The organism is Kaistia hirudinis (genome assembly GCF_014196455.1).
Taxonomy (GTDB): domain Bacteria; phylum Pseudomonadota; class Alphaproteobacteria; order Rhizobiales; family Kaistiaceae; genus Kaistia; species Kaistia hirudinis.
The window spans coordinates 168674-624805 of sequence record NZ_JACIDS010000002.1 but is presented as its reverse complement, the minus strand read 5'-3'; the positions used below and the strand labels follow the sequence as shown (position 1 = coordinate 624805).

419 protein-coding genes, 1 tRNA gene, 2 pseudogenes and 2 riboswitches (1 of these 424 running past the window's edge) are annotated in these 456132 nt (G+C 66.8%); of the genes and pseudogenes, 212 read left to right on the top strand and 210 right to left on the bottom strand.

The annotated features are described in order from the left end of the window. The 3 genes in view from GGR25_RS08005 to GGR25_RS07995 are tightly spaced (at most 34 nt apart) and all read left to right on the top strand, a layout consistent with a single transcriptional unit that may run on beyond the window. Positions 1 to 42, top strand: the 3' end of a protein-coding gene (locus GGR25_RS08005; RefSeq protein WP_183398220.1) for an HAD family hydrolase. The gene continues 639 nt to the left of window position 1, outside the view; the window shows 42 of its 681 coding nt (coding positions 640–681); the start codon falls outside the window, past its left edge; the stop codon is at positions 40 to 42. 34 nt (positions 43 to 76) lie between these two features. Beyond that, positions 77 to 658 (top strand): biotin transporter BioY, encoded by a 582-nt coding sequence (locus tag GGR25_RS08000; protein ID WP_183398219.1) that lies wholly within the window; start codon positions 77 to 79, stop codon positions 656 to 658. Next, positions 655 to 1083, top strand: coding sequence for a DUF1284 domain-containing protein (locus GGR25_RS07995; protein ID WP_183398218.1), 429 nt, complete (start codon positions 655 to 657; stop codon positions 1081 to 1083). Before GGR25_RS08000 ends, GGR25_RS07995 begins: the two co-directional genes overlap by 4 nt. 4 nt (positions 1084 to 1087) lie before the next feature. Here the strand turns inward: GGR25_RS07995 and gcvPB are convergent, their stop codons facing one another. From gcvPB to GGR25_RS07970, 5 genes are all read right to left on the bottom strand, one after another. After that, positions 1088 to 2659 (bottom strand): aminomethyl-transferring glycine dehydrogenase subunit GcvPB, encoded by a 1572-nt coding sequence (gcvPB, locus tag GGR25_RS07990; RefSeq protein WP_183398217.1) that lies wholly within the window; start codon positions 2657 to 2659, stop codon positions 1088 to 1090. Then, complete coding sequence (gene gcvPA, locus GGR25_RS07985) at positions 2656 to 3999, bottom strand: aminomethyl-transferring glycine dehydrogenase subunit GcvPA (protein WP_183398216.1); 1344 nt, start codon at positions 3997 to 3999, stop codon at positions 2656 to 2658. The genes gcvPB and gcvPA overlap by 4 nt, the downstream gene beginning before the upstream one ends. 163 nt (positions 4000 to 4162) lie before the next feature. Next, on the bottom strand, positions 4163 to 4534 hold the full coding sequence (gcvH, locus tag GGR25_RS07980; RefSeq protein ID WP_183398215.1) for a glycine cleavage system protein GcvH: 372 nt from the start codon (positions 4532 to 4534) through the stop codon (positions 4163 to 4165). A 36-nt stretch (positions 4535 to 4570) separates the two neighbouring features. After that, positions 4571 to 5719 carry a glycine cleavage system aminomethyltransferase GcvT gene (gene gcvT, locus GGR25_RS07975; protein WP_183398214.1) on the bottom strand — a complete coding sequence of 383 codons (1149 nt, stop codon included), beginning with the start codon at positions 5717 to 5719 and terminating at the stop codon, positions 4571 to 4573. Positions 5720 to 5771: 52 nt separating this feature from the next. After that, positions 5772 to 5879, bottom strand: a riboswitch (glycine riboswitch). A 194-nt stretch (positions 5880 to 6073) separates the two neighbouring features. Next, complete coding sequence (locus GGR25_RS07970) at positions 6074 to 6721, bottom strand: hypothetical protein (protein WP_183398213.1); 648 nt, start codon at positions 6719 to 6721, stop codon at positions 6074 to 6076. A gap of 183 nt (positions 6722 to 6904) precedes the next feature. Between GGR25_RS07970 and thrC the strand changes: the two genes are divergently transcribed. From thrC to rnhA, 7 genes are all read left to right on the top strand, one after another. Next, positions 6905 to 8317: a threonine synthase gene (gene thrC, locus GGR25_RS07965; RefSeq protein ID WP_183398212.1), complete on the top strand. Its 1413-nt coding sequence runs from the start codon at positions 6905 to 6907 to the stop codon at positions 8315 to 8317. 16 nt (positions 8318 to 8333) lie between these two features. Next, positions 8334 to 9608, top strand: coding sequence for a M16 family metallopeptidase (locus GGR25_RS07960; RefSeq protein ID WP_183398211.1), 1275 nt, complete (start codon positions 8334 to 8336; stop codon positions 9606 to 9608). 25 nt (positions 9609 to 9633) lie between these two features. Beyond that, a complete protein-coding gene (locus GGR25_RS07955) occupies positions 9634 to 10221 on the top strand; it encodes a GNAT family N-acetyltransferase (protein ID WP_183398210.1) in 588 nt (195 codons plus the stop codon). A gap of 99 nt (positions 10222 to 10320) precedes the next feature. Then, positions 10321 to 13227 carry an EAL domain-containing protein gene (locus tag GGR25_RS07950; protein WP_183398209.1) on the top strand — a complete coding sequence of 969 codons (2907 nt, stop codon included), beginning with the start codon at positions 10321 to 10323 and terminating at the stop codon, positions 13225 to 13227. A gap of 75 nt (positions 13228 to 13302) precedes the next feature. Next, the gene (gene ispH / locus GGR25_RS07945; protein WP_210299884.1) at positions 13303 to 14271 is read left to right on the top strand and encodes a 4-hydroxy-3-methylbut-2-enyl diphosphate reductase; all 969 of its coding nucleotides are present in this window, start codon (positions 13303 to 13305) and stop codon (positions 14269 to 14271) included. 10 nt (positions 14272 to 14281) lie between these two features. Further along, positions 14282 to 15247, top strand: coding sequence for a homoserine kinase (thrB, locus tag GGR25_RS07940; RefSeq protein ID WP_183398207.1), 966 nt, complete (start codon positions 14282 to 14284; stop codon positions 15245 to 15247). Further along, positions 15244 to 15732 (top strand): ribonuclease HI, encoded by a 489-nt coding sequence (gene rnhA / locus GGR25_RS07935; protein WP_183398206.1) that lies wholly within the window; start codon positions 15244 to 15246, stop codon positions 15730 to 15732. Before thrB ends, rnhA begins: the two co-directional genes overlap by 4 nt. 3 nt (positions 15733 to 15735) lie before the next feature. Here the strand turns inward: rnhA and GGR25_RS07930 are convergent, their stop codons facing one another. Both GGR25_RS07930 and GGR25_RS07925 read right to left on the bottom strand, forming a co-directional pair. Beyond that, the gene (locus tag GGR25_RS07930) at positions 15736 to 16218 is read right to left on the bottom strand and encodes a peroxiredoxin (protein ID WP_183398205.1); all 483 of its coding nucleotides are present in this window, start codon (positions 16216 to 16218) and stop codon (positions 15736 to 15738) included. A gap of 66 nt (positions 16219 to 16284) precedes the next feature. After that, positions 16285 to 17127 carry a protein-disulfide reductase DsbD domain-containing protein gene (locus GGR25_RS07925; protein WP_246409456.1) on the bottom strand — a complete coding sequence of 281 codons (843 nt, stop codon included), beginning with the start codon at positions 17125 to 17127 and terminating at the stop codon, positions 16285 to 16287. A 165-nt stretch (positions 17128 to 17292) separates the two neighbouring features. On the opposite strand from GGR25_RS07925, the gene GGR25_RS07920 reads away from it, so the two are divergent. After that, entirely contained in the window at positions 17293 to 17904 is a 612-nt protein-coding gene (locus tag GGR25_RS07920; RefSeq protein ID WP_183398203.1) for a YqgE/AlgH family protein, read from the top strand. Between the two features lie 6 nt (positions 17905 to 17910). Here the strand turns inward: GGR25_RS07920 and GGR25_RS07915 are convergent, their stop codons facing one another. From GGR25_RS07915 to coxB, 8 genes are all read right to left on the bottom strand, one after another. After that, positions 17911 to 18672 carry an SURF1 family protein gene (locus tag GGR25_RS07915; RefSeq protein WP_183398202.1) on the bottom strand — a complete coding sequence of 254 codons (762 nt, stop codon included), beginning with the start codon at positions 18670 to 18672 and terminating at the stop codon, positions 17911 to 17913. A 33-nt stretch (positions 18673 to 18705) separates the two neighbouring features. After that, positions 18706 to 19116 carry a DUF983 domain-containing protein gene (locus GGR25_RS07910; RefSeq protein ID WP_183398201.1) on the bottom strand — a complete coding sequence of 137 codons (411 nt, stop codon included), beginning with the start codon at positions 19114 to 19116 and terminating at the stop codon, positions 18706 to 18708. Positions 19117 to 19178: 62 nt separating this feature from the next. After that, a complete protein-coding gene (locus GGR25_RS07905; protein ID WP_183398200.1) occupies positions 19179 to 20018 on the bottom strand; it encodes a cytochrome c oxidase subunit 3 in 840 nt (279 codons plus the stop codon). Positions 20019 to 20039: 21 nt separating this feature from the next. Next, on the bottom strand, positions 20040 to 20672 hold the full coding sequence (locus GGR25_RS07900) for a cytochrome c oxidase assembly protein (protein ID WP_183398640.1): 633 nt from the start codon (positions 20670 to 20672) through the stop codon (positions 20040 to 20042). 8 nt (positions 20673 to 20680) lie between these two features. Next, positions 20681 to 20875 carry a hypothetical protein gene (locus GGR25_RS07895; protein ID WP_183398199.1) on the bottom strand — a complete coding sequence of 65 codons (195 nt, stop codon included), beginning with the start codon at positions 20873 to 20875 and terminating at the stop codon, positions 20681 to 20683. Next, the gene (gene cyoE, locus GGR25_RS07890; RefSeq protein WP_183398198.1) at positions 20872 to 21804 is read right to left on the bottom strand and encodes a heme o synthase; all 933 of its coding nucleotides are present in this window, start codon (positions 21802 to 21804) and stop codon (positions 20872 to 20874) included. Before cyoE ends, GGR25_RS07895 begins: the two co-directional genes overlap by 4 nt. A 61-nt stretch (positions 21805 to 21865) precedes the next feature. Beyond that, complete coding sequence (gene ctaD / locus GGR25_RS07885) at positions 21866 to 23488, bottom strand: cytochrome c oxidase subunit I (protein WP_183398197.1); 1623 nt, start codon at positions 23486 to 23488, stop codon at positions 21866 to 21868. Between the two features lie 78 nt (positions 23489 to 23566). Then, entirely contained in the window at positions 23567 to 24478 is a 912-nt protein-coding gene (gene coxB / locus GGR25_RS07880) for a cytochrome c oxidase subunit II (protein WP_183398639.1), read from the bottom strand. 322 nt (positions 24479 to 24800) lie between these two features. Between coxB and GGR25_RS07875 the strand changes: the two genes are divergently transcribed. The 6 genes from GGR25_RS07875 (at position 24801) to GGR25_RS07850 (ending at position 29924) form a co-directional block, all read left to right on the top strand. After that, on the top strand, positions 24801 to 25562 hold the full coding sequence (locus tag GGR25_RS07875; protein ID WP_183398196.1) for an invasion associated locus B family protein: 762 nt from the start codon (positions 24801 to 24803) through the stop codon (positions 25560 to 25562). Between the two features lie 11 nt (positions 25563 to 25573). Continuing rightward, positions 25574 to 26185 carry a pyridoxamine 5'-phosphate oxidase family protein gene (locus GGR25_RS07870; RefSeq protein ID WP_183398195.1) on the top strand — a complete coding sequence of 204 codons (612 nt, stop codon included), beginning with the start codon at positions 25574 to 25576 and terminating at the stop codon, positions 26183 to 26185. Between the two features lie 122 nt (positions 26186 to 26307). Continuing rightward, positions 26308 to 27486, top strand: a complete 1179-nt coding sequence (locus tag GGR25_RS07865) for a GGDEF domain-containing protein (RefSeq protein ID WP_183398194.1) — start codon at positions 26308 to 26310, stop codon at positions 27484 to 27486. Positions 27487 to 27578: 92 nt separating this feature from the next. Beyond that, on the top strand, positions 27579 to 29003 hold the full coding sequence (tldD, locus tag GGR25_RS07860; RefSeq protein ID WP_183398193.1) for a metalloprotease TldD: 1425 nt from the start codon (positions 27579 to 27581) through the stop codon (positions 29001 to 29003). 169 nt (positions 29004 to 29172) lie between these two features. Next, the gene (locus GGR25_RS07855) at positions 29173 to 29394 is read left to right on the top strand and encodes an alkylphosphonate utilization protein (protein WP_183398192.1); all 222 of its coding nucleotides are present in this window, start codon (positions 29173 to 29175) and stop codon (positions 29392 to 29394) included. Between the two features lie 143 nt (positions 29395 to 29537). Next, positions 29538 to 29924, top strand: a complete 387-nt coding sequence (locus GGR25_RS07850) for a DUF2147 domain-containing protein (protein WP_183398191.1) — start codon at positions 29538 to 29540, stop codon at positions 29922 to 29924. Positions 29925 to 29945: 21 nt separating this feature from the next. Here GGR25_RS07850 and pdxH read toward each other — a convergent pair whose 3' ends face one another. Continuing rightward, positions 29946 to 30548 (bottom strand): pyridoxamine 5'-phosphate oxidase, encoded by a 603-nt coding sequence (gene pdxH / locus GGR25_RS07845; RefSeq protein ID WP_183398638.1) that lies wholly within the window; start codon positions 30546 to 30548, stop codon positions 29946 to 29948. A 112-nt stretch (positions 30549 to 30660) separates the two neighbouring features. Here pdxH and GGR25_RS07840 point away from each other — a divergent pair, with 112 nt between their 5' ends. Next, positions 30661 to 31164: an RT0821/Lpp0805 family surface protein gene (locus tag GGR25_RS07840; protein ID WP_183398190.1), complete on the top strand. Its 504-nt coding sequence runs from the start codon at positions 30661 to 30663 to the stop codon at positions 31162 to 31164. Positions 31165 to 31335: 171 nt separating this feature from the next. Beyond that, the gene (locus tag GGR25_RS07835; protein ID WP_183398189.1) at positions 31336 to 32319 is read left to right on the top strand and encodes a DnaJ C-terminal domain-containing protein; all 984 of its coding nucleotides are present in this window, start codon (positions 31336 to 31338) and stop codon (positions 32317 to 32319) included. A 6-nt stretch (positions 32320 to 32325) separates the two neighbouring features. Here the strand turns inward: GGR25_RS07835 and GGR25_RS07830 are convergent, their stop codons facing one another. Next, complete coding sequence (locus tag GGR25_RS07830) at positions 32326 to 33330, bottom strand: L-threonylcarbamoyladenylate synthase (RefSeq protein ID WP_210299846.1); 1005 nt, start codon at positions 33328 to 33330, stop codon at positions 32326 to 32328. Between the two features lie 188 nt (positions 33331 to 33518). Here GGR25_RS07830 and GGR25_RS07825 point away from each other — a divergent pair, with 188 nt between their 5' ends. Further along, positions 33519 to 34268 carry an enoyl-CoA hydratase-related protein gene (locus GGR25_RS07825; RefSeq protein WP_183398187.1) on the top strand — a complete coding sequence of 250 codons (750 nt, stop codon included), beginning with the start codon at positions 33519 to 33521 and terminating at the stop codon, positions 34266 to 34268. Positions 34269 to 34304: 36 nt separating this feature from the next. Then, on the top strand, positions 34305 to 35231 hold the full coding sequence (locus GGR25_RS07820) for a histone deacetylase family protein (RefSeq protein WP_183398186.1): 927 nt from the start codon (positions 34305 to 34307) through the stop codon (positions 35229 to 35231). A 9-nt stretch (positions 35232 to 35240) separates the two neighbouring features. Here GGR25_RS07820 and GGR25_RS07815 read toward each other — a convergent pair whose 3' ends face one another. Further along, on the bottom strand, positions 35241 to 35699 hold the full coding sequence (locus GGR25_RS07815; RefSeq protein WP_183398185.1) for a host attachment protein: 459 nt from the start codon (positions 35697 to 35699) through the stop codon (positions 35241 to 35243). A gap of 158 nt (positions 35700 to 35857) precedes the next feature. Between GGR25_RS07815 and GGR25_RS07810 the strand changes: the two genes are divergently transcribed. The 3 genes from GGR25_RS07810 to GGR25_RS07800 all read left to right on the top strand — a co-directional run bounded on the left by GGR25_RS07810 (position 35858) and on the right by GGR25_RS07800 (position 38292). Continuing rightward, complete coding sequence (locus tag GGR25_RS07810) at positions 35858 to 36103, top strand: exodeoxyribonuclease VII small subunit (protein ID WP_183398184.1); 246 nt, start codon at positions 35858 to 35860, stop codon at positions 36101 to 36103. Between the two features lie 99 nt (positions 36104 to 36202). Then, positions 36203 to 37123, top strand: coding sequence for a pirin family protein (locus tag GGR25_RS07805; protein WP_183398183.1), 921 nt, complete (start codon positions 36203 to 36205; stop codon positions 37121 to 37123). 101 nt (positions 37124 to 37224) lie between these two features. Beyond that, positions 37225 to 38292, top strand: coding sequence for an aromatic ring-hydroxylating dioxygenase subunit alpha (locus GGR25_RS07800; protein WP_183398182.1), 1068 nt, complete (start codon positions 37225 to 37227; stop codon positions 38290 to 38292). A 10-nt stretch (positions 38293 to 38302) separates the two neighbouring features. Here GGR25_RS07800 and GGR25_RS07795 read toward each other — a convergent pair whose 3' ends face one another. The 4 genes from GGR25_RS07795 to GGR25_RS07780 all read right to left on the bottom strand — a co-directional run bounded on the left by GGR25_RS07795 (position 38303) and on the right by GGR25_RS07780 (position 41505). Continuing rightward, positions 38303 to 39595 carry a chloride channel protein gene (locus GGR25_RS07795; protein WP_183398637.1) on the bottom strand — a complete coding sequence of 431 codons (1293 nt, stop codon included), beginning with the start codon at positions 39593 to 39595 and terminating at the stop codon, positions 38303 to 38305. A gap of 21 nt (positions 39596 to 39616) precedes the next feature. After that, a complete protein-coding gene (locus GGR25_RS07790; protein ID WP_183398181.1) occupies positions 39617 to 39907 on the bottom strand; it encodes a Dabb family protein in 291 nt (96 codons plus the stop codon). A gap of 96 nt (positions 39908 to 40003) precedes the next feature. Then, the gene (locus GGR25_RS07785; protein WP_183398180.1) at positions 40004 to 40300 is read right to left on the bottom strand and encodes a hypothetical protein; all 297 of its coding nucleotides are present in this window, start codon (positions 40298 to 40300) and stop codon (positions 40004 to 40006) included. Continuing rightward, a complete protein-coding gene (locus tag GGR25_RS07780; RefSeq protein ID WP_183398179.1) occupies positions 40297 to 41505 on the bottom strand; it encodes a hypothetical protein in 1209 nt (402 codons plus the stop codon). The genes GGR25_RS07785 and GGR25_RS07780 overlap by 4 nt, the downstream gene beginning before the upstream one ends. A 194-nt stretch (positions 41506 to 41699) precedes the next feature. Between GGR25_RS07780 and dxs the strand changes: the two genes are divergently transcribed. Further along, positions 41700 to 43622, top strand: coding sequence for a 1-deoxy-D-xylulose-5-phosphate synthase (gene dxs, locus GGR25_RS07775; RefSeq protein WP_183398178.1), 1923 nt, complete (start codon positions 41700 to 41702; stop codon positions 43620 to 43622). A 97-nt stretch (positions 43623 to 43719) separates the two neighbouring features. Here the strand turns inward: dxs and GGR25_RS07770 are convergent. Further along, positions 43720 to 45375: pseudogene (locus tag GGR25_RS07770) on the bottom strand (arylsulfatase). 456 nt (positions 45376 to 45831) lie between these two features. On the opposite strand from GGR25_RS07770, the gene GGR25_RS07765 reads away from it, so the two are divergent. Both GGR25_RS07765 and GGR25_RS07760 read left to right on the top strand, forming a co-directional pair. Continuing rightward, complete coding sequence (locus GGR25_RS07765; RefSeq protein ID WP_183398177.1) at positions 45832 to 46521, top strand: hypothetical protein; 690 nt, start codon at positions 45832 to 45834, stop codon at positions 46519 to 46521. Between the two features lie 153 nt (positions 46522 to 46674). Next, positions 46675 to 47280 (top strand): SCO family protein, encoded by a 606-nt coding sequence (locus tag GGR25_RS07760; protein WP_183398176.1) that lies wholly within the window; start codon positions 46675 to 46677, stop codon positions 47278 to 47280. Positions 47281 to 47310: 30 nt separating this feature from the next. On the opposite strand, the gene GGR25_RS07755 is transcribed toward GGR25_RS07760, so the two are convergent. Next, positions 47311 to 48213 (bottom strand): c-type cytochrome, encoded by a 903-nt coding sequence (locus GGR25_RS07755; RefSeq protein ID WP_183398175.1) that lies wholly within the window; start codon positions 48211 to 48213, stop codon positions 47311 to 47313. Positions 48214 to 48339: 126 nt separating this feature from the next. Continuing rightward, positions 48340 to 48789: a YybH family protein gene (locus GGR25_RS07750; protein WP_183398174.1), complete on the bottom strand. Its 450-nt coding sequence runs from the start codon at positions 48787 to 48789 to the stop codon at positions 48340 to 48342. Between the two features lie 226 nt (positions 48790 to 49015). Between GGR25_RS07750 and GGR25_RS07745 the strand changes: the two genes are divergently transcribed. Continuing rightward, complete coding sequence (locus tag GGR25_RS07745) at positions 49016 to 49282, top strand: metal-sensing transcriptional repressor (protein ID WP_183398173.1); 267 nt, start codon at positions 49016 to 49018, stop codon at positions 49280 to 49282. Between the two features lie 9 nt (positions 49283 to 49291). After that, positions 49292 to 50251 carry a CDF family Co(II)/Ni(II) efflux transporter DmeF gene (gene dmeF, locus GGR25_RS07740; protein WP_183398172.1) on the top strand — a complete coding sequence of 320 codons (960 nt, stop codon included), beginning with the start codon at positions 49292 to 49294 and terminating at the stop codon, positions 50249 to 50251. A gap of 45 nt (positions 50252 to 50296) precedes the next feature. On the opposite strand, the gene GGR25_RS07735 is transcribed toward dmeF, so the two are convergent. Further along, positions 50297 to 50677: a VOC family protein gene (locus GGR25_RS07735; protein ID WP_183398171.1), complete on the bottom strand. Its 381-nt coding sequence runs from the start codon at positions 50675 to 50677 to the stop codon at positions 50297 to 50299. Positions 50678 to 50803: 126 nt separating this feature from the next. Between GGR25_RS07735 and GGR25_RS07730 the strand changes: the two genes are divergently transcribed. Both GGR25_RS07730 and GGR25_RS07725 read left to right on the top strand, forming a co-directional pair. Then, positions 50804 to 51565: a TlyA family RNA methyltransferase gene (locus GGR25_RS07730; protein WP_183398170.1), complete on the top strand. Its 762-nt coding sequence runs from the start codon at positions 50804 to 50806 to the stop codon at positions 51563 to 51565. After that, a complete protein-coding gene (locus GGR25_RS07725; RefSeq protein ID WP_183398169.1) occupies positions 51562 to 52791 on the top strand; it encodes a class I SAM-dependent RNA methyltransferase in 1230 nt (409 codons plus the stop codon). Before GGR25_RS07730 ends, GGR25_RS07725 begins: the two co-directional genes overlap by 4 nt. A gap of 164 nt (positions 52792 to 52955) precedes the next feature. Here the strand turns inward: GGR25_RS07725 and GGR25_RS07720 are convergent, their stop codons facing one another. Then, on the bottom strand, positions 52956 to 53426 hold the full coding sequence (locus GGR25_RS07720; RefSeq protein WP_183398636.1) for a nucleoside deaminase: 471 nt from the start codon (positions 53424 to 53426) through the stop codon (positions 52956 to 52958). A 264-nt stretch (positions 53427 to 53690) separates the two neighbouring features. Here GGR25_RS07720 and GGR25_RS07715 point away from each other — a divergent pair, with 264 nt between their 5' ends. Further along, positions 53691 to 54299 carry a LysE family translocator gene (locus tag GGR25_RS07715; RefSeq protein ID WP_183398168.1) on the top strand — a complete coding sequence of 203 codons (609 nt, stop codon included), beginning with the start codon at positions 53691 to 53693 and terminating at the stop codon, positions 54297 to 54299. Positions 54300 to 54307: 8 nt separating this feature from the next. On the opposite strand, the gene GGR25_RS07710 is transcribed toward GGR25_RS07715, so the two are convergent. Both GGR25_RS07710 and aroC read right to left on the bottom strand, forming a co-directional pair. Continuing rightward, positions 54308 to 55417, bottom strand: a complete 1110-nt coding sequence (locus GGR25_RS07710) for a DUF1176 domain-containing protein (RefSeq protein WP_183398167.1) — start codon at positions 55415 to 55417, stop codon at positions 54308 to 54310. A 31-nt stretch (positions 55418 to 55448) separates the two neighbouring features. Continuing rightward, on the bottom strand, positions 55449 to 56534 hold the full coding sequence (gene aroC, locus GGR25_RS07705; protein ID WP_183398166.1) for a chorismate synthase: 1086 nt from the start codon (positions 56532 to 56534) through the stop codon (positions 55449 to 55451). Between the two features lie 328 nt (positions 56535 to 56862). Here aroC and GGR25_RS07700 point away from each other — a divergent pair, with 328 nt between their 5' ends. Next, a complete protein-coding gene (locus tag GGR25_RS07700; protein WP_183398165.1) occupies positions 56863 to 57141 on the top strand; it encodes a hypothetical protein in 279 nt (92 codons plus the stop codon). A gap of 94 nt (positions 57142 to 57235) precedes the next feature. Here GGR25_RS07700 and GGR25_RS07695 read toward each other — a convergent pair whose 3' ends face one another. Both GGR25_RS07695 and fabI read right to left on the bottom strand, forming a co-directional pair. After that, positions 57236 to 57817: a histidine phosphatase family protein gene (locus tag GGR25_RS07695; protein WP_380146375.1), complete on the bottom strand. Its 582-nt coding sequence runs from the start codon at positions 57815 to 57817 to the stop codon at positions 57236 to 57238. A gap of 19 nt (positions 57818 to 57836) precedes the next feature. Next, positions 57837 to 58655 carry an enoyl-ACP reductase FabI gene (gene fabI / locus GGR25_RS07690; RefSeq protein ID WP_183398163.1) on the bottom strand — a complete coding sequence of 273 codons (819 nt, stop codon included), beginning with the start codon at positions 58653 to 58655 and terminating at the stop codon, positions 57837 to 57839. 323 nt (positions 58656 to 58978) lie between these two features. On the opposite strand from fabI, the gene GGR25_RS24920 reads away from it, so the two are divergent. The 4 genes from GGR25_RS24920 (at position 58979) to GGR25_RS07670 (ending at position 63732) form a co-directional block, all read left to right on the top strand. Then, positions 58979 to 60604: a DUF3300 domain-containing protein gene (locus GGR25_RS24920; protein WP_183398162.1), complete on the top strand. Its 1626-nt coding sequence runs from the start codon at positions 58979 to 58981 to the stop codon at positions 60602 to 60604. A gap of 91 nt (positions 60605 to 60695) precedes the next feature. After that, positions 60696 to 62117: an FAD-binding oxidoreductase gene (locus tag GGR25_RS07680; protein WP_183398161.1), complete on the top strand. Its 1422-nt coding sequence runs from the start codon at positions 60696 to 60698 to the stop codon at positions 62115 to 62117. Further along, the gene (locus GGR25_RS07675; RefSeq protein ID WP_183398160.1) at positions 62118 to 62732 is read left to right on the top strand and encodes a hypothetical protein; all 615 of its coding nucleotides are present in this window, start codon (positions 62118 to 62120) and stop codon (positions 62730 to 62732) included. Between the two features lie 424 nt (positions 62733 to 63156). Continuing rightward, entirely contained in the window at positions 63157 to 63732 is a 576-nt protein-coding gene (locus tag GGR25_RS07670; protein ID WP_183398159.1) for a DUF6101 family protein, read from the top strand. A gap of 18 nt (positions 63733 to 63750) precedes the next feature. Here the strand turns inward: GGR25_RS07670 and GGR25_RS07665 are convergent, their stop codons facing one another. The 4 genes from GGR25_RS07665 to GGR25_RS07650 all read right to left on the bottom strand — a co-directional run bounded on the left by GGR25_RS07665 (position 63751) and on the right by GGR25_RS07650 (position 66725). Continuing rightward, positions 63751 to 64671 carry an AEC family transporter gene (locus GGR25_RS07665; RefSeq protein WP_183398158.1) on the bottom strand — a complete coding sequence of 307 codons (921 nt, stop codon included), beginning with the start codon at positions 64669 to 64671 and terminating at the stop codon, positions 63751 to 63753. Positions 64672 to 64814: 143 nt separating this feature from the next. Next, the gene (gene ubiA, locus GGR25_RS07660) at positions 64815 to 65735 is read right to left on the bottom strand and encodes a 4-hydroxybenzoate octaprenyltransferase (protein ID WP_183398157.1); all 921 of its coding nucleotides are present in this window, start codon (positions 65733 to 65735) and stop codon (positions 64815 to 64817) included. Positions 65736 to 65838: 103 nt separating this feature from the next. Next, complete coding sequence (locus GGR25_RS07655) at positions 65839 to 66327, bottom strand: hypothetical protein (RefSeq protein ID WP_183398156.1); 489 nt, start codon at positions 66325 to 66327, stop codon at positions 65839 to 65841. A 125-nt stretch (positions 66328 to 66452) separates the two neighbouring features. Further along, positions 66453 to 66725: a DUF4242 domain-containing protein gene (locus GGR25_RS07650; protein WP_183398155.1), complete on the bottom strand. Its 273-nt coding sequence runs from the start codon at positions 66723 to 66725 to the stop codon at positions 66453 to 66455. A gap of 160 nt (positions 66726 to 66885) precedes the next feature. Between GGR25_RS07650 and GGR25_RS07645 the strand changes: the two genes are divergently transcribed. Then, positions 66886 to 68592, top strand: coding sequence for an AfsR/SARP family transcriptional regulator (locus GGR25_RS07645; RefSeq protein ID WP_183398154.1), 1707 nt, complete (start codon positions 66886 to 66888; stop codon positions 68590 to 68592). Between the two features lie 257 nt (positions 68593 to 68849). On the opposite strand, the gene GGR25_RS07640 is transcribed toward GGR25_RS07645, so the two are convergent. From GGR25_RS07640 to GGR25_RS07625, 4 genes are all read right to left on the bottom strand, one after another. Continuing rightward, positions 68850 to 70205, bottom strand: a complete 1356-nt coding sequence (locus GGR25_RS07640; RefSeq protein ID WP_183398153.1) for an MFS transporter — start codon at positions 70203 to 70205, stop codon at positions 68850 to 68852. 179 nt (positions 70206 to 70384) lie between these two features. Continuing rightward, positions 70385 to 71158 carry an SDR family NAD(P)-dependent oxidoreductase gene (locus GGR25_RS07635; RefSeq protein WP_183398152.1) on the bottom strand — a complete coding sequence of 258 codons (774 nt, stop codon included), beginning with the start codon at positions 71156 to 71158 and terminating at the stop codon, positions 70385 to 70387. 64 nt (positions 71159 to 71222) lie between these two features. After that, positions 71223 to 72098, bottom strand: a complete 876-nt coding sequence (locus tag GGR25_RS07630; RefSeq protein WP_183398151.1) for a helix-turn-helix domain-containing GNAT family N-acetyltransferase — start codon at positions 72096 to 72098, stop codon at positions 71223 to 71225. A 909-nt stretch (positions 72099 to 73007) separates the two neighbouring features. Next, positions 73008 to 74891 carry an NACHT domain-containing protein gene (locus GGR25_RS07625; RefSeq protein ID WP_183398150.1) on the bottom strand — a complete coding sequence of 628 codons (1884 nt, stop codon included), beginning with the start codon at positions 74889 to 74891 and terminating at the stop codon, positions 73008 to 73010. Between the two features lie 102 nt (positions 74892 to 74993). On the opposite strand from GGR25_RS07625, the gene purD reads away from it, so the two are divergent. The 3 genes from purD to GGR25_RS07610 all read left to right on the top strand — a co-directional run bounded on the left by purD (position 74994) and on the right by GGR25_RS07610 (position 78688). Continuing rightward, positions 74994 to 76262, top strand: a complete 1269-nt coding sequence (purD, locus tag GGR25_RS07620; RefSeq protein ID WP_183398149.1) for a phosphoribosylamine--glycine ligase — start codon at positions 74994 to 74996, stop codon at positions 76260 to 76262. A gap of 322 nt (positions 76263 to 76584) precedes the next feature. Beyond that, on the top strand, positions 76585 to 78420 hold the full coding sequence (mutL, locus tag GGR25_RS07615; protein ID WP_183398148.1) for a DNA mismatch repair endonuclease MutL: 1836 nt from the start codon (positions 76585 to 76587) through the stop codon (positions 78418 to 78420). Positions 78421 to 78460: 40 nt separating this feature from the next. Then, on the top strand, positions 78461 to 78688 hold the full coding sequence (locus GGR25_RS07610; RefSeq protein ID WP_183398147.1) for a DUF2093 domain-containing protein: 228 nt from the start codon (positions 78461 to 78463) through the stop codon (positions 78686 to 78688). Between the two features lie 6 nt (positions 78689 to 78694). Here GGR25_RS07610 and lpxK read toward each other — a convergent pair whose 3' ends face one another. The 6 genes from lpxK to GGR25_RS07580 all read right to left on the bottom strand — a co-directional run bounded on the left by lpxK (position 78695) and on the right by GGR25_RS07580 (position 84270). After that, positions 78695 to 79735, bottom strand: coding sequence for a tetraacyldisaccharide 4'-kinase (gene lpxK, locus GGR25_RS07605; RefSeq protein ID WP_183398146.1), 1041 nt, complete (start codon positions 79733 to 79735; stop codon positions 78695 to 78697). Then, positions 79732 to 81036: a 3-deoxy-D-manno-octulosonic acid transferase gene (locus tag GGR25_RS07600; protein ID WP_183398145.1), complete on the bottom strand. Its 1305-nt coding sequence runs from the start codon at positions 81034 to 81036 to the stop codon at positions 79732 to 79734. The genes lpxK and GGR25_RS07600 overlap by 4 nt, the downstream gene beginning before the upstream one ends. Continuing rightward, positions 81029 to 81769 (bottom strand): lysophospholipid acyltransferase family protein, encoded by a 741-nt coding sequence (locus tag GGR25_RS07595; RefSeq protein ID WP_343068012.1) that lies wholly within the window; start codon positions 81767 to 81769, stop codon positions 81029 to 81031. The genes GGR25_RS07600 and GGR25_RS07595 overlap by 8 nt, the downstream gene beginning before the upstream one ends. Positions 81770 to 81833: 64 nt before the next feature. Beyond that, the gene (locus GGR25_RS07590) at positions 81834 to 82073 is read right to left on the bottom strand and encodes a DUF4170 domain-containing protein (protein WP_183398144.1); all 240 of its coding nucleotides are present in this window, start codon (positions 82071 to 82073) and stop codon (positions 81834 to 81836) included. Positions 82074 to 82085: 12 nt separating this feature from the next. Beyond that, positions 82086 to 82946: a 3'(2'),5'-bisphosphate nucleotidase CysQ gene (locus GGR25_RS07585; RefSeq protein ID WP_183398143.1), complete on the bottom strand. Its 861-nt coding sequence runs from the start codon at positions 82944 to 82946 to the stop codon at positions 82086 to 82088. Then, positions 82933 to 84270: a TldD/PmbA family protein gene (locus GGR25_RS07580; RefSeq protein ID WP_183398142.1), complete on the bottom strand. Its 1338-nt coding sequence runs from the start codon at positions 84268 to 84270 to the stop codon at positions 82933 to 82935. The genes GGR25_RS07585 and GGR25_RS07580 overlap by 14 nt, the downstream gene beginning before the upstream one ends. Before the next feature lie 222 nt (positions 84271 to 84492). On the opposite strand from GGR25_RS07580, the gene GGR25_RS07575 reads away from it, so the two are divergent. Then, complete coding sequence (locus GGR25_RS07575) at positions 84493 to 86304, top strand: monovalent cation:proton antiporter-2 (CPA2) family protein (RefSeq protein ID WP_183398141.1); 1812 nt, start codon at positions 84493 to 84495, stop codon at positions 86302 to 86304. 16 nt (positions 86305 to 86320) lie between these two features. On the opposite strand, the gene GGR25_RS07570 is transcribed toward GGR25_RS07575, so the two are convergent. From GGR25_RS07570 to GGR25_RS07555, 4 genes are all read right to left on the bottom strand, one after another. Continuing rightward, the gene (locus GGR25_RS07570) at positions 86321 to 87658 is read right to left on the bottom strand and encodes a M16 family metallopeptidase (RefSeq protein WP_183398140.1); all 1338 of its coding nucleotides are present in this window, start codon (positions 87656 to 87658) and stop codon (positions 86321 to 86323) included. Positions 87659 to 87682: 24 nt separating this feature from the next. Then, positions 87683 to 89035: a M16 family metallopeptidase gene (locus GGR25_RS07565; RefSeq protein ID WP_183398139.1), complete on the bottom strand. Its 1353-nt coding sequence runs from the start codon at positions 89033 to 89035 to the stop codon at positions 87683 to 87685. 127 nt (positions 89036 to 89162) lie between these two features. After that, entirely contained in the window at positions 89163 to 89717 is a 555-nt protein-coding gene (gene rsmD, locus GGR25_RS07560; RefSeq protein ID WP_183398138.1) for a 16S rRNA (guanine(966)-N(2))-methyltransferase RsmD, read from the bottom strand. Next, positions 89698 to 91017: a pseudouridine synthase gene (locus GGR25_RS07555; RefSeq protein ID WP_343067994.1), complete on the bottom strand. Its 1320-nt coding sequence runs from the start codon at positions 91015 to 91017 to the stop codon at positions 89698 to 89700. Before GGR25_RS07555 ends, rsmD begins: the two co-directional genes overlap by 20 nt. Before the next feature lie 50 nt (positions 91018 to 91067). Between GGR25_RS07555 and GGR25_RS07550 the strand changes: the two genes are divergently transcribed. Together GGR25_RS07550 and GGR25_RS07545 are read left to right on the top strand one after the other, a co-directional pair. Continuing rightward, positions 91068 to 91520 (top strand): nucleoside deaminase, encoded by a 453-nt coding sequence (locus GGR25_RS07550; protein WP_246409350.1) that lies wholly within the window; start codon positions 91068 to 91070, stop codon positions 91518 to 91520. Between the two features lie 82 nt (positions 91521 to 91602). Further along, positions 91603 to 92748: a hypothetical protein gene (locus GGR25_RS07545; protein ID WP_183398136.1), complete on the top strand. Its 1146-nt coding sequence runs from the start codon at positions 91603 to 91605 to the stop codon at positions 92746 to 92748. 7 nt (positions 92749 to 92755) lie between these two features. On the opposite strand, the gene GGR25_RS07540 is transcribed toward GGR25_RS07545, so the two are convergent. Beyond that, positions 92756 to 93127 (bottom strand): DUF4406 domain-containing protein, encoded by a 372-nt coding sequence (locus tag GGR25_RS07540; RefSeq protein ID WP_183398633.1) that lies wholly within the window; start codon positions 93125 to 93127, stop codon positions 92756 to 92758. A 110-nt stretch (positions 93128 to 93237) separates the two neighbouring features. On the opposite strand from GGR25_RS07540, the gene GGR25_RS07535 reads away from it, so the two are divergent. Further along, a complete protein-coding gene (locus GGR25_RS07535; RefSeq protein WP_183398135.1) occupies positions 93238 to 93993 on the top strand; it encodes a DeoR/GlpR family DNA-binding transcription regulator in 756 nt (251 codons plus the stop codon). Between the two features lie 62 nt (positions 93994 to 94055). Here the strand turns inward: GGR25_RS07535 and groL are convergent, their stop codons facing one another. The 7 genes from groL to GGR25_RS07500 all read right to left on the bottom strand — a co-directional run bounded on the left by groL (position 94056) and on the right by GGR25_RS07500 (position 100717). After that, positions 94056 to 95696, bottom strand: a complete 1641-nt coding sequence (gene groL, locus GGR25_RS07530; protein ID WP_183398134.1) for a chaperonin GroEL — start codon at positions 95694 to 95696, stop codon at positions 94056 to 94058. 60 nt (positions 95697 to 95756) lie between these two features. Continuing rightward, on the bottom strand, positions 95757 to 96071 hold the full coding sequence (gene groES, locus GGR25_RS07525) for a co-chaperone GroES (RefSeq protein ID WP_183398133.1): 315 nt from the start codon (positions 96069 to 96071) through the stop codon (positions 95757 to 95759). Between the two features lie 177 nt (positions 96072 to 96248). Beyond that, positions 96249 to 96902, bottom strand: a complete 654-nt coding sequence (locus tag GGR25_RS07520) for a lysophospholipid acyltransferase family protein (RefSeq protein WP_183398132.1) — start codon at positions 96900 to 96902, stop codon at positions 96249 to 96251. 5 nt (positions 96903 to 96907) lie between these two features. Continuing rightward, positions 96908 to 97882, bottom strand: coding sequence for a phosphatidate cytidylyltransferase (locus tag GGR25_RS07515; RefSeq protein ID WP_246409347.1), 975 nt, complete (start codon positions 97880 to 97882; stop codon positions 96908 to 96910). Further along, positions 97879 to 98490, bottom strand: a complete 612-nt coding sequence (locus GGR25_RS07510) for a CDP-alcohol phosphatidyltransferase family protein (RefSeq protein ID WP_183398131.1) — start codon at positions 98488 to 98490, stop codon at positions 97879 to 97881. The genes GGR25_RS07515 and GGR25_RS07510 overlap by 4 nt, the downstream gene beginning before the upstream one ends. A gap of 100 nt (positions 98491 to 98590) precedes the next feature. Then, positions 98591 to 99184 carry a hypothetical protein gene (locus GGR25_RS07505; RefSeq protein WP_183398130.1) on the bottom strand — a complete coding sequence of 198 codons (594 nt, stop codon included), beginning with the start codon at positions 99182 to 99184 and terminating at the stop codon, positions 98591 to 98593. Between the two features lie 126 nt (positions 99185 to 99310). Continuing rightward, entirely contained in the window at positions 99311 to 100717 is a 1407-nt protein-coding gene (locus GGR25_RS07500; RefSeq protein ID WP_183398129.1) for a sigma-54-dependent transcriptional regulator, read from the bottom strand. A gap of 191 nt (positions 100718 to 100908) precedes the next feature. Here GGR25_RS07500 and GGR25_RS07495 point away from each other — a divergent pair, with 191 nt between their 5' ends. The 9 genes from GGR25_RS07495 to GGR25_RS07455 all read left to right on the top strand — a co-directional run bounded on the left by GGR25_RS07495 (position 100909) and on the right by GGR25_RS07455 (position 110317). Continuing rightward, positions 100909 to 101781, top strand: a complete 873-nt coding sequence (locus tag GGR25_RS07495; RefSeq protein ID WP_183398128.1) for a TIGR01459 family HAD-type hydrolase — start codon at positions 100909 to 100911, stop codon at positions 101779 to 101781. A 119-nt stretch (positions 101782 to 101900) separates the two neighbouring features. Then, positions 101901 to 102905: a bifunctional riboflavin kinase/FAD synthetase gene (locus GGR25_RS07490; RefSeq protein ID WP_183398127.1), complete on the top strand. Its 1005-nt coding sequence runs from the start codon at positions 101901 to 101903 to the stop codon at positions 102903 to 102905. Positions 102906 to 103003: 98 nt separating this feature from the next. Then, the gene (locus GGR25_RS07485; protein ID WP_183398126.1) at positions 103004 to 103618 is read left to right on the top strand and encodes a hypothetical protein; all 615 of its coding nucleotides are present in this window, start codon (positions 103004 to 103006) and stop codon (positions 103616 to 103618) included. A gap of 206 nt (positions 103619 to 103824) precedes the next feature. Beyond that, positions 103825 to 105576, top strand: a complete 1752-nt coding sequence (locus GGR25_RS07480) for an ABC transporter ATP-binding protein/permease (protein WP_183398125.1) — start codon at positions 103825 to 103827, stop codon at positions 105574 to 105576. A gap of 141 nt (positions 105577 to 105717) precedes the next feature. Then, positions 105718 to 106185 (top strand): DoxX family protein, encoded by a 468-nt coding sequence (locus GGR25_RS07475; protein ID WP_183398124.1) that lies wholly within the window; start codon positions 105718 to 105720, stop codon positions 106183 to 106185. A 186-nt stretch (positions 106186 to 106371) separates the two neighbouring features. Continuing rightward, entirely contained in the window at positions 106372 to 107949 is a 1578-nt protein-coding gene (gene hisS, locus GGR25_RS07470; RefSeq protein ID WP_183398123.1) for a histidine--tRNA ligase, read from the top strand. Beyond that, entirely contained in the window at positions 107946 to 109055 is a 1110-nt protein-coding gene (locus GGR25_RS07465; protein WP_183398122.1) for an ATP phosphoribosyltransferase regulatory subunit, read from the top strand. Before hisS ends, GGR25_RS07465 begins: the two co-directional genes overlap by 4 nt. After that, complete coding sequence (gene hisG / locus GGR25_RS07460) at positions 109052 to 110038, top strand: ATP phosphoribosyltransferase (RefSeq protein WP_183398121.1); 987 nt, start codon at positions 109052 to 109054, stop codon at positions 110036 to 110038. Before GGR25_RS07465 ends, hisG begins: the two co-directional genes overlap by 4 nt. 123 nt (positions 110039 to 110161) lie before the next feature. Next, the gene (locus tag GGR25_RS07455) at positions 110162 to 110317 is read left to right on the top strand and encodes a hypothetical protein (RefSeq protein ID WP_183398120.1); all 156 of its coding nucleotides are present in this window, start codon (positions 110162 to 110164) and stop codon (positions 110315 to 110317) included. A 53-nt stretch (positions 110318 to 110370) separates the two neighbouring features. Here the strand turns inward: GGR25_RS07455 and GGR25_RS07450 are convergent, their stop codons facing one another. Further along, entirely contained in the window at positions 110371 to 111006 is a 636-nt protein-coding gene (locus GGR25_RS07450; RefSeq protein ID WP_183398119.1) for a DNA-3-methyladenine glycosylase I, read from the bottom strand. Positions 111007 to 111246: 240 nt separating this feature from the next. Between GGR25_RS07450 and GGR25_RS07445 the strand changes: the two genes are divergently transcribed. After that, positions 111247 to 111963, top strand: coding sequence for a L,D-transpeptidase (locus GGR25_RS07445; RefSeq protein WP_183398118.1), 717 nt, complete (start codon positions 111247 to 111249; stop codon positions 111961 to 111963). A 182-nt stretch (positions 111964 to 112145) separates the two neighbouring features. Then, positions 112146 to 112709 (top strand): L,D-transpeptidase, encoded by a 564-nt coding sequence (locus GGR25_RS07440; RefSeq protein WP_183398117.1) that lies wholly within the window; start codon positions 112146 to 112148, stop codon positions 112707 to 112709. Between the two features lie 96 nt (positions 112710 to 112805). Here the strand turns inward: GGR25_RS07440 and GGR25_RS07435 are convergent, their stop codons facing one another. Next, complete coding sequence (locus GGR25_RS07435; protein WP_183398116.1) at positions 112806 to 113495, bottom strand: TetR/AcrR family transcriptional regulator C-terminal domain-containing protein; 690 nt, start codon at positions 113493 to 113495, stop codon at positions 112806 to 112808. Positions 113496 to 113726: 231 nt separating this feature from the next. On the opposite strand from GGR25_RS07435, the gene GGR25_RS07430 reads away from it, so the two are divergent. The 3 genes from GGR25_RS07430 to GGR25_RS07420 all read left to right on the top strand — a co-directional run bounded on the left by GGR25_RS07430 (position 113727) and on the right by GGR25_RS07420 (position 118288). Next, the gene (locus tag GGR25_RS07430; RefSeq protein ID WP_183398115.1) at positions 113727 to 114953 is read left to right on the top strand and encodes an HlyD family secretion protein; all 1227 of its coding nucleotides are present in this window, start codon (positions 113727 to 113729) and stop codon (positions 114951 to 114953) included. A 171-nt stretch (positions 114954 to 115124) separates the two neighbouring features. Continuing rightward, on the top strand, positions 115125 to 116657 hold the full coding sequence (locus GGR25_RS07425; RefSeq protein ID WP_246409345.1) for a DHA2 family efflux MFS transporter permease subunit: 1533 nt from the start codon (positions 115125 to 115127) through the stop codon (positions 116655 to 116657). Between the two features lie 134 nt (positions 116658 to 116791). Continuing rightward, on the top strand, positions 116792 to 118288 hold the full coding sequence (locus GGR25_RS07420; RefSeq protein ID WP_183398113.1) for an MDR family MFS transporter: 1497 nt from the start codon (positions 116792 to 116794) through the stop codon (positions 118286 to 118288). A 45-nt stretch (positions 118289 to 118333) separates the two neighbouring features. Here the strand turns inward: GGR25_RS07420 and GGR25_RS07415 are convergent, their stop codons facing one another. The 4 genes from GGR25_RS07415 to thiM form a co-directional block, all read right to left on the bottom strand. After that, on the bottom strand, positions 118334 to 118870 hold the full coding sequence (locus GGR25_RS07415; RefSeq protein WP_183398631.1) for a glyoxalase superfamily protein: 537 nt from the start codon (positions 118868 to 118870) through the stop codon (positions 118334 to 118336). A 197-nt stretch (positions 118871 to 119067) separates the two neighbouring features. After that, complete coding sequence (gene aceB / locus GGR25_RS07410; RefSeq protein ID WP_183398112.1) at positions 119068 to 120660, bottom strand: malate synthase A; 1593 nt, start codon at positions 120658 to 120660, stop codon at positions 119068 to 119070. Positions 120661 to 120768: 108 nt separating this feature from the next. Further along, entirely contained in the window at positions 120769 to 121413 is a 645-nt protein-coding gene (thiE, locus tag GGR25_RS07405; RefSeq protein ID WP_183398111.1) for a thiamine phosphate synthase, read from the bottom strand. Then, entirely contained in the window at positions 121413 to 122249 is an 837-nt protein-coding gene (gene thiM, locus GGR25_RS07400) for a hydroxyethylthiazole kinase (RefSeq protein ID WP_183398110.1), read from the bottom strand. The genes thiE and thiM overlap by 1 nt, the downstream gene beginning before the upstream one ends. 50 nt (positions 122250 to 122299) lie before the next feature. Beyond that, a riboswitch (TPP riboswitch) is annotated at positions 122300 to 122413 on the bottom strand. 209 nt (positions 122414 to 122622) lie between these two features. Here thiM and GGR25_RS07395 point away from each other — a divergent pair. Beyond that, the gene (locus tag GGR25_RS07395) at positions 122623 to 123426 is read left to right on the top strand and encodes a transglutaminase-like domain-containing protein (protein WP_183398630.1); all 804 of its coding nucleotides are present in this window, start codon (positions 122623 to 122625) and stop codon (positions 123424 to 123426) included. A gap of 31 nt (positions 123427 to 123457) precedes the next feature. On the opposite strand, the gene GGR25_RS07390 is transcribed toward GGR25_RS07395, so the two are convergent. Next, complete coding sequence (locus tag GGR25_RS07390) at positions 123458 to 124489, bottom strand: helix-turn-helix domain-containing protein (protein WP_183398109.1); 1032 nt, start codon at positions 124487 to 124489, stop codon at positions 123458 to 123460. A gap of 146 nt (positions 124490 to 124635) precedes the next feature. Between GGR25_RS07390 and GGR25_RS07385 the strand changes: the two genes are divergently transcribed. Together GGR25_RS07385 and GGR25_RS07380 are read left to right on the top strand one after the other, a co-directional pair. After that, positions 124636 to 125709 (top strand): alpha/beta hydrolase family protein, encoded by a 1074-nt coding sequence (locus tag GGR25_RS07385; protein WP_183398108.1) that lies wholly within the window; start codon positions 124636 to 124638, stop codon positions 125707 to 125709. Between the two features lie 80 nt (positions 125710 to 125789). After that, on the top strand, positions 125790 to 126014 hold the full coding sequence (locus tag GGR25_RS07380) for a hypothetical protein (protein ID WP_246409343.1): 225 nt from the start codon (positions 125790 to 125792) through the stop codon (positions 126012 to 126014). Between the two features lie 90 nt (positions 126015 to 126104). Here the strand turns inward: GGR25_RS07380 and GGR25_RS07375 are convergent, their stop codons facing one another. Beyond that, complete coding sequence (locus GGR25_RS07375; RefSeq protein ID WP_183398107.1) at positions 126105 to 126653, bottom strand: DUF1697 domain-containing protein; 549 nt, start codon at positions 126651 to 126653, stop codon at positions 126105 to 126107. Between the two features lie 160 nt (positions 126654 to 126813). On the opposite strand from GGR25_RS07375, the gene GGR25_RS07370 reads away from it, so the two are divergent. The 6 genes from GGR25_RS07370 to GGR25_RS07345 all read left to right on the top strand — a co-directional run bounded on the left by GGR25_RS07370 (position 126814) and on the right by GGR25_RS07345 (position 131383). Next, positions 126814 to 127188, top strand: a complete 375-nt coding sequence (locus GGR25_RS07370; RefSeq protein ID WP_183398106.1) for a hypothetical protein — start codon at positions 126814 to 126816, stop codon at positions 127186 to 127188. A gap of 84 nt (positions 127189 to 127272) precedes the next feature. Next, positions 127273 to 127842: a copper chaperone PCu(A)C gene (locus GGR25_RS07365; RefSeq protein ID WP_183398105.1), complete on the top strand. Its 570-nt coding sequence runs from the start codon at positions 127273 to 127275 to the stop codon at positions 127840 to 127842. Positions 127843 to 127844: 2 nt separating this feature from the next. Continuing rightward, positions 127845 to 128438 (top strand): SCO family protein, encoded by a 594-nt coding sequence (locus tag GGR25_RS07360; protein ID WP_183398104.1) that lies wholly within the window; start codon positions 127845 to 127847, stop codon positions 128436 to 128438. Between the two features lie 86 nt (positions 128439 to 128524). Further along, complete coding sequence (gene budA / locus GGR25_RS07355) at positions 128525 to 129355, top strand: acetolactate decarboxylase (protein WP_183398103.1); 831 nt, start codon at positions 128525 to 128527, stop codon at positions 129353 to 129355. 73 nt (positions 129356 to 129428) lie between these two features. Further along, the gene (locus GGR25_RS07350; protein ID WP_183398102.1) at positions 129429 to 130817 is read left to right on the top strand and encodes an ADP-ribosylglycohydrolase family protein; all 1389 of its coding nucleotides are present in this window, start codon (positions 129429 to 129431) and stop codon (positions 130815 to 130817) included. After that, positions 130817 to 131383 carry a hypothetical protein gene (locus tag GGR25_RS07345; RefSeq protein ID WP_183398101.1) on the top strand — a complete coding sequence of 189 codons (567 nt, stop codon included), beginning with the start codon at positions 130817 to 130819 and terminating at the stop codon, positions 131381 to 131383. Before GGR25_RS07350 ends, GGR25_RS07345 begins: the two co-directional genes overlap by 1 nt. Before the next feature lie 23 nt (positions 131384 to 131406). Here the strand turns inward: GGR25_RS07345 and GGR25_RS07340 are convergent, their stop codons facing one another. Then, positions 131407 to 131889 carry a cupin domain-containing protein gene (locus tag GGR25_RS07340; protein ID WP_183398100.1) on the bottom strand — a complete coding sequence of 161 codons (483 nt, stop codon included), beginning with the start codon at positions 131887 to 131889 and terminating at the stop codon, positions 131407 to 131409. A 69-nt stretch (positions 131890 to 131958) separates the two neighbouring features. Here GGR25_RS07340 and GGR25_RS07335 point away from each other — a divergent pair, with 69 nt between their 5' ends. Beyond that, the gene (locus GGR25_RS07335; protein WP_183398099.1) at positions 131959 to 132558 is read left to right on the top strand and encodes a TetR/AcrR family transcriptional regulator; all 600 of its coding nucleotides are present in this window, start codon (positions 131959 to 131961) and stop codon (positions 132556 to 132558) included. Positions 132559 to 132564: 6 nt separating this feature from the next. Here the strand turns inward: GGR25_RS07335 and GGR25_RS07330 are convergent, their stop codons facing one another. The 6 genes from GGR25_RS07330 to GGR25_RS07305 all read right to left on the bottom strand — a co-directional run bounded on the left by GGR25_RS07330 (position 132565) and on the right by GGR25_RS07305 (position 138054). Next, complete coding sequence (locus GGR25_RS07330; RefSeq protein ID WP_246409341.1) at positions 132565 to 132843, bottom strand: PIN domain-containing protein; 279 nt, start codon at positions 132841 to 132843, stop codon at positions 132565 to 132567. A gap of 75 nt (positions 132844 to 132918) precedes the next feature. Continuing rightward, on the bottom strand, positions 132919 to 133221 hold the full coding sequence (locus tag GGR25_RS07325) for an AbrB/MazE/SpoVT family DNA-binding domain-containing protein (RefSeq protein ID WP_183398097.1): 303 nt from the start codon (positions 133219 to 133221) through the stop codon (positions 132919 to 132921). Between the two features lie 81 nt (positions 133222 to 133302). Then, positions 133303 to 134604 carry a glycolate oxidase subunit GlcF gene (glcF, locus tag GGR25_RS07320; protein WP_183398096.1) on the bottom strand — a complete coding sequence of 434 codons (1302 nt, stop codon included), beginning with the start codon at positions 134602 to 134604 and terminating at the stop codon, positions 133303 to 133305. 255 nt (positions 134605 to 134859) lie between these two features. Next, entirely contained in the window at positions 134860 to 135252 is a 393-nt protein-coding gene (locus GGR25_RS07315; protein ID WP_183398095.1) for an endonuclease domain-containing protein, read from the bottom strand. A 182-nt stretch (positions 135253 to 135434) separates the two neighbouring features. Further along, the gene (locus GGR25_RS07310) at positions 135435 to 136598 is read right to left on the bottom strand and encodes an FAD-binding protein (RefSeq protein WP_183398094.1); all 1164 of its coding nucleotides are present in this window, start codon (positions 136596 to 136598) and stop codon (positions 135435 to 135437) included. A 22-nt stretch (positions 136599 to 136620) separates the two neighbouring features. After that, positions 136621 to 138054 (bottom strand): FAD-linked oxidase C-terminal domain-containing protein, encoded by a 1434-nt coding sequence (locus GGR25_RS07305; RefSeq protein WP_183398093.1) that lies wholly within the window; start codon positions 138052 to 138054, stop codon positions 136621 to 136623. Between the two features lie 327 nt (positions 138055 to 138381). Between GGR25_RS07305 and GGR25_RS07300 the strand changes: the two genes are divergently transcribed. Beyond that, positions 138382 to 139305: a LysR family transcriptional regulator gene (locus tag GGR25_RS07300; RefSeq protein ID WP_183398092.1), complete on the top strand. Its 924-nt coding sequence runs from the start codon at positions 138382 to 138384 to the stop codon at positions 139303 to 139305. Positions 139306 to 139308: 3 nt separating this feature from the next. On the opposite strand, the gene GGR25_RS07295 is transcribed toward GGR25_RS07300, so the two are convergent. Next, positions 139309 to 140586, bottom strand: a complete 1278-nt coding sequence (locus tag GGR25_RS07295) for a DUF3422 family protein (RefSeq protein ID WP_183398091.1) — start codon at positions 140584 to 140586, stop codon at positions 139309 to 139311. 83 nt (positions 140587 to 140669) lie between these two features. Next, positions 140670 to 141809 (bottom strand): alpha-hydroxy acid oxidase, encoded by a 1140-nt coding sequence (locus GGR25_RS07290; protein ID WP_183398628.1) that lies wholly within the window; start codon positions 141807 to 141809, stop codon positions 140670 to 140672. A gap of 104 nt (positions 141810 to 141913) precedes the next feature. Here GGR25_RS07290 and GGR25_RS24915 point away from each other — a divergent pair, with 104 nt between their 5' ends. Genes GGR25_RS24915 through GGR25_RS07265 form a run of 5 tightly spaced genes read left to right on the top strand, consistent with a single transcriptional unit; the run spans position 141914 to position 146214 of the window. After that, positions 141914 to 142780 (top strand): FadR/GntR family transcriptional regulator, encoded by an 867-nt coding sequence (locus tag GGR25_RS24915; protein WP_183398090.1) that lies wholly within the window; start codon positions 141914 to 141916, stop codon positions 142778 to 142780. Positions 142781 to 142816: 36 nt separating this feature from the next. Beyond that, positions 142817 to 143584: a (Fe-S)-binding protein gene (locus GGR25_RS07280; protein WP_183398089.1), complete on the top strand. Its 768-nt coding sequence runs from the start codon at positions 142817 to 142819 to the stop codon at positions 143582 to 143584. A gap of 4 nt (positions 143585 to 143588) precedes the next feature. Then, positions 143589 to 144125, top strand: a complete 537-nt coding sequence (locus tag GGR25_RS07275; RefSeq protein WP_183398088.1) for an O-acetyl-ADP-ribose deacetylase — start codon at positions 143589 to 143591, stop codon at positions 144123 to 144125. Next, positions 144125 to 145546 (top strand): LutB/LldF family L-lactate oxidation iron-sulfur protein, encoded by a 1422-nt coding sequence (locus tag GGR25_RS07270; protein WP_183398087.1) that lies wholly within the window; start codon positions 144125 to 144127, stop codon positions 145544 to 145546. The genes GGR25_RS07275 and GGR25_RS07270 overlap by 1 nt, the downstream gene beginning before the upstream one ends. Next, a complete protein-coding gene (locus GGR25_RS07265) occupies positions 145543 to 146214 on the top strand; it encodes a LutC/YkgG family protein (RefSeq protein WP_183398086.1) in 672 nt (223 codons plus the stop codon). The genes GGR25_RS07270 and GGR25_RS07265 overlap by 4 nt, the downstream gene beginning before the upstream one ends. A 51-nt stretch (positions 146215 to 146265) precedes the next feature. Here GGR25_RS07265 and GGR25_RS07260 read toward each other — a convergent pair whose 3' ends face one another. The 4 genes from GGR25_RS07260 to GGR25_RS07245 form a co-directional block, all read right to left on the bottom strand. Continuing rightward, positions 146266 to 147075 (bottom strand): amino acid ABC transporter permease, encoded by an 810-nt coding sequence (locus GGR25_RS07260; RefSeq protein WP_210299883.1) that lies wholly within the window; start codon positions 147073 to 147075, stop codon positions 146266 to 146268. A gap of 361 nt (positions 147076 to 147436) precedes the next feature. Next, the gene (locus GGR25_RS07255; RefSeq protein ID WP_183398084.1) at positions 147437 to 148231 is read right to left on the bottom strand and encodes a transporter substrate-binding domain-containing protein; all 795 of its coding nucleotides are present in this window, start codon (positions 148229 to 148231) and stop codon (positions 147437 to 147439) included. Between the two features lie 109 nt (positions 148232 to 148340). Further along, positions 148341 to 151478 carry an efflux RND transporter permease subunit gene (locus GGR25_RS07250; protein WP_183398083.1) on the bottom strand — a complete coding sequence of 1046 codons (3138 nt, stop codon included), beginning with the start codon at positions 151476 to 151478 and terminating at the stop codon, positions 148341 to 148343. Continuing rightward, entirely contained in the window at positions 151475 to 152704 is a 1230-nt protein-coding gene (locus GGR25_RS07245) for an efflux RND transporter periplasmic adaptor subunit (RefSeq protein ID WP_183398082.1), read from the bottom strand. The genes GGR25_RS07250 and GGR25_RS07245 overlap by 4 nt, the downstream gene beginning before the upstream one ends. Before the next feature lie 290 nt (positions 152705 to 152994). On the opposite strand from GGR25_RS07245, the gene GGR25_RS07240 reads away from it, so the two are divergent. Continuing rightward, positions 152995 to 153933, top strand: a complete 939-nt coding sequence (locus GGR25_RS07240) for a DMT family transporter (protein WP_246409339.1) — start codon at positions 152995 to 152997, stop codon at positions 153931 to 153933. Between the two features lie 12 nt (positions 153934 to 153945). On the opposite strand, the gene GGR25_RS07235 is transcribed toward GGR25_RS07240, so the two are convergent. The 3 genes from GGR25_RS07235 to GGR25_RS07225 form a co-directional block, all read right to left on the bottom strand. Then, a complete protein-coding gene (locus tag GGR25_RS07235) occupies positions 153946 to 154326 on the bottom strand; it encodes a PepSY domain-containing protein (RefSeq protein ID WP_183398081.1) in 381 nt (126 codons plus the stop codon). Positions 154327 to 154411: 85 nt separating this feature from the next. Further along, positions 154412 to 155152, bottom strand: a complete 741-nt coding sequence (locus GGR25_RS07230; RefSeq protein ID WP_183398080.1) for an SDR family NAD(P)-dependent oxidoreductase — start codon at positions 155150 to 155152, stop codon at positions 154412 to 154414. 71 nt (positions 155153 to 155223) lie between these two features. Next, entirely contained in the window at positions 155224 to 155685 is a 462-nt protein-coding gene (locus GGR25_RS07225; RefSeq protein ID WP_183398079.1) for a GFA family protein, read from the bottom strand. Positions 155686 to 155845: 160 nt separating this feature from the next. On the opposite strand from GGR25_RS07225, the gene GGR25_RS07220 reads away from it, so the two are divergent. From GGR25_RS07220 to GGR25_RS07210, 3 genes are all read left to right on the top strand, one after another. Further along, complete coding sequence (locus GGR25_RS07220; RefSeq protein WP_183398078.1) at positions 155846 to 157216, top strand: glutamate--cysteine ligase; 1371 nt, start codon at positions 155846 to 155848, stop codon at positions 157214 to 157216. Between the two features lie 45 nt (positions 157217 to 157261). Next, positions 157262 to 158086 (top strand): universal stress protein, encoded by an 825-nt coding sequence (locus GGR25_RS07215; protein ID WP_183398077.1) that lies wholly within the window; start codon positions 157262 to 157264, stop codon positions 158084 to 158086. Positions 158087 to 158173: 87 nt separating this feature from the next. Next, positions 158174 to 158860 carry a DUF937 domain-containing protein gene (locus tag GGR25_RS07210; protein WP_183398076.1) on the top strand — a complete coding sequence of 229 codons (687 nt, stop codon included), beginning with the start codon at positions 158174 to 158176 and terminating at the stop codon, positions 158858 to 158860. 116 nt (positions 158861 to 158976) lie between these two features. Here the strand turns inward: GGR25_RS07210 and GGR25_RS07205 are convergent, their stop codons facing one another. Beyond that, a complete protein-coding gene (locus tag GGR25_RS07205; RefSeq protein ID WP_183398075.1) occupies positions 158977 to 159309 on the bottom strand; it encodes a YjiS-like domain-containing protein in 333 nt (110 codons plus the stop codon). A gap of 302 nt (positions 159310 to 159611) precedes the next feature. Here GGR25_RS07205 and GGR25_RS07200 point away from each other — a divergent pair, with 302 nt between their 5' ends. After that, positions 159612 to 160493, top strand: coding sequence for a LysR substrate-binding domain-containing protein (locus GGR25_RS07200; protein ID WP_210299845.1), 882 nt, complete (start codon positions 159612 to 159614; stop codon positions 160491 to 160493). Further along, the gene (locus tag GGR25_RS07195; protein ID WP_183398074.1) at positions 160490 to 161119 is read left to right on the top strand and encodes a phosphotransferase-like protein; all 630 of its coding nucleotides are present in this window, start codon (positions 160490 to 160492) and stop codon (positions 161117 to 161119) included. The genes GGR25_RS07200 and GGR25_RS07195 overlap by 4 nt, the downstream gene beginning before the upstream one ends. Positions 161120 to 161137: 18 nt before the next feature. Here GGR25_RS07195 and GGR25_RS07190 read toward each other — a convergent pair whose 3' ends face one another. From GGR25_RS07190 to GGR25_RS07180, 3 genes are all read right to left on the bottom strand, one after another. Further along, positions 161138 to 161518: a DoxX family protein gene (locus GGR25_RS07190; RefSeq protein WP_183398073.1), complete on the bottom strand. Its 381-nt coding sequence runs from the start codon at positions 161516 to 161518 to the stop codon at positions 161138 to 161140. A 29-nt stretch (positions 161519 to 161547) separates the two neighbouring features. After that, positions 161548 to 162477, bottom strand: a complete 930-nt coding sequence (locus GGR25_RS07185) for a glutaminase (RefSeq protein ID WP_183398072.1) — start codon at positions 162475 to 162477, stop codon at positions 161548 to 161550. Between the two features lie 94 nt (positions 162478 to 162571). Then, complete coding sequence (locus tag GGR25_RS07180) at positions 162572 to 165517, bottom strand: ATP-binding protein (RefSeq protein ID WP_183398071.1); 2946 nt, start codon at positions 165515 to 165517, stop codon at positions 162572 to 162574. A gap of 211 nt (positions 165518 to 165728) precedes the next feature. Here GGR25_RS07180 and GGR25_RS07175 point away from each other — a divergent pair, with 211 nt between their 5' ends. The 3 genes from GGR25_RS07175 (at position 165729) to GGR25_RS07165 (ending at position 167225) form a co-directional block, all read left to right on the top strand. Continuing rightward, positions 165729 to 166109: a phasin family protein gene (locus GGR25_RS07175; RefSeq protein WP_183398070.1), complete on the top strand. Its 381-nt coding sequence runs from the start codon at positions 165729 to 165731 to the stop codon at positions 166107 to 166109. 292 nt (positions 166110 to 166401) lie between these two features. Beyond that, positions 166402 to 166908: a phasin gene (locus GGR25_RS07170; RefSeq protein WP_183398069.1), complete on the top strand. Its 507-nt coding sequence runs from the start codon at positions 166402 to 166404 to the stop codon at positions 166906 to 166908. A gap of 240 nt (positions 166909 to 167148) precedes the next feature. Next, positions 167149 to 167225 (top strand) — tRNA-His (locus GGR25_RS07165). Between the two features lie 81 nt (positions 167226 to 167306). On the opposite strand, the gene GGR25_RS07160 is transcribed toward GGR25_RS07165, so the two are convergent. Beyond that, positions 167307 to 167852: a helix-turn-helix domain-containing protein gene (locus GGR25_RS07160; RefSeq protein WP_343067990.1), complete on the bottom strand. Its 546-nt coding sequence runs from the start codon at positions 167850 to 167852 to the stop codon at positions 167307 to 167309. A 468-nt stretch (positions 167853 to 168320) separates the two neighbouring features. Between GGR25_RS07160 and GGR25_RS07155 the strand changes: the two genes are divergently transcribed. Genes GGR25_RS07155 through GGR25_RS07140 form a run of 4 tightly spaced genes read left to right on the top strand, consistent with a single transcriptional unit; the run spans position 168321 to position 172870 of the window. After that, positions 168321 to 169163: an FCD domain-containing protein gene (locus GGR25_RS07155; protein ID WP_183398067.1), complete on the top strand. Its 843-nt coding sequence runs from the start codon at positions 168321 to 168323 to the stop codon at positions 169161 to 169163. Continuing rightward, a complete protein-coding gene (locus GGR25_RS07150) occupies positions 169160 to 170662 on the top strand; it encodes a sugar ABC transporter ATP-binding protein (RefSeq protein ID WP_183398066.1) in 1503 nt (500 codons plus the stop codon). The genes GGR25_RS07155 and GGR25_RS07150 overlap by 4 nt, the downstream gene beginning before the upstream one ends. Before the next feature lie 20 nt (positions 170663 to 170682). Then, positions 170683 to 171744 (top strand): ABC transporter permease subunit, encoded by a 1062-nt coding sequence (locus GGR25_RS07145; protein ID WP_183398625.1) that lies wholly within the window; start codon positions 170683 to 170685, stop codon positions 171742 to 171744. A gap of 22 nt (positions 171745 to 171766) precedes the next feature. Next, complete coding sequence (locus GGR25_RS07140; RefSeq protein ID WP_183398065.1) at positions 171767 to 172870, top strand: substrate-binding domain-containing protein; 1104 nt, start codon at positions 171767 to 171769, stop codon at positions 172868 to 172870. 287 nt (positions 172871 to 173157) lie between these two features. Here GGR25_RS07140 and GGR25_RS07135 read toward each other — a convergent pair whose 3' ends face one another. From GGR25_RS07135 to GGR25_RS07075, 13 genes are all read right to left on the bottom strand, one after another. After that, on the bottom strand, positions 173158 to 173910 hold the full coding sequence (locus GGR25_RS07135; protein ID WP_183398064.1) for a FadR/GntR family transcriptional regulator: 753 nt from the start codon (positions 173908 to 173910) through the stop codon (positions 173158 to 173160). A 158-nt stretch (positions 173911 to 174068) separates the two neighbouring features. Then, positions 174069 to 175046: a galactofuranose ABC transporter, permease protein YjfF gene (gene yjfF, locus GGR25_RS07130; protein ID WP_183398063.1), complete on the bottom strand. Its 978-nt coding sequence runs from the start codon at positions 175044 to 175046 to the stop codon at positions 174069 to 174071. Beyond that, complete coding sequence (locus tag GGR25_RS07125) at positions 175046 to 176044, bottom strand: ABC transporter permease (protein ID WP_183398062.1); 999 nt, start codon at positions 176042 to 176044, stop codon at positions 175046 to 175048. The genes yjfF and GGR25_RS07125 overlap by 1 nt, the downstream gene beginning before the upstream one ends. Beyond that, positions 176041 to 177600 (bottom strand): sugar ABC transporter ATP-binding protein, encoded by a 1560-nt coding sequence (locus GGR25_RS07120; RefSeq protein WP_380146357.1) that lies wholly within the window; start codon positions 177598 to 177600, stop codon positions 176041 to 176043. Before GGR25_RS07120 ends, GGR25_RS07125 begins: the two co-directional genes overlap by 4 nt. Positions 177601 to 177716: 116 nt before the next feature. Continuing rightward, a complete protein-coding gene (ytfQ, locus tag GGR25_RS07115; protein ID WP_183398061.1) occupies positions 177717 to 178676 on the bottom strand; it encodes a galactofuranose ABC transporter, galactofuranose-binding protein YtfQ in 960 nt (319 codons plus the stop codon). Positions 178677 to 178894: 218 nt separating this feature from the next. After that, positions 178895 to 179797 carry a DMT family transporter gene (locus GGR25_RS07110; RefSeq protein WP_183398060.1) on the bottom strand — a complete coding sequence of 301 codons (903 nt, stop codon included), beginning with the start codon at positions 179795 to 179797 and terminating at the stop codon, positions 178895 to 178897. 101 nt (positions 179798 to 179898) lie between these two features. Further along, on the bottom strand, positions 179899 to 180717 hold the full coding sequence (locus GGR25_RS07105) for a DeoR/GlpR family DNA-binding transcription regulator (protein ID WP_183398059.1): 819 nt from the start codon (positions 180715 to 180717) through the stop codon (positions 179899 to 179901). Positions 180718 to 180724: 7 nt separating this feature from the next. Next, positions 180725 to 181666 (bottom strand): ROK family protein, encoded by a 942-nt coding sequence (locus tag GGR25_RS07100; protein WP_343068010.1) that lies wholly within the window; start codon positions 181664 to 181666, stop codon positions 180725 to 180727. Next, positions 181666 to 182391, bottom strand: coding sequence for a ribulose-phosphate 3-epimerase (locus GGR25_RS07095; protein WP_183398057.1), 726 nt, complete (start codon positions 182389 to 182391; stop codon positions 181666 to 181668). Before GGR25_RS07095 ends, GGR25_RS07100 begins: the two co-directional genes overlap by 1 nt. Continuing rightward, complete coding sequence (locus GGR25_RS07090; RefSeq protein ID WP_183398056.1) at positions 182388 to 183215, bottom strand: alpha/beta fold hydrolase; 828 nt, start codon at positions 183213 to 183215, stop codon at positions 182388 to 182390. The genes GGR25_RS07095 and GGR25_RS07090 overlap by 4 nt, the downstream gene beginning before the upstream one ends. After that, entirely contained in the window at positions 183212 to 184039 is an 828-nt protein-coding gene (locus GGR25_RS07085; RefSeq protein WP_183398055.1) for a sugar phosphate isomerase/epimerase family protein, read from the bottom strand. Before GGR25_RS07085 ends, GGR25_RS07090 begins: the two co-directional genes overlap by 4 nt. Then, positions 184039 to 185115, bottom strand: a complete 1077-nt coding sequence (locus GGR25_RS07080) for a Gfo/Idh/MocA family protein (RefSeq protein ID WP_183398054.1) — start codon at positions 185113 to 185115, stop codon at positions 184039 to 184041. Before GGR25_RS07080 ends, GGR25_RS07085 begins: the two co-directional genes overlap by 1 nt. Before the next feature lie 19 nt (positions 185116 to 185134). Continuing rightward, the gene (locus GGR25_RS07075; RefSeq protein WP_183398053.1) at positions 185135 to 185947 is read right to left on the bottom strand and encodes a sugar phosphate isomerase/epimerase family protein; all 813 of its coding nucleotides are present in this window, start codon (positions 185945 to 185947) and stop codon (positions 185135 to 185137) included. 559 nt (positions 185948 to 186506) lie between these two features. Here GGR25_RS07075 and GGR25_RS07070 point away from each other — a divergent pair. The 6 genes from GGR25_RS07070 (at position 186507) to GGR25_RS07045 (ending at position 192509) form a co-directional block, all read left to right on the top strand. Beyond that, complete coding sequence (locus GGR25_RS07070; protein ID WP_183398052.1) at positions 186507 to 187502, top strand: sugar ABC transporter substrate-binding protein; 996 nt, start codon at positions 186507 to 186509, stop codon at positions 187500 to 187502. Next, entirely contained in the window at positions 187499 to 188500 is a 1002-nt protein-coding gene (locus GGR25_RS07065) for an ABC transporter permease (RefSeq protein ID WP_183398051.1), read from the top strand. The genes GGR25_RS07070 and GGR25_RS07065 overlap by 4 nt, the downstream gene beginning before the upstream one ends. Further along, positions 188497 to 189264 (top strand): ATP-binding cassette domain-containing protein, encoded by a 768-nt coding sequence (locus GGR25_RS07060; protein WP_183398050.1) that lies wholly within the window; start codon positions 188497 to 188499, stop codon positions 189262 to 189264. The genes GGR25_RS07065 and GGR25_RS07060 overlap by 4 nt, the downstream gene beginning before the upstream one ends. Positions 189265 to 189322: 58 nt before the next feature. Then, on the top strand, positions 189323 to 190408 hold the full coding sequence (locus GGR25_RS07055; protein ID WP_183398049.1) for a Gfo/Idh/MocA family oxidoreductase: 1086 nt from the start codon (positions 189323 to 189325) through the stop codon (positions 190406 to 190408). A 53-nt stretch (positions 190409 to 190461) separates the two neighbouring features. Further along, positions 190462 to 191310, top strand: coding sequence for a sugar phosphate isomerase/epimerase family protein (locus GGR25_RS07050; RefSeq protein ID WP_183398048.1), 849 nt, complete (start codon positions 190462 to 190464; stop codon positions 191308 to 191310). A 104-nt stretch (positions 191311 to 191414) separates the two neighbouring features. Then, positions 191415 to 192509, top strand: coding sequence for an alpha/beta hydrolase (locus GGR25_RS07045; RefSeq protein WP_183398047.1), 1095 nt, complete (start codon positions 191415 to 191417; stop codon positions 192507 to 192509). Positions 192510 to 192514: 5 nt separating this feature from the next. On the opposite strand, the gene GGR25_RS07040 is transcribed toward GGR25_RS07045, so the two are convergent. Beyond that, a complete protein-coding gene (locus GGR25_RS07040; RefSeq protein ID WP_183398046.1) occupies positions 192515 to 194440 on the bottom strand; it encodes a hybrid sensor histidine kinase/response regulator in 1926 nt (641 codons plus the stop codon). 209 nt (positions 194441 to 194649) lie between these two features. On the opposite strand from GGR25_RS07040, the gene GGR25_RS07035 reads away from it, so the two are divergent. Further along, complete coding sequence (locus tag GGR25_RS07035; RefSeq protein ID WP_183398045.1) at positions 194650 to 195579, top strand: diguanylate cyclase; 930 nt, start codon at positions 194650 to 194652, stop codon at positions 195577 to 195579. A 12-nt stretch (positions 195580 to 195591) separates the two neighbouring features. Here GGR25_RS07035 and GGR25_RS07030 read toward each other — a convergent pair whose 3' ends face one another. Genes GGR25_RS07030 through GGR25_RS07020 form a run of 3 tightly spaced genes read right to left on the bottom strand, consistent with a single transcriptional unit; the run spans position 195592 to position 197802 of the window. Continuing rightward, positions 195592 to 196239: an RraA family protein gene (locus GGR25_RS07030; protein WP_183398044.1), complete on the bottom strand. Its 648-nt coding sequence runs from the start codon at positions 196237 to 196239 to the stop codon at positions 195592 to 195594. A 28-nt stretch (positions 196240 to 196267) separates the two neighbouring features. Next, the gene (locus GGR25_RS07025; RefSeq protein ID WP_246409337.1) at positions 196268 to 197482 is read right to left on the bottom strand and encodes a UxaA family hydrolase; all 1215 of its coding nucleotides are present in this window, start codon (positions 197480 to 197482) and stop codon (positions 196268 to 196270) included. Further along, positions 197479 to 197802, bottom strand: coding sequence for a UxaA family hydrolase (locus tag GGR25_RS07020; protein ID WP_343067988.1), 324 nt, complete (start codon positions 197800 to 197802; stop codon positions 197479 to 197481). Before GGR25_RS07020 ends, GGR25_RS07025 begins: the two co-directional genes overlap by 4 nt. A gap of 123 nt (positions 197803 to 197925) precedes the next feature. On the opposite strand from GGR25_RS07020, the gene GGR25_RS07015 reads away from it, so the two are divergent. The 4 genes from GGR25_RS07015 (at position 197926) to GGR25_RS07000 (ending at position 202396) form a co-directional block, all read left to right on the top strand. Next, the gene (locus GGR25_RS07015; protein WP_183398042.1) at positions 197926 to 198606 is read left to right on the top strand and encodes a GntR family transcriptional regulator; all 681 of its coding nucleotides are present in this window, start codon (positions 197926 to 197928) and stop codon (positions 198604 to 198606) included. 166 nt (positions 198607 to 198772) lie between these two features. Then, entirely contained in the window at positions 198773 to 199801 is a 1029-nt protein-coding gene (locus GGR25_RS07010) for a sugar ABC transporter substrate-binding protein (protein ID WP_183398041.1), read from the top strand. A gap of 58 nt (positions 199802 to 199859) precedes the next feature. Continuing rightward, the gene (locus GGR25_RS07005) at positions 199860 to 201377 is read left to right on the top strand and encodes a sugar ABC transporter ATP-binding protein (protein WP_183398040.1); all 1518 of its coding nucleotides are present in this window, start codon (positions 199860 to 199862) and stop codon (positions 201375 to 201377) included. After that, positions 201374 to 202396 (top strand): ABC transporter permease, encoded by a 1023-nt coding sequence (locus GGR25_RS07000; RefSeq protein ID WP_183398039.1) that lies wholly within the window; start codon positions 201374 to 201376, stop codon positions 202394 to 202396. The genes GGR25_RS07005 and GGR25_RS07000 overlap by 4 nt, the downstream gene beginning before the upstream one ends. A gap of 211 nt (positions 202397 to 202607) precedes the next feature. On the opposite strand, the gene GGR25_RS06995 is transcribed toward GGR25_RS07000, so the two are convergent. The 4 genes from GGR25_RS06995 to GGR25_RS06980 all read right to left on the bottom strand — a co-directional run bounded on the left by GGR25_RS06995 (position 202608) and on the right by GGR25_RS06980 (position 206936). Further along, positions 202608 to 203666 (bottom strand): Gfo/Idh/MocA family protein, encoded by a 1059-nt coding sequence (locus GGR25_RS06995; protein WP_183398038.1) that lies wholly within the window; start codon positions 203664 to 203666, stop codon positions 202608 to 202610. A 5-nt stretch (positions 203667 to 203671) separates the two neighbouring features. Further along, on the bottom strand, positions 203672 to 204460 hold the full coding sequence (locus GGR25_RS06990) for a carbohydrate ABC transporter permease (RefSeq protein ID WP_380146376.1): 789 nt from the start codon (positions 204458 to 204460) through the stop codon (positions 203672 to 203674). Positions 204461 to 204509: 49 nt separating this feature from the next. After that, positions 204510 to 205379 carry a carbohydrate ABC transporter permease gene (locus tag GGR25_RS06985; RefSeq protein WP_380146377.1) on the bottom strand — a complete coding sequence of 290 codons (870 nt, stop codon included), beginning with the start codon at positions 205377 to 205379 and terminating at the stop codon, positions 204510 to 204512. Between the two features lie 111 nt (positions 205380 to 205490). Then, the gene (locus GGR25_RS06980; protein ID WP_183398035.1) at positions 205491 to 206936 is read right to left on the bottom strand and encodes an extracellular solute-binding protein; all 1446 of its coding nucleotides are present in this window, start codon (positions 206934 to 206936) and stop codon (positions 205491 to 205493) included. A 354-nt stretch (positions 206937 to 207290) separates the two neighbouring features. On the opposite strand from GGR25_RS06980, the gene GGR25_RS06975 reads away from it, so the two are divergent. From GGR25_RS06975 to GGR25_RS06955, 5 genes are all read left to right on the top strand, one after another. Then, on the top strand, positions 207291 to 208526 hold the full coding sequence (locus GGR25_RS06975; protein ID WP_380146378.1) for an ROK family protein: 1236 nt from the start codon (positions 207291 to 207293) through the stop codon (positions 208524 to 208526). Positions 208527 to 208690: 164 nt separating this feature from the next. Continuing rightward, complete coding sequence (locus GGR25_RS06970) at positions 208691 to 209011, top strand: N,N-dimethylformamidase alpha subunit family protein (protein ID WP_183398033.1); 321 nt, start codon at positions 208691 to 208693, stop codon at positions 209009 to 209011. Positions 209012 to 209040: 29 nt separating this feature from the next. Beyond that, positions 209041 to 211296 (top strand): N,N-dimethylformamidase beta subunit family domain-containing protein, encoded by a 2256-nt coding sequence (locus GGR25_RS06965; protein WP_183398032.1) that lies wholly within the window; start codon positions 209041 to 209043, stop codon positions 211294 to 211296. A 91-nt stretch (positions 211297 to 211387) separates the two neighbouring features. Further along, complete coding sequence (locus GGR25_RS06960; RefSeq protein ID WP_183398031.1) at positions 211388 to 212353, top strand: D-2-hydroxyacid dehydrogenase; 966 nt, start codon at positions 211388 to 211390, stop codon at positions 212351 to 212353. Positions 212354 to 212490: 137 nt separating this feature from the next. After that, on the top strand, positions 212491 to 213297 hold the full coding sequence (locus GGR25_RS06955) for a metallophosphoesterase family protein (protein ID WP_183398030.1): 807 nt from the start codon (positions 212491 to 212493) through the stop codon (positions 213295 to 213297). Here GGR25_RS06955 and GGR25_RS06950 read toward each other — a convergent pair. Continuing rightward, entirely contained in the window at positions 213257 to 213772 is a 516-nt protein-coding gene (locus GGR25_RS06950; RefSeq protein ID WP_380146358.1) for a Crp/Fnr family transcriptional regulator, read from the bottom strand. The genes GGR25_RS06955 and GGR25_RS06950 overlap by 41 nt on opposite strands. Positions 213773 to 213902: 130 nt before the next feature. Here GGR25_RS06950 and GGR25_RS06945 point away from each other — a divergent pair, with 130 nt between their 5' ends. From GGR25_RS06945 to GGR25_RS06925, 5 genes are all read left to right on the top strand, one after another. Further along, a complete protein-coding gene (locus GGR25_RS06945) occupies positions 213903 to 215642 on the top strand; it encodes a SulP family inorganic anion transporter (RefSeq protein ID WP_183398029.1) in 1740 nt (579 codons plus the stop codon). A 68-nt stretch (positions 215643 to 215710) separates the two neighbouring features. Beyond that, positions 215711 to 216688 (top strand): iron exporter MbfA, encoded by a 978-nt coding sequence (gene mbfA, locus GGR25_RS06940; RefSeq protein ID WP_183398028.1) that lies wholly within the window; start codon positions 215711 to 215713, stop codon positions 216686 to 216688. Positions 216689 to 216807: 119 nt separating this feature from the next. Beyond that, positions 216808 to 217848: an HlyD family secretion protein gene (locus tag GGR25_RS06935; protein WP_380146359.1), complete on the top strand. Its 1041-nt coding sequence runs from the start codon at positions 216808 to 216810 to the stop codon at positions 217846 to 217848. Beyond that, positions 217845 to 220559: a ribosome-associated ATPase/putative transporter RbbA gene (gene rbbA / locus GGR25_RS06930; protein ID WP_183398027.1), complete on the top strand. Its 2715-nt coding sequence runs from the start codon at positions 217845 to 217847 to the stop codon at positions 220557 to 220559. Before GGR25_RS06935 ends, rbbA begins: the two co-directional genes overlap by 4 nt. A gap of 2 nt (positions 220560 to 220561) precedes the next feature. Beyond that, positions 220562 to 221704 (top strand): ABC transporter permease, encoded by a 1143-nt coding sequence (locus GGR25_RS06925; protein WP_246409333.1) that lies wholly within the window; start codon positions 220562 to 220564, stop codon positions 221702 to 221704. Between the two features lie 5 nt (positions 221705 to 221709). Here GGR25_RS06925 and GGR25_RS06920 read toward each other — a convergent pair whose 3' ends face one another. After that, positions 221710 to 222021 (bottom strand): plasmid stabilization protein, encoded by a 312-nt coding sequence (locus tag GGR25_RS06920; RefSeq protein WP_183398026.1) that lies wholly within the window; start codon positions 222019 to 222021, stop codon positions 221710 to 221712. Between the two features lie 190 nt (positions 222022 to 222211). On the opposite strand from GGR25_RS06920, the gene GGR25_RS06915 reads away from it, so the two are divergent. Both GGR25_RS06915 and iolE read left to right on the top strand, forming a co-directional pair. Beyond that, on the top strand, positions 222212 to 223369 hold the full coding sequence (locus tag GGR25_RS06915) for a Gfo/Idh/MocA family protein (RefSeq protein ID WP_183398025.1): 1158 nt from the start codon (positions 222212 to 222214) through the stop codon (positions 223367 to 223369). Beyond that, a complete protein-coding gene (iolE, locus tag GGR25_RS06910; protein ID WP_183398024.1) occupies positions 223366 to 224277 on the top strand; it encodes a myo-inosose-2 dehydratase in 912 nt (303 codons plus the stop codon). Before GGR25_RS06915 ends, iolE begins: the two co-directional genes overlap by 4 nt. Before the next feature lie 9 nt (positions 224278 to 224286). Here iolE and GGR25_RS06905 read toward each other — a convergent pair whose 3' ends face one another. Beyond that, positions 224287 to 225402: a Gfo/Idh/MocA family protein gene (locus GGR25_RS06905; protein ID WP_183398023.1), complete on the bottom strand. Its 1116-nt coding sequence runs from the start codon at positions 225400 to 225402 to the stop codon at positions 224287 to 224289. Positions 225403 to 225612: 210 nt separating this feature from the next. Between GGR25_RS06905 and GGR25_RS06900 the strand changes: the two genes are divergently transcribed. Together GGR25_RS06900 and mocR are read left to right on the top strand one after the other, a co-directional pair. After that, positions 225613 to 226662, top strand: a complete 1050-nt coding sequence (locus tag GGR25_RS06900; protein ID WP_183398022.1) for a LacI family DNA-binding transcriptional regulator — start codon at positions 225613 to 225615, stop codon at positions 226660 to 226662. Next, positions 226655 to 228118, top strand: a complete 1464-nt coding sequence (gene mocR, locus GGR25_RS06895; RefSeq protein WP_183398021.1) for a rhizopine catabolism transcriptional regulator MocR — start codon at positions 226655 to 226657, stop codon at positions 228116 to 228118. The genes GGR25_RS06900 and mocR overlap by 8 nt, the downstream gene beginning before the upstream one ends. A 5-nt stretch (positions 228119 to 228123) precedes the next feature. Here the strand turns inward: mocR and GGR25_RS06890 are convergent, their stop codons facing one another. Continuing rightward, entirely contained in the window at positions 228124 to 229371 is a 1248-nt protein-coding gene (locus GGR25_RS06890; protein ID WP_183398020.1) for a DegT/DnrJ/EryC1/StrS family aminotransferase, read from the bottom strand. 448 nt (positions 229372 to 229819) lie between these two features. Here GGR25_RS06890 and GGR25_RS06885 point away from each other — a divergent pair, with 448 nt between their 5' ends. The 4 genes from GGR25_RS06885 to GGR25_RS06870 all read left to right on the top strand — a co-directional run bounded on the left by GGR25_RS06885 (position 229820) and on the right by GGR25_RS06870 (position 233983). Further along, complete coding sequence (locus GGR25_RS06885; protein WP_183398019.1) at positions 229820 to 230788, top strand: rhizopine catabolism ABC transporter substrate-binding protein; 969 nt, start codon at positions 229820 to 229822, stop codon at positions 230786 to 230788. 97 nt (positions 230789 to 230885) lie between these two features. Next, positions 230886 to 232028 carry an ABC transporter permease gene (locus GGR25_RS06880; protein WP_380146379.1) on the top strand — a complete coding sequence of 381 codons (1143 nt, stop codon included), beginning with the start codon at positions 230886 to 230888 and terminating at the stop codon, positions 232026 to 232028. Further along, complete coding sequence (locus GGR25_RS06875; RefSeq protein ID WP_183398017.1) at positions 232025 to 232858, top strand: ATP-binding cassette domain-containing protein; 834 nt, start codon at positions 232025 to 232027, stop codon at positions 232856 to 232858. The genes GGR25_RS06880 and GGR25_RS06875 overlap by 4 nt, the downstream gene beginning before the upstream one ends. 21 nt (positions 232859 to 232879) lie before the next feature. Beyond that, the gene (locus GGR25_RS06870) at positions 232880 to 233983 is read left to right on the top strand and encodes a Gfo/Idh/MocA family protein (protein WP_183398016.1); all 1104 of its coding nucleotides are present in this window, start codon (positions 232880 to 232882) and stop codon (positions 233981 to 233983) included. 255 nt (positions 233984 to 234238) lie between these two features. Here the strand turns inward: GGR25_RS06870 and GGR25_RS06865 are convergent, their stop codons facing one another. From GGR25_RS06865 to GGR25_RS06835, 7 genes are all read right to left on the bottom strand, one after another. Further along, on the bottom strand, positions 234239 to 235102 hold the full coding sequence (locus GGR25_RS06865; RefSeq protein ID WP_183398015.1) for a polysaccharide deacetylase family protein: 864 nt from the start codon (positions 235100 to 235102) through the stop codon (positions 234239 to 234241). Positions 235103 to 235136: 34 nt separating this feature from the next. After that, complete coding sequence (locus tag GGR25_RS06860) at positions 235137 to 235988, bottom strand: ATP-binding cassette domain-containing protein (RefSeq protein ID WP_183398014.1); 852 nt, start codon at positions 235986 to 235988, stop codon at positions 235137 to 235139. Further along, positions 235985 to 237094: an ABC transporter permease gene (locus GGR25_RS06855; protein WP_183398013.1), complete on the bottom strand. Its 1110-nt coding sequence runs from the start codon at positions 237092 to 237094 to the stop codon at positions 235985 to 235987. The genes GGR25_RS06860 and GGR25_RS06855 overlap by 4 nt, the downstream gene beginning before the upstream one ends. Positions 237095 to 237175: 81 nt before the next feature. Next, positions 237176 to 238207, bottom strand: coding sequence for a substrate-binding domain-containing protein (locus tag GGR25_RS06850; RefSeq protein WP_183398012.1), 1032 nt, complete (start codon positions 238205 to 238207; stop codon positions 237176 to 237178). A gap of 133 nt (positions 238208 to 238340) precedes the next feature. Beyond that, positions 238341 to 239018: a phosphoribosyltransferase gene (locus GGR25_RS06845; RefSeq protein ID WP_183398011.1), complete on the bottom strand. Its 678-nt coding sequence runs from the start codon at positions 239016 to 239018 to the stop codon at positions 238341 to 238343. 30 nt (positions 239019 to 239048) lie between these two features. Then, positions 239049 to 241094, bottom strand: coding sequence for an NAD(+) synthase (locus GGR25_RS06840; protein WP_183398010.1), 2046 nt, complete (start codon positions 241092 to 241094; stop codon positions 239049 to 239051). A 101-nt stretch (positions 241095 to 241195) separates the two neighbouring features. Then, complete coding sequence (locus tag GGR25_RS06835) at positions 241196 to 241633, bottom strand: universal stress protein (protein ID WP_183398009.1); 438 nt, start codon at positions 241631 to 241633, stop codon at positions 241196 to 241198. A 225-nt stretch (positions 241634 to 241858) separates the two neighbouring features. Here GGR25_RS06835 and GGR25_RS06830 point away from each other — a divergent pair, with 225 nt between their 5' ends. From GGR25_RS06830 to GGR25_RS06800, 7 genes are all read left to right on the top strand, one after another. Further along, positions 241859 to 242839 carry a BMP family protein gene (locus GGR25_RS06830; protein WP_183398008.1) on the top strand — a complete coding sequence of 327 codons (981 nt, stop codon included), beginning with the start codon at positions 241859 to 241861 and terminating at the stop codon, positions 242837 to 242839. 88 nt (positions 242840 to 242927) lie between these two features. After that, positions 242928 to 244373 (top strand): amidase, encoded by a 1446-nt coding sequence (locus tag GGR25_RS24680; protein WP_246409331.1) that lies wholly within the window; start codon positions 242928 to 242930, stop codon positions 244371 to 244373. Continuing rightward, entirely contained in the window at positions 244370 to 245884 is a 1515-nt protein-coding gene (locus GGR25_RS06820) for an ATP-binding cassette domain-containing protein (RefSeq protein ID WP_183398007.1), read from the top strand. Before GGR25_RS24680 ends, GGR25_RS06820 begins: the two co-directional genes overlap by 4 nt. Next, positions 245884 to 246933 carry an ABC transporter permease gene (locus tag GGR25_RS06815; protein WP_183398006.1) on the top strand — a complete coding sequence of 350 codons (1050 nt, stop codon included), beginning with the start codon at positions 245884 to 245886 and terminating at the stop codon, positions 246931 to 246933. The genes GGR25_RS06820 and GGR25_RS06815 overlap by 1 nt, the downstream gene beginning before the upstream one ends. Next, on the top strand, positions 246930 to 247874 hold the full coding sequence (locus GGR25_RS06810; RefSeq protein WP_183398005.1) for an ABC transporter permease: 945 nt from the start codon (positions 246930 to 246932) through the stop codon (positions 247872 to 247874). The genes GGR25_RS06815 and GGR25_RS06810 overlap by 4 nt, the downstream gene beginning before the upstream one ends. A gap of 194 nt (positions 247875 to 248068) precedes the next feature. Next, positions 248069 to 248467 carry a hypothetical protein gene (locus GGR25_RS06805; protein ID WP_183398004.1) on the top strand — a complete coding sequence of 133 codons (399 nt, stop codon included), beginning with the start codon at positions 248069 to 248071 and terminating at the stop codon, positions 248465 to 248467. Between the two features lie 113 nt (positions 248468 to 248580). After that, on the top strand, positions 248581 to 248796 hold the full coding sequence (locus GGR25_RS06800) for a DUF3329 domain-containing protein (protein ID WP_183398003.1): 216 nt from the start codon (positions 248581 to 248583) through the stop codon (positions 248794 to 248796). A gap of 10 nt (positions 248797 to 248806) precedes the next feature. Here the strand turns inward: GGR25_RS06800 and GGR25_RS06795 are convergent, their stop codons facing one another. Continuing rightward, the gene (locus GGR25_RS06795) at positions 248807 to 249928 is read right to left on the bottom strand and encodes an iron-containing alcohol dehydrogenase (RefSeq protein ID WP_183398002.1); all 1122 of its coding nucleotides are present in this window, start codon (positions 249926 to 249928) and stop codon (positions 248807 to 248809) included. 70 nt (positions 249929 to 249998) lie between these two features. Then, positions 249999 to 250979 carry an alpha/beta hydrolase gene (locus GGR25_RS06790; RefSeq protein ID WP_183398001.1) on the bottom strand — a complete coding sequence of 327 codons (981 nt, stop codon included), beginning with the start codon at positions 250977 to 250979 and terminating at the stop codon, positions 249999 to 250001. A 242-nt stretch (positions 250980 to 251221) separates the two neighbouring features. Here GGR25_RS06790 and GGR25_RS06785 point away from each other — a divergent pair, with 242 nt between their 5' ends. The 4 genes from GGR25_RS06785 to GGR25_RS06770 are packed head-to-tail and all read left to right on the top strand — an operon-like array spanning position 251222 to position 258253. Beyond that, a complete protein-coding gene (locus tag GGR25_RS06785; protein WP_183398000.1) occupies positions 251222 to 253345 on the top strand; it encodes an acyltransferase family protein in 2124 nt (707 codons plus the stop codon). A gap of 58 nt (positions 253346 to 253403) precedes the next feature. After that, a complete protein-coding gene (locus GGR25_RS06780; protein WP_183397999.1) occupies positions 253404 to 255812 on the top strand; it encodes a transketolase in 2409 nt (802 codons plus the stop codon). 37 nt (positions 255813 to 255849) lie between these two features. Next, complete coding sequence (locus GGR25_RS06775) at positions 255850 to 257712, top strand: amidohydrolase family protein (protein ID WP_183397998.1); 1863 nt, start codon at positions 255850 to 255852, stop codon at positions 257710 to 257712. Position 257713: 1 nt separating this feature from the next. Then, positions 257714 to 258253: an L-2-amino-thiazoline-4-carboxylic acid hydrolase gene (locus tag GGR25_RS06770; protein ID WP_246409329.1), complete on the top strand. Its 540-nt coding sequence runs from the start codon at positions 257714 to 257716 to the stop codon at positions 258251 to 258253. Here GGR25_RS06770 and GGR25_RS06765 read toward each other — a convergent pair. Further along, positions 258235 to 259032 (bottom strand): phosphate/phosphite/phosphonate ABC transporter substrate-binding protein, encoded by a 798-nt coding sequence (locus GGR25_RS06765; RefSeq protein WP_183397996.1) that lies wholly within the window; start codon positions 259030 to 259032, stop codon positions 258235 to 258237. The two genes, GGR25_RS06770 and GGR25_RS06765, sit on opposite strands and share 19 nt — an antisense overlap. Positions 259033 to 259043: 11 nt before the next feature. Further along, entirely contained in the window at positions 259044 to 260033 is a 990-nt protein-coding gene (locus tag GGR25_RS06760) for a fatty acid desaturase (protein WP_183397995.1), read from the bottom strand. 292 nt (positions 260034 to 260325) lie between these two features. Between GGR25_RS06760 and GGR25_RS06755 the strand changes: the two genes are divergently transcribed. The 6 genes from GGR25_RS06755 (at position 260326) to GGR25_RS06730 (ending at position 266131) form a co-directional block, all read left to right on the top strand. Further along, entirely contained in the window at positions 260326 to 261387 is a 1062-nt protein-coding gene (locus GGR25_RS06755; RefSeq protein WP_183397994.1) for a mannonate dehydratase, read from the top strand. 31 nt (positions 261388 to 261418) lie between these two features. Beyond that, complete coding sequence (locus GGR25_RS06750) at positions 261419 to 264604, top strand: cellobiose phosphorylase (RefSeq protein WP_183397993.1); 3186 nt, start codon at positions 261419 to 261421, stop codon at positions 264602 to 264604. After that, complete coding sequence (locus GGR25_RS06745) at positions 264594 to 265007, top strand: GFA family protein (RefSeq protein WP_183397992.1); 414 nt, start codon at positions 264594 to 264596, stop codon at positions 265005 to 265007. The genes GGR25_RS06750 and GGR25_RS06745 overlap by 11 nt, the downstream gene beginning before the upstream one ends. Before the next feature lie 179 nt (positions 265008 to 265186). Beyond that, positions 265187 to 265357, top strand: a complete 171-nt coding sequence (locus GGR25_RS06740; protein WP_210299841.1) for a hypothetical protein — start codon at positions 265187 to 265189, stop codon at positions 265355 to 265357. Positions 265358 to 265422: 65 nt separating this feature from the next. After that, positions 265423 to 265752 (top strand): MliC family protein, encoded by a 330-nt coding sequence (locus tag GGR25_RS06735; RefSeq protein WP_183397990.1) that lies wholly within the window; start codon positions 265423 to 265425, stop codon positions 265750 to 265752. A 10-nt stretch (positions 265753 to 265762) separates the two neighbouring features. After that, positions 265763 to 266131, top strand: coding sequence for a lysozyme inhibitor LprI family protein (locus GGR25_RS06730; RefSeq protein WP_246409327.1), 369 nt, complete (start codon positions 265763 to 265765; stop codon positions 266129 to 266131). On the opposite strand, the gene GGR25_RS06725 is transcribed toward GGR25_RS06730, so the two are convergent. Then, positions 266125 to 267444, bottom strand: a complete 1320-nt coding sequence (locus GGR25_RS06725) for a L,D-transpeptidase family protein (RefSeq protein ID WP_183397989.1) — start codon at positions 267442 to 267444, stop codon at positions 266125 to 266127. The two genes, GGR25_RS06730 and GGR25_RS06725, sit on opposite strands and share 7 nt — an antisense overlap. Before the next feature lie 493 nt (positions 267445 to 267937). Here GGR25_RS06725 and guaD point away from each other — a divergent pair, with 493 nt between their 5' ends. Together guaD and GGR25_RS06715 are read left to right on the top strand one after the other, a co-directional pair. Further along, positions 267938 to 269311: a guanine deaminase gene (gene guaD / locus GGR25_RS06720; RefSeq protein ID WP_183397988.1), complete on the top strand. Its 1374-nt coding sequence runs from the start codon at positions 267938 to 267940 to the stop codon at positions 269309 to 269311. Between the two features lie 106 nt (positions 269312 to 269417). Beyond that, positions 269418 to 270989 (top strand): EAL domain-containing protein, encoded by a 1572-nt coding sequence (locus tag GGR25_RS06715; protein WP_183397987.1) that lies wholly within the window; start codon positions 269418 to 269420, stop codon positions 270987 to 270989. Between the two features lie 8 nt (positions 270990 to 270997). On the opposite strand, the gene GGR25_RS06710 is transcribed toward GGR25_RS06715, so the two are convergent. Together GGR25_RS06710 and GGR25_RS06705 are read right to left on the bottom strand one after the other, a co-directional pair. Further along, on the bottom strand, positions 270998 to 272287 hold the full coding sequence (locus tag GGR25_RS06710; protein WP_246409325.1) for a sensor histidine kinase: 1290 nt from the start codon (positions 272285 to 272287) through the stop codon (positions 270998 to 271000). Continuing rightward, positions 272284 to 273006: a response regulator gene (locus GGR25_RS06705; RefSeq protein ID WP_183397986.1), complete on the bottom strand. Its 723-nt coding sequence runs from the start codon at positions 273004 to 273006 to the stop codon at positions 272284 to 272286. Before GGR25_RS06705 ends, GGR25_RS06710 begins: the two co-directional genes overlap by 4 nt. A gap of 223 nt (positions 273007 to 273229) precedes the next feature. Here GGR25_RS06705 and GGR25_RS06700 point away from each other — a divergent pair, with 223 nt between their 5' ends. Continuing rightward, the gene (locus tag GGR25_RS06700) at positions 273230 to 273967 is read left to right on the top strand and encodes a hypothetical protein (protein ID WP_183397985.1); all 738 of its coding nucleotides are present in this window, start codon (positions 273230 to 273232) and stop codon (positions 273965 to 273967) included. Positions 273968 to 274018: 51 nt separating this feature from the next. Here the strand turns inward: GGR25_RS06700 and GGR25_RS06695 are convergent, their stop codons facing one another. Continuing rightward, positions 274019 to 274531: a DUF1993 domain-containing protein gene (locus GGR25_RS06695; RefSeq protein WP_183397984.1), complete on the bottom strand. Its 513-nt coding sequence runs from the start codon at positions 274529 to 274531 to the stop codon at positions 274019 to 274021. A gap of 173 nt (positions 274532 to 274704) precedes the next feature. Between GGR25_RS06695 and GGR25_RS06690 the strand changes: the two genes are divergently transcribed. Next, positions 274705 to 275445 (top strand): carbonic anhydrase family protein, encoded by a 741-nt coding sequence (locus GGR25_RS06690; protein ID WP_246409323.1) that lies wholly within the window; start codon positions 274705 to 274707, stop codon positions 275443 to 275445. 12 nt (positions 275446 to 275457) lie between these two features. On the opposite strand, the gene sthA is transcribed toward GGR25_RS06690, so the two are convergent. Continuing rightward, positions 275458 to 276837: a Si-specific NAD(P)(+) transhydrogenase gene (gene sthA, locus GGR25_RS06685; RefSeq protein ID WP_210299877.1), complete on the bottom strand. Its 1380-nt coding sequence runs from the start codon at positions 276835 to 276837 to the stop codon at positions 275458 to 275460. 978 nt (positions 276838 to 277815) lie between these two features. On the opposite strand from sthA, the gene GGR25_RS06680 reads away from it, so the two are divergent. Continuing rightward, positions 277816 to 279669, top strand: coding sequence for an autotransporter assembly complex protein TamA (locus GGR25_RS06680; protein WP_183397982.1), 1854 nt, complete (start codon positions 277816 to 277818; stop codon positions 279667 to 279669). Positions 279670 to 279752: 83 nt separating this feature from the next. Continuing rightward, a complete protein-coding gene (locus tag GGR25_RS06675; protein ID WP_246409320.1) occupies positions 279753 to 284072 on the top strand; it encodes a translocation/assembly module TamB domain-containing protein in 4320 nt (1439 codons plus the stop codon). Between the two features lie 87 nt (positions 284073 to 284159). Here GGR25_RS06675 and GGR25_RS06670 read toward each other — a convergent pair whose 3' ends face one another. Further along, the gene (locus tag GGR25_RS06670; protein ID WP_183397981.1) at positions 284160 to 284555 is read right to left on the bottom strand and encodes a DUF779 domain-containing protein; all 396 of its coding nucleotides are present in this window, start codon (positions 284553 to 284555) and stop codon (positions 284160 to 284162) included. A 165-nt stretch (positions 284556 to 284720) separates the two neighbouring features. Beyond that, positions 284721 to 286241, bottom strand: a complete 1521-nt coding sequence (gene adh, locus GGR25_RS06665; RefSeq protein ID WP_183397980.1) for an aldehyde dehydrogenase — start codon at positions 286239 to 286241, stop codon at positions 284721 to 284723. 249 nt (positions 286242 to 286490) lie between these two features. On the opposite strand from adh, the gene GGR25_RS06660 reads away from it, so the two are divergent. Next, entirely contained in the window at positions 286491 to 288377 is a 1887-nt protein-coding gene (locus GGR25_RS06660; protein ID WP_183397979.1) for a sigma-54-dependent Fis family transcriptional regulator, read from the top strand. A gap of 3 nt (positions 288378 to 288380) precedes the next feature. Here GGR25_RS06660 and GGR25_RS06655 read toward each other — a convergent pair whose 3' ends face one another. The 7 genes from GGR25_RS06655 to GGR25_RS06625 form a co-directional block, all read right to left on the bottom strand. Continuing rightward, positions 288381 to 289133, bottom strand: coding sequence for an SDR family NAD(P)-dependent oxidoreductase (locus tag GGR25_RS06655; RefSeq protein WP_183397978.1), 753 nt, complete (start codon positions 289131 to 289133; stop codon positions 288381 to 288383). A 26-nt stretch (positions 289134 to 289159) separates the two neighbouring features. Further along, positions 289160 to 290338, bottom strand: a complete 1179-nt coding sequence (locus GGR25_RS06650; RefSeq protein WP_183397977.1) for an aldose 1-epimerase family protein — start codon at positions 290336 to 290338, stop codon at positions 289160 to 289162. A gap of 18 nt (positions 290339 to 290356) precedes the next feature. Then, complete coding sequence (locus tag GGR25_RS06645; RefSeq protein ID WP_210299840.1) at positions 290357 to 291892, bottom strand: sugar ABC transporter ATP-binding protein; 1536 nt, start codon at positions 291890 to 291892, stop codon at positions 290357 to 290359. A 56-nt stretch (positions 291893 to 291948) separates the two neighbouring features. Then, complete coding sequence (locus tag GGR25_RS06640) at positions 291949 to 292923, bottom strand: sugar ABC transporter substrate-binding protein (RefSeq protein WP_246409318.1); 975 nt, start codon at positions 292921 to 292923, stop codon at positions 291949 to 291951. Positions 292924 to 292948: 25 nt separating this feature from the next. Continuing rightward, positions 292949 to 293839, bottom strand: coding sequence for an ABC transporter permease (locus tag GGR25_RS06635; RefSeq protein ID WP_380146380.1), 891 nt, complete (start codon positions 293837 to 293839; stop codon positions 292949 to 292951). A gap of 181 nt (positions 293840 to 294020) precedes the next feature. Beyond that, entirely contained in the window at positions 294021 to 294935 is a 915-nt protein-coding gene (locus tag GGR25_RS06630; protein WP_183397975.1) for a sugar phosphate isomerase/epimerase family protein, read from the bottom strand. A 38-nt stretch (positions 294936 to 294973) separates the two neighbouring features. Then, a complete protein-coding gene (locus GGR25_RS06625) occupies positions 294974 to 296077 on the bottom strand; it encodes a Gfo/Idh/MocA family protein (RefSeq protein WP_380146362.1) in 1104 nt (367 codons plus the stop codon). 288 nt (positions 296078 to 296365) lie between these two features. Here GGR25_RS06625 and GGR25_RS06620 point away from each other — a divergent pair, with 288 nt between their 5' ends. From GGR25_RS06620 to GGR25_RS06610, 3 genes are all read left to right on the top strand, one after another. Beyond that, positions 296366 to 297385 (top strand): LacI family DNA-binding transcriptional regulator, encoded by a 1020-nt coding sequence (locus GGR25_RS06620; protein WP_183397974.1) that lies wholly within the window; start codon positions 296366 to 296368, stop codon positions 297383 to 297385. Positions 297386 to 297540: 155 nt separating this feature from the next. Then, on the top strand, positions 297541 to 299934 hold the full coding sequence (locus tag GGR25_RS06615) for a DNA translocase FtsK (protein WP_246409317.1): 2394 nt from the start codon (positions 297541 to 297543) through the stop codon (positions 299932 to 299934). Between the two features lie 286 nt (positions 299935 to 300220). Continuing rightward, the gene (locus tag GGR25_RS06610) at positions 300221 to 301879 is read left to right on the top strand and encodes an MFS transporter (protein ID WP_380146363.1); all 1659 of its coding nucleotides are present in this window, start codon (positions 300221 to 300223) and stop codon (positions 301877 to 301879) included. A 68-nt stretch (positions 301880 to 301947) separates the two neighbouring features. Here the strand turns inward: GGR25_RS06610 and GGR25_RS06605 are convergent, their stop codons facing one another. Beyond that, positions 301948 to 302973: a LacI family DNA-binding transcriptional regulator gene (locus tag GGR25_RS06605; RefSeq protein ID WP_183397972.1), complete on the bottom strand. Its 1026-nt coding sequence runs from the start codon at positions 302971 to 302973 to the stop codon at positions 301948 to 301950. A gap of 176 nt (positions 302974 to 303149) precedes the next feature. On the opposite strand from GGR25_RS06605, the gene GGR25_RS06600 reads away from it, so the two are divergent. The 5 genes from GGR25_RS06600 (at position 303150) to GGR25_RS06580 (ending at position 308379) form a co-directional block, all read left to right on the top strand. Next, the gene (locus tag GGR25_RS06600) at positions 303150 to 304229 is read left to right on the top strand and encodes a fatty acid desaturase family protein (RefSeq protein ID WP_183397971.1); all 1080 of its coding nucleotides are present in this window, start codon (positions 303150 to 303152) and stop codon (positions 304227 to 304229) included. Positions 304230 to 304277: 48 nt separating this feature from the next. Continuing rightward, positions 304278 to 304607, top strand: coding sequence for a MocE family 2Fe-2S type ferredoxin (locus tag GGR25_RS06595; RefSeq protein WP_210299839.1), 330 nt, complete (start codon positions 304278 to 304280; stop codon positions 304605 to 304607). Between the two features lie 13 nt (positions 304608 to 304620). Further along, a complete protein-coding gene (locus GGR25_RS06590) occupies positions 304621 to 305850 on the top strand; it encodes an FAD-dependent oxidoreductase (protein ID WP_183397970.1) in 1230 nt (409 codons plus the stop codon). 133 nt (positions 305851 to 305983) lie between these two features. Continuing rightward, the gene (locus GGR25_RS06585; RefSeq protein WP_183397969.1) at positions 305984 to 307213 is read left to right on the top strand and encodes an acyl-CoA dehydrogenase; all 1230 of its coding nucleotides are present in this window, start codon (positions 305984 to 305986) and stop codon (positions 307211 to 307213) included. An 11-nt stretch (positions 307214 to 307224) separates the two neighbouring features. Beyond that, positions 307225 to 308379 (top strand): CaiB/BaiF CoA transferase family protein, encoded by a 1155-nt coding sequence (locus GGR25_RS06580; protein WP_183397968.1) that lies wholly within the window; start codon positions 307225 to 307227, stop codon positions 308377 to 308379. On the opposite strand, the gene GGR25_RS24675 is transcribed toward GGR25_RS06580, so the two are convergent. The 15 genes from GGR25_RS24675 to GGR25_RS06505 form a co-directional block, all read right to left on the bottom strand. Then, entirely contained in the window at positions 308376 to 309104 is a 729-nt protein-coding gene (locus GGR25_RS24675; protein ID WP_183397967.1) for a hypothetical protein, read from the bottom strand. The two genes, GGR25_RS06580 and GGR25_RS24675, sit on opposite strands and share 4 nt — an antisense overlap. Positions 309105 to 309236: 132 nt before the next feature. Continuing rightward, positions 309237 to 311204 carry a class I SAM-dependent methyltransferase gene (locus GGR25_RS06570; RefSeq protein ID WP_183397966.1) on the bottom strand — a complete coding sequence of 656 codons (1968 nt, stop codon included), beginning with the start codon at positions 311202 to 311204 and terminating at the stop codon, positions 309237 to 309239. A 27-nt stretch (positions 311205 to 311231) separates the two neighbouring features. Then, entirely contained in the window at positions 311232 to 312173 is a 942-nt protein-coding gene (locus GGR25_RS06565; protein ID WP_183397965.1) for a GNAT family N-acetyltransferase, read from the bottom strand. After that, positions 312163 to 312666 (bottom strand): LOG family protein, encoded by a 504-nt coding sequence (locus GGR25_RS06560; RefSeq protein ID WP_183397964.1) that lies wholly within the window; start codon positions 312664 to 312666, stop codon positions 312163 to 312165. Before GGR25_RS06560 ends, GGR25_RS06565 begins: the two co-directional genes overlap by 11 nt. Further along, positions 312666 to 313877 (bottom strand): aminotransferase class V-fold PLP-dependent enzyme, encoded by a 1212-nt coding sequence (locus GGR25_RS06555; protein ID WP_183397963.1) that lies wholly within the window; start codon positions 313875 to 313877, stop codon positions 312666 to 312668. The genes GGR25_RS06560 and GGR25_RS06555 overlap by 1 nt, the downstream gene beginning before the upstream one ends. Continuing rightward, positions 313781 to 315316 (bottom strand): glycosyltransferase family protein, encoded by a 1536-nt coding sequence (locus GGR25_RS06550; protein ID WP_183397962.1) that lies wholly within the window; start codon positions 315314 to 315316, stop codon positions 313781 to 313783. Before GGR25_RS06550 ends, GGR25_RS06555 begins: the two co-directional genes overlap by 97 nt. Positions 315317 to 315417: 101 nt before the next feature. Then, on the bottom strand, positions 315418 to 316119 hold the full coding sequence (locus tag GGR25_RS06545) for an apurinic/apyrimidinic endonuclease family protein (protein WP_183397961.1): 702 nt from the start codon (positions 316117 to 316119) through the stop codon (positions 315418 to 315420). Continuing rightward, positions 316116 to 317234 carry an ATP-grasp fold amidoligase family protein gene (locus GGR25_RS06540; protein ID WP_183397960.1) on the bottom strand — a complete coding sequence of 373 codons (1119 nt, stop codon included), beginning with the start codon at positions 317232 to 317234 and terminating at the stop codon, positions 316116 to 316118. Before GGR25_RS06540 ends, GGR25_RS06545 begins: the two co-directional genes overlap by 4 nt. Before the next feature lie 76 nt (positions 317235 to 317310). Then, entirely contained in the window at positions 317311 to 317721 is a 411-nt protein-coding gene (locus tag GGR25_RS06535; RefSeq protein ID WP_183397959.1) for a VOC family protein, read from the bottom strand. A gap of 47 nt (positions 317722 to 317768) precedes the next feature. Further along, positions 317769 to 318248 carry an SRPBCC family protein gene (locus GGR25_RS06530; protein WP_183397958.1) on the bottom strand — a complete coding sequence of 160 codons (480 nt, stop codon included), beginning with the start codon at positions 318246 to 318248 and terminating at the stop codon, positions 317769 to 317771. Between the two features lie 26 nt (positions 318249 to 318274). Then, positions 318275 to 318619, bottom strand: coding sequence for an ArsR/SmtB family transcription factor (locus GGR25_RS06525; protein ID WP_183397957.1), 345 nt, complete (start codon positions 318617 to 318619; stop codon positions 318275 to 318277). 143 nt (positions 318620 to 318762) lie between these two features. Next, positions 318763 to 321912, bottom strand: coding sequence for an efflux RND transporter permease subunit (locus tag GGR25_RS06520; protein ID WP_183397956.1), 3150 nt, complete (start codon positions 321910 to 321912; stop codon positions 318763 to 318765). Positions 321913 to 321935: 23 nt separating this feature from the next. Beyond that, a complete protein-coding gene (locus tag GGR25_RS06515) occupies positions 321936 to 323057 on the bottom strand; it encodes an efflux RND transporter periplasmic adaptor subunit (protein ID WP_183397955.1) in 1122 nt (373 codons plus the stop codon). Positions 323058 to 323140: 83 nt separating this feature from the next. After that, the gene (locus GGR25_RS06510; protein WP_183397954.1) at positions 323141 to 323764 is read right to left on the bottom strand and encodes a TetR/AcrR family transcriptional regulator; all 624 of its coding nucleotides are present in this window, start codon (positions 323762 to 323764) and stop codon (positions 323141 to 323143) included. Between the two features lie 111 nt (positions 323765 to 323875). Further along, a complete protein-coding gene (locus tag GGR25_RS06505) occupies positions 323876 to 326284 on the bottom strand; it encodes a phosphoketolase family protein (RefSeq protein ID WP_183397953.1) in 2409 nt (802 codons plus the stop codon). A gap of 256 nt (positions 326285 to 326540) precedes the next feature. On the opposite strand from GGR25_RS06505, the gene ccoN reads away from it, so the two are divergent. From ccoN to GGR25_RS06455, 10 genes are all read left to right on the top strand, one after another. Then, positions 326541 to 328151 (top strand): cytochrome-c oxidase, cbb3-type subunit I, encoded by a 1611-nt coding sequence (gene ccoN, locus GGR25_RS06500; RefSeq protein ID WP_183397952.1) that lies wholly within the window; start codon positions 326541 to 326543, stop codon positions 328149 to 328151. 10 nt (positions 328152 to 328161) lie between these two features. Next, positions 328162 to 328926, top strand: a complete 765-nt coding sequence (gene ccoO / locus GGR25_RS06495) for a cytochrome-c oxidase, cbb3-type subunit II (RefSeq protein ID WP_183397951.1) — start codon at positions 328162 to 328164, stop codon at positions 328924 to 328926. Continuing rightward, entirely contained in the window at positions 328923 to 329090 is a 168-nt protein-coding gene (locus tag GGR25_RS06490; protein WP_183397950.1) for a CcoQ/FixQ family Cbb3-type cytochrome c oxidase assembly chaperone, read from the top strand. The genes ccoO and GGR25_RS06490 overlap by 4 nt, the downstream gene beginning before the upstream one ends. After that, complete coding sequence (gene ccoP, locus GGR25_RS06485) at positions 329080 to 329964, top strand: cytochrome-c oxidase, cbb3-type subunit III (RefSeq protein WP_183397949.1); 885 nt, start codon at positions 329080 to 329082, stop codon at positions 329962 to 329964. Before GGR25_RS06490 ends, ccoP begins: the two co-directional genes overlap by 11 nt. Positions 329965 to 329977: 13 nt before the next feature. After that, positions 329978 to 331537: a cytochrome c oxidase accessory protein CcoG gene (ccoG, locus tag GGR25_RS06480; RefSeq protein ID WP_183397948.1), complete on the top strand. Its 1560-nt coding sequence runs from the start codon at positions 329978 to 329980 to the stop codon at positions 331535 to 331537. Continuing rightward, complete coding sequence (locus GGR25_RS06475) at positions 331534 to 332028, top strand: FixH family protein (protein WP_183397947.1); 495 nt, start codon at positions 331534 to 331536, stop codon at positions 332026 to 332028. The genes ccoG and GGR25_RS06475 overlap by 4 nt, the downstream gene beginning before the upstream one ends. After that, a complete protein-coding gene (locus GGR25_RS06470; protein WP_183397946.1) occupies positions 332025 to 334316 on the top strand; it encodes a heavy metal translocating P-type ATPase in 2292 nt (763 codons plus the stop codon). The genes GGR25_RS06475 and GGR25_RS06470 overlap by 4 nt, the downstream gene beginning before the upstream one ends. Next, positions 334313 to 334477: a cbb3-type cytochrome oxidase assembly protein CcoS gene (ccoS, locus tag GGR25_RS06465; RefSeq protein WP_183397945.1), complete on the top strand. Its 165-nt coding sequence runs from the start codon at positions 334313 to 334315 to the stop codon at positions 334475 to 334477. The genes GGR25_RS06470 and ccoS overlap by 4 nt, the downstream gene beginning before the upstream one ends. Before the next feature lie 200 nt (positions 334478 to 334677). Continuing rightward, positions 334678 to 335406 (top strand): SIS domain-containing protein, encoded by a 729-nt coding sequence (locus GGR25_RS06460; protein ID WP_183397944.1) that lies wholly within the window; start codon positions 334678 to 334680, stop codon positions 335404 to 335406. 152 nt (positions 335407 to 335558) lie between these two features. After that, positions 335559 to 335999: a lipid-binding SYLF domain-containing protein gene (locus tag GGR25_RS06455; protein ID WP_183397943.1), complete on the top strand. Its 441-nt coding sequence runs from the start codon at positions 335559 to 335561 to the stop codon at positions 335997 to 335999. 27 nt (positions 336000 to 336026) lie between these two features. Here GGR25_RS06455 and GGR25_RS06450 read toward each other — a convergent pair whose 3' ends face one another. Then, complete coding sequence (locus GGR25_RS06450; protein WP_183397942.1) at positions 336027 to 336818, bottom strand: DUF2161 family putative PD-(D/E)XK-type phosphodiesterase; 792 nt, start codon at positions 336816 to 336818, stop codon at positions 336027 to 336029. Between the two features lie 263 nt (positions 336819 to 337081). Between GGR25_RS06450 and GGR25_RS06445 the strand changes: the two genes are divergently transcribed. Beyond that, positions 337082 to 337300, top strand: coding sequence for a DUF4287 domain-containing protein (locus GGR25_RS06445; RefSeq protein ID WP_183397941.1), 219 nt, complete (start codon positions 337082 to 337084; stop codon positions 337298 to 337300). A 252-nt stretch (positions 337301 to 337552) separates the two neighbouring features. Then, positions 337553 to 339061, top strand: a complete 1509-nt coding sequence (locus tag GGR25_RS06440) for a xylulokinase (protein WP_183397940.1) — start codon at positions 337553 to 337555, stop codon at positions 339059 to 339061. Here GGR25_RS06440 and GGR25_RS06435 read toward each other — a convergent pair. From GGR25_RS06435 to GGR25_RS06395, 9 genes are all read right to left on the bottom strand, one after another. Then, positions 339040 to 340395 carry a M24 family metallopeptidase gene (locus GGR25_RS06435; protein WP_183397939.1) on the bottom strand — a complete coding sequence of 452 codons (1356 nt, stop codon included), beginning with the start codon at positions 340393 to 340395 and terminating at the stop codon, positions 339040 to 339042. The two genes, GGR25_RS06440 and GGR25_RS06435, sit on opposite strands and share 22 nt — an antisense overlap. A 56-nt stretch (positions 340396 to 340451) precedes the next feature. Continuing rightward, positions 340452 to 341519 carry an ABC transporter ATP-binding protein gene (locus GGR25_RS06430; RefSeq protein ID WP_183397938.1) on the bottom strand — a complete coding sequence of 356 codons (1068 nt, stop codon included), beginning with the start codon at positions 341517 to 341519 and terminating at the stop codon, positions 340452 to 340454. Between the two features lie 2 nt (positions 341520 to 341521). Then, the gene (locus GGR25_RS06425) at positions 341522 to 342562 is read right to left on the bottom strand and encodes a dimethylarginine dimethylaminohydrolase family protein (RefSeq protein ID WP_183397937.1); all 1041 of its coding nucleotides are present in this window, start codon (positions 342560 to 342562) and stop codon (positions 341522 to 341524) included. Next, positions 342559 to 343401, bottom strand: a complete 843-nt coding sequence (locus tag GGR25_RS06420) for an ABC transporter permease (protein ID WP_183397936.1) — start codon at positions 343399 to 343401, stop codon at positions 342559 to 342561. The genes GGR25_RS06425 and GGR25_RS06420 overlap by 4 nt, the downstream gene beginning before the upstream one ends. Beyond that, positions 343398 to 344237, bottom strand: coding sequence for an ABC transporter permease (locus tag GGR25_RS06415; protein WP_183397935.1), 840 nt, complete (start codon positions 344235 to 344237; stop codon positions 343398 to 343400). Before GGR25_RS06415 ends, GGR25_RS06420 begins: the two co-directional genes overlap by 4 nt. Before the next feature lie 77 nt (positions 344238 to 344314). Then, positions 344315 to 345418, bottom strand: coding sequence for an ABC transporter substrate-binding protein (locus GGR25_RS06410; RefSeq protein WP_183397934.1), 1104 nt, complete (start codon positions 345416 to 345418; stop codon positions 344315 to 344317). A gap of 245 nt (positions 345419 to 345663) precedes the next feature. Beyond that, the gene (locus GGR25_RS06405; protein ID WP_183397933.1) at positions 345664 to 346377 is read right to left on the bottom strand and encodes a GntR family transcriptional regulator; all 714 of its coding nucleotides are present in this window, start codon (positions 346375 to 346377) and stop codon (positions 345664 to 345666) included. A gap of 79 nt (positions 346378 to 346456) precedes the next feature. Continuing rightward, complete coding sequence (locus GGR25_RS06400) at positions 346457 to 347401, bottom strand: NAD(P)-dependent oxidoreductase (protein ID WP_183397932.1); 945 nt, start codon at positions 347399 to 347401, stop codon at positions 346457 to 346459. Between the two features lie 11 nt (positions 347402 to 347412). Next, positions 347413 to 348138, bottom strand: coding sequence for a class II aldolase/adducin family protein (locus tag GGR25_RS06395; RefSeq protein ID WP_183397931.1), 726 nt, complete (start codon positions 348136 to 348138; stop codon positions 347413 to 347415). A gap of 264 nt (positions 348139 to 348402) precedes the next feature. Here GGR25_RS06395 and GGR25_RS06390 point away from each other — a divergent pair, with 264 nt between their 5' ends. Beyond that, positions 348403 to 349923 carry an FGGY-family carbohydrate kinase gene (locus GGR25_RS06390; protein WP_183397930.1) on the top strand — a complete coding sequence of 507 codons (1521 nt, stop codon included), beginning with the start codon at positions 348403 to 348405 and terminating at the stop codon, positions 349921 to 349923. Between the two features lie 53 nt (positions 349924 to 349976). Here GGR25_RS06390 and GGR25_RS06385 read toward each other — a convergent pair whose 3' ends face one another. The 8 genes from GGR25_RS06385 to GGR25_RS06350 form a co-directional block, all read right to left on the bottom strand. Then, positions 349977 to 350777 carry a GntR family transcriptional regulator gene (locus tag GGR25_RS06385; protein ID WP_183397929.1) on the bottom strand — a complete coding sequence of 267 codons (801 nt, stop codon included), beginning with the start codon at positions 350775 to 350777 and terminating at the stop codon, positions 349977 to 349979. A 15-nt stretch (positions 350778 to 350792) separates the two neighbouring features. Then, positions 350793 to 351554, bottom strand: coding sequence for a creatininase family protein (locus GGR25_RS06380; RefSeq protein WP_210299838.1), 762 nt, complete (start codon positions 351552 to 351554; stop codon positions 350793 to 350795). An 8-nt stretch (positions 351555 to 351562) separates the two neighbouring features. After that, positions 351563 to 352534: a phosphotriesterase family protein gene (locus tag GGR25_RS06375; protein WP_183397928.1), complete on the bottom strand. Its 972-nt coding sequence runs from the start codon at positions 352532 to 352534 to the stop codon at positions 351563 to 351565. Next, on the bottom strand, positions 352531 to 353490 hold the full coding sequence (locus GGR25_RS06370; protein WP_183397927.1) for an ABC transporter permease: 960 nt from the start codon (positions 353488 to 353490) through the stop codon (positions 352531 to 352533). Before GGR25_RS06370 ends, GGR25_RS06375 begins: the two co-directional genes overlap by 4 nt. A 10-nt stretch (positions 353491 to 353500) precedes the next feature. After that, positions 353501 to 354445: an ABC transporter permease gene (locus GGR25_RS06365; RefSeq protein ID WP_183397926.1), complete on the bottom strand. Its 945-nt coding sequence runs from the start codon at positions 354443 to 354445 to the stop codon at positions 353501 to 353503. Continuing rightward, positions 354435 to 355988, bottom strand: coding sequence for a sugar ABC transporter ATP-binding protein (locus tag GGR25_RS06360; RefSeq protein WP_183397925.1), 1554 nt, complete (start codon positions 355986 to 355988; stop codon positions 354435 to 354437). Before GGR25_RS06360 ends, GGR25_RS06365 begins: the two co-directional genes overlap by 11 nt. Positions 355989 to 355990: 2 nt before the next feature. Further along, on the bottom strand, positions 355991 to 356995 hold the full coding sequence (locus tag GGR25_RS06355) for an ABC transporter substrate-binding protein (protein WP_183397924.1): 1005 nt from the start codon (positions 356993 to 356995) through the stop codon (positions 355991 to 355993). A gap of 341 nt (positions 356996 to 357336) precedes the next feature. After that, on the bottom strand, positions 357337 to 358521 hold the full coding sequence (locus GGR25_RS06350; RefSeq protein ID WP_183397923.1) for a hypothetical protein: 1185 nt from the start codon (positions 358519 to 358521) through the stop codon (positions 357337 to 357339). Positions 358522 to 358745: 224 nt separating this feature from the next. Between GGR25_RS06350 and adhP the strand changes: the two genes are divergently transcribed. Next, on the top strand, positions 358746 to 359771 hold the full coding sequence (gene adhP, locus GGR25_RS06345; protein WP_183397922.1) for an alcohol dehydrogenase AdhP: 1026 nt from the start codon (positions 358746 to 358748) through the stop codon (positions 359769 to 359771). A gap of 82 nt (positions 359772 to 359853) precedes the next feature. Continuing rightward, positions 359854 to 360957 (top strand): Acg family FMN-binding oxidoreductase, encoded by a 1104-nt coding sequence (locus GGR25_RS06340; protein WP_210299837.1) that lies wholly within the window; start codon positions 359854 to 359856, stop codon positions 360955 to 360957. 7 nt (positions 360958 to 360964) lie between these two features. Here the strand turns inward: GGR25_RS06340 and GGR25_RS06335 are convergent, their stop codons facing one another. Beyond that, the gene (locus tag GGR25_RS06335) at positions 360965 to 361762 is read right to left on the bottom strand and encodes an SDR family NAD(P)-dependent oxidoreductase (protein WP_246409316.1); all 798 of its coding nucleotides are present in this window, start codon (positions 361760 to 361762) and stop codon (positions 360965 to 360967) included. Positions 361763 to 361809: 47 nt separating this feature from the next. Between GGR25_RS06335 and GGR25_RS06330 the strand changes: the two genes are divergently transcribed. The 8 genes from GGR25_RS06330 (at position 361810) to GGR25_RS06295 (ending at position 370165) form a co-directional block, all read left to right on the top strand. Then, entirely contained in the window at positions 361810 to 362847 is a 1038-nt protein-coding gene (locus tag GGR25_RS06330) for a LacI family DNA-binding transcriptional regulator (RefSeq protein ID WP_183397920.1), read from the top strand. A gap of 79 nt (positions 362848 to 362926) precedes the next feature. Then, entirely contained in the window at positions 362927 to 364687 is a 1761-nt protein-coding gene (locus GGR25_RS06325; RefSeq protein ID WP_183397919.1) for an IlvD/Edd family dehydratase, read from the top strand. Between the two features lie 12 nt (positions 364688 to 364699). Beyond that, complete coding sequence (locus GGR25_RS06320; RefSeq protein WP_246409315.1) at positions 364700 to 365383, top strand: RraA family protein; 684 nt, start codon at positions 364700 to 364702, stop codon at positions 365381 to 365383. Further along, complete coding sequence (locus GGR25_RS06315; protein ID WP_183397918.1) at positions 365383 to 366408, top strand: ABC transporter permease; 1026 nt, start codon at positions 365383 to 365385, stop codon at positions 366406 to 366408. The genes GGR25_RS06320 and GGR25_RS06315 overlap by 1 nt, the downstream gene beginning before the upstream one ends. Positions 366409 to 366435: 27 nt before the next feature. Further along, positions 366436 to 367419, top strand: coding sequence for a substrate-binding domain-containing protein (locus GGR25_RS06310; RefSeq protein ID WP_183397917.1), 984 nt, complete (start codon positions 366436 to 366438; stop codon positions 367417 to 367419). 69 nt (positions 367420 to 367488) lie between these two features. After that, on the top strand, positions 367489 to 368298 hold the full coding sequence (locus GGR25_RS06305; RefSeq protein WP_183397916.1) for an ATP-binding cassette domain-containing protein: 810 nt from the start codon (positions 367489 to 367491) through the stop codon (positions 368296 to 368298). 82 nt (positions 368299 to 368380) lie between these two features. After that, complete coding sequence (locus GGR25_RS06300; RefSeq protein ID WP_183397915.1) at positions 368381 to 369250, top strand: amidohydrolase family protein; 870 nt, start codon at positions 368381 to 368383, stop codon at positions 369248 to 369250. A 39-nt stretch (positions 369251 to 369289) separates the two neighbouring features. Beyond that, on the top strand, positions 369290 to 370165 hold the full coding sequence (locus GGR25_RS06295; protein ID WP_183397914.1) for an amidohydrolase family protein: 876 nt from the start codon (positions 369290 to 369292) through the stop codon (positions 370163 to 370165). 96 nt (positions 370166 to 370261) lie between these two features. Here the strand turns inward: GGR25_RS06295 and GGR25_RS06290 are convergent, their stop codons facing one another. From GGR25_RS06290 to GGR25_RS06275, 4 genes are all read right to left on the bottom strand, one after another. After that, the gene (locus GGR25_RS06290) at positions 370262 to 371731 is read right to left on the bottom strand and encodes an ATP-binding cassette domain-containing protein (protein ID WP_183397913.1); all 1470 of its coding nucleotides are present in this window, start codon (positions 371729 to 371731) and stop codon (positions 370262 to 370264) included. Then, a complete protein-coding gene (locus tag GGR25_RS06285) occupies positions 371728 to 372786 on the bottom strand; it encodes an ABC transporter permease (protein ID WP_183397912.1) in 1059 nt (352 codons plus the stop codon). Before GGR25_RS06285 ends, GGR25_RS06290 begins: the two co-directional genes overlap by 4 nt. Positions 372787 to 372862: 76 nt before the next feature. After that, a complete protein-coding gene (locus tag GGR25_RS06280) occupies positions 372863 to 373987 on the bottom strand; it encodes a substrate-binding domain-containing protein (RefSeq protein WP_246409313.1) in 1125 nt (374 codons plus the stop codon). A gap of 195 nt (positions 373988 to 374182) precedes the next feature. Next, positions 374183 to 375025, bottom strand: a complete 843-nt coding sequence (locus GGR25_RS06275; RefSeq protein WP_210299836.1) for an IclR family transcriptional regulator — start codon at positions 375023 to 375025, stop codon at positions 374183 to 374185. A gap of 410 nt (positions 375026 to 375435) precedes the next feature. Between GGR25_RS06275 and araD1 the strand changes: the two genes are divergently transcribed. The 4 genes from araD1 (at position 375436) to GGR25_RS06255 (ending at position 381674) form a co-directional block, all read left to right on the top strand. Beyond that, positions 375436 to 376431: an AraD1 family protein gene (araD1, locus tag GGR25_RS06270; protein ID WP_183397910.1), complete on the top strand. Its 996-nt coding sequence runs from the start codon at positions 375436 to 375438 to the stop codon at positions 376429 to 376431. Between the two features lie 57 nt (positions 376432 to 376488). Further along, positions 376489 to 378552: a hydantoinase/oxoprolinase family protein gene (locus GGR25_RS06265; protein ID WP_183397909.1), complete on the top strand. Its 2064-nt coding sequence runs from the start codon at positions 376489 to 376491 to the stop codon at positions 378550 to 378552. Positions 378553 to 378564: 12 nt separating this feature from the next. Continuing rightward, positions 378565 to 380334, top strand: a complete 1770-nt coding sequence (locus tag GGR25_RS06260) for a hydantoinase B/oxoprolinase family protein (RefSeq protein WP_183397908.1) — start codon at positions 378565 to 378567, stop codon at positions 380332 to 380334. Between the two features lie 260 nt (positions 380335 to 380594). Continuing rightward, a complete protein-coding gene (locus tag GGR25_RS06255; protein ID WP_183397907.1) occupies positions 380595 to 381674 on the top strand; it encodes an Ldh family oxidoreductase in 1080 nt (359 codons plus the stop codon). A 55-nt stretch (positions 381675 to 381729) separates the two neighbouring features. Here the strand turns inward: GGR25_RS06255 and GGR25_RS06250 are convergent, their stop codons facing one another. Then, on the bottom strand, positions 381730 to 382767 hold the full coding sequence (locus GGR25_RS06250) for a C-terminal binding protein (RefSeq protein ID WP_183397906.1): 1038 nt from the start codon (positions 382765 to 382767) through the stop codon (positions 381730 to 381732). Positions 382768 to 382836: 69 nt separating this feature from the next. On the opposite strand from GGR25_RS06250, the gene GGR25_RS06245 reads away from it, so the two are divergent. From GGR25_RS06245 to GGR25_RS06215, 7 genes are all read left to right on the top strand, one after another. Further along, positions 382837 to 383547, top strand: coding sequence for a GntR family transcriptional regulator (locus GGR25_RS06245; protein ID WP_183397905.1), 711 nt, complete (start codon positions 382837 to 382839; stop codon positions 383545 to 383547). 128 nt (positions 383548 to 383675) lie between these two features. Then, the gene (locus GGR25_RS06240; protein WP_183397904.1) at positions 383676 to 384995 is read left to right on the top strand and encodes an extracellular solute-binding protein; all 1320 of its coding nucleotides are present in this window, start codon (positions 383676 to 383678) and stop codon (positions 384993 to 384995) included. A gap of 164 nt (positions 384996 to 385159) precedes the next feature. Continuing rightward, entirely contained in the window at positions 385160 to 386083 is a 924-nt protein-coding gene (locus GGR25_RS06235) for a carbohydrate ABC transporter permease (protein ID WP_183397903.1), read from the top strand. Continuing rightward, on the top strand, positions 386080 to 386931 hold the full coding sequence (locus GGR25_RS06230) for a carbohydrate ABC transporter permease (RefSeq protein ID WP_183397902.1): 852 nt from the start codon (positions 386080 to 386082) through the stop codon (positions 386929 to 386931). Before GGR25_RS06235 ends, GGR25_RS06230 begins: the two co-directional genes overlap by 4 nt. A 169-nt stretch (positions 386932 to 387100) precedes the next feature. After that, the gene (locus tag GGR25_RS06225; protein ID WP_183397901.1) at positions 387101 to 388372 is read left to right on the top strand and encodes a mandelate racemase/muconate lactonizing enzyme family protein; all 1272 of its coding nucleotides are present in this window, start codon (positions 387101 to 387103) and stop codon (positions 388370 to 388372) included. A 1-nt stretch (position 388373) separates the two neighbouring features. Then, positions 388374 to 389459, top strand: coding sequence for an NAD(P)-dependent oxidoreductase (locus GGR25_RS06220; RefSeq protein WP_183397900.1), 1086 nt, complete (start codon positions 388374 to 388376; stop codon positions 389457 to 389459). A gap of 15 nt (positions 389460 to 389474) precedes the next feature. Then, entirely contained in the window at positions 389475 to 390254 is a 780-nt protein-coding gene (locus GGR25_RS06215; RefSeq protein WP_183397899.1) for an HpcH/HpaI aldolase family protein, read from the top strand. 192 nt (positions 390255 to 390446) lie between these two features. Here GGR25_RS06215 and GGR25_RS06210 read toward each other — a convergent pair whose 3' ends face one another. Then, a complete protein-coding gene (locus GGR25_RS06210; RefSeq protein ID WP_183397898.1) occupies positions 390447 to 391235 on the bottom strand; it encodes an SDR family oxidoreductase in 789 nt (262 codons plus the stop codon). A 447-nt stretch (positions 391236 to 391682) separates the two neighbouring features. On the opposite strand from GGR25_RS06210, the gene GGR25_RS06205 reads away from it, so the two are divergent. Beyond that, positions 391683 to 392063, top strand: a complete 381-nt coding sequence (locus GGR25_RS06205; protein ID WP_183397897.1) for an SHOCT domain-containing protein — start codon at positions 391683 to 391685, stop codon at positions 392061 to 392063. 22 nt (positions 392064 to 392085) lie between these two features. On the opposite strand, the gene glpD is transcribed toward GGR25_RS06205, so the two are convergent. The 12 genes from glpD to GGR25_RS06145 all read right to left on the bottom strand — a co-directional run bounded on the left by glpD (position 392086) and on the right by GGR25_RS06145 (position 404503). Beyond that, the gene (gene glpD / locus GGR25_RS06200) at positions 392086 to 393603 is read right to left on the bottom strand and encodes a glycerol-3-phosphate dehydrogenase (protein ID WP_183397896.1); all 1518 of its coding nucleotides are present in this window, start codon (positions 393601 to 393603) and stop codon (positions 392086 to 392088) included. Positions 393604 to 393672: 69 nt separating this feature from the next. Continuing rightward, positions 393673 to 394449: a DeoR/GlpR family DNA-binding transcription regulator gene (locus GGR25_RS06195; protein ID WP_183397895.1), complete on the bottom strand. Its 777-nt coding sequence runs from the start codon at positions 394447 to 394449 to the stop codon at positions 393673 to 393675. 72 nt (positions 394450 to 394521) lie between these two features. After that, positions 394522 to 395307: a sugar isomerase domain-containing protein gene (locus tag GGR25_RS06190; RefSeq protein WP_183397894.1), complete on the bottom strand. Its 786-nt coding sequence runs from the start codon at positions 395305 to 395307 to the stop codon at positions 394522 to 394524. A gap of 60 nt (positions 395308 to 395367) precedes the next feature. After that, positions 395368 to 396111 carry a GntR family transcriptional regulator gene (locus GGR25_RS06185; RefSeq protein WP_183397893.1) on the bottom strand — a complete coding sequence of 248 codons (744 nt, stop codon included), beginning with the start codon at positions 396109 to 396111 and terminating at the stop codon, positions 395368 to 395370. After that, entirely contained in the window at positions 396108 to 397001 is an 894-nt protein-coding gene (locus GGR25_RS06180) for an ROK family protein (RefSeq protein ID WP_183397892.1), read from the bottom strand. The genes GGR25_RS06185 and GGR25_RS06180 overlap by 4 nt, the downstream gene beginning before the upstream one ends. Further along, positions 396998 to 397753 (bottom strand): PIG-L family deacetylase, encoded by a 756-nt coding sequence (locus tag GGR25_RS06175; RefSeq protein WP_183397891.1) that lies wholly within the window; start codon positions 397751 to 397753, stop codon positions 396998 to 397000. Before GGR25_RS06175 ends, GGR25_RS06180 begins: the two co-directional genes overlap by 4 nt. Next, positions 397750 to 398589: a carbohydrate ABC transporter permease gene (locus GGR25_RS06170; protein ID WP_183397890.1), complete on the bottom strand. Its 840-nt coding sequence runs from the start codon at positions 398587 to 398589 to the stop codon at positions 397750 to 397752. Before GGR25_RS06170 ends, GGR25_RS06175 begins: the two co-directional genes overlap by 4 nt. Then, positions 398586 to 399521: a carbohydrate ABC transporter permease gene (locus GGR25_RS06165; RefSeq protein ID WP_183397889.1), complete on the bottom strand. Its 936-nt coding sequence runs from the start codon at positions 399519 to 399521 to the stop codon at positions 398586 to 398588. The genes GGR25_RS06170 and GGR25_RS06165 overlap by 4 nt, the downstream gene beginning before the upstream one ends. Before the next feature lie 189 nt (positions 399522 to 399710). Next, positions 399711 to 400946: an extracellular solute-binding protein gene (locus tag GGR25_RS06160; protein ID WP_183398605.1), complete on the bottom strand. Its 1236-nt coding sequence runs from the start codon at positions 400944 to 400946 to the stop codon at positions 399711 to 399713. A gap of 126 nt (positions 400947 to 401072) precedes the next feature. Further along, complete coding sequence (locus GGR25_RS06155) at positions 401073 to 401936, bottom strand: carbohydrate ABC transporter permease (RefSeq protein ID WP_183397888.1); 864 nt, start codon at positions 401934 to 401936, stop codon at positions 401073 to 401075. Continuing rightward, positions 401936 to 402865: a carbohydrate ABC transporter permease gene (locus GGR25_RS06150; protein WP_343067983.1), complete on the bottom strand. Its 930-nt coding sequence runs from the start codon at positions 402863 to 402865 to the stop codon at positions 401936 to 401938. The genes GGR25_RS06155 and GGR25_RS06150 overlap by 1 nt, the downstream gene beginning before the upstream one ends. 342 nt (positions 402866 to 403207) lie before the next feature. Beyond that, positions 403208 to 404503: an ABC transporter substrate-binding protein gene (locus GGR25_RS06145; protein WP_183397887.1), complete on the bottom strand. Its 1296-nt coding sequence runs from the start codon at positions 404501 to 404503 to the stop codon at positions 403208 to 403210. Positions 404504 to 404825: 322 nt separating this feature from the next. Here GGR25_RS06145 and GGR25_RS06140 point away from each other — a divergent pair, with 322 nt between their 5' ends. Then, positions 404826 to 408179, top strand: a complete 3354-nt coding sequence (locus GGR25_RS06140) for an SIR2 family protein (protein ID WP_183397886.1) — start codon at positions 404826 to 404828, stop codon at positions 408177 to 408179. A 786-nt stretch (positions 408180 to 408965) separates the two neighbouring features. On the opposite strand, the gene GGR25_RS06135 is transcribed toward GGR25_RS06140, so the two are convergent. From GGR25_RS06135 to GGR25_RS06125, 3 genes are all read right to left on the bottom strand, one after another. After that, positions 408966 to 409520 carry a hypothetical protein gene (locus tag GGR25_RS06135; protein ID WP_183397885.1) on the bottom strand — a complete coding sequence of 185 codons (555 nt, stop codon included), beginning with the start codon at positions 409518 to 409520 and terminating at the stop codon, positions 408966 to 408968. Positions 409521 to 409691: 171 nt separating this feature from the next. Further along, positions 409692 to 410531: a sugar phosphate isomerase/epimerase gene (locus tag GGR25_RS06130; protein WP_183397884.1), complete on the bottom strand. Its 840-nt coding sequence runs from the start codon at positions 410529 to 410531 to the stop codon at positions 409692 to 409694. 80 nt (positions 410532 to 410611) lie between these two features. After that, complete coding sequence (locus GGR25_RS06125) at positions 410612 to 411859, bottom strand: cation:proton antiporter (protein WP_183397883.1); 1248 nt, start codon at positions 411857 to 411859, stop codon at positions 410612 to 410614. 208 nt (positions 411860 to 412067) lie between these two features. On the opposite strand from GGR25_RS06125, the gene gnd reads away from it, so the two are divergent. Then, positions 412068 to 413048 (top strand): phosphogluconate dehydrogenase (NAD(+)-dependent, decarboxylating), encoded by a 981-nt coding sequence (gnd, locus tag GGR25_RS06120; protein ID WP_183397882.1) that lies wholly within the window; start codon positions 412068 to 412070, stop codon positions 413046 to 413048. A gap of 73 nt (positions 413049 to 413121) precedes the next feature. On the opposite strand, the gene GGR25_RS06115 is transcribed toward gnd, so the two are convergent. The 3 genes from GGR25_RS06115 to katG form a co-directional block, all read right to left on the bottom strand. Then, positions 413122 to 414171 (bottom strand): ADP-ribosylglycohydrolase family protein, encoded by a 1050-nt coding sequence (locus tag GGR25_RS06115; protein ID WP_183397881.1) that lies wholly within the window; start codon positions 414169 to 414171, stop codon positions 413122 to 413124. A 42-nt stretch (positions 414172 to 414213) separates the two neighbouring features. Then, positions 414214 to 415113: a carbohydrate kinase family protein gene (locus GGR25_RS06110; RefSeq protein ID WP_183397880.1), complete on the bottom strand. Its 900-nt coding sequence runs from the start codon at positions 415111 to 415113 to the stop codon at positions 414214 to 414216. Between the two features lie 153 nt (positions 415114 to 415266). Further along, complete coding sequence (gene katG, locus GGR25_RS06105) at positions 415267 to 417444, bottom strand: catalase/peroxidase HPI (protein WP_183397879.1); 2178 nt, start codon at positions 417442 to 417444, stop codon at positions 415267 to 415269. A gap of 286 nt (positions 417445 to 417730) precedes the next feature. On the opposite strand from katG, the gene GGR25_RS06100 reads away from it, so the two are divergent. Genes GGR25_RS06100 through GGR25_RS06070 form a run of 7 tightly spaced genes read left to right on the top strand, consistent with a single transcriptional unit; the run spans position 417731 to position 425445 of the window. Beyond that, complete coding sequence (locus GGR25_RS06100; RefSeq protein WP_183397878.1) at positions 417731 to 418414, top strand: isochorismatase family protein; 684 nt, start codon at positions 417731 to 417733, stop codon at positions 418412 to 418414. A gap of 31 nt (positions 418415 to 418445) precedes the next feature. Next, entirely contained in the window at positions 418446 to 420539 is a 2094-nt protein-coding gene (locus tag GGR25_RS06095; RefSeq protein WP_183397877.1) for a hydantoinase/oxoprolinase family protein, read from the top strand. Between the two features lie 2 nt (positions 420540 to 420541). Next, entirely contained in the window at positions 420542 to 422302 is a 1761-nt protein-coding gene (locus GGR25_RS06090) for a hydantoinase B/oxoprolinase family protein (RefSeq protein WP_183397876.1), read from the top strand. Then, positions 422299 to 422895, top strand: coding sequence for an amino acid synthesis family protein (locus GGR25_RS06085; RefSeq protein ID WP_183397875.1), 597 nt, complete (start codon positions 422299 to 422301; stop codon positions 422893 to 422895). Before GGR25_RS06090 ends, GGR25_RS06085 begins: the two co-directional genes overlap by 4 nt. Beyond that, entirely contained in the window at positions 422895 to 423575 is a 681-nt protein-coding gene (locus GGR25_RS06080) for a GntR family transcriptional regulator (protein WP_183397874.1), read from the top strand. Before GGR25_RS06085 ends, GGR25_RS06080 begins: the two co-directional genes overlap by 1 nt. Continuing rightward, a complete protein-coding gene (locus tag GGR25_RS06075; RefSeq protein WP_183397873.1) occupies positions 423572 to 424585 on the top strand; it encodes an NAD-dependent epimerase/dehydratase family protein in 1014 nt (337 codons plus the stop codon). Before GGR25_RS06080 ends, GGR25_RS06075 begins: the two co-directional genes overlap by 4 nt. Further along, positions 424582 to 425445, top strand: a complete 864-nt coding sequence (locus GGR25_RS06070; RefSeq protein WP_183397872.1) for an alpha/beta hydrolase — start codon at positions 424582 to 424584, stop codon at positions 425443 to 425445. The genes GGR25_RS06075 and GGR25_RS06070 overlap by 4 nt, the downstream gene beginning before the upstream one ends. Before the next feature lie 74 nt (positions 425446 to 425519). Here GGR25_RS06070 and GGR25_RS06065 read toward each other — a convergent pair whose 3' ends face one another. Together GGR25_RS06065 and GGR25_RS06060 are read right to left on the bottom strand one after the other, a co-directional pair. After that, positions 425520 to 425966: a nuclear transport factor 2 family protein gene (locus GGR25_RS06065; RefSeq protein ID WP_183397871.1), complete on the bottom strand. Its 447-nt coding sequence runs from the start codon at positions 425964 to 425966 to the stop codon at positions 425520 to 425522. A gap of 33 nt (positions 425967 to 425999) precedes the next feature. Next, on the bottom strand, positions 426000 to 426857 hold the full coding sequence (locus tag GGR25_RS06060) for an NmrA family NAD(P)-binding protein (RefSeq protein WP_210299835.1): 858 nt from the start codon (positions 426855 to 426857) through the stop codon (positions 426000 to 426002). Between the two features lie 135 nt (positions 426858 to 426992). On the opposite strand from GGR25_RS06060, the gene GGR25_RS06055 reads away from it, so the two are divergent. After that, positions 426993 to 427937 (top strand): AraC family transcriptional regulator, encoded by a 945-nt coding sequence (locus tag GGR25_RS06055; protein ID WP_183397870.1) that lies wholly within the window; start codon positions 426993 to 426995, stop codon positions 427935 to 427937. Positions 427938 to 428021: 84 nt separating this feature from the next. Here GGR25_RS06055 and GGR25_RS06050 read toward each other — a convergent pair whose 3' ends face one another. Continuing rightward, positions 428022 to 428270 carry a hypothetical protein gene (locus GGR25_RS06050; RefSeq protein ID WP_183397869.1) on the bottom strand — a complete coding sequence of 83 codons (249 nt, stop codon included), beginning with the start codon at positions 428268 to 428270 and terminating at the stop codon, positions 428022 to 428024. A 220-nt stretch (positions 428271 to 428490) separates the two neighbouring features. On the opposite strand from GGR25_RS06050, the gene GGR25_RS06045 reads away from it, so the two are divergent. The 3 genes from GGR25_RS06045 to GGR25_RS06035 all read left to right on the top strand — a co-directional run bounded on the left by GGR25_RS06045 (position 428491) and on the right by GGR25_RS06035 (position 430247). Continuing rightward, positions 428491 to 428925 carry a curlin gene (locus tag GGR25_RS06045; protein WP_183397868.1) on the top strand — a complete coding sequence of 145 codons (435 nt, stop codon included), beginning with the start codon at positions 428491 to 428493 and terminating at the stop codon, positions 428923 to 428925. A gap of 108 nt (positions 428926 to 429033) precedes the next feature. Then, a complete protein-coding gene (gene csgH, locus GGR25_RS06040; protein WP_183397867.1) occupies positions 429034 to 429453 on the top strand; it encodes a curli-like amyloid fiber formation chaperone CsgH in 420 nt (139 codons plus the stop codon). A 377-nt stretch (positions 429454 to 429830) separates the two neighbouring features. After that, positions 429831 to 430247, top strand: coding sequence for a curlin (locus GGR25_RS06035; protein ID WP_183397866.1), 417 nt, complete (start codon positions 429831 to 429833; stop codon positions 430245 to 430247). A 67-nt stretch (positions 430248 to 430314) separates the two neighbouring features. On the opposite strand, the gene GGR25_RS06030 is transcribed toward GGR25_RS06035, so the two are convergent. Genes GGR25_RS06030 through GGR25_RS06020 form a run of 3 tightly spaced genes read right to left on the bottom strand, consistent with a single transcriptional unit; the run spans position 430315 to position 432932 of the window. Then, complete coding sequence (locus tag GGR25_RS06030; protein ID WP_183397865.1) at positions 430315 to 431052, bottom strand: SDR family NAD(P)-dependent oxidoreductase; 738 nt, start codon at positions 431050 to 431052, stop codon at positions 430315 to 430317. A 12-nt stretch (positions 431053 to 431064) separates the two neighbouring features. Beyond that, positions 431065 to 432138, bottom strand: a complete 1074-nt coding sequence (locus GGR25_RS06025) for a patatin-like phospholipase family protein (protein ID WP_183397864.1) — start codon at positions 432136 to 432138, stop codon at positions 431065 to 431067. Further along, positions 432135 to 432932: a 3-hydroxybutyrate dehydrogenase gene (locus GGR25_RS06020; protein WP_183397863.1), complete on the bottom strand. Its 798-nt coding sequence runs from the start codon at positions 432930 to 432932 to the stop codon at positions 432135 to 432137. Before GGR25_RS06020 ends, GGR25_RS06025 begins: the two co-directional genes overlap by 4 nt. 167 nt (positions 432933 to 433099) lie before the next feature. Between GGR25_RS06020 and GGR25_RS06015 the strand changes: the two genes are divergently transcribed. The 4 genes and pseudogenes from GGR25_RS06015 to ispG (GGR25_RS06000) form a co-directional block, all read left to right on the top strand. After that, a complete protein-coding gene (locus GGR25_RS06015) occupies positions 433100 to 433615 on the top strand; it encodes a Fur family transcriptional regulator (RefSeq protein WP_183398602.1) in 516 nt (171 codons plus the stop codon). A gap of 68 nt (positions 433616 to 433683) precedes the next feature. Continuing rightward, positions 433684 to 434928, top strand: coding sequence for a flavodoxin-dependent (E)-4-hydroxy-3-methylbut-2-enyl-diphosphate synthase (ispG, locus tag GGR25_RS06010; RefSeq protein WP_183398601.1), 1245 nt, complete (start codon positions 433684 to 433686; stop codon positions 434926 to 434928). 125 nt (positions 434929 to 435053) lie between these two features. Next, entirely contained in the window at positions 435054 to 435425 is a 372-nt protein-coding gene (locus GGR25_RS06005; protein ID WP_183397862.1) for a hypothetical protein, read from the top strand. Positions 435426 to 435444: 19 nt separating this feature from the next. Next, positions 435445 to 435714: pseudogene (ispG, locus tag GGR25_RS06000) on the top strand (flavodoxin-dependent (E)-4-hydroxy-3-methylbut-2-enyl-diphosphate synthase); the annotation flags it as partial. 28 nt (positions 435715 to 435742) lie between these two features. Here the strand turns inward: ispG (GGR25_RS06000) and GGR25_RS05995 are convergent. The 4 genes from GGR25_RS05995 to GGR25_RS05980 all read right to left on the bottom strand — a co-directional run bounded on the left by GGR25_RS05995 (position 435743) and on the right by GGR25_RS05980 (position 440204). Then, positions 435743 to 437209 carry an HD domain-containing protein gene (locus GGR25_RS05995; protein WP_183397861.1) on the bottom strand — a complete coding sequence of 489 codons (1467 nt, stop codon included), beginning with the start codon at positions 437207 to 437209 and terminating at the stop codon, positions 435743 to 435745. A gap of 18 nt (positions 437210 to 437227) precedes the next feature. Beyond that, positions 437228 to 437713, bottom strand: a complete 486-nt coding sequence (locus tag GGR25_RS05990; RefSeq protein ID WP_183397860.1) for a hypothetical protein — start codon at positions 437711 to 437713, stop codon at positions 437228 to 437230. A gap of 516 nt (positions 437714 to 438229) precedes the next feature. After that, positions 438230 to 439420 carry a M14 family metallopeptidase gene (locus GGR25_RS05985; RefSeq protein ID WP_183397859.1) on the bottom strand — a complete coding sequence of 397 codons (1191 nt, stop codon included), beginning with the start codon at positions 439418 to 439420 and terminating at the stop codon, positions 438230 to 438232. Between the two features lie 88 nt (positions 439421 to 439508). Beyond that, positions 439509 to 440204, bottom strand: a complete 696-nt coding sequence (locus GGR25_RS05980; RefSeq protein WP_183398600.1) for a L,D-transpeptidase — start codon at positions 440202 to 440204, stop codon at positions 439509 to 439511. 355 nt (positions 440205 to 440559) lie between these two features. On the opposite strand from GGR25_RS05980, the gene GGR25_RS05975 reads away from it, so the two are divergent. From GGR25_RS05975 to irrA, 5 genes are all read left to right on the top strand, one after another. Continuing rightward, positions 440560 to 441477, top strand: coding sequence for a hypothetical protein (locus GGR25_RS05975; RefSeq protein ID WP_183397858.1), 918 nt, complete (start codon positions 440560 to 440562; stop codon positions 441475 to 441477). 110 nt (positions 441478 to 441587) lie between these two features. Then, positions 441588 to 442424: a phosphatase PAP2 family protein gene (locus tag GGR25_RS05970; protein WP_183397857.1), complete on the top strand. Its 837-nt coding sequence runs from the start codon at positions 441588 to 441590 to the stop codon at positions 442422 to 442424. Between the two features lie 64 nt (positions 442425 to 442488). Then, positions 442489 to 443706: an argininosuccinate synthase gene (locus GGR25_RS05965; RefSeq protein ID WP_183397856.1), complete on the top strand. Its 1218-nt coding sequence runs from the start codon at positions 442489 to 442491 to the stop codon at positions 443704 to 443706. Between the two features lie 93 nt (positions 443707 to 443799). Then, on the top strand, positions 443800 to 445380 hold the full coding sequence (locus tag GGR25_RS05960) for an alkaline phosphatase D family protein (protein ID WP_183397855.1): 1581 nt from the start codon (positions 443800 to 443802) through the stop codon (positions 445378 to 445380). Between the two features lie 175 nt (positions 445381 to 445555). After that, the gene (irrA, locus tag GGR25_RS05955; protein ID WP_246409416.1) at positions 445556 to 445999 is read left to right on the top strand and encodes an iron response transcriptional regulator IrrA; all 444 of its coding nucleotides are present in this window, start codon (positions 445556 to 445558) and stop codon (positions 445997 to 445999) included. Between the two features lie 156 nt (positions 446000 to 446155). Here irrA and GGR25_RS05950 read toward each other — a convergent pair whose 3' ends face one another. Further along, positions 446156 to 446695 carry an SH3 domain-containing protein gene (locus tag GGR25_RS05950; RefSeq protein WP_183398599.1) on the bottom strand — a complete coding sequence of 180 codons (540 nt, stop codon included), beginning with the start codon at positions 446693 to 446695 and terminating at the stop codon, positions 446156 to 446158. A gap of 246 nt (positions 446696 to 446941) precedes the next feature. On the opposite strand from GGR25_RS05950, the gene GGR25_RS05945 reads away from it, so the two are divergent. Next, on the top strand, positions 446942 to 447937 hold the full coding sequence (locus GGR25_RS05945; protein WP_183397853.1) for a 2-hydroxyacid dehydrogenase: 996 nt from the start codon (positions 446942 to 446944) through the stop codon (positions 447935 to 447937). Between the two features lie 32 nt (positions 447938 to 447969). On the opposite strand, the gene GGR25_RS05940 is transcribed toward GGR25_RS05945, so the two are convergent. Beyond that, positions 447970 to 449043: a LacI family DNA-binding transcriptional regulator gene (locus GGR25_RS05940; RefSeq protein WP_183397852.1), complete on the bottom strand. Its 1074-nt coding sequence runs from the start codon at positions 449041 to 449043 to the stop codon at positions 447970 to 447972. A gap of 137 nt (positions 449044 to 449180) precedes the next feature. Between GGR25_RS05940 and GGR25_RS05935 the strand changes: the two genes are divergently transcribed. After that, positions 449181 to 449399, top strand: coding sequence for a hypothetical protein (locus GGR25_RS05935; protein WP_183397851.1), 219 nt, complete (start codon positions 449181 to 449183; stop codon positions 449397 to 449399). Here GGR25_RS05935 and GGR25_RS05930 read toward each other — a convergent pair. Then, positions 449345 to 450127 (bottom strand): molybdopterin-synthase adenylyltransferase MoeB, encoded by a 783-nt coding sequence (locus tag GGR25_RS05930; protein WP_183397850.1) that lies wholly within the window; start codon positions 450125 to 450127, stop codon positions 449345 to 449347. The genes GGR25_RS05935 and GGR25_RS05930 overlap by 55 nt on opposite strands. 33 nt (positions 450128 to 450160) lie before the next feature. Beyond that, positions 450161 to 450790, bottom strand: a complete 630-nt coding sequence (gene upp / locus GGR25_RS05925) for a uracil phosphoribosyltransferase (RefSeq protein WP_183397849.1) — start codon at positions 450788 to 450790, stop codon at positions 450161 to 450163. 199 nt (positions 450791 to 450989) lie between these two features. Here upp and GGR25_RS05920 point away from each other — a divergent pair, with 199 nt between their 5' ends. Next, positions 450990 to 451991, top strand: coding sequence for an adenosine deaminase (locus GGR25_RS05920; RefSeq protein ID WP_183397848.1), 1002 nt, complete (start codon positions 450990 to 450992; stop codon positions 451989 to 451991). Continuing rightward, positions 451988 to 452917, top strand: a complete 930-nt coding sequence (locus GGR25_RS05915; RefSeq protein WP_183397847.1) for a phosphate/phosphite/phosphonate ABC transporter substrate-binding protein — start codon at positions 451988 to 451990, stop codon at positions 452915 to 452917. The genes GGR25_RS05920 and GGR25_RS05915 overlap by 4 nt, the downstream gene beginning before the upstream one ends. A gap of 3 nt (positions 452918 to 452920) precedes the next feature. Here GGR25_RS05915 and GGR25_RS05910 read toward each other — a convergent pair whose 3' ends face one another. Beyond that, positions 452921 to 453361, bottom strand: coding sequence for a MarR family winged helix-turn-helix transcriptional regulator (locus GGR25_RS05910; protein WP_246409312.1), 441 nt, complete (start codon positions 453359 to 453361; stop codon positions 452921 to 452923). A gap of 269 nt (positions 453362 to 453630) precedes the next feature. Between GGR25_RS05910 and typA the strand changes: the two genes are divergently transcribed. Both typA and GGR25_RS05900 read left to right on the top strand, forming a co-directional pair. Continuing rightward, positions 453631 to 455454, top strand: coding sequence for a translational GTPase TypA (gene typA / locus GGR25_RS05905; protein ID WP_183397845.1), 1824 nt, complete (start codon positions 453631 to 453633; stop codon positions 455452 to 455454). A 122-nt stretch (positions 455455 to 455576) separates the two neighbouring features. Then, on the top strand, positions 455577 to 456089 hold the full coding sequence (locus tag GGR25_RS05900) for a GNAT family N-acetyltransferase (protein WP_183397844.1): 513 nt from the start codon (positions 455577 to 455579) through the stop codon (positions 456087 to 456089). The last annotated feature ends 43 nt before the right edge of the window (positions 456090 to 456132 follow it).

The following is a 456132-nucleotide window of genomic DNA, read 5'->3' as shown; positions in this document are numbered from 1 at the left end:
ACGATCGACGCGATCGCCAGCTGGGCCGGCCTCGACGTCTGACCCTTTCCTTCGACCCTCCAGAACGGGCTATTTCATGACCGATCGCATCGCGACCTCCGCCCCCTTCGTGCCGCTCCGACTCGACGGCCGCCCGCTGGCGCACAAGGCCGCTCTCGTCTTCATCGGTACGCTCTTCCTCGCCGCCTCGTCCTATATCGAGGTGCCGCTGGTGCCAGTTCCCGTGAACATGCAGACCTACGCCGTGCTCATCGTCGGCGCGCTCGCCGGATGGCGTCTCGGCGCGATCACCGTCATCGCCTGGCTGGCGGAGGCCTTTGTCGGCTTCCCGGTTCTTTCGGGCGGCGCCGGCGGCGCGGTGCATTTCGTCGGCCCGACGGCGGGCTACATGTTTGGCTTCCCGCTGGTCGCCGCCTTTGCAGGCTGGCTCGCCGAGCAGGGCTGGACGCGGAAGATCGTTCCGGCCTTCTTCGGCCTGCTGCTGGCGCAGGCGATCTGCTTCGTGCCCGGCGCACTGTGGCTCGCGACCTTCACCGGTCTTGAGAAGGCGATCGCGCTCGGCGTGACGCCGTTCATCGTCGGCGCGGTGCTGAAGGCGGCGCTCGCCGTCTGCACGCTCGTCGTGGCGAAGCGCGCGATCACCAAGCGCGCCGCGTGACGATCAGGCTGCGTCCGCATCATCTGCTCTGCATGCTCACCTATGTGGGCAAGGGCTATACGGACGCCTTCTGCACCAATTTCGATGCCATTACGTCCCGGCTCGGGGACGGCGAGGAGATCCTCGTCGTCGCCGGGCCGGATGATGTCTGCGCCCCCGTCGAAACGCTCGAAGGCCATCATTGCCATGAGGCGAGCATCGTCGCGCGCGACGCGGAGGCCGCGGCTTCCGTCGCTGATCTGCTCGGCATTCGCGCCAGCGAAGGCGCGCGGCTGACCCTGGACGCCGCGCGGCTGGCGGCGCTGCGCACGGCCTTTCAGGCGCGAACGATCCGCACCGCCTGCGCGGATTGCGAATGGTCGGCGCTCTGCGACGGGATCGCGGATGCCGGCTATCCCGGCATCCGCCTCACCGCCAGCGTCTGAACCCCTACTCGGCCGCCTCGGACCAGGGCTCGGGCTTTTCCCATTTGAGCTTGGGCTGCCGCGCGGCGCGCGTCTCGTCGAGACGGCGGCGGGGTGCGAAGCGCGGCGCCTCGAGGAACCGCGCCGTATCGCCCGCCTTCGCCTTCAAGACGAGATCGCGCAGCGTCGCGACGAAGAGGTCGAGCGAGGCCTTCGATTCCGATTCCGTCGGCTCGATCAGCATGGCGCCGTGCACGACGAGCGGGAAATACATCGTCATCGGATGATAGCCCTCGTCGATCATCGCCTTGGCGAAATCGAGCGTAGTGATGCCCGTCCCGTCGAGGAAATGATCGTCGAACAGCACCTCATGCATGCAGGTGCGGTCGCCCGAGGGCTGGCTCATGAGATCGCGCAGGCCGACGCGGACATAGTTCGCGTTGAGGACGGCATCCTCGGACGCCTGCCGCAGTCCGTCGCCGCCATGCGAGAGCATGTAGGAGAGCGCGCGGACGAACATGCCCATCTGGCCGTGGAAAGCGACCATGCGGCCGAACGGCGTCTCGCCCCCTTCCAGCGCGACCTCGTTCTCGACCAGAACGGGGCCGTCAGCCGTAACGCGCACGAAGGGCAGCGGCGCGAAGGCGGCGAGGCGCTCGGAGAACACCACCGGCCCGGCGCCCGGCCCGCCCCCGCCATGCGGCGTCGAGAAGGTCTTGTGCAGGTTGATGTGCATGGCGTCGACGCCGAGCTCGCCGACCTTGGCCTTGCCGACGATCGCGTTGAAATTGGCGCCGTCGCAATAGAAATAGGCGCCGGCCTCGTGCACCGCCGCCGCGATCTCGACCACGTCGCGCTCGAACAGGCCGCATGTGTTCGGATTGGTCAGCATGATCGCCGCGACCTGCGGCGACAGCAGCGCCTTCACCGCCTCGGGATCGACCGTGCCGTCGGCGCGCGCCGGCACCGTGACGACCTTGAAGCCGATCAGCGCGGCAGTCGCCGGATTGGTGCCATGCGCCGATTCCGGCACCAGCACGATATTGCGCGGCTCGCCCTTGGCCTCGATCGCGGCCTTGATCGCCATCATGCCGCAGAGCTCGCCATGAGCGCCGGCCTTCGGCGAGAGCGCGACTGACGTCATGCCGGTCATCTCGAGCAGCCAGCGGCCGAGCTCGGCCATCAGGTCGACCGCGCCCGCCACCGTCGAGAGCGGTTGCAGCGGATGCACATCGGCAAAGCCCGGCAGCCGCGCCATCTTCTCGTTGAGGCGCGGGTTGTGCTTCATCGTGCAGGAGCCGAGCGGATAGAGGCCGCTGTCGATCGAATAGTTCTTCTGGGAAAGCCGCACATAATGGCGCACCGCCTCGGGCTCGGAGAGACCGGGCAGATCGATCGGCGTCTTGCGCGCCAGCTTGCCGAGGCGGGGCGTGAACGTTTCGGGCTCGTCGAGATCGACGCCGGTCACGTCGTACCGGCCGATCTCGAACAGCAGCGCCTCCTCAATCTGGAGGGCGCGATTGCCGGTGAACGTATCAGTCGCGGTCACAGCAGCCTCGCCGGGAGCGGTCGGACGGCCTTGCGTGTTCATGGTCATGCCAGCACCTCCTGCAGCGCGGCGGCGAAGGCCGTGCGATCCTCGACAGTGTTCACTTCGGTCGACGCGACCACGAGAAGGTTCCCGAGGTCCGGCCGGCCCGGTTCGAGGCGCGAGACCGGTACGCCGGCGAGAATGCCGCGCGCGGCGAGCGCTTCGACCACCCCCGCAGCGTCCTTCGGCAGGCGCAGCGTGAATTCGTTGAAGAACGAGTCGTTCAGGAGGGTTACGCCCGGCGCCTCGACCAGCATCTCAGCGAGTTCCACCGCATTGGCGTGGTTGATGCGCGCGAGGCGGCCGAGCCCCTTCTCGCCGAGCAGCGTCATGTGGATCGTGAAGGCGAGCGCGCACAGGCCCGAATTGGTGCAGATGTTCGAGGTCGCCTTGTCGCGGCGGATGTGCTGCTCGCGGGTCGAGAGCGTCAGCACGAAGCCGCGCCGGCCCTCGGCGTCCACCGTCTCGCCGCAGAGGCGACCGGGCATCTGGCGCACGAATTTCTGCCGCGTCGCGAACAGGCCGACATAGGGCCCGCCGAAGGTCAGCGGATTGCCGATCGACTGGCCCTCGCCGACGACGATGTCGGCGCCCTGGGCGCCCGGAGGCTCGATCAGGCCGAGCGACATGACTTCCGTGAACACCGCGACGAGCAGCGCGCCGTTGGCATGCGCCTTCTCGGCGATCGGCGCTAGGTCGATCAGATGGCCGTAGAAGGAGGGCGACTGCACGACGACGCAGGAGGTCTCGCCGTCGATCGCAGCCAGGATATCCTCGGTGCCGGCTGGATCGGGCGCCAGCGCGACGACGCTATCGCCCGCCATGGCCGAGGTCGTCTCGACGACGGCGCGATAATGCGGATGCAGCCCGCCGGCCAGCACCGCCTTCTTCCGCTTGGTGACGCGGTGCGCCATCAGCACGGCCTCGGCGGTCGCGGTCGAGCCGTCATACATCGAGGCGTTCGCCACCTCCATGCCGGTCAGGTTCGCGACCTGGGTCTGGAACTCGAACAGGACCTGCAGCGTGCCCTGCGTGATCTCGGGCTGGTAGGGCGTATAGGAGGTCAGGAACTCCGAGCGCTGGATCAGATGGTCGACGCTCGCCGGCACATGGTGCTTGTAGGCCCCTGCCCCGACGAAGAACGGCACGGTGGAGGCCGGAACATTCTTCGCGGCCAGCCGGCCGAGCGTGCGCTCGACGGACATTTCCCCCGCCGCCCTCGGCAGGTCGAGCCCCTTGACGCGCAGGCGCTTCGGGATGTCGGCGAAGAGATCATCGATCGAGGGGACGCCGATCCTGGCGAGCATGGCGCTGCGATCGGTGCCGGAAAGGGGAAGATAGCGCATGGCTCGGATTTTCCTTCCTTCACCTCTCCCATGGGGAGAGGTCGACGGCGCAGCCGGCGGGTGAGGGGTTAGGGAATTCTCCGGATGAGGCCGTAACCCCTCACCCGGACCTGCGGTCCGACCTCTCCCTTTGGGAGAGGTGAAAGCGATGGAACCGTCGACCTTAGAGCGTCTCCACGAAGGCCTTGTAGGCTTCTTCGTCCAGGAGTTCGGCCAACTCGTCCGAAGCGGTGAGCTTCAGCTTCACGAACCAGCCCTCGGCCTCCGGGCTTTCATTGATCTTGCCGGGCTCGTCGGTCAGCGCGACGTTCACCGCCTCGACCGTTCCCGAGACGGGCGCGAACACCTCGCTCGCCGCCTTGACGGATTCGACGACGGCCGCCTCGTCGCCCTTGGCGAGCGCCTTGCCGATTTCCGGCAGCTCGACATAGACGACGTCGCCGAGCTGCGACTGCGCATAATCGGTGATGCCGACGGTGGCGACGTCGCCGTCGATGCGGATCCACTCGTGGTCCTTGGTGAAATAGGTCGTCATGAAGGTTTCCCTGCTGGCGGTTTTCCAGGTGGCGGATCAGGCGGAAGGCTTGCGGTAGTAGCGGTGCGGCACGAAGGGCAGCGGCGCGACGCTGGCCGGCAGATCCTTGCCGCGGACGGAGAGAAGCAGCGGCGTGCCGGGTGCGGCGCAATCGGCGGCGACATAGCCCATGGCGATCGGCCCGCCGACGCTGGGGCCGAAGCCGCCCGACGTCACGATGCCGACCAGCGTGCCCGACGCATCGCGGATCTCGGTGCCGTCACGAGCCGGCGCGCGGCCCTCTGGCCGGATGCCGACCCGCAGGCGCGGCGCGCCGGACGCAAGCTCGCCCAGGATGCGGTCCGCACCCGGAAAGCCGCCCTCGATGCGCCGCCGCTTGGGGATGGCGAAGCCGAGATCGGCTTCCGCCGGCGATGTCGCCTCGTCGATGTCATGGCCGTAGAGGCAGAGGCCCGCTTCGAGACGCAGCGAATCGCGTGCGCCGAGGCCGATCGGCTCGACCTCCGCGTCGGCGAGCAGCGCGCGCGCCACCCGCTCGGCGGCATCGCCCGGCACGGAAATCTCGTAGCCGTCCTCGCCGGTATAGCCGGAGCGGCTGACGATGGCCTCGACGCCGTCCACCTCGGTGCGGATCGAGGTCATGAAGCCCATGGCCGCCGCGGCCGGACAATGGCGCGCGAACACCGCCGCGGCCTTCGGTCCCTGCAAGGCGAGCAGCGCGCGATCCTCGGCCACCTGCAGCCCGACATCGGCGGGCAGGCGCGCCGCCAGATGCGCGTAGTCGATGACCTTGCGCCCCGCATTGACGATGAGGCCGAGCACTCCGTCCTCCGCCGGATCGAGCGGCCGCGTGACCATCAGATCATCGATAATGCCGCCGCGATCGGTGGTGAGGAGCGTGTAGCGGACGCGCCCGGGCGCCAGGGCCGCGAATTCGCCGGGCGTGAGCGCCTCCAGCGCCCGCGCCGTCGTCGCGTGGTCGGGGCCGACCAGGAAGGCCTGGCCCATATGCGAGACGTCGAACAGGCCCGCGCTCTCGCGCGTCCAGTTATGCTCGGCGATGATGCCCTTGGGATATTGGACGGGCATGGAATAGCCGGCAAACGGCACCATGCGTGCGCCCAGCTCGCGATGCAGCGACGCGAGCGGCGTTTCGAGCAGTTCGGTATCGGAGATTTCGGTCATAAGAGGTCCCGGAAGCCAGAGTCAGCACGACGCGGCCCGAATCCGGACCCACCGCGCCCCCTCTGTCCGAGAACCTGAGAGATTTCCCGAGCCCTTGCAGGCGCGGTTGCTCCTTCGGTGAGCCCTTCACGAGGAAGGGCTGCTTTCCAGAGCGTCGCCGACCGTCCGGTCCTTCGGCCTGAGAGTTTCCGGGGCGGTTGCTCCTTCGGCGCCGACCAGCTTCCGCTGGCCGGTCTCTCCCGGCGGTCGTTCAGCCTCCCGCTTGCGCGGTCAGCCAGCCGGACTACGACGCGAATCCGGCCTGAAAATCACTCTAGGGTGTCGCGCGGCCGAGTCAATCGCTGCGCTGCACGATCACCTCTTCTTCGACTTCATGGAGCCTTCGTCGAACCCGACGAAGATCCGGTAGTCGGTGTTGCCCGGCGCGATCGGCAGCACGATCGTGTCGTCGATCTTGGTGAAGTCCGCCGCGTAATTGGGCTCCTGCAGCGAGACGGAGACCTTGTAGAGCGTCGAGGTCACGACCTCCTCGGTGCCCTTCATCACGACGATGCGCAGGGGCAGCGTGATCGTGCCGGCCTTGGCGCCGGCCCCGCCGACGACGCGACCCTTCACGCCGAGCTTCACATTCACGCCGCTCGCGAGCTTGGTGCATTCGCGCGCCGTGTTGGTGATGGAGGCCTGGTACTGGATCGTCGGCTTCTGGCCGAGTTCGGGATTGATCTTCTCGCCCGGAACGACCTGCGTGATCGACTCGGTGCCCGGCCGGATCGTGACAGGCGGACAGTCGTTGACGTCGAACCCGAACGTCTCGGCGCTGACGACGATCGCGTTCTGCTGCGCCGCATTGGGCGCGCCGAACACCGCGTTCGTGACCGCATTGCCCGACGAGCCGGAGCTCTGGCCGGTGCTGTTGCAGCCCGCGAGGACTGCGGCGGAAAGGAGAAGGACGCCCAGTGGCAGGCCCTTGCGCATGACGCTGCGGCCAGACGGAACAAGCATTCGATAACCCTCGACGCTGAAGCGCGATCTCTATAACAGTCCCAGCGATATTTGGCGACTTGAAGGCCGAGCCGCGTGCGCAAGGCTCCACAAGTGCGCCGGCTTGCCGCGTCGGCGGCGCGAGGATAGGGTAACGGCAAGGCAATCCGCCCCGGCGGGTCGCCACGAGGAGGCGTCAGTTCCGTGAAATATGTGAGCACCCGGGGCCAGGCACCCGCGCTCGGCTTCTGCGATGTACTCCTCGCCGGACTAGCCCGCGACGGTGGTCTCTATGTGCCCGAGTCATGGCCGCAATTCTCGGCCGAGGACTTCGCGGACCTCGCCGGCCTTTCCTATGACGAAGCCGCCTACCGCCTGATCCTCCCCTTCGTCGGCGGCGAAATTGCTGCGTCGGACCTTCGGGCCATGTGCGCCGAGGCCTATGCCACCTTCCGGCATGAGGCCGTCGCGCCGCTCGTCCAGATCGGCCCGAACGGCTTCGTTCTCGAACTCTTCCATGGCCCGACGCTCGCCTTCAAGGACGTCGCCATGCAGTTGCTGGCGCGGCTGATGGATCACGTGCTGGCGGCACGCGGCCGCCGGGCGACCATTGTCGGCGCGACCTCGGGCGATACCGGCGGCGCCGCGATCGAGGCGTTCCGCGGCCGGGCCGCGACCGACATCTTCATCCTCTTCCCCAAGGGCCGCGTCTCGCCGGTGCAGCAGCGCCAGATGACGACGGTCGCCGATCCCAACGTCCATGCGATCGCCGTCGAGGGCACGTTCGACGACTGCCAGGCGATCGTGAAGGCGCTGTTCAACGACCATTCCTTCCGCGATCGCGTGGCGCTGTCCGGCATCAATTCGATCAATTGGGGCCGTATCGTCGCGCAACTGGTCTATTACGTCACCGCGGCGCTCAGCCTCGGCGCGCCGGCGCGCAAGGTGTCCTTCACCGTCCCGACGGGCAATTTCGGCGATGTCTTCGCCGGCTATGTCGCCAAGCGCATCGGATTGCCGATCGAGCGGCTGGTGATCGCCACCAACACGAATGACATCCTGGTGCGGACGCTCGAAAGCGGCCGCTACGAGACGAGCGGCGTGGTGCCGACCGCCTCGCCGTCGATGGATATCCAGGTTTCGTCGAATTTCGAGCGGCTGCTGTTCGAAGCCGTCGGGCGCGACGGCACGCTCGTGCGCAATCTCATGGCCAGCCTCGCCCAGTCCGGCGGCTTCACCCTGCCCGAAGCCGCGCTGGAGCGGATCCGCACCGAGTTTTCGGCCGGACGGGCCAGCGAGGACGAGACGGCTGCGATCATGCGCGCCACGCTGGAGCGCTCGGGCTATCTCGCCGATCCGCACACCGCCGTCGGCCTTTCCGTCGCGTCCGCTGCCGCGCCTTCGCGCGCGCCGATGGTCATGCTCTCGACCGCGCATCCGGCCAAGTTCCCGGATGCCGTCGAGGCGGCCACCGGCATCCGTCCGGCCCTGCCCGCCTCGGCCGGCGATCTCATGCAGCGGGCGGAGCGCTTCACCGTTCTGGCGAACGACGCCGCCGCGATTGCCGCCTTTGTCGAGGCCCGCTCGCGGGCCGTCGAGGAGAAAATCTACTCATGATCATGGTTCGCCGCTCATGACGGTGCGCGTCACGAAGCTCTCGTCGGGCCTCACGGTCGCAACGCACGCGATGGACCATCTGGAAAGCGCCGCGCTCGGCGTCTGGGTCGGCGCGGGATCGCGGCTCGAGGGCCCGGCCGAGCACGGCATTTCACATCTGCTCGAGCATATGGCCTTCAAGGGCACGTCCCGCCGCTCGGCAACCGACATCGCCGAGGAGATCGAGGCGGTCGGCGGCGAGGTCAACGCGGCGACCAGCGTCGAAACCACCTCCTATTATGCCCGCATCCTGAAGGACGACGCCGAACTCGCCGTCGACATCCTGTCCGATATTCTCTGCCATTCCGCCTTCGACGCGGCGGAACTCGCCCGCGAGCAGCATGTCATCGTGCAGGAGATCGGCGCCTCGCTCGATACGCCCGAGGATCGGGTGTTCGACTTCTTCATCGAGGGCGCCTTCCCAGAGCAGCCGCTCGGTCGCACCATTCTCGGCACCGAGGAGACCGTGCGGCGCACGCGGCCCGACGATCTCTTCTCCTATCTCGACCGGCACTATCACGGGCCGTCCATGGTTCTGTCCGCGGCGGGCGCCGTCGATCACGACCGGATCGTCGCCGCGGCGGAAGCGCAGTTCGCCAGCCTGCCGTCGAGCGCGGTGCCGACACCGCCGATCGCCCGCTATCGCGGCGGCGACGTGCGCGAGAGCCGCCCGCTGATGGAGGCGCAGGTGCTGCTCGGCTTCGAGGGCCTGCCTTACGCATCCGACGATTTCCATGCCGTGCAGATCCTCGCCGCGCTGCTCGGCGGCGGCATGTCCTCGCGCCTGTTTCAGGAAGTCCGCGAGAAGCGGGGCCTCTGCTATTCGATCTATTCGTTCCACTGGAGCTTCGCCGATACCGGCCTCTTCGGCATCCATGCGGCCACCGGGGCGGAGGATATCCCCGAGCTGATGCCGGTGCTGCTGGGCGAGCTCGAACGCGCCGCCTCCGATATCAGCGAGGCCGAACTGTCGCGGGCCCGGGCGCAGCTGCGCGCCAGCCTGCTGATGAGCCTCGAAAGCCCGGCGGCCCGCGCCGGCCAGCTTGCGCGGCAGATGCTGCTTTTCGGCCGGCCGATCACGACGGAAGAGCTGGTGGCGCGCATCGATGCCGTCTCCGTCGAGCGCGTACGGCGTCTTGCCGAGCGGATCTTCACCAGCGGCAGCCCGACCATGGCGGCGATCGGCCCGATCGACAAGCTCATCGAACGGGACCGGATCGCAGAGCGCCTCGGATCGCGCGTCGAGGCATAGGAACAGGCAGGAGACGGCGGACGCGATGGAGTTCCTGCGATCGGTCGTCCCCTTCCAGCCGGCACCGATGATCGCCACCGAGCGCGTGATCCTGCGTGCGCCCGGCATGGCGGATTATCAGGCCTGGTCGGATTTGCGCGGCCGCAGCCGCTCCTTTCTGGCGCAATGGGAGCCGACCTGGCCGATCGATGATCTGACGCGCCCGGCCTTCCGCCGGCGCCTGCGCCGCTATCAGCGCGAGATCAACGAGGCGACGGGCTATCCCTTTCTCGTCTTCCGCACCGAGGATCTCGCCCTCGTCGGCGGGCTGACGCTGTCGCATATCGTGCGCGGCGTGACGCAGTCCTGCTCGCTCGGCTACTGGATGGGCGAGCCCTATGCCAGCCGCGGCCTCATGACGGCGGCGGTCAAGGCGGTGATTCCGTTCGTGTTCGACACGCTCCGCCTGCACCGGCTGGAGGCGGCGTGCCTCCCCCACAATGCGGCGTCGATCCGCCTTCTCGAAAAAGCCGGATTTACCCGCGAAGGCTATGCCCGCCGGTACCTCTGCATCGATGGAAAATGGCAGGATCACTTGCTTTTCGCCATCGTATCCGACGATCCACGCCCTTGACGCGCGGACAGGCGGAGTGGCGTCCGCCGGCGTTCACGTTTTCTATCCAATTGAAAATTCCTTGGACTGCCATGCCGTGGAATAGTACTTGTCGGCGGCGTGCAGGAGGTTTGTTGTTTGTCGCTTAACCGCATTGTCGCCGCGATCGGCATCGTGCTGTTCGCGCTTGTCGGAAACGTGTCCCGGGTCGAGGCTCTCGACGCCGTCACGGTTCCGCTTGACGGCAAGACGCTCGACCTCACGGAAGCCATCGATTTTGCCTCGCGCGACCCATCCGACCGCGTGCAGGTCTCGACGGCGCCGGGCGCCGACGGGATCGTGCGCCGCATCGAGGTGCGCTCGAACCAGGCCGGCGGCACCTCCTACTGGGCCTATTTCGCGCTTTCCAACAATGGCGACGAGCAGATCGACCGCCTGCTGGTGGCGCCGCATTTCCGCCTCGCCAATTCCGGCCTGCTGATCCCCGATCTCGGCGCCTCGCGCATCGCCTCGGTGACGCCGAGCCAGGGCTTTCCGCCCGAACGCCAGCCGAGCCAGGAAGCGGACGTCTTCCGCATCACGCTCGATCCGGGCGCGAACGTGACCTTCGTGGCGGAGCTTCGCACGCCGAACCTGCCGCAGCTCTATCTGTGGGATCCGGACGCCTACAAGGACTCGATCAACTCCTTCACGCTCTACCACGGCATCGTGCTGGGCATTTCAGGCCTGCTGGCGCTGTTCCTCACCATCGTCTTCGTGGTGAAGGGCACGGCGATGTTCCCGGCGACAGCCGCGCTCGCCTGGTCGGTTCTGATCTATCTCTGCATCGATTTCGGCTTCTGGAACAAGGTGATCCAGATCGCGCCGGGCGACGACAAGATGTGGCGCGCCTTCGCGGAGGTGTTCCTGTCCGCGGCGCTGCTGATTTTCACCTACACCTATCTGAACCTCAATCGATGGCATGTGCGCTACAGCCACGCCACGATCGCCTGGCTCGTTGGCCTGCTGATCCTGATCGTGGTCGCGGTGTTCGAGCCCGGCATCGCCGCCGGCGTCTCGCGTCTCTCCTTCGGCCTCACGGTGTTCCTCGGCTTCGTCGTCATCGTCTACATGTCGCTGCGTCACTACGACCGCGCCATCATGCTGATCCCGACCTGGGTGCTGCTGATGGTGTGGATCGCGGGCGCCTATCTGACCGTGACCGGCGTCCTCGCCAATGACGTGATCCAGCCGGCGCTGAATGGCGGCCTCGTGCTGATCGTGCTGCTGATCGGCTTCACGGTGATGCAGCACGCGTTTGCCGGCGGACAGATCGCGCAGGGCACGATCGGCGAGACCGAGCGGCGCGCTCTGGCGCTGGTCGGCGCCGGCGACATCGTCTGGGACTGGGACGTCGCGCGCGACCGCATCTTCACCGGCACCGATGCAGAGGAACTGCTCGGCCTCAAGCAAGGCACGCTCGAAGGCCCTGCCCGCGACTGGCTCGAAGTGCTGCACCCGGCCGACCGCGACCGTTTCAAGTCGACGCTCGACGCCGTGGTCGAGCAGCGGCGCGGACGCATCAGCCAGGATTTCCGCCTGCGCTCCGAGGACGGCCATTACCGCTGGTTCCACCTTCGCGCCCGCCCGGTGATCGGCTCCGATGGCGAGGTTCTGCGCTGCGTCGGAACGATCAGCGACGTTACCGACGAGCGCACCGCCGAGGAACGGCTGCTGCACGACGCCGTCTTCGACAATCTGACGGGCCTGCCCAATCGCCAGCTCTTCATAGACCGCGTTGCCGGCGCGATCATTCGCAGCCAGGCCGAAGGCGCCGTCCGCCCGGCGATCTTCATGCTCGATATCGACCGCTTCAAGCAGGTCAATGACAGCTTCGGCCTATCGGTCGGCGACTCGATCCTCCTGACCATCGCCCGCCGATTGGCGCGCCTGCTCAAGCCGCAGGATTCGCTGGCCCGCATTTCCGGCGACCAGTTCGCCTTCCTGCTGATCTCGGAGAGCGAGCCGGAGCGGATCGCCGCCTTTGCCGATTCGGTGCGGCGGACGCTGCGCGCGCCGATCTCCTTCGGCGATCGCGAGATCTTCCTGACGGCCTCCATCGGCATCGCGATGCATGACGCCCGCCAGGGCGACGCGCAGGACTTCGTCAAGGACGCCGAGATGGGCATGTTCTATGCGAAGCGCCTCGGCGGCGACCGCATCGAGGCCTTCCGTCCGGCACTGCGCGAACAGGGCTCGGACACGCTGACGCTGGAGGCGGATCTGCGCCGCGCCATCGGCCGCGAGGAGATCAAGGTTCTCTACCAGCCGGTCGTCCGGCTCGAGGACCGCACCATCGCCGGCTTCGAGGTTCAAGCGCGCTGGGACCACCCCAAGCACGGGCGCATCCCGCCAGCCGACTTCATGTCGCTCGCCGAGCGCAACGGCCTCATCATCCCGCTTGGCCTGTTCGTGCTCGATCGCGCGGCGCGCCAGTTGTCGGACTGGCAGGAACAGCTCGGGCGTGACGTGCCGCTCTTCGTCTCCGTCCCGATCGCCAGCCGCCAGTTGCTGCGCCACGACCTGATCAACGACGTCAAATCGGTTCTCTCCCGCTCCGCCGTGCAGCGCGGCTCGCTGAAGCTCGAATTCCCCGAGAGCCTGGTGATGGAGAACCCGGAATATGCGGCGCAGGTGCTGGCCCGCGTGCGCGAACTCGGCGCTGGCCTCGCGCTCGACGATTTCGGCACCGGCTATTCCTCGCTCTCCTATCTCCAGCGCTTCCCCTTCGACACGCTGAAGATCGACCAGAGCTTCGTGCGCGGACCGACGGCCAAGCATCGCCGCGTGGTGCTGCGCGCCATCATCGGCCTTGCGCATGAGCTGCACATGGACGTGGTGTCGGAAGGCGCCGAGACCGAGGACGACGCGCTCGACCTCTATGATCTCGGTTGCGAATATGCCGCCGGCCTCTTGTTCGGCCAGCCCATGTCGGCGCAGGACGCGGGCAAGCTGCTCTTCCGCGAGGAAGAGGCGATGATCGCCTGAGCATGGCCCCGCGCCATGCTTGACAGCGGCGGTCGCCATCCTTCTATTCCGATCGTCAGCCGCGACGGACCCATGATGACCGCTGCCGAAAAGCCCCCGCTCGATTTGAAGCTCTCCGCGCCGCGCGGTTTCTGCGCCGGCGTCGACCGGGCGATCCAGATCGTCGAGCTCGCGCTGAAGAAATTCGGCGCGCCGGTCTATGTCCGGCACGAGATCGTGCACAACCGCTATGTCGTCGACGGGCTGCGCGCCAAGGGCGCCGTCTTCGTCGAGGAGCTGGACGAGATCCCCGACGACGGCCAGCCTGTCGTCTTCTCCGCGCATGGCGTGCCCAAATCGGTGCCGGACAGCGCCCGGGCGCGGCAGATGTTCTTCCTGGACGCGACCTGCCCGCTCGTCTCCAAGGTGCACAAGGAAGCGCAGATCCATTTCAAGCGCGATCGCGAGATCGTGCTGATCGGCCATGCCGGCCATCCCGAAGTGATCGGCACGATGGGCCAGTTGCCCGAAGGCGCGGTCAGCCTGATCGAGACGGTCGAGGATGCCGCGCGCTTCACGCCCCGCGACCCGGCGAACCTTGCCTATATCACCCAGACCACCCTGTCGGTCGACGACACCGCGGCGATCGTTCGCGTGCTGCTGGAGCGCTTCCCCGCGATCACGGCACCGCACAAGGAAGATATCTGCTACGCGACGACCAATCGCCAGGAGGCCGTGAAGCGGATCGCCGGCCTCGTCGACGCGATGATCGTGGTCGGCGCGCCGAACTCGTCCAATTCGCAGCGCCTGCGCGAGGTCGCCGAGCGCGAGGGCTGCCCCGTCTCCATCCTCATCCAGCGGGCGGCCGACATCGACTGGTCGCGCCTCGACGGCATCCGAAGCGTCGGCGTCACCGCCGGGGCATCCGCGCCGGAGATCCTGGTCGAGGAGGTCATCGACGCCTTCGCCAGCCGTTTCGACGTCCGCGTCGAGCTGGTGCAGACCGCCGAGGAGACGATCGCCTTCAACCTGCCGCGCGAGCTTCGTCTCTCGGCCGCCGAATAACGGGAAACGAATGGCCGTCTATACCGAGATCGCCGACGAGGAGCTCGAGCGCTTCCTTGCGGGCTATGAACTGGGCGCCCTGCTCTCCGTGAAGGGCATCGCCGAGGGCGTCGAGAATTCCAACTATCTGATCGTCACCGAGGCCGGCCCGCATATCCTCACGCTCTACGAGAAGCGCGTCGATCCGACGGATCTACCCTTCTTCATCGGGCTGATGGAGCATCTGGCCGCGCGCGGCCTCACCTGCCCGCAACCCGTGCGCAATCGCGCCGGCGAGGCGCTCGGGGTGCTGGCCGGCCGTCCGGCCGCGATCGTGACGTTCCTCGAAGGCATGTGGATACGCCGCCCGCGCGTCGAGCACTGTGCGCAGGTGGGCGAGGCGCTGGCCCAGCTCCATCTCGCCGGCGAGGGCTTCGCGATCCACCGTCGCAACGCGCTCTCGGTCGATAGCTGGCGTCCGCTCTTCCAGCGTTCGGAGGAAGGGGCCGATACCGTCCTGCCGGAGCTCGGCGCCGCGATCCTCAGGGAACTCGACCATCTGGAGCAAAACTGGCCGCGGGATCTGCCGGCGGGCGTGATCCATGCCGACCTCTTTCCCGACAATGTCTTCTTCCTCAAGGGCCACCTTTCCGGCCTGATCGACTTCTATTTCGCCTGCAATGATTTCCTCGCCTATGACGTGGCGATCGGCCTCAATGCCTGGTGCTTCGAGGCGGATGGGGCGCTCAACATCACCAAGGCGCGCGCCCTGCTCGCCGGCTATCAGCGCGTGCGCCCGCTCGGTGCGGACGAGATCGCCGCGCTGCCGCTGCTGGCGCGCGGATCGGCGCTGCGCTTCCTGCTGACGCGGCTCTATGACTGGCTGAACGTGCCACCCGGCGCGCTCGTCGCGCCGAAGGACCCGCTCGAATATTGGCGCAAGCTGCGCTTCCACCAGTCGGTCGACGACGCCGGCGCATATGGAATGGATCTTTGAACGATACGGCAAACGAAGGCGCGCGCGTCGCGATCTGGACGGATGGCGCCTGTTCCGGCAATCCCGGCCCCGGTGGCTGGGGTGCGGTGCTCGTCTATGGCGACAAGGAGAAGCTGCTCAAGGGCGGCGAGGCGCTGACCACCAACAACCGCATGGAGTTGATGGCGGCGATCGAAGCGCTCAGCGCGCTGTCGCGGCCCTGCGCCGTCGATCTGCACACCGATTCCCAATATGTGAAGGGCGGCATCACCGGCTGGATTCACGGCTGGAAGAAGAACGGCTGGAAGACCGCCGACAAGAAGCCGGTCAAGAATGTCGATCTGTGGCTGAAGCTCGACGAGGCGCTCGTGCGCCACAAGGTGACCTGGCACTGGGTCAAGGGCCACGCCGGCAACGAAGCCAACGAGAAGGCGGACGAGCTGGCCCGGGAGGGCATGGCGCCGTTCAAGACGAAGCGACGCCCTGCCCTGCCGAATGTTGGATAGCGCTCAGAGCGCCTCGAGGATCGCCGCGGCGCCGGAGACGTTCACGCCCGGCTCTTCCTCGATGTTGAGCAGCTTCACGACGCCGTCCTCGACGATCATCGCATAGCGCTTCGAGCGTACGCCGAGGCCGTTCGGAACGAGGTCGAGTTCGAGGCCGAGCGCCTTGGTGAACTCGCCCGAGCCGTCGGCCAGGAAGAGGATCTTGCCGTCGCCGCCGGTCGCCTTGGCCCAGGCGTCCATGACGAAGACGTCATTGACCGAGACCACGGCGATCTCGTCGACGCCCTTCGCCTTGATCGCGGCATACTGCTCGACATAACCCGGCAGATGGTTGCGATGGCAGGTCGGCGTGAAGGCGCCGGGAACGGCGAACAGCACGACCTTCTTGGCCGAGAAGATGTCGGCGGTGGATTTCTCGACGACGCCGTCGGGCGTCATCACGCGGAACTTGGCGTCGGGCAGGCTTTCGCCGACCGAGATCGTCATGGAAGAACTCCTCAGGCTGTGGGGAACGGCTTTTTGTTTGGAGGGTGGCTCGCGCCGTCGGCCAGACTAATGTCCCGCGCCGGTTGCGTCGAGATGGAAGCGCCGCTCGGTCGCGGCGTCGCCCTCGGTCAGGGTGAGGCGGATCTCGGCGCCGTCGATCGGCGTCGTCGCCGACTTGCGGTCGACCGCGAAGCGAAAGCGCGTGACGCCCTCTTCCTCTGCGTCAGCGGCCGCCGGCGGGGCCGGATACCAGTCGGCGGGCGTCTCCGCGAACAGCAGCACATCGTCTGCGCTGCCGGCGTGGATCTCGGCCTCGAAGACGGGCGCGCGGTCATCGCCGTCGACGCGCTTCAGCGCGAGGATCTCGAACTCCCCCGGGCGTCCCGGGCCCGGCAAGGCGGCGCGCGCTTCCCGGATCAATCCGTCGGCAGCGTTGTCGCGATCGTCCGCCGGCACATCCAGCACCGCCTTGATCGCGACGGGAAGGCAGACCTCATCGCAGACGCCAAGATCGGCCGCGAGATCGAGGCGCACCGGCTGGCCAGCCGTGGAGGGTGCGACGCGGACCGGCAGCGCGACGCGGTCGTGATAGACATTCGAGGCCGCGAAGCCGTCGTCGGAGCGCTCGGGCGCCGGGAACTCGACCTCGGCGCCCCCCGCGTTCCGCGAGGCGGAGAAGTCGAAGCGCGGCGGAATGCCGGCGTCGCCGGGGCTGCGCCAATAGGTCTTCCAGCCCGGTTCCAGCTCCATCTCGATCAGGCCCTGCAGCGCGCCGCTCTCATCATGCGTCGCGACCAGGCGAAGGCGGACGTGCTCGCCCTCGACCCACTCGCCGATCGCGGCATGGGCGGGCATGGCGACGGCCAGCAGGGCGAAGGGAGCGAGACGGGCAAGGCGCAGGCGGGGCATCAAGGTTCGCGATCCTCGGCATTTGCGGTCGGATGGCTCTATCGGCTGGGGGCCGCCTTGAACAGGCCGACGCCGCGCCCGCCGCCCCCGGCGCGATCATAAGTTCGTGTTTCGCCCAAGCGGCCTTAGCTTTCCTTTTGCCGGCGCCGTGATAGGCTTTCTTGCATGAGCGAGAGACCCCATCGCGCGTCCGGCCTCGGCGGCTATCTCGACGGGCATTTCCTGATCGCGATGCCCGGCATGGAAGACGACCGCTTCGCGCGCGCCGTCGTCTATCTCTGCGCCCATTCCGCCGAAGGGGCGATGGGCATCGTCGTCAACCAGCTCGTGCCGCAGATCGAGTTCGTCGATCTTCTGGTGCAACTGGATATCCTGCCCGAGGGTCCCGAGATCCGCGTTCCGGCTTCGGTGAGCCGGATGCTGGTGCAGCGGGGCGGTCCCGTCGAAACCGGTCGCGGCTTCGTGCTGCACAGTGCGGACTATTTCATCGAGAACTCGACCATGCCGATCTCCGAGTCGGTGTGCCTGACGGCCACGCTCGATATCCTGCGGGCCATCGCCTATGGCTCGGGCCCCGAAAGCGCCATGCTCGCGCTCGGCTATGCCGGCTGGTCGGCCGGACAGCTCGAGCGGGAGATCCAGTCGAATGGCTGGCTCCATTGCGAGGCGAGCGCCGATCTCATCTTCGACCGCGACCTCGACAGCAAATATGGGCGCGCCATGGCGCTGCTCGGCGTCGATCCCTCGATGCTGTCCGGTGATGCAGGGCACGCCTGACGCTAGTCAGTGCCGCCGACGGATCACGCCGCGCGCGAACACCGCATAGACCGCGACGAGGGCCAGCGCGAGCCCGTACCACGTCACCGCATATTGCAGGTGGTTGTTCGAGAAGATGATGGTCGTCTCCCCGCCCTGCGGCAGGCCGCCCGGATTGGGCGTGGCATCGGCATCGATCGAATAGGGCGCGACGCTCGCCGTCGGGAGGCCGGCAGCCGCAGCAAAGCGGGCCGGCTCCCGCGCGAACCATTCATTGTCCTTCGGCGCACTCTCGGCGAGGAGACGCCAGGGCGTCTCGGGCCGGCGCGCGAGGCCGGTCACCGTCACGCGGCCCTCGACCTGCCCCTCGGGGCGTGTCGTCGCCGCCTGCCGCCCATCCGGGACGAAGCCGCGATTGACATAGACGATCCAGCCTTCGTCCGTCTTGAGCGGGGTGAAGACCCACCAGCCGACGCCGCCGAGCGGTCCCCGCGGCTTGGAAATCTGGCCGTAGAGATGCGCCTCCGCATCGTTCAGGAAGACGCCGGAGACGGTCACGGGCGTGTAGTCGAAATCCGCGATGTCGAGCGTCGGCCACGCGGCCGGGCCGGGCGCGGGAACCGGCGCGAGGGCCGTGCGCGCCTCGACCTGCGCGATCAGCGCTTCCTTCCAGCCGAGACGGCGAAGCTGCCAGGTTCCGAGGCTGCAGAGGATCGCGAAGACGATGAGCGTTGCGATGGTCGGCGCGACAAGGCGGCGCCAGGTCGGGAGAGTGGCTCGATCGGCCATGGTTGGCTCACGCCTCGCTGCGCCGGCCGGCGGTCAGCCTTCGACCCGCCCCTGCTCGGCCTTGGTGCGGTACTGGATCGCGATCATCAATCCCTTGAGCGGACGCAGGAGACCGAGCGACAGGCCGATCACCAGGGGAAACCACAGGATGATGTGCACCCAGATCGGCGGCTGGAAGGTGAATTCCACATAGAGCGCGAGGAACGCCACGATGAAGCCGACGATCATGATGACGAAGACGGCGGGGCCGTCGCCGGAATCGATGAAGCTGTAGTCGAGGCCGCAGACGCGGCAACGCGGCTCGAGCGCCAGGAAGCCCTTGAAGAGCCGGCCCTGGCCGCAGCGCGGGCAGAGCCCGCGCATGCCCGTCTGGCCCGGCGAGAGCGGCGGATAGAGCGCCGTGTCCCGCGGCTGTGCCGCCGGGGTTCCGTCCGCCTCGCTCATGACTCATCTCCCGAGAGGAGGAAGAGCCGCCGAGAGCGGCGGCTCCTTTGCCGCGGCCTGGATCAGGCCGCGTGGATCGGCGCGCCCCAGCCACCCCAGACATAGATGGCGAAGAAGAGGAACAGCCAGACGACGTCGACGAAGTGCCAGTACCAGGCCGCCGCCTCGAAGCCGAAATGCGCCTTGGGCGTGAACTGGCCGGCCAGCGCCCGCAGCAGGCAGACGATCAGGAAGATCGTGCCGATGAAGACGTGGAAGCCGTGGAAGCCCGTCGCCATGAAGAAGGTGGCGCCGTAGATATTGCCGCCGAACGAGAACGCCGCATGCGTGTACTCGATCACCTGCACGCAGGAGAAGATCACGCCGAGCACCACGGTGAGGAGGAGGCCCCACTTCAGGCCTTCGCGATCGTCATGGATCAGCGCGTGATGCGCCCAGGTGATGGTCGTGCCCGAGGTGAGCAGGATCAGCGTGTTGAGCAGCGGCAGGTGCCAGGGATCGAAGACCTCGATGCCCTTCGGCGGCCAGTGCCCGCCGGTGAACTCGTAACGCGCGACGTTCTGCGCCTCGCTGGCGAAAAGGCTCGCATCGAAGAAGGCCCAGAACCACGCGACGAAGAACATGACCTCCGACGCGATGAACAGAATCATGCCGTAGCGCATGTGCAGCTGCACGACGCGGGTGTGATGGCCCTGCTGGCCCTCACGGATCACGTCGGTCCACCAAGAGGCCATCGTGTAGAGCACGATGAGCAGGCCCGGGATCAGCCACAGCAGCGATTCGCCGTGCATGTAGGCGACGGCGCCGAGCGCCATCGCGAACGCGCCGACCGCACCGAGGACGGGCCAGGGGCTCGGATTGACGAGGTGGTAGTCGTGGTGCTTGGCGTGGGCTTCAGCCATGAGGATCTCCCCCGGTCCTTGTCAAAGCGGCTTCCCCGAGTTCGTCGCGTCGTTCGACGCCAGCGGGGCCGGCTTGGCCTCCGCGCTCGGGTAGAATGTGTATGAGAGTGTGATCGTGTCGGTGAAGCGGTTGTCGGCATCCTCGAGGATCGCCGGATCGACGAAGAACGTCACCGGCATCTCGACCTTCTCACCCGCCTTCAGCGTCTGCGAATTGAAGCAGAAGCAGGCAATCTTGTTGAAGAAGCGCCCGGCCGAATCCGGCTGTACGTTGAAGCCGGCCTGGCCGCTCGATTCGGCGCCCGTCCGGTTCTCCGCGAAGAAATTGACCTTGGCGACCTCGCCGAGCCGGACCTTGATCTGCCGCTGCTCGGGCCGGAAGGCCCAGCCGATGCCGTTGGCGACATTGGCGTCGAAGCGCACGATGATGGTCTTCTCGCTCGGCACGGCCGGCGCAGTCTCGGCGCGCTGCGTCGTGCCGCCATAGCCGGTGACCTGACAGAACAGCTTGTAGAGCGGCACGGAGGCGAAGGCGGCGCCCAGCATCGCCGCGCCGAACACGGCGCAGGCCGCGGCGGTCACCGCGAAGGAACGCCGACGCGGCTCGGCCTTGGCGGCCTCGCTCTTCGTGCTCTCGTGCTGGCTCGCGTCCATCATTGGCCTCAGAGCGTCCGGTTGAGCACGTTGCCGCCCATGCGGACGATCGTGACGGCCCAGAACAGGATGACGAGCGCGCCGAGCGACAGTCCGATCGCGATCGAACGGGCACGGCGGCGGCGCAGCTGCGCCTCCGTCAGGCGGATGCCCTCGAGCTCGACGGGCGGGGCGACGGGCTTCTCTTCGGGGCCGGCGTTCATGCGATCAGGCCGGCAAGCTGGGCCACGCGCTCGGCGAGCAGCATGGCGAAGAGCAGGAAGAGATAGAGGATCGAGAAGGCGAAGAGGCGCTTCGCGGCCTTCATCGACGTGTCGGCTGCGTCCATGCGGAAGACGCGGATTGCGAGCACGACGAACGCGACGCCGAGCAGACCCGCGAGCACGCCATAGGCCGGCGTGGCGAAGCCGAGGATCGCCGGCAGCACGCCGAGCGGCGCGAGTAGCAGCGAATAGAGCAGGATCTGGCGCTTGGTCTCCGCGACACCCGACACGACGGGCAGCATCGGAATGCCGGCGCGGGCATAATCGTCGGACTTGAACAGCGCCAGCGCCCAGAAATGCGGCGGCGTCCACATGAAGATGATCAGGAAGAGCACGATGCTCTCGAGGCTGACCGAACCGGTGACGGACGCCCAGCCGATGATCGGCGGGAAGGCGCCGGCGGCTCCGCCGATGACGATGTTCTGCGGCGTCCAGCGCTTCAGCCACATCGAATAGATGACGACGTAGAAGAAAATGGTGAAGGCGAGCAGCGCGCCGGCCACGGGATTGACGAGGACGGTGAGGACCAGCACCGACAGCCCGGCCAAGGTGAGGCCGAAGGCGAGCGCCTCGCTGCGCGTGATCCGGCCTGCGGGAATCGGACGGTTCCGCGTGCGGCTCATGACGCGGTCGATATCCGCGTCGTACCACATGTTGAGCGCGCCCGACGCCCCGGCGCCGACCGCAATCGACAGGATCGCCGCGAAGGCGATCACCGGGTGAATTCCGCCGGGCGCCAGCACGAGGCCGGTCAGCGCGGTGAACACCACCAGCGACATGACGCGCGGCTTCAGCAGGGCAATGAAGTCCGAAGGGCCGGCCAGTTGGCCGGCCTCCGTCTCGATACCCTCGATCTGCACGTCAGACATTTTCTTCATCCATCCGGAGCGGGCGGGACGGCAGTCCCTGCCCGTCCCGCGGCCTTTTTCGTCAGTGCTTCACGTCGCCGATGCGCGGCAGGACTTCCCACTGGTGGAAAGGCGGCGGCGAGGAAAGCTGCCATTCGAGCGTCGTCGCGCCCTCACCCCACGGATTGTTCGGGGCGGGGATCTTCTTCAGGAAGGCGTCGATGACGCCATAGAGGAAGATCAGCACGGCGAAGGCGGAGATGTAGGAACCGATCGAGGAGACGAAGTTCCAGCCCCACATCGCGTCCGGATAATCCGCATAGCGGCGCGGCATGCCGTCGAGACCGAGGAAGTGCTGCGGGAAGAACACCAGGTTCACGCCGACGAAGGTGACCCAGAAGTGCAGCTTGCCGATGCGGTCGCTGTACATGTAGCCGAACATCTTCGGGAACCAGTAGTACCAGCCGGCGAAGATGGCGAACACGGCGCCGAGTGACAGCACGTAGTGGAAGTGCGCCACCACGAAATAGGTGTCCTGGAAGGAGCGGTCGAGGCCGGCATTGGCCAGCATCACGCCCGTGACACCGCCGACGGTGAACAGGAAGATGAAGCCGATCGCCCACAGCATGGGCGCCTTGAACTCGATCGACCCGCCCCACATCGTCGCGATCCACGAGAAGATCTTGATGCCGGTCGGCACCGCGATGACCATCGTGGCGGCCACGAAATAGGCCTGCGTCTCGAAGGAGAGGCCCGTCGTGTACATGTGGTGCGCCCACACGACGAAGCCGACGACGCCGATGGCGACCATGGCGTAGGCCATGCCGACATAGCCGAAGATGGGCTTGCGCGAGAAGGTCGAGATGATGTGGCTGATGATGCCGAAGCCCGGCAGGATCAGGATGTACACCTCGGGATGGCCGAAGAACCAGAAGAGGTGCTGGAACAGGATCGGATCACCGCCGCCATCGGGCTTGAAGAAGGTGGTGCCGAAATTGCGGTCCGTCAGCAGCATGGTGATCGCGCCGGCGAGCACGGGCAGCGAGAGCAGCAGCAGGAACGCCGTCACGAGCACGGCCCAGGCGAAGAGCGGCATCTTGTGCAGCGTCATGCCAGGGGCGCGCATGTTGAAGATCGTGGTGATGAAGTTGATCGCGCCGAGGATCGACGAGGCACCGGAAATGTGCAGCGCGAAGATGGCGAGATCGACCGCCGGACCCGGCTGGCCCTCCGGGCCGGAGCCCGAGAGCGGGACATACATTGTCCAGCCGCCGCCGACGCCGTGCTGGCCGGCCGCGCTCGGCATGAACATCGAGATGATGAGCAGCAGCAGCGAGGGCGGGAGCAGCCAGAACGAGATGTTGTTCATGCGCGGGAAGGCCATGTCCGGCGCGCCGATCATGATCGGGACGAACCAGTTGCCGAACCCGCCGATCATCGCGGGCATGACCATGAAGAAGATCATGATCAGGCCGTGCGCCGTCACGAAGGTATTGAAGACGTAGGGATTGCCGAAGATCTGGAGGCCCGGCTGCTGCAGCTCGAGGCGAATGCCGACCGACAGCGCGCCACCGATGATACCCGAGAAGATCGCGAAGATCAGGTACATCGTGCCGATGTCTTTGTGGTTGGTCGAATAGACCCAGCGCCGCCAACCGGTCGGATGATCGTGGTGATCGGCAGTATGCGCAGCACCCGTGGCCATGGCCTGCTTCCCTTCCCTGAATTCACAGCCTCACCGCCTTGGCGGCGGGAGGCCCTCAATCAATGTCCCGCGAGCGCCTCAGCGCACCGCGACGTCAACGTTGCTCTCGGCCTCGGCCACCTTCGGGCCGTCGGTCTTGATCGACGCCATCAGCGACTTGTAGGCGCCGGGCAGATCGGTCTTGGCCGTCTCGACCCAGGCCTTGAACTGCTCGGGCTTCACGACGCGGATCGCGATCGGCATGAAGGCATGGTTGATGCCGCACAGCTCCGAACACTGGCCGTAATAGACGCCCTCGCGCTCGGCGAGGAACCAGGTCTCGTTGAGGCGACCGGGGACCGCGTCGATCTTGAAGCCGAAGGCCGGCACGGTGAACGAATGGATCACGTCCTGGCCGATGACCTGCATGCGCACGACGGTGCCGACTGGGACGATCATCTCGTTGTCGACGGCGAGGAGGCGCGGCTGGTTGGCCGGGTCCGTGCGCTGGTCGTCGGTCAGCATGGTCGAGTCGAAGGCGACGCCGCCATTGTCCGGATATTCGTAATTCCAGTACCACTGAAGGCCGGTCGCCTTCACGGTGAGGACCTTGGCCGGATCATAGTCCTTGATCACGCGGCCCGGATCCTGCTGGGCGAAGAGCAGCGAGAAGGAGGGCACGGCGATCGCGATCAGGATCAGGATCGGCGCGACCGTCCAGACCACCTCGATCATAGTGTTGTGCGACGTCTTCGAAGGCGTCGGATTGGCCTTCGCGTTGAAGCGCACCATCACATAGATCAGCAGGGCCAGAACCAGAATCACGATGGCAACCATCGCGATCGTGATGCCGGTGCCGAACCGGTTGATCATATCCATGATCGGTGAAGCCGGCTCCTGGAACCACATCGCCCACGGGGTCGGCTGCGCAGCCGAGGCGGCGCCCGCAGACGCGCCCCAGACAGCAGCGACGGCCCCCGCCAGCGACAGCCAGGACACCGGACGCGTCATCGACTTCGCCACCTCGTCACTCCCTTTTCGTACCGCCTTCAAGGCCCGAACCCCTCCCGGTGCCGGCCCGGCCTCCGTTGCGCCATTTTCCGCAACAGTATAGGCCGAAGCAAATCAGCTTTCACGGCGATTTCGGATTCGGCCGAATATCGCCCGACACAAATCACATTGCGCCCTCGACCCGCAACGGTGGATCGATCGAAATGATGCGGCAAATCGCGCCCTGTTGCTCCAGATCAAGGCGCAGCGCGGCTCTGCCTCTCGGCGATGGGTCGTGCGATAAGAACGAAGCGGACGCGAACGAGATGAGGAGACCGGCCCCTTGAAGGTCAATCTTGCGGCAACCCTGAGCGGCGCGGCCTGGCGCCCGTCCCGAATCGCCCGTCTGTCGGGCTTCGCCCTGCTCGCGGCCTTCTGCCTGCTGCATGCCGGCGGCGCTTCGGCGCAGGGCGTCTCGCGCGGCAAGGACGGCGACTGGGAGACCCGTTGCGACAAGCCGCCGGGCGCGCAGGAGGAGGTCTGCTCGATCATGCAGTTCGTCTCCGCCGAGGACCGCCCCAATGTCGGCCTCGCCGTCGTCGCGCTGAAGACCGTCGACAAGAAGGCGCAGATCCTGCGCGTGCTCGCCCCGCTCGGCGTCTATCTGAAGCGCGGTCTCGGCGTGTCGGTCGGCACGGTCGTGTCGTTCAAGTCGCCGCTCGGCGACGGCGACAAGCCGGGAACCGTGACGGTCACCGTGCCCGCCAATGTCGATGCCAAGCAGGGCGACATCCTCGTGCGCGCGGACAATAACGAGTTCATGCGCATCGTCGCCATGACCGACCGCACCGCCACCGTGCAGTGGAACGGCGACAAGCCGGCCAGCGTCGGGATCTCCGAGGTGTTCCAGAATCTTGGCGCCGTGGGCTTTGACCGCTGCCTGCCGGATGGCTGCGTCCTCGACGTCGATCTGACGCCGCAGGTGCTCGACATGCTGCGCAAGGGCACCACCGCCCTCTTCTATGTCTACCAGACCCCCGATGACGGCTTCGGCATCCCGGTCTCGCTAAACGGCTTCGCCGCCGGCTTCGACAAGCTGCCCTGAGGGAGGCCGATATGGCTGCGATCGAATCGCTCGACCAGCTCCGCGCGCTCTATGGCGCGCCGCATGGCCGCGCGGTCGCCAAGCAGCTCGACCGGCTGGATCGGCATTGCCGCAGCTTCATCGCGCTGTCGCCGTTCCTGATCCTCGCCACGCAGGGTGCGGACGGGCTCGGCGACGCGACGCCGCGCGGGGATCATCCCGGCTTCGTCTCCGTGCCCGACGACCACACGCTGATCATCCCCGACCGGCCGGGTAACCGACGGCTCGATTCGCTGTCCAATATCGTGGAGCGCCCCGGCGTCGGCGTGCTGTTCCTCATTCCCGGCGTGGACGAGACGCTGCGCGTCAACGGCACGGCCGTGATCGATGACGATCTCGCGCTCCGCGAGGCGCATCGCGTTGAGGACAATCTGCCGGCGACCGTCCTCGTCGTCAGCGTGAAGGAAGCCTATCTCCAGTGCGCCAAGGCGTTGATGCGCTCGAAGCTCTGGTCCGACGAGACGAAGATCGAGCGCTCGCGCCTGCCGAGCATGGGCGAGATGCTCAAGGACCATACGCGGTCCCAAGAGACGCCTGAGACGCAGGAAGCGATGCTGGCGCGCTATCGCGGCGCCCTCTATTGAGAATGCGCGACAGTTCGCAGGGGACGATGACCGGTACCGGTTCGCGCGACGACCATGAGGCTCGGCCTGAATAGCGGGTCGAGCTCCGGTCGTTCCGACCCGCTCCGGTCTCGACGCACACCATGGTTGTCGACCTTCTCACGATCTACATCGTGGTGCTGCTGAACGCGGCGACGCTGACCATGATCTGGTTCGCCATTTGGCGGTCATATCCAGGTTTTGACGCCGCCCGGATCTGGACCTTTGCCGCGGGCAGCACGGCCCTTGGCGGCGTCGTTCTCATGGCGGCGGAACCGACGCAGTCCAAAGCGCTGCTCCTCGGCGGCAATGCGATCGTCCTGCTCGGCTATTGCCTCTCCTGGATCGGCGTCCGCCGGTTTCTGGGCCGGCCCGAGCCCTGGCGGGCCACCGCCATACTGATCGTCCTTTCGATCGGCCTGCTCTATCTGTTCCAGGACAGCCGAACGGCCCGCAATCTGATCTACGCGGCGGGACAATCGCTCCCACTGCTGTTCGCGATCATGGAATTGCGGCGTGGCGGCCGGCCCGCGGCCGGCTTCGCCATGGCGGGCTGGGGCATGACGGCGAACATCCTCGCCCGCCTCCTCTGCTTCGGTGCCGTCGCGGCCCACGCCAATGGCGCGGCGACCTTCGAGGTCTATAGCGCGATCTACACGGCCGGCATCCTCGCCCAGATCTTCACGACGATGGTCTGGAACTTCGGCTTTGTCATGATGGCGATCGACCGGCTGCGCGGCGAGTTGCTGGACATGGCGCTCGTCGACGAGCTGACGGCGCTCGCCAATCGCCGGGCCTTCCATGAACGCGGCGCGGCGGCGGTCGCCCACAGCGTCGCCACGGGCGATCCGCTGGCGCTGCTCGTCGTCGACCTCGACAATTTCAAGCAGATCAACGACGAGTTCGGCCATGCGGCGGGCGATGCGAGCCTCGGCCATTTCGCGCGGCACGCGGCCGCCCGCCTGGCGCCGGAGGCGCTGCTCGCCCGCACCGGCGGCGACGAGTTCTGCCTGCTGCTGCCCGGAATGGACCTCGACGCCGCAGCGGAGACCGCCGAGACCCTCGTCGCCTCGTTCCGGTCCGCCCCGCTCGTCTGGCGCGGCCAGGCGATCCGGCTGACGGTCAGCGTCGGCATCGCCGCTCTGCCGTCTGCCGGCGTCGCGGATATCGAGGCGCTGATCGATCTTGCGGATGGCGCGCTCTACGCGGCCAAGCGGCGCGGCCGGGACGGCTATATGACCGCCGAGCCGGACGAGCCCGGTCCGGTCGCGATCCTCGACTGACCGGCACTCTTCCGCGCGTCCTGCGTTTCGGGGGTGCGAAACGCGTCCGGCTCTCCTATCTGTTGAACTCGTTCCCTGCCCCGGAGCCTGCCATGTCCGACGATACCCATTCCATCCTCGCCAGAGCCGGCCTCGACCGCGACGAGACCGAGGCCGTTGTCGCCGCCGCGCTCGCCGGGGCCGAAGATGGCGAGCTCTATCTCGAATATGCGCAGTCCGAGGGCCTCGTCTTCGACAATGGCCGCCTTTCGGGCGCGAGCTACGATACGCGCCAGGGCTTCGGCCTCCGGGCGGTGTCGGGCGAGGCCGTCGGCTATGCGCATTCGGGCGAGATTACGCTCAATTCGATCCGCCGCGCCGGCGAGGCCGTGGCCGCCGTGAAGGGCCCACGCTCCGGCGTGCTCGCGGCGCCGCCGGCCGGCACCAATCGCGTGCTCTATACCGACGAGAACCCGCTCGGCAGCCCGAGCTTCGCCGAGAAGGTCTCGCTGCTGGAGACGATCGACGCCTATGCGCGGGCGAAGGATCCGCGGGTCAAGCAGGTCTCGGCCTCGCTCGCCGGCTCCTGGCAGATCGTCGAGATCCTCAGGCCCGACGGCACCTTCCGCCGCGATATCCGCCCGCTGGTGCGCGTCAATGTCTCGCTCGTCGTCGGCGATGGCGACCGGCAGGAGCAAGGCTCCTATGGCATGGGCGGGCGCGAGGGCTTCGGCCAGTTCGTCACGACCGAGCGCTGGCAGCACGCCGTCGACGAGGCGTTGCGTCAGGCGCTGGTCAATCTCGACGCCGTCCCCGCGCCAGCGGGCACCTTCGACGTCGTGCTCGGCCCCGGCTGGCCGGGCGTCATGCTGCATGAGGCGGTCGGCCATGGCCTCGAGGGCGATTTCAATCGCCGCGGCGAGAGCGCCTTTTCAGGCCTGATGGGCCAGCAGGTGGCAGCAAAGGGCGTCACAGTCGTCGACGACGGCCAGATCGCCGGCCGGCGCGGCTCACTCTCCTTCGACGACGAGGGCACGCCGACCCAGGCGACGACGCTGATCGAGGACGGCATCCTCGTCGGCTACATGCAGGACCGCCAGAATGCCCGCCTGATGGGCATGCAGCCGACCGGCAATGGCCGCCGGCAGTCCTACGCCCATGTCCCGATGCCCCGCATGACCAACACGATCATGCGCGGCGGCGCGCACGACCCGGCGGAGATCATCGCCTCGGTCAAGGACGGGCTGTACATGGTCTCGTTCGGCGGCGGCCAGGTCGATATCACCAGCGGCAAGTTCGTGTTCGGCTCGACCGAGGCCTACCGGATCGAAAACGGCAAGATCGGCGCGCCGGTCAAGGGCGCCATGCTGATCGGCAACGGGCCGGAGGCGATGCGGCGCGTCTCGATGGTCGGCAACGACATGGCGCTCGATCTCGGCATCGGCACCTGCGGCAAGTCGGGCCAGGGCGTGCCGGTGGGCGTCGGCCAGCCGACGCTGCGCATCGACCAGATCACGGTTGGCGGCACGGCGACCTGAGGCCGCGTCGATACGGCGCTTGCCAGTCCCACCATCCGCTCATTAGGAGGCGGGTGCGGCACATGCCGCGCCCGCGCCATGCGCTCGCCCGGCGGCCATTGTTCGCGCCGGCGGCCGCTTTCCGGCGCGCTGCCACAGCGGGCCGGATCATGGCCGCGGAAGGAAGACAATGAGCGACGATATCGTCAGAGACAGCAACGGCAATCAGCTCAATGACGGTGATTCCGTCACGCTCATCAAGGACCTGAAGGTCAAGGGCACGTCCGAGACGATCAAGCGCGGGACGCTGGTCAAGGGCATCCGCCTGACCGGCAATACCGGCGAGATCGAGTGCAACACCAAGCAGGTCAAGGGCCTCGTCCTGAAGACCGAATTCCTGCGCAAGGCCTGAGGCCCCAGGCAAAGCACCAATTTTCGCCTCCACCTCTTGCCGGCGCGCGATCACGGAACATCTTCACGATTCCGGGAGCGGCTGCTCGTTCTGACGGCGCGGCTCCCGATCGTCGCAACCGGATCGCGCCCATAGAGGTCTTGATGCTTCGCCGCCCCACCCTGCTACGCCTGATCGGCTTGTCGCCCATCGTCCTCGCCACGCCCGACGCCATGGCCGCGCCCGAGATCAATGGCGTCTGGGCGCGGGGCGATGGCAACGCGCATGTGCGCATCGCGCCTTGCGGCGCGGATCTGTGCGCCGTGAACATCTGGGTGAAGGACACCAGCAAGGGCGAGGCCGTCGGCGACACGCTGGTGATGATGGTGAAGCCCCAGGCCCCCGGTCGCTATACCGGCACGGCCTATGACCGGAAGCGCAAGCTGACGGTGTCGATGGATATCAGCGTCGAGCCGAAGCGCCTCAAGAGCCGCGGATGCGTGCTCGGCGGACTGGCCTGCCGCAGCGTCTCGTGGAGCCGGCTGCACTGAAGCGGCCGGCGCGCGCCGCGATCAGGGATAGAGCCGGTCCTTCGACCATTCGCCCAGTTCCGGGGTTGCGCGGCGGAACACCACGCGATCGTGCAGGCGGAAGGCGCCATCCTTCCAGAATTCGATCTCGACGGGGCGGATGCGGAAGCCCGACCAATGCGCCGGGCGCGGTATGTCGCCGAGCGGATATTTCATCGCGACGGCGGCGACCGCCTTTTCGAGGGCGAAGCGGGATTCGAGCGGTCGGGACTGCTGCGAGGCCCAGGCGCCGAGCCGGCTCTGCCGGGGCCGCGTCGCGTAATAGGCGTCGGCTTCCTCGTCGGTGACGATCTCGACAAGGCCACGCACGCGGACCTGTCGGCGCAGCGACTTCCAGTGAAACAGCGCCGCGGCCTTCTTCTGCGACAGAAGCTCACGCCCCTTGGCGCTCTCGAAGTTCGTATAGAAGACGAGGCCCGCCTCGTCGAAATCCTTCATCAGGACCATGCGGACATTGGGCAGGCCATCCGGATCGACGGTGGCCAGCGCCATGCCGTTGGGGTCGTTCGGTTCGGACTTCTCCGCCTCCAGCAGCCAGCCGGCGAAGAGCGCGAAAGGATCGGTCGCCTCGGTGAAGTCACCCATCATTAATCAACATTTCCGATAGTGGGGACGCGGGGGGCGCCCGGAGCGGTTGGATGTCGCGATTGCACAGACATATAGCGGCCATGCGTGCTCCGGCCAACCGGGCCGCCGCATGACGTTTCGCCCCGCCTGCCTGCTGCCTTTCCCCTGCCTGGCCTTGAGCCTGGCCGTCTTGGGTCTGGCCGGCTGCAGCGTCGCCCCGCTCGGCGGCGACAATGAACTCGACATGACCACCACCGGCTCGATCGCGCGCGCCGCGCCGGCCGAGCCCGCCGCGCCGCTCGGCTATGCCGCGGCGCCGGAGAAGCCGAAAAGCGTGATCGACGGCGTCGCGCCGTCGGACTGGGAGCGGATCCGTCTCTTCGCGGCGACGAACGTGACGCAGGCCAAGGTCGGCGAGGTGCTCGACTGGACCAATGCCGATACGGGCTCGAACGGAACCATCGCGCCGCTCGCCGCCATGCGCCCCGCCACCGAGGGGCGCGAATGCCGCGCCATCGCGCTGACGATCAGCGACGTGCGCGGCATACGCCGCTATCAGGGCGACGCCTGCCACACGCCGGACGGCATGTGGCAGCTCTTCGATGTCGTGCCGGAAGACACTGCTCTACTGTAGCGCATTGATTCGCTTTCGCTGTTGAGCGGCCACGGGGCGCTCCGCCGGCGGCGGAGAATGCGCATCTCCGCATGGCGGGTGACTGGAATCCGGTTATCGGCCTCCCTATATCCAATCGATCCCGGGGCTGCCTTTAGACCGGGATGAAATCTGCCCTTCGAGGGGGTTTTCATGCGTGATCCATACGAGGTGCTCGGCGTCGGTCGGACGGCGAGCGAAGCCGAGGTCAAGAAGGCGTTCCGCCGCCTGGCCAAGGCGCATCATCCCGACCGCAACAAGGACGATCCCAAGGCGCAGGAGAAGTTCGCCGAACTCAACTCCGCCTATGAGATCGTCGGTGACAAGGACAAGCGCGAGAAGTTCGACCGCGGCGAGATCGACGCCGACGGCAAGCCGCGCTTTCAGGGTTTCGAAGGCTTCGACCCGCGCACGGCGCAGGGCGCCGGTGGCGGCGCGCGCTCCTTCCGCTGGTCGACCGGCGGCGCGGGCGCCGATGACGACATCCTGAACGACATTTTCGGCGGCTTTTCCGGCTTTGGCGGTCAGGGCGGCTTCGGGGGCGGCGCTGGCTCGGCGCGCTCGGGCTTTGGCGGCGGGGCGCGCGCCCCACGCCGCAGCCGCGGCGAGGACGTGACCGCTCATGTCGCCGTCACGCTCGAGCAGATCGCGAATGGCGAGAAGGCGCGCGTCGAACTGCCGACCGGCAAGACGCTCGAAATCGCCATTCCTCCCGGAACGCGCGCTGGAAAGTCGATCCGCCTGCGTGGCCAGGGCTGGGCGAGCCCGGATGGCGGGCCGGAAGGCGACGCCATGGTGACGGTCGATTTCGTGCCGCATCCGCTGTTCAAGCCGGAAGGCGAGAATCTGCGGCTCGAACTGCCGATCTCGCTGGACGAGGCGATCCTCGGCGCCAAGGTGCGCGTGCCGACGCTCAGCGGCAGCGTCACGACGACGGTGCCTGCCGGCTCCAATGGCGGTCGCGTGCTGCGCCTCAAGGGCAAGGGCCTGCCGACGTCAACCGGCGGCCATGGCGACCTGCTCGTCGCGCTCAAGATCGTGCTCCCCGAGACGATCGATCCCGAGCTCGAGGCACTGATGCAGCGCTGGCGCGAGGAGAAGCGCTATTCGGCGCGCGGTCCGGAGTTCGGGGGCTAAGCCGACCTAGCCAGGCCGCGGCGCCGCTGCGCGTTTCAGCCTGTCGACGATCGCTTCGCCGAGCCCCTCGCCGGGGATCGGCATGACGGCGATCGTCGGCGCCGTGCCGTCGAGCTCGCGCAGCGCCGAGAACAGCCGAGCGGCGGCCTCGACGAGATCGCCGGCGGGGCTCAGATTGACGGTCGCCGCCGCCTGGTCCGCGCCGGGCGGCAGGTCGGAACCGAAGGCGAGCAGCGCCTCGCCCGGCCGCACATCCCGAACATCCAGACGAAGCGCCGCATTCGGCGCGTAATGGGAAAGCAACTGCCCCGGCGATGTCGGGGCTTCGCCTTCGCCCGGCGCGCTCGTCCGCAGCGCCCGCCCGGCGACCTGCTCGATCGCGGCGCGCGGCAGGCCGCCGGAGCGCAGCAGGAAGATGTCCTCGCCTTCGACTTTCACAATGGTGGATTCGACGCCGACCGCGCTCGGTCCGGCATCGAGCACGAAGGCGACGCCCTCCGCGAAATCCGCGTCGACGTGTTCGGCCGTGGTGGCGCTGACATGGCCGGAGCGATTGGCGCTCGGCGCAGCGAGCGGACCGCCGAATTCGGCCAGAAGCGCCCGTGCGACCGGATGGGCGGGAACGCGCACCGCGAGCGTGTCCAGCCCGGCGGTCACGAGTTCGGAGACCACCGCCCGGTTCGCGAGCGGCAGCACCAGCGTCAGCGGCCCCGGCCAGAACTCTTCAGCGAGCCGCCGCGACAAGGGATCGAAGCGGACCAGCCGCTCGGCCGCCGTCCGATCCGCGACATGGGCGATCAGCGGGTTGAAGCGCGGCCGTCCCTTGGCCGCATAGATCCGCGCCACCGCCTCGCCGTTCCGCGCATCGGCCGCCAGGCCATAGACCGTCTCGGTCGGCATGGCGACAAGTTCGCCCCGGCGCAGCGCGGCCGCCGCCCGGCCGATGGCCGATGGATCATCCTTTGCGTGCAGGATCGCGATGCTCACCGTCTCTCTTGTCCCGAAAGGCAACCCGACGTCGGGTCCAGGCCGGTGAAGAGCCGCACGACGGCGTGATCCGTCAAGCCCCGTCGATGGCAGTTGCTTATTTGCGACTTGAATTGAATGATATAAGAACCGCTGCGTGCTGGACTTTGAGGGACGAACAAAAACGAAGCGGCACGAGAGGTGAGGATGAGGATCGCGGGACGGACGACCGCATGAGCGCGGGGGTCGAAGTCGAGACACGCGCCGGTGTGACGGTCATCAGGCTCGATCGGCCGGAAGCGGAGAACGCGCTGACGGTCGCGATGCTCAGCGCCGTCGCCGATGCGCTGGTCATCGGCGAGCGCGATGGCCGCGTCCGCGCCTTCGTCCTGGCCGGAACGCCGGGCTGCTTCTCCGTCGGCAGCGATCTGCGCGAACTGCTCAATTTCGCAGACAATGGCCGCACCGACGACGGCATCGCCCGTTTCTTCAAGACCCTCGCCACCGTCGAGAAACCCATCATCGCCGCGGTCGACGGCCTCGCCATGGGGCTCGGCGCCACGCTCCTGTTTCATTGCGACTATGTCGTCGCGAGCGAATGGTCGGCCTTCGAGGCGACCTCGATCGAGCTCGGACTGGTCCCGGATGCGGCCTCGACGCTGCTCGCGCCGCGGCTGATGGGCCATCTGCGCGCCTTCGAGTTCCTCGTGCTCGGCGAGCGCTTCGATGCCCAGAGGGCGCATGAATGCGGGCTCATCAACAGCATCGTCGCGCCGGAAATGGTCGAGGCGACGGCGATGGAGATCGCGACGCGGCTCGCTTCGCGCTCGACCGAAGCCGTCGGCATCGCGCGACGGCTGATGCGCGGCGACCGGCGCGAGATCCTGTCGCGGATCGATCAGGAAGCGGCGGCCAATGCGGATCGCCTCCGCTCGCCTGTCGCACGTGACACGCTCGTGGCCTATATGCGGAAGGCGCGCTGAGCCGTCCCGGCTCCGGACGAACTGGAGAGCCGAGCCATGACGACGCTCCTGATCCACCACCCGATCTTTGCCCAGCATCTCGTGCCCTTCGGCCATCCGGAGCGGCCCGAGCGGATCGTCGCAGTCGAGACCGTTCTCGCCGAGGCGCGCTTCGACGCACTCATCCGCCGGCAGGCGACCATGACGGATGCCGAGACGATCCTCACCTGCCATCCGCTCGCCCATCTCGATGCGATGCGCACCGCCAGCCCCTCCGAGGGCATGGTTCGGCTCGACGCCGACACGATCATGTCGCCGAAGACGCTGGAGGCAGCGCTGATCGCGGTCGGCGGCGCCTGCGACGCGGTCGATGCCGTGCTCACCGGCGTGGCCGACAACGCGTTCTGCGCGATGCGCCCGCCCGGCCACCACGCCGAGCCGACTCACGCCATGGGCTTCTGCTTCTTCAACCAGGCGGCGATCGCCGCGCGCCATGCGCAATCGAAGCACGGCATCGGCCGCGTCGCGATCGTCGATTTCGACGTCCATCACGGCAATGGCACGCAGGCGATCTTCTGGGACGATCCCTCGGTCCTCTACGCCTCGACGCACCAGATGCCGCTTTATCCCGGCACCGGAGCCGCCTCGGAAACGGGCGCCGGCAATATCGTCAACGCACCGCTGCCGCCGGGCGCGGGCGGCGAGGAATTCCGCGAGGCCTTCGAGGATCGCATCCTGCCGGCGCTCGATCGCTTCGCGCCGGAACTCGTCATCGTCTCGGCCGGCTTCGACGCGCACGAGCGCGACCCGCTGGCGAGCCTCGAACTGATCGAGGCGGATTTCGCCTGGGCGACGGCGGTCCTGATGGAGCGGGCCGATCGCTTCGCCGGCGGCCGGCTCGTCTCGGTGCTGGAAGGCGGCTACGACCTCAAGGCGCTCGCCGGGTCGGTCGCAGTCCATGTCGAGACGCTGATGGGGCGCTGAGCCGCGCCGCTACAGCGTGCTCTTGCCCGTCAGATGCCGCTCGATCTCGTTGGTCGGCAAATGCGCGAGGTCCTTGGCGATCTCGGCCGTGAGCGCAGCACGGACGACATCGCCGAAATGCTGCCGGAGAATGCCGAGCGCCTTGGGCGGCGCGACGACGAACAGCCCCTTCGGCTTCTCGGATGCGACCAGCTTGCCGAGATCGGCAGCGACCATGGCCAGGAACTCGACTTCGCCCGCCTCATGGAAATCGGTCGTCTCGACGGCGCTGCGCGCGCTGCCGTGCGATTGGTAGACACGGCCGGGTCGGTCGGTGCCGAGGTCGTGCGCCGGCGCCTCGAACTCCGCAAAGTGCTCGACCGCCTTCAGGTTGACCAGTTCGGCGTCGCCCTCGTTGCGGAAGAGCAGCGCCTTGGCGCCGTCGCAGACCACCACCAGCGCATGCCTCGGAATCGTGATGTGTTCCATCTGCCGTTCTCCCTCTCGATAGCGATGAACCGTTCCTCGTGACGACAACGGCGCCAGGCGCCGCCGGTTCGCCTTGATTTCCGTCAACGAAGCCGTCTCGCGCTTGCACCCGGCGCGCCGATCGCCCAAAAAGAGGCCGACGAAGTGGAGAACGAACCATGTCCGACGCCAGCGCCGTTGCCGGCCTTTCCTTCGAGAAGGCGCTCGCCGAACTCGAGACGATCGTCGGGCATCTGGAGCGCGGCGACGTGCCGCTCGAGGAATCGATCAAGATCTATGAGCGCGGCGAGGTGCTGAAGAAGCACTGCGAGGCGCTGCTCAAGCAGGCCGAAGCCAAGGTCGAGAAGATCCGCACCGGCGCCTCCGGCGAAGCGATCGGGACCGAGCCGCTCGACGTCGAGTAGCCGGACACGTCAAAGGCTGAACAGGCCGTCTTCTGCCGGTGCCCTTCCGCCGTCGCGCGGAGGCTCTATTCTCTCTCCAGCACACGAGGGAGAGCCACCATGAGCCCCAGCGATCATGATCCGATCTATGGCGATGCCGCGTCGAGCGAGGCGATCGAGCTGATCGTCGTGCCGCGCACCGTCGATGTCGCCGGCTTTCCGGTGCGCCGGGCGTTGCCGACGGCCAAGCGGCGCCTCGTCGGGCCGTTCATCTTTCTCGACCAGATGGGGCCGAGCGAATTGCCCGTCGGCGAGGGGCTCGACGTGCGCCCCCACCCCCATATCGGGCTCGCGACGGTCACCTATCTCTTTGACGGCGAGATCGTGCATCGCGATTCGACCGGCGTCGAGGCGTCGATTCGTCCGGGCGACGTCAACTGGATGACGGCCGGGCGCGGCATTGCCCATTCCGAGCGCTCCAGCCTCGAATTCCGCACGCGGGCCAATGACCGGCTCGTCTCGGGGCTGCAGACCTGGGTCGCGCTGCCGAAGAGCCATGAGGAGACCGACCCGGTCTTCCATCATCACGACGCATCCGCCCTCCCCCTGCTCGACGATGGCGGCGCGCATGTCCGCGTGATCATCGGCTCGGCTTTCGGCGCGACCTCGCCGGTCGAGACCTATTCCGACACGATCTATGCCGAGTTCATTCTGGAGCCCGGCGCGAGCGTCCCGATCGACGCGGCCCATGTCGAGCGCGCGCTCTATCTCTTCTCCGGCGAAATCGAGATCGCCGGTGACGTCTTCGAGGGCGGCAGGCTGCTCGTGCTGCGCCCGGGCGATCCGATCACCGTCACGGCGCGCTCCAACGCCCGCTTCCTGCTGGTCGGCGGCGCGCCGATGGACGGCCCGCGCCACATCTGGTGGAACTTCGTCTCCTCCTCCAAGGAGCGCATCGAACAGGCCAAGGCCGACTGGGCGCATGGCCGCTTCGGCAAGGTGTTCGGCGACGAACGCGAGTTCATCCCGCTGCCGGAGTGACACCACCGCTCCGGCAAGGCCGGCCTGCCGCAAATTGATGCTTCTGCGGGGTCGGCGGGGTGCGGCATGATAGTTTCTGCCTCACACCGAAGGGGACGCTCATGCTCACCACGCGCCAGCCCGTCCTTCGTCGCTTCTGGTATGCGACGCATCGCCTGGAAGACCTCGCCGGCGGGCCGAAGCCGTATACGCTGCTCGGCGAGAAGATCGTGCTCTTCCTCGATTCCGCCGGGGAGCCGGCGGCGCTGATGGATCGCTGCTGCCATCGCACGGCGCGGCTTTCCAAGGGCTGGTGCAAGGGCGATCTGATCGTGTGCGGCTATCATGGCTGGGCCTATGACCGCACCGGCGCGCTGATCGAGGTGCCGCAATTCTCGCCGGACCAGATCGTGCCGCGCATCGGCGTGCACGCCTTCCACTGCGTCGCCCGCTATGGCTATGCCTGGGTGTGCCTCGGCGAGCCGCTTGGCGACATTCCCGAAATCCCGGAGGATTCGAACCCCGGCTACCGGCGCATCCAGCAGTTCCACGACATCTGGAAGACGGCGCCGCTGCGGCTCATGGAGAACTCGTTCGACAACGCGCATTTCTCCTTCGTGCACCGCGCGACCTTCGGCCAGATCACCCAGCCGGTGCCGGAGAAATACGAGATCAACGAGACGGATTACGGCTTCGAGGCGGAGACGATCGTCGAAATCAACAATCCGCCGCCGGCCTACCGCATCACCGGCTCGGACGCGCCGACGACCAAGCGCCATATGCGCAACAAATGGTTCATGCCGTTCTGCCGCCGCCTCGACATCGAATATCCGTCGGGCCTGCGGCACATCATCGTCAATTGCGCGACGCCGGTCGACGACGGCACGATCCACCTCGCCCAGATCCTCTACCGCAACGACAGCGAGGCGGATTGCAGCGCGGAAGAGCTGATCGCCTGGGACGCGGCGATCGTCGAGGAGGACCGCGACATCCTGGAGGCGACGGATTTCGACGCCACGATCGACATGAAGCGCAAGGTGGAGGCGCATATGCCCTCCGACCGGCCCGGCATGATCATGCGCCGCCGCCTGCTCAAGCTGCTGCAGGACCACGGCGAGGACGAGGTCTCGGAGGCGAGGCCAGCCGTCGCCGTGCCCGACATGCCCGCCTATGGCGTCAGCGTCGATTGAGGCGAGCGTCTCAGTCGCGCAGATACGCCTTCGCCAGCCCGTGATAGAGCGACTCGCGCGAGACGAGGCGCGCGACACCGTAGCCGAGCAGTGCCGTGCACATGACCGGTACCGTGTCATGCGTATCCGCGGTCATTTCGAGGATGATGACGAAGGCGGTGATCGGCGCCTGGACGACGCCCGCGAAATAGCCGGTCATGCCGAGCAGCGCCGCCGGCGCGATCGTCGTGCCGAACACGGTCGCGATCAGGGCGCCGAAGCCGGTGCCGACGGCGAGCGAGGGCGCGAAGATGCCGCCCGGAATGCCTGAAAAGGCCGCGAGCAGCGTCGCGACCAGCTTGGCCGGCGCGAAATACCAGGGCGTCGCGCCACCATCGAGCGCGGCCTTGGCGATGCCATAGCCGGTGCCGAAGGTGATGCCGCCGCTGGCGATTCCGAGCAGCGCGCTCGCAAGGCCGCAGGCAAAGGCGATCAGCAGGCTGCGCCTCAGGGGCGAGGCCGCGACGAAGACGCGGATGAGGCCGACGCCCTTGAGCATCGCGGAGGAGAACAGCGCGCCGAGCAGCCCGCCGCCGAGCCCGCAGACGACCACCAGCATCCAGCCCTGCACGCCGACGACGCGGCCTCTGGGCGTTCCGAAATAGTCGTAATTGCCGACCAGCGCGATCGCCACGAGGCCGGCGACGATGACGGCCGTCAGCACGAAGCCGGAGGTGCGCGCCTCGAAGGAGCGCGCCATTTCCTCGATCGCGAAGACGATGCCGGCGATCGGCGTGTTGAACGCGGCGGCGATGCCGGCGGCGGATCCGGCGAGGATGAGCGTGCGCGGGCGACCGATGCCGCCGAGGCGGCCGGCCGCCAGCATGATCGACGCGCCGACCTGGACGGTCGGGCCTTCACGGCCGATCGAGGCGCCGCAGGCGAGGCCGAGCAGCGTCAGGACGATCTTGCCGATGGCGATGCGGATCGACAGCAGCGCGCCGCGCCGCTCGTCGCCCGTGACCTCCATGGCGGCGATGGTCTGCTGGATGCCGCTGCCCTGCGAGCCCGGAAAGACTGTGCGGGCGATATGCGCGGAGAGGACGAAGCCGGCCGGCGTCAGGAGGAGCGGCACCCACCAGCCGAAGGAATGCGCGAAATCGAACAGTTCGCGGGTCCAGTCCGATGCCAGCGCGAAGCCGACGCCGACGAGCCCGATGACCACGGCCCCGCCCCAGAAGACAAGCCGCCGGACCCAGAGCCGGCGCGACAGGAAGAGCCGGCGGTGGACGGTGAGATGGTGGCGACGCGCACGCACGATCAGCTCCGGACGCTGGATAACCGCTCAGAGCGGGGCGTAGTCGATCTCGAGAAAGGCCGCGACCTCGGGAATCCAGCGATCGCGCACGAAAGCGACATGATCGGGATGGTCGTTATAGCCCTGATAGGCCGCCGCGTCGGCGAACTCCATCGAGAAGCCGAAATCGAACTCGTTCTTGGGGCTGACCTGGCGCAGGCGTTCGAAGGCCGTGACACCGGGGATCGTTTCGAGGACGCGCGCATCGGCGAGAAAGGCCTGCTCCGCGGGCGAGCTCTTGGGATGCTTCAGGCGGAAGGCGACGGTGTGACGGATCATGCGGGACGGCTCCCCGGTTGGCCTGCCGGGAGATCTAGCGCGAACGCCACGCCAAAGCGACCACGAAGCGCGGCGTGGCTCGTAGCTGGCCGTCTCCTACTGGATGCCGATGCTTCGATTGATGTTCAGCTGTTCGGTCTTCAACGAATCGAGCCGGATTTCATTCTGGATGGTGTCGACCGGCACACCCGGCTTGAGCGCCCCGATCGTCCCGCCGCCTTGGCCGGGCACTGGATTGGAAACGATCAGCACGCACTCGGGATAGGGACTGCACTTCGGCAGTTCAGTGGCTTGATTCGCAGGCGCTTGCAGATCCTCGGCGAACGCCGCATCGGTTGGCACGACCCATGCCAGAGACAGCCCGAGCAGTCCGGCAGCAAAGACATTCTTCATGGCTTCCCTCCTGATCCGGAGATGGGCGCGAGTTCGAGATTGGCGGAGCGAAATCCAAAGACCAGAGGCTTCTGAAAAACTGCGTTGATCCTGAGATCATCGGTCGCCGACTGATCGAACCCAGCGCGATTGTCGCCATTTGGCTCGGGGGTCACGGCGGCAGCTGGAGGAGCCGGAGCATCCGCCGCAGCATCGCCCAATGTGACGCCTGCGGCCTGGGGGCGAGCGACCTTCACCCCACGGCTGCCGCCGACTTGATTGGAAGACCGTAGCTCACGTGTCATGAAAACGCGCGCCACGACCATCAGCTGGAGCTTGTAGACGTAGCTCCCCGCCGTGTCTTTCACGTTGATCGCAGGACCGAGAACATAGGACAGCATCTGTCGCGAGAATGAATCGGTGCAGTACGGCTTGCCGTCCGGCGTCGAGCACCACACAGCGAGCATGCCGGCGGCTTTCGGAACGGAGACGCCGTAGGTCAGCGCCACCGGGATCTGGATCGATGTGAAGCTGTGATCATCGCGACCGGCCGACAGGTCCGCCACCGATGTGCCGGCAGCGAGAGCCCCCTGAGCATTGCGGGATATCATCAGTCCGGGAAATGCGACAAGCTTCAGCGCTATTTGCCGGCCGCCCGTTCCAGGAGCGATCTCCAGATTGCTCTGCGCCGGAAGCTTGTCCGTTTCCGGCGCGGCCGTCAGATCAAAAACCGGCGCCCACTGCGCCTCAGGCTCAATGAAGCTGCGCAGATCGATATGGGCCACGCGCATCGACTTGCCCAGCAAACCGCCCTCGGCGTTCGCGACGGCGATGATGACATCGCCGACACTGAAATCCTCCGTTGGCGGATAAACGGGCTGGATGTCCAGAAGCGAGATACTGTCGTTCCATGATCGGGATGTCGCCGATCCCGCCGGCGGCGGCCTTATTGAGCTAAACGGCTGGATCCAGACAAGGATCGCGATCAGGACTGCCCCGATGGCGATGCCTTGCCAGGCATACTGGCGCACGAACGATCCCCAGCCAGCCGCGATGGTGCCAAGCGATGCCTCGCTCTTCGCCCCCGAGTCGGTCGGGTCGGCAGTATCCGCTGGGTTTTCGCCATCAGCCGCCTGCCCGACAGCCGGGGTCACCGCTGCGGGCGGCGCCTCGCCAGTAGACGAAGAGCCTTCATTTTGGTCGCCGGCTTGCGAAACCTGTCCCATGCCGTCGCCTCATTGGCGTGAAGCCGGATAAGTCACCCATACAATCTTAATGTGCTTTTCTGGTTTCTACAATCTTTTAGTGTAAATACAACCCTGATGCACGCCGCTGTCCTTCCGCCCCTCACGCCCCGCGCGCGTTGCCACGCCTCGCCGCCTCGTGTAACCGTCAGGGCTTCATTGATTTCAGACATGCAATGACCGGCAAGCCCGATACGCCCCTTCTCGACACCGTCGACATCCCCGCCGATCTGCGGCGCCTGCCTGAGAGCGCTCTGCCGCAGCTCGCCGAAGAGCTGAGGGCGGAGATGATCAGCGCCGTCTCGCAGACGGGCGGGCATCTCGGCGCCGGGCTCGGCGTGGTCGAGCTGACGGTCGCGCTGCACTATGTCTTCGACACCCCGCGCGACCGCATCATCTGGGACGTCGGCCACCAGGCCTATCCGCACAAGATCCTGACCGGGCGCCGCAATCGCATCCGCACGCTGCGCCAGGGCGGCGGCCTTTCCGGCTTCACGCGGCGCGCCGAGAGCGAATACGACCCGTTCGGCGCCGCGCATTCCTCGACCTCGATCTCGGCCGGCCTCGGCATGGCGGTGGCGCGCGATCTCGCGCAGGGCGACAACGCCGTCGTCTGCGTCATCGGCGACGGCGCCATGTCGGCCGGCATGGCCTATGAGGCCATGAACAATGCCGGCGCGCTCCGCTCGCGCCTCATCGTCATCTTGAACGACAACGACATGTCGATCGCGCCGCCGGTCGGCGCCATGTCGGCCTATCTCGCCCGCCTCGTCTCGGGCCGCGCCTATCGCACGATCCGCGACGTCGCAAAGCAGCTCGCCCGCAAGCTGCCGCGCTTCTTCCACGACAAGGCGAAGCTGACGGAAGAATATGCGCGCGGCTTCTTCACCGGCGGCACGCTGTTCGAAGAGCTCGGCTTCTACTATGTCGGGCCGATCGACGGCCATAACATGGATCATCTCCTGCCCGTGCTGCGCAATCTGCGCGACGCGCCGGACGGGCCGATCCTGCTGCATGTCGTGACGCAGAAGGGCAAGGGCTATGCCCCGGCCGAGGCCGCGCCCGACAAATATCACGGCGTCAACCGCTTCGATGTCGTCACCGGCAAGCAAGCCAAGGCGACGCCGAACGCGCCGTCCTATACCCGCGTCTTCGCCGAGAGCCTCGTCAAGGAAGCCGAGCGCGACGAGAAGATCGTCGCGGTCACGGCCGCCATGCCCTCCGGCACCGGCCTCGACCTGTTCGGCCAGGCTTTTCCGAACCGCACCTTCGATGTCGGCATCGCCGAGCAGCATGCGGTGACCTTCGCCGCCGGCCTCGCCGCGGAAGGCTACAAGCCGTTCTGCGCGATCTATTCGACCTTCCTGCAGCGCGGCTACGACCAGATCGTGCATGACGTCGCGATCCAGAAGCTGCCCGTGCGCTTCGCGATCGACCGAGCCGGCTTCGTCGGCGCCGATGGGCCGACCCATGCGGGCTCCTTCGATACCGGCTTCCTCGCCGCGCTGCCCGGCATGGTGCTGATGGCGCCGTCCGACGAGGCGGAGCTGGTCCACATGATCGCGACCTCGGTCGCGATCGATGACGGCCCCTCCGCCTTCCGCTATCCGCGCGGCGAAGGCGTCGGCGTCGACCTCCCCGCCCGGGGCGAGATCCTGCCGATCGGCCGCGGACGCATCATCCGCCAGGGCTCCAAGGTCGCGATCCTCTCCCTCGGTACCCGCCTCGCCGATGCGTTGAAGGCGGGCGAGGAACTCGACACATACGGCCTGCCGGCAACCGTCGCCGATGCGCGCTTTGCCAAGCCCCTCGACACCGCCCTGATCCTCGACCTGGCGCGAAACCACGAAGTCGTCGTCACCGTCGAGGAAGGCGCGAGCGGCGGTTTCGGCGCGCAGGTGCTGACCTTCCTCGCGAAGGCCGGCGGGCTCGACCGCGGCCTCAAGATCCGCACCATCACCATGCCGGATGCCTTCGTCGAGCAGGACAAGCCCGAGACGATGATCGCCGCAACCGGCCTCGACGCCCGCGGCATCGTCGCGACGGTATTCGAAGCCCTCGGCCGCGACGTCGAGGCCGCGGCGATGCGCCGGGCGTAAGGCGCCGGCAGGCGCAGATCGAGCGAATACAGCGTCTCTTTCTCGCAAAAACGGGCGCGCCGCAGGGGCGCGCCCGGTCTTGATCGGTCGTTTCGGGCTATTGCCCTGACTGGTTCTTCAGCATCTCGTCGACCTGCGCCTTCACAGCCTCCAGGTTGAAGGATGCCGGCGCCTGCATCGGCGGATAGTCGAGCGCGGTCGCGGCGAGTTTCGCCACTTCCTGCTGGACCAGGACGAAGCGCCAGAACTGGCGGGCGTAGAAATCGTTCATGTAGCCGCCGGCGCCGTCATTCGTGCTTTCGCCGCGAATCGAGGGCGTGCGCTCGAACGGGTCCTGCCGGATGTTGACGATCGTCGGCATGTCGGTCGTCACCTTCTCGCCCGGCCAGCCCCAAGGCTGCTGGAAGAACTGGAACTTGAAGTCGTCGATCCGGATCGCGCCGAGCTTGGCGCCGCCGAAATAGAACAGCTCATGGCGTGCGGAAGGGCCTTTTCCCTCAAGAAGCGCCAGCTGGTTGTAGCCGTCGAGATGGTTCTTGTAGGTCCGGCCCTCGAGTTCGACGCCCTTCAGCAGCTGGTTGCCGATATCCGGATTGCCCGCCGCGGCGGCGAGCGTCGGCAGCCAGTCGAGGCCGGAGACCATCGCCGATTCGACGGTTCCCGGCTTGACCGTGCCCGGCCAGCGGATGATCGCCGGAACGCGGAAGCCGCCCTCATAGGTCGTTCCCTTGGTCGCCTTGAACGGCGTCATGCCGCCATCGGGCCAGGTGAAGACCTCGGCGCCGTTGTCGGTCGTGAAGATGACGATCGTGTTGTCCTCTTCGCCGATGTCCTTCACATGCTGGAGCAGCGCGCCGATGCTGTCATCCATCTGCGCCATGCCGGCCTCCTCGAGGCCGAAATTCGTCGTCTCGTTCATCATCGCCTGATACTTGGGCGGCAGGAACGTGAAGACGTGCATGCGCGTCGTATTGTGCCAAACGAAGAACGGCTTGCCGTCCTGCTTGGCCTTGTCCATGAAGTTGTTGCTGGCTTGCACCAGAACGTCGTCGAACGTCTCCATGTTGTACTTGGCGGGCGGTCCCTTCTGCCAGCCCTGCCGGCCGGCCATGTCCGGGAACGGCGCGAGCGGGCCTTCATCGACGATCCTCTGCTTGCCGACCTTGCCCCAGCGCGGCTCCACCGTCGGGTCGTCGACATCGCTGGCCCAGCTGTGGATCAGGTTGCGCGGCCCGGTCTTGTCGAGCCAGCTCTGCGGCTAGTCGTGCCAATAGGGATCCGACATCGCGTCGAGATGGTAGAGATAGCCGAAGAACTCGTCGAAGCCGTGCACGGTCGGCAGGTACTTGTTCAGATCGCCGAGATGGTTCTTGCCGAACTGGCCGGTCTCGTAGCCCTGCGCCTTCAGCACCGTCGCGAGCGTGACGGCCTCGGCGGGCATGCCGACATCCGCGCCGGCCTGACCGACGGTGGTCAACCCGGTGCGGATCGGCAGTTCGCCGGTGATGAAATTGGCGCGGCCGGCCGTGCAGCTCGCCTCCGCGTAATAGTCGGTGAACATCATGCCCTGGGCGGCGAGCTTGTCGATGTTGGGCGTCTTGCCCGACATGATGCCGCGATGATAGGCGCCGACATTGAACCAGCCGACGTCGTCGCCCATGATCACGAGGATGTTCGGCTTGCGGGCAGTTTCCGCGGCCTCGGCCGGAACGGCGGCCGCGCCGGCCGCGGCCAGGACAAATCCGGCAACCATCAGGGCCATGCCGCCGAGTGCCGGTCCGCGCGCGCGCTTCGCGATGGTTCGCGCGATCTCTGGAATGACAGGGTTCATCAAGTCCTCCTCAAGTCTGAAAGCTACGAGATCCCCCATCTCTCGACCCCGGACGGCCCAGCCTTGGCCGCTGCGACAAATTCCGGACGCAGACCGTCGTCCGCTTTGCGGTATCGATTTTTGAACCAGTCAATATCATGAAAATATCCGTCTGGTTATCGAATACACGACAACGATACCGCGATCTATTTCAAGAACGCCCAGTCTTCTCCTCTCGATATCAGTTCTGATATCGATCCATATCTATTTTGATATTGTCGATTTCTGGTTCAATGGCATTTCGCGGCCGCGCCGACGCGGCACACGTCTATCGCGCTGTCAGGGCTATCGCAGACAAGAAATGCACGCTATGATGGAAGCCTTCATTGGGGGCATACCATGGCATGGTCGCGGTTGCTGCTCAGTCTTGCGTTCGCCGGCCTTCTCGGCGCCTGCACAACGGTCCGCTATTCCGATCTCGAGCCCGGATCCTTTACGGGAAGCCTGTTCGTGATGTGGATCGGCGAAGGCGGATCGAGCGGCGACGGCGTTTTCGTCTTTGTCCCGGACCCGAAGAATCCCCTGACCTTCACCCGTCCGGGTGGAAAAGGACCGGCGGCCGTCATCAAGCCGCGGATGATGTACACGGATGGCGGCTCGATCCCGCGGATCGCGCAGGCGTTCAACGGCCTGTCGCCCTGGGGCTACGCCCCGGCCTACATGATCCACGACTGGGCCTTCGTCGCCCGGCACTGCCTCGTCGATCAAAATCCAGACCCGCGCTATGCGGCGATGAAGGACGTCTCGTTCGACGATTCCGTCCGGATCATCGGCGAGGCCATTCAGGGGCTGGTCGCGGCGAAGCGGGTCAAAGCGGACGACGTCGCGGCCGGCGCGATCACCTTCGCGGTCGGCAGCCCTGTGGCCCGCTCGCTCTGGAATGCGAAAGGCGCCTGCGCCGAATCCATCGTCAGCGACAAGGACCGCGCCGCCGCCGAGGCGGCCATCCCCGGCAGTTCGACCTTCGCCAAGCGCCTCGGCGGGCCCACGCCGGCAAAGATCGTCGGCAGCGTGACGTTCTCGCGCTAGGCCCGCCGGCCTTCACGCATCTTCGCCTGTGACGTTGCCGGGCTCGGCCTGGCGATCCAGGCCTGCCACGCGATGCGGCCCGCGGCGATCACAACTCGCTGAGACCTCCCGCCTGGACTTTCGCCGGGATGCGCGAGGCGCTAAGTGGGGCGGATGAAACCGAAGGGCCAGACGGCACCCCATCCGCTCCGCATCGTCCGCTACACCCTCTGGGCCCTGGTGGCGCTCGTCATCGTCGCCGTGGCCATCTGGGCGTTCGACCAGAAGAAGAGCAATCCGGGCGGCATCGGCGGGCCGTTCACGCTCATCGACCAGAAGGGCGAGACGGTCACGGAGGCGGCGCTCAAGGGCCACCCCTCCGCGATGTTCTTCGGCTACACCTTCTGCCCCGATGTCTGCCCGACGACGCTACTCGCCGCCACCAACTGGCTGAAGGCGCTCGGGCCGGATGGCGACAAGCTCAAGGTCTATTTCGTCACCGTCGATCCCGAGCGGGACACGGAGGCGCAGATGGCCGCCTATCTCGGCGCCTTCGACCCGCGCATCACCGGCCTCACCGGCTCACGCCCGGCGATCGACGCGATGCTAAAGGAATATCGCGTCTATTCGAAGAAGGTCGGCGACGGTGCCGACTACGCGATGGACCACACCGCCGCCGTCTATCTCCTCGACGCGAACGGCCAGTTGGTCGGCACAGTCGACTATCAGGAGAAGGACGAAGACGCCCTCGCCAAGCTCAAGCGGCTGATCGCGGGCTGAGGCAGCCCCAGCGCCGCGTCGTGTCGCTCCTTACGGGAACGCCTTCTTCTGGAAGTCCGTGCGCTCGACCTTGTTCTTGATCGGCGGCACGGTGCGCAGATAGGCGATCACGGCCTCGACGTCGCTGTCGGTCATGTTCTTGAAGTTCGAATAGGGCATGGGCGGCGAGAGATGGCCGCCCGTGGGGCTGATGCCCTCCGTCAGCGCCTTCTTGATGTCCGTGTCGCTCCACTTGCCGAGGCCGGTGTCGGGATCGGAGGTGATGTTCGGCGTCGCCACGCTCATGCCCGGCCCGAGCGCGATCAGGAAGCCGCCCGCGCCGAGACCGTTCTTGAAGTCCGGCACGCCATTGGCGCCCGGCGAGGTGTGGCACTCGAAGCAATGCGCCAGCGCGTTCACGATGTAGCCGCCATAAGCCACCTTGTCGCTCTGCGGCGGCGATTTCTTCACCGTGGCCGGCGGCATGGTCTGCTGCGGGATCGCGTATTTCGGGTCCGGCACGACATTGTGCACCGGCTTCAGCGTGCGCAGATAGGCGACGATCGCCTTCACGTCCTCGTCCGACATGTTGTTGTAGGTCGGCACCGGCATCGGCGGGAAGATGATGCGACCGTCCTTGTCGGCACCTTCGCGGATCGCGTGGATGATCTCCGCGTCGGTCCAGCTTCCGATGCCCGTCTCCTTGTCCGGCGTGATGTTCGCCGAATAGGTCATGAAGCCCGGATCATTGAAGGGGAAGCCGCCGGCGAAGGCCTTGTCCTTGATCGGCGCCATGTCGGCGCCGCGCGGCGTGTGGCAATTGCCGCAGGCGACGGGGCCGTTGACCAGATATTCGCCGCGTTTCACCTGCGCCTTGCTGGCCGCACCGGCCGGCACGATGGCGGCAAGCGAAAGAACTGCAGCGATCGCTGCAGCCGAAACGGACGATCGCATGGTTTCCTCCCCCGCAAGATCAAACCGGTTGCATGCAATACTAGCATTGCCGGTGAATTGCGGAAGTACGCAGATGCGAGAGATTTGCAAATTTAAAATCTGACGGGCGAGATCAGGTTTACTGGGTCATTTCCCGTCATCCTGGTCGTAACCCATGAAACGGACGATCCGCCATGCGCCGTCATCTTCCTTGCGAAACACGTCGAGCCCGCTCTCGACCGCGCGCACGTCCCCGGGCGTGACGGTCAGGATCCAGTCGAGCCGGACGATGGCGAGATCGTCCGCGACGATGATCTCCTTGATCGCGGGCTCATAGCGGAAGCTGTGCGTGGGATTGTCGATCGCCCGCTCGATCAGGCGGCAGCGCGTCGCGAAATCGCCTTCGGCCTGCCCTCGATAGTCCGACACCAGCGTCTTCGAGAAGAGATCGCAGGCCTCCGCCTTGCGGCCGGCATTGAAATCCGCGGCCCAGCGCTCGAGACGCGCGCGGACCTCGCCCGCGGTATCGGCATGGGCGAATGTCACCGGCATCGCGAAAAGGGCGGCGATGACGCAAGCAGAAAGGCCGCGCAACATGATGGTCTCCGTCAGAACCCGCCAAGGCGACGGGATGATCGGCGCCGACTATGGACGAGAACGCGCGGAGCGGCGAGGCGTCCCTCGATCCGGAGTCCGGGCCGCGATGATGAGGGCCCGGACCGCCTCGCCGGTTCGCCCGCTGCCCTCCCGCCCCGCCCCGGCCCCAGGATGCGCGCGTTCGTCCTGCTTGCTCTATCCTCTCCTGGGGGATAGGATTTCCAACATGAGCCATGCCGACGACCCTCAGATCATGATGCGGTTGAAGCGCGCCGCGGGGCATCTCGACAGCGTCGTCGGGATGGTGCGCGACGGGCGCGACTGCCTCGCCATCGTGCAGCAATTGCAGGCGGTGATCCGCGCGCTGGAGGCCAGCAAGCGCGAGCTCATCCATCATCATATCGACGTGCATCTGGCCGATGCGGTCGAGCCGGCGAGCTCGGCCGCGCGCGATCTGCGCGGCGAGATCCGCACGCTCGCCAAATACCTCTGAGAGGATGCGATGCAGGCTGCCGGAACCCCGCATGACCATGTCTTCCTCGGCGCGCGCCATGATCGCCACGCGACGCGGACGCTGATCGTCGTCGCCATCACGGCCGTGACCATGGTGGTGGAGATCGCCGCCGGCTATGCCTTCGGCTCCATGGCGCTGCTCGCCGACGGCTTCCACATGTCGACTCATGCGGGCGCCCTGCTCGTCGCGGCTTTGGCTTATCGTTATGCGCGGCTGCACGCGCGCGATCCGGCCTTCAGCTTCGGCACGGGCAAGGTCGGCGATCTCGCCGGCTTCGCCAGCGCCGTGGTGCTCGGCGTGATCGCGCTGCTGATCGCGGCGGATTCGCTGCATCGCTTGGCTTCGCCCGCGCCGATCCGCTTCGACGAGGCGATCCTGGTCGCCGTGTTCGGCCTCGCGGTCAATCTCGTCAGCGCCGCGCTGCTGCACGATGGCGGCCATGCGCACGGACATGATCACGACCATGACGAGGACCACCATCATCACGGCCACGGCCATCACGACCATCCGGCGCATGATCACGACCATAATTTCCGCGCCGCCTATGTGCATGTCGCGGCCGATGCGCTGACCTCGGTGCTGGCGATCGCCGCGCTGCTGGCCGGCCGCGCCTTCGGTTGGGCCTTTCTCGATCCGGCGGCGGGCCTCCTCGGCGCTTTGATGATCGCGCTCTGGTCGGTGCGGCTGGTCCGCGACAGCGCCGGCGTCCTGCTCGACCGCGTTTCCGACCCGAAGCTCGCCGGCGCGATCCGCAAGCGTCTGGAGGCGAAGGGCGCGCGGGTGACGGACCTGCATCTATGGCGCGTCGGCCCCGGCCACAACGCGGCCGTGATCAGCCTCGTCGCGAACAGTCCGGAGACGGCGGAGCGTTACCGCGCCGTGCTCTCGGGCCTGCACGGTCTGTCGCATGTGACGATCGAGGTGGCGGAGGGCGCCGCCCGCGCCTGACAGCGGCCGGCGCGTTCTCGATCACACGCCAGCCGCCGGCAGCGATCAACCCCCTGCGCCGAGCGCCAGGATGTTGCCGTCCGGATCCTTGAACCAGGCGATCCGCATGCCCTCGCCGACATGAATGTCGCCCTCGAGGCGCATGCCCGGCAGCTCATAGTGCTCGAAGGCGACGCCCTTCGCCCGCAGCCCCGCGACGATGGCGCCGAGTTCGGCCCCGGCGTTCCAACTGGCTGCCGTCGCCTGATTGGTCCCGGCGAAGCGGGATTCATAGACGAAGAGCTCGCCCTGGCCGGCCTTGTAGACGACCGTGCCCGGCATGTGGTCGTCCTTGACCGAAAGGCCGAGCTTGCCCTCGTAGAAGGCTCGCGCCGCCGCCAGATCGCGAACGCCCAGCGTCGGCCGTGCATCGAGATTTCCGAGCATTTTGATCCTCCAGGGGATCGCGCGGCGCGGTCGGCCCCTCCGGACCGACACGAAGCCGCGGCGGTTTCGGCCTGTTGGGAGCTGCGGGGTCTTGCGCTCCTCGGGCCGAGCGTCCATCCATCCGCCATGAACGCCGAACTTCAGGATACCACACTTCGCCTCGACCAGGCCCTTGTGGCGCGCGGCCTCGCCGAAACGCGGGCGCGAGCGCGCGACGCGGTGCTGCGCGGCCATGTGACGGTCGATGGCAGGCGGGCCGACAAGCCCAGCCTCGCGGTCCGGCCCGATGCGACGCTGGCGCTCGACGATCCCGCCGCGGCCTATGTTTCGCGCGCCGCGCTGAAGCTCGCCGGCGCGCTGGAGCATTTCGGCTATGATCCCGCGGGGCGGACCGCGGTCGATCTCGGCGCCTCGACGGGGGGCTTCACGCAGGTTCTGGTCGAGCGCGGCGCAAGGCGGGTCCATGCGCTCGATGTCGGCCATGGGCAGATGCATCCGCGCCTCCTCGCCGATCCGCGCGTGCGCGCCGTCGAAGGCCTGAATGTCCGCGATCTGACCGCCGACGATATCGGGGAGCCCTTCGACGCGCTGGTGTCCGACCTCTCCTTCATCTCGCTCCGCCTCGCCTTGCCGCCCGCGCTGGCGCTGGCCGCGCCGGGGAGCTGGGGCGTCTTCCTCGTGAAGCCGCAATTCGAGGTTGGCCGCGCCGGCATCGGCAAGGGCGGCCTCGTGCGCGACCCCGCCGAGGGCGAGCGGGCGGCGCATGACATTGCATCCTGGCTGGCAGCCGAGCAGGGCTGGACGGTCGACGGCCTCGCGCCCTCCCCCATTCTGGGCGGCGACGGCAATCACGAATTCCTGCTCGGAGCACGGAAGGACGCGCGATGAGCGAACGCCTCACCATCACTGCCCTCGGCCATGAGGGCGACGGCATCGCCGAGGCCGCCACGGGGCGCGTCTTCGTGCCGTTCACGCTGCCGGGCGAAACGATCCTGGCCGATGTCGAGGGCGAGCGCGGACAGCTTGCCGAGATCGTCGCGCCGAGCGCGGATCGCGTCGCGCCGGCCTGCCGCCATTTCGGCACCTGCGGCGGCTGCGCCGTGCAGCACATGGCGCCGGAGGCGTACCACGCCTGGAAGCGCAGCCTCGTCGTCGACGCCTTCGCGCAGCGCGGCATCGAGGCGGAGGTCGATCCGCTGGTGCCGCTTGCCCCGCATACGCGTCGGCGGGCGGTCTTCAGCGTGCTGAAGGAAGGCAACGAGGTCACGCTCGGCTTCAATCGCCGGGAGAGCCATGACATTCTCGCGATCGAGGAATGCCCGCTGCTTGTCCCGGGAATCGAGAAGCGCCTGCCGATGCTCGCCGGCCTCGCGCTCCGGCTCGCCGAGCGCGGCAAGCGCGCCCGCATGACGGTCACCGCGACCGATACCGGGCTCGACGTCGCCTTCGAGGGCGGGCGCAAGCTCGGCCGGTCCGATTTCGAGTCGCTCGGACACGGTGCGGAGGCGAATGCCATTGCGCGGCTGACCATTGCCGGGCGGGAGATCTTCGCGAGCCGCCTGCCGGAATTGCGCGGCGACAAGCTCGTGCTCTATCCCGCGGCCGGCGGCTTCCTGCAGGCCGCGGCGCCGTCCGAGGCCGCGCTGATCGACCTGGTCGAGACGGCGGTCGGCAAGAGCAACCCGGTCGCCGATCTCTTCTCCGGCATCGGCACCTTCACGTTGCGCCTCGCGCGCCGCGCGCCCGTGCTGGCGGTGGAAGGGGACGACGAACTCCTGAAGGCGCTCGACCGCTCGATGCGGTTTTCGACCGGCATCCGCACGATCACGATGCGCAAGCGCGACCTCTTCCTCAATCCGATGGCACCACCGGAGCTGAAGCCGTTCAAGGCGGTCGCCTTCGACCCGCCCCGCGCCGGCGCCAAGGCGCAGGCCGAGATGCTGGCGAAATCGGTGGTGCCGACGATCGTCGGCGTCTCCTGCAACCCCGCCACGCTCGCCCGCGACGCCCGCATCCTGATCGACGGCGGCTACCGCCTCACCCGCGTGACGCCGGTCGACCAGTTCCTGTGGTCGAGCCATGTCGAAGCGGTCGCGGTGTTCCAGAAGGCGTGATCAGACGCGGTCGTCGAGACGCTGCAGGCGCAGTGGCGGCGCCCCGCCTCTGACCGCTCACCCCGGTTCGGGCAGCGACGGCAAGTCGGGATTGCCGGGGAAAGCTGGGCAATGATGGCGGCCGGGCACTTGGCGGATCCACAGAGCCTGACTGTCGATTGCCCCTAGGCCTTGCCCAGATGCTTCGGCCAGAATTGCTGATGTATTTCGGCGGCTTCCTCTTCGATCACCGGTCCGACAACGGTGACGACGCGCGCGCCGGTCTGCAACACGGCCCGGCTCGGCACGTTCAGCCCGATCCCGGCGATCTCGCCGAGCCGCGCCTCGGAGCAAGCAAACACCATACGGCCGACGCCCGACCAGTAGATCGCCCCCGAGCACATCGCGCATGGCTCCGTGCTCGTATAGAGCGTGCAATCGGCGAGAAAAGCGCCATCATGGTGCTGCGCCGCCAGCTTGATCAGGTTCAGCTCGGCGTGGTTCGTCATGTCGTGGCCGGTGAAGACGGTGTTTTCGGCACGCAGGATGACTTCGCCGTCTTTCACCAACACCGAGCCGAACGGCTCATTGCCGTTCTCCATCGCGGATTTCGAAAGCCCGATCGCCTCGCGTAGAAATGGCTCGTGGTTGTCCATCAAAGGCTCCTCAAGAAGGCTGGAGTGGCATGATCCTGTCCTGAATCGACAGGACTTCCAAGGGCACCCGATCCGGTTCACCCCGGCAATCGGCACAGCCGCGGCGGGCGGCGCCCGGCCGAAAGATAACCGCCCTTCAGCTCTGCGCCTGCGGTGGCACGCGGGATGCACCATCGCAGCGCTCACGGCGCGAATTGGACGGATCCGCAACAAGCCGGCGAGCCCGAATTGCGTTATGAACTGAACCTTGTCACGGACGCCCCCATGCCCCTGCCGACTCTCCTTGCCTTCGCCGCCGCCTTCTTCGTCTTCGCGGCGAGCCCCGGGCCCGACAACGTCACCATCGTCGCACGGACGCTGGCGCAGGGCCCGACCGCCGGCTTCGCCTATGGCGCGGGAACGGTCGCTGGCATCCTGATCTTCCTCGTGCTCGCCGCCTTCGGCCTGTCGCTGCTGGCCAGCGAGATGGGGCTCTTGATGAGCGTGCTGCGCTATGGCGGCGCGGCCTATCTCGTCTATATGGGCGTCAAGCTTTGGACCGCGGCGCCCGTGCCGGCCGACGCGACGCTCACGCGCCGTCAGGGCCTCGGCGCCGGATTTCTCACCGGGATCGCGCTCAATCTCGGCAATCCGAAGATGCCGCTGTTCTATGTCGCGCTGCTGCCGAACGTGGTGCATGCCGAGCTCACCGGCCGGACCGTGGCCGAGCTCGCGCTCGTCATCATCCTCGTCGAGATCGTGGTCGTCGGCGGCCATGTGCTGGCCGCGCATCGGGCGCGGCGGGCCTTGAGCGACCCCAGGACGATCCGCCGCGTCAACCGCGTTGCCGGCGCAACGCTGATCGGCGGCGCGGCCGTGGTGGCCGCGCGCTGAGGCCGCCCCTATTCCGCTTCGGCGCGGAAGAGCACGGGCCAATCCGCGGGCATCACGCCGCGGCAGGCGCCCATGCCCATATGCAGCATCGGCGCGAAGGCCTTGCCGTCCCAGGCCCATTCATTGCTGTCGCCGCAATCGCCAAGGCCGCGTCCCTTGAAGAAGGAGTTCAGCCGTTTGGTCTCGTCGTCGACATAGCTGTTCCAGAGCTGGCTCGCATCGTCGCCCGTCTGGTCGGGAACCAGGAACTGGGCCGGCTCCGTCGCGCCATCCCGCACGATGCGGAAATCATAGTCGTAGTTATAGGCGCCGGCCGAAACGCAGACGCCCCAGAGCTGCGCGCCCTCGCCGAGGTCATAGGCGATATACGGTGCCGGTCCTTCGCCGCAATCGTCCGGTGAGGGCTTCGGCAGCCCATCCGGCGCCGCCGGCAGCGGATCGGCCATGTCGGCGACGGGCAGCGACTTCACCACCGGGAGCGACGGCACGGGCGGGATCGTGTCGGCGGCGGCATCGCCCTTCTTGATCGACGCCGTAACCGTGCCGATGCGCTGCTGCGCGTCGTCCATCTGCAGCAGCGCCGCGACGGAGCCGGCGAGCGAGATTACCTCGGACGTGAGCTTGCGGTCGCCATCATAGAAATCGACCGTGATCTTCGTCGCCGAGCGCATGCCCGCGACGAGATCGGTAATGGCATCCTCCGCCAGCTGATAGCGATAGACGTCGCCATCTTCCTCCAGCGTCAGCGCGCCCTTCGGCAGACCGCCCGCCTTGTGCGCGTCGAAGGAGAGACGGATCAGCGGCTGCGTCGGCTTGTCGGCGGCGTCATCCGGCGGATAGACGACGAAATCGACCAGCGGCGTATCATTGGCGCCACCGTGACGGACAAAACGGACATAGGCGCTCATCATGCTCTCTTCGGCCGTCATGCCGATCGCGACGCAGGAGCGGGCATTGTCGCAGCCGATTTCCCAGTCCTTGTAATCGACCAGCATGCCGATCGCCGACTGGCCTTCCGCGGCGGAGCCGGCGGTCGGCAGCAGCAGCGCGGCGAGCGACAGGCCGAAGGCGGCCGTGAGGTTGTGGCACTGCCGGCCGATCCGTTGATTGCGCATCATTCTCGCCCCCAGATATCCCGTCCGCGCTATCTCAGCCGTTCTGGCCGCGGTTGCGCAAGTAGTGATCTGCGATCGCGCAGGCGACCATGGCCTCGCCGATCGGAACCGCGCGGATGCCGACGCAGGGATCGTGGCGACCCTTGGTCATCACCTCGACCTCCTCGCCGCCGGCCGTGATCGAATGGCGCGGCGTCAGGATCGACGAGGTCGGCTTGACGGCGAAGCGCGCGACGATCGGCTGGCCGGTCGAGATGCCGCCGAGAATGCCGCCGGCGTGGTTGGAGAGGAACAGCGGCTTACCGTCATTGCCCATCCGCATCTCGTCGGCATTGGCCTCGCCCGTCAGCGCGGCGGCGGCGAAGCCCTCTCCGATCTCGACGCCCTTCACCGCGTTGATCGACATCAGCAGCGAGGCGATGTCCTGGTCGAGCTTGCCATAGATCGGCGCGCCGAGGCCCGGCGGAACGCCCTCGGCGACGATCTCGATCACCGCGCCGACGGAGGAGCCCGCCTTGCGGATGCCGTCGAGATAATCCTCCCAGAGCTTCGCGGTCTCCGCATCCGGGCAGAAGAAGGGATTGTTGTCGATCTCGTTCCAGTTCCAGCGGCTGCGGTCGATCGCATGCGGGCCGACCTGGACCAGCGCACCGCGGACGGAGACGCCCGGCACGACCTTGCGCGCGATCGCCCCGGCTGCGACGCGGGCCGCGGTCTCGCGCGCCGAGGAACGGCCGCCGCCGCGATAGTCGCGGATGCCATATTTGACGTCATAGGCATAGTCGGCATGGCCCGGCCGGTACCGATCCTTGATGTCGCCATAGTCCTTGGAGCGCTGATCCGTGTTCTGGATCTCGAGCGCGATCGGCGTGCCGGTGGTGAGCAGCCTTCCGTCCTCCTGCGGCATCACGCCGGAGAGGATCTTCACTTCGTCCGCCTCACGGCGCTGCGTGGTGAAGCGTGACTGGCCAGGCTTCCGCTTGTCGAGCCAGGTCTGGATCTCGGCTTCGGAAATCTCGATCCGCGGCGGGCAGCCATCGACGGCCGCGCCGAGCGCCGGTCCGTGGCTTTCGCCCCAGGTCGTGACGCGGAAGAGATGGCCGAATGTGTTGTGCGACATGACGAGAATCCCGGCTGGAACACGCCCTCCCCCGCCAGAACGGGACGGGAAGCGGCAGCGCATGCGGTTCTAGTGTCTGTCGGCTTTGAAGGATAGTGCCGCGTGCCGCTTACGGCCTCGCGGCCGTCGCACGGCGGGCTCCTTTCATGTTGCAAGAGATCGCGGTCTGTTGATAATAAGCAACGCTATCTTCAGTTTATCCAACAGTCACATGACTGTGAACAGTCTGATCACCAACCGCCTATTGCAAGCCGTATTCCGGATCCCAATTGTCTCGGCAAGCGGCGGGCCCGGCGGGCCTGCGAGAAGACGTGACGGGAGAAATGCCATGCGCAACCTTATCATCGCCGGAGCAATCGCCGCGCTCTGCGCAACAGGGCCCGCGCTGGCCTCCGGGCGCACCGGCGGCACGGTGGCGAGCGTCAATCCCGACGTCGGCATGGTGGTGCTGGTCGACGGCCGCAGCTTCCTGTTCTCCGACCATGAGGTCGTGCGCGAACTGGTGCCGGGCGAGACCATCGGCGTCGGCTATTTCGGCAACGCCCAGGGCGTTCGCACCTTCGAACCCTGCGATTGCATGGGCGGCGCGGCGAGCGACCAGCCCTGACGGTCCCGAGCGAACGGTTCGGGAAAATCGGACCGACCTCCGAAAGCGGCGCCCGGGTGACCCCACCGGGCGCCGTTTCGTTTGAAGGGGGATTTCAGACCCAGATCGCGTCCTTGCCGTCCCAGATCATGAAGCGATCCTGCGGGATATCCAGCATCGGGGTTCGCTCCGGCCCGAGGCCGAGCAGCAGGCCCTGCAGCACGCGGCACACGCCGCCATGCGAGACGACGACCGTCGGCCGGTCGACCGTATCGAGCCAGCGCGCAATGCGCTCGGACAGCATGGCATAGCTCTCGCCGGCGGGCGGGGTGAAGCCCCATTTGTCCGCCTCGCGCGCCACGACGCGGTCCGGCCAGTTGGCCTTCAGCTCGGCGCCGGTGAAGCCTTCCCAGTCGCCGAAGGTGATCTCTTTCAGGATGGGATCGAGGCGATACTCCGCGGGCTCAAGGCCCATGGCGCCGCGCAGGATCTCCATGGTCTCGCGCGTGCGCTTCAGCGGGCTGGCGACGAAATCATACCCGGCCGCCTGCGGCAGGTTCTCGGCCAGCACGCGGCCATTGCGGCGCGCCTGGCCGCGCCCCCGCGCATTCAGCGGGATATCCTGCTGGCCCTGGAAGCGGCCTTCGGCATTCCAGTCGGTCTCGCCGTGCCGGATGAAGACGAGAGTCGGCACGATCGCTGCTCCGCAGGCCCGCTTAATCTTTGACGACGGAAATGTCCGGCGCGTCGACGGCCTTCATGCCGACGACGTGATAGCCCGAATCGACATGCTGGACTTCGCCGGTCACGGCGCGGGAAAGATCGGAGAGGAAATAGACGCCGGCATCGCCGACTTCCTCGATCGTCACGGTCCGGCGCAGCGGCGCGTTATATTCGTTCCACTTCAGGATGTAGCGGAAATCGCCGATGCCGGAGGCCGCCAGCGTCTTGATCGGACCGGCCGAGATCGCGTTGACGCGGATGTTCTTCGGACCGAGGTCGACGGCGAGATATTTGACGCTTGCCTCGAGGCCGGCTTTCGCGACGCCCATGACGTTGTAGTTCGGCATCACCTTCTCGGCGCCGTAATAGGTCAGCGTCAGGATCGAGCCGCCATTGGTCATCAGCTTCTCGGCGCGCTGCGTCACCGCGGTCAGCGAATAGACCGAGATCAGCATCGTCTTGGTGAAATTGCCTTCGGTCGTATCGACATAGCGCCCGGTCAGCTCATCCTTGTCGGAGAAGCCGATCGCGTGGACGAGGAAATCGAGGCTGTCCCAGTGTTTGCCGAGTTCGGCGAAGGCGGCGTCGATCGAAGCGCCGTCCGAGACGTCGCAATGGCCGACCACGATGCCGCCGACTTCCTCGGCGAGCGGCTCGACGCGCTTCTTGAGCGCATCGCCCTGATAGGTGAAGGCGAGCTCGGCGCCCTGGTCGCGGCAGGCCTTGGCGATGCCCCAGGCGATCGATCGGTTGTTCGCGAGGCCCATGATCAGCCCGCGCTTGCCCTTCATCAATCCGCCGGTCGACTCCATGCCGCTTTATCCCCTTGTCGCATGCGCAGGCGGCACCCTATGACACAGCCGATTTTCAGCTTCAAGGCAATGGCCGCCGCTAGGCCATCACTCTTGCTGAACGGCGTTCTCCGAGCGGGTGATTGCGGACCGCAGATGTGCTGCCGACGCCGGCCCGATTTCCGACAGCATTATGCGGTGCGATCGACCAGGTCAGGCGTGTCAGAACTTGGCTCAGCGTCCCAAATTTCATGCAAAAGGCGCCCCTGACCGCGCTTCCGCTTCCAGCCGCTGCCTCATCGCGATAGCACTCGGCGATGATGATCTTGCGAAGGGAGGCCGCCATGGCGGACCGATACTCGGACGAGAAGGGCTGGTGGGGCACCGGACGCTATTCGCGTGCCGGCGTCGCCGCGCTCTTCCTGTGGACGACGATCCTCTACCCCGCATTCGCGGACACGCTCGCCAAGCCTGCGCCCGCCCTGGAGCCCGCGCCTGCGGCAGCGCCGGCCGAGACCGGCGCGGCGAGCCCGGCGGAACCGGCCGCGCCGCAGCGCCCGGCCGCCGTACGCAACTATACGTTCGACGAGCTCGAATATCTCTTCGCGCCGATCGCGCTTTTCCCCGATACGCTGCTGGCGCTGATCCTGCCGGCGAGCACCGACCCGCTGCAGCTCATCCACGCCGAGCACTGGCTGTTCGACAATCCCGAGGCGGCCAAGAAGGGTGATTTCTCGAGCGCGGACGAGTTGCATCTCGATGCCGCCGTCCTGGCGCTGCTGCGCTTTCCCGATGTCATCGAGATGCTGAACGACCATCTCGACTGGACGGAATCGCTCGGCACCGCCTTCGTGCAGCAGCCGGGCGACGTCGCGACCGTCATCCAGATGCTGCGCGCCAAGGCCTATGACGTCGGCAACCTCAAGACGACGCCGCAGCAGACCGTGACCGTCCGCGAGGAACCAGCGGTCGCGACGGGTGGCGGCGGTGGCGGTGGCGGCCCGGCGCAGATCATCTATATCGCGCCGGCAAACCCGGAGCGGATCTATGTTCCCGTCTACAATCCGGCCACGGTCTTCACCACGCCGGTGGCGAGCGGCGCGCTTCTCTTTACCACGGGCGTGATCGTCGGATCGACCTGGAACAATCGCTGGGGCTGGAACAATCGCGGCTGGGGCAATACCGGCTGGAACCAGGTCTGGGTGAACAACAACGTCAATAACGTCAACAACATCAATATCAACAACGGCAACAACAACTGGAGCGGCAACCGCCCCGGCTATCGCCCGCCGCCCGGCGCCTGGCGGCCGGACCGCCCGGCGAGCCGGCCCGATCGTCCGAACGTGCGGCCCGATCGCCCCAATGCGAGACCCGATCGTCCCGGACGGCCGGACCGCCCGAATGCGCGTCCGGAGCGCCCCGCGGCACGGCCGGAACGGCCGAACGCAAGGCCGGAGCGGCCCCAGGCGCGTCCGGAGCGACCGAACCGCCCGAATGCCCAGAACCGGCAGAACCGGGAGCGCGGCGAACAGGCCCGGCCCCAGCGGCCGAACCAGAATGCGCGGCCACAGCAGAGGCGGAACGAGAACGCGCGGCCACAGAACCGTCAGCAGAATGCAAGGCCCCAGAATCGGCCACAAAATGCCCGGCCACAGAACCGGCCGCAAAATGCTCGCCCTCAGAACCGGCCGCAGAACGCACGGCCCCAGAACCGGCAGCATAATGCGCGGCCGCAAAACCGGCCGCAGAACGCCCGGCCCCAGAACAGGCCGCAGAATGCACGGCCGCAGAACGGACAGCAAAACGCGCGGCCGCAGAACAGGCCGCAGAACGCCCGGCCCGAAAGCCGGCAGCAAAACGCCCGCCCGCAGAACCGGCCACAGAATGCGCGGCCACAGAACGAGCGGAACCGCAATGCACCCGCGCATCGCAATCGCAGCAACTGCCCGCCCGGGCAGACCTGCCGCTGATGGCACGCTCGGTCCCCGTCCCCGCCATCGCGTGGGGACGGGGACGCCCCCGATTTGACCACGGCCGCGGCGGCGCTAATCTGCCGCCGCCATGCTGAACGCCCCCACGCCTGACCTGCTCGCCCGCTTTGCCGCCATCGTCGGCCCCGCTCATGCGCTCACCGACGATGCCGCGACCGAGCCCTATCGCACCGAATGGCGCGACCGTTTCCCCGGCAAGACGCCGCTGGTGCTGCGTCCCGGCACGCGCGAGGAGGTGTCTCAGATCCTCGCGCTCGCCAACGAACACCGCGTCGCCATCGTGCCGCAGAGCGGCAATACCGGCCTCGTCGGCGGCCAGGTTCCCGACCAGAGCGGCACCGAGATCGTGCTCTCGCTCGACCGGCTGACGAAGATCCGCGCCGTCGACGCCGAGGGCTATTCGATGACCGTGGAGGCCGGCGCCATCCTCGCCGACGTGCAGGCGGCGGCCGAGGCGGCCGGCCGGCTCTTCCCGCTCTCGCTCGGTTCGGAGGGTTCCTGCCGCATCGGCGGCAATGTCTCGACCAATGCCGGCGGCACCGCCGTCCTTGCCTATGGCAATATGCGCGAGCTGGTGCTCGGGCTCGAGGTCGTGCTGGCGGATGGGCGCATCTGGGAGGGTCTCGGGAGCCTTCGCAAGGACAATACCGGCTACGATCTGAAGCAGCTCTTCATCGGCGGCGAGGGCACGCTCGGCGTCGTCACCGCCGTTGTGCTCAAGCTCTTTCCCCGCCCCAAGGGCGAGGCCGCCGCCTTCGCCGCCGTCGCCGATCCCGCCGCGGCGCTGGCGCTGTTCAACCTCGCGCGCGATCGCGCGGGCCACGAACTGACCGGCTTCGAGCTGATGCCGCGCATCGGCATGGACTTCACGCTCAAGCATCTCGCCGGTACGCGCGATCCGCTCGCCGAGCCCTCGCCCTGGTATGTGCTGATCGAGATCGCGTCGGGCCATAGCGACGAGGCCGCGCGCGCAACCATGGAGGATGTGCTCGGCACGGCCTTCGAGGCGGGCGTGGTGAGCGATGCGGCGATCGCGCAGTCGCTCGCGGACCGGAAGGCGTTCTGGCACATCCGCCACGGCATGAGCGAGGCGCAGAAGCCGGAGGGCGGCTCGATCAAGCACGACGTTTCCGTGCCGATCGCCCGCGTGCCGGAATTCCTCGCCGAGGCGATCGCTGCGGTGGAAGCGATGGTTCCCGGCTGCCGCCCGGTGCCCTTCGGCCATCTCGGCGATGGCAACATCCACTTCAACGTCTCGCAGCCGATCGGCGCCGACAAGGAAGCCTATCTCGCGCGCTGGTCGGAGATGAACCACGTCGTGCACGGCATTGTCGGCCGCTATCACGGCTCGATCTCGGCGGAACACGGCATCGGCCGCCTGAAACGCGACGAACTCCCCGCCGTCAAGGGCGAGGTCGCAATGGCGATGATGCGATCGATCAAGCAGGCCCTCGACCCGAACGGCATCCTCAATCCGGGGAAGGTGGTTTAGGTGCGGGCGGACCGGGGGCGCATTCACGTCCGACTGTCGGATTTCCTCAGGACGGGAAAGATCGGGCCGATCGGCATCGGTTCCACGCGGGCGGACATCGTCCAGGCGTTTGGCGTGGCCGATGGATTCAACCGGCCCCGCGGGGCGAACTCGGAAATGATCTGGTTCTACGGATCGGGAGCCTCGATCGAGTTCGGTTTCCTCCAAACGGTCTCCGCGTTGGACCGGGTCTTCTATATTCAAATTGAGAATGCAGATTGCCACAGGGGCTTTTCCGGCGCTGGTCGCTTGGCATTCTTTGATGAAGGCTTCCGTATCGATGGTACAATGAAGTGGGATATCGAGCGCTTCTGCCGGATTCGTGGCGTCCGCTTCGTCCAGATCCGGAGTTCGACCGGAATCTACGGCCTGCTGACCGAAGGTGGCGTCTGCGCCTGGGCCGGTGACGAAGATACCGAAGGCGAGCTGTTCTTCGACTTCCAGACCTTCATCACGGACGGCCCGCACTCGGCACTAGCTGCTCGCATACCGGTCGGCTTCAATCGTCTGCACTGGGATCACGAGCAACTGACATGGCCGCTCGGCCGATCGACCCGCTGGCGCCGGACTATCTGAGAACGCTTGGGCCGCGCGATCTCGTGCGTTGAACCCAGACAGCCAACCGAACCGTGACCACACCAATCATCCTCGCAAATCTGGAGGCTACCTCCACGATTGCAGGGATGAGCCCCGCATCGAGCGCCGTGAGGACGCTCACGCCGGGGCGGATGGCGCCTCCCGGCTTGCCAAATGTCGAGAACCGCCTACCGGGCGATGACGCCTCTCGAGACCGGAGCCATCGACTCCCCCGCCCCTAACCTCCCGTCAACCCTATCCGGTGACCGCCTGCTAACCCTACTGCGAACCGGACAATCTTAACCATCTTCCTTAAGGGGAAATCGGCCTGCCGTATGGCATTTTCGCTTCAACGAGACGAGAGACCGGCCTGTTCCAAACAGTGCGTTAGGACCTCGTTAACCGGACGGAAGAGGCGAAGATCATGATGCAGGCAGCCAATCTCAACGCGACGAACCGTGACATCCGGCTCGACCCGAAGAGCCTTCCGGTGCGCTTCTCGACCCCTGTCCAGGGACCGTCCCGCCCCGTCGTCGCCTCGGTGGTGCTCGACCGCGAACGCGTCGTCATGAAGCGCCCGCTCGCCGGCATCGACGCCACCGTCGCCTGCCCGCTCTCGGCCTTCCGCGGCGTCGCGGTGCGCATGAGCGTCGATCCGGTGACCGACGAGATCCGCACGGTCGTCGAGCTGATGCATCGCGATCCGGCCATGTCGATCCCGCTGGTCTCGCGCGAGGATCTCGGCGACGCCGAGGACATCGCCGCCGACTGGCAGGCCTGGGGCAAGGCGCTCGGCCTGCCGCTCCTGGTCGTCGAGGGCGACGGCACGATCCGCGAGGCGCTGTCCAAGGTCGGCAGCGTCGTTGTCGGTGAGGTCAAGGCGCGCCGCACCGTCGCCTCGCTGACCAAGCGCCGCCCGCGCTTCCTGAAGCGCCGCAAGACCGGCTTCAACACCGAAGGCGGCGTCCTCGCAGGCCGCGAGATCATCGCCCGCGACTGACGGGCGGGGACCCCTAAATCAGCCGCCGAAAATGCGCGCCAGCCAGATCCAGAACGGCGCGGCGGCGGCGAATGACAGCGCGCCGACGATCAGCGTCGACGAGGCCGGCGCGACATAGGTCTGGAATCGTCCGGCGACCACCGCCCCGGTAAAGGCCGGCGGCAGCGCCGAGAGCAGCACGATCTGCTGCAGATTATCGCCCCTGACGCCGAAGAAGAGCGCCGCCGCCAGCATGGTGGCGGGCATCAGCACCATCTTGACGCCGGCGTTCCAGAGCACCTCGCGATCGAACGTCGCCTTGTGTGCCGAGAGCACCACGCCGGCCGCGAAGACGGCGAGGCCGGAATTGGCGTGGCCGATCAGCGCCAGCGGCGGCAGCAGCATTTCGGGCACGCGGATGCCGGCCAGCACCAGCAAAACGGCGATGAGCGGGGCCAGGACGACCGGCTCCTTCATCGCGCTCACGACGGCCGCGCCCGGCTTCGACCCCGTCGAGGCGACGAAGAACATGCCGAGCGGCACCTGCACGACATTGACGACCAGCGCCATGACGGCGACGCTGAGCGCCGCCGCGCCGCCATAGAGCGGCGACAGGACGGCAAGGCCGAGAAAGCCGACCGTGGGCGCCGCCGCGGAGAGGCCCGCAACGCCCGCCTCGCGGCTCGTGCGATGGAAGACGAGGCGCGCCACGCCGAAGGCGACGGCATACCAGCCGACCAGCACGCCGAGCGAGAGATAGAGCAGCGTCCCGTCGGACAGGAGCTCCTCGCGCGTCGATTTGACGATCGAGACGAAGAGCACGGCCGGCAGGCAGAAATCGAGCACCAGCTTGTTGAAGCCGGCCGCCTGATCCTGCGTGAAGGCTTCGCGCTTGCCGGCGACATAGCCGAGCGCCAGCACGAACAGGATCGCGCCGATATCCTGAAGGATCGCCGTCATGCCTTGTCCCCGAACCGACGCGCAGCGTCACCGACAGATCTGGCACGGAACGCGAGGGCTTGCCAGTCATGGCCGGACGACGGAGGCCGGACGAAGACGGCTACGGACCTTCGGCCCGCCCTCCCCGCCCGAGCAATGCGCGCTCAGAACAGCCCGTCGAGCACCAGCCCGAGGAACAGGACGAGGCCGAAACTGCGGTTCGATTTGAACAGCCGCAGCGCTTCCTCGCCATTGTTGACGTCGATCGAGCGGACCTGGACCATGAGCTGCAGCGCGCCGAGCGCCAGCCCCGCCCAGGCGATCCAGCCGACGCCGGCCGTCCAGAAGGCGGCGGCGAAGAAGAGCGTCGCGACCGCATAGAACAGGCCGACATAGAACGGCGCGCGATCGCCGAAGAGGCGCGCGGTGGAGCGAACGCCCATGATGGCGTCGTCCTCCTTGTCCTGCAGCGCGTAGATCGTGTCATAGCCGATCGTCCAGGCGACGCCGCCGGCATAGAGCAGGATCGGCGGCCAGGCGAGCGCGCCATACCAGGCCGCCCAGCCCATCAGCGCGCCCCAGGAGAAGGCGAGGCCGAGCACGCTCTGTGGCCAGTCGGTGATCCGCTTCATGAAGGGATAGGCCGCGACCACGCCGAGCGAGGCGATGCCGAGCAGGATCGTGAAGCGGTTGAAGGAAAGCAGCACGGCGAGGCCGACCAGCGCCTGCACCAGCAGGAAGATCTTCGCCGCGCGGACAGAGACCGCGCCGCTCGGGATCGGCCGCGAGCGGGTTCGCGCCACGCCGGCGTCGAGGTCGCGATCGACGATGTCGTTATAGGTGCAGCCGGCGCCGCGCATGGCGACCGCGCCGATGAAGAACAGCACGAGATGCCCGATATTCGGCAGCGCCGCGCCCGCCGCGACGCTCGCCAGTGCCGCCGACCACCAGCAGGGCAGCAGCAGCAGCCACCAGCCGATCGGCCGGTCCCAGCGCGCCAGCCGCGCATAGGGCTTCAGCCACGACGGCGCGTAGCGATCCGTGAGGTTGCCGCGCTGGGCGTCGGCGACGCGAATGTCGGTCATGAAGCGAACGTCCGGTTCGGATCTGAATCGCCCGGACCATAGCACCGCCCGCCCTTCGTTTCGACGGAAGCTGCCGCGGATGCGGCAGCCTCCATATGAGCGGCTAGTGGTCGTGCCCGCCCGCGGCGTCGCAGGAGACGTCCGGGTTCATGTCGGCGAAGGTGCCATTCGGGTTCGGTTTCCAGGCCCAGACATGCAGCTCGTAGAACGGGCCGAGGCCATAGCGGTTCGGCGCGCCGGTGAAGCTGAAGAGATGGTCTTCGAGCGAGGCCGGTCCCTTGGCGGTGATGTATTCGACCGCGACCAGTTCGAGCGATCCATCGGCCTTCGGCTCGTACATCACCGCCTCGGGCCTCGCGAGGTCGATGACATCGTCCTTGATATAGGCGGCGTTGACATAGTGGATGCCCATCGCGCCGCCCTCGATTCCGCTGGCGCAGGGGATCGGCGCATAGCCCTCGTCGGTCGCGGCCGCGACATCCTGAAAGCGCGCATTGGCCATGCGGACCTTGTCGGCCAGCGGATTGGCGCTGCCCGCCAGAGCCGGTGCCGCCGTGGCGGCAAGGAGAAGGCCTGCAGCAAGGTGTATCATTCGAAATCGGCTCGTCATTCTGGAGTTCCTGTCTGGAAGCGGATGCCCGCGACGCCGCGCAGCGAGGCTGCCCGGTCCCGTTGCGGCGCATCCGTTGAAACGCGTGTGGTCTCGAGGCGGTGCGTTCAGCCGGCCGTCGAGGGATCGATCTGCGCGGCGAGCTCGGTGACGCGGTTCGCCGGAAATCCCGCCTCATGGGCGTGCCGGCGGATGATCTCCGCGCTCGGCGCCTCATGCACGCAGTAGATCTTGTCGCCGGCGACATAGCTTGTGATCCAGCGATAGGGAACATCGAGGCCGCTCACGACCTCGTTCGACTTGGCGGCGATCTCGCTGAGCTCGGAGGGGCTCAGCTTGTCCGCTCCGGGGATCTCGCGTTCGATGATATAGGTTGGCATGGGTAAGGTTCCTTTTGTTGGCTGACCCTGCCAAATTCTACGCCGGGCGTTGGACGGCGCGCGCAGGCAGCGGATTTTACCGGCGCTTTCCGTCCAACGCTCCGTCACACGGTCGCCGTGTTGCTCGAACGGAATGCCGATCGGTTTCGGAGGCTTTCGCATGACCCGGATGATCCGCCTGCTCGGCGAGCCCGCCATCCTCGACGCCGAAGGGCGCAGCCAGCCCGTTCGCGGCTATCAGGCCTGGGCGCTGCTCGCGCGGGTCATGCTGGCGCGCGCGCCGCTCGACCGCCGCCGCCTCGCCGAAGAGCTCTTTCCCGAAACGGCCGATCCGCTCGGCGCGCTGCGCTGGTGCCTCGCTTCGCTGCGCAAGGCGCTCGACACCTCGCAATGCCTGCGCGGCGATCCGATCGAGCGGGATTTTCCGGACGGGATCACGATCGACATCCGCCGGGTGGACGAGGCCGATTTCGATGTCGAGCAGGCCGGACCGCTGCTCGGCGGCGTCGAGCCGCGCTGCAGCCCTGAATTCTCGACCTGGCTGCTGGTGGAGCGGGAGCGCATTGCGGGCGTCATCGACGCCCGGATCCGCCGCGATGCCATCGCGGCCATCGCGGTCGGCGATCATGGCCGCGCCGTGCGCCTGGCCGAACTCGGCGCGCGGCGCGATCCCTATAATGAGAGCGCCCATGTCCTGCTGGTGAAGAGCCTGGCCTGCGCGGGACGCTATGAGGCGGCGCTCCGGCATGTCGAGGCGACCGAGGCCGTCTTCGCCGACGAGCTGGGTGTGAAGCCCTCGGCGGCGCTGCGCAGCGCCGCCCGGCGGACCGTGTCCTCGCCGCCGGCCGGCATTTCGGCCGTCACCTTCGTCCAGTCGCTGATGCAATCCGGCCTCGCCGCGCTGTCGGCCGGCGCGACCGATGCGGGCATCGATTGCCTGCGCCGCGCCGCCTATGACGCCGAAAAGGCGGGCGACACCTATCTCCTCGCCAGCGCGACGTTCGAACTGGGGACCGCGCTGGTGCATTCCGTCCGCGGCTATGACGACGAAGGCTCCGTGCTGCTGCGCCAGAGCACCGAGCTTTCCCGCCAGTCCGGCTATGAGGGCCTCGCCGCCTCGGCCTTTCGCGAACTCGGCTATGTCGAGGCCATGGCGGGGCGGCGACCCTCCGCCGCCGGCTATCTGGCGACGGCGAGCGAATTCACGCGCGATCCCGACAGGCTCGCCGGTATCCACGCCGTCATCGGCTTCAATCTGGTCGATTGGGGCCGGACGGACGAAGGTCTCGCGCATTATGCGCTGTCGCTCGACCATGCCCGCTCGGCCAAGAACCGCCATCGGGAAGCCTGGTCGCTCGGTCTCGGCGCCTGGGGCCTGCTCGGTGCCGGACGGCTGGACGAAGCCGATCGCTGGCTCGCCGAATGCATGAAGGTGGTGGAGGCGCAGCGCTGGCTGGCGTTCCGCCCGTGGCCGGTCGCGGTGCTCGGCGAGACGCGGCTGCGGCAGGGCCGCGATCCGGAGGCGTTGCGGCCGCTGCTCGAGGAAGCCTATGCGCTCAGCTGCCAGCTCGGCGACCCGTGCTGGGAGGCGGCCATCGCCCGCGTCCTGGCGCTGACCTATGCGGCGACGAGCGATCTGGCGCTGGCCGCCGAATGGCTGGCCGAGGCACGGCGGCGCTGCACGCGCGACAAGGACGCCTATGCCGCCCTGCAGGTCGAGATCCTGGCGAGCCAGGTCGAGATCTTCACGGCGCAGGAAGATGGGACGCTGGCGCAGACGACGGCGCGGGACTGGGTATCGCTCGCGGCCAAGACCCACATGGACCACCACGTCGCCCGCGCGGCGGCCTTCATCGCCGCCGGCTAGGACGGGTCGACATTAAGGCTTGGTCAAACCTTCATGCGCCCGGTCACCGCCACCGGGATTCTGTCGTGGCCGGGCTTGACCCGGCCACCCAGACTTTCCGAGGCTTTGGCTCTGGCACGGACCGCAAGTCTGGATTGCCGGGTCGAGCCCGGCATTGACACCGGCCTGGTGTCTGACGAAGCCAAGAACCCTGAAGGTCGACGGGCCCGGGAGCCCTTCGGCGCTTCAACGACGCGCCGAACGGCTCCTGGAAGCTCTCACGCCTCGATGTCGACGTGCTTGGTTTCCTTGCCCAGCAGCAGCGCGATCAGCGTCAGCACGGCCATGGCCGAGAGATAGAGCCCGACATAGAACGGGCTGCCGCCGCCATAGCTCCACAGCGCCACGGCGATGAACGGCGCGACGGCGGCGCCGAGGATCGACGAGACATTGTAGGAGACGCCCGAGCCGGTGTAGCGGACATTGGCCGGGAAGAGCTCGGGCAGCAGCGCGCCCATCGGGCCGAAGGTCAGGCCCATCAGCGTGAAGCCGAGCACCAGCCAGGCGACGACGCCGATCGTGCCGGCCGACAGCATCGGCACCCAGAGGAGGCCGAACAGGATGATGCCGAGCGTGACCCAGATCAGCGTCTTGCGGCGGCCATGGCGGTCCGCATAGGGGCCAGAGACCAGCGTGAAGATGCCGAAGAAGATGACGCCGAAGATCATCATCATGACGAAGGTCGTATAATTGTAGCCAAGGCCCGGCAGCTTCGCGTCCACGGCGGCGCGGCCATAGGAGAGCGAGAACGTCGTCATCAGGTAGAAGAGGACATAGGTCGCCAGCATGTAGAATGTGCCGAGGATCAGTTCGCGCCAATGCAACTTGAAGGCTGCGGCGAGCGGAACCTTCTGCACCTTGCCGCTATTCACCGTCTTCTCGAAGGCCGCGCTCTCGACCAGATGCAGGCGGACCCAGAGGCCGACGATGACCATGACCGCCGAGAACAGGAACGGAATGCGCCAGCCCCAGGCGAGGAAGGCGTCGGACGGCCGCGTCGGATCCTCGGAGGGCAGCAGCCAGGCGATGACCAGGAAGAGGCCGTTGGCGATGATGAAGCCGATCGGCGCGCCGAGCTGCGGGAAGGTGCCGAACACGGCGCGCTTGCCCTCGGGCGCGTTCTCGGTCGCGACCAGCGCCGCGCCGCTCCACTCGCCGCCGAGCGCGAAGCCCTGGGCGAGACGGAGGATGACGAGGAACAACGGCGCGAACCAGCCGACGCTCGGATAGGTCGGCAGGCAGCCGATCAGGAAGGTCGCGATGCCCATGGTGAGCAGCGCGCCGACGAGGGTGATCTTGCGGCCGCGCTTGTCGCCGAGATGGCCGAAGAAGATCGCGCCAAGCGGGCGGGCGACCATCGCGGCGCCGAAGATGGCGAAGGAGGCGAGCAGCGCCGTCGTCGGATTACCGGCCGGGAAGAAGAGGTGCGGGAACACCAGCACCGCCGCCGTCGCATAGACGTAGAAATCGTAGAACTCGATCGTCGTGCCGACGAGGCTCGCCAGGATGACGCGCGAACGCGGATTGGCAGGGGCGGCGCCGGAATAGCGCGCGGCGGCGGCGGGTGAGGACATCGATGGACTCCTGCCGACGGCTCCGCCACCGATCTGCCCCGGGCAGGTCGAAGGAAGCCACCGGATGTGGGGCAAAGCGCCGCAACGGCGCGAATGGCGGGAGCCATGAGCCGGCGCCGGCAATTTTTCAAGCGCTATTTGCCGCTGCGCGCAAGAATCGGATCGCGCGCCGCCCGCCGCTACCGCGCCGTCCAGCCGCCGTCGACGAGCAGCGTCTGGCCGGTGACCATGGAGGCCGCGTCCGAGGCGAGGAAGACGACGGCGCCGGCGACCTCCTTCGGCTCGCCGATGCGGTGCAGCGCGGCGATGCGCTGGATCACATCGGCATGGAACACGGGGTCCGACAGCATCTTCGCCGTGCCGTCGGTGCGGATGAAGGTCGGCGCGACGCAATTGACGCGCACATTGTGCTCGCCCCATTCGACGGCAAAGCACTTCGTCATATGCGCGACCGCCGCCTTGGCGAGGCAGTAGATGCCTTCACCCGGCAGCGCGATGGCGCCCGCCTGCGAGCCCATATTGACGATCGAGCCGCCGCGTCCGCGCGCGATCATGGCGCGGCCGACATATTGCGTCAGGAAGAAGCTCGACTTGACGTTGAAATCGACCGTGAAGTCGAACTCCTGCTCGCTCGAATCGATGAGGGCCGAGCCGACGCCGCCGCCGGCATTGTTGACCAGGATGTCGATCTTGCCGAAGGCGGTCAGCACGTCGTCGACCGCCGCATAGCAGGCGGGAAGGTCCATCACATCCATGGGCAGGCGCATCGCCCGCCGCCCCATCGCCTCGATTTCGGCGGCGAGGCCGCCATCCGCCTCGGCATCGCGCAGCCCGATCGCCACATCGGCGCCATGAGCGGCCAGCCCCAGCGCGATTGCCCGCCCGAGCCCGCGCGCGGCGCCGGTGACGAGCGCGACGCGGCCCGAAAGATCGAAACTCGGCAGATCCGACATGATGTCCTCCCTCTCTTGTTGCGGCGAGCCTAGCGGCAATGCGGGGAGGTGGCGAGACGGCGCGTCAGAACCGCTTCTCGAAGAAAGCGTCCGGATAGGGATCGTCATTGAAGCGCGGGATCTCGGTCCAGCCGCTGGTCTCATAGAGCCGCCGCGCCTCGGGCAGCGCGCGGTTTGTGTCGAGGCGGAGCACGCCGATGCCGATCTCGCGCGCCGCATTCTCCGCCGCCTGCATCAGAAGCCGGGCGAGGCCGAAGCCGCGCGCGGCCTCGGCGACCCAGAGCCGCTTGATCTCGCCCATCTCGCCGCCCTGCCCCTTGAGACCGACGCAGCCGAGCGGGCCGCCATCCAGCATCGCAAGAAGGAACGCGCCGCGCGGGCGGACCATGTCGGCGGCGTCGGGATCGCGCGAGCGCGCGACGTCGAAGCCCTGCTCGAAGCGGCGCGCCAGCTCCGCATAATAGCGTTCGAGGCAGACGCGCGCGGCGGGGCCACGCGGGTCCTGTTCCTCGATCGTGATCCGCGCGCGCCCGAGCGCCACCGCGACGCGATCCATCGCCGCGAGCAGGCTCTCGGCATGGGGATCGCGCTGGAGCAGCGCCGCGGCCTGCGCGTCGGAGATCGTCTCATAGGCTTCGAATTCGGCTTCACCCGCCGCGGTCAGCCGCGCGATCCGCCGCCGCGCATCGCCCGTCTGCGGCACCGTCTCGACCAGCCCCTCCTCCTCGAGGCCGCGCAGCAGCCGGCTCATCAGCCCGGAATCGAGCCCGAGATAATCGCGGAGTTCCCCGACATCGCCGCGCCCATGCCCGATGGCGTTCAGCACCCGCGCCGAACCAAGCGGCCGCCCGCGCCCGAGAAAAGACGTATCGAGCGCCCCGACCTCCGAGGTAACGGCACGGTTGAAGCGGCGAACACGAGCGACGGCGTCGAAAGACATGATGTCTGACTTTAGTCAGGCAATTGGGTCGCGTCAATCGAATGCCAATGCAACGCCCCGCCCACGCGCAGGCCTATCGCATGCCGGGCGATCGGCGCTTTCGCATCTTTCTTCACCTCCCCCTGAGGGGGAGGTCGACGGCCGCAGGCCGGCGGGAGAGGGTTTAGGGAACCATCCGGATAGTCCGTAAACCCTCTCCCGGCGCTCCGCGCCGACCTCTCCCTCAGGGAGAGGTGAAGAGCAGGGCTCGGACCCCAAAGCCCCCTCCCGCTCGCGGGGGAGGGTTGGGAGGGGGCGAGCCGCCGTGGGACGGGGCTCGCGGCGAAGCATGACCGGCGCGGGCCTGCCCCGGCCGGCAGAGACGCCGTTCCTTCCCCCTCCCCCTTGCGGGGAGGGTCGGGGTGGGAGTCGCGGGGCAGCCGGAACCTTCGGCGAAGCCAGCGTATCCTCGCGATGGTCCTCCACCCTGGCCCTCCCCGCAAGGGGGAGGGAACCAGCCTGGCGCCACCGGCCGGCCAGAACGCCTCGACCGAGGCCGAAGCGAACCCCTCCCCGAACGTGCTCCGCACGTTCGGCCCTCCCTCAAGGGGAGGGTTCGGACCGCGTCTCGTCTTCGAAGGTGCATGCAAACCGGGCCGCCGGGCGGCCCTCGCCTGCACGGCGCTCTGCCAGGACAGGACCAGGCGCCGGCAACAGGCTCCCCTTGAACCCTCCCCTTGAGGGAGGGTCAAAACCGGCAAGGCCGGCTTTGGGGAGGGGTCTGTCAGTGGGTGCGGCGCACCGGCTTAGCGGCGCCCCTCTTGTTGTTAGAGTCCGGAATGAAGGGGCCCTCAGTCTCCTTGCCAACACCACCGTCCGAATGACGATAACGCTCCCGCAACCTGAAATCGTTCCTAATGACAATAAATATCAGTTCGGTCCAAATATCTCGTCTATCGACGCTGCCCGCTCCTGGTCTAATCGCATTACCTCGCCGCACCAATGTCGAGCCGACCTAATTATCTCCTTCAATTCTTCACCGTCTTCCTCCGCCTTCTCGTCAATTTTTCGCCTTATACGACATATTACGTCGTATACTACTCCACTTTCATACAGACTATTGTAATCAATATTCACTTTTCCGTCTCGGAATGCAACAGACATATTAATATCGAATTCTTGCCTAGAGTCCAGAAGCGTCTCGAACTCTTCCAATATGAGACGAATCTGCTCATTTACATCTGATCGCTCAAACACATCCAAAACTTCTGATGATTTCTCCGATCTCATCTTATTAATATTTACGACAAAATCCCGAATTTTATTCGGAACTGGACCGATTATACTAAATCTAGAAATTCCGCCGCCACTCTGTTTTAGATTTACGGCAATATTACAATCCAGACATTCCAGAAAATCTATCCCAATACATTCATCATCAACTCTATCGAAAATGCCGTGTTCCTCAATTTCAGGCCTGATATACCCCTCTATGACAATATGCTCATTCATCTCAAAGGCCATCGCAATTACATTGTCGCTTATCCTAGTCTTTATCTTCTTCAAATATTCATATGCCTTTTTATTTAGTAAATGAGTTATCGCATAAGCAGTAAAATATTCTTGAAATGATCTATGAATAAAATATATGTATAATCCATCCTGTTGCATTAGATTTACCGATTCGACTATATCTCTCCTTACCTCGTCGACTGACGCGTCAATCTTTATAACCTTTATAGACCTATCAATATAACTTAACAATTCATATTCATTGAACTCAAATTTCTCCTCATAATATGAAATTGCACTGAATATTCCGAATATCTTCCTGAACTGATCTATACTCAGCGTCGAATCCCTCGACCACGCCTTTGTTGCATCATGCGATGAGTAGAGCGTAATGAACGCTTGATCGTAAAATGCATTCATGTTTTCAGGAATATCCATGTTATCGCGGAATGTCATCACCATCATTATACAGAGGAGCGGATTTGAAAGAAAACTTTCATGTCTTTCGTAGAATACTTCGTCAGCAGACGATTTGAACGACTCTTTGATATCGTCAGCGATCGGAATCTTTTCAACTAAGTCAATCATTTGGGTGTATTCAAACGGCCGAGGAGACAAAACATGAAATTGCTGCCAACCTGAGAACCGTTCATCTGGTCGACTCGAAACGACCATGGGACACTTCGGAAATTGGCTCGCGAATGACAGTATCGATGACTGAATATCATCTCTATTATCGTGTGGTATTTCGTCAAATCCATCAAGTATGAAGCAAAAACTTCCATGATTGCAAAAATAATCAAATAACTCGACGCTAATTTGTCTCGCCGGCGACATGATAGACATCAAGCTATCCTTAAAAATCGACGTATCCGACCTACTGAGATTTCGCAACTCTATGAATATCGGAATTACCCCCATGGGATTCCGGAATATCGTCATCCATAGATGTCTCATAAAGAATGTCTTTCCGGTACCACCATTACCGCTTATGACGATTCTGTCACCATCCCTGATCTTTTGTACGATCTCTTCATCCGAGTATATTCCTTCTGACGAGTAAAATTTGCTTTCAACGTATATGTCATACAGTGGTATATCTCTATCTTTCGCACATATTATTCTAACATGACTGTTTATTTGGTAAACTCTCCTACAATACGGGTCAAAATCGGTAAATACCTTATTCCATGCAAATTCAAACTTTTTGGTCACACCATTTATTACTGTGTTGAATGTGGTTTTTATCAGATCCGTTAAAGCAGCGGCTGCGATAACATTCGGATCAACCTCAGCGCTCATGATGCCCTCCCAGTTTCAATCAGGATGTCACGAGGGCTCCGTCCATTCAATCTTGCCTTCCGCCCGTTCCTCCCCTAATCCCGCCTCATGTCGAACGCACCCTTGAACGTCCTTCTGATTGGCTCCGGCGGGCGGGAGCATGCGCTGGCCTGGAAGCTGGCGCAGTCGCCGCGCATGGGGCGGCTTTTTGCGGTGCCGGGGAATCCCGGGATCGGCCATGAGGCGTGCCTGACGGCGCTCGATCCCTATGATTTTCCGTCCGTCGTGCGCTTCTGCGGCGAGAACCAGATCGCGCTGGTCGTCGTCGGGCCGGAGGCGCCGCTGGTGGCGGGGCTGGCCGATGCGCTGCGCGCGGCCGGGATTGCCGTGTTCGGTCCGTCCAAGGCGGCCGCCGCGCTCGAAGGCTCCAAGGGCTTCACCAAGGATCTCTGCATCGAGGCCGGCATTCCCACGGCCGCCTATCGCCGCTTCGCGGAAGCCGAGAGCGCCAAGGCCTATCTGCGCGAGGTCGGCGCGCCGATCGTCGTCAAGGCGGATGGCATCGCGGCCGGCAAGGGCGTGGTGGTCGCCGCGACGCTGGACGAGGCGCTCGAAGCCGTCGATGCCTGCTTCGGCGGTGCCTTCGGCGCGGCCGGCGCGGAGGTAGTGATCGAGGCGCTGCTCGTCGGCGAGGAGGCGAGCTTCTTCGCGATCTGCGACGGGAGGGCGGCGATCCCCTTCGGCGCGGCGCAGGACCACAAGCGCGTCGGCGATGGCGACACCGGCCCCAATACGGGCGGCATGGGCGCCTATTCGCCGGCCCCTGTGGTGGATGCCGCGATGGAAGAGCGCGTGATGGCGGAGATCATCCGCCCCACCGTCGCCGCGCTCGCCGCGCGCGGGACGCCGTTCTCGGGTGTGCTGTTCGCCGGGCTGATGATCACGGAAAAGGGCCCGGAGCTGATCGAATACAATGTCCGCTTCGGCGATCCGGAATGCCAGGTGCTGATGCTGCGGCTCGAGAGCGACCTGCTCGAAATCCTGCTGGCGGCGGCCGAGGGCCGGCTGGAGGGCGTCACGCCGCGCTGGCGCGACGAGGCGGCGCTCACCGTGGTCATGGCGGCGAAGGGCTATCCGGGCGATTACAGGAAGGGCACGCCGATCGAGGGCATCGACGACGCCGAGGCGCTACCGGGCGTCACCGTGTTCCAGGCCGGCACGGCGCAGAAATCGCTGCAGCTGGTCGCGCATGGCGGGCGCGTGCTCAATGTCTCGGCCACCGGCGCCACCATCGCCGAGGCGCAGGCGCGGGCCTATGCCGGGGTCGACGCCATCCGCTGGGACGACGGCTTCTGCCGCCGCGACATCGGCTGGCGCGCGATCGGGCGGTAGGGGGGCGCGGGCGCCGTCTGCCTTGAACCCTCCCCTTGAGGGAGGGTCAAAACCGCGACGCGGTTTTGGGGAGGGGTCTGGTTCGCCGTGCGGGTCAAGAACGCTTCGGCCTTGCCGAAGCTAGCCCCTCCCCGAAAACGCCCTTGGCGTTTTCGACCCTCCCTCAAGGGGCGGGTTCAAGAGGGAAGGACGCCGGCGCAGGCGAAAATACGAGTCGCCGGAGTCGCTTGCCATCCATTCCTGACACGCCGATTCAACGCCTTCACGCGCCGCTTCAACGCGCCGCTTCCCCGTGCCCGCCGAATCCGGCAGAGTCCGTCCCATGTCGATCCGCCGCCTCTCCGAAGACATGATCAACCGCATCGCCGCCGGCGAGGTGGTCGAGCGGCCGGCGAGCGTGGTCAAGGAGCTGGTCGAGAACGCGATCGACGCCGGGGCGCGGCGGATCGAGGTGGTGACGGCCGGCGGCGGCATCGGGCTCATCCGCGTTGCCGATGACGGCAGCGGCATGGTCCGCGCCGATCTGGAGCTCGCCGTCGAGCGCCATGCGACCTCCAAGCTTGCCGAGGATCTGCTCGATATCCGCACGCTCGGCTTTCGCGGCGAGGCGCTCGCCTCGATCGGCGCGGTGGCGCGGCTCTCGATCGCGTCGCGTCATGCCGATGAGCCGCATGGCTGGGAGATCGCGGTCGAAGGCGGGCGGATCGCGGCGCCGAAGCCGGCGGCGCTTTCTGGCGGAACGCGGGTCGAGGTGCGCGATCTCTTCTTCGCGACGCCCGCCCGGCTCAAATTCATGAAGGGCGAACGCGCGGAGGCAAGCGCGATCACCGATGTCGTGCGCCGCCTCGCCATGGCGCATCCCGAGGTGCGCTTCTCGCTCTCGGGCTCCGATCGCGCTGGCGCGGAGTTTCCGGTCGGCAGCCGCGAGGCGCGCATCGCCGCGCTGCTCGGCGAGGATTTCGGCGACAATGCGATCCCGATCGATGCGGCGCGCGAAGGGGTGCGCCTCTCCGGCCTTGCCGGGCTGCCGACCTTCCACCGCGCCAATTCGCTGCAGCAGTTCCTGTTCGTGAACGGTCGCCCGGTGCGCGACAAGCTGCTGATGGGTGCGCTCCGCGCCGGCTATATGGATGTGATGAGCCGCGACCGTTTCCCCGTCGCCGCGCTGTTCCTCGAGCTCGACCCGCATGAGGTCGACGTCAATGTCCACCCGACCAAGGCCGATGTCCGCTTCCGCGATCCGGGGTTGGTGCGCGGGCTGATCGTCGGGGCGCTGCGCCAGGCGATCCTCGCCAGCGGCCATCGCGCGACCTCGACCGGCAGCACCGCGACGCTCGCCGCTTTCCGGCCGGAGAGCGCCCCGCCCTCCCCGTTCCGACCTGCGTCCGGCCCCGGCGCGGCGCCCAATTCGCCAATGGCGGCGGATTCTTCGCCAATGGCGGCGTCCTGGCGAAACTGGGCGGCGCCGGCCGGCGGTTTCGCCGAGGCGCGGCAGGCAGCCTTCGAAGTCGTCGACCGCCCCTCCGCGGATGCGCGGCCGGCAATCGTCGAGGAGGCCGTCGAAACCGAGCGCGCCCGCCGTCCGCTCGGCGCGGCGAAGGCGCAGTTGCACGAGAACTATATCGTCGCGCAGACGGAGGGCGGCCTCGTCATCGTCGACCAGCACGCGGCGCATGAGCGGCTGGTCTATGAGAAGATGAAGGCGGCGCTGGCGCGTTCCGGCGTCGCGACGCAGATGCTGCTGATCCCCGATGTCGTTGATCTTCCTCAGGAAGATGTCGCGCGGCTCGTCGCCCGCGCCGATGAGCTGGCCGAGTTCGGCCTCGTGCTGGAGGGGTTCGGGCCGGGCGCGATCGCGGTGCGCGAGACGCCGGCGCTGCTCGGCGAGGTGGACAGCGCCGCGCTCGTCGCCGACCTTGCCGACGATCTCGCCGAATGGGGCGAGACGACGCGGCTCAAGGAGAGGCTCGATCATGTCGCGGCGACGATGGCCTGCCACGGCTCGGTCCGCTCGGGCCGCCGGCTCAAGGCCGAGGAGATGGACGCGCTGCTCCGCGAGATGGAGGCGACTCCCGGATCCGGACAGTGCAACCACGGCCGCCCCACCTATGTCGAACTCAAGTTGTCCGACATCGAAAGGCTGTTCGGAAGGCGTTGAAATCCTTGCGAAAGGCAGAGAAGAGGCGGATATAGGGCACATGAACCGCATGGAACATCACGGCCGGGGCGGCGAAGCGCGCATCCGCTATCTCGACGGCGACTATCAGATCCTGACGCCTGGCGCCTTCGTGCGCTGTGCCGTCACGGGCGCGCAGATCCCGCTCGACGAGCTCCGCTACTGGAACGTCGCGCATCAGGAAGCCTATGCGGACCCGGCAACAGCGCTCGCCCGCCACAAGGCGCTGGGATTGACCTGGTCGCGCTGAGCGCTTCTATCGCCGCGCGCCGAACGCCTCGCTGCGCCGGCCGAAATCCCGCAGCATCGCCTCGATCAGCGCGATAAGCCGCGGCTCGTCGGCGAAGACCATGCGCACTTCGAGCACTTCGCTGCGATCACGCAGATCCCCTGCCGCGCCCTTGGCGCCAATGAGGCGCGCATGGTCCTTCGCCGTCGTGATGAGACGGAGCCCCTCACGCTCGGCCCGGGCCAGGAGCTTGCGCGCATCGTCGTCCGTGTAGACGTGATGGTCCGGAAAGGCGCGGACTTCCTTGATCGTCGCGCCGGCATGATCGAGTGTGTTGAAGAACTTCTCCGGCCGGCCGATGCCGGCATAGGCGAGATAGGGCTCGGTGCCGAAGCTCTGGTGCGCCCGCGTCGCGAGCTGCGCGCGAAAGGTCGGACGCCCCGCGCGCGCGATCCGGCGCAGCACCGCGTCGCCGCCAGCGCCAGCGCCGACGATGATTGCTGCATCGGTCCGCGCGAGCTGGACGCTGAGCGGCGCACGGAGCGGACCGGCCGGCAGGACCAGGCCGTTGCCGATCCCCGCCGTTCCATCGACGACGACAAGGCGCAAATCCTTGTGCAGAGCCGGGTTCTGGAAGCCGTCATCCATGATGATCAGATCGACGCCGACAGCAGCGAGCAGCGGCAGCGCCTTGGGCCGGTCGGCGGAGACCACCACGGGACCGAGCGCGGCGAGCAGAAGCGCCTCGTCGCCCACCTCGCTCGCGGCATGCATCTTCGGATCGACGAGCACGGGCCCGCGCAGGCTGCCGCCATAGCCACGCAGCAGGAAGCCGGGCCTCCGCCCGAGCGCGACGGCGATCCGCGCTATGGCGAGCGCCGTCGGCGTCTTGCCTGCGCCACCGACGACATAGTTGCCGATGCAGATGACGGGAACGGCCGCGAAGGCTTCAGGCGCCCGGCGCATGCGCGAACCGGCGGCGAGACCCCAGAGCAGCGACAGGGGATAGAGACAGGCCGCCGACAGGGTGAGCCGGCGATGCCACCAGAAGTGCGGCGCCTTGATCAAGCCGGTCCCTCCGTCTGCCTCGTCTTGCCCGGCTCAGTCAGAAACGGCGCGAGCGCCGCCATGGTCGCATCGAGCGCCCCCGTGTAGGGGTCGAGCGCATCCGCCGCGCGTTGGGCCCGGTCCTGCATGGCCTGCGGGTCGGCAAAGAGCGCTTCCAGCACATCGGCCAATTCGCTCGCATCGGCGACCGGTCCGCTCGCCGTGCCGCGATCGAGCGCGTCATAAACCTCGGTCGCGTTGTGCACATGAGGGCCGTGCACGATGGCGGTGTCGAGCCGGGCCGCCTCGATCGGATTGTGGCCACCAACGGGAACCAGCGTCCCGCCGACGAGGGCCACGGGTGCCAGGCGGTAGAACAGACCGAGTTCGCCGAGCGTATCGGCGAGATAGATGTCGGTCTCCGGCGTGACCGGCTCGCTGCGGCTGCGCTGGGCGACGGCTAGGCCGCTCGCGGAGAGCGCGTCGCGCAGCGCGGTTCCGCGCACCGGATGGCGGGGTACGATGATGGTCAGCAAGCCGGGACGCTGCGTCCGGAGGCTCCGGTGGGCGGCGGAGACGATCGCCTCTTCGCCGTCATGCGTGCTGGCCGCGACGAAGATCTCCCGGCCTGCGGTCATCGCCTTGATCGCAGCGAGCGCCTCGGGATCGGCGCCGGGCGGTGGAACGTCGAACTTCAGGTTTCCGACGGAGCGTGCCTGACGTAGTCCGAGCGCGCGAAGCCGCTTCGCGTCGCCCTCCGATTGCGCGAGCGCCAGCGTGGTCCCCTCGAACAGCGGCCGCACGCCGCTGAATTTCCGCCAGCGCGCGAAGGAGCGCTCCGACATGCGCGCATTGACCCGGATCTGCGCGATCCCGCGCGCGGCCAGGCGAAGCGTCATCACGGGCCAAAGCTCGGATTCGACAAAGAGCGCGGCGTCTGGCCGCCACGTGTCGAGGAAGCGGTCGACATAGGGCGCGATGTCGAGCGGCGCATATTGGTGCAGCGCGCCCGGCGGCAATTGCCTGGCCGCGATCTCGGCGCTGGTGACGGTGATGGTCGTCAGGACCACGGCGGTCCCGCTCGCGGCGATGCGCCGGACGAGCGGCAGGACCGCGTTGGTCTCGCCGACGCTCGCGGCATGGATCCAGACCAACGGCCCATCCGGACGCGGCTGCCCTGCCCGTCCATAGCGCTCGCCCTGTCGCGCGACCTCTTCCTTGCCCCTCCGCGCACGGCGCGCGAGCAACAGCGGGACGAAAGGCATCAGCGCGCGGCCCGCCAGGCCATAGGCCGTCAGCAGCGGGCTCGTCCGCCTAGTCATCGCGAGCGCCGATGCGCTCATAGGCGAGTGCGTTGACGCGATTGAGTTCCGCTTCCAGAGCTAGGCGCGCCCCTTCCCGTTCTTCGTCGCCGCCTTCGGGCGGCACCCATATCGGATTGCCGAAGATGCAGGCCCCGCGACTGAAGGGCAAGTTGAACGTCGTCCGGTCCCAATTGGACAGGCGGAAACGGCGGCTGGTCGCGAGCGCGACCGGCAGGATCGGACGCCCCGAACTCTGGGCCAGCATGATGATGCCGAGCCCGGCACGGCGCGCGATGACGTTCGACACGTCGGCCGTCATGGCGACCGTCACGCCTTCCTGCAGCGCGCTCTTCATTTCGAGGAAGCCGCGGAGGCCGCCCTTCTCGATGACGCGCGTCGGATCGCGCGCCGCCGAGGCCCGGATCGTCCCAAAACCGAAACGCTCCGCCACGATCGCATTGATCTCGCCGTCGCGGTGACGCGACACCATCACCCGGATATCGAGCCCGGTCTTCTGCGGCACGAAGGGCGCCATCAGGTGTTGGCCATGCCACATGGTCAGGATGCCGGGCAGGTTCTCGCCGAACGACTCGACGACATTGCCCGGCTCATAGACGATGCGGCTGGTGGCGCGGACCAGATGCAGATACGCCACCGCCAGATGGCCGACGAAGCGCATGGCACGATCGGAATTCCCGATCCGCTTCAGCAGATTGCTGACCCTTCTGGGTCTCTTGGTCGTTGCGGTCACGGTCAATCGAATTTCCATTCCGGCCGCATCAGATCGCCGGCAGCATCATGCGGGGTGAGCCGTGTCACTCCGACGTCGTCGCCGCGGGATCGAGCAGGCGGTGAAGATGCACGATGAAATATCGGGTCTGGGCGCTGTCGACGGTCCGCTGCGCCACCTTCTTCCAGGCGTCGTAGGCACTCTTGTAGTCCGGAAAGATCCCGACGATGTCGAGCGCAGAAAGGTCGGCAAAGTCCGAGCTCCCGACGGAGCTGAGCTCGCCACCGAAGACCAGATGCAGGAGCTGCTTCTTGGAATCAGCCAATTCTCGAACCCTTCAGCTTGTTCCGGCGCCGCTCGCATGGGTGGAATCGGCTCGCCGACGGTCTTCGCTGCGCTGCTCGGCCTCCCGGACGGCGGCCTCTGCCCTGGCCACCAGCCCGGATACCCCGGCGAGCAATGCCGGGTGTCGTGGCTCCGCCCGATTGTATCGGACCGCCTCGCCAGCCGCAGTGCACAACGTTCCGCCAGCTTCGTGCACCAAAAGGTCCGCCGCCGCAAGGTCCCAGTCATGGGCATTGGGCGACGCCGTCGCGAGGTCCAGCCGCCCGGCCGCCACCAGCGTGATCCGGTAGGCGAGAGAAGGCGTTATGCGACGTTCGCCGAACGCGAGGCCCTCGCCGGAAAGAGCCCGCATATGCCGCATGGGACCGGCGAATCGGAGCGGCGCGCCGGGCTGCGTCGCGACCGAAATCGGCTCGCCGTTCAGCTTCGCCCCGCCGCCGGAGACGGCTTCGAACCACTCCGCACGCGTGGGAACGGCGAGCGCTGCGACGACCGGAATCCCGTCCTCGACGATCGCGACGGAGACGCACCAGTCGGGACTACCCTCGATGAAGCCGCGTGTGCCGTCGATCGGATCGACGACGAAGACGCGGCGCCGGGAGAGTCGTTCCGGCGTGTCAGCCGTCTCCTCCGACAGCCAGCCATAATCCGGACGGGCACCGACCAGGCGTTCGAAGAGAAAGCGATCGGCGGCGAGATCTGCCTCCGTGACCGGGGAATCATGCGCCTTGGTCCAGATCTGCGGCGAACGACCGAAGAAGCCTTTGGCAATCTCCCCCGCTTCGCGCGCCGCCGAAACGAGGAGCTCCAGGTCGGCCCGCCGGTCCTGCGCGAGGGTGTCAGGTTCCGGCAATCGTCATTCCTTCGATCGCGAGGGTCGGCGCGTTGACCGCATAGCGATATTCGAGATCGTCGGCCGCCACGAGGCGCGCGAACATGTCGCGCAGATTGCCGGCGATGGTGATCTCGGAGACCGGCTCGACCAGTTCGCCGCCGACGATGCGATAGCCGCCGGCGCCCCGGCTGTAGTCGCCGGTGACGCCGTTGACGCCATGGCCGATCAGTTCATTGACATAGAGCCCGTCCCCGATCGAGGCGATGAGATCCCTGGGGCTCACCGAGCCGGGCAGAATCGCCAGATTGGTGGCGTGCGGGCTCCCGCCACCGCCCGAGCCGCGACCGTTCGTGGCGAGACCGAGTTCGCGCGCCGTGGCGCTGTCGAGCAGCCATTGCTGGAGCACGCCGCCCTCGACGAGATCCAGCGCTTCCGTCGCGACGCCCTCGCCATCGAAGGGCCGTGACGCGAGACCACGCAGCCGGTGCGGATCGTCGACGATGCGGATCGCGGGCGCGAACACGGCCGTGCCGAGCGCGTTCTTGAGGAAGGAGGTTTTGCGCGTGATCGCCGCGCCGTTGATCGCCCCGGCGAAATGTCCGAGCAGGCTGGCCGCGACGCGCGGATCGAAGACCACCGTCGTCCGGCCCGTCGGCATGCGCGAGGGGCGCAGGCGGCGCACGGCCCGCTCGGCCGCCGACCGTCCGATCTCGTCGGCCGCGCGGAGGTCGGCGCCATAGACCTTGGAATCGCTGTCGTAGTCGCGCTCCATCGCGGTGCCCTCACCGGCGATGGCGGTCACCGAGACGCCGGTGCGCGACAGCAGATACGACCCCTGGAAGCCATGCGAGGTCGCGATCACCGCACCCGTCAGCGACCAGCCTGCCGAGGCGCCGCCGGACTTCGTCACGCCCGGGACGGCAAGCGCCGCGGCCTCGGCCGCGCGGGCGCGCTCGGTCAGCGCGGCGGCGTCGGGAATCGAGCGGTCGAGCAGGTCCAGATCGGGCCAAGACCTGGCGAGGCGATCCTGCGGCGCGAGGCCGGCATAGGGATCCTCCGGCGCCACCCGTGCCATGGCGATCGCGCGCATCGCCAGTTCGTCGGCCGGCGCGATGGTGTTGGTCGAGACGCTGGCATGCCGTCGGCCAATGAAGACGCGGAGCGAGACGTCATCGCTCTCGGAACGCGTCGACTCGTCGACCGCGCCGTGCCGGACATCGACCGAAAGCCCCACCCGGCGAACCGCGAAGGCGTCGGCCGCGTCGGCGCCGGCGCGCTTCGCCGCCTCGACGAGCTCGGCGGCACGGGCGACGAGGAGGGACTGATCGGGCAGCACGGTCATGGCGTTCTCCTTGGACCCCATTGAATAGGGATCGCGGCGCCCCCCGACAAGATCGTGGACGAACGGGCGAACGCATAAATCATGCCGCGTGATGGCTGCATTTCGCCATGAAGATGCCTAGACTGGCGAAGCGGAGCGCGGCGACGTCCTCGGCTTCCCCACCCCGCGCCTTTCGCGCAGCCAGCCGGCAGCGCCCTACCCGCACTACGAACGGAGATGTCCATGGCCGTCGAGGCGCAGGGCACCGATCTCGCCCAGCTCGTTGCGCTGCTCGGCGCCGGTGTGATCGCTGTCCCGATCTTCAAGCGGCTCGGCCTCGGCGCCGTGCTCGGCTATCTCTCGGCCGGCCTCGTCATCGGCCCGTTTGGCTTTGGCCTGTTCAACGATCCGCAGTCGATCCTGCATGTCGCCGAACTCGGCGTGGTCATGTTCCTGTTCGTGATCGGGCTCGAAATGCGCCCCTCGCGCCTGTGGGGCCTTCGCCGCGAGATCTTCGGGCTCGGCCTCGGGCAGGTTCTGTTCTGCGGCGTCATCCTGATGGGCGCGGGCGTTCTCTACGGGCTGACGCCGATCGCGGCTTTCGTCGCCGGCATGGGCTTCGTGCTCACCTCGACCGCGACTGTCATGCAGTTGCTAGACGAACGCGGCGAGACCGCATCTCCGGCGGGCCAGCGCATCGTCTCGATCCTGTTGCTCGAGGATCTCGCGATCGTGCCGCTGCTCGCCGTGGTCGCCGTGTTCGGCCACGATCCGAACGCGCAGAGCGAATCACGCTGGATTTCCGTCGCGATGGGCGCGGGCGTCCTCGTGGCGCTCGTCGCCGCCGGGCGCTGGCTGCTGAACCCGATGTTCCGGATCCTGGCGGGGGCCAATGCGCGCGAGGTGATGACGGCCGCCGCGCTGCTGGTCGTGCTGGGCGCCGCCTTCGTCATGCAGATCGGCGGCCTCTCCATGGCCCTCGGCGCTTTCATCGCCGGCGTCATGCTGTCGGAATCGAGCTTCCGCCACCAGCTCGAAGCCGACATCGAGCCGTTCCGGGGCATTCTGCTCGGCCTCTTCTTCATCAGCGTCGGCATGTCGCTCGACCTGTCCGTGATGGTCAACGAATGGCCGACGATCATCGTCGCCGTGCTCGGCTACATGGCGCTCAAGGCCGGCGGCATCTTCATCATGGCCCGCCTCTTCCGCGCTTCGCGGCCAGAGGCTCTGGAGCGGGCCGCGCTGATGGCGCAGGGCGGCGAGTTCGCCTTCGTGCTCTACGCCGCGGCGACCGCCGCAGGCCTGATCGACCAGAACCTCAACGCGGTGCTGACGGCGACGGTCATCGTCTCGATGGCGTTGACCCCGCTCGTCGTCGCGGCCGCGCGCTACCTGCCGCAGCCCAAGCCCTCTTTGGACGGTCTCGACATCGCCGACGGGCTGGAGGCGAGCGTGCTGATGATCGGCTTCGGCCGCTTCGGCCAGATTGCCGCGCAATTCCTCCTCTCGGAGGGCATCGACGTGACGGCGATCGATTCCGATCCAGACATGGTGCGCAGCGCCGCACGGTTCGGCTTCAAGGTCTATTACGGCGACGGCACGCGCCTCGACGTGCTCCGCGCGGCGGGCATTGAGAGCGCGCGGCTCGTCGTCGTGTGCACCGACAAGCGCGAGAATACCGACAAGATCGTCGAGCTGATCCGCTCCGAGTATCCGCTGACGACGCTCTATGTCCGCTCGTTCGATCGCCAGCATACGCTGAAGCTGCGCGCGCAGGGCGTCGACTTCGAAATCCGCGAGACGTTCGAATCGGCCTTCCTGTTCGGCCGCAAGACGCTCGAGGAGCTCGGCTACGACGCGGAGCGGATCGCCGAGATCGCCGAAGACCTTCGCGCCCGCGAGGCGAACCGCCTCGCCATCCAGATGGCCGGCGGCCAGGTGTCCTACACCGACGTCCAGGGCAAGCTGAAGCCCGAGCCGCTCACCGTGCCGAAGCGCCAGGCCAAGGCGCTGAACGAGGACGCCGAGAAAGCGACGGCCGAAGCCGCGGAATGATGCGCCGTTCGGGGCGTCAGGTCCGCGGCGCGGCCTCCGACTTTTTCGGGCCGACCAGGACCATCATGTTCGTCGCGCCGCCATAGATGCGCTTCGCCACGCGCTTCGCATCGTCGAGCGTGACCGCCGCGATCATGTCGTTCCGCTTCTCGACATAGTCGATCGGAAGGCCGTCGAGCTGGATGGCGAGCAGTTGGCGCGCGATCTTGGCCGAGGAATCGAAGCGCAGCGCATAGGAGCCGACGAGATAGCTCTTCGCCTTGGCGAGCTCGTCAGCCGTCGGCCCTTCCTCGGCAAAGCGCTTCGCCTCGCCGCGGATGATCTCGACCGTCTCGTCGGCCCGGTCGGCGCGGGTCGCGGTGCCGCCGGCAACCGCGTTCGCGTGCGCCATCGGAACCAGCGTCGACGACACCGAATAGGCAAGGCCGCGCTTCTCGCGCACCTCGGTGTAGAGCCGCGACGAGAACGAGCCGCCGCCGAAGATGTGGTTCACGACGTAAGCGGCCATGAAATCGGGATCATGGCGCGCCAAGCCGGGGCCGCCGAAGCGAACCACGGTCTGGGGGTTAGGCATGTCGATGCGGATATCGCCGCCGAGCGGCACCGCATCCGGCACCGGCGTCAGCTCGGCCTTGGCCTGAAGCGGGCCGAAGACGCGATCCAGCATCTTGCCGGCCTCCGCCTCGTCGATCGCGCCGACGATAGCGATATGGAGATTGTCCCGCGCGAAGACGCGACGACGGTAGTCCTGCAGATCGGGCACGGCGATCGCCTTGACGCTCGCCTCGCTGCCTTCGAGGGGCCGCCCATAGGGATGGTTCGGGAAGGCCGTCGCACACATGGTGGTGATCGCCACCTGCTCCGGGTCCTTGGCCGACTGGCGGATGCTGCTGTCGATCTGGGCGCGGATGCGCTCGACGGGCTCGGCATCGAATCGGGGCGACTGAAGGGCGAGCGCAAGAAGGCCGAAGCCCTCGTCCTGATCTTCCGCCAGCATGCGGATCGTACCGAAGAACTCGTCGCGGCCGGCATCGAAAGAGAGCTGAATCGACCGGCTGTCCAAGGCGCTCTGGAAGGCCTTGCTGTCGAGGTCACCGGCGCCTTCGTCGAGCAGGCCCGAGAGCATGTTGGCGACGCCGGGCTTGTCCGCCGGGTCCTGCGCCGCGCCGCCCTCGAACGCGAAATTCACGGCGACGATCGGCACCGCATAGTCCTCGACCAGCCAGGCTTTGACGCCGCCGGGGCTGACGATGTCCTTGATCTGCATCGCCTGCGCGGACGTCACGAGCATTATGAGCCCGGCCGCGGCGATCAGGGGACGGGTGGCAACGAGGCGGCTGAAATGGAAAGTCATGTCGTCTCCGTCTCCTGGCGCGGGCTAGCTGCGGCCGTCGGCGGGTGCCGGCTTCAATACACCGGTCACCGACCGGCGCTTGTCGAGATATTTATCGGCGGCGGCGGAAACATCGTCGGTCGTGACCGCGTTGATCCGATCCGGCCATGACTGCACATCGGCAAGCGTCTGGCCGGCGAGCAGCGAGGTTCCGATGATGCGGGCGAGCGAGCCCTGGCTGTCCTGCGCGAAGATCGCCGAGGCGCGCGTGCGCTTCTTGGCCCGCTCCAGTTCGTCGGCGGTGACGCCATGGGCGCGAACGTCGTCGACGATGCGGTCGATCTCCGCCTGGAGCTGGTCCACGCTCACCCCGTCACGCGGCGTTGCGATGATGCCGAGCTGTCCGTAGTCGAGATTGTCGCCCGAATAATAAGCACCGACCGCGCTCGCGATCGGCTTGTCGACGACCAGGGCGCGATAAAGCCGGCTCGTCGGCCCGCGGCCTAGGATATCGGCGAGGAGGTCGAGCGATTCGGCCTCGTCCGGCTTCGCGGTCGAATAGGAGGGGGCGAGATAGGTTCGCGACCAGGACGGCTGGCTGACGCGCGGATCCGACATCGCAAGCGTGCGCTCGGCACGCGGCGGCGGCTCCTTGGGACGATCGCGCGGCGCCAGTTCGGCACGGCGCGGCACGCGGCCATAGGTCTCCTCGGCGAGGCGCCGCACCTCGTCCGCCGTCACGTCGCCGGCGACGACGAGCACGGCATTGTTCGGCGTGTAGTAGCGGCCATAGAAATCGAGCGCGTCCTGACGCGACAGCTTCGCCATCTCATCGGCCCACCCGATGGTCGGGATACCGTAATGATGGTTCTGGTAGAGCGCCGCGTTCATCGCCTCATAGAACTGCGCACCGGGATCATTGTCGATCCGCATGCGTCGCTCTTCCAGGATGACGTCCCGCTCCGGCAGCACGACCGCATCGTTGAGGATCAGCCCTTCCATGCGGTCCGACTCGAACGCCATCACGGTCGCGAGCTGGTCCTTCGCAATGGTCTGGTGATAGGCCGTCGCGTCATTGGTCGTGAACGCGTTTTCTGCACCGCCCATTTCGGATACGCGCCCCGAGAACTCGCCGGCCGGATGCGCCTTGGTGCCCTTGAACATCAGATGCTCGAGGAAATGCGCAATGCCCGACTTGCCCGGCGGATCGTCGGCCGCGCCGACGCGATACCAGATCATGTGCGTGACGATCGGCGCGCGATGATCCGGAATCACCACGACCTGCAGGCCGTTGGGCAGCGTGAATTCGGTCGCGTCGGGTGCGATCCTGGTGGAGGATTCGGCACGCGCGGCCTGTGGCAGGAAGGCCAGCGCAGCCGCGAACATCGCTGCGGGCATAACACGGCGCACAAGCTGTGGCGCCCGAGACAGCAGAGAAATCATCGATCCTCGGTCGTTCGACGGCACCCCCATCCAAGAACCTAGGCTAGTCTAGGCTACCATGCGAGCGCAATTTCACGCCTCGTCATGCCGAACGATAGAACAGGAGTTGCGAATCGCCCGCCTCGCGGTGCTCGATTTGCTCAAGGCCGGCGGGAATCGACACTTCGGCGTCAGCTGCCTCTTCCAGCACCACGAGAGCGCCCGGCTTGAGCCAGCCTCCTGTCACGGCGGCCACGAGGGCCCGCTCGCCGAGGCCGCGACGATAGGGCGGATCGGCGAAAACGAGATCGAACGGCCCCATGCCGCCAGCCGGCCCGAGGCGGGCGGCATCGCGGCGAAACAGCTTCGTGCGGCCCGTCAGCCCGAGCGCCTCGATGTTGCGGCGGACAAGGCCACGGGCCTCGACACCCTCGTCGACAAAGAGCGCGAAGGCCGCGCCACGCGACAGCGCCTCGAGGCCGAGCGCGCCCGTTCCCGCGAAAATATCGAGCACATGCGCGCCCGAGACGGGATCGTCATAGGCATGGCTCAGGACGTTGAAGAGGCTTTCGCGCAGACGGTCGGAGGTGGGTCTGATCGTCTGCGACTGCGGCGCGGCCAGGGTACGGCCGCGAAACTCACCGCCGACGATCCGCATGCCCGCCCCCCGGTGCTCCGCGGCTCGGACGCCCACCGCTCGGACGGCCGCCACCCTTGCCGGGCTTCGGACCACCGCCCTTCGAAACATGACCGTCGCGACGCGGCTGCTGGTCCGCGTCCGGCCGCGTGCCAGGACCACCGTCCTGCTCGCGGCGACGGGACGGCGCCGGAGCGCGCCCCTCCGCCTTGCCCGCCCCTGAGCGAGCGCCGCGGAACGGCTTGTCGGATGGCGTCTTCGCCGGGAATGGCTTTCCGGACAGGCTCTTGCCGGCCGACGGCCTTCCGGCGGACGACTTGCTCGCAGCAGGTTTGCCCGCGACCGACTTGCCGGCAGCCGCTCTGCCATCCGTCGACTGTGACGTCTTGGACGCCGAAAATTTGGACGAAGGCGCTCGGCCGGCGGCCGACTTGCCTGGCGCCTGTCCGGGCGCGGTCGGCTTTCCGCGCGGCGGACGACCGGCCGGCTCGCGGCCCTTCGCCTGCAGCTCTTCCCGCAGCGGCGCATCGAAATCAACGCCCGCCTCGCGGGCGAGCTTCTCGCCGAGTTGGTCGCGCAGGATACGCCCGCGAATCTCGACCGCCTCGCCTTCGGCGAGATCGCCGAGCTGGAAGGGGCCGTAGGAAATGCGGATCAGCCGGTTCACATCGAGGCCAAGGCTCGCGAGAACGTTCTTCACTTCGCGGTTCTTGCCTTCGCGGAGGCTCATGCTGATCCAGCTATTGCTGCCCTGGACGCGCTCCAGCACCGCATCGATCGCGCCATACATGACGCCATCCACCGCGACACCATCCTTCAGCCGGTCGAGATCCGGCTGCATCACCTCGCCCCAGGCCCGCACGCGATAGCGCCGCAGCCAGCCGGTCGAGGGCAATTCGAGGATTCGGGCCAGGCCGCCATCATTGGTGAGGAGGAGCAGGCCTTCCGTATTGATGTCGAGCCGGCCGACCGCGACCACCCGCGGCAAATGGTCGGGAAGCGAATCGAACACGGTCGGGCGCCCTTCCGGATCGCGCGCCGTGGTCACCAGCCCCTTCGGCTTGTGATAGAGCCAGAGGCGGGTGCGCTCGCGCTCGGGCAGCGGCTCGCCATCCACCGTGACGCGGTCCGAGGGCGAGACATTGACCGCCGGGCTCGACAGCGTCCGGCCATTGACGGCGACGCGGCCTTCCGCGATCCAGCGCTCAGCGTCCCGGCGCGAGCAGAGCCCGACACGGGCAAGCACCTTGGCGATACGCTCGCCCCCGGCTGCATCGGCTTGCGCGGGCACGGCGTTCGTGCGTTGGATCGGCGGTTTCACGGACCTTGTCATCGGGTCCTGATAGCAGAGCGGCGGAGGCGAATCGAGCGATGAACGGTCCGGCAGCGGGCTTCATGGAGGTTGCGCTCGCGGAGGCACAGGCGGCCGCGGCCCGCGGCGAGGTTCCTGTCGGTGCCGCCATCGTGCGCGACGGCCAGGTTCTCGCCGCCGACGGCAACCGGACGCTGGAGACGAGCGACCCCACCGCCCATGCCGAGATCCTGGTCATCCGGGCCGCCTGCCGGGCGCTCAGCTCGCAGCGCCTGCCCGAATGCGATCTCTACGTGACGCTGGAGCCCTGCCCGATGTGCGCGGCCGCGATCTCGTTCGCCCGTATCCGCCGGCTCTATTATGGCGCAAGCGACCCAAAGGGCGGGGCAGTCGAAAGCGGCGTCCGCCTCTTTCACCAGCCGAGCTGCCATCATGCCCCCGAGGTCTATGACGGGATCGGCGCCGGGGCCGCGGGCGAACTGCTGCGCGCCTTCTTCCGCGAGCGACGCTGAGCCGCGGGCTGGGTGACGGGCTAGCGGAGCATCCGCTGGTGGGGTAATGGCTGATGTCTGTTCTCTGGCTGGAACCGCCAACTTGCTGCTGCTCACATCCGCCTTCCCGCGTCTGAAGCGCTTCGATGAAAACGGAATGGATGTCGGCGAGGCGCTGGTCGGCCGCTGCCTCCGCTCGTGGCAGGCCAACGGCTTTCGCATCGTCTCCGTGCACAACAAGGCGGAAGAAAAGCTCCTCGGCGATGGATTTCCGGGCGTCGAGTACCGGTTCGTCGAAGAGGACCTCGGTCCGGAGGCGCGAAAGACGCCCTCATTTGCTTCCGTCCTTGCCGCAGCGCCTCAGGACGAGCCGGTCGGCATCGTCAATGCGGACGTCTTCATGGCCCCCTCGCCCGACTTCGCGGAGCGACTCGCCGCGACCGCCGCCGATTCGACGGTGGTGATGCATCGCTGGGAGGTCCCGTCGCTGACGCGCAGGCAGGGCCACCGCTTCGATCTCGGCGTGGATCTCCTCGCATTCACGCCGCGCAAGGTCGCGCCGGCGCTCGCTTCGTTCGTGAGCTATCCCTACCAGCTTGGTGTCCCCTGGTGGGACTATGCGTTTCCGGTGGCCGCCAGCCTCTATTCGCCGCTCATGCTCGTCGCCGATCCGATCCTGCTGCATCACACGCATGATCAGGCTTGGAATGACGGCGAATGGCACCGGTTTGCCGGTCTCAGCGCCGGCTTCCTGAAGGCTCAGGCGGAAGAGCCATCGGCCAATCCCAGGCTCGCGCGCGAACTGCAGCGCCGGATCGCGCGGATCGAGCGCGACCATTACGGCTCGAAGAATCCGAAAGACACTGACTACGCGCTCGCCGAACTCACGATACGCTGGATTCATGTCTTCTCGGAGCAGAGGGCCTTGAGCCTCCTCTCCGAGATGGAGCTGCCGGCGAGCGGTCGCACGCTGGACGACCCGGTCGAGGATGATCTTCTCGAGGGTCTGCTGGCGGCGAACGCCGCCTACAATTCGGCCGATCCGGCCGAAGCCTCGGAGATTCGCCGCAAGATGCCGCGGCGGGAGTTCAAGGGCCCCCCGCCGCTGGCCCTCTACAAGGAAATCTCCACCGAAAGCACCGCCGGCCAGGTCATTGGGGCGGGGTTCCGCGATATCGGCCGCGTGATCCTCTCGACCGGCAAGCTGCTGGAGCGGCGCATGCGCCGCAAGCGTCGCGGCTATAGCTGAGTCGCGGCTACAGCTGAGCCGCAGGCCGACAGGGCGGCACGTCTTCGATACGGTAATAGACCTTGAGGCCACGCTCCGTCGCGATCGAGACGTCGAGATCGGCCCCCTTGGATTCGCCCGGCAGGCGCAACACCGCGTCGCAATGTGGCAGCAGGCGATGCGCGACCGGATAGGCGATCTCCTCGTAGATCGCGTCGCCCACTGCCTTTGATCCCGCCACCTCCATCAAAGGCAGTGCGAGCCACTCGCCGATCAGCGGCACATGGCCGGCGCGGAACAGCGGCAGCGCCGCCTCTTCGAGCTGCCTGAGATTGGCGCGCATCCGGGCCGGGTCATCATTCGTGCCCGAGCGATAGGGTCCTGCGACGAGGATCACCATGGATTCCGACGATCTGGTCATGCCTGTTTCCTTACGATAATGACTGGATAGAGCCTATAACATGCAATATCGTGTCATTTCGTTCAATATCGTGCAAAAGGAGAACACCCATGATGACGGCTGAACGGAAGCGGCTGATCCTCGAGATCCTGGCGCGCGATGGCCGCGTTCTGGCCAAGGCGGTCAGCGCCGAACTCGGCCTGTCGGAGGACACGATCCGCCGCGACCTGCGCGAACTGGCGAGCGAGGGGCGCCTGACCCGCGTGCATGGCGGCGCCCTGCCCGCTTCGCCCGGCCTCGCCGATTTCTCGAGCCGTCGCGCGATCGAACCATCCGGCAAGCAGGCGATCGGCCGTGCCGCCGCGGCCCTGATCGCGGACGGACAGGTCGTCATGCTGGATGGCGGCACGACGGCGATCGAGGTAGCGCGCGCGCTCCGGCCGGATCTGAAAGCGACGATCGTCACGCACAGCCCGAGCACGGCGCTCGAACTGGTGCCGCATCCGGGCGTCGAGGTGATCCTGATCGGCGGAAGGCTGTTCAAGCACTCGATCGTCGCGACGGGCGCGGATGCGATGGAGGCGATCCGGCGCCTGCGCGCCGATCTCTATTTCCTCGGCGTCACCGGCATCCATCCGGAGAGCGGCCTGACCACGGGCGACTATGAGGAAGCCGGCATCAAGCGCGCCTTGATGGCGCAGGCGGCCGAGACGATCGCGCTCGCCTCGCGCGACAAGGTCGGGACCGCCGCGCCCTATCTGGTGGCGCCGGTCGAAGCGCTCGCCGGGATCGTGACGGAGGCGACGGCCGATCCGGCGTTCATCGGCACGATCGAGTCGCTCGGGGTGACCGTCACGAAGGCATAGATACAAACGAAAAGGGCGCGGCTCGCGCCGCGCCCTTTCCTGAACTTTTTGGATGGCTGGACTTAGAAGTCCATGCCGCCCATGCCGCCACCGCCCGGCATCGCCGGAGCGCCGGCTGCCGGCTTCGGCAGGTCGGCGATGAGCGCCTCGGTCGTGACGATCAGCGAAGCAACCGAAGCCGCGTCCTGCAGAGCCGTACGGACGACCTTGGTCGGATCGATGATGCCGGCCGCGACCAGATCGACGAACTCTTCGTTCTGAGCGTCGAAGCCGAACGTGTCCGACTTGTTCTCCAGAACCTTGGAGACGACGATCGAGCCCTCGACGCCGGAATTCTCGGCGATCTGACGGATCGGAGCCTCGAGCGCGCGGAGCACGATCTTGATGCCGGCTTCGATGTCCGAATTGTCGGACTTCAGCTTCTCGACGGCCTTCTTGGCGCGCAGGAGAGCCGAACCACCGCCGGGGACGATGCCCTCTTCGACAGCCGCGCGGGTCGCATTGAGCGCGTCATCGACGCGGTCCTTGCGCTCCTTGACTTCGACTTCCGTCGAGCCGCCGACGCGGATGACCGCGACGCCGCCAGCGAGCTTGGCGAGACGCTCCTGGAGCTTCTCCTTGTCGTAGTCCGACGTCGTCTCTTCGATCTGAGCCTTGATCTGGCCGACGCGGGCTTCGATTTCCTTCTTCTTGCCGTTGCCGTCGACGATGGTCGTGTTCTCCTTGGAGATCGTGACCTTCTTCGCGCGGCCGAGCATGGCAAGCGTGACGTTCTCGAGCTTGATGCCGAGGTCTTCCGAGATCACCTGGCCGGCGGTGAGGATCGCGATGTCCTCGAGCATGGCCTTGCGGCGGTCACCGAAGCCCGGAGCCTTGACGGCCGCGACCTTCAGGCCGCCACGGAGCTTGTTGACGACGAGCGTGGCCAGAGCCTCGCCCTCGACGTCCTCGGAGATGATGAGGAGCGGCTTGCCCGACTGAACGACGGCCTCGAGCACCGGCAGGATCGACTGCAGGTTCGACAGCTTCTTCTCGTGCAGGAGGATGTACGGGTCGTCGAGTTCCGTGACCATCTTCTCGGCATTGGTGATGAAGTACGGCGAGAGATAGCCGCGGTCGAACTGCATGCCCTCGACGACCTCGAGCTCGGTCTCGGCGGTCTTGGCTTCCTCGACGGTGATGACACCCTCGTTGCCGACCTTCTGCATCGCCGAGGCGATCATCTGGCCGATTTCCTTCTCGCCATTGGCGGAGATGGTGCCGACCTGAGCGACTTCCTCGGACGTCTTGATCTTCTTCGAGCGCTTCTCGAGATCCTTGACGGCTTCCGTCACGGCCATGTCGATGCCGCGCTTCAGGTCCATCGGATTCATGCCGGCCGCAACGGCCTTGGCGCCTTCCTTGACGATCGACTGGGCGAGAACGGTCGCCGTGGTCGTGCCGTCACCGGCCTTGTCGTTGGTCTTCGAGGCGACCTCGCGCAGCAGCTGCGCGCCGAGGTTCTCGAACTTGTCCTCAAGCTCGATCTCCTTGGCGACGGAAACGCCGTCCTTGGTGATGCGGGGCGCGCCGAAGGACTTCTCGATCACGACATTGCGGCCCTTCGGACCCAGCGTGACCTTGACGGCGTTGGCGAGGATATCGACGCCGCGCAGCAGCTTTTCGCGCGCATCGGCGGAGAACTTTACGTCTTTAGCAGCCATGTGGCCTGCTCCTATGTTTTGCTATCGGGACAATAAAAAGCCGCGTGAAAGGGGTGACCCTTACGCGGCCTTCTTGCCGGCAGCCTTGTTGTCGATCACGCCGAGAATGTCGGACTCTTTCATGATCAGCAGGTCTTCGCCGTCGATCTTGACTTCGGTGCCCGACCACTTGCCGAACAGGATGCGGTCACCCGCCTTGACGTCCAGCGGGACGAGCTTGCCAGCTTCGTCACGGGCGCCCGGGCCGACGGCGACGACTTCGCCTTCCTGCGGCTTCTCCTTGGCGGTATCCGGGATGATGATGCCGCCCTTGGTCTTCTCTTCGCCTTCAAGGCGACGAACCACGACACGGTCATGCAGAGGACGGAATGCCATCTGTCTTCTCTCCTCGCGAGTAAGCCGCCCATCAAGGCGGCCTGTGAAACGATGTGTTAGCACTCAGAACCATCGAGTGCTAACAGGCGTCCCGGATCTAGGATTGCGGCCTCGGACTGTCAAGGCGCCGACGCGCTGCGAATGCGAGATTCTGTTTCGGACCGCGCGGCCAGCGCCCTAGGTCCATTCCGGCGACGGCGTTTCGCGCGCCAGCGCATCGACCGCCCGTTCCAGGCGGCTGACGAAATCCTCGCCTTCCCCGGTCATGGCCTCGCCGACGACGATGTCACAGAAGAATGGGACGGGAAGATGGTCGCCCTTCGGCAGCACACGGCCGAAGCCGCGCAGGAAGACGGGAATGACAGGCACCTGTGGACGACGCCGGGCCATATAGGCGATGCCGCGCTTGAAGGCGGCCCGTTGCTCCGGTTCGCCCCGAGAGCCCTCCGGGAACACGATGAGGATGTCACCGCGATCGAGCACGTCGAACGCCGGCGCCAGCGGATCGCGGCCGCCCTTCGCCGCCGCGCGCTCGATCGGGACGATGCCGAGCAGGTCGACGGCGAACCAGCGCAGCCAGCGATTGGCCAGGAAATAATCCGCGGCCGCAACGGCATGGATGCGCGACAGGCGGCGAAGCGGAAAGAGCGACATCAGCGCCAGCGTGTCGAGATGGCTGTTGTGGTTGGCGGCGATGATGACCGGACCCGTTTTCGGCAGACGCTCGCGATGACGGACCGAGAGGCCGATCGCGATGAGCAGGAACGGCCGCACCACGACCGCGAAGAAGAGGACACGGAGCAGGACGCGGGCGGCGGGACGCGGTGTCATCGGCGTCAGAAATAGAAATAGCGGACGGTGTGGAAGAAGAGCGGCGCGGTGAAAACGAGGCTGTCGACCCGGTCGAGAATGCCGCCATGGCCGGGCAGGATGGTGCCGGTATCCTTGATGGCGAGGTCGCGCTTGACCGCCGACATGACGATGTCGCCGAAGAAGCCGGCCGTCGCCAGCATCGCCCCGATCAGCGCGCCCTGGAGCGGCCCGATCGGCGTCAGGGCGGGGGCCAGCACGGCCGCAAGCACCGTCGTCGCCGCCAGCCCGCCGACGAAGCCTTCGACGGTCTTGTTCGGCGAGACGCGCGGCGTGATGCGGTGGCGGCCGAAGCTGCGGCCGGAGACGAACTGGGCGACGTCGTTGAATTCGGTGAGGATCAGCAGGAGGAGCAGCAGCCCGGCGCCGGTACCGGGCGGCGAGGCCGGCGGCGGCACGGCGATCAGATAGGCGGCATGGCTGATTGCGAAGACCGCGATCATCAGCCCCCAGTGCATCGTGCCGGCCGCCTTGAGGAACCCCTCCGTCTCGCCGCGCAGGACCATCGCCGCCGGCAGGATCAGGAACATGTAGACCGGCACGAAGATCACGAACATGCCGTACCAGGCGGTCCCCACCCACCAGTACTGCACCGGCACGGCGAGATAGGCGACGAGAAGCACGACGCGATCCGCCCGGCGGGTCGGGATGATTGTGAAATATTCCTTCAGCGCCAGATAGCTGACGAAGGCGAAGAGGATGACCGTCGCCGTACGGCCGAGCACGAGCGCCGCCGCGACCAGCAGGATCATCACCCACCAGGAGCGGATCCGCGCCTTGAGTTCCGCGCTTTTGCCGTCCTCGGCCGATCCGGCAGGGCGTGGCCGCAGCCAGACGAAGGCCGTCGCGGCGGCGAGGCCTACGAAGATGGCGAGCAATGTCACGAGCACAGCCGCCGGCAGGTCGAGCGCACCGGGGATCTTCGCCAATCCGTCCATCATCCACCCTCCAAGGCCCGCGTTGCCCGACGGATGGCGGTCCACAGGCAGAGGACGGCGAGCAGCGCCATGACCGCATCCAGCCAGGCGCCGCCGGGCGCGCCGAGCGCCAGGACGAATGCGAGCAGACCGATCGCCACGGCGCGGTCGGATTTCCCCATCGGGCCATCATAGCGCCGCGTGCTGCCGACCGTTGGGCCGAGCACGCCGACGAACTCGGTGAGCACGGCGAAGAATGCGAAAGCGACGATCGGCGCCGTATGTGCACCGAAGGGCGCGAGCGCCGGAGCGAGCGCCAGATACAGCGCCGCATCGGAGACGACGTCGCCCGCCTCGTTCAAGATCGCGCCGAGCCGGCTCTTCTGGCCATGCTCGCGCGCTAGCATGCCGTCGATCGCGTTCAGCGACATGCGCAGGAACAGGACGATCGGATAGACGAGAAGGACCAACCGCACGCCCGGCTGGAGCGCGACGAAAGCCGCGGCAACCAGGCTGAGGACGGCCGCGCCGACCGTCACCTGATTGGCCGTGACGCCGCCGGCCGCGAGCCCTGCCACCAACGGCCGCAACAGGGCCTGGAAGCGCGGCTTCAGATCATAGATGGACGGCATGTCGAACGACCGGCTCCGAAGCCGGGAAGCCCGGCTTGACGGGTCCCTTCAACACCGCGCGCCGCAGGACGGCTATGAGGCCGATCACACGTCGTCCGGATCAGGAGATGGTGAGCGGCAGCTCGATCGGCGCGGTCTTGCCGGTCGCCTCGTCGGTGACAGTCAGGATCAGCTTGTAGCTGCCGGGCTTCAGCTCGGGCAGGCGGAAGCCGACCGTGAGATGAAAGTCGCGGCTCGGGCTGCTGCCGATCTTCTCGAGCTTCGCCGGCGCGGGCGACTTCGCGAAGATCACGCCCTTGTCGTTGCGGATCTCGATCTCGGTCTTGAAGGCGATGCGGTGTGTGTCGCTCTCGTCGGTCCAGCCGAAGCCAACGGGCTCGGCATAGATCTTGAGCTCGGAACCGGGCGCGAAGGTCGAACCGGCATGGGCGACGTATTCGCCATAGCTCTTCACGTCGTCGACGAAGAGAGCCTTGCGAAACGCGAGCGGCGCGGCCTTCCAGAAGGCTTCGGCGGAGGCATCGAATGCGTCGATGGCTTCCTTGACCTTGCCGGCGGCGAGAAGCCCTTCGGCCTCGGCAGCCTTGCTCGCGGCCTCGCCTGCGGACGCGGCTCCCGCAATCGGAGCCATCGAGGCCAGCGCCATCGCGCCCGCCATCGCGATCCCGGCCAGGCGGGATCCAACCAGATTCATGCTTCCAACCCCTCGTTGGGCGCCCAAATTGGCACCTTAACAGCCCATCCGAGCGGAACATGCCGGTATGATGCGGCGCACGCAAGCGTTTCGGTGGCTCAGTGTGAATCGGAGCGCAACGAAGGGTCAGGCGCTGCGTTTCTCCAGCCAGGCCTGGCGCTTGCGATAGATGGTCGAGGGGCTGATCTCGAGTGCCGCCGCGGCGCGGGCGATGTTGCCGCTGAACGCGCCGACCGCGCTCTCGATGATCGAGCGCTCCTGCTCCCAGAACGGCATGATGGAACCGGACAGCATGGGCGCCGAAAGCGCGTCCGACATGGTCGGAGCGGCGGCGCCGATCGTCGCCGGCAGCATCTGGGCCGTGATCTCCGTCCCCTGGTTCAGCACCACCATGCGGCGGATGGCGTTCTGAAGCTCGCGCACATTGCCGGGCCAGGCATGCGCCAGGAGCATCGCGGCGGCCTCAGCGCTGAAGCCCTGGAAGTCGCGCTGCTCCTCCGCGGTGAAGCGGGCGAGGAATGTTTCGGCCAGGAGGAGCACGTCATCGGCGCGGGCGCGCAGCGGCGGCATGTGGATCGGCAGGACGTGCAGGCGGTAGAACAGATCCTCGCGGAAGCGTCCGGTCGCGATCTCCGCGAAGGGATCGCGATTGGTGGCGCTGATGATGCGGACATCGACCTTGCGCGCCGTCGTGTCTCCGACGCGCTGGACCGTGCCGCTCTGCAGGAAGCGCAGCAGCTTGGCCTGCAAGGCGAGATCCATCTCGCCGATCTCGTCCAGGAACAGCGTACCGCCATCGGCCAGTTCCGCCGCGCCGGCGCGCGTGTCGCTTGCGCCGGTAAAGGCGCCGCGCACATGGCCGAAGACCTCGCTCTCCATGAGATCCTTCGGGATCGCGCCGCAATTGATCGCGATGAACGGCTTGCCGCCGCGACCCGAGCGCGCATGGATCGCCTCGGCGCAGAGCTCCTTGCCCGTGCCGCTCTCGCCCGTGATGAACACCGGAGCACGGGACGGCGCGACGCGCGCGATCTGGTCGAAAATCGCGGCCATCGCCGGCGAACGCCCGACGAAGCCCTCAAAGCCGAGATCCGCCTGCGCGGCAGCGCTTCGCGCAGTCGGACGCACGGACGGCTCGGGATTGCGGTTCCATTGCGCGATCGCCGCCTCGACGCGCTCGATCAGCGCGGCGGCGCCGAACGGCTTCGGCAGGTAATCGACCGCGCCGGCGCGAATTGCGGCCACGGCCGCATGGACGGAGCCGCGGGCGCTGGTGGCGATGACGCGGGTGTGGTCGCCGACGAGGGCCGCGAGTGCATCGGCGCCGCCGAGCGTCTCGACATCCGCGACGACGAGGGCCGGCCCGCGCCCCGACAGCCGGTCGGCGGCCTCGGCACGGCTTGCCACGGTCAGCGCCTCCATGGCGCGTCCGCCGCCGGCCGACAGATGCGCCGACACCAACCGACGCTGGACCGGATCGGCATCGATGACCAATATCTGGACGGGCCCTTGCGAGCCGTCTGCGAACGCCATTCCAGGAAGACCCCTCTCCCGGCGCGACCCCTCGCGCTTGGTTCGACTCTCCCCCGACAGGGTAAATAAAGCGTTCCAGAAGCCGCTCTAATTGGACTGGAGCGCAATGCGGGCCCTTGATGGCTCGACATGAGGCCCTTGTGGAGCGTCCAGTGCTTGACCGGCGCGGCGGGAACCAATAACCCGCCCGCATGAGCAATTCGACCGTGCCGCCGCGCATCAGCGGACTTTCCGAGATCGCCCCCTCCTATGCGGCGATCCTTTGTGACGTCTGGGGCGTCGTGCACAACGGCGTGCGCTCCTTCCCCGCGGCCTGCGATGCGCTCGCGCGCTTTCGCGAGGCGGGCGGCACCGTCGTGTTGCTGACCAATGCGCCGCGCCTCAGCCCCTATATCGTCGCGCAGATGCGCTCGCTCGGCGTCACCGAGGCGAGCTATGACGGCATCGTCACCTCCGGCGACGTAACGCGCGGCCTGCTGGCGAGCCGTCCCGGCGCCAAGGTGCTGCATATCGGCTCCGATATTCACCTGCCGCTCTATGAAGGTCTCGACCTCACGCTCGTCGACAGCGCCGAGGCCGATGTCATCTCCTGCACGGGCCTGCGCGAGGACGAGCGCGAGAGCCCGGACGACTATGACGCCGAGCTTCGGGCGCTCGCGGCGCGCGGGCTGCCACTCATCTGCGCCAATCCCGACATTGTCGTCGAACGCGGCAATCGCTTCATCTGGTGCGCCGGCGCGCTCGCAGAGCGCTATCGCGGCTTCGGCGGCGTCACGCATGTCGCCGGAAAGCCGCATGCGCCGATCTACGAGGCGGCGCTGGCCCATATCGGCGCGCTCCGCGGCACGGCCGTGGCGAAAGCGGACGTGCTGGCGATCGGTGACGGCGCGCCGACGGATCTCAAGGGCGCCAAGGGCGAAGGCCTCGACATCCTCTTCGTGACCGGCGGCATCCACGCGGCGAATTTCGGCCCGACCGAGCAGCCCGACTCCAGCGCCGTCGCCCGCTTCCTCTCCGAGGAGCAACTGGCCGCCCGCGCCTTCATCCCGCATCTGCAATGGTGAGCGTCATTGCGCCCGCTTGACCCGAACGCGACGAGCGGTCAGTTTGCAGCCCGCAGCCGGAGAAGGCCGAAGGGGTCGCCGGCCAACCGATGCAGCCTCCCATTCATCGCGATCGATTCATGCTCCCAGCGACGCTGATTCCGCTCGATGCCGTGCCGCCCGCCTTCCGTGGCGGCATTCTGGCGATCGGCAATTTCGACGGCATGCATCGCGGCCACCACGCGCTCTTCGAGGCGACGCGCCGTGAGGCGCAGCGGCGTGGCGTGCCCGCGCTCATCCTGACCTTCGAGCCGCACCCCCGTCAGCTCCTGCGCCCCAACGAGCCGTTCTTCCGCCTGACACCGCTGCCGGCCAAGTCGCGGATTGCCGGCGCGCTCGGGATTTCCGGCATCGTCGTCGCGCGGTTCGACGCGGCCTTCGCGCAAACCAGCGCCGAGGCCTTCGTCGCCAATGTGCTCGTGCGCGATCTCAACATCGCCGCCGTCGTGGTCGGCCATGATTTCCAGTTCGGCCATGATCGCGCGGGAACGCCCGCCTACCTGCAAGCGGAAGGCCGGCGGCTCGGCTTCGAGACGATCGTCGTCGGCGCCGTCGGCGACATCGAGGGCCGGCCGCATTCGGCGACCGCCATCCGCCGCGCGCTCGAAGAGGGCGACGTCGCCGCCGCCAATCGCGATCTCGGCTATCGCTGGTTCGTCGCCGGCACGGTGCAGCATGGCGACAAGCGCGGGCGCGAGCTCGGCTATCCCACCGCCAATGTCCGCCTGCCGGCCGAATGCGGCCTAGCGCTCGGGATCTATGCCGTGACGCTGACGCGCCGCGACGGCAGCGTCTATCCGGCGGTTGCGAGCTATGGCAAGCGGCCGACCTTCGACAATGGCGCCGTGCTGCTCGAGGTCCACGTCTTCGATTTCGCGGGAGACCTCTACGGGGAAGAGGTCAACGTCACCTTCTTCGCCTATCTGCGCGGCGAAGAGCGGTTTTCCTCGATCGAGGCGCTGATCGAACAGATGGACCGCGATTCGCTCGCCGCCCGGGCGATCCTCGCTTCCGCAGGCCCCGGATCCGCGCTCGACGCCGCCATCACGGCAACTTCTGTTGCCCGCGGCATGCCGATCCCCTAGAAGTTTTGCGCCTGCCGGATTTTTGCCCGGTTCGCGTCCTATAGCCGGATCGGGATAACCGCGTACCGATTCGGGCGCCAAGGAGTTTCACGTCGACCATGGCCGTCTCGCCCGTCCAACGTAAGCTTGCACTGATCGTCGGTTCCGCCGCCCTTCTCGGGCTCGCGGGCTGCTCGGGCACGACCTACGGCACAGGCGTTTCCGCCGAGGAACAGACGCTCAAGGACGTGATGTCGCTCGCCTCGCTCGGCAGCGACGAGAAGCCGCCGATCGACTACAAGCCGCGCGGCGGCATCGTGGCGCCGAAATCGACCGCCCTGCCCCCGCCCGGCTCGGCACCCGAGGCCACCGCCTCCGTCGCCAATGATCCGAACTGGCCCAAGGATCCGGACGAGCAGCGCCGCCAGAAGGCCGCCGCCGAAGCGCAGGCCGCCGCCAACAGCCCGATCCCGAACTTCATCCTGCCCAAGGGCAAGACGTCCTATGACGTCGCCACGAACGAATCGACGGAGCAGACCCGGGCCGAGGGCAAGCAGGCCTGGGACGCGCTGCACAAGGGCAAGACGGGCTCCTATGATGCCAACGGCAACCCGACGCGCAAATATCTGACCGAGCCGCCGGTCGCCTATCGTGCGCCGGATCCGAACGCTCCGATGAAGGAGCCGGACAAGACCGAGGGCAAGTTCAACCTCTCGAAGCTCTGGCCGTTCTGAACCGCCACCCGAGCATCATCCAGACCCAAATCTGACATGCGCGCCCAAGCGGCGCGCATTGTCGTGTTTGCACGCGCTGATGCGTGGAATATCCGACCGTCATCCGATCTGTCATCTTCCGGTAATGTTGCGGCAATCCCGCCGACAGGACGGCTTTCCCATAGTCGTGGGCAGAGCGAAGTGTCCTCGGCCGGACGGAGTCATCCATGCAGAAACTGAAAGAGGCGATCGTCACGGTGTGGCGGATCGCGGTGCCGTATTTCCGTTCGTCGGAAATGCGTTTCGCGGTCGGGTTGCTCGCCGTGATCATAGCGCTCCGGCTTTTCGCAGTCTGGCTCGATGTACAGTACAACAGCTGGCAAAATGACTTCTATACTGCACTCCAGCAGAAAAATTGGGACGAGTTCAAGCATCAGCTATTTTTTGTTTTTAGCTGGATCGCCGGCCTATCCATCATCTCGGCGGTCTATCGACTCTACTTGAACCAGTGGCTGTCAATTCGTTGGAGACGGTGGCTGACCGGCAAGTATCTGGGCGAATGGTTGTCAGGCGGTACTCACTACCGCATGCGTCTGGCTGGCAATCCGGCCGACAATCCGGACCAGCGAATAGCGGACGATACGGGCCGGTTCGTCGATGGCGCTCTCTCCACCGCCGTCGCCCTGCTCGGACAAATCGTGACGCTCGTGACGTTCGTAGCGATCCTCTGGACGCTCTCCGCCGAAGTCCCGCTCATCATGTTCGGCCAGACCTATTCCATTCCCGGCTATCTGGTGATCGTCGCCTTCATCTATTCGGTCATCGGCACGGTCTTGACGCACAAGATCGGCCGGCCGCTCGTCCGGCTGAACTATGACCAGCAGCGCTACGAAGCCGACTTCCGTTTTGCTCTGGTGCGAAACCGGGAGAATGCCGAGGAGATCGCCCTGCTCAAGGGCGAGCCGGCAGAGCGGTCCACGCTTCAGCATCGATTCGGCAAAGTTGTCGGCAACTATATCGACATCATGAATCGCACAAAGAAGCTGACCTTCTTCACGGCCAGCTTCGGTCAGATATCCGTCATCGTTCCTTTCATTCTGATCGGCCCTGCCTATTTCTTTGGTGGTTCGGAAATGGGACGGATCATGCAGGTCGCCAGCGCTTTCGGTACAGTGCAGGGCGCCTTTTCCTTCTTTGTCGACTATTACGCCTCGCTGGCCGAGTGGAAGTCGGTCGTCGACCGTCTCGACGATTTCGAGGCGAGCATCGAGAGTGCCAGTGGTGCGCGTGCTCAGGGACCCCTGCTGTCGCCTGACAGCGCGCCCGACACGCTTTCGATCCAGAACCTCGTCGTCCGCCTGCCGGATGGGCGCGAGATCGTCGAGGTCTCCGATCTGACGCTGAGCCCGCGCGAGCGGGTGCTCGTCACCGGGCCGTCCGGATCAGGCAAGACCAGCCTCTTCCGCTCGCTCGGCGGCATCTGGCCCTATGGCAGCGGCGGCGTACACATTCCCAAGGGCGCCGACCTGCTCATCCTGCCGCAGAATGTCTACATGCCGCTCGGCTCGCTGCGCGCCGCCCTCGCCTATCCGCGTGAAGCCGACGCGATCAGCCGCGAGGAGGCGCTCGACGCCCTCGGCGCGGTCGGGCTTGCGCGGCTCGAAGGCGATCTGGACGAGGTCGCCAATTGGGGCAATCGCCTTTCAGGCGGCGAGCAGCAGCGCATCGCGGTTGCCCGTGCCCTGCTTGCCAAGCCCGACTGGCTGCTGCTCGACGAGGCCACCAGCGCACTGGACGAGGCGGCCGAGGCGCGGATCTATCGCATGATCAGCGAACGCCTGCCCGATACGACGATCGTCTCGATCGGCCATCGCTCCAGCCTGACGCCGCTGCACGAGCGCTTCCTCAAGCTGGTCGCAACCGAGAGCGGAGCGCATCGCCTTGTCGAGGAGCAAGGCACGACCGCCGTGCCGGCCTGAGGCGAAATAGATGCGCTGTCCATCGCGGCAATCGCGCGATTGTGCATCTGAGGTGAACAGTGTGTGGAGCTTCGGGCAGGTTACGGTGACAATCGGAATGCTGTATTCCGGCCTCATCAAATTCCTCCCGGAGTTCCAACGATGTCCGACGTTACCTCCTCCAAGCTCTATGTTCCCGCTCTCGGCGGGCTCTATGCCGGCGCCACCCCGGTGTTCGAGGCGCTGCTGCGCTTCGTCGCCGGCGCCTGGATGGTGCCGCATGGCGCGCAGAAGCTGTTTGGCCTCTTCGGCGGCTACGGCATCGGCGGCACGGCGCAGTTCTTCTCCTCGGTCGGCCTCGAGCCGGCGGTTCCGCTCGCCGTCATCGCCGGCCTCGCCGAGTTCGTCGGCGGCATCCTGCTCGCGATCGGCCTCTTCACCCGCCCGGCCGCTGTCGCGCTGACGATCCTCCTCGCGGTCGCCGTGCTCTCCGTCCATGCCGGCGCCGGCTTCTTCATGGCCTCGGGCGGCTTCGAATATGCGGGCCTGTGGTTCTTCCTGACGCTCTATTTCGTGTTCCGCGGCGGCAACAAGTATTCGGTCGACGCCGCGCTCGGCCGCTCGTTCTGATCGACCGACGACAACGATCGTCCAGCGCTTCCTCCCAAGCGCTTCGGGGCCGCCTTCGGGCGGCCCCTTTTTGTTGGCGCGCACGGCACCTCCGCCCGATTCCGCCCGCAAGGTTGCCCCATGGGGTGCCGATGCGGTACGACACGCACCGCTCCAAGCGGGGGGCGCCAAGACGGGATCCGAACCATGGCCGAGACGAAGAAGACGCATGCCTTGAAGGCGCGGTTGCCGCGCGGGCTCGTCGACCGCCATGCCGGGCAGATCAAGGCCAGCGAAAAGATGCTCGCCACGATTCGCGAGGTCTATGAGCGCTATGGCTTCGAGCCGGTCGAGACGCCGCTGATCGAATACACCGACGCGCTCGGCAAGTTCCTGCCCGACCAGGACCGGCCGAACGAGGGCGTGTTCTCGTTCCAGGACGATGACGAGCAGTGGCTGTCGCTGCGCTATGACCTCACCGCGCCGCTCGCCCGCTATGTCGCCGAGAATTTCGAGGCGCTGCCGAAGCCCTATCGCAGCTATCGCGCCGGCTGGGTCTTCCGCAACGAAAAGCCCGGCCCCGGCCGCTTCCGCCAGTTCATGCAGTTCGACGCCGACACGGTCGGCGCCGCCTCCCCGGCCGCCGATGCCGAGATGTGCATGATGATGGCCGATACGCTGGAGGCGCTCGGGATCCCGCGCGGCCAGTACGTCATCCGCGTGAACAACCGCAAGGTGCTCGACGGCGTCATGGAGGCCATCGGGCTGGCTGGCGAGGACAAGGCGAGCCAACGACTCACGGTGCTCCGGGCGATCGATAAGCTCGACAAATTCGGTGTGGAAGGAGTGCGGCTTCTTCTGGGTGCCGGACGTAAAGACGAGAGCGGCGACTTCACCAAGGGGGCGGACCTCGACGAGGCCCAGATTATCGAACTCCTCCAAGTTGTCGGCGCCGACGAGAAGCACATCGTCTCGCTCCAAGACGCCGCACGATTTGACGCTGCGGATGACGACGAAGTGGTCAAGGCAGGCGATGCAAGTAGCGTCGTTCTCAATTCACTGGTGCTCGACGAGTGGGAGGTGATCCTCAGCCGATCCGAATCGGGTCGGCAAGGTCTCGCCGAATTGAGGGAAATCGCGGCTCTGCTGAAATCTGCCGGCTATGGAACGAAGCGAGTCCGGATCAGTCCCTCCGTCGTCCGCGGCCTCGAATATTACACCGGCCCGGTCTTCGAAGCCGAGTTGCTGTTCGAGACCGTGAACGATGATGGCCAGCCGGCGCGGTTCGGCTCGGTCGGTGGCGGCGGGCGCTATGACGGGCTGGTCGGGCGCTTCCGCTCCGAGCCCGTGCCGGCGACCGGCTTCTCGATCGGCGTTTCGCGGCTGATGGCGGCGCTGTCGGCGCTCGGCGAGATTTCGGTCGAGGCCGAGGCGGGTCCGGTCGTCGTGACCGTGTTCGACCGCGACCGCATGGGCGATTATCAGCGCATGGTGAAGGCGCTGCGCGACGCGGGCATCCGCGCCGAGCTCTATCTCGGCGGCTCTGGCCCCAAGGCGCAGCTCAAATATGCCGACCGCCGCAACAGCCCCTGCGTCATCATCCAGGGCGGCGACGAACTGGCCAAGGGCGTCGTGCAGATCAAGGATCTCGCCGCCGGCAAGGCTGCGGCCGCATCCGTCAGCGACAATGCCGCCTGGCGCGAGGAGCGACCGGGCCAGTTCGAGGTTCCGGAAGCCGAACTCGTCGCTGCCGTGCGGGGCATCATCGAGGGGGCACGCGCATGAGCGTCGACACCACGCCGCTGCGCATCCTGCTTTCGGAGGCCGGCTATCGCTTCGTCGAGCCGCCGATCCTGTCCGATGCGTCGATCTTCCTCGAGGTCGCGGGCGAGGATCTGCGCCGCCGGCTCTATATGACGACCGGTTCGGACGGGCGCGAATTGTGCCTCCGACCCGAATTCACCATCCCCGTCTGCATGCACCATCTCTCGACCGGCGATGCGCATCGCATGGCCGATTATGCCTATATCGGCCCGGTCTTCCGTCACCGGCCCGGTCAGATCGGCGAATTCCTGCAGGCCGGCGTCGAATCGCTCGGCCGCACGGACCGCATCACCGCCGATGCCGACGTGCTGGCGCTCGCGCTCGACTCCGCCGCGCTCTATGGGCTGTCGGAGCCGGATGTGCGGGTCGGCGACTCGCTGCTCTTTTCCGCCGTCATCGACGCGCTCGGCATCGCCGCGCCGTGGAAGCGGCGGCTGGCGCGCGCCTTCGGCGACGGCGCCCGGCTCGACGCGACGCTCGCGCGCCTTTCGGCCGACCGCGCCAGCGATGCGCCCGCCCATGCCGGCTTCCTCGCCGCGCTCGACGGCGCCGATCACGACGCCGCGCACAGCGTCGTCGAGGATTTGCTGTCGATCGCGGGCATCAAGTCGATCGGCGGCCGCACGCCGGGGGAGATCGCCGACCGCTTCCTCGAGCAATCCTCGCTCGCCGCCGGCGGCGGTCTCGACGCGCGCGCGACGAGCGTGATCGCGCGTTTCCGCGCGATCTCCGGCACGCCCGACGGTGCGCTCGCGGCGCTGAAGACACTCTCGACCGACGAGAAGCTCGGCATCGACGCGGCGCTCGAAGGCTTCGAGAAGCGGGCCGAAGGGTTAGCGCGGCGTGGCATCGATCTTTCGAAGCTCGCCTTCTCCGCCGATTTCGGCCGCCGGCTCGATTACTATTCCGGCTTCGTCTTCGAAATCCACGATCCGGCCTTCCCGGCGGGTCCGGTGGTCGGCGGCGGGCGCTATGACCGGCTGCTGCCGGCGCTCGGCGCGCGGGCGGCCGTTCCGGCCGTCGGCTTCGCGCTCTGGCTCGATCGCGTCAAGGGAGTGAGCGCATGACCGACGCCCCGCTCGTCCTGGCCGTGCCCTCCAAGGGCCGGCTGCAGGAAAACGCCAACGCCTTCTTCACCCGCGCCGGCCTGCCCGTGCAGCAATCCGGCAGCGAGCGCTCCTATCGCGGACGGATCGCCGGGCTCGGCGACGTCGAGATCGCCTATCTCTCGGCGTCGGAGATCACACGCGAGCTCGCCGCCGGCTCGGTGCATCTCGGCATCACCGGGCGCGATCTCGTCGAAGAAGAGGTGCCCGATTTCGCGGATCGGCTCGACCTCGTCCTGCCGCTCGGCTTCGGCCATGCCGATGTCGTCGTCGCCGTGCCCGAGGCGTGGATCGACGTCCGCACCATGGCCGATCTCGACGACGTGGCCGCGGGCTTCCGCCAGCGCCATGGCCGCTGGCTCACCGTCGCGACCAAATATGTCAACCTGACGCGGCGCTTCTTCGCCGAGCACGGCATCGCGGATTACCGCATCGTCGAGAGCCTCGGCGCGACCGAGGGCGCGCCGGCCTCCGGGGCCGCGGACCTCATCGTCGACATCACGACGACCGGCTCGACGCTGGCGGCCAACGCGCTCAAGGTCATCGCGGACGGCGTGATCCTGCGTTCCGAGGCGCATATCGTGGCGAGCCTCGCCACCCATTGGAGCGGCGCGGCGCGCGGCGCGCTTCGCACCATCCTCGACCGGATCGAGGCGGAGGCCGCCGGCCGGTCGCTACGGCAGATCCGGGCCGATGTCGCCGATCCGGAAGGCGCCGCGCTCGTGGCGCTCGACCGCTTCGGCGCGACCGCACCGTTCGGCACCCCAGCCGGCCCACTGACGCTCCACTGCGCGGCGGCCAAGGTCTATGCGTGTGCGGAATGGCTCCGTACCGGCGCCGGCGCCCGTCTGGTGACGGTCGAGAAGCTCGATATGGTCTTCTCGTCCATGAGTCCCCTGACCTCGCGCCTGCTCGGCCGTCTCGACGGGCACAATGGCGGCTGATACGCCGCCTATGCGCTAAGTGCATTGCTGCGATGCGAAGAAGGCATTTTGCATCGCGGCATAACGATACTAGCTTTCTCTCATGGCGATGCGCCGATGCGCATCCGACGAGAGGATGAAACGATGTTCCCGACCCTGAAGAGCCTTCGTCAGAGCTGGAAGAACTACGTGAACTACGATCCGGAAGCCGAGGCGCTGAGCCAGGCCGGCGACCAGATCGAGGTGGAGATGATCCACCGCCGCTTCGCGCGCCAGCGCCGGGATCGCTTCGGCTACTGATCCGAGAGGCCGTCGCGGCGCGTTTCGCGCGCCCACCCGGATCTCACCGCGCTTCAGCGCGGAATGACGGCGGCGGCGCGCAGCGCCTCGATCTCCGCCCGGCAATGGCACCCTTCGAGGTGGTCGTTGACCAGGCCCATCGCCTGCATGAAGGCGTAGACCGTTGTGGGTCCGACGAAGGACCAGCCACGCTTCTTCAGATCCTTCGACAGGCGGACCGAGGTCGGCGACGTCGGCATCGCGACGAGGCTCGCATGGTCGAAGACCTGCGGCCGCTCGGACGCCGGCGGCTCGAAGCGCCAGATATAGGCGGCGAGCGAGCCTTCGCTGGCGATCAGGTCGAGCGCTCGGCGGGCATTGTTGATCGTCGAGACGATCTTGCCGCGATGGCGCACGATCCCGGCATCCGCTAGCAGCCGCTCCACATCGCGCTCGTCGAATGCCGCCACGGCGGCCGGATCGAAGGCGGCGAAGGCGCGGCGGAAATTCTCGCGCTTCCTGAGGATCGTGAGCCAGGACAAGCCTGACTGGAAGCCTTCGAGGCAGAGCTTCTCGAACAGTCGGCGATCCTCGACCACCGGGCGGCCCCATTCGCGGTCGTGATAGGCCTCATATTCCGCGTCGCCATGCGACCACCAGCACCGGCACTTGCCGTCGGAACCCAGCTTCAACCCGCTCGGAAGATCCATTCGAGCCTCTGTTCATTGTTTGTTCCGAAACTGGTTAGCCCGGCCCTGGCGGTTTCGCAAGAGGCGGCGCGCCGGCCCGGCCTTTACAGTTCATTCACCATACCCATCCGCCTTGAGGGGTCGTTCACCCTTTCTTGGTGCGCGCGGGCGAGGATTCGCGTGGGGCGGAGGCTGATGTGGCGTTGCGAGTCGCCGCCCCGTTCGCCGATGTCGCACGACGCCCTGATCCCGAGTCCGTCCATGCGAAAACTCGTCCTCGCCGCGACCATCGCGGCCGTCCTCGTCGAGCCGGCCGCGGCCGCCTCGAACGATCGCTATGTCGCCCGGACGCCCGTCATGCTGAGCCCGGATCTCAACAGTCCCTGGCTGCTGCAGTTTCCGGCCGGCAGCCGCGCGCCGCGCGTCCAGACGGCATCGGCTTCGCCGAGCCTGTTCCAGAAGCTGTTCGGCGGCCAGGCGGCCAAGCCCCAGCCGCAGCAGGCCCAGACCGGCCGCGCGACCGATCCCGCTTTCCTGCCGACCACGGTCTCCTATGACGGCCCGCACAAGCCGGGCACGATCGTGATCGATACGGATGCGCGCTATCTCTACCTGGTCGAGGCCGGTGGCACGGCCCGGCGCTATGGCGTCGGCGTCGGACGGCCGGGCTTCGAATGGGCCGGCACGCGCACGATCACGCGCAAGGCGGAATGGCCGACCTGGACGCCGCCGCCGGAAATGCGCGCCCGTGAGCGCAAGCGTGGCCGCATCCTGCCGGTCTCGATGAAGGGCGGACCGCAGAACCCGCTCGGCGCACGCGCCATGTATCTCGGCTCGTCGCTCTACCGCATCCATGGCACCAGCGAGCCCTGGACGATCGGCCGCGCCGTATCCTCCGGCTGCATCCGCATGCGCAACGAGGACGTGTCAGACCTCTACGAACGCGTGAAGGTCGGCACCAAGGTCATCGTGCTCTGATCCAATGCCGCCCTGAGACACGGGCGGCATTCGACTTGCGGGATCTGCCCGGCTTTTCTAACCTGTGCGACGGGATGTCTCGGCTCATCGAGCCGGGCACGGGGATTCAAGAACGAAATGCGGGGACGACCATGAGGATCGGGAAAATACTGGGCAGCGCGCTGATCGCATCAGCGCTCGCTATGACCGCTGAAACCGCCCATGCCGAGAACTTCCTGAAGCTGCTCTTCCAGGGCAATGGCACGTTCCAGCCGGCGGGGCCCGGTGTTTCGTCCCTGCCCTCGCAATATCAGCGCCAGCGCGTGCGCTTCCCGACCAACGAAAAGGCCGGCACGATCGTCATCGATGCCAACAACAAGTTCCTTTATCTCGTCGAGGGCAACGGCACCGCGATGCGCTACGGCGTCGGTGTCGGCCGCGAGGGTTTCGGCTGGCACGGCACGGTGAAGATCGGTCGCAAGGCCGAATGGCCGACCTGGACGCCGCCGCCGGAAATGCGCGCCCGCGAGCGCAAGAAGGGCCGCATCCTCCCGGTCTCCATGGAAGGCGGCCCGCAGAACCCGCTCGGCGCGCGCGCCATGTATCTCTATGACGGCGGACGCGACACGATGTACCGCATCCATGGCACGAGCGAGCCCTGGACGATCGGCCACAACGTCTCGTCCGGCTGCATCCGCATGGTCAACGCCGATGTGAGCGATCTCTATGAGCGGGCGCCGATCGGCACCAAGGTTATCGTCCGCTAGAGCGTTTCGAACGCCACGGAGACCGGTTCGCGGCAAGACGACGCGGCCGAACAGGGAGAGATGCCGTTCAGTGCCTCACTGGCGCGCTGAACGGCTCTAGCCGAACGCCTGCACGGCCGGTTCGCCACGGGCGCCGGCGGGCGCGCCATAGACCTTCATGAAGAAGGCGACGGCGATATCGACCCGCCGCCTGATCTCTTCCGGCGACGGCGTTTCGAGAAGACCGAAGAGCAGCTTGCGCATGATGCCGGTCTGCGCGAGTTCCATAAACTGCGCGGCGGCAAGATCGCAATCCTCGATCGTGACGACGCCGGCATCGGCCTGCGTGCGCAGATAGAGAGAAATCTGGTCAGCGCAGAGCTGCGGCCCGCGGCCGTAGAATTCGACCCCGATATCCGGCATGCGATTGACGATCGAGAAGACGGTCCGCATCGCCTGGATATAATAGGGCCGCGTCAGGATCCCGATCAGCTGATAGCCGCAGCGCGCCAGCACGCCGGCCACGTCATGATTGTCATGATCGAGCTGGATGACGCTGAACAGCTCCTCGCGCTTCTCCGTCGAGATGAGCTCGACGAACAGCCGCTCCTTGTTCTCGAAATAGACATAGAGCGTCCCCTTGGAGACGCCGGCGGCTCGCGCGATGTCGTTCATGCTGGCCGCGTCGAAGCCCTTTTCCAGGAAGACCTGTCGCGCGCCGTCCATGATCTGGCGCCGTTTCTTGGGGTCCTGGCCGGCCGAACTCTCCACGAGTTCGGCGGTGGCTACGTCGTGGGCGAGCGTCACCTTCTTCGTCCTTGCTGTTCCGCCTGCAGCGGCGGCGCGGATCTTCTGGATCCATTCTAACTGATTCAGGCCCAATTCCTCGACCTTTTGGCCCGATAGCCCCAGATCGGAAATTTTTTGACCGAACCGTTCGGTTCGATCTTGATCTAGTCGCAAGAGCGGTCTATTTCAAGCGCCATTGACCGAACCGTTCGGTCATCGACCTTTCATTTGAACATCAGGACCGGTGCCATGGCCAAGGTCGCCCTCGTCGAGACGCCCCATCAGGAGGCTGGCGCCGCTGCGTCGGATATCCGACCCGTCGCCGAGCAGCCCGCATCGAAGCCGCAGCCCTCTTCGAAGCCTTCGGAAGCTCCGCCCACCCCGGCTTCCGAAGGCTCCTCAGCGCCCGCGACGCCCGCCCGGAAAGGCGGGCGTCGGCGGATGGTGCTGGCCGGCATCGCGCTGGTCGCGCTCGTGGCCGGCGCCTATTACGGCCATGACTGGTGGACCGTCGGACGCTTCATGGTCTCGACCGACGACGCCTATGTCGGTGCCGACGCGGCCGTCATCGCGCCGCGGCTCTCCGGCTATGTGGCCAAGGTCGATGCTCAGGCGAATACCTCCGTCAAGGCGGGAGACCCGCTGGTCCAGCTTGACGATTCGGACCAGCGCCTCGCCATCGCGGCGGTCGAGAACCAGATCGCCTCGCAGCAGGCGACGCTGGCGCGCATCGATCGCCAGATTGAGGCGGCCAAGGCTGGCGTCGGCCAGTCCGAAGCGGCCGCGACCTCGGCCAGGGCGGATCTCGAACTCGCCGTCGCGGATCTCGACCGGGCAACGAAGCTGAACGAGAGCCAGTTTGCCAGCCGGCAGACGCTGGAACAGGCGCAGGCGACGCGCGACAAGGCGAGCGCTGCCGTGGATTCGGCGACGGCGGGCCTTGCGACTGCGCAGGCCAATGTCACCGTGCTCGAAGCGCAACGCACCGAGGCCGACCGCGCCCTCGACCAGTTCGACACCACGCTCGCGCAGAAGAAGCTCGATCTCGAGCGCACGGTCGTCCGCGCGCCCTTCGACGGCATCGTCGGCAACCGGGCCGTGGAGCCGGGAGAATATGTCGCCGCCGGCCAGAGGCTGATGGCGCTTGTCCCGTCGAACGATCTCTATATCGACGCCAATTTCAAGGAAACGCAGCTCCAGCGCATCCGTCCGGGCGCCAAGGCGCTGGTGACGGTCGATGCGGCCGACGACCGGCCCTTCACGGGCACGGTCGAGAGCATCGCGCCTGCTTCGGGCGCCGTCTTCAGCCTGCTGCCGCCCGACAACGCGACCGGCAACTTCACCAAGATCACGCAGCGCGTCCCGGTCCGGATCCGGATTCCGGCGGATGCGGTAGCAGCCGGCGAACTCCGTCCCGGCCTCTCCGTGACGGTCGAAGTCGACAGCCGGACCGGCGACACGCCCGCCGGGAACTAAGACCGACACCCTTCCCTCCTCGGAGGGACGAGGGAGGAGAGGGCCGCCGCCCTACCGGCGATCCTCTCCTCGCTCCCTATCAACGATCGATCGACGCCTCGCTCGAAACGGCGGCGTTCGAATGAGGCACGCGCCGCCATGGCCCCTCCTCCCGCCTTCGTCCAACCGCACATGAACGCGAAGCGAACGCTCGGCTTCGTCTTCATGTGCGTCGGCATGTTCATGGCGATCCTCGACATCCAGATCGTGTCGTCATCGCTGTCGGAGATCCAGGCGGGCCTTTCGGCCAGCGCCTCCGAGGTCTCGTGGGTGCAGACGGCCTATCTGATCGCCGAGATCGTAATGATCCCGCTCTCGGGCTTCCTCGGCCGGGCGCTTTCGACGCGCTATCTCTTCTCGGCCGCCGCCGCGGGCTTCGCCATCACCTCAATCGGCTGCTCCACCGCCAACACGATCACCGAGATGATCATCTGGCGCGGCCTGCAGGGCTTCATCGGCGGCGGCATGATCCCGTCCGTCTTCGCGGCGGCGTTCACGATCTTCCCGCGCAACCGGCAGGCGATGGTCTCGGCGATCATCGGCCTGATCGCGACGCTGGCGCCGACCATCGGCCCGACGATCGGCGGCTATCTCACCAGCCTCTTCTCCTGGCACTGGCTGTTTCTCGTCAACGTGCTGCCCGGCATCGCGGTGACGCTCGGCACCTATTTCCTTGTCGACTGGGACAAGCCGCATTTCGCGCTACTGGACCATTTCGACTATTTCGGCCTGGCGACGCTCGCGCTCTTTCTCGGCAGCCTCGAATATGTGCTGGAGGAAGGCTCGGCCAATGACTGGTTCCAGGACGAGACGATCCTCATCTTCGCCGTCCTGTCGGTCATCGCCGGCGTCGCCTTCTTCTGGCGCGTGCTGAACGCCAAGGAGCCGATCGTCGACATCCGCGCCTTCAACAACCGCAATTTCGCGACCGGCTCGCTGTTCTCCTTCATGCTCGGCGTCGGCCTCTACGGCCTCGTCTACCTCTATCCCGTCTTCCTCGCCCGGGTGCGCGGCTATGACTCGCTGCAGATCGGCGAAACCATGTTCGTCACCGGCATCTTCATGATGATCACGGCGCCGATCGCCGGTCAGCTCGCGCAGCGCATCGATCCGCGCTGGATGATGGCCTTCGGCCTGTCGCTGTTCGCGGTCTCCTGCCTCGAGCTGGTGCCGATCACGAAGGACTGGTCGTTCAACGAGCTGTTCATTCCGCAGGCGCTGCGCGGCGTCGCGCTGATGACCTCGATGATCCCCGTCTCGATGCTGGCGCTCGGCACGCTGCCGCCCGAGCGGATCAAGAACGCCTCCGGCCTCTTCAACCTGACGCGCAATCTCGGCGGCGCCGTCGGCCTCGCCGTGATCACGACGGTGCTCAACAATCGCTGGGACCTGCATATCAGCCGCCTGCACGAATCGGTGAACTGGGGCCGCGACGTCGCGAACGAGCGCATTGCGGCGCTGTCCCGCGGGCTCACGGCGCTGGGCTCGAATGCCGAGATCGGCGCGCTCAAGGTGCTCAGCCAATCGGTGCGGCGCGAAGCGCTCGTGATGGCGTTCTCCGACGTCTTCCTGGCGCTCGCCTTTCTGTTCGGCGCCATCGTGCTGCTCGTGCCGCTCGCCCAGAAGCCGCAGGCCCGGGGCGGTGGCGGCGGAGGGGGGCATTGATCGAGGCCTAGCCCTTCGCGTTGGAACGCCCGCAATTGCGATGGCGCGCGGAACGGAATATCGTTCCTCTTGCCTTATCATTCGCCGACGATATGTCTCGTCAGGCCCTTGCTCAACGATCCCGCCTCATCGCCATGGATGCCACTGCCACCCCCTCCCCGGGACCGGTCAAACTCGACGACGCCACGATCCGGACCATCGTCATCGGTGTGCTGCTCGCCATGCTGCTGGCCGCGCTCGACCAGACGATCGTCGCGACGGCGCTGCCGACGATCGGTCGCGATCTCGGCGATCTCCAGAACATCGCCTGGGTCGTCACCGCCTATCTGCTGTCGTCGACCGCGGTCACGCCACTCTACGGCAAGGTGTCGGACATCTATGGCCGGCGCACCACGCTGCTGACGGCGATCACGATCTTCATGATCGGCTCGGTCGCCTGCGCGCTCGCGCCGACCATGCTGACGCTGATCATCGCGCGCTTCTTGCAGGGCCTCGGCGGCGGCGGCCTGATCTCGCTCGCCCATACGATCATCGGCGACGCCATGTCGCCGAAGGAGCGTGCCCGCTACATGGGCTATTTCGGCGCGGTGTTCGCCTTGTCGAGCGTCGCCGGCCCCGTGCTCGGCGGCGTGCTCTCGCAGCTGTGGCACTGGTCGCTGATCTTCTGGATCAACATACCGCTCGGTGCGATGGCCTTCGCCATGACGGCGTCCGCGCTCCGGAAGCTGCCGCGCTATGAGCGGCCGCATAAGATCGACGTGATCGGCGCGCTGCTGCTCGTCGCTGCTGCCGTGCTGCTCCTGCTGGCGCTGTCCTGGGGTGGGGTCACCTATGCCTGGTCGTCCGGCACGATCCTCGGTATTTTCGGCGCCTCGGCGGTCGCCTGGGTGCTGTTCGTCGCCCGCCTGCTGACCGCGCCCGAACCGTTCCTGCCGCTCGGCGTGCTGCGCGACCGCGTCGTGGCCTTCGCGACGCTCGCCGGCTTCTTCGGCATCGGCACGATGGTGTCTCTGTCGATCTATCTGCCGCTGTTCTTCCAGTCAGTGCTGCATCTTTCGGCCGGGGCGTCGGGCGTCGCGCTCATTCCCATGTCGATCGGCACGGTGATCGGGGCGCAGACGTCGGGACGGGTCATGGCGCGCGTCGCGTCCTATAAGCGCCTGCCGATCGCTGGGCTCATCATCTCCGCGCTGACGACGGCGGCCCTCGCGCTCTTCGCCGACAGGCTGAGCCTCGTGCCGCTCGAAATTCTCCTCGCCATTATCGGCCTCGGCCTCGGGTCGCTGTTCCCGGTGACGATCGTCGCCGTTCAGAGCGCCGTCGCGCCGCACCACATGGGATCGGCGACCGCTACGGTGAATTTCATGCGCGCGCTCGGCAGCGCGATCCTGGTCGCGGCCTTTGGCGCCGTCTTCCTCGCCGGCGTCGATCGCCTTGCCTCGGCCGGTGGCACGTCTGTCGAGGAGAAGGTCGCCAAGGCCACCGAGGCCGGCATTTCGCTGGGCGGCGCCTTCAGCGGCGTCTTCGCGGCGGCTGCGGTTGGCATCGTGATCGCGCTGATCTTCTTCACGCTGATGGAAGAACGGCCGATCCGCGGTCACGGCCCGGCGCCGACCTCGGTCGAGCACTGACGCGAATGAACAAAGCGCCGCCATCGCGGCGCTTTGTCTCCGTCGTCAGATTCTCTCGTTGAAGCGAATCCGGTTCCCGAACGGATCGGGGACCTCGACGAGCAATGCGCCATATTCGGTCGTCTCCAGACCGGGGCGCGAATAGCCGTAGCGCTTTTCCATGAGTTCGGCGTGGAAGGCGCGCAGACCCGTCATCCAGACGAAGACGGTCGAGCCCGGGCTGGCATCGCCGTGATGCTCCGACAGATGGAGCTTCATGCCGGCGCGCCCGATCTCGGCATAGAGCGGAAGCGCGGGCGAATAGCGATGCTCCCAGTTCATCTTGAACCCGAGGAAGCCTTCGTAGAACTCGCGGGCCTTGCCGACGTCAAAGATCCGCAGGATGGGGATGACCTCGCTCACCATCATGCTTGCGTCCGACGGGGCTGCGCCGATCGCGGCTGAGAGGGTATTCCAGTCCAGTTCGCCGAATTGACGGGCCACCAGTTCGAGAGTCTCGCCATGGCCGAGGTCGACACCCCGAGCCGCCAATGCGGCCCGCAGTTCCTTCGCCATGAGCTTGGCATCGCGAAAATCGCGCATCATCTCAAGTCCTTCTGCTTCGCGGCGAACAGGCAGTCAGGGCTTGCATTGCTGACGCGCTCGCCGAACTGGCAGAACGGACCAGAGGATCGATCTTCGGCACGTTCACCATACCCGTAACAGGCGCAAGCGGCGGGCCGTGCCAGCCCGCCGCCAAGCTAATCCGGCAGAGGAATTGCGGTCAACCCGCCGGTAGGTCAGTCGATCAGGCGGTAGGCCGGCACCGTCAGGAAGGCCTCGCATTCGTCGGCGGTCGAAAGCCGCGCGAAGAGCTCGATCGCCTCGGGGAAACGGCCCGCCGCGTAATTGTCGGCGCCGACCTCGCGCTTGACGACTTCCATCTCCTCGCCGAGCAGACGCTCGAAGAGTTCCTTGGTCACCTTCTGGCCGCCTTCCAGCGTCGCCTCGAAGTGAAGCTGCTGCCAGATCTGCGTGCGGCTGATCTCGGCCGTCGCCGCATCTTCCATAAGGTTATAGATCGGAACGGCACCGCGGCCACGCAGCCAGGCCTCGATATACTGGACGCCCACGCGGATATTGTGACGAAGACCTTCCTCCGTCCGCGTACCCTCATGAACCTGCAGCATGTCCTTCGCCGTCACGGCGACATCCTCGCGAAGGCGCGTCAGCTGGTTCGGCGTCGGCATCAGGCGGTCGAAGACTTCCATGGCGACGGGGACCAGATCGGGATGCGCGACCCAGGTGCCGTCATGGCCAGCACCGGCCTCGCGCTCCTTGTCAGCGCGGACCTTGGCGAAGGCGGCCTCGTTGGCGGCCGGATCGTTCTTGATCGGGATCTGCGCGGCCATGCCGCCCATGGCGAAGGCGCCGCGGCGATGGCAGGTCTTGATCAGGAGATCCGAATAGGCCTTCAGGAAGGCCTTGCCCATGACGACCTGGCCGCGGTCGGGCAGCAGGAAGTCCTTGTTATTGCGGAGAGTCTTGATGAAGGAGAAGATGTAGTCCCAGCGGCCGCAATTGAGGCCGGCCATGTGGTCCTTCAATTCGAACAGGATCTCGTCCATCTCGAAGGCAGCCGGCAGCGTCTCGATCAGAACCGTCGCCTTGACCGAGCCATGCGGCACGCCGAGCAGTTCCTCGGCCGCCGTGAAGACCTCGTTCCACAGGCGCGCCTCGAGATGGCTCTCCATCTTCGGCAGGTAGAAATAGGGACCCGAGCCGGCGGCGAGTGACGACTTGGCGTTGTGGAAGAAGTAAAGACCGAAATCGACCAGAGAACCGGACGCTTCCGCACCGTCGAAGGTGATGTGGCGCTCGGGAAGATGCCAGCCACGCGGACGGATGATCAGGACCGCCGGCTTGGACGACAGCTTGTATTCCTTGCCGGTCTTCGCGTCCGTGAAGTCGATCTTGTTCGCCCAGCGATCCTTCAGATTGATCTGGCCTTCGATCATGTTGGCCCAGGACGGCGAGGACGCGTCCTCGAAATCCGCCATGAAGACCTTGGCGCCGGAATTGAGCGCGTTGACGATCATCTTGCGATCGACCGGGCCGGTGATCTCGACGCGACGATCGAGCAGATCGGCCGGAATCGGCGCGACCTTCCAGTCGCCCGAGCGAACGGAGGCGGTCTCGGGCAGGAAGTCCGGCAGGCCGCCCTTGTCAAAGAAGACCTGGCGTTCCCCTCTCTTTTCAAGGAGTTGGCGCCTGCGCGCATCGAAGCGGCCATGCAGTTCGGCCACGAAGGCGAGCGCCTCCGGCGTCAGGATCTCGTCGAAGCGGGGACCGGACGCGCCGGTGACCTTCAGGCGGCTTGCATGGGCGGACATGGATTTCTCCTCGGGAAACGGGCGATTTCGGTGCATCATGTCATGCTGCCGTCTTCAACGAAACAAGCGGAAAGGTCCGAGGACCTTTTCCGCCTGGGAGAAGATCGTTCAGCCGCTCTTGGCAGCCGCGACCACCGCGGCGAGTTCCGACGCGACGGCCTTCGGATCGTCCGCCGCCATGATCGCCGAGACGACGGCGAGGCCGTCGCCGCCGGAGCGGATCGCCGCTTCGCCATTTTTCGCCTGCACGCCGCCAATGACGACGATGGGCAGCTTCGTCGCCGCCCGAATGGCCGCGACGCCCTCGAAGCCGATCGGCGTCGGGGCATTCGGCTTGGTCGCGGTGAAATAGACCGGGCCGACGCCGAGATAGTCGACGACGTCGATATCCTCCGGCACCAGTTCCGAGACGCGCGAGACCGAAAGGCCGAGAATGCGGTCCGGACCGATCAGTTCGCGCACCTTGGCGGGGCGCATGTCGCTCTGCCCGACATGGACGCCATCGGCATCGACGGCGAGCGCGACGTCGACGCGGTCATTGATGATCAGCGGGATGCCGAGCGGCCGGAGCAGATCCATGAGCGCCGCGGCGGTCTCGACCAGATGGCGGGTCTTGTTCACGGGATCGCGCAGCTGCACGAGCGTGACGCCGCCGGCCACCGCTTGCCGGACGGTCTCGACGACGCCGCGCGGGCCGGCGAGGGTTTCGTCGGTGATGAGATAGACCGAGAGATCGAAGGGCCGCACCGCCATCAGACCGCCTCCCCCGCCAGGACGCGGATCGACGCGTTGCGCGCGATCGCGGCCGCATCGATGCCATGGAGCGCGTCGAGAAGCTCGGCCGGCAGATGGCCGGGTCCGGTAAGGCGCGCGCCCGCCTCTGCGCCGGCGGCGCCATAGACGGCCATGGCGGCGACAGTGGCCTCGAGCGGCGGGCGGACCGAGGCGAAGGCGCCGACCGTCGCCGAGAGCGCGCAGCCGAGCGCGGTCGAGAGCGGCATCAGCGCATGGCCGCCGGTGATCGCGACCAGCGTGGTGCCATCCGTGACATAGTCGGTCTCGCCGGTGACGGCGACGACCGCGCCGGTGTCACGGGCCAGCGCGCGCGCCGCATCGAGGGCTGCATCGGAGCTGTCGGTCGAATCGACGCCCTTGCCGCCGGCACCGGACGCGCCGGCGAGGCTCATGATCTCGCTGGCATTGCCGCGGATGACGGCCGGGCCGAGCGCCGCCAGCTCCACGGCGATGCCCGTGCGATAGGCGGTCGCGCCGCAGCCGACGGGATCGAGCACCCAGGGTTTGCCGAGCTCGCGCATCTTGCCGATAGCGCGGCGCATGCCTTCGACCCAGGGCGGCGACAGCGTGCCGATATTGACGACGAGCGCATTGGAGATGGCGGCGAACTCGGCCGATTCCTCCGGCGCATGCACCATGGCAGGCGACGCGCCGAGGGCGAGCAGCACATTGGCCGAGATGGTCATCGCCACATAATTGGTGATGTTCTGCACCAGCGGCCGCGTGGCGCGCAGCGCGACGAGCGCGGCGAAAGCGGCGTCGAGCGAGAGGGTTTCTTCTGCTTTCTGAGACAATTCTTCGTCCTTGGCGTTGGCGCAGGACGGAACGACGGCTTTTGGCGCTTGCGCACCTTTGGCTCAATCCCTCCGCCGGCATGATCCGGATCAGGTTCGCGGGTTGGCTTTGAAAGCCTCTCAGCCAGGATCCGGGACGGATCGAGGCACCCCGATGAGACGGCGGCAAACTAGCACGATGCAGCGGACGCGCAAGCAGGAGGCGCACGGTGCCGGGAATTGCGCCAATGGGGGGAACCAACATCGTGGTATTCTGTTGTGTCGCGAGAGGCGCGCCGGGCGCCAGGAGAGAATGCGCATGCACGATCTACCCACGCCGGCCGGGTTCACATCGACTCAGATGAGGCCAGGCACCGACCCGAACGCGTTTCCGCTGCGGCTGCGGCTCGGCGTTCAGCTCGATTATGACCTCACGGCCGATACGCCGATGATCGCGATGGTCAATGTCCACCCATCGCGCGCGTCGCTGCTCGAATATCCCGATCTGATCACGACGAACCCGTCCGTACCGATCCATGGCTATTATGACAGCTATGGCAATTGGTGCTGCCGCCTGGTGGCACCGGCCGGCCGGTTCTCGATCCGCACCGACACGATCATCCGCGACAGCGGCCAGCCGGATCCGTACCACCCCGAGGCGATGCAGCATCGGGTCGAGGATCTGCCGGCCGAGACGCTCGTCTTCCTGCTGGGCAGCCGCTATTGCGAGACCGACCGCCTCGCCGACGAGGCGTGGCGCCTGTTCGGCAATACGCAGCCGGGCTGGAGCCGGGTGCAGGCGGTGTGCGACTTCGTGCACAACCATATCCGCTTCGGCTATGAGAACGCGCGCAACACGCGGACGGCCGCAGAGGCCTATCAGGAGCGCGTCGGCGTCTGTCGCGACTTCGCCCATCTCGCCGTCGCCTTCTGCCGGACGCTGAACATCCCGACCCGCTATTGCACGGGCTACATCTCGGATGTCGGCCAGCCGCCGCCCTATGCGGCCATGGACCTCGCCGCCTGGATCGAGGTCTATCTCTCCGGCCAGTGGCACGTCTTCGACCCGCGCAACAACGACCGCCGCATCGGCCGTGTCCCGATCGCCTATGGCCGCGATGCCGCCGATGTGCCGATCACGCACACCTTCGGCCCGAACCTCCTGACGCGCTTCGCGGTGATCACCGAGGAAGCGTAAGGCGCCAGCCAGCCGTCGCCCCGCCGCCCCATCAGGTGGCGTCGGGCCGATGCAGCGCGCGCCATGCGGCCGGGCTGAGCCCGGTCACCCGGCGGAACTCACGATTGAAGTTCGACTTGGTCTGAAACCCCGCCTCCAGCATCGCGGTGGTCACGCTCGCGTCGGTATCGCGCAGCAGGCGGCACGCCTCCTCGATGCGGTAGCCATTGACGTATTGCGAGACGTTCATGCCGGCGAGGCGATTGACGGCGGCGGAAATCCGGCGGGCCGGAATGCCGGCGCGCCGCGCGAGGCGCGACAGGTTGAGGTTCTCGTCGCAATAGAGCCTCTCCTGCTTCATGAGCGCCTCGATGCTGGCGAGCACCTCGCGATCATCGTCGGCGTCCGGATCGGGCGCGGCCGGCACGCTCTCCGGTGTCTGCTCCGGCGCTGCCTGGCTGCTGCCGGCGATCCAGGCCGTCAGGCCGATCATGAGCAGCCCGAGGAAATTGGCATTGCCGACGATGGCACCGACATGGGCGCCGCGCATCTGCTCGAAATTCAGGAAGACGGCGAGATCGAACAGCGCCGAGAGGCAGAGCGCCGCGGCGGCGACATAGAGCGCCCGATGAACCGGCGTGACGCCCTCGAAGCGTGCCTCGCCGAGCCCGTCCGGTCCGGAACGGCCGAGCCGCAACAAGGCGACCGCGTAGCCGACGAACAGCAGGACGAGCGCGATGTCGATCAGTTGCGGCAGCGTCAGGAACAGGACGACGACGAGCAAAGGCGGCAGCGCGGCCGTCAGGAGGTCACGGCGATGTGCCGCTGGCCCCGGACGGATCAAGCGGTGGAAGCTCGCATAAACGAGCGGCGGCAGAGAAGCCGCCACGACCGGCAAGGCGAAGCGCAGCACGGATACGCCGTAGCCCCAGCGCAGTCCGACCAGAACGGATTGCAGCGCGCAGAGCCCGATCAGTAGCAGGAAGGGACGGCTGGCGCCTCCGCCCTCGCCGAAGCGCAGCAGCGCGAGAAAGAGGATCGCGAGCAGCAGGGCGACGACGAAAGGCAAGGGCACGAAGAGCAAGCGGATACCCGGTGAAAACGGTTCCAACGAGGAAACGTGACCTAAATCACGTTCGCGGACGACCTCAAACAGGTTCGAGGACGCGCCGGGCGGATCGGCTCTGGGAGGACGGCACCGTTGCCATGCTTCGCCAAGCCGGAGAGTCCATGAAGCCCCTCGCCTTTCTGTTCGCAGCCCTCTGCCTCGCGACCGCCACCCAGCCCGTCCTCGCGGCGGATGAAGTCGGCGTCAAGACGCTGACCGTCCCCTCGCCCGCGCGCGGCCGGGACCTCGCGGTCACCATCTGGTACCCGGCGACGCCCGGCGGAACGGACATACGCGTCGGCGAAAACAAACTCTTCCAGGGCGCCCCGGCCTTGGCGGACGCGCCGCGCGCTCCGGGCCGCTTTCCGCTGATCCTCGTCTCGCACGGCTCCGGCGCGCGGATCGAAAATCTCGGCTGGATCGCGAACCGCCTGGTCGCCGCCGGCTTCATCGTCGCCGGCCCCAACCACCCCGGCACGACCAGCGGCGACTCGACGCCGATCGCCACGCCGAATGTGTGGGAGCGCACGGACGATCTCGCGACGCTGCTCACCGCGCTGACGGAGAGCCCCGACTGGCGCGACGCGCTCGCCGATCGCCGGGTCGGCGTGCTCGGCTTCTCGCTCGGCGGCACGACAGCGATGGAACTGGCCGGCGCGATCCCCGACCGCGAGGCCTATGCGCGCTACTGCGACACCTATCCCGCGATGATGGACTGCGTCTGGTTCGCCGGCGGCAAGGGCTATGTCGATGGCAAGGAGGTTCCGAGCCAGAAGGTCGATCTGCGGCAGATGGACAAGCGCCGCTTCGAGCAGTCCAACCGCGATCCGCGCATCGGCTCGGCAGTGCTGGTCGATCCGGGCATGGCGATGGCGTTCCAGCGGGCAAGCCTTGAAGCCATCGCCATCCCCATGCATTTCATCAATCTCGGCGGTCCCGGAACCGTCCCGACCGGCGTCGTCGCCGAGGACCTCGCCCGCCTGACGCCCAAGGGCGACTATGCGCAGGTCGACGGCGCCGTGCACTTCACCTTCCTCGCCGAATGCCAGCCAGGCGGCAAGGCACTGCTGGCCGCGATCGGCGAGGCCGACCGGCTGTGCGACGATGGCGGCAGCCGCCCGCGCGCCGCCATGCATGCCGAGCTCGGCGACAGGATCGCCGCCGACTTCACCCGCGACCTGAAGGCCGCGCCCTAGGCGGAGGCGCGGCGGCGTGGATGGCGTGGACTTCGCCGCGCCGCCCTGATTTGATCTGCGTCTCATCGGGAGCGCGCGACATGGCTGATTTCAAGGACATGGCTGGGTTCAAGGCCGAAGACGGGGCGCTCGCCAGCCTCGTGCTGCTGGAGGAGCTGTTCAGCATGCTGGCCCAATCGGGAATCGTGCCGCAGAGCAAGCTCGGGGACGTGGTCCGCTCGGCGGCAGCCCGGCTCGACACCAGCGACCATTTCGGCGCCGGCGCCGCGATCCAGCACTATTTCGAGGCCTGGCTGCGGGACTAGGCCTCATCCGCATTCGGGCGTTCTGGCCTTCCCGCGCCCCCCCCCTCGTGTCATGGCCGTGCTTGACCCGGCAATCCAGTTTTGCGGCAGCTAACCAATGGTCGGCCCGAGCATCTCGCCGAGCCGGCGGACCGTGTTCCAGTTGCGCGCCGTGCCGATGCCGAGCTTCTTCGAGGAGAGGGCGGAGAGCAGGCGCGAGGCGCTCGGTCGGGCCGGGAATGCCGCCCAGACATCGCCGCCGATCACGGCGACGCGCTCGCCTTCGCTCAGAATGCCTTGGAGACGCGCCTCCGTCCCCGCTTCGACGCTCTTGCGCATGACGCGCACCACCACGCGGCTGCCGTCCGCTTCCGATTCCGCCGGAAAGGGATTGCCCGCGACCAGCGCGTGCCAGGCATCGGCCTCGCGCACGACGATGTCGACGCCCTTGCCATAGGTCCGGGCGAAGGCGGCTTCGAGCGCCGTCTCGATCTGCGGAACGGTGCGGTCACCCGCCTCGAAGACGAGATTGCCCGTCGCGACCAGCGTCGCGACGGCGCCGAACCCCTCGGCCTCGGCCATCGCCTTCAGCTCCGACATCACGACGCGCCGCGTCGGCGAAATCACGATCGAATAGAGCAATGCGACGTGGCTCGGCATCGGCACCTCCCGGCTGGCAGGACGTCACCCTAGCGGCCCCGGCGGCGGGCGGCACCTGCGCAGACGCGGCGCGTCGTTGGCGCTGCGGTTCATATGCCGCGCCTGCGTCCGTTTTCGGCGGCGACGGAAACTGCTATGCCTCGATCGCGAGGAGAGGACCGTGCTGCACCGGACAAAGCGAGGCTGGACCGTCGAGACGGCGCTGACGATAGCGCTGTTTCTTCTCGTGCAGGCCTTCTTCAGCGGCATGTCGCTCGGCGCCCGCGCCGATACGCTCGACCCTGCTGCCGGCGTGATCTGCTTCGGCAGCAGCCCTTCCGCATTCGATCCGCGTCCGACGACGCAGGACCGGAGCCACCTCGTCGATTGCTGCACGCTCGGCTGCCCGATGATCGGCGGCCTGCCGGCACCGCAGGCGGCGACCGCGGCAGCGCCTCACATCTTTGCGGACATCGCTCCGGCGATCGCCGCGGAGCATCTGCCCGGCCGCTTCGAGCTTTCCCCGCTCCGCTCCCGCGCGCCGCCCAGCCCCTGATCCAGCATGCGCGCGCCGTTGGGCGTGCGAACGAACGACCGCGCGCGCCTGCGCCGCGGATCAATGGATCCATGGGAGATGATCATGTCCAAGTCCCTCTTCGTCACGCGCCTTGCCGCGTCCGCCTTCCGCCGTTTCCGCTCGATCGAGGAGCGCGTCGGCATTGCCGTCTTCGCGGCTGCGCTCGTCTTCGTGCCGGCCCAATCCGTCTTCGCGCACGAGTTCAAGATCGGCTCACTCGAGATCGAGCATCCCTGGACGCGCGCGACGCCGCCCGGCGCGGCCGTCGGCGGCGGCTATGTCGAAATCACCAATGACGGCGACACCGCCGACCGCCTCGTCTCTGCCACAGCCGACATCGCCGGCCGCGTCGAAATCCACGAGATGAAGGTCGAGGACGGCGTCATGAAGATGGCCCCGCTTCCCGACGGGGTGCCGATCCCCGCCAAGGAAACGGTGAAGCTCGCGCCCGGCGGCTATCACATCATGTTCATGCAGTTGAAGGGGCCGCTCAAGAAGGGTGACAAGATCCCCGGCACGCTCACCTTCGAGAAGGCCGGAACCGTCAAGGTCGAGTTCGCCGTCGAAGCGATCGGCGCGGCGGCGCCGGACGGCGGTGGCGAGCACGACATGAACAAGATGGACGGCAACTAGGCATGGCGCGCCGCTTCAAGGTGGCGGCCTGGACGGGGGCGGTTCTGATCGCCCTCGGCCTGTCGGCGTCGCTCGCCTATTTCCTCACCCGGCCCGAGACCGGCGGCATCGCCGGCATCGGCGGCCCGATCGATCTCGCCAAGGCGGGCGGCGGGCGCTTCACGACGCCCGATATCGGCGGCAAGCCCTACGCCATCTTCTTCGGCTTCACGCGCTGCCCCAATGTCTGCCCGACGACTTTGTCCGATCTGACGCTCGATATGGACGAGCTCGGGCCGCTGGCCGACCGGTTCAAGGTGCTGTTCGTCTCGGTCGATCCCGATCGCGACACGCCGGAGAGCATGCACGACTATCTCTCCGCCTTCGACCCGCGCATCGTCGGCCTCTCCGGCACAACGGCGGAGATCGCCGCCATCGCCAAGGACTATCGCGTCTATTACCGCAAGGTCCCGACCGAAGGCGGCGACTACACGATGGACCACACGGCGAGCGTCTATCTCATGAACGCCAAGGGTCAGCTCGTCGGCACCCTCGCCTTCGAGGAGGACCGCAAGACGCAGGTCGCCAAGCTCAAGCGCCTTGCCGAAGAAGGCTGAGGACGAGCCGCCTTCGCGTGTTGCCCTCGCCAACCGATCCGACGCAAACTCGGCGCCGGATCGGCACTTATGTCAGGCAGGGCGCGATGCATCACGGTGGCTATACGATACCGGCGTCGCTGCGCCATCTGATCGACGCCGAGCGCGCGCGGACCGGCCGCAGCGCCGAGGCGATCATCCGCGATGCGCTCTCGCAATATTTCGAGACGTCGCTCCACACCGTCTTCCAGGTCTCCACCTCCGGCGCGCTGGTCGCCGGCGTCTCGGAGCGCGAGGTCAGCGTCGGGACGCTGCTGGACCATGGCGATTTCGGTCTCGGCACCTTTACAGGGCTCGACGGCGAGATGATCCTCATCGAGGGCCACGCCTATCATGCCGACGTCAATGGTGACGTCACGCGGGTGGCGCCCGATGCCGGCACGCCGTTTGCGATCGTCACGCGCTTCAGCCCGGAACAGGAGACGACGCTCGGCCCGGTCCGCAGCTTCTCCGAGCTCGAAGCCGCCTGCGATCCGCTGCGCGGCTCCGGCAATATCTTCTACGCGCTGCGGCTCGACGGCCGCTTCGCCCGCGTGAAGGCGCGTTCGATCGGCCCGCAGGCGCCGGGGACCCGCCTCGCCGAAGCCGCCAAGAGCCAGCACGAATTCACCTTCACGGATGTGGAGGGGACGCTGGTCGGCATCTGGTCGCCGGAATTTTCGGGGCCGTTCAGCGTCGCGGGCTACCATTTCCACTTCATCTCGGCAGACCGCCGCCATGGCGGCCACGTCCTCGATGTCGACGCCGAGGGCCTCAGGCTGCAGATCGAGCCGCTGAGCAATTTCCACCTCGCTTTGCCGGAAACCGAGGCGTATCTCCGCGCCACGATCAGCGGGAACACCGCCGCCGAACTCGCCACCGCCGAGCGGGGCCGCTAGCGGCGGCGCCTCTCGACACGATGATGAAATCCCCTACTGTGCCGCCGCCCCTTCATTCAGACGGAACCGATCGATGAAAGCCTGGGAATTTGCCCGCGACCTGCTGCGCAACGCCGAGCCCGTGCTCCGCAGCGAGGAAGAGCAGACCTGGGACGCCTCCGAGGCGATCGCCGGCCAGGATTTCTGGGTGCGCATGTTCTGGCAATCGAATGTGCCGGGCTCGGGCGCGCCGGAGAGCCTTGCCGTCGCGGCCGTGCAGTCGCTCGAAAACAAGGGCTGGGTCGTTCCGGCGGAGAATGCGCTGTGGCTCGAAAAGGGCCTCGCCGCCGTCGACGAGGGTGACATGGAGGCGCTGCATGTCGCCCATGCCCGCCTCAAGGCCGTGCTGCGCCAGGCGAAGCCCGACCCGGACCATCCCTCCCAGAAGACGAAGCGCTTTTCCTCCTTCGCCGACTATGAAGCGGCCGTGAGCTTCCCGCCGGATGTCGCCTATGACGTCGGGGGCAAGGATTTCGAGGACCGCATCGCCGCCGGCTGGTGGGGCCAGATCATCGGCGCGGCCGTCGGCACGGCGCTCGAAGGCTACACGACCGAGAAGCTCGAAAAGGCCTTCGGCAGGATCGATCGCTATATGCGGCCGCCGAACACCTATAATGACGATATCACCTTCGAGCTCGCCTTCCTCTACGCCTTCGCGCTCAAGGGCTACGCGGTCACCAGCGCCGATGTCGGCGACTATTGGGTCAGCCTGATCCCCGTCGCCTGGTCAGCGGAGGCCGTGGCGCTCGAGAACCTCCGCCGCGGCGTCTATCCGCCGGAAAGTGCGCTGGACGGCAATCCGTTCGATGAATGGATCGGCGCACAGATGCGCGGCGCGATCGTCGGCATGGTGGCACCCGGCCGCGCCCGCGAGGCGGCGCGCCTCGCCTGGCTCGATGCGGAGGTTTCGCATACCGGCAATGGCATTCTCGGCGAGGTCTTCAACGCCGTGCTCGTCGCGCGCGCCTTCGTCGAGACCGACATGCGGAGGCTCACGGCCGAGACGGTCGACCTCATGCCGGCCGATACGGAATATGGCGCGGTCGTGCGCTTCGCGCTCGATGCGGCGCGGAAATCGGCCGACTGGAAGAACGCCTGGGCGCTCTGCGACGCCGAATATGTCGAATATAACTGGATTCACGCCTATCCGAACGCGGCAGCGCAGGTGATCGCGCTCTGGTTCGGCCAAGGCGATTTCGACGAGACGCTCGCCATCATCGGCGGCTGCGGCCACGATGTCGACTGCAACGCGGCGCAGATCCTCGCCGCGGTCGCCATCGCCAAGGGCTTCGCATCGATCGACAAGCGCTGGATCGACCCGATCGGCGACGAGCTCATCACCTATATGCGCCGCCCGGCCAAGACGACGACGAGCGCGGTTTGCGCGATGACGGTCGAGGCGGTGCGGAGAGCGCGATCCTGATGCGGAGGCTAGCGCGCAACACCCTCGCTGCCCTCGCCTTCTGCGGTGCCCTCGCCTCCGTGCCGCAATTCGCGGCGGCGGCGCCGAACTGCACCAGCGACGCGGACTATCTGGTCGTCGAGGTGCCGCACAAGGACGATGCCGGCAACAGCTATATCGTCCGCGACAAGGCGGCCCATCCAAAGGCCGCCTGCAGCACCAAGGCCGCGAAGGGCGACTATGTCATCGGCGGCGCGGACGACGCGTTATACCTGCTGAAGCTCGTCGGTTCGACGCTGCTGATCGATTCCGGCACCGGACCGGATCGCGAGCTGGAGATCTACGACTTGAAGACCCGCAAGCTCGTCTATTCCGGCGGCTATGACAGCGACACGATCGCGATCGACGCCGCCGGCGCCAGTTTCTGGACGCCGAGCGGCGCCGAGGCGACGGCGGCGAACTGTCCCGATCTTGCCCAGATCGAGAAGGACGGCCTGACGCCGGTGGTCGACGTCAAGGCCCGCTTCGACTTCGCCGGCAACACGCTCGAAAAGAGCTCCGAGACGCATTGCCGCGCGACGCAGTAAGCGATCCGAAATGGCAGCCGGCCTCACGCCGGCGGCAGCATCTCGATGCCGTATCGGCCGGCCGCGGCGACGAGGCGCGGAATATCCGGCGGGCTCATCGGCGGGAAGTTCGCGGCGTCGGCGACGGGATCGCCGGCCTCGACGAAGAAATTCTCATGCAGACCGCCCGGCAGGTTGATGATCAGCATGCGCGCCTGCGTGTCGCCCGGGTTGGAGAAGCCGTGCGGGACGCCGCGCGGAATATAGTGGAACGTGCCCGGCCCGCCGCGCGTAACCTTGCCCGCCACCATGAATTCGAACTCACCCTCGAGCACGAAGAAGGCTTCGGCGTCGTCGCGCTGGATATGCGGCGGCGTGCCCTGCCCGGGCGCCGTCTTCGCCTCGACCAGCGAGAAACTGCCTTCCGTGTCAGCGGCCGTCGCGCGGAAGGTGACGAGCGTGCCGAGCAGATGGATCGTGGAACCGGCCTTCGAAGCCGGGGCCGCAGTGGCAATGTGAGCGTTCATGATTGTCCATCCATGAGGTTTGTGATACATTTTTCTCGTAATGAGATTTTTGTCTTATAAGGGTGCGTTGTGAGCAGTCAAGAGGGTTTCGAGCGCGTGGCGCAGAAGCAGCGGACCCGGGCCGCGCTGTTGCAGGCCGCGCGGGAATGGCTGGCGGAGGGGAAGCATCCGACGGTGGCGGAGGCGGCCGATCGGGCCAAGATCTCGCGCGCGACGGCCTATCGCTATTTCTCGGCGCCCGAGACGATGGCGCAGGAGGCGGTGCTGGATGCGATCGCCAAGGAGTTCGCCGACGTGCATTTCCGCGGCGCGCCGCCGGATGCCGATCTGGCCGGGCGGGCCGCCTTCGTCGTGGCGGCGATCCTGCGCATGGTGATCGCCAACGAGGCGCTGTTCCGCACCTTCCTCAGCGTCTCGGTCGGCGGGGGCGCGCGTCCGGCGGCGCCGCGCGGCGGGCGCCGCCTCGGCTGGATCCGCGAAGCGCTGGCGCCGCGGCTGGGCGATCTCGATTCCGCCCGGCAGGAGCGGCTCGTGACCGGCCTCGCGCTCCTCACCGGGATCGAGACGATCATCGTGCTCCGCGATGTCTGCGGACTGCGCGAAGACGCGATCGAGGCGACGGCGCGCGACCTGGCGCAGACGCTGGTCGCGGGCGTGATGGCCGGATAGGCGGCCTCAGCGGATCAGGACGATCTCGACGCCAGCCGCCTCGGCAATGGAGGCCCAGGCGCGATCGGCGGTGAGCGCGGGAACGCCGAGGCGCTTCGCCAGCGCGAGGCAGGCGCGATCACCGAGGGAGAGGCCGGCTGACCGGGTGGCCTGAGCCATCAATCCCGCTTCGAGGGCGAGTTCGGCATCAAAGGGTATGATCGGCGGCGAAAGCGCTGCCAGCGTCGAGCGGACCGCGTCGGCCGCGTTGTGCCGCGCGAGAAGCTGGCGACGACTTCGCTCCAATTGACCGCCGAGACGAGCAATCGGCGAGGACCCGCTCGACCGTCTCAGCGCCGGGCTCACGCTGCAGGAAGGCGATCAGCGCCGAGGCGTCGAGGACGTAGGCAGCCACGCGTCGAACTCCGCCTGCTCCCGTGCCGCTTCTTCCCGGCGCGCGGCGATAAATTCATCCACAGTGGGGATCGGCCCGTACTTCTCCTCCAACTCCTTGGCAAGGATCTGGGCAGGATGAAGCGGCCGGACGGCGGCGCGAATCCGGATATCGCCGTCGTCGACATTGACAACCACGGTATCGCCGGTTCGAAGGCCCAGCTCTTCCAGGAATTCGGACGGCAGGCTCACCGCGCCGTCCTCGGATATTCTGACCTTGACGTCCCGCATCGGATCTTCCCCATCGCGCATCGCGATATATGGGCTCAGATCGTCAGTTTCGCATCAAAAGCCAGTCGCCACAAACGCCGCTCACGCCACGCCCGCCGGCTTTGGCCCGCCATAGGCCCAGTCGAGCAGTTCGATCGTGTGCACCACCGGGACGCCGGCGCCGTCCGAAAGCTGCGTCATGCAGCCGATATTGCCGGTCGCGACGATGTCCGGCGCTATCCTTGCGATGTTGCCGAGCTTGCGCGCCTTCAATTGCTGCGACAGCTTGGGCTGCAGCATGTTGTAGGTGCCGGCCGAGCCGCAGCAGATATGGCCCTCGGGCACGTCGCGCACCGTGAAGCCGGCCTTCTGCAGCAGCGTCTTCGGCGTCACCTTGATCTGCTGGCCGTGCTGCATCGAGCAGGCCGAATGATAGGCGACCGTGAGCGGCGCGGGCGCCGCGACCGGTTCGAGCTTCAGGCTTTCGAGATATTCCGTGATGTCCTTGGCGATGGCCGAAACCCGCGCCGCCTTCTCGGCATAGGCCTTGTCCTCGCGGAACATGAAGCCATAGTCCTTGATCGTCGTTCCGCAGCCGGACGCGGTGATGATGATCGCGTCGAGCCCCTCGCCATCCATCTCGGCGATCCAGGCGTCGATCGTCTGTTTCGCCTGCGCATGCGACTGGTCGGACTTGCCCATGTGATGGGCGAGCGAGCCGCAGCAGCTCTCGCCCTTGGCGATCACCACCTCGACGCCGACGCGGTTCAGGAGGCGGATGGTTGCCTCGTTGATCGCCGGATCGAGCACCGGCTGGACGCAGCCCGAGAGCAGCGCGACGCGGCCGCGCTTCTGCGCCCCCGCCGGGAACACGCCCGGCCCTTCCGACGGAGTGCGGCCCGCGGGAAAGCGCGGCGCGAGCTTCAGCATGGCGCCGATCCGCTCGAAGCCGGGGATCTTTGCGACGACGCCGGCAAAGGGCCGCGCGATCGCGGCGCCGACCAGCGCCAGGCGGAAGCGGCTGCGATAGGGCAGGACCGCGGCGATGGTCGCGCGGATCGCCTTGTCGGCGAAGGGCCGGTTATAGGTCTCCTCGATATGCGCGCGGGCATGATCGACGAGGTGCATGTAATTGACGCCCGAGGGGCAGGTCGTCATGCAGGAAAGGCAGGACAGACAGCGGTCGACATGCTTGACGACCTCATCATTGGCCGGCTTGCCGCCTTCCAGCATGTCCTTGATCAGATAGATGCGCCCGCGCGGACTATCGAGCTCGTCGCCGAGCAGCAGATAGGTCGGACACGTCGCGGTGCAGAAGCCGCAATGGACGCAGGTCCTGAGAATCTTCTCGGATTCGCGGGTGTCGGGATCGGCGAGCTGGGCGAGGGTGAAGGAGGTTTGCATTCTATTTCTCTCCCCGTAGGCTCAGTCTCAGCCACCATCCCCCTCTGGGGAGGCTTGGGCCGGAGATACCGACAGCCGGCCTCCCGATGCCTCGGCGGCTGTCCCCCCTCCCCGGCCCTCCCCCACAAGGGGGGAGGGAGAAGAAAGAATCACTCGCTAACGTCGATGAAGCGCCGAGCCCCACCCTCTCCCCCCTTGTGGGGGAGAGTTGGAGAGGGGGGTGCGCGGGCGTGAGGCTCGCCCGATACATGCTGATCACTCGGTCCACTCCTGAGCGAGCACGCCGACGAGATCGAGAAGAACGCCGTCAAGATTAGTCATGATGTCGTTGTTCCAATACCGGACGACTCGGTATCCTTCGGCTTCCAACCGCCGCGTGCGGGCTTCGTCTCGACGGATCGCTTCGTCAGCGCCATGCGTGGCGCCGTCGATTTCGACGATCAGACGTCGTTCATGGCAGACGAAATCGACGACACAGCCGGCGATCGGGACCTGACGGCGAAAGCCGAGGCCATGAAAGCGATGCGCACGCAGATGCTTCCAGATGATCTGCTCCGGCTCCGACATGGCCTGACGGAGTTCGTGAGATCTCTGCCTCAGAAGCGGAGCGACCGGCTTGTTCGACGATGATTTGCGGCTTCCCGTCATCGCAAGCCTCCCTATGCCTCGGCGGCTGTCCCCCCTCCCCGGCCCTCCCCCACAAGGGGGGAGGGAGAAGAAAGAAACGCTCGCCAAACTCGATGCGGAACCGAGCCCCGCCCTCTCCCCCCTTGTGGGGGAGAGCTGGAGAGGGGGGTTGGCTGGGATGGAACTCGGCCGGGAGGCGGCGATCACCCCATCCTCCCTGGATTGAGCACGCCCGCCGGGTCGAACTCCGCGCGGATCTTCTCGGCGATCGCAGCGATCGCGGCGGGTTCCGGTTCGAAGACCGGGACGGCGGCGCGGGTGGCGTGGGCGGCGCGGACCAGCGTGGCGTGGCCGCCTCCACTGAGCGCGGCGCGGATGATCGCCGCGCCCGCGTCGCCCTGGTCGCGGGTGCTCGCCCAGATCTGGCCGCCGCCCCAATCATAGAGAAGGCGGCTGCCGAGCTCGGCTTCGAGGCGCGCCCCGACCGCCGGGCCGTCGGAGGGCTTGACCGAAATCCGCCAGACGGCGTCGTCTGCCGCGGCGCCGAGCGCCGTCACATCGGCGATCGGCCGCCAGAGCGCCTGCGAGGCGTCGCCCTCGACGGCGGTCACCGGGCCGAACGGCTTCAGATGGGCTGCGAGGCGGTCGCGGCGATAGGCGCAGGAGGCCGAGAAGCCCTCGAAGCGCAGCAGGGTTTGTGACGGGCTGCCGGGAAGATGGGCCGCGCCGGTGATCTCGAACGGCGTGCCGAGCGCGGCGGACATCGCCTCCACGGCGTGCGCCGCCGAAAGCCCCTCGAGGACCAGCGTCGTCTCGGTCTCCGCCTCGGGCAGCAGCTTGTAGGTGACCTCGGTCAGGATGCCGAGCGTGCCCCATGAGCCGGCGAAGAGCTTCACGAGATCATAGCCGGTGACGTTCTTCATAACGCGGCCGCCGGATTTGATCGTCTCGCCGCGGCCGGTGGTGGCGCGGATGCCGATCAGATGATCGCGCGCCGCGCCCGCCTGGATACGGCGCGGGCCGGCGGCATTCGAGGCCGTGACGCCGCCAATGGTCGGCTCGCCGCGCGTGCCGAGTAGCGGGCGCCAATCGATCGGCTCGAAGGCGAGGCGCTGGCGGTTCGCCTTCAGCGCCGCCTCGATCTCGGAGAGCTTCGTGCCGGCCCGCGCCGCCAGCACCATTTCCGACGGCTCATAGAGCGTGATGCCGGTCAGCGCCTGCGTCGACAGCACCCGCGCCGCCTGGACCGGACGGCCGATGTCGCGCGTGCCGCCGCCATGAATGGCGAGCGGGCTCTTCGAGCCGGCAGCCTCATGCACGATCGCCTCGATCTCGGCTTCGGCCTCGGGGAGAAGGATGGAGGTCATGTGCCGTGCTTTCCGGAGCGCATCACACCGGCCGCCCTTCGAGCGGGAAAACCTTGTGCGGATTGAGCAGCCATTTGGGATCGAGCGCCGTCTTGACGCGCATCTGCTGGTCGAGGTCGATCGTGTTGAACTGGTGGATCATCAGTTCGCGCTTCTCGACGCCGACGCCATGCTCGCCGGTCAGGCAGCCGCCGACCTCGACGCAGAGCTTCAAGATGTCGGCGCCCGCCGCCTCGGCCTTTTCGAGTTCGCCCGGCTGGTTGGCGTTGAAGAGCACGAGCGGATGCAGATTGCCGTCGCCGGCATGGAAGATATTGGCCACCTGCAGCCCATAGCCGGCGCAGATGTCGGAAATGCCGGTCAGCACCTGCGGCAGGCAGCCGGTCGGGATCGTGCCGTCCATGCACATGTAATCCGCGATGCGGCCCATGGCGCCGAAGGCGGATTTCCGGCCCTTCCAGATCGCCGCGCTCTCGGCCTCGGATTGCGAGACCTTCATCGTGGACGGGTTGAACGCCGCCGCGATCGTCGTGATGCGGCCGATCAGATCCTCGATCTCGGCCTCGGAGCCCTCGACCTCGATGATCAGCAGCGCCTCGACATCGAGCGGATAGCCGGCATGGGCGAAGGCCTCGCAGACCTTGATCGCCGGCCGGTCCATGTATTCGATCGCGACCGGGATGATGCCCGAGCCGATGATGGCGGCGACGCAGGCGCCGCAGGCCTCGGCCGACTGGAAGCCCATCAGCATGGGCCGCGCGCCTTCGGCAAGCGGCAGGATGCGCAGCGTTGCCTCGGTGACGACGCCGAGCTGGCCCTCCGAGCCGACGACGAGGCCGAGCAGGTCGAGGCCGGCGCTATCGAGCGCCGCGCCGCCGATCTCGACGACCGTCCCGTCGATCATGACCATCTTCACGCCGAGGACATTGTTGGTCGTCACGCCATATTTCAGGCAATGCGCGCCGCCGGAGTTCATGGCGATATTGCCGGCGATGGTGCAGGCGAGCTGGCTCGAGGGATCGGGCGCGTAGAAGAAGCCGAGATGGTTCACGGCGCCGGAAACGCCGAGATTGGTGACGCCCGCCTCGACGCGGATGATGCGGTTGTCCGTGTCGATCTCGAGGATGCGGTTCATCTTGGAGACGCCGAGCACCACGGCATCGGCGGTCGGCAGCGCGCCACCGGCGAGCGAGGTGCCCGCGCCGCGCGCCACGACCTTGACGCCCTCGGCGCTCAGGAATTTCAGCACGGCCGAGACCTGTTCCGTCGTCTCCGGCAGCACGACCGCGAGCGGGATCTGGCGATAGGCGGTCAGCGCGTCGGTCTCATAAGCGCGGCGCTCGTCCTCCTCGGTGATCAGCGAGGCGGCGGGCAGCAGCGCGGCAAGTCCCGCGATGATCGCATCACGGCGCGCCAGCACGCGCTCGTCGGGCTTCGGCATCAGAATCGCGGACATGCACCCCTCCCAACTCCGGACAACACCGGCCTCACTTTCACCTCCCCCTGAGGGGGAGGTCGACCGCCGGAGGCGGGCGGGAGAGGGTTTAGAACCTCTCCGGACAGACCGTAAACCCTCTCTTGGCCCCCTGGGCCGACCTCTCCCTCAGGGAGAGGTGAAGAAGGTTCCGTTCCGTGCCGTCGCCGTAGCGGCGATACCCAGTCTTCCTCCAGGCTGGATGGCCACCTTAGAACCATCCCACCCTCCCCCCAAGCCTCGCGGCCAAACAATCATCCTTTCCCCACCATTGAAAATGGTCGCGGTTTCTTGCCAGTATGATCCGCAATGAGCGACTTCACCGACATGGAAATCTTCGCGCGCGTCGTGACTGCCGGCAGCCTGTCGGCGGCGGGGCGCGAGCTCGGCCTGTCGCCGGCCGTCGTTTCCAAGCGGTTGAAACGGCTGGAGGACCGGCTCGGCACGCGCTTGCTTCAGCGCACGACGCGGCAGATCGCGCTGACCGAGGCGGGGCGCGGCTTCAACGAGCGCATCGTGCAGATCCTCGCCTCGATCGAGGAGGCGGAAGCCTATGTCGGCGGCCGCTCCGCCGCGGCGCGCGGCACGCTCAAGGTCTCGGCGCCGACCTCGTTCGGCCGGTTGCACATCGCGCCGCATCTCCAGCCCTTCCTCGACGCCAATCCCGGCCTCACCATCAATCTCGTGCTCTCGGATGATTTCGTCGACCTGGTCAAGGAAGGGATCGATGTGGCGATCCGCATTGCGGAGCTCACGGATTCGAGCCTCGTCGCAAGGCGGCTGGCGCCCAATCACCGCCTGCTCTGCGCCAGCCCGGCCTATCTGGCGGCGCATGGCACGCCGGAGCGGCTCGCCGATCTCGCGCGGCACAATCTGCTGGCCACCGCCGGCCAGGACCCGTGGCGGCTCGAGGGCCCGGGCGGGCCGGTGACCGTGCATGTCGACGGCCGCCTCAAGACGAATTCGAACGAGGTCGTGCGCGAAGCGGTGATCGCCGGGCTCGGCATCGCGCTCCGCTCGACCTGGGATGTCGGCCCGGAACTGCGCACGGGCCAGCTCGTCCATGTGCTGCCCGCCTTCCGCGCGTCGCGCCGCGTCGCGGTCCACGCCGTCTATCCGAGCCGCCGCTTCCTCGCCGCCAAAGTCCGCCTCTTCATCGATTTCCTCGCCACGCTCTATGGCGAGCATCCGAAATGGGACGAGGGCCTGGAGGCGATCATCGGGGACGGCTGATCGTCAGTCCTCGCCCTTGCCACCATGATGCGCCCTGATCCGGCGGACCATGAGCCAGACCAGCAGCACGACCGGGATCACGGCATAGGCCGTGACATGGGCGGGATCGAGTTCGATGCCGAGGACGGACGAGCCCTTCACGAGATAGCCGACGAGACCGACGACATAATAGCTCACCGCCGCCACGGAGAGCCCTTCCACCGTCTGCTGCAGGCGGAGCTGGAGCCGGGCCCGGCGGTTCATGGAATCGAGCAGCGCGCGATTCTGCTGCGACAGTTCGACATCGACACGGGCGCGCAGCAGCGCCGCGGCGCGGGCGAGCTTGCGCGACAAGTCCTGCTGGCGGCTTTCGAGCGTCTGGCAGGTGCGCATCGCCGGGGCCATGCGGCGGGCGAGGAAATCGGAAAAGCTCGAATAGCCCTCGATCGGCTGCTCATCCATCGCCTTGAGGCGCAGCCCCACGATCTCGGCATAGGCGCGCGATGCGCCGAAGCGGAAGGCGGTCGCCGCGGCGCCGGATTCGACCTCGCCGGCCAGCAAAGTCAGCTCGTCGAGCAGGTTGCGGTTGGTCTCCAGACCCTCGCTCGCCCGGAAGAGGCCGCCGATCTTGACCAGTTCGTTCTCGACATGGCGGATTTCCGGCTGCAGGCGCTGCGCCTCCGGCAGGCCGAGCATGGCGAGGGTGCGATAGGTCTCGACTTCGAGCAGGCGCTGCACGATCGGGCCCGCCTCCTGCGGTCCGAGGCCGCGATCGACGACGAGAAGGCGGGTATAGCCGTCGCCATCCTCGCGAAAATCCGTCGCCACCAGCGCGCGACCGCCGGCGGCGCGCGAGACAGCGAGGGAACCGGGATCGAAATTCTCGACCAGATGCGCGACGGCGCGCTCGTCGCGGACGAGATCGAGCCGCGCCGCCACCATCAGCGGGCCGGGCGCCTCGAAGGCCTCGCCGAACGGCGTCTCCGGCGGCAGGTCGCCGACGCCGCCGCGCGCGTCCCAGCTATAGGTCGTGAATTCGGCATGGACCTCGAAGCGCAGGAAGCCGCCCGAGAGCGGCACCACGTGATGGCGCGCATGCTCGCCGGGGATCGGCAGGCCGTTGCGGAGGCACAAAGCCGCCAGCCGCGCCCGCGCCGCATCAGCCTGCGGCGCATCGGTCATGAAGGCGAGATGCAGCGTGATGCGCGGCGCTTCCATCATGTGGAAGGGGCGCGCATGCACCTCGTTGAGCGCCGCAGCCCTCAGCGGGTGATCAGCAAACCGGCCCGGTCCCTCGCGCAAGACGGCATCCCTCCCAAGACCTCCGCACGGAGGCCATTAGGACAGGATGTCGCGCGCCGCACAATGCGGCGCGAACGCCGTCTCTAGCCGCGGTCGATCACCGTCTCGTCGATCTCGCCGACATTGCGCCGGCCCGTGAGAGCCATCGAGACGTCGAACTCCTTGCCGATGATCTCGATCGCCTTCGACACGCCGGCTTCGCCGGCAGCGCCGAGGCCATAGAGGAAGGCGCGGCCGATCAGGCAGGATTTCGCGCCGAGCGCCAGCGCGCGCAGCACGTCCTGGCCCGAACGCACGCCGCTGTCGAAGATGATCTCCGTCCGGTCGCCCACGGCGTCGACGATACGCGGCAGGGTCGAGATCGCCGAGGGCGCGCCGTCGAGCTGGCGGCCGCCATGATTGGAGACGACGATCGCTTCGGCCCCCGTCGCCGCCGCCTTGCGGGCATCGCCGACATCGAGCACGCCCTTGAGCACCAGCTTGCCGGGCCAGATCGAACGGATCCAGGCGACGTCGTCCCAGTTGAGCGCCGGATCGAACTGGCCGGAGATCCACTGGCCGAGCGACTTGACGCCGCTCATGCCCTTCACATGGCCGTCGAGATTGCCGAAGGTCTTGCGCGGGCTGCGCAGCACCTTGAACGCCCAATCCGGCTTGGTGGCGACATCGATCAGATTGGCGAGCGTGACGCGCGGCGGCACGGTCATGCCGTTCTTGATGTCGCGATGGCGCTGGCCCTGCACCTGTAGATCGAGCGTCAGCACGAGCGCCGAGCATTTCGCCGCGATGGCGCGCTCGACCAGCGATTTCGCGAAGCCGCGATCCTTCATGACGTAGAGCTGGAACCAGAACGGCTTGGTGGTGCCGGCGGCGACATCCTCGATCGAGCAGATCGACATGGTCGACAGGCAGAACGGAATGCCCGCCTTCTCGGCCGCGCGCGCCGCGAGGATCTCGCCATCGGCATGCTGCATGCCGGTGAGGCCGGTGGGCGCGAGCGCGAAGGGATAGGCGGCCTTCTCGCCGAGGATCGTCGTCTCGGTCGAGCGGTTGGACACGTCGACCATGACGCGCTGGCGCAGCTTCAGCGCCTTCAGATCCGCGCGGTTGGCGTCCAGCGTCTCCTCCGCATAGGAGCCGCGATCGCAATAATCGAAAAAGGCGCGCGGCACGCGCCGCTTATGCAGGATGCGGAGGTCGTCGATCGAGGTAACCGTCTTCAGCGACATGGCACTCACCCGGCGCGGCCGTCGGCTGGACGACCCGTGTTTTGGAACTGGACCAATTTCTTGACCACTTGGCGGGAATAGCTGATAGGCTCCCTTTCATGCTGTTTCAACCCGTCGCCTCCCGCGCCGCCGCAGACGATGTCGCACGCCAGATCGAGCACCTCGTGCTCGAGGGCGTGCTGCACCCCGGCGACCGGTTGCCGGGCGAGCGGGAATTGTCGGCGCAGCTCGGCGTGTCGCGCCCGATCCTGCGCGAGGCGCTGAAGGCGCTGGAAGCCAACGGCCTGATCGAGAGCCGGCATGGCGGCGGCACCTATGTCGCCGCGATCGAGGGCGACATTTTCGCCGCGCCGATCGTCGAGCTGATCGCCGCCTCTCCCAAGGCGGCCGAAGATTATCTGGCCTTCCGGCGCGAGATCGAAGCGACGGCCGCGGCGATGGCCGCCGCGCGGGCGACCGAAGCCGACCGGACGATCCTCGACAGGATCCTCCTGCAGATGGAGGAGGCGCACCGCGCCGCCGACCTGCAGCGCGAGGCGGCGCTCGATGTCGAGTTTCACAAGGCCATCGGCGAGGCGACGCACAACATCGTCATGATCCATGTGCTGCGCGCCTGCTACCGCCTGCTTTCCGAAGGCGTCTTCCGCAATCGCAGCCGCCTTTATGGCAAGGACGGCTCGCGCGATGCGCTGCTCGCCCAACATCGCTCCCTGCTGGCGGCGATCGCGACGGGGGATGCGGCAATGGCCCGCAACGCCGGCATCGCGCATATCGATTATGTCGAGGCGGCTCTGAAGGCCGATGCCGAGGCCGGGGCGCGGCTGGAGATCGCCACGCGCCGCCTGATCCAGTTCGAGGAGCGCAGTGCGCCACGCCGCGCGCCGCGCCGGACGGTCAAAGACGACGCCAAGGACGCGGGCGGCGACGCGGACGAAGGGACGAGCCATTCGGCACGCAAGGGATAGCCGGCAGGGACGGCAGCAGGGGACCACCACCACACCATGCCCAACACCACACAGCCCTCCGTCGGACTCTTCGTTACCTGCCTGGTGGATCTCTTTCGGCCCAATGTGGGCTTCTCGGCCGTCAAACTGCTCGAGGATGCGGGCTGCCGCGTCTCGGTCCCCGCGGCGCAGACCTGCTGCGGCCAGCCGGCCTTCAATTCGGGCGACCGCGCCGACGCCCGCGCCATCGCCGAGGGCGTGATCAAGGCCTTCGAGCCCTTCGACTATGTCGTCGCGCCCTCGGGCTCCTGCGCCGGCATGATGAAGTCGCACTATGGCGAACTGTTCAGGGGCGACGCGTCCTGGGCCTCGCGCGTCGGCGCCTTCACCGCCAAGACCTATGAACTCGTCTCGTTCCTGACCGACGTGCTCGGCATTGCCGAGGTCGATGCGCGCTTCCCCGGCACGGTCACCTATCACGACAGCTGTTCGGGCCTCCGGGAGCTCGGGATCCAGAAACAGCCCCGCAAGCTGCTCGGCTCGGTCGAAGGCCTGACGATCGCCGAGATGCAGGATCCGGATGTGTGCTGCGGCTTCGGCGGCACGTTCTGCGTCAAATATCCCGACATTTCCAACGCGATCGTCGAGCGCAAGACGGCCGACATCGAGACGACGGGTGCCAAGACGCTGCTCGCGGGCGATCTCGGCTGCCTGATGAACATGGCCGGCAAGCTGAAGCGCGAAGGCTCGCATGTCGAGGTCCGCCACGTCGCCGAGGTGCTGGCCGGCATGGCCGACGGTCCGGCGATCGGCGAGAAGCGGTAGAGCCATGGGCGCATCGGCCCGGATCGAGAACGGTGCAGAGCTGAGCATCATCGTCGCCGACATCACGACGCTGGCCCTCGACGCGATTGTGAACGCGGCCAACTCCTCGCTCCTGGGCGGCGGCGGGGTCGATGGCGCGATTCACCGGAAGGCTGGCCCCAGGCTGGCCGAAGAATGCCGCATGCTGCATGGTTGCAAGACCGGCGAGGCCAAAATCACCGCGGGCTACAATCTACCGGCCCGACACATCATTCACACGGTCGGCCCTGTCTGGCAGGGTGGCGATAAGGGCGAGCCCGCACTGCTCGAACGCTGCTATCGCAATTCGATCACCCTGGCCGCGCGGCACAATCTCCGATCGCTTGCCTTCCCGGCGATCCCGACCGGCATCTATCGCTTTCCGGCGGCTCTGGCGGCTCGGATCGCGGTTGAGACCACCCGGCGTGCGGTCGCCGACACGCCGATCGACAGTGTCGTCTTCTGCTGTTTCGATGCAGCGAGCGCCGGCCACTATGACGCAGCCTTTGCGGAGACGAACTGATGCATCTCACCTCGCCGCAGTTCAAATCGAATGTCGACCATGCGCTGCATGACGCCCAGTTGCAGAAGGCGCTCGGCAATGTGCGCGCGGGCTTCATCGACAAGCGTGCCAAGGCCGCGGCCGCGCTGCCGGAGTTCGAGGCGCTGCGCGACAATGCGCGCGACATCAAGGACCACACGCTCGCCCATCTCGACCTCTATCTCGAGGCCTATGAGAAGCGCGTGACGGAGTCCGGCGGGCACGTCCATTTCGCCGAGACGGCGAAGGACGCCTGCGCGATCATCTCCTCGATCTGCAAGAGCGTCGGCGCCAAGACGGTCACCAAGGGCAAGTCGATGATCGCCGAGGAGATCGGCCTCAACGATTTTCTCGAAGCGGACGGGCTGACGACCGTCGAGACCGATCTCGGCGAATACATCATCCAGCTGCGCCATGAAGGCCCGAGCCACATCATCGCGCCGGCCGTGCATCTCAACAAGGAGCAGGTCGAGGCGGATTTCCGCCGTGTGCATAAGGACCTGCCCGGGGATCGCGACCTTTCCGAGCCGGCCTCGCTGCTCAGCGAGGCGCGGGCCGTGCTGCGCGAGAAATTCCTCGCCGCGGATGTGGGCATCACCGGCGCCAATTTCCTCATCGCGGAGACCGGCACCTCGGTGATCGTCACGAACGAGGGCAATGGCGACCTGACGCAGATTCTGCCGAAGGTGCACATCGTCATCGCCTCGGTCGAGAAGATCACGCCCACGCTGAACGACGCGTCGCAGATCCTGCGCCTGCTCGCCCGGTCTGCGACCGGGCAGGACATGTCGGTCTACACGACGTTTTCGACCGGCCCGCGCCGGCCGGGCGATGTCGATGGTCCCGAGCAGTACCATGTCGTCATCCTCGACAATGGCCGCTCCTCCATGCTCGGCACCGAGTTCGAAGACATGCTGCGCTGCATACGCTGCGGCGCCTGCATGAACCATTGCCCGATCTATCATTCGGTCGGCGGCCACGCCTATGGCTGGGTCTATCCGGGCCCGATGGGCGCGGTGCTGACGCCGACGCTGGTCGGCGTCGACAAATCGGGGCACCTGCCCAACGCCTCGACCTTCTGCGGTCGCTGCGAGAGCGTCTGCCCGATGCGCATCCCGCTGCCGAAGATGATGCGGCATTGGCGCGAGCGGGAATTCGAGCGCAACCTCTCGCCGGCCACGGTGCGCTGGGGCCTCTCCGTCTGGTCGTTCTTTGCCAGAAGACCGAAGCTCTACCAGTTCTCGACCGGCCTCGCGATGCGCGCGCTCGGCGCCTTCGGCCGCGCCAAGGGCCGCTTCTCCTTCCTGCCGCTCGCCGGCGGCTGGACGAAGTATCGCGATTTTCCCGCGCCCGAGGGCGCGACATTCCAGCAGCAATGGAAGGCGAAGCGAGGCGCGGCATGAACGGGCGTGAGGCGGTTCTTTCGCGGGTCAGGCAGTCGCTGGGTGTCACCGGCAAGGAAGAATCGCGCCGGCGCGAGGTGGCCGAACGGCTCGCCGATGTGCCGCGCGGCGTCATTCCCGCGCGCGGCCAGCTGCCCGACGAGGAGCGGATCGCGCTCTTCATGAAGCAGGCCGACAAGGCGCTCGCGACCATCGAGCGCGTGCCGAGCGCTGAACTCGTGCCCGAGGCGATCGCGATGTATCTGCGCTCGAAGAACCTGCCGGCGGAGCTGAAGCGCGGCGAGGATCCGCGCCTTGCGGCCCTCCCCTGGGAGCGGGCACCGCAGCTTGCGATCTCGACCGGCCCGACCGGCGGGCGCGATCTCGTCGGCGTCAGCCATGCCGGCGCCGGCGTCGCCGAGACCGGCACCATCGTCATGCTCTCCGGCCCCGAAAACCCGTCGACGCTCAACTTCCTGCCGGATTACCACATCGTCGTGCTCTCGGCCGGCGACATCACCGGCGACTACGAGACCGCCTTCGACAAGGTCCGCGCGCAGTACGGCGCCGGCGTCATGCCACGCACGGTCAACTTCATCACTGGCCCGTCCCGCTCCGGCGACATCGAGCAGAAGCTGCTGCTCGGCGCCCATGGGCCGCGGAGTTTGCATATCCTCGTGGTGGGCTAGCCGGGTTCGCGGCTCCGCGTGAGCCCTCCCCTCGCGGGAGGGTTCACGTCCTCACCGCTCCTCGCTCTTTCTCATCCGTCGCTCCAGCCCGCGCACCAATAGCGACAGGCTGATGGTCATGACGAGGTAGAGGAACGCCACGACGTTGTAGGTTTCGAAGAACAGGAAGGTCGAGGACGAATAGACCTTGCCGAGCTGGGTCAGGTCCTGCACGCCGAGCGCCGAGACGAGCGCGGAATCCTTGATCATCGAAACGAAGTCATTGCCGAGCGGCGGCAGCACGGTGCGCGTTGCCTGCGGCAGCGTGACGAGGCGGAAGGTCTGCATGCGGCTCATGCCGAGCGACAAGGATGCCTCCACCTGCCCCTTCGGCACCGCCTCGATGCCGGCGCGGAAGATTTCGGCGAGAAACGCCGAATAGCCGATCATCAGCGCGGCGATCGCACGCGCGCTCATCGAGAAATCGCGGACGGCGAAAGCCGGGACGACGCCCCATTCGATCGGCTTGGCCAGCACGAAATTCCACGCGGCGACGAGCTGCGGCGCGCCGACGAAGGCCATGTAGAACAGGAGAACCAGGATCGGGACGCCGCGCACGACCTCGACATAGAAGGTGGCGACCTCGCGCAGCACGCGGTGCCGCGAGGTCCGCGCCATGGCGATCAGCAGACCGAGCGCGGTGGCGAGCGCGAAGGCGACGGCCGTCACCCAGAGCGTCACGAACACGCCCTGCCGCACGGCGGCGAAGATGTTCGCATAGTCACCGTTCGAGACGATCAGCCAGAGAAACAGCACGCCGAGCAGCGCGATGGCGAGCAGCCAATAGGGAATCTCGCGGCCGGGTTTTCGAGGCGGGGTCATGAGGTGCGGATCATAGGGAGGCTGTTCGCTCTTCTTGCGGGATTCGGCCATTAACGAGATGTCGCGGACATCCCCACCGCCGCCGTCATCCCGGCGGAAGCCGGGATCCATGCAGCCGAGGCGCAAGACGTTTGAACGCCTCAGGCTGTATGGATCCCGGGTCGAGCCCGGGATGACGGAGTGCTGGGTTGGGACGGTGCCCTGATCCCGACGGCCGGGATATTCGGCCGCCTTGGCACCGACCATCGACCGCGACCCCTCCCAGAAAACGCGAGGGCGTTTTCGACCCTCCCTCAAGGGGAGGGTTCAAGAGGGGCCCGCCACCGACGACATCGCCGTCCCAGCCGAACGCTGGGAGGTTCTACTGCCCGGCGCGGTACTCGTAGAACCACTTCCGGTTCAGCTTGTCGAAGGTGCCGTCCGCCTTCATCGACGCGATCGCGGCGTTGATCGGTTCGATCAGGTCGGATCCCGGCTTGAGGATGAAGCCGAATTCTTCCGAGCCGAGCGGGCCGCCGACGATCTTGAACGAGCCCGGCGAGGCGCCGATGTAGCCATTGGCCGAGGTCTTATCCATCAGCACCGTGTCGACATCGCCGCTCTTCAGCGCCTGGACCGACGCGCCGAACGTGTCGAACAGCTTGATGCGCGGGTTCTTCTCGTCGCCGTCGAGCACATTGTAGACCGCGACGTAGAAATTGGTCGTGCCCGCCTGCGCGCCCACGAGGAGATCCTTGTTCGCGCCGAAGGACTTGGCGTCGGTGAAGCGGTCCTCGCCCTCGCGCACCAGCATCAGCTGCTCCGAGACCATGTAGGGATCGGAAAAGGCGATCTGCTTCTTGCGCTCGTCATTGATCGTGATGCCGTCCATGCCGACATCGAACTGACCGTCGCGCACGGCCTGGATCATCGTGTCCCAGCTGGCGAGCTTCCAGTCGACCTTGGCGTTCAGCCGCTTGGCGATCTCGTTGAAGGCGTCATATTCCCAGCCAATGCCCTGCCCCGTCTTCGGATCGACGAAGTTCAGCGGCACATAGGCGTTCTCGGTCACCGCGACGATCGTGCGGCCCTTCAGATCCGGCAGGTCGGCGGCAATCGCGGCCGTGGCGGCGAGCGCCGCGAGGCCGGCAAGGGCGAGGGTCTTCAGAAAGCGCATGGTTCAGGTCCCAGCGTTGAGCGACGACAGACGAGCCCGCGCCGCCGCAGCGGCACGGGCATCGCTCAACTTGTAGCCGCTCGCGCGCCGGCTTGCGACTCCGCTCCCCCTATTCGGCGGCGCCCTGCGGCAGCGCCGCCGGCTCGGCGTGCGCCGCGCCTTCCGAAGCGCCGCGATGGCGCAGCCGGCCGAGGAAGGCCGAGAAGCGCTCCATCTCGATGAAGATCACCGGCGTGATGAACAACGTCAGCAATTGCGAGACGATCAGCCCGCCGACGACGGCGATGCCGAGCGGCTGGCGCAGCTCCGCGCTCGCGCCCGTTCCGAGCGCGATCGGCAGCGCGCCGAGCAGCGCGGCGAAGGTCGTCATCATGATCGGGCGGAAGCGTCGCACCGCGGCGAGATGGATCGCCTCGGCGGGACTCTTCCCCTCCTCCCGCTGCTCGGCGATGGCGACATCGACCATCATGATCGCATTCTTCTTCACGATGCCGATGAGCATCAGGATGCCGATCAGCGCGATCACGGAGAGATCGAGCCCGAAGACCTGCAAGGCGAGCAGCGCGCCGAGCGCTGCCGAGGGCAGGCCGGACAGGATGGTGAGCGGATGGATGAAGCTCTCATAGAGCATGCCGAGCACGACATAGATGGTGAGGATCGCGGCGAAGATCAGGATGCCCTGCGTCGCCAGCGAATCCTGGAACACCTGCGCCGTGCCGGCATAGGAGGTGTAGACATCAGCCGGCACGCCGATCTCGCCCTTGATCGCAGTCACCGCATCGGTCGCGTCGCCGAGCGCCACGCCGGCCGGCAGGTTGAACGAGATCGTCGCGGCCGGCAGCTGGCCGAGCTGGCTGACGGTCACCGGACCCGCGACGCGCGCGACGGACGCAAAACTCGACAGCGGCACCAGCGCCCCCGAGGACGAGCGCACGCGGATCGCCGACAGCCCCGCATCCGACCAGGCGATGTTCGGGTCATATTCGAGAATGACGTCATAGCTCGAACCGGTCGCCTGGATCGTCGTCGCGATGTCCGTGCCGAAGCCGTCTTCCAGCGTCTGGCGCAGCGTCGCGGCGGAAATGCCGAGCGCAGCCGCCTTGTCGCGGTCGATGACGAGGCGGGCCTGCAGCGCGTTGTTCTGGAGGTTGTTGGCGACATCGACGAAATGCGGATCCGCGCGCATCGCCTCGGTCAGCTTGGTCGTCCAGGTGTCCAGCGTCTTCTCGTCGAGCGACTGGACGACGAGCTGATAGGCGCTGGCCGAGCTCATGCCGCCTATGCGCAAATTCTGCACCGGCACGATATAGGAGCGGATGCCGGCGATCTTCGCGAGGTCACGTCGCAGGGAGGCGGTCACTTGCGCGAGCGGCGGGCGCTCTTCCTTCGGCTTCAGCTGGACCGAGAGCGAGCCGGCATTCAGCGTCTGCGAGCCGGGGCCGCCGCCGACGAAGGTGGCGACATGGGTGACATAGGGCGAGGCGCGGACGGCGGCCTCGACCTGGCGCTGCAGGCCGACCATGGCGTCGAAGGAGATGTCCTGCCGCGCCTGCGTCGAGATCGAGAGCTGGCCGATATCCTCCTCCGGGAAAAAGCCCTTCGGCAGCGTCATGAACAGCCAGGCCGAGGCGCCGACGGTCGCGAGGAAGACGCCGAGGATCACGAAGCGATGCGCGATGCACCAGCCGACGCCGCGGCCATAGAGCCTCTCGATCCGCAGGAAGATCGCCTCGAACCAGGCGGCGGGGCCGACGCGGCCGTGATGGGCGGCCGAGCGCGGCAGGCGCGCGGCGAGCATCGGCGTCAGCGTCAGCGACACGACGGCCGACGCACCGATGGCGAGCGTCACGACGATGCCGAATTCGTTGAACAGGCGGCCGACCACGCCGCCCATCAAGAGGATCGGCAGGAAGACGGCGACCAGCGACAGCGTCATCGAGACGATGGTCGCGCCGACTTCGGCGCTGCCGTCTAGCGCGGCCTGGAACGGCGCCTTGCCCATCTCGATATGGCGCATGATGTTTTCGAGCATCACGATCGCATCGTCGACGACGAGGCCGACGGCGAGCGTCAGGCCGAGCAGCGAGATGTTGTCGATCGAGAAGCCGAAGAGATACATGCCGCCGAACGCGGCGACGAGCGAGAGCGGCACGGCCAGCGCCGGGATGATCGTCGCCGTCGCCTTGCCGAGGAAGAGATAGATCACCAGCACGACGAGCACGATCGTGATGCCAAGCGTGATCTCGACATCGGAGATCGCCGCGCGGATCGAGGTCGAGCGGTCGTTCAGGACGCTGATCGTCATCGCGCCCGGCATCGAGGCTTCGAGCTTGGGCAGCGCGGCATTGACCGCGTCGACGACGGCGACCGTATTGGCGCTCGGCTGGCGCTGGATGGCGAGGATGATCGAGCGGCCGCCGTCATACCAGCCGGCGGTCTGGGTGTTCTGGACGGAATCGATCACGTTGGCGACGTCGGAGAGGCGGACCGGGCTGCCGTTCGGATCGGCGATCACCAATTGGCGGAACTCGGCCGCATTGGTCATCTGCGTCGGCGCATCGATGACGAGCGCCTGGCTCTTGTTCTGCAGCGTGCCGACCGGCGTCTGGCTGTTGGCGTCGGACAGCGCGCTTGCGAGCTGGTCGAGGCCGATCGAGCGCGTCGCGAGCTTGTCGGGATCGACCTGCACGCGCACGGCATAGGTCTGGCCGCCATAGACGGAGACCTGCGCCACGCCCGGCAGCGTCGACAGCGTCGGCGAGATGATGTTTTCGGCGAAATCGTCGATCTTGGAGAGCGGCAGCGTCGAGCCCTGCACGGCAAGGAACAGCACCGGCGCATCGGCCGGGTTCACCTTCCTATAGCTCGGCGGGTTCGGCATGTTGGGCGGCAATTGCCGCTGCGCGCGGTCGATCGCCGCCTGCACGTCGCCCGCCGCGGCATCGATGTTCTGGCTCAGCGCGAATTGCAGCACGATCTGCGAGGAACCGAGCGAGGAGGTCGCGCTGATCGTATCGATGCCGGAGATCGTCTCGAACTGCTTGATCAGCGGCGTCGCCACCGCCGTCGCCATGGTCTGCGGCGAGGCGCCGGGGAGCTGAGCAGAGACGGAAATGGTCGGGAAGCTGACCTCGGGCAGCGCCGCGACAGGCAGTTCGCGATAGCCGAAGATGCCGGCCATCGCGACGCCGAGGAAGAAGAGCGTCGTCGCGACCGGGCGGCGGATGCAGAGCTCGGAGAGCTTCACGATGCGCCTCCGGTCTCGGCCGGGGCCTTGTTCTTCTTCGCGGGGGGCGCGGCATCGCCGCTTCCCGAAGCGTCGCGAATGGTGACCTTCTCGCCCGGGAACAGCGACAGCTGGCCTTCGGTGACCACCTGCTCGCCCGCGGAAAGGCCGGATGCGATGCCGGCGGTGTCGCCGACGATGCCGGCGACGGTGACGTTGCGCACGTCGATCGTGCCGTCGGGTTTGACTACGAAGACCTCTGGCCCGCTCTGGCCCTCCTGCACCGCCACGGTCGGCGCCAGCACGATGGCGCGATGGATGCCGAGGTCGACCTCCACATTCACCGCCTCGCCCGGCCAGAACAGGCGCTTCGCATTGGCCACATCCGCGCGCACGGCGAGCGTGCCGGAGCCCTGCGCGATCGCGCTGTCGATGAAATCGACGGTGGCGTCGACCGGAGCGGCGGCACTGTCGCCGGCCGGCCGCAGGTGAACGGCGACGGGGCCGCTCGCCAGCGTGCGCCGGAGGATGTCGGCATCGGCGTCGGAGACGGTGAAGACCGCCTCGACATGGTCGACATCGGTCAGCGTCACGATGGCGTTGCCGGGCTGCACCAGCGTGCCGACCGTGACCGCGACGGCGCCGAGGCGGCCATCATGCGGCGCGCGGATCTTCATATCGTCGATGACGACCTGGTCGGCCGCGATATTGGCATTGTCGAGAGCGATGACCGCCGCGGCGCTCGCCGCCGCCGCCGTCGCCTGGTCGAGCTGCTGGTTGGAGGCGACCTGACGCTTGAAGAGGTCCTGCGCGCGCTGGAGATCGGCCTTGGTCGAGACGACGCTCGCCTGGTCGCGGGAGAGCGCCGCCTCGTCGCGCGCCAGCGTCGCCTGGGCCGCCCGGTCGTCGAGCTGGAGGATCACGTCGCCGGTCTTGACCTCCTGCCCGTTCGCCACCGCGATCGAGGTCACGATACCCTGCTGCTGCGTGGTGACCGTCGTCGCCGCCTTGGACTGGATCCAGCCGATCGTCGCGCGGCGCACGGGCAGGTCGCCGGTCGTCGCGGCCGCGACCGTGACGGCCACCGCGCCGCCCCCGCCACGCTTGCCGCCCTTGGCGCCGCCGCCGGCAGCGGCCTCCTGCGCGAGCGCCGTTCCGCCCGGCGGCAATCCCTGGTGGACATAGGCGGCACCCGCAGCGATGACGACAAGAAACACCCCTACGCCGATCCAAACCCGCTTGCGCATTGCAGCCGCCTTCCGGAACCCTGGTCCACTGACGCGCTGAACGGCGCCGGGCGTGGTCTCCGTCGAGACAAAAGGCCGCGCAGCGGGCCACTGGATGTTTGCCGGATACGGGCTAGCGGCGGTGCGCAGCGCCGATCGCGCCGCCGCGATCACGAGGATGTGCGCGACGGCCCCGCCCCGCGGCGCGCCCGCGCCGCATCAACCGCCCTGAAGCTCGCCTTCACCAGCTTTGATTGGACGCGGACCGGCCGGCGGCGCATAGCTCGCTCGAACCGGACCCTGACGACCTCATGAGCCTCGAATCGACCACCCCCGCGAAGGCGCCATCGCGCCTGCCGGTCTCCGCCCGCCCGATGCAGGGCTTCGACTATTCGCTCTATGCGGTCGTCGTCTTCGCCTGGTCCACGAGCTGGATCGCGCTCAAGCTGCAGCTCGGCACGATCGGGCCGGAAGTGTCGCTGACCTGGCGCTTTGGGCTGGCCGCGCTCGTCACCTTCGCGATCGCGCTGGTGCGGGGCGAGCGCCTCGCCTTCCCGCTTTCGAAGCATCTCTATTTCGCCGGCCTCGGCGTGTTCATCTTCTCGATGAACTTCCTGCAGTTCTACCATGGCGGCGCGGCGCTGCCCTCTGGTCTGCTCGCCGTGATCTTCTCGCTCGCCTCGGTCTTCAACATGCTGCTCGGCGCGCTGTTCCTGCGCCAGCCGATCGAGCGGCGCACGCTGCTCGGCGCCGCCTTCGGCTTCACCGGCGTCGCGCTGATGTTCTGGCCGCAGATCGCGGGGACGGAATTCGACCGGCACGCGGCGATCGGCCTCGCGCTCTGCGTCGGCGGCACGCTTTCCTTCTGCATCGGCAACATACTCTCGGCGGCGACGCAGCGCCGCGGCGTGTCGGTCGTCGGCGCCAATGCCTGGGGCATGGCCTATGGCGCGGCGCTGCTCGCGATCATCGCTGCGTTCAACGGCGAGGCCTTCACCATCGACCCGAGCCTTCGCTATGTCGGCTCGCTGCTCTGGCTGGCGCTGGTATCTTCCGTCATCGCCTTCTTCGCCTATCTGACGCTGCTCGGGCGGATCGGCTCCGGGCGCGCCGGCTTCTCGACGGTGATGTTCCCCGTCTTCGCGCTGGCGATTTCGACGGTCGCCGAGGGCTATCGCTGGACCGGTCTCGCGATCGCCGGCCTCGTCCTCGTGCTCGCGGGCAATCTGATCGTGCTCGGCCGGCGCTGAGGCCGATCCGCGCTAGATCTGCGGATCGATATGGACGACGGCGCCGCTCCGGGCGTTGATCGTGACGTGCAGATCATGCCCGCCACGGTCCTCGCCGTGCACGATCCACACCGGTCCGCGGCGCCGGACATCCTGGGTATCCGCCATGCCGGCCTCGCGGGCGATACGGCGGGCCTCGCGCGGCCCGATCTCGTCGTCATAGGTGCCGAAGCGGCTGCCATTGTGATAGGCGCTCGGCGGCGGACCGCGATCGGGCCGCCACGTCCAGCCCGGTAGCGGCTCAGGCGAGCCTGCTTCGGGAGATTGCCCCGCCGCACCGGCGGCCAGAGCCGGCGGTGCGGCGAGAGCCAGAACTGAGGCGACGAGCGCCGCGGTCAGAAAGCCGTGTCGCATGACGTTCTTCCTGCTCCTTCGATCCGGCGCAATGCCGGATCACCAGGAAGCGAACGTCTGCGGATTGCTTCGGTTCCCTGACGTCTCAGACCATGCGCATGCTCATGCCGCCATCGACCACCAGCGTTTCGCCGGTGATGAAGGGGTTGGTGAGCAGTTCCATCGAGGCGGTCGCCACATTGTCCACCGTGCCGAAGCGATGCAGCGGGATGCGGTTGTCGAGATTGTTCTTCCGCGCCTCCGGCGTCATGGCGGCATGGAAGCGCGTCTCGATGATGCCGGGGCAGATCATGTTGACGCGGATATTCTCGCCGGCATGGTCGCGGGCGAGCGTGCGGCCGAGCTGCAGCACCGCGCCCTTCACCGTGCCATAGGCGACGGCGCCGGGAATGCCGCGCAGCGCCGCGACCGACGAGACAAGCAGCACCGCGCCACCGCGCACCGCCAGCGCCGCATGGGCTGCGCGGAAGAGATAGAACGGCGCATGGACATGGACGCGGAATGCATCCTCCCAGGCTTCCGGCGCCACGGTGAGCGCCGTGCCGGGCACCGCGCCGCCGGCCGCCGGCACGAGATAGTCGATGCGGCCGAACCGATCCATCGCGGCCGCCACCAGCTTCTCGGCCGCGCCGGCTTCCGCGACATCTGATTCGACGAAGATGACATTGGTCTCAGCCGCGAGGTCCGCCAGCAGGGCCTCGACCTCCTCGTCGCCGAAGCGGCTCGACAGCACGAGATCCACCGGCCGCGCGGCGAACCGCCGCGCGATCGCGGCCCCGATCCCGCGCGTTCCCCCGGTAATGATGGCGACTTCCCGATCCGTCATGGCGTCCTCCCGCTCGATCGTCGTTTTCCGTATCGGAGCACGAAACGGACCGGAAGGTCCATGCGCCGCGCTCACGCCGCGCCGGGCGCCCAGGCGTTGAACGCGCCGACCAGCGCCGCGAAGTCCTCCATCGGGGGAAACCGCTCATAGGATTGCACGGCCGGGGTCGTGGCCCAGGCGAGCTTCTCCGACGTCATGGTCTCGATGAACGGCACGAACCATTGCGGCTTGTCGAGCATGGTCGGGCGGACATTCACGAACGGCATCATGTCGGCCCGCGTGAACATCCAGCTCATGCACCAGGCGCAGAAATGATGCTGCAGATCGCCATGCATGCCGCCGATGACGGTCTCGCCGGCAATCACCGCGAATCCCTCCGGCGGAACGGCGACCGTGAGCGAGAAGGCGCTCGACGACATCTTCTGGCAGCCGGTGCAATGACAGGCGGCCGTGAAGACCGGCGGCGCGCTAACGCGAATCCGCACGCGATCACAGCGGCAGCCGCCCTCCCAGGGCAGGTTCCAGTCGGTCATGGTGTCTCCTTGTCGTCGGCGGATCGAACGGCCGCTTCGCCGCAATCCTTGATATCCGGCGGGCCGATCGCCTTCCATCCCCCGCCTCCCGCGGCTTCCTTGCCGTTATCCCGCCTCGCGGCTAATGTGCCGCGCCGTTCCTGCCTTTCCGGAGTTTCAATTGGCCCGCGACGCTTCCGATTCCACGATCGTCGAATCGCGCGATCAGCTCATCGCCGAGATCGCAGCAGGGTCGAAGCCCGAATCGGCGTTCCGGATCGGCACCGAGCACGAGAAATTCGGCTTCAACATCGCCGATCTCTCTCCGGTTCCCTATGAGGGCCCGCGCGGGATCGAGCGCATCTTGCTGCTCATGGAAGGCCTCCTCGGCTGGCAGCGGATCGAGGATCGCGGCCTGATCATCGGCCTCGCCGATCCCATTGGCGGCGGCGCGATCTCGCTGGAGCCCGGCGGCCAGTTCGAGCTGTCGGGCGCGCCGCTGGAGACGATCCACCAGACCTGCCGCGAATTGCACGCGCATCTGGCGCAGGTGCGCGAATGCGCCGCGCCGCTCGGCGTCGGCTTCATCGGCCTCGGCACCTCGCCGATCTGGTCGCTCGCCGAGACCCCGGTCATGCCGAAGTCGCGCTACGAGATCATGTCGCGCTACATGCCCAAGGTCGGCACGCGCGGTCTCGACATGATGTTCCGCACCTGCACCGTGCAGGTGAACCTCGATTTCTCGAGCGAAGCGGACATGGTGAAGAAGATGCGCGTCTCGCTGGCGCTGCAGCCGGTCGCGACCGCCCTCTTCGCCAATTCGCCCTTCCTCGACAACCGCGCCAATGGCCTGCTGTCGAACCGCGCCGAGATCTGGCGCGACACCGATAATGAGCGCTCCGGCCTCATACCCTTTGTCTTCGACGAGGGCTTCGGCTTCGAATCCTATGTCGACTGGGCGCTCGACGTGCCGATGTATTTCGTCAAGCGCGGCGCGACCTATCACGACGTCGCCGGCCAGTCGTTCCGCGACCTGCTGGCCGGCAAGCTGCCCGGCTGCCCCGGCGAGCGGGCGACGCTGTCCGACTGGAACAACCATCTCACCACGCTCTTCCCGGATGTGCGCCTCAAGCGCTACATCGAGATGCGCGGCGCCGATGCCGGGCCGTGGCGCACGCTGACGGCGCTGCCCGCGCTCTGGGTCGGGCTGCTCTATGACGGCGCGGCGCTCGATGCCGCCTGGGATCTCGTCAAGGACTGGACGGCTGAAGAGCGGCAGGCGCTGCGCGACGGCGTGCCGCGGACCGCGCTGGCGACACCGTTCCGCGATGGTACGGTGCGCGATATCGCGCGCGAGATGCTGGCGATTTCCCGCAGCGGCCTCACGGCGCGCAAGCGCTTCAACGCGGACGGCGTCGACGAGGGCATCTATCTCGAGCCGCTGGCCGAGACGGTGGCGAGCGGCAAGACGCCGGCCGAGCGGCTGCTCGACGAATATGAGACGGTGTGGAAGCACGATATTGGCGAAGTCTTCCGCCGACACGCATATTGATTGAAGAGGCCGCGCAAGCGGCCGGAGGGGCCAGAGAGGGTCATCATGGACATTCAGGACATCAGCGTCGTCGTCGACCTCGCCGGAGAGCGCCGTGCCGCCTCGGCGGCCATCGGCCTCGCGGCCAAGCTCGGCGCGCATCTCACCGGCATCACGCTGGCCTATGATCCCGTCGTTCCCGGCTATGCCGTCACGCCGGTTCCCGTCGATTTCATGCTGAGCGCGCGCAACCAGGCGATCGCCGACGCCAAGACCGCCGAGGCCGATTTCCTCGCCAAGGCGACGGCCGCCGGCGTTTCGCACGAGTCGCGCATGCTTGAGGTCATGTCCGGCGGCGGCCTCGACGACATCATCCACGAGGTTCGCCTCGCCGATCTCGTGGTGATCGGCGAAGACGATCCCGACCGGCCGGAGCCGGTGCGCGAGGCGCTGATCGAATCCGTGCTGTTCCATGCCGGCGCGCCGCTGCTGCTCATTCCGCGCAAAGCGCCGGCGACGATCGATCCGCGCCATGTCGTCATCGCCTGGGACGGATCGATCACGGCCTCGCGCGCCGTCCGCTCCTCCCTCGCCTTCCTGCAGGCGGCGGAGAGCGTCGACGTCATCATCGTCGACGACGGCAAGGAACTGCCGACGGGCCAGCGCGTCTCGGCCTATCTCAAGCGCCATGGCGTCGCCGTGACGGTGAAGACGCTGCCGAACCCGGCGAAGGACGTCGCGAAGACGCTGCGCGCCTATGCCGGCGAATCGGGCGCGGGTCTCATCGTCATGGGAGCCTATGGCCATAGCCGCCTGCTCGAATGGATCCTCGGCGGCGCGACGCGCGGCATGCTGAAGGGCCTCGATATTCCGCTCGTCATGGCGCATTGAGCGCCCTGCGGACAACCGGCGGGAGCGGCACGATTTGACGTGCCCGCCGGCAAGCCCGATCATCCGGCAAAACGGGTGGAGGGCGTGATGAAGACCTTCTTTGATCTGATGCAGGACGCACAGCAGAACGCCATGAAGGCGTTCGGCACCAGCGACCTCTTCGGCGTCTCTGCCGACCAGCAGGCGCGGGCCTTCCAGGCGATGATGCCGGCCTTCTGGCTGGGACTGAAGAAGAACACAGCCGACCCCTTCGGCGTCACCACCTTCTGGCAGCAGCTGGCGGGCGGACAATACGGCTCCTATTTCGACAACCCGCTGCTCGCCGCGACGCCGAACGGGCTCGCCGAGGGCACCAAGCTGCTCGAATCGATGTTCGGCTCGCCCGAAGTCTCCCGCGCCGTCGCGCTGCAGGTCGAGGCGGCGACGGGCATCACGCAGGACGTCGTCCGCCGCATGATGCCGGTCTATGCCAACATCATGATGGGCGGGCTGCAGAAGCAGAGCGAGAGCTTCGGGAACCCGTTCCTGAAGATGATGCAGGAAATGACGCAGCCGAAGGCGGAACCGAAGAAGCGGCCCGACCTTCCCTTCGTCACAATGATGGAAGCCTTCCTCGGCAAGGAGCCGGAAAAGGCGCCCGAGCCCGAGGAGCCGATGACGCAGGAAGAGGTGATCGACCGCCTCTTCGACGCCGGCCGCGCCATGCAGGACAATTACTGGAAGTCGATGGAACGGGTCTTCTCGCAGTTCGGCGACGGCACCAAAAAAGACTGAAACGAAAAAGGCCCGCGGCTGAACCGCGGGCCAAGTGCGGAATCCCCAGGGGATCAGGGAATTCCGGCTGCAGAGATAGGATGCCGGAAGGGCCGGCATCGCATGTGGGGGTGGGGTCAGCGGTGGCGGGCGCGAAGCTCCGCCGCCCGCGAGAGACGATCGCGCGTCTGCGCCTGATGCGCGAAGCGGCGCTCGAGCGCGAACATCGAAAGCTGGATCGAGGGATCCTCGTCGCGGTTTGCGGCCATGGCGCAATAGACGTCGCCCTGGGTGAGCCCGATGTCGCTCAGCATATGAGCGTCCCATTCGAGCAGGCGCGCCACCTGACGGCGGTTTTTCCACACGCGAACCCGGTTTGCGAGCGCGGCGGCGCAGTTCACGACGATCGTGAGGATCGTGCGCGGGCGCGAGGTCCGGCTTCCAGCGGAGAAGGTCTCGAATGTGGTCATGGCAGCCTCCATAGGCAGGCGCGACAGGGGCCTTCCGCCGCGCGGAAGGGGTTGCCCGATTGCGTATCGTGGTGACAATCGAACATTGTCTCAATCCGATTGATCATTCCAACGAATGTTTCTAATATCAGCCATCGGAAACGATGATGCTTGAGCGATTGCGGGCGCTGGCAGTTCTGGACCGCCGAAAGCCCCGCCGCCACCCGTTTCCTGCCGAGGTTTCGCGATCGTCAGCCGGCGAAGCGCAATTTGGCAGGCCATTCCGGGTTCTGGCCGATCGCCAATGATGTGAGGTTTCGAACATGGCCAATATGCTCGATCTCGATCAGCTGCGGACCTTCGTGGCGATCGCCGATTCCGGCTCCTTCACCAAGGCGGCCGATTCCGTGCACAAGACCCAGTCCGCCGTCTCGATGCAGATGCGCCGGCTCGAGGAGCGGATCGGCAAGCCGATCTTCGGCCGCGACGGACGCAGCGCGAAGCTCACCGAACAGGGCGAGCGGCTGCTCGGCTATGCGCGGCGCATGGTGCGCCTCTCCGACGAGACCATGGCCGCGTTCGACGACGAGGAACTGTCCGGCCGCGTGCGGCTCGGCACGCCGGACGACTACGCGGACCGCTTCCTGCCCGAAATTCTCGCCCGCTTCTCGCGCTCCAATCCGCGCGTCGAGGTAACGGTGGTGTGCGAGCCGACGATCCAGCTGATCGAGGCACTGCGTGCGGGCGAACTCGATCTCGGCATCATCACCAACACCAAGGATACGCCGACCGCGGAAATCGTGCGGCAGGAGCCGCTGCTGTGGGTCGCGTCCGGCCATCACCGGCTGGAGGAGGAGGAAGTGCTGCCGCTCGCGCTCGGCCGCGACACCTGCTGCTGGCGCCGCACCGCGCTCGAATCGCTGAGCGCGACCAACCGCAAATATCGTCTGCTTTATGCGAGCAATAATTCGACCGCGCTTTCGGCGGCCGTGCTCGCGGGCCTCGCCATCTCCGTGCAGCCGGAATCGGCGCTGCGCCCGGGCATGCGGGTTCTCAGCGAGGCCGAAGGCTTCCCGCGCCTCGCCCCCTGCGAAATTGGACTTCTTCGCGCCCCGAATCGCCCGACCAATGCGATCGTCGACGCACTGGCCGAGCACATCGTCTCCTCGCTCGACAATCTCTCGATGCGCGCGGCGGCGGAGTGAGGGCTCCCGGCCGGATCGTGGTGCTGAACGGCGCCCCGCGATCCGGCAAATCCTCGATCGTCGCGGCGTTGCAAGCCGATCCGGGCGGGACATGGATCAATCTCGGCGTCGACATGCACATGGAGCGCATGCTGCCGAAGCGCCTTTTGCCCGGGATCGGACTTCGTCCGGGCGGCGAGCGGCCGGACCTCGAACCGTTGCTGCCGGTCTTGTTCGCGGCGCTCTATGAATCGATCGCCGCCCATAGCCGCCTGGGGCTCGATGTCGTCGCCGATGTCGGCCACCATGATGTCCATGCACAGCCTCTCGGCATCCTGGCTGATGCGGCCCGCCGGCTCGCCGGCCTGCCGGCGATGCTCGTCGGCGTGCGATGCCCGCTCGACATCATCATGCAGCGGCGCCGATCCGACGCCAGCGGTCGCGACTATGTCGTGCCGGGGACCGGTGGCGATGTTCCCCTGCCCGTACGGCGGTGGCAGGACGCCGTGCACCGGCCGGGCATCTATGACATGGAAGTCGACACTTCGATCTTGTCTCCGGAAGCCTGCACGGCCGCGATCCTCGCGCAATTCGGGGTCGGCATTCCCCGACCCTCGGCCTTCGAGAGACTTGCAGCAGGTCGCTAAGGACCGAGGCCGCTTCGACTACGTCGTGGCGTAGGCTGCCGAGATCAGGAGGCCGCCGATGATGGCGAGGTTGGTCTGCCAGACCTGGCGGGCGGTTTTGCGCGGCTCGCCCTTCAGATCCCAGAAATTCAGCATCAGGAACGAGGCGATGAGGGTGAAGGCGACGAGGCCGATCGAGGCGCCGAGCACGTAGAAGCCGAACATCAGCCCGAGGCCGGCGATGATCTGGAATGCGGTTCCGATCACCAGCGCCAGCTGCGGCAGCGGCACGCCGCGCGAGCCGAGCTGCTTCATCAGCGCGTCGAAATCGAAGAAGTGCTGCAGTCCTGCGGTGACGAACAGGCCGCCCAGGAGAATGCGGCCGATGATGAGCAGCCAGATTTCGACGACGCCGTCCATGATTCCCCGCAGCTTATGCCGCGAGGATGCTAGGGCGCGAAGATGGACCAGTCCATCGCCTTTGCGAGGCGTTCGAGCGCGAGCGAGCCGAGCAGCGAATTGCCGACCTTGTTGAGGCCCGGCGACCACACGGCGATCGAGGCCTTGCCGGGCACGACGGCCATGATGCCGCCGCCGACGCCGCTCTTGCCGGGGATGCCGACGCGGAAGGCGAAATCACCCGAGCCGTCATAATGGCCGCAGGTCAGCATGACCGCATTGATGCGGCGGGCGCGCTCGCGCGAGACGATCCGGTTGCCGGTCAGCAGATGCTTGCCCTCCCCCGCGAGAAAGCTCGCGGCGACGGCGAGCTGGCGGCAGCTCATGGCGATCGCGCATTGATGGAAATAGACGCCCGTCGTCCATTCGACGGCGTGGCGGATATTGCCGAACGCCTTCATGTAATTGGCGAGCGCGCGGTTGCCGAAGCCGGTCTCCTCCTCGGAGCGCGCCACCTTTTCGTCGATGAAGACGGAATCGTCGTCGGCGAGGCCGCGCATGAAGGAGAGGATCAGGCCGATCGCCTCGCGCGGCTTGTAGCCCGACAGGAGCACGTCGGTGACGACCAGCGCGCCGGCATTGATCAGCGGATTGCGCGGAATGCCATGCTCATATTCGAGCTGCACGATCGAGTTGAACGGATTGCCGGACGGCTCGCGTCCGACCCGGTTCCAGAGGATGTCGCCGACCTGGCCGAGTGCCAGCGTCAGCGTGAACACCTTGGAGACGCTCTGAATGGAAAAGGGCTCGTCGGCATCGCCGGCCGTGTGCAGCGTGCCGTCCTCGGTCAGGACGGCGAGGCCGAAGCGGGCCGGATCGACCTTGGCGAGCTCGGGAATATAGCGCGCGACGGCGCCGCGCTCGCTCGCGCTCGCCATGTCATGGGCGATTTCGTCCAGCACGGACTGAAGATTGGGCATGGTCGGAAGGCGCCTTCGCGCGGATGATCAGGGATGCGCGTCGGGCGACCGCAGTGCAACAATGCGCTGCAGCGGCACGGCGATCAAGCCGCGATCAGCCGGCCAGCACGCGCGTTGGCGGGAAGGTGACGCGCACCAGCGTGCCCTGGCCGACGGTCGAATCGATCGCGAAGGCCGCGCGATTGGCCTCGACCAGCGCCTTGGTCAGCGGCAGGCCGAGCCCCGTGCCGTCGGAGCGGCGCTCGCGCGAGGTCGCGAGCTGGCGGAACGGCTTCAGCGCGGTCTCGATGTCGCTCGCCGACATGCCGACGCCGGTATCGCGGATGCGCAACGTGACCTCGCCGCTCTCCTCCATCACCGTGGAGACGATCACCTGGCCACCGGCCAGCGTGAACTTGACCGCATTGGAAAGGAGGTTGAGCACGATCTGCCGGATCGAGCGGGCATCGGCGACGATGTTCGGCACCTGATCGGAGATCGAGGTGCGGATGATGATGCGCTCGCGGTTCGCCTGCGGCTGCATGACCGCGACGCATTCCATCACGAGGTCGTTGAGCGAGACGGCCTGGAAGGCGAGATCGAGCTTGCCGGCCTCGATCTTGGAAAGATCCAGCAAATCGTTGATGAGGCTCATCAGATGCGCGCCGGACACATGGATGTCGCGCAGATATTCCTTGTAGCGCTCCGTGCCGATCGGGCCGAAGCGCTCCTCCATCATCACCTCGGAGAAGCCGATGATGGCGTTGAGCGGCGTGCGGATCTCGTGGCTGATCTTGGCGAGGAAATCGGATTTCTGCATCGACGCCGTCTCGGCGGCGCGGCGGGCATTGATCAGCTCTTCCTCGGCGTTCTTCCACTGCGTGATGTCACGCAGCACGGCGCAGAACTTGCCGGTCGCCGGCAGGCGGCCCATCGTCATGAAGAGCGGGATCAGCCCGCCCTGCGGCACGCGGCCGATCACCTCGCGCCCGTCATTGAGGACGCTCGCGACGCCGTTGCGCGTCAGCCCGTCGAGATAATCGAGCGCCGATTTGCGGCTTTCCTCGGCGAGCAGCTCGGTGAAACGGTGACCGGCGACGGCCGCCGTCTCGATGCCGAACAGCGCCTCGGCGCTGCGGTTCAGCCGCTCGACGAGCCCATCCTGATCCACGACGAGAATGCCGTCCGTGGCGGTGTCGAGGATCGCTTCCAGCTCGACGAGCTTCTGCTCCACCGCATGGAGCGCCTCCAGCGGAGCCGACGGCGCGGGCGCGGCCGGCTCGGCCACGGGCTCCGCGGCCGGAGTGGCGTCCGTCTCCGGTGCGACAGGCTCCTCGATGGGGGCCGCATCAACGGGCTCGACGGCGGCCGGCGGCTCCGCGGCCGGCGCGGCTTCCGCTGCGGGCGCGGGCACGGCCTCGCGGATGGCGGACGAGCGCCGCGCGGCGTCCTCTGCGCCCAGCGCTGCCGCAATGCGGCGGAAAGCCTCCTGCTCGGGCACGCTCAGCCGTTCGGTCTCGGCCGCCGGCACAGCGGCACGCGGCAGGCGGACGACATTGCTCGTCACGGCCGGCGCCACGGTCTCGGCCGGCGGGGCGCTGTCCTGCTGCGTTCCCGTCTCTGGGCGTGCCTCGGGCTCCGGTTGCGCTTCCGGCTCCTCTTGCCGGCGTGTCTCCAGCGGGCGGATCACGCCGAAGCCGCGATAGCCCTCGAAGCGCCGGTCGCGCGCGAAGGCCGGCAGAGCGGCGAGATCGACGGCGACGCGCTGCCGCGTGCCGTCGGCCGGCCATTCCAGCGTCACGCCGCTCCATGTATCGCGCCTGGCGAGCACGGCGGCGAGGTTGCGCGCGCCCTCCAGCCCCCGCGCCGCGGCGACCTCGGCCCAGCTCTTGCCGACGATGTCGCCGGCCACGGGCCCGACGATGGCCGCGAGATCGGCCGAAACGAAGGTGAAACGCGTCTCCGCATCCATCTGGAAGACGAAGCGGACGGGGCCGCGGGGGGCGACGAACGCAAAGGCGGGCTGGCTCGCGGCCTCTGCCGTCGCTTCGGGTACCGTCGCCTCGGCGGCCACAGGCTCGTCGGGTACACGTTCGGCTTCGCTCTCGTCCTGGCCCACCGGCTCGACGGCGGCATCTTCGTCACGTGCCGTGGCCGTCTCGGGCGGCGTATCGATGGTCTCAGCCAGAGTCGGTTCCACCTCGGCTTCCGCCGTTTCGGCGGCCAGAGGCACATCCGGCGCGGCCATCTCGGCTTCCTCCGGCTGTGCCGGCCCATCCACCGCAGCGGACGCCGGCTCGGAGGACACGGGCATGGGGGCGGTGGACGTCAAATCGTCGACGACGGGCATTTGGACAGCCGGCGCGGCGGTCGGTTCGGGCTCGAAGGCGATGCGCTCGGCCGGACCGAGGATCGTCAGCAGCCCGTCCAGCCCCTCGCTCGAAAAGCGGGCAGCGCCGGCGGCGCGGCGGAAATCCCCGACGCGCAGGACGCGCTTGAGCAGCCGCTCGCCGCTCGTTGCGACCGCGGCGGCCAGTTGCTCGATCGCCGCCTCGCCCGCCGCCAGCGTATCGAAGCCGCCGGCGAGGGCGAGCGGACGGCCGTCCAGACCGGCGACGGCCACGAGACAATCGTCATTGGCGAGGTCTTCGACCAGAGCGCGCGCACGGTCGGCGAGCGGGGCACGGGCCGTGGTCGGCGCGGCGATCGTGACCAGCACGCCGGTGCCCTCGCCCGGCAGTTCGACATGGCGGCAGTCGGCCGCGACATTGGTCAGCCGGCCGCCGACATGAAAGCGGATGCGCTCCAACCGCCGCGCGCCGATCGGCACGGCGCGGGCAAAGCGCGCGACCGCCTCGCCGGCCGGCAGCGCGGCCGAAAGGCGACGCTCCAGCAACTGCGCGATCGAGCCGTCGCCCATGAAGGCGGCGCCGGCGGCATTGGCGAAGAGGATGCGGCGCCCATCGGCGGCGTAGAGCAGCACCGGCGCGGCGGCGAGCAAAGCCGATCCGATCGCCGGCAGGGCGGCGAGATCGAGAAAGGCATGGCTGCGACCGCTCATTCGGCCCGACTCCCAAGGCGTCCCGGCTTCGCCCGAAACAATGTACCGGCTCTGTTCCTTAACGAAACACTAATAAAGACATCGTGGTCGCCGGTCCACGCGCAGCACCTTTCCTACCGTGTCTTCCACGCCGCTTGGTTAATTCAGCCGCGACTTTCGCCCGTCACGCCTTCGGGCTATCGTAACCCTACCCAAGGACGAGGAGGACGATATGGCCGACAAGACCGCGTTCGAGATTCCGGAGCCGATGCGCACCTTTGCCGACAAGAGCGTCGATCAGGCGAAAAAGGCCTTCGACGACTTCATGACCGCGACGGTCAAGGCGATCGACAAGGCCGAGACCTCCGCCAAGTCGCTGCAGAGCGGGACGCAGGATCTGAACCGCCAGGCGATCGGCTTCGTGGAGGAGAACGTCGCCGCGACCTTCGAATTCGCGCAGAAGCTCGTCCGCGCCAAGACGATCGAGGAATTCGGCGAACTGCAGAAGGAGTTCCTGGCCAAGCAGGCCGAGGCGGTCCGCGGCCAGTCGCAGAACCTGACCGAGATGATGGGCCGCGTCGCCAGTGACGCCGCCACCAAGGCCAAGGGCTGACGGCCGGCGCCGATCGAGCGCGCACCGCCCTGATTTGAAGCGCTGCTAAAATGCACAACCCGCCGATTTTTTCATCGGCGGGTGTTTTTTGTCCGCTCCGGATGTTTGACACAAAGCGCTTTGAACGACCTAGCTGTTTGGAATCATTTCCGATTTGTGCATCGCAACATTTTGTTGCAATGCACCATCACATGGTCTATATGAATGACATGATCGGAGCGGCGGGTTGAGCGGAAGCACAGCCTGGAAACATCGGGCTCCGAGGAACACGTCATCCAAGGAGAATTGTGAAATGTCCGATACTCCCGCCACCCCCGCGAAAGCCGCTAAGTCCGCCGCTGCCAAGGTCACCAAGGCCTTCGAGGCTCCGTTCGAGGCGTTCAATTTCTCGGTTCCCACGACCGAGATGCCCGCCGCCTTCCGCGATTTCGCGGAGAAGGCGCTGACCGGCAGCAAGGACGCTTACGCCAAGCTGAAGACCGCCGCCGAGGAAGCCACCGAGGCGTTCGAGGACACGGTCGAGACGACGCGTTCGGGCGCTCTCGAGTTTGGTCACAAGTCGCTCGACGTCGCCAAGACGAACACCGATGCGGCCTTTGCCTTCTACAAGGAGCTGCTGACGGCGAAGACCTTCGCCGAAGTGCTCGAGCTGCAGACCGGCTTCGCCAAGAAGCAGGCCGAGGCGCTCGCCGCGCAGGCCAAGGAATTCCAGGAGCTGTCGCAGAAGCTCTTCACCGAGGCTTCGCGCCCGCTGAAGGCCTCCTACGACAAGGCCGTCAAGACCGCCAAGTTCAACTGATCCGTCAGCTGAACTGCCCAGCGCGGCCGATCCGTCGATCGGCCGCAGCGGCACCCACCCCCCGAAATAGCGAAACGGCCCGGCATGTCCGGGCCGTTCTGCTTTTCCGGCCCTCGCACGGCGTGCGAGACGGCATCCGGCCGTCCTCCGGCACCGCTCCCCACAGCTTTTCGCGCCGGCGACGCATTCGCGCTTGAAACGCGGCGCCTTTGCTTCTAGGTTCCGCTCGCTTTCGTACAGGCAGCTGTAGCTCAGTTGGTTAGAGCGTCGGATTGTGGCTCCGAAGGTCGGTGGTTCGAGCCCACCCAGCTGTACCAAGCTAGCCACACCCCTAAGCACTGAATTTATCCGCAGTCCGGCCTCACGACGATCGCGTGGCCCCATGCTGCTTCCACGTCCTACGACAGGCTGCAGGACGACAGGATCTCCGTCCGCTCACCGCCGCGCCGCGGCGCCATGATCGGCTTGCGCTCGGCCGCCTGCGCGCGGCGCCAGCGGGAGGGCGTTTCGCCGACGAAGCGTCCGAAGACGGTCGTGAAATGTGCCTGGGTCTGGAAGCCGACGGTCAGCGCGATCTCGACGATGCTCAGGCTCTCGTCTAGCAGCAGCCGCCTTGCCTCGTCGATCCGGCGCCGCAGCAGATATTCGTGCGGACGGAGGCCCGTCGCGACGCGGAACTGCGCCGCGAAATGCATGCGCGTGAGCTTCGCCGCCGCGGCGAGATCGCCGAGCGTGATCGGCTCGCCGAGATGAGCCTCGATATGGTCGACGACGCGCTTCAGGCGCCATTTTGGCAGCGCGGCGCAGGGGCGGCGCGGGCGCGCCGTCGAAGCCCCAGACTCAGATGAGCACAGGCTGATCGCGCCGGCCGCCATCGCCTCGCCCGCCAATGGGACATGGACCGAACTCTCGGTCGCGGAACGGCATGACAGGGTGTCGAACATCGGCATCTCCTCGCTCTCGAATGCGGTGCGATCGCCCCTGCCCGGATGCTGGAGAGCGAAGGCTCGCTGCCGCGTCCGCCGGGTGATGGCGATGAGGAGAAGTCTAAGGACCGCCGCGGCGGGCTCCCATTCTACGGGAGGGCGCCGGGGTCACCGGTTCGCATGAGGGCGGGTAAACCCAAGTATGAGCGGCACGGCCGGCCGACGCTGGCAGCCGGCGAAGGCGGACCGTTTGGTGGTCGCAAGCGATGATTGCTCGACCCGCGGACCCTGCCATGTGGGTTGACGGATATCGAATATATTCAATACAGTTTTGGCAGGGAGGACGTTCTTCGTCATGCGTCAAGAGTCTGCCGAGGCCATGAATTGGTCGCGTGCAGGCACGGTGTGCTTTGCCCTCAAGGTGGAGCGCCGCGACCTGTCCGTCGGTCATCGCCGCGCCCCTGCGCCCGTCGCGATGGGTGCGCCGTGAGCGGTCCGAGCCTCGCTGCAGCGAGCCCGCCGGAAGCCGAGGGCGCGTTCCGCGAGAGCGAACTCGTCGGCGACGTGCCCTTGCTGGCGCCGGCCTGGGTGCTGAGCGAACGGGTCTATCGCGCGATCCTGCAAATGCTGGCGCGCGGCACGCTGCGCCGTGGCGCGACGCTGCATATCGGCGTGCTCGCCAAGGCGCTCGGCGTCTCGCAGACGCCGGTGCGCGAGGCGCTGGCCCGGCTGGCGGCCACCGGCCTCGTCGTGCACGAGGCGCGCAAGGGATACCGCATCGCCCCGCCGCTCGACGCCGCCGGATTTCGTCAATTGATGGACGCGCGCCGTCTCGTCGAGATCGGCGCGATCGGCCATGCCTGCCGCCTCGGCGGCCCCGCCTTCCGCGACGAACTCAGCAAGGCCTTCGACACGCAGAGCGCCGAGGTGAGCCGGCTGCACGCCGCGCATCCGGTCGACCGCGCGGAGCGGGCGCGGCTCGAATGGCGGGTGCTGGAGGCGGACCTCCATTTCCACGAGGTCATCCTCGATCATTCGCATAACCGCTTCATCCGCTTCATGGCCGATGCGCTGAAGGCACAGTTGCACCGCATCCGGCAATCGGCGGAACAGGGGCTGGTCGACCATGGCTTCGCGCTCGCCGAGCACCGCGCCATTCTCGAGGCCGTCATGAGCGCCGATACGGCGGCGGCCGAAGGCGCGATGCGCCGGCACATGGACCTCGTCGAAGAACGCGCGCTGGCCGAGATCGCCCTCGCCGCCCGCGCCGGGACGCCGGAGCACGGCCCATCGAGCGGGCCGGACGAACATCAGGGAGTACGGCGATGACGCCCGGCGGCACGCTGCGTTTCGAGAACATCGTCAAGGCGTTCGGCGGCACGCAGGCCCTCAAGGGCGTCAGCTTCGAACTCTCGCGCGGCGAGATCGTCGCGCTGCTCGGCGAGAACGGCGCCGGCAAATCGACCCTCATCAAGATCCTCTCGGGCGTCCACAAGGCCGATTCCGGCACGATCACGCTCGACGGCCAGCCCTATTCGGCGGGTCGGCGCGGCGATCACGCCGTCGCCTTCATCCATCAGGATCTCGGCCTGATCGAATGGATGACGGTGGCCGAGAACGTGGCGCTCGCCCGAGGCTTCGCCCGGACATCGCTCTTCGGCTGCGCCGGCATCATCGACTGGCGCGCCTGCGAGCGCATTGCCCGCGACGCGCTGGCGCGGGTCGGCTGCGACATCGATCCCGATACGCGCGTCCAGTCGCTGAGCCGCACCGAGAAGTCGCTCGTCTCGATAGCGCGCGCGCTCGTCGCCGATTGCGACTTCCTCGTTCTGGACGAGCCGACGGCCAGCCTTCCGGCCGACGAGGTCGAGCGGCTCTTCGCCGCCATGCGTGCGCTCAAGGCGCGCGGCGTCGGCATGATCTATGTCTCGCACCGTCTCGACGAGATCTTCCGCGTCGCGGACCGCGTCGTGGTTCTCCGCGACGGGCGCCTCGTCGGCGAGGATCCGATCAGCGAGACCACGCCGGCGCGCCTCGTCTCGATGATTGTCGGCCGCTCGACCTTCGATGCGTTCCAGAAGGTCGAGCGCAGCCCCGGTCCGGTCCGCGTCTCGGTGCGCGGTCTCGTCACCGAGCAGGCCGGCCCGGTCGATTTCGACATCCGCCAGGGCGAGTTGCTCGGCCTTGTCGGCTTGCGCGGTGCCGGTCAGGAGGATATCGGCCGCGCACTCTTCGGCGCGGTCGCACATGGCGGCACGGTGCGGATGGATGGCGAGACGCTCGACCTCGCCTCGCCGCATGCGGCGCTGAAGCAGGGCGTCGGGCTGATGGCGCGCGATCGCGGCGAAGAGTCCGTCGCTCCGTCCCTCACCGTGCGCGAGAACCTCTTTCTCAATCCGGCCGCGCTCGGGCGCCGCGCCTTCGAGGCGCTTTCGCCGCGCACCGAGGCGGAGCGCGCGCGGCAGATCGGCGCCGCGCTCGATCTCCGCCCCAATGATCCCGGCCTCGCAATCGAGGGGCTCTCCGGTGGCAATCAGCAGAAGGTCGTCGTCGGCCGCTGGCTGGAGACGAACCGGCGCCTGCTGGTGGCGGAGGACCCGACGGCCGGCGTCGATGTCGGCGCAAAGGCGGAGATCTACGGCCTGATGGCGCGCGCGCTGGACGAGGGCCTCGCCGTCGTCGCCGTCTCGACCGATTTCGAGGAGGTCGCCCAGATCTGCCACCGGGCCCTCGTGTTCAATCGCGGCCGCATCATCGCCGAGCTCACCGGCGACGCGCTGACGACAGAAGCCGTGATCCTGGCTGCTTCCGCATCCGAAGCAGCCTGAAGGGAGACAATGGAATGGCGGTGAATTCAGTCAAGTCGACGGCCCTGGAGCCGACGCGCAGCGAACTCAGGCGCCTGCCGCTCGGCGCGCGCATCGTGCGCCTGCTGCCGGTCTACGGACTGGTGGTGCTCACCGTCCTCCTGGCGATCATCTTCACGATCCTGCTGCCGCAGACCTTCCCGACCGTGCTCAATGCGCGATCGATCATCTCCGACAAATCGATCATCGCCACGCTCTCGCTGGCCGCGATGATCCCGATGGTGACGGGCAAGATCGACCTGACGATCGGCTATGGCATCGTGCTCTGGCACATGCTGGCGATCAGCCTGCAGCTGTGGTTCGGCATTCCCTGGCCGCTCGCCGTGGTGATCGTGCTGGTGCTCGGCGCGGGCGTCGGCCTTCTCAACGGGCTCCTCGTCGAGGTCGCGCAGATCGACAGCTTCATCGCGACGCTCGGCACCGGAACCGTGCTCTACGCCGTCGCCATGTGGCATTCGCAGGGCCACCAGATCATCGGCACGCTGCCCGACGGCTTCCTGGCGATCAGCGGCGCGCGGCTGTTCGGCATGCCGATCACGGGCTTCTATGTGCTGCTATTCTCGCTCGTGCTGTGGTTCATGCTCGAATACCTGCCGATCGGGCGCTACCTCTATGCGATCGGCGCCAACCCCAAGGCGGCGGCGCTGAACGGCATTCCGGTGCGCCGCTATACGGTGCTCGCCTTCGTCGCCTCCGGCACGCTGACCGCCGTTGCGGGCGTCCTGCTCGCCTCGAAGCTGCGCGTCGGGCAGGCGAGCGTCGGCCTCGAATTCCTGCTGCCGGCGCTCGTCGGCGTCTTTCTCGGCTCGACCACGATCAAGCCCGGCCGCTTCAACGTCTGGGGCACGATCGTCGGCGTCGCGATCCTCGCCATCGGCATTTCCGGCATCCAGCAATTCGGCGGCGCGTTCTGGGTCGAGCCCTTCTTCAATGGGACGACCCTCGTCGTCGCCATCGGCATCGCCGCCTATACGCAGCGCCGCCGGGTGAGTGCGCAGCGCTTCGCGCCAAATTCAACCATTCGCGACGCAAAGCAGTCGTGAAGGCAAGAGGGAGGAGAGAAACATGAGAAAAGTCTCACTGCTGGCGGCAAGTGCCGTCCTGGCCATCATGGCCGCAAGCGGCGCACGCGCCGACGACTTCATGGATCAGGCCAAGGCGCGCGTCGCCGCCGCCGTCCAGCGCGCCGGCGCTTGGGACGGTCCGACGACCGGCCCGAAGGCAGCACCGGGCAAGACGATCGTCTATGTCGCGGGTGATCTCCGCAATGGCGGCACTTCGGGCGTGTCCGAGGGCGTCAAGGAAGCGGCGAAGGCGATCGGCTGGAACCTGCAGATCATCGACGGCCAGGGCCAGGTCTCGACCCGCACCTCGGCGCTGAACCAGGCGATCGCGCTGAAGCCCGACGGCATCATCGTGTCGGGCTTCGACGCGATCGAGCAGAACGCGGCGCTCGCCTCGGTCAAGGAAGCCGGCATTCCCTTCGTCGGCTGGCATGCGACGATCGAACCCGGACCGGATCCGGCGACGGGCATGTTCGCCAATGTGAACACGCGCATCCTCGACGTCGCCAATACGGCGGCCGACCTCGCCATCGTCGATTCCGGCGGCAAGGCCGGCGTCGTGATTTTCGGCGATTCCAACTACGCCATGGCCATCGGCAAGGCGAAGATGATGGAGGCCGAGATCAAGAAGTGCGCGACCTGCGAGGTACTCAGCCTCGAGGATTCGCCGATGACCGAGGCCTCGATGCGCATGCCGCAGCTGACGACCTCGCTGCTGCAGCGCTTCGGCGACAAGTGGACCTACTCGCTGGCCGTGAACGACCTCTATTACGACTTCATGGGCCCCTCGCTCGCCAGCGCCGGCAAGGACGGCGACGGCACGCCGAAGAACATCTCGGCCGGCGACGGCTCGGAATCGGCGTTCCAGCGCATCCGCTCCAAGCAGTACCAGCTCGCCACCGTTCCGGAGCCGCTGCACCAGCAGGGCTGGCAGATCATCGACGAGCTCAACCGCGCCCTCGCCAAGGAGCCCTGGTCCGGCTACGTCTCCGGCATCCACATCGTGACGGCCGACAACATCGCCTTTGACGGCGGCCCGAACAATGTGTTCGACCCCGACAATGGTTATCGCGACGTCTACAAGAAGATCTGGGGCGTGCAGTAGTCGCGGGGCGACGGAGACAATGGCGGATCGCGGTCTGGCATCGTCCGGGACGCGGTCCGTTGCGCGGAGGCAGGCTCGGTCGACCGTCGAGACTGCCTTGCCTTTCACCTCCCCCTAAGGGGGAGGTCGACGGCCGAAGGCCGGCGGGAGAGGGTTTAGGGAACCCTCCGAGAAGCGTTCGACGCCCCGGCGTCTCTCCTGATAGTCCGTAAACCCTCTCCCGGCGCTTCGCGCCGACCTCTCCCTCAGGGAGAGGTGAAAGGGCCTGGGCTATCGCCCTGCCTCCCCTATCGACCGCCGCCGGCTTCCCCTGCCAGCGCATGCGCCTGTTCGATCTCCAGCAGGCGGTCGGCGGCGGTAACCGCGGCGGCCACCTCGCCCGCCTCGATCTGCGCGACGAGGATCTGGCTCGCCTCCGTCTGTGCGGCCCGCAAGCGTGTGCGCGCCTCGGGGGTTCCGGCGACGGCGGCGAGCGCCAGCGTCAGCTCGACCAGGCCGAGGGCGGAGCGCAGCAGCGGATTGCCCGAGGCATCGGCGATGATGCGGTGGATTTCGAGCGCGGCGAGCGCGTGGCTTTCCGCCTCGCCCTGCGTCAGCTCCATCTCATGGGCCCAGTATTTGAGCATGCGCACATGCTCGGCCGTGCGATGCCGCGAGGCGAGGTCGGCGGCGCGCGCCTCCAGCGACCGGCGGACATCGAACAGGCCCTCGACGAAGGCCGGGGCGAGATCAGCGTCGAAATGCCAGGCGAGAAGCTGGGGATCGAACAGGTTCCAGCGGCTGCGATGCGAGACGCGCGTGCCGACCTTCGGCCGCGCCTCGACCATGCCCTTGGCCTCGAGCGTGCGGAGCGCCTCGCGCACGACGGTTCGCGAGACGTTGTAGCTCGACATCATCTCGGCGTCGCTCGGCAGGATCGAGCCGACGGGAAAGCGGCCCGAGACGATCGCGGTGCCGATCTCGTTGATCACGAAGGTATGGAAGTTGCGCGCGGCCGGCTTGCCGGAGAGCGATCGCAGCAGGCTTCCGGGCTCGCTCATTCCCGTCCCCGTCCGGGCTCACCCTGCGCCGCGCTCGGCGATCGATCGCCTTGGTCGCCAGCGCGCCGCCGGCCAAACGGGCGTCGCACCGCGAGGAGCGTTCCTTCGCCAGCGCCGAAAGCCACTCCCCTCTGATCGCCCGCTTTCGACACCGCGCCCTAGGCTCTCCCGGGCGCCTTGTCCCCTTGAGCCGAGGCGGCGAAGACGAGCCGCTGCAGGACGATGAAGAGGAAGAGAAGGAAGCCGATCACGATCTTGGTCCACCAGCTCGACAGCGTGCCGTCGAAAATGATGTAGGTCTGCACGAGGCCGAGCAGCATCACGCCGACAAAGGTGCCGAACACGAAGCCGTATCCGCCGGTGAGGAGCGTGCCGCCGATCACGACGGCGCCGATCGCATCCAGCTCGACGCCCACCGCGGCGAGCGGGTAGCCGGCGGATGTATAGAGCGAGAACACGATTCCCGCCAGACAGGCCAGCACGCTCGACAGCATGTAGATGAGGATCGTCGTCCGCGCGACCGGCACGCCCATCAGCGAAGCCGAGGTCGTGTTGCCGCCGAGCGCATAGACATAGGAGCCGAAGCGCGTGCGATGGACCAGGATCGCGCCGATGATGAACACGGCGATCATGGTGAGGCCGAGAAAGGTGAGCCGCCCGCCGCCCGGCAGGCGGAAATAGAGCGAGGTGATCATCTTGTAGAAGGGATGATCGATCGGCACGGAATCCTGCGTGATCACCGAGGCGCCGCCGCGGGCGAGGAACATGCCCGCGAGCGTGACGATGAAGGCCGGCACCTCCAGATAATGGATCACCAGCCCCATCGCGGCGCCGAACGCCGCCGCGACCACGAAGGCGATGGCGAAGGCGAGCAGCGGATGGACGCCGAGCCACGTCACGAGGACGGCGACCAGCACGCCGGTGAAGCCGATCACCGCGCCGACCGACAGGTCGATGCCGCCCGAGATGATGACCACCGTCATGCCGACGGCGGCGATGCCGAGAAAGGCGTTGTCGGTCAGGAAATTGCCGAGGACGCGGGTCGAGAACAGCGCCGGGAACTGCATCACCGCCGCTGCATAGGCGATGGCGAAGATGACGACCGTGGCGAGCAGCGGACGAAGACTGCGGTTCATCAGGCCGCTCCGCGCTTGCCGCGGCCGAACCAGCCGAGGATATGACCGGCGAGCGGCGACTGGATCATGAGAATGAGCGTGATCATCCCGGCCTTCACGACGAGATTGAACTCAGGCGGGAAGCCCGACACCAGGATGCCGGTGTTCATCGCCTGGATGATGAGGGCGCCGACGACCGACATCGGGATCGAGAAGCGGCCGCCCAGCAGCGACGCACCGCCGATCACCGCCGCCAGGATCGCGTCGAGTTCGAGCCAGAGGCCGGCATTGTTGGCGTCCGCGCCTCGGATGTCGCCGGCGACGATGATGCCGGCCGTGGCGGCGCAGAGCCCGCTGATCGAATAGACGACGATGAGCAGCAGGCGCGAACGGATGCCGGCCAGCGTCGCGGCGGATCGGTTGACGCCGACCGCCTCGATGAACAGCCCGATCGCGGTTTTTCGCACCGCGAGCGTGACGAGCACCATCAGCGCGAAGGCGATGACGACCGGCATCGGGAAGCCGAGGAACGAGCCCGTGCCGATGAAGACCAGTGTTGGATCGGAGAAGGTGACGATGGAGCCCTCGGTCACCAATTGCGCGATGCCGCGCCCGGCCACCATGAGGACCAGCGTCGCGATGATCGGCTGGATGTCGAGCAGCGCGACCAGAATGCCGTTCCAGATGCCGCAGGCGAGGCCGAGCGCCAGCGCGCCCGACACGGCGATCCAGGCCGGATAGCCGGCGACGACGAGCGATGCGGCGACCGCGCCCGCCATGGCCATGACGGCACCGACGGAGAGGTCCACGCCCTTGGTCGCGATCACCGGCGTCATGCCGATCGCCAGGATCGCCACCGGCGCGCCGCGGTTGAGCACGTCGATCAGGCTGCCGAACAGGCGCCCGTCCTGCCATTCGATGCGGAAGAAGCCGGGAAAGAGTACCCAGTTCAGGAGCAGCACGCCGACGAGCGCGACGGTCTGCGTATTGACGACGTTGCGAAGCGCCATCCGGTTCATGTCGCCGCCTCGTGATGCGCCGTTTCTCCATGGGTCGCGATCGCCTGCACGATCACGCCCGGATTGATGTCCTCGCCCCGCAGCTCCGCCACCATTTCGCGATCGCGCATCACGACGACGCGCGAGGAATAGGCGACGACCTCGTCGATCTCTGACGAGATCACGAGCAGCGCCATGCCGTCATCGCGGAGCCGGTTGATCGTGCGCACGATCTCGGCATGGGCGCCGACATCGATGCCGCGGGTCGGCTCGTCGAGAATGAGGAAGGCGGGATCCGTCGCCAGCCAGCGGGCGAGAATGACCTTCTGCTGGTTGCCGCCCGAGAGCAGCTTGACCGGCATGTCGAGCGAGGCGGCGCGGATATCCATCGCCTCGCCGAACTGGCCGGCGAGATCGAGCTGCTCGTCGCGGTTCAGCGCGCGGAACCAGCCGAGCTTGCCCTGGAGGGCGATGACGATGTTCTCGCGCACCGAAAGCTCGCCGAGAATACCGTCGGCCTTGCGGTCCTCCGGGCAGAACCCGAAGCCGAGCGCGATCGCCTCGGTCGCCGATCTGAGCCCGACGGGGGCGCCCTTCATCGTGGCGCGGCCCTCATCGGCGGGATCGATGCCGAACATGATCCGCGCCATCTCGGTGCGACCCGAGCCAAGCAGGCCGGCAACGCCGATCACCTCGCCCTTGTGCACGGTCAGATTGAACGGGCGGACGCTCCGCCGCCGGCCGAAATTCTCGAAGTTCAGCAGAACCTCGGTCGTCGGCCGCTCGGTCTTGAGGCTGGTCGAGCCGGAGAAGGAAATGTCCTTGCCGAGCATCTTGCGGACGAGTTCGGTCCGCGTCAGCGCGTCGAGCCGGCAGGTGTCGACCAGCTTGCCGTTCCTGAGGATCGTCACGCGATCGGCCAGCGCGAACACCTGGTCGAGGAAATGGGTGATGAAGACGATGGCGAGGCCTTCGCGCTTCAGATTGGCGATCACCTCGAACAGGCGCCGCACCTCGTCGCGATCGAGGCTCGCCGTCGGCTCGTCGAGGATCAGCACCTTGCCCGAGAGCTGCACCGCGCGGGCGATGGCAACGATCTGCTGCACGGCGACCGAATGCAGGCCGAGCTCGCTGCCGGGGTCGATGTCGAGCCCGTAGCGCGCTAGCAGGCCGCGCGATTCACGCTCCATCCGGCGACGGTCGACGAGGCCGAAGCGCGTCGGCTGGTGGCCGAGGAAAAGGTTCTCGGCGACGGAGCGGTTGGGCAGGAGATTGACCTCCTGATAGACCGTGCCGATGCCGAAGGTCTGGGCATGCAGCGGGCTGTTCAAGACCACCGGCGCGCCATCCACGAGGATCTCGCCGCCATCCGGCTGATAGGCGCCGGTCAGGATCTTGATGAGCGTCGACTTGCCGGCCCCGTTCTCGCCGAGCAGGGCATGAACCTCGCCGGGCAGCAGGCCGAAATCGACATGGTCGAGCGCCCTATGGGCGCCGAAGACCTTGGAGACGCCACGCGCCTCCATCCTGAACGCAGACTCTCCCACCGCGCTCCTCCCGAGCTTGCCGATGGACATCGCGGCGCCCGACGCCCGCACGCGGCGGCCGCCTTTCCGGGCGCAGCTCCCGAAGCGACTAGATCACGGACGGCTCCGCCGGAAAACCGGCGGAGCCCCGCGAAATGGCAGGCGGCTTAGTAGCCGAGGCCCTTGCGCCGCTCATATTCGCCCTTCGGATCATCGGCCGGCGTATAGAGCTTCGATTCGGTAATGATGAACTTCGGCGGAACCGTACCGTCCTTCTTGAACGCGGCGAGCGCGTCGAAGGCAGGACCGGCCATGTTCGGCGTCAGTTCGACCGTGGCATTGGCTTCGCCGGCAACCATGGCGGCGAAGATATCCGGAACGCCGTCGATCGAGACGACGAGGATGTCCTTGCCCGGCTTCAGGCCGGCATCCTTGATCGCCTGGATGGCGCCGACGGCCATGTCGTCATTGTGAGCATAGACGGCGCAGATGTCCTTGCCGCCATTCTCGGCCTTCAGGAAGCCTTCCATCACTTCCTTGCCCTTCGAGCGCGTGAAGTCGCCCGTCTGGCTGCGGATGATCGTGATGTTGCTATGGCCGGCGATCGCCTGCTCGAAGCCCTTCTTGCGATTGATCGCAGGGGTCGAGCCGACGGTGCCCTGAAGCTCGACGACCTTGCAGGGCTTGTCCTTGACGGTCTCGACCAGCCAGCCGCCGGCAACCGCGCCTTCCTTGACCTGATCGGACGCCACCGACGTCAGATAGAGATCTTCCGGACCATCGATGCCGCGGTCGAGCAGGACGACCGGAATCTTGGCGTCCTTGGCCTCGGTCAGGACGTCGTCCCAGCCGGTCGCGACGACCGGTGCGACGAGGATCGCGTCTACGCCCTGGGCGATGAAGCCGCGGATCGCCTTGATCTGGTTTTCCTGCTTCTGCTGCGCGTCGGCAAATTTCAGATTGATGCCGCGCGTCTCGGCCTGCTGCTTGGTGACCGAGGTCTCGGCAGCACGCCAGCCGGATTCCGAACCGATCTGCGAGAAGCCGACGGTCATGTCGGCGGCCATGGCAGACGAAGACAAAGCGGCAGCGATGCCCGCCGCGAGGACGAACTTATTGAAGTGCATAGTGATTTTCCTCCCTGTCGCCGTGAGGCCTCCAACCTCTCGACTAAGGACTCGATACCATTAGTACTATTATATGTAAATACCGGGCCGGCAGCACCGGTCACAACCGATCGGCTGTAGCCGCCGGACAGGACAACGCCGCCCGCGCGCGGGTTCGCGGCGCGCCCTGCGATGCTGACGATGGCAGGAGGTTTTGGCGGCGCGACGGCGCCGGCGGCTCAGGGGCCGGCCTTGGTCGGCGCCAGCCGGCGCGGCGGCCCGAACGGGATCAGCCCGAGCACGAGGGCGCAGCCGAGCACGATCACCACGGCACCGGCGATTTGTGCCAGCGACAGCGGCTCGTCCAGGATCAGCGCGCCGACCAGCACGGCGACGATCGTCACGGCGAACTCGACGCTGACGGCCTTGGTCGGACCGATCGAGGCGAGCATGCGGAAATAGACGACATAGGTCGTCGCGCTCATCAGACCGCCGAGGATCAGCAGGAAGAGATAGTCGAGCGGACCGGGGAGCGCGGGCGGCGGCACGATGGCAACCAGCGGCAGACTGATCAGCCCGCCGACCAGGAACGCGCCCGCCGTGACCTCCCAGGCCCCGGCCAGCCTCAGGCGGCGGCTCGCATAGACGCTGCCGATGGCGGCCGAAAGCGAGGCGAGCAGCGTGCAGATGGCGCCGAGCACGAAATCGGGCGTGACGGGGACGGCGGGAAAGCCGACCAGCAGCACGATGCCGGAAAAGCCGAGCATGACGCCGACGAGGCCCCGCGGCGTGATGCGCTCAACGCCGGCGAGGCTGGCGATGAGCATGGCGAAGAGCGGGATCGTGGCCACCAGGATCGCGGCCATCGCCGTGCCGATCTTCGGCGTCGCAAAGGTAAGCCCGATGAGCTGGCCGGCGACCGTCGTAGCGCCGACGACGAGGAGCGGCACCAGGCCGAAGCCGAAATCGAGGCGGCGACGCAGCACGAGCGACGCGCCGACCAGCGTGGCGCCGGCCACGAAGCAGCGGAAGGAGACCGCGCCGACCCAGCCGAAGGCATGAGCGACCCGCACCAGCACCAGAAAGGACAGACCCCAGGTCAGCGCCAGGAATAGATAGGACGCGATGTCTTTCGGCTTCATGGCGCGGGAGATCGATCTCGAAGCACGGCCGGTGCAGCCATGGCGGGCGAGACCTAGTCCCGCCGTGCCGCGCTGTCAAAGCCGCGTGCTCTTCCCGCGCCTCAGCGGCAGACGATGACGTTCACCCCGGCCCGTTCCAGCGCGGCGGCGAGTTCGCCCGGCGGCGGCGCATCGCAGACCAGATAATCGATCCGCTCCAGCGCCGCGACATTGGCGAAGGCGGTCACGTTGAACTTGGAGCGATCGGCGAGAATGATCGTCCGCTTGGCGACGTCGACCATGCCCGACGTATGCGCCGCCTCGTCCAGCTTGGTCATCGACACGCCGCTGGCCGAGATCCCGGTGCAGCCGAGCACCGCCGTATCGACATTGATACCGGCCACGGGCGAGAAGCCGATGGTCCCGATCGTGACCTGGAACTGCGGCCAATAGGTGCCGCCGAGAATATGGATCGCGCCGACCGCGCCATCGGGAATGGCCGGCGGGAGGCGAAGATTGTTGGTGACGATGGTCAGGTCCCGACGTTCGCCGAGCGCGGCTGCGAACTGGCAGACCGTCGAGCCGCCATTGATGATCAGCGTTTCGCGATCGCGAACGAGTGCCGCCGCCGCCGCGCCGATACGCCGCTTGGCGTCGATATGCTCGTCCATGCGGCTGAGCAGCGGCGTGTCGAGCCGCACCAGCCTGTCGCTGTTGACGGCGCCGCCATGGGTGCGGACGAGCAGCCCGTGCCGCTCCAGCAGGTCGAGGTCGCGGCGGATCGTGTCGTGCGAGACGCCGAACAGCGCGACGAGCTCGTTGACCGTGGCCTGGCCGCGTTCGCGCAGCGTCTCGACGAGCCGGGCATGGCGCAAGGCGGGCAGCGCACCGCCGCCCTCCCCTTCGGTCTCGACTGCCCGCTGACGTCCACGCTTTGCCATGACGACCTCAGAACACCAATCCGGCGGCGCCGACAAGGCCCGCGCGATCACCGAGTTCGGCCGGGACGACCGGAACGTCGCGATAGGCGATCATGGCACGCGCCTCGATCTCGCGCCGGATGCCCGGCAGCAGCAAGTCGAGCAGCTGCCCGACGCCGCCGCCGACTACGATCATCTCGGGCGAATAAAGATGCAGCAGGTTGACGAAACCGATGCCGAGCCAGCGCGCTTCCTGGTCGAGCAGCGCCAGCGCGGTGGCGTCGCCGGCGCGAGCGGCCTGGCCGACATGGCGCGCCGTGACGGGACCACCGGCGGCGCGTTCGAGCAGAGCCGGCGCACCGCCCGACCGCGCCAGCGCATCAGCAGCCTGTCCGAGCGCCGTGCCGGAGGCGAGCGCCTCGAAACAGCCGAGCGCGCCGCAGGCACAGCGCAGCTTGCTGTCGGCCGCGATCGCCATATGGCCGATCTCGCCGGCCAGCCCCCGCCGTCCGCGCAGCAGGCGGCCCTCCGCGATTACGCCGCCGCCGATGCCGGTGGAGACCGTGACGAAGACCATGTCGCGTGTGCCGACGCCCGCGCCGAAGCTCCATTCGCCGAGCGCAGCGGCGTTGGCATCGTTCTCGACCCGGGCCTTGAGACCCGTTGCCGCGGCGAGCCGTGCCGCCAGCGGCACGTCGCGCCATCCCGCAAGGGTCGGCGGCGCGATCGAGATTCCCGCCTCACCATCGAGCGGGCCCGGCGCGCCGACGCCAATGCCGATCGGCGCAATGTCCGGCCTGCCGGCGCGCAGCCGCGCCGCCATGGCGGCCATGTCGGCGATGACCGCGTCGGGCCCGTCATTCGCCCGCGTCGGTGCGCGTTCCTCCGCCAGGAAGCGCCCGTCATCGCCGACGAGCGCCGCCCGCGTTTCCGTGCCCCCGAGATCGATGGCGAGCGCGACGCGCATGATCAGGCCGCCGGTCCGGGGAGAGCGTGCAGCCAGGCCATGCGGGCGGCGAGATCCGGATCGCCAAAGGCGAGCGAGCCGAGCACCACCGTCTCCGCAAAGCCGGCGCGCAGCTTCGGCACGGTCTCGGCGCGGATGCCGCCATCGGCGGCGAGCACGATGCGGTCGGCCCGCCCGGCTGCGGCGATCAGGGCCCGCGCCTCGGCGAGGCGCGGAATGGCCTGTTCGGAAAGCCCCTGCCCTTTCACGCCGATCGCGGTGCCGAGCAACGTCACGAAGGCGACGCGATCGAGATAGGGCGCGATCGTCGCCACCGGCGTCTCGAGGCGCAGCACGATGCCGGCCTCCTTGCCGAGCGACGCGATCAGGGCGAGCGACTCGTCCGTCACGTCGCCGTTCTCCGGGTGCACCGAGATCAGATCCGCGCCGGCCTCGGCGAATTGCTGGATCTGCGACAGCACGATCTCCCCCTCCACCATCAGGTGAACATGGATCGGCCGGTCGGTGAGCGCGCGCAGGCGGGCGACCTGGTCGGGGAAGAACAGGAAGGACGGGGCGAAACGGCCATCGGCGACATCGACATGCAGGATATCGGCATGCGGCCCGATCCGCTCGACATCACGGGCGAGATTGGCGAGGTCGGCGGACCAGAGCGAGAACTCGCCGAGCAGCCGGTCCGTCGGCAAGGCGGCGAGCCAGCCCTTGGGGGCGGATCGGGTGGCGGTCATGATGAGCTCTCCAGAGACGGAAGGATCTGATCGAGGAAGGTCGCGACGGCCGAACGAAAGGCGGCGACATGGCCCGCCTTGTCGGTCGCCTTGGGCGGGATGACGGCAAGGCGCGCGCCGGGAATGCGGGCGGCGAGCGCCTCGGCATGGGCCAGCGGATGGGCGAAATCGACTCCGTGGCCAATGACGAGCGTCGGCACGCGGATCGCGGCGAGGTCGCCGCCGGTGACGCCAGGCCCGTCCGCGGCGATATCGCCGAGCAGCGTCGCCGTCAGCGCCGGGTCGGGACGATCGAAGAAGCCGAGCAGCGAGACGAGATTGTCCGGGGCCTCACGGGCGAGCAGCCGTCCCGTCGCGGAGGCCTCGAAGGCTACCTTGGCCTCGCTGGGCGACATGCGGGCGAGAAGCGCCGCGACCTCGGCATAGGGGCGCATGTTCGCTGGCGCCGGGGTGTCGACCCAGGCGGGACGGGCGAGGATCAGCGCGGCGACGCGTTCGGGATGATAGATCGCGAGGCGGAGCGCGATCGCGGCCCCCATCGAGATGCCGCCGGCGACGAAGCGCCGCGCGCCATGCGCGTCGGCCGCCGCGAGGACATCGTCGGCGAACATCGCGATCGAGAACGGCCGCGTGCTGCCGGCGGTGGACTCGCCCTGCGCGCGGCATTCGACCGTGAGGCGGCGAACGGCCGGCTCATCGGGGAAATTGCCGCGCACCTGCGCCTCGTCGCCGCCGAGGCCGTGCTGGAACACGACAGGAAAGCCGCTGCCGCCGTCGAAGACGCGCAACTGCGCATCGTCGCGGGCGAGCCGGCTCCAGCTCATGATCTGATCAGCCGCGCCAGAAAGGCCGCGACGCCGGGCGCCTCTTGCGCCGAAAGGCCGTGCGTGACGAGCGGACCGTCGAAGCCGGCGGCGCGCAGGCGCGCAATGAAATCGGGGAAGTCGACGATCCCCTTGCCGACGGTCGCAAAGCTCCCGTCCGCCGCGCGGTCCTTGCCATGCGCCATGGAGACGCGATCGGCGAGCTTGTCGACCGCATCGGCCACGATGCGCCGCGCTTCGTCGGGGGTTGCCATCTCGAACAGATTGGCCGGATCGAGAATGATGCGGATCCGCTTCGAGCCGAGATCACTGATCATGCGTAGAGCATGATCGGCGGAAATCACCGGATTGGCCTGTTCCGGCTCGATGCCGAGATCGACGCCCGCGGCATCGGCCAGTTCGACCGCCTTGCCGAGCTCGGTGATCATGTCGGACCAGGCCTCCGGCGTCGCATTGTCCGGATGGTGGTGCCACATGTCGTTCGCGTCACGCGAGCCCGTGCAGAGCGTGACGAGCGGGATCGACAGGGCCCGCGCCGCCTCGATTACCACGCCGAGGCGCTTCAGCCCGTCGGCGCGCACCGCCGGATCGGGATGGATCATGTTGTAGGTGCCGGAAAGCGCGACCAGCGCGACACCGGACGACGCGCTGGCGTCCCGGATCGCCGCGAGATCCGCCGCACCGACCGGCTTGTCCGGCATGGCGGGAAGGCCGGCGCAGGTCAGGTTGAACTGCGCGCATTCATAGCCGGCGGCCCGCGCCTTGGCCAAAACTTCGGCCGGTCCTGCGCCCGAGAAGGTCTTCGAGAAAATACCGAGCTGCATCAGACCGCTCCTTCGAAATTGGCCACGCGCACGGCCTCGCCGCTCGCGGCCGACGCCGCAATGGCCGCCATGGCGCGCACGGAGGCGAGCCCGTCCTCGATATCGGCCCCGCGCTGCGGCGTGCCGTTCAGGATCGTATCGGCGAAGCCTTCCACCTGACGCCGGAAGAAATGACCGTCGGCCCCGAGGGGCCGACGGTAAGTGGCATCAGACTCGTGGAAGATCTCGACGTCACTCGAGCGGAAATACCAGGGGTTATAGGTGCGGGCGACGACGCTGCCCTTTTCGCCATAGAGCTGGAAGCCCTCGAACCAGTCCATGCGCACGGCCACCGTGAGGTCGAGATGGCCGAGCACGCCGTTCTCGAACTGGGTCTCGACGAACCAGCACCAGGCGCCGAAACGCTCCAACCGACGGGCGCGGACCCAGTCGATCGGCCCGCACAGGAAACGCGCGGTATCGACCAGATGGCTGCCATGGGCGAGCATGTAGTAGCGGCCGAGATCGGCCTTCTGGTTGCCCTCGGGCTTCTTCGCCAGCTTCGAGGTGATCGGCAGCGGCTGGACCGCGTCGGTCATGGTGTAGCGATGCGTGCTATCGCAGTACCAGGCCTTGAGCGCCAGCTGTTCGCCCATGCCGTTGTCGATGAAATCGCGCGCCGCCTCGAGACCGGGATCGAAGCGCTTCATATGGCCGACCTGCAGCGTGAGGCCGGTCTTCGCGACCAGATCGCGCAGCGCGAGCACCTCGGCGACATTGGTGCCGAGCGGCTTCTCGCACAGCACATGCTTGCCCGCTTCGAGCGCCCTTTTTGCCATCGGCACGTGGAACGCGTCCGAAATCGCCACGATCACCGCCTCCACCTGAGGATCGGCGAGCATCGCGTCATAATCGGCATAGCGCTTCTGCGGTTCATAGGTCGCGCCCATCCGATCGAGCAGATCGGGCGCTGCGTCGCAAATCGCGTAGAGATCGGCGTTGCGGGCCTTTACGCAGGATTCGAGATGGGCGAACTGGGCGATCGGCCCGCAGCCGAGCACGCCGATCCGCAGGCGGCGGGAGTCCTTGGCGATCATGAATGGTGGCTCCGGGGCCTCACGCGAGAATCTGTTGCAGGGTCAGGTAGTTCCGCGCGACGGCGGCGGCGGGATCGGCCGCGGCCGTCTCCGACTCCTCCTCGACGACGACCCAGCCATTGAAGTTCGGTGCGGTGGCGACGAGGTCGACCACCGCGCGGGTGTCGCAAGCGCCGGCGCCGAGCATCGCCCAGTCACCCGCGGCATCGACATCCTTGAGATGCAGGTAGCGGATGCGATCCTGATAGGTCGCGAGCGTGTCGAGAATATCCTGCTTGCCGCGCAGGATATGGCCGGTATCGGGCACCCAGCCGATCAAGTCAGGATCGGTCAGCGCCATGATGCGGTCATAGTCGGCCCGGCTCGAGAGCAGCGTGCCGTGATGCGAGCTCGGGTGGAAAGCGACCTGGACGCCGGCGCCGCGGCCGAGTTCGCCGGCGGCGTTATAGAACGACCCCGCCGCATCGAACTTCGCCGCACGATCGCCTTCGGAAACGATCGTCGCGCTGCCGAGCGAGAGCAGCGCGCCGGGGAATGCCGCCACGAAGGGCAGCCAATATTCGACCAGAGCGAGATCGTCGGCGCGGGCTGCCGGCTCGGTGAAGCCCGAGGGCGCGCCACAGGCAAAGGCGACGAGCGTCAGGCCCGCATCCTTCAGCCGCGCCGCGAAATCCGCCGGCCGCTCGGCATAGTCGCCGATCATCGTGTCGGTGATCTCGATGCCGCCATAGCCCGCGGCCGCGATGGCATCGACGAGGTCGTCGGCATCGCCGGTCCATTGCGGACCCAGCATTTCCCACGTGAAGGTCTGGCACCCGACCTTGATCGTCATCTCACTTCCATCCCTTGCGACGGCCCGCTCCGGACACCGCCTTCGCGACACTTATTGCGCCGGACACGCGCAATCGGTCAAGCAGATAAACGCATAAACGCATAAACACGCAAATATCGCATCTACGCGGCTTCATGCGCGGCCGTCTCACCCATGGCCGGGACCCGCCCATCTCGAATGGGAGCGGCATTAATCCAATATTTTCAATGACATTTTTCAATACGACCCGCATCTTAGAGCCGTTGTCCGGCACCATCTCAACCCAGGGATACCCCAACGCAGCTGCGGTATGAGAGGCCAATTTATGCGGCAACGCAGCAATTCATTCGTTCGATAGACGCATGAATACGCAAAATAACGCTAGTTGATTGACAGCCTCCGACCAACGCAGCATAAAGCGGAAAGCGGGCGGAGGAGAACGTGCCCGCGACAACAGGGACACAGCGGCCCGCACCTTCTCTCGCACGCCCCACGCGCGAGGACGGCAGGACCGCGCCCATCGACCGCCCGCGACGGACCGAACGCGTCACGTCCGCGGCAGAGGGAGGAGAATGATTTGATGCGCATTTCCATGGGATTGCTGCTCGGCGCGAGCCTCGCGGCGCTGGCCGTTGCCGGTCCGGCACAGGCCGCGGAGGGCGAGAAGGTCGCCGCCGTGATCAAGGGCCTCGACAACCCGTTCTTCCAGACGATGCAGAAGGGCATCGAGGACAAGGCCAAGGAACTCGGCGTCTCGCTGACGGTCCAGGCCGCACAGAACATGGGTGACGCGACGGGCCAGGCCGATCGTCTCTCGGCCCTCGCGCTCCAGGATTTCGGCTGCTACATCGTCAATCCGATCAGCGTCTCGAACCTCGTTCAGGCCCTCGTGCCGGTCGGCCAGAAGAAGGTGCCGATCGTCAATATCGACAGCCAGGTCGACACCGAGCAGGCCAAGGCCGCCGGCTTCGCCGTCACGACGTATGTCGGCACCGACAATGTCGCCGCCGGCCGCCTTGCCGGCGAAGAGATGCTGCGCCTCGTTCCCGCGGGCTCGAAGGTCGCGCTGATCGCCGGCATCGTCGGCGACCTCGGCTCCAATGCGCGCATCAAGGGCTTCAAGGAAGCGACCGAAGGCAAGCTCGAGGCCGTTGTTCTCGTCTCCGCCGACTGGGATCGCGAGAAGGCCTATACCGCCGCGACCGACATTCTCCGCGCCCATCCCGATGTCGCCGGCTTTTTCGCCGCCAACGACATCATGGCGCTCGGCGCGCAGCGCGCGGTGGAAGCGGCCGACAAGAAGAACGTCAAGGTGATCGGTCTCGACGGCATCGTCGACGCCATGAAGTCGGTGGAAGCCGGCGGCCTTGCGGCGACGGTCGCGCAGTATCCCTATGTCGTGGGCGCGATGGGCGTCGAAGCCTGCGCGGCTGCGGCCAAGGGCGCGACCCTGCCCGCCAAGGTCGACGCTCCGGTCCTGGTCGTCAACAAGGAGAACGCGGCCGCCTCGCTGAAGAACTTCCCGGCTCCCGGCGGCGCCTATCCCGATCCGCTGCGCGATCTCCTCGCGAAATGAATACGCCGTCCCGCTCCTCAACGGTCGAGGCGCGAAGCAAAGCCGAAGGCCGCCGCCCATCACGGGCGGCGGCTGTCCTGTCGCCGTCCTTCTGGGCGGACTGGGCATCGGCGGTCGGGCTCGTCGGGCTCGTCATCGTCTTCTCGATCCTTCAGCCCGTCTTCCTGACCGCACCCAACATCCAGGCGCTGCTGGTCGCCGCGGCGATCCTCATCGTCCTGTCGATCGGCCAGACCTTCGTCGTGATGACGGCCGGCATCGACCTGTCGCTCGCCGCGCTGGTCATGCTCGGCGCGATCGTGCTCGGCCTCACGCATGAAGCCGGCTACGGCATCTTCGCCTCCTGCGTGCTCGCAGTCATCGTGACGAGCGGGCTCGGCTTCCTGAACGGCCTGCTGATCACGGCCGGCAAGATCCCTGATTTCGTCGTGACGCTCGGAACGCTTTCGGCGGTGACCGGCCTCGCGCTGATCCTGTCGGGCGGCGAGCCGACCATGGTCGGCGACACCTTCCTCCTCCGTCTTGCTTCGGGATCGATCGGCATTTTCGGCTACCCCTTCCTGGTCGCCGTCGCCGTCGCGCTGGTCTCGCATATCGTGCTCTATCACACGCGCTTCGGCGTCCATCTGCTGGCCACCGGCGGGCAGCAGGAGAGCGCCCGCCAGCTCGGCATCCGCACCGGGCGCGTGCGCATCGCCGCCTATACGATCTCGGGCCTTTGCGGCGGCATCGCCGCGATCCTGCTCGTCGCGCGCATCGGCTCGGCCGAGCCGACCATCAACACCAACCTCCTGCTCAATTCCGTGGCGGCGGTGGTGCTCGGCGGCGTCAGCCTGTTCGGCGGACGCGGCAGCATTCTCGGGCCGCTGCTCGGCGCGGTGATGCTGACGACTCTCGTCAACGGCCTCACGCTCCTGAGCGTTTCCGCCTTCTACCAGCCGCTCGCGGTCGGCTTCATCGTCGTCCTCGCGGCCCTGATCATGCGGTACCAGAAATGAGCGCTGTTCCCAACGAGGCGCCCGCCGACGCGATCCTGTCCTGCCAAGGTCTCGGCAAGCAGTTCGGCGCCGTGCGCGCGCTGTCCGACGTCAGCTTCTTCGCCCGCAAGGGCGAGGTCACCGCGGTCATCGGCGACAATGGCGCCGGCAAATCGACGCTGATCCGCTGCCTGGTCGGCGTGCACCGCCCGAGCGAGGGTGTCATCCGCTTCGACGGACAGGACAATCCCTTCGCGACGCCGGACGAGGCGCGCAAGGCCGGCATCGAGACGGTTCACCAGAACCTCGCTCTGGTCGACGAACTGACCGTGGCGCAGAACCTCTATCTGAACCGCGAGATCGTGCGCGGCATCGGACCGTTCCGTTTTCTCGACCGAAGGGCGATGAACCGCGGCGCGCAGGTGATGCTGGAGCGGCTTTCGATCAACGTGCCGGCCGTGAAGCAGCGCGTGCGCCGCCTTTCGGGCGGCCAGCGCCAGGCCATCTCGATCTGCCGCGCCGTCGGCGCCGGCGCCAAGCTCGTCGTCATGGACGAGCCGACGGCCGCGCTCGGCGTGCAGGAGACGGCGAATGTCGAGACGCTCATCCGGCGGCTCAAGGACGAGCATGTGAGCGTGATCCTGATCAGCCACAATTTCGATCAGGTGCGCCGCCTTGCCGATCAGGTCTGGGTCATGCGTGCCGGGCGGGTCGTCGCCTCGGTCCGCGCCGCCGAGACCTCGGGCAACGAACTCGTCGCGCTCGTCACGGGCGCCAAGCAGTAATCGGGGCCGCGCCGCCGCGGCGTGGCCCCCTCCCCCTTCATCCGCGGAGTTCCAAGCCGTGACCATCCTCAATGTCGGCCTCATCGGCCTCGGCGAAGTCGCCCAGTCGATCCATCTGCCCGTGCTGCGCGACCAGCGCGACCGCTGGCGCGTCAGTGGCGTCTATGACGTCTCGCAGAAGCTGGTCGACCTCGCCGTGTCGCAGAATCCGGCCGCGCGGGCCTATGAGAGCGCCGAGGCGCTGATCCGCTCCGACGAGATCGACGTCGTCTTCGTCCTGTCGTCCGACGACACCCATGCGCGTTTCGTGCGCGAGGCGGTGCTGGCGAACAAGCACGTGCTGCTCGAAAAGCCCGCCTGCCTCACGGTCCGCGAGGTCGACGAGTTGCTGGCGCTGACCAAGAGCTACGAGAAGACGGTCTTCGTCGCCTATATGCGCCGCTATGCCTCCGCCTATGTGCAGGCCGCCGCCGAGCTGCCGCCCTTCCCCGAGATCACGCATGCGCGCATCTTCGACCTGATCTCCGAGGGCCGGCACTTCCTGTCGAAGAGCCAGAACGTGCTCTATCCCGACGATATCGATCCGCGCCTGCTCAAGGATGGCGCGATCGCCCGCGAGGCGCTGATCCGCGAAGTCGTCGGCACGGATGCCTCGGCGAGCCTCGTGCGCGCCTATCGCGGCCTGACGGCGCTCTCCTCACATCACATCTCCGCCATGCGCGGCCTGATCGGCGAGCCGCGCGGCGTCCTCGCCGCCCACCGCACCAATGGCGGCGCCAATACGAGCGTGATGTTCGACTACGGCCATTTCGTCTGCAATTACGACGCGGTGGTCGACGATCTCGGCCTGTTCGACGCGATGATCGAAGTGCGCTCCAACACCAAGCGCGTGCGCATCATCTATGACACGCCCTATATCCGCAGCCTGCCGACGCGCCTCGAAATCACCGAGGCGACGCCGACCGGACCGGTCAACCGCAGCTTCGATCCGATCTATGCGGACGCGTTCTCGAACGAGCTCGTCGTCTTCCACGGCCATATCCTGAACGGAACAAAGCCGGTGACAGACCTCGCGGACTCGCGCAAGGATCTGGCGCTGATGGCCAAGGCCATCGAAAGGATGCGGGAGATCGGCGGCGCCTGACGCGTCTCGCGCCGGCTCGATCGCACTGCAAACAAAAACGCGAGGAGGAAGCCTTGGAAGGATTCGGCGTTCACACCAGCATGTGGACCATGAGCTGGGACCACGCCGGCGCCGAGCGCGCCGTCGCGGGCGCGGTGAAGTACGGCATGGACTTCATCGAGATCGCGCTCGTCAACCCGACGGCCGTCGATGCCGCCCATTCGCGGGCGCTGCTCGAAAAGAACCATATGCGCTCGGTCTGCTCGCTCGGCCTGCCCGAGCGCGCCTGGGCCTCGGTACGCCCGGACGTGGCGATCGACTATTTGAAGGTCGCGATCGACAAGACCGCCGACATGGGCGGCGAGGCGCTGTCCGGCGTCATCTTCGGCGGTATCGGCGAGCGCACGGGCGTACCGCCGACCGAGCAGGAATACGACAACATCACGCGCGTGCTGCAGGCAGCGGCGCAGCATGCCAAGAGCCGCGGCATCCTGCTCGGCATCGAGGCGGTGAACCGCTACGAGAACCACCTCGTCAATACCGGCGCCCAGATCGTCTGGCTGATCGAGCGGGTCGGCGCCGACAATGTCTTCGCCCATCTCGACACCTACCACATGAATATCGAGGAGAAGGGCGTCGCCAACGGCATCCTCGCCTGCCGCGATCACCTCAAATACATCCATCTCTCCGAGAGCGACCGCGGGACGCCGGGCTATGGCAACATTCCCTGGGACGTCATCTATGGAGCCCTCGCCGCGATCGGCTTCAAGGGGGGCCTCGCCATGGAGAGCTTCATCAACATGCCGCCGGAGCTCGCCTATGGCCTCGCCGTCTGGCGGCCGGTTGCGGAGAGCATGGAACAGGTGATGGGCGAAGGCCTGCCGTTCCTGCGCAACAAGGCCCGGCAATACGGCCTGATCTGAGGACGGACCAGCACCGCCCCGCGACGCCTTGCCCTGACGGCCCCCGTCCCTATGATCGGGGACCGGCCTTGCGCCGGATTCGAGAAGGCGCAGGGAGGGCCGTCATGTCTGAAAATTCCAGGGGCTTCGACCCGTCCCGCCGCGGGCTGATGTTCGGCTCGGCGGCGCTGCTGTTCGCGCCCATGCTGCTCACTCAGGCCGGCGCCGCCTTTGCCCGGGCGGCCGCGCCGATCGGCGCGCGCGAGATCCCCGCGCATCGCCTCCCGGTTCCCGACACGGTGAGCGAGGCGATGCGCGCCGTCGTCGGCGCGCCGCTGCCCGCCGGCTGGGACAAGGTTCCAGCGAACGCGGCGGAATGGCGCGCGCTGGCCAAGGCCAGCGGCGAAGGCGCCGGGCCGGTGCTGGCCATGATCCGCGACAAGCTCGGCGTGAAGCTCGAGACGGCGACGATCGGCGGCGTCCCGGTCTTCGTCTCGACGCCGGATCCCCTTCCCGCGGCCAATCGCGACCGCCTGCTCGTGCATTTCCATGGCGGCGGCTATGCGCTCTTTCCGGGCGAGGTCGGGGCTGGCGAAGGCATGATGATGGCCGGCTATGGCCGTTTCCGCGTCGTGTCGGTCGACTACCGCATGGCGCCCGACTTCCCCTTCCCCGCCGCGCTCGACGACGCGATCGCCGTCTGGAAGGCTCTGCTCGCCGAGCATGATCCCCGCCGGATGGCGATGTTCGGGACCTCGGCCGGCGGCGGCCTCACGCTGGCGACGGTGATGCGGGCGCGGGCGGAAGGCCTGCCGCTCCCCGCCGCGATCGCGCCGGGCAGCCCGTGGGTCGATCTCGCCGGCGCCGGCGATACGATCCACGCCAACCAGTTCACCGACAATTCGCTCGTCTCGTTCGATGGATGGGTCGGCGCCGCCGCGCGGATCTATGCCGGCAAGGAGAGCCTCGCCAATCCGCTGATCTCGCCGATCCATGGTGATTTCACCGGCCTGCCGCCCGCGATCCTCACCTCCGGCACGCGCGACCTGCTGCTCTCCGACACGGTGCGCACACACCGCCGGCTGCGGCAGGCGGGCATCGACGCGTCGCTGCAGGTGTTCGAGGCGCAGAGCCACGCACAGTTCCTGACGCCGTTCACGCCCGAGACGGAAGAAGCGTTCGGCGAGATCGCGGCGTTCCTTGGCCGCCACCTCGCCTGAGGGGATCACGCGCCGCTGAGCGCCGCCGCGATCGCGTCGGCGAGGTTGCATTCGCGGAACGGCTTGGCGAGCGCGACGACCTTGCGTTCCGCGCCGACATCGACATCCGAATAGCCGGTCGCCAGCACGACCGGAACCGTGATGCCCTCGCTCGCCATCGCATCGGCGAGCTGAAGTCCGGTCATGCCCGGCATGGCCTGGTCGGTGACGACGAGGTCGAACCCGCCGCGACGCAGCCTTTCGAGCGCCGTGGCGGGCGAGCTCACCGCCTCCACCTTATGGCCGAGTTCGCGCAGCATCTCTTCCGTATTCATCAGCACGAGCGGATCGTCGTCGACCGCCAGGACGTGCAGCCGGCGCATCGCCGCGGCCTCGTCGGGCGCCGAGACGGTGGCCTTGACCTGGCTGACCGCGACGGGAAGCCATATCTCGACGCATGTACCGCGTCCGACCGTCGAGCGGATATCCAGCGTCCCGCCGGATTGTTCGGCGAGCGCGCGGACCATCGGCAGACCGAGACCGGTGCCCTTGCCGGGTCCCTTGGTGGTGAAGAAGGGTTCCTGCACGCGGGCCAGCGTCTCCGCCGCAATGCCGACGCCGGTATCCTCGATGGCAAGCACGACATAGCTGCCGGCCTGAAGCGCGGCGTGCTCGCCCTCGCGCAGCCGCGCTTCCCGCGCCGTGATCGTCACCGTGCCGCCGTCGGGCATGGCGTCGCGCGCGTTCACCACAAGATTGATCAAAGCCGATTCGAGCTGGTTCTCATCCGTGGCGACGGGCGGCAAGCGGGCTGGAAAGCGGTGCTCGATGACAATCGAAGGACCGATCGAGTGCGCGAGCAGCTCCGCCATGCCGCCGACAAGCTCGGGTATCTCCACCGCGCGCGTCTCCAGTTGGCGCCGCCGCGCAAAGGTGAGCATGCGCTGCGTCAGCGCCGAGCCGCGCAGCGCCCCGCGGGTGGCATTATCGACGAGGCGAAGGATGTTCGGGTCGTCCGGCAGGCGTTTGCGCAGGAGATCGAGACTGCCGAGGATCGCCATCAGCAGATTGTTGAAATCATGCGCGATGCCGCCGGTCAGCTGCCCGATCGCCTCGATCTTCTGCGACTGGAACAGCGCCTCGCGCGCCTCTTCGAGCGCCTTTTGCGCGGCATGCCGTTCCGTGACGTCGCGCGTCACCTTGGCGAAGCCGATGATGGTGCCGGACGGATCGCGGATCGGATCGACGACGACGCTGGCCAGGAAACGGCTGCCATCCTTGCGGACGCGCCACCCCTCTTTCTCGAAGCGGCCGTCGCGTCGAGCGATGGACAGCGTGCGCTCCGGCTCGCCCGCCGCCTGATCCTCGGGCGTATAGAAGCGCGCAAAGCTCTGACCGATGATTTCCTCCGGCCCATAGCCCTTGATGCGCTGGGCGCCGGCATTCCAGGTCGCGACCCGGCCGGCCGCATCGAGGCGATAGATCGCGTAGTCGGTCACGCTCTCGACGAGAAGGCGGAACTCCTTCTCGCTGCGCTCCAGCGCATCGGCAGACTCGCGACGTTCGGTCAGGTCCCGGGTCATGCTGGCGAAGCCGATCAGTTCGCCGGTTTCGGAGCGGATCGGATCGATGATGCCGTGCGCCCAGATAGCCGCGCCGCCCTTGCGGATCAGCCAGCCTTCGCTCTCGAAGCGACCCTCGCGCGCCGCCATCGCCAGGGCCGCCTCGGGAACACCGGCCGCCCGGGCTTCCGGGGAATAGAAACAGGAGAAATGCTGGCCCAGAATCTCGCTGGCCGCATAGCCCTTGATGCGCTCGGCGCCGCGATTCCAGCTCGCGACGCGCCCGCGCGTGTCGAGCATGTAGATCGCGTAATCGGCGATCGATTCGACGAGGAGACGATAGCTCGCTTCGTCGGCCCGCAGGCCCGGCTTATCCAGAAGATGCTCCATCCCCGCCCTGCGCCAACGCGATGCGCTAACGGCTTAGCGCGAACAGTAAGGGCCATCAATGAGCGGGCAGGCATTTGGTTCCATATCGTCGCGCGCGCCAACCGCCACGGTGCGAGGCCGCGAGGTGGCGCTTGACCGACGCTGCTGCAACGCACAAATATCGCGCGGGGTCGGGCAGCAGCAACGGAAGCAACCAACGGATTCGCGGCGTGACATTTCCCGAGGAACTGATCGGGTTACTGGGCGAAGCGACCGTGCTGGTGGCCGCCTATGATCCGGGGGATCGCCTGCGATTCGCGAATGCCGCCTTTCGGGAGGCATTCTTTCTCGCGCCCCAAGAGACCCCGCTCTGGGCCGATCTGATGCGGCGCAATCACGGCATGGGGCGCGGCACCGTCATCCGCAATCCCGATTTTGATGCGTGGCTCACCTCGACGCTGTCCCGGCGCGGCAAGTCCGGCTTCCGCGCGTTCGAGACCGATCTCGCTGACGGGCGCTGGCTCTGGATGACGGAGACGGTGCGAAGCGACGGCTGGATGCTGTGTGTGGCGAGCGACATCACGTCGCTCAAGGCCGACGAGCGGTCGGTCCGGCAGGATCGCGACCTCGCCATCCGCGCGGCCTATACCGATGAGCTGACCGGCGTCGCCAACCGGCGCTTCGTCGTCGAACAGATCGAGAAGCTGATCGGCGATGCGCGGCGGTCGGGCGACGCCATCGGTTGCGTGGCGCTGTGCGACATCGACCACTTCAAGGCGGTGAACGACCGCTTCGGCCATGTGGTCGGCGACCTGATGCTCAAGGATTTCGCCAAGCGCATGCAGGACCAGTTGCGGCGCAGCGACTCGTTCGGCCGCGTCGGCGGGGAGGAGTTCGTTCTCGTGCTGCCGGGCACCCCGCTCGGCATCGCGGAGATGATCATGGAGCGCCTGCTCGCCGTCGCGCGCCAGGCGCGCCCGATACCGGGCCTTCCCGATGCCGGCTACACCTTCTCGGCGGGCCTTGCCGAAGTCCTGCCGCATGACGACGCGGAACACATCATCCGCCGGGCGGACGACGCGCTCTATCAGGCGAAGCTCAGCGGTCGCAACCGCGTCCGCGTCTACACGCCGCCGCTGCCGCCGGCCGTCAATGGCTGAGCGGCGCCCGCGTCAGAACTTGCCGTAGCGCAGATAGGCCTCTTGCGGATCGACGCCTTCGAGGATCGCCTTGCGGACGAGGTTCTCCGTCGCGATGGCCGCCTCGGATTTCGTGACGATCTCCTCAGCGAGCGCGGCCGGCACGCGGATGAGGCCGTCGCGATCGCCCACGAGATAATCGCCGGGCGCGATCGTCACGTCGCCGATCTCGATCTCGACCTCGGTCGCGACCGGAAGCCAGTAGCCGACGATGTCGCGCGGCGTGTGCCCCCGGCACCAGGTCTGGAAGCCGATCTTCAGCAGGAAGTTCACGTCCCGGGCATAGCCGTCGACGACGCAGCCGCGCACGCCCTTGTTCTTGAGCGTCTCGGCCGAGAGCTCGCCCATGTGGGCGACGCGGTCGTCATTGGGCTGCGAGACCCAGATCGAGCCGGCCGGCGCCTTGGAGAGCAGACCGGTCCAGGCGAGCAGCGTCTCGTGCGGATCCGCCGAGACATCGACCTTGCCGAGGATCGTGAAGACGGGACCGGCCAGCGTGCGCTCCGGCATGATCGGGCGGAGATCCGCCGGCAGCGTGAAGGCCTTGAGGCCCATGGCCCGCATGACGTCATGCACGACGCCGGTGTAGCAGGCCTCGAGTCGTTCAGTGAGCGTCGGCACGTTCTTCTCCCCCCGTGCGGTAGCGTCGTCAGGCGGCCGGCAGGCAGGCGGGACCGATCGGCTCGAAGGATTTGTACGTCAGGATGAACTCCTGATGGCCGAGCTGCTCCGACTTGGTGCGAGCGCCCGCGCCGAGCGAAACGACGAGATCGTGGATCTCGAGGCCGACCTCGGCAAGGCCCGCCTTCCCCTCCAGGATGCGGCCGGCATCGACGTCCATATCGTCTTCCATGCGGCGGTAGGTCTCGGGATTGGCGCAGATCTTGACCACCGGCGAGATGGCCGACCCGACGACTGAGCCGCGGCCGGTGACGAAGAGCACCGCATGGCTGCCGCAGGCGATCAGTTCGGCGATCTCCGCATTGTCGTTGATGTTGGGGAAGCCGAAGCGGACCTCGCCATCGGGCACCACGTCCAGCAGATAGAGACCGCCGCGCGGCGGGATATCGCCGGGCTTGATCAGACCGGTGATCGGCGACGCGCCGGATTTCGCATAGGCGCCCATCGACTTCTCTTCGATGGTCGAGAGGCCGCCATCCGCATTGCCGGCCGCGAACGAGCCATAGCCGAGCGTCGCATAGTAGCGCGCGGCCTTGGCGACGCTCGCCTCGAGTTCGACGCCGAGTTCAGGCGTCGCGGCGCGCGCGGCCATGATGTGCTCGCAGCCGATGAGTTCGCCCGTTTCCTCGAAGATGCAGGCGGCGCCCTCTTCGACGAACTGGTCGAAGGCGCGGCCAGCGGCCGGATTGCCGGTGATGCCGGAGGTGCCGTCGGAGCCGCCACAGACCGTGCCGATCACTAGTTCGCTCACGTCCATCGGAACGGTCGGCGCCGCATCGAGCAGCGCGCGCTGTTCGGCGATGAAGGCGCGGCCCTCGTCGATCGATTTCCGCGTACCGCCCGCCGCCTGGATGACGATGGTCTTGACCGGACGCCCGGTAGCGCGGACGGCGCGCTCCAGCGCGTATTTGTTGAAGCTCTCGCAGCCGAGCGAGACCAGGAGCACGGCGCCGACATTGGGATGCGTGCAGAGCCGTTCCATCATCCGGTCGGCATAATCGTTCGGGTAGCAGCCCGGAAAGCCGATGACATGCACGTCGTGTTCGCGGAACGGGATCGCGATCTCGCGGGCGACATGATGCGCGCACTCGACCAGATAGCCGACCGCGACGACATTGCGGATGCCCTTGCGCCCGTCGGAGCGCAGATAGCCGCGCATGGTGCCGATGCCGTGAGTCTTCATGCCTTGCCTCCCGCCGCCGCCTGCTCGTCGAGCAGGTGATGGGTCGGCGTGTAGTCGCTCTTCACATTGTGGACATGGACATGCGCGCCGCGGGGAATGGACGCGGTGGCCGAGCCGATCGGCGCGCCATATTTCAGGATCTTCTCGCCGGGGACGATGTCACGTCGCGCGATCTTGTGCCCGATGGAGAGCGGCGCGGCGAGGCGGATCTCGGTCCCGTCGACGCGGAGCGCCTCCCCCTCGGCAATGCGGGTCCGGGCGACGAGGACATTGTCGCCATCGTTCAGCAGCAGCAATCGCGGGTCGTTCGCGGCAGGCACGTCTTCCTCCTGGAGCGGCGCTTCCAGGCTCCGCTCGGGCTCCATCGGTAGCCGAGCCGCACGAAATTCGAAACAGAAAATTTTTTATTGCGAGGCGCGGCGATTGCTGCGAGGTTTCCCGCCATGAGAGCGCTGAAGCGAGCGACGCTGGCCGAGCAGGCCTATGAGGAACTCCGGAGCCAGATCGTCTCGGGACGGCTGCGCGCGGGCGAACGGCTGCTCGCGGAGGAACTCGCCGACCGCCTCGCGATCAGCCAGACGCCGGTGAAGGAAGCCATCGCCCAGCTCGAGCGCGACGGCCTCGTGGAGGGCTTCTCGCGCCGCGCCTCGGTCGTGCGCCACTTCACGCCGCAGGATATCGTCGAGATCTTCGAGGCGCGGACTCTGGCCGAGCTGCACTGCCTGGAATCGGGCTTCGCCGCCGGGCGGGTGACGCCGGCATTCGCGCGCCGCCTGCGGGCGATCTTCGAGGCGCATATCCGCGAGGTCGAGAAGCAGGAGGAAGACGCGCTCGCCGACGCCGTCCGCCTCGACCGCGAGTTCCACGAGACGCTCGTCGAGCTCGGCGCCAATGCGACGATCGCCGACTGGCATCGCGTGGTGCTGCGCCAGACCCAGACGGTTCGCAATTTTACGCTCCGGAGCTACACTCTGGAGCGGACCAAGACCGAGCACGCCGCGATCGTGGAGGCGATCGAACGGGGTGATCGGGAGGCGAGCGTCGAGGCGCTGCGCGCCCATCTGACCGCAAGCCGCGATGCCATGCTTTCCCGCGCACCGGAGGATCTGCCGGTCATGGGTTGAAGGGACTACGTCGCGACGAAAAGAGGTCGCCGCGACGCGCTACCCGACGTGATGACTTCGGGAGGAGGTCATCGTCACCGGAACGCCGTGGTCCAGGGAGGGACCGGGGCGAGAGCCGGGCCGATGAAGGGATGAAGAAACGAAAACGGCATCTGGGAGGAAGCCAATGAAGTCCGTGAAGCTGCGGCCGATGACGGCCGCCAAGGGCATGCTGCTGGCCGGCGCGATGACGCTTGCCGCGATCGGCGGCGCGCGCGCCGAATCCGGCAAGGTCGCCGTCGATCTGACGACGCTGACCTCGCCGTTCTGGACGTCCTACAACAAGTACATCATCGAAGAGGCGAAGGCGCAGGGCGTTGAGCTGCTGGAACCGTTCAACTCCGAATTCGACACCGCCAAGCAGATCACGGGCGTGCAGAACGCGCTCGCGCTCGGCGCCAAGGGCATCATCTTCTCGCCCTTCGAATCCGCCGCGGCCGGCAATGTGCTGAAGGCGGCCGAGAAGGCCGGTGCGAAGGTCGTGGCGGTCGACGTCGCGCCCGACAATGGCCCGGTCGCGATCGTCGTGCGCGCCAACAACGTCGCCTATGGCGAGAAGGCCTGCAAGTTCATCGGCGACAACGTCAAGGAAGGCGCCGTCCTGCAGATCATGGGCGACCAGGCCTCGATCAACGGACGCGACCGCGGCAACGGCTTCCGCGACTGCGTGACCAAGAACTATCCGAACCTGAAGCAGCTCGAGGTTCCGACCAAGGCGTGGTCGGGCGAGGACGCGGCCGCCGGTCTGGACGCGATCCTGAACTCGAACCCCGACCTGAAGGCGATCTACATGCATGCCGGTGGCGTCTTCCTGGCGCCGACGCTGCAGACGCTGAAGCGCAAGGGGCTGCTGAAGCCGGCCGGCGAAGCAGGCCATATCATCATCGTCTCGAACGACGGCATCCCGCAGGAGTTCGACGCGATCCGCAAGGGCGAGATCGACGCCACCGTCTCGCAGCCGGCCGACCTCTATGCCAAGTACGGCATCATGTATCTGAAGCAGGCGATGGAAGGTAAGACCTTCGCGCCCGGCCCGACCGATCATGATTCCAACATCGTCGAGGTCCGTCCCGGCGTTCTCGAGGACCAGCTCGCTGCGCCGCTGGTGACCAAGGAAAACGTGGACGACAAGAGCTTCTGGGGCAACCAGCTCTGATCGTCGCGCGCCCCGCGCAGGCGGGGCGCGCTTCCTTCTCCTTCGCGGGCACCACCTCATGACCGAGCTCCCATCCGGGGCCGCGCCGCCGATCGTTGAGGCGATCGGCATCTCGAAGCGCTACGGCCCAACGATCGCCCTCGCCGATGCGCGGCTCACCGTGCTGCCGGGCGAGTCCCATGCCCTGGTCGGCCGCAACGGCGCCGGCAAGTCGACGCTGGTCGGCATCCTGACGGGCCTGCGGGCGTCCGATACCGGCGAGGTGCGCTTCTCGGGCGAGCCGGCGCCGCTGATTTCGGACCGCGAGGGCTGGCGCCAGCGCGTTGCCTGCGTCTACCAGCATTCGACCATCATCCCCGACCTGACCGTCGCGGAGAACCTGTTCATCAACCGCCAGCCGACCGAGCGCGGCTTCATCTCGTGGTCGACGCTGCGCCGGAAGGCGCGCGAGCTGCTCGACCGCTGGAATGTCGCCGTGCCGGAGGACATGCGCGCCGGAGACCTCCGCGTCGAGGCGCGGCAGCTGGTCGAGATCGCCCGCGCCCTCTCCTATGGCGCCCGCTTCATCATCCTGGACGAACCGACGGCGCAGCTGGATGGCGAGGAGATCAAGCGGCTGTTCGTGCGCATCCGCGAGCTCCAGGCCGCCGGCGTCACCTTCCTGTTCATCTCGCACCATCTGCAGGAGGTCTATGAGATCTGCCAGACGGTGACCGTGCTGCGCGATGCCCGCCACATCGTGACGGCGCCGGTGGCGGACCTGCCGAAGGACCGGCTGATCGAGGCGATGACGGGCGAGAATGTGCATCTCGGCGTCGCCGATGCGGCCGGCCGCGTGCGCGACGAGAATGCGCCCGTCGCGCTCACGGTCGAGAAGCTTGCCGGCGACGACTTCGCCGATGTTTCCTTCACCATTCGTCGCGGCGAGGTGGTCGGCCTCTCCGGCTCGACATCGAGCGGGCGCGTCGGCGTCGCGGAAGCCATTGCCGGATTGGGGCGCTTCAGCGCCGGCGCGGTCCGCATCGGCGACAAGCCGCTGCCCTCCGGCGATGTGCCGGCGGCACTGGCGCTCGGGGTCGGCTGCGTGCCGAAGAGCCGCCACAAGGAGGGCCTCGTGCTCTCCATGCCGATCGCCGACAACACGATGATGACCGTGAGCCACAAGCTCGGGCCGTTCGGCTTCATCCCGCCGGCCAAACGCTCGACCCTCGCGCATGAGGCGATCCGCTCGCTCGGGGTCGTGACGCAGGGGCCGGACCAGCTCGTCTCGGGCCTTTCCGGTGGCAATCAGCAGAAGGTGGTCATGGGCCGCGCGCTCGCCAACGCCCCGTCCGTGCTGGTGCTGATGGACCCGACGGCGGGCGTGGACGTGAAATCGAAGGAGGCGCTGCTCGGTGTCGTCGAGCGCATGCGCCAGGAGGGCAAGGCGATCCTCGTCGTCTCCAGCGAGGTCGAGGACCTTCGAACCTGCGACCGGGTGCTGGTGATGCGCCACGGATCGATCGTCGCGGAACACAAGGCGGGCTGGACGGACAACGCGCTCGTCGCCTCCATAGAAGGAATAGAGGCCCAATGAGCACCACACCTTCCACCGCCAGCCCGGCATCCCCCGCGATCCGCAACCGTTCGGCCGTCGCCATGGCGGGGCGCATCCGCGACCTCGCCCTGCTGCCGGCCCTGATCGTCCTCATCGTCGTCGGCGCTCTGGTGAGCCCCGCCTTCCTGACGCAGGCGAACATCACGACGATCCTGACCTCCTGCGCGGCGCTCGCCATGGTCGTGCTGGCGGAGTCGCTGATCATCATCACCGGCAAGTTCGATTTGTCGCTTGAATCGACCGCCGGTTTCGCCCCGGCGATCGGCGCGCTGATCGTGCTGCCTGTCGCGAGCAACGGCTTCGGCCTGGAACTGCCGACTATCGTCGGCCTCCTCGTCGTGCTCGCGATCGGCGCGATCATCGGCTTCATCAACGGCTTCCTGATCGTCCGCCTGCAGCTGAACGCCTTCATCGTCACGCTCGCCATGCTGATCATCCTGCGCGGCATGCTGGTCGGCGCGACCAAGGGGCGGACGCTGTTCGACCTGCCCGACGCCTTCTACGCCCTGATGATCGTGACCTTCCTCGGCATTCCGCTCGCCGTCTGGCTGGCCGCCCTCGCCTTCCTGATTGCCGGAATTGTGCTCAAATACCACCGGCTCGGCCGTGCGCTCTATGCGATCGGCGGCAATCCGGAAGCGGCGCGCGCCGCCGGCATCAGGGTCGAGCGCGTCATCTGGGGCGTCTATATTCTCGGCGGCGTGCTGGCGGCGGTCGGCGGGCTGTTCATCACCGGCTATGTCGGCGCGATCAGCGCCAACCAGGGCAACGGCATGATCTTCACGGTCTTCGCCGCGGCGGTGATCGGCGGCATCTCGCTCGACGGCGGCAAGGGAACCATGTTCGGCGCATTGACCGGCGTGCTGCTGCTCGGCGTGGTGCAGAACCTGCTGACGCTCGCGCAGGTGCCCTCGTTCTGGATCCAGGCGATCTACGGCACCATCATCCTCGGCGCCCTGATGGTCGCGAGGCTGACATCGGGCGCACCGCAGACCTGAGATGACATAAATTGGCCGCGCGCCTGCCCGGGAGGGGAAGCAGGGACGCGCGGCCAAGGGGTTCGCCGCTGCGATGGAGGAGAAACATCCGGTGCGGCGAACCGGAGCGCGTCAGAGACGTTCGGCGCTTCCTTGAAGCGCGGAACGTCTCGTTCTCTTGTCGGTCGCGTTTTCTTGACGCGAACCGGTATCCACTTCGCTCGAAAACGCTCTACGCGACGCCGTCGGCGAGCGTGATGGTCTTGCCGGTCCTGGCCGATTCCTCGATCGCGACGAGAACGCGGGTGACCTGGAGGCCGTCGCGCGCATCGGCGAGCACCGGGGCATCCAGCACCACGGCATCGACGAAGCGGGCGATCGCCTCGGTGACGAAGCCGCCGATTCGCCCGCCGGCCGTCGGCGTGATGCCGATGACGTCGGCCCCGCGAAGGCCGTTGCCGGTATACTTCTTCACCACGTCGTTCATGGTCGGATAGGTCTCGACCGCGCCCTTCTCGCCGACGATGTCGATGCGGAAATCGACGATGCTCGGCAGGTCGAGCGGGAGTACCCAGCTGTTCTGGAGCGTCGCGACGCAGCCATTGTCGAATTCGAGCAGCGCCATGTGCACGTCGGCGGTGTCCACGCCCTTGCCGGCGAGATGGCCGTGACGAGCCATCGCTTGGACGCGCTTCACTTCCGCGCCCATGATGAAGCGCAGCGCATCGAGCGCATGGCTGCCGAGGAACCACAGCGCCGACGACTTGGCGGCCCAGGACAGCAGCTCGAACGGCACGAACTGCGTGTTGGACAGGCGCGCCGAGGCATGCAGCGGCACGCCGATCTCGCCTGCGGCCACGGCCTGCTTGACCGCCACGATGGGCGGGCTGACGCGGTTGTGGAAATCGACCATGGTCTTGGTGCCGGAGACGGCGGCCGCGCTCGCGATCGCCTCGACCTCGGCCAGCGTCGTGGCGAGCGGCTTCTCGCTCATCACGTGCTTGCCGGCCTTGATGGCGGCGAGAACGATGTCGCCATGGGCGAAATCGGGGGTCGCGACGGTGACGGCCTCGACATCCGGATTGGCGAGCAAGTCGCGATAGTCCGTATAGACCTTGGTGGCGCCGAACTGGCGCTGCATCTCCGCGGCGCGCTCGGGGTTGAGGTCGCAGACTGCATAGAGCTCGGACGCCTCGATGGCGTTGAGCGTCTGGCAATGGAACGAGCCCCAGAGGCCCGCGCCGACGACACCGAAGCGGGTCTTCCGGCCCGGAGCACGCGTTTGGGACATTGCAGTCATCCTTTCACTGAACCGAAGGTGAGCCCGCGCACGACATAGCGGTCGAGGGCGAGAAAGATCAGCATGGGCGGGATCATCGCCGCGACGGCCGCGACGGCGATGAAGCCCCAGGTCACGCCGGCCGTGCCGAAATATTGCAACGTGCCGATCGGCAGCGTCGTCGTCCCGCGATTGGCGAGCACCAGCGGGAAGGCGGCGTTGTTCCAGGAGAAGACGAAGGCGAACATCGAGGTGACGATGATGCCGGGGCGCACCAGCGGCAGCACGATGCGCAGCATGATCGCCGCCGTGCTCGCGCCATCGACGCGGGCTGCCTCCTCGATCTCGACCGGCACCTCGTCGATGAAGGAGCGCATCAGCCAGACCGAGAAGGGAATGGTCAGCGTCTGGCAGATCAGGATCATCGAGAAATAGGTGCCCTTGAGCCCGACCGAGCTCGCGAGGATCGAATAGGGAATGAGAAAGGCGACGGGCGGGGCCATCAAGAGCCCGAGATACCAGAGCATGATGTTCTTGCGGCCGCGGATCTTGTAGCGCGACAGCGCATAGGCCGCGGGAAACGAGAACGGCAGGTTGAGCAGCACCGCGCCGGCGGCGACGATCACGCTGTTGAAGAGCTGCGGCCGGTTGTTGCCGGGATCGACGAAGGTGTAGCGGATCGCGTCCCAGGTCGGCTCGAAGAACAGCACCGGCGGCATGGAGAAGGCCGTCGCCGTCGGGCGGATGGCGAGCAGGACGAACCAGATGATCGGCCCGATGAAGACGAGCAGCAGCACGACGACCATCGCATAGGCGAAGACCTTGCTGGGGAGCTTTTCGGTTTGGTCCATCGGCTCAATCCCAGTCCCGGAACGCGAAGAACACGAACAGGCCGATGATCGCGTTGACGATGATCACCATCATCCACGTCATCGCGCTCGAAAGGCCTATGTTGAAGTCGACCATGCCCGCTTGATAGAGCGTGTAGCCGAGCGTTCGGGTCGACGATCCCGGGCCGCCCTTGGTCAGCACCACGATCAGGTCGAAGGTGTTGAAGAGCTGCATGAAGCGCAGCATCACCACGATCAGCGCCGTCTTCTTGATGAGCGGCAGCTTGATGTGCCACAGCAGCGCGAGCGGCGGCGTGCGGTCGAGGCGCGCGGCCTCGAGAATGTCGTCCGGGATCGACAGCAGTCCCGCATAGAGCACGATCGCGAAGAAGGGCGTCCACTGCCAGACATCGGCGAAGAGCACGGCCCAGAGCGCCGTGGTGCTCGATCCGAGCAGGCCCTGCGCCGGGATCGGGATGCCGACCGAGGTGAGCAGCCAAGGAATGAGACCGCCGCCCGGGTCATACATGTAGCGGAAGAGGAAGCCGACCACGATCGGCGCGATCGTCGTGGGCATGATCAGCAGCGCGCGGGCGACGTTCATGCCCTTGAGCTGGCGCGCCAGCAGCAGCGCGATCATCAGCCCGAGCGTGAATTCGACCGCCGTGCCGACCACCGTCAGCAGGATCGTGTTCCAGAGCGCGCCCAGGAAGAAGCCGCCCTGCAGCGCCATCTTGTAATTGTCGAAGCCGACGAAGCCGAGCGGCGTCGGCCCCATCTGGAGATTCCAGAAATAGAAGCTGTTCTTGAGCGCGAAGAGCAGCGGAAAGGCGATCAGAGCCAGAAGAAGGATGACCGAAGGGCTGATCAGCAGCCAGGGAACATAATCGGGCATGTGCCGCCGCACACGCTTGCGCGGCGCCGCCGGGACTGAAGCGAGCGTCATCGACATCCTCTTTCACAAAAGGACGGCGCGCGGAGGACCCGCGCGCCGCCGAACTCAGCCTCAGGCGAGCGACTTGATGAGCGCCTTGGTGGCGTCCAGCGTATCGTCGAACGAGGGCTGGTTGTAGGGGATGAGGAAGTTCCCCTTGAGGATGTTCGTGAAGAAGCTGGAGGTCTGCTTCAGGCAGTCCTCCGGCGACATCGCGCCGGACAGCGTGTTGTTGAGGTTGAGGCCGTAAATGCCTTCGAGCGTCGTGTAGACCGGCGCCGGCGGACGGACGATCTTGCCGTTGCCGGCCTGAAGCGCCACGAGCTGGCCCGGGAGATACGGGTAGATCTTCAGCAGATCGGCATCAGCATAGAGCGACTTGCGCGCGAAGTCGGAGAACTGGTAGCCGAACTTGTTGAAGAGGCCCATGGCCTTCTGCGTCTTGGCCGAGGTCGCCCACTTGATGAACTGCCAGGACTCGTCGGCCTTCTGCGTGTTGCCGGCGATGCCGAGGCTGTGGCCGCCGAGCGAGACGACTTGGTCCTTGCCCGGCTGCTTCGGCAGCGGGACGATACCCATCACATTCGCGACGACCGAGTCCTTGCCGGACATGTAGCCGTCCTTCTTGCAAAGGTACGAATAGGCCGTCCACCAGTAGAACATGCCGATATCGCCCTTGGCGAAGCGCATGCCGGCGTCGAACCAGTTGTAGCCGATCGATTCCGGCGGGGCGAGCTTGTAGAGCTCGACGAAGGCCTTGAGCGCACCGAGGTTTTCCGGGCTGTCGATCGTGGGCTCGAAGTCCCACTTCGGAGCGGCCGGGAAGTCCTTGAACCAGCGCGCGCCCTTGCTGGCCTGCAGCTGGGTGTACATGTGGACGATCGGCGCGGGCTGCTGGCCGGCGACGACGGTGCCGACGATCTTCTTGCTGTCGAAATCGGCGCCGTTAACCTGCTTGATGATGTCGGTATATTCTTCCCAGGTCCAGCTGCCGTCCTCGGGGATCTTGATCCCCTTCGCGTCCATCAGGTCCTTGCGATAGAAGACCATCTGCGCATAGGACGCGACCGGCAGCGTGCCGACCTGGCCGCGCCACGTATTCATCGAATAGAGGATCTCGGGGACGTAGTCCTCGATATCGGTGTCCTTGTCCTTCTTGATGAAGGGGTCGAGCGGAAGGATCCACTTGCTCTCGAGATACTGGCCGAGCCACATCTGGTCGACCGAAATGACGTCGGCATCGGGCTCGTTCGAGACGAAGGACGAGGTCAGACGCGCCTGCAGCGCCTCGAGCGAGATCGCCTCGAGCTCGATCTTGATCCCGCTCTCCTGCTCGAACTGGTCCTTGAGACCTTCGATCGCATAGTAGAAGGGGTCGCCGGCGAGCAGGACGCGCAGCGTCTTAGACTGCGCGGAAGCCCGGCCCGGCAGGCCGCCGAGCGCAGCGGCGCCGGCCAGCGCGGTGCCGCCCTTCATGAGCCCGCGGCGGGTCGGACGGAAATTCGAGAAGCTCGACATTCTGGAACTCTCCTCATGTGTAAGGTGCTGTTTTTCCGCAACTTTTCGTCACGGCATCTTCTGATCCGTCCTGTGGCCGCGCCCTCCTCGCACGCCCCTCAGGCCTTCGGATTTCCCTGTATGTTTGAGGCTCGCACAAACATTCTGGATCGTCAACCGCGCCCGGATGCGCTAGTAACAGGATCGAGACTCGAACAAATACCGAGCACCGCATCCGGCCGGTCCAGCCGCTCCGGCCAGCGAATACTTTGAGGCGAATTCTTGGCGGAATACGCGGCGGAGGATATGTGCTGGTCGCAATGCCCGGAACAGGACGCCATGGCCAAGCGTGAGGACGACCCGACTGCGGAGCGCATGTTCGACGCGGACCGCCAGAACCCGCTGCCGGCCGAAGATTACGGCGCGGTGCGCGAGCGCCCGTCCCTGCTCTCCTCCTCGCTCGTCGGATCGACCAATCGCGGTCGCGTCGTGCAGGCGCTGTTCGATCGCGGGCCATCGAGCCGGGCGGAACTCGCGCGCCTCGCCGGCGTCAACCGCACGACCATCTCGGGCATCGTGCAGCCGCTGCTCGATCAGCAGTTCCTGGTGGAAGGCGAACCGGTGCCGGCCGGCGAAGTCGGCGGCAAGCCGGCCCGCCCGCTCTGGTTCTCGCCGCAGGCCCGGCCGATCTGCGGCATATTGCTGATGCCGGAAGAGGTTCGCTCCTGCCTGGTGAGCCTCGAGGGCAAGATCGACGCCGAACATCGCGAGCCGCTGCCCGCCCATCCTTCCGGCCCGGCGGAGATCACCGAGCGGCTGACCGCCTGCGTCGCGCGCACCCTCGCCTCGGCGCGGCGCCGCCCGCTCGGCCTCGGCGTCGCGGTCGGCGGCATGGTCGATACCAACCGGCGCAACATCATCGCCGTCAATCTCGCACCCGTCCTCGCCGGCTATCCGATCGGCGAGATCCTGGCGGGCCGCTTCGGCCTGCCGGTGCAGATCGACCATCACCCCCGCGCGCTGCTGGTGGGCGACCGCTGGTTCGGCAAGGGTCGCGGCATGCGCAACTTCGCTGTCGTCTATACCGGCGAGGTGCTCGGCGGCGCGCTCCATCTCGACGGGCATCTCTATCGCGGGGTCTCGGGCGCGGGCGGCGAACTCGGCCACACCTTCGTCCAGGTCGATGGCGACGTGTGCTATTGCGGCCGGCGCGGCTGCTGGGAGACGATCGCGACGCTCGGCTGGCTGCGCCGCCGCGCGGCCGCGGCCGGATTGCCGGAGCCCGGCGCGATCGATTCGCGCCGCCTCGTCGCGCTCGCCGAAGCCGGACGCCCCGGCGCGGCCGAGCTGCTCGACACCTATGCTCGCAACGTCGCGGTCGGCATCGCCAATCTGCAACAGACCGTCGCGCCGAACTTCTTCATCCTGCATGGCGACGTCGTCGGCGGGGGCAAGCGCATGGTCGACGCGATCGCCGCGCATGTGCGCCGCCTGGTCCCGAGCCGTCCGGGCGGCGAGGTCAGCTTCGATACCGGCGATACCGAGGATCGCGCGGCGCTTCTGGGCGCCGCAGGCCTCGTGCTGTCGGACCTGCTCCACTTCCCGCTCTGAGCGACCTGTTCGATATCGAACGCCTGACCGGCATCGTCCGTGACGGATTAGCCGACAGCCACGACGAACAGCAAAACGCCGAGAGATTCCGTTTGAATGTGTTCATTTGCCGATTAAGGTGAGCGAAGCGGAACATCGCCGGGAAGAGCGACGGAGGGTCACGCATGGTCTACAAGATCGATCCCGATGCCGACCGGGTCTATATCGACGAGTTCCGGAAGAAGCCCATCGGCGCCCACAGCCCCGGCCTCCAGCGCCTGCTGAACATCATGCGCCATGATCCGAGCGGCCGGCAGGTGGTTCTCGTCTGCCGGAAGCCGTTCGAGGAATGGGTGCTCGGCATGATGCCGCCCGACCGCTCCCAGCCCATCGCCATCGAGGACGAGCCCGTGTTCACGGATATCGAATCCGCGGAATGGGAGGTGTTTCGCCGCCGCTGGCGCGCGATCACCGGCCAAGACATCAACATGCCGCTGCGCGACTGACCTTTCCCGCCCGTTTCCGGACCCACGCCATGCTCAAGATCGTCGGCTATCCAGACCGCTACAGCGTCGCCCCGGGCGAGACCATCGCCTTCAAGATCTCGCAGGAGGAAGGCGATCATTTCGACGCGCGCATCGTCCGCGTCTTCAATGGCGACAGCAATCCCGAAGGCCCGGGCCTGCGCTTCGAGCATGTGCCCACCGCCGCCGACGGCCGCCATCCCGGCTTCGTGCAATCGATCGACGCCGGCTCCTACATGATCGCGGCCGGCGTGCCGCTGCTCGCCCGCACGGCCTTCACCTTCAGCGCCTTCGTCTGGCCGACCCTGCCGAACCGCGAGGACCAGACCCTCGCCGGGCAATGGGATCCGGCGGCGGAGGCCGGCTGGCGCATCATCGTGGCGGGCGGGCGCACCGGCATCGTCGTCGGCGACGGCAGCGGCCGCATGGCGACGGCCTTCGCCGATGGCGTCATGGTGCCGCGCCGCTGGTATCAACTCACCGTCTCCATCGATCCGGCGAGCGGCGCGGTGGCGATCGAGCAGACGCCGCTCGTCGCCTATGCCAAGACCGGCGATGCCGGCCAGTTCGCCGGCGCGCTCGACGTGCTGCCGGCCGCCATCGACGCGCCCTTCCTGCTGGCCGGCACGCGCGAGCGTGACGGTACGGTGGGCCACCATTTCGACGGCAAGATCGACAGCCCCGTCCTGCTCGAGGGCCGCCACAAGGGTACGGCACATCTGCGCCTGCTCGAACCGCATGTGCCGCTGCCGCTCGCGGCCGCGGTCGTCGCGCGCTGGGATTTCTCCCGCGCGATCGACACGGTCGACGCCGTCGATATCGGCCCGGCCGGCCACCATGGCCGGTTCGAGCAGCTGCCGACACGCGGCATGAAGGGCTGGAACTGGACCGGCGAGGAACAGTCCTGGACGCGCAAGCCCGAGCATTATGGCGCCGTCCACTTCCACCATGACGACGTCTATGACGCCGCGTGGGAGACCTCGGTCGAAGTGCGCATCCCCGACGACATGCCGAGCGGCCCCTATGCGCTGCACGCTGTCGCCGGCCCCAGCGACGAGCAGGCGACGCGCGAGGCCTATATCGCCTTCTTCGTGCGCCCGCCGCGCGACCGAGCGGCGCGCACGAACCGGCCGAAGGTACTGATGCTCGCGCCGACCATGTCCTATCTCGCCTATGCCAATCACGGCGAGCACATCACGGCGCGCGGCGCCGAGCGGCAGATGGGGCGGCTGCTGACCTTCGGCCATACCGATCTCTACATGTATGACCATGCCGAGCTCGGCGGTTCGCTCTACGACACCCATGCCGACGGCTCGGGCACCAATTATTCGAGCCGGCTGCGGCCGAACCTCAATTTCGCCCCGCGCTATCATTCCTGGCTCGGCGGCCCCGGCTCGGCGCTCTACCAGTATAATGCCGACACCCATCTCTTCGACTGGCTCGACAAGAAGGGCGTCGCCTACGACATCGCCACCGACGAGGATCTGCACGAGGACGGCTACGCCCTCCTCGCCGACTATTCGGTCGTGATCACCGGCACGCATCCCGAATACCATTCGACCGCGATGTGGGACGCCATGAAGACATGGGTCGATCGCGGCGGGCGGCTGATGTATGTCGGCGCCAATGGCTGGTACTGGCGCATCGCCTTCCACAAGCAGTTGCCCGGCGTAATCGAGCTGCGCCGCGCCGAGGACGGCATCCGCACCTGGGAGCAGGAGCCGGGCGAATATTATCATTCGTTCTCGGGCGAATATGGCGGCCTCTGGCGGCGCCTCGGCCGTCCGCCGAATGTCATGGGCGGCGTCGGCTTCATCGCGCAGGGCTTCGACATGTCGGCCTATTACCGGCGCGCGCCGGACGCGGACGATCCGCGCGCCGCGTTCATCTTCAAGGATGTTCCGGACGAGATCATCGGCGATTTCGGTCTGGTGGGCGGCGGCGCCGCGGGCATCGAGCTCGACTGCATCTCGGTTCCGCTCGGCTCGGCGCCCAACATCCTCCGCCTCGCCTCCTCGGACGGGCATAGCGGGATGATGATGCTGGTGAACGAGGAGTTCGGCGTCGTGCTGCCCAATCTCGGCGGCGATCAGAACGAGCGCGTCCACGCCGACCTCGCCTTCTACGAGACGGCGGCCGGCGGGGCGGTGTTCGCTACCGGCTCGATCGCCTGGTGCGGCTCGCTGCTGCACAATGATTGCGACAACAACGTCTCGCGCATCACCTGGAACGTGCTGGAGCGCTTCCTCGACGACACGCCCTTCTGACGGTGCCGCCGGCACCGCCAGTCCCGTTGGGTCCGGCGCGCGGATGATCTAGTCTTGGCCGTCACCGCAGGGGAATGGCAGGCTGGGAACCATGGCATTGGCTGGACTGAAGATCGTCTTTCTCGACCGCGACACGCTTTCGCCCGAGACGCGCTTCCGCCCGCCAGCCTTCGCGCATAGCCTCGTCGTGCATCAGAACACGCGGCCGGACGAGGTCGCCGTGCGCATTGCCGATGCCGATATCGTCATCTCGAACAAGGTGCCGATCCGCGCCGATGCGATCATCGGCGCGAAGCGGCTCAAGCTGATCGCGATCGCCGCGACGGGCACGGATCCGGTCGACCTCGCCGCCTGCCGCGCGGCGGGGGTCACGGTCTGCAATGTCCGCGACTATGCGGCCAACACCGTGCCCGAGCATGTCTTCGCGCTGATCCTGTCGCTGCGCCGCTCCATCGTCGCCTATCGCCAGTCCGTCATCGACGGGCGCTGGCAGCAATCGGGTCAGTTCTGCTTCTTCGACCATCCGATTGCCGATCTCGCCGGCTCGACGCTCGGCATCTTCGGTTCGGGCTCGCTCGGCAGCGCCGTGGCCCGGCTCGGTGAGGCCTTCGGCATGCGGGTGCTGCGCGCGGGGAGGAAGGGCGCGGCCGAGGCCGGCGAGGGTCGCACGCCCTTCGCCGAGGTGCTGGCGACAAGCGACGTGATCTCGCTCAACTGCCCGCTCAATGCCGAGACGCGCGGGCTGATCGGCCGGACCGAATTCGCACTGATGAAGCGGCACCCGATCCTGATCAATGCCTCGCGCGGCGGCCTCGTCGATGAGGAAGCGCTGGTCGAGGCGCTCGATGCCGGACAGATCGCCGGTGCCGGCTTCGACGTGACGCTGCCCGAGCCACCGCCCGCCGACAGCCCGCTGATGCGGATCGCGTCGCGGCCGAACGTGGTGGTGACGCCGCATGTCGCCTGGGCGAGCCGCGAGGCCATCCAGGCGCTCGCCGACCAGCTCGTCGAGAACATCGAGCTGTTCGTTGCCGGAAAACCGCGCAACACCGTCTAACATTTCGGCAGAACATGCCTCACCGCGTCGTTTCGCGACGGCGCGGGAAATTGTATGCAATTGAAGGGATAGACGGTCGGCTGGGGGACGGCGGACCGGCATGATGAACAGCGTGACGTCACAGCGGAGATGGCGCCATGAGATGTCTGATCGTCGCCGACCTGCATTATTCGCTCGCCCAGTATGACTGGCTGGTCGATGTCGCCGGCTATTTCGACCTCGTGGTCATCGCCGGAGACCATCTCGACCTCGCCTCGCAGGTCGACTGGCGGGCGCAGACCGTGGTGGTGCGCAAATATATCGACCGCATCCGCGCCAAGACACGGCTCATCACCTGTTCCGGCAATCATGATCTCGATTCGCGCGACGGCAATGGCGAGAAGGTCGCGCGCTGGATCCGCGATTTCCGCCATCGCGACGTTCCGGCCGACGACGAGAGTGTCCAGATCGAGGATATTCTGTTCACGATCTGCCCATGGTGGGATGGCCCGCTGACGCGCGAACGGGTCGGCGCGCAGATCGCTGCCGATGCGTTGAAGCCGAAATCACGCTGGATCTGGGTCTATCACGCGCCGCCGGACAATTCGCCGACGAGCTGGACCGGGCAGCGCCACTACGGCGACACGGCGCTCACCGAATGGATCGAGCAATATCGGCCGGATATCGTGTTCTCGGGCCATGTGCACCAGTCGCCCTTCGCCAAGGGTGGCTCCTGGGTCGACAAGATCGGGTCGACGATCATCTTCAATGCCGGCCACAGCTATGGTGCGCCGCCGGCCCACATCATTCTCGATACAGAGATCGGCGAGGCCGTCTGGCTGTCGCAGGCCGGCGTGCAGTCCTTCCGCCTCGACCAGCCGCTGCAACGACCGCTGCCCTACCTCACCAGCCTGCCGGACTGGCTCACATCCCGTGATCGGGCAGGCGATCAGATCCCGGCTTGAAGTCCATGTCGGGCTGGTGGAGGAGGCTTTCCAGCACCTCGCCCACCATGCCGAGATGGTCGCCGTGTCCCTCATATTGCTGTTTGACGTCAACCAGATAGCTGGTCGCCGCGTTGAGCCGCTGCGCCAGCATGCGGGCGACGAAGAACGCGATTTCGGGGTCAGCGCGCAGGAACGCGGCTGCGTCGTCAAAGACATAGACGGATGACGGCATCAGCGCGCGCACGCTCGCCGTATGAGGCGTGTCCAGCAGCACCGACATCTCGCCGAAGATCGCGCCGGGCTCGGTGACGAGCGCGACCTGCGTGTCGCCGCGCACCACCTCCAGAACGCCGTCGGCCAGCACGAAGAGCCGTCCCGAGCGCGTGCCCTCGGTCAGAAGCTCCGCGCCGGCCTCGACCTGCTGCTTGCGCCCATCGTCGTAGCGAGACAAGACCGACAACATAAGGATGCTCCCGCGCCGGTGCCGTTCCATGCTTCCCGCGCATGGAACATTGATGCTTGACCATCGTCAAAGCAATTCCCCGGCCATATGGCGATGATGTAGACTCCGCGTCCCTTCTTGCGCTCGCTCTTGGCCAGCGCCCCCTCCATGAGGCCAGGAAATGTCCCTTCCGCTCGTGGGCCGACCGCATTCCGATCGACCCAGTTTCGCCAGCATGTTCACGCCGAAACTCGTGACGATCCTGCGGGAGGGCTATCATCTTTCCGACCTCAAGGCCGACGCCATCGCCGGATTGACCGTCGCGATCGTCGCACTGCCGCTCTCCATGGCGCTCGCCATCGCGGCGGGAACGACGCCCGACCGCGGCCTCTATGCCTCCATCGTCGGCGGTTTCCTCGTCAGCGTCTTCGGCGGCAGCCGTTTCCAGATCGGCGGCCCCTCGGCCTCGTTCATCATCGTGATCGCAGCGACGGGCTCGCAATACGGCTTCGATGGCGTGCTGCTTGCCACGATGATGGCGGGCATCCTGCTCGCCGCGGCCGGCTTCCTGAGGCTCGGCACCTATGTCAAATTCATCCCCTATCCGGTGACCGTCGGCTTCACCGCGGGTATCGCGGCGATCATCTTCGCCGGCCAGATCAAGGACCTTCTCGGGCTGACGATCGACCATGAGCCCGCCGCGCTGCTGCCCAAGCTCGCAGCGCTCGCTGACGTGGCGGGGACGTTCAATCCGGCCGCGATCGCGATCGCAGCGCTGACGATCCTGATCATCTCGGGGCTGAAACGATTCCGTCCCGGCTGGCCCGGACTGCTCTTCGCCGTCGTGATCGCCTCCATCGCGGCGGCGGCGTTCTCGCTGCCCGTCGAGACGATCGGCACGCGCTTTGGCGGCATCCCGAGCACCCTGCCCGTGCCGCGCCTGCCGGACTTCACGATCGACAAGGCCATCGCGGTGTTCCCGGCGGCGGTTGCCATCGCTCTGCTCGGCGCCATCGAATCCCTGCTTTCGGCCGTCGTCTCCGACAGCATCACCGGCCGTCGCCATCGCTCGAACTGCGAACTGGTGGCCCAGGGCATCGCCAATTTCGGCTCGGCGCTCTTCGGCGGGCTCAGCGTCGCCGGCGTTCTTGCCCGCACCGCGACGAATGTGCGCGCCGGAGCGCATGGCCCGGTTGCCGGCATGCTGCATTCGGCCTTCCTGCTGGCGTTCATGCTGGTCGCGGCGCCGCTCGCGAGCTACGTGCCCCTCCCCGCTCTGGCCGGCGTGCTGGCCATCGTCGCCTGGAACATGGCGCAGAAGCACGAATTCGCCGTGCTGCTCCGCTCCTCGCATGGCGATGCCGTCGTGCTGCTCTCGACCTTCCTGCTGACGGTGTTCAAGGACATCACGCTCGGCATCGTCGTCGGCTTCACCATTGGCGCGCTGCTCTTCATCAACCGCATGTCGCAGGCGACGGCGGTGGAGACGCAGACCCCCTTCGTCGCCGACGATACGGCCGACGATGCCGAGCCGCGCACGCGCTACAATTCGGCGATGGCGACCGACAAGGACATCATCGTCTATCGCATCACCGGCGCCTTCTTCTTTGCCGCCGCCTCTTCGGTCGGCTCGGTGCTCGACAGCATCGCCGACCAGCGCAAGACGGTGGTGATCGACTTCTCGGCCGTTCCCTTCCTCGATTCGACGGCGGCGAACACGATCTACGGCGTCGTGCGAAAAGCCGTGCGGCACGGCACGAAGCTCTATCTCACCGGCACCACGCTCACCGTGCGCCAGACGCTGCTCCGGCACGACGTCACGTCGGAGATGGTGAGCTATCGCGCGACCATCGAAGACGCGATTTCCGAGGCCAAGGGCGAGCCCGCCAACGAGGATGCGGTCTCGCTGGCGCCGGTCTGAGGGACGGACGGCACGGTTGACGGCATCAGGCTGCCTGTTTAGACGCATTCTAAACAGAGGCCATCGCAATGCTCTTCACCCGGACCGACCGCAAGCGCTTCTCCGAGCTTTCGGAAAAGGAAATCCTCGCGCTGGCGATTTCGTCGGAAGAGGATGACGGCCGCATCTACGCGACCTATGCGGAGCATCTGCGCAAGGACTATCCCGGCTCCGCCGCCATGTTCGACGAGATGGCGGCCGAGGAGGACGTGCATCGCAAGCGCCTGATCGGCGAGTTCCAGCGCCGTTTCGGCGATACGATCCCGCTCATCCGCCGCGAGCACATCACCGGCTATTATTCGCGCCGGCCGATCTGGCTGGTCGAGAATCTCGGCATCGAGCGGATCCGGCAGGAAGCGGCCAATATGGAGGCCGACGCCTACAACTATTACCTGGCCGCCGCGCAGCGGACCAGCGATCCGCAGACGCGCGAACTGCTCGGCGATCTCGCCGCGCAGGAAAGCCAGCACATGGTGCGGGCCAGCGAGGCGGAAGCAACCCATCTGCCGGACGATGCGCGCGCCGAGGAAGCGCATCAGGCGCGCCGCCAGTTCATCCTGACCTGGGTGCAGCCGGGCCTCGCCGGCCTCATGGACGGCTCTGTCTCGACGCTCGCGCCGATCTTCGCGACGGCGTTCGCGACGCAGGATTCGCGCACCACGCTGCTGGTCGGCCTTGCTGCCGCCACCGGCGCCGGCATTTCCATGGGCTTCACGGAAGCGGCCCATGACGACGGCGTTCTGTCGGGGCGCGGATCGCCGCTGAAGCGCGGCCTCGCCTCCGGCATCATGACGGCGATCGGCGGGCTCGGGCATGCCCTGCCCTATTTCATCCCGCATTTCTGGACCGCGACCGCGATCGCCATCGCCGTCGTCTTCGTCGAGCTGTGGGCCATCGCCTATATCCAGAACCGCTTCATGGAGACGCCGTTCTTCCGCGCGGCGCTGCAGGTCGTGCTCGGCGGCGCCCTCGTTCTGGCGGCCGGCATCCTGATCGGCTCCGGGTAGCGCGCCGGCACGCGGCACGAAGTCCACATGGGGCGCGTGACTTAGGTCAACAGCGCTGACATGTGCATCCGTTAGGTTGCGGTGTGATAGGCTCAACCCGAACACACACATTCGCGGAGATGCTCGTGCTCTTCTCAAGGCCGATCCTCATCGCTTTCGCCCTCGTTCTCGCGACCTCCGTCAGCACGCCGCGACCGGCGATGGCGGATGACTCCGGCGGGTTCACGGCCAAGCTGCAGGCACTCTGGCAGAAGCTCGGCGGCAAGCGGCTGCCCGACGGGATCGCGGCTGCGAATGGTCGCATCGAGGCCGACGAAATCCTCGTCTCCGCCAAGCTCGCCGGCCGGGTCTCCGAAGTGCTGGTCAATGAAGGCGACACCGTCGATGCGGGCGCCGTCATCGCGCGCATGGATACGAGCGAGCTCGACGCCGAACTCGCGGGCGGCAATGCGCAGGTCCGCCGCGCCGAGACTGCGATTGCGAGCGCTGAGGCGGCGATCGCGCAGCGGCAGAGCGAACTCGCCCTCGCCGAGCAGGAATTCGACCGCGCCTCTCAGCTCAAGGACAAGGGCTTCGGCACGCAGCAGGCGGTCGACCTGAAGCAATCCACGCTGAATGTCGCCCGAGCCGCGCTGAATGCGGCCAATGCCAGCCTCGACGATGCCAAGGCCGCCGCCGACGCGGCCCGCGCCGATGTCGCGCGCATCGCCTCGATGATCGATGACTCTGTGCTCAAGGCGCCGCGCCGGGGGCGGGTCGAATACAAGCTCGTCCAGTCGGGCGAGGTTGTGGGCGCTGGGGCGCCGATCGTGACGCTGCTCGATCTTGCCAGCGTCTACATGACGGTGTTTGTGCCCGCGCGCGTCGCCGGCGTGCTGAAGATCAGCGACGAGGCGCGGATCGTGCTCGATCCGGCGCCCGATTACGTCGTGCCGGCGACCGTTTCCTTTGTCGCAGGCAGCGCGCAATTCACGCCGAAGACCGTCGAGACCAGCGACGAGCGGGAGAAGCTGATGTTCCGCGTCAAGCTCCAGATCGCCCCGACGCTGCTGCAGGAATATGAGAACTATGTGAAGACCGGCGTGCGCGGCGTCGCCTATATGCGCACCGATCCGAAGCTCACATGGCCGGCCGAACTCGAGGTGAAGCTGCCGAAATGAGCACCCCGGCGATCCGCTTCGCCGGCGTCGGCCACCGCTACGGCAAGACGATCGCGCTCGACGGCGTCGACATCGAGGTGCCGAGCGGGATCATGGCCGGCCTGATCGGTCCCGACGGCGTCGGCAAGTCGACACTGCTCGGCATCGTCGCCGGCGTGACCAAGATCCAGACCGGCAGCGTGAGCGTGCTCGGCGCGGACATGACCAAGGCCTCCGATCGCCGCGATGCGGGCGGGCGGATCGCCTATATGCCCCAGGGTCTCGGCCGCAATCTCTACCCGACGCTGAGCATCGAAGAGAATCTCGATTTCTTCGGCCGCCTGTTCGGCCAGGGCGCGAGCGAGCGCGCGGCGCGGATCACTGGACTGCTCGACGCCACCGGCCTCGCCCCGTTCCGCGACCGCCCCGCCGGCAAGCTCTCGGGCGGCATGAAGCAGAAGCTCGGCATCTGCGCCGCGCTGATCCACGACCCCGACCTTCTCATCCTCGACGAGCCGACGACCGGCATCGATCCGCTGTCGCGCCGCCAGTTCTGGGAGCTGATCGACCGCATCCGCGCCCGCCGCCCCGGCATGAGCGTCATCGTCGCCACCGCCTATATGGAGGAGGCCGACCGGTTCGACTGGCTCGCCGCCATGTATGACGGCCGCATCATCGCCCGGGGAACGCCGGGCGAGATCCGGCAGCAGGCCGGCGCGGACACGCTGGAGCGCGCCTTCGTCGCGCTGCTGCCCGAGGAGATCCGTGCGGCCGACACGCCCTTGCCCGATCTGCCGCGGACCAGCGGGGACGGCGCGCCGGCGATCGAGGCAGAGGGCCTCACCGCTCGCTTCGGCACGTTCACGGCCGTCGACCATGTCAGCTTCCGGATCGAGAAGGGCGAGATTTTCGGCTTTCTCGGCTCCAACGGCTCCGGCAAGAGCACGACGATGCGGATGCTGACCGGCCTCTTACCGGCGAGCGAAGGCGAGGCGAAGCTGTTCGGCCAGAAGCTGAACGCGAACGACATGGAGACGCGCCGGCGCGTCGGCTTCATGTCGCAGGCCTTCTCGCTCTATGGCGAGCTGACGGTCCGGCAGAACCTCGTGCTGCACGCCGAGCTGTTCCAGCTGCCGATGGACCAGATCGAGCCGCGGGTCGAGGAGATGCTGGATCGCTTCGATCTGCGCGCCGTCGCCGACCAGCGCCCCGACAGCATGCCGCTCGGCATGCGCCAGCGCCTGCAGCTCGCCGTCGCCCTCGTCCACCGGCCGGAAATCCTGATCCTCGACGAGCCGACCTCGGGCGTCGATCCCGTGGCGCGCGACGGCTTCTGGCGCATCCTCCTGGAACTGTCGCGCAAGGAAGACGTGACGATCTTCCTGTCGACGCATTTCATGAACGAGGCGGAACGCTGCGACCGCATCTCGCTGATGCATGCCGGCAAGGTGCTGGCCGTCGGCAGTCCGGCCGAGCTCAAGGCCGAGCGGGGCATGGATTCGCTCGAGGACGTGTTCATCGCCGTGCTGGAGGCGGCGGGCATGGGCGCCCAGGAGGACGACTCCGGCGCGGACACGCAGGATTTCGCGCCGGCCAAGCTCAACCGCTTCGATGTGCGCCGCCTCTGGGCCTATGCCTGGCGCGAGGCGCTTGAGATCGTGCGTGACCCGGCGCGGCTCGTCTTCGCGTTTCTCGGACCGCTCCTGCTGATGCTGACCTTCGGCTTCGGCATCTCGTTCGATGTCGAGCATCTGCGCTTCGCAGCCTTCGATCAGGACCAGAGCGCGCAGAGCCGGCAACTGCTGGAGAGCTTCCAGGGCTCGCGCTATTTCGACGAACAGGCGCCGATCACCGCGCCGGACGAGATCGACCGGCGGCTCGAGAGCGGCGATATCGCGCTCGCGATCGAGGTGCCGACCACTTTCGGCCGCGACCTGATGCGGGGCCTCAAGCCGGAAGTCGGCATCTGGATCGACGGCGCGATGCCGTTCCGAGCGGAGACGATGCGCGGCTATGTGTCGGGCCTCGCCCTCACCTATCTGACCGACGAGGTTCAGCGCCAGACGGGGACGACGGCGTCGCCCTATCCGATCGGGATCGAGACGCGCTTCCGCTACAACCAGTCCTTCAAGAGCACCAATGCCATCGTGCCGAGCGTCATCGTGCTGGTGCTGGTGCTGATCCCGGCGATCATGACGGCGATCGGCATCGTGAAGGAGAAGGAATCCGGCTCGATCACGAATTTCCAGTCGACGCCGGTGACCAAGGTCGAATTCCTGCTCGGCAAGCAATTGCCCTATGCCCTGATCGCCTTCGTCAATTTCCTGATGCTGGTGCTGCTGGCGCGCTTCGTCTTCGACGTGCCCGTCAAGGGATCGTTCCTGACGCTCGCGGCGGCGACGCTCGCCTATGTGCTGGCGACGACCGGCTTCGGCCTGTTCGTCTCCTCCTTCGTGAAGAGCCAGGTGGCGGCGATCTTCGCCACCGCCATCATCGCCATCATCCCGTCGGTGAACTTCTCCGGCCTGCTGGTTCCGGTCTCCTCGCTGTCGGGCGGCGGGCGGCTGCTCGGGCTCGCCTTCCCCGCGGCCTGGTACCAGCCGATCAGCGTCGGCGCCTTCGCCAAGGGGCTCGGCTTCGCGGAACTGTGGCCGAACATGCTCGTGCTGGTGCTCTTCGCGCTCGGCTTCATCGGCGCCGCCGTCGTCGCGCTGCGCAAGCAGGGAGCCTGAGCATGGCGAGCCGCTCGATGAAGACCCCCGCCGCGCGGATCGCCCGCGTCTTCCGCCTCGGCGTCAAGGAGCTCTACAGCCTCAAGGCCGATCCGGTTCTGGTGCTGCTGATCGTCTATGCCTTCACCGTCGCGATCTATGCGGTCTCGACCGGCGCCAAGATGGAGGTGCTGAACGCCTCCGTCGCGATCGTCGACGAGGATCAGTCGAACCTTTCGGGGCGGCTCCGCGACGCGATCCTCGCACCCTTCTTCAAGGAACCGGTATCGATCGGGGCCGACCAGATCGATGCCGTGATGGATTCCGGGCAGTTCGTCTTCGTCATCGAGATCCCGCCCAAGTTCGAGCAGGATGCGCTGGCCGGCAAGAAGCCCTCGGTCCAGATCAATGTCGATGCGACCGCGATGTCGCAGGCCGGCAATGGCGCGTCCTATCTGCAATCGATCCTGCTGCAGGAAGCCGTCGCCGCGCTCGGCGCCAGTTCCAGCCAGCCGATCGACCTCGTCGTTCGCGCCAAGTTCAATCCGAACCTCGTCTCGTCCTGGTTCACCGCGCTGATGCAGGTCATCAACAATGTGACGATGCTGTCGATGATCCTGAGCGGTGCGGCGCTGATCCGCGAGCGCGAGCACGGCACGATCGAGCACCTCCTGGTCATGCCCGTGACGCCGACGGAGATCATGCTCGCCAAGATCTGGGCCAATGGTCTCGTGATCATCGTCGCGGCCGGCATCTCGCTCTTCGCCATCGTCGAGCGGCTGCTCGGCGTGCCCGTGCAGGGATCGATCCCGCTCTTCCTCGCCTCGGCCACGCTCTATCTGTTCTCGGTCACGTCGCTCGGCATCCTCATCGCCACCGCCTCGACCTCGATGGCGCAGTTCGGACTGATCGTGATGCCGGTGCTGATCGTCATGATCCTGCTCTCCGGCAGCACCACGCCGATCGAAAGCATGCCGAACTGGCTGCGCTATGCGATGCAGGTCTCGCCCTCGACGCATTTCGTGGCGCTGTCGCAGGCGATCCTCTATCGCGGCGCCGGCATCGCGGTGATCTGGCCGCAACTCGCCGCTTTGGTGGTGATCGGCGCCGCCTTTTTCAGCCTGGCGCTGATGCGATTCCGCAAGGCGCTCTTGAACGCCTCCTGAGGGGCTCAGCCGGCGGCGGCATTGCGCTTTCGCGTCTCTGCGGCCTTCTTGGCCGAGCGCGAGCGCTCTGCGGCTGGCCGCTCCGCTGCGGCCTCGCCGCCGAGCTTGCCGCCGCGATGCGCAGCGGGATGGCCGGTGTCCTTGCCGCGTCCCGAGCCGCCTGGCTTCTTGCCGCCGCCATCGTCCTTGTTGACGGTCGCCCAGGCACGGCGCTCCGCCTCGTCGGTCGAGACGCCCTTTTCCTCATAGCTCTCGGCGATATGGTCCGCCTTGCGCTCCTGCTTGTCCGTATATTTCGATTTGTCGCCACGGGGCATGGTCGTCCTCCTCTTCCTGCGATCTGATTCCAGCAACCTGAACGGCCCGCCGCGGCGTCGGTTCCCTCGGGCCCCGGGCGGCGGCCCGAACTGGTTCCGGGAAATCGCGGCGAAGCGGACCTAGAGGGAGGACCGTCGGCTTGCCAAGCTCTGGCGTGATCCGCCCTTCAGCGGGCTGCCGGAGTTCCTCATGACGTCCGAAACACGATTTGCGCTGGTCGGCGCCGGCTTCATCGGCCGTTCGCATGCGCTGGCGATCCATGCCGCGAACCTCGCCTTCCCGGACCTGCCGCTGAAGGCGCGTGCCCATATCCTCGCCGAGGATAGCGAGGCGCGCGCCACCGCGGCGGCCGCCCGTCTCGGCTTCGATCGCGCGACGGCATCCTGGCAGGAGGCCGTCGAGCAATCGGATGCGGTGGTGATCGCCGTTCCCGGCTTCCTGCACTTCCCGATCGCGGAATTCGCGCTGAAGAACGGCAAGCCGGTGCTGTGCGAGAAGCCGGTCGGGCTCGGCACGGCGGAGGCGCGGCGCCTTGCGACGCTCGCCGCCGAGACCGGAACGGTGAACGCCGTCGGCTTCACCTATGTCCGCCTGCCGCTGGTCCGCCATGCCAGAGACCTGATCGGAAGCGGCGCCTTCGGGCGCGTGCTGCAGGTACGCGGCCGGCATTTCGAGGATTATCTCGCTGATCCCGCCGCCCCGCATGGCTGGCGCCTGTCGCAGGCGAGCGCCGGGCGCTTCGGCGCGCTCGGCGATCTCGGCTACCATATCCTCGCGATGCTCCGCTTCCTCTGCGGCCCGATCGCGGAGCTCTCCGGCCTCGCCCGGACCTTTCACACGGCGCGCCCCTCGCCGACGGGGCCTCGGGTGGTCGAGAACGAGGACTATGCCGCGGCGACGCTCGTCTTCGAGAGTGGCGCCGTCGGCACGGTCGAGACCAGCCGCGTCGCGCTCGGCCGCAAGATGGAGGTCTCGTTCGAGATCGTCTGCGAGGGCGCGACGATCGCCTTCGACGCCGAGCGGATGAACGAACTACGGATCTACGAGGCCGGGCAAAGCGCCGAGGGGCAAGGCTTCCGCACCATCCTCGCCAATGCGAGCCACCCCGACTTCGCGGCGTTCCTGCCGGCGCCGGGGCACCAGATCGGCTTCAACGATCTGAAGACCATCGAGATCGCGTCGTTTCTGCGCGCCATCGCGGCGGGCCAGAGCCTCGCGCCGGATCTCGCTGAGGCGGCCCGCATCAGCGCGCTCTGCGACGCCATCCTCGATTCGAGCGCGAGCGGCGGGCGCATCGCGGATCCCGAAACTCATCACCCCGAAACGCGTGGGAGCACGGCGCAATGAGCGTTCGCATCGGCATCAATCCGATCACCTGGACCAATGACGACGTGCCGGAGCTGGGTGGTGACACGCCGCTCGAAACCTGCCTCGCCGAGATGCGGCAGGCGGGCTATCGCGGCACGGAGCTCGGCGGCAAGTATCCGCGCCAGTCGGCGGTGCTCGGCCCGATCCTCGCGCGCTACGGGCTGGACCTCGTCTCCGGCTGGTATGACGGCCGAATCCTCGAACGCGCGGTGGAGGTCGAGTTCGAGGCGATCCTGCCGCATCTCACCCTGCTCCGCGACCTCGGCGCGAAGCATGTCGTCTATGCCGATACCTCTCGTGGCCGTCATGACGGCATCTTCGGCCCGATCTCGCAGCGCCCGAAGCTCGAGGAGCATGAGTGGCAAGGCTATGGCGAGAAGATCACGCGCCTCGCCGACAGCATGGCGGAGTTTGGCGTCGGCATGGCGTTCCACCACCATATGGGAACGATCATCGAGACCGACGCGGAGATCGACCGGCTCATGGATGTCACCGGCCACAGCGTCGGCCTGCTGTTCGATACCGGCCACTGTCTCTTTTCCGGCGGCGATCCGGCGCGGCTGCTGGCGCGCAATATAGACCGCGTGGTGCACTTCCATTGCAAGGACGTGCGGCCGGCCATGCTGGAAAAGGCGCGGCGCACCGATATGAGCTTCATGGGCGCCGTGCTGGACGGCATCTTCACCGTGCCGGGCGATGGCAGCGTCGATTTCCTCGCATTGCTGAAGCCGCTGGCCGCGCGCGGCTATGAGGGCTGGCTCGTCGTCGAGGCGGAGCAGGATCCGGCCAAGGCGCCGCCGCTCGAATACGCGACCAAGGGCTACCGTTCGCTGCTCGCAACGGCCCGCGAGGCGGGCTTCACGGTCGTCACGCGGGAGGACGGCTGAGCCCTTGGCTCAGCCGACTGCGATGGCGCGCTTTTCCCGCGCGCTCGTGACCGCCGCCTCGACGAGGCGGATGCCCCTGAGGCCGTCGGCGAAGGTCGGAAACGCATCCGTTTCGCCGCGCATGCCGGCCCAGGCGGCGGCGACGATGTTGCGGAATGCGTCGATATAGCCTTCGGCATGGCCCGCGGGCAGCGCGGTGAGATCGGCCTCCTCCGCCGCCATGAGCGAAGGCGCGCGCTGGCGGATCAGCGTGCCGTCGACGCTCCGCTCGCGATAGGTGTTCGGTTCCTCCTGGTTCCAGTCGAACCCTTTGAGCGCGCCATCGACCGACAGGACGATGGTGTTCGGGTGGCCGACCGATACGCAGCTGATCGTCGCGCTACCACCACCGCCACCCGAAAGGCGCACCAGCAGGTCGACCTGATCCTCGACATCGACCATGACGCGGACCGAGCCGTCCTCGGCCATGTGTCCCGGTGGCCGCGGGCCCTGCCCTTCGCCGCCGCGCCAGATCCGCTCGCGCTGGTGGATCGAGAGCTGCGCCGCGATCTCGACGATGCGCTCGCCGGTGACGTGCTCGACCAGATCGAGCCAGTGCACGCCGACATCCATCAGCGCATAGCCGGGGCCGACGCTGCCCGGCGTGAAGTGCCACATATATTTCGCGGGATCGAAGCCATCTTCGGACAGATAGCAGCCGGAGACGCGGCGCAGGGCGCCGAAGACCCCCTCCCGCACCTTGCGCCGCAGCGCCGCCACCAGCGGATAGCCGCGATAATTATACGCGACCGCGCCGATGCGCCCGGCGCGCACCGCCGCCTCGATCATGCGTTCCGCCGCAGCGAGCGAGGTCGCCATCGGTTTTTCGCAGAGGACATGCGCCCCGGCGGCGAAGCCGGCCAGCGCATGGGCTTCGTGCAAATGGTTGGGCGTGCAGACATGCAGGACATCGGGACGCTGCTCGTCCAGCATCGCCGCGAGATCGTCATAGGCCGGCACCGGCGCGAGCGCCGCGGCCGCCGCGCGTGAACGGCCGCAGACGCCGACCAACTCGCCGCCGAGATCGCGGATGATGCGCCGATGGACGCGGGCGATGCCCCCGGTCCCGACAATCGCAATCCTCATGCGACCTCTCCTGCAAACGTTTGCATGATGCGTACTCCTCGCCGGCGACGTGTGCATAGGTATTCAACAAGCGGATGCGCAACGAGTCAAAGGGAAACGCCAAATAGTGCGCTATTTCATGAGCTTGATGGACGAAATCCGGGTCGGACGATCTCCGGATGAGTCTCTTGCAAGCGCTTGCATTCATTTGTAGCATCGGCGCTTCTCGGCATGGCACTGGCGGCAATGACCTCATCACGCAGGACGTCTCGCCCCACTCTTTCCGACATCGCGCGGGCGCTCGATCTGTCCGAGGCGACGGTATCGCGGGCGCTCCGCGGCAGCCCGATCATCAGTGAGCAGACCCGCACCGACGTCGCCCGCGTGGCGCGCGAGCTCGGCTATGTCCCCAATGCCGCGGCGCGCAGCCTCGCCCGTCAGGCCAGCCACACGCTGGGGCTCCTCGTCCCCGACGTCACCGATCCCGTGCACGGCATGATCGTCGCCGGCTTCGGCCAGGCGGCGGCTGCGGCGGGCTACACGGTGCTGATGCTGGACGGCGTGCGCGAGGATCGCCGCCGCGCCAGCGCGCTCAGGACGCTGCGCGAGCATCAGGCGCAGGGCGTCGCCTTCTGCAGCGCGCCGGTCTCGCCCGAGGAAGCAGCCGAGGCCCTGCGGCCTGCCCACGCCGTGTTCGTGCTGCCGGAATGGACGGGCGCGGATGCCGAGGACCGGCCACTTGGCCGGATCCGTGCGGACGATGCGGTCGGCATCCACCTTCTGGTCGAGCATCTGCTCGCGACCGGCCGCCAGCGCTTCTCCTATGTCAACGGGCCGGACATCGCGTCGAACCGGCTGCGGCGCGGTTCGATCCTCCGGGCGCTGGAGGCGCAGCATGTCGAGCCGCGCATCCGCGAGTTCTCGGCGAGCCTCGACCGGGCGGAGATCGACGCCGTCGCGCGGCTCGCAGCCCGCGAACGACCGGACGTGCTGATGTGCTACGACGACAAGCTCGCGCTGCACCTGCTCGATGCGCTGCGCAATGTCGGGCTGCGCGTGCCGCAGGACGTGGCGGTCACGGGCTTCGACGGCATCCCCTTCGCCGCCGTCGCCAATCCGCGCCTCACCACGATCGAGCAGCCCGCCGAGCAGATGGGCGCGCGCGCCGCCGAGGCGCTGATCGCGGCGATCGAGAGCGGTGCGCCGCCGCAGGACCAGTTGCTGCCCGTCCGCCTCGCCGTGCGCGAAAGCTCCCTCAGCGGGAGGGCGGGCAATGGGTGAGCACCAGCGCCTCTCGATCGACCTGATCTCGGTCGACCGGACCTGCAGCGAGCCGATGCACCGGCAGATCTATGGTTCGCTCCGCCGCTATATCCTCTCGGGCCAGATCCCGTCACAGACGCTGCTGCCCTCGACGCGTTCGCTGGCCGAGGATCTGAATGTCGGGCGCAACACCGTCATCGCCGCCTATGACCAATTGCTCGCCGAGGGCTTCATCGAGGCACGGGCGGGCTCGGGCACCTGGGTGGCGCAGATCCAGCAATGCCGCTCGAGCCCGGCGGCGCGCGTCCACCCGCACAATCCCGACCGCCTGTCGCGGCGCGGGCGGACGATCGTCAACGGGCCGCAGCCGCCGCGCAACGCCGGCGTCGTCAATCTCCATCCCGGCGTGCCGGAGACGACGCTGTTTCCCTTCTCGATCTGGAGCAGCCTGCTCCTGCGCAATTCGCGCAGCCGCGACGAAAGCCTGCTCGGCTATCTCTCCTTCGCCGGCCATCCGGGCCTGCGCCAGACGATCGCCAATAACATCTCCGTCTCGCGCGGCATCACCTGCTCGGCCGACCAGGTGATCGTGGTGACGGGCGCGCAGGCGGCGCTCGACCTCGTCTCGCGCGTGCTGATGGACGAGGGCGACAATGTCTGGATGGAGGAGCCGGGCTATCTCGGCGCCAAGAGCGCGTTCCTGGCGAGCGGCGCCCGCCTCGCTCCGCTGATGGTCGACCGCCGCGGCTGGAACCTCGCCGATCCCGACCTGCCGACGCCCCGGCTGATCTATGTGACGCCGTCCTGCCAATGGCCCTTCGGCACCATCATGCGGATAGAGGAGCGGCTGCAATTGCTGGCGATCGCCGACCGCGCCGGCGCCTGGATCATCGAGGACGATTATGACGGCGAATATCGCTATCGCGGCAGCCCCATTCCGGCGCTGCGCGGCCTCGATCACGCCGACCGCGTCATCTATATCGGCTCCTTCGGCAAGACGCTGATCCCGGCGCTGAGGATCGGCTATCTGATCGTGCCGCGGGAACTGTCCGAGTCTTTCGACAAGGCGGTCAGCATCACCGGGCAGTTCGCGCCGCTGATCCTGCAGGCGACGGTTAACGATTTCATCCGCCAGGGCTATTTCGCGACGCATCTGAAGCGCATGCGCCGCCTCTATGCCCGCCGGCAGGCGCAGTTCGTCCGCCTCTGCGAGGAGCATCTCGGCGAATGGGTCAGCGTCGCCGAGAACGACGCCGGCATGCAGGTGCTGGCGTCCTTCAAACGGCCGATGAGCGATCGCGACGTGGTCGCGGCCGCCGTCAAGGAAGGGCTCGACGTCCAGGGCATCTCGAACAACTACCATTCGACGATGCCCGAGCACGGGCTGCTGCTCGGCTATGCCGCCCATGACGAGCGGCAGAGCCTGCGGGCCGTGCAGGCGCTGCGCGCCGCCTTCAGGAGGATCGGCGCATGAGGCGATCAGACGCCCGCGCTGTCGAATTTCTGCAGGTCGATCGGCTCGACCTTGCGCAGTTCGATCGCGTTCGCGTCGACATTCTCGAGCGCGACGCGGGCGGCGGCGTCGATGTTGTGGATCATGTCGTCGATCTCGCTCTCGGTGTGCAGCGGATGCATCGCGATCATGACGGTGCGGTTGAGGATATCGAGCGAGCGCTTGCCGAGATCCTTCGGATAGTCGAGCCGCAAGCCCTGATTGGCCGGGAGCTTGTAGGGGTCGAGCGCGGGATGATGCGCGCCCTCATGCATCAGCACCTGGTCCCACTGGGTGAAGTTGTGGCGCCCGGTCTTGCCGGCGATGACGCTGGGAATCGTCTTCGCAAAGGCCTGCGCGGCAGCCTCGGTCGGGAGGATGTACATCAGCTGCGCCGCGCAATCATGGTCGGCACTGTTCATCGGCGAGGCGCGCAAGCCGAGATTGTCGAGATGGCGCGTGCCCGCGAGGATCTTCTTCTTCTCCGCCCGCATGGCGCCGATCATGCCGTCGAGCCGGTCCAGCTGGACGTTGAGCATGGCGCCCATGATCTCGGAGGCACGGGCTCCGGCCCCGGCGAAGGGAACGATCGAGTCGCTGCGGCCCTGCCAATAGAAATGACAGGGGTCGATGGCGCAGCGCGCCCGCTCGATCACCTTGGGATCCGAGGTCGCGATGCCGCCACCCTCGCCCGCCGTCATGTTCTTGAAATAATTGAACGAATACGCGCCGGCATGACCGATCGAGCCGAGCTTGCGGCCCTCATAGGAGCCGCCGATGCCCTGGCAGACGTCCTCGAGCACGAGGAGGCCGTGCTTCCTTGCGATCTGCATGATCGCGTCCATGTTGCAGGCCGCCCCCCACATATGCACCGGGATGATTGCGCGGGTGTGCGGGCCGATGGCGTCGCGGATGGCGTTCGGATCGATGGTGAGGCTCTCGTCGATATCGACGATGACGGGGATCGCGCCGACGGCGAGCACGGCGGTCGCCGTCGCCATATAGGTGTGGGCAGGCACCAGCACCTCGTCGCCCGGGCCGATGCCGAGGCCGATCAGCCCTGCATAGAGGCCGAAGGTGCCGCTCGCCGCGAGCGCGAACTGCTCGACGCCGAGATGCGCGGCATAGCGGGCCTCGAAGCGATCGCACTCGCTGCCCTTGCCGTATCGGAACAATTCGCCCGAACGGATCACCCTGGCGATGGCGGCGATCTCTTCTTCACCCACGATGTACATGGAAGTCTCCCATCAGACGAACGGTCTCGATTGATTGACCGCGTGCGCGGCCCATTGAAAGAACCAATCCGCCCCGATCTGACCGGGCCATTGCCGCGGCATCGCATTCGTGATTTTCGCGTGAATCCAGAGGCCTGCGCGGATCGCGGATCGTCCGGGGCGAATCGTACCCATCCGAAAACGCGAAATTGGCTCTGTCTGCCGCGCGAGCTTCATCGTTTCCTGAAACCCGGTTGCAGGCGGCTGGCGCAGGGATGCCGGCCGCTCCGCAAGCCCCCGTGCAATGCGCCGGATGGCGCAACGGGGCGGCGCGTTCGCTTCGATAGCGGACCCGCCGCGCCGATCCGGCCCACGCCCGCAAGAGGCAGCCGGACCAGAGCCGCTGGCGTTCCGGCCGAACGACAGCGGAACAGAGGGAAGGCCGAGCTGACCTAAACGGGAGATCCACATGAAATCCGCAGCCAGAATTGCTGTCGCCGCCATGATGTCGGCGGGGCTCCTCGCCGGCGCCGCGCATGCCGAGGGCCTCAAGGAAGCCAAGGACGTCCACATCACCTTCGTCGTGCATGGCGCGGCGGCCGATCCCTACTGGTCGGTGGTCAAGCGCGGTGTCGACGATGCCGCCGCGCTCACCGGCGCCAAGGTCGACTATTACAACCCGCAGGTATTCGACGTGGTCGAGCAGGCGCGCCTGATGGAGGCCGCGATCGCGACCAAGCCGGATGGCATCGCCGTCTCGATCGCCGATGCCGACGCCATGCGCAAATCCGTCACCGCTGCGGTCGCGGCCGGCATTCCGCTCGTCGTCGTCGATTCCGGCGAGAAGCCCGGCACCGAGATGGGCGCCGGCATGTATGTCGGCACGGTGTCGGAATATGATTCCGGCAAGAAGGCCGGCGAGCGCCTTGCCAAGGAAGGCATCCTCAAGGTCGTCTGCATCAATCACGAGGTCGGCAATGTCAGCCTCGACGAGCGCTGCCAGGGTCTGAATGACGGGCTGAAGCCGTCGGGCGGCGGCACAGAGGTCGTCGCAGTCACGCCGGACCCGGCCGACGTCAAGCGCCGTACCGAGGCCTATCTCTCGGCCCACCCCGAAGTTCAGGCGGTGTTCGCCATGGGCGCCGGTGCCGCCGCGCCGTTGATCCAGCTCTTCGACGAGAAGGAACTGCAGGGCAAGCTCAAGCTCTACACCTTCGACATCAGCCCCGAGGTCCTCGACGCGATCATCGCCGGCAAGATGGGCTTCGGCATGGATGCGCAGCAGTATCTCATGGGCTACCTGCCGGTGATCTTCCTCGTCGAGCACGCTACGCACGGCTTCTGGCCGCTCGACAGCTTCTATACCGGCCCGCTCTTCATCGACACGCCCGACAAGGCCAAGGCGATCCAGTCGCTCGCCAAGGCTGGCATCCGCTGATCGCACGAACTGGAGGCGCCGGTTCCGGCGCCTCCGGCCGCATGCCGGGTCGAGGAGTCCGATGACGATCGTGAACGAAGAAACCGAAAAGACCGAGATCAGCGCCGCAGCCGAGCGCTTCGGCCTCCGCCCCAAGCGCGCGGGCGGACGGGACGAGCGGCTGGCGGCGACCGGCCGCCTGACGCAGACCCTGCGCCGGCCGGAGGCAGGCGCGGCGGCCGGACTGATCGCGACGATGATCATCTTCGCGCTGCTGCCGGGCGCCGCCAATCTCTATTCGCTGCAAGGCGCGATGACCGTGCTGACGCTCTCGGCGGAGCTCGGCATCGTCGCCACGGCGGCGGCGCTGCTGATCATCGCCGGCGAGTTCGACCTGTCGGTCGGCTCGATGATCGGTTTTGCCGGCGTCGTGATCGGCCTCACCGTGCGCTATCTCGGCCTGCCGCTCTGGGGCGGGATCGGCTGCGCCTTCGCCGTCGCCATCCTCGTCGGCTATCTGAACGGCCTCATCGTCGTGAAGACGCGCCTGCCCTCCTTCATCGTCACGCTGGCCTCGCTCTTCATCCTGCGGGGCCTCTCCGTCGGCCTCACCCGCGCCGTGACCGGCCGCACGCAGATCCCCTATATCCTCGACGACGTACCCGATCCGGCGACGGCGAGCCTCTTCAACGGCCACATCCTCACCGGCTTCTTCCAGTGGATGGGGAGCCACGGCTGGATCGCGACGCGCTCGGACGGCGCGCCCTTCGTCACCGGCATTCCGATGTCCATCGTCTGGTGGCTCGTGCTGACCGTCATTGCCGGCTATGTGCTGACGCAGACGAAATTCGGCAACTGGATCTTCGCGACCGGCGGCGATTCGACCATTGCGCGCAATGTCGGCGTTCCCGTCGACCGGGTGAAGATCGGGCTCTTCATCTACACCGCCTGCGCGGCCACGCTGCTCGCCACCATCCAGGTCATGGAGGCCGGCTCGGCGGATACGACGCGCGGCCTGCTCAAGGAGTTCGAGGCGATCATCGCCGCGGTGATCGGCGGCGTGCTGCTGACCGGCGGCTATGGCACCGTCTATGGCGTGCTGTTCGGTGCGCTCATCTTCGGCCTCGTGCAGATGGGCATCTTCTACACCGGCATCGACACCGACTGGTTCAAGGTCTTCCTCGGCGTCGTCATTCTGCTCGCCGTGCTCGTGAACAACTGGATCCGCGTGAAGGCACTCACGCGGGGAGGACGCAAATGACGACGACACGCGCCACCGCACCCGCCATGGAGCTGAAGGGCGTCAGCGTCTCCTTCGGCTCGGTCAAGGCGCTGCAGGACATCGACATCAAGGTCTATCCCGGTGAGGTGCATTGCCTGCTCGGCGACAATGGCGCCGGCAAGTCGACGCTGATCAAGGTGCTCTCCGGCGTGCACCGGCCGACCGAGGGCGAGATCCTCGTCGATGGCCGGCCGGTCACCTTCCGCGGCCCGCGCGACGCGCAGGAATGCGGGGTCGCCACGGTCTTTCAGGACCTCGGCATGATCTCGCTCATGAGCATCTCGCGGAACTTCTTCCTCGGCCGAGAGCTGACGAAGAGCCGCCTGCCCTTCTCGCGCATGGACAAGGAGCGCCAGGACCAGGTCGCCCGGCAGGCCATGGCCGATATCGGCATCGACGTGCGCGATCCGACGCAGGCCGTCGGTACGCTCTCGGGCGGCGAGCGGCAGTCGGTCGCGATCGCCCGTGCGATCCATTTCGGCGCCCGCGTGATCATCCTCGACGAGCCGACCTCGGCGCTCGGCGTGCATCAGGCGGCGATGGTGCTGAAATTCATCATCGAGGCGCGCATGCGCGGCCTCGCCGTCGTCTTCATCAGCCACAACATCCATCACGCCTATCCGGTCGGCGACACGTTCACGCTGCTCAATCGCGGCCGCAATCGCGGCACTTACGCGAAGTCGGAGATTTCGCGCGAGGAGGTCATCGCGATCATGTCGGGCGGCGAGGACTTGCGGGCCGTCGAGGCCGAGATCGAGCAGTTGCTCGCCTCGATCGCGAACCGGAACGTCAGTGTCCCGGCCGCATAGCGTCCGCTTCCGGAGAGAAGAATGACCAGACTGAAGATCGGCGTGATCGGCGCCGGCATGATCACGCAGGTCGAGCACATCCCGAACCTGCTCGCGCTCAAGGATCTGTTCGAAGTCGTCGGCGTCGCCGATCCCTCGCAGGCCTCGCGCGACTTCGTGACCGCGACGCATGGCGTCGCCGGCTTCGCGACGGTGGAGGCGCTGCTCGCCGAGGATCTCGATGCGGTAGTGATCGGCTCGCCCGACCCGCTGCATCATGAGCAGGTGCTGGCGGCGCTTAAGCGCGGGCTGCACGTCTTCTGCGAGAAGCCGCTCTGCTACGGGCCGGACGAGATCGCGGAGATCATCGCGGCGCGCGATGCGACGGGTCGGATCGTCCAGACCGGCTATATGAAGCGCTTCGACCCGAACTACCGCCTGGCGCTCGAGAACCTGCCCGGCACGGCCGGGACGCTGCGTTACGTCGCCGTCGAGGTGAACGACCCCGACGCCTGGCCGTTCATCGCGCACCGGCCCTATTTCCGCGGCCAGGACATTCCGCGCGACCTGATCGAGGCGACGATCGCGAAGCAGAAGGCGCAGGTCCGGCGTGCCATCGGGGCGGAACTCTCGCCACTCGCCTTCAAGGGCTTCACCAGCGCCTATTCCTCCGCACTGATCCACGACATCAACGCCGTGCACGGCATTCTCGACGTGCTCGGCGTCGGCGACGGCACGGTCGTGGGCGCCGAGCTCTTCGCCGGCGGCGACGGCGGACAGGGCGCCGTGCGCCTCCTCGATGGCCGAGCGCTCTGGAACATGGTGCATCTGACCGTGCCGGCGCTCGCCGACTACAAGGAACGGATCACGCTGTTCTTCGACGACGCGATGCTGGAACTCGCCTTCCCCTCGCCCTGGCTCAACCACCAGCCGACGCGGCTCACCATCAAGACCTCCGACGGCCATACGCTGACCGAGCGCTCGCTCCGCGCCGGCTATGGCGAGGCCTTCGTCGAGGAGCTTCGCGGCTTCCACGCCGCGATCACGGCCGGCGCCCCGGTGGTCAATCCGCCGGAACACGCCCTGCGCGACATGACGCTGCTGGTGGCGATGACGCGGCGGTTTGCGGGGCTTGGGACTGCCTGAGGCGGCTTGAAGAGGCCGCCTTGGACCGTTGCCCAAAGAGCGGTGCCAATTGGCTTCGCTGCCAGCACCATTCGCCGCCGTCATCCCGGGCTTGACCCGGGATCCATACAGCCGAAGCGCAAGACGCTGGAACACCTCAGGCTGAATGGATCCCGGCTTCCGCCGGGATGACGGAGGATTGGAGAGCCGGTCGGCGCCCTAGGCCCAACCAAGGCTGGATTGCCGGGTCAGGCCCGGCAATGACAGGGCCCGCGGTCACCCCGCCCGCAGCGCGTCGCGGAACACCTTCATGCCGACCACGTCGAGGTCGAATTCCCGGATCCAGTCGCCGATCACCGGCGTCGCGAACAGCTCATATTCTTCCGTGCGGATATGGGCGTCCGGCGGGTTGATGGTCTCGAAATCGCCGACGGTGTTGAAATGCAGCGAGAGGAAGGTGAGACCGTCGGGAATGCTCTCGAACATGGTTCGGTAAGCCGTCTTCGCATCGGTCTTGCGGGCCCAGGGCGTCTCGAGAACGATGTCGAACACCGCCTCGCCGGCCGCCTCCATCGCCGCGATCTCGACATCATAGCGGGCATAGTCCAGTTCGCCGGCATAGCTCGCCGGATTATAACCGCGAAGGCTCTTCGGCAGCATCACGGGCACGCCATATTCGGCGCCGAGCTTGCGATAGATCGCCGTGAATTCCGGCATCTGCGCCGTGCCCATATGCGCGTCGAAATGGGTGATGTCGATGCCGGCCGCAACCGCGACCTCGATCTGGGCGCGCAGCTCCGCCTCGACGGCGTCGGGATGCGCCTTGCGCGCCTGCGGCACGGTCGGCCAGAAATAGCCGTACTCGTCCGTCAGGCCGGACGACTTGGAGACGCCGGTGAGCGGGCGCCAGCGATAGGGCTTCTGCTCGCTGGTCAGCGTCAGATGCACGCCGAGATCGAGCGCCGGGTGCTTCGCCGCGATCTCGACGGTCTCGGGGAACCAGGGGCACGGCACCATGACCGAGCCCGAGGAACAATGCCCCAGCGCCGAGAGCTCGACGAAGGCCATGTTCGCGCCATGCGACATGCCGACATCGTCCTCATGGATCACGACGCGCTTGCGGGCGGGCTTCTCGCTCATTCCTTCATTCCCCTTCATGTCAGTTCGCGTCCCGTCAGCCGACCCGGGCGACGAGATCGGTCAATGCATCGAGATCGGTCTCGTCGCGGCGGAAATGCCCGGCGACGCGGCCCTGCGCCAGCACGGTAATATCGTCCGCGACCGAGAGCGCGTGGCGGAAATTATGCGTGATCAGGATGACGGCCTGGCCCTGGTCGCGCGCCGTCAGGATGTGGTCGAGCACCTTGCCGGCCTGGCGCACGGCGAGCGCCGAGGTCGGCTCGTCGAGGATCAGCAGCGAGGAGCCGAAGAACATCGCCCGCGCGATGGCGAGCGACTGGCGCTCGCCGCCGGAGATGTTGATGCCCTTTTCGTCGAGCCCGCGCTCCCAGCGCACGCCGAGCTGATGCAGCGCCGAGCGCGCCATCGCATCGGCCTTCTTCAGATCCAGGAACTTGAACGGGCCGAAACCCTTCTGCGGCTCGCGGCCGAGCACGATATTGCGCGTGACCGAGAGCAGTTCGCACACGGCGAGATCCTGGAACACGGTCGCGATGCCGCGCTCGCGCGCCTCGGCCGGGTTGCGCAGCACGACGTCCTGGCCGTTGAAGCGCAGCGTGCCGCCATCCGGCGGGAAGACGCCGGAGAGGATCTTGATCAGCGTCGACTTGCCGGCGCCATTGTCGCCGAGCAGCGCGAGGATGCGGCCGGAATAGGCCTTGAGCGAGACGTCGACCAGCGCCGTGGTCGCGCCGAAGCCCTTGGAGATATGGTCGGCCTCCATCACCGGCACGGCGCCGGGCGGGATGGGCTCGATGGTGCGGCGGCTCGCCTCCAGCTCGCCGGATCCGGCGCCGGACGGGCGCGCGCGGGTCGGCGGCTGATCGGGGTTCAGCGGTTCGCTCATCCGGCTTCTCCCTTTTCTGCTGCGGCCCCTGCCTGGATCGCCGCATCGGCCGCCGCGCTCGATCGCTTGAAGCCGCCGAGCGGCTTCGAACGCGCCATGCGGCGGGCGACGTCGGTGTTGAGGATCACGGCGCCGACCACGATGACACCGGTCAGCGTGCGGAAGAAGTGCCCCGGCGCGCCAGCAAGCACGAGGCCGACCTGGATCATGCCGAAGGTGATGGCGCCGAGCATGGTGCCGACGACGGAGCCATAGCCGCCGGAGAGCAGCGTGCCGCCGATGACGGTGACGGCCACGGCCTGCAGCTCCATGCCCTCGCCGCGCAGCGCATCGACCGAGGAGAAGCGCGCGACCTGGATGATGCCGGCGACGGCGGCGAGCGCCGAGGTCAGCACGAACAGGATGATCGTGACGCGATCGACCGGAACGCCCAGATTGCGCGCCGCATTCTCGTTCTGGCCGCGGGCCTGGATCCAGTTCCCGAGCCGGCTCCGCGTCAGCAGGATCGTCGCCAGGAGGGTGATGGCGAAGAACCAGACCATCGACATGCGGAAGCCGAAGATCAGCGGTCCCGACATGACGTTCTTGAACACCACCGGGATGTCGACCGTCATCGGGAAGCCGCCGGTGAGCGCGATCAGCACGCCGCGCCAGATCAGCATGGTACCGAGCGTCACGACGAAGGAATGGATGCGGAAGCGCACCACGACATAGCCGTTCAGCCCCCCGAGCAGGGCCCCCACGGCGACGGCAACAGGCGCCGCGATCACCGGCGACAGGCCGAAATCGCGCATCAGCACAACGCAGACATAGGAGGTGAGGCCGAGCACGGCGCCGACGGAGAGGTCGAAATGGCCGCCGATCATCAGGAGCGTCACGCCGATCGACAGGATGCCGAGCTCCGAGGCGATCGCCATGATGCTGATATAGGTCAGCTTGGTCGGAAAGAGCGCCGGACTCAGGATCGTGAAGACCACGAAGAGGATCAGGACGGCGGCGATCGCCGTCGATTCCGGCCGCAACATGAAGCGCCTGAGCGCCTCGCCATAGACGATCCGGCGCGACGGGACCGTCCGTGCCACCCCGCTTGCGGGTTCGTTCGTCATTACATGCCTCGATCGGGATCGCACCGCAGGACGAAGCCGGGAGGGCGGCGCGCCGCGCTCCCGGCCAAAGGCGAATGCCGCCTAGCGGTAGCCTTCCTTCACCAGCGCGGAGACGCGCTCGACATTGTCCTTGTCGACGATTGTCGGACCGGTGAGGAAGTAATTGCCCTCGATCAGGCCGTATTTCAGGTAGTGCGTCAGCAGGAGGACCGGCATGTAGCCGCGCCAGAACTGCTGCTGGTCGATCGTGAAGGCCTGCCGGCCGTCCTTGATGGCGGCGAGCGACTGGGCGACGATGTCATAGCCCGTCAGGATCAGGTCATTGCGGCCGCTATCGGCCTTGGCGGACAGGAAGCCGTCGATCACGTCGCAGGTGCTGGTCGCCGCGGCCGTATCGGGATGGACGCGGAGATAGTTGAACAGCGCCTCCGATTGCTGGCCGGGATCCATGGTCAGTTCGAGGAAGTCCGCCTCGATGCCGGCGGCCTTGAGCGCATCGATCTCCGACGTCGCGCGGAGCTGGCAGCTCGCATCGCCCGGCTGCTGGTTGGCGACGACGACGCGGCCCTTGACGCCCATGGAGAGGAGACGCTGCGCCGTCAGCTTGCCTGCCGCCGCCTCGTCGGAGCCGGTGCGAAAGAGGAAGAAATCGTTGGGATCGCGGATCTGCGCACCCGAGGGCGGCGCGGCGGCGCTGCCGAAGGCAATGCCGGCTTCCTTGGCGCGGGCCGCGATCTCGGCATAGGCCTTGTCCTCGGCGAAGGCGCAGACGGCGATGCCGTTGGCCTGGGCCGCGATCGCCTCCTCGATCTTCTGGACCTGGTTCGGGATGGTCAACTGGTCGGGATAGACATAGGTGACGTTCACGCCGAGATTCTTGCCGGCCTCCTCCGCGCCGCGCGCCAGGTAGCCGTGGAAGCCGGTCGGTGCGGCGCAGCCGACGAAATAGATCGAGATCGGCTTGTCCTCGGCGCGCGCGGCATCCGGCGCCGATACGAAGGCCGCCACCGTCAGGAGCGACGCGGCAATGGTTCCGGCGAGATGCCGGATTCCGCCGGGTTGCGCCACCGGCACGCCCTTGCGGGAACGAGACAGACTGCGACATGCGATCATGCTGATTTCCCCTGCGTTTTCTTCTGGAGCGAAGGACTTGAACGACCTTTCGACCCAGACGCTAGGCGGCTATCAGTCCTGCACCTAGAGCCACTCCGGCCCGATCTGCGGGGGCCACTTGCGCGTGCAATGTTCAGCGCGGCGCAGGGGCGCCTTTCGCCCCGCCCGGTCCCACCGACCGCGCGAGCGCTTCGATGACGTCGGCGTCGGGGACCTGCGCGAAGTCGTCGTAGAAATAGCCGATGGCACCGAAGGGATGCGGGGTTGCGAGGCAGACGAGTTCGTCGACCTCGCGGCGGAGCGCGGCGATAGTATCCGGCGCGCCCACCGGGACGGCGAGGATCAGCCTTGCCGGCTGCATGCGCTTCAGCGCGATGATCGCCGCCTTGACGGTGGCGCCGGTCGCGACGCCGTCATCGACAAGGATCACCGTGCGGCCAGCGACGCGCGCATGCTTCCTGTCGCCGACATAGAGCGCACGGCGGCGAGCGAGTTCGGCGCGTTCCCGCGTGCAGACCGCCTCGAACGCGGCCTCCGTGACACCGGACGCCCGGATCTCGGCCTCGTTGCGCACGACGATCGGCTCCGGCGCGTCGGCGATGGCGCCCATCGCGAACTCCGGCTCGAAGGGAAAGCCGAGCTTGCGCACCAGCAGGATGTCGAGCTCGGCGTCGAGGGCGGCGGCAATCTCAGCCGCGACCGGCACGCCGCCACGCGGCAGAGCGAGCACCAGCGCGTCCTCGCCGCGATACGCACCCAGCGCGGCGGCAAGCTGCCGGCCCGCATCGCGGCGGTTCAGAAACCGCGTCATGACCACCTCCCGGCCGGACGGGCGGGCCGCTCACGCCTCCGGCACGTTCTCCTCCAGTTCCTTGAGCCACACATCGGCGACGGCGTCCGAGGGCGCGCGCCAGTCGCCGCGTGGCGACAGCGAACCGCCGGACGACATCTTCGGCCCATTGGGCAGCGTCGAGCGCTTGAACTGGTTGGCGAAGAAGCGCTTCAGGAACAGCTTCAGCCAATGCCGGATCTCGGCGAGCGAATAGGCGCGCTGGTCGCCTTCCGGCAAATCCACCGGCCAGACGCCGCTCTCCGCATCGCGCCAGGCGTGATGCGAGAGGAATGCGATCTTCGACGGGCGGAAGCCGTAGCGGGTCAAGTAGTAGAGATTGAAGTCCTGCAGCGCATAGGGGCCTACGATCTGCTGCGTCGACTGGATCGTCTGACCGGCGTCGCTCGGCACCAGCTCCGGCGAAATCTCCGTCGCCAGAATCGCGTAGAGCACCTCGGCCGTCGCCGCATCGACGTCGCCCGAGGCGGCGACGAAGCGGATCAGGTGCTGGATCAGCGTCTTCGAGACCGAGGCGTTGACGTTGTAATGGGACATGTGGTCGCCGACGCCGAAGGTGCACCAGCCGAGCCCGAGCTCGGACAGATCACCCGTGCCGACGACGAGGCCGCGATGGCGGTTGGCGAGGCGGAACAGATAATCGGTGCGCAGCCCCGCCTGGACGTTCTCGAACGTCACGTCATAGACCGGTTCGCCCGCGGCGAAGGGATGGCCGAGATCGGCAAGCATCTGCCGCGCGGCGGGGCGGATGTCGATCTCCTCAGCCGTGACGCCGAGCGCGCGCATCAGCGCCCAGGCGTTGGACTTGGTGCCTTCAGAAGTGGCGAAGCCGGGCATCGTATAGGCGAGGACATGGCTCGCATCATAGCCGAGGCGCTCCATGGCGCGCACGGCGACGATAACTGCCTGCGTCGAATCGAGACCGCCCGAAACGCCGATCACGGCCTTGTCGAGCCCTGTCGATTCGAGCCGCTTGGCGAGGCCCTGGACCTGGATATTGTAGGCCTCGTAGCAATCCTCGGCGAGGCGCGCCGGATCCGCCGGCACATAGGGGAAGCGCTCGACGATCCGCTCGAGCGGCACGACCTCGTCCGGCGCGTCGAGATTGAAGATCACGCTGCGGTAGGGCGCCGCGCGATCCAGTTCGTCGCGCACGCAATCGCCATAGGTGTTGAGCCGCATGCGCTCCTGGCGGAGACGGCCGAGATCGATATCGGCGGTTGCCAGCGTGGCGCCGCGCGGGAAGCGCTGGCTCTCGGCGAGCAGCGCGCCATTCTCGAAGATAGCCGCCTGGCCGTCCCAGGCGAGGTCGGTCGTCGATTCTCCCGGCCCGGCCGCGGAATAGGCATAGGCGGCGACGGTGCGGGCGGACTGGCTGGCGCAAAGCAGTTTGCGCGCCTCGGCCTTGCCGATGGTGATGTTGGAGGCCGAGAGGTTCAGCAGCACCTCGGCGCCGGCGAGCGCGGCGCGGGTCGAGGGCGGCAGCGGGACCCAGATGTCCTCGCAGATCTCCATGTGGAACGTGAAGGGCACTGTCCCTTCAGAGCGGAAGAGGAGATCCATGCCGAAGGGCGCGGCGACGCCGCCGATCGTGATCTCGTCTCCGACCACGCCCGTTCCGGGCGTGAAGTGGCGCCGCTCATAGAACTCGCGATAATTCGGCGGATAGGCCTTCGGCACGACGCCGAGAATGCGGCCGCGATGAATGGCGACGGCGGTATTGTAGAGCCGGCTCCGCGCGCGGAGCGGCGCGCCGACGACGAGGACGGGGAAAAGATCGCGCGAGGCTTCCGCGATGCGGACCAGCGCATGCTCGACCGCATCGAGCATCGCGTCCTGCAGGACCAGATCGTCGATCGAATAGGACGAGATGCCGAGCTCGGGAAAGAGCATCACGGCGGTGCGTGCGGCGTCGCCCTCGGCGGCGAGGGCCAGCGTCTCGCGAACCGCGAATTCGGGATCGGCGACGCTCGCCCGCGGCACGCAGGCGGCGATGCGCAGGAAATCATGGCTGTAGAGGGAATGAAAAGGCTTCATTGCGGCCGCGTCTCGATGGGCATGAGTGCGCGGCGGAAGGGTTCCGCCGCGCTGCACCACCATAGCGCCCGGCCGCGCGCCTGTCCCGACCCGCGCTCGCCTCAGCGATAGACGAGGACCGGAATCGTCGAGTGCGTCAGCACTTTCTGCGTTTCGCTGCCGATGACCAGCGCCGCCATGCCGCGCCGTCCATGCGAGGCCATGGCGATGAGATCGCAGCCCTTCTGCGTCGCCGCATCGATGATCGCCCGGTAGGGTTCGTCGGCCTCGACGCGGAGCGTGTCGGCGGCGACGCCGGCGCGTCCCGCCTCGGCCACCGCGCTGTCCAGATAGCCGTCGGCCGATTCCTTCGAGACGCGCTCATATTCCTCGCGCGTATAGGCAAGCTGATTGGCGTTGTCGGTCCAGATGTGGAAGGGCTCGACGGCGCTCAGGAAAGTGATCTTCGCGCCCGTACTCTTGGCGAGCTGCGCGGCCTTCTCGACGGCGAGACCGGAAAGCGGGGAACCATCCGTAGGAACCAGAATATGCCGAAACATGAGTCCTCCCTCCATTTTGGTTGTGTGAGCTTATGCATAGCATCGCCTGGCGGCGTTGACGCAGGTCAAGCCTCACCGCATGCGAATGATCGGGCACAACCCGCCCCTGCCCAAGTCGTGGGCTTGACAGAATTGTGGGCAAGCGGTCGAATTTGACCGGTCGGAAAAGAACCCGGCGGTGCCCTGCCACAGGGTGCTAGCAGCCTTCGAGAGGGGTACATACGCATGTCCAACCGGATTTCACGACGGACCTTCCTCAAGGCTTCGGCCGCGGGAAGCCTCATCCTCGCGGCGCCGCGTGCCTTCGCCGCCGAGAAGCTGAAGGTGGCGGGCATCCATGCCTCGCCGGTCGAGAATGCCTGGAACTCGCGCCTGCACGAGGCGCTGCTGGCGGCGGCCAAGGACGGCGTGATCGAATACACCTTCTCCGAAGGCGTTTCCGGCACCGATTATCCCCGCGCCATGCGCGAATATGCCGAGGCCGGCAACAAGCTCATCGTCGGCGAATCCTATGCCGTCGAAACCGAAGCGCGCCAGGTCGCGGCCGATTATCCCGGCACGGCGTTCCTGATGGGCTCCTCCGGCGGTCCGGCGGGCGACAATTTCGGCACCTTCGGCACCTGGAACCACGAGGCGGCCTATCTCGCCGGCATGCTGGCCGGGCCGATGTCGAAGACCGGCACGTTTGGTACCGTCGGCGCGATCCCGATCCCCGAGGTCAACATCCTGATCAACGCTTTCCGCGCCGGCGTGAAGGAGACGCGCCCGGATGCGAAGTTCCTGGTCGGCTTCATCGGCACCTTCTTCGATCCGCCCAAGGCACGCGAATCCGGCCTCGCCCAGATCGATGCCGGCGCCGACATCCTGTTCGGCGAGCGCATCGGCACGGCCGACGCGGCGAAGGAGAAGGGCATCAAGTCGATCGGCTCGCTGATCGACTATACGCCGCGCTATCCCGAGACCGTGTTCGCCAATGCGATGTGGTACTTCCGCCCGATCCTCGACGCGGCGATCAAGGATACGCAGGCCGGCGCCAAGACGGGCAAGGACTACAGCCCCTTCAGCTACATGAAGGAAGGCGGCAACGACATCGTCTTCACCGAGAGCATGGTCATCGCCGACACGATCCCGGCGATGCAGGCGAAGCGCGAAGCGATCAAGGCCGGCACCTTCACGGTCCCCGTCGATCCGTCCGAGCCGACCTGAGGCGGGGTCTCTCGCCCCTTCCATTCTCCTGTCATTGCCGGGCTTGACCCGGCAATGACAGGCTTCGGAACAGTCAGGAAATCGCGCCTTGAAAGACACCCTGGACCCCGCCGACGGCGCGGCGCTCGCTGCCTCGATCCGTTCCGGGGCGACAACCGCCGTCGCCGCGCTCGAGGCGGCGCTGGCCCGTGCGGAGGAGGCCAAGGCGCTCGGCGCGATCTCCTATTGCGATGCCGATCTCGGCCGCGCCCAGGCGGCGGCGATCGACAAGGGCATCAAGGGCCGGCCCAAGCTCCATTCGCTGAAGCCGTTTCCCGGCGTGCCGTTTCTGATGAAGGATCTCGGCGTCCCGGCCGCCGGCTTCCCCGTCGTCTGCGGCTCCGCCTCGCTGCGGGCGACGGCGCCTGAAACGGACGCCGAGCTGGCGCGGCGCTTCAAGACGGCCGGGCTGGTGCCCTTCGGTGTCACGACGGTGCCCGAATTCGGCCTCGCGCTCTGGAGCGAGCCGGCGATCGGCCCGATCGCGCGCAATCCGCTCGATCCGTCGCGGACGCCGGGCGGCTCGTCCGGCGGCGCCGGCACGGCGGTGGCGGCCGGCATCGTGGCCCTCGCCCATGCCTCGGACGCCGGCGGCTCGACCCGCATTCCCGCCGCCTGCTGCGGCCTCGTCGGGCTGAAGGCGACGCGCGGCGCGACGCCGGCCGGCCCCGATTTCGGCAATCATATCGGCGGCATCGCGGCCGAGCTGGTCATCAGCCGCTCGCTGCGCGACACCGCGCTGGCGCTCGACCATTGCTCGGGCAGCGCCGAGGGCTATTTCCCCGATCCAGACCTCGATGGCCCGATCGCCCCGCTGCTCGACCAGCCGGTCGAGCCGCTGCGCATCGGCGTGCTGCTCGATGTCGCGGATGGCAAGGCGATCGAAGCCGAGCGCCGGGCGGCGGTCGCCCATGCCGCCGAGGTCCTGCAAGCGGCTGGGCACACCATCGTGCCGCTCGATCCGGCCCGCCTCGCCCCGCTGCTCGCCAATGCCGAACTGGTCTTCGACCGCATCATCTGCACCAATCTCGCCCGCAACATGCCGGATCTTTCAAAGGTCGAGCGTCTGACGGCGGCGGTGGCGCGGCGCGGGCTCGAGATGACGGCGCGCGACTATCAGCAGGCCGAGGTGACCGCGGTGCGCACCGCGCATGCGATGTGGCGGCTCTTCGACGAGGTCGACATCCTGCTGACGCCGATGCTCTCGGGCCCGCCGCTCAAGATCGGCGCCTATTCCTTCGATCATGACGATGTCGCGCTGCAATGGCGGCGCATGAGCGACTTCGCGCCCTATGCGATGATCGCCAACATCGCCGGCACGCCCGCTCTGTCGATCCCGCACGGCACGGACGCAGACGGCCTGCCGCTTCCCGTCCAGCTCATCGGCCCGATGGCGAGCGACGGCCTGCTGCTGCGGCTCGCGCGGAGCCTCCAGCGCGCCGTGCCCTGGTCGTTCGCAACCACCATTGCCGGCCTGCCGGACGGTGCCGCGTGAGCGCCCGCGCGCTCGAACTCAACGGCATCACCAAGCGCTTTGGTGCGCTGGTGGCGAATGACGACGTCACGCTGACGCTCGGCCAGGGCGAATTGCTGGCCCTGCTCGGCGAGAACGGCGCCGGCAAGACGACGCTGATGAACATCCTGTTCGGCCATTATACGGCCGACTCCGGGTCCGTCGCCGCCTTCGGCCGCACGCTGCCGCCCGGCAAGCCGCGCGCGGCCATCGAGGCGGGCATCGGCATGGTGCACCAGCATTTCGCGCTCGCGGCGAATCTTTCCGTCATCGAGAATGTCATCGCCGGTACCGAGCGCCTCGGTGCGCTGGCGCTGAACAAGCGCGCCGCGCGCGTGAAGCTCGCCGCGCTCTCCGAGCGCTTCGGCCTCACCGTCGATCCCGATGCGCGCGTCGGCGATCTCTCCGTCGGCGAGCGGCAGCGGGTCGAAATCCTGAAATCGCTCTATCGCGATGCGCGGGTGCTGATCCTCGACGAGCCGACCGCCGTGCTGACGCATCAGGAGGCGGAACGGCTCTATCGGACGCTGCGCGGCATGGCCGAACAGGGCCTTTCGATCATCTTCATCTCGCACAAGCTGCATGAGGTGCTGGCCGCCGCCGATCGCGTCGTCGTGCTGCGCGGCGGCAAGGTTGTCGCCGAGCGCAAGGCCGGCGACACCAACCGCGAGGAACTGGCCGAGCTGATGGTCGGCCGCCGCGTGGCGCGCCCGCATCGCGACGCCCAGACGCCCGGCGCCGTCGCGCTCAAGGCCGATCGCGTCTCCGTCATGTCCGGCGGAGCGAGCCTGCTCTCCGATGTCAGCTTCGAAGTCCGCGCCGGCGAAACGCTCGGCGTGATCGGCGTTTCCGGCAATGGCCAGTCGACGCTGGGCCGGCTGGTCTCGGGGCTCGTCTCGCCCTCTTCCGGATCGCTGGATCTCTTCGGGCATCCGGTCGCGCAGTTCTCGCCGCGCGGCTTCGTCGAGATGGGCGTCGGCCGCATTCCGGAGGATCGCAACGCCGATGGCGCCATCGGCGAGATGACGATCTGGGAGAATGCGGTGCTGGAGCGGATCGGCGAGAAGCGCTTCTCGTCCGGCGGGCTGGTACGCCGCGGCCCGGCGCGGGCCTTCGCGGCCGAGATCATCCGCCGCTTCGATGTGCGCGGCGGCGGACCGGACACGGCGACCCGCCTCCTTTCCGGCGGCAACATGCAGAAGCTGATCCTCGGCCGCAATCTCATCACCGCGCCCAAGATCCTCGTCGCGGCGCAGCCGACGCGCGGCCTCGACGAGGGCGCGGTGGCGGCGGTCCATGCCGAAATCCTCGCCGCACGGCGCGCCGGGACCGCCGTGCTGCTGATCTCCGAGGATCTCGACGAGGTGGTGGCGCTCGCCGACCGCGTTCAGGCGATCGTCAAGGGCCGCCTCTCGCCGCCGATCCCGGTCTCTGACGCCGATCCCCGCCGGCTCGGCCTGATGATGGCCGGCGCCTGGGACGAGGCGGCGTGATGCGGCTCGAACGACGCGCCCATGTCCCCCTGTCGCTGGCGATCGCCGCGCCGATCGGCGCGGTCGTCGCCGCGCTCATTCTCGCCGGCCTGCTGATCGCGCTCGCCGGCGTCCCCGTCTTCGAGGCCTATCGGCGCATGCTGATCGGCGCCTTCGGCTCGCGCCTCTCGATCAGCGAGACGCTGACGCGGACCACGCCGCTGATCCTGACCGGCCTCGCCGCCGCCGTCGCCTTTCGCTCGCGCGTCTGGAACATCGGCGCGGAGGGCCAGTTCTATCTCGGCGCGCTCGCAACTGCCGCGCTCGGCTCCAAGCTGGGGCTGCATCTGGCGCCGCTCGTCGAGATCCCGATCCTGATGCTGGCCGGTGCGCTCGCCGGCGCTCTCCTGCTGCTCGTGCCGCTCGGCCTTCGCCTCAAATTCGGCGTCGACGAGGTCGTGACCACGCTGCTGCTCAATTTCGTCGCTGTGCTGTTCGTCTCGATGATGATCGAGGGGCCACTCAAGGATCCGCTCGCCTTCGGCTGGCCGCAGTCGGTGCCGATCCTCGCCGACATGGCGCTGCCGAAGCTGCTGCCGCGCTCGCGCCTCCATATCGGCCTGCTCGTCGCGATCGGCCTCGCCCTCGTTCTCTATTTCATCCAGTCGCGCACGCGCTTCGGGCTGGAGGCGCGCGCCGCCGGCCTCAACCCGCAGGCCGCGCGCTTTGCCGGCGTGCCGATCGGCTCGATCCTCGTGCGCGTCGCGCTGATTTCGGGCGGTCTCGCCGGGCTCGCCGGCGCGATCGAGGTGCTCGGCGTCAAAGGCTATGTCACCACCGACCTCTCGCCCGGCTTCGGCTATACCGGCGTCGTCGTCGCCATGCTTGCCGGGCTCAATCCGATCGGCGTCATCGTCGCGGCCCTCTTCGTCGCGACCATGTTCGTCGGCGCGGACGGGATGAGCCGGGCCATGGGCGTGCCGAGCTTCATTGCCGACGTGATCGTGGCGCTCTCGCTGCTGACCATGCTGGTCGCCCTTCTCCTCGCCAATTACAGGGTGCGGCGATGATGGACGCGCTCGATATCTTCGCGACGGCCGGCCTCTGGGCCGCTGTCCTGCGCATCGCGACGCCGCTGATCTTCGGCACGCTCGGCGCCCTCGTCTGCGAGCGGGCCGGCGTGCTCAATCTCGGCATCGAGGGCATCATGACCTTCGGCGCCATGGTCGGCTGGCTCACCGTCTATCATGGCGGCGACCTCTGGCTCGGCCTCGCCGCCGCGGCGCTGGCCGGCGCCGCCTTCGGGCTGCTGCACGCCCTGCTCACCGTGCCGCTCGGCCTGTCGCAGCATGTGACGGGCCTCGGCATCACGCTGTTCGCCTCGAGCCTCTCCTATTACATCTTCCGCCTCGTCGTGCCCGTCTCGGGCACGCCGCCGACGATCGAGCCGTTCCAGCCGCTGCGCATCCCCTATCTGTCCGACCTCCCTTTCCTCGGCGAAGCCGTGTTCGCGCAGACGGCACCGACCTATGTCGCGATCCTGCTCGCCTTCCTGATCGCGCTCGCGCTGCAGAAGACGCCGCTCGGCCTTGCCGTGCGCATCGTCGGCGAGAACCCGCATGCCGCGGAGGCGCAGGGCATCGATCCGATCCGCGTGCGCATCGCCTCCGTCGTCTTCGGCAGCGCGCTGATGGCGCTCGGCGGCGCCTTCCTGACCCTCGCGGCCTTCAACTCCTTCTTCCCGACCATGGTGCAGGGCCGCGGCTGGGTCTGCATCGCGCTCGTTGTCTTCGCGTCCTGGCGGCCGGAACGGGCGCTGCTCGGCGCGCTGCTGTTCGCGCTCTTCGACGCGTATCAGCTCCGCCTCTCGCATGTCGTCGGCAAGGCGGTGCCCTATCAGGTCTTCCTGATGATCCCCTATCTGCTCTCGATCGCCGCCCTGCTCGTCATGGCCCGGCGCGCCCGTGTGCCGCAGGCGCTGATGCAACCCTTCCGGCGCGGCGAGCGCTGAAGGTCATCGCCTGACCAAGATTCAATATTCGGCCCGGCATTCTCGCCGCGTCCTTTACCGGCTCGAAAGCCTGTTTAGACAATGAGGCCGTAACGCTGCTGTGGAACGACGAAATCGTCCGAAGAGTTCTTGCGGCCTGGTTGCGGTTCGGGACGATAGGGGCGCCGACAACAAGCACTCCGGAGGATCCGACCATGAAGCTCACCGCTCTCGTCTTCGCCGCTGCGACTTTGGCAACCGCCCTGACGGCCGTGCCGGCGCTGGCGCAGGACATCCCCAGCCTGTCGGGAACCTGGAAGGGCAAGAGCGACGGGATCGGCAAGGAATTCGGCTGGCTGGACGGGCCCGTGACGCTCGATGTGACCGAGCAGCATGGCCGCTCCTTCCGCGCCAAGATCACCTATGGCGATCCCAAGGGCGATCATAGCGAAGAGCTGATCGGAACGATCTCGCCCGACGGCAAGAGCGTCTATCTGGCCGGCGACGACGGCATTCATCTGGCCGCGCTGAACGGAACGTTCCTCGATTCCTGCTATCTCGAAGCGGACGAGGACGACGCGATGGCGGTTTGCATTCGCTTCGAGAAGTCCTGAGGCCCGCTCGGACGCGGGTCTGAGGGATCTTTCATGTCGCAACCCGCGCTTGACCCGGCAGGCTGAGGCGGAGGACAAAGGCCGCCCGGAATGACGAGCGGAGCAAGGGCGGCATGGCGAACCAGGCGGACAAGGATTTCTTCAGGCCGCTCTGGCGGCGCGTCGCCGTCGTCGTGCTGCTCGCGGTCTGGTTTGCCTGGGAGGCGCTCTATGTCGGCGAGCAGCTCTGGCTGGTGATCGTCGGCGGCACCCTCGCCTATGCGGTCTGGACCTTCTTCATCTCCTGGAAGGACGACGGCGGAAAGCCGCCGCCGCCCGCCGAGAGCTGATCGAGCCCGGTCAGACCATCACCGCGTCGAGCATGGCGCGGTAATCCTCGGCGCTCGGCGCCCGCGGATTGGTCGCGTGGCTGTGGTCGGCGAGCGCGCGCTCGACGATCAGCGGCAAAACATCGGGCGAGACGCCGAGCGTCTTGAGCCCGGCGGGGATGCCGATCCGGCGGTTGAGCGCCTCGACCTCGGCCGCGAGATCGGTGCCGGCGGGCAGGCCGAACGCCTCGGCGAGGCGGGCGACGCGCTCCGGGACGGCGACGACGTTGAAGCGCAGCACCGGCGGCAGCAGGATCGCGTTCAGCGTGCCGTGATGCAGGCTCGGGCTCTTCAGACCGCCCAGCGCATGGCTGAGCGCATGCACCGCGCCGAGCCCCTTCTGGAAGCCGAGGCCGCCTTCGAGCGCGCCCATCATCATTTCGGTGCGCACGGCGAGATCGGAGCCATCCGCGACGGCCCGTTCGATGCTGCGCCAGATGCGCGCCGCGCCGTCGATCGCGATCGCATCGGCCGGCGGATTGAAGCGCGGCGACAGATACACCTCGATGCCATGCGACAGCGCATCCATGCCCGTGGCGGCCGTCAGGCCGGGCGGCAGGCCGAGCGTCAGCTCGGGGTCGCAGATCGCGCGCTTCGGGATAAGATGCGGCGAGATGAAGCCGAGCTTCTCGCCATTATCCAGCGTCAGCAGCGCGGCGCGGCCGACCTCGGCGCCGGTTCCGGCCGTCGTCGGGATCGCGACCAGCGGCGGCACCGGCCCGATGCGCGCGACGCCGCCATAGATGGCAGCATAGTCGCCGAGCGCGCCGGCATGGGTCGCGAGCAGCGCGACGCCCTTGGCGAGATCGATCGGCGAGCCGCCGCCGACTGCCACCAGACCGTCGGCGCCCTGGTTGAACAGCGCGACGGCAGCGCGCACCGCCGCCTCGGTCGGATTGGACGGCACGTCGAGAAAGACGGTCGCGCCCTCGGGCAGCAGCGCCTTCACCTTGGCGAAGAGCGGGCTGCCGGCGAGGCCGCGATCGGAGATGAGCAGCGGGCGGCGCATGCCGAGCGCCTCGAGCGCGGCCGGGAGCGTCGACAGCGCACCGGCGCCGAACTCGACCTGCGTCAGATACTGGATGAGTGCCATTGTCGTTTCCTCGACGTGTCGTTTCTCGGGCCGTCCGGTCTGGGGCTGTCCGGCGTTGGGCTGTCCGTCCTCAATCCGCGATGAGAGGGGCCAGCCAGGCGTGGATCCGGCCGAAGACCTCGGGAATGCTCTCGAGCCCGAGATCGGTGCTCATGAAGCCGTGATTGACGCCCGCGACGGCGATCAGCGTGACCGGAACGCCGGCCGCATCGAGCCGTCCGGCAACGTGCCGGCCCTCGTCATAGAGCACGTCCTGCTCGGCGAGCACGATCAGGCTCGGCGGCAGGCCGCCGAAATCCGGCGCGCGGACGGGTGATGCCGCGGCCTCGCCGCGCCGCTCGGCCGCGCAATAGAGCTCGGTGAACCATTCGACGTCGCGCGTCGTCAGGCCGACCGAACCATCGCCATAGGCGGCATAGCTTGGATAGGAGCCGATATCGACGAGATCGGCCATGGGATAGAACGGCACCAGCGCCCGGACCGCCGGACCGCCTGCCGCGCGCGCCCGCAGCGCGGTCGCGAGCGTCAGCATGCCGCCCGCGCTGTCGCCGGCCAGAACGATGCGGGCCGGATCGCCGCCAATTTCGGCGCCCGACTCCGCCGCGAAGCGGAGCGCTGCGACGCCGTCGTCGATCGCCGCCGGATAGGGGTGCTCCGGCGCCAGGCGATAATCCACCGACATGACGACGAGGCTGCGCCCGCGGGCGAAGGCGCGGCAGACGATGTCGTGCGTGTCGAGATTGCCGAGCACGAAGCCGCCGCCATGGAAATAGACGAGGATCGGCAGCGGACCGGCCGGCGCCGCGGCATCGCGATAGATGCGAACCGGAATGGGTCCCCCGTCGCCGGGGATCGTCCGCTCCTGCGTGAGGATACCGTCATTGTATCCGCCCGCCGGGGGCAGGCGCGCGTCGAGGAAGCGCTTCTTCGCCGCCTCAACAGTGATCTCATGATTGGCCGGCAGGCGGCGGCGCGCCTCGACCGTCGTCTGAATGCGCGGATCGAGCGGCAGGGAGCGGATCCCTTGCGGGACGAGTATCTCTTCGAACAAGCCGGTTTCCTCCTGCTGCCACGGCCCGGTGACGCCCTGCGGATCGCCAGCGCGGCCGAATGTGAGAGAGCGACTTATTGACGATTTTGCCGGCCCGGGAAATAGGCCCGGCGCACCGAACGGAGACTCCATCACACCAAATAAGAATGTGGGATTTCAACAGTTCTAAAATCGATCAAAGACGTATAACGCAGGGGATGGGCAGAAAGCGGGTTGGGCGGTGACGAAATAGACGTGGGCTGATGAATATGCTCGGGAACGTCGAGAGGCATGGTCTCTCGACGAAGGCCGGTGCCGGAACCGGATCGACGGCCAGCGCGCGCCTCGCAGGCTATAAGCCGCATATCGACGGCCTGCGCGCAGTTTCGATCATTGCCGTCCTGGCGTTTCACGCCGGTATTCCCGGCGTCGGCGGCGGTTTCGTCGGCGTCGACATCTTCTTCGTGATCTCCGGCTACCTGATCATCAACCAGATCATCGCGGCCCTCGACGCGGGACGCTTCTCGGTCTGGGATTTCTATGCGCGCCGCGTGCTGCGCATCGTCCCGCCCTATCTCCTCGTGCTGGCTGTCACGGTCCTCGTTGGCGTCGTCGTGCTGCGCGATCCGCGCGATCTCAACAATTTCGCCGGCTCGGTCGGCATCGCGCCGTTCTTCCTGACCAATTTCTACTTCCTGCGCCGCAGCGGCTATTTCGATGTCGGCGCGCATGACCTGCCGCTGCTGCACACCTGGTCGCTGGCCGTCGAGGAACAGTTCTACCTCGTGACGCCGCTCGCGCTGCTGGCGCTGTTCTGGCTCGTGAAGCGGCGCGGCTGGAGCCCGACAGCCGCCATCGCCGTCGCCGGCCTCGTGATCGGCCTGCCGAGCCTCGTCGGCGCGATCCTGCTCACGCCGGCGGATCTCAACCCGCTGAACCCCGACCGCAACCCGGCCTTCTTCCTGCCGCAGTGGCGCGCCTGGCAGTTCGTCGCCGGCGGCGCGATCGCGCTGCTGGTGGACGCCGTCCGGGTTCGCCCGCGCCTGATCGGCACGATGGCGGGGCTGCTCGGTGCCGCGCTGCTGGTCGTGTCGATCGGCTTCTGGGGCCTCGGATGGCTCGGCGCGTGGATCGAACCGAGCGGACGCGTAGCGAACTATCCCGGCCTCGCGGCGATCCTTCCGACGCTCGGCGCCGTGCTCGTCATCGGCTCCGGCCTGCTCGCGCCGGCCGCGCTCCTCACGCGCGCCCTGTCGCTGGGCCCGGTGGTCTTCATCGGCCGCCTTTCCTATGCGCTCTATCTCTGGCACTGGCCGCTGCTTGTCTATGCGCGCATGCTGCCCTTCGATATCGCGCCCGGCGCCAAGAGCGCGATCGCTCTGGCGCTGGCCGTCCTGCTCTCGATCGCGACGCATTTCGCGTTGGAGCGGCCTGCGGCGACGTGGCGCCTCAGGCCACGGATGCGCACGGATCGCCGCCTGGCTCTTGCCGTCATCGGGATTGGCCTCGCGGCCAGCGCGCTGGTGGCGATCGCAGCGCAGCGCCTGGCCGACGACGCCTATGCGGCCAGCCTGGTCAATCCGCTCCTCGTCAAGGCCAAGTCGGCTGACGTCAAAGGCAGCGGGCCTTGCCTTTCCGCCGATGCGGCCGCGCTGCCCGGTTGCCTGGACGGCAAGGCGCCCGCTGGCATCCTGATCGGCGATTCCCATGCCTTTCAGTTCGAGTCCCGCCTCGCCTACGAGGCCGGACTGCGGAGCGCCCGCCTGATCTCGCTGGCGGCGCCTGGCTGCAGTCCGCTCGGCGTCGCCGACGATCCGGTCAAGGAGCGCAGGTTCCGGCTCTGCATCCCGATGATCGACAAGCTCGAACGGCTCGGCCCGCGGCTCCAGGCCGATACCGACTTCGCAATCGTCGCCGGCCTCTGGCAGTCGCTGCTGTCGAGCGCGCCACCGGAATCGGCGGCCTCGGCGGAAGTGACGCTGCGGCGCCAGTTCTCCGCATTGATGAACCTCTTCTCCGACAAGCAGAGGGTGCTGGTCATCGGACCCGTTCCCGAGCTCAAGCGAGGCAATCCTTCCAACTGCCTCGGCCTCAGCGGCGTGCTCGGCCTCTCGACGGACCGGTGCGGCATTTCTCGTGCCTTCATCGATGCGGATCGGGCCCGGACAGTGGAGATCATGCAGGAGGTGATCGCCCAGCATCCGAACGCACGCTACATCGATCCGATCGACGTGCTCTGCAACGAGACGATGTGTTCGCCGCTGCACGACGGCGCCGTGGTCTACATGGATTTCAGCCATCTGAACGGCTATGGCGCCAAGCTGGTCTATGACCGCTTCCGCGACGATTTCGACTGGGCGTTCGGCACGGCACCCGCCGGGAAGTGATCGACGGCGGGCGCCGTCTTCGGCTAGGCTTCCCATCCGCAACGGATGGAGGAAACCGATGGCGGACACCGCGGCGCAGAAGAACGCGATCCTCGGCGAACTGGAGCGCAAGGTGCTCTGGCTCGCGGCCTGGACGATCCACAATGCGAACCATCTTCGCCCCAATGACGAGGGCATCAAGATCGGCGGCCATCAGGCCTCCTCCGCCTCGCTCGCGACCATCCTGACCGCGCTCTATTTCGATGTGCTGCGGCCTGAGGACCGCGTCGCGGTCAAGCCGCATGCGAGCCCGATCTTCCACGCGATCCAGTATCTTCTCGGCAAGCAGAGCCTCGAGAAGCTGCAGAGTTTCCGCGCCTATAAGGGCGCGCAGAGCTATCCCTCGCGCACCAAGGACACCGACGACGTCGATTTCTCGACCGGATCCGTCGGCCTCGGCGTCGCGCAGACGCTCTTTTCCTCGCTGGTGCAGGACTATGTCCGCGCGCATGGCTGGGCCAAGGACCGGCCGGAAGGCCGCATGGTCGCGCTGGTCGGCGATGCGGAGATGGACGAGGGCAACATCTTCGAAGCCCTGCTCGAAGGCTGGAAGCACGGCCTGCGCAACACCTGGTGGATCGTCGACTATAACCGCCAGAGCCTCGATGCCGTGGTGCGCGAGGGCCTGTGGCAGCGCTTCGAGGCGATCTTCGCCAATTTCGGCTGGGACGTCGTCATCCTCAAATATGGCGTGCTGCTGGAAGCCGCCTTCAAGGAAGACGGCGGCGAGCGGCTGCGCGACTGGATCGACAACTGCCCGAACCAGCTCTATTCGGCGCTTTGCTTCCAGGGCGGCGCAGCATGGCGGAAGCGACTCCTCGACGATCTCGGCGATCAGGGTCCCGTGACGGCGCTGATCGAGCGGCGCTCCGATGCCGAACTCGCCAGGCTCATGACCAATCTCGGCGGGCACGATCTGCCGAGCCTGCTCGATGCCTTCGAGAAGGCCGGGCGCCATGACCGGCCGACCTGCTTCATCGCCTATACGATCAAGGGCTTCGGCCTGCCGCTCGCCGGACACAAGGACAATCATGCCGGGCTGATGACGCCGGCCCAGACAGATGCGCTGCGCGCCGCGATGGGCGTCCGCGCCGGGCATGAATGGGACCGCTATGAGGGCCTTAGCCTCCCGGCGGCGACGCTGGATCGCTTCCTCGCCGAGGTGCCCTTCGCGAGCCGGAAGGCCGGCCGACCCTCGCCGCATATCGACGTTCCCGCCGCGCTCGCCATGCCCGGCACGCCCGGCAAGGAGATGTCGACCCAGGCCGGCTTCGGCCAGATCCTGAACGAGATCGCGCGCGAGCCGACGGAATTCGCGAGCCGCATCGTCACGACCTCGCCGGATGTGACCGTCTCGACCAATCTCGGGCCGTGGGTCAACCGGCGCGGCCTGTTTGCGCTCGAAGCCATGGCGGATCTCTTCAAGGCCGAGCGCATCCCCTCGACCTTCAACTGGGACTTCTCGCCCAAGGGGCAGCATCTGGAACTCGGCATCGCCGAGATGAACCTGTTCCTGATGCTGTCGGCGCTCGGCCTCAGCCATGCGATCAATGGCGAGCGGCTCCTGCCGGTCGGCACGCTCTATGATCCGTTCATCTATCGCGGCGCCGACGCGCTCAACTATGCCTGCTATCAGGATGCGCGCTTCATCCTCGTCGCGACGCCGTCCGGCGTCACGCTGGCGCCGGAAGGCGGTGCCCACCAGTCGATCGGCACGCCGCTGGTCGGCATGGCGCAGGATGGGCTCGCCGCCTTCGAGCCGGCCTTCGTCGACGAGCTCTCGGTCATCCTCCGCTTCGCCTTCGACTATATCCAGCGCTCGGGCGACGGCGATCCGGACGAGCGCACCTGGCTGCGCGACCAGACCGGCGGCTCGGTCTATCTGCGCCTCTCCACCCGCCCCGTCGAGCAGCCGACGCGCACGATCGATACGCAGCTCGCCCGCGAAATCGTCGACGGCGCCTATTGGCTGCGCGAGCCGGGCCCCAATGCCGAGCTGGTGATCGCCTATCAGGGCGCGGTGGCGCCGGAGGCGATCGCGGCAACCGGGCTGCTCGCCGAGGACCGGCGCGATATCGGCCTGCTGGCGATCACCTCAGCCGACCGGCTGAACGCCGGCTGGACCGCCGCTGGCCGCGCCCGCGAGCGGGGCCTCGTCCATGCGCGCTCGCATGCCGAACGCCTGTTCGAGAAGCTGCCGGCCCATTGTTCGATCGTCACCGTGCTCGACGGCCATCCGGCGACGCTCGGCTGGCTCGGCGCGGTGGCGGGCCACCGCACGCGCTCGCTGGGCGTCGAGCATTTCGGGCAGACCGGCACGATCGCCGATCTCTATCGCCACCACGGCATCGACGCGCAGGGCATCGCGCGCGCGGCCTCGGCGCTGGCGCCGAGCCGGCCCGTGCGGCATCTGAGGCCGGCTTCGTAACAGGGCGAAGGCCGGCCGGGTCTTCGGAGGAATTGTCGTGTGCTTTGGCTGCAGCCCCGTCTTTACGGCCGCACTGCGTGACCTCGCCTGGCCCTCGCGCCGCGGGATCCTGAAGGGCGCAGCGGCGCTCGCGAGCGGCCCGTTCCTTGCCGAGGCGGTTGCACGGCCGGCGCGCGCCGATGGCGACGTGAACGAGCAGATCACGCACGCGCTCCCATCCGCGACGTCGGACGCGACCGTGACGGTCTTCCTGGCCGCGAAGATCGTGACGATGGAAGCCGCCAATCCGGTTGCGGAAGCCGTGGCGATTGCGGGCAAGCGCATCGTCGCGGTCGGCAGCCTCGACGAGGTCAAGGCGGCGCTCGGCGACCGGCCCTATCAGCTTGACGAGACGTTGAAGGTCCGGGTCGTGATGCCGGGCTTCATCGACCAGCATCTCCATCCGGTGCTCGGCGCGCTGACGCTGGCCGTCGTGGTGATCGCACCCGAGGATTGGGTCCTTCCGGACAAGACCTTCAAGGCTGCCGACAGCGAGGCCGACTATCGCGCGCGCCTCAAGGCGGCGGAGGGCAGCATCACCAACCCCTCCGACTGGCTCATCAGTTGGGGCTATCAGCCGCTCTGGCACGGGCCGCTGAACCGCTCGGTTCTCGACGGCGTGTCGTCGAGCCGGCCCATCGCCGTGTGGCACCGCTCCTGCCATGAGCTGTTCTTCAACACGGCCGCGCTCGACCAGCTCGGCATCACCGAGGCATCGACCAAGGGCAAAGGGCTCTGGAGCGAGCAGTCGAACTGGGCGGAGGGCCATTTCTGGGAGGGCGGCCTCAACCTGGCGATGACCCCGTTCCTCAAGGTCCTGGTGACGCCCGAGCGGCTTTCCTTCGGTCTCAAGCAGATGGTCGCCTATGAGCATTCCAAGGGCGTGACGGCCTATAATGAGCCGGGCGCGCTCTATACGCCCGACATGTGGAAGGTCTACGAGCAGATTCTCGGCGCGGCTGACACGCCGATGTATTCGACCTTCATCGCCGATGGCCGCGGCATTCCCGATCGCGTCGGCATGGACAAGGCGCTCGCCGCCACAGCTGAGCAGATCGCCGTCGCGCCCGACAGCGCCGGCGGCAAGCTCATGTTCTTTCCGGGCCAGGTGAAGCTCTTCGCCGACGGCGCGATCATCTCGCAGCTCATGCAGATGAAGGACGGCTATCTCGACGGGCATCAGGGCGCCTGGATCCTGACGCCGGACGAGATCGAGGCGCGCTCCAAGCTCTATTGGGATGCCGGCTACCGGCTGCACATCCACGTCAATGGCGATCTCGGCCTCGAGGTCGTGCTCGACATGCTGGAGCGGCGCATGCGCGAGAACCCGCGGCCCGATCATCGCAGCGTGATCGTGCATTTCGCCAATTCCTCGGAAGATCAGGTGGCGCGCATCGCCCGGCTCGGCGCCATCGTCAGCGCCAATCCGTATTATCCGGTCGGCTTCGCCGACAAGTTCGGCGAATTCGGGCTCGGCCCGGCCCGCGCCGACGTGATGGTGCGGGCCCGCTCGGTCGTCGACCACGACATCCCGCTCTCCTATCATTCCGACCTGCCGATGGGGCCGAGCGATCCGCTCTATCTCGCCTGGTGCGGCGTCAACCGCATCACGCCCTCGGGCCGCGTCGCCGGACCGGAACAGCGGGTGAGCGTCGATCAGGCGCTGCGCGCCATCACCATCGAGGCGGCCTATTCCTGGCGCAAGGAGACCGAGCTCGGCTCGATCGCGCCCGGCAAGATCGCCAATTTCACCGTGCTGGAGGCCGACCCCTATGCGGTTCCGCCCGAGACGCTGAAGGATGTCCCCGTCTGGGGCACGGTCTTCGAGGGCAGGCTCTTTCCGGTGGCAGGGAGGGGCTGATTTGAGCGGACCGCAGAAGAATGACCCGGCCGGCGCCGTCCAGGCCGCAATTGACGGGCTCGGCATTCTCGCGCGTCGGAGGATCGAGGCGGAGATCATCAAGCCGATCTATGAGGAGATGGTCGCCCGCTTCGGCCGCGAGGCCGCACGGGAGGCGCTGCAGGCCGCCATCACCAAGGCGGCGATCGATTCGGGCAAGCGCTTCGCCGAAGCGGAGAAAGGCCCGGTCGACCTCGTCTCCTTCGCCGCGTTGCAGCCGAAATGGCGGCAGGACGACGCACTCCACATCGAAGTCCTCGCCGAGACGGCGGAGCGCTTCGACTATGACGTGACCCGCTGCCGCTATGCCGAGATGTACCATGGCATGGGCCTCGGCGAAATCGGTGACATTCTCTCCTGCCAGCGCGACGGCACCTTCTGCCAGGGCTATGACCCGCGCATCCGCATGGAGCGGACGACGACGATCATGTCCGGCGCCAAGCGCTGCGATTTCCGTTACAGCCGCGCCGACGAGGAGACGCCTCAGGCGAGCGCCGGATAGCCGAGCCGCTCGGCGCTCCGCTTCATCGCCGCGCAACGGGCATAGTCGGCGAGATCCAGCCGGCTGAAGCCGCTGATGAACAAAACCGCCCGCGCCTCGGCGAGGTCGGGATCGACGACCGCATCCTCGACCGAAAGGCGCAGCCGCTCGAGGTCGGCCCGGCTGGTGAGCGCCGAGGTGACGAGCGGCAGGCCCGGTGCCGGCGGCGTCCAGCCGATCCCGGTGAGCCCTGCCACCGCCTCGGGCTCGAAACGTTCGATCAGCGCCAGGCTGATGCAATCGATCGCGGCGATGTCGGCCGCGCCGGTGCGGACGAGATCGAGCGAGCGGCGATGCGAGCCGCTCTCGATCGTGGCGGCGAAGAACCGCCCGCCCTCGGCATGCGGGGCTACGGTGGCGCGGAGCGCGTTGTAGCCGGACTGGGAATTGGTGCCGTTATAGGCCGCGACCGCGCCGCGAAACGCCGCAATATCGGCCCCGGCCCGCTCGCTGCGGGCGACGAGGCGGCTCGCATAGTCGGTGCCGCGGCAGCCCTCGACCGCGAACTGGAAGGCGCCGACGACGCGGACATCGCGCGATATGCCCTCGACCAGCGGATAGCCGCAGGCCTGGCTGATGAGGAGGTCCGGCGCGCCCCAATGCGCCTCCAGCCCGGCCTCGGGCCATGTGAGCTGTTCCGGGGCATCGAGGCCGCGCCGGCGGATCGCCGCGCCGAGCCCGGCCCAGAAGCGCTCCACCGCGGGGCGGTCGATGCCATACATGGGAAGCGACGCGATCATGCGGGCGACAATCAGCCTTGGTCCGGCCCGCGGCCCTCGGGGAGCGGCGCCCGGCCGAGCGGGTGGGTGGGCGCATCGTGCGGCGTCAAGAGGAAGCGCCGCGCGACGTCGAGATAGGAATGATAGACCAGCCCGCCATTTTCCGCGACGAAGCGCGCGCGATGGTCGCGATAGAGCGACGGGATCTCGTACCAGGGCAGCGTCGGCCAGGCGTGGTGCACGGCATGGAGATTGTTGAACAGGAAGAGCGGGCCGAGCAGGTGCGACTTCTCCACGATCGCCGTGCGCTCGACGACGGAACTCTCGGCCCGATGTTCGGCGAAGGAACGGATGAGCAGGATCGACGTGCCGGGATAGACGATCGCCAACACATAGAAGACGAGGTCCATCTTCGCGACGAAGACGAGCCAGAACAGGACGGGGACGAGATGCAGCACATGCGCCCGCCAGATGCGACGCGCCGGCCCCTCGTTCCGCCACACGGCCCGCGCCTCGCCCGCCCAATAGCACCCGATGCTCCAGGCCGGCCCGAAGACGAGACGGCCGAGCAGGGTCTGCTGCGCGGCGACGAGAAAGCGACCGATCGGCCCGAGCCGCGCCCAGTCCTCATCCGTCCAGTAGCGCGATTCCGGATCGTCGAGCGGGTCGGTCAGCCGCTCGTCGCGGTGATCGAGGAGATGGGTGATGCGGTAGCTCTCGAAGGGCAGCCAGAGCGAGAGCGGCACCGTCGCTAGCGCGCGGTTGAGCCGGCGCGAACGCGTCGGATGGCCGTGCAGCATCTCGTGCTGCAGCGAGGAATGCAGCGTGATGAGCAGCGCGCCGAGTGGCGCGACGACGAGGACGGGCAGCGCCGCATGGAAATAGGTCAGCGCCAGCCAGCCGGCATAAGTCCCGGCGACGAGCGTGAGCGTCGGCCACTCCACGGCGAGCGCGCGGCGGGCCGCACGAAAGGCTTCGGCGCCGCGCTCGAGGCGCGCATCACCGGCAGGAATATCCGTCATGGCTGTTTCGGGCGGGCTTCGGGTTCCGTTGGCGACCGGCAGGCGCCGGCCGAATGCTTCAGTCCGGCGACGCCGTCAGGGCGACGCCTTCATCGACCAGATTAGCCGAGCCGGCCCGCGCGAAGAACGCAGCGGCATGCGATCCGCAGGCCCTTTTGCGGGAGGGTTTTCCGCGCCAAGCCCAACGTCGGCAAAGAAGTCATGCCGCCCGATTGCTCCTCCTGCGCGGCCGGTGCAAAGCTTGGCGCGAACGGTCCGCTCACGAGACCGGGGACTTCGAGGAAACGCTCCCATGAAGATCGGCTTCGGCCTCTATCGGCACATGCTCGACGACGCGCATTTCGCCTTTGCGCGCCAGTGCGGCGCCACGCATGTCGTCGTGCATATGTGCGACTATTTCCGCAACAATGACCGCTTCTCGAAGACCGACCAGCCGGTCGGCGACACGTCGGGTTGGGGTTTCGCGGATGGACGGGTGTGGAGCGTCGAGGAACTCGTCGACATACGCGAGCGCATGGCGCAGCACGGGCTGACCTTCTTCGCGGTCGAGAATTTCGACCCGCTGCATTGGTGCGACATCCTGTTCGACGGGCCGCGCAAGGAAGAGCAGTACCGCACGGTCGCCGCGGTGATCGGCAATCTCGGCAAGGCCGGGATCAAGGTGCTCGGCTATAATTTCAGCCTCGCCGGCGTCGCGGGCCGCATCATCGAGAACAAGGCGCGCGGCGGCGCGCAGACCGTCGGCCTCGATGGACGCAACGAACAGACCGAAAGCCCGCTGCCCAATTCCATGGCCTGGAACATGGTGGTCGACGAGACTGCGACCGGCATCCGCCGCCCCGTCACCAGCGAACAGCTCTGGCAGCGCCTCACCGAGTTCCTGACGCGGATCGTGCCCGTCGCGGAGGCGGCCGGCGTCACGCTCGCCGCCCATCCCGACGATCCGCCCCTCGATCTCGTCCGCGGCCAGCCTCGCCTCGTCAACCAGCCCGCGCTCTACCAGAGGCTGCTCGACATCGTGCCGCGCCCGGCCAATGCGCTCGAATTCTGCCTCGGCACCATCGCCGAGATGAGCGAGGGCGACGTCTATGAGGCGGTCGATACCTATTCGCAGCAGGAGCGGATCGCCTATCTGCATTTCCGCAATGTGCGCGGGCGCGTGCCGCATTATCATGAGACGTTCATCGACGAGGGCGACATCGACATGGCGCGCGTCATCGCCATCCTCAGGCGCAACGGCTTCGAGGGCGTGCTCATTCCCGACCACAGCCCGCAGATGAGCTGCCCCGCGCCCTGGCATGCCGGCATGGCGTTCGCGATGGGCTATATGCAGGCGCTGATCGGCCGCGGCTGATCCGGGGGACAGCGTGGCAGGGGAGACGGCGATGCACTTCATGACACCGCGCAGCGAGGCGCTCGGCCTCGCGACGGCGCAAAGCCCGTCCGGGCTCTTCGTCTCCTGCCTGCCGAACGGCGCGATCTTCGAGATCGGCTATCGCGACGCGGCCGGGTCGCTGATGATCAACCAGGTGCTCGGCTCGCCGGTCCATGGCGGGATCAGCCGCCTCCTGCTGCGTGCCGGTGGCGCCGCCCCGCTGCTGGCAGAGATCGTCGGACCGGCGGCCAAGATCCGCTTCGGCGCGTCGGAGGCGGGCTTCGTCTTCGAAGGCGAGACCGATGGCATCGGCCACCGCGCCGAACTGATCCTCGATCCGCAGATCGCGGCGTTCTATCTCCGCGTCGAGATCAAGAACCGCCGCGACACGCCCCTCCCCTTCGATCTCATCCAGGTCCAAGACATCGGCCTCGGCGGGCGCGGCTTCCTGATGGGCAGCGAGGCCTATGCCTCGCAATATATCGACCATCACCCTGCCCGGCATGCGCGCTTCGGGCCGGTGGTGATGAGCCGGCAGAACCTCGCGCAGGGTCATCGCAATCCGTGGATCGCGCTCGGCTGCCTCGATGGCGCGGCCGGTTCTTCGACCGACGCGATGCAGCTTTTCGGTCCCGCCTATCGCGCCAGCGGGCAGACCGCGCTCCTCTTCGGCGAGGATCTGTCGAATACGCGGTTGCAGCACGAGGTCGCGGCGCCGGCGATCCAGTCCATGGCCCGGGAACTCGCGCCCGGCGCGCGGACGCGCCTCACCTTCTTCGCCCTGTTCCTGCCGGATCATCCCGCGGCGTCGGGCGAGGGCGACCTCGCCCGGCTCGATGCGCTCGCCGAGCGCGCCGCGACGCTCCCAACGCTCGATATCGCAACGACCCTCCCCCGCCGCAGCCTGATCCAGGACGCGCCGCCGCTGTCGGGCGAGACGCTCACCGACGCCGCGATCGCGGTGCACTATGGCGTGCGGCTCGACGAGGAGCGCGAGGGCGGCGCCCTCCTCTCCTTCTTCATGCCGGACGGGCACCAGAACCGCCATGTCGTGCTGGCCGAGAAGGAGCGCCGCATCGCGCGCCGGCACGGCGCGATCCTGCGCAGCGGCGCGAGCCTGATGCTCGACGATCGGACGCTCGCCTCCACGGCCTGGATGCATGGCGTATTCGCGGCGCAGCTCACCATCGGCAACACCTCGTTCCACAAGCTCTTCTCCGTCTCGCGCGATCCCTATGGCATCACGCGCGGCAGCGGCCTCCGCATCTTGGTCGACATTGGCGCGGGCTGGCGGATGCTCGCCGTGCCCTCGGCGTTCGAGATTGGCCTCTCCGACTGCCGCTGGATCTATTGCCTGGACGGGCGCACCATCACGGTGGATGCGATCGCATCCGGCGCGGACGCGGCTATGCAATGGACCGTTGCCGTCGAGGGCGCGCCGTGCCGCTTCCTCGTCGCCGGCCATCTGGTGCTCGGCGAGCGCGAATATGAGCAGAGCGGCAGCGTCACGATCGACGCGCCGCAGAAGCGCGCCAGCTTCCGGCCCGGCGACGACTGGCTCTGGGGCCAGAACTATCCGGAAGCGACGATCCACCTCGTCACCGCGACACCGGATGTGGTCGAGGCGATCGGGGGCGACGAACTGCTGTTCGATGACGGCGCAGCGGGCCATGGTGGCCATGTCGTGCTCCGCACGGCGGCGACGAACGGCTTCAGCTTCGCCGTCGCCGGATCGATGACCAGCGCGCGCGAAGCGGATGCGCTGGCGGAACGCTATGCGAAGGGCCCGTCATCGGCCGAGCTGCTAGCGCCGGCGGCGACCTTCTGGAACCATCTCACCGGCGATTTTCGCGTTCCCGACGCGGTCCCGGAGAGCGCGGCGCATAATCTGATGCTGCCCTGGCTGGCGCATGATGCGCTGGTCCACCTCACCGTGCCGCATGGGCTCGAACAATATACCGGAGCCGCCTGGGGCACGCGCGATGTCTGCCAGGGGCCCGTGGAACTGCTGCTGACGCTGGGCCACGACCGTGCGACACGCGACATCCTGCTCGCGCTCTTCGCCGAGCAGGACATGGCGAGCGGCGACTGGCCGCAATGGTTCATGCTGCCGCCCTATTCGAATATCCGCGCCGGCGATGCGCATGGCGACGTGATCATCTGGCCGCTCAAGGCGCTGCTCGACTATATCGAGGCGACCGGGGACGCCAGCGTGCTCGGCGAGAAGGTGACCTGGCGCCAGGGCGGCAAGGCCAAGGGCCCGCCCGAACCGATCCGCGCCCATGTCGAGGCGCTGCTCGCGGCGGCGCGCACGCGCTTCATCCCCGGCACGCATCTGATCCGCTATGGCGAGGGCGACTGGAACGACAGCCTGCAGCCGCATGATCCGCACCTGCGCGACTGGATGGTTTCGAGCTGGACCGCCGGCCTGCTGCACGAGCAGGTGGCGCGCTATGCCGCCGTGCTCGATCGGATCGGTGATGCGACGCATGCCTGCGAACTCGGCGACCTCGCCGCCGCGATCCGCACCGATTTCCGCGCCCATCTCGTGCCCGACGGCATCGTCGCCGGCTATGCGCTGTTCGATCCAGCCGGCGGGGATGCTGAGTATCTCCTCCATCCGCGCGACACCCGCACCGGGCTCTCCTATTCGCTGATCGCGATGACGCAGGCGATCCTCGGCGGCCTTCTCGACGAGGGAGAGGCGCGCGCGCATCTGAAGCTCATCGACGCCCATCTCGCCTTCCCGGACGGGGTCCGCCTGATGGACCGGCCCGTGACCTATCGCGGCGGCCCGGAACTGCTCTTCCGCCGCGCCGAATCCTCGTCCTTTTTCGGGCGCGAGATCGGCCTCATGTATGTCCATGCGCATCTGCGCCATTGCGAGGTGCTGGCGAAGCTCGGCATGCGGGACGACCTCGTCGAGGCGGTCGCCCGGGTCAATCCGGTCAGCGTCGCGCGGCATGTGCCGACGGCGGCGCTCCGCCAGCGCAACACCTATTTCTCGTCGAGCGACGCCGCCTTCCCCGACCGCTATGCCGCCAGCGCCGACTGGGCGCGCGCACGTGACGGGACGATCCCGTTCGATGGCGGCTGGCGCATCTATTCGAGCGGGCCCGGCATCTTCACGCGGCTGCTGCTCAAGGAATTCGCCGGGCGCCGCCGCTTCTGGGGCGAGGAGAACCATGGCGGCTGAGACTGTGCGAATCCTGACCGGCAGCTGCCTCTGCGGCGTGGTGCGCTACGCCGTGCCGGACGCCTTCGCCTATGCGCTCAACTGCCACTGCGCGAAGTGCCGCCGCACCACCGGCGCGGCGTTCAAGCCGATCGCCGCCATCGAGGCCGAGCATTTCCGCGTCACCCAAGGCGCCGATGACCGGCTGATCGTAGGCGATCCGACGGCCCATGACGCGCATTGCCGCCAGTGCGGCTCGTTCCTCTATTCGCTGGTTCGCGACGCCGCCTATATCCATATCGGCATGGGCACGCTGATCGACACGCCGACGATCCGGCCGAGCGTCCATATCTTCGTCGGCTCCAAGGCGCCCTGGTTCACGATCACCGACGATTTGCCCCAGTTCGAGGGCCATGTGACCTGAGGCGACGGCCCGCAACGGCCCCGATCCGTGGCGTCAACGCCCGTCTTAACGTTACCAATCGATTTACGGCCAAAGCGGCCTGTGGAGACCGTCGCGAGGCCCGCGGGCGGCTGGACTTTCGCGGTTCCGGTTCGGTATCCTGAATGAAAGTTTAATAAAAGGCCGGGCAGTTGGAAGCCATGTTCCCGATCCTGATCTACACCGCCGTCGCCGCCCTCGCCGTGCTCGTGCCACAGGCGATCCAGCCGACCGACGCGCTGCGCGACGACCATCATCGCGGCCTCTACTGGACGGGTGCCCTTGCCGCGATCGGGATGCTCTGCGCCGTCGGCGCGATCTTCCTCCTCTGATCGGGACCTGTCGCGCGGGCGGACGGGATGGGCTATCGTCGCTCACCCGCAGCAAGAGGCCGGACATGATTCCAGACCGTCGCACCCCCACCCTCGCCGCCGCACTGGCGGCTGTCGCCTTCCTCGCCGGCGCGTCTGGTACCGCGCGGGCCGAGAACATCACCGCGAAATATAGCTGCTACGACGGCACCCGCTTCACGGCGACCTTCACGCCGCCCGGCGCGACCGACGGGAGCGTGCGCCTCGCCTTCCCGGACGGGCGCAAGATCACGCTGCCGCAGGTGATTTCGGCCGATGGCGGGCGCTATGCGTCGGGCGATTCGGAATTCTGGATCAAGGGTCTCGGCGGCCAGCTCACGACGGGCCGCACCATGACCAATTGCGACAGCGAGTGAGGGCGGAGCGATGATCGCAACGCGGCGCAGGCCCGCCTTGCTGCTCGTCCTCTGCGCGGCCGCCGCAGCGATGCTGCCGGCGGCGCCCGCCCATGCGGCGAGCTTTCCCTGCTCCAAGGCCAGCCATCCCGACGAGATCGCCGTCTGCAAGAATCTCGTCCTCAACGACGACGATGTCGAGATGGCGACGCTCTATCAGACGCTGCTGCCTCTGCTCGCCATGGGCGGCGCCGGTGCGACGCGCGATGCGCAGAAGGCGTTTCTCGCGCAGCGTCAGGCCTGCGGCAGTGATGTCGCCTGTATTTCCGCCGCCTATGACGCCCGCATCGCGGCGCTGAAGGCGGAGTTCGCCCGCATCGCCGCGAACGGCCCCTATTGAGCGATCCGCGGCGGCATGGGCGAGGACGCCGCATCGGCGATCGCCGTCGGTGCGGCCGGCTCTGACGCGGCCCTCGCCACGGAGGCCGTCGGCGTCGGGTCGATGAACTCGACATCCACGCCCGGCTTCACCAGATGGGCGAGCTCGCGCGCGTCCCAGTTGGTCAGCCGCAGGCAGCCATGGCTGTTGGTCTTGTCGATCTTGCTCGGCTCGGGCGTGCCGTGAATGCCATAGGTCGGCTTGTCGAGGCCGATCCAGACCGCGCCGACCGGATTGTTCGGCCCCGGCGCGAGCTTCAGCGACTTGTCGTTCTTGCCCTGCTGGAAATTGACCTTGGGGCGGTACCAGTAGACCGGATCGACGGCGATCGCCTTGACGAGGTGACGCCCGGTCGGCGACGGCATGTCCGTGCTGCCGATCGTGGCGGGATAGGCGACGACGACGTTCCAGTCGGCATCATAGCCGATGAGCTGGCGCTCCTTCTGGTCCGCCACCAGATGCGCGACCTTCACCTTGGCGTTCGGCCCGACATCGGCGACCAGAATCACCGTTCCCGGCGCGTTGAAATCGAGATCCGGATTGAGCTGCTTCAGGAAGCCCTCATCCATGTGGAAGCGCTCGGCCAGCATTTCGGTCGGCCCGCGATAGGCGAGACGATCGAGCTTGGCCATCTCGCCATAATCCTTCGGGATCACCGGCACGAACGGTCCGGCGACATCCTCGGCCGTGATCACATAGGGCACGAAGACCGGCGTCCTGCCGAAGGGCGCGAGGAGATTGTCGATGTCCGGGCCGAGCCGGCCGTTGGACGGCAGGCCATACATGTTCTGCAGCGCCGCCACGGCCTTCTGCAGATTGCGGCCCGGGCGCCCGTCGATCACGCCCGGCGAGACATTGGCGCGGTCGAGCAGGATCTGCAGCCGCGCGATGCGAGGATCGGACGTCTTGCCGGCCTTCGGCCATTCCGCCGGCAGGATCGGCTCGTTGGCGCGCTGCATATAGTCGGCGGGCAGCGCCGATCCGGCAGGCGCCTCGGCGACGGCCGCCGGCTTGGCGGGCGCAGCCGCGGCGACGGGAGGCGCCGGTGCGGGGACCGGGGCGGCAGCTTCAACAGGAGCCGGGGATGGAGATGGCGCGGCCGCGGCCGGCGCCGCAGCAGGCGACTCCTGCGCGGGTGCGTCGCCATGGGTCAGCGCCATGGATTCGGCGGCAAGCGGCTCGGGCAGCGCATAGGTCGCGGCGCGCTCGGCATAGATGCGCGACCAGGGATCGGCCGCCGCCACGCCGGGAAGAGCGGCCGATGCCGCAGCCATGAGGAGGACCGTCCGGGCCGAGATACGCAACACTGAACTCCGACGAAGGCAGCAATGGAGAAGCCTTACCCCCGAGCCGACTCTAGGCGGTCGTGGTTAATGAAGGCTTGCTGGCGGAGGGGGAAGGAGGGGCGCCGTTGAATGCCGAAGAATGCCCTGCTCGCGATCACCGCTATCCACCCCACTCCGCCGTCACTCCGGCGAAAGCCGGAGTCCATTCAGCCTGAGGCGTCTGCCGGTTGAACGAGACAGGTGGCGCCATTGGCTCGCGACCGGGGTCTCAGGCTGGATGGATCCCGGCTTTCGCCGGGATGACGGCGGATTGGATCGGCACCAGAAGCATAGTCCCGATCGCGCGGAATGCCTTTCGCCGCAGATCCTCACCGGGGAGCACAAGAACGCGGTCGGTGAAGACTCCCCCACCCGCTTGCCCCAGCCGCCAAAATCCGCTTCGCTCGGCAAGGCCCCTCCCCTCACCGGATACCCACGCCTCATGACGGATCTTCGCGGCAAGACGATCGCCGGCAGCTTTTTTCATGCGCCCGAGCCTGACGGCTTCCAGTTCCTGGAAGACGCCCTCGTCGCGATCGATGCGGGCGGCGATATTGCGGCGGTGATGGCGCCGTCCGATGCGGGCTATGCGGCGGCGCGCGAGAACGCACGCAACAATGGCACGCTGGTCGAGATCCCCGCGGGCTGCTTCCTGCTGCCCGGCTTCGTCGATCTCCATATCCATGCGCCCCAATATCCCCAGCTCGGCAAGGCGCTGGACGTGCCGCTCGAGGACTGGCTGCACCGGCACACCTTCCCGCTCGAGGCGCGCTATGCGGATGCGGCCTTCGCGCGCCGGAACTATGAAGCGCTGGTCGGCGACCTCCTGGCTGGAGGCACGACGACGGCGCTCTACTTCGCGACGCTGCACACGGAGGCGACGCGGATCCTGGTCGATATCTGCGTCGAGCACGGCCAGCGCGCGCTGGTCGGCAAGGTGGCGATGGACAGCGAAGCCGACTGCCCGCCTTATTATCGCGACGCCTCGACGGAAGCCGGCCTCGCCGGGACGCGGGCGCTGATCGACTATGTCGCAGGCCATGCCGCCAATCACGGCCTCGTCCACGCCGTCGTGACGCCGCGCTTCATTCCCTCCTGCACGGACGCCATGCTGGAAGGCCTCGGCGCGATCGCAGGGGAATGCGGCTGCCATGTGCAGACGCATTGCTCCGAAAGCGACTGGGCGCATGGATACGGCCTCGCCCGCTATGGCGTCACCGATACGGAGGCGCTGGATCGCTTCGGCCTGCTGACGCGGCGCACGGTGCTCGCCCATTCGAACTTCATCACGAATGACGACATGGATCGCATCGCAGCCCGCGGCGCCGCGGTCGCGCATTGCCCACTCTCCAACGCCTATTTCGCGAATTCGATCTTCCCGCTCCGCGCGGCGCTTCAGAAGGGCGTCCGCGTCGGCCTCGGCACCGACATATCCGGCGGCCCGAGCGCCTCAATGATCGAGGCGCAGCGCATGGCGATCGCCGCCTCCCGCATGCTGGAGACCGGCGTCGATCCCGCGCTGCCGGCGGCGTCGCGCGGCCGGCCCGGATCGCGGATCGATTTCGCGCTCGCCTTCCATCTCGCCACCGCCGGCGGCGGCGCCGCGCTGGACCTTCCCGTCGGGAGCTTTCGCCCCGGCTTTCATTTCGACGCGATATTGATCAATCCCAATGTAGCGGGTTCGACCCTTCGTATAGATGAGCATACCGACACGTCGGCGGACATGCTGGAGAAGACGATCTACACGGCGTCGAAATCCAACATCTCCTCCGTCTGGGTCGGGGGCCGTCCTGTAACCGGGCGGTCGTCCGCCTGAGCCGACATGCCAGGCTAGCGCGCCTCGGCTGCATTGCAGCCGACAGGACGTTCCGGGGGGAGCGGCAGCACGATTGAGACTTGAGCGGACCAAGCGGCACATAAGCATGGGGCGCTCTCGAAGCCTGTGGCTCCTCGCCGCCGGCACCGGTGGTCTCATCGTCCTGGCCGTCGGGTTCATGTTCCTGGTCAACTCGGCCGAAAGCACGGCCCGGATCGATCTTGCGGCGACCATGGCGTCGCCAGCGTCCGAAGCGCGCGATTTCTTTCAGTCTCTGGAACAGATCCACCAGATCGCCGATGCGCCCTGCAGCCCAGCCTTTGTCGAGAAGCTGCGGGGAATCGTGTTCTCCTCGCTCCTTGTCGATGATGCAGCCTATCAGCGCGACGGCAAGACGCTCTGCAGCGGGCTCGGCATGCCGTTCGACCAGTTGCAGCTGCCGGCCCGTCCCGACTTCGTGGCAGGCAATGGATGGTGGGTGTGGTCACGGGTGAGCTTCGGAGCCCGGTCGGCACAGACCGTCACCGTGATCGATACGGGGACGTTCCTGCTCATCCTCAGACCACGGGACGACGGTGCCTGGCCCCAGCGTCCGGATGAGCTGCTATCCTGGCTGCGGATCGGCGAGCATGGCCGGACCGAGGTGGTGTTCGGCACGGATATCGGTCTGACGGACGCGCAGCTGCACGCCGCCCGAACGCGATGGACGCAGGCCGGCATCGTCGTTCCGGCGTGCCTGCCGATCGGATGGGACTGCTACACGCTGCTCGTGCCGTGGCGCGAGATTGCGGAGCAGCATTGGCCGTTGCTCGCGGCTTGCGCGGCGAGCGGCGCGGCCGGAGGCCTCCTCCTGGTGTGGCTGGCCTTCCGCTGGATGCGCTGGCGCTATTCGCCCGGCCGGCAAATTCGCCTTGCCCTCGACCACAATGAATTCGTCCTTCGCTACCAGCCGATCTACGATGCGGCCACGGGTCGATACATCGCGGCCGAGGCGCTGCTGCGCTGGCCGCAGCCCGACGGCTCGACCATCGCCCCGGACCGCTTCATCCCCGTCGCCGAGGAGGCCGGCCTGATCGGCGCGGTGACGCGCAACGTGCTCCGCCTCATGTCGCAGGACCTCGGCGCCTGGCTCGTGCAGCAGCGCGACTTCTCGATCGAGATCAATGTCAGCCCGGAGGATCTGGACGATCCGCTCTTCTATGGGGCGCTCGACGAATTCGTCGTCGGGAAGGGCATCCTGCCCCGGCAGATCTCGCTCGAGATCACCGAGCGCCGTCTGATCGAGGCCAATGCGGGCGACTGCACCCGCCGGCTGCGGGCCCTGGGCTACCAGGTGCTCATCGACGATTTCGGCACCGGCTATGCCAATCTCGACAATCTGGACGCGCTCTCGCTCGACGGGGTCAAGATCGATCGCAGCTTCACGGTCCATCTCGGCGACGGGTCCGCCCGGTCGCGGATCACGCAAGCGATGATCGAACTCGCCCGCCGGCTGGATCTCGATCTGATCGCCGAGGGCGTCGAGACGGTCCCGCAGATGCACAATCTGCTCTACCAGAATGTCACGCACATGCAGGGCTTTCTGTTCGCGCAGGCCGTTTCGGCGAACGAATTGCAGACTCTCCGACCGCCCGCCATTGTGGCGATCCGCCAGATGCAGATGTCCGGTTGGGCCTGAGCCCCGTGTCACGCCGCCGCGAGCGGCAGGCGGATCTCCTGGATAAGGCCGCCGCCCGCCGCGTTGCTGACGCGGATGGTGCCGCCGAGGCGCTCGATGATCTCGCGCGAGATGGCGAGTCCGAGACCGGCGCCGGGAACCGATTGCCGCCGGGCGGGATCGACGCGGAAGAACGGCTCGAACACCCGCTCGATCAACTCGGGCGGAATGCCGGGGCCCTGATCCACGATGCGGATCAACAGCATGTCGCCTTCGCGGCTGGATGAAAGCCGTCCGCCGCGGCCATGCGTCGCCGCGTTGATCAGGACGTTGCGCAGCGCGCGGGTGAGCGCGAGCGGCGAGGCGTGGACGGAGCCCGGGGCGAGCGTGTCGATGCCGATCGCATGCCCCTGCTCCGCCAGCTCGGCGACCAGTGCGGTGAGGAACGGGGCGGCCTCGATCGTCTCGGTCCCCGAGGCCTCAACCTCTTCGCGCACGAGGCGGATCGCGCTGTCGGCGATGCGATCGAGCTCTTCGAGGTCGCGCAGCCAGAGCACCCTTTCCTCGTCATCCGCGATGAATTCGGCCCGAAGCCGCATGCGCGTCATCGGGGTGCGCAGGTCATGGCCGGCCGCCGCCACGAGCCGCATGCGGCTCTCCATGGCGCTGCGGAGCCGTGCCGAAAGGCGGTTAAGCGCCACGGCCGTCGCCTTGACCTCACCCGACCCGGTTTCCGCCAGCTCGGGCAAGGCTCCGTCCGGTCCGATCGAGGCGATCGCGGTCTCGATCAGTTCCAGCGGCTTGACCAGGCGATAGGAGAGAACGACGGCAATGGCGGCGGCGCCGAGGATGATCGCCGACATCCAGCCGATCAGCAGCACCCAGCCCGCGCGCGGCGGCGGCGCCCGCGTCGAGAGCGGCAGCGAGATCCACCAGCCCTGGCTCGGCACCATCACCGAGACGGTGGGCGGGCGTCCGGGCGCGGGCTCCGTCACCACGACGTCGCTCGGGCGGCCGCGGCGGTCCAGCTCGCCGCGCAGCAGGTCCGTCAGGCGCTCGTCGACCGGGCCGGCGACGGGGTCCTTGCTGAGGCTCAGGCCGAGACGCGTCCCGGCCGGCGTTCCCGGCTCGAACTCGTCCGGCAGCTCGGCGGCAAGGCGCGAGACGATGTCGATCTGCAGCGCCGCATCCGCGATCAGCCGGTCCTGGCCGGGGCGGCCGATGACCGCGATCGCGACGAAGGTCGCGAGGCCGACGACCGCCACGATCGCGCCGACGATCAACAGAGACAGGCGCAGGCGCAGCTTGAGGCGGTTCAAGGGGCGGTCTCCGCCGGCTCGACGCGGACGGCGAGCTGGTAGCCGCCGTTGCGGACGGTCTTGAAGATCTGGAACCGGCCGCCGTCGCCGAGCTTGCGGCGAAGCCGGCTCATCAGCACGTCGATCGAGCGGTCGAGCGGATCGGCCTCGCGCCCCTGCGTCAGGTCGAGCAGCTGGTCGCGCGAGAGCACGCGGCCGGGGCGATCGAGGAAAACGCGCAGCAGGTCGAACTCGGCGCCGGTGAGCGCGACGTCCGTGCCGTCGGGATCGACGACGCCGCGCGTCTCCGGCATCGCGACGAAGCCGGCGAAACGATAGCCGGTCACGGCAGCGGGCTCGGTGAAGTCGCTGATGCGGCGGAGCACCGCGCGGATGCGGGCGAGGAGTTCGCGCGGGTTGAACGGCTTGCCGAGATAATCGTCGGCGCCGATCTCGAGGCCGATGATCCGGTCGACATCCTCCTTCAGGGCCGTCAGCAGGATGACCGGGACATGCGGGCGCCGGTCGCGCAGCTGGCGGCAGATGTCGAGGCCGGAACCGTCGGGCAGCATGACGTCGAGCACGATCAAATCGATCTGCTGCGTCGTCAGCTTCTCCTCGAGCTCGCTCTTGTCCGCGGCCAGCGACACGCGCATGCCCTGCTGATCGAGATAGCGACCGAGCAGCTTGCGGATCTCGGGGTCGTCGTCGACGACAAGGATATGTGGAACGCTTTGCATCCTGGCTCATTTACGGGCGCAACACCCGCCTCCGATTCAAAGCCATAACCCGGCGGACCGGTTGCTTCCGAGCGAATTCGTAACGAAATCCCCCAGCTGACGCTTCAGCAATGTTTCGAAACAACTTCGGCGTTTCCGGCAATTCTCCATCACGCAAAGACCTTGATGGGAAACGCCGGGAACCTAGCTTCTGCATGCGTTCAACGAAACCAAGGAGGTTGCCATGAACCGCACATTGGCCGCGCTCGGCATCGCCGCGCTCGCCGGAACCACGATGCTCTCGGCTGCGCAGGCCGAGCCGCCGAAAGGTCCGGCGCCCGCCGTGCAGATGCGCCCCGGCCCGGGCGGGCCCGGCGATCAGCGCGGACCCGGCGGCTTCTTCCGCGCCCATCGCGGCGAGATCCCGTTGCGCCTCGCCGAGAAGCTCTCGGCCGCGGAGACGCTGATCGGGATCCGCACCAACCAGATCGACACCTGGCGCGACTATACGAGTGCGCTGCTCGCACTGTTCGAGCCGCCGGCGCCGCCCGCTCCCCCGGCCCCCGGCGAGGACGGCGAGAAGGCGTTCGCCCGCCAGGAGCGGATGATCGCCATGATCAACGACCGCGCCGCCAAGGCCGCGACGCTCGAAAAGGCGATCACCGCGCTCAAGGCGACGCTGACGCCGGAGCAGCTCGACAAGCTGGCCAAGGTCGATCTCGAGCCACGCCCGCCGATGGGCCCGCGTGGCCCGCGTGACGGCATGGGTCCGCGCGGCGGCATGGGCATGATGGACGGCATGGGTCCCCATGGCGGCAAGAGCTGGCACGGCCATGGCCCGCGCGGCCCGGGCGGTCCAGACCAGGATGGCCCGCGCGCCGGCGGCGATGACCCCGCCGGACCGGCAGGCGGCCCGCCGCCTGCCCCCGACGCTGGCCCCGATGATGACGCCCAGCCGGACTCCGCCCCGAATCCGGGCTGATCGCGTCGCACGAGCGGCCCCCTCCGTCCTACCGGAGGGGGCCGTTTTGATTCAGCCGCCGAAGCGGCCGAGGAAATCCGTCTTGCCGATCGGCACGCCCTTCATGCGAAGGATGTCGTAGGCCGTCGTGAGGTGGAAATAGAAGTTCGGCAGCGCGTGCTGGAACAGGTAGTCGCGGCCAACGAAATGGGTCTCGCCCGAGCGCGAACGCAGCGTCACGCTCCGAGTCTCGGCGCCGTCGAACGCCTCCGCCGGCACCGTCTTCAGATAGGCGACCGTCTTCTCGATGCGCTCCCGAAGCTCGGCCAGCGACGCCTCCTCGTCGGGAAAGGCCGGGGCGGTGACGCCGGTGAGGCGCGCCACGCAGGCCTTCGCCGTATCGCTCGCGCGCTGCACCTGCCCGGCCAGCGGCAGCATGTCGTCGATCAGCCGCGCCGCGACCAGTTCGCGCGGATCGATGCCCTTCTCCCCCGCGAAGGCCGCCGCCTTGTCGAGGTGCACGGTCAGATTGGCGAAGCCGCGCAGAAACAGCGGCACGGTGACATCGTAAACCGAGAACGTCATGATAGACTTCACCTGCAGGGTGTACGGGGTTGGGAGGGAGCGAACCGACCGCCGATCGGCGATCGGAGCGTACCCGGCCAGATATGGGGAGCGGCCATCGCATTGAAAGGAGCCGCTCCGGCCGGCGGCGTCATCAGGCGGGACGCGTTCCCGCCGACGGGAGGGGAGCTCACATGTTCGATCACACGGGAATGGCGGCCTGCAATTGCAGCCGTCGCGGCTTTCTGCGTGGCGCCGCCGCCTTGGGCATGGCGTCCTTCGTCGCGGCGCCGGCGCTTGCCGACAGCTGCGTGCCCTTCGACAGGACGCGCCAGACGGCGACCAGCCCCGACGACGCCATCGCGCTGCTCAAGGCCGGCAATCAGCGCCTGCTCGACGGCAAGACGGTGAACTGCGACCTGCTCGGGCAGATCAAGGCGACGGCGACCGGCCAGGCGCCCTTCGCGGCGATTGTCGGCTGCATCGACTCGCGCGTGCCGCCCGAGCTCATCTTCGACCAGCGCATCGGCGACGTCTTCGCCGCCCGCATCGCCGGCAATTTCGTCAACACCGACATCATCGGCAGCCTCGAATTCGCGACCAAGATCACGGGCTCGCGGGCCATTGTCGTGCTCGGCCATACGGCGTGCGGCGCGATCCGCGGCGCCATCAGCAATGCAGAGCTCGGCAATCTGACCGCGACGCTGATGAACATCGAGCCGGCCGTCGTCGCCGCCGAGGCCAGTTTCGACGGCGAGAAGACCGCCGACAATCCGGCCTTCGTCCAACTTGTCGCCGATATGAATGCGAAGCTCGCGGCGAAGATGATCACCGACCGCAGCCATGTCATCCAGGAACTGGTCAAGGCGGGCGACGTCAAGGTCGTCGCGGCCATGCACGACGTCGCGACAGGCCGCGTCACCTTCTTCGACTGACGCGACCCGCCCTCAGCCCCGCGCCATGCGGTTCCATGCGTCGAGGCCTGCGATCTTGTAGGCCTCGGCGAGGGTCGGGTAGTTGAACGTGTTCTCGATGAAATAGTCGATCGTGCCCTTGAGGTTCAGCACGGCCTGGCCGATGTGGATCAGCTCCGTCGCGCCCTCGCCGACGATGTGCACGCCGAGCAGGCGGCGCGAGCGCGTCGAGAAGATCATCTTCATCATGCCGGTGTTGAGGCCCATGATGTGGCCGCGCGAGGTCTCGCGGAAGCGGGCGATGCCGCATTCATAGGGAATCTCGCGCTTCCTCACCTCTTCCTCGGTCATGCCGACGGTCGAGATCTCCGGCACGGAATAGATGCCATAGGGGAAGAATTCGGGCGGCGGCGGCGGCGCGAGCCCGAAGGCGTGGCACGCGGCGAGACGGCCCTGCTCCATCGAGGTCGAGGCGAGGCTCGGAAAGCCGATCACGTCGCCGGCGGCATAGATATGCGGCGCCGAGGTCTGCAGCGTCTTCGGATCGACCACGATGCGGCCGCGATGGTCGGTCGCGATCCCGACGGCGCCGAGATTGAGCCGGTCAGTCGCGCCGACGCGGCCGGCGGCGAAGAGCAGCATCTCGCTCGCGACCACGCGCCCGTCGGCAAGCGTCGTCGTGACGCCCCCGCCCTCCTTCGCCTCGATCGAGGTCACCGCCGCACCGAACCGCAGCCGCATATTGCGGTCGCGCAGCTCATGCATGAACTCGTCGATCAGTTCCTTGTCGATGAAATCGAGAAAGCTGTCGCGCGGCTCGATCAGCGTCACCGACACGTCCAGCGCGGAAAAGATGGTCGCATATTCGACGCCGATCACCCCGGCCCCGATGACGGCGAGGCTGCGCGGCAGTTGCGGCAGCTCGATGATCTCGTCGCTGTCGAAGACGCTGGTGCCGTCGAAGGGCACATAGTCCGGCCGGAACGGCCGCGTGCCGCAGGCGATCAGGACATGCGCAGCGTGGAAGATCCGCGTCTCGCCATTCTCGGCGACGACCTCGATCTCATGCGGCCCGACGAAGCGCGCTTCGCCATTCGCCGTCTTCACCGCATTGCGGTTGAACTGGTGCTCGAGCACCTCGACCTCGTGGTCGAGCGTCTTGCGGAGGCGCACGATGAGATCGTCCGCGCCGATATCCTGCTTCACGCGATAGGCGCGGCCATAGAAGCCGCGTTCACGCCAGCCCGAGAGGTTCAGCACGGTCTCGCGCAGCGTCTTGGACGGGATCGTGCCGGTGTGGACCGAGACGCCGCCGACGCGCCGCCCCTTCTCGACCACCAGCACCGACTTGCCGAGCTTGGCCGCCTGCACCGCCGCCCGGCGGCCGGAGGGGCCGCTGCCGATGACGATCATATCGAATTCGTTCACGAGCCTGGTTCCCCCCGGCTTGAAGGTCGATGGCGCGATTTTCGGCAGCTCGGCGAGGCGGGCGCTCCGGCTCGACATTCTTCACCTCGCGTGACGGCACGATGAAGGGGCACTCAAGCGAGGCGATGCAGTTTGGATGCCAGAATGGGTTGGGGCGGGGAAATGAGGGGGCGTTGTCCTCGCCGATCGCCAGGATGCTGCGAACCTCTGTGCCCGGCACTGTCATTGCCGGGCTTGACCCGGCAATCCAGACTTGGCCCCGCTGCTCCAACGCGTCGCGAAGAAAGGCTGGATGGCCGGGTCAAGCCCGGCCATGACATGATCCCTGCATCCTTCCCGACTCCAGCCGCCGAGCACCGATCCATCGCATCGGGGAGCGAGAGCGTGGGCTCTCCTTTCACCTCTCCCTGAGGGAGAGGTCGGCGCGAAGCGCCGGGAGAGGGTTTAGGGAACCATCCGATTCTGCCGAGACTCTGCCGGGACGGATCAGCGCCTCGTCCTGAACATTCCCTAAACCCTCTCCCGCCGGCCTGCGGCCGTCGACCTCTCCCTCTGGGAGAGGCAAAAGAATGAGCGGCAAGGACGTCCTATCCTGTGTCGTGACTCGCCCTTATCCCCATCCAGCCTTGCCATTCTCCACGAAATGCCGCGGAATGCGGCATGTCGTGCCTGCTCGCCCTCCTCCGCCGCGGTCTATTCGCGCTATGGATGAGAGGAGATTCGGCAACGCGGCATTGTTGTCGGGAACCCGAAATTAACCTCAATGACCGATGAAATGCCTTGGCAGAGGGATGGCAGGAAGTATCTGAAGAGGCATACGAGTAAGGCGTTCCGTTGGATAGATCGAGGCCTCCATCTTCTCCTGACCGACAGCTTCCGCGCTATGGCCGGGCGGCTTTGCTTTCGATCGCGCTCGTCGCCTTCGGAGCCGAAGGCGCGGCTGCGGCGGAGGGCGACAGCTTCATGGACAGGGTTCGTTCCCTGTTCGGCCAGCAGAAGGCCGAGCCCGTCTTCGATGCCGTCCCCTATGAGGTCAAGATCGATGTCGTGAACGCCGACCGCTCGGTCCGGCGCGCCGTCACCAATGCCTCGACGCTGCAATCGCTGCGCCGCACGCCGCCCTCGGGCGCTGCGGGCCTGTGGCGGCGGGCGTCGTCCGACATCGACCTGATCACCGCCGCGCTTTATGGCGAAGGCTATTACGGCGGCACGATCACGATTCGCGTGGCGGGCGTGACCCTCGGCGCCTCCAACAGCGTGCAGGTGATCGATGCGATCGAGGCCACGCGCAATGCGGGGCCGATCCCCGTCGAGGTAACGGTCGATCCCGGCCCGCTGTTCCATTTCGGCTCGATCGAGATCCTCGACGCCGACAAGCACCGTCCGATCGCCGATGCGCCGACGCTGCGCGCGCTCGGCATCCAGCCCGGCGAAGTCGCCCGCTCCGCGGCGATCCTTTCCGCCGAGAGCCGCATCACCGAATTCTATCGCGACCGTGGCTATGCCTTCGCCACCATCGTCGACAAGGAGATCACGGCTGACCACGCGGCGAAGACCGTCGACGTCGATTATCTCGTCTCGACCGGCCGGCCGGTACAGTTCGGTATGGTCACGGTGAGCGGCACCGAGAAGCTGAAGAAGAGCTTCGTCGAGGAGCGCGTGCGCATCCAGCCCGGCCAGCTGTTCACGCCCAAGGAGATCGCGGATACGCGCAAGGCGCTGCTCAAATACGAGGCGATCGGGGGCGTTCGCATCGTCGAGGGCCAGACGCTCGACGCCGAGGGACGCCTGCCGATCGACGTCGACATCACCGAGCGCAAGCCGCGCTATGTCGGCTTCGGCGCGAAATACGGCACCACCGACGGCGCCGTCGGCAATGTCTATTGGGGGCATCGCAATCTGTTCGGCGGGGCCGAGACGCTGCGCCTCGACGGCCAGGTCTCCTATGCCGCCGAGGTGCCGAGTTCGGTGCCCGACGCAGACCCGTTCGGCTATAAATTCATGGTCTCGTTCGGCAAGCCGGGCATCCTGACGCCGAAGGACGACCTCTCGATGCAGGCGGCCGTGCTGCGGGAAGTGACGAACGCCTATATCCGTGAGGCCGTGACGTTCAACGCCAACGTCAAGCGGACCTTCAACGACCAGCTTTCCGGCTCGATCGGCGTCGACCTCGAAACCTCGCGCGTCCAGGACAGCTCCGGCACCAACGACTACAACATCTTCGGCATCCCGATCGAAGCCAATTACGACACGACCGACAATGTGCTCGATCCCACGCGCGGCATCCGCGCCACGGGCACGTTCGAACCGTTCGTCTATCTCGGCGATGCGGGCGCAGGCCCGATGATGGTGAAGGGCCAGCTCTCCGCCTATCACGCGCTGGACGCGGACAATCGCTACGTCCTCGCCGGCCGCGTCGGCGCCGGCTCGATGATGGGCGTCGACAATCTCTACGACGTGCCGCCGCAGCGCCGCTTCTATGTCGGCGGCGGCGGAACGCTGCGCGGCTTCGACTACCAGTCGCAGAGCCCGAAGAACGCGCAGGGCGACATCATCGGCGGCCTGTCCTATTTCATCGCCTCGGCGGAAGCGCGCATCAAGATCACCGACACGATCGGCGTGGTGCCCTTCCTCGACGCGGGCACCGCCTCGGCGGGCACCGCGCCGGATCTCAATGATCTGAGCTACGGCGCCGGCGTCGGCCTCCGATACTATTCGCCCGTCGGTCCGCTGCGGCTCGACGTCGCCGTTCCGCTGAACAACAAGGAAGATCAGCGTGGCTATGGCGTCTATCTGAGCCTCGGCCAGGCCTTCTAGGCAGTTCCAGCGAAAGTTAATTCCGGTTTCGCGTCCGGAATTGCGTCACAACAAAGGGTTAGAGCATTCCTGGTGAGCCGGAAATGCTCCAGAAGCGGTCAGGGACCATGCGCATCGCAAGGCGAATCGTCGCCGCTCTCGGGATTCTCGTCATCGCGCTGGTTCTCGGCGTGGCGGTTCTGTTCGCCGCGATCCAGAGCGCGCCGGGCAAGCGCATGCTGGCCGCCTTCGCCAGCCGGATGGCGAGCCAGGACGGCCTCACCGTCGCGATCGAGGATATTTCCGGCTTCGTGCCCTCCGACATGCGGATCGGCCGGATCACGCTCTCCGACGCCACCGGCCCGTTCGGCACGGTGGACGGGCTCGCGCTCGCCTGGCACCCGCTCGCCCTCCTCTCCGGCACCGTGAACGTCTCGGCGCTGACCGCCGACCGGGTCGCGATCGACCGCCGGCCCGTGCTGCCGGCATCGACGGCCACGTCCTCTTCGTCCTCCTCCGGCGGCCTGCCGATGATCCGCATCGTGCTGGGCAAGCTGGAGATCGCCGATATCGAGATCGGCGAGGCTGTCGCGGGCATGGCAGCTCAGCTGGGGCTGACCGCCTCGGCACGGCTGGTCGACCCGGCCGAGGGTCTGGCGCTCGATTTCCAGCTGACCCGCCGTGACGCGCCGGGCGAACTCAAGGGCCGCGCGCGCTATGCCCCCGATGGCGGTCGCGACGTGCTCGATCTCGACGTCACCGCATCCGAGCCGGAAGGCGGCCTCGTTGCCCGCCTCGCTGGCATCGAGGGACTGCCGGCGCTCGCGCTCACCGTCAAGGGCAGCGCGCCGCTCGACGACTGGAACGGCACGCTCGCCTTCGACGCGGGTGCGGCCGGCCGGATCGACGGCACCGGCGCGGTGCGGGTCGTCGACACAGGCCGGCGCATCATGCTGGACGTGAAGGGCGACGTCGCCGGATTGCTGCCGGCTTCGGTGCGACCGCTCTTCGCCGGCGAGACCACGCTGACGGGCTCTGCCGTGGCGACGACCGCCGGTCCGGTGCAGATCGAGGGTTTGAACGCCTCGGCCACGGGCTTCGGCCTCGCGCTGGTCGGCACGCTCGACCCCGCCGCCAAGACCGCCGACCTCTCCTTCGACCTCGTCGGCGGCCAGGCCGAGACCTATGCCGCCTTCGTCCCAGGCATCGCCTGGAAGGACTGGCGGTTGCACGCCAAGGTCAATGGCGCCCTCGCCCGGCCCAATGTCGACGCCGAGGTCACCGCGACCGGACTCGGCGCCCATGGCTATGGTTCGGACCGGCTCGACCTCGCCCTCACCACCGAGGCCACCGGCTCGGACCTCGCCTTCAAGCTCGTCGGCTCGGCCGAAGGCCTCACCGCCGCGGAGCCGAAAGTCTCGACAGCGCTCGGAAAGACCGCGACCTTCGCGATCAAGGGCGCGCTCGGCGATGCCGGCCCTAATGTCACCGACGCCACCATCCGCCTGACGCCGCTCGACCTCGCCTTCTCCGGCGCTGCGGGTCCCTCCGGCGCCAAGGGCGCGTTGCACCTGACCCGCCTCGACCTCGCCGCCTTCTCCGCCCTCGCGAACCGTCCGCTCTCCGGCACGATCGCGCTCGACGGCACGATCGACACCGGCGACAAGTTCTCCGCCATCGCGCTCGATCTGAACGGTTCGGCACATGACGTCGCAACCGGCATCGCGCTGGCGGACAGCTTCCTCAAGGGCGAGACCCGCATTGCCGGCGGCGTCTCGCGTTCGGCGGACGGCGCGATCCGGGTCAGCGACCTCAAGCTCGCCGCCGACGGGCTGTCGCTGCGTGTCGATGGCGCCATCGAGCAGCAGACGGCCGACCTCGCCGCCTCGCTCAAGCTGAACGATCTGACGCGCCTCGACCCGCGCATCTCCGGCGCCGCCAATGCGGACCTCCGCTTCTCCGGCGGCTTCGATGCGCTCGGCCTCAAGGGCACGGTCGACATCCCGTCCGCCGTCGCGATGGACAAGCCGATCGAGGCGCTGCGCCTCTCGGTCGACCTCGCCGACCTGACCCATGCCCCGGCCGGGACGATCGCGCTCGACGGGCGGATCGCCGGAAAGCCGGCGAAGGGCAGCGCGCGCTTCACGACGGAGACGGCAGGACAGCGCGTCGACGACCTCGATTTCGCCATTGGCGGCGTCCGGGCGACGGGCAATGTCGCGCTGGCGGGCGGCCTCGCGAAGGGCCGCCTCCAGATCGCGGCCAGCGACCTTTCCGACCTGTCGCCGCTGATCCTGACCCAGATCGCCGGCCGGCTCGACGCGACCGTGGTGCTCGACACGCCGAACAATGTCCAGCGTGTCGCGGTCAACGGGACGGCGCGCAGCCTCGCCTTCGCCGGCAACCGGCTCGACCAGGCGGATATCGATCTGACGGTCGCCGACCCGGCCAATGCGCCGGTCCTCAATGGCCGCGCGACGCTGTCGGGTCTCGTCACCGGCTCGCAACGCATTGAAAAGGCAACGCTAACGGCGAAGAGCGCGGGTTCGGCGACGGACATCACGCTCGACACCGCCTTCCTCGGCGCCTCGATCGCGGCCCGCGCCAATGTCGCGCCCGCTGCCGGCTCGACGCGCATCCGGCTCGACCAGTTGCGCCTCGCCAAGGGGCCGGCCACCGTCACGCTGTCCCAGCCGGCCAATATCACGCTGGCGAATGGCGGCGTCGCGATCGACCGCCTCGTGCTCGCCACGGGCGGCGGCGGCGCCACGATCAGCGGCAAGGCCGGCGCCGGCGCGCTCGACTTGACCGCCGATATCCGCAACCTGCCGCTGGCGCTGGCCGCCATCGCCTCGCCCACGCTCGATCTCCGCGGCACACTCTCGGGCAATGCGCGGATCACCGGAACGCCCGCAAGCCCTTCCGGCAATTACGATATTCGCGTCGCCGGCCTGACCATGCCGGAGATCCAGCGCCAGGGCGCCGGCCCGTTCGACATCACCGCGAAGGGCACGCTGGGCGGCGGGCGCGTCAATGTCGACGCGGCGATCAATGGCCGCAACATCTCCGGCCTCACGATCCGCGGCTCGGCGCCGATCGGCGCCGGCAATCTGGATCTGCGCATCGCCGGCGCGATCGACCTCGCCATCGCCAACACCGCGCTGGCAACCTCCGGTTCGACGGTGCGCGGCAAGGCCACGGTCGACGCCGCCCTGCGCGGCACTGCGGCCGCGCCCTCGGCATCCGGCACCGTTCGCGTATCGGGCGCCACCTTCACCGACTCGGTCAACGGCGTGACGCTCACCGGCATCGAGGCGGTCCTCACCGGCACCGACCGCGCGATCGAGGTCACCCGCCTCACCGCGCAAACCCCGCAGGGCGGCTCGCTTTCGGGCAGCGGCCGGATCGGGCTCGATGCCGCGGCCGGCTTCCCGGCCTCGATCGAGATCCGTCTGACGCGGGCGGAAATCCTCTCCAGCGCGCTGATCCGCCTCGTCTCCGACGGGCGCATCACCGTGGAAGGCCCCGTCGCGACGCGGCCGAAGATCGGCGGCCGCCTCGACATTCGCCGGCTCGACATCAACATCGCCGACCGCATGCCCGGCGGGCTGGACCCACTGCAGGTCCGCCACATCAATACGGGCGGCCAGAAGACGGTTGCCGATACGAGCCTCCGTGCCAAGGCCAATGCCCGGGCCGCAAGCGCCAATGCCCGGCGCGCGAAGCCGCAGCCCGCCTTCGTCGCCGATCTCGATCTCACCATGGCGGCGCCGAACGGCGTGTTCGTGCGCGGCATGGGCATCGAGGCGGAGTTCGGCGGTGATCTGACGATCCGCGGAACGACGGCGAGCCCCACCACGCTCGGCGCCTTCAACTTGCGGCGCGGCCGCTTTGACATTCTCGGACGGCGGCTCGACTTCACGGAAGGCACCGTCGGCTTCAACGGCTCGACGGACCCGACCATCGATTTCACCGCGAGCACCACGACGAGCGACGTCACCGCGAGCGTCATCGTCTCGGGCACGGCCTCCGCACCGGAGATTTCCTTCACCTCGAGCCCGACGCTGGCCCAGGACGAGGTGCTGTCCCGCATCCTGTTCGGCAAATCGATCAGCACGCTGAATGCGAGCCAGGCGCTGCAGGTGGCGCAGGCGATCGCGCAGTTCTCCGGCGGCGGTCCCGGCGTGCTCGACAATGTGCGCCGCTCGCTCGGCGTCGATTCGCTCGATGTCGATGCCACCGGCCAGGTCGGCATCGGCAAGCGCCTCAACGACCGCGTCTATGTCGGCGCCCGACAGGGTCCGACCGCATCGTCGGGCAAGGTGACGGTCGATGTCGACGTGACGCGCAACATCCGCCTGCAGGGTGCCGCAGGCGCGGATGGCGCGGGCGAACTCGGCGTCGGCGCGCAGTGGGATTATTGACGGAAGCAGAGAAGAGCCGGCGGAGCGGAAAATTTCCCGCTTCGCCGGCGAAGGTACAGTTTGGGAGGAAAGCGCGCGGTGGCCTGCTCAGGCGATCGCGCGGTCGGCGCCGAAGCTGAGCGGCGCGAGCTGGTCCAGTTCCGCGTCGTCGAAGAGGCGGGACCGGGTGAGGAAGCGCGTCTCCGTGCCGTTTTCCAGCGAGAACATGCCGCCGCGGCCCGGCACGAGGTCGATGATCAGCTGGGTGTGCTTCCAATAGTCGAATTGCGACGGGCTCATGAAGAAGGGCACGCCGTCGATTTCGCCGAGCCGGACGTCCTCATCGCCGACGATGTAGTCATCCTTGCGGAAGCACATCGGGGAAGAACCGTCGCAGCAGCCGCCGGATTGATGGAACAGGATGTCGCCATGCTCCCGCCGCAGCGTGCGGAGGAGGTTGATCGCAGCGGGCGTTCCGGTGACGCGGGGAATGAATTCACTCATCGCAGCCCTCCTGTCTCGTCGATCCCCGAGCTGCCCGACGGCCGGCGTGAACGCCCGGCCCGGCGAGCCGTCGGCGGATACGGGGGCATCCGCCGACGTTCCCGATAGAGCGCCTCATCACCGGCTAGCGGCGACGAGGCGGCCTATGCGATCGTCCTGCCGCGCTCAGAAGAAGCCGAGCTTCTTCGGGTTGTAGCTGACGAGCAGATTCTTGGTCTGCTGGTAGTGGTCTAGCATGGCGAGATGGTTCTCGCGGCCGATTCCGGACTGCTTGTAGCCGCCAAATGCCGCATGCGCCGGATAGGCGTGGTAGCAATTGGTCCAGACGCGGCCGGCCTGGATGCCGCGGCCGAAGCGATAGGCGCGGGTGCCGTCGCGGGTCCACACGCCGGCACCGAGGCCGTAGAGCGTGTCGTTGGCGATCTCCAGCGCTTCTTCCTCGGTCTTGAAGGTCGTCACCGAAACGACCGGGCCGAAGATCTCCTCCTGGAAGATCCGCATCTTGTTGTGGCCCTTGAAGACCGTCGGCTTGACGTAGTAGCCGCCCGCGAGGTCGCCCTCGAGCTTGGCCTGCTCGCCACCGATCAGGACCTCGGCGCCCTCTTGGCGGCCGATGTCGATATAGGAGAGGATCTTCTCGAGCTGCTCGGAGGACGCCTGCGCGCCGATCATGGTCGAGGGATCGAGCGGGCTGCCCTGCTTGATCGCCGCGACGCGCTTCAGCGCCTTCTCCATGAAGCGGTCATAGATGTCTTCCTGGATCAGCGCGCGGCTCGGGCAGGTGCAGACCTCGCCCTGGTTGAGCGCGAAGAGCACGAAGCCCTCGATCGCCTTGTCGAAGAAATCGTCATCGGCGGCGGCGACATCCGAGAAGAAGATGTTCGGCGACTTGCCGCCGAGTTCCAGCGTCACCGGAATGAGGTTCTGGCTGGCATACTGCATGATCAGCCGGCCGGTCGTCGTCTCGCCCGTAAAAGCGATCTTGGCGATCCGGTTGGAGGAGGCCAGCGGCTTGCCGGCCTCGAGGCCGAAGCCATTGACGATGTTGAGCACACCCGGCGGCAGCAGGTCCCCGATCAGCTCGGCGAGCAGCAGGATCGAGGCCGGCGTCTGCTCGGCCGGCTTCAGCACCACGCAATTGCCGGCGGCGAGCGCGGGGGCGAGCTTCCAGACCGCCATGAGGATCGGGAAGTTCCACGGGATGATCTGCCCGACCACGCCGAGCGGCTCGTGGAAGTGATAGGCGATGGTGTCGTTGTCGATCTCGGAGAGCGAGCCTTCCTGGGCCCGGACCGCGCCGGCGAAATAGCGGAAATGATCGACGGCGAGCGGCAGGTCGGCCGCGGTCGTCTCGCGGATCGGCTTGCCATTGTCCCAGGTCTCGGCCAGCGCGAGGAGATCGAGATTCTCCTCCATCCGGTCGGCGATCTTGTTCAGGATGATCGCCCGCGCCGTGGTGCTGGTCTTGCCCCAGGCGTCCTTCGCCTTGTGGGCGGCATCAAGGGCGAGGTCGATGTCCTCCTTCTGCGAACGCGGCACCTCGGTGATCTTCTGGCCGGTGATCGGCGAGGTGTTGTCGAAATAGCGCCCGCCGAGCGGGGCGACCCATTCGCCGCCGATGAAGTTCTCGTAGCGGGGCTTGAACGGCGACTTCGTCTTGGCGCCGAGGAATTCAGGCTTGTTCATGGCATCCTCCCATGAGTGAACACGCCCGAATGAGAGAGCAGAGCCCGTGCCATTTGCCGGCTTCGCACTGCATCAAAAGTTGCTGCGACACGGTAAGCATATGATCGAAATGGCGCTCGGACCGCAGCGTCGCCGCCCGTTGCGCGAGCCTATGGACGAGGCTGAAATTTCGGTGCAACAGTCCCACATGAGGATTGAGGCTTGTGGCAACAGCTGTTGCAGAAAGCAACATGCCGGGAGGAACGGCCGATGACGATCCCAGCGGGCACGGATACTGTGCAAGCGGCGCGCCGACGTTTCTTCGACGAAGGCGGCATGCCGGATGGACTTGTCGCCGAACCGATCCTGCGGTCATGGCAGCGCTGCACGACGCAGGGCCTCGATGTCGGTGCGCGGCCGCATGTCGAGCCGGTGAGCGCAGCGGCGCTGAAGGACCTGCACGAGCAGAACGAGCGGCTGCGGCGCATCACGAGGCCGGAAATGACGGCGCTCCGCGCCGAGGCACGCCTGACCGACAGTGTCGTGATCCTGACCGACGCCAATGGGCTCGTGCTCGACATGGTCGGCAATGCCGAGTTCGCCGGCCGGGCATCGCGCGTGGCGCTGCGGCCCGGCGTGCCCTGGAACGAGGATGCGATCGGCACGAATGCGATCGGCACCGCGCTGGTCGAGCGGCGGCCGATCAGCGTGCATGGCGGCGAACACTTCTTCGAGCCGCACCGCATCCTGACCTGCGCCGCGGCGCCGATCATGGATCCGCGCGGCGGGCTTGCCGGCGTGCTCGACATGTCCGGCCATGCCTCGGTGCGGCACGTCCATGCGCTCGGGCTCGTGCGCCTCGCCGTCGAGCAGATCGAGCACCGGCTGCTGGAGCGCAGCTTCGAGGGCCATCGCATCCTGCGCTTCCAGAGCGAGGCGGAGCTGATCGGCACGGCGAGCGAAGCCGTCCTCGTCTTCGAGGAGGACCGGCTCGTCGCGGCCAACCGGCGCGGCCTCCGCCTCTTGAAGCTCGGCTGGGATGCGCTCGACACCGCGCGGATCGGCGAATTGTTCGACAAGATCGCAGCCGGCGAGACGATCCAACCGATCCGGACCCGGGCGGGCGAGACGCTGCTCGGCCGATTCGATCCCGAGCCCGCGACGCGGCGGAGCACCCCGACCATCCGCGCCGGCGCGCGGCCCGGCGAGATCGAGCCGTTCTTCGATGCGGCGACTCACACGGCGCTGAAGCGTGCCGTCCGCCTGGTCGCGGCCGACGTGCCGGTGCTCGTCCATGGCGAGACCGGCTCGGGCAAGGAAGTCTTCGCCCGCCGCGTCCATGCCGAGAGCGCCCGCTCCGGCGCGCCCTTCGTGGCGGTCAATTGCGCGGCGCTGCCGGAGAGCCTGATCGAATCCGAACTCTTCGGCTATGAGGAAGGCGCCTTCACCGGCGCGCGGCGGCAGGGCCAGGCCGGCCTGCTCCGGCAGGCTCATGGCGGCATCCTGTTTCTCGACGAGATCGGCGACATGCCGCTGGCGCTGCAGGCACGGCTCCTGCGCGCGCTGCAGGACAAGCAGGTGGTGCCGCTCGGCGGCGGTGCGCCCGTACCGGTCGATTTCGCCCTGCTCTGCGCCACGCATCGCCCGCTGGCCGAACTGGTCGCAAGCGGCGCGTTCCGCTCCGATCTCTATTTCCGCATCGCGCAATATGTCGTCGAGCTGCCGGCATTGCGCACGCTGGCCGACCGGCGCGAACTGGTGAGTGCGGCCTTCGAATCGCTGGGCGGCACGGCGTCGGGCGCAAGCCTCGCTCCGGGGACGCTCGACAAGCTCGCCGCCTATGAGTGGCCGGGCAATTTCCGCCAGCTGACCGGCACGCTGCGCGCGCTGATCGCTCTGGCCGAACCGGGGCGCCCGCTGGAGCCCGATGCCCTGCCGGCGGAGATCGTCGCGACCGCCGCCCCTGCCCAGCCCACGCCGACGACGGCCCGGGCGGAGGAGAAGGAAGACCGAAGCCTTTCCGACGTGACGCTCACCGCGATGCAGGAGGCGCTTGAGGCCGCGGGCGGTAATGTCTCGCTGGCGGCCCGCCGTCTCGGCGTCGACCGCACCACGCTCTATCGCCGCCTGCTCTGGAAGAAGCAGACTTCCGGCTGAGCCTCAGGTCATCCACCAGCCGCCGTCGACATTGAGCGTCTGGCCGGTGATGAAGCCGGCGCCGTCGGAGCACAGGAACGACAGCGTGCTGGCGATATCGGCGGGCGTGCCCCGCCGCTTCACCGCCTGCCGCTCCAGGACATAGCGGTTATAGCCTTCCGGATCGGGATGGATCTTCTCCGCGTCGGTCGGGAAGGCACCGGGCGAGATCGCATTGACGGTCACGCCATAGGCACCGAACTCCCTGGCCCAGGCACGCGTCAGGCCGAGGAGTGCGCCCTTGGACTGGACATAGGGCGAGAGATTGGCCCAGCCGCCCGAGAGCGTGACGCTGACGACATTGACAATGCGGCCGAAGCCCTTCGCGCGCATCGACGGCAGCGCGACCTGGACGCAGACGATGCCGGCATCGACATTGACGCGCTGCACCGCCTGATGCTCCTCGATCGTGTAGTCCTCGAAGGGCTTGGACGGATAGATCGCGGCATTGTTGATGACGACGTCGAACCCGCCGACTTCCTGCGAAAGCCCTTCCAGCGCGGTGCGGAAGGCGCCGAGATCCGACATATCGAGCGCCGCCACGACCAGCCGGCCCTTGCCCTGCTCGTCAGCCGCCGCGCGGAGCGCCGCCACCTTGGCCGGGTCGTGATCGACCGCGACGACGGTCGCCCCCTCCGCGAGGAAGGCGAGCGTCGCCGGCAGGCCGAGGCCGCCGGCGGCGCCGGTATAGAGGATCGTGCGGTTCTCGACGCTCATGCTCGCGAGGCTCCTGGACGTTCTGCTCAGCGGCCCGCGATCGGGCGATGGTTGCCCGACGGAGCCGGATAGTCTTCGGCGGGCTGAACGGCGAGCGCGGTGATGCGCTTTTCGAGCGCGGCGAGCGCATCCGCGCCATCATGGATGCGGAAGACCGTGTCGTAGCGCCGCTCGTCGCCATGCTCGAGCCAGATGAGTTCGCCGCGCTCGCGCGCGCCCTTATGGCCGAGGACATGGTTGGTCGAGGGTTCGAGCCCGAGCGCATACTGGCCCGACTGCAGGTTCTGCCACTCATACTGGCAGGGGAACTGGTCCTTGCGCGTCTCGACCTCGAAGGCGAGGCCGAGGCGGTCATTGACGAGCGCGACCGGCACGCGGCCTGCGCCATCCGCCTTCATCTCGTGCTGCCAGACCTGCTCATGGAAGTTGAGCTGCGGCGCCGGCATCGTGCGGTAGCCGACGCCCTGCTTGCGATAGGCCTCGCCCGCATGCGCCGCCCAGACCACATCCTCGACCGGGGCGAGATAGCGGGCGCCCTCTTCGAGCAGCGGCGCGCCGGCATTGATGTGGTAGCAGTACATGTGCGGCGTCTTGTAGAAGCCGTGATTGACGACGCGGTCGTGGACCCGGATTTCGTTCGATCCGACCTTGGCCTCGATGCGGCGGATCAGATGCAGATCCTCGCCGAATACGGTCGCCTGCTGGACGATGCCTTCCGCCCAGAGCGTGCATTCGTCGCCGTCCCACTGCTCGCCATAGCCGGTGAGGCGGGCGGGGATCGTGCCGACACGGCCGTGGATCGAATGGCTCACGGTCTGGCGCGGGCCATAGACATAGTGATCCGCCGGCTCGTCATACATGAACAGGATGTGGTCGAGCCCGCAGGTCACTAGGAGGCCGGAGAAGGACCGCAGCCAGGCGAGACCGCCCTCCCCCTCATATTCGTGCAGATAGGGGCTGCGGAAGCCGGCCGGCGAGTTCCAGCCGATCGAAAGGCCGCGATAGTCGCAATCCGCGATATCCATGGCGCGATCGACGAGGACGGTGAAGCGCAGCCCCGTGCCGGTGCGGAATTCGAGCATGCGGATGCCGCGCTCCAGGCCATCGCCGAGCGTCATCAGCCGCACGCCGGCGAACTGCGCCAGGGCGCCGGAGCTTGCCGATATCTCCCGCCGCGTCAGCATCTTCCCGAAGAGCTGCACCATGTCGTCACTCCCTTGTCGTTAGGTTGGCCCGACCGGCATCGGCGCGGCCGCCTGGCCGCCCTGCGAGAAGTCGAAGGCAAGATGAAGAATGGCGTCTTCCGTCATGGCGGCGCGCTCCAGCACGCCCGCGACGCGGCCGCCGGCGAAGACGACGCAGCGATCGGCGAGCGCCATGATCTCCGGCAGTTCGGACGAGGCAAACAGGACGCCAGCACCGCTCTCGGCGAAGCGGTGGACGATGTCATAGATTTCCGCCTTGGCGCCAACATCGACGCCATGCGTCGGCTCGTCGAGCAGCAGCACCTTGGGCTCGGCGAGCAAAGCGCGCGCGAAGAGCGCCTTCTGCTGGTTGCCGCCGGAGAGGCTGGTGATCGGCTGGCGGATATCGCCCATGCGGATATTGAGCGAGCGCGCCATGCGCGCGGCATCGGCCTTCTCCGCTCCCTCGGCGACGAAGCCGAGGCGGGTCAGCGCGGGCAGGCGGGCGATGGTGATGTTGGACTGGACCGAATGGGTCGGCAGAATGCCCTGGATCTTCCGGCCTTCCGGCAGCATGAACAGGCCGGACGCGACGGACTTGTCGGCACCGGCGCGCGACAGCAGCGTCCCATCGAGCCAGACCTCGCCGCAGCGGGCGCGGCGATAGCCGTAGAGCGTTTCAAGGAACTCGGTCCGCCCGGAGCCCATGAGGCCGAAGAGGCCCACGACCTCGCCGGCGCGCACCTCCATGTCGATCGGGCTCAGATGATCTTCGTCGGCGAGCCCCTTGACGGAGAGGCGTGTCGCGCCCGGCGTCCGCGTGCCGCCGCGATAGGCGAAGGTCGCGGTCTTGCCGACCATGTCGAGGATCAGCTGCGACTTGCTCGTCTCGCTGGTCTTGCGGTCGCTGATGAGCACGCCGTCGCGGAGGACGACGACGCGGCCGCAATTCTCCAGCGCCTCCTCGAGGCGATGGGTGATGAAGATCACGCCGACGCCCTCGGCGCGCAGCTCGCGCACGAGATCGAACAGGCGCTGCGCCTCGACCGGGGTCAGCGACGAGGTCGGCTCGTCGAGGATCAGGAGCTTCGGCCGCTCGACGATCGCCTTGGCGATCTCGATCAGCTGCTGTTCGCCGCTTCGCAAGCGCCCGGCCTCCATCCAGGGATCGAGATGGGCGAGCCCGACGCGCTCCAGCACGGCGCGCGTCGCGACGGCGAGTTCGCGGCGGTTGATGAAGCCGGACCGGCCGGACTTGTAATCGCCGAGGAACATGTTCTCGGCGATCGACAGGGCGCCGATGATCGACAGTTCCTGATGCACGAAACGGATGCCGAGTTCGCGCCCGTGCCGGACCGATTCGATGACGATCTCCCGCCCCTCGAAGGCGAGACTGCCGACGCTCGGCTGCAACGCGCCGGAGACGATGTTCATCAGAGTCGACTTGCCGGCGCCGTTCTCGCCGATCAGGCCGATCGCCTCCCCCCGCGCCATGTCGAGATCGATGCCCTGCAGCACCCGAACGGGACCGAAGGACTTCTCGAGCCGCGCAATCTTGAGGAGGGAGGCGTTCATGAGGCTCTTTCAGGGAGAAAGGCGCGGCGCTGCCGCCGCGCCTCCTGCGAAGGCGACTACTTCAGCGGACCGTCGGGCGTCAGAATGTTGCCCTTGACGGCGATGACCTTCTCGGCCGGCGCCTTGCCGTCGATCAGGTAGTTGTGCAGCAGCACGGTCGAATCGAAGGCCTGCTGGAACGGGGCCTGGTCGATCAGAGCCCACATCTCGCCGGTCTTCAGATATTCGACGTTCTCCGGCGTGTGATCGAAGCCGACGACGCCGACCTTGCCGGTCAGGCCGAGATCCTTGACCGCCTTGGCAGCGCCAAAGGGTCCGCCCGCCGTCACATAGACGAGGCTCAGGTCGGGATTGGCCGTGTACATGTCCTGGACGAGCGAATAGGCGATCTCGGCCTTGTCCTGGTTCTCGAACGGACCGACGATCTGGATGTCGGGATAGTTCTTCTTCAGGTAGTCGACCGCACCGTTCATGCGGTTGGTGTGCTGGGCGGCACCGAAATAGCCGGTGATGACGCCGACCTTGCCCTTGCCCCCGAGCTTCTTGCCGATGAATTCGCCGAGCTGCGCGCCCGCCGCCGTTGCGTCCTGGCCAATGAAGAGCAGCCGGTCCGACGGAGCATTGCCTTCCGCGATGATGTTGACGACCGGAATGCCCTGCCCGACCGCCTCGTTGATGGCGCGCTCGGTGCCGTCGAAGACCGGAACGATGACGATGCCGTTATATTTCTGCGCGATGGCGCTCTCGATGCCGGCAATCACGACTTCGGCCGACAGCGTGTCGCCGAGATCGACATAGTCGACCGTCGTGTTGAACTTGGCGAGATAGTCCTTGGCCGCCTTGGCGCCCTCGGTCACCGGGATCCAGAACGGATTGTTCTGGAACGCCATGAAGGCGATGCGCTGCGGGCCCTTGGTGTTGTCGTTCGCCTTGACCGTGCCGCCCTGGGGCAAATCCTGGGCGAACGCAGCGCCGGCGAACAGCAGCGTGGCGCCGGTGCCCAGCAGCATGGTGCGTCGTGTGAGCTTCATTTTGGTTTCCTTCCCAACGGCGAACTTATTCCTCCCTGCCGCGCCGGAAGCCGTCGATTCCGACCGCAAGGATGATCACAAGACCCTTCGTCACCACCTGCCAGTGGGCTGAAATGCCGAGCAATACGAAGGCGTTGCTGAGCAGCGCCATCAGCAGCGCGCCGAGAACGACGCCATAGATCGTGCCGCGGCCGCCCGAGAGCGCCGTTCCGCCGAGAATGACGGCGGCGATGACGTCGAGCTCGTAGCCGCGGCCGAGATCCGGATTGGCGCTGGCGAGGTTGCCGGCGAGGATGATGCCGCCGAGGCCGGCGAGAAGGCCGCAGAGGACGAAGACGAGCAGCCGCGTGCCCTCGACATTGATGCCGGCGAGGCGCGCCGCCTTGGGGCTGTCGCCGATCGCATAGATGTTGCGGCCGATGCGGGTGTGGGTCGCGAAGATGTGGAAGGCGAGCGCCAGCAGCAGCATCAGGATGAGCGAGACCGGCACCTCGACGATCTTGCCGGCGCCGAGCCACTGCGCCCAGCCCGCATAGGGAATGGGGATGCCGCCGGTGATGAGCAGTGCGAGGCCGCGTGCGACGGACAGCGTGCCGAGCGTCGCGATGAACGGGTTGATATTGAGCCGCGTAAACAGGAGGCCGTTGACGAGACCGACGACGATGCCCGTGCCGAGGCCGGCGCCGAGCGCCAGGACCTGATTGCCGGTCGCCTGCGCGACGAAGGCCGAGACGACGGCCGACAGGCCGAGCACGGAGCCGACGGAAAGATCGAGGCCGCGCGCGATGATGACCAGCGCCTGGCCGAGCGCGACGATCGCGACGACGGAGGCCTGCCGTCCGACATTCAAAATGTTTCGCGGCGTCAGGAAATATTCATTGGCGAAGGAAAGAAAGATCACCACGGCGATGATCATCAGCGCGACGGAGGCTTCGCGCTGGCGCAGGATCCTGCCGATCGAGACAGCCACGCCCGGCCTTGCCGGGGACGTCGCGATACCTGTGTCGGGTTTGGTCATCTTCGCTTCTTGGCTGGAGATCCGGGCGCCGGAAGGCGCCCGGAGAGAGGGAGGGTGGTGCCCCTGGAGAGCGCCGGTCCTAGAGCCCGTGCGCGCGGAGCTTGCCGTCCAGGAACTTCTTGGCGCGCGGCACGTCGTCTTCCGAGAGATGCTCGATGATGATCGGAATGTTCGGGTGCTTCTCGGCGAGGCGCTTCAGGTAGAGATCGTAGTTGAGCGAGCCGAGGCCCGGAGCCGGCAGCTCGATCTCGCCGACGCCGCGGAAGGTGTGGCTCTCGAGCGCGTCCTCGTCGCCGATGTCGGCGTGCTTCTCGCTCTTGTCGTCGCCCGAACGCTTCACGTCCTTGGCATGCGCGATCTTGATCTTGTCGGTCAGCGTATCGAACACCTGGTTCAGGATCTGATCCATGCGGTCGATATTGTGCGTCTCGAAATAGTTGGTCGGATCCATCAGCAGGCCGAGGCCGGGATGATCGACCTGCGCGAACATCTTCACGGTCTCCTCGACGGAGCCGACGACGTTGTTCACATAGGTTTCGAGCAGGAAGGTCGCGCCATGGTCATAGGCGGTCTGCGCGAGGTCGGCGATGACCTCCCGGCAGACCTCGAAGCCTTCCTCGGTCTTGTTCTTGGGATCGTGCACCCAGTCGGATTCGGTGTTGTAGGTGCCGGTCTCGGAGATCACGTAGGGGCTGCCGAGATCGCGCGCATTGCGGATGATCTCCTTGAGGTAGCCGACGCGCCGTGCCCGCTCGTCCTTGTCCGGATGGATGATGTTCGTATAGCCGGAGATGCAGCAGATCGGCAGGTCGTGGTCGCGGAAGGTGTCGCGCACCTTCTTCGCCTTCTCCTTGGTGATCTGCCCGGCCGAGAGGTCGACGTCCTTGAAATGGAGGTCGAGCTGGACCGTGTTGAAGCCGAGCGCGCGGATCTTCTTCGCGGTCTCTTCGAGCGTGTAGGGGAAATACCCCGTGAAAATGCCTACCTGCAGCATGGCTGAACTCCTCCCTGAGTTTCAGATCGGTCCGTAATTCAGATTGCGATTTCGCTGAGCTTGACCGCCCGGCCTTCGGCCATGGAGCGGTAGCCGGCCTCGATGAGCGCCACGGTCTTCACATTGTCGGCGACCGAGAGCTCCGGCGGCGTGCCGGTCTTCACGGCATATTGCAGTTGCTCCATGACGCCCTTGAAGGCGTGCGGGAACCACATCGTGTCCCAGCTCGGCGTGACCCACTTGCCGCCGGTCGCGCGCTTCGAGGCGTATTTCAGCGTCGAGACGGCGCCGGTCGGCCAGCCGATCGTGCCCTCGGCGACGCCCTCGGTGCCTTCGACGCGCCAGCGGATATAGACGTCGCTGTCGAAGCCTTCCTCGCGCGGACCTGACCAGACATCCTCCAACGAGACGGCGAAGACGCCCGACTCGAACTTGATCGTCGAGGCGGTGATGCCGTCCGTATGCTCGAAGGTCGTCCGCGGATCCTTGCGGGCGGCGGTGTAGATCTCGGTCGGCTCGCCGAACAGGAAGCGCAGCACGTCGAGATGGTGCACGCTCATATTGGCGAGCGTCAGCCGGTCGTAATCCTCGAGGAAGCCCTGCCAGTGCGGGATGGCATGCATGTCGATCGTCGCGACGATCGGCTGGCCGAGATCGCCGCGGTCAAGGATCTGCTTCAGAACGCGCATCGACTGGTCGTAGCGCATGTTCTGGTTGACGGAGAGGATCTTGCCGGCGGCCTTGGCCTCGTCGCGAAGCGCGATCGCCTCGTCCAGCGTCAGCGAAAGCGGCTTCTGAGCGAGGATGCCCTTGATATGCGGCTGCTTCAGCGCATGGCGGATCAGCGCGGGCTGCTGGTCCGGCGGGAAGGCGATGTCGACGATCTCGACGTCTGGATCCTCGATCAGCGCCTCGGGGGTGGCGTGCACCTTCGGGATGCCCCAGCGCTCGGCCACCTTGGCGGCACGCGACTCGGTCCGTGAGGCGATCGCGACGACCGGGAAGCCGGCCTCGTGATAGGCGGCCAGATGACACTCGGCCATGATCATGCCGGCACCGATGGCGCCGATCTTCAGGTCCCTGACGCGAATCTCGGGATCGGGCGCAAAGCCCGATGCTCCGGACAAGCTGGCGTCCGACATTTCATCCTCCCTCGGTCCGGGCCTGAAGCCCGATTGACCGAATGATTGATGCTGATCTTTTTCGATGTCAATCTTTGATGCATTGCATCATCGAATTGATGCGCCGCACCATTCATCGATCCTCGACCGCAATCCGTCTCGGCGCCTTGTTTTGCCTGTGTTTTCCTGTTTCCACAGCCGCCAATTCGATGTTTCAAGCGGATGATTGATTTGACATCATTTTCAATCATCACCATCATGCGGGATGTCGCGGCACCTCAGAAGAATCCGCGGACAGGGAACGACACCATGCGCACGACGCTCGTCGACATAGCCCGCGAGGCCGGAGTTTCGACCGCCACGGTCGACAGGGTTCTGAACGGCCGGGACGGCGTGCGGGAGCGCACACGCGAGCGCGTCCTCTCGATCGCCGGGCGCCTCGGCTATATCGAAGAGACCGTGCCGGCCGCGCCACGCGCCGTGACGCCGGTCGCGCTCGATGTCGTGCTGCCCGGTGGCGGCAACACCTTCATCAACAACCTCGCCGCCCAGATCGCGGACGCCGGCGCCCAGCGCCCCGATGTGCGGCTGCGCATCCATTCGATCGAGGGCTTCGATCCGGACGGCCTCGCTCGCAAGCTCGATTCCTTCCACGGCGCGAGCGAGGGCGTCGGGCTGGTCGGGCTCGATCATCCGGTGGTGCGCGAGGCGATCCGCTCGCTCGCGGAGCGTGGCGTCCCGGTAATGACGCTCGTCTCCGACATCTCTCATGTGCCGCGCCTCGGCTATGTCGGCATCGACAATCGCGCCGCCGGACGCCTCGCGGGTCATCTCCTCGGGCGGTTCCTGCGCACCGATTCGGGCAAGGTGGCCCTCTTTGCCGGGTCGCTTTCCTATCGCGGTCACGAGGAGCGCGAGATGGGTTTCCGGCACAAGATCGCCGAGGACTATCCGGGGCTGGCGATCGTCGAGCTGCGGGAAATCCGCGACGATACCGAGCGCGCCTATCGCGAAGCCACCGCCCTCATCGAGCGCCATCCCGATCTCGCGGGCATTTACAATATCGGTGCCGGCAACCGAGGGATTGCACGCGCGCTGACCGAATCGGGCCTCGCCCGCTCCGTCGTCTTCATCGGCCACGAGCTGACGGAATTCACGCGGCGCTTCCTGATCTCGGGCGTCATGGACGCCGTGATCGACCAGAATCCGCGGGTCGAGGCGCGGGAGGCGATCGACCGTCTCGCCCGCGCCGCGCGCGGCGAAACGCGGCCGGACGGACCGGCCATCCGCATCCAGGCAATTTTCAAGGAGAACATCCCGGAAAGCTAGGTCCCGCCTGCCTTTGTGGCGGCGTCACCCGCCTGCAACACCCTGGGGAAAGAGACAATCCTCGTGAAGCAAACAACGCTTCATTAACGCTGCCTACCTATCCCTTGAGGGGCCAGCAGACGGCGGGCGAGACACCGAGCCAGGGCACCTTGAACATGCATTCTCCGACGCGGCCTCCCTTTTCGAACGACGGCGACGTTTCCGAGCGGAACCGTTCCTCTTCGCCGAGTGAGCGGCCGCTCGAGCGCGGCAATCCGCAACCGCAGCACGCGCATGGCGCGCAGTCACAGCCGCGCGTCGATCCGTCCCTGTCGCGCGCCATCGAGGCCGCGGCGCAGGACACGCTGCCGAGCTGGCTGCGCCCGTTCACCTATACGCCGACCACCCGCTTCACGCGCACCCCGGACTATCTGAGGCGCCCGCGGCAGAACGAGTCGGAGGCGGAGACGCCGCCGAGCAAGCCGGCAGCTGCCGCGCCCACGCCGGTCGCCCCGACGCAGCCCACCCCCACGCAGCCTGTCGCCACCAGCGAGCCGCGCGCCACCGAGCCGGCCGCCCGCACGGTGCCGGCCGCGCCCGCCGCGCCGATGCGTCCCGTCCGGCAGCAGGCCCAGCCGCCGGCTCCGACGCCGCCGCCGAGCGTGCTCAAGGTCGCCCGGATGATCCGCACCGATGTGGTCGAGCCGCCGCAGCGGAATGTCGTCAAGGATGAGCGGCCGCCGCTTTCGCCGATCGAGCAGCGCCGTGCCGCAGCGCGCGCGGCTGCGGCCGAATCCGAAATCCGCGATCGCGACGCGGTGGCGCCGTCCATCGTCCCGATCGAGGCGCCGCTGCGCGCTTCCGTCCGCGTCTCCTTCAACTGGCCCGTCGCCGAGACCTCCGAAGCGTCGGTCGAAATGCCGATCGTCGCGGCCGTCCAGCCTGCGCCTGTTCCGGCGCGCGAGCCGGAAGAAATCCACGCCGCCGAGGAGGCCGCGCCGGTGTTCCGCCGCGAGGTGGCCTATGCGGATTCGGACGAATACGAGTTCCCGCCGATCGAGCTGCTCGCCGAGCCGCCTCAGGTCGAGCCCGATTTCGAGCTGTCGGAAGAGGCGCTGAACAAGAATTCCGTGACGCTGCAGCAGACGCTGCGCGATTTCGGCATTCGCGGCGAGATCATCGACGCCAATCCGGGACCGGTGGTCACGCTCTACGAGCTGGAGCCGGCGCCCGGCACCAAGTCGTCGCGAGTGATCGCGCTTTCCAGCGACATCTCGCGTTCGATGAGCGCGATTTCGGCGCGCGTCGCCGTGGTCGAAGGGCGCAACGTCATCGGCATCGAGTTGCCGAACGTCACGCGCCAGACCGTGTGGCTGCGCGAACTGCTCGAGAGCCACGAATTCGCGGATTCGAAGACGAAGCTCGGGCTTTGCCTCGGCAAGACGATCGGCGGCGAGCCGGTCATCGTCGACCTCGCCAAGATGCCGCATCTCCTCGTCGCTGGTACGACGGGCTCGGGCAAGTCCGTCGCCATCAACACGATGATCCTGTCGCTGCTCTACCAGTACCGGCCGGAGGATTGCCGCCTGATCATGATCGACCCGAAGATGCTGGAGCTGTCCGTCTATGACGGCATCCCGCATTTGCTGACCCCGGTCGTCACCGATCCGCGCAAGGCCGTCGTCGCGCTCAAATGGGCGGTGCGCGAGATGGAGGAGCGCTACAAGAAGATGTCGCGCCTCGGTGTGCGCAACATCGACGGCTTCAATGCCCGCGTCGCGGAAGCGCGCGAGAAGGGCGAGGTGATCACGCGTCAGGTCGCGACCGGCTTCGACAAGGAGACGGGCGACCAGACCTATGAGGAAGAGGTCATGGACCTCTCCCGCCTGCCCTATATCGTCGTCATCGTCGACGAGATGGCCGACCTGATGATGGTCGCCGGCAAGGACATCGAAGGCGCGATCCAGCGTCTCGCCCAGATGGCCCGCGCCGCCGGCATCCACATCGTCATGGCGACGCAGCGCCCCTCGGTCGACGTCATCACCGGCACGATCAAGGCGAACTTCCCGACCCGCATCTCGTTCCAGGTGACGTCGAAGATCGACAGCCGCACCATTCTCGGCGAGATGGGCGCGGAGCAACTGCTCGGCCAGGGCGACATGCTCTATATGGCCGGCGGCGGCCGCATCCAGCGCGTGCACGGCCCCTTCGTCTCGGATCACGAGGTCGAGCAGGTCGTCGCGCATCTCAAGCGCCAGGCTCGTCCGGAATATCTGGACGAGGTCACGCATGACGAGGAGGAACTCGCCGCTGCGACGGCGGCCCCCGCCGAGGACGGCGCCGTCTTCGACAAGGGCTCGTTCGGCGACGACGGGGCGGATCTCTACGACCAGGCGATCGCGATCGTGCTGCGCGACCGCAAGGCCTCGACCTCCTATATCCAGCGCCGCCTCCAGATCGGCTACAACAAGGCGGCGTCGATCATGGAGCGCATGGAGCAGGACGGCATCGTCGGCCAGGCCAACCATGCCGGAAAGCGCGAAATCCTGCGGAACGCGCGCGACAACTGAAGTCCTCCAGGATAGTCATGTTTTCATCGCCGCGGCGCCCAGCGCCGCGGCGTTTTCATTTCTGGAGCATTGCCGGCTATCCGATTCTCATCAATGATCTGAGCGGAACTTGACTTCGATCATGTTTCGCTCAGTCAGGTTCCACTAGGAGGTGAAAGCCGCAGACCATTCGTGGGGAGATCGCGCGGGGGGATTTCACGAACGATGCGCTGCTCATGCCAGACAGTCGGGAGGGACCATGGCAACTGCAACGACTTCGAAAGGGACCGCTGATCCGGTAAGGCCTATGACGGCAGGCGAGAAGAAGGTCATTCTCGCTTCCTCGCTCGGCACCGTGTTCGAGTGGTACGATTTCTACCTTTACGGTTCGCTCGCCACGATCATCGGCGCGCAATTCTTCAGTCAATTTCCAAAGGCGACCGCCGACATCTTCGCGCTGCTGGCGTTTGCCGCCGGCTTCCTGGTTCGCCCCTTCGGCGCGCTGGTCTTCGGCCGCCTCGGCGATCTGGTCGGGCGCAAATATACCTTCCTGGTCACGATCCTCATCATGGGCCTTTCGACCTTCGTGGTCGGCCTGCTGCCAGGCTATAACTCGATCGGCGTCGCGGCCCCGATCATCCTGATCGCCGCCCGTCTGCTGCAGGGCCTCGCGCTCGGCGGCGAATATGGCGGCGCGGCAACCTATGTCGCCGAACATGCGCCGCAGGGACGCCGGGGCTTCTACACCTCCTGGATCCAGACGACCGCGACGCTCGGTCTCTTCCTGTCGCTGCTCGTCATCCTCTTCACGCGCACGATCTTCGGTGAAGACGCATTCAAGAGCTTCGGGTGGCGCATTCCGTTCCTGGTATCGGTCGTGCTGCTCGGCATCTCGCTCTGGATCCGCCTGCAGCTCAACGAGTCGCCCGCCTTCCTCAAGATGAAGGAAGATGGCACCGGCTCGAAGGCGCCCCTCAGCGAGGCGTTCGGCACGTGGTCCAACGCCAAGATCGCCCTTCTCGCCCTTCTCGGTCTCACCATGGGTCAGGGCGTCGTCTGGTACACGGGGCAGTTCTATGCCCTGTTCTTCATGCAATCGATCCTCAAGGTCGACGGCTATACGGCCAACCTGCTGATCGCCTGGTCGCTGGTGTTCGGTACCGGCTTCTTCGTGTTCTTCGGCTGGCTGTCCGACAAGATCGGCCGCAAGCCGATCATCATGGCAGGCTGCCTGATCGCGGCGCTCACCTATATCCCGCTCTTCCAGATGATCACGACGAAGGCCAATCCGGCCCTCGAAAAGGCGCTGGAGAGCGTGCAGGTCAGCGTCGTCGCCAATCCGGCGGAATGCGGCAAGCTGTTCAACCCGGTGGGAACGCGGGTCTTCACCGCGCCTTGCGACGTCTCGCGTGACTTCCTGGCGAAGAATTCGATCCGCTACACCACGACCGATGCGCCTGCGGGCTCGCCGGTCAAGATCGTCATCAACGGGCAGGAGTTCCCGGCCTTCGATGCGACCGGTGCGGCGGATCCCAAGGCGGCCAAGGCGGATTGGGACAAGAACCTTCTCGGCGCGCTCCAGGCCGCCGGCTATCCCAAGGCCGGCGATCCGGGGATCGTCAAGATGTCGAACCCGTTCGACATCTTCAACGCGCAGGTCGCCTCGATCATCGGGCTGCTCTTCATCCTCGTCGTGTTCGTGACGATGGTGTACGGCCCGATCGCCGCGGCGCTCGTCGAGCTCTTCCCGACCCGCATCCGCTACACGTCGATGTCGCTGCCCTACCATATCGGAAACGGCTGGTTCGGCGGCCTCCTGCCGGCCACCGCCTTCGCCATGGTGGCGCAGACGGGCGACATCTATTTCGGGCTCTGGTACCCGATCGTGATCGCCGCCGTCTGCTTCGTGATCGGTGTGCTGTTCATCCCGGAAACCAAGAACCGCGACATCTACGCCGGCGACTGAACGCATCATCGCCTCGCGCACAAGACAGCGGGCCGCCTCCGGGCGGCCCGTTTTCGTTGGCGCTCGTGTCACACATTCTCGGAGACATAGAGGCCGAAGGGCAGCAGCGTGGCGCCCTCGCCTTCCCGCGTCGTGCGGATCGATCGCGCCATGAGGCCGACGGCCGCGGCCGCGAGTTCGGTGACCGGTGTGGCGATCACGGCGGCAACGACACCGTCGATCAGCGCAGCACGGGTTTCGGGCACCAGCTCGTTGCAGACCGCGACGATGCGATGGCTCTCGTCGGCTTCGCGCAACGCCGAGACGAGCCCGGCCATGCCGCCGCCCGCCACATAGATACCGACGAGGTCCGGATTGCGGCGCAGCAGTTCGAGGGTTCCCTCATGCGCGAGCGCCGGCTCCTCGAGATTGGCGAGCGGCTCGAGCAGGCGGAAGGACGGCGCGTGCTCGCGAAAATAGCTGCGGAAGGAGATCTCGGAGAGCTCGTGCCCGATGAAGCGGTGGCTGCCAACGAAGATGCCGACGGCGCCCGGACGGCGCGCGAGCCGCGCGATGACCCAGGCCGCGGTTCGCCCGGCCTTGCGATGATCGATGCCGACATGGCCGAAGGCGACGCCGCCCGAAAGCTCCGAGAGCAGCGTCACGACGCCGACCCCGCGATCCCGCAGCGCGGCGACGGCCGCCGTCACCTTGGGATGGTCCGCCGCGACCACGGCGACGGCGTCGGCACGTGCGCCGAGCGCCGTCAGGCCGGCCGCCACCGTCTCGGCCGAGATGTCATCCACGAACTCGATAATGGGCCGGCCGCGATAGGAGGGCAAAGCGCGTGTCGCTTCGGCAAGGGCGGTCGCCATCTGCTGATAGAACGCGTCGCCCCGGCGCTGCAGCAGGAAGCCGAAGCTGCGGCTTTCCACCACCTCCTCGACGCGCCGGCGCAGCAGGCCGGCGCCGTGATAGCCGATGGCCTCGGCAGCGGCGAGGACGCGCTCCGCGGTCTCGCGGCGCACCTCGGCGCGCCGGTTCAGCACCCGGTCGACGGTGGCCACCCCCACGCCGGCGGCCCGCGCCACATCCGCGATCGTCGGCCGCGTCATGGCCAGAGAATGATAGTTTCTATCATGTGCACCGCAATATGCCTTGATCTTCGATGATAAATTCTATCATGGCGAACTTGAGCCCGGGAAGCGGCATCACTAGAATCTTTCCAGAGGAAGCGTCCTGCGGTCGGGGGGAGATCGGCTGTGGGAGGCGATTTGCGGAGGATGCTTCGATGGCTGACCCCACGCGGCGTGACTATTCGTTGATCGGTCTCGATTCCCGCCTCGCGGTCGAACGCGGGCTCGCGACGGCCGAATGGTACAAATGCCCCGTCGACCGCAAGACGATGAAGGAGCTGATGAAGCGCTCCGACGGCCCGGCCATCCGGGACACGCTGCTGTGGTTCGCGTTCCTCGCCGCGTCCGGGTTCGGCGGCTGGTGGTTCTGGGGCACCTGGTGGGCCGTCCCCTTCTTTATCGTCTATGGCGTTCTCTATGGATCCGCCTCGGATTCGCGCTGGCATGAATGCGGCCACGGCACGGCGTTCAAGACGCGCTGGATGAACGACGTCGTCTATCACATTGCCTGCTTCATGATCTTGCGCGAGCCGACCGTCTGGCGCTGGAGCCATACGCGGCACCACACCGACACGATCATCGTCGGCCGCGATCCCGAGATCGGCGTGCAGCGCCCGCCGAACATTTTCGGCATCCTCATCCAGCTCTTCGCGATCAAGAGCACCTGGGCGACGTTCAAGAAGCTCTGCATCCACGCTACCGGGCGGCTGACCGCGGAAGAGAAGACGTTCATCCCCGAGTCCGAGCAGCACAAGGTCTATGGCGTCGCGCGGATCTATCTCGCGATCTTCGCCGCCGTCGCCGTCTGGTGCTTCGCGATCGGCAGCATCCTGCCGGCGATGTTCATTGGCCTTCCGACCTTCTATGGCTGCTTCATGGGGGTGTTCTTCGGCCTGACCCAGCATGCCGGCCTCGACGAGGACGTGCTCGACCACCGGCTCAACAGCCGCACGGTCTATATGAACCCGGTCTTCCGCTTCCTCTATCTCAACATGAACTACCATGTTGAGCACCACATGTTCCCGATGGTGCCCTATCACGCGCTGCCGCGGCTGCATGAGGTGATCAAGGCGGATTGCCCCAAGCCCTATTCGAGCTGCTGGGACGCTTACAAGGAGATCATCCCGGCCCTGCTGCGCCAGCGGCGCGAGCCCGGCTGGTATGTGAAGCGCCCCCTGCCCGGCCACGTCGAGCCGCTCGGCGCGCCGCCGCCCGGCCTGGTCGCCGCCGAATAATCCTTCCCCGGGGCGGCCTGTGACCGCCCTCCCCTCCGGAGAAAGACGATGACCAGCACGATCGCCGTGACATGGGTCGATGCCTGCGCGGCCGACGAGATCGACGAAGAGGACGTGATCCGCTTCGACCATGCCGGCCGCACCTTCGCGATCTTCCGCTCGCCGGATGACGCCTACTTCGCGACGGACGGCCTCTGCACCCACGAGAAGGTCCATCTCGCCGACGGGCTGGTGATGGACAACATCATCGAGTGCCCCAAGCATAATGGCCGCTTCGACTATCGCACCGGCGCCGCGAAGGGCGCCCCCGTCTGCGTCGACCTCAAGACCTATCCGGTGCGCATCGAAAAGGGCCGCGTGCTGATCGGGCTGGATTGATGGCAGAAGGGCAGTGAGCGAGCGCATCGTCATCATCGGCGCCGGCGAGGCGGGGGCGCGCGCCGCCATGGCGCTGCGTGAGAACGGCTTTACCGGCTCCGTCACCCTGATCGGTGACGAGCCGCATCTGCCCTATGAGCGTCCGCCGCTCTCCAAGGCCGTGCTGAACGCCGTCGACGATCCGGCGCCGGCCTTCATCCTCTCCGAGGCAACGCTCACCGAGCACGACATCACGCTGATGCGCGGCACGGTGGTGACCGCGATCGACCGGGCTGCGCACAGCGTCACGACATCGGACGGCGCCGTCCTCGCCTATGATCGCCTGCTGCTCGCCACGGGGGCTCGACCCCGGCGCCTCGCCCTGCCCGGCGCCGACGGCGTGCTCTATCTGCGCAGCTTCTCAGACGCCCTGGCGCTGCGCAGCCATCTGACGCCGGAACGGCGGATCGTCCTCATCGGCGGCGGCTTCATCGGGCTCGAGCTCGCGGCCGCGGCGCGCATGCGCGGCTGCGCGGTGACGGTCATCGAGATGGCGCCGAGACTGCTCCGCCGCGCCGTGCCGGAAGCGATCGCCGCCGAGGTCGCGCGGCGCCACGCGGCCGAGGGGGTCCGTCTCATCCTCGGTGCCGGCATCGAAGCCATCGAGGCCGGTGCCGGCGGCGCCACGATCCGCCTCGCACAGGGCGAGACGATCGCCTGCGACGGCATCATCGCCGGCATCGGCGCGATTCCGGAAACGGCGCTCGCCGAAGCGGCGGGCCTCGCGATCGACAATGGCATCAAGGCCGATGAACACCTCCGCACCAGCGATGCGGACATCTTCGCCGCCGGCGATTGCTGCTCCTTCCCGCTCGCCCTCTATGGCGGCCGGCGCGTCCGCCTGGAGGCCTGGCGCAACGCTCAGGACCAGGGCAACCACGCCGCCCGCGCCCTGCTGGGCGCGTCGGAACCCTACGCAGCCGTACCCTGGTTCTGGTCCGACCAGTATGACGCGACGCTGCAGATCGCGGGCCTCCCCGACGAGGGCACGCAAACCGTGCGCCGCGACCTCGGCGAAGACTGCCACATGCTCCTCCACCTCGCCCCCGACAACCGCCTCGTCGCCGCAAGCGCCTTCGGGCCGAACGGCCGGATCGCGAAAGATGTTCGGATTGCGGAGATGTTGATCGGACGCCAGGCGCGGCCGTCGCCCGCCGACGTCGCCAACGCGGGATTGCCGTTGAAGCGCCTGCTCAACGCCTGAACGTCCGAGCCGTCGCGCACTCGGTCACCTCCCGTCCGGTGCAGCTTTGCACGGTGCCGCTTCCGGCGTATTAGCTCGGTGACCCTCGTGTCGCGCTGAGCCGCGAGACACCGTCGTCGTTGAGAGAGAGACCATGAGCGAGCCAGCCTCCGCCGCGCCCACGCGCCCCAAGGACCGCCCCGACCTTTCCCGTTTCGACTGGGCCGATCCCTTCCGCTTCGAGCAGCAGATCGACGAGGAGGAGCGGATGATCCGTGATGCGGCGGCCGCCTTTGCCGCCGACCGGCTGGCCCCGCGTGTCGAGGCGGCCTATCTCGAGGAGCAGACGGATCCTGCGATCTTCGCCGAGATGGGCGAGACGGGCCTGCTCGGCGTCACCGTGCCGGAGGAATATGGCGGCGCGGGCGCGTCCTATGTCGCCTATGGCCTCGTCGCCCGCGAGGTCGAGCGGATCGATTCCGGCTATCGCTCCATGATGAGCGTCCAGTCCTCGCTCGTCATGTACCCGATCTACGCCTATGGCTCGGAGGCGCAGCGGCGCCGCTATCTGCCCAAGCTCGCGCGCGGCGAATGGATCGGCTGCTTCGGCCTCACCGAGCCGGACGCGGGCTCGGATCCGGGCAGCATGGTCACGCGTGCCGAGAAGATCGATGGCGGCTATCGCCTGTTCGGCGCCAAGACCTGGATCTCCAACAGCCCGATCGCCAATGTCTTTGTCGTCTGGGCGAAGTCGGCGGCGCATGAGGGCGCCATCCGCGGCTTCGTCCTCGAGAAGGGCATGAAGGGTCTTTCCGCGCCCAAGATCGGCGGCAAGCTGTCGCTGCGCGCCTCGATCACCGGCGAGATCGTGCTCGACGGCGTCGAGGTCGGCGAGGACGCGCTGCTGCCCGGCGTTTCCGGGCTCAAGGGCCCGTTCGGCTGCCTCAACCGCGCGCGCTATGGCATTTCCTGGGGCGTGCTCGGCGCCGCCGAGGATTGCTGGCACCGCGCGCGCCAGTACGGCCTCGACCGCAAGCAGTTCGACCGGCCGCTGGCCGCCACGCAGCTGTTCCAGAAGAAGCTCGCCGACATGCAGACCGAGATCGCGCTCGGCCTGCAGGCCTCGCTGCGCGTCGGACGCCTGCTCGATTCCGGCGAGGCGGCGCCCGAGATGATCTCGCTCGTCAAGCGCAACAATTGCGGCAAGGCGCTGGCGATCGCGCGGGAAGCGCGCGACATGCATGGCGGCAACGGTATCCAGATCGAATATCACGTCATGCGCCACGCGCAGAACCTCGAGACGGTCAACACCTACGAGGGCACGCACGACATTCATGCGCTGATCCTCGGCCGGGCGCAGACCGGGCTGCAGGCCTTCTTCTGATCGGACACACTATGGATCATCCGCATGCGGGGCTGCGGGTCGTCGAGCTCGCCCGCATCCTTGCAGGCCCCTGGATCGGCCAGACGCTGGCCGATCTCGGCGCCGATGTGATCAAGGTCGAGAGCCCCGAGGGCGACGATACGCGCCGCTGGGGGCCGCCTTTCGTGGAGCATGGCGGCGAGACGACCGCCGCCTATTTCCATGCCTGCAACCGCGGCAAGCGCTCCGTCGTCGCGGATTTCCGCGCGCCGGAGGATCTCGCATTCGTCCGCCGCCTGATCGCCACGGCGGATGTCGTCATCGAGAACTTCAAGTTCGGCGGCCTTGCCAAGTTCGGGCTCGACTATGAGAGCCTCAAGGCGCTCAATCCCCGCCTCGTCTATTGCTCGATCACCGGCTTCGGCCACACCGGCCCCTATCGCGAGCGCGCGGGCTATGACTTTCTAGTCCAGGGCATGTCCGGCATCATGGACCTGACCGGCGACCCCGAAGGCGAGCCGCAGAAGATCGGCGTCGCCTTCGCCGATATCTTCACGGGCCTCTATGGCGTCGTCGCGATCCAGGCGGCGCTCGCACAGCGCGAGCGGACAGGGCTCGGCCAGCAGATCGACATGTCGCTGCTCGACAGCATGACCGGCGTGCTCGCCAACCAGGCGATGAACTATCTCGTCACCGGCACGCCGCCGCATCGGCTCGGCAATGCGCATCCCAACATCGCGCCCTACCAGACGCTTCCCGTGCGCGATGGGCATTTCATTCTCGCAGTCGGCAATGACGGACAGTTCGCGCGCTTCTGTTCGGTGATCGGCGAGGAGGACCTGCCCTCTGATCCGCGCTTTGCGACCAATGCCGCCCGCGTCGCCCACCGCAAGGACCTGACGGAGCGGATCGCGGCCCGCACGCGCGGTTGGAGCCGCGATGAATTGCTCGCCGCGCTGGAGATGGTCGGCGTGCCGGCGGGCCCGATCAATACGGTCGCCGACGTCTTCGCCGACCCGCAGGTCATCGCCCGCGGCATGCAAATCGCGCCCGACGGCATTGCGGGCGTGCGGACGCCGATCAGCCTGTCGGACGGCAGCCTCAAGCTCGACCGCCGCGCACCGCGGCTCGGCGAGCATGACGAGGAGATCCGCGCAGAGATCGAGGGGCTTGATGGCGCCGCCTAGCTGAAGAAGCGCTCGGCCCCGGAGGCGCGGATGCTCTCGGCGAGATAGCTGCCAGGCGGCGGCATCTGGTTCTTGCTGATCCCTCGTGTCGAGAATGTCTCGTTCCACAGGTGCAGCATCATCGCGCCGGAAACCCTCGCGGCGACGTGTTCCCGTTCGGACGGATCGAACAGCTGGATCGCGTCGCGCCAGTGAACGGGGTAGAGCAGATGCGTGTCGACGGCTTCGTTCGCGAGGCCGTATTCCGCGATCACCTTGGTCATCAGGCGCGGCCCGAGATCGCCCCAGACACTGGTCTTCCGCACTTCCCAGCAGTATTCGGAGGCCAGTTGCATCGCCTCGTGGCCGGCAGGAAATCTCAAGATGGCGCCGTTGAAATACTCTTCGTCTTGCCGGGCGAAGACATAGGGCGCCTCGACGAAATCAGCGCCCAGGCAAACGACGTCGGTATCGACCCAGCAGGTTCCGGTCTCGTAGATCATCGAATAGCGGAACATGTTGGAGAAGGCGGACACCTTGCGGCCGGGGCTCTCAGAATAGAAGAAGACCTTGTCCCTCGGCAGGATCGATTCAGCCGGAACAAGCTCGCAGCCTTCCGGGACGGCCAGTTCCGGATCGTAGCTGTAGAGCTGGAAGCTGTGCCCCCACCGGATGAAACTGGAGATGCAATAGCGCTCGAAGCCGCTGAGCGAGCCCCCGAACCAGAAGGACGCAAAACGGGCCACGTCAGCAGGCCCCCCGGCCGAATTCACCAAAGGAGCAAGCCGGCCAAAGGCCCAGGGCCCCAGCCACTCTAGTGTCCGACAGACCACCGCAGCCTGCCGACACGGGGTCGAGGCCTATCGGGTTCATCACGGCTAAGAACCCGACGAGGTGCCGAGCCTCATTCTGCGGATGGCTGATCTCGCCCGGCCATAGATCGACCGGTCATATCGGTTGAGTCGCGCCTGAAGGTCCCGGATCCTTTCCGCCTGTTCCTGAACGACCAGTTCCTGCACGCGCAAGAGTTCGCGCAGTTGCGCCGCCTCATGACGCGGCGACAGACCTTCCAGCTGCGGAACGACCTGGCCAATCGGAACGCCCGTATCCGGCGACCAGTTGAGGCGCCCGAGATTGCCGAACACCACCTGATAAAGTTCGTTGAGACGCGGCGACGTGATCAGCGTCTCGCCGCCCTGCAGCACGCCGCGAAGACGGCTCTTCTCGCCGACCACGAGAACACCGAGGCCATGCCCGTGACCGAACTCGACGAAGGGATAGCGCTCGCGGATCAGCCGCCAGAAGCGCCATACGCCGAAGTCAGACTGGAACTCGTTGGTGTCGTGAAACAGCACGACGCCATGGTCGCTCAGCTTGTCGAGCCAGCCGTTGAAATCGCCCCGGACGGCAGCCAGCGTATGGAAGCCATCGATATGCAGCAGATCGACGGAACCGGGAGCGAACTGCTCGCTCGCCTGCGCGAAGTCCTTGCGGATGAAGCCAGCCAGATCGCTGTACTTCTCGAACAGGCGTCCGACAAATGTATTGAACACATTCGGCGAGTGCGCGCCGGCATGGGGATCGCCGATCCAGTTGTCGACCGCGATGCACTCGCCCTCCACACCCTCGAACCGCATGGCCTGGCAGGCCGCGAAGAAGCTGGTGCCGTTGTGCACGCCGAGTTCGACATACCGGCGCGGCCGGACGAGCGCGATCAGCGCAAATAGAAAGGGAATGTGCTCGCCCCATGCGCTGGGCGCACGGTCCTCGATGTCGCGGAACGCGGAGTCCAGCGCATCGGTGAGTTCGGGCAGCGTCGGCGTGGCGGCGTCCAGAGGGGGCAATGCGGAGAATCGGCTGGCCACCAGGTCGCTTGGATGGCGTATCACGCCATCCACGACGGAAATGCGGTTGTCTTTGCCGGTCGCGCCCCGAAGCTCGGCGCTCAAACCCTGCAGGCGCGCCAGAAGCTTGCGCCCGGCTGTAGCCCGGTCAGCCTGAACCACCGGTTCGACAGCCGCGCTCCGCACGATCGCGGCTGCCCCGGCCGCAGCGGCTATGAACTGGAAGCTGCGCGGCTCGAAGGACTCGATGGCCTGCGCGGCCGTTTCGGGCGTGCGCTTGCGGCCATAGTCATGCACCAGGATCGGCGCAAGGCTCCAGTCGGTCCTCCCGGAGAGCAGAGCCTCGAGGAGGTCGATCCAGTGCGCACCCTCGAGACCGTCATAGCCCGGAATGGCGAGATAGGCCTCGCATCCCTGCATCACCTTGCGCCAGATCTGATCGATCGAGCGGACCGGAAAATGCAGCAGTTCGCCGACATCCGCCCCCTCGACCACACCGATCATCGAATGCTCGAGCCAGTGCGCGCCTTTGGGAATGCGGTAGAGGCCGTCGGCAGCGATATGCCGGCGCATCGCGATCTTGCCGTAGCCGGACAACTCCTTGGACGCGAAACCATCGAACGCGACGCCAAATCCGTCGGGAACGCTCGGATAGGCATTGCGCCAGGGGAAACGCATCAGATTGTGCTCGGCAGCAGCTTCCAGCGCTTCCTGAAAAGCCGCGGTCGAGTCGAACGGCAGGAACTCGTCGGCATCGAGCACGAAGAGCAACTCTGCTTCCGATGTATCCAGGACCTGACGCCGCAGGGCATCGAAGACGACGTCCTGATCATAGGAGGGCGCCTCGTAGCGGATGAGGTGCACCCGGTCGTCGGCATCGGCCACCGACTTCAGGAACTCATAAGTACCATCGTCGGAGAGATGATCGGCGATGAACAGGTCGTCAAACAGGTTCAAATGGTGATTGAGCCATGTCTCGATGACATCGGCCTCGTTACGCACCATCGAGATGACGGCAGTCCGCAATTCTCATCCTCCCAGACTCGGATCTCGAACAGACCCAGCAGCCGACTGCATCCTACCCCGCGGACAAGCGCCCCGGACGTAGAACCCGCGCAACTCAAACCATGCGCGAACGCCATCGGCATACCTGTACTTATATGGCTCAGCCCCCCGGCCGAACGAATATATCTCTTCGCCGTCGCTCTCGACGAAACGCTTCCAACTGAAGCCCATGACCGCGGTTCCGATGCCGGCCAGGACCGCACTGTTGTTTACGCAGTAGTAAAAATGACGGGTCGACGAGCCGAGGATATCGACCTGCGCTCCGACCAGAGTACCATTGTCATCGCGCGCGACGATGTATTCTGCACAACCCTCCGACAGGAGTCGCGACAGCATCTCGAAGAAGCTCGATCCACGACTCCCTTTTCCCCACCTCATTTCGTGCAGCGGCACAAGCTCTGCTGTATCGAAGCGCGATGACAGTTCAATGTTGTAACCGGCCTGCGCGGCTTTGCGCATGGCACGGCGGAAGCTGTCGGGAACCGTCACAGGGCGCGCCCTCGTCACGGGCGAGACGGATGCCAGGCCCTCTCCGAAGACCCATTCCGGCAATCGTCGGCCGAGTTGTGCCCGAAGGAATGCGGCCTGCCCCTGCGAAAGCAACGGCAATCTCAGATGGTCGACACCCGAGCGAACCGCGGCATCGGCGATGAATTCAGCCAAGTCTTCGCCGGTCCGACCAGGATTGCCGTGGAACATGAAATCCGCCTCATTGGCGGCAGGCACGGTCAAGCCGCGCGCCCCGGATCCCTGCTGCGCGATCAGGCAATAGCCGTCGCCATCCTGGCGATAGACAGCCTCTGCCGGGGCTCGCTTCGCAAAATGCTCGCGCACCACGTCATTTGCGAACTGCTCGCGGAGATCGCGCGGACCGATGAAGGGATCCGTACCGGCTTCAGGGGCCATCGGCGTCCGGCCCGCACAATTGCTGGGCGAGTTCCTCGACGCTCTCGAATACCCTCAGCGCGGCGATCGCTTCGGGCCGGATCAGACCCGTGACAAGCGCTGTCTCAATCTGCAGCAGGAGAGGCGCGTAGAACTTCTCCCAATTGTACAGGTAGATCGACGGAGTGACCGGGGGCCCGTCGGGGGCCGCTCCCGAGAGCAGACCGAACAGCGAGGCCAAGGTGCCCAGTCCGCCTGGATAGCACAGGACGGCATCCGCCCCGGCGAAACGCGATCCCCGGCGGGCCCACTCGCTCTCGCCGGGCGCCACCGCGGCGACCTCGCCGAAGGAGGCGAACGCCTTCGCGAAATCCGCGACCAGACCGACACCGGAATCGGCGACGATCAGGCGCTGGAACGTCTCAGCCATCAAGGCTGCGACTGCGCGGATCTCGATGCCGTCGAGGCGCGTTTCCCGCCGGTCGGCGTCCGAGCCGATAAGATGAAGGTTCATCAGTTGATCTCGAGTCGGGAAAGGACATCGTCAACGGCCGACACGTCATCCGTGATGTCGATGCCGTCGGCGATTGCGAAATAGGGATCGACGAAGCCGGAGCCGAGCGCGGAAACCGAGCCGATGCGCGTCAGCGTCGCTGCCAGGGCCGGATCCGACGCGAGTGCGCCTTCGAAAGACTCGCGCTGCCACGGCACGTTGGAGGCCACGTGCCAACCCGAGTCGACGAGCGTCGGATAGATCAGGCGATCCGGACGCTCGAAGAGGACCGTGAAGGGCAGATCACCGGGATTCGGATCGATCAGCCGGACCTGCAGACGACGCTGGCAAGCCTGTGCCATCGCGTCGTACTGCATGAGGATCTTCGTGCGGATCAGGTTGAAGCGCGCCAGTTGCCCCCGCAGCACCGCTCCGACGACCTCGCTCGAGCGCAACGACATTCCGGGCTGGATCGACGCGCCCGGCCGGCGCTTGCCGCCCTTCATCACGAGCCCGTGGTCATGCAGGCCGCTCATGCGGGCGAAGAACTCCGGGTCGGTCGACAGGATGCAGCCGCCATCGCCGGTGCTGAGCAGCTTGTGGTGGTTGAACGAGCACCACGCGGCGAGACCGAACGTCCCGGCCCGACGGCCACGAACGGAGACGCCGAAGGACTGCGCGATATCCTCGAGCAGAACGACGCCGCGCTCGGCGCAGATCGAGGCGATATCCGCCACCGCTTGCTGGCCGCGCCCCATGAGATGGGTGACGATGACCGCCCGGGTCCGTTCGGTGATCCGTTCGCGGACGTCCTCCGCCCGCAACTGCAGATTGTCATCAAGGGGCAGGAACTTCGCAACGAGGCCGGCCCGGTGGATGCAGGACCAGTTGGAAAGCCAACCGAAGCCGGAAATGAGGACCTCGCTGCCAGGCTCGAAGTCGAGCGCTTCGAGCGCGAGCGCCAGACCGACGGTCGCGGAGGGGAGCAGCAGGCACGATGTGCCGGGATACATCTTCTGGATCTCGTTCTCCGCGATCCAGCATTGGGACTCCGCGCCGAACATGCGGTGCAGCTTGCGTCGACCGATCGCCCGATCAGTGAGCAATTGTTCGATATCGCCGAGAAGAAGATTACCTATTCCCATAGCGGCCGAGACTCTTTGGCGAGATATAAGCCGAGATAACTTGCGAAGCGGGACTCGAACGCGAAGACAGAGGGCTTCGCGTACCATGCACGAATGGCACGAACAAGGTCGCCCTCAAGCTCGGGATCGAAGGTGAATTCAGGCGATCTGATATTCTCCGCGATCCCCGCATGCGTGGACACGAAAGACGGCCGCTTCTCCTCCACCGAATAGGTCGGCATCAGGCAATAGGGATCGTAGATCGACGGCACGATCAACGCGTCCGATTCCCGGATTCGTTGTTTTAGTTCGTCGAGGGAGACTTTCGGCTCGATCGATACGCAATCACCGAGGTTTTTCTCGGCGATGACGCGCTCGATATCGACGATGTATTCCTGGCCCTTGCTGCGATTGCGCTCGCGACACAGGATGGCCAGCGAGACGTCGACCCCCTCGTCCTTCGCCCAGTCACGAACCGCGGCGAATTCCCGGCAAAGCTCGACGAAGCCCTTTTCGCGAACCGGGCGTCCGCCGGCAATGAAGGTCAGCCGGCCGGCGCGCGGTGGCTCCACTGCGAACGAGGCCTGGCGATCAACGGCGAAGGAGCGCAGGTCGAGACGCTCGGGGTGAACCCAGGAGGTGAAGAACTCCCGATCGAGCGAACTCTCCAGCACGACGCGCATGCAGGCCTGGCTGAGCTTGCGCTCATATTCCGCGGCGACGCGAAGCTCGTCCGGCGTCATCGTCCACCCTGTGCCGCCGCGGCTCTCGATCAATGCCTTGAGACGGCCCGTCGTCAGATAGGGCGAGAAGATCGTCTTCATCGTCGCGATCCGCCGCCAGAACGAGACCGAATCGGTCAGAAATCCGGATTCCCAGCTGTGGAAATGGGCTATCGCCGAGGGAGACAGGCGTATGCCGTCCAGCGCGGCCGAAACCTGCAACGCCATCAGCCCGGCAAGCTGATCGAAGATGAGGCCCTTCTTTGCGCGCAGGAACAGGAAATCCGGAATACGGCAGCGGATCGTGTTGCCGGCGCGCTGTGTCGCCGCGGAATAGATGATCTCGTACGAAATCTCGTCGACATCGCCGAAGGTCACGATGCAGTGGTTCGTCAGGCGATCCGGCTCGCCGAACGGCGCATCCGTCAGCGCGGAGATTTCCGCGACCGTGCCGTTCTGAAGCGCGTCGAAGCGTTGCCACTGGCCGCCGAACTGGCCGAGGACGAAATGGACGACGCCCACCTCCATCTCGGCGATGCGATCGTCGGTGTATTTGGGCGCGTGGCGGCTGATCGTTCCATATCGGCCAAGTCGCTGCTGCAGCTTGGCCTCGGCAAGATCGAGGCGCAGCGGATAGTGACGTCCCGTATGCGCCCAGGCCATGGACAACAAGGCGAAGAGAACGTCGCCGAACTCGTCTTCCAGATGAGCCGGGTCGCTCGCGGCGAGGAATTCGTCGATCTCGTCGATGAGATAGGCTCTCAGCTCCGCAGCCGGTAGACCAATGCTCTCGATGAGCTTTTCAATGTTGAGGGAGGGCGCCAATGCTGTCTCAAGTCAGGAGTTGGTTTTGGTTTCGAACTCGGTCCACATCGGCCTGCCGCCCCTTCGGTCGGCGTCAGACGTAAGGCTGGCCACGCCTCGACTCAACCCGAACGCCCGCCCCGCGAGCGCCACACCTCGAGAGCGCGCCGCGTCCCGATGGACTTCGGCTCCCACAGGAAGGCGTGCTCCGGATAAGCCGCGCGAGCCCGCCGCTCGGTTACGGAGATCGCCGAACGATCGCCCGATTCCGGCAGCCTGCGGGTATGGAAATAGGCGATCCGGCCTCCAATGCCACCTTCGAGGATGAACTCCTTCGCGTCGGCATGCTCGATATTCGCGAAATCGACCACCAGGCGGAACGGCGTGTCGGCAAGAAGCTCCGTCAGCCCGGAGAGCGTCGTTTCCCAGCCATTGTGGGTTTCGAGGACGAATTCGACATCGGCGTGCGTCGCCGCATAGGCCTTCAGGCGATCCAGTGCCCGGCGGAACTCTTCCTGCGTCTCCGCCTGGAGGAAGCCGCGGAACAGCGTCGCTCCCAGGAAGTGCAGTTGCGCGATCTGGATGTCGAGATAGCGCTGATAGAGCTCCCAATCCATCCCGCCGAGGCGCGCGAGATCCGTCGTGCCGGCAAGGGAAACCGGGACGTCGACACGCTCGAGCAATCCTCGAAGCCGCTTGATCGAGAGACGGTCCACCAGGTCCTTCGGCAATTCGACGATGGGCCCGGAATCAGCCGGCCAGAGCCAGGCGAGATCGTCAAGAGAGGCGCTCCGCAGCGGCCAGCCGGCGAGCCCGGTCGTCATGTCCGCGCCCCCCGACGGCCGGGCAATTGCCAGAGCGAACCGAGCTCGAAGTCAAATTCGCGGGGTGTGATCCGGCTGTGGCCGCTCAGATGATAGGGCGTCAGCTCGCCGAAGCGGATACCGTCGGGCAGTTCGTAGAGGTCGACGCGCATATAGTCGAACGGCTTGGACAGCGCCTCCGCCAGCTCGATCATGGCATCAAGGTTCTTCGGCCGCGGCTGCGACGGCGCGGAGGGAAAATTGAGGTCGATCCAATAGTAATACCAGGAGACGTCCAGCGGCTTCCAGTCGGGCGTGAAGTAGGTGAGCGTCGGCAGCCCGTCTCCCAGGTAATTGACGCCATCATACCAGGAGCCATCATTGAGCACCTGGATCAGCGCGCATTTTCCGCCGAACATCTGAAACTTGCACTCGCGCACCGGCAGGCCCTTGCCGTCGTCGATCAGCGCCTCGACGACGATGCGCCGGCGCATCGCCTCATAAGCCCATTCGTGCTTGTAGGTCCCGTAGGACTGCGACAGCCACTCCCGGCATTGGTTGATGATGGCAGGCACATCGGGTTGCCGGTCATCGCGGACCAGACGATTGAGGCCCGAGCCGTGATTGGCCTTGAGGATATAGTTGCCCGTCAGCTTATCGAACGGAATGTCGGCCGGGTCGGTCGCTACGGCAAGAAGGGGGATCAGAACCTCGTCGGCGCGTTCCTTGCCGAGAATCTCGGTCACATAGGAGCGCACGGCATATTTGTCCACGACGCGCTGCAGAAGAGGGTTCCGGTCGAAGAGCTTTCTCCAGCAGATCTTCTCGCTGAAGCTCTTCGGATTTTCGAGATCCAGCGGATAGCCGTGCCGCTCCTCGAACAGCCGCCGCTCCGTCTCATAGCCCGAACGCCATTCAGAGAAGCGGAACCGAGCGCGCTGAAAATAGCCGTTCGGATCCCGAAATGCATCAGCCAGCACGCCGGAGACTCCCCATGTCCAAGGCCGACAACCATTAGTGAGGGCATCCGCGTTTGTCGAGCGCCGCGCAAGTATTCCGGCAACGGGCTGCACGCCGCGCCCAAACGCCTCTGGCACATGGAGCAGCGTTTGCTTTTGTGCCGATCGGACGATCACGAAGATCTGGCCGCACGATCCTGCCCGCCTCCCGTCGGAGGCGGATCGCTCCTCGATCGATCCGTGCTCGCGAGCCTCAGCCCGCCTTCTCGCAATTCACGATCCACGGGATGCCGAAGCGGTCGGTTGCCATGCCGAAGCGGTGGGCCCAGAAGGTCTGGGAGAAGGCCATGGTGATCGTGCCGCCTTCGGCAAGCGCGTTGAAGATGCGTTCGGCTTCGGCCGGGTCGTCGAGTACCAGCGCGACGCCGAAGCCTTGCGGCTTTTCGTAGTTGGGCGAGCCGGCGTCGGAGCCGAACAGCGTGGTGTCGCCGAAGCGCAGGACCGCGTGCAGGATCTTGTCCTTCCATTGCGGCGGCACATAGCCCTCGGCCGGCGTGCCGGCGAAGGTCGTGATCGTCTCGATCCGCCCGCCGAGGATCCTGGCATAGGTCTCGAACGCCTCGCGGCAATCGCCGTTGAAGATCAGATAGGTATGAGCCTGCACGGTGCTTCCTCCTCGCATCGGGTGCATGGACAATCGTGGAGCCGCCACTAGCGACCCGGCTCGATCGCGGCCAGATAGTCGTCCAGACGATCGAAGGCGCTGCTCCAGCCGCCGCGATGGCCTTCGCGCGAATCGACCGAGCGGAAAGGCGTCTGGCGGAAATCCATCCGTGTCTTGGCGCCCTCTGGGGTGAAGTCGATGCTCACCACGGAGTCCGGTCCGCGCTCGCCCTCATTCTCCCAGGCGAAGGTGAAGACGAGGCGGCGCGGCGGATCGAGCTCGAGCAGGCGGCCGCTCTGCCAGAGCTCCCGGCCGTCCGCTATCGCCGTCAGGCAGCCGCGCCAGGTCCCGCCGGGCCGTACATCCATCTCGATCTTCGTCAGCGGATGATCGCGCGGGCCCCACCATCGAAGCGCGTGCACCGGATCGGTCCAGAGGCGGAACAGCAGCGCTGGCGGCGCGTCGAAGACGCGGGACATCACCAGTTCCTGCTCCGCCGGCGGCAGAAGCGTCTCGGTTACGGACATGAATTTCCTCCTCCCTTCGGTGTGCCTTAATGCCGGTCGCGCGGATCGCCCTCCTGGATCTCGCGCAGATAGTCATCGAGCCGGTCGAAGCTCGCCTCCCAGAAGCGCCGATAGGTCTCGATCCAGCCGGCGAGTTCCTTGAGCGGCGCCGCCTCCAGCCGGCACGGGCGCCACTGCGCCTCCCGCCCGCGCGAAATCAGCCCGGCGCGTTCGAGCACCTTCAGATGCTTCGACACGGCCGGCAGGCTCATCGCGAAGGGCTCGGCGAGTTCGGTCACGCTCGCCTCGCCGTGCGAAAGCCGCGCGAGAATGGCGCGGCGGGTCGGGTCGGCGAGTGCGGAGAGCGTCGCGCTCAAGCGGTCGGCAGACATAATTGAACTCATCAGTTAAATAACTGATTGGTTCAGTACCGCATCCGGCACGATCGATCAAGCGAATGCGGGTCCGCCGGAATTCCGGCGGACCCGCGGCTTCCGGCGGCGTGTAGGGGCGCCGCAGGAAGTAGAGGGTAGTCTCATGGGGCCGGGATCGCGCCCGGAGCGGCATCGCCCGCTGCCGGCGCGGCACCCTTCGCTCCCTTGGCGCTCCGCCCGATCCGGAAGAAGAAGGCATAGGCCGCCGGCAGGACCAGGATGGTCAGCACGGTCGCGACGATGATGCCGCCCATCATCGCGTAGGCAAGCGGGCCCCAGAAGACGGACTGCGCGATCGGGATCAGCGCGAGCACGGCGGCGGCGGCCGTCAGCATGATCGGCCTGAAGCGGCGCACCGCCGAGCCGACCACCGCCTCCATCGGGTCGAGCCCGCTCGCGAGGTCCTGGTCGATCTGGTCGAGCAGGATCACCGAATTGCGCATGATGATGCCGAGAAGCGCGATCACGCCGAGGATCGCCACGAAGCCGAAGGGCGACCCGGTCACGAGCAGCGCCGCCGCCGCGCCGATCAGGCCGAGCGGTCCGGTCATGAGGACGAGCATCGCCTTGCCGAAATGCTGCAGCTGGATCATGAGCAGCACCAGGATGATGAAGATCATGATCGGCGCCTTGGCCGCGATCGAGGCCTGGCTCTCGGCCGCATCCTCCGCCCCGCCCTGAATGGCGATCGAGTAGCCGGCCGGCAGCTGCGCGCGCAGCGCCGCCGTCTTGGCGAAGATTTCGGCCGACACATCGTTGGCCTGGACATCGTCCGGCACGGTGGCGCGGACCGTCACGGTCGGCAGGCGGTCGCGGCGCCATTCGATGCCCGGCGCGAGGACCGGAACGACCCGCGCGAGCTGGGACACCGGCACCGACCCGCCGAGATCGGAGGCGACATAGGTCGATTCGACCGCCGACAGCAGCGTGCGTTCCGCCTGCGGCTGGCGCATGACGATGTCGATCGTCTCCTCGCCGTCGCGCACCGAGGCGAGCGGCACGCCGGAGAGGCTCGCCTGCAAGGTCTGGCGGATGCGCTGCGAGCTGACGCCGAGGGCGCGCGCCCGATCCTGATCGACAACGAGGCGCATCTCCGTGACCGGTTCGAGCCAGTCGGTGTGGATCGAGCCGAGGCGCGGATCGGTTCGGTAGACATCCTCGACATCGCCCGCGATCCGGCGAACCTCGTCGCGGTCGGGGCCGGCGACCCGAAGCTGCACGGCCCAGCCGACCGGAGGCCCGAGGAACAACCGGTCGACCTTGAAGCGCACGGACGGGAAATCCTCCGCCAGGAGGCCGCGCATCTTGGTGATCAGCCGCTCGCGCGCCTCCACGTCCTTCGCCATGACGAGAAGCTGCGCGAAGTTCGGATTGCGGAGCTGCTGGTCGAGCGGCAGGAAGAAGCGCGGCGCGCCCTCGCCGACATAGGTCGCGATGAAGCGCTGGTCCGGATCGGACAGCATCTTCGCCTCGAAAGCCTTGGCCTGCGCCTCGGTCTCCTTGGTGTTCGAGCCCTCGGGCAGCCACATATCCACGAGGATCTCCGGCCGCGAGGACTGCGGGAAGAAGTTCTTCGGGATGAACTGGAAGGAATAGACGCTGGCGCCGAACGCGACCATCGTCGCGAGCAGCACGATGCCGCGATGGTTCACGCACCAGCCGATGGTCGCGCGCAGCGTCCTGTAGAAGGCCGAGCCATAGACGTCGCGATGCTCGCCCTCCGCATGGCGGCGTTCCTTGAGCAGCATGGTGCCGAGCCAGGGCGTGAAATAGACCGCGGCCAGCCATGAGACGATCAGCGCGATGCCGACGACGTAGAACAGCGTGCGGACATATTCGCCGGCGGTCGATTCCGCGAAGCCGACGGGGATGAAGCCGGCCGTGGTGATGAGCGTGCCGGTCAGCATCGGGAAGGCCGTCGAACGATAGGCGAAGCTGGCGGCTTCGAGCTTGGCGAAGCCCTCCTCGAGCTTGCGCTCCATCATCTCGACCGCGATCATTGCGTCGTCGACGAGAAGGCCGAGCGCGATGATCAGCGCGCCGAGCGAGATGCGCTGCAGGTCGATGCCGAGTTCCGACAGGACCGCGAAGGTTCCGGCGAGCACGAGCGGGATCGTGATGGCGACCACGAGCCCCGCGCGCCAGCCGATCGAGATGAACGAGACCACGAGCACGATGATGAGGGCCTCGATCAGCGCGCGGGCGAACTCGCCGATCGCCTCCGTCACCACTTCGGGCTGATCCGAGATCTGGCCGATTTCCACGCCGGTCGGCAGGCTGCCCTCGAAGGTCTTGAGGGCCGCCTCGACATCCTTGCCGACCGTGGTGACGTTAAAGCCCTTAGCCATCACGACGCCGACCTCGACGGCCTCCTGGCCGTTGAAGCGGTATTTGCGCGTGAAGGGATCCTCGAGCCCGTCGGTCACGGTCGCGATGTCGCCGAGGCGGACCACCTCCTTGCCGAGACGCAGCCTGAGATCGGCGACGTCCTTCGCGGTGCGCAGGTCGCCATCGACCGAGACGCGGACCGAACGGCCGGCCGCCTCGACATTGCCGGCAGCGTCGACATCGTTCTGGCCGGCGATGGCGCGCTGGATATCGAGCGCCGAGATGCCGCGCTCGGCCAGAACCTTCGACGAGACGTCGATGAAGATCTTCTGGTCCTGGTCGCCGATGATCGAGACCTTCTCGACGCCGGGGACCCGCAGCAGCTGATCGCGCGCCGCCTTGGCGAAGCCCTTCAGCTCGGGGAACGAATAGCCGTCGCCGGTGATGGCGTAGAGCGTGATGAAGGTGTCGCCGAACTCGTCGTTGAAATAGGGGCCGTAGAGCCCGCTCGGCAGTTCCGGCGCGATGTCGCCGACCTTCTTGCGCACCTGATAGAACGCGTCGGCGACATCGGGACCATTGGCATCGCCCTTGATCGCAACGGTGATGATCGTGCTGCCGGCTCTGGTGAAGGACCGCAGATAGTCGAGATGCGGCACTTCCTGGAGCTTGCGCTCGATCTTGTTGACGACCTGGTCCTGCATGTCCGCCAGCGATGCGCCGGGCCAGACGGCCTGGACGATCATCACGCGGAAGGTGAAGTCCGGGTCTTCCTTCTGGCCCATGCGCAGGAGGCCGATGACGCCGGCGATGAGGATCACGAAGAACAGGAAGCGGGTGATGCCCTGATGCTGGATCGCCCAGCGCGAGAGATTGAAGCCGCCGCGCACCGGGCGGTTCGACGTGGAATGCGTGTCCGTCATCGTATCGCCCCTGCGGCCATTCTTCAGCGTGCCGCCATGGCGGTGCGTTCGCTCTCGACGTCGAGGCGGACGGCCTTGCCCGGCGTCATGAACTGCGCGCCGGCCGTCACGATCCACTCGCCGGGCTTCAGGCCCTTCTCGACGCGGACGCCGTCCTCGGCGAAGGACGCCGTGACCACCTCGCGCGGCGAGACGGTCTTGCTCGCCGGATCGACGACCCAGACCGTGGGCTCGCCATCCCGCTGCGCCAGCGCGGCAAGCGGCACGACGATGCCGCCGCTGGCGACGGGAACCGCCGCCTCCAGCATCGCGGTCATGCCGAGCCGGACCGCCGGATCGGCGGGAAGCGCGACGCGGATCGCGAAGGTGCGCGACGTCGGATCGGCGCTTCCGGCGATCTCGCGCACCGTGCCGGTCTGGTGCAGCGCGGGATCGGCCCAGTAGCGCACCGACAGCGGATCGCCTTCGTGGAAGAAGCGGATCTCGCTCTCGGGAACGGCGATCGCCACCTCCTTGTCGCCGTCGCGCGCGACGGTGACGACGGGCGTGCCCGCCGCGACCACCTGCCCGGCCTCCGCATTGACCGACGTCACGACGCCGGCGATGTCGGAGGTCAGCTGCGAATAGGCATTCTGGTTGACGGCCTGGTCGCGCGCCGAACGGGCAGAATCGAGACTGGAGGTGGCCTGGTCGAGGGCGAGCTTGCGATCATCCAGGATCGAGCGCGAGGTGAAGCCGTTCGCGAACAGCTTCTGCGCCCGGTCATAGGCGCTCTGCGCCACCGCGAGCTGCGACTGCGCCCCGGCGAGGGCCGCCTCGGCGCTCTTGAGGCTGAGGGCGAGATCGGCGGTATCGAGGCGCGCGAGGACGGTGCCCGGCTCGACCCGGTCACCGACATCGACGTTCCGCTCGACGATCTTGCCGCCGACCCGGAAGCCAAGCCCGGCCTCCGTCTTCGCCCGGACCGAGCCGGAATAGCTGATCATGCGCGTATCCTGCCGCGGCGCGACCTTGGCCACCTTGACCGGCCGCACCGGCTCCGGCGCCTCGGCTTGCTTCTGCTCGCAAGCGGCCAGGAAGAGAGGCAGCGCCAGGGCGAGCAACGCGAAGGCCGGGGCATGCGCCTTTCGATTGACGAGTGACATTTTTCGAATTCCCTCAGTCTTCAGGCAATACAAAGCCGACGCCGCCCAAGGCAGCGCGTTTCTCTCAGCGGATAGTCCTCGCCTCAGGCCTTCAGGGCCCGAATAGCGAAATCGGCCACCTCTTCCGGGGTGGGAAAGTCAGGATCCTTGCGACACTGCGCCATGATCGAAGGGTGGATCGCCGACACGACGGCGACCTTGAAGCCGCGGGCAGCCGCCTCGGGGTCCTGCGCCGCGAACTCGCCGGCAGCAATCCCCTGCTCCATGATGTGGGTCAGGATTTCGGTGACGCGCTGCAAATGCCGGTCGATGACCGACCAGTGCTCGTCGAGCGCCGCGGTGACCATCTCGTGCACTTTGGTCTCGTCGATCATCAGCGCCAATGTCGAATGATAGCGGTCCACGACGAAGCGGCGCAGCTTCTCGGCTGCCGGGATCGGCAGCTCCGAGATGCGCTGCAAAGCCACTTCCTGCATCGCCAGCATCCGCGTGGCGATGGCCTCGTGGATGGCGGACTTGCTGGGGAAGAAGCGGTAGACATTGGCCGGCGACATGCCCAGCTCGCGGGCGATGTCGGCAACCGTCGTCTTGCCGAAGCCATAGTGCCGGAACAGCCGCTCGGCCTCGTCGAGGATGCGCTCGCTCGTCTCGACGCGCCGTGCGTCGGACTCGCTTGATCCCGGAGACTGGAGGGCGTGCACGGCCATGGAACTGCTTGGCTGATGAATTTCGATATTCGTCAGTTATCATCACCCCACGACACCGTCAAGCTGCGGGGGCCGGCCGGCGCCCATCGCGGCACCGGCCGGCCCATAGCGTCAGGCGGTGGCGGCGCCCCGACCATAGGGCCAGGTCCAGTCGGCGATCTCCGGCATGTCCTCGCCGTGTTCGCGCACATAGCGACGGTGCTCGAGCAGCTTGTCGCGGAAGCGCTGCTTCGCCTTCGCCGCGACCGCACCGAGACCGGGCACGCGATCGATGACCGCAATGGCGAGATGGAAACGGTCGATCTCGTTCAGCACGGCCATGTCGAACGGCGTCGTCGTCGTCCCCTCCTCCTGGAAGCCGTGGACATGGATGTTGACGTGGTTGGCGCGGCGATAGGTCAGGCGATGGATGAGATAGGGATAGCCGTGATAGGCGAAGATCACCGGCTTGTCGGGCGTGAAGATGCTCTCGAAGTCGCGATCGGACAGGCCGTGCGGATGACGATCCTCCGGCTGCAGCGCCATCAGATCGACGACGTTGACGACGCGGATCTTGAGATCCGGCAGCGCCTTGCGCAGCAGGTCGACGGCGGCGAGCGTCTCCAGCGTCGGCACGTCGCCGGCGCATGCCATCACCACGTCCGGCTCCGCGTCGTCGGGTTCGTTTCCGGCCCAGTCCCAGATGCCGACGCCCTCCTCGCAGTGCGTCTCCGCCTCGTCCATGGTCAGCCATTGCGGCGCCGGCTGCTTGCCCGCGACGATGACGTTGATGCGGTTATAGGTCTTCAGGCAGTGGTCCGTGACCCAGAGCAGCGTGTTGGCATCCGGCGGGAAATAGAGGCGGACGACATCCGCCTTCTTGTTGGCGACGAGGTCGACGAAGCCCGGATCCTGATGGCTGAAGCCGTTATGGTCCTGCCGCCAGACATGCGAGGTCAGGAGATAGTTGAGCGAGGCGATGGGCCGGCGCCACGGCAGGTCGCGTGTCACCTTCAGCCATTTGGCGTGCTGGTTGAACATCGAATCGACGATGTGGATGAACGCCTCGTAGCAGGAGAAGAAGCCGTGCCGGCCGGTGAGCAGATAGCCCTCCAGCCAGCCCTGGCAGAGATGCTCGGAGAGCACCTCCATCACCCGGCCTTCGGTCGACAGATGCACGTCGTAAGGCTCGATCCGCTCCATCCAGACGCGGTCGGTCACGTCGAAGACGCCGTCGAGGCGGTTCGAGGCGGTCTCGTCAGGCCCCATCAGGCGGAAATTGCGCTGCTCGGCATTGAGGCTGATGACGTCGCGCAGGAAATTGCCCATCGCCCGCGTCGCCTCGGCGGTCGCGCCGCCGGGGGTCGTCACGTCGATGGCGTGGTCATGATAGTCGGGCAGGCGCAGGTCGCGCTTCAGCACACCGCCATTGGCATGCGGGCTGGCGCTCATGCGCTTGGTGCCCGCCGGCGCGAGCGCGCGGAGCTCGGGCACGAGGCGCCCGGTCTCGTCGAAAAGATCCTCGGGATCGTAGGAGCGCATCCAGGATTCGAGCAGCTTCAGATGGCCCTCATTGCCGCGCACGGTCGGGATCGGCACCTGATGCGCGCGCCAGAAATTCTCGACCATCTTGCCGTCGACTTCCTTCGGGCCGGTCCAGCCCTTGGGCGAGCGTAGAATGATCATCGGCCAGCACGGACGCGCCGGCGCGGCTTGGCTCGCGCGCGCCTCGGCCTGGATCGAGCGGATCCGGTCGAACGCCTGATCCATGGTCGCCGCCATCGCCCGGTGCATCGTCGCCGGGTCGCTGCCCTCGACGAAGAGCGGCTCATAGCCGTAGCCGACGAAGAGGCTGCGCACTTCCTCGTCGCTCATGCGGCCGAGGATGGTCGGGTTCGCGATCTTGTAGCCGTTCAGATGCAGGATCGGCAGGACGGCGCCGTCATGCACGGGATTGAGGAACTTGTTCGAATGCCATGAGGCGGCGAGCGGCCCGGTCTCCGCTTCGCCGTCGCCGACGACGCAGGCGACGACGAGGTCGGGATTGTCGAACGCCGCACCATAGGCGTGGACGAGCGCATAGCCGAGCTCGCCGCCCTCATGGATCGATCCGGGCGTTTCCGGCGCGGCGTGGCTCGGTATGCCGCCGGGGAAGGAGAACTGGCGGAAGAGCTTGCGCATCCCCTCCGCGTCCTCGCTGACGTTCGGATAGATCTCGCTATAGGTGCCCTCGAGCCAGGTGTTGGCGACCATGCCCGGGCCGCCATGCCCCGGACCGCAGATATAGATGACGTCGACGTCGCGGGCGCGAATCACCCGGTTGAGGTGGACATAGATGAAGTTGAGACCCGGCGTCGTGCCCCAGTGCCCGAGCAGGCGCGGCTTCACGTCCTCGAATTGCAGCGGCTGCTTCAGCAGCGGATTGCCCATCAGGTAGATCTGGCCGACCGACAGATAATTGGCGGCGCGCCAGTACCGGTCCATCAGCGCGAGCTCGGTCTCGTCGATCGTAGCGCTCGCGTTTTCCGTTGCGGACTGCATGCTTCGCCTCCTTCAGATCTGCGGCGGCCGTCAGGCCGAGGTCGGATCATGCACCAATAGACGGGCTAAATCTCAACCTGTTGACGGCGATCAATCATCCCTGCCCGTTCCACGTTTGGAGCGACCGCGACATTCGCGACACCGGCAGCTTTGATGAATGTCAAAGTGGATCCCCTGACCTCCCCCTATCACGACCCAATGGGATCGCCGGGCAACGGGCGGCGTGCCCGTTCGGACCGTTAAGGGGGTTTGATCTATGAAATTCGGGATGCAGGCGATCATCGTCGGCTTCTTCGCGTTCCTGGCGCTACTGGGCGCCGGATTCGCCGCAGATGCCGCGTTCCGGGCGCATGCCTATGTCTTGTTCCTGCTCCTCGCGACGGGAACGATCTTCCTCTTGAAGGCCGAGGTCGGCGAGGGGCGGACGGTGTCGATCTTCGGCGCCTCGGATGACGGCCCCTATGATGACGGCGTCATCCGCGCCGGCGTCATCGCGACGGCCTTCTGGGGCGTGGTCGGCTTCCTCGTCGGCGTGGTCGTCGCTGCGCAGCTGGCCTTCCCCCATCTCAATTTCGAGCCCTGGCTGAATTTCGGCCGCGTCCGGCCGCTTCATACCTCGGCCGTGATCTTCGCCTTCGGCGGCAACGCGCTGATCGCGACGTCCTTCTATGTCGTGCAGCGGACCAGCCGGGCGCGCCTCTTCGGCGGCAGCCTCGCCTGGTGGGTGTTCTGGGGCTACCAGATCTTCATCGCCCTCGCCGCGACCGGCTATCTGCTCGGCATCACCGAGGGCCGCGAATATGCCGAGCCCGAATGGTATGTCGACCTGTTCCTCACGGTCGTCTGGGTGGCGTATCTCGTCGTCTATCTCGGCACGATCCTGAAGCGGAACGAGCCGCACATCTATGTCGCGAACTGGTTCTACCTCGCATTCATCGTCACCGTGGCGCTGCTGCACGTGGTCAACAACCTGTCCGTCCCGGTCAGCTTCCTCGGCGCCAAGTCCTATTCCGTCTTCTCGGGTGTCCAGGATGCGCTGACGCAGTGGTGGTACGGCCATAACGCGGTCGGCTTCTTCCTGACCGCCGGCTTCCTCGGCATGATGTATTACTTCGTGCCGAAGCAGGCCAACCGCCCGGTCTATTCCTACCGCCTGTCGATCATCCACTTCTGGTCGCTGATCTTCCTCTATATCTGGGCCGGCCCGCATCACCTGCACTACACGGCGCTGCCCGACTGGGCACAGACGCTCGGCATGGTGTTCTCGATCATGCTGTGGATGCCCTCCTGGGGCGGCATGATCAACGGCCTGATGACGCTCTCCGGCGCCTGGGACAAGCTCCGGACCGACCCCGTCATCCGCATGATGATCCTCGCGGTCGCCTTCTACGGCATGTCGACCTTCGAAGGTCCGATGATGTCGATCAAGACGGTCAACTCGCTCAGCCACTACACCGACTGGACCATCGGCCATGTGCACTCCGGCGCACTCGGCTGGAACGGAATGATCACCTTTGGCGCGCTCTACTATCTGTTCCCGCGCCTGTGGAACCGTGATGGCCTCTACAGCCTCCGCCTCGTCTCCTGGCACTTCTGGCTCGCCACCATCGGCATCGTGATCTACGCGGCGTCGATGTGGGTGTCCGGCATCACCCAGGGCCTGATGTGGCGCGAGTTCGATGCGCAGGGATACCTCGTCTACTCCTTCGCGGAGACCGTGGCGGCCCTGCACCCCTACTACCTCATGCGCCTCGTCGGCGGCCTGCTCTATCTCAGCGGCGCTCTGGTGATGGCCTACAACCTCGCCCAGACCGTGCGCGGCGCGAAGAGCGTGCCGACCGCGGCCGGCGTCGTGGCGGCGGAATAGGAGCGCGCCGATGTCCTTCCTCAATCCCAAGAACCTGTTCCTGAACCACCAGGTCGTCGAGAAGAACGCCACGCTTCTGCTGGTGCTCTCCTTCGTCGTCGTGACGATCGGCGGCATCGTCGAGATCGTGCCGCTGTTCTACCTGCAGAACACGATCGAGAAGGTGGACGGCATGCGGCCCTATACGCCGCTGGAGCTCGCGGGCCGCAACATCTACGTCCGCGAGGGCTGCTATGTCTGCCACAGCCAGATGATCCGGCCGTTCCGCGACGAGGTCGAGCGCTACGGTCACTATTCGCTGGCGGCGGAGTCGATGTACGACCATCCCTTCCAGTGGGGATCGAAGCGCACGGGCCCGGACCTCGCCCGCGTCGGCGGCCGCTATTCCGACGAATGGCATGTCGCCCACCTGACCGATCCGCGCGCCGTGGTGCCGGAATCGATCATGCCGACCTACGGCTTCCTGGCCCAGACGCCGCTCGACACGTCGATGATCGCCGGCGACCTCAAGACCAACCGCATCGTCGGCGTGCCCTATACCGAGGACATGATCGCCGACGCGGCGGCGGACCTCCGGGCACAGGCCGATCCGAACATGGATCCGACCGGCCTGCAGGCGCGCTACCCCAAGGCCAATGCGCGCGATTTCGACGGCAATCCCGGCGAGATCACCGAGATGGACGCGCTCGTCGCCTATCTCCAGATGCTCGGCACGCTCGTCGACGTCGACTCCTATACGCCCGCGCCCAGCGCCAAGCAGGATGCAAACCCATGAACTACCACGTGATGCGTGAGTTCGCGGACTCGTGGGGGCTTCTCTTCATGTTCGCGTTCTTCTTCTGCGCGGCGATGTTCGCGCTCTTCCGCCCCAACGCCAAGAAGTTCGCCCGCGACGCGGCAGAGATCCCGTTCAAAGAGGATGAGTCCCATGGCCGATAGGGAAATCGACGAACTCACCGGTACCCCGACCACCGGCCATACCTGGGACGGGATCAAGGAACTCGACACGCCCATGCCGCGCTGGTGGCTGTGGACGTTCTACGCCACGATCCTGTTCGCCCTCGTCTATGTCATCCTCTATCCCGCGATCCCGCTGGTGAGCCGCGCGACGAACGGCGTGCTCGGCTGGTCCTCGCGCGATGCGGTGCGGACCGAGATCGCGACCGCCCAGGCGGCCCAGACGGCCTATCGCGACCAGATCGCGAATGCCTCCATGGACCAGATCATCGCCAATCCCGAACTGCTCCAGTTCGCGACGCGCGCCGGTCGCTCCGCCTTCCTGGTCAACTGCGTCCAGTGCCACGGCTCCGGTGCGCAGGGTAGCGTCGGCTATCCGAACCTGCAGGACGATGACTGGCTGTGGGGCGGCTCGCCCGAGCAGATCCGCACCACGATCGCGCATGGCATCCGCAGCGAGGATCCCGCCACGCATATGTCGGTCATGCCGGCCTTCGGCCATGACGGCATCCTGAAGCAGGACCAGATCGTCAATGTCTCGGCCTATGTGATGACGCTGTCCGGTCTGACGCCGCGCTTCGGCGTGACCTCGGAAGGGGCGACCGTCTTCGCCGACAATTGCGCGAGCTGCCACGGCGTGGACGGCGGCGGCAAGCAGGATGTCGGCGCGCCGTCGCTCAAGGACGCGATCTGGCTCCGTTCCCCGGACCAGAACGCGATCATCGCGCAGATCAACAATCCCAAGATGGGCGTCATGCCCGCCTGGGAGCCGCGTCTCGGCCCCGTCGCCGTGAAGGAACTTGCCGCCTATGTCTATTCGCTCGGCGGCGGAACGGCCACGGCCGCAAGCCAGTAACGGACAAACGCAGATGAGCGTGCAGGAAAGCGTCGACCGGTTGAATGCCGAGGCTGTCAACAGCGCCGGCCGACGCGGGCCGCTCTTCGCGGCGCGGACCAAGATCCACCCCAAGCGTGCGGAAGGTGCCTTCCGCCGCTTGAAGTGGATCATCATGGCCGTGACGCTGGGCATCTACTACCTGACGCCCTGGCTGCGGTTCGATCGCGGACCGCATGCACCCGATCAGGCCGTGCTGGTGGATCTTGCCAGCCGGCGCTTCTATTTCTTCTTCATCGAAATCTGGCCGCAGGAATTCTTCTATGTCGCCGGCCTGCTGATCATGGCCGGTCTCGGACTGTTCCTGGTGACGTCGGTCGCCGGACGCGTGTGGTGCGGCTACACCTGCCCGCAGACGGTCTGGGTCGACCTGTTCCTCGTGGTCGAGCGCTTCTTCGAAGGCGATCGCAACAAGCGCATCGCGCTCGACAAGGCGCCGCTGTCGCTGGACAAGTTCACGAAGCGCAGCGCCAAATATGCGGTCTGGCTACTCATCGCCGTCGCGACGGGCGGCGCGTGGATCTTCTATTTCGCCGACGCCCCGACACTGGCGCGCGAGGTCTTCACGCTGCAGGCGGCCCCCGTCGCCTACATCACCGTCGCCATCCTGACCGCGACGACCTTCATCCTCGGCGGCTTCATGCGTGAGCAGGTCTGCACCTATATGTGCCCCTGGCCGCGCATCCAGTCGGCCATGCTCGACGAGCAGTCGCTCACGGTCACCTATAATGACTGGCGCGGCGAGCCGCGCTCGCGGCACCAGAAGCGCGCGCTGGCGGCCGGCGAAAGCGTCGGCGACTGCGTCGACTGCAATGCCTGCGTCGCCGTCTGTCCGCAGGGCATCGACATTCGCGACGGCCAGCAGATGGAATGCATCACCTGCGCGCTGTGTATCGATGCCTGCGACAGCGTCATGGACAAGATCGGCCGGGATCACGGCCTCATCTCCTATGCGACGCTCGCCGACTACAACACCAACATGGCGATCGCCCGCGGGAACAGCGGGGCGATCGATCCGCGCAATGTCCGCGAGAACGGCACCGGCCCGCTGAAGGCAGGCCTCGCCCATTTCAACTGGCGCCATCTCGTGCGACCGCGCACACTGATCTATCTCGTGCTCTGGTCCGCGATCGGCGTCGCGATGGCCTATTCGCTCGCGACCCGCCAGCGGCTCGAGACTTCGGTCCTGCACGACCGCAACCCGCTCTATGTGCGTCTGTCCGACGGCGGCATCCGCAACGCCTATACGGTCAAGGTCTCGAACATGACCAACCAGCCGCGCACCGTCAGCCTCTCGATCGACGGGCTGCCGGGCGCGACCATAGCCCTGCCCGGGCGCACCGTGGTCGGCAACACGGCCGATATCGCGCTGCCGCCGGACCAGGTCGAGACGCTGCGCCTGCTGGTCGCGCTGCCGCCGGAGGCCGCCAAGGGCGAGCGGCTCGATTTCAGCATTGTCGCGAGCGACGCGACCGCTGGCGAAACCAGCCGCAGCGCCGCCGTATTCGAGATGCCAAAGGAGGATGGACGATGAGCGAGACGGTCGAACGCCGCTTCACCGGCACGCATATGCTGCTGATCATGGTTTCGTTCTTCACGGTCGTGATCGTGGTCAACATCTTCATGGCCTATTCGGCGACGTCCTCCTTCGCGGGTCTCGTCGTCGAGAACTCCTATGTCGCGAGCCAGCACTTCAACGAGAAGCTGGACGCCATGCGCCGCCAGTCCGCGCTCGGCTGGAAGGTCGATGTCGCCGTGCGCGAGGATGCGGTCGTCGTCGATGCCCGCGACAGCCATGGCACGCCGATCCGCGGCGTGATCGACGTCGAGATGACCCGCCCGACCACCGATCGCGACGATCATGAACTGAAGGGCGAGGCGAACGGCTATGGTCCCGTCAGCATGCCGACAAGCCTGACGTCCGGCTCCTGGGATGCGACGGTGACGGTCACGGCGGACAGCGGCGAGACCTATCTCTCCACCCATCGCGTGATCCTGAGCGACACGCCGGAGGCACGTCCATGAGCACCTGCTGCGCGCCGGGCCTTGGATCTGAGGATGCTGTCCAGATCGAGGAAGGCCGTCTGCGCGCGGAGGAATTCGTCCGGTCCGGCCGCGACGATGGTCACGGGCTGACGCACTACATGCTGACCGTGCCGTCGATCCATTGCGCCGACTGCATCGTGAAGCTCGAGAACGCGCTGACCAAGACGCCGGGCGTCTGCCAGGCCCGGGTCAATTTCTCGACCCGCCGCGTCGCCGTCGCGGCGTCGGCGGCGCTGGCCGATCCGTTCGAGATCGTCCGCACGGTGGAGAAGCTGGGCTATCCAGTCCTCGTCGGGACGGCGAACGACAATGGCCGCGACCCCGTCCTCGCCGGCCTGATGCGTGCGCTGGTCGTCGCCGGCTTCGGCGCGGCCAATGTCATGCTGCTGTCGGTCTCGATCTGGGCCGGCGCCGATCATGCGACACGCGCCCTCTTTCAGCTGATTTCCGGCCTGATCGCGGTGCCGGCCGTCCTCTATGCCGGGCAGCCGTTCTATCGCTCGGCCTATGGCGCCCTGCGTCGCGGGCAGCTCAACATGGACGTGCCGATTGCGATCGGCGTCTTGCTGACGCTCGGCAACAGTTTCTACGAGGCGACGATCGGCGGCGGCGAGACCTGGTTCGAAGCGCCGGTGATGCTGATCTTCTTCCTGCTGGTCGGCCGTGTGCTCGACCATGTCATGCGCGAGAAGGCGCGGAGCGGCATCAGCAATCTGAGCCGTATCGCGGCGCGCGGCGCGATCCGCATCGGCGCCGACGGCGCATCCAGCTTCATCTCGGTCGAGGAGATCCGGCCGGGCATGGTACTCGAGGTCGCGGCCGGCGAGCGCTTCCCGGTCGATGGCGTGATCGCCGCCGGCCAGGCGAGCGACATCGATCGCTCGCTCGCGACCGGCGAGAGCCTGCCGGTTCCGGTCCGCGCCGGCGACAGGATCGAGGCCGGCGCGCTGAACCTCTCTGCGCCGGTGCGCATGGAAGCCACGGCCGATGCCGAGCACAGCCTCATCCAGGAGATGATGCGGCTGATGGAGGCGGCGGAACAGGGCAAGGCCTCCTATGTGCGCCTCGGCGACCGGATTTCGTCGATCTACGCGCCGTTCGTCCATCTCGCCGCGGCGCTGACCTTCGCCGGCTGGATGCTGACCGGCCACAGTGCCCATGCGGCGTTTTCCGCCGCGGTCGCCGTCCTTATCATCACCTGCCCCTGCGCCCTCGGCCTCGCCGTGCCGGTGGCGCAGGTCGTCGGCGCCGGCCTGCTGCTGAAGCGCGGCATCCTGGTGCGCACCGGATCCGCCTTCGAGCGCATGGCGGAAGCCAAGGTCGTCGTGTTCGACAAGACGGGCACGCTCACGCTGCCGACGCTCGCCCTCGACCAGCAGACCGGCGATGCGGATCTCGCCCGCATGGCGTCGCTCGCCGCGCGCAGCCGCCATCCGCTGTCGGTCGCGATCGCGGCGGAAGCACGGCTCCGCGGTATCGTGCCGCCCGAGGCGACGGAGGTCGTCGAGCGGCCGGGCTTCGGCATGGAGGGACGGATCGGCGGCCTGCCCGCGCGGCTCGGACGCCGCGACTTCGTGCAGGCGATCGCCGCGGACGAGGACGAGGCCGGCACGGGCGATCTCTGGTTCGCCATTGGCGGCGCGCGGGCGACGCCCATCCGCATGCGCGCGGAACTGCGTCCGGGCAGCGAGGCGGCGATGCAGGCCTTCGACCGCGCCCGCCTGCCGCGCTATCTCCTCTCGGGCGACGCCCCCGAGCCGGCCGCTGAAGTCGGCGCGCGCCTCGGCTTCTCCCCCGATCATGTCGGCGCACGGGTCAGCCCGGCCGGCAAGGCCGAGCGGATCGCGCAACTGGAGGCCGCGGAGGGCCCGGTTCTCTTCGTCGGCGACGGCATCAACGACGCCCCTGCGCTCGGCGCGGCGCATGTCTCGATCACGCCGGCAGACGCCTCCGAGGTCGGCCGCGCCAATGCCGACTTCGTCTTCACCGGCCGCTCGCTCACGGCCGTATCCGACAGTCTCGTCGTCTCGAAGGCCGTGCTCGCCTGTGTGCGGGAAAACATGGCGCTCGCCATCGGCTACAACATGATCGCCGTGCCGCTCGCCGTGATCGGCCTCGTCACCCCGCTCGGCGCCGCCATCGCCATGTCGACCTCGTCGCTGATCGTCGTCGGCAATTCGCTGCGGCTGCGGCTGAAGCTCAGGGACGAAGCAAAGGTCTCCGCCCCGCCGGCGGCCGCCTATCGGCCGGAGGTGCGGTTCGGATGAACAATCTGCTGTTCCTCATCCCGATCGCGCTCGGCCTCGGCGCGCTCGGCCTCGCCGCCTTCCTGTGGGCCTATCGCAGCGGCCAGTTCGACGACCTGGACGGCGACGCGCTGCGCATCCTGACGGACGAACCGCCGCCGCAGGACAAGCGCCCGCGCTAATACGCGGTCGCGCACGGCGTTGACCGACGTCCTCTTCTCACGCGGATCCGCACCGCCCTGCCCCCGCCTATCGTGCGGCGTTCTCTCGCAGAAATAGCTTCTCACGGGCATTTTCGGGAAATCGTGCCCCAAGGGCCGCGCTACTTGACAGCCTGCACGACGTCGATGGTATAGCGCCTCGCACCCGGGAGCACGAACGCATGAGCAACGCGGCCCAGATCTATCTGAAGGCGGCCCAAGACCTTCTTTCGACGGCAGCGCAGACGCAATCGGACGCGATCCTGCGCGCTGCCGCGCTCTGCACCGAGGCGATCGCCCGCGGCGGCGTCATCTACATCTTCGGCACCGGCCATTCGCATCTCATGGCCGAGGAAGGACATTTCCGCGCCGGGGGGCTCGCCTGCGTGGTGCCGATCCTGTCGACGACCGTCATGGTGCATGAGGGCGCGATCGCCAGCACCAGGATGGAGCGCATGTCCGGGCTCGCCGACGTGATCCTTGCCCGCTATCCGCTCGGCGCTGACGATGCGCTGTTCGTGTTCTCGACCAGCGGCGTCAATGCGGTGCCCGTCGAGGCCGCCCGCTATGCCCGCACGCAGGGCACGCCGGTGATCGGCGTCACCTCGCTTGCCTATTCGACCGCCGCCGCCAATGGCCGCCAGCGCCTCGCCGATGTTTCCGACGTCGTGATCGACAGCGGCGCGCCGGCCGGCGACGCCGTCGTTCCCATCGATGACGAGGTTTCGGCCGGTCCCGTCTCGACGCTTCTCGGCGCGGCGATGCTGAATGCCGTGCTGGTCCAGGCGGCTGCCGATCTCGCCGAGAGAGGTCTCGAAGCCCCTGTCTATCGCAGCGCCAATATGCCGGGGGCCAACGAGCACAACAAAAGGCTCGTCGAGAGATATCGCGCGCGCAACCCCCACCTTTGATCCTTCAGCAGGATCAGGGAGAGCCCGCGGTAAGCATGCCGGCAAATCCGCGCGTGGAACCAATCACGGGCGAGACGGTTCAATGGGAGCTTTGGTAAGATGCCGAAGAGCCCGACCCGGCGGGTCAGGGCCGCTCTCGAGGAACTGACACCATGAACATCTCGCCCCGTCTTCGTTCAGCTGCGGTTGCCGTCATCGCCGGCCTGGCCGTCAGCGCCGCCAGCGCGGCGCACGCCGATACCGGCACGATCCGCTTCGCCGTCTACAAGGCCGCCTTCTTCATCGGCGGCTCGGGCGGCGAAGGCACGTTGACCTTCAAGGGCCGCAATTATCCCATTGCGATCGCCGGCCTTTCGGGCGGGCTCGCCTTCGGCGCGTCGAAGACCTACTTCCAGGGCAAGGTGCGCAATATTCGTCGCGCGTCGGACGTAGCCGGCGTCTATGCGGCGGCGGGCGGCGGCGGCGCGGCCGTCAAGGGCGGTCAGGTGATCGTCATGACCAACGAGAAGGGCGCGCAGCTCGAACTCACCGGCAAGCAGGTCGGCCTCCAGATCAATGTCGATCTCAGCGGCATGGCCATTTCGGTGAAGTAAGTCCCCCGAACGTCGAGCCATCCGACGTTACGACGCAGGACTTTCCCAGGCGTCCGGCCGCAGCCGGACGCGCTGGTCAGAGGACTTGCCCCCTTGGCCGACCTCGCGCGCCTCCTCGGAGTATGGCGCGTCGCCGGCCAGGGCGCCTTCGGGCATCGCGCCGACGGCGGCCCCGGGAAGCCACGACGCCAATGCGCTCCGCCCCGTATCGGTCAACGCGTAGACGCCACGCGCCGAGCGCTCGAACCAGCCATAGACATTGCGGCGAAGAATCTTCTGGGCGTCGGGGAACGACGGCTTGAGGTCACGCGGCCTTTGCGGCGACGACGCCATGGCGGCGGCACAGGCGAGTGCCTGCTGTCGATAGGCTGTCATGATTGGCTTCCGGGTCCCGCCGCCGGCGACAGGATCGCCGCTGCGCCGCTTGTGCTCTTCCACCAGACGCGAGCGCCGGCGCAAATCCTTCCGCGGCATCGGTGCGGTCGGAGAAACGAGGATCTCGACGGCGCCCGATGTCGCAACGCCCAGCAAGCCGAAGCCGAGGCGGCGACAGAGATTGCGATAGCGCGGATCGCTCTCCCGCCCCTTCCCCCGGATCGAAAGCTGAGCCGCCAGCCAGATCTCGTCGCCCATGGTTGCCCGGTCGACGCCCTGAAGGATGAGTTCGAGATTGAACGCCAACTTCAGTTCGCAGATCACCACCACCGCGGGATCATCATCCCTCAGAGCGACAATATCGCAGTGCCCGACCTCGCCTTTGACGGTGTAGCCGAACTGCTCCAGGAAGCGTTTGACGGGCTCATAAAGGGACGTCTCCACATCGCGCCTCCGGTTCGGACCGCACCGAACATGACCCGCCAGTGGTTTAGGAGCGGCAAACAGGGGTTTAGTTCTGCTCGATGGCGGCTCGACGCAGCTTCACCGAGGGACACTCCGCCTCTCGCACCTTCGGACAACGCGCAGCACGAGTCGGACAGGAGCCCAGGTTGGATACACGGCCTGTGGCTTGATGCCATGCGACTTGCCCCGGATCGGGGGACGGTGCAGCCTGCTTTTGGCGCACGGCAAGCGGAGGAAACCAGATGGCAGACACCGAGAAGGTCATGGGACCGGCGAGCTACTTTCCCTCGATCGAGAAGACATACGGCCAGCCCATCGCGCATTGGAAAGCTCTGATCCGCGCGCAATCGGGGCTGACGCATATGCAGCTCGTCGCGTTCCTCAAGGAGAGGCACGGGCTCGGCCACGGCCATGCCAATGCGCTGGTGGCCCATACGCTGGCCGAGGACCGGAAGGCTTAGGACGGGCGGAACGATGCCTCCGGGGCTCGCTCCGCTGTCATTGCCGGGCTTGACCCGGCAATCCAGCGCTTGCTGCCCCGCCGCGAAAGACGGTTTGCGAGAAAAGGAAAGTCTGGATTGCCGGGTCAAGCCCGGCAATGACAAGCACTGTGCTGCGTTCGGCTCAGCGCGAGAGGGCGGTGGCTGCGCATTCCCCTCGGCGGAAAAAGCCTATACGAAACAGCCGCGACACACCCTTTGCGGACTGATCCCATGCCTCTTCCCGCCGTGCTCGGCATCGATATCGGAACCTCTTCCGTCAAGGCCGTTCTGGTCGATCAATCGGCGCGGGTGATCGCGGGTGGGCGGGTCGCCTATGCGACGGCGCAGCCGGGACCGGGGCTTTCCGAGCAGCGGCCGGAGGATTGGCGCGAGGCGGCGATCGGGGCGGTGCGCGCGGCGCTTGATGCGGCGGGTGATGTCGCCGTCGCGGCGATCTCGTTCTCCGGCCATATGAGCGCGCCGGTGCTGGTGGGCGCCGATGGCACAGCGCTCGGGCCCTGCCACACCATCACCGACCAGCGCGCCGCCGCCGAGGCAGATTGCATCGCTCCGGCGCTGGCGGATGCTCTGGCGCGGCGCACCGGCAACCTGCCCGGAACGCATCTGACGCTGCCGAAGCTGATGTGGTGGCGCGATCATGCGCCGGAGGTCTGGGCGCAGACTGCCGCGATCCTCGGGCCGAAGGACTGGCTGCGCCTCTGGATGACCGGCGATGTCGCGAGCGATCCGACCGACGCCGGCAATTCCATGCTGTTCGAGGCCGGACGCTGGGGCTTCGCGGAGGATCTGGCCGCAGCCGCTGGCATCGCCTTCGACAAGCTGCCGCGGCTGCGCGAGACCGACGCGATCGCCGGCCCGCTCCTGCCGGGGCCAGCGGCGGCGCTGGGGCTGCCGGCCGGCATTCCCGTGGTCACGGGCGCGGCCGACATGCCGGCCATGCTGCTCGGCGCGGGCATGGACCTTGCCAGCGACATGTCGGTCACCATCGGCACCAGCGCGAACGTCATCGCCGGCCTGCCGGGGGTGGAGCCGGCGCTGGTCGGGCGCATGAACACGCTGCCCTATCCCGAGGGACCCCAGCTCTACGCCATCGCCTCGCATTTCGGCGGCGGCGGCGCGATCGCCTGGCTGACCGCGCTGCTCTCCGGCGCGGCGCGGCCAGACCCGGCCTTCATCGCGCCGATCGCGGAAGAGGCAGCGCGGGTCCCGACCGGCTCGGACGGGCTGATCTTCCTGCCCTATCTCTCCGGCGGCGGCAGCCCGACCTTCGACAATGCGGCCCGCGGGGCCTTTCTCGGCCTCTCCATGGCGCATGGCCGCGCGCATATGCTGCGCGCGATCCTCGAAGGCGTCAGTGCCGATGTCGCCGCGAGCCTCGATCTCCTCGGCGCCATCGCACCGCGCAGGCGCATCCTTTTTTCCGGCGGCGGCGCGCGGTTGCCCTTCTGGCCGCAGCTTCTCGCCGATATCAGCGGCCTGCCGGTCGTCAGCGCCTCGGTCGCCGATGCCTCGACGCTCGGGGCGGGACTGATCGCGGGCGTCGGCATCGGCTGGTTCGGCGGCAGCCTCGCCAGCGCCCGAAAGCTCGTCGCACCGCAAGGCCCGGCGACCGAACCGCGGTCGAGTGCGGAGACCGCCGAACTCCGTCGCCGTTTCGATAAGGCGAAGGCCGCGCGCCGGCCGGATCTGCTGGCGCCTCAGCCCCTCGTCAGCGCATAGCCCTTCTTCAGCCAGAGCGGCGGCAGCACGAGCGGGATCGCGGAGAGAAGCAGGACATTCTCCTTCACCGCGACGCCGATCTGGTCGCGCACGAAGGCACGCCGGGCCTCGAAGCGGGCGGCGACCTCGGGATGGCGCGCGGCGATCTCGGCCTTGAGCGCCGCATCGGCGAAGGTGACCGGATCCTCGCAATTGAGTGCCCAGCCGGCCGGCATCGGCGCGGGGATGATGTCGATCTGGAACGGCATGCCGGAGGCGATCTTCTCGCTCGAGCCGGGGCAGATCGGCGAGTTCATCCACTCGTCATGGCCGGTGAGATGGCCCGGATTGAGCGCCGGGCGGAGGCCGCCTGCGGCGAGCGTCGAGACGACCGCCTCGTGGATCGCGCCGCCCTCGACGCCGATATCGGCGGTCTCGTACCAGGCGAGCAGGCCCTTGAAATAGGCGCTGGCGACGGCGACGAAATCCTCGTCATGATCGCTGACCAGGCCGGCGCGGGCGGTCAGCCCACCCCAGAAGCTGACCGCCGTGGTGACGCCGTCGCCGCGCGCCGCCTGCCGCGCGGACGGGCTCTTGAGGCCGATCACCGGCCGGGACGCGTCACCGGTCGTGAACATCGGGTGGCAATTCATCGGCTCGCCGGCATAACCCATGCGCGAGGCGGCGAGGAGCTCGTTGTCGCCGAGCGTGAAGCCGGAGACGATGCGCCAGACGGCGAGCGAGGCGCGGGTCGCGGCCCATTCCGCCTCGGCGATCTGGTCGGCGTCGACGACGGCGCGGAGGCCATGCGTCGGATGCATCAATACATGCGTCGCGTCCGTGATCGCGCCGGCGACCAGCGCCAGGCTGTCGACCACATAGGCCGGAACGAAGAAGGTCGGCTTCGGTCCATCCCACTCCTCCGGCACGACATATTTCCACCCCGCGAGGCCGATGCTGTCGCCCTTGCCGATGCCGAGCTCGCGCAACACGGCGGCAAGGTTCGGCTTGAGGCTGCGATCCTGCGCCATCAGGCTCAGCGCCTGGCAGAGCCGGACCGAGACGTCGGGGAGGCCCGCGATCGGCGCGTAGTCCATATTCTCGTTGCCGGCGACGATGATGCGTTCGCCCTTCGGCCCGAGCAACAGCAGCGCCTCCTCGAAGCGCGGCTCGAAGCCGGTCAGGAAGACGATGTTGGCGAAGTGCTCGCGGTCGGCATAGACGACGAGCCAATCCGTCCCGGCCGCCGCACGGGCCGCCTCGGCCCGCCCCGCATAGGTCTGCGCGGGGATGAGCGGGCGCGCGAGCGGGGTGCCGAAATCGGGAAGGGTGATGGGGCGGAGCGCTATCGACATGGGGTCTCGCTGGATGGTTCGAAGAGGGTTGCGGGGGTGATGGCGGCGCCAACGCTTCAATCGGGAAGCAGGAAGCCGATCAGGTCAGGCCGGACCCGGCATTGCAAGGGCGCGCCGACGACAACCGCGTCGGCGGCCCCGTCGGGGATGACGAGCGCCAGTTCCTCGTCGTCGCCGGTGCGGACGGCGATGCGCTCGCCAGTGCCGATGAAGGCGCGATCGATCACGGTCACGTCGAAGCTCTCGAAGCCGGCTTCGGCGCCGCCGATCGCGATGTCCTCCGAGCGGATCCAGGCCGAGACGTCGCCGTCCCGATGGTGCAGCGCCACGTCGAAATGCTGCGGCGCCGCGATCTCGCGCCCGAGCAGCGACAGCGTGCCGGTCTCGGGCGAGAAGCGGGCGCGGATCAGATTGTTGCCGCCGATGAAGCCGGCGACGAAGCGCGAGGCGGGATTGCGGTAGATATCGCGCGGCGCGCCGATCTGGACGATGCGGCCGTTCTGGAAGACGGCGATGCGATCCGACATCGCATAGGCCTCCTCCTGGTCGTGGGTGACGAAGATGAAGGTCACGCCCGTCTCGCGATGCAGCCGCTTCAGTTCCCGCTGCATGGTCTCGCGCAGCGAGCGGTCGAGCGCGGAGAGCGGCTCGTCGAGGAGGAGAAGGCGCGGGCTGTAGGCGAGCGCGCGGGCAAGCGCGACGCGCTGCTGCTGTCCGCCCGAGAGTTCGCGCGGCTTGCGGGCAGCGAGTTGATCGAGCCCGACCAGCGCCAGCATCGCCTCGACGCGCTCGGCGATGGCGCGCTTTTCCCATTTGCGCACCTTCAGCGGGAACGCGACATTGTCGCGGACAGAGAGATGCGGGAACAGCGCATAGCCCTGGAAGACCAGCCCGAAATTGCGATCCTCCGGCTCCAGATCGGTGACATCGGTGCCGGCGAGGACGATGCCGCCCTCGTCCGGCTTGATGAAACCGGCGATCGACATCAGCAGCGTCGTCTTGCCCGAACCCGAGGGGCCGAGAAGGGTGATGAACTCACCCTCCTCGACCGAGAGGTCGACCCCGCCGAGCGCCACCGCCGCGCCATAGGATTTCCGCAGGCGGCGGATGTCGAGAAACGCCATGGTCAGGCCGGGTCGCGGGCGAGCGGACCGGTCGAGCAGTGGATGCCGCCGCCGCCGAGCTCGACGCATTCATAGTCGATCGTCAGTACCTCGACGCCCGCCTTGTCGAGCCGGTCGGCAAGGCGCGGCGTGCGGGTCTCGTGCATGAGCACGCGGCCGGGGGCAAGCGCCAGACAGTTGAGCGAGAAGGCGTTGTCCTCCGGCGGCAGTTCGATCATCTGGATGCCGCGCTTCACCAGCTCCTGGATGAAGATGTAGGGCAGCTCGTTGATGTTCACGATCGCCTTGTCGTGGTCGATCATGATGAAGGAGCCGTCGATATGGATGCGATAGCCCGGCATCGGCACCTTGATCAGTTCGACGCCGACGCTGTTCAAGAGCATCTCGACCTGGCGCACGCCTTCCGGATTGCAGGCGACCGAGACGGAGCAGACGGCCGTCTTCTCGTCGAGGATCGCGAAGCCGCCGCCCTCGAACACGGCCTCGCCATGCAGCGTGCCGAGGATCGGGCAGCCGGCCTTGGCGAGCGCCTGCGTCACGGCCAGTTCCTCGCCGCGGCGGACCTTGCGGGCGAGGCGCGTGACGATCGCGCCGCCCTTCACCGAGATCACGCTGTCGCGGCAATAGATCTGCTTCATCGCGCCGGGTGCGGCCTTGTCAATCAGGACGACGTCGACGCCCTCGGCGCGCAGCAGCGCGGTGAACTTGTCGTGCGCTTCCTGCATGGCGGGAAGATCCGGCAGCGTCTTGCCGATCCAGTACCAGCCCTTTTCCGGATCGCCGAAGCCGCCGATCTCCGGCATCGGCTTGTCCTCGACGATGTTCAACTCGTCGCCCGGCCGGTGCATGAGCACGGCGCGCAGCTTGCCGACATCGGTGGTGCAGCCCCAGGGGCGGCCCCAGACGCGAGTCTGCTCGTCCGGATCGTCGAAGGCCGGCGACGGAACCGAGCCGAAGGTCTGGAAGAACTTCGCCTCCTTGTATTCGTGCTCGCTCATCGCGGGCGTATGCGCGCTCGCATTCGGCTTGACGAGGGCGTTCATGAGGACGTTCCTTTCGCAGCAATTTTCGGATTTGATCGTGAGAGGGAGCCGCCGCGCTCGAACACGAACAGGCGGATGAGAAGGGCGAGGAGCGTCGCCAGCAGCAGCGCCGAGGCGATCGCGGCGAGTGCGGGATCGACGGAATCGGCGATCGAGGTCCAGATCCGGCGCGGCAGCGTCACGATCCGCCGCCCCGTGATGAACAAGGTCACCGTGATCTCGTCCCAGGAGGTGATGAAGGCGAGGATCGCGCCCGCGCCGATGCCGGAATCGAGGTTCGGCAGGATGACGCGGAGAAAGATCGTCGGCGGACGCGCGCCGAGCGAGCGGGCCGCCTGGACCATGCGCGGATCGAGATTGGAGAGGCTCGCGCCGATCGCCAGGACAGCGAGCGGGATCGCCAGCATCACATGCACGATGGTGACACCGATCCAGCTGTCGAGCAGCCCGAAGCGCGACCAGAGCTTGACCATGCCGACCGCATAGATGATCGGCGGCACGATCAGCGGCGACAGGAGCACGACGCGCAGCAGCGACGGCCAACGGCCGACATAGACGAAGGCGCCGATGGCATAGGCCGCCGCCACGGCGGTCGCGAGGACGCTCGAGGCCAAGGCGATGGCGAGGCTCGTCGCCATGCTGGAAAGCCACCCGGCGCGCCAGTCGAGCAGCGCGGCGTAGTGCGCGAGCGAGACGCCGTCCTGCGGCAGCGAGAGATAGTCGCGATCGGTCAGCGACACCGGGATAACGACGAGGATCGGCACGAAGAGGAAGGCGAGCAGCAGCCAGGCGGCGAGCTTGGGAAGGCCGATCTGCACCAGGCGGCGGGCGGGGCTCATGCGCGTCCTCCCCCGAAGGCGGCGCGCATCGCCGGGTGCCGCATGGCGCCCGCCACCAGCAGCCCGACGGCGACCAGCATCAGCGTCGAGAGCGCCGTCGCCACGCCCCAGCGCAGCGTCGAGGAGATCTGCACGGAGAGGTACTCGGCGATCATCAGCACGCGGCCGGCGCCGAGGATCGCCGGCGTGACCAGGAAGCCGAGCGAGAAGATGATGGTAAAGAGCGTCGCGATCGAAACTCCCGGCAGGCTCAGCGGCAGCCAGACGCGCCAGAACACCGTCGCCGGCTGCGCGCCCAGCGAGCGGGCCGCCTGGATGATGCGGCGGTCGATATCGCCGAGATTGGCGACGAGCAGCAGGATCGCGAACGGCATCATGTAGTGGACCATGCCGACGATGACGCCGAACTGGTTGTAGACGAGGTCGAGCGGCTCCGAGATCGCGCCCGCCTCGGTCAGCACCGTGTTGAGGACGCCGTTGCGGCGCAGGATGGTGATCCAGGAAAAGGCGCGCACCAGCACGGAGATCCAGAACGGCACCATGACGAGGAACAGCGCGACGCGGCGTCGGCCGCGCGGCATCTGGACGATGGCGAAGGCGACGACATAGGCGAGCACCACCGTGATCGCCGTCGTCAGCACCGAGACGATGATCGTCGTGCGGACCACGCGGCCGATCGCGGCATTGCCGAACAGGCTCACATAGTTCCCGAACCCCGGTTTCGGCTCGAGGAAGCTCAGCGCCAGAACCTGGAAAATGGGAAACACATAGAGGCCGATCGCCAACACGGCAGCCGGCACGGTGAGCGCGAGCGCCCAGCGCTGGAAGCGGGTCATATGGCCCTCGTCTTGCGGCTCTCGTCATGCGCGCCGGCACGGCCGCCGGCGCATGCCGGCAGCCGGGTCGGTGCCCGTCAGCGGGAGATGAAGTCGAGGAAGCGGTTCTGCAGCTCGGCCTCGTTGGCGGCGTAATAGGCCGCCTGGATCTTCAGCGCCGTGGCCGCGTTCTCCGGCGCGAGCGGGTAGACCGCCTTGTCCTCCGGCGTCATCAGCGCCAGCGCCTTCGGATTGGACGGGCCGTTGCCCATCAGGCGCAGCAGCGTGACCTGACCCTCGGGCTGGAGCGAGGAATTGATGAAGTCGAACACCTTCTTGCCGGCCGGATTGCCCTTCGGCACCGACCAGGCGCTGGAGAAGAGCAGTTGCTGGGCCCAGGTCCAGGCGAAGTCCGGATTCTCCTTGTGCAGGAGATTGGCGCGGGTGTGCCAGACATTGCCGAGCACGACCTCGCCATCGCGGAAGAGCTGCTGGCTCTGCGCGCCGCCTTCCCAGAAGATGATGTGCGGCAGCAGCGGCTCCAGCTTCTTGAAGGCGCGGTCGACGTCGAGCGGATACATGTCCTCGGGCTTGACGCCGTCGGCGAGCAGCACGGATTCGAGCTGGCCCTGGATCCATTTGCACATGGTGCGCTTGCCGGGGAACTTCTCCAGATCGAAGAAATCGACCCAGCCGGTCGGGACCTTGCCGCCGGTCTTCTTGGCGTCGTAAGCGAGGACATTGGCGAAGGTGTAATTGCAGATGCCGAACTCGGCCGCCATGTCGGGACCGACCAGGGTCTTGTCGACGATCGAATAGTCGATCGGCTCGACGAAGCCGCCCGTGCCGAGCACGACCGCATCGACCATGCCGCCATCGGTCACGTCCCAGATGACGTTCTTCGATTCGACCATGGCGCGGATGGCGCCCGTGGCCGGGCCGGCGCCGTCGACCGAGACGGGCGTGCCGGTGGCAGCCGTGAACGGGGCGCCATAGGCCTTCTGGAACGCCTCGAGCGCGGCGCCGCCCCAGTTGCAGATCACGATCTCATTGGCCTCGGCGGACGCGGAGGTCGGGCGGATGGCGACGGCGAGGCCGAGGCCGGCCATGGCGGTCAGGAAGGTGCGGCGATCGAGCTTGCCGGTGCGGAATTTCTCCAGCGCAATTTCGGCGCTGTCCTTGCTGAATCGATGTGTCGACATGGTGTTCCCTGCTGGTCTCTGGTGTGCTCTTGGCCTACGGCGTTTCCCAAAGCCCGAGCGTGGCGGGTTTCCCGTCTCGCGCTCTTGGCCCGGTCCCGGCGTCCCGAAAAGGACGACGGTCGGACCGACCGGATTGCCGGGGCGACATCGTTGCCGATGCCGCCTGTCGCTTCCGGTTCTCGTTCCTCGCCGGGCTGACCCGGCGCTATGTCTCTGGTTGGTGACCGTCGCGGCAGCGCGGCGGATCAGATCTCTTCGGACAGGCGGAAATAGTCGGCGTTCAGGGCCTTCAGGTCGGCCTGGTCGATGTCGACATTACGGATGTGGGCGGCGAGCCGTGCCGAGGCCAGCGCCGGGTCGCCGGCGCGGACCGCAGCCAGCACGCCCTTGTGTTCCTCGACGATCGCCTCGATGTGGTCGCGGCGCATGCCGATCAGGAACTGGACGCGCATCATATCGGCGCTGACATGCAGGCAGGCGGTCCAAGCCCGCTCGACGGCGAAAGCGCGCATCAGGCCGGAATGGAAGCGCATGTCGGCGCGGTGCAGCGCGGCCCGGTCGTTCTTGTCGATCGAGCGCTCCTGCTCGCGCAGCAGCATTTCCAGTTCATCGAGCGCCGCCGGATCCGGCGTCACGTCGGTGCGGGCGACAACGGCGCTTTCGAGGGCGGAACGAATGAACACCGCCTCACGGACGCGCTGCATGTCGATGCGGGAGACCAGCGTGCCGCTCTGCGGCGAGATTTCGATCAGCCCCTCGTCGAACAGGCGCGCGAAGGCCTCGCGCACCGGGGTGCGGCTGATGCCCATCGACTTCGCGACTTCGGTCTCCGAGATGCTGGTGCCCGGCTTCAGCCGCGCCGTGACGATCGCCTCGCGCAGCTCGATGCAGGCCCGCGCCGAGATCGTGTCGCGCTTGCCGGACTGGGCGGGATCGATGGGGGAGTTGAATGTCAGCATGGCTGTATACTGGTGTCCAGATTGGAACGGTGTCAAGCGGCAAGTGGCCCGGGGACCGATCTGCCTCCACGACGCGCGTTCATGGCGGCGCCGTTGCTGCGGCACGGACGAGACCCGGCAGCGATGCGCCGGTCCTGAGGGCATCGATCGCGGCGGCGAGCGAGCGGGCCGCCCCGGTTGGGGTCGGCAGGCCGCCAATATGCGGCGTCAGGCGGATGCGCGGATGCGACCACATCCAGTGCGCTTGCGGCAGCGGCTCCTCCGCGAAGGCATCGAGAAAGGCGCAACCGATCTGCCCCGCATCGAGCGCGTCGCGCAGCGCCGCCTCGTCGAGATGGCCGCCACGGCCGAGATTGACCAGATAGGCACCGGGCGCGAGACGGGCGAGCATGGCTGCCGACAGGATACCGGCCGTCTCCGGCGCGAGCGGCAGGAGATTGACCAGCACGTGAGCGCCGTCGGCGCAGTCCGCGAGCCCATCGGGACCGCCGAAGGTCTCGACGCCCTCAAGCTGCCGCGGCGCACGAGACCAGGCCCGCACCTTGAACCCGGCAGCGGCCAGCGCGATCGCGGCGGTCCTGCCGATCGGTCCGAGGCCGAGCACCGCTACGCGGGTCTCCGCGCGCGTCCGCCTTTGCGCGAAGACGGGGTCCCAGACGCACCTCGCCTGGTCAATCCGATATTTCTGGTCGTCGAGCAGGAAGGAGAACGCAGCGTGGCAGGCATAGTCGGCGAGCTCCGCCGCCTGCCCGTCATCGATCAGGCGCACGATCGGGACGCGCGCCGGGATGCGCCGATCGGCGAGGAGATGGTCCGCGCCCGCGCCGAAGCAGAAGACCAACGCGAGGCTTTCGGGGAGCGGCGGAAAATCGGGCGGCAACTGCCAGGCGGCGAGCACGTCGTAGGGACGGTCCGCCGCCTCGTCCGGCCAGCGCACCATCGCGACGTCGGGCACCGCAGCGGCCAGCGCCGCGGCGAAGGCTGCGCCATGGGCGAGCGGGTCGGCGAGGAGCACGCGGACCACGCCCGGCACCCCTAGAACGGCAAAGCGGCGAGGCGGCGCAGCGCCTGCCATTCGAGCCCGGCGGCACCGTCTGGATCGGCATCATACTGCCCAACCGTGCGGGCCTGGACGCTTTCGGGCGGGATCACCAGCCTGGCGCCCGACGCCATGGCAGCGAGCTGCATCTTGCAGGCCTGCTCCAGATTATACATGAGCCCGAACGCCTCGCCGACCGTGCGACCGACGGTTAGCAGGCCATGATTGCGCAGGATCATGGTGTTGTTGGTGCCGAGATCGGCCACGAGGCGGACCTGCTCGTCGCGATCGAGCGCGATGCCTTCGAAGGCGTGATAGCTGACGCGGCCGTGAAACAGCAGCGCCGTCTGGTTGAGCGGCAGCAGCCCCTCCTCCAAGCAGCTGACCGCAACGCCGGCCACCGTATGGGTGTGGACCACGCACATCGCATCGGGCCGCGCGGCATGGATCGCGGTGTGGATCACGATGCCGGCCGTATTGATCGGCGCCTGCGTGCCGCGGACCTGATTGCCGTCATGATCGATGACGAGCAGCGAATCCGGCGTCACCTCGCGGAAGAGATCGCCATAGCGGTTGATCAGCAGCTTGTCGGGCTCCTGCGGCAACCGCGCCGAGACATGGGTGTGGATGAGATCGTCCATGCCGAAGCGGGCGATGAGTCTGTAGACGGCGGCCAGATCCTCGCGGACGGCCTGCTCCGACATGAATTCGGCGGACTTCATTCCCGATCCTTTCTGCATCCCTGTATACAGGGATAGCGGACAGGCTTGTGCATTGCAACAAGGCTCTGGCAGCGGCCGGCGGCGCAACGATGGATCCGAGCCCGGTGGCTGCGTCCGCGCTGCAGCTTTGGGCCGGCGCGGCGAAGGGGCCCCGGTCTCCAGACTTGCGGCGGCGCGGGCTGCCAGTGACGATGCGCGGCGGCTTGACGGACAGCGGCGGGACGCACATGACGTGTTGTCAGGTCAAGTAGACAGGCGGGCGCAATGGCCGGATATGTGCTGGGGCTGGATATCGGAACCTCGGTCACCAAGGCCGCGCTGTTCGACCGCGACGGCCGCGAGATCGGCGCGAGCGGCCGGCGGACCGAGGTTCGCTCGCCCCATCCCGGCTGGTACGAGATGGACGCCGACACTCTGTTCGCCGCCGCCGCTTCCGCATGCCGCGACCTGCTCGCCGCGACGGGCGTGGACGGCGAACAGGTCGAGGGGCTGGCGATCTCCGGCATCATGATCGGCGGCTGGCTGATCGACGAGGCGGGCCATGCTCTGCGCCCCGGAATCCTCTGGAACGACGGCCGCGCGCAGAGGCTGCTCGATCGCCATCTCGCCCGCGACCCGGCGCTGATGTCGAAGCTGTTCGACAGTTCCGGCCAGGTGATGCAACTCGGCTGCACGCTGCCGGTGCTCGCCTGGCTGGCCGAGAACGAGCCGCATCTGGTGGCGCGGGCGCACAAGATTCTCGCCGCCAAGGACGTGCTGCGCATGCGCCTCACCGGCCATGTCGGCACGGATGAGAGCGACGCGGCGATCGGCCCGGGCAGCGCGCGCACACGGGGCTTCAACCCCGCTCTGCTCGATCGCTTCGGCCTCGCCGCGCTTGCCGCCCTGCTGCCCGACGTTCTGCCGTCCGAAGCCTTTGCGGGGCTGCTTACCGAGGCCGCTGCGGCCGCGACCGGGCTTCGCGCCGGAACGCCCGTCGCCATTGGCGCCGGCGACCTGCCGGCCTGCGTGCTGGGGGCAGGCGCTGTCGACGCCGGCATCGCCTGCTCGGTTGTCGGTACGACCTGCCTCAACGGCGTGGTCTCGGAGGCGCCGGTGTTCACGCCGCGCGATATGGGCATTCTCTTTACCGTGCCGGGCAATCTCTGGATCAAGACGATGGTGAACGTCGCCGGCACGACCAATCTCGACTGGGCGCTCACCGCGCTCTGCCCGGATCTCGCCGGTCGGCCGGACGCCTATCAGGCACTGGCGGAGCTCGCCGCCTCGAGCACGCCGGGCGCGGGCGGCGCCGGCTATGTGCCCTATCTCTCGCATATCGGCATCATCGCGCCGCGGCTGGAACCCGGCGCCCGCGCCGGCTTCTTCGGCCTCAACCCCGATCACGGCCGGCCCGATCTGGTCCGCTCGGTCTATGAGGGCCTCGCCTATGCGATCCGCGATTGCTTTGAGCGCATCGACCGGCCGATCTCCGCCATCCGTCTGGTCGGCGGCGCCTCCCGCAGCCCGTTCTGGGCCCAGATGATCGCCGACATCACCGGCACGCCCGTCGAAGTGCCGGAGGGCAGCGAGTTCGGCGCCAAGGGCGCGGCGCTGCTCGCCGCCACCGTGATCGGCTGGTTCCCCGACATCCGCACGGCCAGCCGGGCGACCTATCGCACACGCCGCCGGCACGAACCGGACGTCACCACCGCCGCAGCCTATGAACAGGGCTTCCAGCGCTTCCGCCTCGCCTCCGACGCCCTGCTCGACCGCGTCGCGCCGAGCTATCGGGTGAAGGTGTAGCGGCGCTCAAGCGAGTCGCCGACAGGGTGGAGAGCCCGCCCCGTCGCCTACCCTCACCCCTTGAAATCCCCGAAACCCACGCTGTAAGCCCAAGGGTCGGCCGGGGGTTGGGGTTTGTCGATGCGGTCGGCGCCGATCTGTGAGATCGAGATGTCGAGGGGGACCGGCAGCATTTCGATCACCGAGAGCTCGATCGGCGAGCCTTCCTGATCATAGGCGCGACGCTCGGCGACGAAGATCGCGGCGCCCGGCGCGAGGCCGAGCAGTTCGGCCGTCGCGGCCGGCGCGATCACGGGGCGGTAGCTGTCCTCGGCATGCACGACGGTGCGGCCGTGCCGGCGGCGGATCGTGTCGTAGAGGCCACGGTCGAGATGCGAGAGCTCGATCCCTTCGAGCAGATGCGCATTGAGCAGCGTATTGGCGATCGCGAGCGGCCGTTCGTCGCCCAGCACGAGGCGGACATGGCGATAGACCGGCGCTCCCTCGGGCAGGCCGAAAAAGGCCGCCGCCTCAGGAGGCGCCGGCTCGGCGCCGCTGGCGAGGACGCGATAGGAGACCTTGAGCCCCTGCGCCTGGATGCCGTCGGTGATCGAGGTAATGGCGCGGTAGCGCTTGGCGACAGCGCTGTGATTGACGAAAGTGCCGGTGCCCTGCTGGCGGCCGAGCAGCCCTTCCTGCACCAGGATCTCCAGCGCCTGCTGGATGGTACGGCGCGAAACCTTGAACTCCTGCACGAGCTTCAGTTCGCCGTCGATCTTGTCCTTGTAGTAGCCCGAGAGAATCCGCGCGCGCAGCGTCTCGGCGATCTGGATATAGATCGGACGGTGATCGCGCACGGCGACGTCGGCTTTCAACGGAGCTCCCCCGGTCTAGTCCTTCTCGGACTGGCGAGCATAGAGCGCGGCGACGAGTTCGGCCATGCGCGCGAGCACGGCGTCGAGGATTATCCTGCCCTTTTCGGCGCTCGCCGCGGTGGCGTCGCCGAGCACCGGGCTCGCCGAGAACTCACTCCAGCGATAGGGGATCTCGGCGAAATCGTCCGGGAATTCCGGATAATTGGCGATCGCCTGGTCCATGCGCACCGCCTCCGGCGCCATATGCAGCATGTAGGAGGTCTCGATCTCGCAGGCATGCATATAGGCGGGGTGGGCGGCAGGCTTCTCGCGTACCGCGCGGGTCGGCTCGGCGGCGCCGGGATAATTGAACAGCGCCAGCTTCACGCCCTCTTCGCGGAGGCGGCGCTGCGCATCGCGGATCGCGGTGACATTGCCGTAATGGGCATTCACCATCGCGATCGTCACAATGCCCTTCGCCTTCAGCGACCGCCCGATCTCGACGATTGTTTGCGATACCGTCTCGTTCGAGATCGAGATCGAGGCCGCCTGGTCGGCCAGCGACCAGACCTGTCCGAATGGCAGTAGCGGCAGCAGCATGACCGGAACCGAACCGGCGATCCGCTCGACCAGCGCCGCGGCGAGGCGGCGGGCGAGGATATTGTCGGTGCCGGCGGGCAGATGATCGCCATGCGCCTCGACGGCGCCGATCGGCAAGAGCGCCACCGGGCACTCCGCGATCAGCGCGCGCGCCTCGGTATCGTTCAGCCTCTCGATCTCGGCTTCTTTGCTCTGCACGATGGGCCTCAGCTGGTGAACGCGAAGGCGCGCTGCGGATTTTCGACCATGAAGGTGTGGATCAGCTTCGCTCCGTCGAAGCCGGCCTCGCCGGCCTCCTCGATGAAGCGAGGCACCCAGCTCTCCAGGATGTAGCCGAGGCCGAGGCCACCCTCGCCATAGTTGCGATACATGGTGCGCCGCGCGATGTCGCCGCCGATCATGATCTGCTTCTCGTGGCCGCGGGCGACCAGCTTGAGGATGCAGTCGATCAGCACGCTTTCGGGGTGGTACTTGATGCGCGAAATGCCGTCGAAACACATGAAGACGCCGGTCTCGGCCGCCTTGCGGTGAACCCAGGGATCCGGGTTGCGATCGACATGGGCGATGGTGAGACGCGTCGGGTCGACGCCCTCGGCCTTCACGATGGCGAGTTGCTCCAGGATCAGCGTGCCGAGCTCGGTATGGGAATGGATCGGCGCGCCGGTCTCCTTGTGCGCGTCGAGCGTCGCGCGCATCGCCTTGTCCTCGGCGTCGGAGATCGTGTTGTAGCCGGTGCCGAACTTGACGACGCCGCCCTTCAGATCCGTGCCGTCGAGGCCGGTGGTGACCTCACTTGCGATATGCGCCGCGAGTTCGGCGCGGCTCTTCGAATCGATGAAGGCCTGGAAGGTCTGCCCGTCCTTCATGTGGCCGGGCCACATGACCGCCTTGTTGAAGCCGGCGGTGGCGATGATCTTGATGCCGGTCCGGTCGGAGATCGCCTTCAGCGCGACGGGATCGCGGCCATAGTCGATTGCGGTGGCGTCATAAACGGCCTGGCCGCCCGCCTGCACGAACAATTCGACATCCTTGATCGAGGCTTCGAGGTCGTCGATCAGGAAATCGGTCTGCCCCTTCTCCTTCCAGAGCGGAGGAATGCAGAAGAGATGGTCGTGCGCATAGGTGAGCCCGAGATCCTTCGGATCGATGTCGCCGGAGAGCGTGCGGATGAAGCTCATGAGGACCTCCCTTTCCTGAAACTGGCGAGTGCCAGGGCGAGCACGATGATGCCACCCTGCACGATGAACTTGGCAGCTGGCGGCAGCGCCAGCAGATAAAGCAGGCTCTGCACGACGAACAGGATCAGCGCGCCGGCCATGGCGCCGAGCGGCAGGAAGACGCCGCCGGAGAACAGCGCGCCGCCGATCACCGCCGCGGCGATCGAATCGAGCGTGAAGCCGTTGCCGACGCCGATCGAGGCCATGCCGGTGATCGCAGAGAGCAGGATGCCTCCCGTGGCCGCGAGCAGGCTGCAGAGCACGAAGGAGAGCACGATCAACCCGTCGGAGGGAATGCCGCTATGGCGGGCCGCGACGAGATTGGCACCGGACAGGATCATCTTGCGGCCGAGCATGGTGTAATGCACCAGCAGCATCAACCCGATGAGCAGGACCAGCCAGATCAGCGCCGACCAGGGCACGATTCCGAAGAGCCAGGCCTCAGTCACGGCGCGGAACTGCGCCGGGACAGCGCCGCGCGGGGAGCCGCCGGTGAAGAAGACGACGAGGCCGGCGACGATCATCGAGGTGGCGAGCGTCGCGAGGAAGGCCGGGATCTTCAGCTTGGTCGCCATGATGCCGTTGGCCAGGCCGACCAGCGCGCCGGCACCCAGCGTCAGCGCCAGCGCCGGTACCAGATTGGCCATGTCGCCGTTGAACGTCGCGCAAAGCACGATATTCGCCATCGAGGCTGTCGCGCCGACCGAAAGGTCGAGCCGGCCCATCATCAGCACCAGCGCCTGGCCGAGCACGACGACGCCGAGCGGCGCCGCCTGGCGGATATTGTCGAGCAGGAGCAGCGGCGAGAAGACCCGTGCCGAGACGAAGAAGGCCGCGAGCAGCAGGACGAGCAGCACGACGGCGCGCAGGCTCGCCGGCGCCGGCTTCATGCGGACGAGATAGGCGTTCGCGCTCATGCGGTCCTCCTCATGCTGCCCTCTTGGCTGCACCGCGCATGAACAGCATCAGCGCGACGACGAAGATCAGGCCCTTGGCGATCTGCTGCAGGTTCGGATCGAGCTCGAGCAGGTTGAAGGCATTGGCGATGAGGACCAGCGCGATCGAGCCGGCGAGGACGCCGAGCACGCCCCCGCGCCCGCCGGTGAGCGCCACGCCGCCGAGCACGGCCGCCGCGATGGCGTCGAGCGTGAAGCTGTCGCCGATCAGCGGATCGCCGGACAGGATCTTGATGCCGACCGCGATACCCGCCGCCGCCGAGAAGAGGCCCGAGAGCAGGAACACGGACCATTCGACGCGCCTGACATCGACGCCATTCGCATAGGCCGCGCGCTCGTCGGAGCCGAGCGCATAGATGCGCCGGCCGAACCGCGTGAAGCCGAGCATGATGAAGGCGAGCGCGAACACGGCGACGATGACGGCGAGCGGCCAGCCGACGAGGAGGTCCTGCCCGTAGAAGAGATCGTAGAAGCCGTAATCGACCTCGCCGCCCGGCGAGGGCAGCAGCAGCATGGCGATGCCCTTCACGACGGCCGCGGTGGCGAGCGTCATGATCAGCGGGTTGATGCGCAGCCAGATCACGCCGGCCGCGTTGAGCGCGCCGCAGGCGAGGCCGGCGGCGAGCACCAGCGGGATGGCGAGCCAGCCGAGCTCGTTCGACGTCGTGGCGAGGATCGCGGTGGCGAGGCTGATGATCGAGCCGACCGAGAGATCGATCCGGCCCGCGAACAGCACGAAGGCCTGGCCGAGCGCGGTCAGCGCCAGCGGCAGCACGCGGTTGACGAGGTTACCCAGATTGCCGGCGGCGAAGAAATCGCCCGACCAGATCGCCGCGACGGCGACGACGGCGGCCGCGAGCAGGAGCGCCGGGACGCCGAGCAGCAGGTTGATGCGGAGGGAGCCCCTAGGCAGCATGGCCGAGCACTCCTTCGGGGCCTGCCGCGAGGCGCATGATCGCCTCTTCGGAGAAATCCGACCGCTCCAGCGTGCCGGTCACGGCGCCCTCGAACAGGACATGGATCCGGTCGGAAAGGCCGATCAGCTCCAGCATGTCGGCGCTGATCAGGATGACGGCGACGCCCTGCGCCGAGAGTTCGCCCACGAGGCGGTAGATCTCGGTCTTGGCGCCGACATCGACGCCCTTGGTCGGCTCGTAGAGCACCAGCACCTTCGGCGTCTCGGCCAGCCAGCGCGCGAACACGACCTTCTGCTGGTTGCCGCCGGAAAGCTGGCGCACGGGCTGCTCGATGCCGGTGGTGCGGATCGCGAAGCGCCGCCGCGCCTCTTCCGCGAAGGTCTGTTCCAGCTGCTGGCGCAGCCAGCCCCAGCGGCTCTTCCGCGACAGTGCGAACAGGCTGACATTCATCCGCACCGGCAGATCGAGCGCGAGGCCCTCATGCTTGCGGTCGTCGGGGATCGAGGCGATGCCGGCGGCGATGCCGCGCGAGACGGACGAGATCGGCGTGGCCTTGTCGTCGATCGCGATCGTTCCGCCCGTGAAGGGCGCGATGCCGGAGAGCGCTCGGGCGAGCGGGCGCTGGCCCTGCCCTTCGAGCCCGGCAAAGCCGATGATCTCGCCGGCGCGGACCGCGAGCGTCAGCGGCTTGAGGCCCGGCGCGACGGCGCCTTCGAGCGCGAGGCGGACCGGCTTGTCGGTGAAGGAAGCCGGCCGCGGCGGGAAGATATCGGTCAGCGTGCGCCCGACCATGGCCCGGATGAGATCGTCGCGGGTGAAGCCGCCACGAACCGCGTCGAGGGTCAGCATGCCGTCCTTCAGCACCACGGCGTGGTCGGCGGCCTGCATCACCTCGTCGAGGCGATGGGAAATGAAGATGACCGAGCCGCCGCCCTGCTTGATGCGGTCCATCGCCTTCAGCACGAGATCGGTCTCGTGCGAGGACAGCGAGGCGGTCGGCTCGTCGAGGATCAGGAGGCGCGGCTTCTGGCGGACGGCGCGCGCGATCTCCAGCATCTGCCGTTCGGCGGCGGAGAGTTCGGCGCCGAGGCGGTCGGCCTTGAGGGCGAAGCCGAGATCGGCGAGCAGCGCTTCCGCATCCCAGTGCAGGCGCTTCTGGCTCATGAGGCCGAGCAGGCCGCGCGGCTCGTCGCCGAAGAAGAGATTCTCCGCAACGGTCAGGTCCGGGAGGATCGCCGTTTCCTGCAGGGCGAGCGCGACGCCGGCCTTGCTGGCGGCGCGCGGCGAGGCGGGGCGGTAGGCCGCCCCGTCCAGCATCAAGGTACCGCCATCGGGCGGAAACGTGCCGGCGCAGATATGCATCAGCGTCGATTTGCCGGCGCCGTTCTCGCCGACGAGGGAAACCACCTCGCCGGCGCGAACGGAGAAGGACACGTCCCGCAGCACCAGATTGCTGCCGAAGGACTTCGACACGCCGGAGACGGCGAGCCGCGGCAGTGCGGCAGCGGAATCCGGCGATTGCGGGGACGCGGGCTTCGTCATGGTCAGTTGGCGAAGATCGCCTTGACCTGGTCGTCAGTGAGGCGGGTGCCGGCCCAGAAGGAGTCCGACAGATCCGGCTTCACGAACTTGTCGAGGTCGGCCGCGGTGATCGTCGGCACCGGCAGGATCATATCCTTCTCGACGGTCTCGCCGTTCAAGAGCTTGATCGTGACGAGCAGAGCCTCGGAGCCGAGCCAGGTCGGCTTGGACGTGCCGATCGAATCGAAGCCCTTGCCCTCGAGCGCCTTCCAGCGCTTCAGATAGCCATTATTGTCCTCGCCGGTCATCGGCACGAGCGGACGCTGCGCCGCCTCGAAGGCGTCGATGGCGCCGAGGGTCATCGCGCCGCCCTGCGACCAGACGCCGTCGATCTTCGGGTTGGCGGCGAGGAGGTTCGAGACCGCCTGCTTGCCCTGCGCATAGTCCCAGGACGCGTTGACGGCCGCGACGATCTTGATGTCCGGATACTTGTCGAACACTTCCTTCGCGCCCTTGAAGCGGTCGTCGCTGGTCGAGAGGCCGGCGATGCCGTTCAGGACGATGATGTCGCCCTTGCCGTTCAGCTGCTTGACCAGCCACTCGGCGCCGGCGCGGCCGAAGGCGACGTCGTCGACGGTGACGAGCGCGTCATAGTCCTGCGACTTGATGGTCGAGGCGAGCAGGATGACCTTGATGCCGGCCGCGCGCGCCTTCTTGAGCGCCGGGATCAGAGCCGTCGGCGAGGTCGGCGTCGTGATGATTGCGTCGACCTTCTTGGTGATCAGGTCTTCGATATTGGCGATCTGCTTCTGCGTGTCGCCGGCCGACTCGACATAGACGACGTCGACCTGGTCCTTGTGCCTCTCGGCCTCGGCCTTGAACTCGGCCGCCAGCTGGACCGACCAGCTGTTGCCCATGAAATAGTTGTCGTAGCCGATCGTGTACTTCTTCTCGGCCGCGAAGGCCGCACTCGCAAGGCCGGCCGTCAGAACGGCGGCGGTGGCGAGCATGCGAATTCCCTGCTTCATGTCCCGATCCCTCTTCTCTCTGCGCCGGGCCGTCTGCCAGGCTCCGACTGACGGCATGCTAACTTGTCCATACAAGGAGTCAAGTTGGTGGTGCTTGTTTCGTGGGCGCTGTGGGAATGTGACCGGCGGTTGGGCAAGGGGGTGAACGCGTGCCTCCCGTCCAGCAGACGGACGATGGCTGGCTCCCTCTTCACCTCCCCCTGAGGGGGAGGTCGACGGCCGCAGGCCGGCGGGAGAGGGTTTAGGGAACCATCCGGAAAGGGCGTAAACCCTCTCCCGGACCTTCGGTCCGACCTCTCCCTCAGGGAGAGGTGAAAAAGTGCCCTCCCGCGCTGGACGAATCAGCCCCCGAGACCCTCGACCGCGCTTCGAATCCAGCCGAGCCGCTTCTGCGGGATCAGGCCGTAATTGTAATAGTTGATGCCGTTGGCACCGCCCGCGATCGCCGCGCGGCTGCGGGTGGCGAGTTCCTCCGGCCCGGGCATTTCCGGATAGAAGACGCGGAAGCCTGCGCCGAGGAACTTGTCGGGGCCGAGCGCCGCCCTGCCCTCGCGCATCAGCGCGCCGGTGGCCGCGGCGTCCATCCAATAGGCACAGAGGATCGCGCCGTCGCACACCTTGCCGATCGCGGCGATGTCGCAGCCGCCGAGCCAGCCATCCTTCAAATCGATCAGATAGACCTTCGTCGCCGGATCGGCCGCATCACGCAGTTCCCCGACGAGGCTGGTGACCGGCTCGAAGCGCCACATCAGATAGTCGTGCACCTCGGGGAACGGACGGAAGACGTCGAGGCCGGCCGCAGGGAAATCGGGGAAACGCGGCGCCGGGACTTCGCGCTCGCAGGCTTCGACGATCCAGCGCTTCACGGTCGCCTGCGCCTTGCGACCGTCGACGCCTGCCCTGGCGGCGCGAACGAGGCAGGCGTCGCAGAAGCACAGCGAGAGGAGGAAATCATCCTCCGGGGTCATGCCGACGCCGTCCTTCTCGTGATGATACTCATGCGCAAAGCCCATGAAGCAAGGGCTTTCGAGTTCGATCACGTCGGGACGGTAGTTCCGTGTCACGTCGCCGACCACTGCCCGGACATAGGCGCGGGCATCGGGATGCGACGGGCAGAGATTGTAATAGTTCGGGTCGCCAAAGGCGTTGCGCGTGACGATGTCCGGATAGAGCATGCCGATGCGGGTGTTGTGCAGGCAGACCGTCCAGCAGGAGACCGCCATGCCGCCGGCATCGCGCCGCTGCACGAGTTCGCGCAGCACGTCGCGCCGCTCGACGATCGAGGCGACCTGCGGCACGACCCGCACGCCATCCCAGGCGGCGGGATCGGGCTTGAAATAGATCGTGCCGTCCTCGGGGAAATAGGCCTTGCGCACCGGGCTGCGCGCCTGGAGGAAGCGGCCGGCGTGATAGGAGGTCGCCAGACTGATCGTGTTGAGCGCGGCCGTGCCCGACAGCTCGGCAATCGCCTGATCGAGGCCAAGATCGTCGAGATCCCAGGGATAGCTCCACATGGACAGGTGCATGGCGGCGGGGCTCCTCGGCGCGGGTTCGGTGGTTTGATGACGAGTTGTCCGCACAAGGGGACATCTGTCAAGCGCGCACCTGTCGGTCTCACGAAGCCGAGACCATCGCGGGGGGGGCCTTGATGGAGATCAATGGCCGCGCTGGTCAACCATGCGTAGTGTTTTGCCGCGAGCCGGCCGGCACGACGCCGACGCCGTCACGATCCCTCGAAGCGAGGTCCCCCATGACGAACATGATGAAGGCTGCGGTCGCGCATGAGTTCGGCAAGCCGCTGACGATCGAGCATCTGCCGGTGCCCGAGCCTGGCCCGGATCAGATCCTCGTCCGCCTCGCCGCGACGGGCGTCTGTCATACCGATCTCCACGCCATCAAGGGCGACTGGCCGGTGAAGCCGAAGCCGCCCTTCATTCCCGGCCATGAGGGCGTCGGCACGGTCGTCGCGCTCGGCCGCAATGTGAAGCGCGTCAAGGAAGGCGATCGCGTCGGCGTGCCGTGGCTGCACACCGCCTGCGGCTACTGCCCCTATTGCCGCACCGGCTGGGAGACACTGTGCGGTTCGCAGCAGAACACCGGCTATTCCGTCAACGGCTCCTTCGCCGAATATGCCCTCGCCGATCCCAATTTCGTCGGCCGCCTGCCCGATACGCTGGAATGGGGCCCGGCCGCGCCGGTGCTCTGCGCCGGCGTCACCGTCTACAAGGGGCTCAAGGAAACCGAGGTGAAACCCGGCGAATGGGTCGCGATCTCGGGCATTGGCGGGCTCGGCCACATGGCGGTCCAATATGCCAAGGCCATGGGCATGCATGTCGCCGCGATCGATGTGCATCCGGACAAGCTGAAGCTCGCCCGCAGCCTCGGCGCCGAGATCGCCGTCAACGCGCGGGAGGAGGATCCCGTCGCCGCACTCCAGAAGGCGGTCGGCGGCGTGCACGGCGTGCTTGTCACCGCCGTCTCGCCCAAGGCGTTCGAGCAGGCCTTCGGCGTGTTGCGCGCGCATGGCACCATGGCGCTGGTCGGCCTGCCGCCGGGACAGTTCGCCATGCCGATCTTCGATACGGTCCTGAAGCGGATCACGGTGCGCGGCTCGATCGTCGGTACGCGACAGGATCTCGAAGAGGCGCTCGACTTTGCCGGCGACGGGGCGGTCAAGGCGCATTTCTCGTGGGACAAGCTCGAGAACATCAATGCTATCTTCGACACCATGGAAAAGGGTGGCATTGACGGCCGCATCGTGCTGAACCTCAACTAGGCGCGTCGGCGGCGGTCCAGGCCGCCGCCTTCCCTGAAATGACGGCGCGGGCGACCGGCGCTGTACGGACGCACGAGGCTCCATGGCGGCGATCAACCGAAGAGGCCTGCTCATCGGAGCCGGCGCTGCCGTCGTGGCCGCGGGCGGTGCCGGCACCTTCGTCTGGCGACGGGAGGCGGGGTCGATGGCCGACTACGATGCCTATGCGGCGGAACTCCGCTCGGGTCTCCCGACCAATCCGGACCTGACCGAACTCGTGCGCCACGCCACGCTGGCGGCCAACGGCCATAATACGCAGCCCTGGCGCTTCCGCGTCAGTGACACCCGCATCGACATCCTGCCGGACTGGGAACGGCGCACGCCGGTGGTCGATCCGGACGACCACCACCTCTTCGTCAGCCTCGGCTGCGCGGCCGAGAACCTCGCGATTGCCGCGCGAGCCGGCGGGCGGAGCTGCGAGAGCCTCCAGCCTGCGGACGGCGCCGCGCTCGCCTTCTCGCTCGCCCCATCGCGGCCCATCGACGATCCGCTCTTCCCGGCCATCGCCCGCCGGCAATCGTCGCGCACGCTCTATGACGGGCGGCCCGTGCCGCCGGCCGAACTCGATCTGTTGGCGAAGGCCGCCGAAGAAGAGGGCGTCGCGCTCGTGCTTCTCACCGAACGCAGCCGGATCGACGCCGTGCGCGACCTGATCGTCTCCGGCAATGATATCCAGATGCGCGACCCGGCCTTCATGGCGGAGCTGAAGCAGTGGCTCCGCTTCAGCGCGTGGAGCGCCATGACCACGGGCGACGGGCTCTTCGCCCCCGCATCGGGCAACCCGCTCATGCCGGATGCGATCGGGCGGATCGCCTTCGACCTCTTCGTCACCGCAAAGGGCGAAAGCGCGAAGGCGGCGCGGCAGGTCGATTCCTCCGCCGGGCTCGCGGTGTTCGTTGGCGATGCGGCCGATCCCGAACACTGGATGAAGGTGGGGCGTGCCTGCCAGCGCTTTGCGCTGCAGGCGACCGTGCTTGGATTGCGGCTCGCCTTCCTGAACCAGCCGGTCGAGGTGGCGAGCCTCAGGCCGCAGCTCGCCGCGCTCGTCGGCATGCCCGACAAGCGGCCGGACCTCGTGCTGCGCTTCGGCTATGGACCGACGCTGCCCTATTCGCCGCGCCGGCCCGTCTCGGCGACGCTCGCCTGAAGCCGCCTCAAACCCAGCCGCCGTCGACGATGAAGCTCTGCGACGTGCAATGCCGGCTGTCGTCGGCGGCGAGGAACAGCGCCATGCGGGCAATATCCTCCGGGACCAGCTTGTCGGGCAGGCACTGACGCTCGGCGATCCGCTGTTCGCCGGCTTCGTCGAGCCAGAGGCGGATCTGCCGCTCGGTCATGACCCAGCCTGGCACGAGACAATTGACGCGGATGCGGTCCGGCCCGAACTCGCGCGCCAGCGCCCGCGTCAGGCCATAGACGGCCGCCTTGGCCGCGACATAGGCCACCATCTCCGCCGCCGCCATCTGCACGACGACCGAGCCCAGATTGATGATCGAGCCGCCGCCCGCGCGCGCCATGCCCGGGCGGACGGCCTGCGCCGCGAAAAACTGGGGACGCAGGTTGATCGCCATGCGGTTGTCCCAGTAAGCGGTGTCGACCTCGTCCACTCTGTGGCGATCGTCATTCGCCGCATTGTTCACGAGAACGTCGATATGCCCGCTCTCCGCCTCGAATGCATGGATCGCCGCCTTCAGCCCGTCCACGTCGGTCACGTCGCAGGGCAGGAAGCGGGCCGCGCCGCCGAGCCGGGCCGCGAGCGCCGTCCCCGCGCCGGCATCGATGTCGAGAAAGCCGACGCGTGCGCCCTGGTCGGCGAAATGCTCGACCATGGACGCGCCGATACCGGTGGCCCCACCCGTGATCAAAACGGCCTTGCCGGCGAGGCTCGGATAGCGGGCGAAGGCAGTAGACGCGTCGGGCATGATCGGGACCGTGTTCGATTCTGGTTCCATTTAACGATATATGATAAGTTACGATTGGTCGAGGCTGGAAGGGCACGATGAACGAGAGGCCGCGCGGCAGACGCGCCACCATCAAGGACGTGGCCAAGGCGGCCGGCGTCTCGGCCATGACGGTCTCGAACGTCCTGAACGGGCGGATGCAGTTCGTCTCGGTCGCGACCAAGAAGCGGGTCGAGCGCGAGATCGAGCGGCTCGGCTACCGGCGCCAGGCCAATGCGCGCAATCTGCGCGTCGCCGAGCAGCGCTCGATCGGCATGGTGATCGTCGACGAGCAGCCCGCCTTCCTCGCCGATTTCTTCACCTGCCAGGTGGTCGCCGGCCTCGCCAATGTGCTGAACGGCGCCGATTTCACGCTGACGGTCCAGGGCATGCCCGGCGCGGCGCTGGCGCAATCGATGATCATGCGCAATTTCGAGGTCGGCGGCTTCTGCGCCATGATCTCGGGCGCGGCGGAGGCGCGGCGCGAATCCGTCCAGCAACTGCTCGAACTTGACCAGCCGGTCGTTCTGTTCCAGGAGAAGATGGAGCTTCCCGGCGCGGATTTCTGCGTGGTTCGCCAGGATGATCGCGGCGCCGGCCGGCTGGTCGGCGACCATTTGCTAGCGCGGCGCGTCGGCGATTTCCTGGCCGTCGTCCCCGCACAGCACTGGCCGGCCATCGAGGAGCGCCTTGGCGGGATCGGCGAGAGCATTGCCGCGGCCGGCGGCGAGGCGCGGCTGACGGTGATCGAATCGGCGAGCGAGAGCTTCGCCGATGTTCAGGACGCGGTGGCGCGCCACCTCGCCCACGCCCCCCTCCCCGGCGCGATCATCGGCGGCAATGACCCGATCGCCACGGCTGCGATGCTCTATCTCTTCGATCACGACATCCGCGTTCCGGAGGATGTCCGCGTCGTCGGCTTCAACGGCTTCGAGGCGCATCGCTATGCCCGCCCGCGGCTGACGACCGTGGTCTCCTCCGCCTATGCGCTCGGCGAACAAGCCGGGCGCGCCATGCTGAAGCGGCTCGAGACCGGCGCGTTCGAGCGCCCGGAATTCGTCCTCCCCGTCCACTTCGACGCCGGCGCCACCACCTGAATCCTGCGCGGGACTGAAGAACCCCGCTTGTCGGTTTTCAAATTTAACGTTACATGTTTTTGCCACCACGGAGGAACGAATGGCCGACCCGGACGAGCCCGAGAACAAGACCAGTGCGTCCGGGGCTGCCCGCACGCTGCGCAGCGGCGAATGGTTCGCCCGCGAGGGCAAATACGGCTTCATTCCGCGCAGCTGGATGAAGAGCCAAGGCTTCTCGGCCGAGCTGTTCGACGGCCGCCCCGTGATCGGCATCTGCAATACCTGGTCGCAGCTGACCAACTGCAACCGCCACCTGCGCGACCTCGCCGAGGACGTGAAGCGCGGCGTGCTGATGGCCGGCGGCTTCCCGCTCGAGTTCCCGGTGACCAGCCTCGGCGAGCCGCTGATGCGGCCGACGACGATGATGTTCCGCAATCTCGTCGCCATGGATGTCGAGGAGACGATCCGCGCCAATCCGATCGACGGTGTCGTGCTGCTCGCCGGCTGCGACAAGACCACGCCGGCGCTGCTGATGGGCGCGGCCAGCTGCGACGTGCCGTCGATTCTCGTCTCCGGCGGCCCGATGCTGAACGGACGCTACCAGGGCCGCGAGCTCGGCTCGGGCACGGACGTGTTCCGCCTCGACGAGGCCTATCGCACCGGCAAGATGTCCAAGGCCGATCTCGATGCCGCCGAGGCGGCGATGAGCCGTTCGGCGGGCTCCTGCATGACGATGGGCACCGCCTCGACCATGGCGCTGCTCAGCGAGGCGCTCGGCATCGGCCTGCCGATGAACGGCACCATCCCCGCGCCCGACAGCCGCCGTGCCGTGCTGGCCGAGGAAGCGGGCAAGCGCATCGTGACGCTGGTGCGCGAGGATATCCGCATCTCGAAGATCCTGACCCGCGCCGCCTTCGAGAATGCGGTGAAGGTCGCCGGTGCGATCGGCGGATCGACCAATGCCGTCGTCCATCTGCTGGCGCTGGCCGGCCGGCTCGGCGTTCCGTTCACGCTCAATGACTGGGACGAACTCGGCCGCGACGTGCCCTGCCTCGTCGATCTGAAGCCCTCCGGGCGCTTCCTGATGGAAGAGTTCTTCGATGCCGGCGGCCTGCCGGTCGTCATGCGGCGCATAGCCGAGAAACTGAACCTCGACGCCCCCGCCGTCGAGGGCGGCACGATCGGCGCGCGCATCGCCAATGCGACGAGCTGGAACGACGAGGTCATCCGCCCGGTCGACAATCCGCTGACGCGCGAGGGCGGGCTCGTGGTGCTGCGCGGCAATCTCGCGCCCGACGGCGCCATCCTGAAGCCCTCGGCCGCCTCGCCCAAGCTGATGCAGCATCGTGGCCGCGCCATGGTCTTCAAGGATGCCGAGGATCTGCGCAACCGGATCGACGATCCGGATCTCGATGTCGACGCCGACAGCGTGCTCGTGCTGCAGAATGCCGGCCCGCGCGGCTATCCGGGCATGCCGGAAGTCGGGACCATGGCGCTGCCGAAGAAGCTGCTCAAGCAGGGCGTCACCGACATGGTCCGCGTCTCCGATGCGCGCATGAGCGGCACGGCTTTCGGCACGGTCGTGCTGCATGTCGCGCCGGAATCGGCGCTCGGCGGACCGCTCGCCCTGGTGCAGACCGGGGATATGATCGTCCTCGACACGAAGGCGCGGCGCATCGACGTCGAGATCGACGCCGAGGAGATGGAACGCCGTCGCGCCGCCTTCGTGCCACCGGCCCCGCATTACGAGCGCGGCTACGGCAAGCTCTTCATCGACCATGTGCAGCAGGCCGACAAGGGCGTCGATTTCGACTTCCTCGTCGGTGGCAGCGGCACGCCCCCCTCCAAGGTTTCCTTCTGAAGCGAGGCACAATTGTCCGGAACCCCATTCAGGTCGCGCCAGAACCCGCCCCTGCCCGAACGTTGGGACGAGCTGTTCTCGGCCGTGCTCTCCGATGCGCTCGACGCCATCGGCATCACCAACCAGGCGATGGCGCCCGGCATCCGCCCGCTCGACGATACGCTCAAGATGTGCGGCCGGGCGCGGACGGGCATGTATATGGAGGTCTGCTATCTCGAGGAGGGCGTGAACCCCTATGAGCTCGAGATCGCGATCGTCGACGATCTGAAGCCCGGCGACATTGCCGTCTTCGCCTGCGGCGGCTCCCCGCGCATCGCGCCCTGGGGCTCACTGCTCTCCACGGCGACGGTGGCCCGCGGCGCGGCGGGCTGCGTCACCGACGGCTTCGTGCGCGACATCATCGAGATCCGCCGGCTGAAGCTGCCCGTCTTCCATGGCGGCATCGCGCCGCTCGATTCCAAGGGCCGCGGCCAGATCCAGGCCGTTGACGTGCCGGTGATCTGCGGCGGCGTGCGCGTCGCGCCGGGAGACCTCGTCTTCGGCGATGCGGACGGCGTCGTCGTCGTGCCGCAGGCGGTCGAGGCCGAGGTGCTCAAGGCGGCCTTCGACAAGATCGACGGTGAGCACCATTCGATGAACGAGCTCAGGGCCGGCGGCTTCCTGCGGGATGTCTACGCAAAATACGGGGTGCTGTGATGGCGCATGCGGACAAGTCGGCGCCATCGAACCCCGTCGCGGCCTTCTTCAAGATCGAGGGCACGGCGATCGCCCTCGTCTTCGCGCTGCTCGTCATTCTGTTCATGCTCACGGCGCCGCGCGCCTTTCTCGGCTACCGCGTCTATATGAGCTTCATGGCCAATGTGCCGCCGCCAATGATCATCGCGCTCGGCCTGACGCTGGTCGTCGTGGCGGGCGAGATGGACCTCTCCTTCCCCTCGGTCGTCGCCTTCGCCAGCTACGTCTTCTGCATCCTCTACCAAGACTATAACTGGACCTGGCTGGCGCTGATCGCCGCGCTCGCCACCGGCACGGTGATGGGCTTCATCAACGGGCTGGTCGTGACCAAGCTCGGCATCCCATCGCTGATCGCGACATTGGCCATGCTCTTCCTATGGGGCGGGCTTCTCACAGTGATCTCGAACGGCGCCTCGCTCGCCATACCCCAGATCGTCGGCGACCCGATCCAGGTCGTCTTCGCCGGACGGCTCGGGCCGCTGCCGGTGCAGTTCTTCTGGGCGCTCGGCGTCGCCGTGCTGGTCTGGATGATCTTGAACCGCCACCGCTTCGGCGAAAGCCTGCTCTTCATCGGCGACAGCCTGAAGGTCGCCAAGGTCGTGGGCATCCCGATCGAGCGCGAGAAGATCAAGCTCTTCACGCTGATGGGCCTGCTCTCCGCCTTTGCCGGCGTGCTGCTGACGCTGGAGACCACCACCTACTTCGCCCAGGCCGGCATGGGCTACCTGCTCATCGTCGTCGCCGCCGTGTTCATCGGCGGAACCTCGATCTTCGGCGGCTCCGGCAAGATCGTCGGCACCGTCTTCGGCTCGCTGATCGTCGCCATCATCGAGGCCGGCCTCGTCGCCTCCGGCGTCGCCGGCTTCTGGACACGCTTCTACATCGGGCTCGTCTTCATCGTGTCCGTGACCATGAACGCAGCCATAGAGGATCCCGACAAGGTCCCGCTGCTGAAAGATCTTCGCGCCCGCGTGAAGAGATACTGACCAGGGAAAGGATAAGGGAACAGAACCATGCGCAATCTCATGAAGGGGCTTGCCGGCCTCGCACTTTCGGCCTTCCTCGTCGCGCCGCTCGCGGCCCCGGCGCAGGCCCAGGAGGCCGCCGATTCCGGCCTCACCATGTATTTCCAGATGGGCGGCAATCCCGGCGACACCGCCACGCTCGCCCGTGAACTCGGCGCCCGCGAGGCGGCCCGCATCCTCAAGGTCAACCTGATCGAGCAGCATTCGGGCTGGGATCCGCAGAAGATGCTCGTCCAGGCCAGCGAGGCGCTCGCCGCCGCGCCCGACGCAATCGCCATCATGGGCCATCCCGGCGTCGCCGCGATGACCCCCTTCCTGAACAAGGCCAAGGAAGAAGGCGTCGTCGTCGTCCTGACCGACACCAACCTGCCCGGCACGGGCCTCAACTATTTCGGCGCCGATTCCTACGGCGCCGGCCGCAACCTCGCCGACCTCGCCGTCAAGGACGGCAAGCTGAAGGCCGGTGACAAGGTGCTCGTCTATGGCGCCTTCATCGAGGGCGCTGCTGGCGCGATCACCGCCAAGGGCACCGTCGACTATCTCAAGGAGAACGGCCTCGGCGTCGAGACGCTGCAGTGGACGCAGGAAGCCGTGCTCGACCCCTCGCTCTCGGTTCCGGTGCTCGTCGCCTATCTCGAGTCGAACCCCGACACCAAGGCGATCCTGGTTCCCGGCCATGGCGGCGTCACCGCCGTGCTCGCCAAGGTGCTGAAGGACGCCGGCAAGAAGCCGGGCGAGGTCACCGCTGCCGGCTTCGACATCTCCTCCGCCTCGATCCAGGGCGTCAAGGACGGCTACATCACCGCCGTGCTCGACCAGCAGCCCTATCTCCAGGGCTTCTACGGCGTGCTCTCGGCCGTCCTGCAGAAGAAGTACGGCCTCGGCAACACGCAGATGTTCACCAGCACCGGCTCGATGACGAAGGACAACGTCGAGCTGCTCGAGGCGCTGGTCAAGACCGGCATCCGCTGACGCAACCGGGTGGCGCGCCTCGCCGCGCCACCCTCTCTCCCCCTCGAGGCCACGAAGCGGACCGCGCCCATGAGCAGCCAAGCGACGAGCAACCAAGCGACGCCTTCCACTCCCATCGTCCGGCTCGAGAACGTCGGCAAGCAATATGGCAAGGTCGTCAGTCTGAAGAACGTCACGCTCGAGATCGGCTCGAACGAGATCGTCGGGCTGATCGGCGACAATGGCGCCGGCAAGTCGACGCTCATCAAGGTTCTGACCGGCGTGGAGCCGCCGTCGAGCGGCACGCTCTATGTCCGCGGCCAGAAGATCGACGCCGCGTCCTATACGGTGAAGGAAGCGCACAAGCTGCGCATCGAGACCGTCTATCAGGATTCCTCGCTCGGCGAGAAGCAGCCGCTCTGGCGCAATTTCTTCGTCGGGCGTCCGTTGACCAACCGCCTCGGCTTCATCGACGTGAAGGCCGAGAAGCGTGTCGCCGACCAGATCATGCGCTCCACGATCGGCTTTCGCGGCGTCGGCATCAGCGTCGACACGCCGGTCAGCCGCCTCTCGGGTGGCGAGCGCCAGGGCGTCGCGATCGGCCGCGCCATGCATTTCGACAGCGACCTGATCGTGCTCGACGAACCGACCGTGGCGCTGGCGCTGAAGGAAGTGCAGAAGGTCCTCGACTTCATCCGCTCGATCAAGGCGGGCGGTCGCTCCTGCATCTATATCGAACACAACATCCATCACGTGCACGAGGTCTGCGACCGCCTGGTGGTCATGGACCGCGGCGAGGTCGCGCTCGACGCGCCGACTTCCAGCATGACCTATATCGAGCTCACCGATTTCCTGATGTCGCTGCATTCCCGCCGCCCGGCGGCCGGCGCATCGCACTAGAGCTCCTTGTTCTTCCGCATTTTCTGCACGCGAACCGGTACCGACCTCGCCCGAAAATGCTCCAGCCAGCCGAGATGACGCCATGACCGCCCGCGCCTATTGCGACTGCCACGTCAACATCTGGAACGACGAGCACGTCCTTCCGCTCTACACCCAGCAGCTCGCCCGCGTGCGCGCCGGCGCCATGGCGCCGAAGGCGGACGCCGACACGCTCTATGCCGAGATGGCGCATGTCGAGAAGGCGATCGTCTTCGCGCTGCGCTATGGCGACTCCATCGGCATCGAGAGCGACGACGAGACGACGGCCGCGGCGGTCGCCAAATACCCCGACAAGTTCGTCGGCTTCGCCTATGTCGATCCGCGCCGCGCCGACTGCATGGACATGCTCGTCCACGCGATCGAGGATCTGAAGCTGAAGGGCGTCAAGTTCGGCCCGATCTATAACGGCGTCTCGCTGGCGGATCCGCGCCTCGTGCCGGTCTACGAATATCTGCAGAAGAACAACATCCCGCTGACCATGCATATGGGCACGACCTTCGCCCGCAACGCACCGGTCGATTTTGGCCGGGCGATCCATGTCGAGCCGGTCGCGCTGCGCTATCCCGACCTCGTCATGGTGCTCGCCCATATGGGCCATCCCTGGTACGGCGACTGCATCGCCGTGTCGCGCAAGCAGCCGAACGTCTTCTGCGAGATCTCCGCGCTGTCCTATCGCCCCTGGCAGTATTACAACATCCTGATCGAGGCGCAGGAATACAAGATCACCGACAAGATCTTCTTCGGCACCGATTTCCCCTTTGCCCGCGTCGACGAATCCGTCGACGGACTGCTCACCATCAACGACCAGCTCGAAGGCACGAAGCTGCCGCGCGTCTCGCAAGAGACGATGGAGCGGATCATCTGGTCCAACCCGTTCGAGCATTGGTGGCACGGCGACAATCCGCTGGCCTGACGCATCGAAACAACCGGACGACAAGAGGGGAGGACCGCCATGCCCGTGCGCGCCTATTGCGACTGCCACGTCAACATCTTCCGCGACGAGGACGTGCTGCCGCTCTACGAGACGCAGATATCGCGCGTGCGCCCGAGCGGCGGCATGGCGCCGAAGGGCGATGCCGATACGCTCTATGCCGAGATGGCCAATGTCGAGAAGGCGATCATCTTCGCCAACCGCTATGCGGACTCGGTCGGCATCGCCAGCGATGACGAGCTGACGGCGGCGGCGGTCGCGAAATATCCCGACAAGTTCGTCGGCTTCGCCGCGATCGACCCGCGCATGCCGGACTGCATGGACCTGCTGGTGCATGCGATCGAGGATCTGAAGCTGAAGGGCGTCAAGTTCGGCCCGATCTATAATGGCGTCGCGCTTTCAGATCCGCGCCTCGTGCCGGTCTATGAGTATCTGCAGAAGAACAACATCCCGCTGACCATGCATATGGGCACGACCTATGCCCGCAATGCGCCAATCGACATGGGGCGCTCGCTGCATGTCGAGCCGATCGCGCTCCAATATCCCGATCTCGTCATGGTGCTCGCCCATATGGGCCACCCCTGGTACGATGACTGCATCGTCGTCAGCCGCAAGCAGCCCAATGTCTTCTGCGAGATCTCGGCGCTGTTCTACCGGCCCTGGCAATATTACAACATCCTGATCGCGGCCCAGGAATACAAGATCACGGACAAGATCTTCTGGGGCACGGACTTCCCGGCCGCGCGCGTCGATGAATCCGTCGACGGGCTGCTCACCATCAACGAGCAGGTCGAGGGCACCAAGCTGCCGCGCGTCTCGGACGAGACGATGCAGCGGATCATCTGGTCCAACCCGTTCGAACATTGGTGGCACGGCGACAATCCGCTCCAGGGCTGAGCCGCTCCTCCCGCTCCGGCCCCATGCAAGGCCGCCTGGCAACGCCTCGGCGCGCCGGGCGGCCTTCTGCATTTTGCAGATGACGGACGAGGCGGCTCAGACCGCCTCGTAGCTCGCCAGCAGGTCGGCGAGCTCGGGGATCGTCGCGATGCCGGCCATGTCAACGCGGCCGACGATGCGGCCATGCGAGAGCACCACGACATCGTCGGCGACGTCGAAGATCTCCTGCACTTCCGTGCAGAATACGACCACCGCCCTGCCCTGTGCCGCGAAATCGCGCAGCAGCTCGTAGATGTCCGCCTTGCTCGAAATGTCGACGCCGCGCGTCGGCTCCTCGATCACGATGATGTCGGTGCCCTGCTCCATCGCAGCGCCGAGAACCACCTTCTGCTGGTTGCCGCCGCTGAGCGAGGTGATCGGCGCATGCGATCCGCCGGTCTTGACGCGGTAGCGCTTGATGGCCCGTGCCGCCAGCGCATCGATCTTCGCGGGATCGATGAAAGGCGGCAGGCGGCCGAGGCTGCGACCGGCAAGTCGCGAGGCGAGATTGTCGCCGACGCTCAGGTTTCGGAAGACGGTGTCACGGCGGCTGGCCGCAAGATAGGCGACGCTCGCCTGGTCGAGCGTGGTGAAGGTCTGGCCGCTCCGATCCCGGAACGGACGGAAAGCGCCCATGGCCTGCGCCAGTTCGCGCGCCCCGGAGCCCTCGACGCCGGAGAGCGCCAGCACGCGGCCCGGCGCGAGATCGAGCGAGATGTCGCGGAACGCGCCGAAACGGTCCGAACAGGACTGAAGCTTCAGCAGCGGGGCGCCGTCGGCCTTCGGCGCGGTCCGCGCGGAGGCGGGAAGCGCCTCGCGCTCGGCCGTCTCGGCCGGCGTCAACTGCGCCGCGATCGAGGTCTCGCTGATCTCGGCGCCACGGATCTCGCAGCGTATGCGGCCGTCGCGGAGCACGAGGATCCGCTGGCAGCAGCGGACGAAATCATTGAGGCGGTGCGTGATCAGCAGCACGATCTTGCCGCTTCCCGCCAGCTCCGCCATCGTCGCGAATAGCGCCTCGGACTCCTCCTCGGTGAGCGCCGAATTCGGCTCGTCGAAGAGATAGACGTCGGCGTCGCTGAGCATGGCGCGCGCGATCTCGACGCGCTGCTGCACGGCGAGCGACAGATCGGCGAGTTCGTGATGGGCGAAGCCGGCGATGCCGAGCCGCTCCAGCACGGCCTTGGCCGAGACGGGCTCCGGCGTGATGTCGCCGAACCAGCGCCCCTCGCGTCCGACGGCGAGGTTCTGCTCGACGGTCATATTGGGCCAGATATGCGGCTCCTGATGCACCACGGCGACGCGGCGCCAGACCTCGTCGACCACGGTGTCGCCGCGGGTCAGGGTGATCTCGCCGCTATCCGCCGTTTCCTCGCCGGCGAGCATGCGGGTCAGCGTGCTCTTACCGGCGCCGTTCGGACCGGCGATGCCGACGATCTCGCCCGACGCGATGTCGAGGTCGAGGCCGTCCAGCGCCCGCGTCGCGCCATAGCGCTTGGTGATGGCCTTGCCGGAGAGCCGGATCATGCCGCCTCTCCGCTGCGCGCCGCCCGCTGGCCGGCCGAACGGATCAGCTTCTGCGACACGAGGTCGAGCCAGACCGCGGCGATCGTGACGAGGCCGATGAAGAGGAGCTGGACAAAGGAGCCGACGCCGAGCAGCGCGAGGCCATTGTTCAGCATGGCGAGGAGCACGACGCCGAGCAGCGTGCCGACGATCGTCCCGCGGCCGCCGTTCAGACTGGCGCCGCCGATGACCACGGCCGCGATGACCTGGAAGGAGAGCGCGCTCGACTGGGTCGGGCCGACGGAGCCGACATAGGAGAAATCGAGGATTCCGGCGATGCCCGCCATCAGGCTCGAGAGCAGGAAGACGGCGTATTTGTACTTCTTCAGCGGCAGGCGGGCGACGCGTGCCGCCTCGGGATTGCCGCCCATCGCCAGCAGGCGGAAGCCGAACACGGTCCGGTGGCGGAGGATCCAGAACAGGATAAAGGCCGCGACCAGCCAGAGCGTCTCGACCGGGATGTCGAATCGCATCAGCGCACCGCCGAGGCCGTGGAAGAAATCGAGCTCCCACTCCGGCGGCAGCGGGTCGTTATAGGCCGGCGTGAACGTCGTCGCATTGCCGATCAGCAGCGACGTCCCGTCCGCGACATTCATGATGCCGAGCGTCGTAATGAAGGATGGCAGGCCGGCCCGCACGGTCAGGAACCCGTTGATGCCGCCCGCGACGAGCGCCATCGCGAGGCCCGCGGCCAGCGCAACCAGCAGCGGCACGGTGAAGGGCAGGCTGCCGCCGCCAAGCCACAGCGTCGCGGTAACCGTCGCGGCGAGGCCGTAGACCGCGCCGACCGAGAGGTCGATCTCGCCGAGCAGGATGACGAGCATCTGTGCGCAGGCGACCATGCCGAGCGCGACCATGGAACGAACCAGCGTCAGCAGGTTCTCCGGGCTCAGGAAGGCGGGCCGCTGCGACTGGACGATGACGGCGATCAGGACGATCGCGAGCGCCAGGCCAAGTGTTCGGAGGCTGTTGAGCACCCGCTGATTGCCGAGGAGGGAGGAGGAAGACTGGGCCATGGAAGCTCCGGACAGCGACCGAAAGGAAAGGCGCGGAGGGCTTGCACGCTCCGCGCCAGTTTAGGTTCGGTAGTTCTTAGTTCGACGCGGCCTTGAGGCGCGCACGCGCCGCATCGACGTCGATCTGGGCGTCGCCGCCCTTCTGCGTGATCACGATCGGACGCAGATACTGGAGCGGATCGGCCGGGGTCTCACCGGTGGTCAGGTACTTGGCGCACTGCTCGACCGGCGCCTGGGCCTGGTTGTCGAAGCCCTGGTCGATCGTGACCAGCGTCGTGCCGGCGCCGACCGAATCGAGGATCGCGCCGCTGACGTTGAAGCCGGAGGTGAACACCTTGCCGCCGAGCTTCAGGTTGCGGATCACGTTGCCGACGCCTTCGACGCCCTGGTCGGTGTGGAAGAACAGCGTCACTTCCGGATGGGCGGTGAGGAACGGCGTCACGCTGTTCAGCACTTCCTGCGTGGTGAAGTTCTTGCCCGTCGGGATGCCGCTCTTCGCGTCGTTGAAGAACTTCGCATCCGGGAAGACCGACTTGTAGCCCTTGATGAAGCCTTCCATGCGCGCCTGCGCCCAGGGCTGGTCGGGCGCGCCGCTGCCGAGCGCGATCTCCTTCACGTCGATGCCCTGCGCCTTGACCAGCTTGGCGGTCTCTTCGCCGTTGATCGTGCCCGCCTGCACTTCATTCAGGGCGTAGAAGGCGAAACGCTTGGCCTTCGGCGCGTCGATGTTGAGCGTGAAGACCGGAATGCCGGCCGCCGCATACTTGTTGATGATGGCGGTGAACTGGTTCGGCAGCGGCGGCTGCAGCGCGAGGCAGTCGACCTGGCCCGAGTTCAGCAGCGTCTCGAGCTCGGCGAGCTGCTGCGTCGTGTCGGGATTGACCGGACCGACCATGCGGCAATCGGCGGGCAGCATCGTGTTGGCGGTCTCGCAGCCCTTGGCCGTGCCCATGCGCATTTCGGCGCCCTGGATCGGCAGGCCGGTGCCCTCGATTCCGACCACGATATTGGCCTTCTCGCCCTTGGCGAGCTTCTCGACGATGCGCGGCGCGAGCTTGAACTCTCCCCAGGGCATCGTGTGGGTCTTGGCCGAATCCGGGACCGTGACGCCGGCGGCATGGGCGGACAGCACCGCACCCGAAAGGCTCGCGACCACGGCAAGGCCGGTCATGGCGAGCAGTCGACTCCGAAGGAAGGACATGGCAGCTCCGTTCTCGTCTGGATTTTGTTCTGCTATACAGAACTATGTTTTGTACAATTGAACTCTATCGGACGATGACGCCGTGTCAATACGGGGCCGTGCCCGATCTTCGGGCGGCAGCCGACGCGCGAATGCGCAGCCGCCGCCACCCGAAGGCGGGCCGGATTTTTTTCGAAGTCTTGCGGAAAAGAAGGCTCAGGCGAGCGGGGGAAGCGCCGAATGGGCGGGGCCGCCGAGGAGATGGCTGATCCGATCGGCAAAGGCGCGCACGACCGCACCGAGATGATGGAGGTCCGTGTCGCTGCGCTCGAGCCGCATGCTCGTCACGCTGATCGCGGCCACGGCTGCACCGCTGCGATCGAACACGGCCGAGCCGACGCAGACGACGCCGAGATTGTCCTCTTCATTGTCGAACGAATAGCCGCGGCGGGCGACCTCGCGCAGATCCGCCAGCAGCGTCTCGGGCGAGGTGAGCGTATGCTCGGTGCGCTTCGGCATGCCGAGCCGGGCCAGAATGGCAAGAATCTGCGGTTCGGGAAGGCGGCAGAGCAGCGACTTGCCGACGGAGGAGCAATGCGGCAGTTCCCGCCGGCCGAGCGATGCGGTCATGCGGAACGGACCCGGCGCGTCGACACGCCCGATGGCGACCGCATAGCCGTCGTCGAGCACGGCGAGGCGCGAAGTCAGCTGCGTCGCATCGGTGAGCTGCTGCAGGATCGGCGTCGCGACCTGGGTGATTCCCATTTCAGCGACAGCGAGATCACCGAGATGGACCAGCGCCAGGCCAAGCCGGTAGAGCCGTGCGCCGCCGATCCGCACATCCGAGACGAAGCCGCGCGCCACCATGGTTTGCAGCAGGGTGAAGGCGGTCGAGCGCGAGACGCCGATCGCCTCGGCGATCTCGCCGACGCCCATGCCCTTGCCGCTATTGGCGCCGAGCGCCTGGAGCACGTCGAGCGCGCGCCCGACGCTGCGCAGCGGATAGCGATCCTCAGCCGCCGCCGGCTTGCCCTCGGCCTTGTCCACTGCCTGCTTCATCATCCGCACTCCAGCTGCCCCGCGCGAACGCGAATGCTCATCGATACTCGCCGGCAGCCGTGGTTGACAACGCCTACCACCTGTCCTAACGATTTGTATAACAGAACATTGTTCTGTATAGCCGAACAATAGCATCAGTCAAAGCGCGGGCAAGATGGCCGAGAAGAAAAAGCCGGGATCGGCGGCGTGGTTCGGCGGCATCCGCAAGGATACGCTCCCCGGTCAAAGGCTCGTCTGGCGTCGCACCCGGTTGGTATCGGGGAGCCGCAATGCTCCCGGAGGATCGGTGTCCGGCCCGCATCACGGCCTCGCCTTCGTCCCGTCTGCCCGTCCGTCCCTCGCGGCTATCCCGCGCCTCGCCTCCTGATCCGTACCGCGCGCCGCAGCATCCCATTCCCTTGGAGACATTCATGCGTCTTGTGCAATTCAAGAGCCGTACCGGCGAGCGCAAGGTCGGCGTCGCAGCGCCCGGCGGCGCCAGCCTGTCGCCGCTGACCCGTTCGACCTCGGTCTATGAACTCGCGACCCGCGCGATCGAGGCCGGGCAGTCGCTGGCCGCGATTGTCGATGCCGAGCCGCGCGACGGCCATGCGTCCTATGACGAGATCATCGCCGAAGGCCGCCTGCTGCCGGCGCTCGACCATCCCGAGCCCAACCGTTTCTGGATCACCGGCACGGGCCTGACCCACATCGGCAGCGCCGATGCGCGCGACAAGATGCACGAGATCGCCCACGGCGCCGACGCCGAGATGACCGACTCGATGAAGATCTTCCGCATGGGCCTCGAAGGCGGCAAGCCGGCGGAAGGCGAAGTCGGCGTGCAACCGGAATGGTTCTTCAAAGGCCTCGGCACCTCCGTCGTCGCGCCCGAGGCGGACCTGCCGATGCCGGCCTTCGCGCTTGCCGGCGGCGAGGAAGCCGAGATCGTCGGGCTGTACCTGATCGGCCCCGACGGCAATCCCTGGCGGCTCGGCTTCGCGCTCGGCAATGAATTCTCCGACCAGGTGACCGAGGCGCTCAACTATCTCTACCTCGCCCATTCCAAGCTGCGCGCCTGCTCGATCGGGCCGGAGCTTCTGGTCGGCGACCTGCCCGAGGATACGCGCGGCACCATCCGCGTCATCCGCGACGGTGCGCCGATCTGGGAGGGCGAATTCCTGAGCGGCGAGAAGAACATGTCGCACTCGGTGCGCAATCTCGAGCACTATCATTTCCGCTACGACATCTTCCGCCGTCCCGGCGACCTGCACGCCTATTTCTTCGGCGCGCCGCTTCTGTCCTGCGCCAATGGCGTGACGACCCAGTCGGGCGACCAGTTCGAAATCGACGTGCCGGATTTCGGCCGGCCGCTGCGCAATCGTATGGTGGCGGTGCCCGACAAGACTTTCGTGGTGCGCCCGCTCTAGGCCGCCGTTCCATTGCGGCCTCCGGCCGACCCTGACCCCTCTATTCGGAGCCGAGCCATGGGCCTTCGCTTCGCCGTCGACACCGGCGGCACCTTCACCGATCTGATGGTCGCAGACGAGGCCGGTGTCCTGTCGATGCACAAGGCATCGACGACGCCGTCCGATCCGGTCGCGGGCGTCATCGACAGCCTCCGCATCGCCGCCGAGGCCGTCGGCGAGCCGCTGGCCGACTATCTCGGCCGCGGCGACATCCTCGTCCATGGCACGACGCACGCGATCAACGCGATCGTGACCGGCTCGACGGCCAAGACCGCCTTTCTGACCACCAAGGGCCATCCCGATACGCTGGTGTTCCGCGAAGGCGGCCGCATCGAGCCGTTCAATTTCACCGTTCCCTATACCGAGCCCTATGTGCCGCGGGCGCTCACCTTCGAGGTGCCGGAGCGCATCGCTGTCAGCGGCGCGGTCAAGACGCCGCTCGACCAGGACGCCGTCATCGAGATCCTGCGTCAGGTCAAGGCGGCCGGCGTCGAGGCGATCGGCGTCTGCTTCCTGTGGTCGGTGGTGAATCCCGAGCACGAGCTCGCCGTCGGCGCGCTGATCGAAGAGGTCCTGCCCGGCGTTCCCTATACGCTGTCGCACCGGATCAACCCGTCGATCCGCGAATATCGCCGCGCCTCCTCGACCTGCATCGACGCCTCGCTGAAGCCTGTCATGGGCGCCTATATGCGCGGCCTCGAACAGCGGCTGCGCGATGCCGGCTTCAAGGGCCGCGTCCTCGTCGTCACCTCGCAGGGCGGCGTCATGGATGCGGCGCGCGTCGCCGAGGCGCCGGTGCACCTGATCAATTCCGGCCCGAGCATGGCGCCTGTCGCCGCGCGCGCCTATGGCGCCGGAGATGCCGCCGAGACGCTCATCGTCGGCGATACGGGCGGCACCACCTTCGACGTCTCGCTGGTCCGCCGTGGCCGTATCCCGCGCACCCGCGAGACCTGGCTCGGCCAGCCCTTCCGCAGCCACATGACCGGCATGCCCTCCGTCGATGTGAAGAGCATCGGCGCCGGCGGCGGCTCGATCGCCTGGGTCGATGCCGGCGGCCTGCTGCATGTCGGGCCGAAGAGCGCCGGCGCGGTTCCCGGTCCCGTCTGCTATGGCCGCGGCGGCACTCGCCCGACGCTCACCGACGCCTCCGTCGCGCTCGGCTTCATCGACGCCAAATTCTTCCTCGGCGGCCGCATGGCGCTCGACAAGGACGGCGCGCTCGACGCGATCCGCCGCGATGTCGCCGAGCCGCTCGGGAAGAGCGTGGACGAGGCCGCCGAGTCGATCGTGACGCTCGCGACCGAGCACATGGTCCAGGCGATCATGGACATCACGGTCAACCAGGGCATCGACCCGACGCAGGCGACTTTCGTGGCCGGCGGCGGCGCCGCGGGGATCAACTGCGTCGCCATCGCGCGCCGCCTCGGCTGCAAGCGCGTGCTCGTCACCGAAGCCGGCGCCGCGCTGGCGGCCTCCGGCGCGCTGATCTCGGACCTCACCACGCATCAGCAGGCGATGTTCCACACGCGCAGCGACGCGTTCGATCGCGACGGCGTCAACGCCGTCCTCGCCACTCTGAAGGCCGGCTGCGAAGCCTTCGCGGCTGGACCTGGCGCGGGCGCGACATCGGTCTCGATCGAATGGTCGACCGAGGCGCGCTACACCGATCAGGCCTGGGAAATCGAAGTGCCGCTGCACACAGAGGCCTTCACCAGTCCGGCCGATATCGCGGCGCTGGTCGGCGACTTCCATCGCATGCACCAGGACATCTTCGCCGTCAGCGACGACAAGGCGGAGATCGAGACCGTGAGCTGGAACGCCGAGGTGCGCTGCCGCATCGCGCCCGACGAGCCCGGACGCCTCGCCGCCGATACGCGTCCGGCCCGCCTGCCGTCGCGGCCGGTGCGCTTCCTGGGCACGGACTGGGTCGAGGCCGATGTCTGGCGGCTCGAGGCGATCCCGGAGGGCCAGATGCTGACCGGCCCGGCGATCGTCGAATCCGATTTCACCTCGATCGTCGTCGATCCGGGCTGCAAGGCCTGGCGCGATGCTTCCGGCAACCTCGTCATCGAAGTCTGAGGAGAGCGAGCCATGACGAACAAGACGACCATGGACGGATCGACCCTCGCGGTGCTCACGGCCCGCTTCGAGGGCATCGCCCGCAAGATGGCGAACACGCTGCATCGCACGGGCCGCTCCGGCATCCTGACGATCGCGCGCGATTTCTCCTGCGTGGTGCTGACCGCCAAGCATGAATTGCTCGCGACGGCGGAGAGCCTGCCGAACCACGTGCTGCGCGGCCCCGACATCATGTCGCGCACCATGACCGACAACCATCCGGTGCTGAAGCGCGGCGACGCCTTCCTGCACAATTCGCCCTATCACGGCTGCACGCATCCGGCGGATCACTCGATCCTCGTGCCGATCATCGACGACGAGGGCGTGCACCGCTTCACCGTGCTCGCCAAGGCGCACCAGGCCGATTGCGGCAACTCGCTGCCGACGACCTATATGGGCGCCGCCGTCGACGTCTATAACGAGGGCGCGCTGATCTTCCCGGCCGTGAAGATCCAGAACGACTACCAGCACGTGATGGACATCATCCGCATGTGCCAGATGCGCATCCGTGTTCCGGACCAGTGGTGGGGCGACTATCTGGCGACGCTGGGCGCCGCCCGCGTCGGCGAGCGCGAGATCCTGGCGCTCGGCAAGGAGATCGGCTGGGACCGGCTGGAGGACTACACCGGCCAGTGGTTCGACTATTCCGAGCGGCGGATGATCGAGGTGATCCGCGCTTTGCCCAAGGGCAAGGTTACCCGCACCTCGACGCATGACGCCTTCCCCGGCACCCCGGCCGAGGGCGTCACGATCAAGGCGACCGTCGAGGTGAAGCCCGAGGAGGCCCTGATCGAGGTCGACATGACCGACAATCCGGATTCGATGCCGAACGGGCTCAACCTCTCCGAGGCCTGCGCGCTGTCGACGCCGATGATCGGCATCTTCAATTCGATCGACCATACGGTGCCGAAGAACGAGGGCAGCTTCCGCCGCATCAAGATCCATCTGCGCGACGGCTGCATCGTCGGCCGGCCGAAGCACCCGACCTCCTGCTCGGTCGCGACCACCAATATCGCCGACCGTGTCGCCAATCCGGTGCAGGCGGCGATGGCGGAGCTCGCCGACGGTCTCGGCCAGGCCGAGACGGGCGCGCTGATCCCGCCCTCCTGCGGCGTCGTCTCGGGCGTCCATGACGGCAAGCCGTTCGTCAACGAGGTCTATCTGGGCTGCACCGGCGGCGCCGGCACGCCCTGGACCGATGGCTGGCTCACCATCCTGCATGTCGGCAATGCGGGCATGTGCTACCAGGACTCGATCGAGATCGACGAATTGCGCCATCCGATCTTCGTGCATCAGCGCCGCCTCATCCCCGATTCCGAAGGCGCAGGCCGCTTCCGCGGCGCGCTCGGCGCCTATTCCGAATTCGCGCCCGTCGATTGCGCGATGACCGTTGCCTATGTCAGCGACGGCAACATCAACCCGGCGCTCGGCACGCGTGGTGGTCTTGCCGGCGCGCCGTCTGCCCAGTTCCGCCGCCATGCCGACGGCTCGCTGGAGCCGGTGCCGGCCTGCGCCGAAGTGGTGATCGCCGCCGATGAGCGGATGGTCTCGATCTCCGGCGGCGGCGGCGGCTACGGCCATCCGTTCGAACGCGCGCCGGCTCGCGTGCTGCATGATGTGCGCGAGGGCTGGATCAGCCGCGAGCGGGCCGAGAGCGTTTATGGCGTTGCGATCGACGCCGAGGGCGCGATCGATGCCGCCAAGACCGCGAAGCTGCGTGAGGCGCTGCCGGCAACGGCCTGATCTCGGCGGCGCGTCAGTTCCTCCGCACCGACCGGCCCCACGCCGCGGAGCGAGGTCAGGCCGCCCGACAAGGGCCGCATCCGCGAGGGTGCGGCCCTTAGCTCTTTCGGCTCCCGGCACTGGCGCGCGCCACCTGCCCGACGAGCATCAACTTCCGCATCGCCATCTTTTCAGCCGCGACGAGATCGTCTACCTCTCATAGTATTATAATAATTGGCCGCAGACCGACAAAGCGCGGCCATGCTGCGTGAGGAAGCGCCTTGTCTCTGGAAACCATCGATGGCGCGCGCGTCGCGACGCGCGATCTGAAACCCTTTGTCGAAGCCGTCTTTCGCGCGGCCGGCGCCGACGCGGCGAGCGCGGAGGCGGTCTCGACCGCCGTCGTCGACGCCTCGTCTCGCGCCTTCGACACCCACGGCGTGCGCCTCGTGCCTTTCTATATGAGGGGCCTCGAAGGCGGGCGCATCAACCGCGCGCCGCGGCTCACGGTCGAACGCAAGGCGCCGGCGGTGCTGCATATCGATGCCGATGACGGCTTCGGACATCTGGCGAGCTATCGCGCCATTGCCGAGGCCTCGAAGGTCGCCGCCGAGACCGGCGTCGCGGTGGCGACCGTCGGACGCTCGTCGCATCACGGCGCGACCGGCTGCTATACACGCCTGGCGGCGCTCGATGGCTTCGCGGCGCTCGGCATGACCCATGCCGACAGCGCGGTGATCCCTTTCGGCGGCACATCGGCCTTCTTCGGCACCAACCCGATTTCCTTCGCCGTGCCGGCGCCGGGTGAGGATCCGCTGCTGCTCGACATGGCGACCAGCGCGATCCCGTTCAACCGCGTGGAGCTCAGACGCGCCACCGGCACGCCACTGCCGCCCGAGATCGCGGTGGACCGGACGGGCGCCTTCACCACCGACGCCAACGCCGCCGTCGCGGTCGGCCCGGTCGGCGGCGCCACCTTCGGCTACAAGGGCAGCGGCCTCGCCGCCATGGTCGACCTGCTTTGCTCAGCCTTCACTGGCATGGGCCATGGCCGCACGCTCTCGGCCTTTGGCGGCCCGGACTGGTCGAAGCCGATCCCGATCGGCCATTTCTTCGTCGTGCTGTCCCCTGCCCTGTTCCAGACGCTCTCGGCCTTCGATGCGCGGATCGGCAGCTTCCTCGCCGATCTCCGCGCCCAGCCGGCAAAGGGCGACATGGCCGTGCAGGCGCCGGGCGATCTCGAAAAGGCCGAGGCAAAGCGGCGGGTGAGCACCGGCGTGCCGATCGACCGCGTCACCTGGGCCGCCTTCGAGGGCTATGCGGAACGGCTCGGCGTGCCGCTGCCGCCGCGCCTCGCCTGAACGAGAAAAGGCCGCCGGATGCGCCGGCGGCCTTCTTCCTTGCGGACTGCCGAAATCAGGACGCGCGGCGGACCGGCGCCGGCTGCTTCAGGAACTGCCGGTTCACGCAATTGGTGAGACGGCCCTCGTTCAGATAGGCGACGATCACCTCGACGGCCTTGCGCTGCATGTCCTTGATCGCATCGGGGCTGTAGAACGCCGCATGCGGAGAGAGGACGAGGCGGCCGCGCAGCCAGTCTTCGCCGGCCGCGAACGCCTTGATCAGCGGATGATCGGGATCGGCGGGCTCGCGCGGCAGCACGTCGAGGCCGGCACCGGCGACCTTGCCCGACTTGAGCGCCTCGGCGAGCGCGTCGAGATCGACGATCGGACCGCGCGCCGTATTGACCAGGATCAGCCCGGGCTTGGCAGCGGCGAAGGCCGCGGCGCCGACGAAGCCGCGCGTCTCGTCGTTGAGCGGCGTATGCACGCTGACGATATCGCTGATCTCCATGAGCTTGGCGAGGCTCGTCACGCGGTCATAGCCGACCGAGAGCTCGGTGCCATTGGGCAGATAGGGATCGAAGAACACCACTTTCATGTCGAAGGCGGCGGCCCGGCGAGCGGCGGCGAGCCCGATGCGGCCGAGGCCGATGACGCCGAAGGTCGCGCCCTTGTGCCGGCGGATGAGCGGCGCGTGGGCAAAGCCCCAGTTGGCGACGGGATCCGCCCGCAGCACCTCGGTATAGGTCGAGGTGCCGCGCGTCAGCGCCAGCATCAGCGCGATCGCATGATCGGCAACCTCGGTCGTGCCGTAATCGGGCACGTTGCAGACCGGCACGCCGCGCGCGCCCCAGCCCTCGAGATCCAGATTGTCGTAGCCGACACCCTCGCGCACGACGATACGGACATTCTCGAAATCATCGAGGTCGGCAGGGACCAGATGGGTCGCCGAGCAATTGATCAGCGCGTCGGCGGCGCGGCTGCGTTCACGGGCGATGCGATAGGCCGGATCGGTCGGTATCGGGTCGATGTCGAAGCTCGCCACGCCGCCGAACAGCGTCTCCAGTTCCTCGTTCGCCGGCGGATACCAATTGACCTTGAAAATGCGCATAATGCTCCTGCCATTCCTCGCCGGGGCACCGCCCTAGCGTCGTACGATTGTTAACAGTAGACTGTTGTGATGAGCAAGACCCCCTTGAGCAGTCAGTTGCAGCGCCGCGAGCGCCGCGTCCTCACCGACGATGTCGCGGACTCGATCCGCGAGGCGATCCTGAGCGGCCGCCTCAAGGGCGGCGACCGGCTGATCGAGGACGATCTCGCCGAGAGTCTCAGCGTCTCGCGCGGGCCGATCCGGCAGGCGATCTTCCGCCTCGAGCAGGAGGGGCTGGTCGTCCACGAGACCCATCGTGGCGCGACCGTGACGCAGGTTTCCATCGAGGACGCCGCCGAGATCTACAGCCTCCGCCAGGCGCTGGAGCGGCTCGCCATCCGCTCGGCCTGCGAGAAGGCGCAGGCCGAGGACCTGGCGCCGCTCGAAGCCATTCTCCTGCTTTTTCAATCGATTCCGCGCGCTTCGATCACGCGCCGGCGCGTCGCCGAGCTCGATATCGATTTTCACGATGCGCTGTTCCGCGCGGCGCATCACGCGCGCCTCTACCGCACCTGGGAGACGCTGCGCTCGCAGATTTTCGTCTTCCTGCTGCTGCGCGACGGCCTACCCGACGACTATCTCACCTCCTGGTATCGGGACCATTCAAGGCTGCTCGAACTGGTCCGGATGCGCGAGACGGCGCTCGCCGAGGCGACGATCGAGTCGCATATCGGCGGCGCCTACAAGCGGCTGCAGGAGCACATGGCCCAGGAAGAGGTGCTGCGTATCCGCGCCGGCTGACGCCGCCCAGGCGGCTTGACAGAGGGGACCCTCGTGCTATCGTCCGATTGTTAACAAATGACAATAAGGCCGATCAGACACGGCCGCACCGCGGCGCCCTCCCGGCGACGCGGCCAAGGGAGGACAGCATGACGACACCGAAAGAGGGTAAGTCCGTGCGCGCCGCGACGGGGCCGAGCCCGAACCGGCGCCAGTTTCTCGGTGGCGCCGCCGCGATCGGCGGCGCGCTCGCAGCCGCCCCGCTCGGCGCCGGCAGGGCCCGTGCGGCGGACCGCATTCCGCTGAAGGTCATGAGCTGGGAGCAGTTCCAGCCGGGCGAGAAGGAGGGCTGGAACGCCCTCTTCAAGGCATTCAACGAGTCGCAGTCCAAATATATGGTCGACTGGACCGGCTGGCCGGCGAGCCAGTACGTCTCCAATGTCGTGATCCAGGCGCAGGCCGGCGGCATCGATGCCGATGTGCTGATGGCGATGCCCGATCTCGCCGCGCAGGTGATCCGCAAGTTCAAGCTTGCCGTGCCGGTCGACAGCGTCGTCGAGGCGCTCGGCATCACACCGAGCGCTGGCCATGCCTTCCTGAAGCAGGACGGCAAGCTCTACGGCCTCTCGGCGATCGATGTGAACTTCGCGCTGATCTATAATCAGGAGCTGCTCGACAAGGCCGGCCTCAAGCCCGCCACGACGCCCGAGCAATGGATCGAGGAAACCGCGAAGCTCACCAAGCGGCCCGACCAGTTCGGCATCGCGCTGACCAACGTCATCGCGGACGCCGGCGAATGGTGGTTCCAGCTGCAGAATTTCTGCCTGCCCTTCGACGGGAAATGGGCCGAGGGCAAGACGCCGCTCGCCAATTCGCCTGAGGTGGTGAAGGGCCTCGAACTGTGGAAGGGGCTCTATGAGGCCGGCGTGCCGCAGGGCACGGCGCAGAGCGCGATCATGAAGCTCGCGGCCGACGGACGCGTCGCGCAGGCCTTCGGCGTCAACCCCACCGTCGTCGTGCTGCGCGCCACCAATCCGGACATCTATCCGAAGCTGCGCTCCGCCGCGCCGCCCTGGGCCAGCAAGCGCTCGCTGGACCGCATCCATCCGCTGATGGCCCTCAAGGGCAAGAACGAGGAAGGCGCGCTCGAATTCATCAAGTTTGCCATGACGCCGGATGTCATGGCCGAGCTGATGATCACCAATCTCTATGTCATGCCGCCCTACGACCTCGCCGCCAAGTCGGAGAAGTTCAAGGCGTTCCTGGCCGACAAGCCCTGGATCACCGGCTTCAACGAGGCGAAGCAGGTCTCGCCGATCGACGTGATGGGCGATTTCGCCTTCGTCGACGACCAGTTCGGCCGCATCATCATGCAGAACTTCCAGAGCGCGCTCCGCCCCGGCGGATCGGTCAAGGCCGCGATGGACGGCGCGCAGAAGCAGCTCGAGGCACTGGCGAAGCGGGTGTGATCGGCGGTCCGGCCGCCTGACCCGTCAGGCCTTGCAGAAACGGCGTCATCCCGGCGGAAGCCGGGATCCATTCAGCCTGAGGCGTACCAACGTCATGCGTCTCGGCTGAATGGATCCCGGGTCAAGCCCGGGATGACGGCAGTGCGGTGTTGGGAGGACTTCACTTGGCATTGGCTCCGGCGCTTTCCGGCACCGCGACCGAGGCCCGGCGCAGGGCGCGCGCACGGCGCGGCGTGGTCGGCAGCCGCGCCTTTCCCTATCTGCTCATCCTGCCGATGCTGGCGCTCGAAGGCGCGCTCGTCATCTATCCGATCATCCGCGGCGCGCTGTTCAGTCTCGAGACCGACACGGGTCTCGGCCTCGACAATTACCGGACGATGCTGGCGGATCCCGATTTCTGGCGGATGATCGGGCACACGCTCGTCTTCACGCTCTCGGTCGATGTCGCGATCCTGACGATCGGCCTGTCGCTCGCCCTGCTCATGAACTGGAGCTTTCGCGGGCGCGGCCTGGTGCGCAGCCTGCTGACCATTCCCTGGGCGATCCCCGAGGTTCCGGTCGCGATCACCTTCGTGCTGATGCTCGACCCGAGCTTCGGCGTCTTCAACGCGTTTCTGCGCCTTTTTCCCGGCGTCACCGAGAACCCGCAATGGCTGCTCGATCCCGTGCTCGCCATGGTCGTCGTGATCGCCGTGACGGTGTGGAAGGGCTTTCCATTCTATTCGCTCGTGCTGCTCTCGGCGCTTCAGAGCGTGCCGGACGAACTCTACGAGGCCGGGCGGATCGACGGCGCCGGGCGCTTCGCGCTGTTCTGCCACATTACCCTGCCGGGAATCCGCGACACGCTCGCGCTGCTCGCCGTGCTCGCCTTCATCTATTCGACGCAGCAGTTCACGCTGATCTGGCTGATCACGGGCGGCGGACCGGTCGACGCGACCACGACGCTGGCGCCGGCGATCTACATGCAGGCCTTCCGCTTCTACAATTTCCCCTATGCTGGCGCGATCGCGGTGGTCGGTTTCGTGATCTCGGCCGTGGCGACGCTGGTCTTTGTCGCGGCGCAGCGCCGCGTGGAGACGAGCGAATGAGCACGGTCTCGACACGCCCCGGCGCCTCGCGCATCGAGCCGGTCCTGCGCACCGTCGCGATCGTGGTCGTCACGGCGATCGTGATGTTCCCGGTCTATTGGATGGTGGTCTCGGCGCTCCGGCCGTCCGACGAGTCGCTCTCTTTCCCGCCGCCTCTGCTGCCGCACGCGCTCGAATTCTCTTCCTTCTGCCAGCTCTTCGCCGAGAAGCCGATCGCGCACTGGCTGATGCTCTCGACCTTCGTGGCGAGCCTCACCGTGATCGGCACGCTGATCCTCGTCATCCCCGCTGCGTACGCGCTGTCGCGGCTCTACTGGGTCGGCCGCTCGGCCTTCGGCCTGATGCTGCTGTTCACGCAGATGATGCCGGGCGCGGTCGTCGTCGCGCCGGTGCTGATGCTCTATCGCAGCCTCGGCTGGACAGACAATCTCTGGGCGCTCGCGCTGCTGCACACCGCCTTCGTCGTGCCGCTCTGCGCCTGGGTGCTGAAGACCTCGTTCGATTCCGTTCCGAAGGAGATCATCGAGGCGGCGCTGATCGATGGCTGCGACCGCTGGAAGGTGCTGTGGCTCGTGCTGCTGCCGCTCACCAAGCCCGGCCTCGTGGCGGTCTCGGTCATCGCCTTCTTCGCGAGCTGGAACGAGTTCCTGTTCGCCTCGACATTGATCACCAAGAACGACCTCTATACCGCCTCGCTCGGCCTCGCGACGCTGATGACGCAGCTCGACACGCCGCTCTTCGTGCTGATGGCAGCCGGCGTCACCTTCTCGATCCTGCCCGTCTTCTTCTACATGGCGATCCAGCGCCATCTCCTGCGCGGCCTCACGGCCGGCGCGGTGAAGGGGTGAGCGGGATGCTCCTGCGTCAAACCCACGCTTTGCCGTCACCCCGGCGAAAGCCGGGGTCTATCCAGCCTGAGACGGCCGGCGCTTCGGCTGAATGGTTCCCGGCTTTCGCCGGGATGACGCCGGACTGGATGAGAGCGGCCGCCCACCTACGTTCCGAGGAAACGCCATCATGAAAATCACCAAGATCGAAACCCTCTGGTTCGAGGCGCTGCCGCAGACCGAGTGGGCGAAGCTGAATCCGAAGGCGCGGCAGGCGCTGCCCAATAATCTCTGGGTCCGCATCCATACCGATACCGGCCTCGTCGGGCTCGGCGAGACCTATTACCTGCCGCGCGCCGTCGCGCCGATCGTGCACGACATCTTCGCACCGCTGCTCATCGGCCGCGATCCGCGCGACATCGAGAACCACTGGCAGAACATGTTCGCGCTGGTGAGCTTCTGCGGCGCCTATGGCGCGGAGATGCGCGCGATCTCGGCCGTCGACGTGGCACTCTGGGATATCGCGGCGCAGAGCGCGGGCGTGCCGATCCATACCGCGCTCGGCGGACGCAGCCGCGATCGCATCCGCCTCTACAACACCTGCGTCGGCTACGGGAAATATGACGACCTTAACGCCTGGCTGAACGGCAAGGCGGGCGAACTGGCGGAAAGTCTCGTCGCGCAGGGCGTCACCGCGATGAAGATCTGGCCGTTCGACCAGTTCGGTCCGACCCTGTCCGGCCCTGTCGATACCAGGAAGCCCATGGTCATGTGGGGCGCGCAGACGGCGGCCGGACCGCGCGGCCACGACCTGACCCATGACGAGCTCAAGGCCGGCATCGCGATCGTCGAGGACATCCGCCGCGCCGTCGGCGACAAGATCCAGATCATGATCGAGGGCCATGCGCGCTGGGACCTCGGCGCCTCGACCTGCATCTCGCGGGCGCTCGAGCCCTATGACATCGCCTGGCTCGAGGAGATCATGCCGCCGGACAATGTCGAGAGCTATGTCCGCCTGAAGCAGGCGACGACGATCCCGATCTGCCAGAGCGAGCGCGTCTTCACGCGCTTCAACTATCGGCCCTGGATCGAGCGCGGCGCCGCCGACATCATCATGCCCGACCTTTCCTGGGGCGGCGGCCTGACGGAGGGGCGCAAGCTCGCCGCCATGGCCGACACCTATTTCCTGCCCGTCACCTGCCACGACACGATCGGCCCCGTCGCGCTCTGGGCCGCGACGCATCTGATGCTGCACATCCCGAACGCGCTGATCATGGAGACGGTGCGCGGCTATATCGACGGCTGGTACGACGACGTCGTCACCGACCGCATCGAGATCCGCGACGGCCACCTGCTGCTGCCCGATAGGCCCGGCCTCGGCACGCGACTCCGGGACGATCTGTTCTCGAAGCCGAATGCGCGCGTGGAAGTGACCACCGAAGAAACGCTGAAGCGGTGGTGAGATGAACCCTTTCCAGCTTCGCTATACGGGCGATTATCTGGCGCCAGATGGCAGCCTCGCCATCCCCGACATCGCGCTCGATCTCTACGCGGCGCATCCCGCGATCCACGTCGATTTCCTGCGCAGCCAGTCGCCGCAGCCCGGCGATTCCGGCTACCAGAGCCGGCTCTATTCGCTGGAGCTCACGGCGGACGATATCGCCGAGGCCGACGGCGTCGTGATCTTCCGTCCCTGGGTCAAGGCCGCGACCTTCGCCCGCGGCGCGGAGCGGCTGACCGTGATCGGCCGGGCCGGTGCGGGTTATGACAAGATCGACCTCGCGGCCTGCACCGCCAATGATGTCGCCGTCTTCAACGCGCCGGATACGCTGACCCACGCGACCGCCTCCTCCGCCTTCATCCTGATGCTGGCGCTCGCGAAACGGCTGCCGGAGCAGCAGGCCATGGTCCGCGACGGACGCTGGGATCTGCAGGCGGCGACCATGGGGCAGGATTTGCCGGGCAAGACGCTCGGCATTGTCGGCCTCGGCGCCAGCGGGCGTGAACTCGCCCGCCTCGCCGCGCCCTGGGGCATGCGGATCATCGCCTTTTCGCCGCGCGCCTCGGCCGAGGATGCGGCTCGGCTCGGCGTCGCCCTGGTGCCGTCCATCGACGACATATTCCGGCAGTCGGACTTCGTCAGCCTGCACAATCGCCTCGACGCGTCCACGCGCGGCTCCATCGGCGCACGGCATTTCGCCCTCATGCAGCCCGGCGCCTATTTCATCAATGTCGCGCGCGGCGAGATCGTCGATCAGGCGGCGCTGGTTGCGGCGCTTTCGGAAAAGCGGATCGCCGGCGCCGGGCTCGACGTGTTCGAGCACGAGCCGCTGCCCAAGGACGATCCACTCAATGCGCTCGGCAACGTCATCCTGACGCCGCACTGGCTGCCTTCGACCCGCGACGCCGCCCGTCTCACCATGAGCGAGATGGCGCATGGCATGATCCGCGCCGCGCGCGGGCTCGTGCCCGCCCATATCGTCAACCCGGCCGTGCTCGAGCGGCCGGCCTTCCAGGCGAAGCTCGCCCGCTTCGCCGCGCCCTCCTGAGACGCAAAGGCCATCATGATCCGCAAGAACCGCCTCAAGGCGAAGCTCATGGCCGGCGAGAAGGCCTTCGGCATCTGGCTGCAGAGCGCCGACCCGACCTTCGCCGAGATTTCCGCGCTGATCGGCTTCGATTGTTTCATCATGGATCAGGAGCACGGCCCCGGCGGCATGCAGGCGGCGATCGACATGGCCCGCGCCGCCGCCGTCACCGACACGACCTCGATCGTGCGCGTCCCCTCCTCCGACCCTCTCGTGCTGCGCCGCATCCTCGATGGCGGCATCGAGGGCGTGCTGGTGCCGATGGTCGAGACCGCGAGCCAGGCGAAGAGCATCGCGGATGCCTGCCGCTTTCCCCCGCTGGGAAAACGCGGCAATGCCTGGGACATCACCCGCGCCGCCGGCTATGGCGTCGCGCGAGACTATATGAAGCGCGTGCATGACGAGCTTCTCGTCATCGCGCAGTTGGAGACCGTCGAGGGCATCAAGAACGCCCGCGCCATCGCCGATATCGACGGCATCGACGTGATCTTCATCGGCCCGACCGACCTTGCCGGCAGCGCCGGCGTCGGCGGCGACACCGGCCATCCGACGGTCGAAGCGCTGATCGCCGAAGCGGTCGCCGCGGTGAAGCCGACCGGCAAGCCGCTCGCCACCGTGCCGCGCCGCGGCACGAGCTGGCAGAAAGCCTTCGACGACGGCTTCGATTTCGTCGCGGCCGGCAGCGAGATCCACTTCTTCCGCCTCGCTGCCGAAGCGCAGTTCAAGGAGTGGCTGCGCTATAACGGTGAGGAATAGACGGGTCGCTGCCGATCCTCAGCTATAGCCGCATCATGCCGGGACCCAACCGCTGTCATTGCCGGGCTTGACCCGGCAATCCAGACTTGCTGGCAAGCGTCGGGATTGTGCACGGAAACCGAAGGGAAGACTGGATTGCCGGGTCAAGCCCGGCAATGACCCCAACGGGGTAAGCTCGCGAACTCCGAAGTCTCAGATCGACCGCACCGCGCCGCCGTCGCAGCGCATGATCGTGCCGGTGACGTAGCTTGCGCGCTGGCTGACCAGGAAGGCTGCCACATCGGCGAATTCCTCGACCGTGCCGTAGCGGCCGAGCGGGATCGAGGCGCGCGAGGCTTCGGCGACCGCCTCCGGGGTCTTGCCGGACGCCGCGGCATTGGCGCGGTCGAGCTCGTCCACGCGCTCGGTCTGGATGCGGCCGGGGAGCAGCATGTTCACGGTGACGCCGCTCGGCGCGATCTCGCTCGCCAACGACTTCGACCAGCCGACGAGCGCGGAGCGCAGCGTGTTGGAGATGCCGAGATAGGGGATCGGCTCGATGACGCTGGTCGAAGCCAGCGTCAGCACGCGGCCCCAGCGGCGCTCGATCATCGCCGGCACGAGCGCGCCGGTGATCGAGATCACCTTGCGCACCATCATGTCGAACTGTGCGGTCCAGGTCTCGTCCGCGACCTTGCTGACCGGGCCGGGCGGCGGGCCGCCGGTATTGTTGACCAGAATGTCGACGCCGCCGAGCTTCGCGAGGCTCTCGCGCACGAGGACCTCGACCGCGTCCGGCGCCGCGAAATCGAGCGGCAGTGCGACCGCGCGTCCGGGACCGCTGGCGTTCAGCCGCGCCGCGGCAGCCTCGAGGCGCTCGGCACTGCGGCCCGTGATGGCGACGTCCACACCCTCGGCGACCAGCGCCGTCGCGACGCCGAGCCCGAGGCCGCGCGAAGATGCGAGCACCAGCGCCCGCCTGCCCTTGATGCCGAGATCCATCCGACGTTCCTTCCCGATGAACCGGCGGCGCCCGTGGCGCGCCGGCATGAGCTTCGGCTTGGGAATAGAACGTCAATGCGCGGACGCCAAGGGGTTAAGGCCGTCGGGGCACGAGCCGATCAGCGCGGGCAGAACCAGCGCGCCTGCCCTCTTGATCATCTCGAAGCCTCTTCGGTGAATTCGCCCGAGTCCGCCCGACCGCGCGAGCATGTGCGGCGTCGCCGCCATCAACTAGATTGGGACGAACTGCATCGTTCTGAGACGATTTGTAGTGTCGCGGGCCCCGAAATTTAACATTCCCTGGATCAGGCGTGGTTTTACACAGAACACCGTCGATTGTGGTGTGGAAGTTCTTTCGTCGCCGGCGTAAAGGGACGACGTTGGACGACAGGCGAACCGCAAGGATGGCCGGGGCGCCCTCCGATTCGAGACAAGGAAACACCGGCCATGCTTTTCGAAGGCGGTTTCACATTCGCCAATTTCCTGGCGGACGCATTCGCGATCTTCCTGTTCATCGTCTGGTTCTGGCTGATGATCGTGGTGATCGGCGATCTGTTCCGCCGGCACGATACATCCGGCTTCACCAAGGTGCTCTGGGTGATCCTGCTGATCGTGCTGCCGTATCTCGGCATCTTCCTCTATCTGCTGACGCAGGGCCGCGGCATGGCGGAACGCGACGCCGCGCGGGCCAAGAGCGCGCAGGAGCATCTGCGCCACATCGTCGGCTACAGCGCCGCCGACGAGATCGAGAAGCTCGACCGGCTGAAGGCCTCGGGTTCCCTCTCCGCCGAGGAATATGGCCGCCTCCGGGCCAGGGTCGTGCAGTAGCGCGCCCGAATGCGCGGCGGCGTCAGGCCGCCGCCTCGAGATGCAGCTGGCCGAGGAAATCGGCCAGCTGAGCCGCCTGCTCGGCCGAGAAGCGCAGGCCGAGCTTGGTGCGCCGCCACAGGATATCGTCCGCGCTGACCGCCCATTCGCGCGCGACCAGATGGCGGACCTCGGCTTCAAAGAGGCCATGGCCGAAATCGCGGCCGAGTTCGGCACGGCTCGCCGCCCGCCCGAGAAAGGCCGCGGCCTCCGTGCCATAGAGGCGGAAGAGGCGGCGGGCCGTCACCGCGCCGAGGAAGGGATAGTCACGCGCCAGCGTCGCGACGCCCGCATCGAAGGCCTGCGGCTCGAAATCGCCGCCCGGCAGGCGGCTCGCCGCGGTCCAGGCCGGCCCCTTCGCGCCGATATGCGCGCCGATCTTCTCCAGCGCGTGCTCGGCCAGCCGGCGATAGGTGGTGATCTTGCCGCCGAAGACGCTGATCAGCGGCGCGCCGCCATCCGGGGCCTCCTCGCGCAGCACATAGTCCCGCGTCGCTGCCTGCGCGGTCGAGGCGCCATCGTCATAAAGCGGGCGGACGCCGGAATAGGTCCAGACGATATCCTCGCGCCGCACGGGTTCGGCGAAATATTCGCTCGCCGCCGCGCAGAGATAGTCCGTCTCCTCCTCGCTGATCCGCACATCATGCGGATCGCCGGGATAGTCGCGGTCGGTCGTGCCGATCAGCGTGAAATCATCCTGATAGGGGATGGCGAAGATGATGCGGCCGTCATGGTTCTGGAAGAAGAAAGCGCGCGGATCGTCGAACTTCTTTCTGACGACGATATGGCTGCCCTGCACGAGGCGGACATTGTGGACGTCGCCCTCGCCCAGCGCATCCGACAGGACGTGATCGACCCAGGGACCAGCGGCGTTGACGAGAAGGCGAGCGAAGACCTCGTTCACTGCGCCGGTGCGTCCGTCTTCGATCGTCACGCGCCACATCTCGCCGGCGCGCTGCGCCCCGACGACGCGCGCGCGGGTGCGGATGACGGCACCGCGCTCATGGGCATCGCGGGCGTTGAGGGCGACGAGGCGCGCATCGTCGACCCAGCCGTCGGAATATTCGAACGCGGTCGAGAAGAGCGGCTTCAGCGGCTTGCCGGCCGGGTCGTGGCGCAGATCCACCGTTCGCGTCGCCGGGAGCAGCTTGCGGCCGCCGATATGGTCGTAGAGGAAGAGGCCGAGCCGGATCATCCAGGCCGGACGGATGCCTTTGGCATAGGGCAGCACGAAGCGCATGGGATGAATGATGTGCGGCGCCATCCGCCACAGCCCCTCGCGCTCCATCAGCGCCTCGCGGACCAGGCGGAACTCGTAATATTCGAGATAGCGCAGACCGCCATGGATCAGCTTCGTCGAGGCCGACGAGGTGCCGCTGGCGAGATCGTTCATCTCCGCGAGATAGACCGAATAGCCGCGCCCCACCGCGTCGCGCGCGATGCCGCAGCCATTGATGCCGCCGCCGATGACGAAGATGTCGTAGAGGGGTGCGTCCGCCATGCGAGCCTCTCGCGCCGCCTCGCGGCGAATGTGAAAGCCTGATTGGTCTAATACGAACGCAAACGAAATTCAAACGAAAGCTCGCGGCGCCGCCTCCACGAGCCGGACGCCGTGCTCCGCGCAGATGCGCCGGATGCCCACCTTGTCGCAGCGGTCGGTGACGAAGCTGTGGACCTGCGAAACATGGCCGATCCGCACTGGCGCCGAGCGCTCGAACTTGGTTGCGTCGGCGACCAGAATGATGTGGCGCGCATTGGCCATGATCGCCTGCGCGACTTTCACTTCGCGGAAATCGAAATCGAGCAGCGCGCCGTCCGCGTCGATCGCGGAGACGCCGACCACGGCGAAATCGACCTTGAACTGGCGGATGAAGTCGACCGCCGCTTCGCCGACAATGCCGCCATCTGCGGCGCGCACGACGCCGCCGGCAATGATCACCTCGATGCCGGAATGGGTGCGGAGCCGATTGGCGACGTTGATATTGTTGGTGATGACCATCAGGCCGGCACGCTCGGCGAGCGCCGCGGCGACGGCCTCGGTCGTGGTGCCGATATTGACGAAAAGCGAGGCGCCGTCAGGGATCAGCGCGGCGGCGGCACGGCCGATCGCAGCCTTGGCGTCGGCCGCGAGCGTACGGCGCGCCTCATATTCGAGATTCTCGATGCCGGAGGCGAGCGCGGCGCCGCCATGGACGCGCACCAGCTGGCGCGCGTCGCAGAGCGTGTTCAGATCCTTGCGGATCGTCTGCGGCGAGACGCCAAACTCCGCCGCCAGCGCGTCGACGAGGACGCGCCCCTCTGCCTTGGCGCGGGCGAGGATGGCGGATTGGCGCTCGGACGTGAACATCGCAGCCTTTCGATGCTTTCGCTTCGCACCAGTCTAGCGCGAAGCGAAAGCATTCGAAAGCCGGCGCAGGCCTTAGCCGGCCATGGTCTGCTTGAAGGTGTCGAGGTGCTTCTGCTGCGCCTCGAGCATGCGTTCGCGATAGACGCCGTAGATGATGTCGGTGTCGTGCAGCGTGACGCCTTCGATGGTCGGCGACGCGAAGACCGGCAGTTCGACGCCCTTCTTGGCGAGTTGGTCGGCGGTGCGCGCGATCAGCTCATGCGTCAGGATCATGGCGAGCACGGTCGACGAGCCCGAAACCGGACGGCTCCAGCCCTCGATCGGAACGATCGCGTCCTCCACGGGCGAGCCCGTGTCGATCACGAGGTCGGCCGCATCCTTGAGGCGCTTGCCCGAGGAGTGCTTGGCCGGCTTGTCGTTGGCCTTCGAGGTGACGGCGACGACGAAGAGGCCGCGCTTCTTGGCGTAGAGCGCCGTCTCGATACCGGCCGAATTGGTGCCGGAATGGCTGTAGATGATGATGCAGTCGCCCGGATTGAGTGGCTGGTGATCGAGGAACTTGTCGATGTAGTTCTCGGTGCGCTCCAGCCAGAGCAGTTCGCGCACGCCGCCGGCGCCGAGCACGTTGTGCCACATCACGCGCGGGTCGGTGAGCGGGTTCAGACCCACGAAGGAACCATAGCGCGGGAAGGCCTCCTGCGTCGGCAGGACCGAATGGCCCGAGCCGAAGAGATGGACGAGACCACCCTTCGCCAGCGTCTCGGAGAAGCGCTTGGCCGCCTCGTCGAGCGCGGCGGCGTTGTTGGTGCCTGCCTTCTCGATCAGGCCGATCAGGCGGTGCAGGTAGAAGTCGGACATTGAAGTCTCCTTGGGTAAAGGGGGCCGGGAGCGACGAGGCGCGCCCGGGGTGGGGGAAGCTCAGGCGCGCAGGACCGACCGGATCTCGTAGCGGTCGCCGCGCATGACGGAGAGCGTGGTTTCGAAGGGGCCGCGCGCATCGACCGTGATGCGCTCGACGATGAAGGAGGGGCTGCCTTCGACGACACCGAGCAGCGCCGCATCCTCGGCACCGGCCGGACCGACGCGGTAGGTCTCCGTCGCCTCGATCGGCTTGATGCCGTAGAGCCGCTCCAGATGCTGATAGAGCGAGCCCTCGCTGAGGTCCTGCTCGATCAGGCCGGGGACGCGGTCGAAGCGCAGATGCGCGGACTGGACGCCGATCGGATCGCCATTGCCGAGGCGGAGGCGGCGGATGCGCACGACGTCGTCGCCCTCCTCGATGCCGAGCGCCGCGGCGATGGCGGCATTGGCCGGCACGATCTCCTGCGAGAGCAGGCGCGAACCGACCTTCAGCCCGATCGCCGCCATTTCCGTCGTGAAGGAGGTCAGGCCGCGCGGACCGGCAACGACGCTCGCATTGCGCACGAAGGTGCCGCGGCCATGCTCACGGCGCAGGAGATCGATGGATTCGAGGTTGCGCAGCGCGTGGCGGATGGTGATGCGCGAGACGCCGAGCCATTCGCACAGCTTGTCCTCGGCCGGAATCTGCGTGCCCGGCGGCCATTCGCCGGCCTCGATCCGTTCGCGGATCGCCTTCTCCGCCTGATGCCAGAGCGGCTCCGGCTTGCGCCGGTCGACAGTGAGGAGCATGTCCTTGTTCATTCCTTCCTCCTCCACCATTCCCGGCCACGCCCCGCGGCGACCGCGGCGCCGACCAGGCCGGCGCGCGGACCGAACACGCCGGCGCGCAGCGTGATGCCGCGCAGATGCGGCGGCAATTGACGCCGCATCGCCGCCAACACCGGCGGGGCCAGCACATCGAGCGACTCCGAAACGCCGCCCGCGACGAGAACCAGTTGCGGATCGAGCAGCGCGACCGCGCCAGCCAGAACCGTTCCGAGCGCGTCGCCCACCGCACCGATCGCGGCAAGCGCTGCGCCCTCGCCTCGTCGTGCGGCGTCGATGAGCGCCGCGCCATCGGCAAGGCCGATCGCCGTGGCATGGGCGTCGAGCGCACGGCCGGCGGCCTTGCGCTCCAGCCAGCCCGAGCGGTCTTCGCCGGGATCGCCGATATCGGCGGAGGCCCAGCCGAACGAGCAGGCGCCGCCATGCGCGCCGCGCGCGATGCGCCCGCCGGTGAGCACCGCCGAACCGATGCCGGTGCCGATCGCCAGCAGGATCGCGTCGTCGAGCCCCGCCGCCGCGCCGACGGCGGATTCGGCGAGCAGTGCCATCTGCGCGTCATTGCCGGCGGCCAGCGGCACGCCTGCGGGCGCCAGGCGCTCCTGAAGATCGATGCCGTCGAGAAAAGGCAGGTTCGGTACCCAGCGCGTCACCGTGCCCTCGACGAGGCCCGGCGCCGTGATGCCGATCCCGGCGACCGGCCGATCCGCGAGGATCGATGCCACGCGCCCCTCGAGCTCGGCCATGCTGGCCGGCGCCGGCCAGCGGCCGACCATTTCGAGCGCGGCCGGATCGCCGAGCGGCGCGAAAGCGGCGCGGAGGCTCGTGCCGCCGAGGTCGAGCGCCAGGACCGGGGAAGCAACGGTCACGCGTCACCTCCGCAGCCACAGGATGGGCGATGCCGGGCCCCCGCGAACATGCCGCCGCCAGCATTGAAAGAATGCGACGTCGTCGCGAAGCCCTGCGCATAGGTCGTGCCGTTCAGGCAGCCGCGCATGCGGTAGAGCGCCGAATAGAAGTCGACATAGGGGAAGGACGAAAGCCCGCGTGCGAGCTCATATTCGACGATCGCCTCGCGCCAGGTCTCGAACCCCTCCGAAACATCGACAAGATGCGCCGGGGCGAAACCCTCGTCATCTTCCCAGTTCTCGCCGAACAGCAGCAGCGAGGGGCTGAAGGCGGGATGCGCGCGTTCGAGCGTCGGCAGCGCCGCATAGAGCACCGCCGTCTTGGTGGCGTTGGCCGCGGCGCGGTGATCCTTGTGCCAGCTGCCATGCCAATGGGTGACGATCGTGTCCGGCCGGACCTCGCGGATCACGTCCGCGATTTTGAGCGCGACGGCGTCATCGTCCGGCAGGAAGGCGTCGGGATAGCCGAGATCGCGCCAGGCAATGCCGAGCCGCGCCGCGAAGCGCGCGGCTTCCGCGCGCTTCTGCGCAGCATAGGCCGCTGGCGCCAGCGCGGTATGGCCCTGCTCGCCCATGGTCAGATGCAGGAACGTCACCTCGACGCCGCGCCTTGCCGCCTGCGCCGCGAGCGGCCCCGCGATCACCTCGGCGTCGAAGGCATGGGCGCCGACGACCAGCAGCGAGCGAGCGGAATAGATCTGCGCGTCGATCACTTGAGACCTCCCGTTGCGCCGACGCCTTCGCGAATCTGGCGGGCGAGAAGCAGATACATCACCAGCACCGGCATCATCGAGATGGCGAGCGAGGCGAAGACCATGCCCCAGTCGGTGCGGAACTGGCCGACGAAGGTGGTGATGGCGAGCGGCACGGTCTTGTAGGCATCATCGAAGATGAAGATCAGGGGGAAGAAGAAATCGTTCCACACCGCGATCGCCGTGAAGATGGCGACGATCGCGATCGCCGGGCGGATTGTCGGCACGATGATCGAGACGAGGATGCGCCATTCCTTGGCGCCGTCGAGCCGCGCCGCCTCTTCGAGCTCGCGCGGCAGCACGCGCATGAAATTGGCGAGGATGAAGACGGCGAAGGGAATGCGGATCGCCGTATAGACGAAGACGAGGCCGAGGCGGCTGTCGAGCAAGTCGAGATGCTTCATCAGCGTGAACATCTCGACCGAGGCCAGACGGATCGGCAGCATCACGCCAGCGAGGAAGAAGGCGAGCAGCGGCGAGGACCAGCCGAGCGGATAGCGCGAGAGCGGAAAGGCCGCCATGGCCGAGACGATGATGGTCAGCGCCACCGCGCCGCCGGTCACCAGGAAGGAATTGACCATGTAGCGAGCGAACTGCGCCTTGGTCCACGCATTGACGAAATTGTCGAGCGTCCATTGCGTCGGCAGGCCGAACTTGTCGCCATAGATCTCCGCCGTCGATTTGAAGCAGGAGACAATCAGGATGTAGAGCGGCAGCGCGACGACCAGCGTCCATAGCGCCAGCACCATCCAGCCCGGCAGACGCTTCACGTGCAGCGCGATGTCGAGATTGGTCATGACAGCCTCACCGTCCGCTTCTCAAAGAAGCGCAGCAGCATGATCGTCACCACGGTCAGGAGCAGGAAGAGCAGCGTGCCGAGCGCAAGGGCGAGGCCGATATCGGTGATGCCGACGGCCCCCTCGGCGCCGAAGGCGAGGCGATAGAAATAGGTCACCAGCGTATCGGTCGAATAGCTCGGATTGCCCTGCACGCCCTGCATCACATAGACGAGGTCGAACTGGTTGAAGGTGTTGATGAAGGTCAGCGTCGTCAGCGACGAGATCGCGGGAATGAGTTGCGGCAGCGCGATCGACCACAGGATGCGACCGGCACCGGCGCCATCGAGCCGCGCGGCCTCGAAGACCTCGCCCTGGATCTGGCGGAGACCAGCCGTGAAGATGAGCACCGGCAGGCCCATCCAGTTCCATGCATCGACCGCGACGAGGACCCAGAGCGCCCAGCTCGAATTGCCGAGGATGGTGAGGCGACCCTGGATGAGACCGAGATTGTGCAGGACGGTCTCGACCACGCCATCCGGCGTCAGCAGCAGCCGCCAGAGCGCTCCGACAATGACCGGCGACAGCACGGCGGGAAAGAAGAACACGGATTGCAGGAAGGCCGTGCCGCGGCTGCGCAGGAACAGCAGATAGGCGAAGATCAGCCCGAGCGCGTTCTGCAGCACCATGATGCCGCAGAACCAGAACACATTGTGCAGGAAGGCGCCCGATAGCCGTGGCCAGCTCGGATCGACGAAGAGGCGTGCGAAATTGTCGAGCCCGGCGAAGCCGCGCATCCGGAGTCCGCGCCATTCGAAGAACGACCCGAACAGCGAGGTCGCGAGAGGATAGACCACGAACAGGCAATAGATGACGAGCGCCGGCAGCACGAAGAACACGGCAGCGCGGTGCTTCGGCCAGTCGATCGGATCACGCCGGAGGCGGGATGCCATGGGTCGCCTCCTGGGTTCTTCACCTCTCCCGGAGGGAGAGGTCGACGCGCGAAGCGCGGCGGGTGAGGGGTTAGGGAATTCTCCGGATGAGGCCGTAACCCCTCACCCGGACCTGCGGTCCGACCTCTCCCTCTGGGAGAGGTGAAGAAGGCGAGGACCGGAAGAACGATCCTCGCCTTGCGTCCCGCCTTACTGCTTCGGCTTGAACCAGGTCGCGACGCCCGCATCCATGTCGGCGGCGAGCTTGTCCGGCGCGATCTTGCCTTCGATCATGTCGATGATCTCGGCCTGGAGGATCGAGGACGCCGTTGGCGTCTGCCAGCGGAAGCCGACCAGCGTCAGATAGGGCGTGGGCTTCGCCTGCATGTCGATCATCGACTTCAGCACCGGATCATTCGCCGTGGCACCCGAGCGGGCCGGCGGCCAGCCGAGATTGTCGGCGAAGAGCTGCGCGAATTCCGGCGAGGCGATGAACTGCAGCACCTTGACCGCGTCTTCCTTGTGCTCGCTGTCGGACACGAGGCCGTAGGAGCCGTCCGAGAAGGTCGAGACCGCGACCGGGCCGTCATCCTTGTCGGCCGGAAACGGGAAGATCGAGAACTTCAGGTCCGGGTTCTGTGCCTTGAACGAGCCATTTTCCCAGGCGCCGCCGAGGAACATCGCCGCCTTGCCGGAGATGAACTGCTGCGTGGCCGTCGTATAATCGACGCCGGCGAAGCCGTCGGAATAGAACGGCGCGAGGTCCTTGACGCGCTGCAGCGCCGCGACATAGCGCGGATCTGTGAACTTCGCCTTGCCGCTCATCATCTCGTCATAGAAGCCGCCGCCATAAACGGTCGGGCCGACAACGCCGACGCTGATCTCGAGCGCCCAGGCAGAACCATTGGCACCGCCGGCGGCGATCGGCAGCACGCCAGCCGCCTTGAGCTTGGTGCAGGCGGCGATGAATTCCTCATAGGTCTTCGGGACGGCGATGCCGTTCTTCTCGAAGATCTCGGTATTGTAGAAGACGCCCATCACCGGCGTCGAATAGGGCACGCCATAGAGCTTGCCATCATCGATCGAGCGCGAGCCGCCGAGCGCCGCCTCGCCGAATTCCTTGAGCTGCGGCACGCTCTCGTCGAGCGCCTCGAGATAGCCGCCCTGGATCAGCGGCTGCAATTCGCCATAGGCCTTGAGCTGGGCGATATCCGGCCCCTTGCCGCCGCGCAGCGCGGTCGACAGGCGGTTCTGGTAATCGGCATCCGGCGTGAACTGCAGCTTGACCGTGATGTCCGGGTTCTTCGCCGTGAAGGCGGCGAAGATCTTCTCCATCGCCGCCTGATCCTCGGTGCGCCAGCTCCACAGCGTCACTTCACCGGCGAGCGCGCTCGATGCACTCGCCGCCAGCAGGGCCGCCCCGAGGACGGCTTTGCGCAAAGACATTCCAACCTTCAGCATGTCATGTTCCCTCTGTTGACAGTGCTTATGTCGTTATAACGTCCTGACTACTTTATCCGGACAGGGCGCCCACGCAAGAGGCATTCGCGCCCTCCCCCGCCGAAATCGGCGCTATTGGCCTCCCATGCCCGAGGCGGTGACGGTGCGCACGAAGAAGCGCTGCAGGAAGACGAAGAGGATCAGCGGCGGCAGCACGGCCAGCGTCGCACCGGCCATGACGAGGTTGGTGTTGACCGCGGAGCGGTTGTAGGAGAGCAGCCGCGAGAGGCTGATCACGATCGGGTACTGGTCAGAATTGCCCTGCAGCACGGTGAGCGGCCACAGATAGCTGTTCCAGTGATAGACGAAGGCGAACAGCGCCAGCGCCGCCAGCGCGGGCGCGACGGCCGGCGCCACGATGGTGAAGACGATCCGCATCTCGGACGCGCCATCGAGCCGCGCCGCCTCCAGCAATTCGTCGGGCACGCCCGCCACGAACTGGCGCATCAGGAAGATGCCGAACGCATTGGCGAGATTGGGCAAGATGACGCCCGCAAGGCTCGCCGAGAGCCCGATCGAACCGATCATGCGGTAGAGCGGGATCAGCGTGACGATCGGCGGCAGGAACATGGTCGCGATGGTGATCGCGAACAGCGCATCGCGGCCGCGGAAGCGATATTTCGAGAAGGCGTAGCCGGCCATCAGCGAGGTGATCAGGATGCCGGTCGTCGTCACCCCGGCGATGATCGCCGAATTGACGAAGGAGCGGCCGGCATTGATCAGGTCCGTCACCTTGCCATAGGCGTCGAGCGACGGCGTCGCGGGGATCCAGACCGGCGGCGTCTGCATCGCCTCGGCCGGCGTCTTGAGGCTCGACAGCACCATCCAGGCGAGCGGGAAGGCGGCGGCGACCGCGATCGCGATCATCAGGGCATAGAGCAGCGCGCGGCCGAGCGGCGCGCCCTCGCCTGGGGCGTAGATATCGCGGGCGGCCATTATTTCGCTCCCCGTCCGGTCGGCTCGGAGCGCGCGAAGGCGAAGACCGCCGTCACGGTGATCACAAGCGCGAGGAGCAGCGTCACCGACATGGCCGAGCCGAGCCCGCCCTGGGCCCGTTCGATGCCGACGCGGCGGATATGATAGGTGAGCACATTGGTCGACCCGACCGGGCCGCCCTGCGTGATCAGCGCCACCGGCTCGAACACCTGCACCGCATTGATCAGCGCGATGACGGCAGAGAAGAGCAGCGTGCGCTTCAGGAGCGGCAGCGTGATGGAGGCGAAGAGGCGGAGCCCGCGCGCGCCGTCGATCCGCGCCGCGTCATAGACCGATTGCGGGATCTGCGTCAGGCCGGCGATGACGAGGATCGTGAAATAGCCGACCTGCTGCCAGACATTGAGCAGCACGATCGAAACGAGCGCCGTATCCGGCGAGGAGAGCCAGGGCTGGCGCGGCAGGCCGATGAGGGCGAGCATCTGGTTGATCGGGCCCTCGGTCGGCGAATAGAGCTTCGAGAACACCAGCGCAACCGCGATCATCGGCACCATATAGGTCGCGAACAGGATGGTCCGCAGCACCTCCGCGCCCTTGAGCCGTGCCTGATGCACCAGCAGGCCGAAGGCGACCGAGAGCGGCAGCAGCAGCGCGATCGACAGCGCGGAATAGAGCGCCGTGTTCGACAGCGCGCCCTTGAAGTCCCGCCCGACCGAGGAGGCCGAGAAGATCTCGGCGTAGTTGTCGAGGCCGATGAAGCTCGCCGTCGCGAACGGCGTCTGCGTCGACCATTTCGTGAACGAAAGGCCGATCGTCAGCGCGATCGGCACGAGGACGAAGACCGCGATCGGCCCGAGGCTCGGCACGAGCATGGTGACGATCGATCTGCGGAAGGCGGTCATGCGAAACGGCGTGCTCTTGGAAATGGGCAATCTTCACCTCTCCCTGAGGGAGAGGTCGGCGCGAAGCGCCGGGTGAGGGTTTACGGGCCATCCGGAAAAGCTCAGGCCCACCCGACTTCCTGCCCCTCCCCCCCCCTTGTGGGGGAGAGGGCAGATCGGAGCGCTTCATCAAAGGCGTTGCGATACCAATAGGATCATGCAGGTCAGTCTCGGAGACGCTAAGCCCCTTTCTTCCCCCTCTCCCGCTGGCGGGAGAGGGGGGGGGGTGAGGGGCTTTTCTTCGACAGAACAGGCAGCAAGGAATTCAAGCAAGACCCTCACCCCGACCCTCTCCCACTGGCGTGGGAGAGGGGGAAGGAAGTGTCAGCCCCCTTACTTCGCGGCCTTTTCGAGGATCGCGGCGGCGTCGGCCTGCGCGCCCTTCTGGGCGTCAGTGGCGGTTTCCTTGCCGAACTCCAGCGCCTCGATATGGCTCTGCAGCGACTCGGTAAATTCCTGCCCGCCGAGCACGGTCGGGAACGGCCGCGCCTCGTTGAGCACGTCGACATAGCCGGCGAGGAACGGCGTCTTCAGCCGGTCGGCGAAGGCCGCGACGTCGGAGCTGCGCGACGGCAGGATGCCCATGGACTGCAGCAAATCGCCCATGGCGGAGGCGCCCTTCTCGCCCGAGGTCGGGCCGTTCAGCCAGGCAAGGAAATCCCACGCCGCCTTCTTCTCCGCGTCTGAGGCGCCGTCCGAGACGACGGTCATCCAGGAATAGGAGATCGAATGCGGGCCATCGCCCTTGGGGCCGACGGGGATCGGCGCGGTGGCGATATCGGCGAACTTGTCGCCCATGCCCGCCTTAAGCGCCGATTCCCACCAGTTCGCCATGATGATCATGCCGGTCTTGCCGGAGACGAAATTGTCGAGGAACGGCCCGGTGGTGTTCGCGTCGGCCGTGCCCATCTCGGGCACCGAGGCGCCGGACTTCACCAGCTTCTCATAGAGCGCGAAGGTCTCGGCCGCGTTCTCGCTGTCGAGCGCCGGCTTGCCGTCCACGACGAGCGCGCCGCCATTCGAGGCCAGCAGCGAGGCGAAGGGGTGCACGACGCCCGCCGCCCAGGAATTGATCAGGCCGAAACCATGCTGGCCCTTGTCCTTGTTGGTCAGCTTCTCGGCCGCCGCGACGAACTCGTCCCAGGTCTTCGGCGCGTCCTTGATGCCGGCTTCCTCGAACAGCTTCTTGTTGTAATTCAGCGCGTAGACGTCGATCTCGTTCGGATAGCCATAGACCGAGCCGCCGACGCTCGCAGCGCTCGCGACGCCCTTCGGCCAGTTGGTCGAAACGTCCGAGGCATTGGCCTCCGGCGCGGCGTTGACCAGCTTGTCGCGCACCAGCTCCGGCAGCCAGAGGTCATAGATGCCGGTGATCGTCGGCCCGCCGGCCTGGCCGGCCTGCGAACGCAACGTGGTCAGAAGGTCGCCGAAGGGAACGGCGCGCACCTCGACCTTCACATCCGGATGGTCCTTGGAATAGGCCGCCGCCGCGGCCTCCAGCTTCGCCACCGTCTCCGGCGGCCAGTGCGTCAGGAACGAAACCGTGACATCCTCGGCAAAAGCCGCACCCACCGACAAAGCCGCGAGCGCCACGCCCAGAAACGCCCCCGCAAAAGGTCTGATCGTCATGAAGTCCCTCTTTCCCTGACACCAGCACCCCGTTTCTAGGGGCACGGCTCCTTATGACGTAGGGACGTTATAACGAGTTTGGGGATGGGGCAAGGGGACTCGGCTGTTTTAGGCCCAGGAAGTACCTTCGCCCGTGACTGTGCAAGAGAGAGATCAAATCGCATGAGGCGGGTTCCGCGCCCACTCAGAATCCTAGCTACTTCCGAGTTCGGCTGCTGAGGCCATGGATATCTACCGATCGACAATTGGACATTTCGATATTTCGTGATCTGGTCAGCCAGACGTACCGTCATGACTGGATTGAGAAGAGGGAGTGCGAGAATTGCGGTTCCTGGCCGATGGCCCCCCAATTCCAGATGACCTCCTTCTTGCCCGCGACCAGGGGCGCGTAATCTTCTTTTGCGGAGCTGGAGTATCGAGAGCGCGCGCGAATCTCCCTGATTTCTTTGGCTTGGCTCGTAAGGTCGTGTCTAAGCTTGGAGTTGATCAAGACAGCCCAGCCTACAAGCTTATCCAAGAAGCCCAAGAAATAGACCGACGCGTTGGTATTTCCGGTGTGATATCGGCCGACCGTATTTTCGGACTTCTGGAAAGAGACTTTGCCTCGCGCGACATTGAGGAGGCTGTTGCCTTCGCGCTGAAGCCGCCTCCAGAATGCGATCTGACCGCGCATAGGATCTTGCTAGATTTGGCAACCACGCCCGACGGCGCGGTTCAATTAGTTACAACGAACTTTGACAGATTGTTTAACGATTGTGGGAGCGACCTTCAGGCATGGCAACCGCCAAGGTTACCAGACCCTCTGCGCCCGAATGATATCAACGGAATTGTATACCTACATGGCCGAGCCACGCCGAATTATACAGGCGCGGAGGGCGACGGCTTTGTTCTCTCGAGTTCCGCATTTGGCCGAGCGTATTTGTCGGACGGATGGGCAACGACATTTATTCGAGAAATACTTAGCAAATATGTGGTCGCATTCATTGGTTATACGGCTGACGATCCTCCCGTGCAGTATCTCCTTGAAGCGCTGCGCAGGACCTCGGGGAGGCTTGAAAGCGCTTACGCCTTTCAGTCTGGTCACCACATCGATGCTGCTGCACGGTGGCGACACAAGGGTGTGGAAGCCATACCATATAGTCCAGACGATGAGCATGCTGCTCTATGGCAGTCCCTTGAGGCGTGGGCAGAACGTGCCCGTGATCCCGATGATTGGTATGCAAAGGGCATTGACGCATCCAAGAAGGGGCCTGCAGCAATTCAGCCGCATGAGCGAGGTCAAGTAGCGCATGTCGTTTCAACCTACGAAGGCGTGAAGAGGTTCTGCGTCGGGGAGGTTCTTCCCTCCGCTGAATGGCTTTGTGTGTTCGACAAATATCGTCGATTTGCAAAGGCGGGCAATTCAGGTTCGTTTGGTCGCAAAGGACCCTATGTTGATCCGTTCGAACTATACGGCCTCGATTCAGATATCCCGCCGACCAAATCTGACCCTGACGACTATTATGCCAAGCGCGAGGTGCCGTCCGATGCGTGGGACGCCTTCGAACTTAATCGTGTTGATCAAGCATCGATCCGCGATGGTAATCTTGCAACGCTTCGCGGATATTGGGCTAAAAATTCCCCACGTCTTGTCCCACGAATAGATCAACTGGGCGTATGGCTCGCAAGGGTCTGCGACCAGCCTGCCGCTGTGTGGTGGGCTGCTCACCAGATCTCACTTCATCAGAGCATTCAAGAACGCATCTCACGGGAGCTAGAACGAAACGATCGCCATATCAGTCAAGACATTCGTACCGATTGGCGGTCGCTTTTTGAGGTTTGGAATCACGTCAACGACGTCGACAGCGATTGGGATGCCTTGCAGACCGCCATTGAGGCAGACGGGTGGAGTAGTACTGTCGTACGACGATTTGGGGAAATACTTCGACCTAGCCTCTCTGCCGGACCAGATTTCTGGCATGGCCCAAAGCCGCCCGAACTCGGGAGCGATGACAAGCAGGGTCGTCGCTTGCTGCGGATGGACGTCAATTATCCTGAAACGCACGAAGCAGTCAGTGTTCCGAACGAGTGGTGTGCTACTGTCGTGAAAGTCCTACGACAAAATCTTGAGCTGGCCCTTGTACTCGAGCAAGAAATTGGTGGTTACGGCCTTAGCAATATAAGTCCACTATTTCCGGACGGCATCGAGGAGGCCGCATTTAATCGAACGCATGGGCTTTCCGCTGCGATTATTCGATTTTCGGAACTCTTTTCGCATCTAGTTGAAATAGATAAATCAGCCGCTAGGCGCGAATTTCAATCATGGTCTCCGGACGATGACACAATCTTCGCGCGACTGCGAATATGGGCGGCAGGGAATAGAAGTGTCGTACCCGATGATAATTTTGAGAAAATAATAGCCTCTTTGAGCTATTCCGCATTCTGGGACATCCATCACCAGAGGGATCTTTTGCTCGTCCTTGCGGGTAGATGGAAGAAGCTCAACGCCACCTCGCGTAGGTTACTGGAGAAGAAGCTGTTGCGCGGCCCTAAACGATGGCGCGGGGAGAAGGTAACGGCATTCGAAAGCAGGCGAGCTTCGTCAATTCTGAATCGAGTTCATTGGCTTCAGATATCTGGATGCAAGCTATCTGCCATCGCCCGTGGGCAAGCGAAGCTGCTCCGCGTTGTGGTGCCCAACTGGAAAGAGGATTACGGAGCGAAGGCGGCTGCTTCGTTGGAGGGTCGGACAGGATGGGTCAAGACCGACACCAGCTTTGAGGAACTGGTGGACACCCCCCTTTCGACGGTGCTGCTGCAAGCCAAGGAGCGTGGGGGTCGATCAGACGATTTTTTCATCAAGAACGATCCTTTTGCCGGTCTGGCCGCTCAACGCCCTGCGCGCGCTTTTGCAGCACTCACCTACGCAGCAAAGCAAGGCGACTTTCCAGAGTGGGCATGGACACGGTTCCTCAATTCAGAGTCACGGAAGAATGACAAGGAAAGACTGGTCTGGCTGATCGCCGAACGACTAGCTCGCTGTCCAAATGAGCGGCTTGCAAAGATCCTCAACCCTACGACCGATTGGCTTCGGGACGCCAGCTCGAAACTGAACATTGAATGCCTTCCTGTTTTCGACCGCGTTTTGAAGAAGTTGATCGGAATCCTTCGTGAATCGCCGAATGAGGGGCGCCGGAGCGTCGTGCGCGGCTCCAGGGAACGGGATTGGACTACGGAAGCAATCAATTCACCTACAGGAAAGATTTCAGAGGCCCTTTTTGGCGATCCCCGTAAGAATAATATGAATATTAACCAAGGACTTCCGCGCGAATGGCTTTCCAATGCTGAGGCCCTTCTGGCCCTTTCAGATGACCTTCGTAGATATTCTATGGTGATATTATTCCACGAACTCAACTGGTTTTTCGCTGTTGATCCGAAATGGACGGAGCAAAGGTTGTTGCCCTTGCTTCATGGTGACGACACGGATGACCGCGATGCGGCATGGGCGGGCTTCTTGTGGGGGGCGAAAACTCCAAATCGACGACTCTATATGAGGCTTAAAAATGACATGCTGGAGTTCGCCGCTAATCCTCTAACGTCGCACCGGTCTTACGGTGGACTTGTCGCAGGTATTATCTTGGCCGGGTGGGCAAGTGTTGACGATGCCACCGGGGAACGTTGCATTTCCAACGACTAGATGCGTCGTTTGCTCTTAGCGGTCGATGACGAATTTCGATCGCGGGTTCTGTGGCAGGCTCAAAGGTGGTCTGACGAAGCTAACGAGAATTCGCCTGAGCGATGGGATGGACAGCTCTCCGCGCTGCTTGAGATCTGGCCGCGGCAGCTATCAGCCAAATCGCCCAACACGTCAGCTCGCCTTTGCGAGTTGGCTTTCTCAAGCGGAGATCAATTTCCTACCGTAGCGGCGCTCGTCCTGCCGCTCATTGGAAGAATTGAACGTGACCATTTGATGATCGCAGCACTTCGTCGATCTGGAAAAAATATAGTGAACAGATATCCGGAGCAGGCGCTGGGACTTCTTCACGCAGTATTGCCAGATAGCGCGTTGGCATGGCCCTATGGGATCGACGAGATATTGGAGCAAATTGGGCGGGCTGACACCAGGCTGAATAGAGATGAAAGACTAACTTCCTTGAAGCGCCGATGGGACGCAAGATAGCGGCCGTTGTGGATCGAGCATCTTGATCTCGTAATGTCGAAAATGTCGATGAGGGAGCCGTAGCGCCCATTTACCTCCCTCTCCACCTTCCCCCAAATCTCCTCCACCGCGCCTCGTGGGTGATCAGTGCGTCACTCCAGTAGTCTGAGAGATGGGCGCATCGGCCGGGTAATCGCGGGAGGCTCCCGGGGGGGTCCGCTGACATCGGGGAGCCCGCCGTTCCCGCTGGCGGGAGGGCAGAGCCGTCCCCACACCGCCCCGCGCGAAGGAGCGGCTTCGCCGCTCCCTCGCCTCGCGGCCCCTTCAGGCGGCCTTGTTCTGCTGCCTTGCCGCCGCGCGGCGGGCGATCGAGGCGGCGAAGAGGGGGGTTTCGCGGCGGTTGTGGTCGCCGCCGGCGGCCTGGCGCGCGGCGGCCGCCTGTTCGAAGGTCTGGCCGTGCTCGGCGATGAAGCGCATGAAGGCGTCCGTCGGGTGCGAGGTGACGCGATTGGTGTAGCGCGTGCGTCCACCCTCGATCGCCTCGCCGATCAGCTCCCAGATGACGTTGACCTGCGTGCGCCCGGCCGGCGTGAACACGTCGGAGATCGAGTTCATCCGGCAATAGCTCGGCGTCACTTCCTCGGCGATATAGTGCTGGACGACGAGGCCGGTGCCGATCATCTCGACATTGATCGACATGCGGCGGCCGTCATCCGTCGTCGTCACACCGGCGGCGATGTGATCCGGCGGGCAGCAGCGCTGATATTCCGCCTCGGGCAGGCTGAACAGCCATTCGCCGATGTCGATGCTTGCGAGCGGGACGTCGATCTCCGCGGAAAAGGCGGCTTGCGAGAGGATCTTGTCGGTCAGGACCTGCATGATTTCTACCTTCGTTCGGCTGGCGACCCGGTGTGCGCCGCGCTCTTTGCCGGGCATCAAGGTGCCTGCCGGAAGGGGCCTCTCTCAATCATACGCAGCTCTTCGAAGGGCATACTTTCGGATGCCCCCTCTCGTCCCGCGGCATGGGGCGGGGTATGGCGCGGCGGTGCCCTACCCCTCCGCCGCGATCCGCGCCCACAGCTTCTCCACCGCCTCGCGGATGATCAGCGCGTCGCTCCAGCGGTCGGAGAGGTCCGCGCCGTCCGGGCCGGCGATGGCGTAGGGCTGGGGCCCGAGTTCGCAGACGAAGGAGAGGCTGTCATTCGCGCCGGCGCGCTTGCGCCACGAGCGGATGCCGTATTCCCACCAGCCGAGGAAAAGGTCGAACCACATCTTGTGATGCGGGAAGGAGACTTCGACCTGCACCTGTTCGCGGCTGGCGACGCGGCCGTGCAGCGCCCAGCAATTGTCGAGCACGCGGTGGATGTAGCCGTGGTTCGTCGCGTCCACCGGCGTCGCGAATTCCCGGCCGACGAGGAAATGCGAGAGATCGCCGAGCAGCTTCAGATTGGGGAAGGCGTCGAGCAGGTCGAGGACGAAGAAGAGGTCCGTCGTCATGCGGTCGCGATGCGTCTCGATATAGACCGGGAAATCCACCTCCTCGGCGAGGCGGGTCCAGCCTTCGATCAGCGGCATGCATTCTTTGAGCGTGCGCGGACGGACATCGGGCTGGATGTCGAGATGGTGCAGCCCGGTCTCGGTGCCGATCTCCAGCACGCTTTTCAAATCATCGACGGTCTTGGGGAAGCACTGGCCCTCGACGACGAGGCCGTGCGGCTTCAGGAAGGCGGCGATGCGGCGGGAGGTCTCGCGGTCGCGCCAGTCGGTCGAAACGCCGCCATAGCGCGCCTCGACGATCATCTCGAGGTTCATCTCGAGCGAGCGTTCGAGGCCGTCCGGCTGGCGGCGCTCCATCGCCCACAGCGATTGCATCACGACGAGCTTCTGCATGGCGTTCTTCCCTGGCGTTCCCTTTATGGTTGACGCCAGCATGGCACGGGGCGGCGGCCAGTTGCCAGAGCGCAGGCGGCTCAGCCCTTGGAATAGAGGCGGCGCACCAGCGCCGGCGTCGACAGGCCCTGGATCAGCACCGTGAACAGCACGACCGCGTAGCAGACCATGGCGAGCTCGTCGCGATAGGGCCCCTCCGGCAGGCCGAGCACGAGCGCGAGCGAGATGCCGCCGCGCAGGCCGGTCCAGGTGAGCACGGCGATGGCCGGGGCACGCCCGCCTTCCGGCCGCCGCGCCAGGAGCATGGGCAGCGCGATCGACGCGAAGCGCACGAACAGCGACATGAGGATGGCCGCGCCGACGAGGATCAGCGGCACCGCAGTGAAGCGGATCGCCAGCAGTTCGAAGCCCATGATCAGGAACAGCAGCGTGTTCACGAGGTCGTCGATGATCGACCAGAACGCCTTGAGCGGCGCGCCATGTCCGAGCGTCTCGATGCGCCGTCCGCCGGCATTGTAGAAGACGAGGCCGCAGACGACGACGGCGACGGGACCGGAGATTTCGAGCCAGGCCGCCAGGCGATAGGTCGCGAGGATCAGGCCGAGCGAGACGGTGACGACCAGCGCCGGCTCGACGATGCGGCGCACCGCGGCGGCGGCGACAAAGCCGGTGGCGGCGCCGAGCGCGATGGCGCCGAGGCTCGCCACGATCAGGTGCAGCGCGATCTCGCCATGCCCCGTCTCATGTTCGAGCCCCGTCGCGGCGGCGAGCGCGGCGAAGAACAGCACGACGGCCGCGCCATCATTGAAGAGGCTCTCGCCGGAGATCATGGCGCGGAGGCTCTCGGGCATCTTCACCCGGTGCAGAAGCTGCTCCACCGCGACGGCGTCGGTGGGCGCGAGGATCGCGCCGAGCACGAAGCACCAGGCCAGCGGCACGGGCACGCCCGCGAGCGCGAACAGCTTGAACATGCCGAAGCCGAACAACAGCATCGCGATGACGACGCTCATGGTCGAGAACAGCACGATCGGCACGAGATGCCGGCGCAGCGCGACCAGATCGACCTGCAGGCTGGCGGCGAAGAGCAGCAGCGCCAACACGCCGTCGAGCAGCACGTCCGGCAGGTCGGAATGGACGAGGCGCATGCGCGTCCGATGCTGCAGATCGAGCGACAGGACGTCGGACGCGAACAGAATGCCGAGCGAAACGATGATCGCGCCGATGAGAAGCGCGATCGGGCGCGGCAAGCCGAACCAGCGCTCATTGGCGACACCGATGACTGCCGCCAACACGAAGAGCAGCGCCGCTACGTCAAAACTCGAAAGCAAAGGTCGACCCCGAATCGCCGCCCCGCGCGGCCGCAAGACAATGGCATCGCCGGGCCGATGGGCAAGGCCCGCGGCGGAAGCGCGGTGCGGATGGGCTGAAATGAGCGCCGCTCCCGGCGGATTGTCGTCGCCGCGGTACGAACCGTTCATAGAGTCGCGCTAGCGTGAGGCAGCGCAGGGCGCCTGACAGGGAAACGGAGACAGACCAATGCAGCTGGGTATCATCGGCCTCGGCCGGATGGGAGGCAACATCGCCCGCCGCCTGATGCGCGGCGGCCACGAGACGGTGGTCTTTGACCGCGCCGCCGACGCCGTTGCGGCCATCGCCGCGGACGGCGCTTCGGGCGCGGACAGCATCGAGGCGCTGGTCGCCAAGCTCGCCAAGCCGCGTGCGATCTGGGTGATGCTGCCGGCCGGCCGCCCGACCGAGGACACGATCACCGCGCTTTCCGGCCTGCTCGAGCCGGGCGACGTGATCATCGATGGCGGCAACACCTTCTATAAGGACGATATCCGCCGCGCCAAGGCGCTGGCCGAGAAGAGCCTACACTATGTCGACGTCGGCACCTCCGGCGGCGTCTGGGGGCTGGAGCGCGGCTATTGCATGATGATCGGCGGCCCCGACGATGTCGTGCGCCGGCTCGATCCGATCTTCGCGACGCTGGCGCCGGGTCTCGGCACGATCACCCGCACCGCCGGCCGGCAGCCCGGCTCCGATCACCGGCCCGAGAACGGCTATCTCTATGCCGGCCCGGCCGGGTCGGGCCATTTCGTGAAGATGGTCCATAACGGCATCGAATACGGCATGATGCAGGCCTATGCCGAAGGCTTCGACGTTCTCAAGATGAAGAATTCGGGTGAGCTGCCGGAAGATCAGCGCTTCGATCTGAACATGGCGGATATCGCCGAGGTCTGGCGCCGCGGCTCGGTCATCTCGTCCTGGCTGCTCGATCTCACCGCGCAGGCGCTGGCGAGCGATGCCGAGCTCTCGCATTATTCCGGTGCGGTCGCCGACAGCGGCGAGGGCCGCTGGACGGTGGAAGCCGCGATCGAGGAAGCCGTTCCGATCCCGGTGCTCGCCACGGCGCTGTTCGCGCGCTTCCGCTCGCGCGAGGAGCACACCTATGGCGACCGCATGCTCTCCGCGATGCGCTTCGGCTTCGGCGGGCATGTCGAGATCCCGCAGTAAGGGACGCTTCGGCGCCTGACGCCTTCTGCTCTTCGCCTCCCCATCAGCGGGAGGCGAAGAGAGGGCTTCCGCCCTACCCCTTCAGGCCGCAGGCGGCGACGAGGTCCGACGCCGTGGCGCCGAGATCGAGGCCGTTGACGAGCTTCATCTCGGCGATCAAGTCGTCCGGCGCGCCGATCGCGTCGGTCCAGGCGGCGGCGATCGAGCCGGCGAAGAGGGCGACCGTATCGCAATCATTGCCGGCATTGGCCGCCGCGACGATCACCGCCCAGGGGTCGCCCGCCGCCGCGACGGCGAGGCCGACGGCCACCGGCACAGCCTCGGCCATCGGCAGGCCCGCGCCGATCACGGCGCCGAGCTCTTCCATCGCGCCATCGGCATCGCCCTCGAAATGTTCGGCAATCGCGAGCGCCAGTTCGAGGCGGCGGATGACGCTCGGCCCGGCCGCGAAACGGCCGCGGCTCGCCGCGAGCTTCTCGCCCGCCTCGGCCCCGGCCATCGCCGCATCGGCCATCGAGATCGAGCCGTCGCGCGCGAGGCCGGCGGCGATCGCCGCCGCCACGGCACCGGCGCCCGACCAGGCGATCTGCGTATTGTGCGTCGGCGCCGAGAGGATCGCGGCCACGTCGACCGCGCCCTCGATATCGCCCGGCCGGATGCAGCCGGCGACGGGCGCGCGCATCGCGGCGCCATTGGTCGTGCCCATCGAGGCCGAATAGAGCGCCGGCGTCGCGACGACGGACGGATCCTCGCCCGCCTTCAGCCGCAGGATCGCGGCCTGCGTCGTCGGGCCGGCGAAGCGGCCGAAGCCGCGCGGGTCATCCGCCCAGCGGATCAGACCGCGCGCCGCGTCGGCGAGCGTCGGCTGGCCCTTCGATTCGATGACGATCTCGGCCATGGCGAGCATCTGCGTCGCGTCGTCGGTCAGCGAGCCCGGCACCGAGCCGATCGAGAACGGCGCCATGGGCGGCGGCGCGAAGAAGCGCGTGATGCGGCCGCCGAACACGGCGGGAATGTCGCCCGGATACATCGCCTCCGGCGGCGCGCCGAGCGCATCGCCGAGGCAGGCGGCGGTGAGCACGTTCTCGATACGCTCGGACAGGGTGAGGGACGACTGGGTCAAGAAAGGCTCCATCGGCGAAAAAGAGTAAGAAGGAAAAACGGATCAGACGCCGGCGCGTGCCGGATCGACATGGCCATGCACGAGGAAATCGGCGGCGACGCGGGTCGCAAGGCCGGCCGCGTCGACGAAGCGATCGCCCCGCGCCAGCGCGAATGCTATGCCGGCTAAGAACGTATCGCCTGCACCGGTCGTGTTGGCGGGGCGGATTGGAAGGGCCGGTACGTGGACGGAGCGGCCCCCCTCATGCACCAGCACGCCATCACCGCCCAGCGTGACGCAGACGCGTCGCGTCCCGCCGGAGAGCGCCTGCGCCAGCGCCTCGGCGCGGTCCAGAAGAGTGCCGGAGACGATCTCGCGCTCGCACCAGGCGGCGAGCGCCGTCTTGTTGGTGCAGATGACGTCTGCCGTCGCCGCCGTGGCGAAGGTCGCGTCCCAGCCATGGATGCGGATGCCGGTGAATTCCATGTCGATCAGCGACAGCCCGCCCTCGGCGCGCACACGGGCGAAGAGGCGCTGGATGGCGGCCGGATCGAAGAAATTGCAGGTGACGAGATCGCCCGGCGCAACGCTCAGCGTCTCCCCCAGCCGCGTCACGAGGTCGCCATGGATCGGCGCGAGCACGATCGCCTTCTCGCCGGTCTTGTCGACCAGGATGACGCAGGAGCCGCTGGCGACGCCCGGCAGCCGCTCGATCGCGACCTCGAGCCCGGCGACGCGCTTCATCTCCTCGATCAGGAACGTGCCCGTGAGGTCGTCGCCGACCGTTCCGACGAAGGTCACCGGCGCATGCAGCGCCGCCAGCGCCCGCGCGGTGAAGACGCCCTGCCCGCCCGCCACTTCGCGATAGGACGACGCGAACATCTTCTCGTCATGAGCCGGCAAATGATCGATCTCGAAGACGCGATCGAGATCGACGGTGGAGAGGCAGTAGATGCGGCTCATGACGGATCGCTCATTGTTCGGCCTTTTCTAGAGGCTGAAGCCTGCCTTGGATAGGGCGCCGAGCCAAATCCGCCCGCTGCGGGAACGCGCGGCGAAAACGAAAAGGCCGGCCGCCCCAAGGGCGACCGGCCGGATTTGCGAGCGATGCTGCGCTCAGAGCAGGTCGTAGCGGTCGAGTTCCATCACCTTGGTCCAGGCCGCGACGAAGTCCTTGACGAACTTCTCCTTGGCATCCGAGCTCGCATAGACCTCGGCGAGGGCACGCAGCACCGAGTTCGATCCGAAGACGAGGTCGGCGCGCGTCCCGGTCCATTTCACGGCGCCGGACTTGCGGTCGGTGCCTTCATAGACGCCCTTCGAGCCCGGAACGGCCTTCCACTGCGTCGACATGTCGAGCAGGTTCACCAGGACATCATTGGTGAGCACGCCCGGCCGGTCGGTCAGCACGCCATGGGTGGTGCCGTCCGTATTGATGTTGATCGCGCGGAGACCGCCGATCAGCACCGTCATTTCCGGCGCGGTCAGCGTCAGGAGCTGCGCCTTGTCGATCAGCGCCACCTCGGCCGGCACGGAGAGGCCGTCCTTCTGGTAGTTGCGGAAGCCATCGGCCAGCGGCTCCATGACGGAGAAGGCGTGGATGTCGGTCTCTTCCTGCGTCGCGTCGGTGCGGCCTGGCCGGAACGGCACCGCCACGTCGTGGCCGGCCGCCTTCGCCGCCTGCTCGACGCCGGCATTGCCCGCCAGCACGATCAGATCGGCGAGCGAGACCTTCTTTCCGCCGGCCGCATTCGCGTTGAACTCGGCCTGGATGCCCTTCAGCACTTCAAGCACCTTGGCGAGCTGCAGCGGCTGGTTGACCTCCCAGTCCTTCTGCGGCGCGAGGCGGATGCGCGCGCCATTCGCGCCGCCGCGCTTGTCGCCGCCGCGGAAGGTCGAGGCGGAAGCCCAGGCCGTGGCGACGAGTTCCGACACGGCGAGGCCGGCGGCAATCACGCGCGCCTTCAGCGCTGCCGCATCGGCGGCGTCGATGAGCGGGTGATCGACCGGGGGCACCGGATCCTGCCAGATCAGCACTTCCTTCGGCACTTCCGGGCCGAGATAGCGCGAGCGCGGCCCGAGGTCGCGATGCGTCAGCTTGAACCAGGCGCGTGCGAAGGCCTCGGCGAAGGCCTGCGGGTTCTGCAGGAAGCGGCGCGAGATCTTCTCGTAGATCGGGTCGAAGCGCAGCGACAGGTCGGTCGTCAGCATGCGCGGCTTCTGCTTGCGCGTCGGATCGAAGGCGAGCGGGATGTCGTCCGGCCCGTCCTTGGCCTCCCACTGGATCGCGCCGGCGGGGCTGCGGGTCTGGACCCACTCGAACTTGAACAGGTTCTCGAAGAAGAGATTGGTCCACTGGGTCGGCTGCTGGGTCCAGGTGACTTCCAGGCCGCTGCCGATCGCGTCCTTGCCCGAGCCGCTGCCATAGGTGCTCGCCCAGCCGAGGCCCTGCGCCTCGATATCGGAGGCTTCCGGGTCGGGGCCGACATGCGTCGCGGGACCAGCGCCATGCGTCTTGCCGAAGGTGTGCCCGCCGGCGATCAGAGCGACCGTCTCCTCGTCATTCATCGCCATGCGCGCGAAGGTCTCGCGGATATAGGCGGCCGCCTCGATCGGATCGCCGCTGGCGTTCGGGCCCTCCGGGTTGACGTAGATGAGGCCCATCTCGGTCGCGGCGAGCGGGTTGTCGAACTTCTCCAGCCGGCGATGGCTGAGCCAGGCACGCTCGGCGCCCCAGTTGATGTCCTGGTCGGGTTCCCATGTGTCCTCGCGGCCGGCCGCGAAGCCGAAGGTGCGGAAGCCCATATTCTCGAGCGCGACATTGCCGGTCAGGATCAGCAGGTCGGCCCAGGAGATCTGCTGGCCGTATTTCTGCTTGATCGGCCAGAGCAGGCGGCGCGACTTGTCGATGTTGACATTGTCCGGCCAGCTGTCGAGCGGCGCAAAGCGCTGCTGGCCGCGGCCCGCTCCGCCGCGCCCGTCGGCGAGGCGATAGGTGCCGGCGGCGTGCCAGGACATGCGGATGAACTGCGGGCCGTAATTGCCGAAATCGGCCGGCCACCAATCCTGCGAATCCGTCATCAGCTGGCGGAGATCGTTCTTCAGCGCCTCATAGTCGAGCTTGCCGAACGCCTCGCGATAGCTGAAGCCGGGGTCGAGCGGATCGGACTTTTCCGAATGCTGGCTCAGCAGGTCGACGCGCAGCTGGTTCGGCCACCACTGGCTGTTCTGCGTCGCGCCCGCGCCGTGGTCCACCGGGCATTTGCCGGCGCTGTCTTCGGTCTTGGCATCCATAGCTCTCTCCGATCTCCGCTCGTTCGCTTGGCGTCTTTGTCGAGGTGGCTCTTCAGTGTCGGCGCGACATCTCGCGATCGCTCCGCGCCTCCTTGGCCGGGCGCCGGATCACCGGCGCACCGCTTCTCTCCTCCGCCATCTTTCTAGCAAATCTCGCTCATTGGATTAATTCTGATTTTCGGATTGGAACGATAAGCGGAGATTATCGCACGGCCATGTCGCGCGTTCCGCATTGACTTTGTCATACAATCGTACGAGCCTCGGCGTATCAGCATCGAGGCTCTTCATGGACCGTGATTTCGAGGCGGCACTCCGGACGGCGTTCAAGGAGTATTCCGAGTTCTATCGTGGCCGCGGCTTCATGCGCCGGCTCGGCTTCGGCGCACGTCCGGCGATCGTGAATGTCGACCTCGCCAAGGCCTGGACGACCGAGGGCAGCGCGTTTGCCTGCGACGGCATGGAGACGATCATCCCGTCGACGCAGAAGCTGATCGCAGCGGGGCGCGCGCTCGGCCTGCCGATCGTCTTCACGACCTGCGCCTATGACATCGTGGACGGGCCGTTCGCCGATACCGGGCTCTGGGGCAAGAAGATCCCGCTCGAACATCTCAAGGCCGGCAGCCCGCTCTGCGAGATCGACGACCGGCTGGAGCGGCGCGACGACGAGCTTCTGGTCGTCAAGAAGCGCGCCAGCGCCTTCGAGGGCACGGATCTCGCCGGCTATTTGACCAGCCTCGGCGTCGACACGGTGATCCTGACCGGCGTGACGCTCTCCTCCTGCGTGCGCATCTCCTGCGAGGATGCGCTCTGGGCCGGCTTCCGGCCGATCGTGGTGCGCGAATGCGTCGGCGACCGCATCGCCGGCGCGGTCGAATGGAACCTCTTCGACATCGACGCCAAGTTCGGCGATGTCGAGAGCCTCGAGACCGTGCTCACCTATTTCTCGCATCTGCCGACGCGCAATGTCTGAGCGGCCCGGCCGCAGCCTTCAAGGAATGTCCATGGCAAAGATCGGCGTCGATGTCGGCGGCACCTTTACCGACCTCGTGCTGGAAAAGGCGGAGGCGGGCCCCGACGGCCGTACCGTCTTCGTGCACAAGGTGCCCTCGACGCCCGCAGATCAGTCGATCGGCGTCGTCGACGGCATCCTCGCCATCTGCCGCCTTGCCGCGGTCGATCCGAAGGCGGTCGAACTGGTCGTGCATGGTACGACGGTCGCGACCAACATCACGATCGAGCAGAACGGCGCCGAAGTCGGCATGCTGACGACCAAGGGCTTCCGCGACCTCCTGCACATCGCCCGCCACAAGCGGCCCCACAATTTCTCGCTGCATTTCGACGTGCCCTGGCAGTCGAGCCCGCTGGTCAGGCGGCGCAACCGCATGCCCATCACTGAGCGGATCATGCCGCCGGACGGGCACGTCGAGACGCCGATCGACCTCGACGAAGTCCGCGCCGCGGTGCGCGAGCTGAAGGGCCGCGGCGTGGAGGCCGTCATCGTCTGCTTCCTGTTCTCGTTCCTCAACGACGCGCATGAGAAGGCGGCCCTGGAGATCGTGAAGGAGGAGATGCCGGAGGCCTTCGTCTCCGCCTCCTCCGAGGTCGCCAATGTCATCCGCGAGTTCGAGCGCTTCTCGACCACGGCGATGAACGCCTATGTCGGTCCGCGCACGGCGCGCTATCTGCGCAATCTCGAAAGCCGCCTTAAGAGCCACGGCATGGATGCGGAACTGCGCATCATGCAGTCGAATGGCGGCATCGGCACGGTCGCGACCTGCTCGGAGCGCCCCGTCACGATCCTGATGTCCGGCCCGGCCGGCGGCGTGATCGGCGGGCGCTGGGCCGGCGCCATGTCGGATGTCGGCAATGTCATCACCATCGATATTGGCGGCACCTCGGCCGATATCGGCGTCATCGCCGATGGCGAGATCCGCATCATGAACCCGCGCGATACGGTGGTGGCGCATCATCCCGTGCTCGCGCCGATGCTCGATCTCGACACGATCGGCGCCGGCGGCGGCTCGATCGCCTTCAAGGACGCCGGCGGCGCCTTCCGCGTCGGCCCGCGCTCGGCCGGCGCCGCGCCCGGCCCCGCCTGCTATGGCAATGGCGGCACGGAGTCGACGGTGACCGACGCGCATGTCGTGCTCGGCCGCCTCGATCCGGAGCGCTTCCTCGGCGGCGACATGCGCATCGATCCGGCGCTCGCCGAAAAGGCGGTCCGCGAGAAGATCGCCGAGCCCTTCGGCATGAGCCTCACCGAGGCCGCGCTCGGCATCGTGACCATCGTCAATGCCAATATGGCCCTCGCCATCCGTTCGAATTCGGTGGCGCGCGGCTTCGATCCGCGCCGCTTCTCGCTGATGCCGTTCGGCGGCGCCGGCCCGCTGCATGGCGTCGCGCTGGCCGAGGCCGTTTCGGCCAAGGAAGTGATCGTGCCGCCCGCGCCCGGCATCACCGCCGCCATGGGCCTGCTGGCGACGCGCATGGCCTATGAGTTCACGCGCTCGACGCCGACGCTGCTCACCGGGCCGCATGCGGGCGATCTTTCCGCCGTCAATGCGACGCTCGCCGAGCTCACCGCGCTGGCGGCCGAGCGGCTTTCGGCCGATGCGGTCGAGCCGGCGCGCCATCGCTTCGAGCGGGTCGCCGAATGCCGCTACCAGGGCCAGGGCTTCGAACTCCGCACGCCGTTGCCGGAGGGCGAACTCGGGCCGGAGAGCACGGCGGCGATCGCGGAGGCCTTCCACACCGTGCATCGGCGCGACTATGGCTACGGCTTCGACGATGGCGTGGTCGAGATCGTGACGCTGCGCGTCATCGGCTTCGCCGAAGTGCCGCCGCTGGTCTGGCCGGAGCTCGCCGCGGCGCCGTCGCAGGATCTCTCCGCCGCGCTTCTCTATGAGCGGCCGACGACCTTCGACGACGGCAAGACGGTGCCAACACCGCGCTATGACCGCGACAGACTGCGCGCCGGCCACGCCGTGCCGGGTCCGGCGATCATCCTGCAGCACAATTCGACCACGCTGGTGCCGCCGGGCTTCACCGCGCGCGTCCACCGCTCCGGCAATATTCACATCGCGCGGGAGGCGTGATCATGACCATCGATCCCGTCACGCTGCAGGTCATCGGCGGTGCGCTGCACACCATCGCCAAGGAGATGGCCTACGTCCTCTACCGCATGTCGTTCTCCTCGATCATCCGCGAGAGCGAGGACCTCGGCGCCGGTCTGTTCGATGCGAATTTCGCGACGCTCTGCGAAAGCGACAACACGCCGCTGCATATCGGCTCGATTCCCGGCTATCTGCGCGGTATCGACGCGACCATGACCACGCCCTGGCGCGAGGGTGACGTCGTCATCCACAATCACCCCTATTTCGGCGCCAGCCATTCGCCGGACATCGCCGTCGTCGTGCCGGTCTTCTTCGAGGGCCGGCATGTCGGCTTCGCCGCCAATACCGCGCACCACGTCGATATCGGCTCTGCGACGCCCGGCCTCATCGTGGATATCCAGGATATCTTCGGCGAGGGGATGCTGCTGAAGGCCGCCAAGCTCTATGAGGGCGGCGTGCGCAACGAGACGCTCTGGAATTATCTCCGCGACAATTCCCGCGTCGGCCGGCAATTGCAGGACGATCTCGGCGCGCAGATCGCCTCGGCCCAGCTCGGCGCCAAGCGCTTCCAGGAACTCTACGCCACTTACGGCGCCGACACCGTCGAGGCGGCCTCGGCGGAGCTGATGAACTATACGGAGCGCATGCTGCGCCAGGCGATCGCCGCCATTCCCGACGGCGACTACACCGCCGAGAGCTGGCTCGACGATGACGGGCGCAACCGCAATGTCCGTCTGCCGATCAAGGTCTGCGTGCGCATTCGCGGCGACGAGGCCGAGGTCGACCTGACCGGCTCCTCGCCGCAGGTGCCGACGGCATTCAACGTGCCGTTCGAAGGCTCGACCAAGGTCGCCTGCTATGTCGCCTTCCGCTCGCTGCTGCTCGACGCCTACACATCGGCCGTGCCCGTGCCGGCCAATGAGGGCTCGTTCCGGCCGATCAAGGTGACGGCGCCGAAGGGCACGATCTTCAACCCGATCTTCCCGACCGCCGCCTCGGCGCGCTTTTCGCAGTGCAACCGGATGATCGACTGCATCATCCGCGCGCTCTCGCCGGTCCTGCCCGACAAGGCGATCGCCGGCTCGTCGGCCTCGCTCTCCTTCGTCGCCTATTCGGGCCTGCGCAAGGAAAGCGGCGACTACTGGGTCTTCATCGAAGTGAACGAGGGCGCCTATGGCGGCCGCCCGCGTTCGGATGGACCGGATTCGATCGACAATCTCATGGCCAATACCCGCAACAATCCGATCGAGGATCTCGGCATGCACCTGCCGATGATCTGCGACCGTTATGAGCTGCGCGACGATGTCGAATGCGGCGCCGGCAAGTTCCGCGGCGGCATCGGCGTCGTCAAGGAACAGCGCCTGCTCGATGGCGGCTGGCTGACGCACGAAGCCGAGCGCCATACCGACAAGCCCTGGGGTCTGTTCGGCGGCGCGGACGGGGCGGAAGGGCGGGTCGACATCTTCAACCATGCGAACCGCGACGGCACCACCGAGGCCCAGTATGCGAAGATCTCCGGCGTCGTCATGAAGGCGGGCGACACGATGGCGTTCTATTCGCCCTGCGGCGGCGGCTATGGCGACCCGCTCGAGCGGCCGGCCGAAACCGTGCTCGACGACGTGCTCGACGGCTTCTGCACGCGCGCCTATGCCGAGCGCGCCTATGGCGTCGTCATCAGCCCCGATCACACGCTCGACCTTGCCGCGACGACGGCGCGGCGCGCCGCGATGGAGGCCGCGCGATGATCATCGCCGTTCCGACGCTCGCGATCCGCCGCCAGTTCGTGCTCACGGACATCACCACCGCCGAGGCCGGTCTCGCGGCCGACCGGCCGCTCGTCAAGGTCGCGGTCGTGGTCGTCCTGAACAACCCCTTCGCCGGCAAACCCTTCACCGAGGATCTCTCGCCGCTGATCGCTCCGAGCGCCGCGCTCGGCAGCGCCATGGCGGCGGCGGCCGTTGAGGCCATGGGCGGCGCGCCGATCGAGAGCTATGGCAAGGGTGCCGTGGTCGGCCTGAACGGCGAACAGGAGCACGGCATCGCGCTCATCACGACGCCGTTCGGCGATTCGCTGCGCGCCGGCATCGGCGGCGGGCAGGCCTGGATCTCGTCCTTCTCCAAGCGCGCGGCGCCCGGCACGGTCATCGACGTGCCGCTGGCGCACAAGGACGCGCTCTATGTCCGCTCGCATTATGACGGCATCAGCGTGCATCTGCCCGATGCGCCGCTGCCCGACGAGATCGCGATCCTCGCGGCCTTCGCCTCGCGCGGTCGGCTGAACGCGCGGCTCGGCGGCGTCGATGCGGCCGAGATTGTCGGCGAGGACGGGCTCCGCTGATGTCCGGTCCGCTCGCGCCGCCAGCCCTCCTCTCCGTGCGCCAGCAGGCGAGCGAATTGCTGCGCGTCGCGATCTATGACGGCGAGCTGCGTCCCGGCGACCGGCTGACCGAGCGCGAGATCTGCGAGCGCTACGGCGTCTCCCGCACCATCGCGCGCGAGGTGATCCGCGAGCTCGAGGGCGAGCGGCTGATCGAGAGCAACCGCCGGCACGGCTTCATCGTCACGCGGATGAGCGCGGCCGAGATCGGCGATCTCTATCATGTACGGATCCTGCTGGAGGCCGAGGCCTCGACGCTCTGCGCCGCCAATATGACGGCGGAGCGTGCCGAGCGGCTCGATGCCGCCTTCGCCGCGATCGAGGCCGCCGCCCGCTCAGGCGACCGGCAGGCGCAGCGCGACTCGAACGGCCGCTTCTATGACGAGGTCTTCGCCGGGGCCGGCAATATCGTGCTCGGGCAGATCCTCTCCGCGCTGCACAGCCGCGTCTCGTATCTGCGCTCGCTCTCCATGTCTCAGCCGGGGCGCCCGGCGGCGAGCCTCGAGGAGATGCGCGCGTTCTGCGCCGCGCTCAAATCCGGCGACGGCGCCGAGGCGGCGCGCCTTTCCACCCACCACATCCGCGCCGCGCGCGCGGTGGCGCTCAGCGCCATCGCCGCGATGGACGCGCCCTCATCATGATGGAGGCCTCGGCCAAGATGACCATCCTCGTCACCGGATCGAGCGGCTTCGTCGGCCTCAACATCGTCGAGCACCTCCTCGCGCGCGGCGACGACGTCATCGGCGTCTCCGACCGCCCCGTGCCGCAGATCGCGGCCCTCGCCTTCGCCGAGCTGCCCGGCCGCCTGGTGCAGATCGTCGCCGATGTGCGCAGCCAGCACGCCATGCAGCGCATCATGAGCGAATATGGCGTCAAGCGCGTGGTGCACGCGGCAGCCGTGACCTCGAACACGGCGCGCGAACGCACCGAGGCCTGTCACACGGTCGGCGTCAATATGGGCGGGCTCACCGCCGTCGCCGGCGCCGCGGCGGCGCTGGGCGTCGAGCGCTTCGTCTTCGTCTCGTCCAACGCGGTCTTCGGCGGCGGCGTGCCCGACTATGCGCTGCTGGACGAGGACTGGCCGAAGGCACCCGGCACGATCTACGCGCTGTCGAAATGGACCGGCGAGATGATCCTCGACCTGCTCGGCGCCTCGACCGGGCTCGACTGGGTCGCAGGGCGGCTCGCCGGCGTGTTCGGCCCATGGGAATACCGCACCGGCATCCGCGACTTCATGAACCCGGTCTTCCAGGCCAATACGCTCGCGATCGCCGGCCGGCACGCCTTCCTGCCGCGGCGGGGCAAGAGCAACTGGCACTTCGCGCGCGACGCCGCCAGCGCACTGGTCACGCTGCTCGACACACCCTCGCACAGGCACAAGGTCTATAATCTCGGCACGCCCTATGTGTGGTCGATCGCCGACTGGTGCGACCGTCTCGCCGCGCGTTTCCCGGCGTTCCAGATCCATGTCGGCACGGGTGACGGCGCGCCGATCGACCTCTATGGCGACCATGATGGCGGCATCCTCTCCGGCGACCGCTTCACGCAAGAATTCGGGCCGACCGGCCGTTTCGATCTCGACGCCGCCTTCGAACATCTGATGGAATGGCAGGAACGGCACGATCAGTTCGGCCTGCGGAGCGCAGCATGACCCCCGTCTATCGCGGCTATGACCAGGAGGGGCTCGACGCGCAATATGAGCGCCTGGTAGCGCCGGATTCCTATGCGATCTTCGATCGCTGGCGCGCCCGCAGCGACGCAAGCGCCGCGAAGCGCCCCTGCATCGTCGATATCGCCTATGGCCCGTCGGAGATGGAGAAGCTCGACGTCTTCCCCTCGGCCGATCCGGACGGCCCGATCCTGATCTATATCCATGGCGGCTACTGGATCTGGAAGGACAAGGTGGATTTCCGCTTCGTCGCGGAAGGCGTCGTCGACGCCGGCGTCAATCTCGTCGTGATCAATTATGCGCTGACGCCGCATGTGACCATGGACGAGATCATCCGCCAGGTGCGCGCCGCCGTCGCCTTCACCTGGAAGAATGCGGGCGGCGTCATCCCCGGCAACCGCAACCGCATCTTCCTCGCCGGCCATTCCGCCGGCGGCCATCTGACGGCCATCGCCGCCTCGACGCATTGGCAGAGCTTCGACGCCGCGCTGCCACCCGAGATCGTCGCCGGGGGCCTCGCCGTCTCCGGCCTCTACGATCTCGAACCGATCCGCCTCTCCTATCTCAACGAGACCGTCGGCCTCGACGAGCCCATGGCCTGGCGCGGCAGCCCGATCTGCCAGACCAAGATGGAAATGCCGCCGCTCACGCTCGTCTGCGGCGGCGGCGAATCCGACGAATTCAAGCGCCAGCAGCGCGACTACGCCGCCACGCTCGAACGCGGCGGCGCGATCGTCCCGACGCTCGAGATCGGCGATTTGCACCATTTCGCGGTGATCGAGACGATCGCCGAGCCGGGCAGCGAACTGAACGCGGCGCTTCTCAAGCGCATGGCCGTCTGAGGCGACGGGGCTGAGGGCGGTTGATCTCGCGAGCCCCAGCGTGCGGGCCGGTCGCCGTTTGATAATTCTCCCCGTCAGGCCTTGGCCGTCAGCGCCTGCCATGCCGCATAGGAATCCATATAGTCGCGCCAACGCGCGATCTTACGATCCTTGATTTCGATGACCGAGCAAAAGCGGTTTTCATAGCGGACCCCGGTTGAAAGGATCGTGCCGTGAACGTCGTATTCGATGGTGACGACACGGCCGCTGTCGGCGGCGTTGACGATCAGCCCGTCGGCGGAACGCAGGCAGATGCCTTCTACATAGCTCAGGAAAGCTGCCATCAGATCGGAGCGGCCTCGGATGATGCGCGGCCAGCCAAGCTCGTAGCGGACCTCATAGGAGACATCGTCGGCGACGATATCGAAGAAATGCGCACCATCAACGCGTTCGCCGAGCGCCTGCCGGACCAGCGTGAAATAGGGTTCTGCTCCTCGATAGGCCGCATAAGGTGTTTGGGCCGCATTGGTCTTCCCGATCATCCCGGTCTCCTTCGTCAAATTGCCGCCTGCCGCTCACGCGACCGACCGCAGCGCCCAAGCCGCGGCATGGCGCCGGGCGAAAACCTCGAACGACGTCGCCGGCCTGCCGGTGACGCGTTCGACATCGGTGTTCGGCCGCGCGCCGTTGCCGGAGATGATGCTGCTCGTTAGCCAACGCAGCATCACCGCATAATCGGCCGGCACGAAGCCTGCCTCGACCGCACTGCCAATCCAATGTTCCGGATCGACATCGTTGCTGGCGATCGGACGACCGACCGCCCGGGAGACGATATCGACTACCTGGTCCATGGTGAGCGCATGCGGCCCGGTCGGCGCGTAGTGCGCCCCGGCGTGAGCATCCGGGTCGACCAGCGTCTCGACCGCCACTGCCGCGATATCCGCCGCGTCGACATAGGCCTCCGCACCGCCGCCAGTCGGCACGGTGAAGGTGTCGCCAATGAGCGGCAGGTGCTGGTCGGCGAAGTTCTGCATAACCCAGGCGGGGCGCAGGATCGAATGGCCTAAGGCTGTCCTGCCGGCCAGCTCTCGTTCGGCGGCATAGATATCGATCTCGGGCGGCGCCCTATCGCTGCCATAGGCACTCAGATAGGTCACATGCCGAACGCCGCGTTGCTCCGCGAGATCGAGGAAGGTGGCAACTTGACCGGCAAACCGAGTCCGCATGACAGGCGTGACGAGGTAGACGCAGTCGGCCCCTTCGAGCGCCGGCCCATATGTGGACTGGTTGTCCCAATCGAAGACGACATCCCCGCCGTGGCGCGCTGCCCGGCGGGCGTCCAGCCCGTGGCGGGCCAGCGTCTGCGCGATCAGCGCCCCACTTCGCCCGGTGCCGCCGAGAACGAGCGTTGTCTTCCGCGATGAACTCATCATCCGTCTTGCTCCCATGTTGCAACGTGATGTCATGATGAGACTACGGACTGATCGTATCAATGCGCTAACGTCTCGATTATTTAATCAAAACGCTCATCCAATTGACCGACTCGATCGTCCGATCTAGCCTGCGGCATGGACCTTCTGAACGACCATCTGTTACGGGCGCGCGCTTCGGGCGCCGTCTTCGCGCGCACCGTCGCAAGCCCGCCCTGGGGACTGCGGCTCGGCGGATCGATTCAGCTGGCCGTTCACGCGGTCGTCCAGGGGCGCGGATGGCTATGGCTCGACGATGGTGAGACCGAACCGATGCGGCTTACTCCGGGCGACGTCACGCTGGTGCGCGGCGGGCCGGACCATTCCATCGGGCATGAGCCCGGCGCCGAATGTCTCGATCCGGAGACATTCCGGGCCCGGCACGCGGGCGAGAGTGTTTCCGACGATCCGGGGGCGACCATCTTCCTGTGTGGCGCCTACCGGCTGTCCGGCGATATCGGCCGTGGCCTCCTCGCCGCGCTGCCACAGGTCATGCCGCTCACGCCGGCGATCGGCGACCCGCTGCGCGAGGTGATCAGTCTCTTGTCACGCGAGCTCTCTGCCTCTGAGCCCGGACAGAACACGGTCCTCGACCGCCTGCTCGACGTTCTTCTGGTCCTCGCTCTCCGTTCGAGCTTTCGCGAGAGCCCAACCACGCCGCGCTGGTATCGGGCGTCGGCGGATCCGCGCCTCAAGACGGCGTTGCAGGCGATTCATCAGGATGCGGCCCGGGCCTGGTCGGTCCCCGAGCTCGCGCGGATCAGCGGCCTCTCCCGCGCGTCCTTCGCCCGTATCTTCCGCGAGGCGCTCGGCCAGACGCCGATGGACTATCTCACCGACTGGCGCATGACACTTGCGCGCGATCATCTACGTGCCGATGACATGTCGCTCGCACAGATTGCCGAGAGGGTCGGCTACGGCTCGCCCTATGCTTTCGCCTCGGCCTTCCGGCGCCATCACGGGCAACCACCGGGCGCATGGCGGCTGCTGGAACTGGCCAATGCCGGCAACAGCGATGGAAGAGACCGCATTCACGGCGGCTGATCATCGGGCACATGACGGGAGCACGGGACGCTGCTCCGCTAGGCGGGCCACGCAATGAACCCGTCTGTCGCCAACAAGCCCCCCTCATCCACCCTTCTTCGCCGCGATCAGCGCCTGCTGGCAGGGCGGGGAGAGCTTGGCGAAATTGGCCTTGGCGCAGGCGGCGACGCGGCCTTCGCCCGGCGTGACGCCGGCGCAGACGGTCTTGAGGTCGGCCATGCAGGCGTCGCGCACCGCCTTGCGCTGCGCATCCGTCGGCTGCTGCGCGGCGGCGGCGGTCGTGGCGAGCGAGAGGATTGCGAGCAGGATCGAGACGGCGAAACGGCGGTGCATGGTCGGCTCCAATGGCTGGTGAAGCCACGATCACATCGCCGCGTTGCTCCGCGATGTCGTGCGCGTATCGATTTGTAACACCCCCCATTTGTGGTCCGGCACGGGGCGCCGGCGGCGCGTGAATGCCCGGTGAACACCCCCTTCAGCCGCCGTTCCGCCGCGTCTTCCTACAAGGAGGGCGTCACAACGCGGCACGGGCCGCAACGAAGGAGTGATCCCCATGATCCGTACCTCGCTCATCGGCGCCATCCTGCTCGCAGCGGCCGGCTTCGCCGCCAGCCCCGCCTCGGCGAACGATGTCCGCATCGAGCAGTATGGCTGGCAGAACTCGGCCGGCGGCGTCCAGAATGGCTGGCGCAACCGGGTCCGTGTCTATCAGGAAGGCCAGTTCAACAGCGCCACGGGCCAGCAATATGGCAGCCGCAACCTGTCGGCGATCGGCCAGCAGGGCGCGGGCAATTATGGCGCCACCTACCAGTATGGCGACCGCAATGTCGCCGGCATCGGCCAGTTCGGCTCGGGCCATACGGCGGTCCTGACGCAGGACGGCAATGGCAATGTCGCGGCCGGCGTGCAGGTCGGCCATGGCTGCGCCGCCGACGTCAACCAGGGCGGCAGCGGCAATGTCGCGGCCTTCGTGCAGGCCTGCCCCTGAGCCGGGCGGCAGTCCCGCTTTCGCGTCCGCCCCGCATCGAAACGGAGGAGAGGGCCGGCCGGCGCGCAACGCGCCGGGGCCCCTCCCCGCAGCAAAGGAGTTAAGTCCATGACCCGTCAGGACATGCGCTTCGCCGCCGTCGCCGTTCTGGTGCTGGCCGGTACGATCGCCGCCGGCGCGAATGTCGCCGCTGCCGGGCGCACGAGCGACAGCACCGGCACCGTCACGACCAGCGGCCCGATGCGCTGCGAGATCCGGCAAAGCCTCGAGGGCGACACGATCCTCATCCAGCCGGTCGTCCGCTCCGACCGCACCGTCAGCGGCGCCTACAGCCTCAGCCTCTCCGGCGGCGGCTCGGGCGGCTCGTCGAACATCCGCCAGGGCGGAGACTTCACGGCCGCGGCCGGCAGCGAGACACCGCTCGGACAGGTAAGCGTCAGCGCAGGCGGCATCTACAACGTCACGCTCAAGCTGACGGCAGGCGGCTCCAGCGTCAGCTGCGCCAAGAAGGTGACCGGCGCGATTTAGCGAGATCGATGTCTTGATTGGAGCACAGACGGCGCCACCAACGCCGCCGTCATCCCGGACTTGATCCGGGATCCATACCGCCGGTTCATCGGGCGCCTGGATGAACAGCAGCACAGCTGAATGGATCCCGGATCAAGTCCGGGATGACGGAGCTTTGTTCGGGCAGACCGTGAATCGATGCCAGACGCTGAGAAGAGAACGAACGGCCATCGGCGCCAGATGACCGCAAAGCATCGCTTTCCAAGGCCCCGGTATGACCGGGGCCTTTTCGTTATCCGGCGGCTGAACGATCTCTGAATGGCGCCTTCCGGCACGGTTCAGCCGACGAATGCGAAAGTGGCGACATCGCAAGGCAAGGCCCATCAGGAGACGCCGCCATGACCCGCACATTGCTCAAGACGCTGACCATCGCTGGCCTCGCCGCCCTGATCGGCGCGGCCCCGCTGGCGACCCCCGCGCTCGCCGGCGGCTCGGTCAGCTTCGCGCTCGCGCCGCGCAACGCTCAGGACGCGCAGATCATGGATTTCGGGCTGCGCGGCTATGCGCTCTATAACGGCATCCGCAGCGGCGCGCTGGTGCGCCAGTTCGGCCGCGGCAACCAGGCAGGCCTCGCGCAATATGGTGCCGGCAATGTCGGCGTGGTCCGACAGCAGGGCGATGGCCATGCCGCGACGCTGCAGCAGGTTGGCAACGCCAATTCCTACGGCATCTTCCAGTTCGGCCGGAACACGAATGCCGATGTCGTCCAGCAGGGCGACAGCGGAACGGGCGCGACCGTGCAGTTGGGCTGGTAGCCACCAGGCTCTTTGCTGGGTCGCGTTGTCTTCACGCGAACCGGGGCCACTTCGCTAAAAAACGCTCTCAGATCATCACGTCGCCGCCATTCATGTTGAGCGTCGCGCCGATGAAATAGGAGCCTTCGTCCGAGGCGAGCAGCAGCGCCGCGCCGGTGACTTCATCGACGCGGCCGAAACGGCCGATCGGCAGCTTTGCCGCAACCATGGCCTTCACCTCGGGCGGCACGCCGGCGCTCATCGGCGTCTCGATGATGCCGGGGCAGATGGCGTTCACCGTGATGCCGTCACGGGCGAGCTCATGTGCAAGCGCCTTGGTGAAGCCGATCACGCCGGCCTTGGAGGCGACATAGTGCGACAGCTCGGCCGCGCCCTTGTGCGCGAGCTGCGAGCCGAGATTGATGATCCGGCCCCAGCCGCGCGCCTTCATGCCTGGCACGACCTGCTGCGTGCACAGGAACGTACCGCGCAGATTGATGCCCATGACGCGGTCCCATTCTGAGACCGTCATTTCGGCAAAGGGCGTGTCGCGCAGCACGCCGGCATTGTTGACGAGGATATCGACGCCACCGAACTCCGCCTCGATCGCGGCGAAGGCGCTGGCGACGGACGCTTCGTCGGCGACGTCGCAGGCAAACGCCAGCGCAGCGTCGCCGATGCCGGCAGCGACCGCCCTCGCCGCCGCGATGTCGCGATCGAGGATCGCGACGCGCGCGCCCGCCGCCGCGAAGGTCTCGGCGATGCCGCGGCCAATGCCGCTGGCCGCGCCGGTGACGGCGGCGCGCCGCCCGCGAAGCTTGCTCATGAAGCGATCCTTTCAGGCGAACTGGGCGCGGAGATCGACCGTGCCGGTGACGCCGACATCGGCGAAATGCGCATCCAGCCATTCGTGCCCCGCCTCGCGCCCGGCATCGCGGAGCTGCTCGAAGAAGGCGGGAGAGGTGTCGAACTTGGTCGACGCGGAAAAGCGCTCCAGCGCCTTGCCGCCATCGATGCGGTGGACGCGGTTCCTCCGGTAGCGCTTCGGATCGAGCCGGCCCTCGTCGAGCATGCGATTGACGAAATCGATGGCGCGGAATTCGCGTAGGAGCGAGGCGTTGAACGTGATCTCGCTCATCCGCTCCAGGATCTCCTTGGTGCCGGTCGGCACGTCGTTGCGCTCGATCGGGTTGATCTGGACCAGAAGGATATCTTCCGCCTTCGTCTCGGTGAAGAAGGGGAAGAGCGCGGGATTGCCCATGAAGCCGCCATCCCAATAGGGCTCGCCATCGACCACCACGGTCTGGAACAGATAGGGCAGGCAGGCCGAGGCCATCACCGCATCGGCCGTGACCTCGCCATCGGTGAAGACCTTGATCTTGCCGTTGCGTACATTGGTCGCCGAGATGAAGAGCTTGGGCGAGGCCGCCGCGCGCACGCGCTCGAAATCGACGAGGCTCTCGACGAGATCGCGCAGCGGATTGATGTTGTGCGGGTTGAAACCATACGGAGACGTCAGGTTCGACATCATGTCGAGCCATTGCGTGGGGCGGAAGGCCGGGACGTTCCAGAACGACATCCAGCTTTGCAGCAGGTCGCGCGCCCCGCCGATCGTGCTGGCGCGCGAGACGCCGGTCCAGAATTCCGCCAGCCTTTCGCGCGCCGCCTCGTTGCCGCCGCGCACGAGGCCATCGGCCAGCACCACCGCGTTCATCGCGCCGGCGCTGGTGCCCGAAATGCCGTCAAAGGCGAGCCGCCCGTCCTCGAGCAGCGCGTCGATGACGCCCCAGGTGAAGGCGCCGTGCGCGCCGCCGCCCTGGAGCGCCAGATTGATCGTCCGCCGCCCCCCTTTGCCCTTGCCGGCGTCCGGACCCGCCTTCGCCTGGCCCGGGAAGAGGCGCGGGACCTTCATTCCGCGGTCCAGCCGCCGTCGATCGATTGCAGCGCGCCGGTGATGTTCTTCGCCGCATCGGTGGTCAGGAACAGGGCGAGGCCCGCGACTTCCTCCACCGTGACGAATTCCTTGGTCGGCTGCGCGGCGAGGAGCACGTTCTTCTTCACTTCCTCCTCGGAAATGCCGCGCGCCTTGGCCGTATCGGGGATCTGCTTCTCGACCAGCGGCGTCCAGACATAGCCGGGGCAGATCGCGTTCACGGTGATGCCCTGCTGCGCGACTTCGAGCGCCACCGTCTTGGTGATGCCGGCGATGCCGTGCTTGGCCGCGACATAGGCGACCTTATAGGGCGAGGCGACCAGCGCATGCGCGGAGGCCGTGGAGATGATGCGGCCCCAGCCCTTCTTCCGCATCGCCGGCAGCGCCACGCGGATGGCGTGGAAGGCGGCCGAGAGGTTGAGCGCGATGATCAGGTTCCACTTGTCGATCGGAAACTCGTCGATCGGCGCGACGTGCTGCACGCCGGCATTGTTGACGAGCACGTCGATCGCGCCGAACTCCTTCTCGACACCGCCGACCATGGCCGCGATCTCGTCCGGCTTGGTCATGTCGGCGCCAAAGTAGCGCGCCTCGACGCCGTTCTCGGACGCCAGCGCCGCGCGGATCGCCTCGATCTCGCCCGCGTCGCCGAAGCCGTTCAGGACGATATTCGCACCCGCCCCGGCGAGCGCCTTCGCGATCCCGAGCCCGATCCCCGATGTCGAGCCCGTGACGAGCGCCGTCTTGCCGGTAAGATGCTTGCCGTCAGCCATGATCCGTCTCCGATCGTTCGAGAGGTGGGATGCCTCTCCCCGCTCCCTATATATTGCAGTGCGAGAGGCGCGGAAACCGCATACGCATGCTGAAGGGTCCAATCGGGCGCCGAGGCGTGCTAGAAGGGCGGCATGCCGCAGGGCCCCCTGTCCCGGAGCGGAAGGTGATGGAACCGATCGAGCACGAGAGCGGCGCCGCCGCGCTGGAGCACACCGAGCACGACCACGAGCATTGCGCCGAGGGCGCGATGGCGCGCGCCGAGGCGGTGTCGAGCGCGCAGGGCCTGCGCTTCACCGACCAGCGCCGCAAGGTGCTCGCCGCGCTCGCCGAAAGCCATGTTCCCGCCAGCGCCTATGACGTGATCGACCGCCTCGCCTTGACCGGGCCGCGGCCCGCGCCAATCAGCGTCTATCGCGCGCTCGATTTTCTCGTCGAGCACGGCTTCGCCCACCGCATCGAGAGCCGCAACGCCTATATCGCCTGCTCGCACAGCACGGCGGTGCATGGCCATCCCGGCGCCGTCACCGTCTTCCTGCTCTGCGACGCCTGCGGCGCGGCCGCCGAGGCCGCCTCGGCCGAGCTCGCCGGCGCGCTCGACGCGGTGACGCGCGCCGCCGCCTTCACGCCGCGCTCGCCCGTGATCGAGATCCGGGGCCTTTGCGCCCGCTGCCGGACGGCGTGACATGCGCCGGCCGAGCGAACCTATGCCCAAGAGCGCCCCTTGAACGAACCGAGCGCCCCATGAACGAGATGACCCTTCCGCTCGCCGCCGAATTCCCCGCCGGCCCCCTGCTCCGCCGTCCCGCCGTTGCCGTCCGCGTCGGCAAGGTCACGGTCGGCGGCGCGGCGCCGGTCGTCGTGCAGTCGATGACCAATACCGACACGGCCGATATCGACGCGACGGTCGCGCAGGTGGCCGCGCTCGCCCGCGCCGGCTCGGAGCTCGTGCGCATCACGGTCGACCGCGACGAGGCCGCCGCCGCCGTGCCGCATATCAAGGAGAAGCTGCTCGCGCGCCGCATCGACGTGCCACTGATCGGCGATTTCCACTATATCGGCCACAAGCTGCTCACCGAGCATCCGGCCTGCGCCGAGGCGCTCGACAAATACCGCATCAATCCCGGCAATGTCGGCTTCGGCGAGAAGCGCGACCGCCAGTTCGCGACGCTGATCGAGCTCGCGATCCGCTACGACAAGCCCGTGCGCATCGGCGTCAACTGGGGTTCGCTCGACCAGGACCTCCTGACCCGCCTGATGGACGCCAACGCCGCCAGCGCCAACCCGATCTCGGCCAATGCCGTGATGCGCGAGGCGATCTGCCAGTCGGCAATCCTCTCCGCCGCTCTCGCCGAGAAAATCGGCCTCGCCCGCGAGAAGATCATCCTCTCGGCCAAGGTTTCGGGCGTGCAGGACCTGATCGCCGTCTATCGCGACCTCTCGCGCCGGTCCAACCATGCGCTGCATCTTGGCCTCACCGAGGCGGGCATGGGCTCGAAGGGCATCGTCGCCTCCTCCGCCGCCATGGGCATCCTGCTGCAGGAGGGCATCGGCGACACGATCCGCGTCTCGCTGACGCCCGAGCCGAATGGCGACCGCACGCGCGAGGTGCAGGTGGCGCAGGAACTGCTGCAGACCATGGGCTTCCGCGCCTTCCTGCCGATCGTCGCCGCCTGCCCCGGCTGCGGGCGCACCACCTCGACCGTCTTCCAGGAACTCGCCTCCAAGATCCAGGAGGACATCCGCAAGGCCATGCCGCAATGGCGCGAGCGCTATCCCGGCGTCGAGGCGCTGAAGGTCGCGGTCATGGGCTGCATCGTCAACGGCCCCGGCGAATCCAAGCACGCCGACATCGGGATCTCATTGCCGGGCACAGGCGAAACGCCCTCCGCGCCGGTCTTCATCGACGGCAAGAAGGCCGTGACGCTGAAGGGACCGGGGATCGCCGAGGAGTTTCAGCGGCTGGTTGGGGAGTATGTGGAGAAGCGGTGGGGGTGAGACGACCGCCGCGCTAAGGTCGATCGCGAGCCGAGCCATCTGGCACGCCGCGCTCACGCGGGACAGCGGGAACCGGACCATAGCGCAACTGTCCAATGCCGGCGACAAATATTCGGGGAGACGACTTGAGGAAATTCGACTCTTCAGTTCTTGAGTACCTGGATAAGCTTTGTAATGGCGATCCCATCGAGTCGATTGGCCTCGGAATTTACAACTTCTCCATATCGTTTGGCCGCATCCGATCCATCAATGCCATGCTAAAGGTCGCCTTCTTCCTAGAAGGTCGTACATATGAGTGGGAAGAAGGCCCGACCGCGATCCCGGTATGGATGATCATCGGACAAGTACCGGAGCGATTCGAGCTGCCTACCCCGTTCGTGCTCAGGATGTGGCTGGCGTCTGGGGACTATGTCGACTTTTACACCGACGAGAACCCTTACGAGGCAACCACCATCGAGATCATAGGCGACGGTGTGACTATGCTGGACGTATTTTGATGGAACGAGAGGCCAATCCCGCCGACCGAGTTCGGTCTGGCGCGAGCGCCATCCCGGCGCCGAGGCGCTGAAGGTCGCGGTCATGGGCTGCATCGTCAACGGCCCCGGCGAATCCAAGCACGCCGACATCGGGATCTCATTGCCGGGAACAGGCGAAACGCCCTCCGCGCCGGTCTTCATCGACGGCAAGAAGGCCGTGACGCTGAAGGGCCCGGCGATCGAGGAGGAGTTTCAGCGGTTGGTTGGGGAGTACCTGGAGAGGCGGTGGGGGAGAGGCAAGGATGCGAGCAGCTTAGGTTTCGTTTTGCTTTTGGACATTAGGAGGTTGCCCGCGCTTTTACCGCGCCAATTACCTCCTTTCTCAGCTTATCTCGAAGATCCGGGGAGTCATTTGCATCCGGTAAATAGTATATTCGTACCCCTGTATAACGTTTATCTGATAAATGATAGAGCAACGATTCTCTATGAGAGACTAGTAATTCAGCTCGATTAGTCAATGAATTCTTTATAAAGATCGCTTCAACTAGTTGCCCATCGTCGAGATCCTCCAACTTGTCGCCAGATGTCACAGAAGATATTCTCTTCGTGTTCCGCCATACTCGGAACCGTCTCGAGTCGAGGCCGAATTTGGTCGCTGCGTCTTTGGTAGCACGTTCAGCTGCATCGATCGTTAGTGTGTAGGCATCATCATTCAGCAAGGGAGCAAAATCCTCCCAAGCCGCCAAAAGTTTTGCTGCCTTCCGGTTTAGCACTGCTTCCAAATGAGCACTAAGAATTGGATCGCTGGAACCTAGACTTATCGCCAGCTCTTTAAATCGCTCTATTATACTGAAGTCATCGAACGTCCTCCATATTCCGTTAGCGATTGAAGCCCTTATTGCTCTCGACGAAAAATCTACAATGCCCCGGTCCATCAGAGCTGTGATAGACTCCGTCAGACTCCATTCTAATGCAGCAACAGTTTTGTGAAACGGAACCTGCAAATGATCGTAATATCGCGAGACCAAAAGATGATCAGCTGCCCGAACCGCCTTATTCTCAAAACAAAACTTTCCCTCACAGTCAATCGTTGATTGATCTACAAGAAATCTAATATCAACAGATCCGTATGGTGTACCACTAAAGTGGGCTGTTCTGTTGAGATAATCCAATCTATCGCAATCAAGATCGGAGCTTATTATTGGAAGAAGCGGCTCCGGCATCGCTTTACCTAATAGCTCGGATACCAAAGCGGCATCTAAGCCATGACGCAAGAAAATTTCTGCCAATTCCGAATCGCTTGAAACAATCAGCCGGCCGACATCCTCATGACCAAACGCAGGAGGGTCACTTACCCCCAGGGGGGTGAGATCGCCAATGGGGGATGGCAAATCCCCGGCGCCGCGCTCAACAAACGCTTCAGCCGGGCGCACCTGTAAAAGAAGATCTTTTCGTTTATAGTAATCAACAACCAAATGCTCTGTAGCATGTGAAAATGGATAATGCCCGATATCATGGACTAGCGCAGCCAATCTCAGCGCAATTATCCTGCTTTTTTCTATCTGGATATCACTATTTCTTTGCAACGACTCCAAAATACTGGATGCATTATAACATGCTCCGACCGAATGAGCAAATCGAGAATAGGCCGCCCCCGGAAACACAAGATGCGCCAGCCCAAGCTGACGAACATTATGCAGTCTCTGGAACGCACGAGAAGATACAATCTCTGACTCAAGGTCGCTTAGCCCGATATTCCCGTGTATGGGATCGGAAATTCTTCTACGAAAGAATTCGTCAAGCACGCCATACCTCGTCAACGATTAGCTAAGATACCCGCACTGCCGAAGCCTATTGTAGCCCACGTCGATAAAATCTCTCAGATGCGGCTTCTCTGCCGACAACAATTCTTTCATTTTGCCAAAGTCTAAACGACTATATGTCATTAGATAGTGAATAGACGCAAGTAATTCATACCAATTTGGCACACCTAAGCCAACGCCAGAAGGCTTATTCAAAATATCCTTTGCCTTCGCGAGTCCTGTATTTAGTCCTGGACTAAGATTGTACTGCTCCACTTCGGACGCAGAAGATCTCAGTTCATCACTCAATCGATAATAGTCTTTTGTGAGATTTGTTGAATACGGCCCTCGAACATACCAACTATAGGAATAGCCCAAATTCACACCAGAGGCCTGAATCAAGTATATCGCCTTTTGGAGGCGCAATCGATCCATCACCGTGCCAATCTCCGTCGGCTCGGCAACGGCGTCGAGCACGAGCTTGAGTGCGATAGTGTTGGCGTCCACGAATCCGCTCCTACAGATTGCATCTCGGTTCTATATATGTTCTATTTCTCTGTTTGGATCAAGGGCCCGAGCAGCACTTGGGACGCAAGCACCCAGCCCTTGGGCCTGGGTAGCTTCGGCGCCAGCCGAAGCGTGCTTGGCGTTGATGCAGCGCGACGGCCTGCCCTCTCCCCCCTTGTGGGGGAGAGCTGGAGAGGGGGGGTGCGGGGCTTGGCGTGAGGACGGATCGGAGAGGTCACGGCGGGGTACCCCCCCCTCCCCGGCCCTCCCCCACAAGGGGGGAGGGAGAAGAGGGTGACTCAGCCCCCTCCCCGAAAACGCCGAGGCGTTTTCGATTTGCCCTCCAGCGGCGGGTCGAGGGGAGCGGCCAGCCGGCGCCGTTCGGTCCCTCCTCGTCGAGGCCGTAAACCCTCACCCTGCCGCCCTAAGGCCTCTCGCTCGCTGCGCTCCCGGCGACGCCAAGGCCGTCAGGCCTCTCCCTCAGGGAGAGGGGAAAAGCGCCGGCGCCTCGCCCGCTCACTCCGGATAGCTCTCCGCGCCGTCCTGGGCGTCGCGGTGGAACAGGATGAAGGCCAGCGGGTTGCCGGGTTCGGCCATGGCGTCGCTGCGCTGGCCCGTCACCACGCCGGCGACGGCGGTTTCATATTCGGCGACGATCTCGCCGAAGCTGTTGCGCTGGATGGCGATCTTCTGTCCGGGCTGGACGCGGTCACCCAGCCGGACCAGCGGCTCGACCAGCCCGCCCTCCCTCGCCAGGATCGGAAAGGCGCTGTTGCCGGTGAAGACGTCGACGTCCTTGCCCGTGCGCCCCATCGGCCCGGCGACGATGCCGTAATGCTTGAGGACGTTCATCGTCCCCTCGACGAACAGCGCGGCCATGTCGAGATCGAGCACGCGCGCGGCGCCGATCTCCGGCGTGAAGGCGGGGATGCCGGCATCCATGAAGGCGTTGTGCAGCACGCCCGGATAGACGTGATTGTCGAAGATCTGGTCGACGGGATAGAGCTCGATCATCGCCTTCACCGCCGGCACATCCATGCCGCCGATGTTGAAGGCCGCGACCTCGAAACCCGTCGTGCCGGTGTGGAAGTCGATCGCCGCATCGGCGTTCGGCCGCAGCAGGCGGTTGAACAGGAGCCCGGCATGGCGGCTCGGCGCGGTGAGGCCGTTTTCGTCGCCCGGCCATTCGCGGTTCAAATCGATGAGATCGGCGCCGCGGCCCGCATTCGGCCATCGGCGCTGCATGCCCTCCATCGCCGGACGGGCGATATCGGTCACGGCCATCACCGTGCCCGACATGGCGGCCGGATCGAGCTGGTTCATCACGGAATGGACCGTATGCACCGAACTCATCTCGTCGCCATGCACGCCGCTCGTCAGCACGACGCGCTTGCCCGGTTTCGCGCCCTTCGCGACCACGACGGACACATACCAGTGCTGTCCGGTCGGCATCTCGACGCCCTGGAAATAGAGAAGGTGCTTCCGCCCGCCCTCCAGATCGCCGACATCGAGCGTGCTGACGACCTTCCGGCCCGCGATGATATCGCCCGTATAGACGGTCGCGCCGGCTGCGGCGGGCGCGGCAGCCGCGGCCTCGGCACGGGCGGAGCCCGCGGAGGCTGCGAGCCCGGCCGAGGCACCGAGCGTCGCCGCCGATGCGATCAGAAAGCCTCGCCGATCGAGGCGCTCATGAGGGTTGTTCGACATGCCGTGGCTCCCTTCGCGCAAAGACCCGTGCAGGGCGACCCTGCTTGCGGGCAAGAGCGGCGGCGCCGAGACCAGCGGCGAGCCGTCCTCAGGACGGCAGCATGATCACCTTCGTGCCGACCGCCGTCTTGTCATAGAGGTCGATCATGTCCTGGGTGAGGAGGCCCGTGCAGCCGCTCGTCACGCCCTTGCCGATCGAGTCCGGGTGGCTGGTCGCGTAGATGGTGTAGAGCGTGTAGACGCCGTCCTGGTAGAGATAGAGCGTGCGCGCGCCGAGCGGATTGTCGAGGCCGCCGGGCATGCCCTTGGCGTATTTCGCCGCCTCGGGCTGGCGCGCGATCATCTCCTTGGGCGGCGTCCAGGTTGCCCATTCGCCCTTGCGGCCGACATAGACATTGCCATCCCAGCGGAAGCCGTCGCGGCCGACATTGGCGCCGTAGCGCGTCGCCTTGTTGTTGCCCTCGATCCGGTAGACGTAATAGTTCTTCGGATCGATGATGATCGTGCCGACCGCTTCCTTCGACGGATAGTCGACCGTGCGGCGGTAATATTTCGGGTTGAGCTTGTCGAGATTGACCGCGGGGATATTGAACTTCGGATCCGCGACCGGGCCATAGACCTTGCGCGCCTCGGTGAGGCTCATGCCGCCCATGCAGCCCGCGAGGCTGAGCGCGCCGAGGCTGGCGCCCGCGCCGATGAAGAACGCGCGGCGGCTGAGGCCGCCGGTCCCGCGCGCCATCGGGTCCATCGTGCCGGCATCGGCGTTCCGACCGTTCATGATCATGTTCATGGGCATCCCTTGAGGCAGCCGGCCGACGACGACATGCTCCGAGCTCCGGCGCCGAGCACATTTCCCCCGCAGATAGCCTCGGGACGCCCCCGCTGGCAAGCGCATGCTTCGTCGCGGGGGCCGGGTCGACGGCGGAACGGCGCGCGGCGTGGTGCCTATCGGTCTCGCCGCGAGCGCCGGAGGTCGGCGCAATTGACACAGAGGCGCGCGCTCTTGGGCCCACCCGGCCATGGCCCGTTGTGCGGCGGCGGGGCGCGTTCATAGTCGGCGAAGCGAGGACGGGCGCGGCGATTCGATCGCGCCGGGTGGAGACACAGGCGATGTGCCGTCGCCGGGAATGGGAGGCTCCATGATGAAGCGGATATTCGCCCCGACGCTGGCCGGAACCGTGGCCGCCTGCCTCCTCGCCGGCGCCGATGCGCGCGCGGCGGATCTTTCGGCGGTTATCGCCCCCACCGGCCCGATCGCGGCGCCGGCATCGCTGATGCCCGATCACGCCTTCTTCGGCGGCGTCGGCCTCGGCGTCGGTTATTCCGATTTCACCGACCAATATCTCTATGCGAAGGGCGTCTCGCTCATCTCGCAGGGCGGCGTGCCCTATGCCTATGGCTCGGCCGGCGGCTCGACCACGCCGAACGCTGGCTCGGACTGGACGCTGACGCCGACGGCGCAGTTCGGCTACTTCCAGGAGCTTCCCGGCACGGGCTGGGTGGTCGGCGGCAAGCTCGCCTACAGCTATCTCGGCGCCTCGTCCACGACCGATCACGTCGCCGTGCCGCAGGCGGGCTCCTTCACCGGCCCGAGCCCGGCCTCGTTCACCGGCAATGTGCTGGTGCGATCCTTCGAGACCAAGATCAACCAGCAGATCGCGCTGACGCCCTTCGTCGGCCGCGCCTATAGCCGCGGCTTCGTCTATTTCGGCGCCGGCCCCTCGATCGCGCAGACCGAGACCAATCTGAACGACGTCTATGGCTTCGCCGACATCAACGGCACGCATTACGACATCACCGGCCAGGCGGCGAATTATTCGAGCTCGAGCTGGAACTGGGGCGGGACGCTCACGGCCGGCGGGACCTATTTCATCACCAAGGACTGGTTCCTCGACACCAGCTACGCCGTCAACTTCACGCAGAAGAGCCATGGCGAATTCGCGAGCCCGTTCTCGACCTCGGCAGCCGGCTTCGACGACAAGGGCATCCTCAGCGGCAATTTCTCCGGCGGCGTGACGACGCAGACGGTGACGATCTCGATCAACCGCGCCCTCTGAGCGGTTTCGCGTCCTCGCGCCGGGTTGGGCTCTCCTTAACCCCGCCCGGCGAGGCTCTTGCGTCCGCGCCGGCAAGACCGTAACTCGGTCGGCGGGGCAAGGAGTTCGTCATGGCGTCCCGGCGCGATCCCCTCGACAATCCGACCACCACCGACCGGCTCGCGAGCCTCGTGCGCGATGCCTGGAACGCCGTCACGCTCGGGCGCGGGACGCTGGAGCCGCGCGATCCGATCGTGCTGGTCCTCGTCTATCTCCTCGCCGTCTCGCTCCTCTTCGTCGCCGTCCCGTCGCTCGACCTCGCGCTGTCGCGCCCGTTTTTCGCCAATGGCGGCTTCCGGGCGGCGCATGTCGAGAGCCTCATTCGCCTCAGGATGCTCGGCGACCAGCTCATCATCCTGGTCCTGGTCGTGATCATCGCGGCCGTGCTCGGCAAGATCGTCTGGCCGAGCCGCCCGATCGGAATCCGCCCGCGCTCGGGCCTCTTCATGATCGCGAGCCTGGCGTTCGGGCCCGGCCTCGTCGTCAACGGCCTGTTCAAGAGCTTCTCCGGCCGGCCGCGTCCCGTCGCGGTGGATGTGTTCGGCGGCCCCTCCCCCTTCGTGCCGGCCTGGCGCTTCTCGGACTATTGCACGTCCAACTGCTCGTTCATCTCCGGAGAGGCGTCGAGCGCCATGTGGCTGATGGGACTGGTGTTTCTCGCGCCTAAGCCCCTGCGGCCGATCCTCGCCGTGCCGATCGGCGCGCTGGTCGCCGCGCTGTCGCTGAACCGCATCGCCTTTGGCGGCCACTTCGCTTCGGATGTGCTGATTGCGTTCGGCTTCACGCTGCTGGTGATGATCGTGCTCTACCGGCTGATCGTCACGAGCCCGTTCGGCGCCCGCTTCGACGCCGCGGTCGAGGCGAGCCTCGCACGCACCGGCCGGCGGCTTCGCGCGCGCTTTCGCTGAGTTGCCGCGCGGTTGGCGGCATATTATAAGCCGGCCACCGTTCCATTCGCGAAAAGAAGCCGAAATGTCCGACGTCAAGAAGGTCGTCCTTGCCTATTCCGGCGGGCTCGATACCTCCATCATCCTGAAATGGCTGCAGCTTCAGTATCAGGCGGAGGTGGTTACCTTCACCGCGGATCTCGGCCAGGGCGAGGAGCTCGAGCCGGCCCGCAAGAAGGCCGAGATGCTCGGCGTCAAGCAGATCTATATCGAGGATGTGCGCGAGGAATTCGTGCGCGACTTCGTCTTCCCGATGTTCCGCGCCAATGCGCTTTACGAGGGGCTCTATCTGCTCGGCACCTCGATCGCGCGGCCGCTGATCGCCAAGCGTCTGGTCGAGATCGCGCATGAAACCGGCGCCGACGCCATTGCCCATGGCGCCACCGGCAAAGGCAACGACCAGGTCCGCTTCGAGCTTTCCGCCTATGCGCTCGATCCCAACATCAAGGTGATCGCGCCCTGGCGCGAATGGGACTTCAAGTCGCGCACTGATCTGATCGAGTTCGCCGAGAAGAACCAGATCCCGGTGGCCAAGGACAAGCGCGGCGAGGCGCCGTTCTCGGTCGACGCCAACCTGCTGCACTCCTCCTCCGAGGGCAAGGTGCTGGAGGATCCCTCGCAGGAGCCGCCGCCCTACGTCTTCATGCGCACCGTGTCGCCGGAAGAGGCGCCGGATGTCGCGACCTATGTCGAGATCGGCTTCGAAAAGGGTGACGCCGTCTCGATCAACGGCGTCCACCTGTCGCCCGCGACGATCCTGACCAAGCTGAACGATCTCGGCCGCGACAATGGCATCGGCCGCCTCGACCTGGTCGAGAACCGCTTCGTCGGCATGAAGTCGCGCGGCGTCTATGAGACGCCCGGCGGCACGATCCTGCTGGCGGCGCACCGCGCCATCGAGAGCCTGACGCTCGACCGCGAGGCGGCGCATCTCAAGGATTCGATCATGCCCCGCTATGCGGAGCTGATCTATTACGGCTTCTGGTTCGCGCCGGAGCGCGAGATGCTGCAGGCGCTGATCGACAAGAGCCAGGAGCATGTCGAAGGCACGGTCCGGCTGAAGCTCTACAAGGGCAATGTCATCGTCGTCGGTCGTTCCTCGCCGAAGTCGCTCTATTCCGACGCGCTCGTCACCTTCGAGGACGATCGCGGCGCCTATGACCAGAAAGACGCGGCCGGCTTCATCCGCCTGAACGCGCTCCGCTTGCGGACGCTCGCGGCCCGCAAGAAGCTCGGCGACTGAGCGCCTTTCACGCAAGTGTCACGCGCCCGGCAAGGGCGCGTCATGGGCCGTGGATAGATTGGATCCATTCCTAACTGAAGGGATGGCTCCCCCATGGCTTTTCGTCTTACCGAAAATCGACTTTCCCGCCGCGCTTTCCTGCGCTCCACCGCCGCGACCGGCCTTCTCGCCGCCACCGGCTCGCTGGCGCTGCCCGGCATCAGCCGCGCTGCCGACCGTCCGGTCGCGACGCATGGCGTCCAGTCCGGCGACGTCGCCGCGGATCGCGCCGTGCTGTGGTCGCGTACCGACCGCCCGGCCCGCGCCGTGTTCGAGTGGTCGACGACGGAGAGCTTCGCCAATCCGACGCGGCTGCCGGCGCTGACGGCGCTGCCCGAGAACGACTATGCCGTGAAGATCCTGGCCGAGGGCCTGCCCTCCGATCAGGAGATCTTCTACCGCGTGCTGTTCAGCGATCTCGCCGATCCGAACGTCGTGGCCGAACCGGTCACCGGACATCTGCGCACCGCGCCGACGGGCCTGCGCGACGTCTCCTTCGTGTGGTCGGGCGACACGGTCGGCCAGGGCTGGGGCATCAATCCCGATGCCGGCGGCATGAAGGGCTACGCGACCATGCTGAAGCATGATCCGGACTTCTTTATCCACTCCGGCGACAACGTCTATGCCGACGGCGTCATCAAGGCCGAAGTCGACCTGCCCGACGGCACGAAGTGGAAGAACATCACCACGCCGGAGAAGTCGAAGGTCGCCGAGACGCTCGACGAGTTCCGCGGCCAGTACAAGTACAACTTCATGGACGAGAATGTCCGCGCCATGTATGCGGCCGTTCCGGTCCTCACCCAGTGGGACGACCACGAGGTCACCAATAACTGGTCGGATTCGAAGGTCCTCGGCGACGCCTATACCGAGAAGAACATCCACGTCCTGACGGCGCGGGCGGCCAAGGCCTTCCACGAATGGATGCCGATCGCCACGACGCTCGTCGAGCCGCAGCGCGTCTATCGCAAGATCGCCTATGGCCCGCATCTCGACGTGTTCATGATCGACATGCGCACCTATCGCGGACCGAACGGCGACAATCTGGAGCCGGTCGAAGGCGGCACGGCGGCCTTCCTCGGCGCCGAGCAGCTCGCCTGGCTGAAGCGCTCGCTGCTCGATTCCAAGGCGACGTGGAAGGTGATCGCGGCCGACATGCCGCTGTCGCTCGTCGTCTGGGACAACGGCAAGGACAAGAAGGGCTTCGAGGCCGTCTCGAACAATGAGGGCGGCAAGCCGCTCGGCCGCGAGCTCGAATTCGCCGAACTGCTGCGCTTCATCAAGGCGGCCGGCGTCAAGAACACGGTCTGGCTGACCGCGGACGTGCACTACACGGCCGCGCATTACTACAGCCCCGACAAGGCCGCGTTCCAGGATTTCGAGCCCTTCTGGGAGTTCGTCTCCGGCCCGATCCATGCCGGCACCTTCGGCCCGAACGATCTCGACATGACCTTCGGACCGGAAGTGAAGTTCGTGAAGGCGCCGGAGGCCGGCCAGGTCAACCTGCCGCCGTCGGCCGGGCTGCAGTTCTTCGGCCATGTCGCGATCGCCGCCGATACCGGCGTCATGACCGTGACGCTGATGGACACGACCGACACCGCGCTCTGGTCTGTCGACCTCGAGCCGAAGCGCGCCTGATCGCCGCATCCAACACCGGGCCGCCGGATTCGTCCGGCGGCCCGAGCCCTCGTCGCATCGCTTGTTGCTAAACCTTCGCAAGAAAGTTAAGTTACCGGGACAGGTCGCGTTCCGGGACGACGGACCGCGACTGTTGCAACTTGCATATACAACGACGGGCGGCTTTCGCATGCGGATGGATCTGGTCAGGAAGGCAAATCGCGCCGACAAGCGGCCGTCGGAAGTGAAGACGATGCTGCGCGGCGCCGGCTTGCGTCCCACCCGCCAGCGCCTGGCGCTCGCCGAAATTCTCTTTGCCCAGGGCAACCGCCACATCTCGGCCGAAGAGCTGCATGACGAGGCGATGGATCATCGCGTCCCCGTCTCCCTCGCGACCGTCTACAACACGCTGCACCAGTTCACGGAAGCCGGGCTGCTGCGCGAGGTCGCGGTCGACGGGTCGAAGACCTATTTCGACACCAACGTCGACGACCACCACCACTTCTTCGTCGAAGGCGAGAACCGGATCGTCGATATCCCGGTTTCGGGCCTGCGAGTCCATGAACTGCCCGAGCCCATGCCCGGCATGGAGATCGCACGCGTCGACATCATCGTGCGCCTGCGCCGCATCGGCAGCTGACCGCGGCCGACGGGCCGTTTCGATTTCGTCCTTGTGAAGATTGCGCCAGCGGATCCTTGCCGCTGGCGTTGCTGTTTGTGCGGGGCCTTCAAACGCTGGGTTCCGCCCGGTGCGCCATAACGCTTCGCCACCGGACGCCGCGCGAGCGGACAAGACTCAATCGATCGTTTCGTCCGGATAGACGCCCCAGAGGCGATCCTGCTGGATCCAGCCCTTGAAACGCGGATCGGTGAGCCGGCACCAGCCCTTCTCGCAGGTGGTGACATTGGCGACCACCTTGGGCTGGAGATAGGCGGTGATCGCCGCGGTATCGGCAGGCTCGGAATGGATCGCCAAGGGCGCGCCCGTTTCCCAGGGCGCCACGACGGCGGTGCGCTTGCCGATCAGCAGGCTGTGGAAGACCCAACCCTCGGTGCCGTCTGAATCACGAATGCGCCGCCAATTATCGAATTCCTGCACGATCTCGACCGGCAGGCCGGATCGCGTGAACACCCAGGAGACGCGGTAATCCTGTCCCGGCCCCACGCGCACATTGACGCGGCCGGCCTTCAGCGAGACGAAGCGCGGCAGCGGCAGGCCGCTCGGTCCGAGCTTCGGCGCCGCGCCGGCAGCACCCTGAGCCGAGACCATCGGCGCGGGGAGCAGGACCAGAAGCAACGCGGCAGCCGCCGCGAGAATCGTCGCCTGCCGGCCCATCCGCCGACCGCGGGCCTGCGAACGTCCGAAGTCCTTTCCTGCCACCCTCATCGTATCCGGTACCCCTGCGGAACGCGCCGAATGCGGCCACCATCTTCCCGATCAGGCGCCGCACCGGTAATCTCGCCCCGACATGGTCGCGGCAGCCTCGCTCGGCGAGGCTGATCTGGCGGGATAGGCGCTGCACCTCGGCGTCCAATCTGACGGCCCGTGGTTAACGTGGCCTCAACGGAGAGATTGAGCACGATGAAGAAGCGTCCGCGTGTGATCGTGACCCGGCGGCTCCCGGACGCAATCGAAACCCGCATGCGCGAGCTGTTCGAGACGGATCTCAACATCGACGATCATCCGATGAGCAGCGCCGAACTGGTCGACGCGGTCGGCAAGGCGGATGTGCTCGTCCCGACCGTCACAGACCGGATCGACGCCAGCCTGATCGCCGCCGCCGGTCCACAGCTGAAGCTGATCGCGAGCTTTTCCAACGGATTCGATCATATCGACGTCGAGAGCGCGAGCGCGCGCGGCATCGCCGTCACCAATACCCCTGGCGTGCTGACACAGGACACCGCCGACATGACGATGGCGCTGATCCTCGCCGTCCCGCGCCGCCTCGTCGAGGGCGCGCGCGTTCTGTCGCGCGATGCGGACTGGGCCGGCTGGACGCCGACCTGGATGCTGGGACGGCGGCTCGGTGGCAAGCGGCTCGGCATCGTCGGCATGGGCCGCATCGGACAGGCCGTCGCCCGGCGGGCCAAGGCGTTCGGCCTTTCGATCCACTATCACAACCGCCATCGCGTGAGCGCGGCGATCGAAAACGAGCTCGAGGCGACCTATTGGGACAGCCTCGACCAGATGCTGGCGCGCATGGACATCATCTCGGTCAATTGCCCGCGCACGCCCGGCACCTATCATCTGCTCTCCGAACGCCGCCTCAAGCTGATGCGTCCCGAGGCCTATCTCGTGAACACCTCGCGCGGCGAAGTGATCGACGAGAGCGCGCTGATCCGCCTACTCGATTCCGGCGCCATCGCCGGGGCCGGGCTGGACGTGTTCGAGCACGAGCCGATGATCAGCCCCAAGCTGCTGCGCCTCGCCGAAAACGGACGCGTCGTGCTGCTGCCGCATATGGGCTCGGCGACCATCGAAGGGCGGCTCGAAATGGGCGAGAAGGTGCTGATCAATATCCGCGCCTTCTTCGACGGCCACCGGCCGCCGGATCGCGTCCTGCCATCCATGCTGTAAGGCCTCGGGTCAGAAGGCCCGGCGCGCCTGGCTCAGCCGCGCGGCGGTGCGGTCGAGCCGCGGATGACGAGTTCGGTATCGAGCATGACCTGCCGCGGCGCATCGTCATGCTCGAGAATCATGGCGACCGCCTCCCGGCCCATCCGCTCAATCGGCTGCGCGATTGTGGTGAGGGGCGGATCGGAGCGCTCGGCCTCCGGCACGCCGTCGAAGCCCACGACCGAGACATCCTCAGGGACCTTGAGGCCTTTCGCGCGCAGCCAATCGAGCGCGATGAGCGCGGCGCGGTCGGACATGGCGAGGATGGCGGTTGGCGGCTCGGACAGGGAAAAGACATGGTCCAGCGCTGCCGACACCGTCTCCGAATCGTTGCGCGTCTCGACGATGGGCACGGTGTGCGGGTCGACGCCGAACGACTCCATGCCGCGCAGATAGCCGAGAATGCGATCGCGGGTGCCCGAATAGACGGCCTTCTCGACATCGGCCAGTGCGACGGGCCCGACCTGTATCTCGGCAAGCTGCAGCGAGATGATCGCGACGCGGCGGTGACCGAGCGCGCCCAGATGCTCGGCAATGCGACGGGCCCCATCGAAATCATCGACACCGATGGCCGAGATCGACGGATCGCGATTTTCATACTGCAGCGCGACAAAGGGCAGCTTGCGCTCACGGGTGAGCTCGACGAGCCGAAACCCGTCTTCGATGCACAGCAGGATGAAGCCGTCGACGATCGCGCTCTGGATGTTCCAGGCGAGCTTCTCCTCATTCACCGCGGAGACGAGCGACAGGCCGGCCCCCTGCTCCGCACAGGCCGCAGCAATGCCGCTCATCAGGACGCGGGCATAGGGATCGTCGAAGAAATAGGTCAGCGGGTCGGAGGTGACGATGCCGATGGCGTTGACCTTGCCGGCGCGAAGCAGCCGTCCCTTGGGATCCGGCCCGGCATAGCCGAGGGCGCGCGCCGCGGCCTCGACCCGCTCGCGCACTTCCGGGCGAACGATCTGTGGCCGGTTGAAGACATTGGACGCCGTGCCCTGCGACACGCCGGCCGCTTTCGCGACGTCCGAGAGCTTGATGGGGCGGGTCAATACGGCCTCCTTTGGCATCGATCCTAGCCGATTGGTTGGATCGGTTCAAATACCGCTTGACAGCAACACGAACGGCGATATTTTGAACCGGTTCAAGACGCATGGCGCGCCTTCATTGAATCGATCCAATCCGATGGGATCGAGAGGAGGAAATCATGATCCCCGCAAGCTATCTGTTCCGCGATCTCTATCACCGCCGCTTCGAGCAGGACCCGGCCGAACTCCTCGCCGAGATGGAACGGCGCGGCGGCACGCCGATCCGCAACCCTTTCGACGGCATGATCACCGCCCTTGTCGGCGCCGCGCTCGGCTCGGCGAACTATGTGCTCGGCGCCGGCGCAGCCGAGCCCGACTGCGCGCCGCGCCGCCGGTAGCGGATCGTCTCGAAGCGCATCGAGAGGGCGTCGACGAGCAGCAATCGCCCGATCAGCGGCTCGCCGATGCCGAGAATGAGCTTCAGCACCTCATTCGCCTGCAGGCTGCCGACGATTCCCGTCAGGGCGCCGAGGATTCCCGCCTCGGCGCAGCCCGGCAGCAGCCAGTCCGGCGGTGGCGCGGGAAAAAGGTCGCGATAGGACGGGTTCGGCACGCCGTCTGTGTCCGCAAAGGGCATCAGCGTGGTGATGGAGCCGTCAAAACGGCCCACCGCCGCGGTGACGAGCGGCTTCCCCATCGCCGCGCAGCGATCGGCGACGCGATAGCGGGTCGCGAAATTGTCCGAGCCGTCCGCGACGATGTCGAAGCGGGCAAGAATGGCATCGGCGTTGTCCGCATCCAGCCGCACGGGGAAAAGCTCCGTCGCGACATGCGGATTGAGCCGCGTCACCGCGTCGGCGGCGCTCTCCGTCTTCAGCCGGCCAATGTCGCCCGTGTCGTGGATGACCTGGCGCTGCAGGTTCGACAGCGAGACTGCGTCATCGTCGACGATGCCGATGGTCCCGACGCCGGCCGCCGCCAGATACTGGATGACCGGCGCCCCGAGACCGCCGGCCCCGATGACCAGAATCCGCGCCGCCTTCAGCTTCTGCTGCCCCGGCCCGCCGACCTCGGCGAGCACGATGTGGCGCGCATAGCGCTCGATCTCGTCGGGGGAGAAGGTCACCGCGCCTCCTCCCGCGGACCGGCCATCACGACCCTACTTCGTCCCGTACATGCGGTCGCCGGCATCGCCGAGGCCGGGCACGATATAGCCCTTGTCGTTCAGCTTGCGATCGACCGACGCGGTGAAGATCGGAACGTCGGGATGTGAGCCATGAAACTTGTCGACACCCTCCGGCGCGGCGAGCAGGCAGACGAAACGGATATCCTTCGCGCCGCGTTCCTTGAGGCGATCCACGGCGGCAATGGCGGAATTCGCCGTGGCGAGCATCGGATCGACGACGATGGTAAGGCGCTCATCGAGGTCTTCCGGGGCCTTGAAGTAATATTCGACGGCCGTCAGCGTCTTCGGATCGCGATAGAGGCCGATATGGGCGACGCGCGCCGCGGGGACGAGGTCGAGCATGCCTTCCAGCAGGCCATTGCCCGCGCGCAGCACCGAGGCGAAGACCAGCTTCTTGCCGGCCAGCGTCGGCGCCTTCATCTCGGTGAGCGGCGTCTCGATCGTCGTGGTGGTCAGTTCGAGATCGCGGGTCACCTCGTAGCAGAGCAGCGTTGCGATCTCGCGCAGGAGCTGGCGGAAGCCCGCCGTCGAGGTGTGCTTGTCGCGCATGATCGTCAGCTTGTGCTGGACCAGCGGATGGTTGATCACGGTAACGCTGTTCATCGTCGCCTCATTTTCTGTTGGCCCAACCTAGCGCCTTGCCGGCGCTCTGCAAATCGGTTGCGGCGAACGACCCACGATCTTCGCGCCATCGGGGCGGCTTGCCGACCGCCGGACACGCCGCGTAAGGTTCGCGACCTTTGCGAGATTACCGATGCGCCGCCCGGCTTGGTCGCGGCCGCACGGAAGGAGAAATGTCGAGATGACCGCCGCCATCCCGAAGGTCGAATTGCATTGCCACGTCGAGGGCGCCGCGCGTCCCGCGCTTGTGCGCCGCGTCGCCGCCCGGCACGGAATCGACCTCACCGGGTTGTTCGACGAGAAGGGCGACTATGTCTGGCACGACTTCACCTCCTTCCTCGGCGCCTATGACCGCGCCTCCAGCGTCTTCCGCACGCCCGAGGACTTCCGCGACCTGACCTTCGATCATTTCACCGCGATCGCCGCCGAGGGCGCGATCTATGGCGAGGTGTTCATCTCCGCCGATCATGCCTATGCCTCCGGCCTCACCTATGCCGATTATGTCGAAGGCCTCGCCGCCGGCATCCGCGACGCGGAGGCGGAAAGCGGCATTGTCGGACGGCTGGTCGCGACCGGTGTCCGGCATCTCGGTCCCGATCGCGTGCTCGCCGCCGCGATCACGGCGGCGGAACAGCCACATCCTCTGGTGACAGGCTTCGGCGTCGCCGGCGACGAGCGGATGCACCACCAGAGTGATTTCTCGGAGGCTTTCCGCATCGCCGGTGAGGCCGGACTGGGCCTGACCGCCCATGCGGGCGAACTCTGCGGGCCCGAAAGCGTGACGGCCGCGCTCGACAACCTTCCGATTTCGCGAATCGGACATGGCGTCAGGGCGATCGAGGATCCGGCTTTGGTCGAGCGCATCGCCGCCGAAGGGATCGTGCTGGAACTCTGCCCGGGCTCGAACGTCGCGCTCGGGCTCTATCCCGATATCGCAAGCCATCCCTTCCGCCGGCTGATGGAGGCGGGCGTTGCCGTCACGGTGAGCTCGGACGATCCGCCCTATTTCGGCTCGTCCATCGGCGCTGAATATGATTGGCTGCAGCGCGATCAGGCATTCACCGATGCGGAGTTGCTTGCGATCGGGCGCACGGCGCTCGCTGCAGCCTTCGTCGACGAGGCGACGCGAAGCCGGCTCGAACAGCGGCTGAACAATGCGGCCAATGGAGGGAGTGAATCATGACGATGCGCAGGATCGCCTCGGTGCGCGGTATTGCCCTCGCCCTCTGCTTCGCACTGCTCGGCACCGTTCCGGCGTTCGCCGGCTGGCGCGACGATCTCAAGGTGCTGAAGGTCGGCTTCATCGCCGGCGACAATCCGGCCTATGCCGTCGCCCGGCTCGAGCCGTTCCGTCATCAGCTCCAGTATGGCCTCGCCGTGCCGGTCGAGCTGTTTCCGGCGCGCAGCTATCAGGCCCTGATCGATGCGCAGGCGTCCGGCCGCATTCAATATGCGATCCTGTCCTCGCTCGCCTATGTCGCGCTGGATCAGACCTGCCACTGCGCCGAACCGATCGTGCAGCCGACCACGGAGAACGGCGCACGCGGCTTCCGCGCGATGCTCGTGACGCGCAGCGACAGCGGCATCGCAAATCTCGACGACGCGCGCGGCAAGCGCCTGGCCATCGGCGCGCGGGACTCGATCTCGGGGCGGATCGCTCCCTATTCGGCGCTCGCCGAACAGGGCATCGAGCCCGAGAGCTATTTCGCGCGCGCCTTCGAGACCGAGGACGCGGCGGCGGCGCTCCGCTCGCTGGCCGAAGGCGACGCCGATCTCGCCGTGGCATGGTCCACGGCCGACGATCCCGTCAGCACGACGCCCGGCAGCGGTCCGATCGCCGATCTCGCCGAGGCGAGCGACATCACCTTGCCGCCGCTTCGCGCCATCTGGGTGTCCGAACTAATCCCCTTCGGCCCACACGCGATCCGCACGGATCTGGCGCCGGAGGCGCGCGCCGCGCTGATCGACACGCTCCTGCACATGAAGGATACGACGCCCGACGCTTATGATGCGGTCGGGCGCAGCTTCTCGGGCGGCTTCGTGCCGGCCGACCCGACGCTTTATCGCCGCTTCTCGGGATTGCTCGCCTCGGTCGAACAGCCGCAATAGCCGTCAGGCGACCAGTTCGGGCGCCGTCAGGATATTGTCCTGCATCTTGAGCAGGGTGAGGCGCATGGTCTCGGTGACGGCCGGATCGATGCCGCGCTCCGCTTCCTCGCGCACCGACTTGCCGATGGCGCGGATGCGGCGGACGACATTGGTCGCGCTCGGGGTCAGGCGAATGAGCTTGGCACGACGATCGGCGGGATCGGGAATGCGCTCGACGAGGTCTGCCGCTTCCAGCCGATCGAGAAAGCCGACCAGCGTCATGGGCTCGACGCACAGCTCGTCGGCCAGCGTCGACTGACGCAGCCCCGGACGCCGGCTGACGAAAGCGAGCGTCCTTGCTTCGGCCACCGTCAGACCAAGCCCGGCATTCTCAAGCGCCTTCTCGAAGCGCCGCCGCAGAAGGCGCGCCACATCCACGATGACGAAGCCGAGGGGATCTTCCAAAGTTGCCGGCAAAGCTGAGCCTTTCGTGCATATTATAAGTGAACCATAATATATCATTGTGGGCCATTCGCAGTCAAGTTTTCGTGAATCCCTCCCCTGAGCGACGGAACCGGACGCCCGCTTCGTTGCGCCGCCGGAGCCCGTGAGCGAGGCCCGGATTCATCACGGTTGCCTTTTGGGGGCGTTTCGAGCATTTTGCGCCGCAAAATCGAGAGAGATAGGCTCAGCGATGGTCCCGGCCCGGAACCGTCGCGTTTTTGGATTCCGTCATGTCGCTTCGCAACATCGCCATCATCGCGCACGTCGATCATGGCAAGACCACGCTGGTGGATAAGCTCCTGCAACAATCGGGATCGTTCCGAGACAACCAGCGCGTCGCAGAGCGCGTGATGGACTCGAACGACATCGAGAAGGAGCGTGGCATCACGATCCTTGCCAAGGCGACCTCGATCGTCTGGAAGGACACGCGCATCAACATCGTCGATACGCCCGGCCACGCCGATTTCGGCGGCGAGGTGGAGCGCATCCTGAACATGGTCGACGGCGTGATCGTGTTGGTCGACGCGGCCGAAGGCCCGATGCCGCAGACGAAATTCGTCGTCGGCAAGGCCCTCAAGGTCGGCCTCAAGCCGATCGTCGCGATCAACAAGGTCGACAAGCCGGACGCCCGCGTCCAGGAAGTCGTCAACGAGGTGTTCGATCTGTTCGCCGCGCTCGACGCGACCGACGAGCAGCTCGACTTCCCGATCCTCTACGGCTCCGCCAAGCAGGGCTGGATGGGCCGCACGCCCGACGCTTCGCATGACGCCGGCATGGCCCCGCTCTTCGACCTCGTGCTCGAGCATGTTCCCGAGCCGCATGTCGAGGACGGCCCGTTCCGCATGATCGGCACGCTGCTGGAAGCCAATCCCTATCTCGGCCGCCTCATCACCGGGCGCATCACCTCCGGCACCGTCAAGCCGACGCAGATGCTCAAGGTCCTGTCGCAGGACGGCTCGACGGTCGAGAATTTCCGCGTCTCCAAGATCCTGGCTTTCCGCGGCATCGAGCGGCAGCCGATCGACGAGGGCGTTCCCGGCGACATCGTCGCGATCGCCGGCATGACCAAGGGTACGGTCGCCGACACGTTCTGCGACCCCTCGATCACCGAGGCGATCAAGGCGCAGCCGATCGATCCGCCGACGGTGTCGATGACCTTCATGGTCAATGACAGCCCGCTCGCCGGCACCGAAGGCGACAAGGTCACCAGCCGCATGATCCGCGACCGCCTGTTCAAGGAGGCCGAGGGCAATGTCGCGCTGAAGATCGAGGAATCGGCCGGCAAGGACTCGTTCATTGTGTCCGGCCGCGGCGAACTCCTGCTCGCCATCCTGATCGAGAACATGCGCCGCGAAGGCTATGAGCTCGGCGTCTCGCGCCCGCGCGTCGTGTTCGACAAGGACGAGAGCGGCCAGCTGCTCGAGCCGATCGAGGAAGTCATCATCGACGTCGACGAGGAGCACTCCGGCGTCGTCGTGCAGAAGATGGCCGAGCGCAAGGCCGACCTGATCGAGATGCGCCCCTCCGGCGGCGATCGCCTGCGTCTCGTCTTCCACGCCCCGACGCGCGGCCTGATCGGCTATCAGGGCGAATTGCTGACCGACACGCGCGGCACGGCGATCATGAACCGCCTGTTCAACAGCTATCAGCCCTACAAGGGCGAGATCGCGGGACGGCGCAACGGCGTGCTGATCGCCAATGAGGCGGGCGAGGCTGTCGCCTACGCGCTCTGGAACCTCGAAGACCGCGGCCCGATGATGATCGAGCCCGGCTGGAAGGTTTATCAGGGCATGATCGTCGGCGAGCACACGCGCGACAACGACCTCGAGGTCAACGTGCTGAAGGGCAAGAAGCTCTCCAATGTGCGCTCGACTTCCAAGGACGAGGCCGTGCGGCTGACGCCGCCGATCCGCATGACGCTCGAGCGCTCGCTGTCCTGGATCTCGGACGACGAGCTCGTCGAGGTCACGCCGAAGTCGATCCGCCTGCGCAAGGCGATCCTCGATCCGACGGAGCGCAAGCGCGCCGAGCGCTCGTCGCAGGCGAGCGCCTGACCGAGGAAATGCACCGCTTTTCCGAGCGAGTGTGACACGCTTGTCACGGGCCGCGGCGGCCTGTCCGCTGCCCGTGACAAAGCCTCTTCCGTGTCGCGAAAAGCGGACCTATCCTGCTCTTCATGAGCACTCTGTCGATCGGTGTCCGCCGGGCTGAGATGGGTGATGCGGCTGCGATCACCGCAGTGCATGACGGCGCGTGGCGCCAAGCCTATGACGGGCTGATTCCCGCACGGGAACTGGGCCGGATGATCGCCCGCCGCGGCCCCGGATGGTGGGGCCGGGCAATCCGCCGGGGCACCGGGATCCTCGTGATCGAAGTCGGCGGCACGATCGCCGGCTATGCGACATACGGCCCCAACCGGGCCCGCAACCTCATCCAGCGCGGCGAAGTCTACGAGCTCTATCTGCGCCCGGAATATCAGGGCGTCGGTCTCGGGACGCGTCTCTTTCTGGCGGCCCGGCGCGAGCTCATCCGCCACGGCTTCGATTCGATGGTGGTCTGGGCGCTCGCCGACAATGACGGCGCCTGCCGCTTCTACAAGAATGCCGGCGGGCGCAAGGTGGCGCGCGGCAGCGAGCGCTTCGGCGACCGGACGCTCGCCAAGGTGGCCTTCGCCTTCGCCCGCGGCTGAGACGGCGCCGCCCCGCGGCCGATCAGGGCAGGCAGGCGCTTTG

Bases quoted from the DNA above. Each gene is read 5' to 3' on its own strand.
- GGR25_RS08000 (WP_183398219.1), top strand. From the start codon at position 77: ATGACCGATCGCATCGCGACCTCCGCCCCCTTCGTGCCGCTCCGACTC.
- gcvPB (WP_183398217.1), bottom strand. From the start codon at position 2,659: ATGACCATGAACACGCAAGGCCGTCCGACCGCTCCCGGCGAGGCTGCT.
- gcvPA (WP_183398216.1), bottom strand. From the start codon at position 3,999: ATGCGCTATCTTCCCCTTTCCGGCACCGATCGCAGCGCCATGCTCGCC.
- gcvH (WP_183398215.1), bottom strand. From the start codon at position 4,534: ATGACGACCTATTTCACCAAGGACCACGAGTGGATCCGCATCGACGGC.
- gcvT (WP_183398214.1), bottom strand. From the start codon at position 5,719: ATGACCGAAATCTCCGATACCGAACTGCTCGAAACGCCGCTCGCGTCG.
- GGR25_RS07970 (WP_183398213.1), bottom strand. From the start codon at position 6,721: ATGCTTGTTCCGTCTGGCCGCAGCGTCATGCGCAAGGGCCTGCCACTG.
- GGR25_RS07960 (WP_183398211.1), top strand. From the start codon at position 8,334: ATGACGGTGCGCGTCACGAAGCTCTCGTCGGGCCTCACGGTCGCAACG.
- GGR25_RS07955 (WP_183398210.1), top strand. From the start codon at position 9,634: ATGGAGTTCCTGCGATCGGTCGTCCCCTTCCAGCCGGCACCGATGATC.
- ispH (WP_210299884.1), top strand. From the start codon at position 13,303: ATGACCGCTGCCGAAAAGCCCCCGCTCGATTTGAAGCTCTCCGCGCCG.
- thrB (WP_183398207.1), top strand. From the start codon at position 14,282: ATGGCCGTCTATACCGAGATCGCCGACGAGGAGCTCGAGCGCTTCCTT.
- GGR25_RS07930 (WP_183398205.1), bottom strand. From the start codon at position 16,218: ATGACGATCTCGGTCGGCGAAAGCCTGCCCGACGCCAAGTTCCGCGTG.
- GGR25_RS07925 (WP_246409456.1), bottom strand. From the start codon at position 17,127: ATGCCCCGCCTGCGCCTTGCCCGTCTCGCTCCCTTCGCCCTGCTGGCC.
- GGR25_RS07920 (WP_183398203.1), top strand. From the start codon at position 17,293: ATGAGCGAGAGACCCCATCGCGCGTCCGGCCTCGGCGGCTATCTCGAC.
- GGR25_RS07915 (WP_183398202.1), bottom strand. From the start codon at position 18,672: ATGGCCGATCGAGCCACTCTCCCGACCTGGCGCCGCCTTGTCGCGCCG.
- GGR25_RS07910 (WP_183398201.1), bottom strand. From the start codon at position 19,116: ATGAGCGAGGCGGACGGAACCCCGGCGGCACAGCCGCGGGACACGGCG.
- GGR25_RS07905 (WP_183398200.1), bottom strand. From the start codon at position 20,018: ATGGCTGAAGCCCACGCCAAGCACCACGACTACCACCTCGTCAATCCG.
- GGR25_RS07900 (WP_183398640.1), bottom strand. From the start codon at position 20,672: ATGGACGCGAGCCAGCACGAGAGCACGAAGAGCGAGGCCGCCAAGGCC.
- GGR25_RS07895 (WP_183398199.1), bottom strand. From the start codon at position 20,875: ATGAACGCCGGCCCCGAAGAGAAGCCCGTCGCCCCGCCCGTCGAGCTC.
- cyoE (WP_183398198.1), bottom strand. From the start codon at position 21,804: ATGTCTGACGTGCAGATCGAGGGTATCGAGACGGAGGCCGGCCAACTG.
- ctaD (WP_183398197.1), bottom strand. From the start codon at position 23,488: ATGGCCACGGGTGCTGCGCATACTGCCGATCACCACGATCATCCGACC.
- coxB (WP_183398639.1), bottom strand. From the start codon at position 24,478: ATGACGCGTCCGGTGTCCTGGCTGTCGCTGGCGGGGGCCGTCGCTGCT.
- GGR25_RS07870 (WP_183398195.1), top strand. From the start codon at position 25,574: ATGGCTGCGATCGAATCGCTCGACCAGCTCCGCGCGCTCTATGGCGCG.
- GGR25_RS07865 (WP_183398194.1), top strand. From the start codon at position 26,308: ATGGTTGTCGACCTTCTCACGATCTACATCGTGGTGCTGCTGAACGCG.
- tldD (WP_183398193.1), top strand. From the start codon at position 27,579: ATGTCCGACGATACCCATTCCATCCTCGCCAGAGCCGGCCTCGACCGC.
- GGR25_RS07855 (WP_183398192.1), top strand. From the start codon at position 29,173: ATGAGCGACGATATCGTCAGAGACAGCAACGGCAATCAGCTCAATGAC.
- GGR25_RS07850 (WP_183398191.1), top strand. From the start codon at position 29,538: ATGCTTCGCCGCCCCACCCTGCTACGCCTGATCGGCTTGTCGCCCATC.
- pdxH (WP_183398638.1), bottom strand. From the start codon at position 30,548: ATGGGTGACTTCACCGAGGCGACCGATCCTTTCGCGCTCTTCGCCGGC.
- GGR25_RS07840 (WP_183398190.1), top strand. From the start codon at position 30,661: ATGACGTTTCGCCCCGCCTGCCTGCTGCCTTTCCCCTGCCTGGCCTTG.
- GGR25_RS07835 (WP_183398189.1), top strand. From the start codon at position 31,336: ATGCGTGATCCATACGAGGTGCTCGGCGTCGGTCGGACGGCGAGCGAA.
- GGR25_RS07825 (WP_183398187.1), top strand. From the start codon at position 33,519: ATGAGCGCGGGGGTCGAAGTCGAGACACGCGCCGGTGTGACGGTCATC.
- GGR25_RS07820 (WP_183398186.1), top strand. From the start codon at position 34,305: ATGACGACGCTCCTGATCCACCACCCGATCTTTGCCCAGCATCTCGTG.
- GGR25_RS07815 (WP_183398185.1), bottom strand. From the start codon at position 35,699: ATGGAACACATCACGATTCCGAGGCATGCGCTGGTGGTGGTCTGCGAC.
- GGR25_RS07810 (WP_183398184.1), top strand. From the start codon at position 35,858: ATGTCCGACGCCAGCGCCGTTGCCGGCCTTTCCTTCGAGAAGGCGCTC.
- GGR25_RS07805 (WP_183398183.1), top strand. From the start codon at position 36,203: ATGAGCCCCAGCGATCATGATCCGATCTATGGCGATGCCGCGTCGAGC.
- GGR25_RS07800 (WP_183398182.1), top strand. From the start codon at position 37,225: ATGCTCACCACGCGCCAGCCCGTCCTTCGTCGCTTCTGGTATGCGACG.
- GGR25_RS07790 (WP_183398181.1), bottom strand. From the start codon at position 39,907: ATGATCCGTCACACCGTCGCCTTCCGCCTGAAGCATCCCAAGAGCTCG.
- GGR25_RS07785 (WP_183398180.1), bottom strand. From the start codon at position 40,300: ATGAAGAATGTCTTTGCTGCCGGACTGCTCGGGCTGTCTCTGGCATGG.
- GGR25_RS07780 (WP_183398179.1), bottom strand. From the start codon at position 41,505: ATGGGACAGGTTTCGCAAGCCGGCGACCAAAATGAAGGCTCTTCGTCT.
- dxs (WP_183398178.1), top strand. From the start codon at position 41,700: ATGACCGGCAAGCCCGATACGCCCCTTCTCGACACCGTCGACATCCCC.
- GGR25_RS07765 (WP_183398177.1), top strand. From the start codon at position 45,832: ATGGCATGGTCGCGGTTGCTGCTCAGTCTTGCGTTCGCCGGCCTTCTC.
- GGR25_RS07760 (WP_183398176.1), top strand. From the start codon at position 46,675: ATGAAACCGAAGGGCCAGACGGCACCCCATCCGCTCCGCATCGTCCGC.
- GGR25_RS07755 (WP_183398175.1), bottom strand. From the start codon at position 48,213: ATGCGATCGTCCGTTTCGGCTGCAGCGATCGCTGCAGTTCTTTCGCTT.
- GGR25_RS07750 (WP_183398174.1), bottom strand. From the start codon at position 48,789: ATGTTGCGCGGCCTTTCTGCTTGCGTCATCGCCGCCCTTTTCGCGATG.
- GGR25_RS07745 (WP_183398173.1), top strand. From the start codon at position 49,016: ATGAGCCATGCCGACGACCCTCAGATCATGATGCGGTTGAAGCGCGCC.
- dmeF (WP_183398172.1), top strand. From the start codon at position 49,292: ATGCAGGCTGCCGGAACCCCGCATGACCATGTCTTCCTCGGCGCGCGC.
- GGR25_RS07735 (WP_183398171.1), bottom strand. From the start codon at position 50,677: ATGCTCGGAAATCTCGATGCACGGCCGACGCTGGGCGTTCGCGATCTG.
- GGR25_RS07730 (WP_183398170.1), top strand. From the start codon at position 50,804: ATGAACGCCGAACTTCAGGATACCACACTTCGCCTCGACCAGGCCCTT.
- GGR25_RS07725 (WP_183398169.1), top strand. From the start codon at position 51,562: ATGAGCGAACGCCTCACCATCACTGCCCTCGGCCATGAGGGCGACGGC.
- GGR25_RS07720 (WP_183398636.1), bottom strand. From the start codon at position 53,426: ATGGACAACCACGAGCCATTTCTACGCGAGGCGATCGGGCTTTCGAAA.
- GGR25_RS07715 (WP_183398168.1), top strand. From the start codon at position 53,691: ATGCCCCTGCCGACTCTCCTTGCCTTCGCCGCCGCCTTCTTCGTCTTC.
- GGR25_RS07710 (WP_183398167.1), bottom strand. From the start codon at position 55,417: ATGATGCGCAATCAACGGATCGGCCGGCAGTGCCACAACCTCACGGCC.
- aroC (WP_183398166.1), bottom strand. From the start codon at position 56,534: ATGTCGCACAACACATTCGGCCATCTCTTCCGCGTCACGACCTGGGGC.
- GGR25_RS07700 (WP_183398165.1), top strand. From the start codon at position 56,863: ATGCGCAACCTTATCATCGCCGGAGCAATCGCCGCGCTCTGCGCAACA.
- fabI (WP_183398163.1), bottom strand. From the start codon at position 58,655: ATGGAGTCGACCGGCGGATTGATGAAGGGCAAGCGCGGGCTGATCATG.
- GGR25_RS24920 (WP_183398162.1), top strand. From the start codon at position 58,979: ATGGCGGACCGATACTCGGACGAGAAGGGCTGGTGGGGCACCGGACGC.
- GGR25_RS07680 (WP_183398161.1), top strand. From the start codon at position 60,696: ATGCTGAACGCCCCCACGCCTGACCTGCTCGCCCGCTTTGCCGCCATC.
- GGR25_RS07670 (WP_183398159.1), top strand. From the start codon at position 63,157: ATGATGCAGGCAGCCAATCTCAACGCGACGAACCGTGACATCCGGCTC.
- GGR25_RS07665 (WP_183398158.1), bottom strand. From the start codon at position 64,671: ATGACGGCGATCCTTCAGGATATCGGCGCGATCCTGTTCGTGCTGGCG.
- ubiA (WP_183398157.1), bottom strand. From the start codon at position 65,735: ATGACCGACATTCGCGTCGCCGACGCCCAGCGCGGCAACCTCACGGAT.
- GGR25_RS07655 (WP_183398156.1), bottom strand. From the start codon at position 66,327: ATGATACACCTTGCTGCAGGCCTTCTCCTTGCCGCCACGGCGGCACCG.
- GGR25_RS07650 (WP_183398155.1), bottom strand. From the start codon at position 66,725: ATGCCAACCTATATCATCGAACGCGAGATCCCCGGAGCGGACAAGCTG.
- GGR25_RS07645 (WP_183398154.1), top strand. From the start codon at position 66,886: ATGACCCGGATGATCCGCCTGCTCGGCGAGCCCGCCATCCTCGACGCC.
- GGR25_RS07640 (WP_183398153.1), bottom strand. From the start codon at position 70,205: ATGTCCTCACCCGCCGCCGCCGCGCGCTATTCCGGCGCCGCCCCTGCC.
- GGR25_RS07635 (WP_183398152.1), bottom strand. From the start codon at position 71,158: ATGTCGGATCTGCCGAGTTTCGATCTTTCGGGCCGCGTCGCGCTCGTC.
- GGR25_RS07630 (WP_183398151.1), bottom strand. From the start codon at position 72,098: ATGTCTTTCGACGCCGTCGCTCGTGTTCGCCGCTTCAACCGTGCCGTT.
- GGR25_RS07625 (WP_183398150.1), bottom strand. From the start codon at position 74,891: ATGAGCGCTGAGGTTGATCCGAATGTTATCGCAGCCGCTGCTTTAACG.
- mutL (WP_183398148.1), top strand. From the start codon at position 76,585: ATGTCGATCCGCCGCCTCTCCGAAGACATGATCAACCGCATCGCCGCC.
- GGR25_RS07610 (WP_183398147.1), top strand. From the start codon at position 78,461: ATGAACCGCATGGAACATCACGGCCGGGGCGGCGAAGCGCGCATCCGC.
- GGR25_RS07600 (WP_183398145.1), bottom strand. From the start codon at position 81,036: ATGACTAGGCGGACGAGCCCGCTGCTGACGGCCTATGGCCTGGCGGGC.
- GGR25_RS07580 (WP_183398142.1), bottom strand. From the start codon at position 84,270: ATGACCGTGCTGCCCGATCAGTCCCTCCTCGTCGCCCGTGCCGCCGAG.
- GGR25_RS07575 (WP_183398141.1), top strand. From the start codon at position 84,493: ATGGCCGTCGAGGCGCAGGGCACCGATCTCGCCCAGCTCGTTGCGCTG.
- GGR25_RS07570 (WP_183398140.1), bottom strand. From the start codon at position 87,658: ATGACTTTCCATTTCAGCCGCCTCGTTGCCACCCGTCCCCTGATCGCC.
- GGR25_RS07565 (WP_183398139.1), bottom strand. From the start codon at position 89,035: ATGCCCGCAGCGATGTTCGCGGCTGCGCTGGCCTTCCTGCCACAGGCC.
- rsmD (WP_183398138.1), bottom strand. From the start codon at position 89,717: ATGCGGATCGTCGGCGGTGAGTTTCGCGGCCGTACCCTGGCCGCGCCG.
- GGR25_RS07550 (WP_246409350.1), top strand. From the start codon at position 91,068: ATGAACGGTCCGGCAGCGGGCTTCATGGAGGTTGCGCTCGCGGAGGCA.
- GGR25_RS07540 (WP_183398633.1), bottom strand. From the start codon at position 93,127: ATGGTGATCCTCGTCGCAGGACCCTATCGCTCGGGCACGAATGATGAC.
- GGR25_RS07535 (WP_183398135.1), top strand. From the start codon at position 93,238: ATGATGACGGCTGAACGGAAGCGGCTGATCCTCGAGATCCTGGCGCGC.
- groL (WP_183398134.1), bottom strand. From the start codon at position 95,696: ATGGCTGCTAAAGACGTAAAGTTCTCCGCCGATGCGCGCGAAAAGCTG.
- groES (WP_183398133.1), bottom strand. From the start codon at position 96,071: ATGGCATTCCGTCCTCTGCATGACCGTGTCGTGGTTCGTCGCCTTGAA.
- GGR25_RS07520 (WP_183398132.1), bottom strand. From the start codon at position 96,902: ATGACACCGCGTCCCGCCGCCCGCGTCCTGCTCCGTGTCCTCTTCTTC.
- GGR25_RS07515 (WP_246409347.1), bottom strand. From the start codon at position 97,882: ATGATGGACGGATTGGCGAAGATCCCCGGTGCGCTCGACCTGCCGGCG.
- GGR25_RS07510 (WP_183398131.1), bottom strand. From the start codon at position 98,490: ATGCCGTCCATCTATGATCTGAAGCCGCGCTTCCAGGCCCTGTTGCGG.
- GGR25_RS07505 (WP_183398130.1), bottom strand. From the start codon at position 99,184: ATGAATCTGGTTGGATCCCGCCTGGCCGGGATCGCGATGGCGGGCGCG.
- GGR25_RS07500 (WP_183398129.1), bottom strand. From the start codon at position 100,717: ATGGCGTTCGCAGACGGCTCGCAAGGGCCCGTCCAGATATTGGTCATC.
- GGR25_RS07495 (WP_183398128.1), top strand. From the start codon at position 100,909: ATGAGCAATTCGACCGTGCCGCCGCGCATCAGCGGACTTTCCGAGATC.
- GGR25_RS07490 (WP_183398127.1), top strand. From the start codon at position 101,901: ATGCTCCCAGCGACGCTGATTCCGCTCGATGCCGTGCCGCCCGCCTTC.
- GGR25_RS07485 (WP_183398126.1), top strand. From the start codon at position 103,004: ATGGCCGTCTCGCCCGTCCAACGTAAGCTTGCACTGATCGTCGGTTCC.
- GGR25_RS07480 (WP_183398125.1), top strand. From the start codon at position 103,825: ATGCAGAAACTGAAAGAGGCGATCGTCACGGTGTGGCGGATCGCGGTG.
- GGR25_RS07475 (WP_183398124.1), top strand. From the start codon at position 105,718: ATGTCCGACGTTACCTCCTCCAAGCTCTATGTTCCCGCTCTCGGCGGG.
- hisS (WP_183398123.1), top strand. From the start codon at position 106,372: ATGGCCGAGACGAAGAAGACGCATGCCTTGAAGGCGCGGTTGCCGCGC.
- GGR25_RS07465 (WP_183398122.1), top strand. From the start codon at position 107,946: ATGAGCGTCGACACCACGCCGCTGCGCATCCTGCTTTCGGAGGCCGGC.
- hisG (WP_183398121.1), top strand. From the start codon at position 109,052: ATGACCGACGCCCCGCTCGTCCTGGCCGTGCCCTCCAAGGGCCGGCTG.
- GGR25_RS07455 (WP_183398120.1), top strand. From the start codon at position 110,162: ATGTTCCCGACCCTGAAGAGCCTTCGTCAGAGCTGGAAGAACTACGTG.
- GGR25_RS07450 (WP_183398119.1), bottom strand. From the start codon at position 111,006: ATGGATCTTCCGAGCGGGTTGAAGCTGGGTTCCGACGGCAAGTGCCGG.
- GGR25_RS07445 (WP_183398118.1), top strand. From the start codon at position 111,247: ATGCGAAAACTCGTCCTCGCCGCGACCATCGCGGCCGTCCTCGTCGAG.
- GGR25_RS07440 (WP_183398117.1), top strand. From the start codon at position 112,146: ATGACCGCTGAAACCGCCCATGCCGAGAACTTCCTGAAGCTGCTCTTC.
- GGR25_RS07430 (WP_183398115.1), top strand. From the start codon at position 113,727: ATGGCCAAGGTCGCCCTCGTCGAGACGCCCCATCAGGAGGCTGGCGCC.
- GGR25_RS07425 (WP_246409345.1), top strand. From the start codon at position 115,125: ATGAACGCGAAGCGAACGCTCGGCTTCGTCTTCATGTGCGTCGGCATG.
- GGR25_RS07420 (WP_183398113.1), top strand. From the start codon at position 116,792: ATGGATGCCACTGCCACCCCCTCCCCGGGACCGGTCAAACTCGACGAC.
- GGR25_RS07415 (WP_183398631.1), bottom strand. From the start codon at position 118,870: ATGCGCGATTTTCGCGATGCCAAGCTCATGGCGAAGGAACTGCGGGCC.
- aceB (WP_183398112.1), bottom strand. From the start codon at position 120,660: ATGTCCGCCCATGCAAGCCGCCTGAAGGTCACCGGCGCGTCCGGTCCC.
- thiE (WP_183398111.1), bottom strand. From the start codon at position 121,413: ATGGCGGTGCGGCCCTTCGATCTCTCGGTCTATCTCATCACCGACGAA.
- GGR25_RS07385 (WP_183398108.1), top strand. From the start codon at position 124,636: ATGAAGCCCCTCGCCTTTCTGTTCGCAGCCCTCTGCCTCGCGACCGCC.
- GGR25_RS07380 (WP_246409343.1), top strand. From the start codon at position 125,790: ATGGCTGATTTCAAGGACATGGCTGGGTTCAAGGCCGAAGACGGGGCG.
- GGR25_RS07375 (WP_183398107.1), bottom strand. From the start codon at position 126,653: ATGCCGAGCCACGTCGCATTGCTCTATTCGATCGTGATTTCGCCGACG.
- GGR25_RS07365 (WP_183398105.1), top strand. From the start codon at position 127,273: ATGTCCAAGTCCCTCTTCGTCACGCGCCTTGCCGCGTCCGCCTTCCGC.
- GGR25_RS07360 (WP_183398104.1), top strand. From the start codon at position 127,845: ATGGCGCGCCGCTTCAAGGTGGCGGCCTGGACGGGGGCGGTTCTGATC.
- budA (WP_183398103.1), top strand. From the start codon at position 128,525: ATGCATCACGGTGGCTATACGATACCGGCGTCGCTGCGCCATCTGATC.
- GGR25_RS07350 (WP_183398102.1), top strand. From the start codon at position 129,429: ATGAAAGCCTGGGAATTTGCCCGCGACCTGCTGCGCAACGCCGAGCCC.
- GGR25_RS07345 (WP_183398101.1), top strand. From the start codon at position 130,817: ATGCGGAGGCTAGCGCGCAACACCCTCGCTGCCCTCGCCTTCTGCGGT.
- GGR25_RS07340 (WP_183398100.1), bottom strand. From the start codon at position 131,889: ATGAACGCTCACATTGCCACTGCGGCCCCGGCTTCGAAGGCCGGTTCC.
- GGR25_RS07325 (WP_183398097.1), bottom strand. From the start codon at position 133,221: ATGCGGGACGTCAAGGTCAGAATATCCGAGGACGGCGCGGTGAGCCTG.
- glcF (WP_183398096.1), bottom strand. From the start codon at position 134,604: ATGCAAACCTCCTTCACCCTCGCCCAGCTCGCCGATCCCGACACCCGC.
- GGR25_RS07315 (WP_183398095.1), bottom strand. From the start codon at position 135,252: ATGACGGGAAGCCGCAAATCATCGTCGAACAAGCCGGTCGCTCCGCTT.
- GGR25_RS07310 (WP_183398094.1), bottom strand. From the start codon at position 136,598: ATGACCTCCATCCTTCTCCCCGAGGCCGAAGCCGAGATCGAGGCGATC.
- GGR25_RS07305 (WP_183398093.1), bottom strand. From the start codon at position 138,054: ATGTCCGCGATTCTGATGCCGAAGCCCGACGAGCGCGTGCTGGCGCGC.
- GGR25_RS07300 (WP_183398092.1), top strand. From the start codon at position 138,382: ATGAGCGACTTCACCGACATGGAAATCTTCGCGCGCGTCGTGACTGCC.
- GGR25_RS24915 (WP_183398090.1), top strand. From the start codon at position 141,914: ATGCTGTTTCAACCCGTCGCCTCCCGCGCCGCCGCAGACGATGTCGCA.
- GGR25_RS07280 (WP_183398089.1), top strand. From the start codon at position 142,817: ATGCCCAACACCACACAGCCCTCCGTCGGACTCTTCGTTACCTGCCTG.
- GGR25_RS07275 (WP_183398088.1), top strand. From the start codon at position 143,589: ATGGGCGCATCGGCCCGGATCGAGAACGGTGCAGAGCTGAGCATCATC.
- GGR25_RS07270 (WP_183398087.1), top strand. From the start codon at position 144,125: ATGCATCTCACCTCGCCGCAGTTCAAATCGAATGTCGACCATGCGCTG.
- GGR25_RS07265 (WP_183398086.1), top strand. From the start codon at position 145,543: ATGAACGGGCGTGAGGCGGTTCTTTCGCGGGTCAGGCAGTCGCTGGGT.
- GGR25_RS07260 (WP_210299883.1), bottom strand. From the start codon at position 147,075: ATGACCCCGCCTCGAAAACCCGGCCGCGAGATTCCCTATTGGCTGCTC.
- GGR25_RS07255 (WP_183398084.1), bottom strand. From the start codon at position 148,231: ATGCGCTTTCTGAAGACCCTCGCCCTTGCCGGCCTCGCGGCGCTCGCC.
- GGR25_RS07245 (WP_183398082.1), bottom strand. From the start codon at position 152,704: ATGCGCAAGCGGGTTTGGATCGGCGTAGGGGTGTTTCTTGTCGTCATC.
- GGR25_RS07240 (WP_246409339.1), top strand. From the start codon at position 152,995: ATGAGCCTCGAATCGACCACCCCCGCGAAGGCGCCATCGCGCCTGCCG.
- GGR25_RS07235 (WP_183398081.1), bottom strand. From the start codon at position 154,326: ATGCGACACGGCTTTCTGACCGCGGCGCTCGTCGCCTCAGTTCTGGCT.
- GGR25_RS07230 (WP_183398080.1), bottom strand. From the start codon at position 155,152: ATGACGGATCGGGAAGTCGCCATCATTACCGGGGGAACGCGCGGGATC.
- GGR25_RS07225 (WP_183398079.1), bottom strand. From the start codon at position 155,685: ATGACCGACTGGAACCTGCCCTGGGAGGGCGGCTGCCGCTGTGATCGC.
- GGR25_RS07215 (WP_183398077.1), top strand. From the start codon at position 157,262: ATGGACATTCAGGACATCAGCGTCGTCGTCGACCTCGCCGGAGAGCGC.
- GGR25_RS07210 (WP_183398076.1), top strand. From the start codon at position 158,174: ATGAAGACCTTCTTTGATCTGATGCAGGACGCACAGCAGAACGCCATG.
- GGR25_RS07205 (WP_183398075.1), bottom strand. From the start codon at position 159,309: ATGACCACATTCGAGACCTTCTCCGCTGGAAGCCGGACCTCGCGCCCG.
- GGR25_RS07200 (WP_210299845.1), top strand. From the start codon at position 159,612: ATGGCCAATATGCTCGATCTCGATCAGCTGCGGACCTTCGTGGCGATC.
- GGR25_RS07190 (WP_183398073.1), bottom strand. From the start codon at position 161,518: ATGGACGGCGTCGTCGAAATCTGGCTGCTCATCATCGGCCGCATTCTC.
- GGR25_RS07185 (WP_183398072.1), bottom strand. From the start codon at position 162,477: ATGCCCAATCTTCAGTCCGTGCTGGACGAAATCGCCCATGACATGGCG.
- GGR25_RS07180 (WP_183398071.1), bottom strand. From the start codon at position 165,517: ATGAGCGGTCGCAGCCATGCCTTTCTCGATCTCGCCGCCCTGCCGGCG.
- GGR25_RS07175 (WP_183398070.1), top strand. From the start codon at position 165,729: ATGGCCGACAAGACCGCGTTCGAGATTCCGGAGCCGATGCGCACCTTT.
- GGR25_RS07170 (WP_183398069.1), top strand. From the start codon at position 166,402: ATGTCCGATACTCCCGCCACCCCCGCGAAAGCCGCTAAGTCCGCCGCT.
- GGR25_RS07160 (WP_343067990.1), bottom strand. From the start codon at position 167,852: ATGTTCGACACCCTGTCATGCCGTTCCGCGACCGAGAGTTCGGTCCAT.
- GGR25_RS07150 (WP_183398066.1), top strand. From the start codon at position 169,160: ATGACGCCCGGCGGCACGCTGCGTTTCGAGAACATCGTCAAGGCGTTC.
- GGR25_RS07140 (WP_183398065.1), top strand. From the start codon at position 171,767: ATGAGAAAAGTCTCACTGCTGGCGGCAAGTGCCGTCCTGGCCATCATG.
- GGR25_RS07135 (WP_183398064.1), bottom strand. From the start codon at position 173,910: ATGAGCGAGCCCGGAAGCCTGCTGCGATCGCTCTCCGGCAAGCCGGCC.
- yjfF (WP_183398063.1), bottom strand. From the start codon at position 175,046: ATGAACCGCAGTCTTCGTCCGCTGCTCGCCACGGTCGTCATCTTCGCC.
- GGR25_RS07125 (WP_183398062.1), bottom strand. From the start codon at position 176,044: ATGAACCGGATGGCGCTTCGCAACGTCGTCAATACGCAGACCGTCGCG.
- GGR25_RS07120 (WP_380146357.1), bottom strand. From the start codon at position 177,600: ATGTCCATCGGCAAGCTCGGGAGGAGCGCGGTGGGAGAGTCTGCGTTC.
- ytfQ (WP_183398061.1), bottom strand. From the start codon at position 178,676: ATGCACTTCAATAAGTTCGTCCTCGCGGCGGGCATCGCTGCCGCTTTG.
- GGR25_RS07110 (WP_183398060.1), bottom strand. From the start codon at position 179,797: ATGAAGCCGAAAGACATCGCGTCCTATCTATTCCTGGCGCTGACCTGG.
- GGR25_RS07105 (WP_183398059.1), bottom strand. From the start codon at position 180,717: ATGGCAAAGCGTGGACGTCAGCGGGCAGTCGAGACCGAAGGGGAGGGC.
- GGR25_RS07095 (WP_183398057.1), bottom strand. From the start codon at position 182,391: ATGACCGCCACCCGATCCGCCCCCAAGGGCTGGCTCGCCGCCTTGCCG.
- GGR25_RS07090 (WP_183398056.1), bottom strand. From the start codon at position 183,215: ATGAGCTGGAGCCGGCTCGCCCGCGACGATGCGCAGTTGCGCGTCTTC.
- GGR25_RS07085 (WP_183398055.1), bottom strand. From the start codon at position 184,039: ATGCAGCTCGGTATTTTCTCGAAGACCTTCTCGGGCGCAGGACCGGCC.
- GGR25_RS07080 (WP_183398054.1), bottom strand. From the start codon at position 185,115: ATGATCGCCAAGGACTCCCGCCGCCTGCGGATCGGCGTGCTCGGCTGC.
- GGR25_RS07075 (WP_183398053.1), bottom strand. From the start codon at position 185,947: ATGACGATCAAGGTCGGGTGCCAGACCTTCACGTGGGAAATGCTGGGT.
- GGR25_RS07070 (WP_183398052.1), top strand. From the start codon at position 186,507: ATGCGCATTTCCATGGGATTGCTGCTCGGCGCGAGCCTCGCGGCGCTG.
- GGR25_RS07065 (WP_183398051.1), top strand. From the start codon at position 187,499: ATGAATACGCCGTCCCGCTCCTCAACGGTCGAGGCGCGAAGCAAAGCC.
- GGR25_RS07060 (WP_183398050.1), top strand. From the start codon at position 188,497: ATGAGCGCTGTTCCCAACGAGGCGCCCGCCGACGCGATCCTGTCCTGC.
- GGR25_RS07045 (WP_183398047.1), top strand. From the start codon at position 191,415: ATGTCTGAAAATTCCAGGGGCTTCGACCCGTCCCGCCGCGGGCTGATG.
- GGR25_RS07040 (WP_183398046.1), bottom strand. From the start codon at position 194,440: ATGGAGCATCTTCTGGATAAGCCGGGCCTGCGGGCCGACGAAGCGAGC.
- GGR25_RS07025 (WP_246409337.1), bottom strand. From the start codon at position 197,482: ATGAAGACTCACGGCATCGGCACCATGCGCGGCTATCTGCGCTCCGAC.
- GGR25_RS07015 (WP_183398042.1), top strand. From the start codon at position 197,926: ATGAGAGCGCTGAAGCGAGCGACGCTGGCCGAGCAGGCCTATGAGGAA.
- GGR25_RS07010 (WP_183398041.1), top strand. From the start codon at position 198,773: ATGAAGTCCGTGAAGCTGCGGCCGATGACGGCCGCCAAGGGCATGCTG.
- GGR25_RS07005 (WP_183398040.1), top strand. From the start codon at position 199,860: ATGACCGAGCTCCCATCCGGGGCCGCGCCGCCGATCGTTGAGGCGATC.
- GGR25_RS07000 (WP_183398039.1), top strand. From the start codon at position 201,374: ATGAGCACCACACCTTCCACCGCCAGCCCGGCATCCCCCGCGATCCGC.
- GGR25_RS06995 (WP_183398038.1), bottom strand. From the start codon at position 203,666: ATGTCCCAAACGCGTGCTCCGGGCCGGAAGACCCGCTTCGGTGTCGTC.
- GGR25_RS06990 (WP_380146376.1), bottom strand. From the start codon at position 204,460: ATGGTCGTCGTGCTGCTGCTCGTCTTCATCGGGCCGATCATCTGGTTC.
- GGR25_RS06985 (WP_380146377.1), bottom strand. From the start codon at position 205,379: ATGCCCGATTATGTTCCCTGGCTGCTGATCAGCCCTTCGGTCATCCTT.
- GGR25_RS06980 (WP_183398035.1), bottom strand. From the start codon at position 206,936: ATGTCGAGCTTCTCGAATTTCCGTCCGACCCGCCGCGGGCTCATGAAG.
- GGR25_RS06975 (WP_380146378.1), top strand. From the start codon at position 207,291: ATGTTCGACGCGGACCGCCAGAACCCGCTGCCGGCCGAAGATTACGGC.
- GGR25_RS06970 (WP_183398033.1), top strand. From the start codon at position 208,691: ATGGTCTACAAGATCGATCCCGATGCCGACCGGGTCTATATCGACGAG.
- GGR25_RS06965 (WP_183398032.1), top strand. From the start codon at position 209,041: ATGCTCAAGATCGTCGGCTATCCAGACCGCTACAGCGTCGCCCCGGGC.
- GGR25_RS06960 (WP_183398031.1), top strand. From the start codon at position 211,388: ATGGCATTGGCTGGACTGAAGATCGTCTTTCTCGACCGCGACACGCTT.
- GGR25_RS06955 (WP_183398030.1), top strand. From the start codon at position 212,491: ATGAGATGTCTGATCGTCGCCGACCTGCATTATTCGCTCGCCCAGTAT.
- GGR25_RS06950 (WP_380146358.1), bottom strand. From the start codon at position 213,772: ATGGAACGGCACCGGCGCGGGAGCATCCTTATGTTGTCGGTCTTGTCT.
- GGR25_RS06945 (WP_183398029.1), top strand. From the start codon at position 213,903: ATGTCCCTTCCGCTCGTGGGCCGACCGCATTCCGATCGACCCAGTTTC.
- mbfA (WP_183398028.1), top strand. From the start codon at position 215,711: ATGCTCTTCACCCGGACCGACCGCAAGCGCTTCTCCGAGCTTTCGGAA.
- GGR25_RS06935 (WP_380146359.1), top strand. From the start codon at position 216,808: ATGCTCGTGCTCTTCTCAAGGCCGATCCTCATCGCTTTCGCCCTCGTT.
- rbbA (WP_183398027.1), top strand. From the start codon at position 217,845: ATGAGCACCCCGGCGATCCGCTTCGCCGGCGTCGGCCACCGCTACGGC.
- GGR25_RS06925 (WP_246409333.1), top strand. From the start codon at position 220,562: ATGGCGAGCCGCTCGATGAAGACCCCCGCCGCGCGGATCGCCCGCGTC.
- GGR25_RS06920 (WP_183398026.1), bottom strand. From the start codon at position 222,021: ATGCCCCGTGGCGACAAATCGAAATATACGGACAAGCAGGAGCGCAAG.
- GGR25_RS06915 (WP_183398025.1), top strand. From the start codon at position 222,212: ATGACGTCCGAAACACGATTTGCGCTGGTCGGCGCCGGCTTCATCGGC.
- iolE (WP_183398024.1), top strand. From the start codon at position 223,366: ATGAGCGTTCGCATCGGCATCAATCCGATCACCTGGACCAATGACGAC.
- GGR25_RS06905 (WP_183398023.1), bottom strand. From the start codon at position 225,402: ATGAGGATTGCGATTGTCGGGACCGGGGGCATCGCCCGCGTCCATCGG.
- GGR25_RS06900 (WP_183398022.1), top strand. From the start codon at position 225,613: ATGGCACTGGCGGCAATGACCTCATCACGCAGGACGTCTCGCCCCACT.
- mocR (WP_183398021.1), top strand. From the start codon at position 226,655: ATGGGTGAGCACCAGCGCCTCTCGATCGACCTGATCTCGGTCGACCGG.
- GGR25_RS06890 (WP_183398020.1), bottom strand. From the start codon at position 229,371: ATGTACATCGTGGGTGAAGAAGAGATCGCCGCCATCGCCAGGGTGATC.
- GGR25_RS06885 (WP_183398019.1), top strand. From the start codon at position 229,820: ATGAAATCCGCAGCCAGAATTGCTGTCGCCGCCATGATGTCGGCGGGG.
- GGR25_RS06875 (WP_183398017.1), top strand. From the start codon at position 232,025: ATGACGACGACACGCGCCACCGCACCCGCCATGGAGCTGAAGGGCGTC.
- GGR25_RS06870 (WP_183398016.1), top strand. From the start codon at position 232,880: ATGACCAGACTGAAGATCGGCGTGATCGGCGCCGGCATGATCACGCAG.
- GGR25_RS06865 (WP_183398015.1), bottom strand. From the start codon at position 235,102: ATGAGCGAGAAGCCCGCCCGCAAGCGCGTCGTGATCCATGAGGACGAT.
- GGR25_RS06860 (WP_183398014.1), bottom strand. From the start codon at position 235,988: ATGAGCGAACCGCTGAACCCCGATCAGCCGCCGACCCGCGCGCGCCCG.
- GGR25_RS06855 (WP_183398013.1), bottom strand. From the start codon at position 237,094: ATGACGAACGAACCCGCAAGCGGGGTGGCACGGACGGTCCCGTCGCGC.
- GGR25_RS06850 (WP_183398012.1), bottom strand. From the start codon at position 238,207: ATGATCGCATGTCGCAGTCTGTCTCGTTCCCGCAAGGGCGTGCCGGTG.
- GGR25_RS06845 (WP_183398011.1), bottom strand. From the start codon at position 239,018: ATGACGCGGTTTCTGAACCGCCGCGATGCGGGCCGGCAGCTTGCCGCC.
- GGR25_RS06840 (WP_183398010.1), bottom strand. From the start codon at position 241,094: ATGAAGCCTTTTCATTCCCTCTACAGCCATGATTTCCTGCGCATCGCC.
- GGR25_RS06835 (WP_183398009.1), bottom strand. From the start codon at position 241,633: ATGTTTCGGCATATTCTGGTTCCTACGGATGGTTCCCCGCTTTCCGGT.
- GGR25_RS06830 (WP_183398008.1), top strand. From the start codon at position 241,859: ATGTCCAACCGGATTTCACGACGGACCTTCCTCAAGGCTTCGGCCGCG.
- GGR25_RS06815 (WP_183398006.1), top strand. From the start codon at position 245,884: ATGCGGCTCGAACGACGCGCCCATGTCCCCCTGTCGCTGGCGATCGCC.
- GGR25_RS06810 (WP_183398005.1), top strand. From the start codon at position 246,930: ATGATGGACGCGCTCGATATCTTCGCGACGGCCGGCCTCTGGGCCGCT.
- GGR25_RS06805 (WP_183398004.1), top strand. From the start codon at position 248,069: ATGAAGCTCACCGCTCTCGTCTTCGCCGCTGCGACTTTGGCAACCGCC.
- GGR25_RS06800 (WP_183398003.1), top strand. From the start codon at position 248,581: ATGGCGAACCAGGCGGACAAGGATTTCTTCAGGCCGCTCTGGCGGCGC.
- GGR25_RS06795 (WP_183398002.1), bottom strand. From the start codon at position 249,928: ATGGCACTCATCCAGTATCTGACGCAGGTCGAGTTCGGCGCCGGTGCG.
- GGR25_RS06785 (WP_183398000.1), top strand. From the start codon at position 251,222: ATGAATATGCTCGGGAACGTCGAGAGGCATGGTCTCTCGACGAAGGCC.
- GGR25_RS06780 (WP_183397999.1), top strand. From the start codon at position 253,404: ATGGCGGACACCGCGGCGCAGAAGAACGCGATCCTCGGCGAACTGGAG.
- GGR25_RS06765 (WP_183397996.1), bottom strand. From the start codon at position 259,032: ATGATCGCGTCGCTTCCCATGTATGGCATCGACCGCCCCGCGGTGGAG.
- GGR25_RS06760 (WP_183397995.1), bottom strand. From the start codon at position 260,033: ATGACGGATATTCCTGCCGGTGATGCGCGCCTCGAGCGCGGCGCCGAA.
- GGR25_RS06755 (WP_183397994.1), top strand. From the start codon at position 260,326: ATGAAGATCGGCTTCGGCCTCTATCGGCACATGCTCGACGACGCGCAT.
- GGR25_RS06750 (WP_183397993.1), top strand. From the start codon at position 261,419: ATGCACTTCATGACACCGCGCAGCGAGGCGCTCGGCCTCGCGACGGCG.
- GGR25_RS06745 (WP_183397992.1), top strand. From the start codon at position 264,594: ATGGCGGCTGAGACTGTGCGAATCCTGACCGGCAGCTGCCTCTGCGGC.
- GGR25_RS06740 (WP_210299841.1), top strand. From the start codon at position 265,187: ATGTTCCCGATCCTGATCTACACCGCCGTCGCCGCCCTCGCCGTGCTC.
- GGR25_RS06735 (WP_183397990.1), top strand. From the start codon at position 265,423: ATGATTCCAGACCGTCGCACCCCCACCCTCGCCGCCGCACTGGCGGCT.
- GGR25_RS06730 (WP_246409327.1), top strand. From the start codon at position 265,763: ATGATCGCAACGCGGCGCAGGCCCGCCTTGCTGCTCGTCCTCTGCGCG.
- GGR25_RS06725 (WP_183397989.1), bottom strand. From the start codon at position 267,444: ATGGCTGCGGCATCGGCCGCTCTTCCCGGCGTGGCGGCGGCCGATCCC.
- guaD (WP_183397988.1), top strand. From the start codon at position 267,938: ATGACGGATCTTCGCGGCAAGACGATCGCCGGCAGCTTTTTTCATGCG.
- GGR25_RS06715 (WP_183397987.1), top strand. From the start codon at position 269,418: ATGGGGCGCTCTCGAAGCCTGTGGCTCCTCGCCGCCGGCACCGGTGGT.
- GGR25_RS06705 (WP_183397986.1), bottom strand. From the start codon at position 273,006: ATGCAAAGCGTTCCACATATCCTTGTCGTCGACGACGACCCCGAGATC.
- GGR25_RS06700 (WP_183397985.1), top strand. From the start codon at position 273,230: ATGAACCGCACATTGGCCGCGCTCGGCATCGCCGCGCTCGCCGGAACC.
- GGR25_RS06695 (WP_183397984.1), bottom strand. From the start codon at position 274,531: ATGACGTTCTCGGTTTACGATGTCACCGTGCCGCTGTTTCTGCGCGGC.
- GGR25_RS06690 (WP_246409323.1), top strand. From the start codon at position 274,705: ATGTTCGATCACACGGGAATGGCGGCCTGCAATTGCAGCCGTCGCGGC.
- sthA (WP_210299877.1), bottom strand. From the start codon at position 276,837: ATGATCGTCATCGGCAGCGGCCCCTCCGGCCGCCGGGCGGCGGTGCAG.
- GGR25_RS06680 (WP_183397982.1), top strand. From the start codon at position 277,816: ATGGACAGGGTTCGTTCCCTGTTCGGCCAGCAGAAGGCCGAGCCCGTC.
- GGR25_RS06675 (WP_246409320.1), top strand. From the start codon at position 279,753: ATGCTCCAGAAGCGGTCAGGGACCATGCGCATCGCAAGGCGAATCGTC.
- GGR25_RS06670 (WP_183397981.1), bottom strand. From the start codon at position 284,555: ATGAGTGAATTCATTCCCCGCGTCACCGGAACGCCCGCTGCGATCAAC.
- adh (WP_183397980.1), bottom strand. From the start codon at position 286,241: ATGAACAAGCCTGAATTCCTCGGCGCCAAGACGAAGTCGCCGTTCAAG.
- GGR25_RS06660 (WP_183397979.1), top strand. From the start codon at position 286,491: ATGACGATCCCAGCGGGCACGGATACTGTGCAAGCGGCGCGCCGACGT.
- GGR25_RS06655 (WP_183397978.1), bottom strand. From the start codon at position 289,133: ATGAGCGTCGAGAACCGCACGATCCTCTATACCGGCGCCGCCGGCGGC.
- GGR25_RS06650 (WP_183397977.1), bottom strand. From the start codon at position 290,338: ATGGTGCAGCTCTTCGGGAAGATGCTGACGCGGCGGGAGATATCGGCA.
- GGR25_RS06645 (WP_210299840.1), bottom strand. From the start codon at position 291,892: ATGAACGCCTCCCTCCTCAAGATTGCGCGGCTCGAGAAGTCCTTCGGT.
- GGR25_RS06640 (WP_246409318.1), bottom strand. From the start codon at position 292,923: ATGAAGCTCACACGACGCACCATGCTGCTGGGCACCGGCGCCACGCTG.
- GGR25_RS06635 (WP_380146380.1), bottom strand. From the start codon at position 293,839: ATGATCATCGCCGTGGTGATCTTTCTTTCCTTCGCCAATGAATATTTC.
- GGR25_RS06630 (WP_183397975.1), bottom strand. From the start codon at position 294,935: ATGCTGCAGGTAGGCATTTTCACGGGGTATTTCCCCTACACGCTCGAA.
- GGR25_RS06625 (WP_380146362.1), bottom strand. From the start codon at position 296,077: ATGTCGGACGCCAGCTTGTCCGGAGCATCGGGCTTTGCGCCCGATCCC.
- GGR25_RS06620 (WP_183397974.1), top strand. From the start codon at position 296,366: ATGCGCACGACGCTCGTCGACATAGCCCGCGAGGCCGGAGTTTCGACC.
- GGR25_RS06615 (WP_246409317.1), top strand. From the start codon at position 297,541: ATGCATTCTCCGACGCGGCCTCCCTTTTCGAACGACGGCGACGTTTCC.
- GGR25_RS06610 (WP_380146363.1), top strand. From the start codon at position 300,221: ATGACGGCAGGCGAGAAGAAGGTCATTCTCGCTTCCTCGCTCGGCACC.
- GGR25_RS06605 (WP_183397972.1), bottom strand. From the start codon at position 302,973: ATGACGCGGCCGACGATCGCGGATGTGGCGCGGGCCGCCGGCGTGGGG.
- GGR25_RS06600 (WP_183397971.1), top strand. From the start codon at position 303,150: ATGGCTGACCCCACGCGGCGTGACTATTCGTTGATCGGTCTCGATTCC.
- GGR25_RS06595 (WP_210299839.1), top strand. From the start codon at position 304,278: ATGACCAGCACGATCGCCGTGACATGGGTCGATGCCTGCGCGGCCGAC.
- GGR25_RS06585 (WP_183397969.1), top strand. From the start codon at position 305,984: ATGAGCGAGCCAGCCTCCGCCGCGCCCACGCGCCCCAAGGACCGCCCC.
- GGR25_RS06580 (WP_183397968.1), top strand. From the start codon at position 307,225: ATGGATCATCCGCATGCGGGGCTGCGGGTCGTCGAGCTCGCCCGCATC.
- GGR25_RS06565 (WP_183397965.1), bottom strand. From the start codon at position 312,173: ATGGCCCCTGAAGCCGGTACGGATCCCTTCATCGGTCCGCGCGATCTC.
- GGR25_RS06560 (WP_183397964.1), bottom strand. From the start codon at position 312,666: ATGAACCTTCATCTTATCGGCTCGGACGCCGACCGGCGGGAAACGCGC.
- GGR25_RS06555 (WP_183397963.1), bottom strand. From the start codon at position 313,877: ATGGTACGCGAAGCCCTCTGTCTTCGCGTTCGAGTCCCGCTTCGCAAG.
- GGR25_RS06545 (WP_183397961.1), bottom strand. From the start codon at position 316,119: ATGACGACCGGGCTCGCCGGCTGGCCGCTGCGGAGCGCCTCTCTTGAC.
- GGR25_RS06530 (WP_183397958.1), bottom strand. From the start codon at position 318,248: ATGTCCGTAACCGAGACGCTTCTGCCGCCGGCGGAGCAGGAACTGGTG.
- GGR25_RS06525 (WP_183397957.1), bottom strand. From the start codon at position 318,619: ATGTCTGCCGACCGCTTGAGCGCGACGCTCTCCGCACTCGCCGACCCG.
- GGR25_RS06520 (WP_183397956.1), bottom strand. From the start codon at position 321,912: ATGACGGACACGCATTCCACGTCGAACCGCCCGGTGCGCGGCGGCTTC.
- GGR25_RS06515 (WP_183397955.1), bottom strand. From the start codon at position 323,057: ATGTCACTCGTCAATCGAAAGGCGCATGCCCCGGCCTTCGCGTTGCTC.
- GGR25_RS06510 (WP_183397954.1), bottom strand. From the start codon at position 323,764: ATGGCCGTGCACGCCCTCCAGTCTCCGGGATCAAGCGAGTCCGACGCA.
- GGR25_RS06505 (WP_183397953.1), bottom strand. From the start codon at position 326,284: ATGCAGTCCGCAACGGAAAACGCGAGCGCTACGATCGACGAGACCGAG.
- ccoN (WP_183397952.1), top strand. From the start codon at position 326,541: ATGAAATTCGGGATGCAGGCGATCATCGTCGGCTTCTTCGCGTTCCTG.
- ccoO (WP_183397951.1), top strand. From the start codon at position 328,162: ATGTCCTTCCTCAATCCCAAGAACCTGTTCCTGAACCACCAGGTCGTC.
- GGR25_RS06490 (WP_183397950.1), top strand. From the start codon at position 328,923: ATGAACTACCACGTGATGCGTGAGTTCGCGGACTCGTGGGGGCTTCTC.
- ccoP (WP_183397949.1), top strand. From the start codon at position 329,080: ATGGCCGATAGGGAAATCGACGAACTCACCGGTACCCCGACCACCGGC.
- ccoG (WP_183397948.1), top strand. From the start codon at position 329,978: ATGAGCGTGCAGGAAAGCGTCGACCGGTTGAATGCCGAGGCTGTCAAC.
- GGR25_RS06475 (WP_183397947.1), top strand. From the start codon at position 331,534: ATGAGCGAGACGGTCGAACGCCGCTTCACCGGCACGCATATGCTGCTG.
- GGR25_RS06470 (WP_183397946.1), top strand. From the start codon at position 332,025: ATGAGCACCTGCTGCGCGCCGGGCCTTGGATCTGAGGATGCTGTCCAG.
- ccoS (WP_183397945.1), top strand. From the start codon at position 334,313: ATGAACAATCTGCTGTTCCTCATCCCGATCGCGCTCGGCCTCGGCGCG.
- GGR25_RS06460 (WP_183397944.1), top strand. From the start codon at position 334,678: ATGAGCAACGCGGCCCAGATCTATCTGAAGGCGGCCCAAGACCTTCTT.
- GGR25_RS06455 (WP_183397943.1), top strand. From the start codon at position 335,559: ATGAACATCTCGCCCCGTCTTCGTTCAGCTGCGGTTGCCGTCATCGCC.
- GGR25_RS06445 (WP_183397941.1), top strand. From the start codon at position 337,082: ATGGCAGACACCGAGAAGGTCATGGGACCGGCGAGCTACTTTCCCTCG.
- GGR25_RS06440 (WP_183397940.1), top strand. From the start codon at position 337,553: ATGCCTCTTCCCGCCGTGCTCGGCATCGATATCGGAACCTCTTCCGTC.
- GGR25_RS06435 (WP_183397939.1), bottom strand. From the start codon at position 340,395: ATGTCGATAGCGCTCCGCCCCATCACCCTTCCCGATTTCGGCACCCCG.
- GGR25_RS06430 (WP_183397938.1), bottom strand. From the start codon at position 341,519: ATGGCGTTTCTCGACATCCGCCGCCTGCGGAAATCCTATGGCGCGGCG.
- GGR25_RS06425 (WP_183397937.1), bottom strand. From the start codon at position 342,562: ATGAACGCCCTCGTCAAGCCGAATGCGAGCGCGCATACGCCCGCGATG.
- GGR25_RS06420 (WP_183397936.1), bottom strand. From the start codon at position 343,401: ATGAGCCCCGCCCGCCGCCTGGTGCAGATCGGCCTTCCCAAGCTCGCC.
- GGR25_RS06415 (WP_183397935.1), bottom strand. From the start codon at position 344,237: ATGACCCGCTTCCAGCGCTGGGCGCTCGCGCTCACCGTGCCGGCTGCC.
- GGR25_RS06410 (WP_183397934.1), bottom strand. From the start codon at position 345,418: ATGTCGACACATCGATTCAGCAAGGACAGCGCCGAAATTGCGCTGGAG.
- GGR25_RS06405 (WP_183397933.1), bottom strand. From the start codon at position 346,377: ATGCTGACATTCAACTCCCCCATCGATCCCGCCCAGTCCGGCAAGCGC.
- GGR25_RS06395 (WP_183397931.1), bottom strand. From the start codon at position 348,138: ATGAAGTCCGCCGAATTCATGTCGGAGCAGGCCGTCCGCGAGGATCTG.
- GGR25_RS06390 (WP_183397930.1), top strand. From the start codon at position 348,403: ATGGCCGGATATGTGCTGGGGCTGGATATCGGAACCTCGGTCACCAAG.
- GGR25_RS06375 (WP_183397928.1), bottom strand. From the start codon at position 352,534: ATGAGCTTCATCCGCACGCTCTCCGGCGACATCGATCCGAAGGATCTC.
- GGR25_RS06370 (WP_183397927.1), bottom strand. From the start codon at position 353,490: ATGAGCGCGAACGCCTATCTCGTCCGCATGAAGCCGGCGCCGGCGAGC.
- GGR25_RS06365 (WP_183397926.1), bottom strand. From the start codon at position 354,445: ATGCTGCCTAGGGGCTCCCTCCGCATCAACCTGCTGCTCGGCGTCCCG.
- GGR25_RS06360 (WP_183397925.1), bottom strand. From the start codon at position 355,988: ATGACGAAGCCCGCGTCCCCGCAATCGCCGGATTCCGCTGCCGCACTG.
- GGR25_RS06355 (WP_183397924.1), bottom strand. From the start codon at position 356,995: ATGAAGCAGGGAATTCGCATGCTCGCCACCGCCGCCGTTCTGACGGCC.
- GGR25_RS06350 (WP_183397923.1), bottom strand. From the start codon at position 358,521: ATGCACCTGTCCATGTGGAGCTATCCCTGGGATCTCGACGATCTTGGC.
- adhP (WP_183397922.1), top strand. From the start codon at position 358,746: ATGACGAACATGATGAAGGCTGCGGTCGCGCATGAGTTCGGCAAGCCG.
- GGR25_RS06340 (WP_210299837.1), top strand. From the start codon at position 359,854: ATGGCGGCGATCAACCGAAGAGGCCTGCTCATCGGAGCCGGCGCTGCC.
- GGR25_RS06335 (WP_246409316.1), bottom strand. From the start codon at position 361,762: ATGGAACCAGAATCGAACACGGTCCCGATCATGCCCGACGCGTCTACT.
- GGR25_RS06330 (WP_183397920.1), top strand. From the start codon at position 361,810: ATGAACGAGAGGCCGCGCGGCAGACGCGCCACCATCAAGGACGTGGCC.
- GGR25_RS06325 (WP_183397919.1), top strand. From the start codon at position 362,927: ATGGCCGACCCGGACGAGCCCGAGAACAAGACCAGTGCGTCCGGGGCT.
- GGR25_RS06315 (WP_183397918.1), top strand. From the start codon at position 365,383: ATGGCGCATGCGGACAAGTCGGCGCCATCGAACCCCGTCGCGGCCTTC.
- GGR25_RS06310 (WP_183397917.1), top strand. From the start codon at position 366,436: ATGCGCAATCTCATGAAGGGGCTTGCCGGCCTCGCACTTTCGGCCTTC.
- GGR25_RS06305 (WP_183397916.1), top strand. From the start codon at position 367,489: ATGAGCAGCCAAGCGACGAGCAACCAAGCGACGCCTTCCACTCCCATC.
- GGR25_RS06300 (WP_183397915.1), top strand. From the start codon at position 368,381: ATGACCGCCCGCGCCTATTGCGACTGCCACGTCAACATCTGGAACGAC.
- GGR25_RS06295 (WP_183397914.1), top strand. From the start codon at position 369,290: ATGCCCGTGCGCGCCTATTGCGACTGCCACGTCAACATCTTCCGCGAC.
- GGR25_RS06290 (WP_183397913.1), bottom strand. From the start codon at position 371,731: ATGATCCGGCTCTCCGGCAAGGCCATCACCAAGCGCTATGGCGCGACG.
- GGR25_RS06285 (WP_183397912.1), bottom strand. From the start codon at position 372,786: ATGGCCCAGTCTTCCTCCTCCCTCCTCGGCAATCAGCGGGTGCTCAAC.
- GGR25_RS06280 (WP_246409313.1), bottom strand. From the start codon at position 373,987: ATGTCCTTCCTTCGGAGTCGACTGCTCGCCATGACCGGCCTTGCCGTG.
- GGR25_RS06275 (WP_210299836.1), bottom strand. From the start codon at position 375,025: ATGAAGCAGGCAGTGGACAAGGCCGAGGGCAAGCCGGCGGCGGCTGAG.
- araD1 (WP_183397910.1), top strand. From the start codon at position 375,436: ATGCGTCTTGTGCAATTCAAGAGCCGTACCGGCGAGCGCAAGGTCGGC.
- GGR25_RS06265 (WP_183397909.1), top strand. From the start codon at position 376,489: ATGGGCCTTCGCTTCGCCGTCGACACCGGCGGCACCTTCACCGATCTG.
- GGR25_RS06260 (WP_183397908.1), top strand. From the start codon at position 378,565: ATGACGAACAAGACGACCATGGACGGATCGACCCTCGCGGTGCTCACG.
- GGR25_RS06250 (WP_183397906.1), bottom strand. From the start codon at position 382,767: ATGCGCATTTTCAAGGTCAATTGGTATCCGCCGGCGAACGAGGAACTG.
- GGR25_RS06245 (WP_183397905.1), top strand. From the start codon at position 382,837: ATGAGCAAGACCCCCTTGAGCAGTCAGTTGCAGCGCCGCGAGCGCCGC.
- GGR25_RS06240 (WP_183397904.1), top strand. From the start codon at position 383,676: ATGACGACACCGAAAGAGGGTAAGTCCGTGCGCGCCGCGACGGGGCCG.
- GGR25_RS06230 (WP_183397902.1), top strand. From the start codon at position 386,080: ATGAGCACGGTCTCGACACGCCCCGGCGCCTCGCGCATCGAGCCGGTC.
- GGR25_RS06225 (WP_183397901.1), top strand. From the start codon at position 387,101: ATGAAAATCACCAAGATCGAAACCCTCTGGTTCGAGGCGCTGCCGCAG.
- GGR25_RS06220 (WP_183397900.1), top strand. From the start codon at position 388,374: ATGAACCCTTTCCAGCTTCGCTATACGGGCGATTATCTGGCGCCAGAT.
- GGR25_RS06215 (WP_183397899.1), top strand. From the start codon at position 389,475: ATGATCCGCAAGAACCGCCTCAAGGCGAAGCTCATGGCCGGCGAGAAG.
- GGR25_RS06210 (WP_183397898.1), bottom strand. From the start codon at position 391,235: ATGGATCTCGGCATCAAGGGCAGGCGGGCGCTGGTGCTCGCATCTTCG.
- GGR25_RS06205 (WP_183397897.1), top strand. From the start codon at position 391,683: ATGCTTTTCGAAGGCGGTTTCACATTCGCCAATTTCCTGGCGGACGCA.
- glpD (WP_183397896.1), bottom strand. From the start codon at position 393,603: ATGGCGGACGCACCCCTCTACGACATCTTCGTCATCGGCGGCGGCATC.
- GGR25_RS06195 (WP_183397895.1), bottom strand. From the start codon at position 394,449: ATGTTCACGTCCGAGCGCCAATCCGCCATCCTCGCCCGCGCCAAGGCA.
- GGR25_RS06190 (WP_183397894.1), bottom strand. From the start codon at position 395,307: ATGTCCGACTTCTACCTGCACCGCCTGATCGGCCTGATCGAGAAGGCA.
- GGR25_RS06185 (WP_183397893.1), bottom strand. From the start codon at position 396,111: ATGAACAAGGACATGCTCCTCACTGTCGACCGGCGCAAGCCGGAGCCG.
- GGR25_RS06170 (WP_183397890.1), bottom strand. From the start codon at position 398,589: ATGACCAATCTCGACATCGCGCTGCACGTGAAGCGTCTGCCGGGCTGG.
- GGR25_RS06165 (WP_183397889.1), bottom strand. From the start codon at position 399,521: ATGGCATCCCGCCTCCGGCGTGATCCGATCGACTGGCCGAAGCACCGC.
- GGR25_RS06160 (WP_183398605.1), bottom strand. From the start codon at position 400,946: ATGTCTTTGCGCAAAGCCGTCCTCGGGGCGGCCCTGCTGGCGGCGAGT.
- GGR25_RS06155 (WP_183397888.1), bottom strand. From the start codon at position 401,936: ATGGCCGCCCGCGATATCTACGCCCCAGGCGAGGGCGCGCCGCTCGGC.
- GGR25_RS06145 (WP_183397887.1), bottom strand. From the start codon at position 404,503: ATGACGATCAGACCTTTTGCGGGGGCGTTTCTGGGCGTGGCGCTCGCG.
- GGR25_RS06135 (WP_183397885.1), bottom strand. From the start codon at position 409,520: ATGCAGGTCCTGACCGACAAGATCCTCTCGCAAGCCGCCTTTTCCGCG.
- GGR25_RS06130 (WP_183397884.1), bottom strand. From the start codon at position 410,531: ATGCAGAAGCTCGTCGTGATGCAATCGCTGTGGGCGATGGAGCGCCGC.
- gnd (WP_183397882.1), top strand. From the start codon at position 412,068: ATGCAGCTGGGTATCATCGGCCTCGGCCGGATGGGAGGCAACATCGCC.
- GGR25_RS06110 (WP_183397880.1), bottom strand. From the start codon at position 415,113: ATGAGCCGCATCTACTGCCTCTCCACCGTCGATCTCGATCGCGTCTTC.
- katG (WP_183397879.1), bottom strand. From the start codon at position 417,444: ATGGATGCCAAGACCGAAGACAGCGCCGGCAAATGCCCGGTGGACCAC.
- GGR25_RS06100 (WP_183397878.1), top strand. From the start codon at position 417,731: ATGGACCGTGATTTCGAGGCGGCACTCCGGACGGCGTTCAAGGAGTAT.
- GGR25_RS06095 (WP_183397877.1), top strand. From the start codon at position 418,446: ATGGCAAAGATCGGCGTCGATGTCGGCGGCACCTTTACCGACCTCGTG.
- GGR25_RS06090 (WP_183397876.1), top strand. From the start codon at position 420,542: ATGACCATCGATCCCGTCACGCTGCAGGTCATCGGCGGTGCGCTGCAC.
- GGR25_RS06085 (WP_183397875.1), top strand. From the start codon at position 422,299: ATGATCATCGCCGTTCCGACGCTCGCGATCCGCCGCCAGTTCGTGCTC.
- GGR25_RS06080 (WP_183397874.1), top strand. From the start codon at position 422,895: ATGTCCGGTCCGCTCGCGCCGCCAGCCCTCCTCTCCGTGCGCCAGCAG.
- GGR25_RS06075 (WP_183397873.1), top strand. From the start codon at position 423,572: ATGATGGAGGCCTCGGCCAAGATGACCATCCTCGTCACCGGATCGAGC.
- GGR25_RS06070 (WP_183397872.1), top strand. From the start codon at position 424,582: ATGACCCCCGTCTATCGCGGCTATGACCAGGAGGGGCTCGACGCGCAA.
- GGR25_RS06065 (WP_183397871.1), bottom strand. From the start codon at position 425,966: ATGATCGGGAAGACCAATGCGGCCCAAACACCTTATGCGGCCTATCGA.
- GGR25_RS06060 (WP_210299835.1), bottom strand. From the start codon at position 426,857: ATGATGAGTTCATCGCGGAAGACAACGCTCGTTCTCGGCGGCACCGGG.
- GGR25_RS06055 (WP_183397870.1), top strand. From the start codon at position 426,993: ATGGACCTTCTGAACGACCATCTGTTACGGGCGCGCGCTTCGGGCGCC.
- GGR25_RS06050 (WP_183397869.1), bottom strand. From the start codon at position 428,270: ATGCACCGCCGTTTCGCCGTCTCGATCCTGCTCGCAATCCTCTCGCTC.
- GGR25_RS06045 (WP_183397868.1), top strand. From the start codon at position 428,491: ATGATCCGTACCTCGCTCATCGGCGCCATCCTGCTCGCAGCGGCCGGC.
- csgH (WP_183397867.1), top strand. From the start codon at position 429,034: ATGACCCGTCAGGACATGCGCTTCGCCGCCGTCGCCGTTCTGGTGCTG.
- GGR25_RS06035 (WP_183397866.1), top strand. From the start codon at position 429,831: ATGACCCGCACATTGCTCAAGACGCTGACCATCGCTGGCCTCGCCGCC.
- GGR25_RS06030 (WP_183397865.1), bottom strand. From the start codon at position 431,052: ATGAGCAAGCTTCGCGGGCGGCGCGCCGCCGTCACCGGCGCGGCCAGC.
- GGR25_RS06025 (WP_183397864.1), bottom strand. From the start codon at position 432,138: ATGAAGGTCCCGCGCCTCTTCCCGGGCCAGGCGAAGGCGGGTCCGGAC.
- GGR25_RS06020 (WP_183397863.1), bottom strand. From the start codon at position 432,932: ATGGCTGACGGCAAGCATCTTACCGGCAAGACGGCGCTCGTCACGGGC.
- GGR25_RS06015 (WP_183398602.1), top strand. From the start codon at position 433,100: ATGGAACCGATCGAGCACGAGAGCGGCGCCGCCGCGCTGGAGCACACC.
- ispG (WP_183398601.1), top strand. From the start codon at position 433,684: ATGACCCTTCCGCTCGCCGCCGAATTCCCCGCCGGCCCCCTGCTCCGC.
- GGR25_RS05985 (WP_183397859.1), bottom strand. From the start codon at position 439,420: ATGTCGAACAACCCTCATGAGCGCCTCGATCGGCGAGGCTTTCTGATC.
- GGR25_RS05980 (WP_183398600.1), bottom strand. From the start codon at position 440,204: ATGATCATGAACGGTCGGAACGCCGATGCCGGCACGATGGACCCGATG.
- GGR25_RS05975 (WP_183397858.1), top strand. From the start codon at position 440,560: ATGATGAAGCGGATATTCGCCCCGACGCTGGCCGGAACCGTGGCCGCC.
- GGR25_RS05970 (WP_183397857.1), top strand. From the start codon at position 441,588: ATGGCGTCCCGGCGCGATCCCCTCGACAATCCGACCACCACCGACCGG.
- GGR25_RS05965 (WP_183397856.1), top strand. From the start codon at position 442,489: ATGTCCGACGTCAAGAAGGTCGTCCTTGCCTATTCCGGCGGGCTCGAT.
- GGR25_RS05960 (WP_183397855.1), top strand. From the start codon at position 443,800: ATGGCTTTTCGTCTTACCGAAAATCGACTTTCCCGCCGCGCTTTCCTG.
- irrA (WP_246409416.1), top strand. From the start codon at position 445,556: ATGGATCTGGTCAGGAAGGCAAATCGCGCCGACAAGCGGCCGTCGGAA.
- GGR25_RS05950 (WP_183398599.1), bottom strand. From the start codon at position 446,695: ATGGGCCGGCAGGCGACGATTCTCGCGGCGGCTGCCGCGTTGCTTCTG.
- GGR25_RS05945 (WP_183397853.1), top strand. From the start codon at position 446,942: ATGAAGAAGCGTCCGCGTGTGATCGTGACCCGGCGGCTCCCGGACGCA.
- GGR25_RS05940 (WP_183397852.1), bottom strand. From the start codon at position 449,043: ATGCCAAAGGAGGCCGTATTGACCCGCCCCATCAAGCTCTCGGACGTC.
- GGR25_RS05935 (WP_183397851.1), top strand. From the start codon at position 449,181: ATGATCCCCGCAAGCTATCTGTTCCGCGATCTCTATCACCGCCGCTTC.
- upp (WP_183397849.1), bottom strand. From the start codon at position 450,790: ATGAACAGCGTTACCGTGATCAACCATCCGCTGGTCCAGCACAAGCTG.
- GGR25_RS05920 (WP_183397848.1), top strand. From the start codon at position 450,990: ATGACCGCCGCCATCCCGAAGGTCGAATTGCATTGCCACGTCGAGGGC.
- GGR25_RS05915 (WP_183397847.1), top strand. From the start codon at position 451,988: ATGACGATGCGCAGGATCGCCTCGGTGCGCGGTATTGCCCTCGCCCTC.
- typA (WP_183397845.1), top strand. From the start codon at position 453,631: ATGTCGCTTCGCAACATCGCCATCATCGCGCACGTCGATCATGGCAAG.
- GGR25_RS05900 (WP_183397844.1), top strand. From the start codon at position 455,577: ATGAGCACTCTGTCGATCGGTGTCCGCCGGGCTGAGATGGGTGATGCG.